The following is a 461,373-nucleotide window of genomic DNA, read 5'->3' as shown; positions in this document are numbered from 1 at the left end:
CCGGTATCCGCTACCGGGCGGGAGCAGGCGGTTGCAGCACCCAGGGCTTTAGCGAGGTCTTCTACCAGGCCCCAGTTCTCAGGACCTTTTAATCCACGGCCGCCGCTTACAATGATCTCTGCTTCTGTCAGCGGTACCTCGCCGCTTACGGTTTCTACCTTGCTTACTTTTACCTTAAAATCTGCATCGCTTACAGGCGCATCAAAAGGCTGCACCGTCGCTGTAGCGCCTGTAGGCTCCAGGGCAAAGGTGTTGGGCATAACCGTGAGCACCTTTTTGGCAGAGGTTATATTCACGTTTGCAAAGGCCTTGCCGGAAAACACTGTTTTCTTTACCACAAAACCATTGGCGGTATCGGGTAATCCGATAGCGCCGGTTACCAGGCCGGCCTGCAGGCGTGCAGCTACCCGGGGAGCTACTGCACGGCCATCAAAATTGTGGGAGAAAATGATCACCTGCGCATCTTCCTGGCTGGCGGCAGCTACGATCACTTTTGCAGCTACACCGCTATCAGATTCGTTGAGCTTAGCATTGGCGGCATGTAATACCTTTTGTGCGCCGTAATTGCCTAACGCGGCCAGCTCTGCGTTATCCGCTTCTCCTAATACTATAGCCGTGGCCGTTGTTCCTAACTTTTGTGCAACTTTGGCCCCATATTGTACGGCCTCAAAAGCAGCTTTTTTTATTTTTCCCTGGGATTGATCCGCGAATATTAAAACAGACATGAGATGTACGATTTTAGATTTGAGATGTACGATTTATGTGGAGCGTGTGGAATTAGCCAGAATTTATGATTTTAGACCGGGTATGAGGTTAAGATCTAAAATTGTAAATCCAAAATCGTAAATCAGATCACTTTGGCTTCTTCGTGCAATAATTTTACCAGTTCTTCAACATTGTCGGCCGGAATAAGCTTTACACCAGCTTTTGCAGGGGGCAGCTCAAAGCTTACAATGCTGGTAAGGGCTTCAACTGCAACAGGCTCTACTACGGTTAAGGGTTTGGTGCGGGCAGCCATAATACCGCGCATATTGGGTATACGCGCTTCCGCCATTCCTTTCTGGCAGGATACTACTGCCGGCAGGTTTACTGTTACAATTTCCTCACCGCCTTCAATTTCACGGTTAATGGTAGCGGTGGTACCATTCAGCTCAAATTTAGCTGCAATGGAAATAAAGGGAAGGTCCAGCAGCTCCGCTACCATGCCGCCTATAGATGAACCGTTATAGTCGATGGTTTCCTTACCGGTAAAGATGAGGTCATATCCCTGTTGTTTGGCATGGGCCGAAATCTGCGATGCAATGTAATAACTGTCCTGGCTATCCGCATTTATACGAAAAGCCTCATCACCGCCAAGGGCCAGGGCTTTACGGATCACGGGCTCAGTATCTGCGCCGCCAACGGTTACCAGGTGCACGGTGGCGCTCTGTGTTTCTTTTAACTCCAGCGCGCGTACCAGCGCATACCACTCATCATAGGGGTTAATGATAAACTGTACACCGGCCTCACTGAATTTCGTGTTGTTGTCTGTGAAAGCTATTTTTGCAGTGGTATCCGGCGTTTTACTGATACATACTAAAATCTTCATAACCTTAAAACTGTTTGGTTTGGAAAAAGCGGTATCAGCAAATATAACGGATATTGGTTAACTAATAAAACCAACAATGGACCGGATCTCTAAACTAAAAACCTTCCTGGAAAGCAGCCCTGATGATAGCTTTCTGAAGCATGCACTGGCCCTGGAATATATAAAGCTGGAGGATGATGCGGCCGCCCGCCGGCTATTTGAAGAGCTGCTGGAAAAAGAGCCGGAATATGTAGGCTCCTATTATCACCTGGGCAAGCTGCTGGAAAGGGCAGGAGAGGCCTCCCTGGCCGGAGCCACCTACGAAAAAGGTATGGCCATGGCCAGATCTGTGAACGACAAACATGCCTACAACGAGCTGCAGGCAGCGTATGAAGACCTGATGTATTAGTCAATTACGGATTGTTTAATTACGCCCTGCAAAACGGACCATAGCCTGCCCGCCAAGCGGGGAGTGCCATTGAAATAATTACGATGTGAGTATTGGGAATCCGGCGGATGAAGATGTTTTGTTGTAATTATGAATTATTAATTATGCAATGCGGAGTATTCATGGCCTTCCTGCAAAAACGGAGAATTAAATACGGCGGGGTCAAAAAGTAGCCAGTTGTAGTTACTATACGCTTTTATACCCTTTGAGGTAGATAACTTAACTAAATTATGCAAAACAACCTTCTTACAGGTTTTTCAGAATACATTCAGCGGGAACAATTATTTACACCTGCACAACCCATCTTACTGGCTGTTAGCGGCGGTGCGGATTCTGTGGCGATGGCGCATTTGTTCCATATGGCTGGTTTTTCCTTTGCCATAGCGCATTGCAACTTCCAGCTACGGGGTGCGGAATCGGAGCGGGACGAAGCTTTTGTGCAACAACTAGCCACCCGTTATAATGTACCGCTTTATACAACAAAGTTTGATACTGCCGCCTATATGGATCAGCAGCGTGTATCCGTTCAGGTAGCTGCCCGGGAGCTGCGTTATCAATGGCTGGAAGCTACCCGTAAGGCGCAGCAATATGCCTTTATTGCCACTGCCCACCATATGCAGGATAACGTGGAAACAGCGCTTATGAACTTTTCCAAGGGTACGGGCCTGGCCGGCCTGCACGGCATTTTGCCCAGGCAGGGCATGGTTATACGGCCATTGCTGTTTGCGCAAAAAGAAGCGTTACAGGATTTTATAAATACGCAGGGGCTTACGTTTGTAGAAGACAGCTCCAATATAACGGATAAATATACACGCAACTTTTTCAGGCATCATGTGCTGCCGCCTATCCGGGAAGCTTATCCCGGTGCAGTAGCTAATATGGCGGCTACCATTGAGCGCATCCGGGAAGCCGAACAGCTGTTCCAGGAAGCGGTAGACCGCCACAGGAAAAAATTGCTGGAACGCAAGGGAGATACCTGGATGATACCAGTGCTAAAGCTGCAAAAAACCAAACCGCTGGTTACGCTCGCGTACGAGATCTTTAAAGGATTCGGTTGTCCGCCCACCCAGGTGAATGCCGTGCTGGAACTGCTGGAAAGCGGATCCGGCAGGTATGTGGATACGGCTACCCATCGTATTCTCCGCAACCGCGAATGGCTGCTGATCACCCCCCTTGAACAGCCGGAACCCGCTATACTGGTGATTGAGCCTGAACACTCCCACGTACACACCGGCAGCGGGCATTTAAAGCTGCGCGTGCAGGAGAGAGCAGCCCTGGGCAGCATTCCAACAGCAGCAGCTATTGCCTGTCTGGATAAACAGCAGATCCGTTACCCGCTGCTGCTGCGCCGCTGGAAACAAGGCGATTATTTTTATCCCTTAGGTATGGCTAAAAAGAAAAAGCTGAGCCGCTTTTTTATTGATCAGAAACTTTCTTTACCACAAAAGGAAAAGGTATGGGTGCTGGAATCTGCAAAGCGGATCGTATGGGTAGTGGGTATGCGGATCGATGACCGGTTTAAGTTAACGGAACATACAAAGGAAGTGTTGTACCTGGAATGGGAGGAGGGGAGTAATTAAATCTTATCTCCACAAAGAGGATATCTGCTCCATAAAATACCCTGCCAGCTGCGGTTTAAGAGCCAACGGAAATACTACGCCAAAAACAGCGCCCCAGAAGTGCGCGTCATGGTTAATACCATCTCCGCCACGGCGCGACATATACACGGAATAACCCAGGAAAAGCACCCCGTATAAAATAGCCGGCATAGGTATCACAAACACAATGATCTTAGCCCAGGGCTGAAAAAGAATAAAGGCAAATACCACGGCCGATACTGCGCCGGAAGCGCCTATAGAGCGGTAGCTATAGTTATTGCGGTGGCGTATGTAGGAAGGAATATCAGAGATAATCAGCGCCAGTACATAGAACAGCAGGAAATACAATTTGCCTCCGAAGATCTGCTGAAACATGATCTCAATGTACTTGCCAAAAAACCACATGGTGAGCATGTTAAAGCCCAGGTGCATGTAATCTGCGTGTACCAGTCCGGCCGTAATAAAACGGTAATATTGGTTATGTTCTTTTACCATGTAAGGCCACATACTCAGCTTATCCATTTCCCCTGGCCTGCTAAAGGCGGTAATAGAGATAATACAGGTAACGATGATGATCACTAAGCTTAACGTCAGCATAAAAAGTTCTGTCCGGTTAAAAAATGTAAATGTAGTTATTGGTGATGATATTTCTCGTTATGTAATACAGAATAAGCGCGATAGAGCTGTTCTGTTACAATTAACCGTACCAGCTGATGGGGAAAGGTAAGCTGGGAGAGGGATAGCTTGCCCTGTGCCCGTTGGAGGATACTGGCATCCAGTCCGAATGCGCCGCCGATCAGCAAGACCAGCTGGCGGGTGGCCGCATTGGTACGCTGCTGCAGGAAATCGGCCAGCTGCAGGGTGGTCATCATTTTACCATGCTCATCCAGGGCCAGGAGATAGTCCTGGGGTTGTAGCAGGTCCAGGATAATTTTAGCCTCCTGCTTTTTTAGTTCAGGGATCGACAAACTAGCCGCCTGTTTAACCGTAGGAATGAGACGCAGCTCAAAATCCACGTAATGTTGCAGGCGTTTTTGGTAAATGGCAATGCCTTCTTTAATGTAAGGATCATTTTCTTTGCCGATGCTCCAGAGCTGTATCTTCATTTTTTTCTGTTGTATGATTTCCGGCCATGTGCCCAATGGCAGCGAATTTTATAATATTGTAAAAGTACAGGTTAATAGAAATTTGTAGAAATTTCCGAACAACTATTTGTTAGTTTCAGAAAAACGCATACTTTTGCAATCCCAATCGAACAAATGGCCTCCGGGCCGGAAGTAAGAAGAAGGAAATGGCTCCGTAGCTCAACTGAATAGAGCATCTGACTACGGATCAGAAGGTTTCAGGTTTGAATCCTGACGGAGTCACAGAAAGAGAAAGGTTCAACGAAAGTTGAGCCTTTTTTATTTGTGGTAAGCGCAACTGAATAGCGCATCCCGATCACCGATCGGGAAGGTTTCAGGTTTGAATCCTGACGGAGTCACAGAAAAGGAAAGGTTCAGCAAACGCTGGACCTTTTTTATTTGTGATAAGCGCAACTGAATAGCGCATCCCGATCACCGATCGGGAAGGTTTCAGGTCTGAATCCTGACGGAGTCACAGAAAAAGAAAGGTTCAACGAAAGTTGAGCCTTTTTTATTTGTGGTAAGTTTCAACTGAATGGCGCATCCCGATCTCCGATCGGGAAGGTTTCAGGTTTGAATCCTGACGGAGTCACGGAAAAAGATTGCCCCCAAAAGCGTTTGACCTTTAGAGGCACGTATATTGGGCTATTTCAAAACAGCTTTTAACTTCCCAAGCGCCTCCAGGATCTCTGCTTCATCCAGCGAAGCAAAGCCCAATCTCAGGCCATTGGCGGAAAAAGACTCGTTCCTGTAAAAGGTACCATCATCAATACTAAGCCCCTTCTTTAAGGCAGCAGCGGATAGCTTCACCAGGTCTGTTTTCTTATCAAAGCTGGCCCACACTGCAAGGCCTCCTTCCGGCAAGGTGAACTCAATTTTGTTCTTAAACTCCGATTTCAAAACCTGGCAAAAAAGATCTCTCCGGCTCTTATATATTTTAAGTGATTTTCTAAAGTACCGTTCCATTTCGCCATTATTGAACATAACAGCAAAGGCTTCTTCCAGCACCGTATCACCCTGCTTATCGATCAGTTCCCGCAGGGCTGCCGCAGCATTAATAAACGGGGCCGGACCTATCATAAAGCCGATCCGCAGTGCCGGTGCAACCGTCTTTGTAACAGATCCAATATAAACAACATTCTGGTGATGATCGATGCTTGCCAGCGGTAAATAAGGCTTGTTCTCATAGTGAAAGTCAAAATCGTAATCGTCTTCTATGATCGCGAACCGGTGTTCCCTGGCCAGTTTCAAAAGCTTTAATCTTCGCTCCATACTCATCGTCACCGTAGTGGGGCAATGATGATGCGGTATAACGTAAACTGCTTTTAGCTTTCGTTTGCGGAGTACCTTTTCAAGATAATCAATGTCCATCCCGTGATCATATACAGGAATACGGACAAGATTAGCGCCATGGTGCTTAAAGGTATTATCAGCCAGCAGGTAATTGGATACGCCAACCGCAATGTTTTCTAAAGGCGCCAGCAGCAGCTGGGCAGCCAGGTATATACCCATCTGGCTTCCTTTTGTGATCAGTATGTTTTCTGCCGATACGGAAATACCCCTGGTATTGTAAAGGTATCCCGCAATGGCCTGGCGCAGATGTGCTGATCCTTTGGCGCTTCCGTACTTCAAAAAATTCTTGCCATATGATTTCCTAGAAATGCTCCGGTATTCCCGCATTAATTCATCAATAGGTGTGAGCCTTACATCTGGAAAACCGTCATCTATGGTAAGTATGGATGACTGAAGGTTTCTGCTGGGTACCGCATCTTTAAATTTATTTGTCCAGGTAAAGGGCTCTTTCTTTTGCAGTTGCTCCCCTGCATTCGTTAATCTTCTCTTCGTAACAATGGGTAATTTAGAGAGCACAAAGATCCCTTTTCGTGCAACGGAATCAGCCCAACCCTGGCTGATCAATTCTTCGTATGCCAGCTTAACCGTATTCCTGTGAACACCTATGAGATCCGCCAGCACGCGGGAGCTTGGCAGCATATCCGAAGGCTGCAGCGTACCACCGGAAATAAGTGTGATAAAGCTGTTGCAAACCTGGATATGCAACGATACAGAAGAATTTCTGTCTACCTGGATTAAAGATTTGTATGGCAGCATCTGGGCTGTAGTTTTTATTAGATCTGGGCTACAAATATAGCCCAGATCAGGAATACTTTTGCAGAAACAAATTGCAAGTGAAAAAGGTATTAGTAATTAATGCAAGTGCAAGAACGCTCCACTCTCACAGCAGAAAGCTTACGGAGGTATTTACCGAAATCTGGATCAGACTCCACCACGATTCAGAGATCAGGCATAGAGAGCTTGGCAATGTCAATGTTCCGCATGTCAGTGAAGCCTGGATCCTGGCAAACCTTAAGCCCAAAACAAACAGAACGGCTGAAGACCATGAGATCCTGGCCACCAGTGATACATATATCGCGGAATTGAAAAATGCAGATCTTATTGTTTTAGGTACGCCGATGTATAACTGGTCAATCCCCAGCATATTGAAAGCCTATATCGACCAGACAATGCGGCTAAATGAAACTTTCAAAATAGATCCGGGTAACAGGCAGCAACCATACACCGGCCTGCTGGAAAACAAAACCATGCTTTTGCTGGTAGCCAGGGGCAGTCAGGGTTATGAAACCGGCGAGCCAAATTCACATTTAAACTTTCAGACCACTTATCTGCGCACAGTGCTGAATATGATGGGCATTCATAATATTCATGTAATAGCTGTCAGCGGCACTTCGCTTGATAAAGGAGCGCTTGAAAAAACTATTGAACAAGCCCACCGGCAAGTGAAAGCGGTGATAGAAATGTTGAAGTAAAATGAAAAACAACAAACTTAAAGGTGGCCTGCTGATAACGCTGGGCGCAGGTTGCTACGGAATGCTAGGCACCTATGTAAAAATGGCGTACCTGGCTGGCTTTAATACTGCAGAAGTAACCATTTCACAATTCAGCCTGGGGGTAACAGGTCTTTTTATACTAACATTATTCCAAAAGGGAAGCTCAAACAACAGCGCGCCCATTCCAGCTATCAGGTCCAAAGTGAGATTAACAATAGCAGGAACATCACTGGGCCTTACCAGTGTATTTTACTACTTGTCCGTGAAATATATTCCGGTGAGTGTAGCCATTGTACTCTTAGCACAATCTGTGTGGATGGGTGTATTACTGGAATCTATTGTCCGTAGAAAGGTGCCGGCAGCAGGCAGATTGCTGTCAGTTGTGGTAATTATGGCCGGAACATTACTGGCCACCGCAGTACTGAAACAATCTGTAAGCTTAAGCTGGAAAGGTTTTGCATATGGCATCACAGGTGCATTATGTTACACGGCAACCATGTATTCAACCAATCACCTGGATACGCACTTTCCTCCATTAAAAAGAAGCCTATACATGATTGCCGGAGGGCTGATCATTATACTGTGTGTTTTTCATGCATTTATCAACACGGAGTTTTCATGGAAGATCTTCCTGAGCTGGGGATTGCTGGTATCGCTGTTTGGTACGATACTTCCGCCCTTATTGTTCACTCGTGGTATGCCACTGGCGGGTATGGGGCTGGGAGCCATCCTTGCATCCATTGAAATTCCCATTTCAATAATCATGGCAAAGATACTCTTGCATGAGCGGGTGATCGCCAGCCAGTAGATGGGGGTTAGCTTAATCCTGGGAGCCGTTGTGCTGATGAACATACCCAGGCGTAATATTTCAAATTCAAATTCAAAATAAAACATATGGCAACACGAATTAAAATTGACCAGGTTGAACCGGCAGGTTACAAGGCAATCCTGGGGCTTGAAAAATTTATAGAGAGCTCTCCGCTCTCCAAAACCCATAAAGACCTGATCAAGATCAGAGCGTCGCAAATAAATGGTTGTGCGTTCTGTATCGATATGCATACAAAAGAGGCGCGTAAAACAGGGGAAACAGAACAACGGATCTATGCCCTTAATGCATGGCGGGATGCGCCTTTCTATTCTGAAGAGGAGAGAGCTATACTGGCCATCACGGAAGAAGTGACATTGATCAGTGAAAACCATGTAACAGATGCTACTTATGAACAGGCAGTAAAATTGCTGGGTGAAACATACCTGGCACAGGTTATCCTGTCAATCATCACTATTAATGCATGGAACAGAATAGGGATCACAACTAAGCTGATACCAGCTTAAGGTTGCTTCATTGTGTGGGGCCGGCCTAAAAGTGCTTTTTTACTTTTGGGGCCGGCCCATTTATTTTTAAAGATATTTTTACCGTTGTTCCAATACTTTCTGTTTACGGTGTAGTGTTATTCGTTACTGTCCTGTTAAATAATCGTTGTGTCAGTTCCGGGAAACGAACCACTGCTGCTATCCAAACAAAAACCTCAATCGCAATTGGAAACACAATATTCTGCTGATGTTGCAAATGAGTGGCGATAGCACCGCCTAAATAGGACGATAATAATAATGTACCCAAAACTCCGGTTCTTGGGTATAAGAACAGTAAAACCGATAAGATCTCAATTATACCCAACAGGGAATAGGTTCCTGCAGAAAGGCCGAACGATGTCCCCATCTGCAGGGCATGCGTGCTTTCTATGATTTTATCAAATGCTGATGCTGCAAGCATAAGGCCAATCAACCCGCTTATGATCCAGCCGCCGATATTTTTTGTTTTAGATGTCATAATTTAATTTTTAAACAGCCAGTCCACCATCAATAAAAAATTCTGCACCGGTGATAAATGAAGAGGTGCTGTTGTCGGCCAGGTAAGCAACCATCTTTGCTACATCTTCGGCTGTGCCGATCTTTGCCAGTGGCATTTGCGCCAGTATACTTTCGGTCATTCCTTTTAAAGTAGCTTCATCCAGGCCAAATTTGCCGATCATTTCGGTTTGCGTAGGACCAGGATTTACCGTGTTCACCCTTATCTTTCTAGGAGCCAGTTCTTTGGCTGCTATCCTGGCCAGGTGCCCAACGGCCGACTTACCAGCTGCATATACTGAGCTGCCAGGCATGGTCATGGCCGTACTGTTGGAAGTCAGGAAAATAACCGAAGCACCGTCACTCAGCAACGGAATGAATTGCTGCAGGGTAAAAAAACTGCCCTTGAAGTTGACGTCTGTCATAGTATCAAACTGTTCTTCAGTAGTATATTCAATGGGGGCAAAAAAGGCTACACCTGCATTAATAAACAGCACATCTACTTTGTTCTGTAAAGCCCTGACTTCGCCGGCCAGTTTTTTTATATCCTGCAGATTTGCCTGGTCAGCCAATTTCCCGGTTACCTGCAGTTCCTGGGCGGCTTTCTGCAATGCATCTTCCCGTTTTCCTGTTATAACTACAGTGGCTCCCTGCGATTTGAATTCTTTCGCGGTTGCATAGCCAATACCACTATTTCCGCCTGTAATTACAACTACCTTGTCTTTAAATTTTTCCATGTGAGCATATTTTAAGTGCCGTACAAAATTGGTTGATTATACGGTATATTTGTAACCAGTTACAAAGTGGTAAGTAGTTACAAACAGGATAGTACATGAAAGACAATTTAGACGTGGAGTGCGAAAACGTACATTCCTTCATTCAGGATACGTTGTACGTAGTTAATGGGAAATGGAAGCTGGTTATCCTTTCAATATTGGTAAATAAGGGGACCAGGCGCTTTGGGGAGCTGTCCAGGGAATCAGGAATTTCTCCACGGATCTTGTCCAGGGAATTGCATGAGCTTGAAATGAATCAGCTGATAAGCCGAAGGGTTTGCAATACAAAGCCCGTTACGGTTGAATACTCTTCAACGGAGTATGCTGAAACGCTTAAAGAAGTGATCGGCGCCATGATCCGCTGGGGCCAGAACCACCGAAAAAAAATTAAGGGACAGTAACCGGGTCTTCACGGCAATATGATACATAGTGCGGACATATATACAGATGGCAGCTGTAACACACAAAACAGCCTCGGGGCATGGGTTGCCATCATATTATCGGGCGAAGAAAAGACCGTTCTATCCGGCAAAGTGCAGGATACCACACATAACAGAATGGAACTTTACGCGGTTATAGCGGGGATCAGTCATGCGGCAAGAGCTTTCAGATCACTGCGTATTTACTCAGACAGCCAGTATGTAACGGGATTGATGGAACGAAGGGAGAAATTGACAGCTGCGGGTTTTATTACCAGCAAAGGAACGGAAATGAGGAATGCAGATCTTGTAAAGGAATTCTACGCGTTGAGTGAGCACATCGAACTAACATTCATTAAAGTGAAAGCCCATCAAAAGAAAGGGGTCGACGTTAATTTCAATATTGAAGCAGATAAATTGGTGAGAAAGATCATGCGTGAAGGGATCTGATCATCTATTACAGATCACACAACCGGCGTAATGCTTGTAAATGCTATGTTTGTCGCATTTATCGTACCGGTTTATTATGCCGTCAAAATCAAATATTGGAATTTCATTTTCCGTTTCTATATGCTCAATCCTGAAGTCCTGTATCATCTGTCTAAAGTTTGTTAAGGTTTCAAAGATCATTTCGCCCGGAGTATAGTTTAACAGATCCCAGTTTGTTTTTTCTGTTGCCCGATCAATAACCTTAAGAATAAATCTTTGCTGCTCATAAAAAATCTCTTTGCGCCAGACAATTTCACCAATGTCAAACCCCTCAAATCCCATCCCCAATATCATCCAGTCACGTTGGCTAAACCAGATCATTATGTCTTGCTGATATTTTTCTAATGCAATATCCGAACCCGCTAAACAAATTGTTTCAATAAAAACGGAGGTCAACCCATTACTCATAAGAATCGTGCTATCGTTTATTTTTTCGTTTGTGATTATATTCCCCATGTTCTTAAATTACTGCCAGCATTATACTTTCGCTATATATGCAAAAACGGCTAACCGGATCCTAAATTAGCCTTTTTATTGTATGTTATTGTTCCTATCTAAGCAACCGATCTGATACTGCAGATGATTGGGCCGGGAAGGGGTTTAGCTGTGCAATTTCATATACCAATCGCGTCATTGCGAGGAGCAAAGTAAAGCCTGGGCATGTGGGGTGGACTGTAGCCTCCCCCCTCTCCGCAATGACGCGTTCATCTGCACATCATTCTATCAGACCTATTTGCTGATCGTTTTAATTTAATGCTACAAAGCTCAGAAATAAAGGAAACCCTGATGCAAATGCGTCAAAAACTGCTGCCGGGCTAATTGAACGATTTTTCCTATATTTACTTAAGTCTGTAATTGCCAACAAAACATAGGGTATTTAAAATGATTCCACGCTAAAAAGGATAGCAGCAAGGCCATGATCAGCACCCCATCAAGGATTAAAAGTCCGGTATAGAACTAAATGTCCACGTATCTCTTTCCCTGTACCTTTCCAGTAATAGTATTATAGCATATAACGCTACGGCTTAAACGTTGTGACCTCAAAGCATCGGGAATCATTGTATCTATCAACAGGCGGTAAAACATAGCGACAGGGCAATGGGTTTTGCTCCTTTATTCACAAGAGAAAGGCTACACAAAAATGTTTGTAAAGCAAAAGTGTATTGGATGGCTGATAGGAGTACTGTTTTGTAATGTACTTAGAGCCCAGTTGCCTGTACCGGTTCACGCACCTTGTGGCGCACCTGCTACTATTGCAGGAGTAGTGAATACTTATTATCCGGGCCTGAATGATCTGAACATCGGTGGCCGTACTGTTAACTTAGGTCCCGCTACCGGCAATGCGGCGCCCCTGGTGGCAGGCGATCGCGTGTTAATTATACAAATGCAGGATGCCACCATCAATTCCAGCAACACACCCGCCTATGGCGGAAACGGAACAGGAGGTAATGGGTTTATAGATCCCGGCTATAGCGGACTGTTTGAATTTGGCCAGGTTAGAAGTTTTGCCGGCGGCGTACTAACCCTGCGGGATCCATTGCAGCACAGCTACCGGGCCGTAAGCGGCATCCCCAACCGCAAATCCGCTTACCAGGTAGTGCGGGTACCGGCATACCAGAACGTTACTTTAGGCGGAACTGTTACGGCGGCGGCCTGGGATGGAGCCTCCGGCGGCATTGTAGCATTTCATGCCTGGCAAACACTGAACATGAACGGCTATGAAATTACCGCTACAGGACTGGGGTTCAGACCTGGTAAGATCAACTCCGCCGGTGGCTTATACAATATCCAGGATTTCGTAAGTAATACCTATGGCAGCTACGGAGAAAAAGGTGAAGGTATTGCCGGCACGCCGAATGGCACCTGGGGCGCAACCGCAGGAGGGTATGAAAACGGCAGTTTTGGGAGAGGGGCGCCCGCCAATGCAGGAGGCGGCGGCAATGCGCACAACTCCGGGGGCGGGGGCGGCGCTAATTTTGGTGATGGCGGAAAAGGAGGTTACCAGTACTCGGGTCCCCAGGATGTAGGCGGACGAGGAGGCAAAGGAATAAAAACAGGCTTACCCGCCCATATTATCATGGGTGGCGGCGGTGGCGGCGGACATCAGAATAATAATGCCGCCGAGGGCGGTGAACATGGTGGTGGGATTATTATGATCACTGCCAGCGCTATCCTTGGTACAGGCATTATCAGTGCCGATGGCCTGAGCGCAGGGCCCTCAACAGATGATGGCGCAGGCGGCGGCGGTGCCGGTGGCAGCATTGTATTGGCCTACCCCGGTACTTTGGCCAGTACCGTCACCTTAACAGCCAAAGGAGGAGCAGGCGGCAACGAGACCTTCCTGGCACGCCATGGCGCCGGCGGTGGTGGCGGAGGAGGGGTGGTCATTACCAATACGCCTGCTACAGCAGATGTTTCCGGTGGATTAAGAGGGCTCTCAAACGGAACAGAATGGGGAACAGTAGACGGAGAACCGGGAACCACGATGGATCTGGATCTTTCAACCCTGCAGCCTACCAGCACCCTGATACCACTGCTACAGGTAAAGGATACCATCTTTTGCGCACCGGCCACTATAGACATCACGGGCAACAATGTTATTACTGACAGGGATCAGGGGCCGGAATTTTTATTAAGCTACTGGACAGACATCCTTACTACCATTCCGGTACCCATGCCACAGGCCATCAGCCAAACAGGCACCTACTATATAAAGATCACAAATACCAATACCAAATGTGAAGTGGTGGCGCCGGTGCAGATCACGGTGCATTCACAGCCCTCGTTAACATTGATTGCCACACCGCCGTCCTGCATGGGTAGCAGCAATGGAAGCATTATACCCACTCCCGGCAATGGCACAGGGCCCTATCAATACAGCAGTGATGGAGGGCTTACCTGGAACAGCGCTCTTCTGAATAATCTGCCTGCCGGCGCTTACAGTATTCTAACAAGAGATAGCTATGGCTGTATTTCCCAACCCGTATCCGTTACCCTTACTGATCCGCCCTTGCTGGTACTTAGCGAAGTAACAAGCGCCCATACAGATATAAGCTGCTATGGCAACCGGAACGGGCAGCTGCAGCTCAATGCTGCAGGGGGTAGTAATGGCTACGTATATACTATTACATCGCCGGCAACAGGCGCGCTCACTAATAACTCCGGTTTGTTCACCAGCCTGCCGGCTGGTATTTACAGCTCCACCGTAAGGGATAGCCATGGTTGCATTTCCCAGCCCATATCTGTTACCCTTACTGAACCGCCCTTGCTGGCGCTCAGCGAAGTAACGATTGCCCATGCAGACGTAAGCTGCTATGGCAACAGGAGCGGGCAGCTGCAGCTCACTGCTTCAGGAGGGGCTAACGGTTACGTATATACTATTACTTCACCGGCAACCGGTGATATCACTAATAACTCCGGCTTGTTCACCGGCCTGCCTGCAGGGGTGTATGCAGTTAATGTAACAGATGCCGCGCAATGCAGCCAAAGTACGGAGGCTATTATCCTGGAGCCACCGCAGCTGAATGCAGCGCTTTTATCTAAAACAGATATTGAATGTGGCACACCGCTCAAAGGGCATATCACGCTCACGGCAAGCGGCGGTACGCCGCCATACCTGTTCAGGATAGGGGATAAAAGCTGGCAGCCTGATAGTATATTCAACGGCCTCGAGGCAGGCCGCTATACGCTAACAGTAAAAGACGGGAACAATTGCCTCTCCGCACTGCTGGCAACGGAGATCTTCGTAGACGAGGGCTGCGACATCATTTTTCCCACTGCATTCACGCCGAACGGCGATGGACGGAACGACCTGTTCCGGCCGAAAAATTACGGACATATCAGCAATTACCGGCTAAGCATTTACAACAGGTGGGGAATAACCATTTTTCAGAGTAATGATCCCGCTGTAGGATGGAATGGTCATTTTAAAGGCGTATTAGCAGACACCGGCACCTTTGTGTGGGTAGCTACTTTTGTGAACAAGGGAGGCGAAACAAAAACATTAAAGGGAACGGTTACACTGGTGAAATGATCTTGCTGGTTAATCAGATATACTATGTTAGTTCTAACGGTTACGAATATATGCAGATGAACACCACTATATATAATATATAATACCGTATTTTTTCAAAACAAAAAAAATAAATTATCCGGAATGCATTTTACTTTGTGTTTGTATTTAACCCGTTTACAAACTCTACGTTATTCTTAAAATTATTGTATGGCCTTATCTTTATGTAACCATTAAACCACATCCAGTTAATTTCAGATTAAATGCGAGCAATACCACGAAAGACCCTGGCAGAAGTGTGTACTATACACCCGCCGCAATGAGCTATTGCATTGAAAAGCTGATGTAACTTTTTACTCGTTTACCCAAAAGACACCCATGTTCTGATGAGCAGGTAGCATTGCCCGTCATGTACATGCCATGCCTTTATCACATGCATTTTTACACCCTCAAAAACTTTATCCATGTCCATCAATGTTCAGTTCACAAAAGGCAGTGGCATCCGCCTTTACACGCCTGAAAAGGAAGAGTATCTTGATGCCGTATCCGGCACATTTAACCTGGCGCTGGGCTACAGTTATCCCGAACTGGTAGATGCGCTGAAAAACCAGGTGGAAGAGCTGATCCACGTATCTTCCTCCTTCACCGGCCAGCTGGCGCAGGAGGTATTAGACAGCATCCTGGAGCATGCGCCGGAACATATTACAGACGGCTGGATGCGGGATATCATCGGTTCCACGGCCAATGAAGGCGCCGTGAAAATTGCCAACAAATACAACGGCAAAAATGAAGTGATCAGCCTCTCGCTGTCCCATCACGGGCAAACCCTGTTTGCCACCAGCATTTCCGGAAATGCATTCCGCCGCAAGTCATTTTCCAATACCCTGGTTACGCAGAATGGTATTGTGCCTGCGCCTTACTGCTACCGTTGTCCGTATTCCGCAAAGGGCGCGCCGGCCTGCGGTTACCTTTGCGCAGAAGCAATCTATGATCATGCGCAGTATGCCAGCAACGGCAATGTATCCTGCCTGATCCTGGAGCCCATCCTGGGTAATGGCGGCAACATTATTCCGCCGGAAGGTTATTTTGAACGCATCCGTAAGATCTGCGATGAGCTGGACATTGTACTGATAGCAGATGAGGTGCAAACCGGTATTGGCAGAACCGGTTACATGTTTGCCAGTGAGCATTATGACATACAGCCCGATATTATTACGCTGGCCAAAGGCCTGGGCGGTATTGGCATACCGGCAGCTGCTATCATTTACCGGTCTGAGTTTGCCGTGCTTGAAAAGTTTGAACATTCCTATACTTCCGGTGGCAACCTGCTTTCGCTCACCGCATCGCAGAAAACAATGGAAGTAGTATCAAGGGAAGGTTTCCTGGAAAACGTACGCGAAAACGGCAAAGTGCTTGGCAGCCTGCTGTTGCAGCTGAAAGAAAAGTATGGCCATGTTATTGGCGATGTGCGCGGTATTGGCTACATGTGGGGCCTGGAGATCGTTGACCGGGAAGGCGCACCGGATGTAAAGCTCACCAACCATATCATTGACACGGCACTTGAAGAACATAACCTTATACTCCGCGGCTCCCGCTACGGCTTTGGGAATGTAGTAAAGGTACGGCCCGCGCTCACCGCTACCCTGGACGATATAGAAGAGATCTGCGCAAGACTTGATAAATTATTCAGCCAGCTCTAAAAACAAACATCATGAAAGCCATCGTATATAACAATCCCTGGGATATTTGTATAGAAGAAAAAGAGGAACCTGCTATTATGCTGCCGGATGAGGTGATCGTAGAAGTGCGCGCCACCGGCATTTGCGGTACAGACCTCAGTATTATTTCCGGTGAATACCTGGCACGCCCCCGGGTTATTATCGGGCATGAATCTGCAGGGGTGATCGTAGATAAGGGCAGTAGTGTTGATAATTGCAACATTGGCGACCGTGTGATCATTGATCCCACCTATTACTGCGGCTACTGTGAGAACTGCCGTAAAGGGCTGCGCAATCACTGCCTGTTAAAGTCAACCACAGAAGCAGGCGTTTCTATTGACGGTACCTTTACCCGTTTCTTTAAAACCACGCAACGTTTTATTTACCCGCTGCAGGATGGTGTTCCTTTTGAACAGGGGGCTTTATCCGAACCGTTAAGCTGTGTGCTCACCGCAGTAAAGAAGCTGGCTGTTACACCGTTTATGCGTACAGCCGTGCTGGGCGGCGGCCCCATAGGGCTGTTGTTTTACCTGGCACTAAAACAATACGGCATCCAGGAAGGAGTGATCTATGAAGCATCCCCGCAAAGAATAAAGCTGATAGAAGAAAACAATGTGCTGTCAAAAGGCTGGACGCTTTCCCCTGCATTTATACCGCAGAAGAACCAGTATGATCTTATTATAGACACTACTGCCAGCCTGCTGGAAAAATCTATCCAGGCCATTGCAGACGGTGGTAAGATCTCGCTGATGGGCCTGCGTAACAACCAGCAAACCATTAACCCGCGGGAAATTGCCGACCGCAGTATTTCTATCATCGGCTCTATTGATTCGCAGGATACTTTCCGGCACGCAGTGGACCTGATCAACAGCGGCCGGCTGGAGCTGCACAAGATCATCACCAATGAGTACGACCTTAGCAATTTCAACGCAGCCGTGAAAGACCTGGGCTGCGATCTGCACACCCGGCAAAGGAGCAACAACATTAGCAGTCTTAAATCTGTAATACGCATTTCTTAAATTCACAGACATGAAATATATTATTTTCGATATAGATGGTACCCTTACCGATACCACCGAAATAGACGATCATTGTTATACCCGCGCCATAGAAGAAACATTCGGCTTCCGTGACTTTGAAACCAATTACGGGTATTATAAGAATACTACAGACTCCGGCATCATTGACCAGCTGTTCCGGGAAAGGAAAGGCCGCACTTATACGGAGGAGGAGCGCGAACAGTTCATTGCACACTTCTGCAGCTTACTGGAACGGGCCTACGAAGAAAAGCCGGAGCGTATCCGCGAGATCCAAAAAGCCGGCAGCGTACTGGCAACCTTGTGCCGGCAGCAGCACATCAGCATAGGGCTGGCTACCGGTGGCTGGCGGGAATCAGCGCTGTTCAAGCTGCGCTGTGCCGGCATTAATATTGATGGATGTACTGCCGCATCCTTTGCCCAGGATGCGCTGGCAAGGCAGGATATTATTGGCCACACCATCCGTAAAATGAATGAGCAACATGGGCAGGAGCTTGCTTTAGCCAACATCACGTATGTGGGCGATGGTAACTGGGATTACCTGGCCACCAAAGACATGGGCATTCAATTCATAGGGATCGCCAATAAAAAGCTGGCTCACCTGGAAGATATTGTGAAGATCACGGATTATGACGACCTGTATCAGCACATCGGGCTGTATGCAGAACGACTGTAAATAAAACTGCTTATGCTTTCTTTAACGGTGAATGTAAAACGTACCTACCGCATAGCGGTGTGCATCTTCTTCTTCATAGCAGGCCTGACTTATTCAAGTTGGGCCTGCCGTATTCATGATATAAAAGCGCATTTTGGCCTCAACAATGCTGGCCTGGGAAGCGTACTGTTTGCGCTGCCTATAGGCCTTATGGTTAGCCTGCCGGTATCCGGGTGGATGGTGACCCGCCTGGGCAGCCGCCGGGTGCTGATTGCAGCAGGGCTGATCTTTCCTTTTATATTGGGTATGATAGGACTGACCACCCACATCTGGCAGCTGGTGATCATCCTGTTCCTGTTCGGGTTCATGAATAATGTATTTGAGATTGCCATGAACACACAGGCAGTGGGAGTGGAGGCGTTATACGGCCGTTCGGTAATGGCCTCTTTTCACGGCTTATGGAGCCTGGCGGGTTTTACCGGCGTAGGCATTGGTACGCTGGCGGTAAACCTGAACTGGCCAGTGGCCCTGCATTTCTGGATCATTGGCGCCACCTGCTGGCTGCTGGTATTGGGCAGCTGGAAATATTTACTACCGGAAGATGCACCGGCGGAAGCGCAGCCGCTTTTTGCCAAACCAGACCGGCAGATCCTGCAGCTGGGGTTAATAGCCTTTGCCAGCCTGGTAACGGAAGGTACTATGTTTGACTGGAGCGGCGTATACTTTCAGAAGGTTGTGCAGGTACCTGAATCCTTAACCACCGTAGGGTATATTGCTTTTATGGGCACCATGGCCGGGGGACGTTTCCTGGCAGACCGTATTGTAACCCGCTTTGGTGTAAAAAGAGTATTGCAATGTGCAGGTACCATCAGCACAACCGGTTTGTTGCTGGCTATTTTTTTTCCGGATATTTATACGGCCACGCTGGGTTTTCTGCTGGTAGGCATTGGCGTTTCATCTATTGTACCCCTGGTGCTGGCGCTGGCGGGCAAATCCAAAACATTACCGCCGGGTGTGGCTATTGCAGCCGTATCTACGGTAGGTTTCCTGGGATTTCTGATAGGCCCTCCGCTGATAGGTTTTATTGCAGAAGCGCTGAACCTGCGCTGGTCATTTGCATTGATCGCATTGTTTGGTACCGGTACTATTTTTCTGGCGTCTAAAATGGATTAATTATGAAACCGGGCATGATACATTTTTTCACACAACCTGTTCCGCCACAGCGGAAGGGGCATGTTAATGCGAGGTTCCATCCGACAAAAAAAATTAAATATTAACGGATGAAATGGTTTAATGAACCGGGTAAATGGTCCGGCAATGAAAAAAAGCTGGCCGTAACGGTGGATCCGGATACCGATTACTGGCGGATTACCCACTATGGGTTTATACGTGATAACGGCCCTTTTTATTTCCAGGAGCAGGAAGGCGACTTTGAAGCCGGTGTAAAAATCAGTGGCGATTACCGGGAGCTGTATCACCAGGCCGGCTTAATGATCCGGATCGATGAAAAGAACTGGATAAAAACAGGCATTGAGTATGTGGATGGCGTACAAAATGTAAGCGCCGTAGTAACCCGGGAAATGTCCGACTGGTCGGTAGTTCCGCGCCATAACAGCCCGGCCGCTGTTTGGCTGAAGCTCTTACGGAAAGGCGATTTTGTGGAAATAAAATATTCCTTTGATGGCAAACAATATGAGATGCTACGCCTGGCTTATTTTCCGCCAGGTGTAACCACGCAAATAGGTGTAGTGGCAGCAGCGCCGGGTAAGGAACACTTTAATGTGGTATTTGAAGACTTCACAGTAAATGAATTAATAATTAACAATGAATAATTAATAATAAAGAAGGCGATACTTCAATTGAAATATCGCCCTCTTTATTGTGCAGTTGCAGAAAATGTATTTCACCCGTGTACCGGCCCTGCGATTATTAATTCTTAATTATTCATTATTAATTCTTATTCTGTTCTCAGGCTTTTAACCGGGTCAGCCATAGCGGCTTTTATCGATTGAAAGCTGATAGTGATCAGCGCAATCAGCAACGATACACAGCCGGCAAGCACAAACACCCAGCCGCTTATGTTAATGTGATAGGCATACCCCTCCAGCCAGCGATCCATTACCCACCAGCCAACAGGCATAGCTATAAAGGAGGCCAACAGCACCAGCTGTAAAAAGTCTTTTGAAAGTAAGGTAGTGATGCTGGCTACACTTGCGCCCAGCACCTTGCGTACACCAATTTCCTTTACCCTTCTTTCTGCCATATAGGCTGCCAGTCCAAAAATGCCCAGGCAGGAAATAATAATGGCCAGCAGCGCAAACAGGCGCGATAATTTACTGGCCAGTTGTTCGCTTTTGAAAAACTCCTGGAACTGATCGTCCACAAACTTGTAATCGAAAGGATAACCGGGTACGGCCTGCTGTACTACTGCGCTTATTTTGGCAATAGCGGCTTCCGGTGCTGCGTCCGGTTTCAGGCGTATCAGCAGCTTTTCAGCATTGTCGGTACGGCTAAAGAATACTACGGGATCGCTTTGCTGGTACATATCGCCATATACAAAATCTTTCAGCACACCCACTATATGAAAAACACCATCACCCAGTTGTAGCGTTTTGCCGATAGCACTGCCCTGGCCCATCAGGCGCGCCAGCGATGCAGTAATGATCACATTGCCGCTGTCGCTTTTTATATTGTCGTAAAAGCTGCGCCCTTCCACTATCTGCATGCCCCAGGTACTGAGCAGGTCGGGTGAAATATCGCGGAAAGAAATAAGCACATCACTTTGCGGATCTTTACCCTGCCAGGTGAAGCCGGAGGTATTGTTACTGGTATATAACATTTCTGAGCTGGCCAGGCCGGCATTTTCTACTGCACCTGTTTGCAGCAGCGCCTGTTTTATGGCGCCAAAGTGTTTATAAAGATCACCCTTTACTTCTGCCTGTATAAGATGGTCTTTGTTATAACCCAGGTCGCGGTGCGTAACATGCTGAATTTGCTGGTAAATAACAATGGTGCTTACAATAAGCACAATGGAAGTAGCAAACTGGAACACCACCAGCCCTTTACGGATATAGGCAGCGCTGCCGGCTTTCATCTTAAAGCCTTTCAATACTTTAATGGGGCTAAAGGAGGAAAGATATAAGGATGGGTAGCTGCCTGCCACCAGGCCGCATAACAGGGCAATGCCCAGCAGGAACCCGGCATGTGCGGGCTGTATAAGTCCCAGCGTTAATTTTTTTTCTACCAGCATGTTAAAACCCGGTAGCAGTACGTACATAAATACAACCGCGATCAGCATAGACACGAGCGCCATGCAGATGGCTTCCCCAATGAACTGTAAGGCCAGCAGCTGTTTACCGGCGCCCATTACTTTACGTACGCCCACTTCGCGGGCACGCTTTTCACTGCGTGCAGTAGCCAGGTTCATGAAATTGATGCAGGCTATCAGCAGAATGATCCAGGCAATAATAGAGAACATGCGTACATATACAATGCGGCCGCCTTTTTGTACACCATCCGGGAACTCGCTGCGCAGGCGCCAGTCGTTCATGGCAAACAGGAAAGGCACAGCGCCCGCATCGGGATCCTTACTGCGTATAAGGCCCGACAGCTGTTTGCTGACCGCCGCTAAATTTGCCCTGGGCGACAGCTCCACATAGGTATTCACCGCATTAGCACCCCAGCGTTCGTAATAGTCGTGCTGGTTAGATGCAATATTGAACGGCACCATACAGGAAAACTGCAGGCTGGAGTTAGGCGCAAAATTCTTAACCACACCGGTGATCACTACGCTTTCCTTATGTTCCATCTGCAATGATTTTCCCATTGCATTAGCCGCGCTGCCGAAAAAACGTTTGGCCATATCTTCCGTAACCACAACGGACGATACGTTCCTGAATGCATTTTTTGCCGTGCCTTCCAGGAATTGCAGGTCCATCATCTCAAAAAAAGCAGCATCCGTATAACAGCCGGTTTCATTGATCGCTTTTTCACCCACGCTGAACACCGATTTCCAGCCACTCACCCGGGCGGTGTTCACCACACCGGGGATCTCTATTTTAATAGCTGCGGCCAGCTTAGCCGGGGACGACCGGAACGCACGGGTTTTGCCATCATAGGTCTGGTTGGTGAGTATCATGTACAGCTGGTCCTTTTTGGGATACTGGCTATCAAAATGCAGCTCATCTTCAATCCATAAAAAGATAAAGGCGGCACAAACAATACCGGTGGCCAGGCCAAAGATGTTCAGGAATGTGTAAGTTTTATTTTTCCATAAGTGGCGGAAGGTAGCGCGGATAAAACTTTTAAACATGTGGATGGATTTGCAGCAGCAGCAACAAATACAGTACCCGCGCCCTAAACCATTGAAAAACAATAGCCTGCCGGTTCAGGCATGTTCATTTCCGTTACAGCAGTGTTCATTACCGGACAAAAAGATGCTGCAACAGAATAAGGACGGCGCCTTATCTTTAGCCCCCGGAACCTATAAGCATGAATGATATGAAAGGAATCTGGAGCCGGCTATTATGCAGCGGTTTATTTTGCATAGCTGCCACCATTGGTAAAGCAAATGCCCTGCAACCCGCAGCGGATACCAGCGGCGCTAAACCCGCAGTTACTGTAACAGATTGTAAGCAATGCATTGTACTGGCGGAACAATTGTATAACCGTGCAGCCATTGCCGATATAAGCACCCAGCAGATCATCTGGGAATGGCGTCCGGAACAATCCAATGTAAAACCGGCGCATGTAAAATGGTTCAGCAATACCAGCGATGTAAAGCCGGTGTATAACGGCAAATACCTGCTGGTAACCGCATCCGGCGGCGGGGTGGCATTGGTACGGATTGCCGATAAGAAAACCGTGTTCTATGCTTATGCCGGCGGCAATACCCATTCTGCCGAGCTGCTGCCGGATGGGAATATTGTAAGCGCTTCCAGCACCGGTAACTACCTCACACTTTTTAAGGTGGATACCACACTGGCGCCGGAGCAGGTGTACCACAGGAACTACACGGTAGCCTTTGGGCATAATGTGGTATGGGACCAGCAGCACCAGCTATTGTGGACGGCCGCTATGAATAAGCTGCTCACTTTTACCTATAACTTCAGCTGCACACAGCCGGCATTAACGCTGGGGGATTCTGTGACGCTTCCCGGCACAGAAGCGCATGACCTGTTTCCCGTATATGGTAAAAATGATCTGTGGCTTACCAATACCACCAATGTATATACCATCAATACAGATACAAAGCAATTAACACAGGCCAATGTGCTGCAGGTGAATATTAAAAGCGTGTCCTCTGCTGATGCAGCATGGCCCGTGATCGTGATCCGGCCTAAAACCAGCTGGTGGACGGACGAGGTGCTGGACGCCAAAGGCAATACCGTTTTCCGCCAAAGCGGGCTTAAAATATACAAAGCACGCTGGTTCATTAATAATGCCTTCAGCTATCCGGAGGCGCATACTATAACGCAATGCCGCTAACGCAGCTATTCGCCGTTCATTAGTGCCTGGTATTTTTCCACGAACAGTCCTACATGGTACCCGTCCATCAAAGCATGATGCACGTGTATAGATACCGGCATGGTCCTTTGCCCGTTCTGCACTGTTATTTTTCCAAAAGATATTTTAGGGCAGCTGTCCGGGAATGTAAAGCTCCGCGCATGGGAAAGGGACGTAAAATTCAGCCAGGGCACTGCAGAAAAATGAATAACATTTTCCCCGGAAACCGCGGGCACCAGCCCTTCCGACTGCTGAATGGTCTGGATAACTTCCCGGGCGTTCCTGTAAAACAGATCTTCATTCTTATTATAATCCATATAAGAAAAGCCGAAGGTTCCATTACCCCGGTTAATGGTAGGGGAAGCGTTCACCGTATCAAACCGGAACACTTCTTTGTCAATGATGCGGTAACAGAAAGGTTCCGTTTCATTAGCAGCCTTTAATGCGCGGTACAAATAATATAAGAAGAAAGACCGGTCTCCGGCCTTTGCATCCTGGTATGCTTTTGTACAGTCCAGCTGCACGGTTACGCCAAAGAAAGGCTCCTCAAATTGTGAAAAAAAGCGGAAGTGATCCTTCCGGTTCCAGCTTTCAATGTCTATTTTTGTTTTCATCTTATAGCAAAAATCGGTAACCTGCACCTGTAAAAACGGGACATTTGTCCCAATGCGATATGATACGTACCAATCCTTCTGTGCTGTCTTTCATTGACGATCTGTATAATGCGCATGAACGCAAAGAGAACATCCAGCTTAAAAACTTTTCCAGCGGCCAGTTCCTTTTACAACAGGGCCAGCAGGTAGCCAGAACCCTGGTCATTAAAGAAGGTATTACCAAATGTTTCCTGAGCGAGGAAAATGATAAGGATTACATCGTAGAGTTTTTGGGGGAAGGGGAGACTTTAGGCGACATTGAAGTGATCCGGGATATAAAATGCCTTTGCAGCATTCAGGCCATTACGCCGGTGAAGGCCTACCTGGTTGCCATCCCCTTTTTTAAGTCTTTGATGAATGAGAACCTGGAGTTTAATAAATTGCTATTGGGTGAATTTGCGGAGCGCATCATCAATACCAGTACCCGCGCATCTTTCCAGCAATTGTATACGGTAGAGAATGGGTTAGCCAAGCTCCTGGAGTTGCAGGCCGAACAAGATATCACCATCTCCAAAGAGGATATGGCTGCCTACCTGGGCGTTACCATCAGAAGCCTGAACCGGGCTTTAAAAAACCTGAAATAAACGCTAGCGGCTAAACAGCAACCTGAGGTAAAACATAGGCTGTGTTAATTTCCTGCGGATGTCTACTTCATGGAACATACTGGTGAGTAAGCTGCGGAACTCTTTATTGCGGGCAGCCATTTTCATCAGCATATTCAGGATCCAGGGGTATTTGATCAGCTTTTGTAATTTGGTGCTCATGATTAATTCAGGCCCCAGCACACGGTACACATGGGCATCATACGCACGCAGCGCAGCAGCGGAATAATCATCTGCAGCAATGGCAATAATGGCCTGCTCCGCTGCCATTCTTCCTGAATAAAGCGCATTGCCAATGCCTTCGCCGGTAAAGGGGTCTATAAGATAAGCCGCATCACCGGTAAGCATATACCGCTCGCCGGAGAGCGCCCGTTTCTTACTTCCCAGCGGAAGCCCGTAACCATCTATAGTACCCATTAACACGGCATCTTTAAACCGTTCCTTCATTTCCGGATCTTTTGTTACAGTATCGTGCAGCAGCTGTTTCAGGTTTACCTTTTTCCTGCGCAGGGAGCTGCTAAGCATGCCTACGCCCACATTAGCCTCCCCATTGGGCAGGGGAAAGATCCAGAAATAACCGGGCAAAATGTTCTTCAGGAAATGCAGCTCTATCAATTTATCAGGGTGAATACCAGATATGTTCTTATAGTAAGCCCGTATACCGGCTACATAATGTTCCGGCTCCATATGAATATTGGCCACTTCTTTCGTAAAGGAGGAGTAAGCGCCGTTAGCTGCTATTACCAGCTTGGCTTTTATCTGTACATCGCCGCTGGCATTGCCCAGCAAATAACCGTCTGCCTCCAGGGTGTGTTTGGTAATATTCACCCCTTCTATCAGCTGTACCTGCGGGCAGCGTTTTAGCTCGTCTACCAGGAAGTTGTCAAAGTCCATTCGTTTGCATACAAAACCACGGGGCTCCCCGGGCGCTTTCTGGTAACCGGCTTTGTAAGGGATGTTAATGCCCATACGGTTGGCAGCAACAAAGTTTACGCCCCAGCTATCCAGCTTAAATGAGGCTGCCAGCAGGCGGGCAGCAATACCGGGGTCAATGCGGCCCAGTAAGGTAAGCACCTTCCCGCTGAGCCCATCACCGCAAACCTTATCGCGTGGAAAAACAGCTTTATCAATAATTACGCAGGGCACGCCACTGTAAGCAAGCTGCAGGGCAGCCGTAGCACCGGCCGGGCCGGCGCCTATGATGCATATATCCGTTTTTATAATCGGCATTTAATAGAATGGGAATTGTAACCGCTTCTAAAGTAACAATTTATCTTCAGAGCGGCGCAACTCCCTGGCAAAGAGTGGTTACATTTTTGCTTGTTATGCCTGCAAAGAGCAGCCATGACCCATATAGCCCAGGGCAAATACTGGTCCGGCACCAGCGGCCTGGTACTGCCGGTACCCAATAAAAAAGCCTTTCCACCCGCGTTCCGGGATAAAAGCCGGCTTACTTATTACAGCTCCCTGTTTAATAGTATAGAAGTAAACAGCTCCTTTTATAAAGTGCCGCAGGCGGCCACGGTAGGCAAATGGGCAGCCAGCGTGCCGGAGAACTTTGTTTTTACTTTTAAGCTGTGGAGAGACATCACCCATGCCAAAGGATTTGTGTACGACCCGCAACAGGTACTGCGCTTTATGGAAGTTATCCGCCCTGCCGGCACTAAAAAGGGATGCCTGCTCATACAGTTCCCACCCTCTTTAACCATTGACAAATATGGCCAGGTGGAGGAATTGCTTGAGCTGTTGCAGGACATAGATCCCGCGCATGGATGGAAGGTGGCATTGGAATTCCGGCATCCATCCTGGTACATAGGGGAGGTGTATGAGCTGGCAGACGAGCATGCAAGCAGTATTGTGCTGCACGATATTCCAAAGTCAAGGAACGTACGGCTGAATAAACATGCACCCTTTGTATATCTCCGTTTTCACGGGCTGGCAGGGGATTATAAAGGAGGCTACACCAACAGCCATTTGCAGGAACAGGCCAAACAGATCCAAACCTGGATGCAGGAAGGGAAAGAGGTATATGTTTATTTCAATAACACCATTGGAGACGCCATTCCCAATTTGATGACCCTGAATGGTTTCGTGGCGGAGCTTTGATACCCCATTCCGCGGAATAATTACCCTTTCTCCCAAATTCGCACAGAATTGCCCCTCAGATTTGTAGCGGATTTAAACAACAGACATGAGTAAGGGTATATTTCGCAACAGGTTTTCTATCATCTGGTTGGTCACGGTTTTGTTCTTAGCGGTTTCTGTACTTACCCGCATAGCGCTTTTAATCAGCACGCCGGCCCCCCGCATTACGGCCGGGCAGTTTACAGGGCTCTTTTTTATTGGATTGCTGTATGATCTGTCAGTAGCCGCTTTTGTTATTATCCCTTTTGTATTGCAGCTGTGGCTTCAGAATGATGTGGTTTACCGGAAAAGTATGGCGCCTTTCGTTTGCCTTTTCTTTACCGGGTTGCTTGTGCTATTACTATTTACCAATCTTATTCCCAAAGATTATAGCCCGGAAGTATACAGGGCACTGGTATGGTACATTGCCATCCGCTTTGCCATTTACCTGATCCTGGTCTTTATACCTTACCGTTTCCGGCTTTACTGGCGAACATCGGTGTTATTTGCCGGGCTTACGCTGGTGGTTTTTCTGATGCTGCTGAATGCAGTAAGCGAGTGGTTCTTCTGGCAGGAGTTTTACAGCCGCTATAATTTCATTGCAGTCGACTACCTGGTATATACCACTGAGGTGCTGGGCAATATTTCAGAATCTTACCCGGTTACCGCTATTATAACTACGCTGGTGATCTTATCCCTGTTGATTGTAGTGCTTTTCAGACGGCCGCTACGTAACAGCGTGCAGCTGCCTTTGCCTTTTGCAAAACGGTCTTTGCTGGCCATAGGCCTGTTACTCGCGCCGCTGCTGCTGTATTATGCGCTGCAGGAGCAATGGCGGCATTTTAGCCGTAATGAATATGCCAATTCCTTAGCCGGTAACGGCCTTTATGAATTTGCCACTGCTTTTAATCAGAATGAGCTGGACTTTTATAAGTTCTATCAAACGCTGCCGGATGTTACTGCTTTTAAAGTATTACGGCAGCAGCTGCAGGTACCTAACAGCCATTTTGTAAGTAATGATCCCTATAGTATTGAAAGAGACATTACCTATGCAGAACCGGAAAGGAAGCTGAATGTAGTGCTGATCAGCGTAGAAAGCCTGAGCGCTGATTTCATGCGGGCTTTTGGCGGTACCAAGAATATAACGCCTTACCTGGATTCGCTGGCGCAGCAAAGCCTGCTCTTTACGCAGCTGTATTCCTCCGGAACCCGCACCGTACGCGGGCTGGAAGCCTTATCGCTTTCCATACCGCCCACACCCGGCCAGAGCATTGTAAAACGGCCGCATAATGCCCACCTGTTCTCCCTGGGCAGCGTGTTACGGTCCAAAGGGTATACCACCCAATACCTGTACGGCGGTTACAGCTACTTCGATAACATGAAAACATTTTTCGGTGGTAATGGTTATACCGTGATCGACCGCTCGGCCATACCCAAAGGCCAGGCACATTACCAGAATATATGGGGCGTGGCGGATGAAGACCTGTTCACCCTTGCGCTGCATGTGCTGGATAATAACAGCGCTGCCGGTAAGCCTTTTTTTGCACATATTATGACGGTGAGCAACCACCGCCCATTCACCTATCCGGCCGGAAGGATTGATATCTCCCCATCCCTGCAAATAAGGGAAGGTGCTGTTAAGTATACGGATTATGCCATCAACAAATTTCTGCAGGAAGCCCGCCATAAAAAATGGTTTGACAGTACCCTTTTTGTAATTGTAGCAGACCATTGTGCCGGCAGTGCCGGTAGCGTTGAGCTGCCGGTAACCGGTTATCACATTCCCATGCTCATTTACGCGCCCAAATGGTTACCACCGCAGCAGGTTAATATGCTCACAGCGCAGATAGACGTAGCGCCCACCATCCTGGGGTTATTGAAGCTCCGGTACCGCTCTAAATTTTTTGGGCTGGATGTGCTGAACATGCCTGCTGAAAAACAGCGCGCCTTCATCAGCACCTACCAGGGGCTGGGTTATTTACGCAATGGCCAGCTGGTAATACAATCGCCTGTGAGAAAGGTGAGCGAATATGTACCTGACCTGGTAACAGGTAATGCCACGGCCGTGCCATTGAATGATACACTTACCACGGAAGCCATTGCTTATTACCAAAGCATTAGCTGGCTGCTGAAACATAAAAAACAATCGGAGTAACGGTTAGGGGAACATTAATGAAAAAACATGCCGCTGGCCTGCAAAGGAATATTTTAAAGTAATGCCCGTTTGCGTGCAGATCTCCCGGATAATGGAAAGCCCGATGCCGCGGTTTTGATTATGCTGCTCTTCCTTATAAAAGCGCCTGAAAAGCCGGGTATCGTCCAGCGGCTTTTCACCACCGGTGTTTTCCACGGTCAGGCAGCCGGGTGTAAGGGTAATACAAAGCGCCCCGCCGGGAATATTATGCCGGGTAGCATTATTTAAAAGATGATTGAGCAGCAGATCCATCAGCTCAGGGTTCGTGCTAAGGGTCACCGGCTGCAGCCGGGTGGTAACTTCCAGGTTATTGTGATGCCATAATGCCTGCAGCTGTTGTACTTTCTCTTCTATTTTCTCTTTTACATTAACCGGTGCAACAGTACAGAACTGCTGATGTTCAATTTTCGCCAGCTGCAGCAGCGATCTGTGTTCCTGCTGCACCCGGGTAATAGTAGCATTAAGGCGGTCTTTTAAAAGAATAAATTCATCCACATCCGTTTCGGGGAAGGAGGGAGGCTGCTTTTTGCTAAGGCTCCATGAAGGCAGGGCGCCCACCATTTCATAAAATGGCTGCCATAATTTACGCAGCACCATCCGGTTAATTAAAACAGACAACCCTATGATCAGCAGCATAGCGCAAAAAGTAATGCCTGTAATAACGCGTAACAGGGTCTGAACACCCTCCACCGGTTTAAAAATAGTAATCCGGTAGTACTTACCCGCAAACGCCTGGGTGTACACCAGCTGGCGATACCCGTGTACCTTTGCTTCCTCCGGATCATAACGGCCCACAAATGCCGACAGGCTTTCCTCAGCTGCTGAGGGCACCTGTGCATAAAACACCTGCACATCGTCCAGGTCCTCAAAAGCCGGCAGGGTAGCATGTTTGGCAGCATATGCTTCAATTTTCTGCCTTTTTTCCATAAGGTCCTTATCCAGCTCATGGATCAGTATATGATTCAGCAGCAGGTAATACACCACACCGGAAAACAACAGCACTGCTGCCATTACGGTAAGGTTAAGCCGGTTATATTCGGCAAAAAGTTTCATGTACCGGCAGTTTAAGGATTAACTTTAAACAGGTATAAGAATACCCGCAGCCATGAATAGCATAGCACACGCCAAACCTATACCCGGAATCTGAATACTTTCTGTAGCAGCATCATAGTTGCTGTAGCGCCATTTTGTTAAACTACTTTAATTTTATTTCCGTTAGCGGCCTGTTACTTTGCATAAGTAAACGTTCATAACAAACGATCATGGTAACAGCAACTAAAATTAATGAGGCAGCCGTTCAGTCAGCGACCAATACAGGCAAGGATGATGGTCCGGTTTTTATGGTGAATTTTCTTCGTTTTAAGGAGCGTGCGGAATACGATGATCCTGCACAGGGCGCGCCCTGCCCGGGCCGGGAGGCTTACTTCGAGCGTTACGTTCCCGCCTTTAGGAACATTGCCGCCAGTGAAGGTATAAATGTATTCTTTGTAAGTAATGTACAATCCATACTGGTGGCGCCGGAAGGTGAATTATGGGATGTTGTGGGCATTGTGGAATATCCCAGCTTTGCCGCTTTCCGCCGCATAACGGAATGCGCAGCATATTATGCCGATGCTTTGCCTCACCGCAATGCGGCGCTGGAAAACTGGCGGCTGATCAAAACAAGTAAAATGGTCTCCTAATGCTGAAGTTTCACTATATTTCAGACAAGCTATTTTACTTTATATATTAAAGATGGATGATCTTATACTGGCTAATTTTGCAATGCACATTACATTAGATCCGGCAGAAACGGAATATGTAAGATCGCTGTTGCAGCAAAAGCAGGTAAAGAAGAACTCCGTGCTGTTAAAAAGCGGTGAAGTATGCAGGTGCGTTTACTTTGTTGTAAAAGGCTGCCTGCGTTTGTATCATACAGATGAAGGAGGCAAAGCGCACATTATTTCCTTTAGCCCCGAAAACTGGTGGGCGGTGGATATCGCCAGCTTTTATTCCCAAACACCGGCTTATTATTCAATAGCTGCATTGGAGGATACCATTGTTTACTGGTTCCGGCTGGATACATTGGAAATGCTGTATGAGAAGATCCCCAAATTTGAGCGCTTCTTCCGCATTCTTACACAGAACGGGTTTATTATTTATCAGCGGCGTATGACAGCCGCTCAGTCACTGCGGGCAGAGGAACGGTATGCGCAGTTCCAGCGGCGTTATCCCGGCCTGGAACAAAGAATTGCACAAAAACATATTGCCTCTTATTTAGGTATTACGCCCGTGTTCTTAAGTATGCTTCGTAAAAAGCTGCTGCCCGCTACCGGTTTACCGGCAGATGGGCTCATCCGGGATATTTAAAACCAGGTAAGCTGTAAGCTCCGTTCAGGCTTCACGCGGTTTTTTCTTTTCAAAACTATACATCAGGTAACCTAATGCCGGCAAAATAAAAATGCTGCCGATCAGCAGGGCCCAGGCCAGTGATACAATAGCTTTTTCCTGCCCCTGGTGCTCAATAAGGGAAAGATGCCCGCCGCCTTTCAGCAGCACAATGTTGGGGAAATGGCGGTAAGTAACTGCAAACAGGATCATGCAGATCTCAAACCCACCTAACAGCCGCACAATGATGGCTTTCCCGTGTGTAAGCCCGTACCACAGGAAAGGTAAAGACAAGCTGGCCGCTGCAATAGCAAAAATGCCGGGCGCCTTGCCAAAGATCCATTCTGCCAGCGGAACATTTTCTTTAAAGGATGCCAGGAACACCAGGATCCCGCATAACACGGCAGATACGATCATCCACTTGGCTTTACGGGCAAAGAACTGCCGGTCTTCAACGCTGTCCGTTTCCCCGATAATATAACCTGCTGCCAGGAAACCGCATATACATACAGTGAATAACCCTACGGTTACAGAGAACCAGTTAAGCCAGCTGAAAATGTAGGCCGATAAAAAGTCCTGCGCCATCACATCCACATTCCGGGAAACCGTGCTGGCAGCAATAATGCCCAGGAAGAAAGGTGTGATCACGCTGGAATAAATAAAAATGCGGTTGTATACCTTTTGCATATCATCCTTCACCGCATCGTAATTGCGGAACACAAAAGCAGTACCACGGGCAATAATACCCAGCAGCATAGCGGTTAACGGAATGTGCAGGTATACGGATAAGGTAGCGTATATCTTTGGAAATCCTACGAACAGGATCACGATGGTAATGATCAGCCACATGTGGTTGGCTTCCCATACCGGTCCAATGGCCTGGTACATGGTTCTGCGCGTGCGGCCACGGTTATTGCGCGAGGTAAAAAATTCAATGATACCGGCGCCAAAATCCGCCCCGCCTAACAGGAGATATAACAGGATGGCTGCCCACAGATAAACAATAACTACGTAAAGCATGGTCAGATGGCATTGATTGGTTCAACAGAATGATCGTATAACTTACCCACCATGCTTATTTGCCGGTAAAGCAAAAACGCCACAATGCAGGATAACGAGATATATACGGCCGTAAAAATGTAAAAGGAATAAAGGATACCCGGCATAGGCGTAACGGCATTTACCGTACGCATCACACCATAAATGATCCAGGGCTGCCGGCCTACCTCTGTTACCGTCCACCCGGCTTCTACGGCAATAAATCCCATGGGGGTGGCAATGACAAAGAGCTTCAGCAGCCAGCGTTTTTCCAGCCAGCTTTTCTTTTTCCAGATAGTTATGTAATACAATACGGAGATCAGCATCATAATAGTGCCCAGGCCCACCATCACCTGGAAGGCATAGTGGGTAACGGCTACCGGCGGATGGTTTTCTTCCGGGATCCGATCCAGCCCGGTAACTTCAGCATGGAAATTGCCATGCGCCAGGAAACTCAGCGCACCGGGTATTTCAATAGCGTAGTTTACTTTTTTCTCTTTTTCATCCGGGATACCACCCAGGATAAGCGCTGCTTTTTCTTCCGTTTTAAAATGCGCTTCCATGGCTGCCAGCTTAGCCGGCTGGCGTTTAGCCACATCCTTTGCGGAAATGTCACCACTCAGGGGCTGTAACAGCGCCGCTACTGTGGCAAATACCGCTGATATACGGAAAGCTCTTTTATGAAAGGTAACATGGCTTTTGCGCAGGATCATCAGCGCATGGATACCGGCAACCGCAAAACCCGTGGAGGCAAAGGCGGCAATAGACATATGCAGGGCCTGGGAAAACCAGGCCTCATTGAACATGGCCTTAATAGGGTCAATGTTCAGGTATTGCCCGTTCACATAGTCGAACCCCGCAGGGCTGTTCATCCAGGCATTGGCGGCCACCACCAGTATGCCGGATACCAGCCCGCTAACGCCTACCACCACACCGGTGAACCAATGGAACCAGCGGTTAAAGCGGTTCCAGCCATATAAAAAGAACCCTAAGGCGATTGCTTCTATAAAAAAGGCGGTGCCTTCCAGCGAAAAAGGCATCCCGAAAATAGGACCTGCATGTTCCATGAACTTTGGCCACAGCAGGCCCAGCTCAAAAGATAATACCGTACCGGATACTGCGCCGGTGGCAAAGAAAATAGCTACTCCCTTGCTCCAGGCTTTGGTAATATCCCGGTACACCTCGTTGCCGGTTTTAAGCCATATATAATGCGCCACCGCCATAAAAAAAGGCATTACCATGCCTATACAGGCAAAAATAATATGGAAACCCAGCGACAAGGCCATTTGCGATCGGGCAGCAAAAAAATTATCCATACAGGAAAGGATTGAACCGGCACAAAAGTATCAATAATGCGGCCAGGAAGATATGATAAGTGTCAGTTTTGCCGGCAATTTGTTAAACTACCTGAACTTAATTGTCCTTGTGAACCTCTTCCTTTGCATCATGCAAACGGTCATGACCCCGGCAACAGCCACCACCCCGGTATACATAGTGAGCTTACTGCGTTATAAGGAGTATGCGGATTACGGCAACGCTGCCGGCAGCGGGCCCTGCTCCGGACGGGAGATCTATTTCCAGCGTTATGTCCGTGCATTTAAAGAGATCACCGCTGCTGAGCAGGTAACCCTCTTTTTCCTTGGCCGGGTACTAGCCGGTTGGATGGTCCCGGAAGGAGAGCAGTGGGATGAGGTTGTTGTGACGCAGTACCCCGATCTTTCCAGCTTCCGCCGTATTACACAAAGTGCGGAATACCTGACCATGGCAAAACCTCACCTGGATGCTGCGCTGGACAATTACCGCATCATAGTTACCGGCGGGGTAAAGTAGCTATTTAAACCGGCCCTGCTGTTACTTAAGAAAATCAACGATCTGGTTTTGCTCCGTTAATCCCTGTTTAAAAATTATAAAAAGTACAGGATAGATGTTACTTTAATGGTTTGTAATAAGATAGGGACCATGAATAGTAAAAAGTTAACGATCTTCCTGTTTGTAGCAATAGCCAATATGCTCCTGCTCACTAACGGTTACGCACAAGTGAGCCATTTGAGCTGTGAGCACCTTAACCAGCCGCTGGGAATAGACAATCCTGATCCAAGATTATCCTGGGTGCTGGAAGATAGCAGCCGCGGGGCTTTGCAAACCGCTTACCAGCTTATTATTGGTACAGATTCCGCTGCTGTAGCTGCCGGTAAAGGCGATAGCTGGACCACGCAAAAAGTAATGTCGGCCGCCAGCCTGGTAACTTATAATGGAAAAGCCCTGCAACCTTTCACTAAATATTACTGGCGCGTGCAGCTGTGGGGGCAGGGCGGTAAAAAGATCAGCCCATCTGCTATCAGCAGCTTTGAAACCGGCATGATGGATGTGCGCAGCTGGCAGGGCGCCTGGATCAGCGACAACAAAGGCATTGCTGAAAAACCGGCGCCGTATTTCCGGCATACGTTTACTGTTAAAAAACAAATCCGTTCGGCAAGGGTCTATATTGCGGCAGCCGGCTTATATGAGCTGTACATCAATGGCAGCAAAACCGGCAATCACCGGCTGGATCCTATGTATACACGTTTTGACCGCCGTACGCTCTATGTTACCTATGATGTAACAGCGCAGCTGCAGAACGGGAATAACGCCATTGGCGTACTGCTGGGCAATGGCTGGTACAATCACCAGTCCACAGCCGTATGGTACTTTCACCTGGCGCCCTGGCGTGCACGGCCGGCCTTTTGCCTGGACCTGAAAATTACCTATGCTGATGGTACTACTGAAACCATTACCTCCGGCAAACAATGGAAAACAGCTTTAAGCCCGGTGATCTTTAACAGCATTTACACCGCAGAACATTATGATGCACGTTTGGAACAACCGGGATGGAACACGGTTAATTTCGACGATAAAAAATGGGAGGAGGTAACACTCCGTTCTGCACCGTCCAAAAACATTGTTGCGCAAAGCATGCAGCCTATCCGCAACGTGGAAACCATCCCTGCTAAAAGCATGAACAAGCTGTCTGACACAGTATATGTATTTGACCTGGGAAGAAATATTGCCGGCGTAAGCCAGCTTAGGGTAAAAGGCGAAAGCGGCACAGTGATCAGGCTCAAACATGCGGAGAAGCTGAATAAAGCCGGCCGTGCAGACCAGTCAAACATTGACATTCACTACCGGCCAACAGATGATAAGGATCCTTACCAGACCGACATCTTTATTTTAAAAGGGGAGGGGGAAGAAACCTTTATGCCCCGCTTTAACTACAAAGGCTTTCAGTATGTGGAGGTAACAGCCAGTAAACCGGTTACGCTCAGCAAGGAAAACCTTACGGGTTATTTCATGCATAGTGATGTGGCGCCTGTTGGGCATATCAGCTCATCCAGCAATACCATTAACAAAATATGGGAAGCCACCAACGTTTCCTATCTGTCTAACCTGTTCGGCTATCCTACAGATTGCCCGCAGCGTGAAAAGAACGGGTGGACCGGCGATGCGCATATTGCCAGTGAAACCGGCCTGTATAATTTTGATGGTATCACCATTTATGAAAAATGGATGGGCGATCACCGCGATGAGCAGCAACCCAATGGTGTGCTGCCTTCTATTATTCCCACCGGCGGCTGGGGATATGAGTGGGGAAATGGCCCTGACTGGACCAGCACCGTGGCTATCATCCCCTGGAATCTGTACATTTTTTATAACGACAGCAAAGCGCTGAAAGATAATTATGAGAGCATAAAAAGGTATGTGGATCATATCAATGAGCTGTACCCCACCGGGCTTACCACCTGGGGCCTGGGCGACTGGGTGCCGGTAAAATCCAAATCACCGGTTGAATTTACCTCCACCGCTTATTATTATGCAGATGTGAATATACTGGCCAAAGCAGCCGCTTTATTTCACAATAAAACAGATGAAGCCACCTACACAGCGCTGGCATTGAAAATTAAAAATGCCTTTAACGCCAAATATTTAAACACCGCCACCGGTATGTATGATAAAGGCTACCAAACGGAGCTAAGCGTGCCCCTGTACTGGGACCTGGCGCCTACAGAGCTGAAAGGTAAAATAGCCGCTAACCTGGCAGAAAGGGTAAAGCAGGACAACTACCACCTGGATGCCGGCATCTTAGGCGCAAAGGCCATACTGGGCGCTTTAAGCGATAACGGTTTTGCAGATGTAGCTTACCGCATTGCCTCCCAGGAAACTTATCCCTCCTGGGGATGGTGGATCGTGAATGGCGCTACCAGCCTGTATGAGAACTGGGATATAGAAGCCAAATCAGACCTTTCCCTGAACCACATTATGTTTGGTGAAATAGGAGCCTGGTTGTATAAAGGCATTGGCGGTATAAAAGCCGATCCGCTGCAGCCCGGTTTTAAGAACGTGATCCTGGAACCCCACTTTGTTCCGGGCCTGGATCATTTTGAAGCATCGCACTACGGGCCTTTTGGCAACATTGTTTCCAGCTGGAAAAAGGAGGGAGGCAACATTGTCTATAACGTAACTGTACCCGCTAATTCCACGGCTACTGTTCGCTTAACAGGAAAGGTTTATTTGGATGGGAAGCTGGTACCTGCAACATATAAGATAGCATCAGGAAGCTACCGTTTTGAAATTAAATAATTGCAGGTGTGCCATACCTTAAAGGTGTGGCACACTTATCACTACTTTACCACGCGCCGTTTTTTTCTCCAATGCCTCATATGCCTGCTGAACAGATGAAAAGCTGTATTCCACCCCATCCACATAAGGTTTTAGCGCACCGGCTTCAATAATGGCAGTGGCCTGCTGCAAAATATCACCATGATGTTTTTTATGTAAACCAGTCAGTAAGGGGCGCAGGGTAAAAACGCCTGAATAGGTAGCCCCGCGGAAAGAAAGCGGCGCCAGGTTATGCGTACCCCATCCTAATATGCTCAGCACATGACCGGTATAAACTTTAGCCGCCTGGAAAGAGGCATCAAGGATAGCCCCGCCTACCGTATCATAAACAATGTCAAACCCTTCACCGGCGGTATATTCCTGTACATAATCTGCAACCGCATATTTCGTATAGTCAATGGGGATACCTCCCATATTTTCCAGCAACACAGCATCGTCCGGGGCAATGGTACCCCATACTTTTGCGCCAAAGTACCTGGCCAGCTGCACCACTACATTACCTACGCCACCGGCAGCGCCCTGTACCAGCACGGTGTTGCCGGCCTTTACTTTGGCGCGGTCTATCAATCCTTCCCAGGCGGTAATGATGGTTAAGGGTAAAGCTGCTGCTTCCCGGAAGCTAAGGTTCCTGGGTTTATGCGCCAGCAGCTCCGCATCTGCTGCAATATAAGCGGCTAAGGTGCCGGGGTTCCCGCCTACGCCGCCCACAGCGCCGTATACTTCATCACCGGGTTTAAATTTGGTAATGCCTTCACCAACCTCCGCTACTATACCAGCCATATCCAGCCCCAGGATGGCAGGGGTGCTTACTTTTGCGTGGGCTGCTTCCCCGGCCTTTATTTTAAGGTCCAGCGGGTTTACGCCGCTTGCCTTTACCTGTACCAGCACCTGGCCTTTTTGTGGCCTGGGTTTAGGTACTTCCCTTAACTGCAGGTTTTGCTGAAAGCCTTCCAGCACTAAGGCCTGCATGGTTTGATCGTTCATATCATTTCATTTTGACCCTACAAAGTTGGCGCTGTTTAAGGTAAAAAACGGAGTACTTTTACACCTAAACAGGGTAACATCTTGTCATGGCCAAAGATACCTTACATAATACTTATGAGCTGGTGCTGAAAGAGCCTGCGGATGTATGTCCCCGCGGTACGCACCAGGTAAGCTTTTTTGAGCTGGTGTACATTGTTTCCGGAACCGGTAAGCAGCATATTAATAATAACATAGTACCTTATACAGCGGGTAACCTGTTCCTGCTGGCGCCGGACGATAGCCATGCGTTTATTTTTGAAACAACCACCCAGTTGTTCTTTATCCGCTTCACCCATATTTACCTGCGCACCGGCGCTGCTTCCAAAGAGCAGCTGGAAAAAATGGAGATAATTTTAAACAATGCCAGCAAGGAGCCGGGATGTGTGATCAAAAAACAGGAGGATAAAGCAACAATGAAAGGTATTATGCAGGCTTTGATCTATGAGCATCAGCATAACGCTTTATACAGTAATGAGCTGATTGCACAGTACATACAAACCATACTGGTAATAGTGGTCAGGAACCTGTTACTATCTTTCCCGGAAGATGTAAATGCGCAAAGCGACCGGAAAGTGCTGGAGATACTGCAATACGTACAGGCTAATATCTATTTCCCGGAAAAACTGAAAGGGGCTGCCATCAGCAAAAAGTTTGGTATCGCTGAAACCTACCTGGGACGCTATTTCCAGAAAGAAACAAACGAAACCTTGCAGGAATATATTACCCGCTATAAGCTAAAGCTTATTGAAAACCGCCTCTCTCAAAGCGATATGCGCATCACGGAAATAGCAGATGAATTTGGCTTTACAGACAAAAGCCATTTAAACCGCTTCTTTAAGAAATTAAAAGGCGCCACCCCCTCCGTATACCGGAATAATTCCTCTACAGCACATTAATAATCTCCACACTCTACCCTTAATTATTAATCCTTCATTATTAATTATTAATTGCCGGCCCCACCTTGCTCTGATGAATATGCCCGTGAATAATAGCCGCAATCTGGTCCAGGGAGGCCAGCTGCATAGGTGGTAAGGTCTCACAGGATTCAGGTAGCAGGGATTTCAGGTACTGCGATACTTTTACCCCTTCCGGTGCAATGCTGGTACTGGGCATGGCCAGGCTTTCCGGTGCAATTTCTGGGTTCTGGCGTAATACTTCGGCCAGTAAGCAGTATAGATTGCGGATGGCTTCATCATCCTTCTCCACCGGGAAAGAGGCTACATAGGCCTTACTCATTCTGCTCCGGATGGTGCTTATGCCAATACCGATGTCAAAAAGCCGGGCAAAAACACACAGCTCATATTCACCGATGCGGACAATGTTAAATTGCAGGTTCTCGATATCATGCTTATATATCATAGGTATGGGTTGTACTCTAATATACAACATATTACTAATATTTACATACTTTAATAAAAAATAATTTGCCCGGGGAAAATAACGGCCGTATCTGCTGGCCCATAATTTGGAGAGGAAAAGAAATGGGAAACACCAAAACATCTTTCTTCTACAGGAACAGCCTGAGTATTTTATTATTGTCTATGATGCTATTGTTCTGGTCATGCCAGTTTATTACCGGCTGGATTCAGCACAATAAAGACCTGGAAGAACAGCAGCAGCCGGCACTATCCGCCGCACAATACATTACCAGCGGGCATTTTATATCTGCCACCTTCGAGAACTGGGAAAGCGAATTTTTACAGATGGCCATTTACGTAGTGCTGACTGTCGGCTTCCGGCAAAAGGGCTCTTCGGAATCTAAAAAGCTGAAAGATGAACCGGGAGCAGGCGAAGAAGAGGTGGACCGGGAGCCGCAGCCACGGCCGGATGCGCCCTGGCCTGTGCGTAAAGGCGGAATATGGCTGGCAATTTATCAGCACTCCCTATCCATTGCGTTTGCGTTATTATTCCTTTTATCTTTCTGGATGCATTTTTTAGGAAGCTTCAAGGATTATAATGAAGAGCAGCTGATAAAAGGCCAGCCCACCATGGCAGCAGGAGAATACCTGGGTGATGCTCATTTTTGGTTTGAGTCGTTCCAGAACTGGCAAAGCGAATTTCTGGCGGTTGCCGCCATAGTGCTGCTTTCCATCTGGCTCCGGCAAAAAGGTTCACCGGAGTCCAAACCGGTGGATGCACCCCATTCCGAAACGGGGAAATAATGCACAGCCCCTTAACGTATAAATATCCACAATACTTCAGCCGGTATATTTTAACAGGGCCTTGCCCTCATTCAGTATCCCATACCTATGATAATGATCCAATGAAAGCAATCCACTAATTCTATTTTCAGTTGTATATTTAGCGCAATTAACCCAATGTACGTTATGATCAAATGTAAAACCCTGTTAGTTATTCTATTCCCGATGATCGCACTTAGCAGCCATGCCCAGGTAAAGCTGGCCACAGGAGCCAAAGACCGGGCTTCCTGGGTAAAAGCCTTACAGCGCATTGCATACCCCGTTATTCACAACCTTGCCAATAATACACTGCAAAAAAATATGCCGCTGGAAATGGGACCGGGGTATACCAACCAGGTAAAGCAGGTCACTTACCTGGAAGCGCTGGGCAGAACACTGGCCGGTATAGCGCCCTGGCTTGCGCTGCCGGACGATAATACAGCCGAAGGTGCACTCCGGAAAAAAATGCGTACAGAAGCTTTGCAGGCCTTAGCCAATGCCGCAGATACTACCGGGCCGGATTTTATAAATTTTGATATACCTGCCGGCCAGCCCATTGTAGATGCAGCTTTCCTGGCACATGCCTTTATACGCGCACCCAAAGCTTTATGGGAGCCGCTGAGTCAGAAAACAAAGCAACATTACATTAACAGCTTTAAAACCCTGCGTAACCGGGCCGCCGCTTATAGCAACTGGCTTTTGTTTGCCGGCATTACAGAAGGCTTCCTGTTAAGCATCGGCGAATCCTATGATCCTGCGCGCATACAATTTGCCGTAAATAAAATGAGTGAATGGTATGTGGGGGATGGCTGGTACTCTGACGGCGAAAAATTCAGCATGGACTATTACAATTCATTTGTTATTCATCCCATGCTGGTAGATCTTTTAAAGATCTTATCCGATAACAAAAAGGCAAAGAAAGAAGAGTATGACCAGGCCCTGAAACGGATGGCGCGCCATGCAGAATACCTGGAACGCATTATTGCGCCGGATGGCAGCTTTCCTGTTTATGGAAGATCGATGACCTACCGCAGCGGCGCTTTCCAGGCGCTGGCACAAACAGTGCTGCTGGAACAGCTGCCGGAGCATCTAACGCCAGGGCAGGTACGCAGCGCGCTTACACAAGTGATCCGCAAGCTGTACGACGGTAACCAGAACTTTGACCGCAATAACTGGCTGGTGCTGGGCTTTAACGGCCACCAGCCGGAACTGGCCGATACCTATACATCAACCGGCAGCCTGTATATGGCCACCCTGGCCTTTTTACCATTAGGATTGCCTGCTGAAAATGCCTTCTGGACAGCAGCGCCTGCGCAATGGACGTCCGCAAAAATATGGGCCGGTAAACCCGCTAAAAAAGATTATAGAGTAGCTTATTAAAAATATTCAGCGCCGCTCAAACCGCCCGGTTTTTTCTTTGATCCTGATGCGGTATACAACAGGCCTTATGACTGGTGCAGGGCTTTCCTGCTGCAGCTCACCACTCATTTCCGGTACGCCGGCAGTTTCGCTTACGTTCTGGTGTATGAGGCGGCTCACTAAAAATTTCATAGCATAATATCTTTCCCGGGGGCCGGTTATTTCCTCATAGCTGCCCCACAGCACAACACTGCGCCAGTTGGCATGATCATCAATTTCATCTACCTGGAAACATACCTCCGGGTGCTGCCGCATCATGCTTATTTTTAACCCTTCCCTGGAATGGGCCAGCAGGTAATTTCCGTTAAAAGCAAAGCTGATGGGTACTATGTACATCTTTTCAGCATTGCTGCAGCCAATGCGGCCGGTGATATTACGTGACAGTACTTCGTCAATCTCCTGTGTGGTTAAGGTTCCTAACATCTCTTATCAGTTTTAAACGAATTGAAGTTAAAACGCGCTGCAGCCGGCAGCAATGACGGTCATCAGTCATTTAGCTGATCATGATAAGGAGTGATCACAATCAGCAGCCGCCTTGAGCACCGTCATTTTACAGTGCCTGCGCTACCGGTAATTTAGCAGCATGAAATCCCACCTGTGCCACACACAGGCATTCCCTGACCAAAAAGAATTTTTTATGCAAAAGGTATTATACGTAACCGATGCTGTACGGTTCAACAAACAAAGTTTTGATTTTGCCTGCACCCTGTGCAACATCAATGGCGCTATGCTTACAGGCCTTTTCCTTGAAAACCTTGAGCTGGAAAGCGGCGCCTGGGATGTTATTGAGGCAACAGCCTTTAGTGTAAACGCACAGGAAGTTGCTGTAAAGGAAAAAAGGAAAAACTACTGTGAAGAAAATATCCGCTACTTCAATGAGGCCTGCGCCCTCAGGGGTATTAGCCATCATGCGCACCGCAACAGGGGCGTACCTGTTGCAGAAGTAGTGAGGGAAAGCCGGTATGCTGATCTGATCATCGCAGATGCAGCTACCACGTTCGCCGAAACACGGGATGCGGTACCATCCGCTTTTGTGAAGGACATACTAAAACAGGCAGAATGCCCGGTGGTAATAGCGCCTGATGGTTTTGAGAGTATTGAGAAAGTGATCTTTACCTGCGATAACAGCCGCGCTGCTATGTATGCCATTAAACAATTCACCTATCTTTTCCCGCAGCTGCATCACCGTAAAGCGGTGCTGCTGAACGTTTCAGAACCCGGTAAAACGTTGGGGGAAGACAAATACAAGCTCAAAGAATGGCTGAAAGCACACTACGATAATATTGAGGTGGTGCTGCTGGAAGACAGTAATGTGAAAGCCTGTTTGCTTGAATATCTGTTAAAACAAAAGAATGCATTTATCGTAATGGGCGCTTATGGCCGCAGTACGCTTTCCAACCTGTTATCACCCAGCCATGCGGCCCCGGTGGTAAAGCTGATAACGCAACCGGTGTTTATTGCGCACCCCTAAGCTTACATAGGATAGGAGGATTACCCTCATTGCTATACACACATCGCTTTTCGCGGCAGGTGCGGCTTCGCATCTGCCGCTGCGTTTTTCCGGGGTACTTCCATGGTTTACTTTCCCAGCGCAGCGCTTACCTGCCGGTAAGCCTTCAGGTATTTATTGAACCGGGCAACATCTTTTTCCTTTACTTCCGGCATACGCCGAAGGTCCATATTATCGGTGAGGTCGTTCAGCTTTACCAGGCAGGCCAGCCGGTTGGGCAGAATGCGGGCTGTGAAATGATCATAATCTTCATCTTCCGACAGCTTGGTAACGCAGCGCAGCGCTTCCAGTATCTCCGGGCTAAAACCTTCTGCAGCCAGCTGTTCAAAGGTCCAGCTGGTATCTTCCACAACATCATGCAGCACGCCGCAGATCTTTTCTTCTTCTGTTCTGCCCAGGTTCATGACCCGCATCACATGGCCAATGTAGGGCGCGCCATATTTATCTGTTTGGCCCTTATGCGCATCAATGGCTATCTCAATTGCTTTTTGGAGTGTCATGCTATAAATATAAGCAACAAAAAGCCTCTCACAAAGCGGGCTATCAGATAATATTTACCTTTAATAAACATGATCTTTCGCGTGCTGAAAGTGATGAGCCGCATTGTACCAGAATTCCTTTTAAAGCAGTTAAGCAAGCCGCTAGAGAAAATGCCGGCGCAGGCTAATCATTTAAACGCACCCGCATAATCCCTTGCAAACATCCCAAAATCCCGTGCAGGCCTGTCCGTTACTTCCTCAATACTGTTAGCCACAACAGCCGCTTCACCACGCGCATAATGCGCATAATCCTCGATCAAACCATCTGCCTGCCAGGCAGGAAAGCCTACGCTATCCAGCGCATGCCGCATCTCTGCCGGTGTTACATCAATAAACTGGATAGTACGCCCCAGTACATTGGAAAGCTGTGCAGCCATTTCCGCATGCGTAATGGCTGCGGGGCCAGTAAGGTCGTATATTTTGTTGTGATGCTTATTGCTGGTAAGCGCTGCAGCAGCAACAGCGGCAATATCCCGAATATCCACCATGCTGATCTTAGCATTGCCAATAGCAGCAAAAAAGGCACTTTTATGTACAATCGTATCACGGAAGCCTAATAACCCCTGCATAAATAAATTAGGCCGCAGGAAAGTGTACGCCATACCCGACCGCTGAATAGCTTCTTCCACCACCGCATGGTAGCGCAGGAAACGTACCGGCGAATCTTTGGCAGCAGCAAACTGCGATAGCTTTACTATATGCCGTACACCGGCTTCCTGTGCTGCCTTTACAAAATTAAGCTGCTGAGTTTCCGCCTGTTCAGAGGAACTGGTAAGCAGGAATGCTTTTTCAATTCCCTGTAAAGCCTGCTGCAGGCTGGCAGGGTCGTTCAGATCGCCGGTTACAAGTGTTGCGCCACTTAATGCAGCCAATGCCTCCGTACCTTTCAATGACCGTACCATGGCCCGGAAAGGCACGCCCTGTGCGGATAATTGCTTTGCTAATTCAGATCCAATATTGCCGGTAGCGCCGGTGATCAAAATGTTTGCTGACATAACGGTGTGTTTTATTATGCCTCAAAATTACCCACTGTTCCCCGCACAGAATTGTAAGAAAACGAAAACGCACCATGCCATTACAGCATAGTGCGCTTGTATCATAACACCTAAAACTAGCTATGCTTTACCTGGAAAGCCGGTTTCATTTTATCGCCCATGGCCTTCTGCAGCTTCTGCACTTTGGGTACAGATACCGCTTGTATATACGGGCTTTCAGGATGCAGCCGGTAATAACCCTGGTGATAGTTCTCCGCAGGATAAAATACCTTGAAAGGCACCACCTGCGTTACAATGGGATTGGCGTAATGGTGGGATGCATTTACTTTTGCCACCACTTCCATTAATATTTTTTGCTCCTCCGGGCTGCGGTAAAAAGCTACTGAACGGTAATCCATCCCTACATCGGGGCCCTGCCGGTTCAGCGTGGTGGGGTCATGTGCATAAAAGAATGCCTCTGCCAGCGTTGCGTAGTCAATTACCGTGGGATCGTAATACACCTGTACCGATTCAGCATGACCGGTTTTATCCGAGCCGACCTCCTCATAAGTAGGCCATTTGGTACTGCCACCGGAATAACCGGATACCACCTTATTCACGCCCTTTAATTCAGACAACCCTTCTGATAAGCTCCAGAAACAGCCGCCGGCAAACGTTGCCACCATTTCGCCTTTACGGGGCGATGGCAGGTGCGCAAAGTTATCATCCGCCCCCGACTGGCCATAGGCACAGCCGCATAAAAACAGCAGCACAGTTATATATTCAATCAATTTCTTCATAAACCATTATTTTTTTTCTGCTTTCACAAATTTCAACGCGTAAGAGTTCATGCAGTAACGCTTGCCGGTAGGCGGGGGGCCGTCGTCAAACACATGTCCTAAATGCAGTCCGGTGCTGCGTTCCACTACTTCCTCACGTTCCATACCAAAGGAATTATCTTTAATAACCATAATGGCATCCGGGTCAATAGGTTTATAAAAGCTGGGCCAGCCGGTGCCGGATTCAAACTTGGTATCGGAGCTGAATAAAGGTTTGCCGGTAGCAGCGCTCACGTACACACCTTTCTGATGATTGTTCCAGTAAGGATTATTGAACGGCCTTTCAGTACCCCTGTTCACCATGATCTCAAAGGCTTCGGGGGTCAGGATCTTTTTCCAGTATTCGGCCGGATGGGCCTCCGGGAAAGTTTTTACATCCGGCGTTTGCTGTCCGCAGGCAGCGGTTACCAGCAACACCAGGAAGGAGCATACTAATTTGAACATTTTAAATTTCATATGTTACTGTTTTTAAAATAAAGTTGGCAGGGCATCATAACCCTGAGTAATAATCATATCCCTGTTCCGCCCAATAGTCGGGCGGTCTTTCATTACTAAAGCTGATAGTGCCAATGCGTTTCAGGTTCTTAATACCGTACTTCACGGGTATAATGAGCCGCAACGGCGCGCCATGTTCCGGCCGCAGGGGCTGCTCATTCATTTCATACGCCAGCAGGGTTTGCGGGTGCAGCGCGCTGGCCATATCCAGCCCTACGTAATATTCTTCGTTGGGGGTGGCCATGCCTACATACTGCATACGGGCCTGGTCCTGCAAACCATAATGCGCTATAAAATCTGAGAATTTTACGCCCGCCCAATGCTGGATCTGGTCCCAGCCTTCCACACATTTAAAGTCGAATACCAGGTCTGATTTGGGCAGAGCCCTTATTTCATCCAGGCTAAGCTGCAGGGTTTCCTTCTGGCTTTTTATTACTGCCAGCTGCCAGGTTTGCGGGTTAAATCCTTTATCGTCAATACCAATATCCCCATTCACCCGCACCTGTTTGGCGGCCATGCGTTTAGGATAGGTTTTAACAGGATGGTTATTGCTGAAAATGCGGCGAAAGAACAGTTCTGTTTTGTTCAGCGCACGGCGTAAGGGTTTGCTGGCGCCGGCCGTAATACCGGGCGTTTCTTCCGGTGCATGGTACAGCCATTTCCAGCCGCCGAAAAGCGCCCCGCCTACAACAAAAAAGGTGGTAAAGGAAATAAAGTTCCGCCGGTTGATCTTTTGCTGAACCGTTAGCTCCGGCTTATTCTTTTTATGGTTTGCCTGTTGCACGGTCTTCCGTTTTAAGATGATCGAATGATCTTTCCTCCACTTCAAAACCCGACACTACTGAACGGAAATTGTTCCACCCCGCCAACATCACCTGCACCACATGTATCACAAAAAATAACACGTACCCAATGGTTAATGCAAAGTGCAGAATGCGCGCAAAATGGTACCCACCGCATAACCAGCACAGCCAGTACAGCTGCACCGGTTTATAAATAGCCAGCCCGGTAGCTACAGAGCCTATGCCCATAATAATAATGGCCGTATAGGCAATGCGCTGGGCCGCATTGTACTTGTTTTGTGGCGGAATGGTTTTGCGGATGTGCAGATCGTGCAGCAGCACCAGCCAGGCCTCTTTAAAGGAGTGCCGGTTGGGCAGCAGCTCCCGCCAGGCGCCGGAGAAAATGGTGTACAGCACATACAGGAAACCATTCAGCATAAAGAACCACATGAACAAAAAATGAAAAGCCATGCCCTCCGCCAGCCGGTGCGGCACATGCAGCAGCTGGTAAAACCACTCCGGGAAAAACCGGATCAGCGTGCGGCCGCCCAATGTAATGGTATATACATCGTTAGCCCAGTAAATTAATAGTCCGCTCCAGATCATCAGCGCCAGCACCGGGAAGTTGATCCAGTGGGTCCAGCGCATCAGCAAAGCGTGTTTTTCTTTCATGACTTTCATATGCAGGTAGTTACGTTATTTTAACGCAGATAGTTCATGTTTTGTTCCAGCCGGCCTTAACATAGTTCTAACAGTTTCATCCTTACCAGGTCAGCTTTATACTATTAGACGGACAACTATTACTATCCTGACAAAATTTTCCTGAAATATTAACAGGTAATTCCGGCGCAGGATTACCGGGGCTGAAAAAAATATTTTTAAAAAGTTGTAAGGTTTGGTAAGTGTCAGCGTCTATACAGTAAATGTTCACTAAAAAAACAAACACCATGAAACATCCAATCCTGAATGCAAACATTAGTAAAGGCCTGCTGGCCGCTGTAATAGCCGCTTGTTTTACTATACAGGCACATGCACAGCAACTGCAAAAAGACACCGCTAAAATGTCTCATAGCAAAATGGGTAAAATGCAGGACAGCAAAATGAGCCCTAAGAAAATGGATAAAATGTCTGATGACAAAAAGATGAGCAAAATGTCTGATGATAAAAAGATGGATAAAATGTCCGGTGGAAAAATGACTAAAAAGCCCGCGGGTAAAATGTAAGCCGTCAACCCAAAACTAACAGACCATGAAAAACTTAACCATGCTGTGTTTTATCCTGCTTTGCTGCGTACAGGTTTTCGCGCAAAGCGGGCTTAAAAGCGGAACTAAAGCACCGGAATTTTCCGGCACCGACAATAGCGGCAAAACAGTGGCGCTGGATCAGCTGCTACAAAAAAACAAAGCAGTTGTATTATTCTTTTACCGCGGGCAATGGTGCCCCTATTGCAACAAGCATATCCAGGAGCTGCAGGATTCCCTGCACCTGCTTACTGCCAAAGGCGCCTATGTAGTCGGCGTAACCCCCGAAACAGCGGATAACATTGATAAAACCATTGAGAAAACACACGCATCTTTTTCCATTATCCAGGATAAAGGTTACCAGATCATGAAAGCATATGATGTAAATTATGTGCTGGACCAAAATACCGTTACCCAATACAAGAACTGGCATGTGGACCTGGAAGAGATCAACGGTAATAAGGACCATGTGCTGCCCGTACCCGCCACGTATATCATAGACAATACCGGTAAGATCACTTTTGTGCAGTTTGATAAAGATTACCGGAAACGGGCTTCTGTTGCAGACCTGCTGCATGCGCTGCCCTAGATCCTGAAACATTTACGGCAATAACAGCTGCCTGTTTTGCATACCCGCAAAGCAGGGCAGGAAAAGTATGCCTTACACTTTAATCATCATAACAATCACCTAAAAAACTACCTGCATATGAACACCTTTAAAAAACTACACTACTGGCCGGCCATTGCGCTGCTGCCCTTTGCTTTTATAGCCTGCAATAAAGACGATGATCATAATCCGCCTGCTGATAAAAAAACAACCATCACGGTGGAAAATGTTTTGAAATCACAGCCGCTGGTGGAATCCGGCACCTTCAAGGGCACCGGTACACCGCCGGTAATACTCCCCGGCCAGTCTGTATCCATCCAGTTCTCAGCCGCAAAAGGGGAGGCGCTCACCTTTGCCACCATGTACGGCTGGTCTAACGATCTGTTTTTTGCACCTGCTAACCCGGGCATTGCAGTATATGACATGAAGGGTATGCCCATTGAAGGCGACGTATCTTCCCAGATAAAGCTTTGGGATAACGGTACCCGCATTAATCAAAAACCCGGCGCCACGGTAAATCATCCCGGCACAGCCGATACAAAGAATATTACAGAAGTAAAGGGCGTGGATGCACAGGGCAATACCTACCTGGATGCTTCCAAGCTGGTAAAGGCCACCTTGAAATATAATGGTAATTCCATGTTCACCTTAACGCTGCAAAATACCTCCGGCGGCACCGCTAATGAAACGCCCCTGAGCCCGGGTGTTTGGGCAGTATCCTACATTGTGGGCGGTAACCTGCTGAATGGAGCCCCCCTGTATACCAGCGGCCAGCCTACGGCTAATGGCTTAACCAATATTGCGGAAATGGGCGATAATGCAGCATTGTATAATTATATAAAAGGCATTACCGGCATTTTTACGCCGCTTTCACCCATACTGGTAGTGGTGTACAACGGCATCGACAATCCCATTTACAAAACCGGCGAAAATGACCGTGGGCAAGGGTTACGGCCGTTAGCCCAGCAAGGTAATGCCGACACGCTGGCTGCTGCGCTAAAAGGCATGAAAGGAGTAAAGGCAGTATATGTATTGCCCGCACCCAGCACCAAAGTACTGTTGCCCGTAATTAACGGACAGGCAGGCGGCAAAGTTTCACAGGAGCTCACCGTGGGCAGTGGCGATCGTATAGCAATAGCCACTATGTATGGTTTCTCTAACGACTGGTTCTTTGCATCTGCAGGTAATGGGGTAGATGCTATGCAGAAAGGCGATATCTCCACCAGCATACAATTATATGATGATGGTACTGCTGTGGATCAATTCCCCGGCGCCGGTATTACCCAGTTTAACCTGGCCGGAACACCGCTGCAGGAAAGCAAGCCCATTGCAGCCGTACCTAATCCCAATGCGTTTACCACGCTGCCTGCCATACAGGATATTATTCACGTAACACTTCAGTAGGTAGTATAATATAGACACAGTTAACCAACCAGCCGGTGCCTGCCTGTAATGGGCCGGTACCGGTTTTTTTGTGGATGCTGCCAACCATTGCATAGCTATCTTGTTATTACTGGAGGCGTAAAATGTCGGATCCCCCCCTTTTTATGTCGTGTTCACAACCTATATCAATAACTGCTTGCATCTATATTTGTACCTGTAAACATTAAACCTACAGCAAAATGAAAAAGATCAACATCATCTTCTGGATCTCCACTGGCTTGCTCGCCTTACTAATGGGAGTAGGCTCTATTTCCAACGTGCTGAAACAACCTGAAGCCGTTGCCCTGTTCCAGCATTTAGGGTACCCCGTTTATTTATTACCCTTTTTAGGTGTAGCAAAGATATTAGGCGTTATTACCATTCTTGTACCGGGTTTTCCGCGGTTAAAGGAATGGGCTTATGCCGGTTTAACCTTTGACCTGGCAGGCGCAATGTACTCCGGCATTTGTGTGGATGGCGCCGGACCGGCTGTGCTGGTATTCCTGGTAGGCTTTGGCCTCATTGCCCTTTCCTACATTTACCATCACAAAAAACAAAAAGCAGCCCTGCTGAAAGTGATGGCATAGTAACCACAAAAAAGTTTACCCAATGTATACTCCTGTATTCAATATGGTAGAAGTGTTTAAGACCAATGTACAGCAGGCAGCGCATGCAGAAAAGCTGGTAAGCGTACTGCACCAGCATTTCCCTGGCAACAAAGTAAATTTTGACCTGGAAGATTGTGACCGCATACTGCGCGTGGAAGGACAATCATTTGCCGCAGAAAAGATACAAACACTGGTAACTGCATATGGCTTTACCTGCCATGTGCTGGAATAGCTCCGGCTTTCCAGGCACGGTATAATGCCGGCATACAATGCCCGCAGGGGCGGTAACCGGCAGCTATTGCCTCCTGTTCTGTAGCAAAAAAGGTCCGGTTGGCCGCTTTCATTTGTTTGCCGGAAACACAGGAAAGCAGTCCGTAAATACGCAGCTTTTTATTTCCGCCAAACCTGATATTCCCGCTGCGTATCAGCGACCGGACCTTTTTATCACTTAGCTGCACATGCGCCATCATATCCCATCAGGTTTGCGCATCATGAAATATAATTCCCAGCGTATAGCGCTGTCCGTTATGCAGGGGGCTTACGCCATGTTTCATATTTACCCGGTAATATCCCTTACTGCCTTTTACCGGTCTGAAGTTGGTGGTGAACAGCAGCATATCGCCCCGCCGGGGCTGCAGCACATTAGCTTTGGACTGCGCCCTGGGTATTTGCTCCGTAAGCACAAACTCGCCGCCCGTATAATCTTCACCGGCTTCATTCAGAAATAATACGGCCTGCATAGGAAAATATACATCTCCATACAGGTCCTGGTGCAGGGTATTAAAACCGCCTTCGCCATATTTAAGGATAAGAATGGTGGGCTGCATTTGCCCGTGCTCCTTACAAAGCGCCTGTAAGGCGGTATGGGCAGCGGGAAAGGTTTGTGGAATGTTCAGTACCTCCATCCATTTATTGGCAATGGGCACCAGGTACGGATATACGGTTTGGCGGATGGTGGTGATCAGATCGGGCAGGGGATAGCGGAAATATTTATATTCTCCTTTACCAAAGCGGTAGCGCTCCATGGTAATGGTTTTGCGGTAGGTGTTATCCGCTTCGTAAGCTTCAATTAAAGTGTCACATTCTTTTTTGTTCAGCACACCCGGTACCAGGGCGTAACCCTGCTCATGCAAATGGGTGGCAGTCCGGGTCCAGTCTTTTGTCTGCAGGCGTTCAATGATCGGTTGCATATGGTAATACTTTCCTGTAAAAGTACCCCAGCCTGTTATTTACGGAAACCCGGATCTTGCGGTTATTACCTTGCTACAGAAACTGCTATATAACGGCCATTAATGTTCATACCTTCCAGCTCCTGCATAGCCCTGCTGGCTTCCGCTTCCTGCAACATTTCTACAAACCCGTACCCGCAGGAGTGGCCTGTAACATTGTTGAAGACCACCTTACAGGAAATAACCCTGCCATAGGCGGAGAAGATCTTTTGCAGCACAGCAGCAGTGGTATGTGACATTAAATTGGAAACACGCAGATTCATAAAAGTGGAAGTTTATAAATGATTTGAATTATGGGGTGTTTTTAACAGCTAAAGATTAGATGTAAATGAAGAATTTTATAACCAGGCGATGAAGATACTGAAAATTATATTAACTACCTCATAACATAGGTCAAATATACCATATATCTGCATTTTTCAGGGATATATACACCGTATCGCCGGGTTTAGCGGAGGTATGCATGGTTTTAAGGGTAATATTATCTTTAGGTAAAGCCACTTCCAGTTCATAATAACCGCCATAGAACGTAACGGTATTTACTTTCCCCTTAATGGTTTTATCATTATTCCCGGTATGGAGCACAAGATCCTCCGGGCGTACCAAAAGCAGTTTTCCTTTGGGCGGCGGACCGGCCACCAAGGTCTTTGCAGTGGCGCTTTCCAGCAGGTTATATTTACCCAGCAAACCTGCCGCATAGGTATTTAGCGGCTGGTAATACACCTGTTGCGGGGCGCCCTGCTGCACAATTACGCCATCTTTCATGAGCATCACCTCATCTGCCCAGGAAAGTATATCCTGCGGATCATGGGAAATGAGCATACAGGTAATGTTCATCTCTTCCCCAATGTCCCGGATCACGGTTTTCAGCAGGTTCTTATGGATCATGTCCAGGTTGGAGTAGGGCTCATCCAGCAGCAGCAGCTGCGGGGCTGTGCCCAGTAAGCGCGCCAGGGCAATCCGCTGCTTTTCCCCGCCGGAGAGCTGGTCTGTACGTCGCTGCAGCAAATGTGTAATACGGCAAATATCATAGATCTCTTTGGCCGCTTCCGGCTCCAGCAGGTTCACCCGTTCCAGCACTTCCGCCACACTGTAGTTATTCCGCAGCTCAAAATGCTGGGAAAGGTAGGCTATGCGCGGGTGCCCGGGCAGCAATACCTCATGCGGACCCTTCACCCGCTGGCCTTCAAACAGCACCGTGCCTTCATCTACCGGCACCAGGCCTGCTATCATTTTCAGCAGGGTGCTTTTACCGGAGCCGGTTTCCCCGGCAATAGCTATTTTATGAAAAGGTTGTAATGTGAAGCTGACATCGTTTACTACCAGCGCACCCTGTTGTTGTTTACGGAGATTTAATACCGTTAAAAAGCTCATAATTACCTTCTTTCATCATACACGCCCACTTCCGCAATACGGGGAGCTTTGTTAAACTGGTCTATTGTAATGCGCACCTTACCGCCCCATACACGGTCAAAACGGTGGATCTTTACCCGGCTTTTGTTGTCGCCGGTGAACAGTGGTTTCCAAACGCCATTCTGGAAATATTCTGCATGGTATTTAGTAATGGAGGGTTCAGCTTCCGTAATGGTAATGGCATTAAAGGGCTTATCGCGGTCCAGCACCACTTCCCACCAGGGCTGTTTTACCGTAGTGTTGGAGGTCCAGGATGTGGTGAAATCATCGTCATTGGCAAAGTCCATAATGTTCATATCATCGCTCCAGCTGGAATTGGCAGGCTGGTGTTTGGCTATGTTGGAAGATATAATGGGCGCTTCGCCCTCCGGCAGCTTTGCCACCGGGCCTTCATTTTTCCATTGTTTGCCAATGGCCTGCAAAGCTTGCAGCGCATTATCGTCTATCAGCCCATCCCGGTTAGGCGCTACGTTTAAAATAAAGTTGCACCAGGCATTGTTAAAAGGCACAATGTCATCATTCACCAGCATCTTCGGATCTTTTACCGGGTCTTTCGGGAAAGTGGTTTTCCAGAACCATGCTTTATTAACAGGCAGGCACGAAAGGGCCGGCAGGCGGTTGTTTTCCTTGGATATATGCTGGCCTGCGCCCTGCTCATAAGATTTAATGTCGGTATACATCAGCGCTTCTGCCGGGTATTTGGCGGAGTTCAGGTCCATCACCAGGCAATTGGGCTGCAGGGTTTTAATAAGGGTGTAGATCTCTTCAAAGGGCACTGCATCGTAAGAGATCCTTGACCAGGGCGCATCCCAGCCGTCTATGATCAAAGCGGTGATTTCCCCGTAGTTGCTGAGCAGCTCTGTAAGCTGCGCCTTGATCATCTCTACCTGCTGGCGGGTAATAAAACCCGGGCGTATCTTATGATGCGTATCCAGGATGGAATAATACAGGAATGTTTTTAACCCCTTTGCACGGAAAGCATTCACATATTCCCGTACCACATCCTTTTTAAAAGGGCTGTGCATTACATTATAATCGGTGGTTTTGGTATCCCAGATGCAAAATCCGCTATGATGCTTGGTGGTTAAGCAGCCATAGCTCATATTGGCCGACTTTGCAGCGGCTGCCCATTGGTTACAGTCCAGCTTTTTAGGATCAAACAGGGCAGGGGAGGCCTCGGGATCTGCCCAGTCCTGGTCCATGAACGTAGGAATGTTAAAGTGAATGAACATGCCAAAACGCAGGTCCACAAATTGTTGCTGTAAATCGTGTAAGGGTACCCGTGAGGCAGTGGTTGACTGTGCCTTTGCCAGTACGGATATACAACAGCAAACAAAAATCCCGAAAAGCCTGTTCATTAATAGCGGTTTGAAGTGATGGGGCTAAAATTATATATTTGCCAACAATTTGCAAATAAAACGTCCGCTTATATATGAAAGCCGTTAAACCATCCTATGTTGTATTGCTTGTTTTGCTGAGTTGTTTTTCCTTTTGCTCACCGCTTATTTCCCGTTACAATGAATATGCTTACCAGCAAACCACCGCGCTGAAAGTAGATGTGCTGAAGGCCATGGACCTGGGAGTGGACAGCTTTTCCCTGCATAAGGATGCGCTTTCCGAATTGCAGACCAAAATTGACAAGGCCTATGAATACGAGGTGCACCGGCCCAATAATAAGATCACCCTGGAAATGTGGAATACCATGAAAGATCCCGGTAAGCACCTGTTAGGCGGTTATTTCAAATACTGGCAGGATCATGCTGTGCTCAGTAAACCCTTTATTGAAGAAGCGAAAGTACAAGTAGGTGCAGCGTTTGACAAGATTGCTGAACTGGAAAGCGGAAAAATTAAGAATTAATAATTAACAATTAATAATCATGGCCACCGCTTTTTCAATAGAAAAAATTCCTTCATGTGCAGCCTTGTTCATTCTTAATTAAAACAGCCTCCGCGTACAACCTATTAATTATTCATTCTTAATTATTAATTACAAAGCGATGAACTTTGACGAAATATTCGATAAACTTATAAAAGATATTACTACACTCGCCAAATCTACCGTTAAGAACTATTCTGAAGCGGCGGTGAAGGATGGAAAGCAGTTCATACAGGAATCTGAAGAAAAGCTTAAACGCTGGACCCTGCTGCTGGCCAGCAAACAGCTGACCACCGAAGATTTTGAATGGCTGGTAATGAGCCAGAAAGACCTGGCCCAAATGGAGGCGCTTAAACAAAGCGGCCTGGCCCTGGCCCGTATAGATGCATTCCGCATGAGCATGCTCAACCTCATTATTGATACGGTTTTCAGCATTATTAAAATATAGCAGGAAGGGGCAGGAATTTTGGGCGTTTACAACGAGTTAACTTTTTATTTAATTTATTACTGTTAACTTCCTGCTAGTAAAGCCATATGCTATGGAATTTATGATCACCCATTACCAGATATCCCCACTGGTGCATGGCATCCGGAAATGCCGGTTTATTTACGCTCTTGACGATGGTACCATTACGGTGGTATGTGTGAATGGAAGAAGGAAAATGCAGGATTTTCTTGCCAATACCGGTGCTATTGAGCTGGAAGAATCAGTGAGCATCTATGAAAAAGCCAATGAAATAAGGCGTATGCTGGGCAAAAAGCCCGAACCAGTTCCGCAGGAAGCGGAAGATTAACAGCCTCCCTGGCTGTCAGGTCATTGTGAATAGGCTTCAAAAGCCTCCAGGTATTTATCAATATAGGCTTGTTTCGTTTTAACCTTATACTGCATCACAAACCTCGGATGTTCCAGGGGAACTATTTTCTCAAAGAATTGCTCCTTTTCATTCAGCGCCTGCAGGAAAGCGGCATTTTTTCCCGTGCCCATACAATAACACACTTTGGTGCTGATGCCAAAGCCAAGCTGCCTGCGCAGGCTGTCCACAATAAGATCGTGCACCGCATTGGTTAAAGCTTTGCTGTCGTAATAGTTATAGTTCACCACCTTATCCTTCCCATTGCCGGCAGTAAACCCCAACGGACATACGGAGCTGATATAAAAGTCCTGGTAAAACGCCTTAACACCACCATAGGCATGTATCACATCATACACAAAAACAGAGGATGGCTCATGCGTTTTAAACCCTTTAACCGGGATACCACATTCCTCCGCCAAACGTTTGGTATCGCTGAAAGGTACGCCGGTAGCGCCGGAGCCCAGCCGGCCCGGGTTAATGCCTAGGATCAGGCGGCGTGTGCGTGTATCATCATAGAACTTTTTATAGAACTGCTGCATTACATCCGCAATAGCAGCCTCCCGGAAGGGGTTCATGATCTGTATGCCGGGCGGTAAGGCCCCTTTAAATTCCAGTGAGCGGTTAAACCGGATCACATGATCCGCAAAAGTTTGCATCCTATAAAACTAATTAATAATTGAGAATGAACAATTAATAATCATGGATGAAGTATTTCAGGTACCATACATGCTACAAAAGTGCTTGTTTATTGAGCGCTACGGCATTTTTATCAACCATAAGCAAACCCTTATGAATATTGAGCTACCCGCTACCTGATCCTTAATTGAACGGCCGGCCTGCAATGGCTCATGACCATTAAGTACCAGCTATACGATTATTAATTCTTAATTATTCATTATTAATTATAGGGCAGCCCTGCTGCAAAACTTCATGTTCATTGAACTCCTGCTATACGATTATTAATTATTAATCATTAATGATTAATTTAATGGTTCAACCAAATCTCCCACCATGCGAACAGAAAAACAACTCCTTAACAGGAGGAATTTCCTCAGGAACACTGCCACCATCGCCACCGGCCTTACCGGCCTCAGTATGCTACCCCTGGGCGGCTGGGCCGCCGGTATTCCTGTATCCAATGTGGAAAACGATATAAACATTATTGGCCCCAAAGCCGGTTATTCCCCACAAATAGGTACCCTGGTATCCATGATGGACTGGATGCGTTTTGTAGTATTGTTATCCGTAAATAAAATGCAAACCACCGACCTGGATTATTTACACGATGCAAAGTCCAACACCATTGGGGCCATGTTATTACACCTGGCCGCCACCGAACGTTTTTACCAGATCCATACCTTTGAAGGTAAAAAATGGGGCGATTGGAGCGAGGACGATAAAAAACGCTGGGCAATTGCCTCTGAGCTGGGCGAACCTGCCCGGGAAGCCATTAAAGGCCATGACCTGAACTATTACCTGGATACCCTGAAAGAAGTACGGCAGCATACCCTGGATGAATTTAAAAAACGCGATGATAAATGGCTGATGACCGTAGATAAAGACTGGCCCTGGGGCCCCACCAATAACTATTGTAAATGGTTTCATGTGTGCGAGCATGAATCTAATCATAACGGGCAAATTAAGTGGATTGCCGGCCGCCTGCCCGGCGCCAAGCCCCATGAAGGATGATGGAATGTAAAATGATAAAGTAAATGCCGCGGTACTTTTACGTTTAAGATTTAAATTTTGCATTTCTTCGTAATGCATTAATACTTTTACATTTAAGATTTGAAGTTTTACATTTTACATTTCTAAATTTTATCCCTGATGGAAGTTGAATTAACGGCAGGCCCGGGCTCCAGAGTACAACATGCCCGTTACGGCCCCGGGGTAATTATCGGCGTAAAATATGCCCAGTACGTGGTAACCTTCATAAACAGCGGTATAGAAGAAATAGACAAAACCGATCCGCTGTTTGAAGTGCTCTATGCCGAAAACCAGACCACAGAGCTGGAAACCACCTCCGATGTGGAAAAGTCGCTGTTAAAGATCCTGCGCCTCTGGGGCGGCTTTTCTGAAATAGTGCCCATTGGCGACCGCTGGTCTAAAGGCACCCTGATCCTGCAACCTGCAGATACTACCCTAAAGCCCAAGGAAATACCATTGGAAGCGTTCTTTCACAAGATCGTAATGGTGCGCGACCGCCTGCGGGTGCTGGAACAGCAGATCAACAGCCACAAGCTGCTCAGCGATGACGATAAGGTGAACATGCAGCAATATATTACCCGCATTTATGGCTCCCTCACCACCTTTAATGTATTGTTCCGGGATAAGGAACACTGGTTTACAGGTGAAAAGGGAGAATAAGTAAAAAGTTAAAAAGCAAAAATTAGAAAAGTCCACGGTCCGCAACATAGTGCGTGGGAAAGATCAAAAGTTAAAAATTAAAAGTGGCAATAGTGGGTATTTACCATTATTGCCATATTTTTACATGTCGTAAAATTTTTTAATTTTTACTTTTTAACTTTTAATTTTTCTAAGTGCGACCATATACCTCACTGAACCGCCGCAAAGGGCTGTTACTTGCCTTTGTGTGCTTACTGCCCGTGGCCCTGTGGGCACAAACCGCACATCCGCCCAGGGATTCCACCGGTTACCAGAACAGGGAACGCCCCGGTTTTGCAGACAGCATTCTCCAGAAAATAGAAAAGGTGCAGCAAACCCTTACCCGTATCAACAATGTTACGGAAGATGGTTTTAACACCGCCGAAATTGAGCAGGACCTGCCGGACATCCAATCCAACATCCAGATCATAAAGGAAAATCTCTCGGTATACAGCAGTGTGCTCAACATCAAAAACCTGCTCACCTTCCAGGTGCTTATGGGCGATATGCAGCAGCGCCTGGATGGCTGGCGTACTTCCTTGTTTAAGTACAACCGCCAGTTAGTGACCATGCAAATGGAAATGCGTGGTTTTGCCAAAGATGAGGTAATGCAGCAGCTGCGTAAAGACAGCCTGCTGCAAAAGCTTTACCTGGATGAAATAGCCGATATTAAAAAGAACTGGAAGCTGGCGCGGCGCTCCGCCAAAGCCAACCAAACGCGTATTACACAGCTGCAGGCCAATGTATCAAAAAGTTATTTTGTGCTGATAGAGCTGCAGGATGAGGTGCGCGACCGCATCCGCCAGTCCGGGATGCAATCATTCGGCAAAGAGTATAACTACCTGTGGGAGGTAGCGGATAGTAACAAAGCCGATGTGCAGGTAATGGCCCTGGCGCGTAAATCATACGCCGGGCAGCGCAAAATGCTGGGGTATTATTTCCGGGCGCATAGGGATAACTGGCTCTGGTTAATATTGATAGCCCTGGTATATTTCAGCTGGGTGTTTAACGCCTTCCGTAAAATACGCCGTGCCGGGCAGCAGCAGGTAATAGCAGAAGCGGCATTTAAATATATTAAGCCCATACCTGTGCTGGCCGCGCTGGTAGTAGCGCTAAGCATGGCGCCGTTCTTTGATCTGCGGCCGCCTTCCGCCTATGTGGAGATGATGCAGTTCTTCCTGCTGCTTACGCTCACCATCCTTTTCCTGCGCCGCTGGCCTAAACGCCTGTTCTACTGCTGGGTGGCCATTGTGATCTTTTACCTGCTGTATTCTTTTACCAATGCCATTATCACGCCCAGGCTGTCTACCCGTATAGCTTTGCTGGTGCTGAATGTAGCCTCCGTATTGTTCGGGTGGCTGTTCCTGCCCCGCATCCGGGAGGAGCTGCCTATGAAAAAGTTCATCCGCATTGTGTCTTTCATTTACATAGGACTAAACCTGCTGGCTGCTTTCTGTAACCTGTTTGGCCGCATCAGCATGGCCAAAGTGTTTGGAACCGCTTCCATCTACAGCCTTATACAGATCATTGGCCTTGCAGTGTTTATACAAATGATCACTGAAGCGTTTTATGTGCAAATGCTAAGCAGCCGCGTAACAGCCGATACCAAAAGTCTGCTGAACTATGAGCGTATCCAGGGTAAGCTTAGCAAGCTGCTGTCTGTTGGGGTGGTTATTTGCTGGCTCATTATCTTTACCACCAACCTTAATTTATATGATTTTCTGCTGCAGGGTATTTTGCACCTGCTGAATGAGCCCCGCAGAATAGGCAGCACCCGCTTTACCTTCGGCAGTATGGTTATGCTGGTGTTTATCCTGTACGTAGCCAACGTATTGCAGAAATACATCGGTTATTTCTTTGGGGAAACGGAAGATGGTTTCAGCGGGGAAATTACCCGCAAAGGCTCCCGCCTGGTAATGATCCGTTTATGCGTAATAGTATGTGGCTTTTTACTGGCCATTGCCGCCACCGGGCTGCCCATAGATAAGATCACCATTGTGCTGGGCGCCCTGGGTGTGGGTATTGGTCTGGGCTTGCAGGATATTGTGAACAACCTCATTTCCGGTATCATTCTCATTTTTGAACGGCCGCTGCAGCTGGGTGATTACGTGGAAATATCCGACAAAAAAGGACGGGTAAAAGATATTGGCATCCGTGCCAGCCGCCTGCTTACCACCGATGGGGCAGAAGTGGTGGTACCTAACGGTCAGCTGCTGTCCGGCCAGCTCACCAACTGGACGCTCACCAATGATCACATCCGTATTGAGCTGCCGGTTACCATCAGCCCCACGGAAAAGCTGCCTGCCGCGCAGGAAGCCATTCAGCAAACCATCCAGGCACATGGGCAGGTAATGCACAAAATGCCTGTTGATATCCTGTTCACACACGTCAATGATAAGGAATGCGGGCTGCGCGTATTATGCTGGATCAGCAATATTGCCAATGAACATAAAGTCAAAAGTGAGCTGCTGCTGCAGGTATACCAGGCGCTGAAGGGTGCAGGTATAGCGGTGGGGTAGTAGGGAGCTGAAAGCGCAAAGCATAAAGCAGAAAGCTTAATGCGTACTGCAGGGCTAAAAATATAAAACAAAAAGCTGAAAGCAAGGGGAACTCATCCGCTCCAATGCTTTCAGCTTTCTGCTTTATCCTTTCTGCTTTACGCTTTATGCTAAAAACAAAAGCTGAAAACATGGGAACTCATCCGCTCCAATGCTTTCAGCTTTCAGCTTTCTGCTTTATCCTTTCTGCTTTATCCTTTATGCTTTACGCTTTGTGCTAAAAACAAAAGCTGAAAACATGGGAACTCATCCGCTCCAATGCTTTCAGCTTCTGCTTTGCGCTTTATGCTTTCTGCTTACGCTATACCCTTTTTAATTTTTTCCTTTTACTTTTTACTTTTTACGCCTGCGCCAGCACCGGCCTTTCGCCCAATGCTTTCATTAAACGGAAATGCGATCTTACAGCCTCCATCATAGTAGGAATGCTGTTATAAGGCAGGCCATATTCATCACATTTAGCCTTTACTATTTTACTGATAGCAGGGTAGTGTACATGGCTGATGCGGGGAAATAAATGGTGTTCTATCTGGTAGTTCAGTCCGCCGGCAAACCAGGAAACTACCTTGCTGCCAGGCGCAAAATTAGCCGTAGTTTTTATCTGGTGAATAGCCCACTCGTTCTCAATCACTTTATCTTCATTCGCTACGGTCTCAAATTCAGTTTCCTCTACCACATGCGCCAGCTGGAATACAATAGACAGGGTAAAGCCCATTACTGCATGCATCACTAAAAAGCCTACCAGCCAGGCCTGCGTGCCCACCAGTAAAATGGGGATCAGTATATAAAATATCAGGTACAATACTTTGCTGGTCCAGAAAATAATGTGGTCATTCAGCTTCATGGGCTGCAGCGGCGTTTTATATACTTTACGGCTCAGGTATTTTATAAAATCTGTGAGGAACACCCACAGGATAGAGGAAAGACTGTAGATAAGCGGCAGGTAAATATGCTGCACGCGGTGCATAGGTACCCAGCGCTGAGTGCTGCACTGGCGGATCACCGGGCTTTTGGCAATATCATCATCCACGCCGTCCACATTCGTGTACGTATGGTGTATAACGTTATGTTTCTGTTTCCAGATAAAGGCATTACTGCCCAGTGCATTTAAGGTAAGGCCCAGTACTTCATTTACCCAGGGTTTGCGGGAATAGCTGCCGTGGCAGGCATCGTGCATCACGTTAAAACCAATACAGGCCAGCACAAAACCTAATACACCACTTATTAAAATACCCGCTAAGGCCGGCATCGTCACAAACAGCAGCATCAGGTACAATCCAATAGCGCCGGGGATCAATACAGCCGTTTTAATATACAGGCGCCTGTTACCTGTTTTTTTAATGTTATTTTCCTTGAAATACACTTCAATGGCTGCTTTCAATGATTGAAAAAAGAAAGCATTCTTGTTATTAAAAGTGACTTTTGCCATGTTGAATTATGGATATATTTTATTTAGTTCGGACAATCAAAGAATGTGTGGCAGTTGAAGATTCACTGAGAAGGGAATATTAAGTGTAAACGCAATTCAGCCAAAGTTTAGTGCCTATATCTGCAACTAAGATAGTCATTTCTATGTTAAAAAAAACACAACTATGTTATGTGCGTGTTATTTAAGGGAAGAGATTGTAATACAGAAGAATATATTTGGTTTATTCAATGCTTAAGACTATCTTGCACCTTTATAAGTTTTTAAATTTTACAAATGAACACAAAATTCCAAGGAACTGTAAAGTTCTTTAACGAGACAAAAGGCTTCGGCTTCATTAAACATGATGAGTCCAACAAAGAAACTTTTGTACACGTAAATGGTCTCGTACACGAGATCCAAGCCGACGACCGCGTTGAATTTGAGCTGCAGGAAGGCAGAAAAGGTATGAATGCTGTTAATGTTAAACGCATAGACTAAGACTAATCTCTTTTTTTATACCTGTAAAAAAGGTCCTGGTGAACACCGGGACCTTTTTTTTTGCTTTAAAACTGCAGCCGGTACAGGAAATCCGGGAAAAAACCGATCTGGTACGCCGTACCCACCGCATTTTTAGCCGTATTATACCGCTGCGTCAGCACATTCTCATTGTTCGTAAGGTTTTGCAGATCCAGGTAAAAGGTGTGGGATAATTTACGTTTGGCGCTGTTCAGCCGTAACCCCAGCCGTGTATCCAGTCGGAAATAATTGCTCAGGCGTTCGCTGTTGTAACGGGTTTCATCCAGCTTTTCCTCATCTGCAGCCAGTGATGCGGCCAGGTCAACCGGCGTATAATAACGCCCGCCTGAAAATGCGGCTTTCACATCCAGCGTAAAAGCATTACGGCCATTGCGGCCTGTTTTCCATTCCCTTCCGGCCAGCACATTAAACACCGCGCGGTTATTGAATGCAGTATTGCGCTCAATACCATCGCTGCCTTTATAACGCGCATCAAAAATGGAGGCCGTTGTTAACAGGTAAGTGCCTTTGCCAAAGAATTTTTCCAGCGTCAGCTCTAGCCCCCGGTTACTGCCGGTACCCTCATTTACCAGGTTGGTTTTTTCAGGAAATGCAAAATCAATACCTATGTTCAGCATAGAGAACCCGCTGGGCGTACGTTCTATTGGTACATTATACAGGCGCTGGTAGTAAGCCTCTGCTTTCAAACGCCAGCTGGGTGCAAAACGCCAGTCGTATCCCAGTACGTAATGCTGCGCCTTTGTAAAGTCCAGTTCCCGGTTTGATTGATTGTAACCACTTTCACCGGGCATCCGCTCCTGGTATAAATAAACCGGCAAAGGCTGCAGCTGGCTATGCATACCGTAGCTGAAGCTAATGGTTTGCCGCGGCGCCACATCATAGCTCAGGGATGCCCGCGGTTCTATATTATAGGTATCATTTAATCCATAATAAATGCCATGCAGGCCGGCCGTAAGGGCCAGCTTGTCCGTAAAGCGGTAACGGGCCTGCACAAACGGCTGCAGCAGCAGGGAAGATCCGTTGTAGTTACGCAGGTCGGCCCAATCCGGTTTGTTATAACGGTCACGGGTATACATATCTGCACCCAGCACCTCTGCCAGCACACCACCCCGTATGGATAAACGCACATTCACCTTCGAGTTCACGTAGGAAGAAAGCCGCCAGGAGTTGTTAGTGGTGCCCTGGTCAAACACAAAGGTCCTGGTATCCAGGGAATCATACCACTTATATGTTTTTACCGAATACCTGGAATAAGCGTAGGAGAGCACGGTACGTATATACGTGCGCGTGCCCAGGTCTATGGTATGTTTCAGCCCCAGCACGCCAAAGCGGGAGCGGGGATACCGGTCCTCGTCGGTGTTGGAAAAAAAGTCGGTGGAATCTATTTCCTTACCAATAAAATCAATGCTGCTCATGCCGCCCAGCCCAAACAGGCTTAAGGTGCCCAGCTTGCCCGGCGCCAATTTGATGTTAAATACCAGGTCCTGGTAATTAGGCGTAGCAGTGGTGAGTGAGTTAAATCCCAGCGATTGGGCAATGCTGGTAAAGGAATAGCGGTAACCTACCAGGAAAGAGGCTCCGTTCTTCTTTTTATTTAAAGGCCCTTCCAGCATGGCTTCCAGGCCGCTTAAAAAATTCAGCTGCAGCGTTTTTTCAAAGCGGTCCTTATTACCTTCCCGCAGGGCAATATCAAATACAGCGCCGGTTACGTTACCATATTCCGCGGAGAAAGCACCGGTATAAAAGTCGGAGTTCTTAAGCGCGTTGGTGTTTAATGCGCTAACCGGCCCGCTGGCATTGCCGGCCACTGCAAAGTGGTTAGGGTTGGGAATGGGAATACCTTCCATGCGCCATAACACGGCGGTAGGAGCATTACCCCGCACTACAATATCATTGCGGGAATCATCGGTAGTGGCTACGCCGGCAAAGTTGGTCACCAGCCGTGCAGGATCATTACGGCCGCCGGAATAACGCATTACCTCTTCCATGCTGAAAGAGCGGGAGCTTACGCTGGCAAATTCATTGCTGGCCGCGCCTTTGTTCACCTTTTGCGCAGTAACCGTTACATCTTTCAGGGCGCTGATGCTTTCTTCCATATTTACATCCAGCACCACCTCCTTACCGGCCGTTACCAGCACTTCCGGTATCAGGGACGGTTTGTAGCCCATGTACTGAAAGGCTACCTGCTGCCGCCCTATGGGCACATTGTGCAGCACATAACGGCCGTTGGCATCGGTGAATGTACCGATCTGCGTACCGGGAACAGCCACCGTGGCATGTACCAGCGGCCTTTCAGATGTTTTGTCCTTTACAGTACCTTTAATAGTTTGCAGGTTGCTTTGTGCAGCGGCTTGCAGTGTAATGCCGGTGAGCAGCAGAAACAGAAGGGATTTGTGCATAATAGGTTAATTGATATGCACCAAAATTGCAAACCGGGGCCAGCGTTTAAAAATAAAGTATATCTATCAGCTGAATGTTGCGATGCACTGACCGGTTTTGTAGATAAGCGCCAACGCTTCTTCCTCATGCTGTAATAAAGCCTGCAGCTCCTGCAAAGACAGGTCGTAGCTGGGCGCTGCAATAAAATGCAGGGGCGCCAGGTTGTTATACACCTCAGTAAAAATAATGCCTGCCCGCTGTAAATGATATTCAGACGTGATCACCGTTACACGGGCCGGTTGCAGCGCGCTCACAACAGGTTTTGACAGCAGCGCATCCTCCACTGTATTCCGGCTATCCACACCGCTAAGTATTTGCGAAGCCGGTACTCCTTTGCCAATAAGGTATTGCTGCCCGTACCAGGCATGCGGTTTATTGGAAGTATTAAAATGCGGGCCATAACCACCGGTAAGCAATATGGTATGCTGCTGCGGATGGAACAACGCATAACAGGCATCCAGCCGGCTCAGGGCCACCGCACTCAGTAAGCCTTCCGGCGAATTAGGGGCGCCCAATACTATTAGTAGTTCGGTATTCATATGTACATCAATCAGGTAATAATTAATACTGAATAATTAAGAATTAATAATCGTATTGCAGGTAGTTTAATGATCAGGAGGTTTTGCGGTATAGCCGGCACTTGAAATATTTCGTCCATGATTATTAATTATTCATTCTTAATTATTAATTAAAAAAGGGCCAACAACGAATGCCGGCCCTGTCTATTTAAACCTACAACTGACTTTGTTATGTTCATTTCACTTTCCATTGCACAATTACCTTATGATTATTAATTAAAATTGCATTATTGCCGCTTACTGTAAAACTAAAATCGACACACACCCACAATCCTGCGACGTTTGCGCTTCCTGTGCAGACCAGCTGAAAAACATCGTATTCATTGAGCTACCTGCGTCCGATATTATTAATTCTTAATTATTCATTCTTAATTATTTCAGGTTCTGCGGACCAATAATATTAAACAGCTCCTCCCGGTGCGAATCACTGACCGGTATAATATGCCGCCCGATATAGATCCGGTTCTTGCGGATAGCAAAGATCTTATCTACCGCTACAATGTATGACTTGTGCACCCGCACAAAACGCCCGGCCGGTAAGCGGTCCATCAGTACCTTAATAGGCAGCCGGGTTACCAGCGGTTTTTCTTCATTGCAGCAATAGATCTTTATATAATCTTTCCAGCCTTCAATATGGCTGATCTCACTCACCACCACTTTTACCAGGTTATATTCCACGTTCACAAAAAAGTAATCTGTGTTAGGCTCCTGCTGCGGGGCTGCAGCTGGGGTAGCATTTTTCAGCGCATGGTACTCGGCTGCTTTGTTCACCGCTTTCAGGAAACGGTCAAAAGGCACCGGTTTTATCAGGTAGTCCAGCACATCCAGCTCAAAACCTTCCAGCGCATATTTCTTATACGCAGTAATAAAGATCACCATGGGCCGGTGGGCGAGGCTTTGTACAAACTGTGTACCGGTAAGCCCCGGCATTTGTATGTCCAGGAAAATAAGGTCCACCGGTTCTTTGAGCATTATGCTCATCGCTTCGTAGGCATTGCTGCAACGGCCCGCCAGCTGCAGGAAAGGCACCCGCCGGATGTTATCTTCCAGCAAATCCAGCGACAGCAGCTCATCATCCACTGCAAGACATTTAATCATGTAGTTTGAAGTTGAATTTTCAGAGAAGCGTTAAACCAATGTCCGTTCTGCACGGCAGTGATCTCATGCCGGTCAGGGTACAGCAATTTCAGGCGCCGTACCAGGTTGGCCAGTCCTATACCGGCTACTCTGTCTTTTACCTCGTTCGTCCGGCAATTAAATTTATTCTTCACATCCAGGGAAAGCTTGTCCTCATTTACGTGCAGGGCTATATTAATTTCCGGTTCTTCTATCAGGCCAATACCATGTTTAAATGCATTTTCAATTAAGGGTATCAGCAGCATAGGCTCTATATAACGCTCGGTAGCCGGTGGCTGCATGCTCAGTAATATCTGTACCTGGTTGCCGAAACGCAGTGTTTGCAGGTCAATATAGCTTTGCAGGTAATTCATCTCCTTACTCAGGCTTACTTTTTCCATGTCTGACTCATAGAGCATATAATGCATCAGGTTAGAAAGCTCTATCAGCGCTGGTTCCAGCTTGTCGGACTTTTTTCGGGCCAGGGCCACCATGCTGTTCAGCGTATTAAACATAAAATGCGGGCTTACCTGCGAGCGCAGGAAAGAAAGCTCTGTACGCAGCTGCTCTTTCTGCAGGCGCTGGTCCTTGATCATTTTTTCTACGTAGCTATAACCGGTAGCCGTACCCAGGATCATTACGCTCACAAAGAACTTTAAGACCAGTGTGGCCGCCATTTCCTGCGGCTTGCGGTGTTCAAACATTATTGATGTTACAAAATACACAACCAATATCAGCACACACACCGCCACTACCCGCCAGACATAATCCCAGGCGCGCCCGCGCAGTAAATAACGCGGAAACAGCACGTAGGCATTCAGGTAAAAAGCGCCGATATGCATCAGGGTAAAAATTACCCGGGTAGTTTCATAGGGATCCTTGCCGGGATCTGTTTTGGAAGGCAGCACCACCAGCGGAATGCCCAGCGCCAGTATTAATACCAGCAGGTGCCAGAGAATGTAGCTTAACTTTTTGGAAGGCATGGCGTTTAATGAATACTGAAAAATTAATAATGAATAATTAAGAATTAATAATCATATCGCAGGTAGTCAACGATCAGGATAAGTACCATTGTAGGACGTCCAATTGCCTGAAATATTTCATCATAATTATTAATTATTCATTCTTAATTATTATTAATAAACCAAAAGTACTTCAAAAGCTGAGAAATCAACCAGGAGGGGGGCTTTTTGCGACCATCAGACCAATTCCGTAGACGATTGCCTGCAATTTGCATGCAGGCAATTGCCGTATTATCGTAGCAGCAATCTATCCAGGTCAGGAGCATCCTATAAAACATCATCAACCTATTAAAACCCCGTGTATGAAAAAGCACCTTTACCTTTTGTTATCCATTTTACTCGTAACTACAACAGTCTTACATGCACAGAATGCGCAGCAGCTGTATTTTAACCAGCTTAGCACCGACTTTGATTACCAGGCGGCCAGCTTTGTAGTGGATACGCCGCCCAGCCCCACTGCAGCGCCCCGCGCATTCCTGTTATGGAGTAAGAACTTCGTTAAAGACCCCGCCATCCGTGGTTTAACGCTGGATGAATTTGACGCCGCCGGCAACTTCCTCTCAGAACATTTTAACCCGCAGCCGCAGGTGCCTACGGAATCCATTCTACCCAAAAAGATCATCAGGGCCAGGCTGGCAAAAGGTTATTACCTGCTGGCATATGTGATCAAGTCTATTAAAACCATTAACGGCATCCAGGTATACAGCACACCGCTGGTTATTCGCCTGGATCCCAATTTAAATCCCGTGTGGGTAGCTAAGCTTCATTACTCCACCGTTACTACAGCCAATGCGCAGGCAATCATTGAATACAATGATATTATTGAAAGCGTTAACAGTGATGTGGTGCTGGCCGGCCGCTATGCCGATGCGCCGGGCAAGCAAACCTCCGTATTGCTGACCCGTTTAAGCCAAACCGGCGCTATGATATGGACGTTCCACTATCCGCTGTCAGTATGTAATGCAGAAGCATTGTCCCTCACCGAGCTTACAGACCGTAACCTTGCCATTACCGGTTACCAGGAATCCTGCAGCGGTGGCCCCAGTGGTCCGCGCACCTTGTTGTATGCTACCTTTAACGCTGTCGGCACGCCGGCGGTGGCGGAAAGGCTGCTGGGCGGCCAGGCTTTATCCGGCAGTAAGATCGTAAAACATACCACTATTGCAGGTGCAGATGAATTATTCATCACAGGTTATATTGATCTTATAAGCCCTACCGGCGCTATTAACAAACAGGTGCTGCTGGTGGATATTAAGGAAAGCGGCGGCCTCATTACCATTAACCATATTGGCGATGCAGGACAGGAAGCTGCCAGCGACCTGGTGGTGGAAGGGGTGCCTGGTGGTAACAGCTTCAATTTATATTTCACCGGCTACACGGATAGTTATGCAACCACGCTAAAAACAGATGCATTTTTTCTTTGGGTGAAATATGTTAACCACATACCGAACCTGGTATCTTTCAATACATTCCCCACCAGCATCAGCAACTATGTAGCTATGAAAGGGGTGGAGCTGAAATGGGCAGGCAAGGAACGTTTTGCCATCCTGGCTAATACACAAATGACCTTTGGCACCCAGCTGCAAACGAATACACACGTGTTCATCCGCGAGCTGAATGACTTTACCGGCAATTGTGTAAAAAGCTACCAGCCGCCTGTAACAGCCTACCAGCTTATAGTGCAGCCGGTAACACCAGCTACCGTCCGCCTTCCGTTTGCACCTTACCGTGATGAATACACGCCTTTCAATAAAGTGCAGCCACGGCCGGAATGCGGCGCTTTCAAAGTAGATCCCTATAATGCCAATAACCTGCGTACTGCCGGCCAGCCGCTTAGCAGTGTACCGGCCGTAAAAGGTCCCGCTACTATACGGGTATATCCCAACCCGGTAAATGACCAGTTATATATTGACTATGGCGCACCTAAGAATAAAGGCCGCATTACCGCAGGTATCTATAGTACAGATATGCGTTTGATCCGCACATTTGTATTACCCGGCGGCAACCGGAACAGCATTTCTTTACAAGGCTTAAGCAGTGGATTATACTTCCTGCAGCTACAGCACCAGGGCGCAACACAGGTTTTTGAGATCAGGAAAGAGTAAGCATTGTTTTACCTGGTGGATTGAAAAAAATAAGGCATGCTGCTTAAAAACAGTATGCCTTATTTTATGGAAGAATGGGAAACAAAAGGCTCCAGCTTGATCCTCACATACTGCTGCAGCAAAATAGGATACATATTGTACAGGATGTTGGTAAGCAGTAAAATTCCCGCCCAGGTATATTGTTCCTGCACCAGCGCATAGATCATGATGCAGATAAAAAAGCAAAGCAGCACGTAATGGAAACGTTCAAACATATACGTTTTCCGGTAATGCAGCTGAATGGCCTGCCGCGTATTGCCCACCACTTTATAATGCGGATATTTTCTGCGGATGAGGTTATTGATAACGGTACCATTCTGCGTAACCTGGTTAATATAATGTACGCCCAGCTTATGATACACTGCTGTGGTAGAGCCCAGCTGCAATTTATTTAAAACACTCCGGGGAAGGAACAGGGTAATGATGCTGATGGCGCCTGCCACATACAGCCACAGTGGCACTACTGAACTGTAACAGTAAATATAAATGGGCAGCAGGTTCAATACAGACCAGAAGAGGTTGGCAACCCCGTTGTAAAAGACAACCCTTTGCTTTATCCCGGCAGGCTCCATATAACAGCTGTTAGCTACTATCCAAATATACACAATCGCCTTTGCAAATAACAGCTACTCCACAGTGCCGAAAATATGTTTATTAACCTGTCCAAGCTCATCCTGGTTAATGGTATGGCCCATATTATCATATACTTTAAGGATAACCTTAGCATGTTTGTCCTGCAGTATGTTTGCAGTAGCATACACACGCTCAACAGGCACGTGCATATCCGGGTTACTGCTGCCTATGAAGATGGGGGTGCCATTAAAGTCGCCCTTATAATTTTCAGGATAGATCCTATCACCGATCAATCCGCCGGTAAAGGCAGCTGCACCGCCATACCTGGTGGCATTACGTGTAATAAATTCCAGCATCAGGCAGGCGCCCTGTGAAAAACCCAGGAAATAGGTTTGTTCCGCTGTAATGCCCTGCTGTTGGAGGTCTTCCGTTACTGATTTTAACACATTCAGCGCTCCTGTTAACCAGGGTTCATTACGCTCCGGCGCTGCCAGGAATGAGTTTGGGTACCAGCTGTTACCGCTGGCCTGCGGGGCCAGCAGCGCAAAATCCTGCACCGCAAGGTGGGGCGCCAGGCTGAGAATGTCCTCAGCGCTGCCACCCCTTCCATGTATCATCACCAAAGCCTTTTGAGCTTCGTTCACAGCTAATCCTGCGGTTATAATATTTTTTGTGTGCATCTTATTTGTATTGGTCTAAGTGTAAGCTCACCTGCGGTAATTCCTTCGCTATCTGTTCCCGGCTGGGTTCAAACTGGGCAGGCAGCTTCAGGCCTTCGCCCAAATGTTCCATCGGTTCATCTACCGCAAAACCAGGACCTGCCGTAGCTACTTCAAACAGCACGCCGCCCGGCTCCCGGAAGTAAATGGAAGTAAAGTAATTGCGGTCCAGCACCGGCGTGGTATTGATCATGCGTTGCACTATCTTCTGGCGTACCGCCAGCTGGGAAGCACTGTCCGGCGTACTAAAGGCAATATGGTGCACGGTACCGTTACCTGCCAGGCCTTTCAGGCTTTCCGGTGAGCAAAGGATGTCAATATAATTACCCGGTTTATCTGTAGCAGCAAAGCGGAAACGGTTGCCTTTTTCTGCGATAAGCTTATGATCCAGCTGTTCGGTAAGCAAACCTGCGGTACGTTCATAACCGTCTTCCCATATTTCTACATTGTAAAAACCTTTGATGGCATATTCAATAGGTATGGGGCCATAGGTGAATCCCTTACGTTCATCACGGTCATTAAATACCAGCTCCAGGCCTAAACCATCCGGGTCTTCAAAGTAGATCACTACTTCACCGTCAAAACGCTCCTGCGGCTCTTTGTAGCTTACGCCAAAACGTTTCAGCCTTTCCAGCCAAAAGGTAAGCGCAGCAGCAGGTACGGAAAACGTAGTGGTATTCAGCATGCCTTTACCATGGCGGCCATGTACCAGCCCGGTGCCATAAGGGAAAAAGGTCATAATGCTGCCGGGGTGGCCGGCTTCATCGCCATAATAAAAGTGGTATACATCCGGCGCATCAAAGTTCACAGTCTTCTTTACTAAACGAACGCCCAGGATACCGGCATAGAAATCTATATTTTTTTGAGCATCACCTGCTATTGCGGTAACATGGTGAATGCCTGTAACTAACTGGCTCATATATTTAATTTAAGGGTGGATGTTGTTTGTTTGGTTTATTTAGCTAATGCAGCTCGTATCTCATTATCCAGCAGGCCGCTGCCGCCGCCATAGTGGCGTATTACCGGCACTCCGGGCTGTAGTTGTAACAGTTTGGCGCTTAATGCAGCGCCTTCCTGTTCAGATATGCCTGCGCAAAGCAGCACCAGGTCAAAAGCTGTTTTTTGAAAAGCTGCCAGGGCTTCCTCATCCGTAGTAACGGTGACGCCTGTACGGTTTTCGGGTGTGTTCAGCAACCGGTTTATTACAGCCATGATCTCCGGGTTGCGGCCTATTGCCAGTATGTTTAAAGCTTGCATAAGGTTAGTTAATTTGCATGGGCACTTCCATGATCAGTAATTCAGCATCGGCGCTGTTGGCGGTAATGGCAATGTTATCCGTACCGGTAATTCCCAGTCCGTCGCGTTCCGCTAAAGCTTGCCCGTCTACGGTAAAGCTGCCTTTGATCACAAAAACATACACGCCGTTACCCTGTTTTTTCAGGTTGTATGTGGTTGCAAAACCAGCATCGAACCGGCCCAGGTGAAACCAGGCGTCCTGGTACAGCCAGGTACCTGCATCGTCCGGGTTAGGGGAGATGATCTGCTGCAGGGTATTATGCCGGTCTGCCGGGTTCAGGGTGATCTGGTCGTACCGGGGCGTTACATTCAGCTTGTTGGGAAACAGCCAGATCTGCAGGAATTTAACCGGTTTGGTGGGGTGGCCGTTATACTCGCTATGGAATACGCCGCTGCCCGTGCTCATGATCTGGATATCGCCCTGGTGAATGGCCTGGGTATGGCCCATGTTATCTTTATGTTCCAGCTGGCCTTCCAGCGGAATACTGATAATTTCCATATTATCATGCGGGTGGCTGCCAAAGCCCTTGCCGCCAGCTACCACATCATCATTTAACACCCGTAAAGCGCCAAAATGAACCCGGTCCGGGTTATAATAACCGGCAAAGCTAAAGGTCTGGTGGCTGCTTAACCAGCCGTGGTCCGCATGTCCGCGGGTAGCTGCCGTATGTAAGGTATGTGTTGCCATAATTGTAATTTGATAACACAAATTTCCGAAAGGCAGGGGTTATGACCATTAACCTAGATTAAGAAAGAGCAGAAAGCAGAAAGCGGAAAGCACAAAGCTGTTTAACGGGGATCTTTAAGCGGCAAAAGCCAAAGAAGCAAAACCCGGTTTCCAATCGCTTCAATCAGCTTTCTGCTTTATCCTTTCTGCTTTCCGCTCCTAAATAAACGTTCTCGTTCCGCTCAAACTTTCCCTGAACTGCTTGGGCGTACAACCTTTCTTCTTTTTAAACAGCCGGTTAAAGTTGGAGATATTGTTAAACCCGCATTTGTAGGATATTTCAGCCACCGCATATGTGGTATTCACCAGCAGGCGGCAGGCATGTCCCAGCCGGATCTCATTCAGGCTGTCAATAAACGTATTGCCGGTACACCTCTTAATGAAACGGCTGAACGAAACCTCCGTCATACTTACCAGCCTGGCTACATCTGTAAGGCTAATGGCTTTGTCGTAATTAATATTCATGTACTCAAAAGCCTTCTCAATGCGCCGGCTGTTATGGTTAAACAACCCTTTATGAAAAGTGGTGTCCGACAACGTGCGCATGTTGCGGGAAATAGACAGGTCGTGCAGGATAGACATCAGCTCCAGCACCGAATCAAATCCCGCTTTCTGATTCAGCGTCAGCAGGCGGGGAGTGAGCTGCTTAATGGTGTCCGGGGAAAACAGGATGCCGTTAGCCGCCTTTTCAAACATCACCCGCATAAAGCTTAGCTGGTTCTTACGCAGCAGCTTATCATCAAACAGGTCGCGGTGGAACTGGATGGTGATTTCCGTAATTTCCTTGCTGCGGCATTCATGCGTAAACCAGCCGTGGTTCAGATTAGGGCCCACCAGCACCAGCTCCTCTGCTTCAATAGTATCTATATGGTCGCCCACTATGCGCTGCGCACCCTTTGCATTTAAGATCAGGTTCAGCTCAAATTCTTCATGATAATGTAAGGGAAAGTCAAATTTATGCTTGCTGCGGGCAAAGATCATGAAACAATCGCTCTGGGTAAGCGGGGTAATTTCCCGCAGAATGTTGCTGGTAATGGCTGCGTGATTCATAACAGTGGAGCTTATATAGTCAAATATAATGGATAAAATAATACCACCCTGTATTCCCGCAAGACAAATTTATCAAGCGCCCTGTTTACAGGCATTTTTCAGGTATTCACTTTTCCCATCCTTCCAACAAAGATACAATCTGATAATAAGAAGATAAAAAAGTATAAATAAGCAGTGTGTAATAAGATTAGTTTTGGATCAAATTCTTTCGTTATGAAACTCTTACAAAAAGTTTCCACCTGCAGCATTGTACTGTTGCTGTACGGATTATCCCTTGCTGCGCAAAGCAGAACCGTTACCGGCGCTATTACGGACGACAAAAACAACCCGCTTCCAGGGGCCACTGTTCGGGTGAAGAACACCCAGGTGGCCACGGTGGCCGATAGCAAGGGAAAATACACATTACAATTACCTGAAGGAGCGGGAACACTGCTGGTAACTTTTACAGGCATGGAACCGCAGGAGATCCCTGTTCAGCAGCGTAGCACCATTAACGTTAGCCTGTTATATTCCAACACTAATTTAACGGATGTAGTAGTGGTAGGTTACGGCCAGGTAAAAAAGCGGGACCTTACCGGTACCGTAGCATCTATCAAAGGCACAGAGATCACCAAATCTGCCGTTAGCTCCCTGGAACAGGGCCTCCAGGGCCGCATTGCAGGGGTAGCCGTTTCCCAGAATGATGCAGCTCCCGGCGGCGGCATCAGCGTACAGGTGCGTGGCACCAGCACCTTATTAGGCAGCGCAGAGCCCCTGTATGTAATTGATGGTGTGCCTGTAGCCAATGCGCGCGCCTCCATTAACCAGATGGGCGCACAGGAGCCGAACCACAACATCCTTACCAATACCAATGTACTGTCGTCCATTTCACCGGCCGACATTGAATCCATTGAAGTATTAAAGGATGCCTCGGCCACCGCCATTTACGGCTCCCGCGGCGCCAACGGCGTAGTGCTCATCACCACTAAAAAAGGAAAAGCAGGCAAAGGCCGCATTACTTTTAATACCTCTCAGGGCATTGCCACCGTTACCAAAAAACTGGAAATGCTGAATGCCTATCAGTATGCGCAGTATGTGAATGAAGCCTATAAGAACGCCGGCTTCTCTGATAACGACCTGCCTTACAGCGGCACTAACGGCAAGCTGTCTCCGGACCAGATCAGGCAGAACTTTGGAGAAGGTATTGACTGGCAGGATGAAATATACCGGAGCGCCCATATCCAGAACTATGAGCTGGGCGTATCCGGCGGTAATGACAAGAACACCTATGCCGTAATGGGCAACTACCTGGTGCAACAGGGCGTGATCAAAGGCTCTCAGTATAAACGTGGGGGCGTTCGCGTTAACCTCGATAAACAGGTGCTGGACCGCGTTAAAACATCCACCAACCTGTCGCTTACCCGCTCTACCAACGCACTGGTGCGCACGTCCGCTGCCACCGCCGGTTTGGAAGGTGGTATTGTAAGAGGCGCGTTGAACTATCAGCCCATTCCGTACTACACCGTTGACAGTAATAACCAGGTACACGTAATAGATTATAAAAATGACCGCACCGTTTCGCAGGACATCTTTAACCGTTTTGGCGCCAACCCGCTGCGGTATACGGATGAGGTGCTGGCCAAACAAACCGTTACCTCCGGTTTTGGCGGTTTTAATGCATACGTGGATCTTGTCAAAGGACTGATGTTCCAGACCCGCCTGGGCGCCAACTATTTTGAGCAGCTAAATGAAACCTACTACCCGCGCACCGTATCGGAAGGCCGCGCCACCAATGGCAAGGCCATTGTAAGTAACAGCAGCTATACCAGCATACTCACAGAAAATTTACTGACCTATAAGCATGAAATCGGCAAACACCGTTTCGACTTCCTGGGCGGTTTTTCCTATGAGCGCAGCATGAGCCGTTACCGCACCTCGGAATCCCGCAACTTCCCGGACGATAAACTGGCCTATTACCGTTTGCAGGACGGCCTTTCCACCGCGCCTACCAATTCCGGTACGCAGCAATGGCAGCTGGCTTCTTTCATTGGCCGCGCCAACTATAACTATGCAGATAAATACCTGTTTACCTACACCTTCCGTGCAGACGGCTCCTCCCGGTTGGCAGAAGGTAAAAAATGGGATTACTTCCACTCTGTAGCGCTGGCCTGGCGTATGAGCGAAGAAGCTTTTATTAAAGACATGAACGTGTTCTCTGACCTGAAGCTGCGCCTGAGCTATGGCGAATCCGGCAACCAGGCCATTTCCCCATATGCCTCTAAAGGCGTGCTTTCCGGTGTAATTGCCAACATGGCCAACCAGGTTATATCCGGTGTGGATGAAACTACGCTGCCCAATAAAGACCTGGGCTGGGAGCATAGCGGACAATATAACATTGGGCTGGATGCCGCCTTTGCAGACCGTTTTAACTTTACGGTGAACGTATACCAGCGTAACACCCGCGACCTGCTGCAGCAGATCACCTTACCGCCCACCAGCGGCTATACCAACCTGGCCATTAACTCGGGCAGCGTACGTAATAAAGGGATTGAGCTGGAACTGGGCAGCGCCATTTTTAACGGCGATTTTAAATGGAATGTAGCCGCCAACTTTTCCATAAACCGCAATAAGATCACAGACCTGGGCAATGTGCAGGAACAGTTTGCAGACAGGCTGGGCGCAGGTTACGGGCTGGATGTAAAACCCTTTATACAAAAAGTGGGGCTGCCCATTGGCGCCGTATATGGCTATGAAACAGACGGTATTTTCCAGAACCAGAAAGAGGTGGATGATTTTAAAAGCGTACAATCTGATGCCAAAATAGGACAAACCCGTTTTAAAGACCGCAACAGCGACGGCGCCATTAATGACCTGGACCGCACCGTGATAGGCGATATTAACCCGGACTATACCTGGGGCTTTACCAATAACCTGAGCTTCAAAAATTTTGACCTGAGCATACTGCTTACCGGTGTGCAGGGCAACGATGTATTGAACAGCAACCTGCTGAACTTTTATACGCTCAACGGCTCGGGCAACATACCCAAATATGTGTATGACCAGGTTTGGAGAGGGGAGGGCACCGGCAATACCGTGATACAGGCTAACCAGGCCAATACCACGGCCAGCCGCTTCTCCCGCCTGTTCCTGGAAGATGGTTCCTATGTAAGGATCAAGAATGTGCAGCTGGGCTACAACTTCCCGCGCATCAAAGGTATTTCAAGCCTGCGCGTATATCTGAATGCCGTGAACCTGGCCACCTTTACCAAATACAAAGGCTATGACCCGGAAGTAAGCGCCTTTGAAAATGCCAATATGCGCGGGGTAGACCTGGGCAGCTACCCGCAATCCAGAACCATTAGTGTAGGCGTAAACGTAGGCCTGTAAATTATTCCACAGAGAAAAACATGCACACATGAACAAGTTACTCACCATAGCTTTTGCCACGCTGGCCATAGGGGCCACCGTATCCTGCAAAAAAGCGCTGGAAGAAAAAGTATATGATTTTAAAGACCCGGAAACCTTTTACCAGACAGACCAGGAGCTGCTGCTGGGTGTGAACGGTGTATATAAGAACCTGATGACCTGGAACCTCTGGATCTCGCCCGCCTGGCAATCCGTGCTGGGTGAAGATGATGACCTGCTGCTGGATAACTGGCTGGCAGGCGGTTACAGCGGCAACCAGGCCGGCCAGTGGTACATACAACGCCCCTGGACAGGTTATTACTACGTGGTGCAACGCGCCAACCTGGTGCTGAAATATGCCAAACAGGTTACCGGCGATGCTGCGCTGATAAGCCGCATACGTGGTGAAGCCCTGTTCCTGCGCGGCTTCTGCTATTTTGAGCTGGTAAAACGGTACGGCGCAGTGCCCCTGCGTTTAGAGGCCTACACGCCCGAACAATCTATGGACCTGGCCCGCAGTCCGGTAGCAGATGTGTACAAACAGGTAGAGACAGATCTGAAAGAAGCAGCCAGCCTTTTGCCGCTTACGTATAGTGGTGAAGGTTACAGCGATAACGACCGCGGACGCCCTACCAAAGCAGCTGCGCTGGGGCTCCTGGCAAAAGCCTATATGCACATGGCCGGCGATGAGCTGAAACAAACCCAGTACTTTGCACAAGCCGCAGCCATGGCTAAGGCGGTAAAAGATCTGGCAGATGCCAATGGCTACCCTGCACTGGAAACCGCGTACATGAAGCTCTTTGATGAAGCTACCCAATCCCGCAGCAACGAAATACTCTTTGCCATTCCAGCCACACACTCACCGAACCAGGGTGCAGAGCTGCCCGGTTATTTTTCGCCTCCCGGTTTTTACAGCGGTGGCGGCAGCGGCGGTTGGGTAAGCCTGCGCACGGATTTTTACAAACAGTTTGAAGCCGGTGATAAACGCGTAGCCTTTGGCAGCGCCCTTTGGACCACCTGGAAAGACCAGGGTAATGCTACTTACTACCACATCTCTCAGCTACCGGCAGGCGCAGTGCTGCAAAGCAACGGCACCTGGGACGGCGAGTATGATGGCGGTGGTGGTTACGGGCAAAATACCTACACGCTCAACGGTGCCACCATCTATGGCTCTCCGCGTTATTACAGCCTCAAGTACACGGATCCTAATGCACAGGCTAAAGATGAAAATGGCAACGATCCGATCATTTTACGTTATGCCGATGTGCTGCTGATCTTAGCCGAAGCTGAGAACGAAGTAAGCGGCCCTACCGCCCTCGCCTATACGGCTATTAATGCAGTACGTGCCCGCGCCGGACTGGCCCCGGTATCCGGCCTTTCCAAAGAAACCTTCCGGCAAAAAGTGCGCAATGAAAGAAGGTTTGAGCTCTACGGCGAATTTCAGCGCCGCTGGGACCTTACCCGCTGGGGCACCTGGCTGCAAACCATGAATGCCGCCGGCCGGCCGCGCCTGGAATACCAGAAGCTGTACCCCATTGCACAGGAAGAAATAGCAGGGAACAAGCTGATACCGGTGAACAACCCGGGATATTAGTTAATTATGAATTGGCAGACTACGGCCGGCCCAAAGCGGGCCATAGCCTGCCCCGCCAGGCGGGGAATGCCATTGAAAAGACATCATGATATAAACAATTACGAATGCAGTAGAATAACGTTATCGTTTTTTCAGTTGATGGGCGTTTAAAAAAATCTGTCAGGACTAAACGGCTACTATCTTTCGTTCGTAATTCGTAATTTCCAATTCATAACTTTTCCGCGTTCACTGTAGTGTTTTGTAATAAATATTGTTCATATTCATTCACAGGATTTATGGATAATTATTCATAGGATAATAATTCGCAGTTAAACATCCGCTGCATTCCAATTCGTAATTATTCATACCATAATGTCTTTTCAATGGCATTCATGGCCCGCTTTGGGCGGGCCGTAATTGATAATTCGTAATTCACCATGAAGCATATCTTCCTCGCACTCCTCCTTACTCCGTTCATCCTCCACGCGCAGTCCGACCCTCAGGCTACGCCTGCAGCCAAACAGCTGCACCAGCGCCTGTATAAGCTTATGCAGCGTGGCATTATGTTCGGGCACCAGGATGATCTGGCCTATGGTGTTGGCTGGAAATATGAGCATGGCCGTTCAGATGTAAGATCTGTTTGCGGAGATGGGCCGGCCGTTTACGGCTGGGACCTGGGCCATCTTGAGCTGGGCCGCAGCCATAACCTGGACAGTGTACCTTTTGATAGCCTGCGGTCTTATATCCGCACAGTATATGAAAGCGGTGGCATTAATACATTGAGCTGGCATGGTAATAATCCTGCTACCGGCGGTTCTGCCTGGGATACCTCCCTGGCCGTTACTGCTATACTGCCAGGCGGCAGCAGCAGCGCTACCTACACCGCCTGGCTGGATAAGCTGGCAGATTTTATGCTGTCGCTGAAAGCCGGCGATGGTACGCTGATACCCGTGATCTTCCGCCCTTTCCATGAGCATACCGGCAGCTGGTTCTGGTGGGGGCAGCACCAGTGCACTTCTATGGAATTCAGAACCTTATGGCAATACACCGTTAATTACCTGCAAATTCAAAAGCATGTGCATAACCTGCTGTTTGCCTATTCCGCAGCGGATTTCAATAATGAAAAGGATTACCTGGAACGCTGGCCCGGCGATGATTTTGTGGATATAATTGGCTTTGATCTGTATCAAAGCGGCAGCGCAGCAAATTACCAGCATTTGTTACGGGAGCGCTTACACGTTTTGCAGGAGATAGCAGCCGCACACGGCATGATCCCGGCCCTCACGGAAACCGGCCTGGAAAGGATCCCGGAAGCAAGCTGGTGGACACAAACCTTGCTACCGGTGCTGCAGAACTATAAATTATCCTATGTGCTGGTATGGCGCAACGGCCGCCCGGATCATTACTATGCGCCTTATCCCGGCCAGGCCAGCGCCGAAGACTTTAAAAAATTTCACGCAAACGAACATACGCTTTTCCTGGAAGAAGCTAAAAGCATAAAGGATAAAGCAGAAAGCCCAACGCTAAAAGCTGAAAGCATAAAGCAAAAAGTTAAGAGCTAAGGGATCCGGCAAATGGCCCTCAATCCGCACCAATCTCTTTTTGCTTTATGCTTTCCGCTCATAAAAAAAGAAAATGAAACTCGCCACTATTGACCTGATCATCATCCTCGTATACCTGCTGGCCACTATAGCCATTGGCGTTATATTGAAAAAACGCGCCAAAGCCAGCAAGGATGCCTACATGCTGGGCGGTAAATCGCTGCCCTGGTACCTGCTGGGCCTCTCCAACGCCTCCGATATGTTCGACATTTCAGGCACCATGTGGATGGTAACCCTGGCCTTTGTATACGGTTTAAAAAGCATCTGGATCCCCTGGTTATGGCCCTCCTTTAACCAGGTATTTATGATGGTGTACCTCTCCGCATGGCTGCGCCGCTCCAATGTTACCACCGGCGCAGAGTGGATCAGCACCCGTTTTGGAAAGGGCAGGGGCACCTCGCTGTCCCATACGATTGTAGTGATCTTTGCGCTCATTAGCTGCCTGGGATTCCTGGCTTATGGCTTTATTGGCCTGGGCAAATTTGTGGAGATCTTTGTGCCCTGGCAGGTAGTGCAGCCTTATGTACCCTTTACGGTCAGCGCGCAATATGTACCGCATTTCTATGGAATTGTATTCACCCTGTTTGCAGTGTTCTATGCCGTAATGGGTGGCATGACCAGCGTAGTATGGGCCGATGTGCTGAAGTACCTGATCATGAGCGTGGCAGCGGTAACCATTGCCATTATTGCTTACCGCAACCTGGCCGGCAAACAGCTGCCCGTACCCGACGGCTGGCACACACCCTTCTTTAACTGGCGCCTGCAGCTGGACTGGAGCCAACAGATAAGAGAAGTGAATGAAAAAATTAAAAGCGATGGCTTCTCCCTCTTTGGTATCTTCTTTATGATGATGGTGTTCAAAGGCATCCTGGCCAGCCTGGCCGGTCCTGCGCCTAATTACGATATGCAGAAGATCCTTTCTACCCGCTCACCCAAAGAAGCCTCTATGATGAGCGGCATTGTTTCTGTAGTGCTGATACCCGTGCGTTACGCCATGATCGTTGGTTTTGCGGTGCTGGCCCTGTTGTATTACAACCAGCTGAACTTAAGCACACCGCAGGGAATTGACTTTGAAAAGATCCTGCCTTCCGCTATTTCCAACTTTGTACCGGTAGGCCTCACCGGCTTGCTGCTGGCGGGTTTGCTGGCAGCCTTTATGGGCACCTTTGCCGGTACGCTCAATGCAGCGCAGGCCTACATTGTAAATGATATTTACCTGAAATACCTGCAGCCCAACGCAGCTAACCGCAGCATCACCGCTATGAACTACCTGTCCGGTATACTGGTAACGCTGGTAAGTATTGTGCTGGGATTGTTTGCCCGGGATGTGAACAGCATTCTGCAATGGATCGTATCTGCACTCTATGGCGGTTATGTAGCAGCCAATGTATTAAAGTGGCATTGGTGGCGCTTTAACGGCAGCGGCTTTTTCTGGGGCATGCTGGCCGGTATTGTACCCGCGCTCATTTTCCCGCAGCTGTTCCCCCATACCCTGGGGCTGTATTATTTCCCGCTTATCTTCCTTATTTCCGTAGCAGGCTGTGTCCTGGGTACTTATGCAGCCCCTGCAACGGATATGGATACCCTGAAACATTTTTACCGCACCGTAAAACCCTGGGGCTTCTGGGGGCCGGTACAGGCGCAGGTCATGGCGGATGATCCGGGGTTCAGGCCCAACAAACGTTTTGGTACGGATATGTTCAATGTACTGCTGGGTATTACCGCCCAGATCTGCCTCACACTATTACCCATTTACGCAGTACTCTCAATGCGGCTTCCATTAGCCGTAACCGTTATTATACTTGTTATTGTATGTATTACGCTTAGAAAAACCTGGTGGAAGCACCTGGATGAGCAAAACATTTAACCGTGAAGCACTCCCTTCACTTAATTATTACGTTATGAACTTTTTTTCTGAAAGACTCTCGCAACTGAAAACACAGCACGAGGCCCTGCTGGCCCGTCCAAATGAACCGATTACACCCGGCAACGGCATCTTCCAGCGTTACCGCTATCCCGCGCTCACCGGCGCCCACGCGCCCCTGTACTGGCGGTACGACCTGAACCCATCCACCAATCCATTCCTGATGGAACGTTTTGGCATCAACGGCACCTTTAACGCCGGTGCTATCAAATGGAAGGATAAATACCTGATGATGGCCCGCGTGGAAGGAGTGGACCGCAAATCATTTTTTGCCATAGCGGAAAGCGATAATGGCGTGGATAACTTCCGCTTCTGGGAATACCCCACGGTGATCCCTGAAACAGACGATCCCGATATTAATATCTACGACATACGGCTTACCTCCCATGAAGATGGTTACATTTACGGCCTGTTCTGCACAGAGCGGCGCGATCCCGCAGCGCCTGCCTACGACCAGTCTGCAGCATTGGCAAAATGCGGTATAGCCCGCACCAAAGACCTGCAAACCTGGGAGCGCCTGCCGGACCTTGAAACACCCTCACCCCAGCAGCGCAATGTGGTGCTGCACCCGGAATTTGTGCAGGGCCAGTACGCATTCTACACCCGCCCGCAGGATGGTTTTATAAACGCCGGTACCGGTGGTGGTATTGGATTTGGATTGTGTAAGGATATTACCCACGCCGTAATAACAGCAGAAAGCATCCTGGATGGAAAAGCCTACCATACCGTATATGAAGTAAAGAACGGCCTGGGTCCCGCACCCATTAAAACCAAACAGGGCTGGCTGCACCTGGCGCATGGGGTGCGCAATACTGCGGCAGGACTGCGTTACGTGCTATACATGTTCCTTACAGACCTGCATGATCTGACGCGCATCACCCACAAGCCCGGCGGTTATTTCCTGGCGCCGGAAGGGGAGGAACGTATAGGCGACGTATCTAACGTAGTATTCTCCAACGGGTGGATCGCTGATGATGACGGAAAAGTATTTATGTATTACGGATCATCAGATACGCGTATGCACGTTGCCGTTACTACCATTGACCAGCTGCTGGATTATGTGATGCATACGCCCGCTGACGGCGGCCGTTCGGCAAAAACCGTAAATACCATTCACCAGATCATTAACACCAATAAACAATACCTGGCACATGCAAACGCCGCTTACCCGTTACCGTGAGGAAGTAAAACAGGAGCTGTACAATATTCTGCATTACTGGCAAAAGCATACTGTAGATGAGCAGCAGGGCGGCTTTTACGGCGCCCTTAATAATGCGAACGAAGTACAGCCCAATGCACCCAAAGGCGCAGTGCTGAACAGCCGCATCCTGTGGACCTTCTCAGCCGTATACGGTTTTGATCATAACAAGGAATGGCTGTCACTGGCCAAACGCGCCTATGATTACCTGCAGCAGCATTTCCGCGATACAAAACATGGCGGCACCTACTGGTCCGTAGCTGCTGACGGCAAACCGCTGGACACCCGCAAACAGGTGTACGGACAGGCCTTCAGCATTTACGCCCTCAGTGAATACTACCGCTACACAAAAGAGCAGGCCGCATTAGACTGGGCCATTGACATTTACCGCCTGCTGGAACGTTACAGCTTTGACCCGCAGCGTAAAGGCTATATAGATGCCTTTTCGCAGGAATGGCAGCGCATTGCCGATACAAGGCTCAGTAATAAGGATGCCAATGCAGACAAAACCATGAACACCCATCTGCATGTGCTGGAAGCCTATACGAATTTATACCGCGTATGGCCGGATGCCGGCCTGCGTACGCAGCTGTACTACCTTATAAAGGTGTTCATTGATCATATCGTGAATGCACAAACGCATCATCAGATCCTGTTCTTTGATGCGAACTGGCAGCACCCATCCACGGTTTTTTCATATGGGCACGATATAGAAGCCGCCTGGCTGCTGCCGGAAGCAGCAGCGCTTTTAAACGACAGCGAGCTTACCCAGCAGGTAAAAGCTGTAAGCATGGCCCTGGCCAATGCAGCCGCAGAAGGGCTGGATACCAATGGCGGTTTAAAGAATGAATATGAACCGGCCACACAGCACACGGATGCAGATAAACACTGGTGGGTGCAGGCAGAGGCCATGGTTGGCTTTTTACAGGCCTACGAGCAAAGCGGGCAGCAAAGCTACCTGCAGCATTCCCTGAACAGCTGGGAGTTTATAAAAAAATATATACTGGATAAAAAGGAAGGGGAGTGGTATTGGGGTGTAACGGCTAACCTGCAGGTAATGCCGCACCAGGATAAAGCCGGGTTCTGGAAATGCCCGTACCATAACAGCCGCGCATGTATGGAGGTAATGCACAGAATTGATGAGCTGAAGGAGTAGTAATGTGGCCTGTTAATTGTTGCAGAAGATAAAACACGTTTATGAGCCTGCTCACTGCAAAAACAGAACTGCTGGAAATCGCTTACCTGGATGAAGGACCTTCCGAGGGTCCTGTTGTATTTTTATTACATGGCTGGCCAGACGATGTACGCGGCTGGCAAAAGGTAGCCCCCATATTACACCAGGCAGGCCTGCGTACCATTACACCTTACCTGCGCGGTTTTGGCCCTACCCATTTCCTGGCTGCCAGCAGCATCCGCGATGGACGGGGTTTTGCGCTGGCACAGGACGTAATTGACCTGGCAGATATATTACAGATCAATGAGTTTTACGTAGCCGGCCACGACTGGGGTGGACGTGCCGCTTATTTACTGGCTGCATTGTTTCCCCAACGGGTAAAAAGTCTGGCCGTAATGGCATTAACCTTTCAGCCGCACGGAGAATTTACTGTACCACCCTTCCCGCAGGCGCGCCAGTTCTGGTATCAATGGTTTATGTGTGTAGATGCCGGCGCCGCCGCAGTGAAGAAGGATCCCATTGGCTTTGCAAAGATCCAGTGGGATACCTGGAGCCCGGCCGGCTGGTATGAGGAGGAGGAGTTCCAGCAAACGGCGGAGAGCTTTAAAAACCCCGACTGGACCGCCATTACACTGAACGGTTACCGCAGCCGCTTTACTAACAAGGAAGCTACAGATCCCCGGTATGATTACCTGCAGCATAAAATGTTATCCATTGAAAAGCTGGATCAGCCCGCGCTGGTAATTATCGGCGCCGCAGATAACTGCGATGATCCTTCAAGTTTTGACAATGTAGAAGAATATTTCTCCAATAGCTTTCACCGTGCAATGTTGGAAGGGGTAGGGCACTTTCAGCCCCGCGAGGCGCCGGAAGAAGTGGCGGCAGCATTAATAGAGCGGTTTAAGTAGAACAAGGTTGCTTTGCAGATATGCTGTTATAATGGAGATCGAGCCAACGGATCTCATATACATCAGATAATGATCCGGTACCTTGTAAGCATTTACCTGTCGTGGTAAAGGATCTTGTATTGTTATACCTGTGCATCCAGATCATATAATACATCCAATATTCCTTAGCATATATCATTTACTTCGCCTTTTCCAGGTTCCTTTTTACCAGGAATTTCACCAGCCGTGTGATCAGGGCTAAGGGCATTGGTTTATCCAGCGGGAACTGCACAGATCCTTTTCCCTGTTTATACTTTGACAGCTCATTATCAAAAGCCGCATTATCCTGCGGTACCGGGTAAAACCCGATATGCTTTTTGAACGCCGCAAAATGCACCAGGTTACCATGCAGGGTAAATGTGGGCATCGCATACTTTATAGTTTCTTTTGCATCGGGCGCTGCCTTTTGCACGGTTGCACGGATCTCTTCAAGCACCTTTTGAACCTCAGCCGGGAACGCAGCAATATATGCATCAATGCTTTCCGCCGGCACATTGCTTTCCGCCGGCACATTTTTCATAATGTTTGCCATTATCAGTGATTTACTACAAAACTAATCTCCTGCACTAACATAAACAGCACCCGATCACGACATAAAAAGGGAAAATCACGACAAACTCCTCCTAAAACAAAATGGACCAATCCCATAAAAGATTGATCCATTCCTAATATTATTATACAGCTCTAATTAAGTCTTAACATCTCCCGCACATTATCCATCTCTTACCACCCAATTCGTAATTCGTAATTGAATAATTCGTAATTAAAACCAGCTCGCCCGCTCTTCCTCCGGTGGTTTCACCACTTTTTCCACTTCCGGGGTATCCGCTTCCGCATCTGCAGGTTTCAGCGGGTCCGGCTCATGCCTGGCGGAAATATTCTTGCGGATGGCCCCTTCAATTACGGCGCCCTCCTTTACTTCCAGCACCACGGCATTCACGTCGCCTTTTACATAAGCTTCGTTGCTCACCACTGCTTTGTTGCTGATATAAATATCACCGTAGATCTTACCATAGGTAACCAGGTCAGTGGCATACACATTACCTCTTACGCTACCTTCCGGGCCAATGATCAGCATACCTTCCGTTTTCACATCGCCTTTTACATTGCCATCAATACGGCCGGGGATAGTGGCTTCAATAGAGCCCTGTACCACCACCTGCCGGGGCAATAGAAACCGGCCTTTTGAAAAGGCGCTCCATAAACGATCTGTAATTGTAGACATTAGTTAATTGCACTTGCAGTTGCGCTGCCTGATAAATTTACTTTTTCCTCGTCAAAAATAGAAATGATTGATGAAGCATTTCCCAGGTCAACCCCTACACTTCGCTGCGGTTTATCGTCAGAGATGCGGAGTGAATTATACAGGTAGCCAATGCTCATCAGGCTTTCCGGGGAAGGCGCAACTTCCACAGGTATAAAATCCCGGAATTCCTCTACAAAAGCATCCGTTAATTCACGGTAATGTGCACCGCCGCCCATCAGGTAAATTTTACCGCACTGCTCAAAATCCAGGTCAGTGAAATAATTACGCATCAGGGGGGATACTACTTCCCGGTAATATTGGGTCAGCACTTCTTTACGTGCCTCTTTCAGGTCAATTCTTTTACGGTTGGTGAAGATGGAACCTTTCATGAACGCATCGTCCAGCTGGTGCTCATTCTTCATATCCAGGTAGTACTTTTTATTCAGCTCGCGGGCAAGGTTGTTAATGGCATATTTTATACCATGGGAGCTGAAGCAGGTACGGTTTATCAGGCCATCGCCCGTAGCCATACCGCCTTCAATGGTGCCAAAACCAAAGCTCACGGCAATGAAGTTGTCCAGGTTGGGATCGCCAATGGTTTTCTTTAAACCAATAATGCCACCCACAATTTCCGGGATGATCTCATACTTCTCCACATCCAGCATGGCCTTTTTTACGGCGCCTTTGGTGTTAAAGGTCTGTGTATCGTATTCTATCAGGAAATGGCGCTTGCTTAAGAACTGCTCTGCCGCCTGTTTGTAAATGTTGTAGGTAGAGAAGGGAAAGCCCATTGTGATGGACATAGGCTGCTGCACCTTATCAGCAATGTTCACCATAGCTGCTTTGAACAAAATATCATAATCAACTTCCAGCGGCGCCGCGTTGGTGATACGGCCCGGGTTAATGCCGCCACGTTTAGCAAGATTACCTACCATGTACCAGGTATCATCCTTTTTTACCTTAATACCATTCAGTAGATCGCGTGACGAATTTTCAGTGTTGCCAAATGCAGTTTCAAAAACACTCGGGAAGCTAATTGTTGACGCTTTCATATTAGATAGTCAGTTATTAAATCAATAGGAATAGTGTGAGCTTGTACTCTAAGCTGCTACAAGATATAAAATATATTGATTCCTAATAACTTCTAATATAAAAAATATTTAAATTTTAACTGGCCGTTAAACAGTGCAAAAATGGCCGGCTTTTTTAACCCTGGTTATAGTCCCTGATAGCTTGTTTAAGCAGGTCCTTTCATCCGCTACATTCTCATTCACAAATCAATCAAACCCTTTTCGGTAGCGGATCTTAATAAAACGCCCCATATAAGCATCGGACAAAACCTTCCCATCCGCTGCATTAATAATTCGCAGTTAATTACACATCCGCTGCATTCCCATTCGTAATTCGTAATTAAATAATTCGTAATTCAAACCTCCGTATACCCTTCCCCTAATTCTCCCAGCCTGAACCTGTTCACCGCATTATGCGCATGCCTCGTCGGCTCCGGCAGGCGGTGACGCCCTGTACACTGGCTGATGATGGCCAGGCTGCTGCGTACATCCAGCTTATAACCGGGGGAAATGAACACGGGCTGCACACCGGTTTTGGTACGTAATACCACGCCTAATACTTCTTCCTTATCCAGCAACGGCGTATAGGCGCCCTTTTCCGTGGGAGGCTCCACGTATTTGCCGAACAGCTTTTTCTTGGCGCATCCCAAAGTTGCCTGTCCGCTTACTGCGCCAAAATGCGCGGCAATGCCCATACGCCGCGGGTGAGCGATCCCATGCCCGTCTACCACCAGTACATCCGGCTTCAGGGGCAGCTGCTGCCAGGCTTCCAGCAAAGCAGGTACTTCCCGGAAGGCCAGGTAGCCGGGTACATAAGGGAATAACACTTCTTTCTTAACCAGGCTGTAACCTACCGGTTGTAAGGCCGGGAAGCTAAGCAACACAATACCCGCATACACGGTAGTGCTGAATTTATTAAAGGAGATGTCGGCGCCGCCTACGATGTTAACGGGAAAATCGCGTTCCTGTATCAGTAATTGTTCCCGCAACGTTTGCTGCAGGGCGGTGGCTTCCGGTATGGTGAGGGTATCATAATTCAATGGGTCGTGCATATCAGCATATTAAGATGCCTTTTTAGTGCTGGCCCGTTTACGGCTGGTGCTGCTCTTACGGCGGGTAGCCGCTGCTTTTTTACCGGTTGTTTTCCTGGCCTTTGCCCGTCCGGATGCTGCTTTTTTGGTAGTAGCCCGTTTACGGGTAGCTGTTTTAGCGGTGCTTCTCCGGGTACCTTTCTTGGCTGCTGCCTTTTTGGTGGTAGCGCGTTTACGTGTAGCCGTTCCTTTTTTAGCTGCCGCCTTTTTAGTAGTTGCCTTTTTACGGGTTGATTTTTTTTCGCTGGAAGAACCCTTCGGGGCATCCGGCACTTTCTCACCTTTTTCCCTGGCCTCAGATAAGCCGATAGCAATGGCTTGTTTGCGGCTGGTTACTTTTTTACCACTACGACCGCTGCGCAGCGTTCCTTTCTTTTCCCGGTGAAGGGCATCACCAACGGTGTCCTGTGATTTTTTTGAATAACGTGCCATATATCAATGTTTTAGTAACCAGTCCAAAAAAAAGACCAAAACAATGCTGCCCGTTATCCCTTTAAGCTGCCTGCCCTGAAAAACCGGGGCGCTATTCGGGTGTTATTGGTATGCTTCCCTCCTAAAAAGGCTCCGTAACCCGTGTGCAACCCGTGCGCAACTAGGGTCCCCTACATAAAACCCTACATCATGGCAGGGGCCTGCAGGTTTGTGTAAACCTTACCTCATATCGCGTAAGCAATTCCCTGGAAATAAAGGGTTAGAAAAGTTTCAGCTGGGGATCGTCCTTATCTTTTTTAGCAGGCGGTTTGGCTTTGCCCATTACGGTACGGCCGCCGTACATCCAGGAGGTATTTCTTTCCCGTTCAATTACCTGCTGAAAATTTTCATTGGGTATGAAATCCTTTTCCAGCTTTTCAGACAGTACGGATAGCTTGCGGATGGCTTCCTGCTTATCTGTTTGTCCCAGTTTTGACTTGTCTACAGCGCTGCGCAGCACCTGGATGGTTTCATCATATACTTTAGTGGGTACCGGGAAGGGATGCCCGTCCTTACCCCCATGGGCAAACGAAAACCTTGCAGGATCCGTAAAACGGGAGGGGGTGCCATATATTACCTCGCTTACCAGCGTAAGGGATTGAATGGTGCGGGGACCCACACCTTCCAGCAGCAGCAGGGATTCAAAATCATGCAGCTCCCGTTCATGCGCTACAGCCAGCACGCTGCCCAGGCGTTTAAGGTCTACATCCATGGCACGTACATCGTGGTGGGAGGGCATTACCAGCTTGCGTATTTCAGGCAGCATACGGTCAGGGCCTTCCTGCACCATTTGCAGCAGGCCTGATTTGGCCGGTGTTGCGCCTTTATCTGTAAGGTTAAGGATCTGCCCCTGGTTTTGCCCGTAAATAAAGGTATGCGGCGTTTCTGTGAAAGAGGGCAGGGTAGCGGAGTGCCAGTGGTAACGCCGGGCCATGCCGCTGGCGTCGTTCATCCCTTGCTGTATCACGGCCCATTCCCCGGTATCGGATACTACAAAGGAGTGCAGGTATATCTGGAACCCATCCTGTACAGCGGTATTATCTACCTTGGCCGATAGCTTGCTGCTGCGCACCAGCAGGTCGCCGGGCAGGCCCGTACGTTCTGCGATCACCTGCAGCTCCGCCGGTGTTTCCCGGGAGTGGCGGCCTTTACCCCCGCAAATGTAAATACCCAGCTCGCCGGACATAGGGTTCACGGATTTCTTTAAAGCGCCCATGACGCTGGTAGTAATGCCGGAGGAATGCCAGTCCATGCCCATTACACAACCCAGCGCCTGAAACCAGCAGGGATCGCTCAGGCGGCGCAACACTTCCCCTTTACCGTATTGCAGCACAATAGCTTCTACAATAGCGCCCCCCAACAGGGCCATTCTGCGGGCCAGCCAGGGCGGCACTTGCCCATAATGTAGCGGAAGATCAGCATAAGACACAAATCGAAATTACGAATTATCAATTACGAATTGCGAATTGGGTACTTCGGATTTACAATCCCTTTATTCCAGGCTGCTGAACCAACAATAACCCCGAAACCTTTAACTGCACTATATTCAATCCATTCGCCAACAACCCAGAATTGTATCATAATACTCTTCCCTTGCTCTACCAAATTCGTAATTCGTAATTCGTAATTGAATAATTCGTAATTAACTCTTCCTCCACTGGCACAATTATTTCCCTATTCTCCCGGAATGACGATAATGCTAACTCAAAAAAATCTCCTGTAATGAATATCAGAATTGAAAAACCGTCGATCTATAAACTGTGTATAACACTTTGCCTGGCCATGATGATTAGCCTGTTTCTCTTTGCCTGTGGCAGTTCTAAGGAAAGCAGCAGCGGTACGGAAACAGATACTTCCAGTGTAATACAGGATACTTCAGGGGCTATGCGCGACACTTCGACCATGAATCGCGACACAGCTTCCACCATGCCACCGGATACAACGCAACATTAAATTGTGGCGTTTTGATCCCACTTTGTAGCTAATATTTCACGACACGCGGAAAACCATTTTTATGAAAAAGTTGAATTTGCCCTGCCTTTTGGTAGCGGGCGCCTTTGCCGGCATGTTCCTTATGGCTTCCTGTGGTAACGGTCAGAATACCAATACGGATAGTACCGGTACCATATCTTCCGACAGTAATATGATGATGTCTGATACCAGTTCTGTAAGGGACACCGCTCCCGCAGCCGAACAGCCGCCAGGGGCTATTAACCCGGGCGAAGATTCCTCCCGGTATGGTACCGGAACAGAGGATTCTTCCAAGAACCGCCGCAAAAATCAGTAACGTCTCTTGTAATTGTGAGATTATATATGAGGTTACAACACCTGCAAAGGGTTGTAACCTTTTTTTTATCCCGGATTTAAAATATATTGCCCCACTGATCCGTCCCATAGTTACGGTAGCTCAATTACCCGTATCAGCCACTATTGAATAAAAGACCAGATGCAATTATTAGATCTTAGAAAGAACCTTGTTAAAGGTGTTAGTTTAACCTCCTTAAAGAAGACATTACGCCTCTATAAATACGTAAAGCCTTACTGGCCGCAGTTTAGCCTGGGCATGTTATTCCTGTTCATTTCCAGCCTGGCCGGACTGGCTTTTCCCAAGCTGCTGGGCGACCTGGTAGATTCCAGCACCCATGGCCACCTGATGCGCGATATGAACCGCCTGGGGTTTATGCTGGTAGGCGTACTGGCCGGGCAGGCCCTGTTCTCCTATTTTCGCATCATTCTGTTTGTGAACGTAACGGAAAAAACCCTGGCCACCCTGCGGCAAACCATTTATAACCATCTTATTAAGCTGCCTATGAAGTTTTTTGTGAACCGGCGGGTAGGGGAGCTGGGCAGCCGCATTTCCTCCGATATTTCCATGCTGCAGGAAACCTTTACCACTACCATTGCGGAGTTCATACGGCAGATCATAGTCATTGTTGGCGGTATTGCCCTGCTGCTGCATACATCGGCCAAGCTAACCCTGTTCATGCTGGCTATATTTCCCTTTATTATGCTGGTAGCCTATGTGTTCGGGCGTTTTATACGACGTTTTTCCAAACAGGTGCAGAACCAGGTAGCAGAAGCCAACACCATTGTAGAAGAAACCCTGCAGGGCATCCTGAACGTAAAAGCATTTGCCAACGAGTTCTTTGAAATGAACCGTTACAAACAAAAAACACTGGAAGCCGCTGCCACCGGCATAAAAAGCGGCAGGTACCGCGGCGCTTTCTCCTCCTTCCTGATCATGGGCATTTTTGGCGCCATGGTAGCGGTGATCTGGAGAGGTGCAATACTGATCTCCACCGGCGAAATGGGATCAACCGGCGAGCTGTTCTCCTTTATTATCTACTCCGGCTTTATAGGCGGTTCCGTAACCGGGCTGGCAGAGGTTTATACCAGCATACAACGCAGCATGGGCGCCACAGAGAACCTGCTGGAAATACTGGATGAACCGGCAGAACCCATTACCGACAGCAGCCTGATAGCGCCCGAGCACCACCTAAGCGGGCAGATCACCTTTGAGAACGTATCTTTCCACTACCCCTCACGCGCTGATATACCGGTGCTGCAGAATGTATCATTCACCGTGGCTGCAGATCAGCAGGTGGCATTGGTAGGCCCCAGCGGAGCCGGTAAAAGCACCATTGTATCCTTATTACTTCGTTTATACGATCCGGTGAGTGGGCTTATAACCTATGATGGGCGCAATAGCCAGGACCTGCCACTCTCCGCCCTGCGCGGGCAAATGGCAGTGGTACCGCAGGATGTGTTCCTGTTTGGCGGCACCATCCGTGAAAATATTGCCTATGGTAAACCCGGCGCTGATGATGAAGCCATTATTGAAGCTGCCCGTAAAGCCAATGCATGGGAGTTCATCCAGCGTTTTCCCGCCGGGCTGGACACTATAGTAGGAGAGCGCGGCATACAGCTGTCCGGCGGACAGCGCCAGCGTATTGCCATTGCACGCGCCGTGCTCAAAGATCCCCGGATCTTAATACTGGATGAAGCTACATCTGCCCTGGATTCTGAATCGGAAAGACTGGTACAGGACGCCCTTGAAAAGCTGATGGAAGGCCGGACCTCTATTGTAATTGCACACCGCCTTTCCACCGTTCGCAAAGCAGATAAGATCATTGTGCTGGACAAGGGCCACATTGTAGAAGAAGGTACGCACAAAGAGCTGATAGATGTAGATGGCGGCTTGTATAAGAATTTGAGTGAGATGCAGTTTTCGCATTAACCGCTACAAATAAGGCTTCATTTCCTCCTCAATATTCTTACGCAGGTCCATCAGGCGCTGTGCATAATCATGCATGTGCAGCTCTTCATCTGTTTTAGGCTCCCATTTAGGTACAGCTACTGTTTTACCATGATCATCCACCGCTGCAAACACCATAATGCAGTGCGTAGTTTTAATACGCTCGCTTTTCCGCGGGTTAGAGGCAAATACGTTTATGGCAATATGCATGCTGCTGTTGCCGGTATAGATCACGGTAGCGTTGATCTCCACCAGGTTGCCAATGCTGATGGGCTGGTAAAAACGGATGCCGCCCACATAAACCGTTACACAATACTGCCCGCTCCACTGGGCCGCACAGGTATAGCCAGCCTGGTCAATCCATTTCATAACAGCGCCGCCATGCACTTTGCCGCCAAAGTTCACATCAGAAGGCTCAGCCAGGAACCGGAGGGTGATGGAGTTAGAGATATTGCTATTAGACATAGAGGATTTCAGATTTACGATTTTAGATTGATGAGAACACTCACAAAGACAGGGTCAAAGCTATAGTCAAAAATCGTAATTTAAAAATATTAGTCGCGGGCTTTGCCGCGGGTCCATGGTCAACGGACCATAGTCCATTGCATAGAGCATGCTACTGGTTGTTCATAAACCAGCAGTAGCCTAAACCCCAGGGAATCCAGTGACAATACAAATAGTGAAGTCTTACAATCATGTGGTAGGCCGTGGACCGTCATTCACGGTCTGTGGACAACCGCGCACCAGGCCATGGACTATGGACCATCGGCCATGGACTTTTAAGAATGATCCCCATCCGGCGGCTGCTCGCCACCATTCTCTCCGCCTTTCTCGCTTTTCTTCTTAAACAGGTTCATGTCCATCTTACCAAAGCGCCAGGCTACGTTAATGCGGAACTCGCGGGAAGCGCGTTTGCGGTATCTTTCCTGCTCAGAAAAAGCAGTAGTGGTATAATTGAGGTCTCTGTCCGTATTAAAAATATCATTCACAGCCATCGTCACAGAAAGGGCTTTATTCTTCAGAAACTCCCTTTTCAGCGCCAGATCCACCTGGTATTCGGCAGCAGCTTCTCCCTGTGGTAAGATCCGTTTGGATTCATAGTTACCCGTTACCTGCAGCAACAGGGCCAGGGGCAGCTTGGTATTGCTGTTCACTTTACCAAACCAGGTAAAACCGCTGTTATTCAGGTTAGTGCCAACATTGTCTGCATCAATTTTAGTTTGTGCCAGGTTCAGGTTGGTGGTAATATCCCAGCCGGGCAGCACCTGGTTACGTACGGTGAACTCTGCGCCGAAAGAGTTGCGGGTAGCGGCATTCACAGGGTAGGAGAGCACCACCTTTTGCATTTGCCCGTTCAGGTTCAGCGTGGTATCTGTATAAAAATCAGTAATAGCATTATTGGTATTCCGGTAGTACGTAGATACCATCACGTTATGTTTCTCTGAAAAAGTTTTCAGGTACGACAGCTCAAAGGAATTCGTGAACTCCGGCCGTAGCGCCGGGTTACCACGGCTGGCGCTTTGTGCGCTATACTCCAGGTTGGGCAGCAGGTCACGGAACCAGGGGCGGCGTATACGGCGGCTGTAGTTGATCTGCAGCTCATGATCGCCTTTGAATTTCTGCGACAGGAAAACGCTCGGGAACAGGCTTACCGGGTAATTGATCTTATAGGCGCTGGCCTTCACACTTTCCATATCGCCTTTATAATAAGACTGCTCTGCACGTAAACCAGCCTGGTAGCCAAAATTCTTAATAGTGCCGCTGTAGTTCACATACCCTGCATTGATCTGCTCCGTATAATGGTACTGGTTAGATAAAGCGCTGTCCACCACATACTGGCCGGTGCTGAAATCTTTACCCTGGGTAATGATGTCATTATTGAAAGTACGGGCCGTGGTGCGCAAACCGGCTTCCAGCTTGGAAGTAGCCGTAACAGGATCTACATAATCAATCTGCCCGGTAAGATAGGTAGTATTACCACCGCCGCGGCCAAAGCGCATTTCCGGCTCATTGGGCGAGTAAATGGGCGCATCGCTCATATCATAATACTGCAGCGAGTAGTCAGTTCCATCAGTACCATTGGCGCGGTTATAGTTAAAATCTGCTGTCAGCTCATGGCCTTCTTTTGCAAAGTTATGTTTGTATCCCAGCTGGGTGGTATAGTTGGTAAACCCGTGGTTATTATTATCGATGCCTGTACCATAGCGTATCCGCTGCTGTTTCAGATCCAGGTCATACAACGTTTGGTCATTATTATTCTCAAACTTACCATTTACTATCGACTGGGAAATGGTCAGCGTATTACGGTTATCCAGGAACAGGTCTACCCCCATACGGCCAAACTGGAAGCGGCGGAACTGGTCCCCATCCTGGTATTGGTCCAGGTAAGTAGTGGTATCGGATGCAATATTTTTGCGGAAAAGATGGGTACGGGTCCAGGCTTTACGGCTACGTACATTATAGGTCGCGAAGAAGTTGAATTTCTCCTGCCGCAGGTTCAGGTCCACACCGCCGTTAGCGCCGCCCAGGGTAGAGATGCCGGCATTCACCTGCCCGTTAATACCGGCTTTGCGGTTCTTTTTCAGTACAATATTCAGTATACCGCTCATGCCTTCTGCATCGTATTTGGCTGAGGGGTTGGTAACCACCTCTATGCGCTCAATAGCATCGGCCGGTATCTGGTCAATGGTAAGGGTAGTTGGACGGCCATCCACAAAAATGGTGGGGCTGCCGCTACGTACAGATACGTTGCCATCAATATCCACGCTTACAGAGGGTACCTGCTTCAGCACATCGGCAGCAGTGCCACCCACCGTAGAAAGACTTTTATCTACATTAAATACTTTCTTGTCAATAGCCATAGTATAGGTAGGTTTGGTGCCCACCACTTCCACACCGGCCAGTGATTTTACATTGGCGCTCAATTTTATATTGCCTGCATCCACCTGGCTGCCGGCCTTCAGGTTGATAACTTTATAAACGGTTGTATACCCAATGAAATTTACCTTCAGCAGGTATCTGCCTGCAGCCACATTCTCGAAGTTAAAATCGCCATTGCCTTTGGAAAGCATACCGGTTACAACGGTAGAATCGGAGGGCCGTAAAAGCGCTACAGAAGCATATTCCACGGGTTTATTACCCTGTACATCCACCAGCTTTCCTATAATAGTGCCCTGCGTTGCGCCTGCATGCTGCGCCTGTGTAGTAATATTAGATCCAAGTAGTATGATTACCAATCCCCAAAAGGCAAAAGTCCGCATATAAAAAATTTTCTTCCTCAAGATTTGCTTTAATCTCCGCCCATAAAAGTAATAGGAATCCAGGGCGTTAAACCCGTTTTATGATGAATGGTAAGGGTAAGAATTTTCCACATCCAATGCCTTATATCCTGCATCATTTCTCAAACTTCGTACCTTTGCCACACGCCTAACTAGTACCCATATGCACCGCGATTACCAACCTGACTGGGATATATATACCTGCGCTATTGAAGATAGCCCGGCCATTATTGGGCTGGATCTTGACCTGCGCCGTTTTGCCCCGCTGAAAGATAAACCGCATGCTATATTTATATCAGTATACCTGAACCATCCCCGTTCCGATGGTTTTCCGCAAGGGGATGAATTTGCTACCCTGGGCGAAATAGAGGACAGCCTGGTAGAGCAGCTGGAAGAAAAGCTGAATGCCTATTTTGTGGGCCGTACCATTTCCAATGGCGTGCGCGACTTTTACTTTTATACCGGTAATACCCTGCTGCACGATAAGGCCATTTCCGATGTGATGATTAATTTCCCCAATTACCGCTACGATTTTGGGGTACAGGAAGACCGGACCTGGGAGCTGTATTTTGATTTTTTACTGCCGGATGTGCAGGAATTTCAACGCATCCAGAACCGTAAAGTGATGCGTATGCTCCAGAAACATGGGGATATCGGGGAGATGGAAAGACCCATTGACCACTGGATCTATTTTAGCCGGGAGGAGGAACGTGACCGGTACTGGCAGCATGTAAAAAAAGACGGCTTCCGTATAGAGAAGAACAGCCGCAGCAGCGAAAAAGACTACCCTTTTGTACTGCATATTTCCCGTGAAGATAAAACCACCGACCAGCGCATAGACCAGGTAGTCATGTACCTGTGGGAGCTGGCCCGCGAAATGAATGCCCGCTACGACGGCTGGGAAACCGTGATCGTAAAATAATGGCTGCTTAAACCGCCTTACCCGCTAACCGATTTGGCACGCTTGGAATGATAATTGTATCCGTACCATTATTAACTTAAAACTATTAGCTTATGTTACGCTGGGCACTTATCTTCTTTATTGTTGCCATTATCGCAGCAATTTTCGGATTTGGCGGAATAGCAGCCGGTGCTGCATCCATAGCCAAAATACTCTTCTTCATTTTTGTGGTATTATTCCTTGTATCCCTGTTATCAGGATTACTGAGGAGGTAAATAAGGGGACCGAAAAAATTAAACGGAACGGAAAAAAGGAAAACAAATCACAAAGGATAACAATCCTTTCATGATTTTCCTTTTTTCCGTTTCTTCTTTTTTTAATACATTACACATAAGAACTGTTACACGCGTTTAAGCTGTCTGAAAAGATTGGGAAGATTTATTAAAATATATTGGTTAATCTGCTGTTGCTATTTGCTGCAGCCACACATAGTGCAGGGGGGAATGAAGCCGGCTTTTGGAGTTCCGCAGGAAGCCGATACCACGCCCCAGCCCCGCCGGAATACGATATTCAAACGCATTGCCCAATACCGGGACTCCATCCGTAATAAAAATTACCGCGATTCGCTGGTACGCCGCATTACCCGGCAAAATGTGCCGGAACCCGCGGGCTCCGACAGTACCCTTATAAAAAGTGAAAAATATTTTACTCCTTACAGTGGAAAGGTGGTACGCGATATTTATTACCGGCAGGTAAATGTATTTGGCCCCCGCAACATTAATGATACCGCTTTCCGCAGCGGTATGAAGCTGCTGAAATTTGCCAACCGCCTGCACATTAATACTGCCGAATGGGTGATCCGGCAATCCCTCTTTTTCCGGGAAAATGATACCATTGATCCGTATACCATGGCAGATAATGAACGTTACCTGCGTAACCGCCCGTTTATACAGGATGCGCGGGTGTACATCATAAATACCGGCGCCTCGCCGGATTCTGTGGACCTGCTGGTGGTAACAAAAGACCTTTTTGAATATGGCGCCGACCTGCGGGAAATAACCCAAACGGCTTTCCGGGGCGGCGTTTCCAATAACAACCTGCTGGGTGCCGGGCAGGGGGTGGATATTACTACCATGTGGCGCAACGACCGCTCCCCGCCCTGGGGCGCAGCCCTCACATATACCAAGTATAACGTGGCAGGCTCGTTTGTGGATGCTTCTGTAGGCTATACTACCCTCAATGACTATACGCCGGCAGCTATTGATACGGGGGTGTTTGAAGGTGCATATTTTATTAACCTGAACCGTCCCCTGTACCGTACCAGCGCCAGCCTTATAGGAGGGTTATACCTGTCGCGCAGTTATTCCATTAATTACCGTAACCTGCCGGATTCCCTGTATCGCGACTACCGTTACAGCGTAATAGATGCCTGGGTGGGGTACAACTTTATTAACCCGGGAAAGAACGGCCAGGATCCTGGTAAAAAGCCGAATGTAGCCTTGCTTGCACGGCATTACAACCTCTTTTTCCACCGGAATCCCGGACAGGAGATCTTTAAGTATGACCCGGTGTATAACGATCGCCGTTATTACCTGGGGCAGCTGGCCGTATTCCGGCAGGATTTCTTTAAGGCGCACTATTTCTTTGGATTTGGCAGAACGGAAGATATTCCGCTGGGGTATAACGCATCCATATCATCCGGGTGGGAAAGCTGGCGAAGCCGCAAGCGATTTTACACTGCGCTGGAGCTGCACAAGTTCTGGGTTACCAAACATGAGGGGCTGTTCAATACCACATTTGCAGTAGGTTCCTTCTGGCAAAGAGGGTCCTCTGAAGATGCTATTATACATGCCAACATGGAGTACTACAGCAACCTGTTCAACTTCAAATGGGGCAAGCTGCGCCAGTTTGTAACGGTAGATTTCCTGGCCAACCCCAATAACTTTTTCTATAAACCGCTGAGTGTAAACCTGGATGTGGGTATCTGGGGGTATCGTAATTCCAGGATCAATGGCTACCAGCGCCTGAACGTGCGCTCTGAAACCGTGTACTACAGCCCGCTGAAATTGCTGGGCTTCAAGTTTAATTTCTCTACCTATCTGCAGCTGGCGCAGATCACGGAGAAAAATAATGCCATTTTTAAGAACCCGCTGCATAGCGCTGTGGGTGCGGGGGTACGCATCCGTAATGAGAACCTGGCCCTGAACACCTTCCGCCTGGCCGCCTATTATATGCCGGATGCGCCGGCGCCGGTAAAGTCTTTCTATTATGAGATCACTACTATTGTAGATTTCAGGTTTGATATCTCTGTGCTGCGGGCACCGGGCTTTTTATCGTTCCGGTAGCTGAAAGCGCAAAGCATAAAGCATAAAGCTCAATGCAGCGGTTCATTAGTGCGGATGGTTTCTCTACTATCCCGCCGATCCCTTTATGCTTTATGCTTTATGCTTTCGGCTTTATGCTTTCTGCTTTACGCTTTCTGCACTTTTATGATCACCATTTTGGAAACGGGCGTATTACTCTTCTCCGCTACACTGCTCAAAGGCACCAGCACATTGGTTTCCGGGAAATAAGTGGCGGTGTTCCTTTCCGGGATATTATACGCTACTACAATAAAGCGGTGCGCTATCCGGCGCTGCCCGTCATCCTCATTAATAAGGTCCACAACATCACCGGCTTTTAAACCGGCGCGCTGAATATCTTTCTCATTCATGAGGATCACACGGCGTTCATTGTATACACCACGGTAGCGGTCATCCAGGCCGTAAATAGTGGTGTTAAACTGGTCATGGCTGCGGATGGTCATCATCACGTATTCATCTGGCGCCAGCGACAGGGGACTGATGTTAGCCACGCTAAAATGCGCCTTCCCGCTGCCCAGGATATTAAAACGGCCTTCCCGGGCCGTATTGGGTAAATAGAATCCGCCGGGATGGCGTACCCGTTCATTGTAGTTATCAAAGCCGGGGATCACCTTTTCAATGTCGTTCCGGATATGATCGTAGTGCTGTTCATACACATCCCAGCTCACTTTAGAACGATCTTCCAGCAAGGCTTTGGCCAAACGGCAAATGATCACCGGTTCGCTCAGCAGCTCGTCAGACACCGGTTCCAGATTCCCCTTGGACATTTGTATTACGCCCATGGAGTTTTCACAGGTCACAAATTGCCGTTCCCCGCTGATCATATCTATATCTGTACGGCCCAGGCAGGGCAGTATCAGCGCTTCCTGGCCGTGCACTAAATGGCTGCGGTTCAGTTTTGTAGATACATGTACCGTAAGCCTGCAGTTACGCAGGGCCTGTGCCGTCAGGTTGGTATCCGGTGTGGCAGAAAGGAAGTTGCCGCCCATGGCCATAAATACTTTAGCGCGCCCTTCCAGCATGGCACGTATGGAGTGTACGGTATCAAACCCGTGATGCTGGGGCGGTATAAACCCATACACATCCTGCAGGCGCTGCAGCAGGGCAGGAGAGGGTTGTTCAAAAATGCCCATGGTACGGTCGCCCTGCACATTGCTGTGCCCGCGTACGGGGCAGGTGCCTGCGCCGGGTTTGCCAATACTGCCTTTCATCAGCAGCAGGTTCACCACCTCCTTAATAGTATCTACCGCATTTTTATGCTGGGTAAGGCCCATGGCCCAGCAGGCCACTATGTTCTTTTTCCGCGCCAGCACTTTTGCGGCCGCCTGGATCTGCGCTACCGGTACGCCACAATCCCCTGCCAGCTCAGCTACAGTATATTGTTGTAAGTTTTGTACATAATGCTCATAGCCATGGGTATGTTTGGCAATAAAGTGATGGTCCAGCACCGTATCTGGCTGCTCAGCTTCCGCTTCCAGCAGCAGCAGGGCCAGGGCCTTTATTAAAGCCATATCCCCGTTAATGCGTACCTGCAGGAAAAGATCGGCCAGGTGTGTTTTAATGCTCAGAAAACCTTTTACCGTTTGCGGGTTCAGGAAGTTCATTAAACCAGCTTCCGGCAAGGGGTTTACGGCTATAATGGTAGCCCCGTTGGCTTTGGCCTTTTGCAGGGCGCTTAGCATACGCGGGTGGTTGGTGCCTGGGTTTTGCCCCAGTATAATGATCACCTCCGCCTTATAAATATCTTCCAGTGTAACAGAACCTTTGCCAATACCCAGCGATTCGCCCAGGGCCACCCCGCTGGATTCGTGGCACATATTGGAACAGTCGGGCATGTTGTTGGTGCCGTATTCCCGCACCATCAGCTGGTACAGAAAAGCCGCTTCATTGCTGGTACGCCCGGAGGTGTAAAAGATGGCTTCGTCCGGCGATGCCAACGCGTTGAGATGATTGGCTATTTTCTGAAAGGCTGTTTCCCAGGAAATGGGTTTGTAATGCGTTCCGCCGGAAGGCAGGTACATAGGCTGTGCAATGCGGCCTTTTTTCCCGATCTCATAGTCTGAAAGGTCGGCCAGGTCGGCTACCGCATTGGCGGCAAAAAAATCAGGCGTTAACTTTTTGAGCGTAGCTTCTTCTGCAACGGCCTTGGCGCCGTTCTCACAATACTCGGCAACAGAGGAGCGGTCATCGTCCGGGTCGGGCCAGGCGCAGCTTGGACAGTCAAAACCATCCTTTTGGTTCAGCTTCAGCAGGGCCTTCATACCCCGCAGCGCGCCCGCTTCTTTTAAGATGTGCTGTGCACTGATCATTACTGCCGGTATACCGGCAGCCACGGTTTTAATCTTGCCTAATTTTAACCCGGTAAAATGCGCCGGGGCTTCTGCAGCGGGTATTTTTTCAGAGCTCATGTAGTTGTGTTTTAAAGCATAAAGCGCAAAGCATAAAGCTGAATGCAGCGGTTCATTGGAGCGAATGACTTTTATTTGCTACCTGCTTTCCTATTTATTTAAGTTGCCGCTGTTCGTTTGTTAAAATTAATCTGCAGCCGCTCAATCCATCCGCATCAATTCCTTTTTAATTTTTACTTTTTAACTTTTGCTTTATCCTTCCCGCACCAGTCCTTTTAATTTTTGCTTTTTGACTTTTACTTTTTACTTTATCCGCGTCAATCCCTTTATGCTTTCTGCTTTACGCTTTCGGCTTATAAAACAATTCTTTCCGCCCTCGTATAAATATTGCAGCGTTGCTGCCTTAAAAAACCAATTAACGTAATATTCCATTCTTCCGCCATTTTAACAGCCATGCTGGATGGGGCGCCCACAGCCGCAATAATAGGAATGGCAGCCATAGCGGCTTTCTGGATCAATTCAAAACCTGCACGCCCGCTTAACAGCATCAGGCAGCGGGATAATTGAATATCACCGGCCAGCAAAGCAGCGCCTATCAGCTTATCCACGGCATTATGCCGGCCAATATCTTCCTTTATCAATAGTAATTCACCCCTTGCATTGAACAAGGCAGCGGCATGTATGCCCCCCGTATCTTCAAACAACTTTTGCTGTGTACGTATGCTGTCCGGCAGCTCCAATAAGCGTGCAGCCGGAAACGTTAGTGCTGTTCCGTTATTATCGTTTTGTACGTTGGTGAATATGGAATCAATATCTGATTTGCCGCATACCCCGCAGCCGGAGTTAGAAAAGAAGTTGCGCTGCATGGGCTGCAGCACCGGTTGTACATGCGGTTGCAGTGTAACAGTAATAATGGATCCATGGGGTTGCAGGTTAGCAATGTCAGCGGCCGACTGAATAATGCCTTCTGTAAATAAAAAACCGGTGGCCAGATCCTGGTCCTGCCCTGGTGTACGCATGGTAACTGTAATATTCTGCTGCTGCCGTTCATGCTCCATACCATGTACCAGCCTTATTTCCAGCGGTTCTTCGGCGGCCAGTACATCTTCCTCATCCGTAATGGTTGTGTTATGGATCTTTTTGATCCGGGTGTATGATACGGCGTGTTGCTGCATGTGTTAAAGGTACGGAAAAGCTGAAAGGTGAAAGCATAAAGCGTAAAGCTGAAAGGCGAAAGGTGAAAGCATAAAGCTGAATGCCGAATGCTGAACGCCGAATGCAGCGGATTATGAGTGCAGATGGTTTTGCCTTTTGCTTTTTACTTCATATCTGCTAATCCTTTTTAATTTTTGCTTTTTACCTTTTTACTTTTCCCTCATCCCCGCCAATCCCTTTATGCTTTCAGCTTTACGCTTTAACAATCATCTTACCCATATTTTGACCGGAAAACAGTCCCAGCCATGCTTCCGGCAGGCGGTCAAAACCTTCCACCACGGTTTCTGCAAACTTCAGCTTATTTTCTTTTAGCCATTGGGTTAGGTGCAGCGCCGCCTCCGCATGGTATTCCTTCATATAGCGCACCAGGAATCCCTGTATCAGGATACTGCGTTTTACCACTTGTGGCAGTATGCGCGGACCGGGTGGGGTAGCGGTATCATTATAGCTGGAGATCTGTCCGCATACCGGTACCCGGGCCTGGAAGTTAAGCAGGGGAAACACCGCATCCGTAGTCGTGCCGCCTACATTGTCAAAGTAAATATCTATGCCTTTAGGGCAGGCCTTAGCCAGTGCCGCGCCCATATCAGGGGTGGTTTTATAATTAATGGCTTCATCAAAACCGAACTCCGTTTTCAGCTGCCGGATCTTTTCCTCCGATCCTGCAATGCCTATTACCCGGCAGCCCATTATTTTAGCGATCTGGCCAACCACCAATCCTACGGCTCCTGCTGCACCGGATACAACCACTGTTTCCCCAGCTTTGGGCCGGCCAATGATCACCAGTCCGCAATAGGCGGTTACCCCTGCTGATCCCAGCACCCCCAGGTAATAACTGGGAGGTATGCTTTGTGTGTCAATGGGTTTGATGGCTTCTGCAGACACAATGGCTTCCATAGCCCAGGGCAGCAGGCCGCCCGTTATAAGATCGCCGGGATTGTAGCCCATTACCTGGCTTTCCAGCACTTCGGCCACCACAGCGCCTTCTATGGGAGCATTGAGCTGGAATGGCGGAATATAGGAAGGTGCATCATTCATACGGCCACGCATATACGGATCTACTGAAAAGTACAATCCCCTGATATGTACCTGGCCGGCCTGCAGGGGCGGTAATTCAACATTTTCTGTTCTAAAAACCGAAGCATCCGGCATACCGGATGGCCGCGCCGCTAGTACGATCTGTTTAACTGACATAAGTGTGGTTTTAGCTGAAAGCATAAAGCGAAAAGCATAAAGCATAAAGCTGAATGCAGCGGATCATTAGTGCGGATAGTTTTGCTTTATTCGCGCTAATCGTTACTTTTTTCCTTTTACTTTTTCCCTTATCCCCGCTAATCCTTTTTAATTTTTGCTTTTTACTTTTTGCCTTATATGCTTTCCGCTTTATGCTCACAATCTATGCCACAGCCGTCTTATAAGAACGGATCGCCCACCAGAAAACCAGCGCCATTACCGGCAGCAGCACCGCAAAAGCCTGGAACACCACCGGGGTGTTCACCTGCCCGCCTATCAGCGCCCGGGAAGCTTCTACCGCATAATATACCGGGTTAAAGTGCGCTGCTACCTGCAGCCAGTGCGGGGCCATTTCCATTGGTAACAGAAAACCGGCCAGCAACATAATGGGTAAGGAAATACCCTGTATAATTGGCGCTATGGCATCCTCACTTTTCAGGCGTAATGCCAGCGCATAGGAGAAAGCGGCAAATAAAGCGCTAATAATAGCCAGTAATATCATCACAATTATAAACCCACCCCAGTACACCTTTAACCCGAAAGGTATAGCCATTAAAGTGATCAGCAGCGTTTGCACCAGCACCCCGCTTACATCCCGCAGCACACTGCCCAGCAGCAGCGCCAGCCGGCTGGTAGGCGTTACCCGGAAACGTTCAATAATACCCTGTCTAATCTCATCCACCAAACCAAAGCCCACATACAGGCCGCCATATACGGCTATTACTACTACCACGCCGGGCAGGAATACGTTCAGCACACTACCGCTGGTAAAACCCGGCATGCCTGTGAAATGCTGTAACATAGGCGCAAACAATAACAGGTACATTAAAGGCGTACCTACTGCCATGAACAGGAATCCCGGGTTATGCAGGGACTCTTTTACCTTGCGTACATAATATAGCTGGAGATTGGAGAAGAATGACATGGTGTGTGTTTTTTAGTCCATGGTCCATAGTCAATGGTCCATGGCATATGCTTGTAATTATTTGTATTTCGTAACGGGCGATACCCGCAGCCCTGCTTCTTGTAAAATTCCATGGACCATCGACTATGGACTGTCAACCATCGACTATGGACCATGGACCTTCTACGCTTCCTGCAGGGAGCGGCCAGTTTGCCGCAGGAATACATCGTCTAGGGTAGGCTGGGAGAGAGAGATGGTTTTCAAACCTATCTGCGCATGATCCAGTAAACGGAGTATTTCCGGCAGTGTTGCCTCGCCTTCGTGTACATATAACCGTAAGTGCCCCTGCTCATAACTGGCTTCGCGTACATAAGGCTGGGTACTGAACAGCTCCAGCGCTTTTTCATTATGCGCACCGTCGGCCGAAAGGCCCAGCAGCACTACATCGCCGGCTATTTGTTTTTTCAGCTCCCGGGGCGATCCTTCTGCTTCTATTTTTCCCTGGTCCATAATTGCAATACGGTCCGCCAGCGCATCAGCTTCATCTAAATAGTGGGTGGTTAGGAAAATGGTAACGCCGCTATCGCGCAGGCGCCTTACTTCTTCCCACAGACGGGCCCTGTTCTGCGGGTCTAAGCCGGTGGTGGGTTCATCCAGGAACAGCAGCTGCGGGCGGTGCATCATGCCCAGGGCTACATCCAGGCGGCGGCGTTGTCCGCCGGAGTAAGTAGCGGCCTTACGGTCGACAATAGCTTCCAGGTCAAAGGCCAGGATCAGCGCTTTGGCTTGCGCGGCAGCATTATGCCGGTTCATACCAAATAAACGGCCCTGCAGCACCAGGTTTTCCCAGGCGCTCATGCCACGGTCGCTGCCACCGGCCTGGCTTACATACCCGATGCGCTCGCGCAGCCGCTGCGGATGTTTCAGCAGGTCGCAGCCTGCCAGGGTAGCTTCCCCGGCATCGGGGGTAAGCAGGGTGGTAAGCATGCGCAGGGTAGTGGTTTTACCGGCGCCATTAGGCCCCAGGAAACCAAAGACCTCGCCTCTGCGCACGGCCAGGTCCACGCCGCGTACCGCTTCTACTGTTTTGCCCTGCGTCTTAAAGCTCTTTTTCAATCCATTGGTTAGCACAATATGTTCCATATAACGGAGGTTTTATCTGCCTCAAAACTAGGCAGCAGGCAGGCGGGGGGAAATACACTTTCGGTTACCGGCGGTAGAAACACCGGTGAAAGGGGGAATTGGGAAGGTTAACAGGGAGCAGGGTAGTGCCGGGGTTTTATCTACCGGAACTTCATGAAAACAATACGGCGCGATTTTGGAAGTAACCGCTTTATAAATTTAATTTAAATTCACTCCGTCGCCAAAGGGAAAATAGTACCTTACAGGCAGCAGATCTGTTACTTAAAAAACATCATATGCGTTGGCAAAACAAACGTTTAAGCGATAATGTGGAAGACCGCCGTGGCAGTGGCGGTGGCGGTATGCGTACCGTAGGTATAGGGGGCGGTATTGGCGGCATTATTATTATAGTGCTGGCGCTCTTATTTAACAAAGACCCGCAGCAGGTGCTGCAACAGGTACAACAACAGGGCGGTGGCGCCAGCCAGCCTGCAGAACAGGTAACCAGGGGCAGCGACGAAACCTCTCGTTTTGCATCTACCGTGCTTGCCTATACGGAGGATGTATGGACCGAACAATTCAGCCAGATGAACAAATCCTACACTCCGCCTAAAATGGTGCTCTTCAGTGATGCTACAGAAAGCGGCTGCGGTTTTGCCCAATCTGCCATGGGGCCTTTTTACTGCCCGGCAGATGATAAGGTATACCTGGACCTTTCCTTCTTCAACGAAATGCAGGAGCGTTTTAACGTGGTAGGCGATTTTGCCATGGCCTATGTAATTGCACACGAAGTAGGCCACCACGTACAGAACCTGCTGGGCATCAGCGCCAAAGTGCAGTCCATGCGCCAGCGTATGAGCGAAAAGGAATACAATAAATTATCTGTGAAGCTGGAGCTGCAGGCCGATTTCCTGGCCGGTGTATGGGCCAACCACGCACAGAAGATGGATACCATACTGGAGGCCGGGGATATTGAAGAAGCGCTTAACGCCGCCAGCGCAGTAGGGGATGATAAGCTGCAGCAGGCCACCCAGGGCAGGGTAGTACCCGATGCCTTTACCCACGGCACATCTGCCCAAAGAATGTACTGGTTTAAAAAAGGTTTTGAAACCGGGGATATTAAACAGGGGGATACGTTTAGCGAGAATTAATTAATGTACTGATTTATACACAACAAAGAGGCTGCATCTCAAGGCAAGAATGCAGCCTCTTTTTTTATAAACATTTCAGCATCTTATTATGAGATCAGCTTCTTCTTCCGCGCTAAATGTCCCTGCTGGTTAGCATCTTCCTCAGATAAAGGGATCGTAAAACAAAAGCTGGTAACCCCTGGCTCGCTGTGGAACCAGATGGCGCCTTTATTCAGCTCCACAAAATCTTTGGAAAGCGGCAGCCCCAGCCCACAGCCTTTTTCATGACGAGTACCGGGCATGGAATAATAAATATTGGAGAATACTTTATGCTGATCTTTATCCGGTATGCCAACACCGTTATCCTGCACACATATTTCCAGGTAGGTACCTTTAATATGCGCCAGCACCTCAATATTTCCGCCGCCGGGCGTGAATTTAATGGCATTGCTGATCAGGTTACGCAGCACCAGCTTCATCATATCCGGATCAGCAAATACCGTTACCGGCTGTTGTAAATGATGGGTAAGGGTTACCTCTTTCTGCCGCGCCAGAGATTGCAGCAATTCAATTTCCCGCCTTACCATCCCGGTAAATTCAAATTCATCGGGTTTGATGCGGATGCCCTTCATCTGCGAGCTGGCCCAGTTCAGCAGGTTATCCATCATGTAGGCAGTATTTTTCATATCGCGCCATAAATCATCCGCAAAGGTGCGGAACTCCTCTGTTGACATTTTCCGGTCACGCAGCAGGAACAGCATGCCTTCCAGGATGGCCAGGGGAGAGCGCAGGTCATGCGAGATCACAGAGAAGATCTTGTCCTTCACCTGGTTTAAGCTGCCCAGCTTCACATTCTGCTCCATGATAATACGGTTCTGCTGCGAAACTTCTTCGTTCTTACTATTCAGCTGCCGGTACAGCTCCTGCTGCCGTTTGTATAAGCGGTACAGCATCACCGTGATCACAAGCAGGATTAGTAATAAGAACGCGCAGACCGCTACCAGTATACGCTGCTGGTGAATGGTGGAAAGGTGTATTTGCTGCGCGGCTTTCAGCAAATGGTTTTCCCGCTGCCGTTTTTCAGATTCATATTTTTCGCGGGTATTGGCAATGGACAACGCCTTTTCTACTGCAAAATATTTTTCCTTCAGGGATGTGTAGGTATTGTAATGCCGCAGGGCCGTAATATAATCGCCCCGTGAAGAATCCAGCTGCGCCAGGTACTGGTAATAGATCATTTCATTCTTCGCATTCTTCTGGCTAACATTCACACGGGCAGCTTCTTCCAGCTGGCCGGCAGCAATGGCATAATGCTGCAGCAGGGTATTTACCTTAGCCAGGTTGAGCCATGTTTTACCAATGCCCGCCTGGTTTTCAGCGGCCTTATAATAACCCATGGATTTTTCCAGGTATTGCTGGGAGGTTTCGTACTCGCCTTTCTGCATGTAGATGAGCCCCATATTTTCATAGGTAAAACCCAGTCCCTGCGTATTGCCCATGCTAAGCTTCAGGCGTTCTGACTCACGCAGAAAGTAGAGCGCAGAATCCAGCTTTTGCAGCTGCATATAGCAGGAGCCAATGTTATTCAGCGTTTTGGCAATCTCCGTCTGTTCATTGAGCTGCTTCTTTATTTTTAAAGAGTGCTTCAGATAGGGTAGGGCCTGTACAGGATTGTTCTGCTCTATTAATATATTACCAATGTCGTTATTGAGAATGCCCGTCATATGCAGCTGGCCGTTCTTTTCAGCCAGTCGCAGTGCAGAGAGGGTCATGTCCATTTGCTTATCCAGGTTACCCCTGGTATTTTCTACCAGCGCAAGGTTGCGGGTAGCCAGTATGGTGCCTTCCACATATTGCAGGCTATCGCTCAGGCGCAAGGCTTCTGTAGCATAGAGCGTTGTCTTTCCCGGGTCGCTGGTAAAATATACCCGGCCCAGTTTGTTCAATAGCTGTACCCTTACCGTATCCCTTTGCGCATGCGTATACAATGCTTGCTGCAGGCTGTCGGCAGGGTTAGTTGGTGGCATCGTAAAACCCAGGTTTACCCGAAAAGAAAAAATACAGGTAAGTACCAGGTATAGGAAAAACTGTACTCTCATGTATGTCCCGGTAGTTAATCAACAAAAGGCCCCAAAGCAATGGTTATTAATGGCTTATAACCATTCATCGAATAAAAATACGGCTAAAAGCCCAGGAATCAAAAATAAATGGACCACCGGCGGCCTTTATTGTATAGCTGGTATAATTAATAATTAAGAATGAATAATTAATAATAAAGGATGATGAAGTACGGGTAATTGAATTATTAAGTTATTGATTGTTAATATGGTATTTGCAATGCGAAGCACTAAATTATTGATTGGTAAGATTATTAACACGAAATACATGCAATACGCAGTGCCCGATTATTCATTATTCATTGTTCATTATTAATTAAATATCTTGCGCCCAAATTTTTCCGCCACATGACAGTTAAACGGAATTCCGCCCTGGGGTTCATTTTTGTAACCGTGCTGATTGATGTTATCGGTTTTGGTATCATCATTCCCGTAATGCCCAAGCTTATTGAGCACCTTACCGGTAAAGGCCTGAGCGAAGCTTCCCAATACGGCGGCTGGCTATTATTTGCATTTGCCATTACACAGTTCTTTTGCTCTCCCATTGTAGGCGGGCTAAGCGACCGTTATGGCAGGCGCCCCGTATTATTACTGGCGCTGCTGGGGTTTGGGTTTGACTACCTGTTCCTGGCTTTTGCACCCACTATTGGCTGGCTGTTCTTAGGACGTGTAATTGCCGGCGCTACCGGCGCCAGTTTTACCACGGCCACGGCATACATTGCAGATGTAAGCCCTCCCGAAAAAAGAGCGCAGAACTTTGGCCTGGTAGGCGCTGCATTTGGTATGGGCTTTATTATAGGACCGGTAATTGGCGGGCTTTTCAGCCACTGGGGTCCCCGCGCGCCTTTCCTGGCAGCAGCCGCGCTAACGTTCATGAATGTACTCTATGGCTATTTCATACTGCCGGAATCGTTATTGCCGGAAAACCGCCGCGCCTTCAGCTGGCAGCGCGCTAACCCGGTAGGCTCCCTCTGGCACCTGTTCCGCTACCCGGTGATAACCGGTTTAATAGCCTCCATGATCCTGATCTATATAGCTGCACATGCCGTACAAAGTACCTGGAGCTATTATACCATGTTCAAATTTGGCTGGAACGAAACCTGGGTAGGTTACTCCCTGGGCTTTGTAGGCCTGCTGGTAGGTGTTGTGCAGGGAGTGCTGATCCGGTGGACGATTCCCAAACTGGGACAGAAATGGTCTATTTACCTGGGCCTGTTGCTTTATACTTTCGGCATGCTGCTATTTGGCTTTGCCAATAAAGGCTGGATGATGTTTGCCTTCCTGGTGCCGTACTGCCTGGGGGGTATTTGCGGCCCGGCTTTGCAGGGCGTGATTTCCAGCGAAGTGCCGCCCACAGAACAGGGCGAGCTGCAAGGCGCGCTTACCAGCTTAATGAGCCTTACCGCTGTAATAGGCCCGCCTATTATGACCAACCTGTTTGCCTGGTTCTCCAAACCAACCGCAAAGGTTTATTTCCCGGGCATGCCTTTCGTAGCCGGCGCCATCCTTACATTAACCGCCTTATTTTTATGCCGCCCATCCCTGGAAGCGCACGACCGCCGTACAATTAAAAATGAATAATTAATAAGTACTTCGTATTGTTAGTACTGCGTTAATATTCAATAATTTAGTTCTTTGTGTTGCAAACACCACATTAACAATCAATAATTTAGTACTTCAATTGCTTGTACTGCATCATCCATCATTATTAATTATTCATTATTAATTATTCATTCTTAATTATTAATTACAATGAAACCAATTATCACAATAGAATACTGCCCAAAGTGCGGATGGCTGATGCGTTCCGCCTGGATGGCACAGGAATTGCTGACAACGTTCGCCGACGAATTGGGTGGCGTTACATTACGCCCGAGCGAAGTGGCAGGCAGCTTTATTATTTATATAGCAGATGAAAAGCTGCTGGATAGAAAGGAGCTGGGACATTTCCCGGAGATCAAGGAATTAAAGCAGATGGTACGTGACAAAGTGGCTCCCGGTAAAAGCCTGGGCCATTCAGACAGGAAGTAGTAAACAATCAGCATGCAAAAAAGACTAACCGTTATCGTTATACTGCTGCTATCCGTTATGGGAGCAGCAGCGCAGGACACGCCCTATGTGCTTAAGGACACCATCATCCGCCGCCACAGCTTTTTCCCGCTGCCGGTAGCGGGTTACTCCCAGGAAAAGGGACTGGAAATAGGTGCAGCCATGTTGTATTCCTTTTATACAGATAACAAACATCCGGATCCGCTTACACGTAACTCCACCATTAACCTCATACCTTCCATTACTACCAAAAAGCAGTGGAAGATAGACCTGAAAACAGATATCTGGACGCATGCCAATCTATGGCATTTTAAAAGTAACCTGCGTTACCACGATTATCCCATCTACTTTTATGGCATTGGCGATACCACTCATAAGGCAGATCAATCCCTGCTGAACAACAAACGTTATAAGTTGCAGCTGGAAGGGGAGCGGCGCATTGGCGGCCACTTTTATGCCGGTGCTTCGCTGTTATACCAGCATGATACCTATGATTCAAAAGACAGTAAGGGCATTTACCCCGGGCTGGCGCTGGTGGATAAATCCGGCGGCTACTACACCTTCATTGGCCTCACCGGTATTTACGATAACCGCGATAACCAGAACTACACCACTCACGGCTCCTGGGCACGGCTAAACGTAGCTTATGCGCCCGATATTTTCAGCACCCGCGCTTTGTGGAAGATAGAAGCCCAGGGTAAACATTTCATACCCATCTCCCGTAAAAGCACCCTTGCTTTAAATATTAATTATAGTACGGTGCAGGGCAGCCAGATACCATTCTACCTCTTATCTGAAATGGGTAATGACCTGCTGATGCGCGGCTACTATGCCGGCCGTTACCGGGATCAGAATTACCTGGCTTTCCAGGCGGAGTACCGTTATTTCTGGGATCCAAAGATCCCCATCAACATCTGGTTTGTACATATGCAGCCCAAGTTTGCGCTGGTGGCCTTTGGCGGTACCGGCTCCGTATTTAACAATCATAATTTTGATTTTGGCAGCTTTAAACCTAACTATGGTATTGGCGGCCGTTGGTTCTACGATGAAAGCGCCCGCTTAACCATCCGTATGGATTACGGCTGGGGCGAAAAACGGCCTGGCGAACCCCGGCAGTCCGGCTTGTATTTGTCACTGGCAGAAGCGTTTTAAGGCGGAACGCTGAAGGCCTAACGCCGAATGCCCTTGTACTGCACTGATTGCGAAACATCGGCAATCAATATTCCGCATTTATAATCCGCTTTGATCAGCGTTAAGCACGATAGAAAAAATAATCAAATCAGTTGCTCCGGGAAAATTATTTTAGCATATTCGTATTGCTAATACGTTGGGACCATGAGTGATCTATTTTTTTCCGGAAACTGGGAAGGGGAGTACACGTACGAAGAAAATTATTTTCAGGACCGGCGGGACATCTGCGTAGCTTTCAGCATAGCTATGGAAGTGAAGGATGGCCTGGTAAAAGGTCATTGCATTGATGATGAAAAGGGTGGGGGCGCCGCCAATCCAGCCATTATAGAAGGCTTTATGGAAGGAAATTTCATCAGCTTCCTGAAACGATATGATCATTTCTGGTACACGGAAGAAAATAACGAGGTTACCCATGTACCTTCCGTGCCCTCACATGAAGTACATTACAGCGGCTTTTTTGAAGCGGACCTGTTTGTGGGCAAATGGGAAATTACGCGGCAATATATAGATGGCGATGGTTTTTCCCATGAACTGGCTTTCTTTGGCACCTGGACAATGAAAAAGGCATAACTACTCATTGAAGATCCGACCAGTCAAAAGCTGCATTTTGCGCCGGCGACACAGACGCTTTAAGCAACACCTGCAAAGCCTTCACCCGGTCCGGGTATTGAGCTGCCAGGTTATGCTTTTCGCCAATATCCTTACTAATATTGTATAGCTCCAACACTTCCGGCTGATCCTTTTTCTTGAACCGCACCAGCTTCCAGTTATCCTTTAATACGGCTTGTTTTAATTGTCCTTCATTGAACTGCCAGAACAGGTGATCATGCTGTTGCTCCTGTGGTTTTCCCTGGATGGCCGCAGCAAAAGATAAACCGTCTATATTGCCGGGTGCAGCGGTGTTCGTTAACCCGCAAAGCGTAGGCAGCACATCCCAGAAAGCCCATACCTGGCTGCTGGTGCGGCCGGCCGGCACTTTACCCGGCGCCCTTACGATCATGGGCACACGAATACCGCCTTCATACACATCCCGCTTAATACCCCGCAACGGACCGTTGCTGTTGAAATACTCCGGGTCTGCACCGCCTTCCTTATGCGGGCCATTATCGCTGGTAAAGAAAACATAGGTATCATCTTCCAGGTTTAATTCTTTCAATAGCTGCATCAGACGTCCAACATCGGAATCCAGCTTGGTTACCATGGCAGCAAAGGCTGCATGCGGCTGCGGCTGGCTATGATAGGTTCCCTTACCCGTTTGAACAAATGGCGTTTCCGGCGCAAATTTGCTGCTGCCATCCGCATTCAGGAAAGGCTGCAGATATTGTTTGGGCAGCAGCAGCTCTGCATGCGGAATAGTTACCGGCAGAAATAAAAAGAAAGGACCGTCTTTATGCGCACGTACAAAATCCAGCGCATGCGCCATGATCAGGTCATGGCTGTACTGGGAGTCGGTGGCCACCTGTTTCAGCTGTTTATTCTTCAGCTCAAATAAATGATCCGTGAAGTAATGATGCGCATGTGTTTGGTTCAGGTAACCAAAAAATTCATCGAAACCTTTGAACTGTGGCGCCCCGCTATCGTTCTCTTCACCCAATCCCCATTTACCAAACATACCGGTGGCATATCCGTTAGCCTGCAGGCGCTGCGCCAGCGTAGTATCTTCCGGGCGCAGGTGCTGGTTGGCATTACCGCGTATATAGGCATGCCCCATGTGGTAGCCGGTCATTAATGCACAGCGGGAGGGGGCGCACACCGGGCTGCCGGCGTAAAATTGTGTAAACCGGGTGCCCTGTGCAGCCAGACCATCAATATTAGGTGTGGGAAAACGGCTGGTTGGATTATAACACGACAGGTTACCATAACCCAGGTCATCTGCAATAATAAAAATGATATTCGTACGCTTGTGTCCGTTAGACGGCTGCTGTGCAGCTGCAGTTTGAGCGAAAAAGATCATGGCCAGCAAAACCAGGCGCAGCGCCCGTTTGGGTTGGGTATCCGTTTGCATAGTGGTTGTAAAGATTGCTATGTTTAATATAGTCTACTACTCAGGTAGACAATATACACATTAAATTTTTGATTTTGCAACGTATAATCGTTAACTTCCAATACGGCCATGTTATGAGTTAACCAAAACAATATCTTATGAAGCGCATTATTTTGCTTTTCACGGTTATGTCTACGATAACCTGTTTGAACCCGTTATTAGCCCAGGATGTAAAAAAGGATTACAACGTTGTGCCTTCTTCCGAATTTTACCTGAAAGTTAGCGGCGGTTATTTTTTTAGTGTATTTCCCGGTCAGTTCCCGGATGTAGGTCCTTATGCACCGCATGATGTGCGCAGCACCTATAACCCGGCCACAGGCGCCAGTACGGTAGTATCGGACAAAGTGCTTACCGGCTCTTATGGCGCCGGCGCCAGGGGAGGTATTACTTTCGGCTGGTTTTTCAGCAAGTATGTTTCAGTAGAAGCAGCTTTTAATTACTACCACAGCAAAAAGAATCTTATGACTCGGCAGCTCACTACTGTACAGGGCAGCGGCCAGGTAGCAGGTAGTATTGAGTCGCATGGTTATGCCAATGCGCTGGACTTTGCACCCAGTGTTGTGATCAGCCCGGGTTATGAAAAAATAAACCCGTATGTGCGGTTTGGGCTGGTAGTGCCTTACTGGGGCCGCCTGCATATTGAAACAGACGCGCAAACCAGCACGCCGGTAAGTACAGGTGTTGTGGCGCAAACAACCATTCACCGCGAGGAAGAAGTGCATCCCAACATTACCCTGGGATTCCAGGGCGCGCTGGGTGTATCCATGCCCGTATGTTCCCGGCTGGATGTTTTTGTAGAAGCGGAATACCGCAATGTGCCTGCAAAAAGTAAAAAGAAAGAGGTTACTGTGTACGACGAAAAAACAAATGTGGTGAACCTGGCCACCAACCAGGTTATCAGCACACAGCAACGCAGTTTAAATGATCTTACAACCGCTGAAAGGAATACAGAATATGTAACCACCATCGATCAGAATTCCAATACGCCCACCGGGAAAAGCGGGGCTAAAACAACCTATAAGGATGATAACAAGCCCGCAAATGATTTTAAATCTTATATCAATATCGGCGGGCTTGGTGCCAATGCAGGAGTGAGGTGGCGGTTTTAATTAAACCCTTAGTGCGCCACGGAATCCCCGGGCAGCATAATAAGAGGACGCACCGTTATGATACATGAAAACATGGTCATAGCGGCGATCACAAAAGATGGCGCCACCATGTTTCCTGATCTCAGCAGGTGTTTTCACCCAGCTCGATGTTTTAGTATCGAAGTTTCCAAGCTGCTGCAGCTGCCGGTATTGTTCTTCTGTTAAGAGCTCAATACCGATGGCTGCAGCCATATCAATGGCGTTATCTTCCGGCTTAAATTCTTTCCTTGCTTCCAGCGCTTCACAGTCGTAACAAAGGCTTCTGCGGCCTTTAGGACTTTCTGCTGAACAATCATAAAAAATGTATTCGCCCGTTTTTTTATCATAATCAACAACATCCGGTTCACCGCCGGTATTTTCCATTTCATTGAGCGACCAAAGCTTTTCAGGATTGGCTTCCAGCTTTGCCTGTATTTTAGCCCAATCCAGCCCTTTATGGCGGTTCATGTGCTTCTCAAAACGGGTCTTTAATAATTTGAGCAGTTTTTCATGCTGCTCTGATGACAGCTTCTTTTTCATACGTTTATATTATCACTGTTGAATAGCGGGAATGATCTTTCTATCTGCAGGCCTGAAATACCAGGATACCACCGTCAGGACCAGGAGCAGCAATGAGGGGAATATTTCATTCATGGAACTACCTGATCCGATATGTGAAAATATCGCTCCTGACATGATGAAGAAAAAGCCTGCATACGCCCATTCCTTTAGCAAAGGAAATTTAGGAATAAGTATCGCTATAACTCCCAGAATTTTCCAGGCGCCCAGTATGGTTAGAAAATAGACCGGGTAGCCTAAGCGTACAATACCATCAACTCCGGGCGGTGCCACGGCGCCTTCCGCTTTCATCCTGAGTAATTGTACCATTCCGGTTGATAGCATTCCTAAAGAAAGCCAGATGGTAGCGATCCAATAGATAATTTTATTTCTTCTGGTCATGGGATATTATTTTAGTTTGCTTAGGACTTTTTCCAACTGGTTATGCGCCATATTTATTCCATAAGTGAAGGGGAGCTTTAGTACCTCGTCTCTGATTGCAGCGGATCTGTATATTATATGCATAGTGAGCTTGCTGGTGTCGTCAGTGAGCTTTTCAAACTCCAGGAACTCAAGCTGAACGCCAAAAGGCACATTATCCATTTCAAAGGTCCGGATGATCCGCTGATTCGGGCTAAACTCATGGATCACTCCACTGAGCTGAAATACCATATTTGCCTTCTCATTACTTGTTTCAAAGCGCCAGCTGCCATGATTTTTGTTTTCAAGCTTCAGCACTTTTGTTCCCATCCATTGCTCAACAATTTCGGGGTCTTCATACGCTTTAAAAAGCAATTCCAATGGCAGCTCAAATTCCCTTGTGATCACCAGATCCTGCTTGCCTTCTTCGGCATTGATCTTTGTCTTTTGTTCCATACTCTATTTTTTCGGTTTGTAGGCTTTCATGATGTTTTCCAGCTTATTAAAGCGGTCATCCCACATTTTGCGGAATGGTTCAATAAAGTCGGCTACTTCTTTCATTTTCTTAGCATTGATGTAATAGTAAATTTCCCGGCCGTTTTGTTTTTGCTCCAGTAATTCGCACTCAGTAAGTATTTGCAAATGTTTTGAAACGGTTGGGCGTGCGGTATCGAAGTTGGAGGCAATAGCGCCGGCTGTCATGGCTTGTGAGGCTACCAGCAGGAGGATAGTCCTTCTTGTAGGATCAGCGATGGCCTGGAATACGTCTCGTCTGAGGTTCATTATGTAGCTATTTGACTACAAATATATGTGTAGTTATTTAACTACGCAAATTTTTGTTTGGGGGGAGGGGCAAAAGAAGCTTTAATGGTACGTCTAAAAATAGCTAGGTGGGCTTCTTAAAAAAATATTTTATTATAGCCAAATGATCCTTCTTTTGTTATGTTTTACATAGTTCTTCTCTTGTTATTTTTTATTTGACCATTATCAATTTTTAAATTCGGGTCTGCTTTAGTTTGTTTGCGAGTAGCTATGCGAACAGCGGCGCTGCCGTTGTGTTTTATTTCTTTGTCTTTTATATGCCGGGCAAGCTCTTCAGGGCTCAATACTTTATCGTATTCGCTCTTTACTTTGCCCAGCTTACAATCTTCGGTGACCAGCTTTAAAAAATTACTGAAATCTTTATTTTCAGTTACCAGCCGGTTTACCGTGTCCCAATCTATGGTCGGTTTGATGCGGGCGGGAAAAAGGATCTCGCTTTCATAAATATTCTCTGCGTTTAATTTGATGAGACCAATACCAAAGGCATTATTCAGCCGACCGATCTCATCTTTTAAAGCAGGGTCATCGTCGAGGTCTAAGGTAACAATGTAGCCTTCATTGGCCCAGCTTGAATTGGAAACCGCCTGAAAATAGGCATGCCTCAGGTTCAGGAAATTGACATGTGCCTTCAGCTCAAAAGAAAATAGCTTAATGGAGCTGATGGACAAGTGGTTTTGGATATCAAGCGTTTCGGACTTATAATCTGTAAAAGGGAAATAAACACCTACCATATCGGGATGTAACCACTCATTTTGCCCTTTGGCGTTTTTTTTCAACGAGTTTTCGTGAAATATGGTTTTAATATTGGCCTTAAAATGTGGATCGGCATAAGCATAGGCTACCAGCAAGACATGTAGGTCACGCTCATGAAATTTTCTGAGCGCTGCTTTTTCCCTTTTGATGATTTCCGCATCTTTTTGTTTCAGCAGTTTTTCCAGATTGATCTGTGGCACCAACCTTCTAAGGAAAAACTGTGCTGGACGTTCGCTGGTTTGTATAACAGTAGAATGATCGCCAGCACGCTGAATATCGGTATAACAATAAGCGCCGATGGTGGCCCAAGGTGTTTGGCCGGTGGTGACAAAATCGCCTGTAGTGCCCAATTCATGTGCCTTTTCCCAAATTTCTTTAGGAGAAAGCGGTACACCTGCCTTTTCGATCGTATTCTCTATAATATCCCAGAAAGTGGTTTTAGCCATATGCTTGCAAAACAGAATAAATTACTAGTAATAAAACTAAATAATTCTAAAATAGGGAAAATGCGTATCTCCACAATGAAAAAAAATAAGCCAAAAGCGGATAAAAGCATGCAGCGAAAATTAAATGATGGTAGCAACGGCACTCCGCAAAGTGGGCTGAAAAACTGTAACCTATGTTACATCAGTGCAGGAACTATTTTACCCTATAATTTACATTATGTTAAATAACAAAAACCACTTAACCCATTCATTTCCACTCCCTTCCTTACATCTCCGATTCACCACACAGCTTATTAGCATCTTCCATCCTCTCAGAAAAATAACTTTCCAGCAATGTTTCACTGCTGGAAAGTTATACATACCCGTTTACTGAATAATGATCTTCCGGCTCAACCATTCTACACCATCAAACGCCTGTATAATATACATGCCTGGCTTTATCCTGCTCACATTAATATTGGTGGTATAAATACCTTCTCCATAGTTAAATTGTTGGATCACTACGCCTGCTATGTTCAATATCTTTACCGCTTTGATGGATTTTAAATACGCCTTATTGAATGAAACATTCAGATTAGTCGTAGCCGGAACCGGATATACTTTAAAAGCAATAGTATCCGTAACAACCGCTGCTTTAAGTGACGGTATACTGTCATTTGCCATACGTACCGCCCCACCGGGGTGGCATATTTTATCGCTAAGCGCAGTAACATGCTGGTGATAAGTAGGCGATAAATTGCCTGAACATCCAACAGCCCTCACATAAAAATCTATGCTCTGATCACAGGCAACATGGAAATACGGCGCAGTGGACGTACTGGTCCAGGTGGAATTATTGTAAGAATACTGATAAGTAACCCCGGGAGGAATGTTGATGGCATAATAAGTGCCGGAATTTGCGCAATACCCTTTGGTGCCCGGACAGTCACCTCTCCAGGTGTATTGTGGAACGGGAGGATTTACCGCGTTAATAGTGATCGTTTTGGAAAAATGCATGGGGGTACCACATGTAACGGCAACATCCGCATATAAGGTTACGGTACCGCTGCTAAGTGTGTTCACGGTAACACTATTGCCATTAGGAACTAAGCTGGCAATGGATGTATTGCTGATGCTCCAGGTGGTTCCGGCAGCAGTAGCGGGCAGATTGTAGATATTGTAAGTAGCAGCGCCACAGTTGCTACCAGCGCCGGTAATACCGCCGCCAGCCGCTGTTAACACGGCCTGAAAGGCATTGATCCTTCCATATCCCATTTCATTATTCCAGTTTCCGTTAAGCTGGTCCAATACTCCGGTATAAGAATATCCGCCCACTTTATCTACCGTTGTCTCCAGTATCCGGCGGGCCTGCAGACCGGTCAGATTGGGGTTTACCGAAAATATAAGGGCTGCAGTAGCAGCCACATGCGGGGTTGCGGAGGAAGTTCCGTTAAAAATACTATCGTAGTCACTGGGATCATCACCATTAGCGCCTTGCAGATCTGTGGTATAAATTTTCACCCCAGGTGCTACTACATCTAACCCACTACCGTAGTTACTGCCCCACCAGTTTTCCCCATCGCAGGAAGAGGGTGATTTTCGCTGATCACAAGGGCTGGTAGCGCCTACAGCAATTACATCAGGATCAGCGGCCGGAAAGCTGATGGCTGCACTGTTATCATTTCCTGTAGCTACGCATATAATGGCCCCCCGGCCTCCACGGCCTTGTGTAACAGCATTGCTAATGGCCTGCTGAATAGCTGCCTGACCTATTGTTGTGCTCCAGGAACAGCTGAGCACATCTGCTCCCTGCTGCCAGGCCCAGTCTATTCCTCCAGCCAGCCAGGCAGCTGTTGCTACAATATCATTATCAGGAGGACCGGGTATTCCCTGAAAGATCCGCACAGGTAGTATTCGGCAATTATAGGCAATTCCCACTGTTCCTATACCATTATTAGCTACTGCCCCAATAATTCCTGTGCAGTTGGTGCCATGTGAAATATTATCACCGTTGGGCCCACCGGCACTCCCTCCGCCTGTTGCATCAAATCCCGGTAATAAGTTCGCCTGCAGGTCCGGATGGGTTAGGTCAACGCCTATATCCAACACGGCTACGCGAATATTACTGCATCCCGTTGTAATGTCCCAGGCGGCAGTTGCTTTTATATCATCGCCTGCTATTCCCCAGCGTTGCCTTGTGTTGTTCAGCGACCATTGCTGATTAAAAAAAGGATCATTGGTCGCTCCTTTCACAAACAATAAATAATCAGGTTCCGCATATTGGAACAATCCGGTCTGTAACAACCTGTAGGAAATTTCAAGCCCATAATTCACAGAGTCTTTAGGAAGCTGAATGAAATAAACATTTTTATCAAACGCATATGGCCTGGCGATGCTGGCATTCATTTTACTTAACAGCTCACTGAGCTGCCCTACGCGGATGCCACTTTTCAGTTTAACCATGATCCGGTCTGTCAGCGACCCGATCTCCTTTCCATCTTCGGTTAACAGCACCGGGGTAATATAATCAAACTGCTTGCTTTGCCTTCCTGCAGACTGCAGCAGCCGGGCATCCATAGCGGCCCTGTGACTGATGTGCAGCAGCGTAAGCCCTGTATTGCCCAGGCTTTTCGACGAATCAATCGTAATACTGCTATTGAGCATTACCGGTGCATTTTTAGGAAGCGCGGTCAAAGTATGAGCAATAAATTTTTGATCAGATGCATGGAAATTAACCTGCTTTCCCTGCTCCATTTTAAAATACCGCTGTGCAGTTGTATTGCTTGCAATGAGGCAGGCCAGGGTTAAAAGGATACCCGTAAAAGTGTTTTGCATAAATGGGATTTTTGAGGGTGAATAGGATTACATAAAGTCTGGTCAACAGGCTGGTGGGGCAATGATCCGGTTATAGGAGATTTACAATACTAATTAATACTTTTTTTCCGGAATTCCTAATAGCTTTCCAAAGTTTGGAAGCTAAAACTTTCATAGATATTCTATTTACTGAATTGCTCGTGGAAACCGCTGAAATGGGGAGATTGGTTTGCAATTGTGCCGGCTGTGCCGACACAATTTGAAAAACACGGGCAGCCCTCAGCTGCTGTACAGATTTGGCTTACAAATAATGGACTCAGGCCGGCTCGCTCCTTAATGGAAAACTAACCGTAAACGTGCTGCCTACACCAATCTCGCTTTTTACGGTAATGATACCGTCCATGGCTTCCGTTAAGTTCTTTATAATAGAAAGCCCCAGACCAATACCCCCCAGCTGGGTTTTAAACCCATTGGCCAGCTGCCGGTATTCCTGGAAGATCAGTGGCAGCTCGGCGGTGGAAATGCCGATGCCCTGGTCCGTGATCTCTATACTAAACCTGTCAGTATCCGCAAAACAGGTAACAGATACCACCGTGCCGGGCGGACTATATTTTAAGGCATTCATAAGTAGATTATAGACAATCTGGGTCAGGTACACCTTATCCACATAAATAAAAGACGGGAAATCTTTGGTTACCTGCTTTACTACCGAGATTGTTTTGTCCATAAAAAGGGCCGACATGGATAACAGCACATTATCCAGCCATTTCCTGAAATCAAAATAGGTTTCCATAATTTGAAACTTTTGCTGGTTTTCCTGCCTTACTACCTCTCTCACCCGTTCAAAGATCTCATTCAGGTTATTCGCTGCTGAAAATATCATTTGTAAAAGCTCCTGTACAAATGCCGGATCTCCATTCTCTATCTCCCGTTTCAAAAAGGTGGCTGCGGTTACCACGCCGTTGATAGGCACACCAATTTCATGCAGGGTAGTATGAAAAATGGATTTCAGCACCTCAAACGAGGGTTGTTCGGTTACTTCTTTCTCGGACAAACGCATGGGGATAATTTTTATATTCGGTTGATGGGCGCGCGGAATAAGGGCAATTTCATGCGTTAGGAAAGAAAAGACAATAAGGACTTTGTACTATTTTTATACGTACAAATTAGTAGTATTCGCTGCCAGTAAGGGTTTCGCGGGGCGCCTGGCAGGATTAAATTTTGCTCGTAATGGATAGCAATTATGCCTGCAGCTTATTTATCAGCTGTACCTTATTGGATACACTGGCTTTTTCAAAGATGTTTTGTACGTGTTTTTTAACCGTTCGCTCAGCAATAAACAGGCTATCTCCGATCTCTTTATAGGACTGTCCGCCGCAAATTAACCGGGCTATATCCACCTCCCGGGTGGTAAGGTTATACTGGCTGCAGTTGAACTCGAAACCGCCGGAGGCCTGTTTAAGATCCAGGTTTTCTACTTTCTGCAGGGCTCTGATGGTATTGTTTAGCAGGCTTTTTTTCTGCCTAAGGGCATTATCCAGCACGGAATTGATCTTCTGGATCAGCTCCTCCATACGGAAGGGTTTGGGGATATAATCCAGGGCGCCCAGCTTCAACCCTTCCAGCTTGTCTTTATTGGTGAACCTGGCCGACAGGAAAATAAACGGGATATGGTTATAGTCCGGGCTTTCGGAAATAATGCGGGCAAATTTGAACCCGTCTACCTTGTCCATCATCACATCGGAAATGATCAGGTCAGGCGGAACCGGGTAGCTCTTTACTTTTCCCAGGGCTTCATTACCGTTAAACGCTACGCATACATTATATTTCTCCATCAGCTTTTTTAGCAGGTAGCTGATCATGGCCTGGTTATCCTCTACCAGCAGAATGGTTTGCTTGCGGGGGTCATAGCTGGTATCGCTGATGTTAAAGTCCGACACCTCCAGCCCGGAGGATGTGCTGATCTTAAAGTCCTCTGCTACCGCCTCATTTTTGCTAAGCACATGCCGGTTCAGCAGCACGGTAATACGGGTGCCTTTCTCTTTTTGGGGATTGCTGTCAATGATGATCTTCCCTTGCAGGCTGTCCACGATCTTTTTAAGCATAGGCATACCCAGGCCCATACCCTGGGCGCTTTTCTTTTGCATATTGATCTGGTAGTAGGGCTCAAAGATCTTTTTCTGCAGCCCCGGCTCAATACCGATACCGTTATCCCGCACCGTAAAACGCAGCTGGTTGCCGGATGCTTCCAGGGAAACGCTGATCTCTCCACCTTCTTCGGTATATTTAATGGCATTCTCCACCAGGTTCACTACAATACGGCTTACCGCCTCGGGATCGGCCTTCATGAGCAGATCCTGCGCTACATTTTCCTTCAGGGTCAGCTTCTTTTTACGGCAGTAGCTCCGGAACAGGATCAAATTATCTGTTACCACCTGGCTAAAGCTGATCACCTGGGCATAGTTATAAATGGGCAGTCCCTTATCATACCGCTCCAGGTCAAACAGGTTGCTGATATCATTATTTAGCTTGGCCAGGTTCCGCTTTACAATCAGCAGGTCCTCATTATAACCCTGTTTCTGGATATACTCTTCCAGGTAGTTATTCATGAGGGTGATGGGCGTTTTGGTTTCATGCACCAGGTTCACAAAGGCATTGGTCCTTTGCTCATTGGATCTCTTAAGCGCGGCCGTTTGTTTGTCCACTTCTTTCTCCAGATTCAGGGCGTATTGCTGCAGCTGTATGTACTCTTCTTTGGATTTTTGCACGGTTTGCCGCAGCAGTGTTACATTCAGCAACATGAACACAATGTTATTGAACACGCCCACCACCCAGTTAGGTTGTTCCAGGAAAACGCCTATCACCGGGGAGCTGCACCAGAAAAACAGGGAGGCATAGATCCAGAGCCTTTCCCGGAAAACGGGCCAGTTCTTTTCCCTGCGATGGGTTTTTATAAGTACCCTGGCCAGGTCAAACAGGGCGTAGCAGGCATATGCGGCCGTAATAATATAGGTATATAATAAGGTATTGGGAAGATCGTGGGTAACAGGAAAATAGCCAACAAAAAAAACGAAAAAGGGCACTACCAGGAACAGGAACCCATATTTGCGGTGAAATTCCAATCCCTGCAGCCGGGTTGTTCTTACACAATAATACGGCATGTAAGCGGTCACCAGGTACCCGAAACCCTGGTTAATAATGATCTGCAGGGTAATGGGTACAGGTATATGCGGGTCCGGCAGAATAATGAGATTCTCTGCCAGGTTATATAATATTAACAGCCCTACCAGTATCAGGTGCCATAGCCGTTCTTTTTCATGACGCCTGGCCAGGAAGGTCTGTAACTGGTTACAAAAAATAATGATCTCCAGCAGGATAATACAAAAGATCACGAGGTTAAGCCGGATGCCAAAAAATAACATATACTACCATTTAGGGGGCGCAGTCGGTATATGAATTTACGTTATTTTTTGCAGCGGCTCTCTTACCACCGCACCATCTTAAAGCCCTGCAGCACACGCAATATGAGGTACTAAATTATTCATTACTAATTGTTCATTGATTCTGCCACTTAAAAGTGGCCACCTGGCTTGTATACAGGGCTACTACCCTATCATTATAAACAGTAAACGATTTTAATTTTTCATCATTATACCGGGGAATGTAAAAGCTGCCGTAATAGCTTCCATCCTGAACCCGGTACATATCCACTACAGCATTATGATTAAAGATCCACCCTCTTTCATTGTCCGCTTTCAAATTGGAGAGAACGAACAGGTACCCGTTTGCCACCACCGCGTCCTGGGTTACACTGGTTCTGGCTTTGGCGGGCATCAGCCGCTTTTCATTTTCCCACTTTACCCATTGCACTGATATGGGGTTATGCGCCAGGGTATCAATGGTGTGGCCGGTATATAATAAACGCAGGCTTGTATCCATACAATAAAAGGCATTCCGGTACAATTCAATATAAAAAAGTCTTTTTGTTGCGGTATCATATCTTAATAATCCATCCCGGTCAAATCCCCCGTTTTGCTGTGTTGCAAACAGATCGCTCTCCGCTTCAATATGTTTGGTATGAATGTTTATCCGCTGCAGCCGTTGCCGTTGCAGGCTGCTGTCCAACACACGCAATACGATATTGTCCGGCGGCATATATACTCCGCGTGAAAATGTATTGGCAGGCTGGTACAGCGTATCGAATGATTGCTGTTCCCAGTTCCCGCTGTATACAGCGGGAATATTATTAGCGAAAAGAAATGCCCGCGGAGCGTCTGCAACCGTCTCATGGGCTCCCGGTATCTCATGGTGCGCAGGTAATCCAAATGCAAAGGTATCCTGCCGGGTAAGCGTGGTATCAAGCCGGATGAGCCATCCGGGATGAGGTGTCGTAAAATAAATGTCCCCGGATTTTGTACCACAGATACTTTCCAATGCAACTTTCAGCGGCGCCTGCTTTAGTGGCATAAGCGGGTTCACAGTCAGTTTCCGCTTAAAGCCATTCGGCTTTTCATTGGGCAGGCGGGCAGTACTTTTCAATATAAAAAGCACCAGCACAACACCGGCCAGTATGGCTATAATATTTTTAATCATTGCAGTAGTATGAATATGAAAGGCTCGCCCGTCAAAAAAGGCGGGCGAGCGCCCTGTATAGTTTGTTTACCGGGAGCTACTGTTATAGCGTTCCCTTACAAAGTACATTGGGTGTACCGCTAATGATCTTAAGGCAACAGAAGTAGTTTGTTCCTGCACTGCAATCCACCCCTGTGGTTGGGTGGCTTACCGGCGTGCCAAGAATGAAAAGAGGACAGTCTGTAAATTGACCTGTACACCCTGCGGCAGAATTATAGAATATGAGCCCTTCAAAGTTCATAGAACAGTAATCATTGGGGTTGGACGGGTCACACTGAAATGCTCTGGCGGCTTTCTTTTTACTTTTTGGCAGGTCTGCTTTTGTAGCTGCTGTTAGCATGATTCCCAACAGGGCAGCTATCGGCAGCAGGCCGATCTTTAACCGTTTCATGAGGGTAAAGTTTAATGGTTAAGAAATATGGATTAAGAAATATGGGTCAGATCCCTGTATTCCGTGCAGGCCGGGGCACCTGCTTTTGGGCTGATGAGGCATTAATCCTGTCTTGTAATAAAATGGCTATCAGGGCAAGTACGGTAAAGGCTATATTAAATATCAGGTGGTCGTTCCAGGACATGGCAGCCAGCACTCCCCCACAGCTGCAGGGCAGATCATTGGCATCATGTAACATCAGCCATATATATCCGGTGAACAATGCCATGAGGGCAAAAGATAAATAGACGCCCAATAACCGCGTACGTTTGAGGATGATCAGCAATGCTATCATAAGCTCGCCCACCGGGAGCGTCCGTGCTATGAAGGGAGCCAGGTCCTGTAAAAAAGGCGATCGTCCTAATTCAAACCTGAATTTTTCATAATCCAGCAGCTTATTCAACCCGGTATAAACAAACAGTATGATCAATAATGAGCAAATGATTTCCTGTGTAACAGAACGCAGCTTCATAACGCTTGTGCTTTTACATAGGAAAGATAGTAAGAAGAATATTCCAGGTATAAAAAAACGACTATCCCAAATAGACTGTTTATTATCCCAAAATCCCAAAAAAAACTGCAAGCGGGTGAAGCTGAATACATTAATACCCGGAGGCAACATCAACACATTTATTGCGGTATTGCAGCGGTGTGCAATGTTGTGTTTGAACAAACATTCTGATAAAGGTATTTAAGCTCTTATACCCTACTTCATAACCAATGGCCTTCACCAATAATTCATTTTCTTCCAGCAGGAGTTTCGCTTTTTCCATTCTTACCCGCAGCAGGTACTGGTGAGGTGTGCATCCATAAATTTGTTTAAAGACCTGGCGGAGCTTCTTCAGCGTCATTATTTTTCCATCTGCAAATTCTTCAAGATGGATGCCTTTTTTAAAGTCTGTTTCAATTTTTTTGCGCACTTTGTCGCACAGGGTTATGTGAGAGGGTCTCATAGATGGCATACCGGTCAGTTATTACAGGTTCAAACTGGGTTAAGCGTAATGTTATTCTGAGGTTCATTTAAGGTGTTGCTACCTTAAACAATAAGCTTGGCTAAGATAGAAAATTTCCTGCTTACTTTACCCGTCCGTACTTCTTTAAGATCTCCATTACTTTATCCACCGGCAATGCCTCCATGGTATGCCCATCTTTCCCGGTCATGGTTTTTGCTGCAAACAGCGAATTAATGATGGCTTCTTCCGTGGCTTCAATAGCTGCCATAAACAATGGCGACATATAATCATTCTGCAGCGCAGGTACCAGCCGCACCGGGGTGCTGCTCTCATACGGTATCCGCACGGAATCTGCAGTGGAAAAGGCTATCACGTAATCCCCGCTGCCATTACTGGCAATGCCGCCGGTCTTAGCCAGCCCCATAAACGCACGTTTGGCAAGGCGCTGCAGGTTGCGGCTGTCCAGCGGCGCATTGGTGGCTACTACCATCATACAGGAACCATCTACGCGGTTCTTTAATTCATCGTTGAACTCAAATATTCCCAGCTCCTTGCCTACCGGCGCTCCGTCAATCTGCAGCACGCCGCCAAAATTGGTTTGTACCAGCACTCCTACCGTATAGCCGCCCAGGTTAGGCGGCAGCTTACGGGATGCTGTGCCAATGCCGCCCTTGAAACCAAAACAAAGTGTGCCGGTACCAGCGCCCACATTCCCCTCTGCCACCGGGCCGGATTGCGCATTTTGCAGCGCCTGGCGTACATCTGTTTTCTGCACCGGGTGGTTGCGGATATCGTTTAACCAGCTGTCGTTGGTTTCGCCTACCACGGCGTTTACGGATTGCACCTTTTCATTTCCTTTCTGCTGCAGCGTGTATTCAATCACAGCTTCCATGGCAGTAGCTACGTTCAGCGTGTTGGTGAGCACCACTGGTGTTTCCAGGTTACCCAGCTCCATTACCTGCGTGGTGCCGGCCAGCTTGCCAAAGCCATTGCCTACAAAGATGCCGGCCGGTACTTTTTGCTGGAAAATATTTCCCTCATGCGGAATGATGGCCGTAACGCCGGTGCGGATGTTATCTCCTTTTATTAAGGTGCTTTGCCCTACTTTTACGCCCGGTACATCAGTAATTGCGTTCCATTGGCCGGTAGGCAGCACCCCAATGTGAATGCCCCAGTCGCGGGCACGTTTGGTGGTTTGGGCAGTGATGGTTTGTGCTGCAGCTAATAAGAACAGGCTGATGATTGCAGTACGCATGAGTTAAATGTTTTGGGTGAGCAGCACTAAAATAAAGAATCTTAACGCATACACGCTGCTTAAAGGTCGAAAAAGCATTCACCCTGCTCTCCCCATTATTCATTTTCAATGGCCTGCCCGGTTTCTGAGGTCCTAATTCGCTGCATTCCAATTCCTAATTCGTAATTCCCAATTTCCGCCCAAATCCGGTTAATATCCGGCAAAATCCTCCCCTTGCTAAATTGTACATTAGAATATGAAATTCCACCTCCCTCTCGCGCTCCTTTTGCTCACAGGCAGTATACACGCTCAAACCATTACTACCAGCGGCCAGCCCGCACAGCTCAATATTCGCTCCGCAGGCGCGCATAGCATTCGTATTACCTTAAAACCAATCAGCTATAAAGATGCAGCGCCCTATACACCGGCACTGGCTATACGAAAAGAGGCAGCGCCGGAGATCAGCATCAAAGAGCTGCATGGCCCCCTGAAAAAGCGCGTGGGTAATATGCTGGTAAGCATCCGGCCCAAACCGCTTACCGTTACTGTTACCAATAATAAAGGCGAAAAAGTACAGGAGCTAAGCTTCCAGGAAAATGGCAATATTACCTTTCCCATAGATGATCATCCCATATTAGGTATGGGCGAAGGCGGTCCCAAACCTGCTGCCGGGACTAACTGGCGGCAGCTGCCGGTAGAGTTTGACCGCCGCGGACGCCTGCACCAGATGCTGCCCCGCTGGCAGGGCGATGCTTATGGCTCTCGCAACCCTGTACCCCTGCTGGTAGGCACTGGCGGCTGGGCATTATTTGTGGCCAGCCCCTGGGTGCAGGTGGATCTGCAGAACAAGGCGCAGGGCAGCTTTATTCCCACGCCACCTGCCGGCCAGGGTGGCCCGCAAACGCAAACCAACCAGCACCTGAACCAGGGCAAAGGCCTGCCACCGGCCAGCAGTTTTGTGCCAGGCCTGCTGGATGTATTTGTGTTTGATGCGCACGATCCCCTGCAATTTATGCAGGATGTATCCATCCTCACCGGCCCTGCAGCTATGCCGCCTAAGTGGGCATTGGGTTACATGCAGTCCCACCGCACACTGGAAGACGATGCACAAATGACCGGCATTGTAGATACCTTCCGCGCAAAACAGATCCCCCTGGATGCCGTTATTTACCTGGGCACCGGTTTTGCGCCCCGCGGCTGGAACACACCGCAGCCATCCTTTGATTTTAACCCGGAGGTATTTAAACGTACCCCCGCTGCCGTTATAAACGATCTGCATAACAACCACGTAAAAGTAGTGGTGCATATAGTGCCCTGGGACCGGGATAAGCTACCCTCTTTACATGGCAGTATTCCACTCCTGTCCTATGAAAATCCCGATGCCGGGCATATTAATACCTACTGGCAGCAGCACCTAGGATTAATGAACGCAGGTATTGATGCGTTCTGGCCGGATGAAGGCGACTGGTTTAACCTCTTTGAACGTATAAAACGGCACCAGCTTTATTACCAGGGGCCGCTCTCTACCCGGCCCAACGTACGCCCATGGAGCCTGCACCGCAACGGATTTTTAGGTATTGCGCAATGGGGCGGCTGGGTATGGTCCGGTGATACGGAATCATCCTGGAAAACACTGGAAACACAAATTGCAGTAGGCATCAATTACTCATTAAGCCTCTCGCCTTTCTGGGGTTCGGATATCGGCGGTTTTTATCCTAATGAAGAGCTAACCGGTGAATTATACGCACGCTGGTTCCAGTTCGGCGCGTTCTGCGCTTCCTTCCGCTCACACGGAAAAACCTGGTGGACGCGGCTCCCCTGGGGCTGGGGCCTGCACGAAATGGGACCTATTGAAGCAAAGAACAATCCGCTGCCATCGGAGCTGAACAACCCGGCCATTGAGCCGGTGGTGAAAAAATATGATGAGCTGCGTTACCAGCTGTTATCCTACAACTATACCCTGGCCTGGCAGGCGCGTACTACCGGCCTGCCGCTGATGCGCGCCCTGTGGCTGCATTACCCGCAGGATGAACAGGCCACAGCTTTGGGTAACCAATACCTCTGGGGCCGCGATCTGCTGGTGGCGCCGGTATTTCAAAAGGGCGCCACCACACGGGAAGTATACTTGCCCGCAGGTACCTGGTACGATTGGTGGACCAACACCCCGGCTACCGGCCATCAAACCATTACCCGCAAGGTGGATCTTTCCATTATGCCCATTTATGTACGTGCAGGCGCCATTATCCCCCTGGATCCTGTTCGCCAGTACACCGGGCAGCCAACAGATACGCCGCTAACGATCCGCATTTACCGCGGCGCTAACGGCGATTATACCCTGTATGAAGATGATGGCATTAGCCAGGCCTACCTGAAGGGCGCTGCTACCCTCACCCATTTCAGCTGGAACAATGAGGCGAAAAAGCTTAGCATAAACACCCTCCGCAGCTCCACTAATCAACCTGCCAAACGTATGTTCAACATAGTGTTACTGCCGGAGGGTGACTCATTGCAGGTAAAGTATACAGGCGTGCCCGTTAGCTTCACCTTCTAGCCGGGGTTATGGATGCGGCGCCTCTTCATACGTACAATGGGTACGGTAGGCAGGGTAATGCCCTGCGCGGGCATGGCCAAAGCGGAAGAAGAGTATGTTGCTGGATATAAATAATATAATGGCCAGTATAACGGCAATTTTTGTAAACACCCTTAACCGCGGATGTTTTGAAAAAGATCCAAACACATGCCCTATAATAAATACCATGCAGGCCACAAACAACACCCGCAGTAAAATGATCAATCCAAAAAACATGGCTGTAAGTTTTAAGTAATTAAATAATGTTGCTGTAACAAAGCTAACACGCTGCCAGCCATGCGTTTGCGTATAAGAGATCAAAGCGTAAAATGTGTCTACCAAAAAGGGAATTACTTACATTTGAGGGCTATGAAGAAACTGGGATATGATTTCTATAACCGGGAGGATGTGCTTACCATTGCACAGGAGCTGCTGGGTAAAGTACTGGTTACTAAGTTCAATGGCGCTGTTACCAGCGGCCGCATTGTGGAAACAGAAGCCTACCAGGGCGTTACAGACCGGGCTTCCCACGCTTACGGCGGGCGCCGCACTAACAGAACGGAGATCATGTTCGGCAAAGCAGGCACTGCATACGTGTACCTGTGTTATGGCATTCACCACCTGTTTAATGTAGTTACCAATAAAGAAAATACACCGCACGCTATATTGATCAGGGCCATTGCGCCGCTGAATGGCATACCGCATATGCTGGCGCGTACCGGCCGTACCAAAGCGGATTATACACTGGGTAAAGGCCCCGGCAATGTATCAAAAGCATTAGGCATTAATACCCAGCATACCGGCACCAGCCTCACGGGCAAAGAGTTATACATAGCGGATGATGATTTTATTGTATCACCATCCGCTATAGGTATCACTAAAAGAATTGGAGTAGATTATGCCGGTGAAGATGCTTTGCTGCCTTACCGTTTTATACTAAAAGACAGCCCTTATGTAAGCGGCCGTAAGATCAGGAGTTAAGTACGCCTTTCAGCTTTTCATTTTTATTACGCAGGTCAATCCCCCCTTCCAGCAAGGATTTCAGGTTCACCAGGTAAAACAGCCAGCCGCCCTGGCAGCCAATATGAAAATCCACTTTACCCTTTTCATCTGTAGGAATATGATCCTGCACTAATTCTATCAGTGTTTCGCCTTCTACATCCTTTAAGCTCACAGTAACGGTGCCGGCTATACCAAAAGTGAATTGAAAGTGGTCCTTCCCGTTGGCGGCCAGCACTTTACCAGTTTCAGTAGTATCATCGCTATAGCCAAACCAGCGCCAGGTATAGGTATCGCCTGTGGTAATGGCCTGCTGTTTATCTTTGGGTATGCCGCCTTCACCAACAAAATCGGCCTGCCGTAGAAACCAGCTTTCCAGCCCTGCCGGTGTGGTCCAGGCGTTGTAAATGTCTTGCGGATTAGCTTTGATGGGTAGCTTTAACGAGAATTTACTCCAGTCATGTGGTTGCATACGTTCTCAGTTTATAGGTTAATGAATTGATGCAGCTATAGTACTTGTCCCTGCTGAAGATCAGCGGTTATGGTTCCTGTTACAGTACGTGAAATTTACACCTAAAATTTAATTTGATGTTGAAAAATACAGGCTTGATTAAAATAAGCGGGTTTTATGGCGCAAAAAGAATGTAAAATGTAAAATCTTAAATGCGAAATGTAAAAGTGGAATACGGCGAAGTCTGGCCTAAACCTTACCCGCTGCATTCCACTTTTAATTTTTACTTTTTAACTTTTAATTTACAGCCCGTACTGCACCGTGGCGTAATACATACCGCCAATAGAGGGCCCTCCTAAAAAGGAATAGTAATAATGGTTCAGTAAGTTGCTGGCGCCCAGCTTGATCTTTGAATTTATTTTATCGAATGTATAGCTTACCTGCGCGTCTAATGTGTTGTACGACGGTGTTTGCCCGTTCACCAGGAACGATTGCCATAAGAAGCTGCTCTGCCATTTCCAGCTAACGCCAGCGCCTATATGTTTTATAATCTCCTCTTTGGATATCATAGCGTTAACTGTCCATTCCGGTGTATTAAAACCATCTTCCAGCCCGTCTTCATTGGCCGACTTGCGCAGCTTTGCATACGAAGTATTTGCATGCAGCCGGTATCCGCCCGTGTTATAGGTTACACCTAAGCTGGCACCATAATTATATACTTTAGTTTGTGAATTGGTCCACATACGGTATTGATTCTGTTGTGATTTGTTATACAACGCAAACGGTATAGAATCTGCATATTGTGTTTTAGGCACATTCATATTGGCCTGTGCAATAAAGGAACGGTAGTTGTTAAAGTACAGGTCAGCATCTACAAACAGGCGCCCTTTGAGGAACAGGCCTTTATAGCCGCCTTCAACAGACCGTACATGTTCCGGTTTAATATAGGTATAAGGGTTTTTCTTTAACAACCCCTGGTTCTTTTCAATAGCTGCCTGCTGCGATAAACCGTTGGTATTAATATCATTCAGCACGGCTGCCTGAAATGCGGTGATAGATGATTGCAGCCATGCATTTTCAAAGATCCCCTGCGACATAGCCGGGAGCCCTCCTACCCTTTTTACGCCGCCGCTGTTCACATTGGAATAGGCTTCAAATATGCTGGGGTAGCGGTATCCGCTCTGGAACGATACCCGGAAGTTTTGCGTGCGCAGGGGCGAAAACACAGCTGTAAAACGCGGACTCCAGGCCAGGTCAAAGTAATCGTTCTTATCCGCACGCAAAATAGCACCCAGCTTTAACCGCTCCTTTAACAGTGATTTGGTAACTGACAGGAAACCACCGGTTTTGCTGTAATGAATATTCGTATAATCTTTACCGTGAACCGGGTTAATAAAGTAATTACCATCCGGAACAATAATATAAGTACGGTGATCGGCGCCGGCCAGCAGTTCCAGCCCGGCCTTTTCCCGCAGCTCCGGGATCCATTCATTCAAATGCACCTGCCCTTCTGCCTGTATAAAGCTGGCCTTTACTTTTAAAGCAGCGCCGGTATCCCAGTTATTCACCTGCTGTAATTTTTCCAGCACACTGTTAAACGCAGGCGTGCCGGGCATATAGCGCCCTGCATCTGCTGCGGTCCTGGCCTGCTGGTGCGCCTGCGCTACCATCATCCCATCCTGCGATGCTTTGTTAAAAGCCGTGGTATAATCTGCATACCAGGCATTATCCGGTTTATAGTTACGGTCAATGTTTTCTGCCATGGAGCGCAGGTTGTAAGAGTTACCGGTGTTCTCATTATTCAGGTAAGCCCTTAGCTGCAGGCCCCTGGATTCATATTGTATGCCATGCTGCTGTATAAAATAATCCTGCAGGCGAAAACGGTTAGCGCGCTGGTACACATTGTTCAGCAGCGCCATATGAAAAGTATAGCTCAAAGTAGCATCCGGTCTTATCTTATAATAGATGCCTGCATCTCCTTTTATGTTCTGCAGGCCATAATCCACCACCTCTTTTTCATCGTACCCCGTGCGGGCTACCACGTAGTTCTTTCCCAGCAGGGAAATAGTTTTGCGGTCAGATGATTCATTGCCGTAGCTGCTCACCGGGTCCTTTGCCGGGTTATTGGCGCCGGTTAATCCCGTACTGGCGTTCGCGTTACCATTCAACTCCATATGGTCATTGGCTATCCAATCATACCCGCGGGTGTAGGTACCATTCAGCTTAAAGGCCCACCTGGGTGAAATAACATGCGCCCAGCGCAGGCTGGTTTCTGAGAAAAGTTTGGCCTTGCTGTCAGGATCGCTGATATGGGTAACCGCTGTTTTTTGCTGTACGCTTACCCCGGCAGATGTGAACGGATCTTTGGTAGTAATATTGGCAAGGCCATTCACCGTATTCATGCCATAGAGCGCAGAAGCCACGCCCGGCACTATTTCCACGTTATCAACATCCAGGTCGGATGGGCCTAAGGCATTGGCTATGGGACCGCCGATATGCGGGGACTGTACATCCATCCCATCTACCAGCTGCGCAAAACGTACATTGGTGGTGTTGGCAAAACCACGGGCATTCAATACTTTAAATCCCATGCTGGGAGTGATCAGCTGCACGCCCTGCACATTTTCCAGCGCATCAAAAAAAGAAGGCGCCGGTGTAGCTTTAAAATAAACGGCGCCCACTTTTTGCACGCTTACCGGCGATGAAAGAATGCTTTCCCGCAGGCGGGATGCTGATACCGTTACTTCCGATAAAATACGCACTGTAGTATCCTTACGGGTTGTATCTGAGCTCATATTTGAAAGCTGGCGGGCCTGCGCGCTGAGGGATAACATGCATAAAAAAAAGCTGGTAAAGGTCCTGTACATAGTAATAATTTAGCGCTATGTTTTTCAATATATAACGATGGTTAAAAAAAGTCCTGTAATAACAGAGCGTTACTACAGGATTATTTTAAATGACTGCTCTCCTGTTCCAGGAACTGGCGGAACCTTTCCCTTAGCTGGCGGTGGTAGGCTATCATCTGCCGGGCTTCTTCCGAAATAGAAGAGCCTCCCCCCTTTTCACCGCCCGTACTGGTTACCACAAACGGGCGAACACCCATGCTGTTCAGGTTATTAATAAGATCCCAGGCTTTTTTGTAAGACATGCCCATGGCTTTAGCCGCCTGCTTAATGGAACCTGTTTCGGCAATACGTTCCAGCAGCTCCACCGGGCCGGGGCCGAAAAAGCGTTTGCCCCCGGACTCCAGCCAAAGGCTGCCATTCACATCAAAAGTGCCCTCTTTTAAAAGGTTGCGGATCGGTTCTTCCATGTGCTTACGTAAACGGGTACACGATTAATTATATAAAAGGCAGCTACCGTTTTATACAGCGTCTGTTTGTTGTAACAAATATAAAACACCGGAAGCATATTAAATGGTAACTGCCTTTTCCTTTTTAAAGATCAGCTATTTATCAGGCAGGAAAGCGCCTTTATCGATCCACATTTTAAACTGCCGCGCAAACTCTGCATGGCTCAGTGGTGGCAGGGTACGGCCATCGCCGGGGTTCCAGCCGCCTAATACCAGTGAATCGGATGTTACATGCGCTATCAGCTGTGCTTTGGTCTTGTGCCCGTTCTGTTCCGGGTCCAGCAGCTGGGCTGCCAGCTCGCGCGGTGATTTACCCTGGAACACCATTTTCATATCTGCCGGCGGTAAATGCCATTTAGGATTACCCGGCGGCATATGCAGGCCCGGCGTGTTCTTAGGCTGGTGGCAGTTGGAGCATTTGAGTGCGTACAGGCCTTTACCATCATGCCCGCGCTGCACGTTCATAGTATGCACATGGCTGTCATCGCCCTGCAGGGGCGCCTCCCCTGAGGGATGGCAGTTCATACAACGCGGGTGCATTAGTACGCTGTAAGCAGCCAGGAAGGCTTTTTTAGAGCCGGTGCTGTCCTTGGCTGTTCCATCCGTATCAGTGTGGCGCGTGGTACGGGCAGTATTAAAGGATAAAGCCATTACCGATACCGCGGTTACTGTTAATAATGAATATATGAGCTGTTTTGTTGTTGCCATAATTTTACTACGCTTTGAGGTTGATGTTGCAGAAAGGCAGGTCCCGCATGCGTTTGCCGGTAGCGGCAAAAACTGCGTTGGCAATGGCCGGCGCTACCGGCGGTACGCCGGGCTCCCCTGCCCCACCCATTTTTTCAGTACTGTTCACGATGTGCACTTCAATTTCCAGCGGCGTTTCATGCATGCGCGCAATGCGGTAATCATGAAAATTACTTTGCTGCACCTTGCCTTTATCCAGCGTAATTGCGCCGTACATAGCAGTAGAAATGCCAAAGTTGATGCCGCTTTCCATTTGAGCAACCACGCCATCCGGGTTCACGGCCAGGCCGCAGTCAATGGCGCATACAAAACGATGCACCTTAATAACGCCCTGTTCATCAACAGAAACTTCTGCCACATCTGCCACGTAGCTCTTAAAAGATTCATGCACAGCTACACCCCTGAAACGGCCGGGAGGTAAAGGTTTGCCCCAGCCGGCTTTTTCAGCGGCCAGGTTCAGCGCCGCCAGGTGGCGGGGATGGTCTTTCAGCAATGCCCGCCGGTACTCCACCGGGTCTTTACCTGCTGCATGCGCCAGCTCATCTATCATACCTTCCATGGCAGTAGCCGTATGCGTATGGCCTACGGAACGGTACCACAGCACCGGCAGCTCCAGCTTGGGTGAATGCAGCCCTATATAATGGTCCGGGATGGAGCTCAGGTAAGGTGAATCACTTACCCCTTCCACAGAAGCTTCGTCAATATTATTTTTCATACCGGCGGCAAAAGGGGTGCCTGCCATAATAGACTGCCCTGCCAGCACATGCTCCCAGGCGATGGGATTACCCTGCGCATCAATACCTGCGCGGATCTTATGCACAAATGAAGGGCGGTAATAACCACCGTGAATATCATCTTCACGCGTCCATACCATTTTAATAAATTCACCGCTGGCTTTGGCTATATGCACTGCTTCCGATACAAAGTCTGATTGAAAGTTGGCCCTGCGGCCAAAACCACCGCCCAGGAAAACGGTGTGTACATTTACCTGCTCCGGCTTAAAGCCCAGTATTTTGGCAGCAACGGTCTGGTCGTTGCCCGGCATTTGGGTGCCGGTCCATATTTCACATTTATTGTCGGCTATTTTTACCGTAACATTCTGCGGCTCCATGGGCGTGTGCGCCAGGTACGGAAAGGTGTACTCTGCTTCCAGCACTTTGGCCGCTTTGCTTAAGGCACTGGTTACATCGCCTTTTTCTGCAGCTTTATCGCCACGGGTGGTTACCAGCTTTTTAAACTCCGCCAGCTGCGCTACACTGTCAATGTTCACATTGGGGCCATTCTCCCACTCTACTTTTAAAGCGGCGCGGCCTTTTTTGGCGGCCCAGAAGTTGTCTGCTATTACAGCTACACCCGTGGGTATCTGCACTACTTTTCGTACGCCCGGCACCGTACGGGCCTTAGTGGCATCAAACGACTTTACCTTACTGCCATATACCGGCGGGTGCGCCACTACAGCGGTAAGTAAGCCGGGGAAGCGCATATCCATCCCGAATTGGGCGGTACCATTCACTTTTGCGGGCGAATCCAGGCGTTTTACGCCTTTGCCAATATACTTCCATTCACCGGGGCTGCGCAGGCTTACCGGTTCTGTAAGGGGCGGCAGTGAAGCGGCTATACCGGCCAGCTCTCCGTAGGTGGCGCGTTTGTTACCGGCTATTACCTCGCCATTCTCTGTACGGCAATCTGCCGGGCTTACGCCAAATTTCTGCGCCGCTGCCTGTACCAGTAAGGTACGGGCTGTGGCGCCGGCCTGCCGGTAACGGTCAAACTCAGACCAGGTGGTGCTGGAGCCACCGGTGATCTGCAGGCCGTACACCGTATGCACATATGGTTGCCCGGGCGGGCTATGTAATACTTTTACTTTTTGCCAGTCGGCATCCAGCTCTTCTGCAATGAGCATGGATAAGGTGGTCCAGATACCCTGGCCCATTTCCACATGCGCCAGTACGATCTGTATACTACCGTCAGCGCCTATACTAAGATAAGCGTTGGGGGCAAATACGGCCGCTGCTGCGTCTTCCGCGGCAGGCATGCCCATGGCGGCTAAGCGTTTGGCGCCGGGTACCACAAAAGATATAATTAAGCTGCCGCTAAGCATGGCGCCGGTTTTCAGAAAACCCCGGCGGCTGGTGTTCAGTACATCCTGTGTCATTTGTTACCTCCCTCCTTTTGTAATTCGGCTGCGCGGTGAATGGCTTTGCGGATGCGCGGATAAGTGCCGCAACGGCAAATATTACCGCTCATGGCATTATCAATATCTGTATCAGTGGGTTGCGGATTTTCCCGCAGCAGCACTGCTGCAGACATGATCTGTCCTGACTGGCAGTAACCGCATTGCGGTACATCTTCCTCGATCCATGCGCGTTGCAGGGGGTGATCACTGTTGGGCGAAAGGCCCTCAATGGTTACTACTTCCTGACCGGCAGCTCTTGACAACAGCGTTACACAGGAGCGTACCGCTTCCCCGTTGAGGTGCACGGTACAGGCGCCACACTGCGCCATGCCGCAGCCAAATTTGGTTCCGGTAAGCCCTACTATGTCGCGTAAAGCCCATAGCAATGGCATATCCGGACTGGCATCAATAGAGTGCTCCTGATGGTTAATGGTTAATTTAATCATAGTACAGACTTTGCTTTCCTTAAAAAGATTTGACCTGAAATGTGTGCTTTCCTTATCATGAACACACATAGGCTAAAGATAGTTCAGTAATCAGATCAGCAATTATAAAATTCAAACCAAAAATTACAAATTTCAAATATTGCATTCCCGCTGTAACCTTTGACAGGCAATTATTTGCCCCCTATCGTTATATCTTAAAAGAAACATCGCTTATAATATTCACCTGATTGATCCGGTTTTTCATTACCTTTAATACCATCACCCCATTAACTCCATACATTTACAACCACCTGCTACCGGATATTTCCCTGCTGTAAGATTCGTTACCCCTCATTTTCCATTTTATTAAACCCCTTTTTATGCAAAAGAGTCATTATTCCTTATGCCTTACCATGCTGGTAACCCTGTCATTATTATTTACAGCCTGCAGAAAGAATCCTTTACCCCCTCCCGGTTATGCCAATAGCCAGATCCGGCAGATACAAATGGACAACGAAGATTCCGCCCTGTTCCAGTACAATGCGCTGGGCAACCCACTAAGCGTTACCAAGGGTATGGTGAGCACTGGCAATCCCAATTATTTTTTCCGTTATGATGCGCAGCACCGTTTATCAGATTATTATGGCGCATATAGTGGTGGCCTGGTCTTTGAGTTCTGGCATCGCTATGTTTATGACAGCAATAATCACATTGTAACGGATACTATGTACCTGTTTGGGCTGGTAGGCGATAATGGCCCCCTGCCCGATCCGCGGGCGCCCGCACCGTATGATCAGCTGTATGTGGGCAACATTTCCACTTACCAGTATGACGCGCAGCACAGGATCATCCGCGCCACGGATACTTATGGATCCAACCCGTTTGGCCCGATACATTCAAGCCGTTACATTTATGGACCCAATGGCAACCTTGCTGTTGTCCGCACCTATGATCCCTACACGTCAGACAGTACAGATCTTAACCTGGGTGGCTATGACAATAAGATCAACCTGCACCGCACCCACCCCATCTGGCAGTTCCTGGACCGGAACTTTAGCCTTAATAATCAGGAAAATGTAGTAACGGCCTATAACGCCAAAGGGCTGCCGCTCACTATTCAGGCATCCGGTGGGGAAATAAGCAGTGGCTTTATTTCAATCCATTATTCCAACACCTTGCAGATCACTTATCAACCCTGCAGGTGATGAATGTAAAATCTTGAATGCTTAACCGGCGAAGGAGGTTCATAGAGACCATTGAGAAGACTTCATGAACGAGATAAACGTAAAAGTGGAATGCAGCGAAGGTTGGCCAAGACCCATCCGCTGCATTCCACTTTTAATTTTTACTTTTTAATTTTTTACTTTACTCCACCCGCTTAGCGGTAATATCCCGCCCATTCTGATGCAGCACCAGCTGATCCACCACACCCTGCTCATTTTTCATGAATGAAATACGCGCATCTACCACCTTCATAAAAAACTCCGCCGGGGCCGATGGAAATATTTCAAAACGGGCCTGTCCTGTAAGCTGCTCATAAATATGATCTCCCTCCGTGGAAATGGCCATAACAACGTTAGGCGCCAGCTCGTATTTACCGGTGTACAAACGGTAAGCGGCGGTATCCGGCGTGATGGCTGCAAGCGTTTTAGCCGCCGGCTGTGACAGTGAATGCGTTGGTTTTGCCGGCGGAGTATAAGGTTTGTTATACAAAATGGCCAGTATGTTCTTTGCAATATCCCTTAGCGGGGCGCCGCCGGTATTGTTCAGCAATACTACCAGGTCTTTGCTATCCGGAATGCGTACTATCAGGGTGTTAAAACCATTAATGCCGCCGTCGTGAGAAATGCTGCTCAGGGTATCTTTTGTATTTCCAATACTAAAAGGCTGGCGCATCCAGCCGCAGGCATACCCTTTCAGGAAAGGCGTAAAGTAGGTTGTTTTACCTGCAGCGCTTAACAGCTGGTTGGTATACAAGGCCTGGTCCCACAGGTACAGATCTTCCACCGTGGAGTACATAGCGCCTGCAGCATAAGGCAGGTCCATATCTAAATAAGAAGCGTTTATTAAGCTGTCGCCATTACGCTCATAACCAGCCGCGCGTTTCTTAATAATAGGCGCTGCCTTATCATAACCGGTATTAAGCATATGCAACGGCGTAAAAATGCGCTCCTGTAATACACTGGCATAGGATTGCCCTGTAACTTCCTCAATAATAGCTCCCAGCACAAAATAGCCGGAGTTGGAATATTTATAATCAGTGCCTGGCGTAAACTCCAGCGGCAGCTCTGAAAAGAAGGGTATAAATTCTTTAGGGGTAGATGGGTTTCGTGCAAAGCGGCTAAAAAAATCAGGCCGGGCCGTGTAATTGGGAATACCGGAAGTATGCGTAAGCAGGTTGTAGATAGTAACCCTTTCACCATTGGCTTTGGGATAATAAGGCAGGTAATCGGAGATATGACCATCCAGCTTTAGCTTACCTTGCTCTGCCAGCTGTAGTATAAGCATGGCCGTGAACTGTTTGGTAATAGAGCCCAGGCGGAAACGTGTATCCGGCGTGTTGCGGATCTCCCACTCAAAATTGGCGTAGCCAACACCGTTCTTAAAGATCACCTTACCATCTTTGGCTACCAGGGCAGTTCCGTTAAACAGCTTGTATCTATTATACTCGTCCAGCAGCTGCCGGATCTTTTCGGCAGGACTTTTTACGGCAGGACTTTGGGCACAGGATGCAAATGTAAAACACAGTAAAAAGAAGAAGGTGGTTATACTTTTGGGTAAACGCATAGGGAAACAGTTTAGTATCATAAATATACAGGTACAAGCGGCCCTGTCCAAAAATGGCTGCCTGATAATTTGTAATTTACGCGCATGACAATGCCCAACATTAAAAAACTGCTGGTGTATATGGCCAAATGTGTGGCCGGCGTGCTGCTGGTATTTTTGTTAGCTCATCTTATCAACTACAAGGATTATATCTGGTGCCTGATCTCTGTAATGCTGGTGCTGTCGCCGGATGGTACAGATGCCGTGGCCCTGGCCATGAGCCGTATTAAGGCCAACCTGGTAGGCGCCGCTGCAGGGCTGATCATGCTCATCGTACATCCATCAACGATAGTAATGGTAAGCGGGGCCATTGCCATTACGGCAGCTGCCTGCGCTTTCCTGGAGCTGGAAGCCTCTGCCCGCTCCGCCCTGGCAGCCGCCATTATTGTAACGCTGCACGAAGCAGGTTTACATGTATGGGATACGGCCCTGGAAAGGATCATAGCTGTGCTGGCCGGCTGTGTGCTGGGTTTAGTGATCACCTTCGTATTCCACTCCCGTTTTACCCGCCATTCCGCAGAAGGCCCCCCGCCCCAGCAGGAAGCCTGAACTGCAGTGTAATTTCTGATTAATTAAGTATCTTGTTTGCCTTTCAATACTAACGTATCACTTTTTACAGGTTATGACAATCAACAAGCTTACCTTCTGCCTGGCAGTCCTGCTGGCAACCAACCAATCATTTACCCGGGCTCAAACCGCTCCTGCCAGCAATTACGATCAGCACAAAGCATTTGACCCGCTTTTTTACACACAGAACGGCAATGAGTTCCGCAGCGCGGGCGGCGCACCCGGGCCTAAATACTGGCAAAACCGGTCGGACTATGCTATTAATGTAACGCTGGATACAGCGCAGCACCGCCTTAGCGGGTCGGTACAGATCACCTACACCAACAACAGCCCGGATACATTATCATTTGTATGGCTGCAGCTGGACCAGAACGTGTACCGGGAAGATTCCCGCGGGGAAGCAGCCTCCCAGTACAGCGGCGGGCGTTTTGTGAACCGCAGCTTTACCCAGGGCGATGAGATCAGCAGCGTAAGCATCGTGCAAAATGGCAAAACACAGGCCGCCAGCTACCGGGTGAATGATACCCGTATGAAAATACAGCTGCCCGCTGCCCTGAAAGGCAATGGCGGCACCGTACAGTTCCGCATCAACTATGCTTTTACCATACCGCAATACGGCACGGACCGTATGGGCCGTTTGCAAACACGTAACGGATGGATATACGAAATTGCCCAATGGTACCCGCGTATGTGTGTGTATGACGATGTGCTGGGCTGGAACACCCTCCCTTACTTAGGGGCCGGTGAGTTTTACCTGGACTATGGCAATATTGAATATAGTGTAACTGCCCCTGCTGATATGGTAGTAGCCGGCTCCGGGGAGCTGATGAATGCCGCCCAGGTATTAACACCTGAGCAAAGCAGCCGCCTGGCCAAAGCACGTACCAGCGATCAAACCGTGACTATTAAGGACAGCACCGCCGTTATATCCCCCACGGATAAACGTAAAGGCAACCTTACCTGGCGCTTTTCCTGCAAAAATACCCGTGATGTAGCCTGGGCCGCTTCCCGCGCCTTTATATGGGATGCTGCCCGCATTAACCTGCCGGGTGGTAAAAAAGCGCTGGCACAGTCGGTATACCCGGCAGAAGTAGCATCTACCAAGGCCTGGGGCCGCTCCACAGAATATGTGAAAGGCTGTATTGAGCTGTATTCCAATAAATGGTTCTCCTTCAGCTATCCCGTAGCTACCAATGTAGCCGGTATTGTAGGTGGCATGGAATACCCTGGCATTGTGTTCTGTTCCGCGAAGGCCACCGGCGCCGGCTTATGGGGCGTAACAGATCATGAGTTCGGGCATAACTGGTTTCCCATGATCGTGGGTTCCAACGAGCGTAAATACGCCTGGATGGATGAAGGTTTTAATACCTTCATTAATGGTATAAATACCAAAGCTTTTAATAACGGGGAATATTACCGCCCGGCAGATATCAGCAAAACCGGCCCCGGTATGTTTGGCGCCAATGCAGAAGCGCTTACAACCATCCCGGATGTGATCCAGAACAGCCAGTTAGGTAATGTAGCCTATTTTAAACCAGGGCTGGGACTAAAATTACTGCGCGAGCAGGTATTGGGACCAGAACGTTTTGATGAAGCTTTCCGCACCTATGTGCACCGCTGGGCATTTAAACACCCCACCCCCTGGGACTTTTTCCGCACCATGGATAACGTATCGGGCGAAGACCTGAGCTGGTTCTGGCGCGGCTGGTTCCTGAACACCTGGAAGCTGGATCAATCCGTAAAAGAAGTGAAGTACAAGGAGAATGATCCCGCAAAAGGCGCGCTGGTAACTATAGAAAACCTGGAGCAGCTGGTAATGCCCGTGGAAGTAGCCATACAAACAGCTGATGGAAAGGCCGATACAGTAAAGCTGCCGGTAGAGATCTGGCAGCGCGGCGGCACCTGGACTTTTCTGTACCCTTCCACCACTACTTTAAGCCAGGTAACCATAGATCCGCAGGGTGCCCTGCCGGATGTGAACCGGGCTAACAACAGTTGGAAAGTAAAAAATTAAAAAGCAAAAAGTAAAATGGGAAGCAGCGCGTGTAAGTAAGTGTGCTACACCATCTTGCTTTTCAGGAGATTTAAATACAAAAAGCAAAAAGTAAAATAGCGGTAAAACACCTAATTAAGTGTATTCCATTATTTTACTTTTTGCTTTTTACTTTTAATTTTTGACAAAAGTCAAAGTACCACCACAGTAGCAGACCATAAAAAGTAAAGTCGCAGGCAGGGAACCTTTGTTTCACTTTGCTTTTCTTACTGAAATTTAAAATGCAAACGTAAAAAGGTAAAGCACTTACTAACCGCGCTCCATCATTTTACTTTTGTTACAGGCTTAAATGCAAAAAGTAAAATAACGTGTAAAGCATCCAACACACTGTACTCCATTATTTTACTTTTTACTTTTTTACTTTTTACTTTATTGGAATTTAAATACTCCAAGGATAAATATCAGCAGCAAGATCAGGAACTGCCCGATGTGAAAAATACCGATCCGCTTTTTCAATGCAGTATATTGCAGCATATCTGTAACCGTGGGCTGGTTAAACAGCAGGGATTGCAATTTTTTTACGCCAGGCGCACCTACCAGTGTGATATTCAGGACCATCAGCACAATAAGGCCCATCTTAAACTCAAACCAGAATTGTTTGGTTACGCCAAACTGGTAAGCCCTTAACAGCATAAAACCACTCGCAAACAATAACAAACCGCCTATACGCAGGAACCAATCGTATGCGGAAGATACTTTAAATACCACGGTAGCCTTTTGATTTTCACCCGGCAGGTATCCCCAAAGCTGCCGTAACGTAATAAAATGCCCCAGCGTACCGCCGGATATGAGAGCTATACCAATAATGTGCAGGACCAGGCCTGAAGAAAACAGATTCATATATATATGGTTTTAGAATGAGCAAACAGCTATTGCACCATCTTACAGATAGTTTTATCTTATAGACAGTTCTCCCGGAAAATTTGTGACGGCAACAGGGAACAGTTACCGATAGCCGGCTAGCCATTGTGTATGGCTGGTTAGGCCTAAAGTGCAGGTAAAACAGATAAATTACTACATAACCGCAGTATTATGCACAAATATAATACAACCTCGTTGTAAATACAACAATTCTGGAATAATTTTCGCTAAATTGCTCTTGATCCGTAGTAACATGAATAGAACTGTTGAATTAGTAACGACCTGGGGGGCTTATGAAGAAAAACATCCCGGCTGCAGCATAGAAGACTTTTGCCGCTATTACCTGCTGCAGCAAAAGCAGCAGGCGCCGGTAAATACCAGCAAGCTTACAGGCGGGCAGCAGCCCCCTACCCCGGAAGCCATGCTGATGAAGGTAATGGGCCGCATTATGCGCCTGCATGAGCTGTACTCCCGTATTTCCCTGGGCGATGCAGGCCTTGGCCAGTTTGAGGAGTTTGCCCTGATGCATGGAGTAAAGCAGCGTAAAGATCCCCGCAAGTCAGAGGTGATCTATGCTACTATTTACGAGCTTTCCACAGGTTCAGATCTGCTGAACCGGCTGCGGGAAAAGGGATACATTATGGAGGTCCCCGACGCTGCCGACCGCCGCTCCAAACGTGTGAAGATCACCGCTAAAGGCGAAAAAATATTGCAGCATGCCTATAAACGTATGGGGCAGCTGGTAAAGATGCTGCTGCGTGATATGGATGAAGAGGAAGTATTATTATGCACCCAGCTGCTGCAGAATGTAGAAATAAAGTTCTCTGAACGCTGGCCGGAAGACAAAGGCCGTTCTTTTGACGAGATCTATACCAGTGTGATGAGTGAAGAATGAATAATTAATAATAATGGATGCCGGTTATTCACTTGAAATACAAGCGCTGCGATTATTAATTATTCATTCTTCATTATTAATTCATTTGAAGTATTCACTAAAATAGGTTGCCGGCTTCAAATTCAGCCACTCCTGCCGGTTAGCGGCAAACTCCTCATACGTGAGCGCCTCAATCTGAGCCGGGGTAAAAGACAGCGGGTTTTCCGGCGTGCCCCTGGTTACAATGCCCAGGCCATGGTCCGCATCCAGCACAAATACATTAATGTCTTTGCGCAGGCTTCTTAAATGAATAACGCTTTTCCACACATCCCCGTTCCAGAAGCCCTGGCATTTATTGGCATCCCACTCCGCCCAGGTATAACCGGCTTCTTTGGTTTGCGGGTTACAGTCATGCATAATGATCACCCCATTGCCGGCAAGCCGGTCCAGGCAATTCTCCACATCCCGTAAGGCATAGGCGTATTCATGCATGCCATCTACCAAACAAATATCCAGCAATGTGTTTTGCAGGGTTTTATCTGCTTTTTCTGCAAAAAAGCGGTCGCTTTCCATGCGAAAGTAGCTGGCATTAAAATTTGCAGGGTACTGGATGGCTTTGAAGAACTGTTTAAGGGCGCCAAATTTCAGAAAGGGGTCCACAGCTATTTTGCGGCCAGCCTTGATCGGGAAGAAGTTTTTGCCGGATTCAACGCCTATTTCCAGGTAGGTTTTAAAACCATATTTGTCAATAAGCGCCTGTGTAATAATGCTTCTGTTTGTTGTCATAAGTGGATTGTCAGGGCAGCAAAATAAGTTATTTCCCATTAATAAAAAGACCCCGGCAAGAATGCCAGGGTCGTTGTACTCGTCTATAATGCTTAATATTCAAGACCTAAAAAAAATAAACTGCTTGCCATCTTATCTCTTTACAGCAGGCGATCCTATACACCGGCTGCCTTATATCATTCAGGTAGATCGCGCTTCCTGCAAATAACAATATGGTTGAGAAATGCATCATATCTTTTGGGTAGCATCCGGTTCATCAGCTTACACAAGAGATTGAGCACTAAAAAGGTGCAGAACGAAACTACTTTCTTTATTGGCCTGGCAAAGTTCAGCTTAGAGAGCACATAGCTGTCCAGGTAAGACATGAACATTTGCATCTGGGCCTGTATTGAAGTCCCCAGCTTTTCATAATACAGGATCTCAAACCCTTTTCGTTCCAGTAACATCTTCAGGCCATAAGAGGTGTAGCGGCTGCAATCATTGGGCACTTCGTGCTCAGCTATAATGAACGGACAGGTAGCCAGCATTACCGCCCCGGGCTTCATTACCCGGTGTAATTCATCCAGTATTTCTTCCGGGTTAAATACATGCTCAAACACCTCTGTGCTCAGAACGCTATCAAAGTGATCCGATGCGACCGGAATAGTTTTACCATCATAAAACACATCAATTTGTTCATTCGCATGACTATGCCCCTGCCCTTCATAATCCACCCCAATATATTCATCCACCCTGATCAGACTTTTATAGGGTTTGCTGCCACAACCGAAATCCAGCATACGGCCATGTAAAACCCCAAAATGCTTCCTTAGATTAGAGATCAATAACGTTCTTGCGATATAAACCGACTGGCCCATTGAAGGGTAAAAGTCTTTACTAACTGCTTTTAAGGATAGGGATAATTCAGGTCCTGAATATAAGCCCGCTGGTAACGCCAATGTTGGCGGGGCTGTAGTTTTTGTCATTGTTCCGGTATAGGGAACTCTCTGGTTACGCCCGCTGGCCGGCTGCCCCACTTGGCAGGATTCCGCGGCACAGTCAGGGCTGACTATCGCATCCATATTGTACTCTTCCATAATGCTTAATATTCAAGACCTGAAAATAAACTACTTACCATCTTATGTCTTTAACAGCAGGTGATCGGCTGCCTTCATTTAACGATGCCTGCGATAAAGGGTATCCGGCCCATGAGGAAAGGTGTCATGCGGCGGAAACGTATCGTGTGGCGGATTAGGGAAGGTGTCATGAGGTGGGTAAGGGAATGTGTCGTGTGGCTGATGCGGAAACGTATCATGCGGGAACGTGTCGTGTGGAAAGCTGTCATGTGGGAACGTGTCATGAGGCAGGGAATCGTTTGGCAATGAATCACGTTTGGCAAAAGCTGATTCTTTTGCATTCAGCTTTTCAATCACCGAGTTCTCTTTCCGGCAGGCTGTTGCTGCTACAATAAAAGTGCCTACTACCAGGAGCGAAAAATGAAGTTTGTGCATAAGCTAAAATATGGTTTGATTACACATATATAGACCGCTGCTTCATGTCCTGAGGTTGGGTACCTGCACCAAAATATTTTATTTTCTTAGTGGCACGCGTATGTAAAATTCCAGCTGTTTATCCTGCAGGGGTTGTACCGGCTTTGCAAAGCCGCTGTTGCCGGCAGAGCGCAGCAGAATGGCCCGGTAGCTTACCCCTACCTGTATACGGGGACGGATAAAATAGCCTGCATCCAGGCTCCAGCTGAGTGTATGCATGCCCGGTAGCTGCTGCTTGCTGAAGGCAGGTGTGCTGCCTGTAGGTACGCTTTGCAGGCTGTCCGTGTGAGAGCTTGTTTCCGGTGTGCCTTTGGTGCCGGAGGGTAAAGCATACTGATAGGTAAGCCCGGTGCTGAAGATCCATTTGTTTATAACATAGGCAACATTTACCCCTGCCCCACCCACAAAAGTGCTTTTAACAGTATAAGGCGTAGTGATGCTGTCGGTTCTGTATTCACCTGAGGCTGCGCCTGAGCTATCCGTTTCCTGTTTTCTGTTAACAGCGATGTGGCTGAATGCTTTACCAAAGCCGGTGAGGTACGAAGCGCTTAATGTTGGCTGCAGGTATAAGCCCCGGGCTATTGGAAATGAATACAATGCGCTCAGCTTAAAGCCCAATCCGTTCCCGGGTTTGGTTGTGCCGCTGTCTCCTGCTGCTACGCCAACACTCAATGGATATACGAAACCTGCCTGTAATGCCAGGCCGCCTATTATAGCCTCGGAATTATTTACCGGGTCTCTAAAACCTCCTCCCATAAAGCCTACCTGCTCCCGGCTGTTTAATGGCAGGGCGGGCAGGTGTATAGAAAATGCATTCACCGTGCGTAAGGGTTTTAATACCATAGCGTTAGGTGTGCCTGTTGCATTTTTTATCGTAACAGGTGTTTTGCCCTGTTGGCTGGTATTGTTAGGCGTTGTTTGGCTAGGGATAATAGCTGATTGTGCTTTGTTAACATTATCAGGGTAGCTGGTTTGAGGTGTTTTTACCAGGCTGCCGGGTTTTGTTTTGCCGGCTGTTGTCTCTTCGCCGGAAACACCACTGGATGGTTGGGGTGCCTTTCTAACACCACCTGGTTTTGTTTTACCGGCTGTTTCCTCGCCAGAAACACCGCCGGATGGTTGTGTTGCCTTTCTCTGACCACCTGGTTTTGCTTTACCGGCTGTTTCCCCGCCAGGAACACCGCCGGATGGTTGCGTTGCCTTTCTCTGACCACCTGGTTTTGCTTTACCGGCTGTTTCCTCGCCAGAAACACCACCAGATGGTTGCGTTGCCTTTATAACACCACCGGGTTTGGTTTTGCCGGCTGTTTCCCCGCCAGAAACACCGCCGGATGGTTGTGTTCTTTTTATAACACTACCTGGTTTTGTTTTACCTGCACTGCCCTCGCCAGAAATGCTACCAGGTTTTACTTTGCCAGCTTTTATATACGGATGCTTTGAAGTATTGACAGTGCTTTTACCCGGCGTATTGATTGCCAGGTCAGTGGTTTTATCCGTCGCTGGCAGGCTGCCCGGCTTATTATTTATCTTTTCATTATTTCCGTTAATTACCTGATTTACAGGCTGTGATGTTTTATTGGCATTAGTCTTTTCTGAAGAAGATCGTCCCCCTGCAGGTAATGCACTTTTAGCAGTAGACTTATTTATTAAATTATTTGAAGATAACCCTGTATCTGATTCTCTTACAACAGGTTGAGGAATATTCGTTGTTGAAGATAATTCCTCCTGAGCAGCTTTTTCATCGCCGGTAGCTCCTGCTTCACCTGCACCGGAAGCCGGGGCAGCGTTCCTACCCTTTTCACCAGTTCTTTTTTCCGTACCAGCTGTTACACCACTCCACAGTTCATTACCCTGCGGTATTACCTGGGTGATTAACCTGCCTGCACCCGCTGCCAAACCATAAGGTCTTTTTCTATTACCATCACCATTTATGCCTTCTGCTGTATCATCACCATCTATACCCTCTGCTGCATTACCATTTATACCTTCTGCGGTATTACCACCTTCTCCTTGTCCGTTCAGGGCAGCTCCCCTGTTACCCTCATCCATCGTATCACTTTCTGTTGATCCGTATACGGCAGTTCCCTCATTATTTCCGGCTGCCGAATCATTTTTCTTTTCCGTACTTAATGTATCACCATTGCGCTCATTCACTTTTACCGTACTCACATTTTCATGTACAACTCCTTGTAATTCTTTATTTTCTGTTGTTTGATGACGATTTACCTGTAAATATACTACCAGTGCAACCAGCCCCACCGCTGCCGCTGCAGCTGCTAGCCACAGCATACCCTGACCCGTGGCAAACCAGGGTTTCGGCAGCGGTGACGGCTGCTGCGCAGGCACAGGCACAGCGGCATTATCCAGCAGGCTGGCCATTTTGGACCAGGCCTGCTGCTTAGCTTCCATGCCGGTATCATCCGGCACAGGTTGTTGTGCAGCCGCTTTCAGCCAGTCTTCAATATGTTTCTGCTGATCATCCATTCATATTGCGCTTTAATGACGATGGTGGCGCTGCTATATACCGTTGCAGCAAACGCTTCCCTTCTGCCACATGCCATTTGGTTGTGCCGGTGCTGATGCCCAGCAGTTCAGCGATTTCTTTGTGCGAATAGCCCTCTATGATAAATAAGTTGATCACGATCCTTGTTGTAGGCGGCAGCTGCTGCAATACCAGCAGCAGGTCCTTATATTCCAGTGTATTGCTCTCTGTGGTAATGGCCAGATCCCCCGGCAGCTCTCCCGGCATTTGCTCTTTTGTTTGCCCGGCCCCGTTCCTGAAATAATCTGCAACTGCGTGCACCATAATACGGCGCAGCCATCCTTCAAAACTACCGGTTTGCTGGTACTGGGCTATTTTAGTAAATGCCCGCAGGAAACCGTTGTTCAAAATATCAGTTGCCTTGTCCCGGTCACTGGTGTACCGCCTTATCACTGCCAGCATCCGGTCAAAGAACAGGTAGTATAGCTTCTCCTGGCACAAACGGTCATTACTACGGCAACCGGCCAATAGCTGGTCCAGTTGGCCGTGTGTTTGATTAGAATGGTCCGTATGGTCGGATAAGTTAGACGGCAGTTTCTTTCAGATTAAGCATACAGTAGACAGGCAATATCACCGGCCCTGATAGCATAGACAGGGAATAAATGCCTGGAGGTTGGGTACATTCAAAAAAAAATTATGAATTGAATGCAAAATGCTGAATGCTAAACGCTTAACGCTGCTTATGTTTTGCTAAAGGCATTGCATTATGGTATGGGCTTCAGCTTTAAGCATTCAGCATTCTTACGGCTTCACATACACCTCTATAATAGCATTAGTAGGGCGGCGCGGCGCCAGAAATTCATCTACCTGTTTATAGTGCTGTTTCAGCTCAGGTCTTAAGGCAAAAGGAAAAAAGTTGTTCAGTCCGGGTGCATATTCATATAAGATAATATCATAGTGGTGCTGTTGTACTTTTTCCTTAAAGGCTGCCAGCTGCCGGTTAAACATGCCCACACCCAGGTGGTACCACAGCGGGTAATCCTCCCCGGTTTCCAGCTTAAAGGGCATAGCATAAGCCAATGGCGTTAACTCCGTCATATTCAGTACTTTAATACTGTCTTTCTTTTCCTTTACCACAGGCATCGCCAGCAAGCGCTCCATACCATGTACGGTAGATGGCGGCATGTATATTTTCTTGAACCCCGGCAGGTCAGTGAAGATCCATTCTGAAGTAGGCACATCCCTGGTGGTATCTGTATTCAGCATAAAGTTCCGGCGGGATACCACATTCTCTGCATTCGGGTCCGGTGCGCCCTGCACCATTTCTGTAGGGGCCGGGAAAATACGCTGAAAAATACGGTCAATGTATTTCCAGAACACGCCGGACCACCACAGCAGCACTAGCAGCGCACTGCTTAAAAACGCATTACGGCGGCCCAGGTCAATATGCTGCATGCCGGCAAAATGTGTGCACAGGAATGCAAAGGCAAAGCTGTGGAAGAAGATGTTGTTATCCGGCGGTGTGTAGCTGGTTACCTGGAACAGGGCTGCCTCTGCCAGTATGCCCAGGGTAAGCAGGGTAAACAGCATGGCCGTTTTGTTCTCCCAGAAAGCTTTAAAGTTACGCAGGGCCGGTACCAGGCATAACACCATGAGCACCAGGTAAAACTTGATCCACTGGGAACCGCCCAGGATCTCTTCTGCAAAATCCGTTACTGCCAGGCGGGAATTATGCGGGGGCTGCCCATGGTTATACCAGTATCCAAAACCATGCGGCAGCAGCGGGCCTATAATAATGGCCGCTACCAGGAAATAAAAGCCCAGGAAAACAGGGATCTCCCACCAGCGCTTTTCATGGATACTATTATATAATAACAGGGCCAGGCATAACAGCAGGGCCAGTCCGCCCCCATCCTGCTTGGTAAAAATAGACAGGAAGGTGAACAGGGCTGCCAGCAGCAGGTACAGGAAACGCAGCTTTTGCACCGGGCGGTTGATGTACTGGAACAGGAAGGCTAAGCCCACCAGCTCATACACAATTACCGTATGGTTATACCAGGGCCAGAAGTTGAAAAAGGAATAAGACAGCACAAACACCATTACGGACAAAGCCCGTATGGCCGGCTCTATATTCAGGCTTTTTAAAATGGAGCGGAAAGCAAATCCCGCCATAATATTAATGAACACCTGCGCTTTTACGAGTGAGATCAGCTGCGGGCCAAATATGCGGAAGAACAGGGACGGTATCAGCCAGAAGCCATAGCCCAGCGGCGTACCAAAATCCTTATAGGGCATTTGCCCGATGGACATACGGTAAGCGCCCTCCCACGACAAAAAGATATTAACCCGGTAAGGAAAAGTAGTGAACAGGGGCACCAGCGCCAGGCCAATGATCAGCACACATTCAATAACAGTAAAAACAGTACGTTTCTGGTAAAGGGATGTCCCGGACAACATAATGGGGGTTTTTATGTTTTTGAAGGCGTAAAAGTAGTTTTATTAGCGGAAAGCGCAAAGCTTAAAGCAGAAAGCCGGATGCAGCACCCCGGCACCCTGGGTTCAGTAATCATTATGACAAGGACAAGGCAATGACGATGGCCACCAGGGTTAACCCTTCAATATTTAACCTTTTCAACAAAGTAAATACAACCTTTCAACAAAATGCCCAATCCTTCCTGCATCTACTTTTGCATAAAAAAAATGGAGCTCACAAATAATAACAAAATGGTTTTGGTGACCGGTGGTTCGGGGTTTATTGCCAGCTATTGTATTATCGCTTTGCTGAATAAGGGTTATAAAGTTAAGGCCAGCCTGCGGTCGCTTAACCGTATTGCTGAGGTAAAGCAAATGTTAACGAACGGCGGCATAACAGATTTTGCTAACCTTTCTTTTGTGGAAGCCGATCTGTCACGGGAAAACGGCTGGGCTGAAGCTGCACAGGGCTGTACCTATGTTATCCATTGCGCCTCGCCTACCCCCAGGCCGGATGCCAGGCATGAGGATGAATTTATTTTACCCGCGGTTAATGGAACCTTGTTTGTGCTGCGGGCCGCAAAAGCCGCTGGTGTACAGCGGGTTGTGCTGACATCTGCATTTGGCGCCGTTTGCTATGGAACTGATAAAAAAACACCTTATACCGAAGAGGATTGGTCTGACCTTAGCCAAAACCTGCCTGCATACCAGAAATCTAAAACCCTGTCGGAAAAAGCCGCATGGAATTACGTAACCGGTGAAGGCAAGGGACTGGAGCTTGCCGTAATAAACCCTGTGGGCGTACTAGGGCCGGTGCTGGGAGCCGATTATTCTCATTCCATACAGATAATACACCGGATGCTGGCGGGCCAGCTAAAAGGCTTGCCCAGGCTGCGTGCCGGCTATGTTGATGTACGGGATGTAGCGGATCTGCATGTAAAAGCAATGGTTGATCCCGCAGCCAGGGGTGAGCGTTTCCTTGCCGTAGCCGGTGAAGCCATCTCCATGCTGGATATCGCTGATATATTACACAGGGAGTTCGGCGAAAAGGCAGCAAAAGTTCCCCGCAAGGAAATTCCCAGCTGGCTTATCCGGCTTATTGCGCTTTTTAACCCGGAGGTAAGGCTCATTGTGCCTCACCTGGACCTGGTTAAAGGGGCAAGCCATGAGAAAGCCACCCATTTGCTGAACTGGCATCCGCGAAGTAATAAGGAAGCAGTGACCGCAACCGCTGAAAGTTTAATGAGACTGGGTTTGCTGCAGTGATTTTGGCGCTAACCGCTGCGCCTTTGAACAAACATTATCATCATCTTAGAAAGAGATCAGTATGAGAAATTACAGAACATTAGGCAGATCAGGCCTGCGGGTAAGCCCGTTATGCCTGGGCGGCATGACCTTTGGAACCGATTGGGGCTGGGGCGCCGATGAAAAAGCATCGGAACAGATCATTCACAGCTTTATTGATGCCGGCGGCAATTTTATAGACACGGCCAGTGTATATACCAACGGGCATTCTGAAAAGATCATTGGCGATGTTATTGGCAGCCGATCAGGTTTGCGCACCCGGATGGTGATCGGCACCAAATTTTCAGGCAATATTTACCCTGGTGATCCTAACGGCGGCGGCACAGGCGCTAAAGCCATTATGGAAAGCTGCCATCAGTCGTTAAGACGGCTGCAAACGGATTACATCGACCTTTTTTCCATTCATCAATGGGATTGGAATACCCCGCTGGAAGAAACCATGCGCACATTAAATATGCTGGTAACCAGCGGCAAAGTCCGTTATATTGGCGTAAGCTACGCCCCGGCCTGGAAAATAGCACAGGCGCAAACCATGGCTGTTTTAAAAGACTGGACGCCCTTTGTTGGTTTGCAGATAGAATATTCGCTATTGCAGCGTACCATTGAAGATGAGCTGGTACCCATGGCAGCCGGACTCGGTTTAGGTATTACACCCTGGTCGCCATTGAAGGGCGGCCTGTTATCAGGCAAGTATAACCCCTCAGCCCAGGATCAAAGTGCAGGAACCCGACTGGGCGACACGGGCCGGGTGGCCGCACTATCGGACAAAGAGCTGGCAATTTTAGATGAGCTCCGCAAAATTGCAGCAGCACACCATACCACGCCCGCAGCCATTGCGCTGGCCTGGGTTACCGGAAGGCCCGGCGTAACCTCAACCATTATCGGCATCCGTAAACAGGAGCAATTGAAAGCCAACATGGCAGCGCTGGATGTGAAACTTACGGCAGCAGCGCTTAAAGCGCTGGACGATCTTTCCTTACCACCGGCAACTTTTGTAAGCAGCTATGGTGAAGGTGCAAAGATGTTCCAGCATGGCGGTATTCATGTGAATGGCCATCAGCCCGCTGTGCTGCCGCTTACCCGGAACATGGCGCCCGGCAAATATTAACTGATTAGTTAACTTTATATTATGGAATATACGGGCGCAGATGTAAAGGGCCGGATCTTTGTATCCTGTAAAAAGGAAAAACATTACAGCCGGGAGCTGATACTGGATCAGCATGCGCTGGTTTATGTTTTTGCAGGAACGCTGGAGTTATCCTATGCCGACCAGGTGCACCGTTTTACCCGGGGAACAACGCTTCTCATCCCGCGCAACCAATTGGGCCGCATGGCCAAACTGCCCGCAGAGGATGTCCCCTTCCGTTCGCTTTCCATCCTGTTCCCGGAAGCATTGCTAAGAAAGTTTTATGCCGCACAGGCGGAAAACCCGGCCGAAGGCAAATGGCACGGCCATCTGGCATTAGAAAAACACCCTTTGCTCGAAAGCCTGTTTAGCTCACTGCTGCCTTATTTTGAAATGCGGGACGAATTACCGCCTGAGCTGGCCGGAATTAAGATCGCTGAATGCCTTACGGTGCTGGATGCCTGCAATCCACAGGTTAAAAGGCTGCTTAGCGCTTTTCACGAACCAGGTAAGATTAACCTGGCCGATTTTATGGAACAGCATTTCCTGTACAACCTCCCGCTCCAGAAGCTTGCCTACCTTACAGGGCGCAGTCTTAGCACTTTTAAAAAGGATTTTAAAAAAGTGTACCAAACCACTCCCCGCCGCTGGCTTACCCGTAAACGCCTGGAGCACGCGCATTACCAGATTGCAGTTAAGAAACGGAAACCCACTGAAATATTTATTGATGCCGGCTTTGAGAACCTGTCACATTTTTCCTTTGTCTTTAAAAAGCATTTTGGATATAATCCCACGCAAGTGCAGTAGTAGAAATTAGCTGTGCTTCAAGGTACTATGGGGTTGTGTGGCATTGGGGCATTCATCTTAAGCATTTAGCGTTTAGCATTCAGCGTTAGGCGTTAAGCATTAAACGTTTAGCCTTCAGCATTATGCATTCACCCTTCAGCATTTAGCATTCACGTAATTGTACAAGCAAAAAACCCCAATCCTTTGTATATTGCCCCCCGTATTAACATCTGTTCATCCCCGTGCAATATCTGAAACTACTCAGGCCTCATCATTGGGTCAAAAATCTGTTCCTGTTTATTCCCCTCTTTTTTGCGGGAGAACTATTTTATCTATCTACCATCGGGCATCTTTTAGCCGCCTTTTTTGCGTTCAGCCTTACGGCCAGCAGCATTTATATCATAAATGATTATAAGGATATTGAAGCCGACCGCGCGCACCCGGTTAAATCCAAACGCCCCCTGGCCTCCGGCGCAGTATCCCCCACAGCCGGCCTGGTGCTGTTTGTAGTGTGTATGATCATTGGGCTGGGACTGGCCTGGTATGTTAAACCAAAATTCCTGTTCGTAGTAGGTATCTACTTTATTTTAAACCTGTTATACTCCCTTGGGTTAAAGAATATCTCCATCCTGGACATTATCATTCTTTCCATAGGTTTTGTGCTGCGCATTAAAGCGGGTGGCATTGCCTCCGGCACCGCCGTATCTTCCTGGCTTATAGTAATGGTGTTCCTGCTGGCGCTGTTTATGGCAGTGGCCAAACGCCGGGATGATGTGATCATTAAACAGGTATCCGGCCAGGAAATGCGAAAAGCCGCCAAAGGGTATAACATGGATTTCATGAACGTAACACTGGCCTTATTGTCTGCCGTGATCATTGTGTGTTACCTCATGTACACGCTTGACCCGGTAACTATGCTGCGCTTTGGCACCCACCGCCTTTTTTACACCACCCTTTTTGTTATTGCAGGATTATTACGATATTTGCAAATAACCTACGTAGAGAACAATACCGGTTCTCCCACTAAGATCCTGTACAAAGACCGCTTCATACAGTTAACCATAGCCCTGTGGATCCTAAGTTTTTATGTGATCATTTATTTACCGGCAAACAAAAGTTTTTTTAACTAATGCAAAAACGGTTAGCAAATTGGGGCAATTATCCCGTAGTAGCAAGCGAAGAAAGCTCTTTCTCCAGGGAAGATCAGTTACAGGATCTGCTTCACACACAAACACCCCTCATTGCGCGGGGCAACGGACGCTGTTATGGAGATGCATCCCTGGGCACACACAGCATCTCTACCCTTAAGTACGATAAAGTTCTGAGCTTTGATATTGAAAAGGGCCTGTTTGAATGCCAGGCCGGCGTTACGCTGGACCAGATCCTGGATATTATAGTGCCCAAAGGCTGGTTCCTGCCGGTTACCCCCGGCACCAAGTTCATTACCGTTGGCGGCGCAGTAGCCTCCGATGTGCATGGCAAGAACCACCACGTAGATGGCGCCTTTTCCAACCAGGTGGTATCTATGGACGTGATCACCTCCCAGGGGCTTATCACCTGCTCCCCTGACCAGGAGCCCGACCTGTACTGGGCTACCTGCGGCGGCATGGGCCTTACCGGCATTATTACCCGGGTGCAGTTCCGCCTGAAGAAAGTTGAAACCTCCTATATAAAACAGAAGCAGATCAAAGCCCGCAACCTGGACGAAGTGATCCGCCTGTTCGAGGAAAATAAGCACTATACCTATTCCGTAGCCTGGATTGACTGCCTGCAGAAAGGCGATTCCTTTGGCCGGAGTATCTTAATACTGGGCGAACATGCTACCAAAGCAGAACTATCGCCCCAACAAGCGCAGGCTCCCCTGCAGCTTCCCTCTAAAAAGAAGCTCACCATCCCTTTCAACCTGCCGTCATTTGTGCTGAACACCTTTACCGTAAAGGCGTTCAACTGGCTGTATTATGCCAAGAACACCAAACGGGAGATCAATAATGTGGTGTCTTACGAACCCTTCTTTTACCCGCTGGATGCTTTCCTGCACTGGAACCGGGGCTATGGCAAAGCTGGTTTTGTGCAATACCAGTTTGTGCTGCCTATGGATCAGAAACAGGGCCTGGTAGAGATCCTGCAACGCATCAGCAGCAAAGGCCTGGGCTCTTTCCTGGCCGTGCTGAAGGTATTTGGCAAGCAGGATAACCTCATCTCCTTCCCTATGGAGGGCTATACCCTGGCGCTGGATTTTCCCGTGCGTAAAGGTTTATTTGAATTCCTGGACGAGCTGGATGCCCTGGTGCTGCAATACGGCGGCCGCCTGTACCTCTCCAAGGATGCCCGCATGAAACAGGAAGTGTTCTGGCAAAGTTATCCTCATGTACAGCGTTTTGCCGGGATCGTAAAGCAATACAACAGCGATAACCGCTTCCGTTCTTTACAATCAGACCGCCTCTTGCTAACGGCGGCGCCGTCAGCAGCAGAATTAATAATGAATAATGAAGAATTAATAATCAGGGAGGCAGTGGTTAAATAATTAGCTGTTACTTCATTATAGTTCTTTCATCATCCATCATTCAAAACAGCATACCGTTCACACTTATAAGTATAAAACCGATTAAAAGCACCGCTGTATTCGTGTAGCTCGTCATACTACGAGGTAATTGTGCTCTCGATTATTAATTCTTAATTCTTCATTCTTAATTATAAAGATGACTGTTTTAATTCTGGGTGCAGGATCCGATATGGCTGTAGCCATGGCCCGTCAGTTTGCCGCCGAAAAGTACGATGTGCAGCTGGCCGCCCGCAATACTTCTTTTTTACAGGCGCAGGAAAATGACCTGCGCATACGCTATGGCATCAATGCCAGCTCCCATGCTTTTGATGCCGTTGATTTTGCCAGCCACCCCGGCTTTTACGAAAGCCTGCCGGTAAAGCCCGATATTACTATCTGCGTGTTCGGCTACCTGGGCGATCAGGAGCTGGGGCAAACCAACTGGCAGGAAGCCAGCCGTATTATTCATACCAACTATACCGGCGCCGTTTCTATCTTAAATGTGGTAGCTGCTGATTATGCCGCCCGCCGCCAGGGTACTATCATAGGTATTAGCTCAGTGGCCGGCGAGCGTGGCCGCCAGAGCAATTATTTATATGGTAGCGCCAAAGCCGGTTTTACCGCTTACCTGAGCGGCCTGCGCAACCGCCTTTTCCATAATGGTGTGCATGTAATGACCGTACAACCGGGATTTGTGTATACCCGCATGACGGAAGGATTAACGCTGCCGCCCCTCTTAACCGCCCAGCCAACAGATGTAGCCAGCGCTATTGTAAAGGCTGCTAAGGCAAAGAAAAATGTGCTGTACGTAAAATGGTTTTGGCGGTATATTATGTTGATTATTAAGTCAATACCTGAGTTTATCTTCAAAAAATTAAAATTATAAAATAGCTGCCTGCAAGTAATTAACTGATAATGGTTAATGTTTAATTTTGATTGATTATCAGCTGTTAATGACCTGCCAATCTTACAATTAAATATGAAGCAAACGATCGCTTTCTTTGATTTTGATGGTACTATCACTACTAAGGATACCATGTTTGAGGTGATCCGCTACCAGAAAGGCAGCGGGGCTTTATACCTGGGATTCCTGTTGTTATCCCCTCTGCTGGTGCTGTTTAAATTAAAGCTGGTATCCAGCCATACCATGAAAGAGATCTTTTTACGCTACTTTTTTAAAGGCGCAGCAGTAGGCGCCTTCCGGGAAAAATGTGTGGCCTTTTGCCGGGAACGCCTGCCGGCGCTCATACGGCCCGGCGCACTGGCGGCTATTAAAGAGCACCAGGAAAAAGGACACCAGGTAGTAATAGTAACCGCCTCCGCACAGGATTGGGTAGGCCCCTGGTGCGAGAAAATGGGCATCACCTGCATTGCCACCCAGCTGGAAGTAAAAAATGAGCAGCTAACCGGTAATATATTGGGACTTAATTGTAATGGGGATGAGAAGGTATGCCGTATTAAGAACGAATATGACCTGGAGCTGTTTGAAAATATTTTTGCCTATGGCGATAGCAGCGGCGATAAGGCTATGCTGGCAATCGCAGGAACCCGCCGGTTTAAGCCGTTCAGGAGTTAATAAAATGACCCAACACCCAGCCAAAACCTGTGCTTAATACCACTATGGCAAATGCCACTAAATAACTTTTGGCTTTTGCAGAATTATCCTGCTTATAATGCCTTTTCATTTTGTAATAAATAACCGGGTAAAGCGTCATGGCTGGCGAAAACCAGTAGATCTGCCCTATCCAGTAGGCCCAGTTAACCGGTAACGACGAGTTAAATACCAATGCGATCTCAATTAACACTATTACATATAGCACAATAAAGGTCATCACAAATGCAACCGCATTAATACTGAATAAATGACCTATGTTGATCCTGGATTGATAAATGTCTTTCAGCATTATTTAGTCTATACACACAAATATATAAATAACGACATATATTAGGTTGATAACTTGTTCCGCTGCCTCAGCCACCGGCCAGCTGCTTGTAACAATCTGATCCTCAGTGTGATTATTCTTATCCGCTCGCCCTTCGTCATAATAATCAGCAATTATTTATGCTGAATCCCTAACTTAAAGCAAACCTACCTGCAGCATGACAACTACTGCTATCCCTGCTTCTCCACGCAATGTATCTATTGATCTCCTGCGGGGCTTGGTAATGTTCATTATGGCGCTGGATCATGTCCGCGACCTGTTACATGCAGATGTCCTGTTCTTTAACCCGCTGGATGAAACCAAAACCACTGTGCTGCTTTATGCCACCCGCTGGATCACACATTTTTGCGCGCCTACATTTGTGATGCTGGCCGGTGCATCCGCTTACCTCATGGGTACCCGGCGTACCAAACCGGCGCTGTCCCGGTTCCTGCTTACCCGCGGCTTGTGGCTGGTATTTGTGGATATGGTGATCATGAGTTTTGGCTGGTCTTTTTCACCTAACACGATGCTATTTGGCGTACTGTCTGCCATAGGTGTGAGTATGATGATACTTGCGCTGCTCATTTACCTACCGGAACGCCTGCTGCCGGCGCTGGGCCTGATCATTGTTTTGGGTCATAATGCGCTGGATGGGATCCGGTTTGCGCCGGGCTCTGTGGCGCAGGTGCTTTGGAGCTTTGTAAATGTTCCCAACATGCTTCCTACCAACGGTTTTATTATTTTCATTGGTTACCCTGTGCTGGCCTGGCTGGGGGTATTACTTTGCGGGTATGGGCTGGGCATGTTATTCCGCCCGGGTTACGACCCTCAGAAACGCAAACGCCTGCTGCGCGCTATAGGGCTGGCTGCTGTTTTACTGTTCTTAATATTGCGCTATAGCAATGTTTACGGCAACCCTGCTCCCTGGAAACCGGGCGCTAATGCCCTGCAAACGCTCATGATCTTCTTTAATGTACAGAAGTATCCGCCATCCTTATTGTTTACGCTGATTACTTTGGGACCGGTGTTGCTCTTACTGTCGTTTATTGCGGATAAGCCCCTCCGGCCCACCAACCCGCTTGTGTATTTCGGGCGGGTACCCTTCTTTTATTATGTGCTGCACTTTCACATTATTCATATCATCGGTATAATCATTGGCGTGGCTATGGGCCACCCGCTACGCTTTATGCTTACCTATAATTTTATCACGGACACTGCTAAGCTGAAAGGCCATTACGGGGTATCCCTGGCAGCGGTATATGTGATCTGGCTGCTGCTGGTAGCAGCTATGTACCCGCTGTGCAAATGGTATGCGGGGTATAAGCAACGGCACCAGGACTGGCGATGGCTGAGCTACCTGTGAGGATATTCAAATGGAGAGATCCAAAGATCTAAGTATTCATTATAAAACAAAATGTCCGGATGATATGATCACCCGGACATTTATATTATTAGCCTTTCGGCATCTATACGTATTCAACTATCTGCACATTGTTAAGCAGCTGCCTTAAACGTAGCCCTTTTCACTCTGGCACTCTTCAGCTTAATAATGCCTACCCAGTTCATAACTTTCATTACGGGGTAAGTAGGATCCAGCTCAAACCATTTCTTGGCAAAGTTAGGACTGTCCTTAAACTTGTGGTGGTTGTTCTGGAACAGCTCACCTAACAGGATAATACCCCAGGGAGATGAGTTCCTGGAATGGTCGCCGTTATTAAAGTTGCTGTAACCATACTTGTGACCGCACCAGTTCACTACGGCGCCCTGTACAGGCCCCATCAGGAAGTGGATAGGCAGCAGCAGGTACCACCAGAAGCTGGGGGCAAAAGCCACGTAAAAACCAATATAGCTTAAAGCAAATGCCAGGCGGGTCAGTATATGGTCGCCAACACGGTCCATAGCATCCCATTCCGGTAACGGCTCGTCAGTGAACTTAGCATCCGGCACATTCTTACGATTTAAAATATCGTTATAGATCTGGCGGGTACGCACCATCATGCTCCAAACATCTTTGAAGAAGTGGGGAGAATGCGGGTCATGTTCAGTATCGCTATATTCATGATGCATACGGTGCATTACACCATACGCTCTTGGAACCAGGTAGGAAGAGCCCTGGAAAAACCAGGTGGCAAAGTAGAATACACGCTCCCAGCCTTTGCTGGTGGTGTACATCTGGTGAGATGCATACCGGTGTAAGAAAAATGTGTGAAAGAACAATGAGAAGAACCAATGCACACAGAAGAAGATCAGAATTGCTATCATTAACCTTTAACTTTAAAAAATGAGTATTAGAGGTCAAAGGTACTTTAAAATATTGGAAGCCAGTGCAATGAAATGTTAAATAGTCAACGGTCCAGGGACCTCTGTCCACTGCCTGCTTTCAACTGTTGGGCCCACTGCCGGCCGCCAACAGCCAACAGCCAATAGCTAATAGCTAACGGCTCATCTTCACCCATCTTAGCTCCAGCATATTCAATCCTCCTTCCCTCAATCCCTTCACATTGGGCTGTATAAAATGCACGGCTTCATCATAAAAAACAGGCACCAGCGGCGCGTCCTGTACTATTAGCTGGTCCATTTGCCGGTACAGCTCATAGCGCAGGGAGTCATTGGTTTCCTGCAAGGCCTGTTCATAAAGCTTGTCAAAGTCCGGGTTATTATACCGTGTGTAGTTAGGCGGAGCGGGATTTTTACCGTAAAAGAACGCCAGGAAGCTTTCGGCATCCGGGTAATCGGCTATCCAGCTGCCCCGGAAGAACAGGGCGGCCGATTTAGCCGTTTGCTCCAGCAGCAGGCTTTTTTGCACTACCTCCACCTGTACAGGAATACCCAGCTCCTGTAGCTGGTTGGCTATATAATTAGAGAGATCTGCATAAACAGGGATAGTGAGCAGGCGTATCCTGGGCAGCCCCTTCCCTTCCGGGAAACCGGCTTCCTGCAGCAGCTGGCGTGCACGGGCAGGATCGTACGTATAGCCTTTTACTTTAGCTGCATCAAAAGAAGGCAGGCCACGGGGCACAAAACCCGCATTGGCAGGCACGCCTATGCTGTTGCGCAGGTAGGTCATCATTTTCGTACGGTCAAACCCGTAGTTAATGGCCAGCCGTACTTTTTTAAGCCGTGTGGGCGATTGTTTGAGCGCCGCCTGGCTGCTGTCCAGCATAAAACCCAGGTACTCCACATTCAGGTACGGTGTTTTAGACAGTACCATCTTACCGTTCCATTCCTTTTTAAGCTGGCCTGTTTTGGTAAGCACCTCATCTTTAAAAGAAGCATCCAGGTCGTTCATAAAATCCAGCTGCCCCTGGCGGAACAGCAGGAACTCAGTAGCCTTATTATCCAGGAAGGTCATTTTCACGGCATCCAGGTAAGGCAGGGGTTTTCCCTGCGCATCTTTTTCAAAATAATGCGGGTGGCGGTGCAGGATCAGGGCCTGCCCCTCGTCCCAGTCGAAGTACCGGAAAGGCCCGGTACCACAGGGATGGCGCCGGAAATCGGCCCCGTATTTTTCCACTACCTCTTTAGGTACAATAGAGCAGTACTGCATGCTCAGGATCCCCAGTATAGGATGAAAAGGTTGTAACAGCTTTAGCTGGAACACAGTATCATTCAGCGCTTTGAAACCCTCTTTTGGATCTACCTTGCCGTTAAAGATCCAGGCCCCTGGCGATGCGGTGGCAGGGTCCATAATACGGCGAAAGCTGTACACCACATCCTGCGCCGTCATACGCCGGCCCTTGCCGTTCACAAAAGCATCATTATCATGGAAGTATACATCCGGCCGCAGGTAAAAGGTAAAGGTGGTATGGTCGGCGCTCTCCTCCCAGCGGGTAGCCAGCAGGGGCCGGATGACCATTTGGGTATCCGGCTCCACCAGGGTGCTGTATACCTGGTGAACGGCCCACATAATTGCCTGACTTTTGGCAAAAGCAGGGTCCAGGGATGATAGTCCATCGGTGTGATTAAACCGGAATACCTGGGTATTGGAACGGTGATCCGGCTGGCAGCCCATTACAAAAGTAAAAGCAGAGATAACACAATTTATTAATACAATAACGGAGGTACTTTTACGTTTGTTAGCCGTCATTTACATGTAAGGTTTTACATTTTACACTGTAAATTAATATCTTTCGGGTTCAAAATACGATTCTGAATATGATGCGTGGCATACCTATGTTTCTATTGGCTTTGATAATGGCGCTGCATGCCGGAGCCCAGCAACAAAAATCGCATTTTAAAGAGACGATCCAGACTAAATTCTCTCATGCGGACACCCTCCGGGGTTCTATTACCCCCCAGCGTGCCTGGTGGGACGTGATAGGTTACGACCTGTATGTAACCGTTACCCCCCAGGATAGCTCCTTTAAAGGCTATAATACCATTACCTATAAAGTGCTGCAGCAGGATAGCGTTATGCAGATAGATCTGCAGTATCCTATGATCATGGACAGCGTGGTGGTGGATATTGATAGTTTAAAGATCACCAAACAAACCAAGCTGGCCTTTGACCGCGACAGCAATGCCTACTTCATAAAATTTCCCAACGCACAAAAGAAAGGCACCCAGCGTAAAGTAACCGTGTTTTACCATGGGCAGCCCCGCAAGGCCATTAATGCCCCCTGGGATGGCGGCGTGGTATGGGCCCGCGACTCCCTGGGACGCCCCTGGATAGCTACTGCCTGCCAGGGCCTGGGCGCCAGCGTTTGGTGGCCTAATAAAGACCACCAGAGCGATGAGCCGGAATACATGAACATAAACGTAACCGTACCCAAGGAGCTGACGGACGTATCCAACGGCCGCCTGAAACTGCGTATACCCAATGCCGATAGTACGGTTACCTATGTATGGGCGGTGAACAGTCCTATTAATAACTACGATGTAGCCCTGAACATTGGCTACTACAAAGAGTTTAAGGATGTATATAACGGCGAAGGCGGTAAGCTGGACCTGGATTACTGGGTGCTGGATTACAATCTGGAAAAAGCCAAAAAACATTTTGAGGTAGTACCCAAAATGATGCAGTGCTTTGAGTACTGGTTCGGGAAATATCCTTTTTATAAAGACAGCTATAAGCTGGTAGATGCACCCCACCTGGGCATGGAGCACCAGAGCGCTGTGGCCTATGGCAATGGTTACCAGATGGGCTACAAGGGCCGCGACCTTTCCGGCACCGGCCAGGGGCTGAAATGGGATTTTATTATTGTGCACGAAAGCGGCCACGAATGGTTTGGTAACAACATTACCACCAACGACATAGCGGATATGTGGGTGCATGAAAGCTTTACCAACTATTCCGAAACCCTGTTCACCGAATGTGAGTTTGGCAGGGAAGCCGGTACAGAATACCTGATGGGCTGCCGTAAAAACATTAAGAACGACCGCCCTATTATTGGCATCTATAACGTGAACAACGAAGGTTCCGGCGATATGTACTACAAAGGCGGTACGCTGATCCATATGATCCGCCTGATCATTGATAATGATGAAGAATTCCGCCAGCTGCTGCGCGGTATGAATACGGATTTTGCGCACAAAACCGTGAACGGCAGCGACATAGAACGTTATATTTGCGCAAAAACCGGCAAAGACCTGCGTAAGACCTTTGACCAGTACCTGCGCGATACTACCCTGCCGGAGCTGCAGTACCGCATTGTAGGCCAGGTGCTGTATCACCGCTGGAAATCCTCCATTCCTAACTTTGACATGCCGGTAAAGGTAACGGTGGGCGAAAATAACTTTCAGTTCATTCACCCCGGTACCCGCTGGGCTACAGATAACCTGAGCTATATAGATCAGAAACTGTTTAAGGTAGATAAGCAGTTCTATATTAAAGTGCGGGAAATGAAATCGGTGAAAGAGATGAAGGAACCGAATTAGATATGCAGATGTGCAAATAATAAAAATGTCCGGATGCTGTCCGGACATTTTTATTTAACAGTATAATATGCTGCATTCATCATCTGTACATTTAATCTGTTTTCTTTACCAGCTTAAATGCATGGCTCCAGTTCCCTGTGCGGTAGCCGTAAGCGCTCCATAAAATACCCAGGGGTTCTATATAGCGGCTCATCACGATCTTTCCCATATCCGCCACATCTTCCCAGCCCATCTGGTGCAGCATATCGGTAACCACTTTTTTAGCTTCGTCGTTATTGCCGCAAATAAACATAGTAGGGTTTTCACTGCTATCCTTATGCTGGAACATGATCTCATGCCCTACACAGCTCAGGGCTTTTACAACACTGGTATCCGGCGGTAACCAGGCCTGGATCTGCTCCCCGGAAGATTTTAGCCCGCTCACAAAGGATAAGCGGCCTTCCGCATCCGGCCCTTTCCCATCCAGCGGGTTAGTAACATCCACCACTATCTTGCCTTTAAAGTTCCAGATCCCGGCTTGTTCAATAGCGCTTTTAGCGCCAATCCAGCTTACACACAGAATAATGATCTCCCCGGAAGCGGCTGCTTCCCGGAATGGTGCAATGCTGGCAAGAGGGCCCTGCCGCTTTAACCATTGCTGTAATGATTCTTTAGCGGGATTACGAGTTCCAATAATGACATGGTGGCCCAATCCTACAAACCCGGCGCCTAAAGTGAGCCCTACGGCCCCACTGCCCAGGATACCGATCTTCATGATGTAGTATTTGCAGGAAGATAAGAAAAAAATAGCTAACCTGTATTCCTGTAAGGTTTAACAGAAAAGCCGGGCACGGGTTGCGCACGGGTTGCACCCGAATTGCGCACGAATTACGTACGAATTACAGAGGGTCTCGTCCTGATATAGGTTTACACCCTTGTTAAATAATCCTGTTTGAAGTTTACAATATCCCATTACAGGGCAGGTACCGGCCATCCGTTAGGGTAATCCGTATCCTCTCCGCTGCATTCCATTCGTAATTATTCATACCATAATGTCTTTTCACTGGCATTCCCCCGTTTGCCGGGGCAGGCTATGCACCGCTTTGGGCGGGCCGTAATTGAAAATTCGTAATTAGCACATGCATACTCCCTGTGATTCCCATGCGTACTCCGTGTGATTCTCATGTGAATCCCATGTGCAGCTCCTATTAAAAGCGCATACATTTTAGGGTAAAAGCGCATGATGTTCAGGGTAAAAGCGCATTACTGTAAATATCCCAGGAACTTTTGCATGCCCTGCCGCTTGGCCGGCGTTAGCGGGTAGCTGATATGTTTGGTGTAATAAGCCGTAAGATCAAACAGCGGGTATGGGTTTTCCGCTACTACGGCCGGTATATTATGAATGCCTATGCTGTTGGCATTATTAAACTCCTGTATAAACTCCACCGGCAGGGGTTTGTTGCTTACCCAGGCCGCAAATACAAAAGGCAGGCTGGTAAAACGCATCCAGGCTTCGGCCAGGTCGTAAATGTAGGGGGAGTTATGGCGTTGTGCCAGCGCCCGGTCGCCTATTACCAAACCGGCATCATGGTCTTTGATCAGGTGCTGGTAATCACCGCTGGTTTCGACCAGCTCCACATCCAGCCGCCAGAAATCACGTACCAGCAGCTTCAGTAAGGCTACGGAAGTACGGCTCTGGTAATCCAGGTAAATGCGTTTAATATGCTGCAGCGGTACTTCGCTGAACAGGCACACAGAGGCTACCGGCCCCTCCGCTCCTATGCAAAAATCTGAAATAATATGCTGCTCCTGCATTTTGGGGATCACCGCCACCGGCACCAGCGCTACATCCACGCTGCCTTCAATTAACTGCCTGGCAATCACCGCCGGATAATCCATCGATAACTCCATCATCTTCATTACTGCATGTCCCCTGAAACCGTACAACAAAGGCTTGGTATTCAAATAACTTACTGCCGCTACTTTTACTTTCCGTTCCAATTTCTGTATTTTTGTGGCCCGCAAAATTAAGCTAAATTATTATGCAACTACAACCTTTAACCGCCATTTCACCATTGGACGGTCGTTACCGTAAACAACTGGAAGAGCTGGCCCCCTATTTTTCCGAATACGCGTTGATCCGTTACCGTGTACTGGTAGAAATAGAATATTTTATTGCCCTGGCGGAACAAAAGGTATTTGTGTTGCCAAAAGCAAAAGTGCCTGCCCTGCGGAAAATATACCAGGAATTTACCCTGGAGCATGCCCAGCTGATCAAGGATACAGAGAAGATCACCAACCACGACGTAAAAGCCGTGGAGTACTTTGTGAAGAACGAGCTCAAACGCCTAGGACTGGAAGATAAGCTGGAATGGGTACACTTTGGCCTTACCTCGCAGGACATTAACAATACCGCTACCCCCCTGCTTTGGAAAGAAGCCGTAGAGCAGCTGTACATGCCTGCCATAGCCAACCTGGTACTGGAGCTGAAGAAATTTGGCAAAAGCTGGATGAAGATCCCCATGCTGGCCCGTACCCATGGACAACCCGCATCGCCCACCATCCTGGGTAAAGAGATCCTGGTGTTTGTGGAAAGGTTGGAAGGACAGATAAAACTGCTGGGCGAAATACCCTTTGCAGCTAAATTCGGTGGCGCTACGGGTAACTTTAATGCCCACCATGTGGCTTTCCCTAAAATAAACTGGGAAAAGTTTGCCGATAAATTTGTGAACAATACCCTGGGCCTGCAACGTATGCGCTACACCACCCAGATAGAGCACTACGATAACCTGGCGGCCCATTTTGATACGCTGAAACGTATTAACAATGTGCTGATAGATCTTTGCCGCGACATCTGGACCTACATATCCATGGATTACTTTAAACAAAAAGTAAAGAAGAATGAGGTAGGTTCCAGCGCTATGCCGCATAAGGTAAATCCTATTGATTTTGAGAATGCAGAAGGTAACCTGGGCGTAGGTAATGCGCTGTATGAGCACCTAAGCGCCAAGCTGCCCATCTCCCGCCTGCAGCGCGATCTTACGGATTCTACTGTGCTGCGCAACATAGGCGTACCCTTTGGCCATAGCATACTGGCACTGCGCTCAATCCAAAAGGGTATGGAAAAGCTGATCCTGAATGAGGCCAAGCTGAAAGAGGACCTGGAAAACAACTGGGCTGTAGTAGCAGAAGCCATTCAAACTGTACTGCGCCGGGAAAACTATCCCCAGCCTTACGAAGCATTAAAAGAGCTTACCCGCGGCGGGGATCAGATCAATCAAAAGACCATCCATAAGTTTATTGATGGTTTAAAGATCAATGCTACGCTGAAGAAAGAGCTGAAAGCGATTACGCCGGAGAATTATACCGGAGTGTGGAGTTGATTTTAATTACGAATTACTCAATTACGAATTACGAATGAGTGCACTACAACAAGTTCGTAATTCGTAATACTTACAAATACAAAAGCGGAAGGTTTGAAACGGCGTTATTCGCCCATAATCTTAAACCTTCCGCTTTTTATTTAATTATCTATTCAAATCCCAATCTCCGCTGCATTCAATTCGTAATTATTCATACCATAATGTCTTTTCAATGGCATTCCCCGCTTGGCGGGGCAGGCAATGGCCCGCTTTTGGCGGGCCGTAATTGACAATTCGTAATTATTTTTCTCCCCGCGCCTTATATTGTTTGTAAAGCAGCATATCCAAGCCTGGGCCTTCAACCGCTGGATTCCATTCGTAATTTGTAATTGAATAATTCGTAATCCTATTTGGCCGTGTCCAGATAAAAATACGCCGTTGCAGATACATCATCAGAACGGTAAAAGTTTGTCCAGGAATCAGGCTGCGCGGCAGTTTTCAGGCGTACTACCTTATCTTTTTTATACAAAGGCTGCTGATGGCCGCCAAGATCACTGGTAATGGGGATCATACGCGCGCCGGCATCCTGCAGCGCCATAACGGTTGCTGTTGGTCCGCCGCCGATTTGCTGCAGCGTAACACGGCAGCTATTTGTAAAGAATATGGGATCCGGGATGTGATAGCGGTAAAAGCACCATTGCCGCAGGGAATCGCTGGATACCAGGCAGCCGCTGTACTGGTTGGCAAAAAAGCCTTGTCCCCACCCGGTGCCAATATAATCTTCTGTACCGGTGCCCACCAGCGTGGGTAATGCCTGGTCGCCATCCAGGAACATTTTCACCTCTCCTTCTCCCCACCATAGCTTACCATATGCGGGGTTGGCGTTTATGCCCACATTCACTCCCAGGAAACGGCCTTTGCCCTTTACAGCAGGCAGCAGCTCAAAATCGGTACCTGGCTGGGTAGCAGTATCGCGGTGCCAGTAAGCATGAAAGTACAGGTTACTGTCATCCCATGCTTTTACCAGGCTATAATCCACATCGAAAAAGAAATGGCTCAGCGGCTTGCCTGATCCATTGGTTACTACAATGCGGGCTGCCTTTTTGAATGGCATAGGTATAAAACAGTTAAAGGAGCGGCCTTCCGGGCTGGCAAACAGCGCATTCTCAAATACTGCTGTTCTGCCCAGGCCTACGCCAAAGAAATCGCCCAGCGGTACAGATACTGCGGGTGTACGCTCATTATCCCAGAACATTTCCAGCTTCAATGAGCGCAGCATTTCCGGAGAACGGTCTGAAAGTGTGATCCAGATGCGGTGAATGATGCCCGGTTCCTGTATATTCAGCAAAGTAACGGTGGCGCCGGCAGCAATGGATTCAAAGGGATGCCCTTTAGCGCCGTTATTGGCTTTGCCACCTGCGCCCTTTACGCCGTTCAGGTTTTCAGGACTGCTCCAGCGGGGTGTAAGGTTGCTATCAAATTGGTAATATGGGTGGTTCTGGGCCTGGCTGTATTGCAGCAGGCAGGCTAGTATGGCGGAGAACAGGAAGAGGCGCAGCATTTAATTACGAATTATTTAATTACGAATTGGTATTACAAGATGGTAGTACTTAAAATACTATGAAATCCTCTAAAACGCATCCTCAAAATGCACCACCTCCATCTCCTCTCCTTCTCCAAACGTAATGGCAATAATATCAAAACGTATAGCCACCGGCGTAAGCCCGCTTTTTTCCATAAACACTTCTGCAGCGCCTTGTAAATACTGCCGCTTCTTAAAATCCACCTTTTCTTCCGGCCAGCCGAACACACTATTAATACGCGTTTTCACCTCCACAAATACCAGGTGCCCATCTTTCAGCGCAATCACATCAATCTCTTTCCGCCCCCATTTCCAGTTAATGTGTAAAACAGTATACTGTTGCTGTTGTAAGTAATTTTGTGCGATCTGCTCTCCTTTTTTACCCAGCTCATTATGGGAAGCCATTTTTTCAACTATTTTTGGGATTGGTTTTTATGGTTCATCAATAAATAAATCTACTTAAATGGCTGCAGTTGATAAAAAGTTATTCCGGCTGGATGGGAAAGTACAACACTATGCATGGGGCGGTTATACCTATATCCCGGAACTATTAGGCATTCCAAAACAGCAGGAGCCCAGCGCGGAGTACTGGATGGGCGCGCATCCCAGCGCACCGGCCACCATTCACCTGAACGGGGAAACCACTACGCTGGATCAGCTGATCAAACAATCACCCGCAGCCATTGTGGGCCAGCAGGTATGGGACCGCTTTGGCGAGCTGCCTTACCTGTTTAAGATCCTGGATGTAAAAGATATGCTGTCTATACAGGTACACCCCACCAAAGCAGAAGCAGAGAAAGGTTTTGCCCGTGAAAATGAAGCGGGCATCCCCTTAAAAGCAGCCAACCGTAATTATAAAGATGCCAACCATAAACCGGAGATCATGGTGGCCTTAAGTGAGTTCTGGCTGCTGCATGGCTTTTTGCCGGAAGCAAAGCTGCAATCCATCCTGGAAACGGTGCCGGAGTTTGCCTCCCTGAAAGGCGTATTTGAAAAAGACGGTTATTATGGCCTGTATAAAACCGTAATGGAAATGCCGCAGGAGCAAGTGAATACCATGCTGCGCCCGCTGGCAGACCGTATACTGCCCGCCTACCTGGCCGGCCAGCTGGCTAAAAGCGATCCTGCTTTCTGGGCCGGCAGGGCTATTGCCAATGACCCGCAGGGCCTGGAACGCCTGGACCGTGGTATTTTTTCCATTTACTTCTTCAACATTGTACAAACCCAGCCCGGCGATGCCGTGTTCCAGGATGCAGGCATTCCGCATGCTTACCTGGAAGGACAGAACGCAGAGCTGATGGCCAATTCCGATAATGTACTGCGTGGCGGCCTTACGCCCAAGCATATTGATGTACAGGAGCTGCTGAAGCATACCCGCTTTGAAGCCGTGCATCCGCACATCATGACCGGCGAGCCAGCGGCCGACCCTGCAGAAAAGATCTACCATTCCCCTGCGCCGGATTTTGTGGTAAGCAGCATTACCCTGCACCCTGGCATTACGTATACGCATACCAGCAAAGCAGCAGAGATCATGCTGGTGCTAAACGGCAATACCACTATTACCGGCTCCGATACGCTGGAGCTGCAAAAAGGCCAGGCCGTATTTGTATGCAGTGGGGAAACCTATAAAATGACCGGTAACGCTTTGGTATTCAAGGCAACCGTGCCTGTTTCATAATTGGGAATTTTAACGTAGATTCGCATACCGGAAAACGCATCAAATACCACAAATGAAACAAAAGACATCCTTACCAGAAGTACTGCTCATTGTTGGCCTTATCTTAATGGTCGGTTTAAGCCGTTTGATCACCAATGAAATGCAGCTGTGGAACTTTAACGCCATTGGCGCCAGCGCTCTGTTTGGCGGTGTGGTTATCAAAAATAAAAAGCTGGCTTACATTTTACCGCTGGCTACCCTGTTCCTTACAGACATTTGTTTTGAGCTGTTCACCAGCATTCAAGGCTTTTATGGTGCACAAATGTTTGTAGTGTATGGCGCCTTTTTATTCATTACCTGGATAGGCGCCAACCTCCGCAAAGTAAATGCGCTTACTGTATTGCTGGCCTCTATTGGCAGCGGGGTATTGTTCTTCCTGATCTCCAATACCGGTATGTGGGCGCTGGGCGATATGTATCCGCACACTTTCAGCGGGCTGCTCACCTGCTATGCTGCAGCTATCCCATTCTTCCGGAACGATCTGTTTGGCAGCTTTTTCCTGAATACCATTATGGGCAATGTATTTTATAGCGCTGTACTGTTTGGCGCTTATGCCCTGGTAAAACGGCTGGCTTTCAAACCCCAGCAGCAATTAGCTTAAGCAATCAAATAATTGAAATAAAAGAAAAAGAGAAGGTCAAATGCCTTCTCTTTTTTATTGCTATCATTTTGATACACGTAAGTAATATAAAACGAAAAGAGAAGATCAAAGACCTTCTCTTTCCTATCTAAAAATAAATTTGTGCTTAGTTAAAGTTGATTTTACCAGGTATCACCGCCTTTTGTAATTGATTTCATAATTTATGCTTTATTAGTTACGAAATTTCCACTTCTCTACTAAAGTAGTAAATTCTATCCAAATCTCCTCATTCTTTTTATTCGCCCTCCTTTCCTTTATAAAGTTAATATAATCATCGTAAAATGCATAAACTATATTCCTAAAGTATTTTTTCATAAACGCTTCATCCATAATATCTTCATTAACGGCAACGGACATAGATTCAAAGTAATTGAAGATGCAGATCAGAGATTTCCTGAATTCTATATTCTTCGGTTTATCGAACGCTATAACAAATGCCTTCACATCTGTTTTCAATAAAATGTAGTCCTTTTCCTGTGTAAATGCTATACAGCACTTTGAATAATCGATCATTGGAGAGGTGCTACTCCCATTGTAAAAACCAATAATCCCCATGCTGTATTTTCGTATAGGCGCCCACACTAACAGGATGCTTGAACAACGGGCAATCCAGCACCAGGGTATGAAACTCGCCGTTCTCCCCGCATACATCCACCCCTTTGGCTTCCAGCTCCTTCACCAGGTCCTCATCCAGTATCCTGCCTAAAAAATCCGGACCTAAATGAGTGTTGCAGGAAACGATCATGGTTTTAATACCGCTTTGCAGCATTTCCATTACCAGCTGATGGCGGGGCTGCTGCCACAGGGGCAATACGGCTTCAATACCTGCAGCGGCGCATACTTTTTCCTCCCAGTCGCGATGGGGTTGCAGGTCAATATCACCAAATACGGCAGCCTTCACTTCGTAGATCTCTACCAGCTGTTGCAGCGTTGCAATAAACCGCTCCTCATAACTTTCCCAGCTGGCAGGCACTGTAACCACCACCATTTCCAGCATGGATGCTTGCTCCATTAATACGGCATGTGGCAGGCCGTGAGAGCGGGAGATCTGCCCGTTCTCATTCATCATGTTCAGTAATACTACCGGCTGGTAACCCGCTGCCTTTGCCTGCATCATGGCATAACAGCTATCCTTGCCCCCGCTCCAGGAAACAACGCTACGCATGTTTATCAATTATGAGATATGAAGTAAGATGATTGATCCTTGTTAAATGAAAATAGGAAAAAACGAAATCATCTATCCATAAAAAAAGAGGTAAGCAGGTGCTTACCTCTTTCAATATCGGATCTTAAATTTCGTTTAGTCGTCAAGCTTCAGCACCGCCAGGAAAGCTTCCTGTGGTATTTCCACGTTGCCTATCTGGCGCATGCGTTTCTTACCTTCTTTCTGTTTTTCCAGCAGCTTACGTTTACGGGAAATATCACCACCATAACACTTGGCGGTTACATCCTTACGCATGGCGCTGATGTTCTCACGGGCCACCACCTTGGCGCCAATAGCGGCCTGTATGGCTATCAGGAACTGCTGGCGGGGCAGCAATTCTTTCAGCTTCTCGCACAGCTTGCGGCCAAAGTCCTGGGCGCGGCCCCGGTGTATCAATGCGCTCAGCGCATCCACCTTTTCTGCATTCAGCAGAATGTCCATCTTCACAATATCGCTATCACGGTAGCCTATTGGCGAGTAGTCAAATGAAGCATATCCACGGGTCTGGCTCTTCAGCTTATCATAAAAATCAAACACGATCTCCGTTAACGGCATTTCAAAGATCAGCTCTACACGGGTAGTGGTCAGGTAGCTCTGGTTAATGAGAATACCACGCTTGCCCAGGCACAGCGTCATAATATTGCCTATATATTCCGGTTTGGTAATGATCTGTGCACGGATGAACGGCTCCTCAATACGTTCCAGCCTGCTGGGGTCCGGCATTTCAGAGGGGTTGTTCACGATCAGCCTTTCGTTGCGGGTGGTATGCGCAATAAAGCTCACGTTGGGCACCGTAGTGATCACGGTTTGGTTAAACTCCCGCTCCAGGCGCTCCTGGATAATTTCCATGTGCAGCATGCCCAGGAATCCGCAGCGGAAGCCAAAGCCCAGCGCCTGTGAGGTTTCCAGCTCATAGGTCAGGGAGGCATCATTCAGCTGCAGCTTATCCATACAGTCGCGCAGCTCCTCAAAGGCATCGGTTTCTACCGGGAAAATACCGGCAAATACCATGGGTTTTACCTCTTCAAAACCGCGGATGGCGGTAACACCGGGGTTGGATACCAGTGTGATGGTATCGCCTACCTTCACTTCTTTGGCGTTCTTAATGCCGGTAATAATATAGCCTACATCGCCGGTCCGCACTTCATTCCTGGGTTCCAGTCCCAGGCGCAGTATGCCTACTTCATCGGCAAAGTATTCTTCACCTGTATTTACGAACTTGATCTTATCGCCTTTTTTAACCACTCCATTGTATACACGGAAGTAAGCGATGATGCCGCGGAAAGAGTTGAACACACTATCAAAGATCAACGCCTGCAGGGGCTCTTCCGGGTCGCCTTTGGGAGCAGGAATGCGCTTTACAATGGCTTCCAGTATTTCCTCTATGCCCATGCCGGTTTTGCCGGATGCCAGCAGGATATCTTCCTCCTTACAGCCTATCAGCTCCAGGATCTGATCCTTCACTTCCGGGATCATGGCGCCGTCCATATCTATCTTGTTGATCACAGGAATGATCTCCAGGTCGTTTTCCAGCGCCAGGTACAGGTTAGAGATAGTTTGCGCCTGAATGCCCTGGGTAGCATCTACCAGCAGCAGAGCGCCTTCGCAGGCAGCCAGTGCGCGGGATACTTCGTAGGAAAAGTCTACGTGACCGGGGGTATCAATCAAGTTAAAAACATATTGTTCACTACCCAGGGTATAGTTCATCTGGATAGCATGGCTTTTAATGGTAATCCCTTTTTCCCGTTCCAGGTCCATGTCATCCAGCACCTGTGCCTGCATGTCCCTTTCAGAAATGGTTTTGGTACGCTCCAGTAAACGGTCCGCTAATGTGCTCTTGCCGTGGTCAATATGCGCAATAATGCAAAAATTCCGTATGTTCTTCATATGTTCTTTGCTGATACAGAAGTAGGATATAAGCAGTAAGAAGGTAATTTGATGCCGTTTCTTACTTCCTATATCCTACCTCATTATTCTAACTTCAAGCCACAAAGGTATTTAAATTTTGCCTATATTTTGTGCTAAATCAGCATTATGGATTTACAACAACAATTTGAAGCGGCCGTAGCCAATAGCAAGACTTTATCCGAAAAACCCAGCAATGAGATCCTGCTGCAGCTGTACTCCCTGTACAAGCAGGCCACTGAAGGCGATGTGAATATTCCCCCGCCGGAAAACTTCTTTGATATTGCCGGCAAAGCCAAGCATGAAGCCTGGACCGGCCAGAAGGGTAAGGCCAAAGAGCAGGCCATGGAGGAGTATGTGGCACTGGTTACTAAACTAAAAGGATAACAGATGACCCGGCGATCCCTGTATATACTGCTGGCTGGCCTGGCAATGGCATGCCATGCACCCCGGAAAGCAGCCCCCCTTTTCCACTATCGATTATGTAACAGTAGGTAAAATGATGGATACCATCAGGCCGCCCTATACAATTGACGTATCCCATGGTGCTAAACGGGTGGTTATGAATGCGCAGGTAGAGCTGTTTGACTACATCAACGGTGGCGATTGCCGTTTCTGCGCCATTGGCCGGGCTTCTAAAATGGTGAGGGACAGCGTCCTGCTGGATAAGATAGACAATGCCCTTAACCATTTTGACCGGGTGATGGTCACCTTTGGGCACGGGCATGCTATTGCCCTGTCGCCTGCGCTGCAGCAGGTAGTGAACCGGCATTGAACGCTAAACGCCGAACACTGAATGCTAAACGCTTATCGGCGCTGTACATGTATGCAGCATTAAGCGTTACGCATTAAGCATTCAGCATTAACACCTTTCTGCTTTCCCCTTTCTGCTTTCTGCTATTTAAACTACCTTTGGCACAGTATGGTACCCGCATTTACAATCAGTGAAAGAACACAACATTACCTGGCGCTGGAAGAACAGTATGGCGCCCACAATTATCATCCCCTGCCGGTAGTGCTGGAACGGGGGGAAGGGGTATTTGTATGGGATGTGGATAACAAACGTTATTACGATTTCCTTTCCGGCTACTCTGCCGTAAACCAGGGGCACTGCCATCCTAAGATCATTGCTACCCTTATAGAACAGGCGCAAAAGCTTACGCTTACTTCCCGCGCCTTTCACAGCGATCTGTTAGGAGAATACGCCGCCTTTATCACCCATTTCTTCGGATACGATAAAGTGCTGCCGATGAACACGGGTGTAGAAGCCGTGGAAACCGCCCTGAAGCTCTGCCGCCGCTGGGGATACATGGTAAAGGGCATCCCGGAGAACAAAGCAAAGATCATTACCTGCAGCAATAACTTTCATGGCCGTACGCTGAATGTGATCTCTTTCAGCACAGATCCCTCTGCCCGCCAGGGCTTTGGGCCCTATATGCCCGGTTATGAAGTGATCTCCTATAACAATCTGCCCGCGCTGGAAAAAGCCCTGCAGGACCCGCACGTAGCCGGTTTCCTGGTAGAGCCTATCCAGGGTGAAGCCGGGGTAATGGTGCCGGATGAAGGTTACCTTGCCAAGGCCCGCCAATACTGTGCAGATGCGAATGTGTTATTTATAGCAGATGAGATCCAGACCGGCCTGGCCCGCACCGGCGCCATGCTGTGCTGCGACCTGGAACAGGTGCGCCCCGATATACTGGTGCTGGGCAAAGCCCTTTCAGGCGGTACTTTACCGGTATCTGCTGTGCTGGCGGATGATGAGATCATGCTTACCATTAAACCCGGTGAGCACGGCTCTACCTACGGTGGTAACCCGCTGGCCTGTAAAGTGGCCATAGCCGCGCTTACTGTGCTGAAGGAAGAAAAGATGGCGGAGAATGCCGCTGCTATGGGTCAGCTGCTGCGCGATGAGCTGGCCGCCCTGCAATCCCCTTACATATCGCTGATACGCGGTAAAGGATTGCTGAATGCCATTGTGATCAAACATGCCGATCCGGAAGCTGCCTGGGACCTGTGCCTGGCGCTGAAAGAGCAGGGCCTGCTGGCAAAACCCACCCATGGCGATAAGATCCGTTTTGCACCACCACTCGTTATTAATGCAGCCCAGATCCGGGAATGTGTGGGGATGATTGGCAAGAGCCTGGAACGGTTTTAATTACGAATTATCAATTACGAATTACGAATTACGAATGGCTTGGAGCGAGTGGAGAACTTTTGTTGTTTGTAATTGATAATGAGGGCAAACATCCACATTCGTAGGTGATGAGCAAATAAATACAAATTGATGGAGGCAAATGCAGACCTGCACTATTGTCACACAAAGAACGTCTTTAAAAATACTATGCCAAATAATGAGTCAATACGAATTGATCTTCGCTGCATTCAATTCGCATTTACTCATATCATAATTACTTTCAATGGCATTCCCCGCTGGGCGGGGCAGGCTATGCACCGCTTGGGCGGGGTCGTAATTGACAATTCGTAATTCATTCCTCGTTCTATGCTTCAAAAGACTGCTATCAGAAGTACCGGCTGGAAAACTGACTTCCTCATCGGGTTCCCGGACGGGTTATTCCTGCTGTTCTTTACTACCCTGCTGATACAGGTATTCCCGGTGGATGTGCAGCAGTTCTATAACATCAACCTCTGGATCTCATTAGGCGGCACGATGCTGGTAATGGCTACTGCATGGCAGGCTAACCGGGGCGAAACACATGACGAATCCTCTCTTTCACCGGAAGAACGAAAAAAGCTGGAGCAGCTGGATCTTGCAGAAGATACGATTGTACATATCGGTAAAGAAATGGAGCAGGATGCAACCCGCTGGGAACAGATCCTGCAGCAGGAAAAAGTGCAGCAGATCCACTGGCATCCTTTACGGGCCCTGCGCAGTACCCTGGTTGCAGGCGTATTTTTTCTTACCGGCGCATTCATTGCTTTCTGGCCCTACCTGGCCAATGAGAACTTTGGCGCAGCTACCCGTGTTAGCACAGGCCTGGTATTTACCGGCACGGTTGTATTTGCCTTTATAAAAGCAAAGATCACCAGCCAGCGTACACTACCGGTCATATTACGTTACCTGCTGTTAACAGCAGGCATCTGGTTAGCGGTATTTATTGTGAAGCTTGTGATGGAACGTTAGGCTTCCTCTGCACTACTACGCAGAAGAACGCCACCAAAGCCCCTGCCAGTGACAGGTACAGCCCTATTTCCTTATGCGGGCATATCCCCATTTCACAGCGGGCAAACAGGATCATATTACGGAAGGTCCAGGCAATAAGAAAAGCGGTAATAAACACATTCAAACGCCGCGCCCATGTTTTCTTAAAAAGAAATAACACACCGGCTATTGCAGCCACTACAACATTCAGTTTTCCCGGCTCCCCAAAAGAGGAACCGGCCGTATGCACCCCGGTAAATACCAGGTGTTTGCTTTCCACCGTGAGCCAGGGCAGGAAAGCGCTGACAATAATTGTAACAGCAGCCGCTAAACCGATAAGGTTATTCTTAGACATAAGGACGCAAAGGTAATTATTTAATGTGCAGATGTGCAAATATGCAGGTGTGCAGATGGCGGCGCAGGATGGTATTGATCATTTGCACATTTACTCATCTATTTACATCGGTATAATATATGTAACAGCATAAACCAGCGTATTACCTCGTCAACACATTAAACCATATATGATGCATTTCAAAGCGGTTATCATCGGATCAGGACAAGGCGGCACCCCATTAGCGAAGAAACTGGCTAAAGCCGGGTGGACCACCGCCCTGGTAGAAAAAAGGTTCATTGGCGGCACCTGCATCAATGATGGATGTACCCCCACCAAAGCCATGGTTGCCAGCGCAAAGGTAGCCTATACGGCCGCTAACAGCCAGCAATGGGGCGTTACCGTGAACGGCTATTCCGTGAACATGGAAAGCATTGTAAACCGCAAGAATGATGTTGTGCAGCTGTTCCGCGGCGGCTCTGAAAAAGGGCTGGAACAGGTGGAGCATCTTACCATCTTTCATGGTGAAGCTGTATTTACCGGCCCCAAAGCACTGACCATAAAGCTTAACAGCGGTACTGCAGAAGATATTACTGCCGACTATATTTTCCTGGACATTGGCACCACACCGCAAATACCACCCGTACCAGGGCTGGAAGCTGTGTCCTGGCTTACCAGCACTACTATACTGGACCTAACTACCCTGCCGGCTCATTTACTGATAATAGGCGGCAGCTATATAGCCCTGGAATTCGGGCAAATGTTCCGGCGTTTTGGCAGCGAGGTAAGCATTATTGAAAAAAGCCCGCACCTGGTGAGCCGGGAAGATGAAGATATATCCGAAGCCGTGCAAAAAATGCTGGAGGCAGAAGGCATCCGCATTTTCACCAACGCGCAGGTACAACGGGTAGATGAGCATAGCCGCGGCATTAGCTGCGCCATCAAGGTAGGTGAGCAAACCCACACCCTTGAAGGCTCGCACCTGCTGCTGGCTGCCGGCCGCGTACCGCAAACCAAAGCCATACAGCTGGATAAAGCCGGCGTGCAAACAGATGACCGTGGTTTTATAAAAGTGAACGACCAGCTGGAAACCAATGTGCCGGGCATTTACGCCCTGGGCGATGTAACAGGAGGCCCGGCATTTACACACATCTCCTATAACGATCACTGGGTGCTATATAAGAACCTGGTAAAAGGCGCTGCCACATCTGTCAAAGACCGGCAGGTACCTTACACTATGTTCACGGATCCGCAGCTGGGCCATATTGGTCTCAGTGTAAAAGAAGCCAGGAAAAAAGGGCTGGACTTTACCGTATGCAAAATGGAAATGAAACGGGTGGCCCGCGCCATAGAAACCGGCGACACCCGGGGCTTCATGAAAGCGCTGGTAGAAAAAGGCAGCTATAAGATCTTAGGCGCTACCGTATTCGGATCAGAAGGCGGCGAGCTGATGACCTTATTGCAAATGGCCATGCTGGGTGGCATTACAGCCCTGCAAATGAAGGAGATGATCTTTGCACATCCGCTGTATGCAGAATCATTAAACAACCTTTTCATGCAGCTTGATAATTAAAGCATTGTGGATAACGTACAATGTGGGTAAGTTTTTCCTCATCACAGAAAAGTATTTACGATTTTAGATATACGATTTGCGATCGCCTGCCATATGCCCTAAAACCGTAAATCTAAAATCGTAAATCTAAAATTTTAACCGGGTTTATGATAAAGCTGGAGCACGTACATAAAACTTTCGCAAACAAACCTGCGGTTACCGATGTTTCCTTTGAAGTGTTGCCCGGAACCCTGTTGGTATTATTAGGTACCAGCGGCAGTGGAAAAACCACTACCCTGCGCATGATAAACCGGCTCATAGAGCCCAGTAGCGGGCAAATTACTGTAAATGGAAAGCTGATACAGGACCAGTCGGCCGAGGACCTGCGCCGCGGTATAGGATACGTGTTGCAGAACAATGGTTTGTTCCCGCACTATACGGTGGCGGAAAATATTGCCGTAGTGCCCAGGCTGTTGCAGTGGGATGAAGCCCGCATCCGGGAACGTACAGTTACTTTAATGAAAAAGCTGCACCTGCCGCCGGAAGAGTATTCAGAGGTATATCCCGCGCAGCTAAGCGGCGGGCAGCAGCAGCGCGTAGGGCTGGCGCGCGCACTGGCAGCAGATCCGCCGGTGCTGCTGATGGACGAGCCTTTTGGCGCCCTGGACCCGGTTACCCGCGCCAGTGTACGTAAAGAGTTTATGGCGCTGGACGAGCTGGAAAATAAAACCATTATTATGGTTACGCACGATGTGCAGGAAGCCTTTGAAATGGGTACCCGCATCGGGTTAATGGATGAAGGCCGCTTACAGCAAACGGGCGCACCGGAAGAGCTGCTGTTTGCACCTGCCAATAATTTTGTTGCCAACTTTTTCCGTGACCAGCGCCTGTCGCTGGAATTAAAAACTTTAACACTGAACGACATAAAACCATATTTACCACCGGCTGCCGGATCAGATAATTACCAGCCGCATGTGCTACCGGGAACAACCTCCTGCTGGGATGCGCTGGAACAGACCATGCATACGGAAGGCGTGCTGTCTGTGGATTTCAGAACAGAAGTATTTACAATGGACAGCCGCTCCCTGATGACTGCATTGCAGGTATACAAGCAAACCGCCGCTAATGGAAGCACAACAAAGTCTTTTTGATTTTATACAACAGCAATCCGGCAAGCTGCTGGAACAAACCCTGCAGCATATAGGCCTTACGTTTATATCGCTGCTGATAGCGGTGCTTATTGGCGTGCCCCTGGGCATTCTTATTACCCGTAAAAAAGTGCTGGCAGGGCCCATTCTGGGGCTGGCCGGTATTTTACAGACCATTCCCAGCATTGCCTTGCTGGGGTTTATGATACCCTTGTTAGGCATTGGCGCGCAACCGGCTATAGTAGCGCTTTTCCTGTATGCATTGCTGCCTATTATCCGCAATACCTATACTGGTATTAAAGAAGTAGACCCCACGGTTACAGATGCAGCTATTGGTATGGGTATGAGCCGCAGGCAGCTGTTATATAAAATTCAGCTGCCCCTGGCCATGCCGGTAATGCTGGCAGGCATCCGCACCGCCACTGTTATTAACGTAGGCGTGGCTACCCTGGCGGCATACATTGCGGCCGGTGGTTTGGGTGAGTTTATTTTTGGAGGCATTGCCCTGAATAATACCAACATGATACTGGCAGGCGCCATTCCGGCAGCCTTGCTGGCAATTTTGTTCGATGGTTTACTGTCGCTTTTGCAGCGCATGCAATTGCGCAAAGCCCGCAAAGCGGTATATGCGCTGCCGGTGGCCATTATCCTGCTATCTTCCTTTTACCTGCTGCCATCTGCTTACGGCACTAAGCTGGTGGCAGGTTTTACGCCGGAGTTCATGGGCCGTAAAGATGGTAACCTGGGCCTAAAAAAAGTATACGGCCTTAACATACGCACGGTGGTTATCAGCGACATGATCATGTACAAAGCTGCCTATGAAAAAAAGCTGGATGTGATCAGCGGCAGCAGTACAGATGGCCGTGTGAAAGCCTTTGACCTGGTAGTGCTGGCAGATGATAAGCACATTTTTCCACCCTATTATGCTGCGCCCATTGTACGCAATGCCACGCTGGAAAAATACCCGGAACTGACACCCGCGCTCAATAAATTGTCTGGTACAATTAATGATAGCATTATGACGGAGCTGAACTACCGGGTTGATTATCTCAAGCAGGACCCGGCCCGTGTGGCAAAGGATTTCCTGGTAGCGAAAAAGCTCTGGTTACCCGCCCGCAACGGTACAAAAGGTACTATCCGTATTGGTTCTAAAATATTTGGGGATGGTTATATACTGGCCAACATGTACAAAATGCTGATAGACGGGTATACCGATCTGCAGGCCGTTACCAAAACCGGCCTGGGGGGCACTAAGATCTGTTTTGATGCACTGCTGAACAACCAGATAGATATGTACCCCGAATACAGCGGCACCGGGCTGCTGGTAATACTGGCCGCGGGGCAGCAAACGGTTGATTCACTGATAGCGGACAGGCAAAAGGTATACGATTATGTGAGCAATGCCTTTATGCAACGTTACCAGGTGCGCTGGTTACCACCCATTGGATTTAATAACACCTATGCGCTTATGATGCGCCGGCAACAGGCCGCCGCACTGCATATAAAAAGTATATCTGAGCTAAAGGAATATTTAACGGTGAAAGGTAAAGAATAAGGAAGCTGAACAAACTTCCCGCTTTGCATTTCACTTTTCGTTTTACGCAAACCTGTAATTCATGCACCTGAAAGATAAGTACGGCGTCGTACGCCAGCGATCCGAAACTATTTGTGCACCCCTTAAAACGGAGGACTATGTTGTACAGCCGGTAGTGGATGTAAGCCCGCCCAAATGGCACCTGGGCCATACTACCTGGTTCTTTGAAACCTTTTTACTGAAACCTAACGTACCCGATTACACGGAGTTTGATGCAGACTACAATTTTGTGTTCAACAGCTATTATGAATCTGTTGGCGCACGCGTAATACGCACCAACCGCGGTAACCTGAGCCGTCCTGCCGTAGAGGATATTATGCGGTACCGTGAGTACGTGGATAAAGCCATGCTGCACCTGCTGGAACATGAGCTGCCGGCCAACCTGCAAGCACTGGTGGTGTTAGGGCTAAACCATGAAGAGCAGCACCAGGAGCTGCTTTTAACAGACATTAAATATATACTGGGACATAATCCCTTATTCCCCGCATACGATAAACAGCGCAAACCTGCCGCTGCACCTGTGCATGACGGACCTGAGTGGCTGGAAATGCCGGAAGGTATGTACAGCATTGGCTATGAGGGCGAAGGTTTTTGTTTTGATAACGAGCAGCAACGTCATAAAGTGTTCCTGCAACAGTACAGGATCAGCACTGACCTGGTGACCAACGCAGAATACCTGGATTTTATGGCTGCCGGTGGGTATACTGATTTCCGTTACTGGCACGCCGAAGGCTGGGACTGGGTAAAACAGCAGCAGGTAAATGCCCCGCTGTACTGGCATGAGGTAGATGGCAGGTGGATGTACTACACCTGGCAGGGCTTACAGCCGGTGGATGGCGATGCGCCGGTATGCCATATCAGCTATTACGAAGCCACCGCCTATGCCGCATGGAAAGGTAAGCGCCTGCCCACGGAATTTGAGTGGGAGGCCGCAGCGCCGCAGCTGCAATGGGGTACCCGCTGGGAATGGACGGAGAGCGCCTACCTGCCCTACCCTGGCTTTACAAAAGCCCCCGGCGCCATTGGGGAGTATAATGGCAAATTTATGGTAAGCCAGATGGTGCTGCGCGGCGGTTCAGAGGTAACCCCGCCGGACCACAGCCGTATTACCTATCGCAACTTTTTTCATCCTAATCTGCGCTGGCAATTCACCGGGATCCGGCTGGCGCAATAATATATCATGACAAATATTCGATTATGCATACCACTGTAATTCACACATTGCCGGCGCCGGGCGTAGCTTTGGAGCCGTTGGAAGTCTTTTACCAGGACGTGGTGCGCGGGCTTACCGCTACCCCCAAATACCTGGATTCCAAGTATTTCTACGATGCGGCCGGCGATAAGCTGTTCCAGCAGATCATGCAATGCAGGGAGTATTACCCCACGGATTGTGAAATGGAAATTATGACGGAGCAGGCTGCACAGATTGCGCAGGCTATTGCCGCTCAAACCACCAGCTTTGACCTGGTGGAGCTGGGCCCCGGCGATGCCACCAAATCCATACACCTGCTGGAGCAATTGCTGCATACCGGATTGGATTTTACCTACTACCCTATTGATATTTCCACCAACGTAATTAGCACCTTGGAAAAGGCGCTGCCGGAAAAATTACCGGCCCTGCAAATGCAGGGGCTGAACGGGGAGTATTTTGAGATGGTACAGCGGGTGGCTGAAATGAGCAACCGCCCCAAGGTGCTGCTGTTCATGGGCGCCAATATTGGCAACTTCACGCCTATCATGGCCCGCAAGTTCTGCCGGCAGCTGCGTAGCTGCATGCAGCCCGGCGACCTGCTGATGGTGGGTTTTGACCTGAAAAAGCATCCAAAGATCATCCTGAATGCCTATAACGACGAAGCAGGTATTACCAGCGCCTTTAACCTGAACCTGCTAACCCGCATTAACCGGGAGCTGCAGGCGGATTTTAATACGGATATGTTTGAGCACTACCCGGTATATGATCCCATGACCGGCGCATGTAAAAGCTACCTGGTAAGCCTGGAAGAACAGGACGTGCATCTTTGTAATGATGTAACCATCCACTTCCAGCAGCACGAACCCATTCACATGGAGATATCCCAGAAATACAGCCTGGAAGAAACCACGCAAATGGCCCTGCAAACCGGCTTTCAGCCGCTTACCTGTTTTACGGATACCAAAGGGTGGTTTGCAGATTGTATGTGGAAAGTGTAGTCATCAATCCCAGGCGCCCAGCAGCCTTCTCAGCACGATAATTTCACCGGTATGGTAGCTGGTATGATCTGCAATCAGCATGGCCTCCCGCAGCAGATTTTGCCCGCTGCCATGCTCAAAAGGCGTGTATAAGTCTACGCCTGGTTCATCTAATAATTTGAGGAATTCTTTACGCTCCCGGTTCACCTGCGCAATGCTCTCTTTCCAGGCATTGGCATCTTTGGGGGCGTGTTCTTTAGGCCAGTAGCCTTCCGGCCAGGGGGGCGACTGGTGTTTGGGATTGCGGGAAAATTCCAGGATATCCCATTGCGTAATGCGGATATGCTCTACCAGCTGCCATACGCTGTAAGGCATATTCTCCGGTACCTCGCCCCTTAATTTGGCGGGCAGCTCCTTTACCGCATCCTCAAACGTAGCATGCGCATGGCCTCCGTTTATCAGCTCTTTCAGCGCTTTTATGACAACAGCATTTGTGTCTTTCATACACAATTAATAATGAAGAATGAATAATGAATAATTATGGTCAGGCTCATTCTGCAACAACAAACATGCCTTGCTTAACTACATTCAAATATAAAGCGGCCGGTGTTCATTGTAACACCGGCCGCTTTGATTATTAATTATTAATTATTCATTATTAATTTAACGGGGGCCCGGCGGGCAGTACTGCCGCAGGTATTGGGTATACAGGTTAGAGAGATGCCTGCGCGTGCCCTCGCCTTCACTAATGCTGTGCGTGCGGTTAGGGTAAGCCATAAACTGGAATACCTTGTTGTTTTTGATCAGCTCATTCAGCAGCATTTCTGCATTCTGGTAATGCACGTTATCATCGCCGCTGCCATGTATATATAGCAGGTGCCCCTGCAGGTTCTTAGCATAGGTAATGGGCGATCCTTTTACAAAATCTTCCCGGTTCTCCTGCGGCAGGCCCATATAACGCTCCTGGTAAATATTGTCATACGTAAGCTGGTTGCCTACGGCTGCAACGGCAATACCGGTTTTGTAGATCTGCGGATACTGGAACAGGAGGTTCAGCGTCATAGAACCGCCGCCACTCCAGCCCCATACGGCTACGCGGGAAGTATCCATGTAAGGGCGTTTCAGCAGCTCTGTAGCAGCCATGGCCTGGTCGCGGGAGTTAATGAGGCCTACCTTGCGGTAAATACATTTACGCCACTCGCTGCCTTTGGGCAAGGGAGTGCCGCGATTATCCATAGATACGTAGATGTAACCATCATCTGCCATATCCCCGTTGTACAGCGGGTTACGGCCGGCTCCAAATTCATCTTTTGCAGTTGCGCCGGCAGGTTCGCCATACACATAGAACAGCACCGGGTATTTTTTAGTGGAATCAAAGCTGTTGGGCTTACGCATCCAGCCATCCATGGTTACACCATCTACCGTCGTAACAGAGAAGAACTCCACCTGTTTATTAGCAGCAGGCAGCTTGGTTTTGATCTCTGCAGAAAGGTTGGCGCCATTGCTTTTATGATCCGGCAGGTGCACAATTTCAGAGTACGGGTAAAAATAATTGTTTGAGAACTGGTGTACGGCATATTGCCTGTCCGGCGATATTTCGTAGGAGTGGGTGCCGGGCTGGTTTTCCGGTGTAACGCGCTGTGGCTGGCCTTTTCCGTCAAGCGATACTTTGTACAGGTATTGCTGGGTTGCCACTTTAGGCGATGCCAGTATGTAGATCAGCTTATGCGCTTCATCTACTTTAGGAATGCCGATCACATCATAGTTACCCGGCGTAAGCAGGGTTTCTTTGCCGCTCTTTACCTCAATGCTGTACAGGTGGCGCCAGCCGTCTTTTTCACTTACCCATACAAAGGCGCTGCCGTTCTTTATCCAATCCCAGCCTGTAATATCATCATCGTCCCAGCGTGATTTTACATCTATCCAGGCTTTATCACTTTCTTCAAACAGCGTTTGTGCCGTACCGGTAGCCGCGTTGCACAAGATCAGCTTACTCTGGTTCTGCTTGCGGTTCAGCTGCTGAAGAATGATCTCATTCTTACCCGGCACCCATTCCATGCGGGGAATGTAGTGCTGCTGCGCATCGCCGGGCACCTGCAGCCAGGTAGTTTTTGCAGTATTAATATCCACTACGCCTACACGGCAGGCAGAAGGGCTTTCTCCTGCTTTGGGATACTCTACCGGTACTGTAAAGGAGTAAATAGAATCTGTATTATCTATCATCAGGAAGTCGCGGATCTTGGTGGCGTCTATCTGCCAGTAGGCAATGGAACGGCCATCAGGGCTCCAGCGGAAACCATCGCGGCAGCCAAATTCCTCTTCATAGGCCCAGTCGAACGTACCGTTTATAAAACGGCGGGTACCATCATTAGTGAGGGCTTTTACCTCACCTGTGGCAAGTTCTTCCACATAAAGGTTATGTTCGCTTACATAGGCTACTTTGGAAGCATCGGGGGAAAATTTGGCAAACATCAGGGACGATGCAGGCCTGCCCTTTCCTAACTGTTTGAGCTGTTTGGTGTTAACATCCAGCACCCAGTAATCGCCCCGGGTCTGGTAACGCCATACGCGTTTGGAGTTGGTATAGATCAGTACTTTTTGCTCATCGGCTGAAAAAATAAAATCCTTTACTTCCAGGGGTTGGGCAGCTCCCTGCGGGGTAAGCTGGGCCGCCGGTATGGTTACCTGGCTTTGCCCGTCTTTTAAGCCGGTGGCTATAATGGCTGCATTTTCAACACTATATACCGCCTGCCCGTTCCGGCTCCATTTGGTACTTTTTCCCGGTTGGGCCTGTAAGGCCAGCTGCAGCAGGCAGCCGCATAGTAATAAACAATAACGTATTGGTTGCATCTGGTTTGATTATATAAAAACGGCAAGATAATTGTTTTTAAGGCTTATCGAAAATCTAAAGGATACCGTACACACCGACTGAACAATATGACGATCCCATTGTAATAGATTAGCCACCATATCGTTATGTGGATAATTTTTTTTGTGGAAAACGTGTTTATATTTTTTTATATAAATTGTTTTCATACATTTAGGAAATTATATATCTAGTAGGCGGACAAGTAACTATCCTTTGAAAAACAATAATTTATGGTTCAGATAAGCTATTCCTATAAAAACCGGGAATTCCTGCAACTTGAAGACGCACTGTTAAACCAATTAGCCCAGACGGGCAAGACCTTACTTTACGCTTTATTGGAACCCATGCAGGATGCTCTGCTGCGGGAGAATGGCAAGATCCGTATTAACCTGGATCAGCATCCTAAAATAGAGCTGGTAGGTTTTAGCATGACTGTGAAGGAACAAATAGAAATGACCCTGCGGGGCGAGGCGTAATAAATGTGTTGATGTGCAAATACGCAGATGTGCAGATGAGTGGCGGTTGGCGCCAGATACAGGACTGCGATTAGCATATTAACTGCATTAAGCCTTTTGCACATTTATGCATACGTGTGCATACCCCAAAAATTCCCGTTCTGTTTCCTTTTAATAATTCTACACATATTCGTACATCTGAAACTGCGTATTTCCACAGTGCGGCTTTCGGAATCTACTGCATTTACAAACTTTGTAAACCTTTTATTTTCCCCTGTTGTTTATACTATGAACGGCCGTGCATAACATAGCGCAAACCGCTACAGTAGCGGTATTGATGTCCTGTTTAACCCATAATACCAATAAAATAATTTGAGATGGCAAGTTTCAATAAACCATCCGTTACACGGTAACGGGTATACGGAGTATTGTACCAAGAGCACGCAGTTTCTTTTCTATAACGTGAATGAACGTGCCGGTTGTTTTGCCGGCACCAAAGAGCAAATAGACGGAACAGTACCGTATCAGCCGTCCCGGTCGCGGGATGGCTGTTCTATGTTGGGGCAGCAGCTTATTTCTTAAGCCAGTAGTATGTTTGGGAGATCTGTACCAGTGGGGTTTCATTATACTGAAAATCCAGGCTGTTATATTGCAAAGCGCTGTCACTGATGCCAGTGGCCTCGCACAGCAGGGAATCCAGGTGAAAGAATACAGGGGTAACCTCTTCAAATAATAAGCTGTCTAAACGCTTGGTAGCAGCAGTATAACGCAGAGCTACCCTGTCCTGCGTAAAATTAATATAGTCGGCACCGTTATATTGCAGCGTATCTATACGACTATAAACCGTATCGCCTTGACTTACCGTGTATTGTTTATGGATGGCTGCTGTATAGAACCATTTACCGTAAAAGGATTTCTGAGGCGTGGTGTTATCTTCTTTTTTACATGCACACAGCCCCAGTATCATAATCAACAAAACTTTCCGCATGATGAACCTGTCAGATTTAAGGACGCAAAATTAATGAATTACTATTTATTTGCATAAAACGATCTGACAGGTAAATAGTTACATTAATCCGGTTTCTTTCCCATTTTGATCTTTACCTTTCCGCCCTTATTCTCGTCCGTGGCGTGCAGGTGAATGACAATGCCCTTTTTCCGGCGCGCCTTTTTTTCTTCTTTGGACAGGTCTTCCTCTTTCTTCGGATTACGCAGCGGTACATCCAGATAAATATCCGTGCCCGTGGGTATGCCATATACGCCGGTTATATCCATGTACAGGGCGGTGGAGTTGATCTGCATAGGCGGTATAATGATCTTGTTGCCCTGCAGCTGCAGGGTATTGGAAAGGTTTTCAAACCGAATGTCGGACAGGTTGCGGTTAAAGAACACGGCAGAGGCTATGCCTTCCAGCGGCTCAAAGTTCACCAGGGCGCCCTGCCGCAGGTCAAACCCCACGGTGCCGTATATGGAGCGGGGTGTTATTTTACCATTATCGTACAGGTTACCGGTAATATTCACCTTTGCGGAAAGGTTGCCCTTCAGGTTACGGGAGGTAAGGGATTCCATCCCGAAATTATCGAACGCATACCACAACTGATCAATGTGGACATTATTAATGGCGCCATTCAGCTTAAAACGATTGTTATTGCCCTGCTGGTGAATACTGCCGTTCAGCTGCAGGCTGCCGCCGGCATGCGAAAGGGATATTTGCCGCAGCAGTATATCCGACTGCGTAAGGCTTAGATCCGCCACCACCTTTTGCGCATTAAAACGCTGGTAGTTCAGCTGCCCCAGCTGCAGGCGCATGTTCATATTACACAGCTCCAGCATCACATTCAGCTGTTTTGCTATGCGGCTGGCCTTTCTTTGCATGGCCGCAGTACTTTGGGCCTTGGTTTTGGCAGCAGTGGCCCGTTTGCGGGGCGAAAGGAAGAATTTAAACTCGTTCAGGTCCACTTTTGGGCTGGTAATATTCCAGTCCATCAATATTTTTTCCGGCGCTTCAAAGTACAGGCGTAACAGGTTGCGTATGCTGCCTTCCATAGCCAGCTCACTTTTGGCGGTTTGCATGTGTACATTCATCACATACACATCCTGCCCGTTAAAGGCAATGGTGGCGCTGCAGTTACCTATTTGCAGGTTACGCGGCAGGTATTCCATAGCGCCGTTCTGCACTTTCACGGCGCCTTCCATCTGCGGCGATACGGTATCCTTATCGCCAATACCCCCTTTATAAAAAACGTCAGCGCTGGCAGTGCCCTGCGTGAATTGGAAGGTTTCGCCGGTAATATCATTCAGCTCCTGTAAGTTAAAATTGGATTTAAAACGCCCCGAAAGCACCGGTTGTGTAAGGTTCACAATGTCAACGGTATCTGAGCTGAAAGGCAGCCCCCACCATTTGGCCTTGAACTGGTAAAAAGAGATGGCCGAATTTTCGTCCGTATATCCCATACCGGGATGCCGCTCATTGTTAAAATTCCCGCTAAAACTGCAATCCGTCCACTCCCCTGCCCTGGTTACCAGCGTATTGTTGGCCGTGTTCCATTTTACCAGCACCCGGGGCGTACCGGGACGGTTCAGGTAACCGGAAAGGTGCGCCTCTACATTCATGGGCTTTTGAATGTCATAATTAGCCAGCTTGGTTGATATGTTGTCTGACAGCATAGCTGCAGCGCTGCGGAACAGCACATTTTCCGTAGTAATATTTACAATGAATTGCTGTGTTTTAAAATTAAAGGTGGCGCCAATATTAAAGGGATGATTGTCTATCTCAATGCGCTGCGCCGGTATGGATAGCACCCGGTTGGGCCTGTTAAAGTTCAGCTCCAGCGTAGTTTCCAGCGTTTTATTCTTCAAAAAGCTGCCGCGGTCCAGGTTAAAGGCAAAACTATTTACCAGCATACTGGTACGCAGGTGTAGGCGCCAGTTACCATCTTCCGCATCTGCGCTGCCTTTCAGGGAGCGGATCTGTATGCTGAATAGCTTATTCTTCTGTTTATTATCAATCACAAACTGCATGTTGCGCAGCTCCATGCTGGCTATGTCCGCCTCCCGCTCTGTACCGCTCTTACTCTCTCCGGCGGCTTTATCCCGACGTTTGAACACACTGGCGTTCGTATAACCCTCCGGGTTGGTAAAGGAATAAAAAGCGCCGTCTTCCAGGGTTATTTCCCTTACATCCAAATGGTTCCTTAACAGAGTAAAAGTATTTACCTTAACGAATATACGCTGCACGGATAACAGGGGGTGCTTATGCTGCGCAAACAGGCTATCCCGCAGCTCTACATCCTTCAGGGCCAGGGATACATGGGGGAAGCTGCGCAACAAAGAGGGCGATATATCCCCAATGGTAAGCTTTCCGTTCAGCCGCTGGTTGGCCTTTTCAATGATCTGTTCCAAAAGCGCTTTCCGGTGCTGCTGTATGTAAAAGGCCAGGGCCAGCCATAGCAGTATCACCAGTCCAAGAAGAACTGCACCGGCTTTGAGGCATATACGTAACCATTTAGGCATTGGGGTGGTTTACATTAAGTTAAGAAAATTTCCAGGCTTTTTACCTGGAATGATATGCCTGTATAAAACCAATAATGATGCCTTTTGGGAAGAGGGTTATTTCAGCACATCGAACAAATGCAAAAAGCTATCAAGATAACGGCGGCTGTACAGGATGGATTGCCCGCCGGATAGTACGATCTCATTCTCCTGCAAATTCAGCTTCATAACGCTGCGTATATTCACCATAAAATTGCGGTGCACGCGTATGAACTGCTGCTCCGGCAGGCGCTCCAGCAACAGCTTCAGGGGTTGCTGCACCAGGTATTTTTCCTTGCCGGCCACTATTTTACAGTACTTGCCTTCCACTTCTATATACAAAATATCATCCAGCATGATCTTGGCCAGCGTATTCCCGTTCTTCACAAAAAAGAAATCGTGTATTAATACCGTATGCTTTTCTGCGGTGGCGGTGAACTGGCCGCTATCTGCCCCGGCAGATCTTTCAATGGCCAGCTCCATGGCATACTGCAGCTCCAGCTCATTAAAGGGTTTTAACAGGTAGCTGAACGGGGTGGTAAGGCGTGCGGCTTCAAAGGTGGTGCGGTCTGCTGCGCTGGTAAGGAAAATGAAAGGCTTTTGCATATCCCCGCTTTCATTGATCTGCGTGGCGAAGGTAATGCCGTCCCTTTTGCCATGCAGGTATACGTCAATGATCACCAGGTCCGGTGGCTGGGTGTAGAACAGCTTCAGGGCCTCCGGCAGGGTGCCTGCGATACCGGTAATTTCATAGTCCTGTTCCAGCAGCATATCCTGCAGCAAGGCGGCCTGCTGCGGGTCATCTTCCACGATCATGATCTTTACGGGTTGCATAATTTATACTTTTGCCGGTAAAATAATGGTAACGGTGGTGCCTTTTTCCTGCTCGCTGGTAATACTCAGGCGGCCGTTGTTCTTTTCCGTCATGGTTTTGCACAGCCACAAACCTAAGCCGGTGCTTTCATAACCATGCGTATCCTGCTGCACTCTTTTTTTGTTGGGATCAAACAGCGCTTCCAGTGTTTCACTGCTCATACCCAGGCCTGTATCAATGATCTTGATGTGGCATTCATTCTGCTGCAGGCAGGCGGAAATAGTAATGTAACCACCCACGGGTGTGAACTTGATGGCATTATCCATGATATTGCGCACAATGATCTTAAAAGAATGCAGATCTGCCATAAAGATAATCTCTTCGGGGATCACTTGTTTGATCACAATGTTCTTATCGGCTGCCAGGGGTGTTATATCATGGCAAACCAGGCCTACTACCGTGCGCAGGTGCAGCTCCTCGGGGCGGAAGAACAGCTGGTCTGTCTGGCTAAGGGCCCAGTGCAGCAGGTTATCCATCAGGATGTAGGTGCTGCCGGCAATTTTTTCATTACTGGCTGCCAGCGCAGCGGCTTCGGTGATTTCCTGCTTCCAGATGGCTTTTTTCAGCTTGGCCAGGTTGTTCTTAAGACGGTATACGGGCGAGCGCAGGTCATGCGCTACAATGGAGAATAAACGGTCTTTGGTTTGGTTCAGTATATTCAGCGCTTCTTTTTGCTGGGTGATGATACGCTTACTGCGTTTTTGCTGCCGGTAAGCAAACCAGATGGCGGTTCCCAGCAGCAACAGCAGCAGGGCGGCCAGTAACAGGCTGTTACGCTGCCAGCCCAGTATGTAAATGGTATGTTCCCGTTGCTGCAATGCCAGCTTCCTTTCCTGGCGGGCCAGCTCCCATACATGATCGCGGTTCCAGATGCTGTCCTGCAGCACTTCATAGTGCTTACGGTAGTCTAACGCCAACGCATATCTTTTCCTGTTCTCTTCCACAGCGGCCATATTCCTGTAGGCATTGCGCGGCACTTCCGGGTTATTGGAATGTTTGGCGTATTCAAGCCCTTTTTCAAAAAGGGGTATTGCCTTATCATCCTGGTACTGCGTATAGTACAGGTTAGCCAGGTCCATATAGGAAATAGCCAGGCCGGTGGTATCCTGCACCTGCTCTTCCAGGCGCAGGCTGCGGTTAAAATATTCTTCTGCGGCGGGGTATTGTTTCAGGTAAAAATAGGCCAGCGCCTTGTTATGATACAGGGTTTTCAGGGCATACACATCTGAGCGGGGGGCAAAAACCTGCTCCCAGGTGCTCAGCACCTTCAGCGCGTCCTCATTCTGCCCCTGCTCCAGGTAAATTTCTCCCAGGTGGGCGTAACTATTGGCCAGCAGCACGGTATCCAGTCCTTTCAGGTGAATAACCTGCTGGTAGGTGCGCAATGCTTCGGCATACAATTGCTTACTGTACTGGATCTTGGCTTTCAGGAAAAGTGCGGGCGAATATAGCGGGTGTTTTACATCATTATCAATACCGTTCATGGTATTAATAATGTACGTATAGGCGGCATCAGGGTCGTTATCGGCCCAGGCCACATGGCTGTTATGATAATTGATCTGGTAAGAGGATCCGTACTGGCCGGACATGATCATCCGTGCAGTATCTGCAGGGTGTTCACGGCATATATAGCAGTGCTGCTGCAGCTCATGATACCACGGGCCATGGGCCGGTGGTTGCGGTGGCTGAGCTGCAGCAGCAGTTAAAAAAAAAGCGCGGTAATTACCAATATCGTTCTCATCCTGGTTTTCATCTAATGGTTATCGGATCGGGCCGGCTTTTTAAGCCTGCATTAATCTTCTGTGGTGGATCTTTTTACGGTAGTTACTGTACCCCTGGGTGTTTCAGGCGTTTCAGGCCCTCCGGGCGCTTCGCCTTCATAATCATACAATACCAGCACAGCCTCTGCTTCCGGACTGGTGGCGCCCAGCTGGTATTTCACCTCTACATTCCAGAGGGAATAGCTATGGTGCGCGCCAATATCCCAGGGTTCAATGGTCAGGTACACATAACGTGCATCCAGCTCATTGGCATCTGTATTTATAGGTGCAATGAAGCTCATATCTTCATCCAGTATGGGTTTGTCCAGATGGTCCGGCAAATACGCGGCGATAGACAGCTTATAGATCTTTTCCAGTTCATTCACCGTTACTGCTGCAACCAGCGGCTCCAGGGAAAAAGGTTTTGCAAGGCCACGAACGACGCGTGCGGTGTGTGTGTGCAGGATTGTTACGTCTGAGGAAACTGTTGTTGACATAGGTAAGAGGCTTAAGGTTAAAGAAAGGAGGTTTAAGGGCAGCAAAGATAATCTTTATATCCATTTTTTATTGTCCATAATAGTAATACTTTTTACACTCATACCTCCGGCCGTACCATTTATGCCTTCCAATACACCACTGCTGCCATTGTATTCCCGGGCCGTTATTGCCTGCTGTACTTTTGGTATTGTAAGGCACGCACAACAACACACCACTAATCAGATCCGGCAAAACGTTCAGGACTATGACAAACATCTGGCTCAATCTTATTAACAATTCGAGTGACCGTAACAATGATGGCATTGTGATCTTCCAGAAAAATGAGGCCAGTACTACCGAAACACCGGTAGCCTGGCAGGTGATCCATAATTTGGGGTCCGGATGGAGCCATCCCTTTACCTACCCTGTGGCAATGGCGGTTGCGGCCAGTGATGGCCGGGGCAACTACAGCCTGCAGCTGCCAGCTGCTACCGGGCAACAATACCAGCTGGTTACAACGGATAGTGGCAATGTGCTTGAACACAGCGGCCCTGCTGCCAACGAGGAAGAGATCATTATATACAATGCCCTGGCAACCGGTATCATTGATGTACATGTGTACCGGGATGGAAAATTGCTTGCCCTGAAAAAGAATGTGGAGCCGGGACAACCGGCGGTATTCCAATTTAAGCCGACCCTTTGGATAGGCGTTGCACACGCAGTAACCGAAGGAGCATTGATCGACAGCGCTTTTACTTCACAGGTGCATACACAGCTCTCTCTATCTGGCATTAGCAGTGCGGACATTATTATGACCGGTGGGGGATTGGGCCCCGACACGACGCCGGTTAAGTTTTCTCTGCAAAATGTCAGATATGCGTGACCGTAACCCCACCCCGGGAACCTATCCCTCTGTCCCGGGGTTCTTTTTTTGATCATTTAGTTTTTAATATATATGGTTTATCCTACACAACTACCATCCATGCCGTTTGGCATACCGCCAGGCGCTGTGATGGCCTTTTCCGGGAAGATAGCGGATCCTGATGCAGATGGCCCGGCCGATTTTGAAACGCTGATAGAAACGTATGGCTGGATGGTATGCGACGGCCGCCAATTGTATGCCGAAGACTACCCGCTGCTATACCAGGTGATAGGCCCGCAATACAACAAAGGCCTGGAGCCGGAAGGCGTATTCCGCTTACCGGATTACCGTGGTTATATACTCTGCATGACCGATATGAACAGTGGCAACGATCCGGAAGCCAAGGCCCGCCAACGGGCCAATGGCCGCCCGGGCAGCGATGTGGGCACCATTCAGCAACCGGTAGGGTTAGCGGCTTTGCGTAATGGTATTACTACCCATCCGGGTAATGTGTATGTGTATTACATTATTAAATTCATTTAGTTGTTCCTTTTTGCTTCCCCAAAAAGGAACCAAAAAGGGGCCCGCAACCGGTTACCGCCCGGTTGCGGAGCAGGTACCCTGATGATGCTTTTGTGCTGCTGTGGTGCCGGGCTTTTGAACCCTGATAAGAGCGCGATGAGCTGTACATCCACTGCTCTTGAATAGTGCCTTTGCGTTGGTGATCATCGGAATTTTCAATGGCCTTTAATCGTTTCAATCTATTCGTAATTAGTAATTGATAATTCGTAATTGAACCGGATATGTCCTTTGTAGCCTACAACGGTGTAAAACAAACTACTGTGAACAGCTGCGGCGCTTTTTCACTGGCAGCTGCCTTCAGCCACTTTGGACTGGCACAAATGCCGTATCTGCTGGATACCGGTAACCTTTCCCAGGGCTATACCCTTCCGGGGCCGGAGGCCTTTGCACAACGCATTTACCAGATCACCGGCAACCTCTCGCTGGATATTATGCAGCGCACAGCTACTTACCGGTATGGCAACCCGGTGAGTGATTTCAATTCATTCTCTTCCTTAACCTACGTGGCTAATTTATTTGGGATGGAGATGCAACGGTTACGGGTACACTATAATGAAAATGCGGAGAGTGCGCTAAACCTGCTGCAGGTAAGCAATTACAGCAGGTATGGTAAAACTACCAACTTATTACAAACAGAAATTGACCTGATCACCGGCCCGGCTTATGCCAACGTCACAGGCCCGGCCGGTTATACACAGCTTCCCTTGTTAAATGCCGTGCACCTGCTGGTGGTAGACCAGTTTATGCACTCTGTTGTGATCAACGCTCATGAATGTTATGACCCCGCTACCGGGTATGTGGGGCCTTACAGCACCAATGCTATTACGTCCCTGACCCCGCTTACGCAAATAACTTACCGGCACCAGGGCATGACCTGCCACATGGCTTTCAGCGGGCTTTGGTTACAAATGAATTGAGCACTGCAACTGATCTACACAACGCGCTGTTGATGCACGGCGTAATAGGCGGCTCCCCAAAGGGCCGCCTTATCATTGCTGATAACATGGATGGGAACAGAGGCCAGCAGCTCTATGAGCCGGTCGCCCTGCAGGTAGTGATGGTAAAAGGTATTATCCTGCAGCAAGGGGATAATACGGGGCGGAATACCGCCGCCCAGGAACAAACCGCCGGTGGCTTTCATTTTAAATACCAGGTTGGCGGCTTCCCGCGCCAGGTAACGTACAAACAGCTCCATCGTTTTTATGCACACGGAAACTTTCTGCTCTATGGCCTGACCGCTGATCACTGCTGCGGGATCTTTTTTCAGCAGGTCTTCTTCCAGCCAGTCCGGTACATGCATATGGCGTATATCGCGCAGGAATTTAAAGGTATCATAAATACCGGGGCCGGATACCAGGCGTTCCCAGCTTACGATCTGGTACTTTTCCTGCAAATATTGCAGCAGCTCCATATCCAGCTCGTTACGCGGCGCAAAATCACAGTGCCCGCCCTCTGTGGCAAAGGGAGTATATAGCTCGCCGTCCCAGAACAGTCCGGCCTCTCCCAGCCCGGTACCAGGGGCTATAATGGCCATGTTACCACCGTTATCGCCTGCGCCGCTGTGCAGCGTTAGCAGGCTCTCGTTCTGCAGGGTGGCCAGCCCGTAGGCGGTAGCTTCCAGGTCATTGATCAGGGAGGTTTCCGCTATACCGGTAGCATGCTGAATGTCGGTTACATTAAGTTCGCGGGAAAGATTAGTGAGTTCCACTTTCCCCTTGATCACCGGCCCGGCAACGCCAATGCATATACGTTGCGGCTCCTGGCCGGCCTGTTTGCCAATAAATCCTTTTACAACCTCGGGGAAAGAAGTATACTCACGGGAGGCATATACCTGCTCATCCACTACCTGCAGCCTGCCTTCGGAAGCTTCAAAAAGCGCCAGCCTGGTTTTGGTGCCGCCCAGGTCGCCAGCCAGCACGTGCAATGGCGCTTTGCCCAACTGGCGGGTCATACGTGCAAAACGCGGCAGGAACTGTTGAACATTGGTGGTTTGCATGTTATAAAAATACGGGAAAGAGCTGAAAGGATAAAGCAGAAAGCTAAAAGGTATTGACGCGGATGGGAATACATTGGCCGGGAAAAGCAGAAAGCGGAAAGCAGAAAGCTAAAAGGTATTGATGAGGATAGGAATACATTGGCAGGGAAAAAGCGGAAAGCCCAAAGCAGAAAGCTAAAAGGTATTGACGGGGACAGGCATACATTGGCTGCCCAAACCGCGGCATTCAGCTTTTTGCTTTCTGCTTTGAGCTTTTTGCTTTATGCTTTATGCTTTATGCTTTTCGCTTTCTGGAACAGCTTTTGATACTAAATGAACAATTTAACTAGCACGGGCGTAAAGCATTTATAATTAGCTGCATGGAAAGACATACGTATCAGACCGGGATAATCGGAAATTGTGCCTACATAGCACATATTCACCGGAATACCAATGTAGAATGGCTTTGCTGGCCGCGGATGGACAGCACCTTTATATTCGGCGGCATGCTGGATAAAGATAAAGGCGGCCAGTTCTCCATACTGCCTGAAGGGGAATACACCTCCCGCCAGTATTACATGGAAAATACCAATGTACTGTGCACGGAGATCACCTGCAACAATGGCAAATACCTGATCACCGACGTAGCGCCCCGGTTTTTCCAGTACGAACGTTATTTTAAGCCCTTAACACTGGTACGTAAAATAGAGCCGCTGGAAGGCAACCCGCGTATACGCGTAGTCTGCAAACCGGTAACCGATTATGGTGCACAGCCCCTGCACCCGCAGCCGGGCAGCAACCACGTAGAATTTTTAGGCGCCGGCGAACGTTTGCGCCTTACCACCAATATCCCCGTTAATTATTTGCTGGATGAGCAGCCTTTTGTGCTGAATGATACCCGCTACCTGCTGCTAAGCTATGGCAGTCCGCTGGAAGCGCCGCTGGTAAGCACTGCGGAATCATTCTTACGGGAAACGGTTAGCTACTGGCGCACCTGGATCAAACATTCCAACATCGCCAATTTTTACCAGCCTTATGTGATCCGCTCTGCCCTTACCCTCAAGATCCACCAGTATGAGGATACCGGCGCTATCATTGCCGCCAGCACCACCAGCCTGCCGGAGTTTCCCAACAGCGGCCGTAACTGGGATTACCGCTACTGCTGGCTGCGGGATACCTATTACGTAATTACCGCCTTAAACCATATTGGCCACTTTGAGGAAATGGAGCGTTATTTTAGCTATGTAACGGATATTTCCCTTTCCGGCGATTACCGCTATCAGCCGCTGTATGGCATTACCGGACAAAAGCTGCTCACAGAACAGATACTGCCGGAGCTTTCCGGTTATATGGGCAACCAGCCTGTGCGCATAGGCAATCAGGCCTATGAGCATATACAGAATGATATTTACGGGCAGGTGCTTATTTCCATGCTGCCGTTGTATACCGATCACCGTTTTATTTTCTCTGAAAGAAAAGATTCTGCCTGGTGGATAGAATACCTGCTGGGAAAAATAGAGCGTACCATTGATGAAAAAGATGCCGGCATATGGGAGTTCAGGAACATGGCCAACACCCACTGCTACTCTAACCTGTTCCAGTGGACGGGCTGCTGCGCAGCGGAAAAAATGGCCCGCACCATTGGCCATCAGCAGCTGGTAGAAAAGGCTATTGCCCTGAAACAGCGTGCTGCCGCGCATATCGAGAACTGTTATGACCCTGTACGGAAAGTATATGCACATGCTGTAGGCAGCAAACACCTGGATGCCAGTACCCTGCAGCTGATCATGATGAACTACCTGGATCCCTTCTCCCAAAAAGCAAAAGACCACCTGGAAGGACTGGAAAGAGAATTAAAAACACCGCAGGGATTATTTTACCGTTACCTGCATGCAGATGATTTTGGCAAGCCCAAAACCACTTTCCTGGTATGTGCATTCTGGTACGTAGAGGCGCTGGCCTGCGTAGGCCGGCTGGATGATGCTATCCGCGAGTTTGAGAACCTGCTGCAATACTCCAATCACCTGCTGCTGTTCAGCGAAGATGTGGATGAAGAAAACGGCAGCCAGTGGGGCAACTTCCCGCAGGCGTATAGCCATGTGGGTTTGATGAATGCCGCGTACCGCATTGCGATGAAGCTGGATGTTCCGATATTTTTGTAAAAGTCCATGGTCCATAGCCGATGGTCCATGGCATACTTCCATCTGACAATTACTGCAAAAAATAAAAATGGCCTATGCATGTAAAATCTGTTTTACGTGCATAGGCCATCGTCTATGTACCATCGACCACGGACAGCGAAGCTACACCAGCGTAGCCAAAAACTGCCTTACCTCATGAAAGTTGCGCAGGTAGTACCGCGCAGCAGATACCTGGCTGCCTACTTTAATGGAAATGGTATCTTCCGGCAGGGCTTTGAAAATATCCTCGTCGGTATGATCATCGCCAATAGCCATTACAAAATCATAGTGGCGATCCTGCAGCCAGTTAATGGCAGCACGGCCTTTATTGATCTCAACATTCTTTACCTCAATTACTTTATCGCCGGGCAATACCTGCAGTCCTTTATCATTGGTATAATAACGTAAAGTATTGGTCAGCTCATTGGCGCGCAGCTCCCCCAAACCTTCTTCCACCTTACGGTAATGCCACACCAGCGAATAGCTTTTTTCTTCAATAAAAGCACCGGGCGTACGGTCTGTATAAGTGTCCAGGGTTGAGTAGATATCCTGTTTCCACTGGTCTGTTAACCCCGGGATCTTTTTCCAGCGTGCGCCCTGCTTTTTGGTCCAGGCGCCATGTTCAGCGATGAGATCCATATTCATATTGCCCAGCCACTCTGATAAGGTTTCGTGTTTGCGGCCGCTGATCATGATCACCTCATTACGCGGATCGGCAGTTAATTGCTGTAATAGCTTATACAGCTCCTGGTCCGGTGAAGCCAGGTCTATGTTCACATTAAACCCTACCAGGGTCCCGTCATAATCTAAAAATATAGCGCGTTTTTCGGCTTTCTGGTATTGCTGCTGTACCTGATGCTGCATATCGGGGCTCAGGCGGCGTGCCAGCATGGATTGCTGGATCTGTTTTACTTCCTGTAAGCGTGTCATAAAAAGTTTTACCCAGTGTGCAATATTAAATTTGGCTACTACCTGCCGCATTTGTTTCATACGGCGGTATTGTTCCGGTTTGGGCATTACCAGCGCTTCTTCTATAGCCCGGGTAATAGCGCCTATGTTATTGGGATTTACGATCAGCGAATCAATTAATTCGCGGGATGCGCCGGCCATTTCACTTAAGATCAAAACGCCATCATTATTAGTACGGCTGGCCACGTATTCCTTACTTACCAGGTTCATGCCATCCCGCATGGGCGTTACCAGGCCAACGTCGGCAAAGTGGTATAAAGCAGATAATGTTTCAATGGGAAAAGAGCGGTAAAAATAATGCACCGGATGCCAGTTAATAGTGCGGAAACGTGCATTAATGCCGCCTACCAGCTTATCTATTTCATCGCGCAGGTATATATATTGCGGCACATTATCCCGCGAGGGCACTACGATCATATACAGCACTATTTTTTCTGTATACTCGGGGTGCAGCTGCAGGAACAGCTCATAGGCCTGCAGGCGTTGCAGAATGCCTTTGCTGTAATCCAGCCTGTCAATAGACAGGATCATTTTTATATCATTGAAATTATCTTTTAGCTGTTTCAGCTGGTCCTTCACATCCGGATTATTCACCATAGATCCGTACCGTTCATAATCAATGCCCATGGGAAAAGGTTCTGCAATTACTGCACGGTCATTCACCATTAATACGTTGGACGATGCGTTGATTGGCAGCAAACGGGTTACGGCGTTAATGAAATGACGGCTGTCATCAAAAGTATGAAAGCCTAGCAGATCTGCGCCCAGCATGCCATCCAGCAATTCTGCACGCCAGGGCAGCAGGCGGAAGAGCTCAAAGGACGGGAATGGAATGTGCAGGAAAAAACCGATGGAAATATCCGGCAGCGCAGCGCGTATCATGCCGGGTAATAATAACAGCTGATAATCATGGATCCAGATAATGTCGCCCGGTTCTGCGGTTTCCAGTATCACATCCCGGAACTTTTCATTTACACGATAATAACAATCCCAGTAAGACTGCTCATAACGCGCATAGGTGGACATGTAGTGGAACACCGGCCATAAGGTTTCATTGGAAAATCCTTCGTAATAATTATTGATCTCATCCTGTGTTAAATATACCGGCTTCAGATTCATGGTAGCCAGCTCGCGCTGAATACGATCCTGGTCTTTCTGTTCTGTTACTTCCAGTCCGGGCCAGCCGATCCATACATTATGTCCGTCCCTGTAAATGGACCCCAAACCGGTAGCCAACCCTCCCTCGCTGGGAGCCAATACATACTCTCCATCTTTTTCTGTTGTTCTTACGGGCAATCTGTTTGATACAATAATGGTCTTACTCATAGTACGTTAAATGTCGTTTGTCTAACAAAATCTGTTCCTTGCTAAAAAATATTTATACCTGCAGGAATCACCTGCCGGTAATTATGCGTTTGCATTAAATTTTTTTGTTCAAACCTCCCAACCGGCTGCTATGATTGGCGTTTCCCTGGACTCAGGCGGATAACGGATTATAATGATATGTACGTAAGCAGCACGCAGCGGCCCGCAAAATAGTAATAATTTAAAATATAGTCGTATCCGTTAGTTATGATCATTCATCATATTCCTTTCATTAATAATGGGTTTGCGTAGAGAACGCTGCATTTTCAGCTGAGCATGAGGACAATGTCCCCAGTTTTTGCCGGGGCTGCTTACTTGTATGTTAGCGAGTGGATTTATGCTGGTACCTTTTTTGTGGGAAATATTAGATCAAAATTAATATAAGATGGAAAAACGGAAACTGGGCAGGTCTGAGCTCACAGTGGCGCCACTGGCATTTGGCGGTAATGTATTTGGGTGGACTGTTGATGAACCTAATTCTTTTAAATTGCTGGACGCCTTTACCGGCGCAGGTTTTAACCTGATAGATACGGCAGATGTATATTCCAAATGGGTAAGCGGTAACAAAGGCGGTGAATCGGAAACCATTATTGGTAACTGGTTAAAACAAAGTGGTAAACGGGAGCAGGTGATCATAGCTACTAAAGTAGGCGGTGAAATGGGGCCGCAGCAGAAAGGCACCTCCAAAGCATATATTACCAAAGCAGTGGAAGATTCCCTGCGCCGTTTGCAAACAGATTATATAGACCTGTACCAAACACATTTTGATGAAGAAACCACACCGGTAGAAGAAACGCTGGCTACCTATGCAGAGCTGATAAAAGCCGGCAAAGTGCGTGTGATAGGCACTTCCAATATGAGCCCGGAAAGGCTCACCTTATCCCTGCATAACAGCGAAGATTATGGTTACCCGCGTTATGAAACCTTACAGCCGGAGTATAACCTGTACGACCGTCAGAAATTTGAAACTTCGTATATGCCTATTTGCGAGGAACATGGTTTAAGCGTACTACCTTACTACGCGCTGGCCAGCGGTTTCCTGAGTGGTAAATACCGTTCCAAGGCAGATATTTCCAAAAGCCCGCGCGGGCAAAAAGCATTGAGCTATCTGAATGATCGCGGAATGAAGATCCTGGCTGCTTTGGATGAAGTAGCCGCACGTTATAAAACCAATCCTGCCAGCGTGGCTATTGCCTGGCTGGCGCAACGCCCGGGCATTGCAGCGCCTATTGCCAGCGCCACCAGCGTAGCGCAGCTGGAGGAGCTGCTACAGGCTTCTAAACTGGGATTAGACCAGGCAGCGATGAGCCAGCTCAATGAGGCAAGCGCCTTCTAATTAATAATGAATAATTAAGAATTAATAATCGTGGTGCAGCTATATCGCAGTACGGATAGCTGCAAAATGAAGAGGAATGATGCTCTACAACGCCATTCCTTTTTATTTACTTATAACTTCAGAGAAAAACCGTTTACCTGAAGTAACATTCTCCTATATTATTAATTAAAAAAGGGGTAACATTTGTTCCGGTATAACCGTTCCAATAGGGATATTTCATCTTAGCCCATCATCATCATTTGGTACTATGAAACATTTCTATTCTCTTTTTTTCATTGCCCTTTTATTTATGGCTTGTTCCAAGGACAAGTTTGACCCTTCGGACCCGAAGAACGGACAGGAAGTGGAAGTATTCCTGGATCATTATACAACAGGTGGCGATTCCAGGATATTTCTGAATACAGACAAAAAGGAATTGGTTTATACCTATGTTAATAATTTTCCGGAGCGGGAAATGGGATATATGTACGTCATTAAAGCAATAGTGGTTAAGCCCAAAGAGCCGCTGCAGGATGGCCCTTCTTACTGGCTCGAGTATAAAAAAACCATCCACCGGGACAAATACCAGGGCCTGGATACCTTTGCGCTACCATTATTTGGTGCTGCGGGCCCTTTTTCATATTTCTGCCTGAGAAAGGAAGCGGACAAATATTACTACAACAGCTACCCACTTACCCCCTTTAATGACCAGGTGAAAGCTGACTTTGAGACAGCGCTTGAACAAGGTCCGCCCCTGCTGAACACCGCATCTCCAGGCAGATCAACCATGACCCTTCGTGTACAACATGACCCCAATAACTACAGCAAAGGGTACCGCGTATATAAAGTCACCTTTTAATTAAGAATGAATAATGAATAATTAAGAATTAATAATAGCGGAGAATGTTGGTGCAAGAAAATGCAGCTTCTCTGAAGATAATAAAAAAGAGGAATGGTGCCATAGAACATCATTCCTCTTTTTTGCAATTATCCGTACTGCGATATAACTCCCCAACGATTATTAATTATTCATTCTTAATTATTATTAAACAATTAGTCCATCGTAATAATTGTTTTGCCGGTGGCGTGTCCGGCGCGGCTTTGCGCAATGGCTGCGGGCACTTCCTGCAGGGTGATGGTATGCCCCACAGGTACCTGTAGCTTACCGTCATCAATTAATTGGGTAAGCTGATCCAGCGAGGTAAGGTTGCCTTTTACTTCAAAATTACCGCCACGTAAGTTCCGCTCTTTCAGCAAAGCATCATCTGCCACAAAAGCAGTGGTAAGAGCCACGCCGCCGTTCTTTACCAGCGCTGTGTTTGCAGCAAAGGCATCTTTTTTACTCATCAGGTCTATCAGGCCATCAATACCATCCGGGTAAGTTTGTTTTACCTGTTCGGCAATGGAGCCCGTTTTATAATTAACTGTGGTAACAGCGCCCAGCTGCTGTATACGTTGTGCGGCATCATCATCACTTACAGTGGCAATTACCTGTATACCCTGCAGGGCAGCCAGCTGCGTGGCAAAAGAGCCCACACCGCCAGTAGCGCCTACTATTAATAATGTTTGTCCTTTTTTTAATCCGGCATGCTCCAGCGCCTGCAATGCGGTCATACCGGCATTAGGCACAGCAGCAGCTGTGGTAAGGTTTATAGACTTCGGCGCTGCGCTGATAGCATTGTTCTCCGGCACAATTGCGTACTCCGCGTATGCTCCTTCACCAATAGGGCTGTGAATGAATTGCCCGTACACCTTATCCCCTTCCTTAAAACGGGTAACGCCCTCTCCTACGGCAACTACAGTACCTGCGCCTTCTACGCCCATGATCAGCGGGAACTGGTGCGGCATGTGTCCATCCATTATACCATCCACCATTTTCCAGTCAAAGGGGTTCATACCGGCAGCGGCTACACGTATTAATATCATGCCCGCGCGTACTGCAGGCTGGGGTAATTCCATAACCTGTAGTGTATCGCGGAATTTTGAAACAGCAACTGCTTTCATACAATTAAAATTTTTGAGTGACTAAAGATAGTTACTTTTATACTATGCAGATAGCGCCGCCTGCTATATTAACATCACTGGTAAAACATTTCCTGGTATTGGAAAATGATAGTCCTGCCCAGCAGCACCACCGTCTTTCGCCGGACGGGCATGCGGGCATGGTGTTCTATTACAAAGCGCGGTTCTCTGCTTTTTCCAATACCGGGCCGGTACATCCGCGCAGTTTTGTATACGGACAGATCAGCCAGTTCCACGACCTGGCTTCGGGTGGCGCCATTGGTATGCTGGTAGTGGTGTTGCAGCCTTATGCCCTGCAAACATTAACAGGTATACTGGCGCATACTTTTACCGATCAGCTCATTAGCCTGCCGGATATTTTTGGCGCTGCCGGCAGCCAGCTGGAAGAAAAAATAGTGCTGGCTGAAAATGATCAGCAGCGTTTACAGCTCATTCAACATTTTCTTATTCATAAATTACAGCAGCACCCCGCGGCCGGCCGGCTGTTAACCGCTGCTATGGCACATATACAACAACAGCATGGCCTGATGCAGGTGGGGCAGCTCATCCAAACCCTGCACATTTCTGAAAGGCAATTGGAACGGCAGTTCCGCGCGCATGTAGGGTTAACTCCCAAACAATTCCTGCGCACCATGCGCTTTCAGTATTTATTGAAATGCATACAGCAAACACCGGAGGCCTCTCTTACCCAACTGGCTTATGAAACCGGTTATTATGACCAGGCGCATTTTATACATGAATTTAAGCAGCTGGCAGGCATTACCCCTACCCAGTATCTTACCCAAACCCGTTTGCTGGCCATTAATTTTATGCAGCTGCCGGCTTAATGTCGGGTTTTTACAATTTCACTTCCAGGGGCCGTACTACCTTGCCAGGGTAAATAACTGCACATGTTACCTTTAAAAATTGCTACTGCACAATTTGAGCACCGCAGCGGGGATAAATCCTATAACCTGCAGATCATTCGCCAGCTGGCCTTACAGGCCGCACAGGCAGGCGCGCAGGTGATTGCTTTCCATGAATGTTCCGTTACCGGCTACACCTTTGCCCGACATTTATCAAAAGAGCAAATGCTGGAGCTGGCGGAGCACATTCCGGATGGCCCCAGCATACAAGCCTTAACAACTATTGCCGCGGAAACCGGCATTACTATACTGGCCGGTTTGTTTGAAAAAGATGTTAGCGGCGGCTTGTACAAAGCCTATGTATGTGTGGATAAGAACGGGCTGGTAGCCAAGTACCGGAAGCTGCACCCCTTCATTAATCCGCATCTTACACCGGGCGATCAATACGTAGTGTTTGATCTCTTTGGCTGGAAGTGCGGTATCCTGATCTGTTACGATAATAACATTATTGAAAATGTACGTGCCACTACCCTGCTGGGTGCGGATATTATTTTTATGCCGCATGTTACCATGTGCACCCCCTCTACCCGGCCAGGGGCGGGCTTTGTGGATCCGCAGCTCTGGTATAACCGCGTGGCTGATCCTACCTCATTGCGGCTGGAATTTGATGGTATGAAAGGGCGCAGCTGGTTAATGAAATGGCTGCCTGCACGCGCTTATGATAACGGCATTTACGTAGTGTTCTCTAACCCTATCGGGATGGATGATGATCAGCTGAAGAATGGCTGTTCTATGATCTTAGATCCGTTTGGAGATGTAATTGCAGAATGCCGTGCGCTGGATAATGATATAAGTATTGCTACCTGCACAGTGGAGAAATTACAGCAATCCGGCGGATACCGCTACCGGCAGGCCCGCAGGCCGGAGCTGTATGCAGCCATCATAGGGCAGGCGCATATTGCCGAACAGAAAGTGGTATGGATGTAATTCAGGGCCGTAATAGCTTATAAACACCTACTATTAAAAAAAGAGAGCCCAGCATAAGAATGGCTAATGGCAGGTATAATGCAATGCCTTCGGGTTTAATGATAAAATCTTTTGGATCGCGTGGGCTATAAACCACCTTTATTGTTTGTCCTTTTTTTAAGGAAACAGGAAATGTGCTGCTGTAGTAGGGTTCCGTGATCCATACGTTATTGAGGGTCAGGAAGCGTATAACCGGATGTTGTGTTATAGCCTGATCTGTGCTGCCGTTAACAATATCAAAAACAACTCCCTGCACCTGGATCCCTTTATTCATAACCTTTCTGGCCTTTTTGGTAAGCACCAGGAAAAGGATCACCAAAACGGCTCCAATTATTAGAAATACATTCCTCTTCAGTTCAGGCATCTTTTACTATTTAATGGTTGAGCTTTCGCCTTTATGTACGGCCATGCGCTGCGCTCTATAAATACCACTATGCCCGCTGAAATAATACGCGGTAAAACAGGCCACGGCAAAGTATAATACATGGGAGGTGCCAAACAGCTCCACCCCCATTAAGGTACAGGCAATGGGCGTGTTGGTGGCGCCGGCAAATACAGCAATGAAGCCCATACCGGCAAACAGGTCTACCGGCGCGCCTAACAATATAGCCAGGGTGTTACCTAATGTAGCGCCTATAAAGAACAGGGGCGTCACCTCTCCCCCTTTAAAACCCATGCCTAAGGTAATTGCGGTGAACAGCAGTTTCCATAACCAGCTCCAGGTAGTGGCGCCGCCTGCATGAAATGCATTTAAAATACTTACGCCGGATGGATACTGGCTGCTAACGCCCAGCCCCAGGTAATCGCGGGTACCCAGCACCCAGCTGAATGCAATGATGATCACACCGCCTGCAGCCGGTATAAGCCAGGCCGGTTGTATGTAACGCTGCGCATATTGTTTGATCAGGTGCATGCTGTTGGCAAACAGGTAGCTGGCCATGCCAAAAGCCACACCGGCCAGCACCACTTTAGCTAACAGCCAGAGGTCCATGTGCAGGAAGGGCAAAAAAGGTGTGCTGTTATGCGGTACAAAATCAATATGGTAATGCGTATGATGAATACCCCAGGCGGAACAGACAATATCTGCAAATATGGCGGCTATCAGGCAGGGCACCAGCGCATCATACCGGATGGTGCCTATGGCCAGCACTTCCAGCGCAAACACCGCACCGGTAAGCGGGGTACCGAATACCGCTCCAAAACCGGCGGCAATACCTGCCATGAGTAAAATACGTATATCCTTTTCAGTGAGGCGCATGCGGCGGCCCAGCAGGTGCGCCATGCTGCCGCCTATTTGTACGGCAGTACCTTCCCGCCCGGCAGAGCCGCCAAACAGGTGTGTGATAACGGTAGTGAGCAGCACCAGGGGCGCCATACGGGCAGGTATACCGCCGCCCGGCTGGTGTATTTCCTCCATAATGAGGTTGTTACCTGCTTCCGAATTTTTACCCAGCTTTTTATACAGGAAGTAAATGCCAATACCAGCCAAGGGCAGCAGGTATAATAACCACGGTTGCTGCCAGCGCAGCCGGGTAGCCTCCTCCAGCAACCATAGGAATAACGCCACCAGCGAGCCTACGACTAAGGCTAGGGGAATTGCCAGTAAAGTCCAGCGGATCAAGTGTTTAGCGATAGAGAATTGCTCGAAAGAAGTTTTGATTTTCTGATACATAATCCTACAAATAGTTTCACAAGTAAGCGACGGGTTGGTTTAAAGCATTTTCCTATCCGGTAAATTGTTGTGCGGCTACTGCTCTTACGCAGTACTTCACGCATCGCTTCCCAGCAAACCTCATCTTTGTTTTATTTGTAGGCGCCATCAGTCCTGAGCGGACGGTTCTTGTGCAGGAAGACACCATTTCCTGGCGTGAAAATAATATTTAATTGTGATTATTCAAAAACGCTTAACGCGAAATACTTTATACCCTTCATCATCACCTACGCTGCAATTTAGCGTTAAGCATTCACCACTACCATCCCATAAACACCATGCCTATGCCGCAAATGGTAACGGTAGCGCCGCCAATGGCGTGGATATAACGTTCCAGCTTATCTGTTTTCAGGAAAGAATAACCGTAATACCCCAGCATTACCATCACCACCATGGTTATAAGGGTAAATACCGTAAAGGTTACGATCAGCAGCACAATGCCCAGTGTTGACTTTTGTGCAGCGGGATAAGTAAGTAATGGGATCAGCGGCTCGCAGGGCCCCAGCGCAAAAATGATGAATATGATCCAGGGGGTTACTTTGGTACGCTGCTGCGGATACACCGGCCCTTCCCCGTGCTTATGCTCATACACATACACAGAGCCGTCCTCGTACATATCAAAATGTTTATGCGGCTTATTCAGGTAAGCGCGGCGCAGGCCCCATACCAGGTAGGCCAGGCCAAAGAACAGCAGCGCCCAGCCGGCAATGCCGCCCCGCACGCCTTCCAGCCAGCTGATCTTAGAGATCTCCCATCCCAGGAACACGCCCAGCAGGCCTAATAACACGGAGCTGCCCACATGCCCTATGCCGCATATAATAGTCCAGAACACTGTTTTAGCCGGCGACCATTTCCGCGATTGCGATAGCGCAATGAACGGCACATAATGATCCGGGCCGGTAACAGTATGTATACAGCTGATGGTAATGGCAGTGAGTATTAATGCGCTGAGCTCTGTAGTCATATTTAATCATAGTTTATATTGCGCTTCCACAATTTCTTCCTTCCATAACAGGTCTTCTATTTTCCGCAGGCAGTTGAACAGCTGTTCTGCGCCATGCCCCAGCACACGCAGCACCAGGGCGGGGCCGGCGGTTTGTGACACGCCGTAGGCGATGTCTTTTTCCGGCGACAGTATTTCCAGCAAACGGTCGGCTACCGGCGCAGCACCGGTGCGGGTATCTGCATAGATCAGCGTAGCCTGATGGGTATACCCTTCCATTTGCCCGGGCGCCATTACGTTTATACGTTCAGGTTGTATCAGCAGGTTATCTTTTAACACCAGCTTGCCCCGGTAAAACAGCTCCGTTACATTGTGAAACTGTTTAAACTGAAAGGCTTCCCCGTTCAGCTTACGGCCGCAGGTCAGGATCTCGCCCCAAACCAGGCGGCAATTTTCTGCCAGCTCAATGCGGTTATATCCTTCAAAGCTGGCATCCTTATGCGGCACTATGGGGTGCGGCACATAGCTGAATGTAGCGCCTTCCTGCACCTGCACATTCATATGCTGTTTAGCGCCCTGCTGCATGCTGTACAAACGCTGGTAGGCCTGCGTTTGCAGCTGCAGGCGTGTGTGCTTGCTAACGGTAACCGATATACGGTAATCGTCTCCATCCAGCATGCCCGGCGATGCGGTCATCAGCATCAGGCACAGGGCCTTATCGGCCCGGTACGCGCCAATATCCGCCAGCTTAAAGGGACGGGTATAGTATCCTTCCTGCAGGAATGTAATGCCGGTGCGGTAACCGGTTACTATGCGCAGCTCACTGATCATCTTTGCAGGGCCGGTTCAGCCACTTCTTCCAGCAGCGCATATTTTTTAATCCAGCTGATCACTGCATCCAGGCCGGTGCCTTTCATGAGGTCAGTGAATACAAAAGGCTGGCCTTTGCGCATCAGGCGGGCATCGCGCTCCATTACTTCCAGGCTGGCGCCCACGTAAGGGGCCAGGTCTATTTTATTGATCACCAGCAGGTCGGAGCGGGTAATACCCGGGCCGCCTTTGCGGGGGATCTTATCCCCTTCTGCTACGTCAATCACAAAAATGGTAACATCTGCCAGGTCGGGGCTGAAAGTGGCGGAGAGGTTATCGCCCCCGCTTTCAATAAAGATCAGCTGTATGCCAGGAAAACGTGCGGCCATTTCATCCACTGCTTCCAGGTTCATGCTGGCATCTTCGCGGATGGCAGTATGCGGGCAGCCACCGGTTTCCACGCCTATAATACGCTCCGCAGGCAGTAAGCTGTTCTTAGTTAAAAACTCTGCATCCTCTTTGGTATAAATATCATTGGTAATTACACCCAGGTCATATTGGTGCAGCATATTGCGCGACAGCCTTTCAATGAGGGCGGTCTTACCCGATCCTACCGGGCCTGCAATGCCTATTTTCACGTATGTTCTGCTCATATTTCTACGACATATATAATCTTGAATATAATCTTTCATGCTGCATACAGCGGATGTCAAAACCCGGGTTACAGCAGCCCAGCCATTTACGGTCGGGCGTTAGCGTAGCGGTGGCCAGCTCCTGCATCAGCGGCTGCAGGCGGTGCAAAATATCCTGCCCGTCCAGCTGCCCCAGAGGTACCAGTTTTACGCTGTTGGTAACCAAACCCGCTACGGCATTATAATAAAACGCCTGCAAGGTATCCGGCTTAGGGATCTGTAACAGGCAGGCATATACGCCAAATACCAGGCAGTAATGCCCGGTGGCAGTGCCCTGCTGCATAGCCTGTTCATACTGCTGCATAAACGGAAAGGCCTGCTGCCGGCTAAAGATCTTTATTAAACGAACACCCAGCTTCTGGCTGGCCTGCCGTATTTCACGGGGCAGCTTTAAGGCAGTGCATTCTTCATCCAGCTGTAATAATGCGTTAAAGTCCTGCTGCATGGCTGCGTCATAAGCCAGGCTGGCAAAGGCAGCATCGTTATACCGCAGGTTATATTGCAGCATGCTGCGGATATACTCCTCAGCAGTAGCTGCATTACACACCAAACCCTCCTGCACATAGGTTTCCAGCCCATTGGAATGAGTGTAGCCGCCTATTGGCAGCGTTGGATCGGAAAGGTGGAGGAGTGAGAGAAGGTTCAATTACGAATTATTTAATTACGAATTACGAATTTAATGCAGCGAAGCATGAGTTAATTACGAATTATCAATTACAATAAATAATGTCTATCAACAAAACACAACCCATTCGTAATTCGTAATTAAATAATTCGTAATTCTCACTTCGTGAGGTTCATAATCTTCTGAAACAACGTCTCCCCGCTCCCACCATGGCTATGCGGTGTTACGTTGGAGCGCAGCATGTTGGTTAGCTTGCGGGTAGCCTTTAGCGGCTTGTAACCGGCGCTTTCCAGCCAGCGGTACAGCGGCTCCTCCATGGGTATCAGCACTTCATTATCCTGGATAAAAACGGGCAAGTGTTTGTTGCCGATCTCGTAACAAATGGTACCCATTTCCAGCATGGAGGCCGGTGTTACTACTATTACCTTACAAGGCAGTATATCCACTACTACAGCGGTGGTATCGTCCATCCAAACCACATCACCCTGCTGCAGGCGCTGGCCCTGTTTTAACAGGCGCAGAGCTATCTCACGGCCGCTTACGGTTTGCCGGCGCTGTATACGGCGGGTGGTTTCGTACCACTGCAGCTGTAGCAGGTCCGTTTGGCGGGAGCCGATTGATAAGGTGCCTATATTGCCGATTACGTCTTCGATGATCATATACACGGTATGTGCGCCACACCTCAAAGCTGTGGCACACGTTTACATTTAAAACAGGAAATATCGTTGCGCCAAAGCCAGCTCCTTCAAAGGTTCGCAGGTGATCTTCACCCCATCAACCTTTACTTCATATGTTTCCGGGTTTACGGTTATATCCGGCGTTTGATCATTATGGATCAGGTCTTTTTTTGAAATGCTGCGGCAGCCGCTTACTGCCAGTAAAGGTTTTTGCAAACCATATTCCTGCGCAATGTTCTTCTGCAAAGAAATTTTAGATACAAATGTTACGCTGGTATGCAGCAGCGCCTTGCCGTGTGCGCCAAACATATGCCGGTAAATAACCGGTTGCGGCGTGGGAATAGATGCATTGGGATCACCCATTCTGCTGGCAGCTATCATACCGCCTTTGATGATCATTTCCGGCTTGGCGCCGAACAGCGCAGGCCTCCACAACACCAGGTCGGCCAGCTTGCCGGGTTCTATGGAGCCTACATGCTCCGCAATACCATGTGCAATGGCCGGGTTAATGGTGTATTTGGCTACGTAACGTTTTACGCGGAAGTTATCGTTTTCTGTTCCACCATCTTCCGGTAAAGCGCCACGTTGCTTTTTCATTTTATCAGCGGTTTGCCAGGTGCGGATAACTACTTCGCCTACACGCCCCATGGCCTGGGAGTCAGAGCTCATGATGCTGAACACACCCATATCATGCAGAATGTCTTCTGCAGCAATGGTTTCCGGCCGTATGCGGGAATCGGCAAAAGCCACATCTTCCGGTACCCGTTTATCCAGGTGATGGCAAACCATCAGCATATCCAGGTGCTCATCAATCGTATTTACCGTGTAAGGCCGGGTAGGATTGGTTGATGCCGGTAACACATTCGGGAAAGAGGCTGCCCGGATAATATCCGGCGCATGCCCGCCCCCGGCTCCTTCTGTATGGAAGGTGTGGATCACGCGGCCGTTAATAGCATTCATGGTATCTTCCAGGAAGCCGGCTTCATTCAGCGTATCGGTATGTATGGCTATCTGCACATCCAGCTTATCCGCTACTTTCAGGGAAGCATCTATTACCGCGGGTGTAGCGCCCCAGTCTTCATGGATCTTTAGTCCCAAAGCGCCTGCTTCCACCTGTTCTTCCAAAGGAGCGGTGGTAGCGCAGTTGCCCTTGCCAAAAAATCCCAGGTTCATGGGATAAGCTTCTGCGGCCTGCAGCATGCGTTGTATATTCCATTTACCCGGTGTAACCGTAGTGGCGCTGGTACCGTCAGCAGGGCCGGTGCCGCCGCCGATCATAGTAGTAATACCGCTGAACAGCGCATGATCTACTAGCTGCGGGCAAATAAAATGTATATGCGTATCAATACCGCCTGCGGTGGCAATCAGGTTGCTGCCGTTATGCACTTCGGTGGAGGCGCCAATGATCATGTTGGGCGTTACCCCATCCATGGTATCGGGGTTACCTGCCTGGCCAATCCCCACAATGCGGCCGTCCTTAATGCCAATATCTGCTTTTACAATGCCCCAGTGGTCAATGATGATCACGTTGGTGATCACAAAATCCAGCACCCCTTCTGCACGCAGGGCAGTGGCGGATTGCGCCATACCGTCGCGGATGCTTTTGCCGCCGCCGAACTTCCCCTCATCGCCATGCTGCAGGTAATCTTTTTCTATTTCTATGATCAGGTCTGTATCTGCCAAACGCACGCGGTCGCCGGTGGTAGGCCCGTACATGCTAACGTATTTGTGCTTGTCTATATTCAGGCTCACGGCAATTGGTTTTTAAAGTGTTGTTGTTGCGCTTTTTCCAGGGCTTGTTGTTTCACGGCAGCATCGGTGGTAATACCCTGTGCCAGGTTATTGATGCCGATTACCCGTTTGGCTCCGCCCAGCTCTACCAGCTCTACCTCTTTTACTTCGCCGGGCTCAAAACGTACGGCATTGCCGGAGGGTACATTTAACCGCATGCCAAAAGCAGCCTGCCGGTCAAAGGCCATTTGCCGGTTCACCTCAAAAAAATGACAGTGGGAGCCTATCTGTACCGGGCGGTCGCCGGTGTTCACCACTCTTAATATTATGGTGCGGCGTCCCTTGTTGGCAATAATGTTCTCTTTTTTCAGGAAATATTCTCCGGGGATCATGGTTGGTTTTGTTTAGATGGTTAAAAGGCCGGTATACTAGCGGATGGGATGGTGCACCGTTACCAGCTTGGTGCCATCCGGGAAAGTAGCTTCGATCTGGATCTCATGGATCATTTCGGGAATGCCCTCCATTACATCCGCACGGGTAAGGATGGTGGCCCCAAACTGCATGAGGTCCGCCACGCTGCGGCCATCACGGGCAGCTTCCTGCAGGCGGCTGCTGATGAGGGCAATGGCTTCCGGATAATTGAGCTTTAATCCCCTGGCCTTACGCTTTTCTGCCAGCTCGCCGGCTACGTGCAGCAGCAGCTTCTCCGTTTCTCTTGCTGTTAAATGCATAAACAGATCTTAGTTTAGAAACAGAAAAGTACAATATTTTTTTTTGAGTTGGTAACCCAGGTTTACCAATACTGGGTAAAGAAATAACCCTTACATGCTATTTAGCATTAGCCGCGAACGTTTATATTGCGAAACAGAAACCTACAACATAAATAAAGAAACCTACAACGTAAACAAGAGGACAATACAGAATGTCTACAAAATAACATTCCATATTTGTTCAGCATATACACTATGAAGTTACATTGCCTGGCAGTAGCGGCATGTTTATGTGTAAGCGCCCTCCGGGGACAGGCGCAATCACTAACCGCAAGGCCCGATACTGCACAACCTACAACTGTTCATTATCATTTTTCGCAGCTTAAGCTCAACCCGGATGTTTCCTATCATGCGCCCCGGCTCAGAATGTCGGTTGCCGCTGGTATGGTGGCTTATGGATTTGCTGCATTGACCGCGCATCCGCTGAAAGAGCTTAACCGCAGCACCAAGGCTGAGATCCAGGAGCATGCGGATTATACCACTACCATAGATAATCACCTGCAATGGGCACCTGCATTGGCAGTATATACGCTGAATGCTGTTGGCATTAAGGGCGCGCATAATTTCCGGGACCGCTCTATCATCTACGGTATTTCCTGCGCTATTATGGCCGGCAGCACCCGTTTTTTGAAAAAGGCTACTCGTGAGCAAAGGCCGGATGGCAGCAACTACCTGTCGTTTCCCAGCGGGCATACCGCTACTGCTTTTGCCGCCGCAGAATTTATGCGCATGGAGTATAAGGATGTGAGCCCATGGTATGGCTTTGCCGGTTATGCTGCTGCGGCCACTACCGGTGCGCTGCGCATGTATAATAACCGGCACTGGTTCAGCGATGTAGTGGCCGGCGCAGGCATTGGCATCCTGAGCACACAGGCGGCCTATGTGCTGTACCCGCATGTGAACCGCCTCCTGCACCCGCATGCTACGCGCAACCGCATGCTGATGCTGCCCTACTATGATCCTACCTGGCGTAGTACCGGCCTTTCACTGGTAGTTGCAAGGAACTAACTGTTAGTGGGAAAAGTTATCTTTACGCAGTGAATTGAAAACAATGCGTAAAAAGGCAAGGCCCATTCCTGTAAATCCTATGGCTGACGAATTCGGGGCAGGTATAACCATTGGAAAAGTATCGGTGAAGGATCTGCACACTTTTGAGGAAGCAGAACTACGCACTTTCGGAGTAGCAAAACAATCACACCGGGACGACTATCATTTATTCTTCTTCCAGGAAGAGGGAACCATTTCCATTGAGATCGATTTTCAAAAGCACCAAATAAAACCATCGTCTGTTATCTATATTCACCCCAGCCAGGTACACCGGATAATAGCTTTTGAAAATGTAACCGTCAGCTTCTGGACCATTAATAATGAAAACCTGCATCCTGAATATCTTAAGCTGCTGGAAGACATTGCACCTGCAAAACCTTTATCATTAAAGAAAGAAACGTTTTTCCTTATCTCCGAAACCGTATCCTTATGCCTGAAGTTCTCGGAAAGAAAACAGGAAAAACTATATCATTCTTTACTGAAAGACAGCTGCAATACACTGGTAGCATTGGTGGCCTCACAATATTTAGGACAAGCCAGATCAACGAATAAATTTTCCCGGCATGAGATTATCGCCAAAGCCTTCAGATCAGCATTGGAAGATGATTTTATGATTGTTAAACGCCCGGCAGCGTATGCTAAAAAGCTGAACATCTCTACTCCTTACCTGAACGAATGTGTCAGGAACATAACAGGCCATCCAGTTTCACATCATATACAACAGCGCATTATTTTAGAAGCAAAACGCCTGCTCTATTATTCCGGCAGATCTGTAAAAGAGATTGCATATGAATTGGGATATGATGATCACGCTTATTTTTCACGGCTGTTCACCAAAGTTGCAGGAATGACCCCATTGACCTTCCGGAATAAAAACGCTGATTAGTCCAATACTTACTTTGTATTGTTATTGCTCCCCTCCGCTATACGATGTTGCTTTGCACGAACAAGAAACACGTATAAAAAATGGGATCATTAACAGTAATAAATGTGCTCGTTTCGGGTGCAAGCATCGCAGGGCTCAGTACTGCCTACTGGCTTACAAAACACGGTTTCAGGGTTACCGTTGTTGAACGTGCACCACATATACGCCCCGGAGGGCAGGCGCTAGATGTACGGGGTCCTGCTTTAGAAGTGGCTGCACGGATGGGCATATTAGAAGCTATCCGTAACAACAGTACAAAGCTGAAAGGGATGTCCGTAGTGGATGCTTCATCAGGAAAGGAGATGTTTAGCAACACCGGGCGTACTATGACCGGTGGTAAACTGGATAGCCCTGATGTTGAAATATTGCGTGACGATCTATGCCATGTTCTTTTTCAGGCGGTTGGCGATCAGGTAACATATATTTTTAATGATACAATCGTATCACTCGATCAGGATGGAACAGGTGTTGATGTAACGTTTGTTAATGCAGCCCCTCAACGTTTTGACCTTGTTATTGGTGCAGACGGATTACGTTCAAATGTGCGAAGAATTGTCTTTGGCGCTGATGAGCAGTTCATGCGTTACCTTGGCCACTATGTTGCAACATTCACAATGCCGAATTTCCTGGACCTGGACCATTGGGAAGTATTTTTTCAACACGAAGGTGTTCCTGTTGCAGCCTGCATAGTGAAGGAAAAAGATAGCGAAGCAAGGACGTATCTGGGATTCAGCACCGATCAGCCATTGGACTACGACTACAGGGATGTTACTGCGCAGAAGCAGCTGCTCGCCGGACGGGTTCCTGATGTTGGAACGGAGATCCGGAAAATAAAGGAATATATGCTGGACTCGCCTGACTTTTACTTTGATTCTATGAATCAAATTATTATGGATAGCTGGTCTAAAGAGCGGGTTGTGCTGGTTGGAGATGCAGGCTACAGCGTATCTCCTGCAACCGGGCAGGGAACCACGATCGCAATGGTGGGCGCTTATTTCCTGGCGGGAGAATTAGCCGCTCATAGGCATGATCTGCGGACAGGGCTAAATAGTTATGAAAATGAATTACGGGAATACGTCAGCAACAATCAAAAACTTGCGTATGATTCAGGCGCTGAAGAACAACCAACATTTGGCAGTTTTACAGACCAGGATAGTGTACCGGACTTCGGACTGGCAGTGATACCCATTACGCTCAAAAACTATCGCTCCCCTGAGCTCCCTCCCTATTAATTATTAATTCTTCATTATTAATTTTTCATTAAGCCTGCGCCACCGCTGGCATTTCTACTCCCTACCCAATAAGTTTGCGGTCCTATAGTCTTACACCTAAAAAGTAACTGTTATGGATCGTCGTTCCCTTATAAAAGGCCTTGGACTGGGCGCTGTATTAGGCGGCCTGCCCGGCGCCGGTTTATTACGTGCTGCTGCTGCCGCCCCTTCCAAGGCTGCCCGCAAACGCGTATTACGTTTTGCCCACCTTACAGATGTGCACCTGGAACCTGAAATGAATGCCCCTAAAGGCTTAGCGGCCTGCTTACACCACATACAATCACAAAAGGAACAGCCTTCTTTTATTATGAATACAGGCGACTGTATCATGGATGCGCTGAAACAGCCTAAGGACCGCGTGGAAACACAATGGAACCTGTGGCACGGATTAATGAAAAGCGATAACAGCCTGCCCATTGAATACTGCATTGGCAACCACGATTGCTGGGGCGCGGGGCAAACCAGCGATGCGCTGTATGGTAAAAAATATGCGCTGGAAATGATGCACCTGCCAAAGCCGTACCGCAGCTTTGATAAAGCCGGCTGGCATTTCATTGTGCTGGACAGCATTCAAACCCTGCCGGATGGTACCTGGTATACCTGCTTCCTGGATGAAGAACAGTATGCCTGGCTTCAGCAGGACCTGGAAGCCAATACCACTAAGCCCATCATCATCTTCTCGCACGTACCTATTGTATCTGCTGCTGCCGTAGTAACAGATAATAAATTCAAGCCCGGGCAGGGTTATGTGCTGGGGCAAGGCACTATGCATGCCGATGCACCGCGCCTGATAGAGCTGTTTGATAAACATCCGAACGTGAAAGTATGCATGAGCGGGCACATACACCTGTATGAGCAAATACAGTATAACAATGTAACCTACATCAGCAACGGCGCCTGCAGCGGCAACTGGTGGAAAGGCGTGCGTTCCCACACAGAGAATGGTTATGCCATGGTGAATTTATATGACGACGGTACTTTTGATAATGAATACATCCCGTACGGATGGAAAGTATAAGTTAAAAGTAAAAAAGTAAAAATTAAAAGGAATGCCGCGAAGTCTGATCTCGGACCTTATTCGCGGCATTCTATTAATTATTAATTATTCATTCTTAATTAAAACCCTATAGCCATTACCGTTATTACTGTACCCTTACAGATGATACTTTATCATTTGCATTACCACTAAGTGTGGTAAAGTCAGGCGTATCCGCCGTTAACGTCCAGGAAGGGCCGGAGAAATTATCATCCCCATACATAATAACTGTGCGGCCGGCAGGCACACGTACAGAAGAGGCCCAGTCATTAGGCACGCCCAGGGCGGCTAACTGTGCTAATGTGTAATTACCTGCAGGCAGCGCCTGGCCCGCAGCGCCGCCATAATTACTATCCTGGTAAAAAGTTACGCCACTGCCGCCACTATTTCCCACAACAAAAGGCGTAGGCACAGTGGTAGTGTACGGTATTAACCCTTTCAGCATTTTACCGCCATCATTTACCAGGCGCAAATAAAAATCAGAAGATACATGCACCCCATCAGCATCCAGCGTAAGGAAATACTTGCCGGCCGGGATCATAGAGGCATCTTCCGCTACTTTAAAAATGGAGGTAGCTTCATTCAGCTCGTCAAACATGGCAATGTACACACTTTGCACGCCTGCATTGCGGAAGGTGGCAAACTGTGCCCAAAGGAAGTTGCCATGATTACGTGGAAACTGGTTTTTAGGTGATGCGCTGCCATTGGTGTTGTAAAACGCAGTACCGGGATAAGCGCAGGGCTGGTAATCCATATTATTTGCGTTACAGAAATCACGGTCGCCGGTTACCCATGCATTGTAGTTACCATCCACCGCACGGCCTACGGCCCAGCCGGAGATCATATTAAAGGCCTTGTATGCATCCGTAAATCCAGCTTTGGAATCGCCGGTGCCGGTACGCCACTGGCCGGGTACGGAACCAATCACATAACAGCCCTGCGCTTTAAAGAAATTAATAAGGTCCAGCGCTTCTGCTACGCTGGATGGGTGGCTGGCATATCCCAACCCATATACAGATACTACCGGCTTGCCATTCTGGTGCGCATACGCAGGCGATGACAGCAGGTTGAGCGTACCGGCAATGGTGTTGGTCCAGTCGGTTTTTACGGCTGCAAGGTTGCCCCAGCCGGACACATCGTACATAATGTAAAACTTACGGCCGTAGGTTTCCGAAGCATTCCTTACACGGGTAGCCATACCATCGCGCTGGGCTTTAATGGTGCTGCCGGGCGTAATTTCATTGGCAAAACGTTGCAGCGCGGCACAGTCGATCCCGTTCTCCTGCATCCAGCGGAAATGCACATTCACGGTTGACTGATCGTAGGAAGAGAACATTCTTGCAGGCTGCCCGTTGCCCAGGTTACCGGTATAACCGGGCTGCGCTACCCCGCCCTGTGAAAAAGGTGTGCCTGAATAAGTACTGGTGTATTCCCGGGTATCGGGCCACATTTCAAGATTGGTATGGCCCCAGCTGTTCACCGGCGAACCATCGCCGGCAGCAGAGAACCAGCCCTGGTAGCCCACAGTGACCTTGCCTACCACATCCCCTACCGGCGATGCTGCCTGTGCGCTTTGTTTTGCTGTTTTAATATTGTCTGCAGGCGTTTTTTCCAGCGCATTTTTAACGCAGCCGGATACCAGGATCATAAATAACAGCAGACCTGAATGTTGTAAGGTTTTCATTTTTTCTAAAGATTAAGGTTAAGTAATTGATGCGTGGAATTTTTAGTTGGGTTACGAATAAAGCATGGCTATAGGATAGTGCTAATGTAGAGAAATTTCAGGTACCTGCGGCTGAAAACAGCACGCGCAGCAAGATTTTTTTTTCAACAAAACCCTTGCTGCGCGTGCATTTGCTCAATTAGTGATAAATTAGTTGCCCATTAATCTTTTATTAATCATTTATTAATCACCTGCCCCTCTTTTATCTCATCATTGGCATTTACTATTACCTTATCATCGTTATGAAAATCGCCGAAGATTTCTATTTTATCATCGCTGGTATTGCCGGTGATCACATCTACCTTCAGTGCTTTGCCATCCCGCACCAGGATCACATATTTTCTTTCTGTGGAGGTGACTACGGCAGAGCGAGGGACAGCAAAGGCATCCGGGCTACTGCCCGCATCCAGGATCACATCTGCATACATACCGGGGTTCAGCTCACCGTTCTTATTAGGAATATCCATTTCTACCCTTTCCATACGGTAAGCAATGTTAATGTTGGCCGACTTTCTGGCAATCTCTGCCGACATTTTTTTACCCGGGAAAGCGCTCAGGTAAAAATCCATACGGGTTTTGTCCTTCAGTGAGTAGGCAATATGCTCCGGTACATCCACCTGCAAGCGTAATTTGTCTACCTGCTTCAGCTCCAGCATGGGCTTTTGCTCCCTGCCGGCAGCGCTTACTAACGCGCCCGGGTGCACGTTTCTTTCCGTGATCACGCCATCAAAAGGCGCCGTTACCTGCAAATAGCTCAGAATAGCTTTCTCCATGTCCCAGCTGGCCTTTTCGGCGTTGCACAGGGAGCTGTCGGCCTGCATTTTTGCTTTGGCAGATGCCAGGTCCATAGGTGAAATAGCGCCTTTGGTTTGAGAGGCTTCCAGCAGGCGGCTGTAATTTTCTTTGCTGATAGTATAATCCGCCTGGGCGCGTGCATATTTTTCACGGGCCTGCACGCTGGTTTGTTCCAGCTCAGGATCCTGCAACGTCATTAACAGCTGGCCCTTATGTACTTTGGCGCCAATGTCCACCAGCACGGCCTGTACATAACCATTTACCTTGGGAAAAATGCTTACTTCCTGGTAGGCGGTAAGCTGCGCGGGCAGCTTAATGGATTCTGATACGCCTTCTTTTTTAACCGGCGCTATTTCATAATGTGCGGCTGCGTTTTTGACCGCCTTCTTTTTTTCAGTAGCCGCGCCGGAACTACAGGCATACAAGCCGCCTGCCAATGTGATGAGGATGATATATTGTTTCATGATGTTATACGGATTTAATGATTGGAATCTTCAGGTAAAAGGGATACGGAATTAAAGGATGTTTTTTGCTGCACCCAGCCATACACCAGCGGCACAATGAACAACGCCGCAAAAGTAGATGCCGCCAAACCGCCTATCACGGCCCTTCCCAGCGGGGCCGACTGATCACCGGATTCACCCAGACCGCTGGCCATAGGTATCATACCTGCTATCATGGCAAGGCTGGTCATCAGAATGGGGCGCAGGCGAATGCTGGCGCTCACAATGGCCGCTTTGAACGGATCTTTATATTCCAGCCGCAAGGCCTCTGCATTGGTTACGATCAGGATGGCATTGGCTACTGATACGCCGGTAGACATAATGATGCCCATATATGATTGCAGGTTCAGCGTGGCGCCGGTGGCCAGTAATAACAGCAGCGATCCTAATAATACAGCCGGCACCGTAGCCAGTACGGTAACGGATAAACCGAACGACTGGTAATTGGCTGCCAGTAGCAGCAAGATCACTACAATAGCCGCCAGCAGCCCGTTTTGCAGGGAGCTGAGTGTTTCCGTTAGTAAGGACGACATGCCCTGCACTTCTGCTATCAGGCCGGTCGGTTTTTCACCCAGGTCATTAAGGGCTTTTTGCACTGCGGCTGTAGCAGTACCCAGGTCTTTTTTATATACATTGGCGCTTACGGTTACAAAGCGGCGGGGACCGGAGCGGTCGTACTCACCAGGAATAGTATCTACCGTAAGCGACGCCACATCTGACAGCACGGGCCGCATAGCGCCCGGCACCAGCGGAACAGCGCTCATTTGCGCTAAGGAGTTCATCATATATTCCGGTACCTGCACCTGCGTTTGGTAGGTGTACGAGCTATGTTCATCCAGCCACAAGTTCTTATTGGTGTAACGGCTGGAGGAAGTGGCATCTGTAATGCTTTTGGATACATTATCAATGGTAAGCCCCATCTGTGCCAGCTTTTGCCGGTCAATACGGATGTTAATGTTCTTAAAATGCTGCGGCTGCGCTATCTGCACATCGCGCAGGTAGCTTACCTCGTCCAGCTTTTGCACCAGGCGCGTGGCGTAGCTGATAATATCAGTATAATTTTTCCCGGCTACCCTTACCTCTATGGGTGTAGAGGCGCCCTGCGCCATGATCTTTTCCGTTAATTCAATAGGCTCAAAAGAAAGCTTTACCTCCGGGTAATTGTGCAGAATGTTCTGCCGTAATTCATCCTTCAGCTCATCCATCTTTACTTTGTAATCTTCATCCAGGTTCACCTGTATTACGGCTTCATGCGTGCCACTGGTAAAAATGTACAGGTTACTGGTGCCGAAATTACTGGGCACCAGGCCTACGTAGGCAGAGCTGATGGCCACGTTGTTATGCACCGTGGAATCGATAACATCCAGGATACCTTTTACCGTGCGCTCCGTTACTTCCAGGCGCGTACCATCGGGCTCGCGTACACGCAGCTGCAGCTGCCCTACGTTGGATTTTGGCAGCAGGTCCTTCCCTATTATCACAAAACAAAATCCCGCTGCACCCAATGCCAGTACCAGGTAAATGATTACGATCAGCTTACGGTAGGGCATCCATTTCTCCAAACGGTTGCCTAGCCTGGTTTTAATACGGTTAAAGAAACCTTCGTTCTGGGGATGTTCGCGGTGTTCTTCTACTTCATCAATCTCCTGATCATTCAATGCCAGCCCGGCGTGTGCATGCTGGAACATATCTGCTTTCAACAGCCAGTTAGCTATCACCGGCACCAGTGTTTGCGCAGCAATGAACGATACGATCATGGCAAACGCAATGGATAATGACAGCGGCAGGAACATGGCCCGCGGCACCCCGCTCATAATAAAAGCCGGCGCAAACACGGCCAGTATACACAACAATATCAGCAGCAATGGGAACGATATTTCCGAACAGGCATCTAGGATGGCCTGCCGCTTATTCTTACCCATTTCCAGGTGCTGGTGTATATTTTCAATGGTTACCGTGGCCTGGTCTACCAGTATACCAATAGCTAATGCCAGCCCGCTCAGCGTCATGATGTTAATGGTTTGCCCACAGAGGTTCAGGAAGAACACCGCGCTTAAAATAGCTACCGGTATGGTAACGATCACGACTAAACTGCTTCGCCAGTCGCGCAGGAACAGCAGCACCATTAACCCCGTGAGCAGCGCGCCCAGCAAACCTTCCGTCATCAGGCTTTTGGCGGAGTTCATTACAAATACCGACTGGTCAAATTCATAGCTGATGTTCACATCATCCGGCAACAGGCTTTTCATTTCCGTCATCTTGGCTTTCAGCGCCTGCACCACTTCCCAGGTAGAGGCATCAGCCGTTTTTACCACGGGTATGTACACAGAGCGTTTGCCGTTCACCAGCGCATAATCCACCGTAATATCCGCTGCATCTGATACGCGGGCAATATTCCGCACAAACACAGAGGTAACGCCGCTGGTGGTAATGGGAATGTCCTCAAAATGCTGCACCTTTTCTTCCAGGGAATTAATGGAGGTTACATACATAGTGTTGCCCACCCGCAGGTTACCGGAAGGGGTAATGGTATTGTTCTTTGCAATAGCGCCCACTACCTCATCCGGCGAAAGGTTATAGGTGCGCAGCTTTTGCGGGTCTACGTTTATCACTACCGTCCGCGCATTGGAGCCAAAAGGCGGTGAGGCGGAGAGGCCGGGCACGGTGGCAAACAGCGGGCGTATGCGGGTTAGCACCAGGTCAAACATTTCTTTCAGCGACCGGGTTTTGCTGCTGAATACCAGCTCCCCTACGGGTAATGAAGAAGCATCAAAACGCACTACCTGCGGCGGCAATGCACCGGGCGGAAAGAACGCCATGGTGCGGTTCACCTGCAGCGCTACCTGCGCAGAGGCTTCCGCCATATCTGTTTTTTCATAAAAAGTAAGCTTAATGAGGGAAAGGCCCTGCGTGTTCTTACTTTCAATATTCTTAATACCATTCACATACAGGAACTGATCCTGCATGCGGGTGGCAAAAAAACCTTCCATTTGTTTGGGCGACATACCGCCGTACTGCTCTATCACATAAATGGTGGGTAAATTGAGCTTGGGAAAAATATCGATGGGAATGCTGCGGATGGCCACCACAGAAAACAGCAGCAAGCCTATAAACAGCACCAGCACCGTAATGGGTCTTTTTAAAGCAGCCCTTACCATAATCTTAATTTTTAATTGATTGAATGAACAGATCCAGGTTGCCGGTGGCTGCTGCTTTGTCAAGATTGGCCTGCAGCCAGTCGTTCAGCACTTCCACATAATCTGTTTGCGCGCGGTACAATACAAAAGAGGCATTGGTAAGATCTACCAGGTTAATAATGCCGGCGCGGTACTGCGCTACTTTTTGTTCATACGCATCTGTGGCTGCCTGCAGCTGCACGGGCAGGTTTTGCAGGTTGGCCTCTGCGGTTTGAATGGCGGTTTGCGCCTGGTGCAGGGCCGTATTTAAGGCTTGCTTTTGCTGTTCCAGCCCGTAATTGCTGGCCTGTATGTTATAGTTATTCACAGCCAGCTTATCTTTCCGGTGCACCAGGTCAACAATGTTGTAGGTAAATGCAAGGCCTACTCCATAGTTGAAACGCTGGTAACCCAGGCCGGTACCCATTGACTTGTAATTGTCGGCATTGGCATAATCAATACTGCTGCCCCGGCCCCATAAGCCGCCTGCCAGTAAGATCTTTGGCAGGTAGCTTTTTTTGATCAGGTTATTGGTAGCCTCATACAGCTCCCGTTGTTTGCGGAAATAAGCTACCAGCGGGTTTTGCGTATCCGGCGTATTGCTCCAGGCTGCGGGGCTTAACGCCACGTCGTACCGTTTCGATGAAGTATCTATCCGGATGCTGTCGGGTATGCCGGTGAGAAAGGCCATTTGCTGCTGCAATTGCATGATGTCTCCCCTCTTGCGGTCATAGCTGATCTGCGCGCGCGACAGCTCTGCCAGGGCCAGGGAAGAATCTACCCCCGCCCGTATGCCTGCTTTGGCAATAGCCTGTATTACGTTGTACACCGCTTTGTAGCGGTTAATGTTCTGCTCATCCACCCCCAGCTGGTACAGGTTACGCAGCATGGTAAAATACAGCTTGCCTACCTGCAGCTTCAGGAGGTATATATCTTTGGAAAGGTCTGTTTCCGTTAGCTGTTCATTCACTTCGGCATTGGTTACCCGCGCTTTGCGCAGGCCAAAGTTGATGAGCTCATACTCCCCGTATAGCATACCAATATTGCCGGTAGCCGGCTGTGAAATATTATCAGCGCGGATAGCGCCGGAGGTGGAGATCATTGCTCCCATGGGTAAATAAGTGCCAGTAGCGCTGTTGGCGGTGGCCATGGTTACCTCGTCCTGGATCTTAAGTGAAGGCAAAGCGGTATGCCGGGCATCTGTAACATTAGCCCTTGCGCCGTTTACCAGCGCCTGCTTTTGTAAAATGGCAGGCAGGTGATGCGTGGCAGCATCCGTTAATTGTCCCAGCGTATAGCCTTGCGGCTGTTGGGCACATACAGCGGCGGGTATTGCCAGCATAATTATGCACACGGCAATGCCTACTGCTTTTCTGCAATAGCAAATCATTAAAAAGTCTGTTTTAGTGAAAAAAGAAGAGTGGAGGAATGTAAAATGTAGATGATAAATGTAAAATCTTAACCCGGCGAAGGAGGTTCATAGAGACTGTTTAAAGACTTTATGAACGGGATAAACCGGCGAAGGAGGTTCATAGAGACCATTTAAAAGACTTTATGAACGACATACTTGTAAAAGGCGGAGGCGGTTAACCGCAGCATTCAACTTTTACATTCAGCATTTGAAATTTTACATCTTACATTCTTGGAAATCACACCATGGGCGGCCCCCGCCAGTCGCTGAGGTCAATGGCGACCGTAATAAACGTTTGTGCGTAACGGTGGTAACAGGTATGAATGTATACAAACTGTGGGCGCACCTGGTAGCTGTAGGCAACCGGTGCATGATCATGCCCGTCATTTAACCCAACCGGGCGGCGTTTAAAATACTCCGGCTTTGATGATAAATGGTGATGGGTGCTGGCAGCTGCGCGGACAGGAAATTGCGCAGGCGTGTGGGTAATATAAGCAGCAGCATCTGAAACGGCCTGCTGGTGCGGGTACACGTCCATCCCCTGTTGTGACAGGAAAAAGAAGCAGGCAAGGAATAACTGTACTAAACGTTTCAATACTTGCTGTTTTATCAACTGCTAAGATATTGCAGGAACGTACAAGTAGGGAATAAGTCCGCCCTTTTTAAGGTAATTTTAAGAAGCGGAAAGCTATTTACCGCCGCTTTTACGCTTTGCATCGGCCTTGTCCTTGGCGTCGTATTCATTTTCATCATAGCCTTCCAGCTCGTTATTCTTATCGTCGTTAAATTCTTTTTTGGGCGCCTTCTTATTTACGGGGGTGGCGGCAGCAGCGCGCTTTTCCTGTTTAATGGCCCGTTTGGCCCCGGTTGTTTTTTTCATGGTCATAACAATGCATTTTGCTCTACACAACCGGCTGCAAAAATGCTGCCGTTATGAGAGCCAGCGGGCCACCAGGTAGGCGGCAGCTGCTGCCACGGCGCCAATGCACATTACCTTTAAAGCCCCTGCCAGCAAGGGCTGCCCGGTAGCTTTGCTTTTGAAATAACCGAACACGAACAGGCAGATGAGGGTAACCACGGCCGATATTTTAAACCCGTCCGTGGGAACTGTTGTGAAAAAATAGGGCGACAGGGGAATTAACCCGCCCACAATGTAGGACAGGCCAATGGTAATGGCGCTGGTGCGCGCCCGGGCCGGGTTGGGCTCCTGCAGGCCCAGCTCATACTGCATCATAAAAGACACCCATTTATCCTTATCCATGGCCAGCTCGTCCGCTATACGGTGCTGCGTATCCTCACTTATACCATAACCGGCAAATATGGCGCGGATCTCTTTCTTTTCCTGCTCAGCCATGTGCTCCACCTCATAATATTCCCGTTTCAGCTCCGCGTAATAGTGGTCCCACTCCGTTTTGCCGGCCAGGTAACCGCCCAGGCCCATGGCAATAGCCCCGGCAATTATTTCCGCTATTCCCGCGGTTACTACAATGCTGTTGCTGCTTACTGCGCTGCTGATGCCCGCTGCCAGTGCAAAAGGCACGGTTAGCCCATCGGCCATGCCAATAACCACATCAGTAATAAAATCAGAGCTTTGCAGATGCTGTTCCTGGTGCATAGAAAAATTTGAGAAAGACAAAATCTACCTGAAAATTATATTAAAATCTGTATATTAGATACGTTATTGCGGCCTTTGTAGAATGTGAAAAACCAGTGCACTGACTATATCCACGTAATTCCCATAAATAGCAAGCAAATGTTCCACCAAGAGCCTATCATATCTATCCTCATACTTTACCTGGTGAGCAAGGCCATTGTGCTGTCGGTAATGCTGATCTACTATTTATTTTCGCCGGAACAGGGAACGATGTCTGCCCATAAGCGCCCGCGGCAAAAACAGGTTACCCGGCTGCATTTAACCTTAAAAAGCACCCGCCATCAGCAGCCTGTTTCCGGCCGGCACCGGAAAACAGCTTTACAGCAAACCATTGAAGAAACTTTCTCCAGCAATTAAAAACTGATCCACGCTATGCAGGCCTTCCGGTCATCGCCCGTACGGGTTACCAGGATGGTGGCATAACTATTCTCCTGCACATTACGGTCTGCTGCACCCAGCATGCAATAGTACGCTTTATCTGTTTGCGGATTGCCAAAAAGGAACAAACGTTCTGCCTGGCCTTTCTGGTAGCGGTAGCAGATAGTATTGGCTTCCGTAAGGTAGCGCAGCGGCTTCCTAGCCTCAAAGGTGCCGCCGCGGTCCAGCGCCTGCAGGTAATCATTGAACAGCGTATAATCGCCGTGGTTGGTACGAATATGATCAAAAGAAAGGTACGGTGTGGTATTCAGCGCGGCTACACGGTTGCGGAACATCCAGGTACCGCGGTGCTGACGTTGCAGGTATAAGGGTTCAAAAGCGCCGTTGGCTACCTGCATTTTAGGGATCACATAGCCACTGTCGGCCTGCCCGCCTGCGCTGATGCTGCAAATGCCAATATCTCCCAGGTTGGTGTGCTGCATATTGTACACGTTCTTACCCTGGGTAAATTGCAGCATTTGTTCCAGCTGCACAATGGCGCTGCCATCCGGCTGTACGGTCAGCATTTGCGGTAAGCCGTTGTAGCTGGCTAATTTATCCAGGGGCAATGCATTTTGCTGCAGCAGCTGCCCGTTATTATCCAGGTAATTGAGGTAGCACCCACGCTCGTCCGGTTTGGCCTTCGCATCTGCCGCCGCTACCAGCAATAATTGCAGGCGTTGGGTAGCCGCCACCCATTGCAGGCTGGCATAGGCATTTCCAAAATTGGCGGTGTAAGCCAGGGGCTGGTGCTGAAACTCCGTTTGCCCGGCTTTTAATACGGATACTATTACCTGCGACTGGGCCTGCAGGCCATTGCGTTTGGTATTAAAACCTACCGTGCACAGGTATACGCTTTCCTTACCCTGCACCGCCATGTCCAGGTAGCTGTAGTAGGGCAGCGCGCTGCTATCCGGCAGGCTGTACCAGGCCTGGTTCACCAGCTGGTGCTCCGGGCTAAAATGCATTACCTGTATGCGCTCCTTTGCATTTTCTTTACGCTGCAGCTCACCGCCGGCAAAGAAAGCCACGGCATAATACCCGCTGGCAGGGTCTTTGGCCACGTAAAAGTCGTGGGAGGCCAGGTTGTTCAGGGCAAATGCTTCGCGGTGCAGCACCGTAGGCAGCTCCCCTATCTTATCTTCCTGCTGCAAATGGCCGCTGGTACCGTCTATAACTATACGAAACAGGGTGGGCTTATATTTAATGAGCTGTTGCAAAAAGATCACTACCTGCCCGTTAATGGCATACACCCCGTCAATTTCGGTATCGTTCATATCTCGCGTATCCCACTGCCGGCCCGTGATCACGTCTGATACGGTGAGCTCGCGGGCGGCATTATATAAAGAGCTTTGAATACCCTTGCTTTTATCAAAATGCAGGTAACAGGTATTACCATTCGGCAGCAGTACTACCTTATCCCAGCCATCAGCTTCCGGTTCCGGGAAAGCGGCGCTCAGGGTAACTTTGGGAACCTGCGCTTTGAGCGCGCTACCATAAAAACAAAACCCACACAGGATAAACAGGCGAACAGTTCGCAGCATCATTCTCATTACTTTAATGAATTACCAGCATCAAATATATTAAAAATTAATAATTTATAGAAGTATCCTGGCAACTGCTTTCCCAAAAAATACTGATCAAACTTGTTCAAATAATTTGTTAACTTAGAAAGAGAGAATTAACAAGGGTTTTTCGAAAGCACGATAAAACGTGAATGAACATACGTAATATTTAATCTGTGATATAATCTGTGAGAGGGGGTCCTCAGTAAATACATCTATACCAGGATCATTTTTGCACCTATAACAAGTTCACTGAAAGGCGCTATCAACCAATATTCCGGGCTTATTACAAAAGATGTTTACCAGAGCTTAACTCCTACCCTGTGATGCGATTTTTTTTATCGTAGACCGCTACACCAAGTATTAGAACCAAAATCAAAGATCGTTTATGATTTTAACGGACAGCTATTGTCATTTCCACCCGGTGAAATGGTTCCGGATCCTGTTCCTGGTATTCTGTTTACTGCCCCTGTTACCTACCGCCCATGCGTATGCAGGCCCTGTGGCAGCTTTCCAGGACACCCTCCCAGCCACAAAAGCCAGTGGTACGGTTACCGATGCAAAAGAGCACGTAGCGCTGCCCGGTGCTACGGTCGAAAACCTGGTTACCCGCAGAGGCACCCAGACCAATGCAAACGGTGAATTTATGCTGGATGCCCGCCGGGGCGACTCCCTGCGCATTTCCTTTGTAGGCAAGGCTTCCCAGGTACGGGTATTTACCGGGCAACGCCTGTATATAAGCCTGGTATCCCTGGAAGGTAATTTGTCGGAAGTGATCATTACCGGTTACCAGAATGTAGACAAAAGAAAATTTGCCGGTTCCGCTGTTTCCCTGAAGGCAGAAGATGTGAAGATAGACGGTATGGTGGATGTAAGCCGCATGCTGGAAGGCCGCGCCGCCGGCGTATCAGTACAGAACGTATCCGGCACCTTTGGCGCAGCGCCCAAAGTTCGCATACGCGGCGCTACCTCCATTAACGGGGATAACAAACCCCTGTGGGTAGTAGATGGGGTGGTGCTGGAAGATATTGTGAACATCTCCAACGAACAGCTCTCCAGCGGCGACCCTACCACCCTCTTAGGCTCCGCAGTAGCAGGTTTGAACGCCAACGACATCGAAAGCTTTGATATCTTAAAAGACGCTTCCGCAGCCGCCCTGTACGGCGCACGCGCCATGAACGGGGTAATTGTGATCACCACTAAAAAAGGGCGTGCAGGCAAGCCCGTAGTTACCTATACGGGCAACTACAGCACCCAGCTGAAACCCAGCTACAGCAATTACAACATCATGAACTCCGGCCAGCAAATGTCTGTACTGGCAGAGCTGGACCGCAAAGGCATCCTGTACCCCAGCATACTGGATAAAGCAGATAATGGCGTGTATGGTAAAATGTATGAGCTGATGAATGCTGATCCTAACGGGAATTTCCCTTTGCAGAACACTCCGGAAGCTAAGGCTGAATTCTTAAAACGTTATGCCCGCGCCAATACAGACTGGTTTGGACTGCTGTTCAAACAAAACTTTATGCAGGAGCATTCGCTGAGCATTTCTTTTGGTACAGACAGGTCACAGTCATACTTTTCCACCAGCTACTACGGCGATAATGGCTGGACCGTGGCCGACCACGTGCACCGCTACACGCTTAACTTCCGCAACAACTATAAGTTCAACGACCGCTTATCCGTAGGCTTTTCCACCCTGGCCTCTGTACGCCAGCAGAAAGCCCCCGGCGCCCTGGCCCGTAACAGCAACCCGGTAGAAGGCCAGTACGACCGTGATTTTGACATTAACCCCTTCAGCTACGCGCTGAACACCAGCCGTACCTTAACGGCCTATGATGAAAAGGGAAAGCCGGAATACTTCCGCCGCAACTTTGCACCCTTTAACATCCTCAACGAGCTGCAGAATAATTACCTGGATATAAACGTGATCGATCTGCGCCTCCAGGGCGATCTCTCCTACCAGATAACACCCGGCTTACGTTATGAGTTCGTAGGTGCGTTACGGTATGTAAAGTCAACCCGCGAGCACCAGATCACGGAGAATGCAAACATGGCGCAGGCCTACCGCGCAGCCGGCAACTCCACCATCCGGCAGAATAATAAATTCCTCTACCGCGACCCGGACAACCCTGAAGCAGAACCGGTAGTGGTGCTGCCTTACGGTGGTTTTTACAACCGTACGGAAGATCAGCTGGTGAGCTACGATTTCCGTAACGGTTTAAACTACAACCATACGTTTAACGACCAGCATGCGCTGAACCTGCTGGGTGGTATGCAGGTAAAATCTGCCGACCGGCAAAACTTTTCCAACACCGGTTATGGCTACCAGTATAATAATGGCGGCACCCCGCTGTATGACTACCGTATCCTGAAACAAACCATAGAGACCAATTTCCCTTATTACGGCATGAGCAAGGATTACGACCGCTTTGTAGCCTTCTACGGTACCGGCACCTACTCCTACCGCTCTAAATATAATTTGACCGCCACCGCGCGTTACGATGGTTCCAACCGCCTGGGAAAATCCACCCGCGCGCGCTGGCTGCCCACCTGGAGCGTAGGCGGCGCCTGGAACATAGACCGGGAGCCCTTTATGGAAAATGTAAAATGGGTGGATTACCTGACCCTGCGCGGCAGCTATGGCTTAACCGCCAGCATGGGGCCTGCCACCAACTCCAGCATTGTGCTGCGTAACATCAATACCAGCCGGCCTTATTTAACAGAAGTAGAATCCGTGATACAGCTGGCCAACCTGGAAAATGCAGACCTCACCTGGGAAAAGCTATACACCGCCAACGCAGGCATAGATGCCAGCCTGTTTAACAGCCGCATGAACTTTAGCGTGGATGTATACCAGCGTAAAAGTTTTGACCTCATCAGCATCATTAAAACCTCCGGCATTGGCGGTGAGCCTTTGAAGGCAGCCAATTATGCCGACATGGATTCCTATGGCACCGATGTGCTGATAGGCGGAAAACTGATCAGTAAAAAAGACTGGGGCTGGAGCGCCAACCTCACTTTTGGATATAATTATAACAAGATTACGGATGCCAGGAACCTGCCCGACATTTTTTCACTGGTAGTAGCCGAAGGCGGTAACAAGCAGGGCTACCCGGTGCGCAGCTTGTTCTCCATCCGCTACAAAGGACTGGATCATGAAACGGGCGTGCCGCAGTTCACCGATGAAACAGGCAAAACCGCGCAGGCCGTGTACCTGCAGGACCAGAACACAAATTACCTGGTATATGAAGGCCCCGTAGATCCCATGTACACGGGCGGCTTTTCCAACACCTTCCACTACAAAGCCTTTTCCCTCAATATATTCCTTACCTACCAGGCCGGCAATAAGATCCGCCTGTACCCTGCTTTTAAAACCAGCTATTCTGACCTCGACGCCATGCCCAAAGAATTCCAGGACCGCTGGGTAATGCCGGGCGATGAGCTTAAGACCAATGTGCCTTCCATACTGGGCCTCTTTGAACAATCTACCCTAAGTGGAGCGCATCCCTACAACAATTACAACTACTCTACAGAGCGGGTGGCCAAAGGCGATTTTTTGCGGTTAAAAACCGTATCCCTCACCTATGTGCTGCCACCGCAGTTGTTACGGAAAATGCACTTTAACAACATTTCTGTAACCGGCGCTGCTATTAATCCCTGGCTCATTTACTCCGACAGTAAGCTCAAGGGCCAGGACCCTGAATTTTTTAATTCCGGCGGCGTAGCGCAGCCTATTCAAAAGCAATTCACGCTTTCACTTAAAGTTAGTATCTGATGCAGAAGAAATTATTCATATATACGTTGCTGTTAGTGCTGTGCATGGGCACAAGCTGTAAAAAGTACCTGGAAAAACCGCCGGATAACCGCGCGGAGCTGAACTCACCGGAGCAGGTAGCCCAGCTGCTGGGCACTGCTTACCCGCAGGCTAACTATATGTCGTTCTTTGAATCCATGTCCGATAATGTGGATGATAAAGGCGCCGGGGTCCTGGAAAATACCAATGTGGATCCTTATTTTTTCCGGGATGTGCGGGATGATCAGCAGGACTCGCCGGAGTATTACTGGGATGCCTGTTATGCCGCCATAGCCGCCGCTAACCAGGCGCTGGAAGTATGTGAAAAGGCAACCAATAAGTCGGCCTACAGCGCTGAAAAAGGCGAGGCCTTACTGGCACGCGCCTACGCACATTTTATGCTGGTGAATGTTTTTTCAAAAGTGTATGATGCAAATACTTCCGCATCAGACCCCGGCATTCCGTATGTAACAGTGCCGGAAAATATAGTGATGAAACAGTATGAGCGCAAAACCGTAAGCTATGTGTACGACATGATAGAGAAGGACATTATTGCCGGTATTCCCTTGCTGAACGATACCCGCTATGCCGTGCCCCGCTATCACTTCACTACCGCTGCCGCACACGCATTTGCCGCACGTTTTTATTTATTTAAGAAAGATTATACCAAGGTGCTGGAACATGCCAACCAGGTGCTTTCCGGCAATGTAACAGCGCTGCTGCGGCCCTGGAACACCATCTATACCAGCATTACCTACCTTGAGCTGTATGCCCGCTACGCACGCGCCACAGAGCCGGCCAACCTGCTGCTGGTGGAAACACCCTCCTGGTGGGCGCGCAATTATTTCAGGGTGCGGTACGGCCTTACCTCCGGCAAGCGGGATGAGATCCTGCGCAGGAATGTAACCGGCGGCAACTGGGCATTTAACTTCCAGGTGTTTACCTCCGGCACAGATAATTACCTGCTGCCCAAGATCAATGAACATTTTGTGCGCAGCTCCATTAACGCAGATATAGGCGTGGGCTATGTGGTAGTGCCTATACTAACCACAGAAGAAGTGCTGTTTAACCGCATTGAAGCCAATGCATACCTGAACAATACCACCGCAGCGCTGGCAGACCTGAATACTTATGCCAGCACACGTATTGCCGGTTACGATGCCAGCCAGCATATTATTAATGCCACCAAGATCCGGAACTACTATGGCACCACTAACCTGCAAAGTGGGATCCTCAGCACGCTGTTCGGTTTTAAACGGGCGGAGTATGTGCAGGAAGGCATGCGCTGGCTGGACCTGATCCGCTACAAAGCCCCCGTAACGCATTATACAACCGATGGAGATATACTGGTACTGGGTGAGGACGATCCGCGCCGGGTATTTCAATTGCCGCAATCCGCACAGCTGGCCGGCTTAAAACTGAATCCGCGATAATATATGATGATCTTAAAAGACAATATACAGATGAAACATATACTGCTTGCAGGCGCTTTTTTACTGTGCCTGCTAACCGCCTGTAAAAAAGACGATGACCTGGGCGACATAGATAATATACCCGGCCTGGGCGGCGATACCTGGACGCCCGGCCCCATTGATAACTGGATCAAAGACAGCCTTACCGTACCCTATAACATTGCCGTTAAATACAAATGGGATCAGGGCGAGCTGGAACTTAACCGCACGCTGGTGCCGCCTAAGGAAGAAAAGATCATACCGGTGCTCAGCTCCATAAAAAAAGTATGGATCAATAATTATGTAGCGGAAGCAGGCGAAATATTTATGAAACGCTTATGCCCCAAATTCTTTGTGCTGGTGGGCAGCGCCAGCTATAACCCGGATGGCACTATTACCCTGGGTACGGCAGAAGGCGGCCGCCGTATTGTGCTGTATGTGCTGAACGATTTCCGTATCAAGAGCATGAGCGACTATACCCCCTCCGACTCCAACAACGTGAAAATGATGTTCCATACCATCGAGCATGAGTTTGGGCACATCCTGCACCAGAATGTGCTGTATACGCCTGACTTTAAGCGTATATCCGTTGGGCGTTATACCTCTAACTGGAACAATGTATCTGACGAAACAGCCCACCAGGACGGGTTTATAAGCGCCTATGCCATGAGCGCGCCGGATGAGGATTTTGTGGAAATGATCTCCATTATGCTTACAGAAGGTAAGGCGGGTTTTGATAACCTGGTGAACAGCATTACCGGTACCAGCCCCAATGGCACTACTGCAGAAGTTGCGAAAGACAAGCTGCGGCAGAAAGAAACCATCGTAGTGAACTATTTCAGCGATACCTGGCACATTAATTTTTACAACCTGCAGGCAAGGACCAGAGCGTCCATTGTAGCACTGATTAAATAATGTACAAATGAGATCACGATTGGCATACTGCCTTTTATTAATATTATCGTCTTTCGCTGCTTGCCGCAAAGATGACAAATCTGTTTTTGACCTTTCGCCGGATGAGCGTATTAACCAGGCCCTGAGCCAGTACCAGGCCGCGCTTACCGCTGCGCCTAATGGCTGGGAAGCACGCATTACCACAGGTACCGGCAGCATTTTCAACTTCCATTTTAAATTCAATGATGCTAACCGCGTAGTAACCTATGCGGATATTGATACCACCAGCTCCGGCACGCCCCGGGAAAGCAGCTACCGGCTAAAAGCCCTGCAGCAGCCCGCCCTGATCTTTGATACATACACCTACCTGCACATGCTGGCCGATCCGGATGGAACCGTGAATGGTGGAGATGATGGCACAGGCCTGCAATCTGATTTCGAATTTGCTATTGACACCGTAACGGCCGACAGCATAAAGCTCACCGGCCGCTATAACAAAACCAAAGTAACCCTGTACAAAGCCACGCCCGCGCAGGAAGCAGCCTGGCAGAACGGCGGCTGGCGGAAGGCGCTGAACTTCCAGTACCTGGGCCGTATACTGCAATACTTCAAACGCCTTAGCTGGGGTACCAATGCCTACGATATTACTTTTAATAACCAGCAGCATACCATCACATTTGCCTGGGTTGATAATAGTGGCAATCCGCACCGGGTTACCGTTCGTTTTTACTACACCAGCCAGGGGCTTGTGATGGTTACACCTTTTACAGATGGCGCAGTTACGATCACCAGCTTAAACAGTGGCAGCTGGAATGCAGGCAGCAATACCTTGCAGGTACAGGTTAACGGCGTTACGCAGGGCAGCATTGCAGGCGCTGTCAGGCCCGCGCGTGTGGACCTGCAGGCGCCCAGGCGCTGGTGGCAGTTTGCCGCCCAGCAGGATAGCTACTGGGCCTCCAATAACGGCTTTCATGTAAATGGTGTGGACGATGCCTTTCACATACGCAGCATTGACAATTTTGCTTTCCTGATCTTATGGCCGGCCTATGGCCGCCAAAGCGGTATTATCTATGACCTGCTGGGTTATATAATCGTTAAGCCGGATGCGCTTTCCCTTGATTTTGGATCAGCCTACATACCGCCCACCTTCACAACAGATGGCCGCATTATTTTCCGGGAGTTTGGTACCCTGGGCGATGTGCCGGCGGCTGCTACTGCAGCATTTGAGAACACCAATACGCAAATGATAGAAGCCCGCGGCTACTACCTGGTGCAAACCGGCGCCACCACTTATGATATGGTAAGCGCAAAAGACGCGCTGGCCTGGATCTCCTGGGAATATTAAATCGTTTATAAGCTTAGTAATTCATCATTCTTTCACTCAAACTATTGTATTATGAAAAGAGTTACCACTCACATTGCCAGCCTGATGTTACTGGCCGTTAGCCTGTTATATGTAGCCTGTACTAAAGAAGGCCCCGCCGGCCCGCAGGGTGAACAGGGCCCTCCCGGTGCAAACGGCGCAAATGGTGGTGCAGGCCCGGCCGGCCCGCAGGGTGAAAAGGGCGATACCGGCACCGCCAATGTTATTTATTCCGATTGGCTGGATGTAGTATTTGAAGCAGATACATTCAGGAATGCGGGCGTGCTGGATACCGCAGGCTTTTTCAGCGGTATAGATGCTCCCAAGCTGGATCAGACCATACTAACCACCGGTGAAATGAAAGTGTACGTGAACCTGGGTACGGCCGCTGATCCTAACGTAGTGCCCCTGCCCTATTATGACGTATACTTTAACGCGAACATCAACGTTAACTTTGTAACCGGTGGCATTGGCCTGTACTCCAACTTTGACCCCGGCACGGGCATAGATTCGGATAGCGGTGAAAAGATCCGGCAATACCGCTATATCCTGATACCCGGTGGCGCCAATGCCCGGAAGGCCAAGAATATAAACTGGAATAACTATAAGGAGGTGAAGGCATACCTGAAGCTGAAAGACTAGCGAAACGCTGAATGCTTAACGCCGAACGCTGAACGCTAAAATGCATCATATAATGGATGACCGGTATTAACGGATCCAAAATATGTGGCAGGAAGCGTTCAGCGTTCTGCATTCAGCATTAAGCATTTATTCCTAAATTGCATGCATGAACTGCCTCATCGTAGACGACAACAAGCTGGCCCGCACCGCCATGAAACAGCTCACGAGCCATGTAGAGCACCTGCAGGTAGTGGCGGAATGCAATAGCGCCATGGAAGCCTATAACATCCTGCAAAAGGAAAAGGTAGATCTGCTGCTGCTGGATATTGAAATGCCCGGCATGAGCGGTATTGAGCTTACCCGTAACCTGGGCCGCAAACGCCCGGTTATTATTTTCACCACTGTTAAAAAAGAGTATGCAGTAGAAGCATTTGAGCTGAACGTAGCTGATTACCTGATAAAACCGGTAAACCCCGCGCGTTTTATACAGGCCATTGAAAAAGCCCGGGAAATACTGGACAGCAACAGCCGTGAGCTGCAGGTAGCAGATAATGAATTTATCTTCATTCGCGATAACGGGGTGCTGAAGCGCATTAAAATGGATGACATCCTTTTCCTGGAAGCTATGGGCGATTATGTAAAGCTGCACACCACGCAAAAATTCCATGCCATTCACACTACGCTGAAAGCGGTAGAAGAAAAATTACCAGCCGCCCGTTTTATGCGGGTGCACCGCTCCTATATTGTGGCATTGGATAAGATTGAAGCCATTGAAGACGGTACTATTAATATCTCCGGCAACGCTATTCCTATTGCAGATGCCTACAGAAGCCCGCTGAACAGCCGGTTGAACCTTTTATAATTCGCCACCGACACTTTTTCCTTTTCCACCGATAGCTGCTGCCTGTTGAACAATTTGTGCCCAAACCACTTTTTGCACCGCCGTATCTTTGGGTCGTTAAACAATTGATCAACAAAAAAACTAAACAATGAAAAAGTTAGGAATATTAATGGCAGCCGCTATGTTATTTGTAGGTGCATCCGCTTTTGCCGGTACGCCCGTTGCAGTTAAACATGTTGCACAGAAAGAAGCCACCGCTCCTGCTAAGAAAGCACATAAAGCACACAAAAAACATCATCATACTGCAAAATCAAAAGCCAAAACGACTGCTGCCCCCAAAGCCAAATAAGGCCCGTTGAGGTAAGCACAGGTTTAACGTCGCACTACAACGTTAAATGGAATTGTTCTGGTCCGGCTGTATCACGCGGGACCAGATTTTTCCCTTTAGAGCATTGCTTACCACCAGTACCACTAAAATCGTAATTTAGAAGGGCCTTAAACGATAGATAAGCTACTCATGCAGTCAAAACGGATCAAATACTATTTACTGGGCCTGTTCATCACAGGTATGATCCTCTTCATCATACTGCAGTTCAACTCTTCCAAGAACATCCGCAAACTTATATCCGGCAATGAACAGCTGCTGCAGGAGCTCAGGGTAAAAAATGAGCTGCAGAAGCTGCAAACCAACATGGCCAAAACCGACAGCAAGGTTAGAGGCACCGTTATTTCCCAGGACACCCTCCATGTAACCGGCATTGAAGCGGAAATAGCCATCATTAAATCCGACCTGAACACCATCAATAAAATGATGCTGGATGACAGCACGGAAAAGCTGCTCACCCAGCTGAATTACCTGGTGGATGAAAAGAACAACTTTAATGTGCAGGTGCTGGATACCTTTTACGGGCCGGGTAAAAGGGCAGCGGAAAAGGTGATCAACAGTGAAAAGGGCAAACGCCTGGGAGAAGCCATCAACACCATTATCCACCTGCTGGACAGCACCCGGCAAACCGTGGTGAACCGCACCGTGCATATCATAGACACCAGCGGGCAAAAAGCGCAAAGCTGGGGCACCATACTGGTATGCTGCGCCTGTATAGCCAGCCTGCTGGGCTTTTTATATATCATCAGCCGTATCCATCAGCAGGAGCAATTGATAGATGCCCTGGATCAGTCACAGCAAAAGGAACGCAAGCTCTCTGCCATTAAAGAGCAGTTCCTGGCCAATATGAGCCATGAGATCCGTACACCCATGAATGCGGTGCTGGGCTTTACACGGCTGCTGCAGGGCCAGTCCCTGAACGATAAATCAAAAGAATACGTATCCGCCATTCAAAGCGCCGGAGAGAACCTGCTGGACATTATCAACGACATACTGGACATTTCCAAAATAGAAGCCGGCATGATGCGGCTGGAGCCTGTTTCCTTCAGCCTGCGGGGCAGCCTGCACTCCCTGCAAACCATGTTCCTGCCAAAAGCCGCGGAAAAACATTTAAGCCTGGTAATGCTGATAGAAGATAACGTCCCGGACATCCTGTACGGCGATGTATTACGGCTTACACAGGTGCTGGTGAACCTTACCAACAACGCCATCAAGTTCACCAATGAAGGCGCCGTTACCATCCGGGTAAGCCTGCTGCAGCAGCACGACAATAATGTTCGTATACTCTTTACCGTAAAAGATACCGGTATTGGAATTGCCACAGATAAGCTTCCCTACATTTTTGACCGCTTTAATCAGGCAGAAGCCAATACCACCCGCAAATACGGCGGTACCGGCCTGGGCCTGGCCATTGTAAAACAGCTGGTGGAGCTGCAGCACGGCAAGGCAAGCGTGGAAAGCCAGCCGGGCAAAGGCAGCACCTTTACCATAGAGCTGCCCTACACTTTAGGCGAAGTAATGCCGGAATCCGGCGCAGATCTCTACAACGGTAACGGGCAAACGCCCTACACAGACGCACACCTGCTGATAGCGGAAGACAACCGCATGAACCAGGACCTGCTGCGGCATCTGCTCCATAACTGGCACCTGCATTTTCATGTAGTGAACAATGGTATAGAAGTACTACAGGCCCTGGAAAAACAACATTTTGACCTGGTGCTGATGGATATACAAATGCCCGAAATGGATGGCTATACCGCCGCCCGCAAAATACGGCAGGAGCTGCGCTCCAACATTCCCATTGTAGCCATGACGGCCCATGCCATGGCCGGTGAACGGGAAAAATGCCTGAGCTACGGCATGAATGAATATGTAGCCAAACCCATACGTGAAGAAGAGCTCTACCGTATTATACAGGTATTTACCGGCAAAACCGGCCCGCCGGAATGGCTGGTGAATCATACATCCGTGCCTAACCATAAAGAGCTGCCAACCCATTTAATAAGCCTGCAATACCTGCAGGATCTTTCGAAAGGCGATAAGGCATTTGAACGCACCATGCTGCAACAGTTCATTGCACAGCTGCCGGAAGACCTGTCCCTGCTGAAAGCCGCCATTACTGCGGCAGACATACCGGCTATACGCAGTATTGCACACAACATTAAGACCACCGTTGCCTTTATTGGCCTGGAACACCCCTTGTATGCTTTCCTGGATCCCATGGAGCAGCTAAGCGAGGAACATTACGATCCCACCCAAACCACCGCACAGTTTGAATCACTGAAACAGGTATGCCTGCAGGCAGTGGAAGAAGCGCTGGAAATACTTTTGTAATTACGAATTATTCAATTACGAATTACGAATTGAGTAGTGCAATCGTACCAGTTTAGCATGCTGTAATACGCTCACCACGCCCATCATACTCCGTCCATCAAAAACACCTATAACCAAATGAAAACCAACTTACTCGTAGTCCCAATTCGTAATTCGTAATTGAATAATTCGTAATTGACACTCCACACCTGTGCTTTTTCCTTGTTCAACGACACTTATTCCCTTTTCACCGAAACCGGGCCAAAACCCGTAGATACTTGCCCTAATTTTAGCGTAGCAATTCTAAAAAACGCATTATTACTTAATCAATTTTTAAAACGACAAACATCATGAAAATCACGAAAAGCCTGATCGCAGCCGCAGTATTATTTCTGAGCGTTAGCGCAGTATCTTTTGCACAGGATGCAAAAACCAAACATCCTAAAGAAGCTAAAATGGCTAGCGACACCACCAAGAAAGCTGCTCATCATCACGTAAAGAAAGTGAAAGAAGAAGCTAAGAAAGGTTAATATCCAAGGATAGGATCTCACTAAAAGGCCCTCCGCTATACCGCGGAGGGCTTTTTTAATACCCACACTTTTTGGCCAGTTCAAAATAAATAACTTACTTTATTCATTGTATACCCCAAAGGCTTTAACGCAGGATACCCCGTAATAAACATTCCTTTTTATAAACCCCTTAATTACTTAACAATGATCAACACTATTATTGACACCTATCATGGTAACTCCATTAACATGCAGGAAGTAAAGGATGGCGGTATTATTGCCATTATACATAAAGCCACCCAGGGCCGGCTTTTCAGGGATAAAACCTATCATACCCGGCGGCAGCAGGCCAGGGACCTGGGCCTGCTATGGGGCGCCTATCATTTTTCAACCGGAGAACCGGTAGATGACCAGGTAGAAAATTTTCTGAGCTATGCAAAACCGGAAGATGATGAGCTGATCTCCCTGGATTGGGAACCCAGTGACGGGCCTGACATGACCCTGGATGCAGCAAGAGCATTTGTACAGATAATAAAAAATGAAACCGGCAGGTGGCCGTTTATTTACGGAGGTCGTTTATTACGCGAATCCCTGTTGCATAAAACAGACCCCATATTAGCCAACTGCCCCTTATGGTATGCCCGCTACCGTACCTCTCCGCTAGGCATTCCCACCCAGGTATGGCCCACGTATACCTTATGGCAATACACGGACGGCAACGATGGGCCAGAGCCGCATCACACGCCCGGCGTGGGCGGGGCTGACCGGAACATTTTTAATGGCACGGAACAGCAGTTAAGAGATCAATGGCCTTTTACAAAGCGTGAAAATGATGCTGTAACAGGGCCTGGTTTCCATGCCATCCTGCATTCCTGAAAATAAAAAAAGCCGGCCTGAAATCTCTTTCAGGCCGGCCTATAATTATTAATTCTTAATTCTTAATTACTTCAGTCCGTCCAGCTTCTTCTTCACTTCTTCTACCTTAGCAGTCTGGTTCTTGATAGCGTAGATCTTTTGCAGCGCATACAGGCAGCTTTCGTAGGTCTGCTTGTCGCCGGCTTCCAGGTTACCTTTAGCGGCAAAGCTGGCGTCTGCTTTCTCAAAGTAAGGCAGCGCAGTGTTCATCAGCTCTTCTACTTTAGCCTGCAGCTCTTTTGCTTTGGGAGAGCTTTGCTCTTTGCTGCTTAAGCCATTCAGCTCTTTATTAAAACCTACTGCGCGGTTAAAGAACAGGGCGCCTAACTGGAAGTTAGCGGTAGGATCGGCGGCATTCAGCTCCAGGGCTTTTTTGTAACCGGCTTCCGCTTTGCTCATCAGCTCATCGTAATTAGCCGGCTTAGGCTGGTCCTCACCTTTTTCATCCCGGGGGTTGGCCATGTTATCCACGCGGATAGCATAATCCAACTGGGTCTGGAAATCGTTGGGATTTTCCTGCACCTTCTTTTCCAGCATGGTCATTAGCTCCGCAGTTTTACCTGTTTTGGAGTAATAGATCATTTCCATGTCGTTAAAGCGCTTGTCTTTCGGGTAAGCTTTCTTACCTTCTTCAATGGTTTTTAACCAGTTGGCGTTATCGCCCTTCTCTTCGTAAGCCTGTGCCAGTATTACATACAGGGCGGGTTCGCCTTTAAACTGCAGGTCTACTGCTTTCTGCAGGTAGGTCAGCGCCGTATCCTTTAAGGTAGCGTCTTTCTGGCTTGCCTGTTGTGCAGCATAACCCAGGTAAAAGGTCATAGAAGTATCCGTGGGAATGGAACCGCTGAGGTTCTTACCATTGTAATACCTTGCAATTTCAAATGCTTTATGGAAATGCTGGTAGGCTGAATCCCATTTCTGGTCGTTCAGGTTAGCATAACCTGCGTTACCAACGGTAGCATACAGGTTAAACATACGCTGGTTAATTTCCAGCAGCGCCTCGGGCATCTTTGCATTTTTGTCCAGGGCTTTCTGGTAAGCATCAAATGCTTCCAGCGCTTCCGGCACACTCTTATCTTTAGTGGCCATGGCTTCCATTACTTTGCCCTTTACATACCATGTTTTGGCATCATCTTTAGTTTTTTCGTTTTGCAGGGCTTCGTCAATGTCCGCTTTAGCCTTTGCCAGGTCCTGGTTCTTCAGTGCGTCTTCCGCGCTGTTAACCTTACCTTTTTGCGCAACGGCAGCAAGTCCGGCACTGCAAAAAAGAAAAGATACCAATAGTTTTTTCATGAGCTCAATTTTTAGTTGCTGATAACAATATAAGTATGGTTTGTTTTTAGATTACATTTCCATTTTCAGGATCGTAAATATCTGTGATTAATTTCAAATAATGACAACGATTATGAACCTAATGGCAAAATTGTCCACTAAGTCCACAATCGTATTATCAATTATTTCAAATTAAAACTATTCGGTAGGTTGTGTGTCCGCAGTATCCGTTGTTTCCGTGCTGCCGGTGCTTTCCCCGCCCTCTGTAATCTCACCGTTTTCCTCTGCTATATCTGCAATCACTTCCTGCTCATCCAGCCTTGCAACTGCGGCTATTTCATCGCTATCGTCCAAACGTATCAGGCGTACTCCCTGGGTAGCCCTGCCGGCTTCGCGGATGTCCGCTACTGCCATGCGGATGGTAATGCCGGATTTACAGGTGATCATCAGGTCATCCTTTTCCGTAACGTCCAGCACTGCGATCAGGTTACCGGTTTTTTCCGTGATATTAATGGTTTTAACCCCCTTGCCCCCGCGATTCGTGATACGGTATTCTTCAATGCTGGTACGTTTACCAAAGCCTTTTTCAGATACCACCAGGATCGTACGGGATTCATCCTCCTTATTAACACAAATCATACCAACCACTTCATCATTCTCATTATCCACTTCAATACCGCGTACGCCAATGGCCCCACGGCCGGTGTCACGCACGGTATTTTCCGGGAAGCGGATGGCGCGTCCGCTCTGGATGGCCATCATCATTTCGCTGTTGCCATTGGTGAGCTTAGCTTCCAGCAGCTGATCGCCTTCATTGATGGTAATGGCATTTACGCCGTTCTGGCGCGGGCGGGAGAACTCTTCCAGCAGGGTCTTTTTAATGATACCGTTCTTGGTGCACAGTACTATATAATGACTATTAATAAAGTCTTTATCGCCCAGGTCCTTGATATCTATAATAGCGCGGATCTTATCGTCCGTAGGCAGGGTGATCAGGTTCTGGATAGCGCGGCCCTTGCTTTGTTTTTCGCCTTCCGGTATTTCGTACACCTTTAACCAGAAGCAGCGGCCCTTTTCTGTAAAGAACAGCATCGTATGGTGGGTAGAGGCTACGAACAGGTGCTCTATATAATCCTCATCGCGGGTTTTGCCGCCTATGGCGCCACGGCCGCCGCGTTTCTGCTGGCGGTAATCGTATGCTGAGGTACGCTTGATATAACCCAGGTGTGAAATGGTGATCACCACATCTTCCTCGGCAATAATATCTTCTATGCGCATTTCGCTGGCCAGGTACTGGATCTCTGTTTTACGCTCATCGCCGAACCTCTTCTTCACATCCAGCAATTCATCCTTAATGATGCGGAAACGCAGGGCTTCATCACCCAGCACTTCTTTCAGGTAAGAGATCAGCTTCATTACTTCATCATATTCTTCCTTGATCTTATCGCGCTCCATGCCGGTTAAGCGTTGTAAACGCAGTTCCAGGATGGCTTTGGATTGTAATTCAGAGAGGCCGAACTGCGACATTAACCCTTCCTTGGCCACATCCGGTGTACGGGAGGCGCGGATCAGGGCTATCACCTCATCCAGATGGTCCAGCGCTATCAGGTAACCGGCCAGGATGTGGGCTTTTTCTTCTGCTTTACGCAGATCGTAACGCGTTCTGCGCAGCACCACTTCATGACGGAACTCTACAAACTCTACCAGCAGGTCTTTCAGGTTCAGTATCCGCGGACGGCCTTTTACCAGCGCCACGTTATTGATACCATAAGAGGTTTGCAGCTCAGAGTATTTATACAGCTGGTTCACTACCACGTTGGCAATGGCTTCGCGCTTCAGGTCTATTACCAGGCGCATACCTTCCCGGTCGCTTTCATCGCGTACTTCGGAAATGCCTTCAATGATCTTGTCATCTGCCAGCTGGGCTATTTTCTGGTGTAATACGGCTTTATTGATCTGGTAGGGCAGCTCATAGATCACCAGCCTTTCGCGGCCGGCTTTCGTGGTTTCCACGTTGATCTTACCACGCACTACCACCCTGCCGCGGCCTGTTTCAAAACCCTGCTTCACACCTTCGTATCCGTAAATGATACCACCGGTGGGGAAATCAGGCGCTTTAACATGTTTAATGAGTTCTTCGATAGTGATCTCACGGTTATCAATATACGCTACCAAACCATCTACCACTTCACTGAGGTTGTGCGGCATAATGTTAGTGGCCATACCTACGGCAATACCGGAGGCGCCGTTCACCAGCAGGTTAGGAATACGTGTAGGCAATACCGTAGGCTCTTCCAGGGTATCGTCAAAGTTGAGGGTAAAGTCTACGGTTTCCTTTTCAATATCTTCCAGCATGGCCTCGGCGATCTTTTGCATACGCACCTCCGTATAACGCATGGCTGCCGGATCATCCCCGTCTACCGATCCAAAGTTACCCTGACCGTCAACCAGCGGGTAGCGCATGGTCCAGGGCTGTACCAGGCGGGCAATGGTGTCGTAAATGGCCTTATCACCGTGCGGGTGAAATTTACCCATTACTTCACCCACCACACGGGCTGATTTCTTGTAAGGTTTGTTGGAGTTATTGCCCAGCTCATTCATGCCGAATAAAACGCGGCGGTGCACCGGCTTCATACCATCTCTTACATCCGGTAAGGCGCGGCCTACGATCACAGACATAGAGTAATCTATGTAAGCTGTTTTCATTTGCTCCTCGATGTTGATCTGGATAATCCTGCTTTCCTGATTTTCCTGGTTTTCGGTATTTTCTGCCATATCAGAATGTTGATTTTAACTGTTTGACCTTACATGGCAAAATGGCGCTATGTAAAATCATAAGTTGTACATCGTTAATTATTGGTTTACAGTTTTTTCTGCTTCAGAAAGCAGCGGTGCAAATATACGCTTTTTAAGCCGGTATTCAGCCGCTGTGGGAAAGGTTGTGCATAAATGTTCGATGGTCTATAGTCCATGGTCCATTGCCTATATCAAAACAACAAATTTGCACGGAAAATGCAGGTTCTGAATGTGTATTTTTTCAGGTTGTTTTATTATAAAAATCCATTACATAACCGCCATTCTGCCATAATCCGAACTACGTTTTTTCGCCGGGTATGCCATGGACTATGGACCATCGACCATGGACTCTCCTACGCATCTCCAATGCAGTAAGCTGATAATATATTTAAATATTCCTATATAGAATAAAAAAAATATTGGCAAACTATTTGTTTTTAACAATATGATAATCAGATATTAAACAGCGCGGGAAAAATAATTTAGACACCTTTGAAATCGGATCTTCTAAAAATTCCGAACATATGTAAGATCACTGCTGTTATTTCCCCTGATTCTGTAACCATGATAAAGCTTAAAGAAGAACTATGAGAAACATTCTGTTGTTTGGCGCCGGAAAGTCTGCCACCTGCCTGATCGATTATTTGGTAAACAATGCACCCAGGCAGAAATGGCACGTAACGGTAGTAGACCATGACTTAATGTTGATAAAAGCCAAAACCGGGAAATCCTATTATGTTACGCCTGCAGCTATTGATGTAAAGGACCAGGATGCACGCCAACCGCTGATTGCAGAAGCCGACCTGGTAATTTCCCTGCTGCCTCCTGCCCTGCACATACTGGTAGCCCGCGACTGTCTTCAATTCAAAAAACACCTGCTCACCGCATCCTATATTGATCCGGAAGTACGCAAGCTGGAAAAAGAGATTGAGCAGGCCGGCCTGCTGTTCATGTACGAGATGGGCTTAGACCCCGGCATTGATCATATGTCGGCCATGAAAGTGATCCATTCCATTGAAAAGAAAGGCGGGCTTATTTACTCCTTCCGCTCTTACTGCGGCGGGCTCATTTCCCCGGAAAGCAACGACAATGCCTGGCAGTACAAAATATCCTGGAACGCCCGTAACATAGTGCTGGCGGGCCAGTCAGGCGCTACCTACCGCGATAAAGGCAAGGTGAAGGAGCTAAGCCACGAACAACTTTTTGATCAGTCCAAAACCATACAGATCCCCGGCCTGGGCAAGCTGGCGTATTATCCTAACCGCGATTCGCTGGCCTACATGTCGTCCTACCACCTGGAGAATATTCCTACCTTTATGCGGGCCACGCTGCGCTATCCTGATTTTTGCGAAGGCTGGAGCGCAGTGATAAAGCTGGGCCTTACAGACGATACCCGCAAGCTGCAAACAGACCACCTTACCTATTTCAAATGGGCCACCCAGCATGTGAAAATAGATAAGCAGCTGAGCAACGAGGAGAACATGGCGCAGTACCTGAATGTAAGCAGTAAATCCAAGATCATACGGCAGCTGAAATACCTGGGATTATTGAATGGCGATGTAATAAATTTGGGAGAACAAACGAATGCTGCTATCTTGCAGCACATTATGGAAGCGCGCCTCATCATGCAGCCCAGTGATAAGGATATGATAGTGATGATGCATGAGATAGAATTTGAACGGCGCAACATGGCCACACGGATGCACAGCTATATGATTGTGCAGGGCGAAGATAGCTTACGGACGGCCATGGCAAAAACGGTGGGGCTCCCCCTGGGTATTATGGCTAAGCTAATGCTGCAGGAAAAGATCACCGTTACGGGCCTCCAGATCCCCACGATGCCCGAAGTTTACAATCCTGTACTAAAAGAACTCGAAGAATTCGATATCCGTTTTGAAGAGAGTTTTGAATAGATAGAAAGTCTTTTTTTCCTATGATGAACTCTCCGTTTGATAATGAAGTCCTGCCGGAAGGCGGGACTTTTTATTTATAGAAAATTCTGTATTTTCATATACATATCCTAATCCCTCATGAAAACCGGTTTAACCGAACCACCATCCGCTGCAAAAGCTGCAGCCCACGGATCTTCTGCCGGGGCGCTTGAACAGCCGCCAAATGTAAAAGAGTTACGGTCTTACCAGCTAATGGCTAATAACAGCCCGCGCGTACAGGCGCAGGCACAATTGCAGGCTGCTGCCAACAGGCATAGTGCTGCCTCGCAAAAAGGACCCGGTATTGTACAGCGCACCGCTGTTTATATTTCTTTTGACCCCTCAAAGCCGGAGGAGCTGGTGCCTGGTACTAAAGAGGAAAATAATGATCTGTTCTTTAAAGCCCTGCGGGACACGAAAAAATATACACCGGAGAAGGTGCGGCAAATTGTCACCCGGCTGAGCCAGCCGGGCGCCAGTGAATGGGATAAGGAGACGGTCATCTTTTTGAAAAGTGTAAAAGAGGAGGAGGAAGAAGAAGACGACCGCAAAGAAAATGTTACAACACCGGAACCGCTTTCAGAAGAAGAAGAAGAAGAAGAAGATGCTCCCACAATAACTAACGCTACTGTCACCGCTATAACCAGTGAAAGTGAAAGTGGAAGCGATACAACGGATCGCCCGAACAGGAAAAGGAACCGAAGCAGCAGCAAACGCAAGAAGGACCAGGCAAAAGAGCGCCATAAAAAGAAAGCAAAGGTTAAAAAAAAGAAAACAAAAGATAGCTCAGAAGAGGGAGAAGAAGACACGTCAACCGGCGAAACAAAAGAGGAGAAAAAAGGGAAAGCAATCGCCGCGCCGGAGGTTGAATGGGATACTAAAGTGTCTGGGGGTAAATTATCCTACGACAAGAGGGGTAAAAAATGGTGGGTAAAAGCAGGCGGCGGCTATGCATACGGCATTATGAATGTGGCTGCCATCGCCAACAAATTAGTGAATGGACAAAGAGCAACTTATATTAAACCGCTTCAAAACTATGGCCCCGCAGCAAGGGCATTGAAAGACCAGTTTGACGAATGGGGTGTATTAGTAATTACCATTGGCGGTGCTGCCGTAAGCAGAACATTGCTGGCAGAACAAACAGAAGGCATCATTGCTTTACAGGAAACTGCCAGAGAAGCAGAGGAAAAACATAACGCCGACAAGGCCAGTGGCTTAAAAACCTACAGACCAGAGCTGCTGGAGGAGAAATATGCCGTAAAGTGGAAGCAGCGGCCTGCACTTAGCATCAAAGGCACTACCCATGAACGTACCATGGTAAAGACCATGGATATTAGCTATCTGCCAACCGGCGCCACTGATCCTTTAGACCTGGAAGGAGAAAGCCTGCATAACGCATTGTATGAGCCGGAAAGCCTGCACGGGAATGGTATTAACGCCCGTTTTAGCCTGGTATACCTGGAAGGTGGTGAATTAAAGCTGGCCACCGGTGAAAACCATTTCTTTGGTAGCGGAAAAACCACTTCATCTGTTACTGAAAAGCATGATAAAGCCGATAAAATTGCCACCATGCTGGTAAGCAGTGGTCAAATAGGCAGCGTAGATGAATATGATGATGGCCACCATGCACATAGCGAGCAATTCATGATCGTGTACCTGAGCAAGCACCTGGATATATTTGATACGCAGCTGGCCTCCCTGGCAAAGAAAAATGTTAGCATAGTGGCATTGGTGCTGGATATGTATTCTAACCCCAACACCGTATGCGAACATTGCCATCCTTCCCTGGCTACTTTTTTCACAACCACCAACTGGAAGGCGAAGATCACTGAAAGGCTGCAGGCCCAGGCCGGACGAAGGGTAACGATCAGCACGCCGGATGTAGTTATACGGGTATCGTCCAGCAAATCATTTTCCGCTTCTGCCACAGCAGCTATTCCTAAAGCCAAGGCAAGCCATACGGTAACTCAGGGCGAACATGACATCAACTTTATTGAAAGAACGCCTTTTAATAAATCACATTACTAACCGCTCCACCCAATCTAAAATCGTAAATCTAAAATCCCGGATCTAAAATCTTCATCAGCTCCGCTACCCCTTCTGTAGCCGGCTTTTCAATACAATGCAGCTCCTGTATATTGCTTACTGTAGGTATACTTTTATCGATCACATATTTGGGTACATTAGGCCCAACATAATCCAGCAGCCCTGCTGCCGGGTATACGTTCAGGGAGGTGCCTACCACTACAAAAATATCTGCCTGCAGCACTTCTTTCAGGGCCACTTCTATCATGGGCACGGCTTCGCCAAACCATACAATGTGCGGGCGTAGCTGTCCGCCGTCAGCAGCCAGGTCGCCCAGCTTTATATCTTCCGTAATAGGGTAAATGCGTTCCTCATCCAGCACGCTGCGCATCTGGAAGATCTGCCCATGCAGGTGCAGCACATGCCGGGAGCCGGCCCGCTCATGCAGGTCGTCAATATTCTGGGTTATAATGCGTACATCATATTTATCCTGCAGCTGCGACAGGCCCAGGTGGGCCGCATTGGGCTGCGCAGTTCTTATATCTTTACGGCGCAGGTTGTAAAACTCCAGCACCAGGGCCGGGTTCTTTTGCCAGCCCTGCGGGGAGGCCACTTCATAAATATCATATTCTTCCCACAGGCCATTGCTGTCCCGGAAGGTCTTGATCCCGCTTTCCGCGCTTATACCGGCGCCGGAAAGCACTACCAGCCGTGGTTTCATATCTTCTTATTTAATAAATACAAGTTATCTAATTTACCGGTTTTTTGATGGCTCTTTTATGCTAATATGTATAACGTATAGGTTACAGATATATATTTGCACAAAATTAACATAGCATCTTGCGTACTTCCCATTATTTTCTTTACGGTGCCCTGCTGTTGCTGGCCCCCTGCTGCCTTATGGCACAGGATAAAGACAGCACTAAAGTTGCGAAAGACAGCTTACCGGCATTTGGCAACACTCCTAAGCTGGATACTGCTACCAACCTTTCCCAGGATAGTGTTATCCGCTACCGCGTGAACGGCACTTACCTGAAAAGTATTATCCAGGACCTGGGCTATACGGCCAGCCGGCCTTTTCACTGGCAGGGCCGCGACTTTGCAAAGTTTGGTGTGGTAATGGGTACTGCGGGTTTGCTGATGGCAGGTGATTATGAGATCAAACAATTCATTCAGCGCAACAAAACCAGCGGGCTTACTAAAGTTACAGACCAGATAGAACCCTTTGGTAACGCCTACTCGCCCTACCTCATTGGGGTGCTGTACCTTACCGGCGTGGTATCCAAGAACCGGAACCTGGAGCATGCCTCCCTCATGGCGGCTAAATCCCTGCTGATCTCAACAGCCTTATATACTACGGCCAAGATCTTTATCCGCAGGCAGCGGCCTACCACCACCGACCATCCTTTCAGCTACAGCGCTCCCTTTAATGGCGATAAACGTTTCACCTCCTTCCCTTCCGGGCATATGCTTACAGTAACCTCTGTGGCTACTGCATTTGCTGAGATCTATGGAAAAGATTATCCCTGGGTGCCCTGGGCTGCCTATGGCCTGGCTACCTTAACCGGCGCTACACGCATGTATCAGAACCGCCACTGGAGCAGCGATGTATGGATAGGCGCTTCACTGGGCTGGTTTGTAACCAGGACTGTTATCAGGAGCCAGCGCCGTCACTCTGTAAAAAAGGGTACTTATAGTCTACAGGTGGTACCATAGTTTCCTTAATGGTGCGGGCGCTTAACCAGCGGTACAGGTTTAGCATAGAGCCTGCCTTATCATTGGTGCCGGAAGCCCTGGCGCCGCCAAATGGCTGCTGCCCTACTACTGCGCCGGTAGGTTTATCGTTAATGTAAAAGTTGCCTGCGCTGTTCACCAGTTTTTTGGTGGCCAGGTCTATTGCATAACGGTCCTGCGCAATAATGGAACCGGTGAGCGCATAATCAGAAGTAGTATCAACTAAGGTTAACGTTTCTTCAAATTTATCAGCATCGTAAGTGTAGATCGTTAACACGGGGCCAAAGATCTCCTCGCACATAGTGCTGTATTTGGGATCAGTGGTTACGATCACAGTAGGCTCAATAAAATAACCTTCTGCTTTGTTGTAGTTGCCGCCGGCAATGATCTTTGCCTTGGGATCTTTCTTTGCATTATCTATATAAGCTGCGATCTTATCAAAGGAACGTTCGTCGATCACTGCGTTGATGAAGTTGCCGAAATCCTCTACGGTGCCCATTTTCATGGTGCCCAGCATAGTGGCCAGCTTTTGCTGCACTTCTTCTGAAATGTTGGAAGGCAGGTATGCGCGGGAAGCAGCGGAACATTTTTGTCCCTGGTATTCAAAAGCGCCACGGGCCAGTGCAGTTACCACCACATCTACCAGGGCCGACTTATGAGCCAGCACAAAATCCTTACCACCGGTTTCCCCTACTATGCGCGGGTAAGCGCGGTACTTGTGAATGTTGGTGCCGATGGTCTTCCACATTTGCTGGAACACACCGGTAGATCCGGTGAAGTGAATACCTGCAAAATCACGGTGGTTAAAACATACTTCTCCTAACACAGGGCCATCCACATACACCAGGTTAATAACACCGGCAGGTAAGCCGGCTTCTATTAAGATCTGCATAAACACGCTGGATGCAAATACCTGCGTATCTGCAGGCTTCCAAACCACCACATTGCCGCACATAGCAGCTACAGACGGCAGGTTACCCGCAATGGCGGTAAAGTTGAACGGTGTTACGGCCAGCACAAAACCTTCCAGCGGGCGGTACTCTGTTCTGTTATGCACGCCTGCGGAGCTTACCGGTTGCTGTTTATATATTTCGCTTAAGTAGTGTACGTTAAAACGCAGGAAGTCTATGAGCTCACAGGCGCTGTCTATTTCTGCCTGGTAAGCATTTTTGCTTTGTCCCAGCATGGTAGCGCCATTCATATGATAGCGGTACTTAGTGGCAATCAGCTCTGCTGCGCGCAGGAAAATGGATGCGCGTTGTTCCCAGGGAGTTTCAGCCCATTGGGTACGTGCGGCCAAAGCTGCGTCTATAGCGGATTGTACGTGGCTGGCATCGCCCCTGTGAAACTGGCCCAGCTTATGTTTTATTTCATGCGGCGGGCGTACGGCTACCGTTTTACCGGTACGTACTTCCTGGCCGTTAATATACATGGGAATATCTGCAGGTGCGGCTTTGAATGCAGCCAGCTGCTTTTTTAATGCGGCCCTTTCGGGAGAACCGGGTGCATAATTATATACCGGTTCATTATGGGGTGCTGCAAATTGAAAATAGGCGTTATGCATCCTAGTAAGGTTTAGTTTGTTGTTGTTGTTTCTTGGTCCATGGTCAATGGTCCATAGTCCATTGCATAGAACGTAATACCTTTAATTCAATAACAGGTTATAGCTGGGTACTATCCACTATAGCCTTAACTTTTAGTATAATTGCTACGCAGCAGGCAATGGACCATGGACCATTGACCATGGACTAATTCACGCTTCCTCCTTCGCCATCATCAGGTACGCTTTAATAAATCCGCCCAGCTCTCCATCCATAACCGGCTGCACGTTACCAACCTCAAAATCGGTGCGGTGGTCCTTGATCATTTTATAAGGATGGAATACATAGGAGCGGATCTGCGATCCCCATTCTATTTTACGTTTGTTGGCGTTGGCGGCGTTCTTCATCTCTTCGCGCTTGCGTATCTCCTCTTCGTACAGGCGTGACTTTAACATGGTGAGGGCCTTTTCACGGTTCTCCCCTTGTGTACGCGCCTGCTGGCATTCTATAATAATACCGGAGGGTATGTGCTTTAAACGTACGGCTGTTTCTACCTTGTTCACGTTCTGACCACCCTTACCTCCTGAACGGTAAAATTCCCATTCCAGGTCAGCAGGGTTTACGGCTATCTCTATCGTATCATCCACCAACGGATATACGAAAACAGATGCAAAGGAAGTATGCCTGCGGGCATTGGCATCAAAAGGCGAAATGCGCACCAGCCGGTGCACGCCGCTTTCTGCTTTCAGCTGTCCGTAAGCAAAGTCCCCGTCAAACTCCAGGGTGGCAGATTTAATGCCGGCGCCATCGCCGTACTGCACATCAATTTCAGATACTTTCCAGCCCTGCTTTTCGCCGTACATACGGTACATACGCAACAGCATTTCCGCCCAATCCTGGCTTTCGGTTCCACCGGCGCCGGAGTTGATGGTTAATACTGCCGGCATCTCATCTTCCGGCTGGTTCAGGGTGGATTTAAATTCCAGCTCATCCAGGTCAGCAAGGGCCTTCTGATAGGCATCCTGTACTTCTTCTTCTTTGGCCTCCCCTTCTTTCTGGAAATCATTCAATACACTGCTGTCCTCTATGGCGGTTTGCACCTTGTCATAAAGATCTACCCAGAATTTATTGACCTTAATTTCTTTGAGAATGGAAGTTGCCCGGGCATTGTCGTCCCAAAAGCCGGGCGCCAGGGTAAGCTGTTTGTCGTTTTCTATTTTGGCTATGCGGTCCTGGACGTTAAAGAAAACCTCCCAGGACGTGGAGACGGTCCCTCATAGCTTTAAGTTGCTCTGCTGTCATAAGGTCGCAAATGTAAGCAAAAAGTGTGAATGTGGGAAGGGTGTTGTATATTAGCTTTAGCATAATATTTGTATATTTTTTAACACTGTTTCCTTCTGATGTTCGAAAACCTAACTATGCTATGGCAGCCGATGAAACCCTGCATTATAAGAACCAATCGATCTTTCATGCTATTGGGTTTATACTGGTCATAGGCGTTAATTTCCTGGCAGTGAAAATGCCTATTAACGGCATGCGAACGGGCGAGATTGCAGAAAAATACGCACACCTGCTGCTGCCGGCAACTATAACGCAGGATATCTGGGGCGCTATTTACCTGGCGCTGTTTGCATTTATTGTGTACCAGCTGTGGCTGGCTTTCTGGGGGGATCATCCACAGGAACTAACCAGGTTGATGACGCATATGCGGTACTGGTGGCTGATCAGCTGCGTGGCCAATGCCGGCTGGTTCTTTGCCTGGCATTATGAGCTGGTGCCCCTTGCCCTGTTACTGAAGCTGGTGCTGCTGGTATCCCTCATTGCCATCCACTACAATTTTTCTATTGGCCATACGCATGTTTCAAAACGTGAAAAGCTGCTGTTGCAATTCCCCTTTAGCCTGTACCTGGGCTGGATCAGCTTTTCCACCCTGTCAGATATTGAAACGCTGATGGTGTACTGGGGCTGGAACGGACAGCTCATTGGCATGGTTACCTGGACAGTATTAATGGTAGGCCTGCTGGCAGGTTTTGGCGCCTACATGGTTTTACAACACCATAATATACTATATGGTGTAATAACCATTTGGTCGTTAACCGGTATCATTATTAAAAGAAAAACTGCAGAGGGGCTGCCCGTACCGGCCCTGACCACCGCCTGCTATATTGCCATTGTGCTGATAGCCGGCACTATTGGCTGGTACTTCTATAAACGGAAAAAGGATTTACAACCGCAGTGATTTTAGATTTACGGTTTTAGATTTTTTTAAAAAGTCCATGGCATTTTTCGGAGGGCTGCTTGTAAAGCAGGGATGGCCACTCCAAACACCCGCTTAGATCAAATCGTAAATCTAAAATCGTAAATCTAAAATAACTATTACTTTTAGGCTCAAATCACTTCACTATGTTTCCATCGACGAATCCGACTACGACGAAAGCCTGGCAACAGTTGCAGCAGCACGCCGCCAGCATGAAGCAGGTACATATGCGCCAGCTCTTTGCTGAAGACGCACAGCGTTTTGAAAAATTCTCCCTGCGGTTTGAAGATATACTGTTTGATTATTCCAAGAACCTGATAACGGAGGAAACGCGTACCAAACTGCTGGAGCTGGCAAGGGAATGCCAGGTAGAGGCAGCTATTAAAGCAATGTTTGGCGCAGAAAAGATCAATGCTACCGAAGGCCGTGCAGTGCTGCATACCGCGCTGCGCAACACCTCCAATAAACCCGTGATGCTGGATGGGCAGAATGTAATGGATGATGTGAACAAGGTGCTGCAGAAAATGGAGCACTACTGCCAGCAGATCCATTCCGGAGCACAAAAGGGTTACACGGGTAAGCCTATACGTTATATTGTGAACATTGGCATTGGCGGCTCGGACCTGGGCCCGGTAATGGTTACAGAAGCCCTGAAACCATATTGGGTGAAAGGCATACAGCCTTACTTTGTGTCGAATGTAGACGGTACCCATATTGCCGAAACACTGAAGAAAGTAACCCCCGAAGAAACCCTGTTCCTGGTAGCTTCCAAAACCTTTACCACACAGGAAACCATGACCAATGCCAATACGGCCCGCGAATGGTTCCTGCAGCACGCAAAGGATGAAAAACACATTGCCCTGCACTTTGCAGCGCTTTCCACCAACGAAAAAGCAGTAAAGGCTTTTGGTATAGACCCGGTGAATATGTTCGAGTTCTGGGACTGGGTGGGCGGCCGTTATTCCTTATGGTCCGCCATTGGTTTAAGCATAGCCTTAACCATCGGCTTTGGTAACTTCAAAGCCCTGCTGGAAGGCGCCCATGCCGTGGATGAACATTTTACCACTACCCCGTTTGAAAAGAACATACCGGCTATAATGGCGCTGGTAGGCTTATGGTACGGCAACTTCTTTGATGCGGATTCCGAAGCAATATTACCGTACGACCAGTACATGCACCGCTTTGCAGCTTATTTCCAGCAGGGGAATATGGAAAGCAACGGTAAGTATGTGGATCGTAACGGGCAGCCTGTTCCTTACCAGACCGGCCCTATTGTTTGGGGCGAGCCGGGTACCAACGGCCAGCACGCATTTTACCAGCTCATTCACCAGGGCACTAAGCTGATCCCCTGCGACTTTATTGCGCCGGCCATCAGCCACAACCCGCTGAGCGATCATCATGTAAAGCTGTTATCTAACTTCTTCGCACAAACGGAGGCGCTGATGAATGGTAAAACAGCAGAGGAAGTAAAAGCCGAGCTGGAAAAATCCGGTATGTCGGGCGATGCATTGGCCAAGCTGCTGCCGTATAAAGTATTTACCGGTAACCGGCCATCCAACTCGTTTCTGGTGAAAGAAATTACGCCGCGTTCCCTGGGCTCACTCATAGCCCTATACGAACATAAGATCTTTGTACAGGGCGTTATCTGGAACATTTACACCTTTGACCAATGGGGTGTAGAGCTGGGTAAGCAATTAGCTAATAAAATATTACCGGAGCTGCAAAGCAATGATACCGTTACCGGCCACGATTCCAGCACTAATGGGCTGATCAATGCGTGGAAGAAGATGAAGGCTTAGTCCATGGCTGATGGTCCATGGTCCATTGCATTGAGCGATGAAGTAATGGAACGTGGAAAAGATGAAAGCGCTGCCCACGGGCCACCGTCCCGGATGAGTTACGGCATGCCTTCCAACATTCGTAATTCGTAATTAATTATAACCTCAGGTTTAACGTTACTGTAGTAACAGAAAGCCTGGGGTTTTTCTTTTACGGCATGCAATCAGATTATAATAAAATTCTCTTTCAGAAAATGTATGATATGATCATAACATTCCCCGCTGTGCTGGGCAGGCTATGCACCGCTTTGTACGGGGTCGTAATTGACCATTCGTAATTCGTAATTGAATAATTCGTAATTGAATCTGGTTCCTAATTGCAAAAAAAAACCTCCGGAAAAGTCCGGAGGTCATATTCTTGAATAAGAGTAAAAATCTTACCATTTGTCTACATCATCGCTGTGAGAGGCGGCAGCAGCGGCGGGCGCAATGGCCGGCTCAGCTACTTCAACAGGTGAAGGTGCGGGCGCAGCGGCAGCAGCAGTGGCTTCTGCAACTACATCGTTACCGTCGTCTTCACCATCTTCTCTCACGTAGTCGTGGTTGTAAGCATCAAAGTCGAAATCAGGCATCAATTCGGTTTTTACATAATTGATGGTTTCGGTTAATGCATTCAGGAATTTGTTGAAGTCCTCTTTGTACAGGAATACTTTGTGCCTGTCGTAACCGTTGTCATTGAAACGTTTTTTGCTTTCTGTAATTGTCAGAAAGTAGTCGTTTCCCCGAGTGGTCTTTACATCAAAGAAGTAAGTTCTTCTTTTACCCGCTTTCAATCGTTTAGAAAAGATGCTATCGTTGTTTCTTTCCTGTTGATTGTTGTTTTCGTACGCCACAGTTGATAGATTTAAGTGTTAACGAATCAATCCAATTTATCAATATTCAATAAGCAACAAATATACTATTGTTTTACAAATATCAAAATAATTTTAAATGATTTTGATAAGTGATCAAAAAGAGTTCCCGATAAAGGGCCAGCGGTATATGTAAAAAAATGATTTCTATTCAGTTACAGCTTCCTCCTCCCCGGATTGTTGCCGGGCGTACAGCTCAGCGTAGTAGCCGTTTAATGTCATTAATTGTTCATGCGTTCCCGTTTCTACGATCCGGCCTTCGTCCAGAACGATTATTTTATCAAACTCAAACAGCGCAAAGATGCGGTGTGTTATAATAATAGCGGTTTTGTCTTTCAGATAGGCGTACAGGTTACCGATGATCTCTTTTTCCGTGCGGGCATCCACCGCCGACAGGCAATCGTCAAAAACCAGGATGTTGGGATCCATGATCAGCGCCCGTGCAATAGAAATGCGCTGCTTCTGGCCACCGCTCAGGGTTACGCCCCGCTCCCCTATCATGGTATCAAAACCCTCATTGAAATTCAGGATATCCTTTTCCACAGAGGCCTGGCGGGCGGCCTGTTTTACGGCTTCCAGGTCAGCGGCAGGCGCGCCGAACCGGATATTGTTCGTAATGCTATCCGAAAACAGGAACACATCCTGCGGTACATAGCTGATCTGGCCGCGCAGGCTGTCCAGCCGCAGGTCACGGATATCGTGGCCGTCTAACAGCACCCTGCCCTGCTGCGGATCGTACATGCGTAACAGTAGCTGCGCCAGGGTTGACTTACCGGAACCCGTACGGCCTATAATGGCTACTTTTTGTCCGGGTTCAATCGTAAGCTCAAAATCTTTAATAGCCTGGATACCTGTATGAGGGTAGGTAAAGGAAACCTTATCAAAACGGATACTGCCTTTCAGCGGTATGGCCTGTGCGTTCTCTTTATTCTTAATAGTGGGCTCCAGCTGCAGGAACTCATTAATACGCTGCTGCGATGCAGCGGCACGCTGGATCATGGAGGCTACCCATCCTATGGAAAAGAACGGGAAAATGAGCATGTTCACATAGATCACAAACTCCGCCAGGTTACCTACGGTAATATTACCATGGATCACCTGTATGCCCCCTATAAAGATGGTGAGTATAACGCTTAGCCCTATCATGAGCGACATGGCAGGCTGGTACAGGGCATCTGTTTTGGCAAGGCTTACAGAACTCTGCTTGTAATCTTCACTGGCCTGTGCAAAGTGCTGCGCGGTAGCATCTTCCTGCACATATGATTTTATTACACGGATGCCGGAATAAGATTCCTGTGCAATGGAGGTCAGGTTGGAGAGCTGTGCCTGTATACGTTCACTTTTACGGTGAATGATGCGGTTCACATAATAAATGGTGAGTGCCAGCACCGGCAGGGGCGATAAAGTATATAAGGTAAGGGTGAAGTTCACCTTTACCATCAGGTACACGATCATTACCAGCATCAGGATGGTGCGGGCGGCATACATTATGGCCGGCCCTACGTACATGCGCACCCGTGATACATCTTCCGTAATACGGCTCATCATATCGCCGGTGCGGTGCATTTTAAAGAAGTTGAGGTCCAGCCGCTGGTATTGCTGGTAAATATCGTTCTTGAGGTCGTATTCAATATGGCGGCTCATTACAATCAGCGTTTGCCGCTGCAGGAACATGAAAAAGCCGCTCAGTAAAGCAGAGAGTAAAATGGTAACGCCGTAAAAGGCCAGCACGCGGGTAAAGTCGGAACGGAATACGCCCTGGATACCGGTATCGCTGATCATGCGGTAGTTATCCAGGTTTTGCGCCAGCAGGTCAAAGATCTGCCGTACCATTACGGGTTGAAAAATGCTGAATACAATGGAAATGGAAGTGAACAGCAGCCCCAGAATGAACAACCATTTATATTTAACAAAGTATATATTCAGCGCTGCAAGATGCTTCATCTCTTTTTGTCTAATAGCTAACCGTTATAATTAATAAGTAAGGATTAATAATTAATAGATTAACGTTTGTTGCTTGTTAGGATTACAGGTTTCCGGTTACAGGTTTCACAGGTACAAATGTAATGAAAAAGCGAAAAGCATAAAGCAGAAAGCAAAAAGCTTTTGCCTTTTGCTTTCCACCTTTGCTTTCCGCTTTATGCTTTGTGCTTTATGCTTTGTGCTTTGTGCTTTCTGCTTTAAGCTTTATGCTTTATGCTGTCTTAAGCGACTCGATAATTTTCTTTTCTATCTCCTCAGGGGTTACATCTTCTTTTACGAATTTTTGCCCCGTGATATTTTCAAACAGCTCTATGTAACGGTCGCTTACGCTTTTTACAAAAGCTTCGTCCATTTCCGGTACCTGCTGGCCATCCTTGCCCTGGAAACCTTTTTCCATCAGCCATTCCCGTACAAACTCTTTACTAAGCTGTTTCTGCGCTTTACCGGCTTTCTGGTTTTCCTCGTAGCCTTCTGCGTAGAAGTAACGGGAAGAGTCCGGGGTGTGCACTTCGTCAATTACATAAATGGTATCGCCGATCTTACCAAACTCGTACTTGGTGTCTACCAGGATGAGGCCGCGTTTGGCTGCCAGCTCCTTGCCACGCTCAAACAGCGCCAGGGTATATTTTTCCAGCTGGGTATACTCTTTTTCACTTACCAGGCCCTGTGCTATGATCTCCTCACGGCTAATGTCCTCATCATGCCCTTCGTGCGCTTTGGTAGTGGGCGTAATAATAGGTGTGGGAAAGAAATCATTTTCTTTCAGGCCTTCGGGCAGCTTTACACCGCATAATTCGCGTTTACCGCTTTTATACGTTCTCCAGGCATGGCCGGTAAGGTTACCACGTACTACCATTTCCACGGGGAAGGTCTCACATTTCAATCCGATCGTCACATTTGGCAAAGGCACAGACTTAACCCAGTTAGGCACAATGTCTTTGGTGGCTTCCAGCATAATGGCGGCTACCTGGTTCAAAACCTGTCCTTTGTAAGGAATGGGTTTAGGCAGTACTACGTCAAAAGCAGAAATACGGTCGCTTACCAGCATTACCATCAGCTGATCATTAATAGTATATACGTCGCGTACCTTGCCTTTATAAAAGGCTGTTTGTCCCGGAAATTTGAAATCAGATGTAAGCATCAGTAAGAAAAATTATAAATTAACTGAAATGAATGGTTTACGTAAACTAACGATGCGCAAAAATACAGCCTGAACGCAATAAATCGCATGTTTGATGCAAGAAATTGCGTGTTTAGTGTATAAACTGTTTATCCGGCCCGGGAAAATGTAGCCTGGAATACCATTACCCATAAAAAAATCCCCACATGCCAATTAAAAATCCCCGGCCCTGCCCCCTCTTTTTATCCGGTTAGCCGGAAAAAAAATTTACACATCACAGATCATATATAATATATGATGATTTAAAATTAGTTATCATCTGAAAACGATGTGAATATGTGATGTTAATTATTAATAGAATAAAAAATCTTATATTAATTATTAGTATTTATTAAAAATTCGTAATTTGAGACGTGATTTAACTATGACCCAGAACCTAAGCAGGTACTCGCTTTTGCTACATATCGGGCTGATAATCACCGGTTGTGCACAAGGCCAATCGAGCCAAAATGGCCATATGGATTTTGAGAAATATGACCCGGTTTCTACCCTGAAGGTGCCGGAACATATCCTCACCAGAGCTAAATATCCATTCATTGATGTACACAATCATCAGTGGAATATGGGTAGTCAGGACCTGGGGGCGCTCGTGAAAGAGATGGACGCCCTTCATATGCAGGTAATGGTGAACTTAAGCGGCGGCAATGGCAGCCAGCTTAAACAACAGGCAGACAATATCAGGGAACATGCGCCAAAGCGGTTCATAGTGTTTGCCAACATTGACTTTGACGGCATCGGGCAGCCGGGCTGGACCACCAAAGCGGTACAGCAGCTGGAGCAGGATGTTAAGAACGGAGCCAATGGACTGAAGATCTTTAAAACGCTGGGGCTGAGTGTTAATGACAACACCGGCAAACGGGTACCGATAGATGATCCGCGGCTGGACGCCATCTGGGACAAATGCGGTGAGCTGAAGATACCCGTACTGATCCATGCGGCAGACCCTGCACCTTTCTGGGAGCCGATGGATGAAAAAAATGAGCGCTGGCTGGAGCTGGCCTCCCACCCCGGCAGGCAAAGAGGTCCTAAAAACCCCGCGCCCTGGGCACAGATCATTGAGGAACAGCACAGGATGTTTAAAAAGCATCCGAAAACCACCTTTATTAACGCCCATTTTGGCTGGTATGCAAATGACCTGGCAAAACTGGCGGAGCTGATGGAGGAGATACCTAATATGTATGTGGAGTTTGGAGCAGTGATAGCGGAGCTGGGGCGGCAGCCCATTATGGCCCGTACGTTCTTTGAAAAATACCAGGACCGCATCCTTTTCGGGAAAGATTCCTGGGTGCCATCAGAATACGCTACTTACTTCCGTGTGCTGGAAACAGCGGATGAGTACTTTCCGTACCATAAAAAATATCATGCGTTCTGGCGGATGTATGGAATGCAGCTGCCGGACGGGATCTTGAAAAAGATCTATTATAAAAATGCATTGAAGATCATTCCGGGGATTGATAAAAGCGGATTTCCGGATTAAGAAAACAGTATTTGTGGGGGACACAAATGCCGGTGAATCAAATAGTAATCAATTAAAAATCCAAAGCTATGGAAAAGCTTGCCGAACACACCGACTTACTAAGAAAACATGAAAGAAGCATTAACAATTCTAATTCAATAAAACAACGACCTATGAAGAAGCAATTCTTAGGAGCAGCCGTACTTTTAGTTATGGCGCTAGGCTGTTCTCTGCAATCTAAGGCGTCTAATGACACCGTTTATTACAAGAATGGTGCTATCCGTTTTATTATCAACAAAGGGGACAATGGTACAAACACCTTTGTGCAGTTGAACGGAGAAGGCGGCGAGAACCTGATGAAACCAGGCCGCTGGTCTTACAATTATTTTGACAGCCGTCAGATCCAACACGGGTACACCATCCAGGACAACACCGTGGCTGACGCATACTGGATCCGCCAGCGTAATGGCAAGGCTGATACTGTATTCACTACCATCACTTACTCACAGGAGCAGCAACAACAGCTGGCTGATGCTACTGCCTCCCTGTACGCTAACCTGAAGTATCCTTTCAAAGCTAAGGAGAACGGTGTTAACGGTACCGTGTATGTATCTTTTGTAGTGAACAGTGACGGCAAGATCAGCGAGCTGGAGCCTATGACCAAACTGGGTTATGGCCTGGAAGAAGCTGCCGTAGATGCTGCCAAACAGCTGAAGTTTACGCCGGTTGCGTATAACGGACGTATTGTAAGCATGTACTTTGAGCTGCCGGTTAAGTTCCTGTTACAACAACAGTAATCAGTAACTTTCCAGGGGCCTGTTACCGAAAGGCGTTCCGGGTTCCCGCGGCTATTTCTATTATTGTTTTGAATGTGATGTTGTTGCCTGCTTGTCCAGGGTATATGATGTCTGTTTTCGTGAGCACGGGCGCTCTGTATTTGATCAGTTTATGACAGTTACTTTTTAAAAGTTTCGTTTCGTTTTAAATTAAGAGATCAAAGGACACACAGTTTTCATTTTACTGCTGATCATACAGAAAGCCGGCATTGTTGCATCATACGGGGACAAACACTATCTACCAGCATTGTACCGGATCCGGTACCAGGATATTTATGGCCTGTAAAAACCAAAAGGGTGTACCATACAGTTCGTCATTCATACCTGCGCAACAGCAACACATTCTTTCAATAATGATTTTTGCGCCTTTCAAACAGATCGATAGTTAAGTCCATGGTCCACAGTCGATGGTCCATTGCCTGCCGCGAGAGGAATGTTGAGCGTGGAGAGGCTGATGGGATCCATATGTTACTACCGGCATACCGGCCGGGGGTCGATTGATCTGCTATCGTTTTTCATTTTAACGTAGGTGTGGAGTGTGGAATCCGGGTTGTTACAATGGTAACAAACGGGCCGCTTTGCCGGTTGCATGCAGCCGGATCAGGTTTTGGATGTATTCATTTTCGGGGTACTGCGTAAGGAAATCCTTTAGCTGGTCACTACCGGTAACGGCTACATCCCGGGGAAGGTATCCCATGCCGTAAAAGCGCCCTTTTTCCATTAGTATACAGCTCTGTTCATCAACCCCTCTCCCATGACCCATTATTACAAATGACGGCTGTTGCTGTTGCAACCAGTCTATGGCTTCCTGCACCCTGTTATTATACAAGGCTGCGGGTTCTTTTTTTTCACAGGCGCCATGGCAGGTATGCTCCTGCAGCGGTAAGCAGGCGCCATTCCCCTTTTGCAGAAAACACAGCCTGGGACACAGATCAAACTTCCGGATGAGGTTCCGCAGCAGCTGATGCCCCTCTACCAGCAATTTAAATACATGGAGGGGGTTGGAATACTTACGCCGCTTTTCAATGGCCAGGCGTAAATACCCGTCCTGGTCCTCAAAGGTGTAAAAGCCGTAATTGAACTCCACATGCTTTTGGGCATAATTATATACAGGCCATAGCCGCTTTATCTCCACAGATTCCAGGATCTCCGCCATTAGCTCCGTACCGGTTATTTCATAACTGATGCTGTAAATGTTCCGCAGGAACTCCTGGCGCCGGTGCCCGGCATTATTGCCCGTAAAATGGCTGTTCACCCGCTTGCGCAGGTTGCGGGCCTTGCCTACATACACCACCTTCCCCTTTTGATCATGAAAATAATATACGCCGGGGTTGGCGGGCAGCTGCTTTACCTGCTCCGGCGGCAGGTTGGGCGGCAGGAACTGCTCCTTGGAGCCCACCTTAAGGGCGCCGGCAATAGCCTGCTCCGTATCACGCTGCAGCAGCAGCTCAAATAAACGTACGGTGGCAGCCGCATCGCCGGCAGCGCGGTGGCGCTGCAATACAGGGATCTGCAGGGAGCGGCACAGGTTACCCAGGCTATACGATGGCAGGCCCGGGATGATCTTACGCCCCAGGCGTACCGTGCAAAGCTTTTTACACTTCAGCTCATAACCATGGGCAGCCAGCTGATGCTGTAAAAAGGAATAATCGAAATTAACGTTGTGGGCTACGAAGATCTTATCATGCAGCAGGCCGTAAATGTCTTCCGCCAGGTTTTCAAAACCGGGCGCTTCCGCCACCATTTCATCGGTAATACCGGTGAGCGACTGTACATAATATGGAATGGGCATGCGCGGATTTACCAGGGTATGATACTCCTGCACTACCTGCAGGCCATCATACACAAAAATGGCTACTTCCGTAATGGCATTGGCGCTGGCATGGCCGCCGGTGGTTTCTATGTCAACAATGGCATACATTTTTGTGAAATTACGAATTAGTCAATTACGAATTACGAATTGGTAGTTCAGGGTGGAAGAGTTTCGGAATATGGATAATATAGGATATTACAGGAACATTACGAAGCATTGAACATGTACCAAAGTGCTGTACATAATTCGTAATTATTCATAATCATAATATCTTTTCAATGGCATTCATGAATGCTTCGCATTTCGTAATTGATTAATTCGTAATTTTCTCCACCTTTCAACTTATCACTTAAAACTACTTCATATGGCAGTCTCCAAATGGGTCCTTGACCCGGCACACAGCTCGATAGGATTTAAAATTAAACACCTGATGATCTCCAGTGTTTCCGGCCACTTTACTAAGTTCAGCCTGGAAGCGGAAACGGAAGAAGAGGATTTTACTACGGCCAAAGCCGTTTTTACTGCAGACACCGCATCCGTATCCACCGGCAATGATGACCGGGACCGGCATCTGCGCTCGCCGGAGTTCTTTGACGATCATGCTTTCCCTAAGATCACCTTTGTACCGAAGAAATTTGAATCTGTGGATAATGATGGGTCCTATAATGTAACCGGCGACCTTACTATCCGCGATGTAACAAAATCAATAACTGTAGGTGTGGAATTTGGCGGCGTGGTAAAAGATCCCTGGGGAAATACTAAAGCCGGTTTTACGGTAAGCGGTAAAATTAACCGGAAGGATTTTGGACTGAACTGGAGCGCCGTAACTGAAGCCGGTGGCCTGGTTGTAGGCGATGATGTACGCATTCATTGCGAGATAGAGCTGGTGAAACAGTAGCAGCCCTACGGGCCGCAGTCGATGGTCCATGGTCCATTGCCTGGTGCGCGAGGGATATTGAACGTGGAGAGGCAGGTGAAGTTCACGGACAATAATCCACAACCTGGGGTCGAAGAATACTGAAATGGGAAAGGCAGGAGCCAGCCATGATACTGGCAAAACCTGATTGTGCAAATATGCAAAAGGCCATGGTCTATCGACCGTGGCCTTTTGTTCAAAGAATATTGGAAAAATGGACAGACCCGCGCCCAGCACTATATCGCAAACCATCATACTCGCTGGACTGTCAACTCAGATCCGTGGGCTGTGGTCCGCCACGCAGTATGCAATGGACTATGGACCATCGTCCATGGACTGCGGCCGTAGGCCGTTACTTCTTCTTCAGCGACTCCTGTACTGCCTTAGCAGAATCCAGGTGAGCGCGTAAAGTGGGCAGCGTCTTGGCGGCAAATCCTTTCAGGTCAGCATCTTTCAGATCTTTGGAGGCCTTGTCAAACATGTCAATATCGTCATTATGGTCATCTACCATCATATCTATATAGGCTTTGTCAAAATCTTTACCGGTCTTTTTGCTCATGTCCTGGATATGCTTGCTATGATCTTCACCTACGCTATCCGGCAGGGTAACATTTTTTGAAGCGGCCAGGCTTTTCAGCTCTTCATTGGCTTTGGAGTGATCCTGCACCATCATTTGCCCAAAAGCTTTTACGCGGGGTGAGCTGGCATTCTGCTGGGCTATTTCACCTAGTTTTACTTCCATCATACCACCACTGGCAGCTTTTACTGCAAAATCTGATGATTCTTTGTCTACCGGTGCTGTTGCTTCATTTACATCCTTAGCGCTGTCTACGCTATCGTCGTGGCTGGCATTGGTGTTGCCCCCGCCGCAGGACTGCAATGCAAAAGGCAGCAGGACAGCGAGTAATAAAGTGTTCCATTTGTTCAGTACTTGTTTCATAACTAGTTGTTTTGGTGATTGATATGCTTCTGCCACCTTTGGATACAAAAAGAGTACCTAATCATGAAAATGGGGAAATGCCTATAGAAAGCGTAGGTACAAATGGCATTAAATTGTATTTTGTATGGAATAAATTCCACTTTATGAAACATCCTTTATGGCTATTTTGCATCATTATGAGCAGTTTTTCCAGCGTTGCGCAACAACAGACAGTCATTCACTTATGGCCGGGTGCGGTACCAGGGGAAACAGCTGCCAAGAAAGCGGCCGTGCCTACGCCGGATACCAGCAGGCATGTAATAAGATTAACGGATGTTACAGACCCTATCCTTACCGTATACACGCCCAAAGCCGGTGTACCTGACCTGCATACGGGTATTGTTGTTTGTCCTGGTGGCGGTTACAGCATACTGGCCATTAACCTGGAAGGTGATGAAATTGCACAATGGCTAAGCGGGTTGGGATATACCGCTTTTGTATTGCAGTACCGTGTGCCGCAAAAAGAAAAAGGCGCGCTGCAGGATGTGCAAAGGGCCCTGCGTATTGTGCGCAGCCGGGCAAAAGAATGGCAGCTGAATAAGCAAATAGGCGTATTAGGCTTTTCTGCCGGTGGCAGCTTAAGCGCACGCGCAGCTACTTTATACGAACAACATAATTATACACCGGTGGATGATGCGGACGCCCTCTCCTGCCGGCCCGATTTTGCATTGCTTATATACCCGGCCTATCTCGATAAAGGCCCGCAGCGTACCCTGACGCCGGAGCTGACTGTGAATGCCCAAACCCCGCCCATGTTCCTGTTTGCTACGGCAGATGATACCTATGGCAACAGCGCGCTGGTAATGGCAGGTGCCTTACGCGACGCTAAGGTGCCCGTAGAATTACACTTTTATGCCCACGGTGGGCATGGATACGGCTTACGGCCCGGCAACCCTGCTGCAGATGTGTGGCCCGCATTGGCAGAGAAATGGCTGCGGAGAATAACGGCAGGGCAGCCGTAATTACGAAGCGATTTAAACCCTATTCATCATATTAAGCAAACCACTTTACTGCATGGAGATCTTACCATTAGGAAGAACAACATTCGGCAACCCGGCGAATGCCGGCAATGTACTGTCGAAAGAGGATGCGAATGCCCTGCTGCGCGAATGGGTAAAGAACGAAAAACTACAGCTGCACATGCGGCAGGTAGGCCACCTGATGCGCTGCTGGGCCGCTGAAAATGAAAAGCTGGATGAAGCGGGGCAATGGCGCTGGGAGCTGGCCGGCTTACTGCATGATGCCGACTGGGACCTTTGGCCGGAGCTGCATTGCCGCAAGATCATTGAGGAGCTGGAACGCCTGCAGGTAGATCCTGAAATAATAAGAGCCATCGCCTCACACGGCCCCCGCTATTTTGGCGTGGAGCCCGAAAGCAATATGGATAAAATGTTATACGCTTTTGATGAGCTTTCCGGGCTGGTACATGCCTACTCCCTTATGCGGCCCGATGGTTATGCCGGGATGGATGTTAAAGGCGTAAAGAAACGGCTGAAAGAAAAATCCTTTGCTGCAAACGTATCCCGGGAAGATATCCAGGATGCGTGTATGCGTGCAGGTATTGCGCAGGATGAGCTGATAGGCTTTGTGGTTGCCAATCAGCTACAGCATTAAAAAGTATAAAACTGAACACGGCGTGTGCGAAACCGGACAATTAATAAAATCAAAGGAATTGAAACTTATTGATTATTAACGGGTAAAAAACAGGCACTTTTCTGGCTGCAGTGCTGCTGTACCCTGAAACTAAGCGCATGTTCAAAAACTATCTCCTTCTCGCTCTCCGCCAGCTGCGCAGGAACCGCGGCTACTCCTTTGTCAATATTTTCGGGCTCGCCACCGGCATGGCAATCGCCCTCGTCATAGGCATCTGGGCAGTCGACGAGCTTTCCATCGATCAGCACATTCCAAACGGCGACCGCGTTGTGGAGATCATGCAAAATCAGTGGCCAAAGGGCCAGACCAGCGAGAAAACACCGCCCTCGTATGTAGGTACTACCGTGTCCGCGGCCCTCAAGCCCTGGCTGCAAAACGGAAACTATCAGGATGTTTTCACCCATACGGCGATGGCCCTCTGGGCCGGCCAGCATTTGCTGGTTAACGGCGACAAAAGCATCGCCCGTACAGGCACCTCGGCGGAGTATACCTTCCCGCTCATTTTCGGCTACCATTTCCTGAGCGGCGCCGCCGGGTCCATGCGCGATCCCAACACCGCCCTTATTTCAAGGTCAACGGCTATTGCGCTCTATGGCACAGAGAACGCAGTCGGTAAAACCTTTAAATATGAAAATCGCCGTCCGTTCATCGTTGGGGGCGTCTATGCTGATCAGCCCACGAACAGCAGCTTAAAGGACTATGACTTCTTTATCTCAATAGCCAATGAGGAAACCAGCTGGGTCAGAAATACCAACAGTTTTGAAGCCCATAATTGCCGCATGTACGCGCTTCTCGCCGGTAATGTCACTGCCGCACAGGCGACAGCCCGCATCAAGAATATCTGCAGCCCGTTTGTGAAGTATGCGTACGAAAACTACAAGGTGCTTCCGTTCAAAAGCCTGTATCTGCATTTCGATGATGCCAGCTCCATCGGCGAGGGCCGTATCGTCTACGTCAGAATGCTTGGGCTCATCGGGATCTTTATCCTCTTGCTGGCCTGCATCAATTTTATGAACCTGGCCACGGCCCGCAGCGAAAAACGCGCGAAGGAAGTAGGCATCCGTAAAACGGCCGGCTCGCTGCGTGGTCATCTCATCGCCCAATTCCTCGCTGAATCGGTCCTTCTCGCCGTCCTCTCTTTTGTCCTCGCCGTTGCCCTGGCGGCCCTGACCCTGCCCTGGTTCAATCAACTGGCTGGCAAAACCATGACTTTCCCCTGGACGAACCCACTATTTTGGGGTCTTTCATTGATCTGTACCCTGCTCACCGGTCTGCTGGCCGGCAGCTACCCGGCTTTCTATCTCTCCGCCTTCCGGCCGGTGAAAGTCCTGAAAGGGACATTCAAAGCAGGTAAAGGCGCCGGCAATCCGCGCAGGATCCTCGTTGTGGCCCAATTCTCCATCTCGCTCGTACTGATCATCGGTACCATTGTCGTATTCCGTCAGATCCAGTTTGCCAAAGATCAACCGCTGGGCTATGATCAGGCAGGACTGATCACTGTTCCCGATAATACGCATGACCTGGACACTCATTATGAAGCCCTTCGCAACGGCTTGCTCAACACGGGCATGGTCGCCAATATGGCCAATTCCTCCGCGAACCTCAACGGATTTTATCAGAATAATTTCCCCGAATGGGAAGGAATGAGTGAGGAAGCAAAAACCTTCTCGTTCCGCGGCATTTTCGTTAATGCCGATTTTGGTTCCACTATCGGCTGGAAGATCCTCAAAGGACGTGACTTTTCCCGCGCGCACTTGAGTGACAGCACGGCTGCCATCGTTAATGAAACGGGTGCCCGCATCCTCGGATTTAAAGATCCCATCGGCAAGACCATCAAATATGAGGGGAAGCCCTATACCATCATCGGAGTTGCGAAGAACATGATCAGCAATAGTCCCTATTACCCGGTGCAGCCCGCAATCTTCATGGGCGAAGGTGGCCATGACGTCTTTACGATCCGCATTAAACCTGGTACGCCGCTACGCACTGCCCTCGCCGCGATAGAACCCGTCTTCAAACAATTCAACCCGGCCACCCCCTTTATCTATTCTTTTGTTGACGAAGAGTTTCAAAAGAAGTTTAATACGGAATCGCGGATTGGTAATCTCGCAACGGTGTTTTCCGCTCTGGCTATCCTTATTTCCTGTCTGGGCCTCTTCGGTCTCGCCTCCTTCGTCGCTGAACAACGTACAAAGGAGATCGGCGTCCGCAAAGTACTTGGCGCCCGCGTTACGGGTCTCTGGGCGCTGCTTTCCGCCGACTTCATAAAACTGGTGGTGTTCTCCATGCTGATCGCGATGCCCCTTTCTTACTACTGCATGGATCAATGGCTTCAGCACTATGCCCTTCATACCTCCTTATCCGCATGGATCTTTGTGATCACCGGCGTGGGTTTGCTGCTCCTCACACTGGCAACGGTCAGTTACCAGGCGTTGCGGGCAGCATTGATGAATCCCATCAAAAGCCTCCGCACCGAATGATTTTGACGAAGTATTTCCTATTTGTTTGTTCAGGTAGTGCTATTACAAATTATAATACCGGAGGCCGGTTCTTCATTTGAAGTACCAGCCCTCCGATTATTAATTATTCATTCTTAATTATTAATTATAACAGGTCCTCTTTAATAGTTCTAACGGCATTCCCTCTCTCCAGCACATTATGTTCCTGCCACTGGTGCTGCTGCTGCGCTACCAGCTGTTCCGTTTGCCAGGCCAGCACTTTGGCTTTCAGGCGCTGCAGGCATAGCTTTTTATTCATGATCTGCGAACGGCCGTCCATAGCCAGTACCTGTATACCGGAGGGCTGATGGATCCCTCTTACAGCGGTTTCCACTTTATTCACATGCTGCCCGCCAGGGCCGGAAGCGCGGCAGGTTTCAAAGCGCACATCCCTATCATTCCACTGCATTTGCTGCTGCACATCAAAAATGGAAATACCGGCAAACCAGTTCCTGCGCTTGTGCATTTTGCGGTAAGGGCTTGTTGCTATCCAGCGAATGGTGCCCTGCCATTGCCGGGCAAAACTTTCAAGGTTATTTCCTTCTGCCGTTAAGGTGGCGGAGAGTAAGGTGCCTTTGATATCAGCCGGTTTGTTATCTATTACTGTTATATTAATACCCGCCCTGCGGGCTTCTTTTAATACCAGCTCCTGCACTTTGGCCACTACCCTGCAACATTCGGCAGGGCCGCGGCCGGAGCTGATCTGTATAATGATCTTGTCCATTGTTATTGTTGTTGATCGTTGTATACTTCACTGAGTATATCTGCTAAAGATTTTTGTTTAAAAGGATTGGGCGGCAAGGGCGCACGACTGAGGTAATGGTACATTTTGCCATCTATTTCTTTCCCCAGCTTATGCCGCAGGTGATGGGTAATGATCCTGTTCTCCAGCCGTTGAATTTCCCCATCCAGCGTGCCATTTACCATTTTTATATGGGTAATGATGCGCGGCTTTACTTTAAGGATAAAACGCCAGCGTTCACTGAACACATAGTAGATGCTTATCTCCTTTGTGTGCTTATGCGTTCTTTCTTCCCGGTGAAACAAAAGCTTTTCCTGTTCCGTTAATTTACAATCACGGCTAAAGAAGCAGCGTTCACTAAACTCGCGCAGGTATTGCGGTTTATCTACCCAAACCTTTTTCCGCTTCCACTTTCTTTTCTTTATTCTGAATTTTTTATCGTTTGAATATTCAACGGTATTGATCTTGTTGAGCAGCTCCTGGTAAAAGGCGGCCTGTCTGCTGGTAGCCACGTCAGGGCGCAGTATAAAGGTCCGTAACCATCCCTTCTGGTAAGGGCGTGCCAGTGGCTGCAAAGGCAATTTGTGTTTAAGCTCATCCAACCGTTTCTCCTCTTTGCGGAGGCGCCGCAGGTATTTATGAAAATCCTTTATGCGCGCCCTTTTCTTTTGCCGGGCCGTTCTGATCCTGCAATAGCCGTCCTCAAGCGGCCATTCATTCGCTTGCATAACATGCGGTTATGTCATCTGTAATAATTGTTGCTATGAAGATTCGTCCTTACGCAAAGGATATATTCCTTGTAGGGTTAAGGCTGCTCAGACCATAGTCCATGGTCCATAGCCTGCTGCGCATAGTAAGCTTGCGCGTATACTCATTACTTTATTACCATTAAATAATACAAAAGGAATGCGCACCGGCCTGAAAGGCAGCGTTAGAAGGAAATTATATGTGGGTACGTTCGATCATGGGTATTGTGTATTTAGAGGTTACACAATATTTTTTATTCGGGGGCAAATATATAATTAATAATTAAGAATGCAAACTCTCGCTGGGCGCTTTACCGAACTTCTTCTTAAAAGAATGTGAGAAATGGGAAAGGCTTTCAAAGCCTAAGTCAAGGTAGATGGCAGATGGTTTTTTATGTTTATGTTCTATCAGGTGCCGGGCTTCCGCCAGCCTTCTGTCCTGCAGCCACTGCCGCGGGGCCATGCCGAATACTTTCTGGAAATCACGCTTGAACCCCGCAAGGCTTCTGCCTGTGAGCTGCGCAAATTTTTCAATAGGAACATTGAAATGAAAATTGCTGAGCATGAATTTTTCCAGGTCTATCTTATGGGGTTCGGAAAAGTCGAACAGGAACTCCTTCAGTTCCGGCATGGCATGCAGCAATAGCTGTATGGCTTCTTTTACTTTTAACAATCCCAGCGCATGGGTTATCTTTTCCTCCGGATGGCGGATGTAAGGCATCACGGACTGGAAAAAGCCACGCAAAAAATCGTTTTCAGGAATAAGAATGTTGCTTGGGCCTGTATATTTTTGCCCTATTTCAATCTGCTCTTCTAGGGCAAACTTCCTGAGCATATCTTCGTCCAGGCAAATAACAATGGTTTGGTACTCCTCACCTTCCAGCGGCATTTTGGTAAGCTCTCCCAGCTGATTTTTCCGGATCAGCAACATCTGGCCCCGTCCCATCGAAATGCGCTCGCTGGCAGTCTCCATCGTAAACTGTCCGGAAACCTGTAATACCAGCGCGCTGAATTCAAAAAACCCTACCTTCTCCTTTCTCATAGCTGAGAGATAAGAGTAAAATAAAACCCCGGGGATTATTTCAGTTGGATTTATCATTCAGTAAAGATATTAAATTGACGGGGCTTATTTGCAGATGCTCCTAGCGCTGCAAATAGGTACCGCCCAGTATGGCGCCCGGCGAAAAATGGGTGTTAAGGGTATTCATCTCTTCAGGCGTGAAGCTGATCTCCATAGCCTGTATGTTCTCCGGCAGCCGTGATCTCCTGCTCATGCTTACCAATGGCATAATATGATCGCCCTGTGCATTCACCCAGGCAATGGCCAGCTGTGTAGGCGTGGATCCTTTTTCCTTTGCCATGGTTTTCAATACTTCCACTTTCTCCAGGTTCTTTACCAGGTTCTCTCCCTGGAAACGTGAAAAGTGATTGTGGTAGTCATTGGCTGCAAGCGGTGCTTTCATTTCGCCGGTAAGTAAGCCCTCGGCAGTATTGGCAAAGGCCACCACTCCTATACCCAGCTCTTTAGCGGTGGGAAGCAGGTCTTTTTCTATCTGGCGGTCGGCCAGTGAATAGCCTATTTCCAATGCTGTTACAGGGTGTACGCTATTTGCCTTCCGCAGCTGATCTGCAGTGATCTCGGATACGCCAAGGTAACGCACCTTTCCTTCTTTGATCAGATCAGCAACAGTTCCTATCACATCTTCCAGGGGAACGCTGTTATCTAATCTGCACGGCTGGTAAAGATCAATGGTATCTATACCCAGGCGCACCAAAGAATAGTTGATGAAGTTCTTGATGGCTATAGGCCGCAGGTCCAGTCCAATGAATTGACCGCCATATATGATACCGCCAAATTTTACGCTGATGAAAGCATCGTCCCTTCTGCCTTTGATGGCTTTACCTACCAGCAGCTCATTATGCCCGTGGCCGTAAAAGTCGCCGGTATTCAGGAAATTGATGCCGCTGTCCAACGCCTGCTGAATAGTGGCGATGCTCTCATTTTCGTCACTCCCCTTGTTTCCCCAAACGGGCGACATGCGCATACAGCCTAATCCCAGTTTAGATACAAGTGGTCCATTCTTGCCCAGGCTGATCTTTGTTATTGTTGTCATTGTTGTCATTGCCGTTATTTTTATTGATTAACAGCACAAAGATCAGCTTTTGAGTTCTCTGACCGGTTTCCTTTGCGGCTCAATTTACTTGTCTGTATGGCTCACCCTCCGGGTATACCAGAAATAGCGGTGCTTCATACAGATAGTGACTGTGTACAGTTAATTATTAACTTTCCAGACTGCCATTACCAATACGAAGCACCTCTATTTTACGAACGCCTGCCTTACGATTATTAATTATTCATTCTTCATTATTAATTCTTCAATTGCGCGCCAGTCGTAGTAATGAAACGTACGGTCGGTGCTCATGGCTACAAAAAGTCCTTTGGGAAAACGTGCGCCCAGCGCTACGTTCGTAACATCGGAACCATCGCTGTTCATGGCAGATACCAGGATCTTTTTCAGTAAAGTATGCCGCTGCGGATTGCCGGCATCGCCTTCACGGCGGTAAATATTAAAGCTGTTGGCGTCCTGGTCTGACACCAGGATATAACCTGTGGCCGGTCCGGTTTTATAAATGCTGATACCCTCATTATCTGCCCGGAACTCGTGCTGACCAAAGAGGGATAGCTCTGCATCTCCTTTTGCCGGATCTGCGTAGTACTGGCGGATGCCGGATTGCTCATCAGAATAATAAACGTAGCCCAGCTCATTATCCACCGCAACACTTTCTATTTCCTTTTTAGCGCTGTATTGGCCAAATTTTCGTACCAGCGTGGCTGTTACCTGTCCTTTGCCATTATCCTGCAGTCGGTACTGCCACAGGTATTGGGTTGCAGGGCCGGTTTTACGGCTTACAATGGCAAAGATGGCGCTGTCTGAAGGGCGTGTATACAGACTGATGCCCATGGGGGCCCGCTCCTGCTCTCCTTCAAATACCGGGATGCCGTTGCCATCCACGGCTTGCATATCCGGCAGGCGGTAAATACGCAGGCTGTTGGTTTCCCGCTCTGTAGTAACGGCAATGTCTGTGGGCTGCCCGTTCAGGCGCAGGCCGTAGGCTATGTCTACGTTATTAGGCCGCTTAAGGCCGCTTACTTTTTGTACAACTTTTCCCTGCAGGTCAAATACATATAGGCCGCCATCACTGTTCTTGTCCGTGCCAATGATAAGGCTATGTGCGGTATCGGCTTTGTTGATCCAGATGGCGGGATCATCGGAATCATATAACACCGGTTCAGTAACTACTACCGGCTGCAGGGCTTTGCCCCTGCTAAGGGTGGTATCCTGTATAATGATAGGTCCCTGCTGCCCCTGGCAGGATTGCAGGGCAAGTGGAAGAATGAAGAGGAAGTATTTCACTATTGTTTGTTTTGAGCTAAGCTGAAAGCGGAAAGCATAAAGCATAAAGCTTTTAATGCGAGCTAAAAGCGGAAAGCATAAAGCCCTTAATGCGAATGCTATGAGCGAATGAAGTACATTTTGCTTTCTGCTTTCTGCTTTATCCTTTATGCTTTCTGCTTTCTGCTTTGCGCTTTATGCTATTTAACACCAAACGCCCCTATATAATCAGCCGCTTCGGGAGATGTATAGGTAACGCCATTTACAGTAAGGCCGGCGGAATAGTTACGTGTAATACCGGTCTTGCCTTTAGTTAAAGCGGGTGAGCCTGCCTGCAGGTGAAAGTCCCAGCTGGCATCAAAAGTGGCGTTATTTACGTCGGTGTTTAAAGGATAGCTTACAAACTTAGGATCATTAGCGCCGGCAGTAGTAGCAGTAATATCGTTAGCGCCTGCAATGATCTCATTAGAAGGCTGGAACTGATCCACAGCAGTTTGCGTATAGCCGTAGTAGAAAGTGTTGGCTATTACAGAGCGGCCGTTGGCGCTGTCTTCCGGGTTACCTTTATCGCGTTTAATGCCATAACGGTCATTAGCCAGCAGGTTATTGTACAGGTTTACGCGTACACCTTTCTCTACCCAAATGGAGCCGCCTTTGGTAGTAGGCCTTCTCCAGCCTGCATTTACAATAGTATTGTTATAACCGATCACAAAAGCCTGGGGCGTACGGTCGCCACTGTTAGACAGCTTCAGACCATTGGTATTAGGGCTGTACACCAGGTTAAAAGCCACATCAGCCACGCAGCCGGATTTTATATTAATAGCATCGCCATTGGCAATACCGGTGGTGTGTATAGTGTTCTTAGCAATCAGCACTTTACCGCCTTCCAGGTACATACCATCTTCATAAAAATTACGGATGGTGCTGTTCATTACTACCAGCTTACCATTCACATTGCTGTAATACAGGGCGGGCACACGCTCGCCTGCTGCAGCTTTATACAGGCCTGCTTTTACAGATGCTGATTCTTCTGTAGTTACGGCGCCGCCATATTCCAGGATGGTGTAGTTCAAAACCAGTTCCGTGCTGGTAGGGCCGGCAATAATACCACCCCAGAAACCACCGAACTGGTTAGCGCTGGTTTTCAGGTTATCGGGCACAGTGAACTTTACCGGGTTTTGTGCGGTACCGTTGCTGTACAGGTTACCTTTTACAATGAACTCAGGCTTTACAATAGTATCGCTGAATAATACGGTTACCCCTTCCTCAATAGTGAGGGATTTACCCTCTGCGATCTGCAGGGAGCCGGTTATCTTGTACACATTGCCTTTGGTCCAGGTACCGGATACGTCGCCGGAAATCGCGGTGGTATCAACTTTACCGGGATTAGGATCAGGATTATTGTTACTGTCTTTGCTGCAACTTGTGAATACCGCTGCTGTTACCAGCAAGGCCATAACCGGATGTTGGAAAAGCTGTTTCATTTTTTTGATGAGTTTTAATAATGTGTTGATGTACTAATGTGCTGGTTTATTTAATACGCTTTGCGCTTTCTGCTTTATGCTTTATGCTTTCCGCTTTCTCCTTTCCGCTCCTAAAACTTATACCTCGCCCCCAACAAATAAGCGCGCTGGTAATAATCACGGCGCACCAGTACTTTGCCGCTGTCTGTCTGGTAGGGAATGGCATCTGTATTATTGCGCGGTTTGTGGATGTATACTTCCATGGGTGTATTCAGCAGGTTGTTTGCTTTGGCAAAAACGCTGAAATGCCCGAAGGTTTTTTCCATGGAGAGGTCCATTTGTATAAAACCTTTCTGCCACTGGTCATCATCTATAAACTCTGCAACCGTTACAATACGGTCGCCCGTGTAAGTGCCCGCCAGCTGCGCATCCCAGCCATAGCGGGCATTCCTGTATAATAAGGTAAGGTTGCCGATGTGTGCAGATTGTCCGTACAGCGGCCTGGTTTGCTCCGGCGTAATAATGGCAAAATCGCCATTGGCATCCCGTACGCGTTGTGCCTTGGTAGTGGTGATGCTGGAATGGGTATAGGTATAATTGGCTTTGATGCCAAACTGTTTTACGTATTTAATGAAATCCAGCTCCAGGCCGTAGTTGGTAGCATTACCAAAGTTGCCCGGCATGTAATAGCTATCCTGCGGGCGGCGTGGATCGCGCTGCAGCGTGAACTCAATAGGATCTTTAATATGTTTGAAGAACACGCCGGCCATCAGCTGTTCTGTGGCCTGCGGGAACAGCTCATAGCGCACATCAATGTTATCGGCAATGGCATGTTTAAGATCCGGATTGCCTTTTTCAGAATACTCTTCGCGTACAATAGGCGCCGGCACCAGCTCTGCAAAGCCCGGGCGGTTCACGGAGCGGAAGTAGGACGCGCGGATGTTGGTCTTATCATTGGCCATGTACCGGAAGTGTAAGCTGGGCAATACATCTGTATAGGTTTGATTGGCGCTGGGGCGGTCCTCACCAATAGGTACCTTCATTTCATAACCCTGGTCAGTAGCCTCTACACGGGCGCCGCCGGTTACTTCCAGGCGGGGCGCTGCTATTTTAAACTGCAGGTAACCGGCCTTGATCTTTTCCGTGGCAGAGTAATTAAGCGCAGAGCCTACGCTACCACGCGGGTTATCTATTACCCATTGAATTTCCGTATAGTCGTTAAAGTCTTTACCATATTCTGCCTGCAAGTTGGCGGGGTGGAACTGGTAGTTATTATAGAAGTTGGTACGCTGCTTATCGCGGTACAGGCCCCCCAGCCTCCACTCTACCGGCACACCGGCTACAGGCTGGTTATATACCAGGTGCAGGTACCCCGCCAGGTCGCGGTCTGTATTATACTCCCAGCTGCGGGAGGCGTTGCCTACCGTGGTACGGGTTTGCTCAAAGTGTTGTTCTATACCGCTCAGGGGAATGGTGGTATTATCCGGCTGGCGGTTGCTGGCTTTGGAATATACGGCCGCCCATTGCAGCTGCAGCTTGTCCAGCAGCTGGTGATCGCCCTGCAGGGTACTGTTATAGATCTGCTGGCGGGTAATGCGGGAGCGGGTATTAAAGCTAAGGGTAGCGTTACCATTCTCCGGATCGTAACCGCCAATGGTAAGCTGTGTGCCCACGGCATCACGCACCTGTGTGTTAGCCAAGTGCATAAAGGCATTGTACCATTCCAGGTGGTGGCGGCTGTTAAACCGGAAATCCAGCTTTCCGTGCAGCCCATAGCGTAGCTGCTCCTCTGAATACTGGCGTTGCTGCATGCTGGTAATGGTAACCCCGCTGAACGTATCTACCTTTTCTGTATTAAAGAATAAGCTGTTGCTGCCACGGTAAGTATGCTGCAGGCTGCCGGCCAGTATAATACCCAGGCGGTTATTAAGGTAGCGGTTACCTACAGAAAGGCCGCCTACCAGGTTAGGCATAGGCCGCTGCTGTTTATAGTCAGCGGTGGCATTGGGAAAATCAGCCGCAGTAGCATTATACTGATTACCGTTTATCTCATAGGGCGATTTTGCATTTATCCCGCCTTTATTAAAGCTCATGAAATCGCGGTTAAAGAATAATTCATTATAACCGGTAGCCAGGTTGGCATCTACGGCCAGGTGATCCGGCGCATCTTTCATTACCATGTTCACTGCGCCACCCACGGCATCTCCTTCCATAGAAGGCGTAAGCGCTTTGTATACCTCCAGGCGGTCGAGCAGCTCCGCGGGGAAAATATCCAGCGGCACGTAACGGTATTTATCATCAGGACTGGGAATTTTTACGCCATTCACCAGCGTATAATTGTAACGTTTATCCATGCCGCGCATAATGGCGTACTGCCCATCGCCATTGCTGTTACGCTCCACGGAAATGCCGGACACGCGCTGTATCACGTTTGCCACCGTAAGATCCGGCGACAGCTTAATGGCCTGCCCGGAAACCACGTTCATCACCTGGCTGGCATCACGCTCAATTAAACGGGCGGTGCCTTCTGCTGCTTTATTGGTTTTGCCGGCCACTATTACTTCATGCAGCTCTTTTTTATTACCGGGTTCCAGGGTAATGTCTGTTACAGGCATTCCTGTTTCAGTTACCGTGATCTCCTGCACCCTGGTTTTATAACCGGCCAGGCTAATACTCAGGTGGTAAGTGCCGGGCGCTATGTTCTTTATATTAAAGGAGCCATCCAGGCCGGTAATATCGTACAGGCCTTTTTCTTCCAGCATCACGGTAGCGCCGATAAGCGGCTCCCGGGTAGTATGGTCCGTAACCCGGCCTTTGATGTTACCTGCCAGTACCGGCAGCGTGCACACGATAAAACAAAACAGGAAGTAAATTTTGCGCAGCATATATTTATTTGACGGGGCAAATGTGCAAAGGCCGCTTTATGCCGCCAAGTTTTGGGGGTTAACAAAAAGGAAACACCGTTACAAAGGGCGTGAACAAGGGGGCAACAACGTGAACAAACCAGCGATAATTATTTGATCCTCAATAGCCATTAGCGTAACAGAATAGCCAATTAACTTAATGTTACCGTAATATTACCGGAATGTTAAGCCCTTGCCGGTCACAAAACAAAACAGCAGGAAGTACTCAATCCCCCCTGACCCAAATGACCCCAATATTGTCTCTGTTGCCCCCCAAAAGAGTGCTATCCGGACAATACATTTGTAAAATAAAACAGGTTGTTATGAGTGATTATGAAAAGTTTTTAGATCTGCACCATCAGGCAAAGCCACTGGTTATTGCAAATGCCTGGAATGTAAAAAGCGCTCAGTTAATAGAAAAAAATGGATTTGATGCCATTGCTACATCCAGCGGCGCCATTGCAGATTCATTAGGGTATGCGGATGGTGAAAAAATACCGTTCGCTGAATTATTGTATATGCTGGAACGCATAAGATCCTGTACCGGCATCCCACTGTCGGTTGATATGGAGAGAGGGTACGCCGATAATTTAAACGACTTAAACGTTAATATTCAAAAACTGATCGACATTGGCGTGGCAGGAATAAACCTGGAAGACCCGCAGGGTGAGGACATTTATTTGAAAAAGTTAAGCAGCATTAAAAACTACCTGGCAAGAACCAACCAGCAGCTTTTTATAAATGCAAGAACCGATGTTTTTTTATTAAAGCTTCCTTCGCCCCTTGAAACCACTTTAAGAAGGGCAAAGCTCTACCAGGAGGCAGGCGCCGATGGCTTGTTTGTTACCGGTGTGCAGGATCCTGATATTATTAAGGAAATTACTGCCGCCACATCCCTTCCGGTAAATGTAGTGGGTACGCCCAAGTTGTCATCAATCCAAACCCTGGCTGAATGCGGTATTAAGAGAATAAGCATGGCGGTTTTTCTATACCGGGCAACATACAATCAATTAGAAAACATTGTTAAGAACATTACTGCAACCCATTCATTCACACCACTACATCAACCGTCTTAGATCCGCTGCATTCACATTATTAACTATTCATTCTTCATTATTAATCTTTTAGAGTGACTGTATAAACGCAGTCAAACTCTCCCCCTGTTCCATATTCAGCTTTTTGCGGAGGCGGTAGCGCATTACGCGAAGGCTGTCCTGCGAAACCGAGAGCAGGGTGGCAATGTCGCCGGAGGGTAGGTTCATTTTCAGGAGGGCTACCAGTCGAAGGTCGTTGGGAGTAAGGCTGTCGCAATAGTTTTTGAGATTGTTAAAGAAGGCTTGATGCACCTGCTCAAACATGCTGCGGAACTCATCCCAGTAGCGGTCGTGGTGAAAGCTGTGGTTGATCTGCTGGTGCAGCTGCTTTAATTGTTTCTTTTGGTCGCGGCGGTCGTCCTTCACTAATTCATCCAGGCGGTTGCGCAGCTCTTCCAGCAGCTGGTTCTTTTGAATAATGTGGAGGGTATGGGTGGTAAGCTCCATTTTGCGGTTCTCCAGCTCTACCTGCATACGGCCCTGGGACAGCTCGTACTGCTGGCGTTCCTGCTGGGCGATGATCTCCGCATGCTTTATCCGCAGCCGCTGGCGGCTGATGATCACGGTGCCTAACACTACCAGCAGTATAATTACTATTACTACCGCTATCACAATAATGCTGTTCATTTTACGGGCAAGCTGCAGGCGTTCTATCTCGCGGTTCTTTTTTTCCATGCCGTACATGGTTTGCAGCAGGGCTACCTGTTTGCTGCTTTCGCGGGAATAGATGTCCAGTAAATGCTGGCGGCTCAGCTCCAGGTAATAATAGGCGCTATCGTTCATGCCCAGCAGGTTGTAGGATTTACCAAGGTCTTTATACGCCCCGCTTAGCTGGTATTGCTCATTGGTTTGCAGGGCTAAGGCTAATGCCTGGCGGGTAAGCCGCAGCCCCTCGCGGTAACGGCCGGTTTTGCGCAGCACATCGCCCAGGTTATTAAGCACTTCTATGCGGGCAATATCATCGGCGGTTTGCTCGTCTAATGTCAGCGCCTGCTGAAAGTAATAATGGGCGGAATCATAGCGGGCCAGGTCTTCATAAATGCTGCCAATGTTCTCATATATTTTGGCGATGCCCTGTTTATCATCCAGCTGCCGGTATTGGGCTAATGCCTGCCGCTGGAAGTAAAAGGCGCTGTCGTACCGCTGCTGCTTTTCATACAAGTGGCCTATTTTCCCCAGGGTCACAGCCATGCCGGCCGGGTTGTGTAAATGGCTGTAAATGGATAAGGCCTCCTGGTATTGCTGGTGTGCAAGGCCCCGCTGGCGGTTGTAGTAGTAAAGGATCCCCAGGTCGTTCAGGTTATTGGCCAGCTGCTCCTGTTTACCTTCGCTTCTGAATATTTCCCCGGCCTGCAGGTGATAGTCCAGCGCCTGGGGGTAATGCCCCAGGTGAAAACAGGCGCGGCCCATTTGCTGCAGGTAGTTGGCGGCGGCAGATGCGTCTTTTTTCTCAATGGCTTTATTGTAGGCAACCTGCAGCGCCAGGAAGGCAGAGTCCTGGGGTGGCTGCGGATAATCGTCGCTTTGCTCAAAACGGCGGAGTTTCAGTGTAAGCTCCTGGGCGGAGGCGGAGATTGTCAGGGATAAAAGTAATATAATGATGAGCGCACGGTTCATGGTGCAAAGGAAAGGCTTGAATATTATCTTATTGTTAAGGGATGGGATTGATTTCCCTAACTTCATTCAAAATTAGCATATGGAATATGACATAATTTTGAGGAACATCAGCAAACACATTTCGCTGGATAAACAGGAGGCTGCGTATTTCATTTCACTCTTAAAAGAAAAGAAAGTTCCCAGGAAAGGTATGATCCTGAGAGAAGAACAGCTCTGTAAAGAGATCAGTTTTGTTGTATCGGGTGCGCTAAGGGCCTTTTACCTGGATAAAACGGGCCGGCAATCCACCATTATGTTTGCTATTCCTGACTGGTGGGTTACTGATATGTTTTGTTTTATAAATCAGCAACCGGCCATGTTAAATATTGAAGCGCTGGAAGACAGCCTGCTGCTACAATTACAAAAAGAAGACCTGGACCAATTGTATATCAAGGTTCCAAAGTTTGAACGGTTCTTTAGAATCATCATGCAAAATGCATATATAAGGGAGCAGCTTAGAGTTATTCAAACCCTTTCCCTGTCAGCCGAAGAACGGTATCGCATTTTCCTGGACAAATATCCGCAGGTAGCAAAACTGGTTACACAAAAACAAATTGCTTCCTACTTAGGCATTACACCGGAGTTCTTAAGTATGATAAGAGCCAACAAGGCAGGGAAAACTATTTCTTAAACTACTTTATTTTTTTTCTTACGCAGCTGCAGTTGCTTTGTAAAAAATAGCAGAAAATATGCTGATACTTATTGCAGGCCCTTACAGGAGCGGAACAAATGATGACCCACAGGCAATGCAACAAAACCTGGATAACCTGGAAGCGGTGGCCTTACCACTTTTCAGGAAAGGGCATGTGCCCATTATTGGAGAATGGATTGCGCTGCCATTAATTCATCTTGCAGGTTCCACCCAACCGGGAGATACAGCATGGGAAGAGGTACAATACCCTGTTGCACACCGGATCCTTGAAAAATGTGACGCTGTTCTTCGTATAGCCGGCGCTTCTAAAGGCGCTGATGAAGATGTAAGGATTGCCAAAGAAAGAGGCCTGAAAATCTATTACCGCATAGAAGATGTACCCGATGCGGAATAACCAGGCATTATTCCGATCTCAATGACTGTACCGGGTTCATAAGCGCTGCTTTCACCGACTGGAACGATACTGTTAAAAGCGTAATAACCGTCACAATCAAACCAGCCAGTATAAACACCCACCATTCCACATTAATATGGTAAGCAAAGTTATTCAGCCAGCGCTGCATCAGGTACCAGGCCAGCGGCGAGGCTATAACAATAGCGATCAGCGCCAGGCGGATAAATTCCTTTGAAAGCAGCACTATTACATTGGCCACACTGGCGCCCAGCACTTTTCTGACGCGTATTTCCTTTGTGCGCTGTTCCGCCATAAAAGCAGAGAGGCCAAACAGGCCCAGACAAGCCACAATAATGGCCAGCACGGCAAAGCTGCTGAAGATCCGGCCGGTGCGCTCCACATCCGCATACATGCGGGCAAAACGTTGATCCAGGAACGAATACCGGATAGGCTGGTGAGGCGCAAACGCATCCCATACCGATGTAACGGATGAAATAAAGCGGCGCATATCAGCCGTATGCACTTTAACTGAAATAATGGAAGGGCCGTTCCCTATGGCCAGGCAAAGCGGCCTGATATTTTCCCGCAGCGATTCAAAATGAAAATCTTCCACCACTCCAATAACTGTCCAGGTTTTGTCAGTATTGGTAATACGCTTGCCCACGGGATCTTTCAATCCCAGCTGCTTTGCCATCGTTTGATTGATGACCACGGCCTGCGAATCCGTAGGCATGCTAATGGAAAAGTCCCTCCCCGCCAGTATATGCATGCTCATCGTTTTAACATAATCATGGTCCACTATCCATAACTGGCCGGAAACCGGCAGATTCTCCGCTAGCTTTCCTTCTTCTGAAAACAGGTTATCATTTCTTTTAGTGCCCGAAACAGGCAGGTAATCGCTGACAGTAACATTCTTTACACCCGGTAATTGTAACAGCGCTTTTTTAAACGCGGGCGCCCTGTCCCCTACTACATTGGCGCCCTGGATCATCATCACCTGTTCCTTATCAAAACCTACTTTCTTATCAAGAATATATCTCACCTGGCGGTAAATTACAAAGGTGCCTACGATGAGGGCGATGGATACGGTAAACTGGAAAACAACCAGCACGCTACGCATATTGGAACGCCGGCTGGTACGGCCAATATTTCCCTTGAGCGCATGAATAGGTTGAAAGGAAGAAAGATGCAAAGAGGGATACAAGCCGGCCAGTAAGCCCACAATCACCGCTGAAACAATCAGCAATGGCGCCAGCCACCAGGCAGTCCAGGGGAATTGCAACGACTGTCCCGATAGTGTATTAAAATAAGGTAAGAGTAACCAGGCCAATCCAATTCCCAGGGCAAATGAAAGAAAGCTGAATAAAGTAGATTCACTGAGGAATTGCCGGATCAAACCCGCACGGTCAGAGCCAATGGTTTTCCTGAGCCCCACTTCTTTGGCCCTGCTGGCCGACCTGGCAGTGGAAAGATTAATAAAGTTGATGCAGGCTATAATAAGGATAAAGCAGGCAACAGCGCCAAACAGCCATACCAGGCGTATATCGCCGTGGTGCAGGCCATCATTGATGCCTTCAGATCTCAGGTGAATATCTTTCAATGACTGTATCGCTAAGGTTACTTTCTCAAATATTTCAACTATCCGCGTACTGCCCCGGGCATTTGTAAGCAGGTACTTGCTTTTTATACCGGCAAATTTTGCCTGAAATTTCGCAGCATCTGTTCCGGGGCGCAGCAAAATATATGTTTGATAGTTATTAGCCAGCCAGTTTGTTTGCTCGCCCTGCCAAAGCTCCACTCCTTTCAGCGTAGGTATGAAATCGCACTGCAGGTGGGAGTTTGATGGAAAGTCAGCTATCACCCCGCCTATTTCATAAGATTTCGCGTTGTTATCATTTAATATGAGCGACTTACCAACCGGATTCTCATTAGGGAAGTATTTATCTGCCTTACGTTTTGTAATTACAATGGTATTGGGCTTGTCAAGGGCATGTGCAGCATCGCCATAAATAAAGGGGATCTGTAGTATATCCAATAGCTCCTGGTCGGCAAAGAGCAGGCCCTCTTCAAAGTTATTTTCAACTTTGTCCGAACGCCTTACCTGGGCGCTGCCCGCGCCAAAAAGCTCAAGATCTAAAAAGCGGCCTGCCTTTTCTACTTCAGGATAGTCCCTTTTTAAAGCGCCTGCAAGCGGAGCGGGTAAATAAGCATTCTTGCTATTAGGCATATGCCAGTCGATCACAGCCCGGTAAATACGATCTGCCTGAGGATATTGAAGATCATAGCTAAGCTCATGCCTGATATACAATGCAATCAGCAAACAGGCGGCAATACCCAAAGCAAATCCGCCTATTTTTATGGAAGAATACATTCTTTGTTTGGATAGGTTCCTCCAGGCAATTTTGAAGTAGCTCCTTAGCATGCTTTGTGGTTTCCCCCTCCAACACAAGAATATTGCCACCCTTAAACATCCGCTGGCAGCGGGCTTTGGCGCTTTTACACCCGTCCGGTTCTGAACGATGGCTGTCCGGAAGTGAACATTTAAACCACCGCCTCCTTATTATATTTGTTCTTGTATTCCAGGGGCGACATACCCGTAATTTTCCGGAAAACTTCGCGGAATGCTTTGAGGTCAGAATAGCCCACTTCATACATCACTTCATTGATTGTTTTGCGGGTATTTTCAAATGCTTTTTTTGCCCATTCGATCTTTACCCGCTGGGCATATTCAATAGGCGTATTGCCGGTAGCTTTAACAAACCTGCGGTCAAAGTTCCGCCGGCCTACCGCTAACCTGGACGACAGCTCTTCCACTGAGATCTTTTCATCCAGGTTGCTTTCAATGTACGACTGCGCCTGTTTCACTATTTCATCGCCATGCAGTTTCTGCCCTGTAAATATGATGAATGCCGACTGGCTTTGCCGGTCTATTTCAACCTGCATTATTTTAGAACAGTAAATGGCTGTCTGCCGGTCGTAATATTTTTCCACCAGGTAAATGGCCAGGTTCAGGAAAGAATAGCCGCCGCCATTGGTGTAAATGCCGTTTTCATCTGTGATCAGGTTCTCTTCCTTTAAGATCACATTGGGAAATAAGGACCTGAAATTATTGGCCGTACGCCAATGCGTGGAGCATGTTTTCCCATCCAGCAAACCGGCTGATGCCAGCATATAGGCGCCGGTACACATGCTGGCTATCTCAGCCCCGTTCTTGTATTGCTTCGCCACCCAGTCGGCCAGTAATTGGTTTCCCTTTGAAGCTTTTTTAAAATCGTGCACCAGGGATGGAACAAGAATAAGATCGGTTTTCGTGATCGTTGAAACAGGCGACACGTAATTTACCGACAGCATGCCATTGTGAAATTGGCCCTGCGCTGAAACCCCTGCCAGCTCTATCTTAAACAGATCGTCTTTCCCATTTTCTTTCCAGTATTCGTTGGCGGATGCAAACATTTCATATGCACCCACTATACAGGCCACACTGCTTAAAGTGCACTGGCCGTCGGGGACTATTATTGTAAGATGTTTCATCGTTTTTATTTTAAAGGTACCCAATTGTACTGTCCTGATCAACCCATCATAATGTCCAATCGGCTACCCCTGAAAGTGATTTATGGAAATTAGTTTTGTATTACATTCTTCAACGGCAAAACACATTTTATGAAAAGGTCAATTTTGATTTTAGCACTGGGCGGTTTTGGCATCATTACTACAGAGTTCAGCGTAATTGGCATTTTACCTGTACTGGCAAAAGCATTTCAAATTCCCATAGATACTGCAGGCTGGCTGTTAAGCGGGTTTGCGCTTACCATTGCGGTCACAGGCCCTTTCACAGTGTTGCTCACATCCAGGATAAACCGCAAGTGGCTGATGACGGGTGCGCTGGCTGTTTTTGTGTGCTCTAATATTGTTTCAGCCCTCTCTCCCAATTTTACAGTGCTGATGATTGCGCGTATTGTACCGGCCTTGCTGCATCCTGTGTTTTGGTCGGTTGCCATTGCAACAGCTTCAAGGCAGGTAGCGCCAAAGGATGTGCCTAAAGCAGTAGCAGTGGTAATGGGCGCCATTAGTGTAGGTACGGTATTGGGTGTACCGCTTACTACCTACATTGCCGACCTGGTAAACTGGCAGGCTGCTTTTATTACTGCAGGCATCATTAATCTGGTGGCGCTTGCTATGCTGGTAACCTATATACCATCCATGCCCGTAACAGAAAAGAACACGCAGCGCAGCCAGGTCGGGTCACTGGCTAACCCGCAGCTATGGGTAAATCTTTTAGCCACCATTATCATGATTGCCGGTATGTTCTCTACCTATGGCTACCTGGCAGCATTCCTGTCAAAAGTTTCCCTGATGAATGGCAAAGAGATCAGTCTCATGCTGCTTTTATTCGGAGGCGCCAGCGTTGCAGGGAACTGGCTGGCCGGTATTTTACTAAGTAAAAATGTAATGCTTACCACACGCCTGTTTATAGTGGCTCTTATTTGTGTGCACATGCTGGCTTATTTTTTCGGTGGCATGTTTGTTCCGGTTACGGCTATTGTTACGCTCTGGGGATTGATACATACCGGCGGCTTCCTCATATGCCAGACACGTATTTCAGCCGAAGCGCCGGAAGCGCCCGAGCTGGCCACCAGCCTGATGGTGTCTTTTGGGAATGCGGGCTTTGCCCTGGGCTCTTTCCTGGGTGGAATGGTGATAACGCATTTTGGAATACAAAATGTTGTTTGGATGAGCATCCTGTGCCTGCTGGCAGCCCTGGCGTTTAGTTTTGTATTTATAAAAAAACGTGCTGCCGGAACAGCCACATTTGCAAAAGAAAAAGGAGCAGCAATAGCAGCGTAGTTAACTCAATAAAACAATTTGTTATGAAAAGTATTTGTCACAGGCTCTTAATTAAAGCCTCAGCTGAAACAGTTTATAATGCATTAACCCTGGAAGAAGGCCTCTCCGCGTGGTGGACACCTGAAACAAAAGCGGAACCGGAGACCGGCAGTATTGCGCGGTTTGCCTTTGGCCCGGATTATTTCAAGGAAATGAAGATCACCAATCTTGAACCATTCAATAAGGTGGAATGGCTTTGCGTTAAAGGCTATGAGGAATGGATCGGCACTACACTCACGTTTGAATTACAACCGAATGAGAGGGGTACTGTATTGTTCCTGCATCATGATGGCTGGAAAGCGTATACGAACGAGTTTGCCGGCTGCAGCTATGACTGGGCGCTGTTTTTGAGAAGCCTGCGATTGTTGTGTGAAACGGGTAAGGGTGTGCCTTATCCGGATCAGGGGTGATGAGGTAGTGTATGAATCATGGTACTGCCATGCGGAGGCAGCAATTAGTTTTCTTTGATTTTTTTATCTTAGCATTATCTCAAATGCAAAGCAATGATACCAGAAGCAAACTTAAGAATATCCTTAACTGAATTATCATTGAGAGGGGAACGGGTAATTGCACAGCAATCAGAAATATCCTATGCGGAAGCTTTAGCACAAGTACAACGGTTAAAAGAGATTTCGAAAGTAAAGCAATCGCAAAAAAAGAGCAGGCCGAAACTTTGATCCTGCAATCAGTTTTTGAACAAATCTATCAAACAATATCGAGGAAGGTACAGGGATCGAACCTGTGCCGGTGTTACCCGCCGTCAGTTTTCGGGACTGCGCCATTACCATCTCTGGCAACCTTCCATTAAAGAGAGCACGAACGGAATCGAACCGTTGTTAAAATACATTTGCAGTGTATCCCCTTTACCAACATTAGGTACATGCTCATTAGCGGAGGGCAATGGAATTGAACCATCACCGCTGTTACACGGAACATCTTAGCAGGATGCCGCAACAAACCAATATTTGCCTACCCTCCGGTAGTGGGAGATATAGGATTCGAACCTATTGTGTTTCTGATGTACCGGATTTACAGTCCGGTGCTACGCCGCCATCGTAGCCGATCTCCCGATGTATAAAACAAAAAACCCGACTGGTGATACCAATCGGGTTTGTAATGTATTATCGTTCAACATCACATAATAGTCCGACCAGTACCTTTCGGATACCGATAACATGAACTACTATATGACATCATTAATTTCATGAGTGCAAAGATAGTGCTTTTGTATTCTCAAAAAATAATTTTGCTATAATTTTTTCTGTAACGGAAATAAATACCAACTATCACCGGCCACTAAATAGTAGGTATCGTTCCCCCATCAATTACAAATTCCGTCCCGCTTAGATAACCGGCTCTTGGGGAAACAAGAAATCCAACCAGTTCCGCAACTTCTTCTGGGTTAGCGGGTCTTCCCATAGGAATGCCGCCTAAAGCGTCCATTACGCTTTGGATGGCTTGTTCTATCGTAATGTTTGAGCTTTCGGAGATCCGTTCCATCATTCTGGCGGCAGCAGTTGTCTTGATCCAGCCGGGTGAGACCGTCAGCACCCGGACTCCTTTCGGAGAAACTTCATTAGAAAGGCTCTTGCTATAATTCAAAAGACCGGCTTTTGCGGCTGCATACGGTAACGTTGAATCATATAAAGGCAATCTGGCTTGTATTGAAGCGATATGTATAATTACTCCCTCTTTTCTGTCAATCATCTGAGGTAAAAAACCTCTGTCCAGCCGAACCGGTGCCAAAAGATTGGTTTGAATCGTTTGTTCCCAATCCTGATCGGTCAATACAGCAAATCCCCCTCCCGGCGTTTCCGAACCTCCAAGACTGTTGATCAGAATATCCAGCCTGTTAAATTTGGATAAAACTTCATCCAGCACTTTTTGGGTGCCTTCCGGCTTACTTAGGTCAGCCGGAATGAAATACATCTTTTCATTTGGTTTATCCGGCGGATTCCGGGCTGTTACAATAACCGTTGCACCGGCCTTTTCTAAACGTTCGGCAATGGCCGCTCCCGCACCTTTTGTGCCACCGGTTACCAGGGCAATCCTGCCCGACAATTCATTGTTGAAATTAAAATCGTTCTGCATGTGAAACTTGTTGAATGCAAATTTCAGTTGTATAGATCACCCGTACAAGTACGGAAATACGATTCATATAGGGATAAATTATTCCCCTATTGTACATTTTGGCACTTAGGTTTAATTTTGCGCTATGTACGTGAAAAAAACATTACCGGCCTTAAACTGCGGGCTTGACCTGGTTGGAGAGGTACTTTATGGCAAATGGAAAATACGTTTGTTATGGTTTATTAATGCCGGACATCAAAGACCCAGCGAATTACAGCGTAAAATACCGGATGCTTCGCGCAGGGTGTTAAACATGCAGTTGAAGGAATTGGAAGACCATGAGCTGATCACCAAAAAGATCTATCCGGTTACTCCACCAAAAGTAGAATACAGCCTTACGGAATTTGGCAGGTCTTTAATACCTGTCATCGGCACACTGGGTAAATGGGGAGACGATTATGAAGCCAGGCTTAGAGAGGTAATTTCCAAAAGCCTGAACAATAGTGCTTCCACGATTAATCAATAGAATATCAACCCGGAGCTTTCTTAGTTTATGCCGGTCTATTTCTTTACAGCAATAATGATCCCGGTAGCCCAATTTTGTTTTGTCAATACCAGATCGGTCCTGCTCTCTATATATTTTACAAAATTGATTGCTTTTTCCTGATGCCCCTCCGGCCAGTTGGGTTGAGGTAACATATCGTCTACAATATAAAGCCCGCCTGCATTTAACATCTCCAATACTTCATCCAAAAGAAGATATTTCCCATGCCAGGTATCAGCAAAAATATAATCGAACTTTTGTCCTTTATTATTCTTGACCCAGTCTTCACCATCAGCATGAACCAGGTTTAAGCGCTTGTCATCACCCAAATATTCTTTAGCGATTGCCAGCAGCGCTTCATCATTGTCAAATGAAACTAATGTGGAGTTACTATCCATGCCGCTAAGGATCCAGGAAGTTGAAAGCCCGGTGCCGGTTCCAAGCTCCAGGAATTTACCGGATGGTTTTGAAGCAGCCAAGGTCCGTAATAATGAGCAGGTTAAAATGTCGGAAGCCATAGTAAAGCCGCTTTCCTTTGTTGCCTGGTCTATAGCAAAGTAAGATTGAGGGATGGGTTGATTGATCTCGTGGGTCATTTTTATTTGTTATTTTTTAAAACTCTGTTGTACGCATTAAGCACTATAATCGCCGTTAAGTTCCCAATACGCATCATTAATTATAAGCCCCTCAATCGGGTCCATTCTTAATATTCCTTTTTCGTAACCGTTTAATACGAAATCCAGCATAGAAGATAGCGAATAAAATCTTGGCTCACAATAAATTTGAATACCCGGGCTTGAATGATAAATTTCACCGGTGGAAACTCTCAACAAATGCATATCATCTTCACCTCCACTTAAAATAGGAACATATTCATGGCGGTTTCCAACTTCAATGTAGTCACAGCTAATAAAATCGTTTCTAAGGGCGAGCATTTCGTTTAAATTAGGAAAGCTCCCTAAAGGCGAAAGTTGAGTAAGGTGATCAAACTCTCCATATATTGATATTAAACCGTTGTGCCAATTATACAGCGATAATAGATCGGGGTGAATTGGAATATTATTCTCAGTAAAGAATGCAATGATTTCGCTGCCCGGTATCCCCTCATTGAAACGCAGAAGAACTGGCGCATTAGCCTCTTTAAAAAGAGATTCCAATTTTTCCAGTTTTGATCTTATATCACTCATATTGTCGCTATTTAAAAATGGTGCCTTCAGGAAATGCAGGCATAAAGGTCATACAGCAACCACCAATCCTTAATTATTAATTCTTCTTTATTAATTAATCACCATCCCCCCTGCGCACCGCCACCACCGCCGGTACCACCGCCAAAATTAAAGCCAGGCGCAGGTGTCGTCGGTACGGTAAAGGTTTCGGAAACAACCAGTGATTCGCCCTGGATCTTTTCCAGCAGATGAGTATTATCTATTTCCTGGCTGGTAAAATTGTGCTTAGGTGTTTTAAGATAACGGATCAGTATATACGCAATACCTATCATTACAAGACCGCCCAGGGTCATTTCCAGCTCTATAGGCGCCATATGGTGGTACTGTTTGATGGTTATTACAATACCGGCAATTAACACCAGTCCTGTACGCAAAAGGATCACATTCTTCTTCCGGATGCCTGCTGCAATATAAGCCAGCGGAATAAGTATAGTAAAGATCCAGAACAGCCAGGCAGCAGGGATGCTTTGGCCGGGTTCCAGGTTAAGATCAAAGAATTCGTTGCTGGCTTCGCGCACTACTAAATAGTTTACAGATAAGTAGCCGGTAAGTAAAGTGGTGATCTCAATAATGCTGCCGCAAAGCTGGTAATGCCGCCACTTTGTTTTCCAATCCCATTTCCTGGCCCAGGCATAAATACCATAAGAGGCTATCATCAGTAACAGCGGCGCGGCAATACGGCCGGCAGTACCCATATTAATACAGGCATAGAACAGGCATCCTAATAAAGCTATAACAGCTGCAATGCTCATAAGTGTATCGGCAAAACGCAGGGCAGCATAAGCCGTTACCACAAAAACAAGCAGGCAATATGTGAAAGGCGTGTTATATGGCAGCGCCATTATACAACCGCTCAGAAATAACGATATGCTGCCCCATAACAGGGCATCATCTACCCCGGAACGGTGGTGTTTGGTTTCCCGGATCATGAACTCCAGCGCACCGTAGGTTAATAACCCGAAAAAAATGATCAGCCCCTGCCAGGATTCTTTAACAAGCTGTATGAACATCAACCCCAATAATCCCAGCGAAAATAAAACAATGATCACCGTTAGCAGGAACAGCCCGATGCGGATGTAAATATTGGGCGTATAGAACGGTACCGGATACGCCTGGAAAATGCGCTCCTTTTCCTCTTTACTGATGCATTGCTGTTTATAGGCTTCTTCCGCTTCTTCGTGCAGGACCTTATTATCCAGCCATTCCTGTTTATATGCCAGCATTTTGTTTGATCTTTTTGTTGAGGTTAATAAGGAAAAGGATCAGCCCTACGCCGGAGCCAATGAAATAGAACAGTATCAGGTAAACAGCGCCCAGGTCAATATCCTGCGCCAGCATCAGTAACCGGATCACTAAATAGCTGAGCGCGATATAGCTGTATAAGGTAAGGATCAGCATAAAATAAAAGGAATGATCCTTTAAAGCCTGCTTGTAGAAATAAAGAGCAGTACCCATTACCGCCATTATGAACAGGTAAAACAGGTGCTCAAAGTGGAACATACCCGCCAGCAGGGAAATAAACAGTACGTGTGCGCCAATGTTCACATAGGTGAAGCGGAAATGTGCTTTAATGTTCCGGTACCGCGACAACTCCCCTGCAGCGATCAATAATACCCCCAGCACTATGCCGGTGTAAATAAGGGTTTCGCTGTTGAAATCATTTTCCCGCAGAATGCGCAAAGGAGTTACCACAATGCCCATCCACGCAGCCAGGTTGGTGATGGCCAGGCTCAACACGCCCAGGTGATCGAAATAATAAGCGCAGAAGAACAATACTACCAGCGGAATAAAACCAGCCAGCCGCAGGTGATCCCCGAAAATGGCATACTGGAATTGTATATAGGCAATGAAGGATACAAAGGTAAGACAGCCCAGTAACAGCAGGTAGTCCGGTAAGGCATCCGGCGCAGGCACCTTGCTAAAGGAAAAGGGCTGCTTTCTTTTGTTACAGTAGTAAAAACAGCCGGCGCTTACAGCAGCAATGAACAGCAGAATAACCTGGTGGCCAATGGTATCAATGTTCTTATAAACCAGTATTCCCAGGCCAGTGCTAAGTAATAACACGCCCAGGTACAGGACGGTTTTCAGCTCCCAGTGCAGGGAAAACAGCTTATTGGCGGACACGGCTTTTACTTTTTCTACACTGCTCTCACTGATCAACCCCTCTGCGTGTAGCCGCTCAAATGTATGTGGGTGCATAGTTTACAGGGACTAGTATCCTGCAATATAGAAAAAAATATATCGTACATCTGCAACTAAAAGGTGATTTAAATAAGTTTTTGATTATATATTTTTGAATTCTAACTATATCGAAGCCCTCATTTTTTATTACTATCCTATGTCAATGCCCAGGGTAAACTGGTCGTGGAGCATTTATGAATCGTTGCCCGGGTACAGCCGGAATCAGGGGGTGTTATGGTTACTGTTGCTTTTGATACCTGCCTTGCCACAGGTGTCCAGGGCACATACCGTAATGCCTCCGGCGGCTAAAACCGCACGCATAAATGCTTTTGCAGACAGTACCAACATACCGCCAACACTCACACTTTCGCACACGGACATCTCCTGTAACGGCCGTAATGATGGCAGTATAACTGCTACAGCATCAAAAGGTAAAGGTTCCTATCAGTATAGCCGCGACAATGGACGCAGCTGGCAGAACGATCCTATTTTTACGCTGCTGCCGGCAGGTACCTACACCATTATCGTGCAGGACAGCGCCCAGCTGCGGGATACAGCAACCATTCAGCTAAAAGAGCCGGCAGCCCTGGCTATCAGCGAGCAGCATGCCACCGCCTCGTGCTACGGCAATGCGCAGATCTCTGTACAGCCATCCGGCGGCACACCGCCTTATACCTATAGCCTGGACAGTGCCCGTACCTGGCAGGCCGCCAACTACTTTAATAAGCTGTTACCGGGCGATTACAGCATATTGGTAAAGGACCAGCACGAGTGTATGACCAGCGCCTGGATGCACATCACCTCTCCCGACCCTGTAAATATTGAGCTTAGCGCGGAGCATGCCACCTGCTATGAAAGCAGTACCGGGCGTATTTCCGTAAAAGCAAGCGGTGGCGAGCTGCCTTATGAATACAGTAAGGATGGCCGTACCTGGCAGGATGATCCTGTTTTTGAGAAGCTGGCGCGCGGCGTCTACAAGATCTACGTAAGGGATCACAACGGGTGTATATTGGATAAAACAATAGAGGTAACCGCGCCCCGGCCTTTAACCATGCACACACAAAACCAGGATGCTGTTTGTTATGGTAATTCCAACGGCAACATCAGCGTGCAGGCCCAGGGCGGTACCCAGCCTTACAGGTACACGAATAACAACGGGCTTACCTGGCAAACCACGCCTGATTTCCAGGGCATCTCTGCCGGCGACTATACCGTAATGGTATTGGACAGCAATGCCTGTATGACCTATGAGCAGGTAACCCTGAAAGAACCTGCTTTCTTATATATCACCAGCGCAAAAGGCATTTTTAACGGTACAACAGATTGCAGCATTACCATGGTAGCCGGCGGCGGATCGCCCGGCTATAGCTACAGCATTGGCATGAACCAGTCATGGCAAAGCGCCAGTACCTTTGACAATGTTGTTTCCGGCTCTTACCCATTGTATGTAAAGGATCAGCATGGGTGTAGAACAGGGCTTATACTAACCGTGGCCACCTCCCCGGTGGTGCAGCTGGTAATGAACAGCTGGGGCCCCTCCTGTTACCAGGGCGCCAATGGCAACATTACCGTAAATGCAGAAGGCGGTCAGCCACCTTACCGTTATAGCAAAGATGATGGCGCCAGCTGGCAAAGTCAAAACCGCTTTACAGGACCAGCCGGCGTATACAACATACTGGTGGAAGACAGCAACGGTAACCAGGTACGCAGCCAGATAACTTTAGGTGAACCTACCCTGCTAACTGCCCGTGTGGAAGGTGCGGACGTAACCTGCCGCAATGCAGCGAACGGCAGCATTCACACTTTTGCCGGCGGCGGCTCTCCTCCCTATAAATATAGCATTAACAACGGCGCCACCTGGCAAAGCAATCCTAACTTTATAGGCTTGCCGGGCGGACGTTACACCATTATGGTAAAAGACAAGGGTAATTGCGATGCCAGCGCTGTTGTGGATATCTATGAACCACCCGCATTGCATACCACCGGAAAAAGCACTGCAGTTACCTGCCATGGCGGTACAAACGGCAGTATAACGTTAACGGCTGATGGCGGTACAGCGCCCTATCAATACACCAAAGATCGCGGGCTTACCTGGCAGGATACTTCTTACTTTGCAAAATTGAGCCGTGGAACTTATAAGATCTATGTGCGCGATCATAATGGTTGCCTGGACAGCATCTCCATAAAAGTGCAGGAGCCGGCAGCGCTTACCATGAAACCCGCAATACACCAGATCGACTGTTATGGCGCAGCAAACGGGAAAGTAACCTTTACCACCAGCGGTGGTACTACACCCTACACCTACCGCATGGATAACGGTAACTGGCAAACGGAGCCGGTATTTGATTCCCTATCGCCCGGCAACTATGCAGTAACTGTAAAAGATGCGAATGGCTGTACTTTCGCTACCACCGTAAGCATTACACAGCCTTATCCCCTGCTGCTGAAATTTGTATCTGCCACCAATGGCTGCTCCTACATAGGCGGACAGCTGGCGGTAAAGGCCAGCGGCGGCACCTTACCCTATACCTATCGCTTAGCCGGCACCGCCATGAGCCGTACAGATGGAGATTTCAGCGGCCTGGCTGCCAGCAGCTATGAAGCGATAGTAACCGATAAAAATGGCTGTGAAACAAAGCTGGACCCGGTAGCTATTGACGTATCGCCGGAGCTAACATTGGTGATGGATGAAAAACAGGATATGCAGTGTGACGGCATCCACAAAGGCAGTGTACGTTTTCATGCAGCAGGTGGTACACTCCCCTACCGGTATAGCCTGAATGAAAACACCATTGCTACCGGCGATATCCGACCTTTAGATAAGGGCGTCTATAACGCCGTAGTGCAGGATAAATATGGCTGCGTAGCCGTGCTGCCGTTTAAGATCCTTTTGCTGGATGAGGACTGCGAACTAACAATGCCTACGGGCTTCTCCCCTAACGGCGATGGACAGAACGACCTTTTCAGGCCGGCACTCTACGGGAATATAAGCGGCTATAAGCTTGAGATCTTTAATGTATGGGGAAACCTGATATTTTCACATACGGATCCCCGGGTTGGATGGGATGGTTATTTTAAAGACCACCCGCAGGCGGCAGGTACGTATGTATGGATAGCGCGGTATACGAACAGCAAGGGGCAGGCAGTGGTAAGGAGAGGTGCGGTGACGTTGGTGAGATGATGGAGTTATAACTGGTGAGATGTCCTGGTGCACTTCGATAGACATTCGGGGTAAAAGCGCATGCAACTCCCATTAAAAGCGCATACTATTAGGGGTAAAAGCGCATGATCCCTGTTACCGTGCCTGCAGGTTAAAAACAAACTGCGCCTGGCTGTTCGGCGCGTTGATGAAGCGCTGAACGCCGTGTGGACTTTGGTGAAAGAATTGATCTTTATCAAGCCGATGACGCCAGCCAAGGTTTGTTTTTAATCCTGCAGGCGGCCGCTTGTGCGCGGTGGATGTTGATATTGATGTAGTACACATAAATACTTATCCTTCCCAGAAAACCTCTTACTGGTAAGCTTTAGCACCCATCCGGGCCCACTTTTGGGCCTGGTAGTGCAACTACCAAAAGTGATAAAATGTGATAAAAAGTGATAAAAAGTGATAAAAACGCTCATTTCATTTGGGACGTTTTATGCAGCCCCTTAACTTCGTTCCGATACTTTTATTCTTCATTTTAAAAAGCAATAACAATGCCTAAACAAAAAGGCCCTGTTTATTTTACAGGCACCCGTGGCGATGCCTGTTTTTATAAGATGGACGGGCAGTATTATGTACGTAAAAAAAGCTCCCTGAGCGGAAAGCGCGTTAAGCAAGCGCCTTCTTTTGAATTAACACGTGTATATGCAGACCTGCTGGCACAGGCTTCAAGGCTGGCGGCTGTAGTGTACCGGCCATTACCTAAGGAGCAAAAGAACCTGGCTCTATACCGCGCCATGACCGGCGAAGCCTTGCGGATGCTGAAGCAGGGCGTAAACGCGGAAGTTATTAGCGCACAGCTGCAGGCATATTGCGCACCAAAGGTTGTAAAGGTTAAACCGGCGGAACGCAAGCGGGTGGCGGTTACAGCGCAGGCAACACATAAAACAAAAGCCCGCACACTGCGCCTCACGGATGAATATGCCCAGAATGGTACGCCACTGGATGTAGCAACTGAGAAACAGCTAACCGGAACTGCGAAAGTAAAGGCCCATGGCGGCATGCACGTGGCAGGTATGGGCAATATTCATCTTGCATTTCCAAAGCAGGTACGGGTGTACATTACACCGGAAGGTAAAATGGAAGTGAGGTTAACAAGCAGGACCAGGATGAGGAAAGAGCATGAGCCCTTTTTGAACAGCAGGTATAAACCCACCACTTTCAGTGCAAGTGATATTCACTGGAAAGCGCTGTATGACATCAAATAAAGAAATGGCGGGAACATGCCCTGCCATTTCTTTAATCCAATATTATATTGATCCCCTTATTCTAGTCATGATATGATATGTTTGATAACATTATAATAAATCATGTCTCAATATTCACAGCGGATAATCACATTTCCAAGGATATGTAAACCTTTTGGGGTCAACACGAAGATCTAGCAGTAGGTCAATAAGTTCCTCTTCTGTATTTACGTAATATCTTTTCTGATTCAGCATATCTTCATCAGCAAAATACTCATCAGTTTTTTCCTTTTTAAGTTCAAAGTCCAGAATCGAATATATGTGTTCTGGAATGGTCTCATCTATAGGCTTCGAGTTAGGCTTGTAGATAGCAATCCATCTCCTATTTTGATCTGAAGTTGCACTTACCTCTACAGCGATGTGCCCCCCACTTTTAAGTCTGGTATTAATTGGATAATTAAATATACTTTCCATTGTAATTTATCATTCAAAGAAAATTCTGTATACAATTCCGCGTTCATCATGAACCTGTAGGTGTTTCATTGCTGCATGGGGATTATTAGCTCCATGATTGATTAAGTCCCCTGCCTCATCTACAGCATCATCCCAATGATAGGTGCCTTTTTTCCCAAAAAATCTCTTAGCTTCTGTGGCAGTCATACCAGTAGTATTTTTAAACCCTTTTCCATGATAGAGACCCAAATATAATTCTTCGGCTTCTGCACGAGTCTTGACTACTACATCTCTTGTTCCACTCGCCAATAATTTAGCTGCTCTGGCAACACTTCTACTTGACCAATCTATACTTCTTATTATCCTTCGAAAACTGTTGCCCACTTTAAGTAGCCCGGTGCCCCCTTCGAGACCTGCCGCATTGACCAATTCGTTCGGTATTCCCATCGTCGGTAGACGGCGTGCTTCAAGAATTCCATTAGTGCTGACAGCCCGTCCCCCATAATTTCTGTCTCCATTGAAAAAATGTCCTAACCAGCTTTGTTTTGCCAACACCTTATATCCAATGTGGGGGCCAAAGTAATAGTCAGTGTGAGCTTGAGATGGTGTAACGACCACCCCTGTCAAAGCAACAATATCCTCCTGTGTGTTAAAATCGGGCCACACAGCAGGTAAATCGTTAACATGAACAGTATCATCCCCGAAGGGGTCGCTCATGTTAATCGGATCGTTTAAAACATGGTTATATGGAGTGACATCTTCAAAACTTTCTGCCCTTGGATCTATTTGTAACCATCTTCCGATTTGTGGGTCCAGTGCTCTATATTGCGCGCTATAGTCCTGTATGTCAAAATCGCTAACCTTCTCAATGCCATTAAACAGATATTTATTTTGCAATTTGCCCGGTGCTGTTCTTGTAATTCCATACATGGAAAGTCCAAACGGGTAATAGTGAGTCTCTTCCAATAAAGGCCCTGTGATATTCTGTACAACGATATTGTCAAAATAAATGTCCTGTGGAGTTTCATTGCTGGTATAGACGTAGAGAAAGCCGCTTTTTTCAATTGGCATCTTGTCTACAGCCAGAGTCTGCAACTCATCGGGAGTACTTTTTACTTGCCGGACACCGCTATTCTCGTCCACTAAGTTAAACTGATCATCGAATAATGCAAAACTTAGATAAGCTTTTGGTCTGCCCAACAGATTTTCTTCCGTATCTTTTCCCTTTAGCCGTTGAAAATCATTGCTGGTCAGTTTACCCAGCGGGCTTCCAGCAGGTAATTGGTCAACATCGGTATGGGACATATCTCCCGAACCGGTGGAGCCTGTAAAAGCCTGTACCAAAGCGGCAAGCATATCTTCCGGTGACGCGGAATGATTGTCTTTGGGGCCGATGGATTTATAAAATGCCCTGGTGCCGATCTGTATAGTATCCCCGACCATCACTCTTAATACTATTGCAGGACCAATTTTCTTGCCGCCTTCCCTGGCATTTAATTTCGCGACGAACTGATTATCGGTTGTTGAAGTATCGACCACCACCTGGTCATCAGGGTATCCAACCGGTTTCGCAGCACGGGATTCATCTACATTGCTAAACAGTGCCGATTCTGTGGCTGCTCGTTCGGATTCCATTGTAGCAGAATACATAGTGAAATCTGACTGCTCAGTCAGCACCATTCTCACATTTCCGAGATTATCCTTGATGAAGTAATCATATTTATAATCAACGGGCTGACCGGCTTTATATACTGCGCGTACACGGCCCTCCTCGTGGCTTAAAAACTGAAGGGTATCATTCTGGTAGACAAACCCGTTAATATAGTCGGTGGTGGTAACCTTTGCAGGTGAGAAGCTCCTATCCGTCACAATCTTCCGCAACTTAGTACCTACGGCGTCGTATACATATCGTATATTTCCTTTACCAGTTATCTCAATACTATCAGGGAGATTCAGGTAATTGTACCTGATAAGCGGAATATTCTTATTGGCGTCACTGATAGTATTACCACTACTATCGTAACTGTAATCCGGTGTTTCGTTATTTGCGATTTCTTTAAAATCACCCAGCTGCGTAGTGGTGCTATTTTTTCTATCGTATACGTAGGACAACTTATTACTATTGGGCCTGTAGCCGTATTTTAGGCTATCTATCGTTTGAATGGATGTACCATTCACGCCCCGTCGTCTCATGTACTGAATATTTCCGTTAGCATCATAGCTCAGATCACTGACGGAAAAATCCATCTTATCTTTTGTCCAGGTAGAAGCTCCTTTATTAACCTGGTTAAATTCTGCGCCCAATAACCGGTTGGTATTATCATAAGTATAACCATAAGCGCGGGAAATACTGTCACTTTTACTTTTCCATTTAACGCCTGCAATATTGCTATTAAACTGATTGGTGGAAAATCCATAATCATAACAGTACTCCTGACCAAACCAGTTGGTGGCGGTACCCGCTGCATTTACATAGGTTTTATTAATACCTTTTAACCAGCCACGGATATTGTAATCATAGTTCAATGTTTCCAGCTGACCAGATCCTATTACTCCTAACCGTTTACTTTTTAACTGCCCGATAGAATCATAAGCGGTTAAAGAAATAGTACGTTTCAGGGCATCCAGATCATTCAGACGCTTTGAAATGGAATCCACCCGTCCCGCAGCATCATAGTGCGTCATGGTCCGCACGGTCGTTCGCGGGGTAAGTCCGCTTTGTGCATTCCGATGCCGCAGATAAGTGCTCAACATCTTGCCGGAAAAATCATACAGCGTAGTTAATGTATCTCTGCTGCCGCTTATATTATCAGCGATAGTTTGTATTAACCGGCCTTTATTGTTGTAGAAGTTTGTGGTTGTTAACCATTGATTATTGCCATCTAATACCTTTACTCTTTCACCGGTTACAAGCCCTTTAGTCTGCGTGGTTACTGCCGTATTGGTTTCATAATATGGATTGGTGCCTGCTTGGGGTAAACTGAAATCTGCCGTACCTGTGGTTACCGCACCGGTAAAATTATAATTATCATAATAAGTATAGATAAGTGGGGTAATAGCAGCTGTATTAATACCAGGCAATGGATTAGTAGCAACTACTATAAAGGTATCCTGCTTTGCAGTAGGATCAATTTCTACCAGCATTTCACCGGTGCCCGAATCAAACCCATTTTCAAAAGTAATACTGTTACCAGCCACATACCGCATTCTCCCATCATGATTGGCAGTTATCAGATCAGTAATTACAGGAATGCTATGTGTAATCGTCTGTACGTTGCCTGAAGCAGCATTCATACTTGTCTGCAAAGCATCGCGCGATATCATTGCTGCATAAAGTCCGATCATAGACTGACGGTTCAGTGAATCATAGAAGTTCGCCACCCATTGCCCACGCTGCCTTTGTGCACCATCCCGGCTAAATGCAAGGCGATCTCGCACATCATAAACCATTTCGGTAGAATCCGCACCAGGAATTTTCTTTATTATCATCCGATTAAATCCGTCATACCTATAGAAAAAGCAAAGCTCTCCGGCTGTCGCGACATCAATAGTCCAGTTGGTATTAATATTCACTACAGCCTTCGGGGGGATGATGCACCGCAGGTTTCCTATGTCATCATAAACGTAATACGTACATAGCCATCCGACGTGAGCTGCCGTAGTGCCTGTAAGCAGTTCTACTTTTTTCAACACAACCTGGCCGAGCTTGTTCGTATATTCTATTGTTCTTAGGCCCCTTTCATCTTTTGTTACATTTTTCAACAGCTGACCGGCGCCATATACACGGCCATTTACACTCGTGGGAAGGTTTCCCGTATTTGGTAAATCCCATATTCGTACACTATCGGCGCTGGAGTTTACCTGGTATTGTAGCTCTACTGGTTTGTCACCCCGTGTATTTCCCTTTGCCCAGCTGTTACCGGGTGCGTAAGTTTTTAATACCCGGTTAAGGGGGGATGCTTCATACTCGGTTTGCCAATAATAAATGGTTTCTCCTGCTGCGCCAGGCGCCAATGTTGCGTCTTGGTAAAACGCTTTTTGTCCGTTAAAGGGATCTGTTTTAAACTTTCCGTCGCCGGTGTTTCCGGTTTTGGGTACATAGGGCAGATACTTATACTGTTCACGTCCGTAAACATCGTATACTACCGGCTCCACCAGGTCTTTTGCCCCGGGAGTAAACGCCTTAGTGACTGCTTGTAAAGGCCGTCCTAATCCATCAAAGTACTGGGTACTTTGCTTTACTGCATTTACATCTGTTGAAGAGGTTACGGCTGCCGGATCAGATGTTGGCATACTGGGCTCCCAAGTCCGGATATAATTAATGGTTGTATTAGTATAAGCGCCTGGCGTTGCAACAGCCGTGGCTGTTGCGCGGGTACTGGTGTCAGGCTTGTTCTGGGCGGATAGCGAGAAGCTTATTCCCAGCAATGCAAGTCCTGCTCCTGCTTTAAGTATATATGATATAATTGATCGCATGTGTGCTGTTTTCAAGGGTTATCAATTACTGGGTAATAGGCTTCTGAAATTGGTAATCATATTGTTTAATGATCTTTCCATCCTGGTTTTTCACCAGCTTCAGGCGGCCAAAACCATCGTATTCATAATAAGTGGTTCTGCCATTAGCATCTGTCTCACTTGTTATTCCTAATAATGGCGAATAGGTATAGGTCATCACCATTGCACTTGTAGCAGCCAAACCAGTACGGATCTTATTTAACTCATCCCTGAGCTGCTGATCCGAAGAAGGATTGTCTAAAATATTCATATTACTAATAAAAGCACTGGCAGTACTGTAATCTGTGCCTATTATTTTAGCTACCGGGTATACTCCCTTGTATCCCCATAAGTAAACCTCTTTAACATCATCGGTCTTTTGCTGCTCTTGTGGGTTTCCATAGGCACTAACACTTGTTATCAGCATACGGTCAACATACCGGTTATCCGGCAGCAGAGCAGTTTTGGCGGTAGTAGTAAATGGAAGTACCCCTAAACTTTCGTTAGAAAATTTAAAGCCGCTTAGAGGAACAGGCCTATCTGTATTTAATAGTTTTAGCCTGTCAACAATTCCCTTACCACCTGTCTTATAAACAGTAATAGTTCCTTTCAAAATGCTTGCATTTCCACCGGCATCTAATTGGTAGGCAATATTTTCTATAGGCTTTGCAATGATATTAGCTGCCACCATATCGTCTATAAACGTTGTACCGGCTGCATAATCCTGCGGATAATTTGTATACGAGATCATCTTACGGCCATCACTTTTTGTAAGTTCAACCCGTGTAGGCAGCATGTGTGAAGGATTGTCATAGTAATAGGTAGTAAGATTACTGAGTGGATTGGCTCCATTTTGATCATAGGTGATCTGTTCGCTGGACAGCTGTTTTACCCAGCTGGTAATGTATTCATAAGTTGCGTAAGAAAACTCCCGGTCATCTCCCGCTGTAGGATTGTGCCACCATTGCGACTCTTCGAGTGGTGCACCAAAGTTGCCATAGGCCATTTGTCGAATCCTCAGGTTACGTTGACGATAGTAATAATTGGCAGCATTGTAGTCGTTAAAATCATATTTGTTATCCAGAGAATCTATTTTAATGTAAGTTGTCCCAGTTTTTTTATACGTTGACTTTGATAATAGCAACCCGCGTTTATACTCAAATGAATTAACAGGAAAAGAGGGGTCCTCTGCAGAAGATCCCGTCCAATAAGAAGAGTTAATATGTAACAAATTGATCGAATCTGAAATGAATGAAAAGTTGTAGCTGGTATATCCCAGGTCGTTGTTACCTGCATCCAGGTCCTTTTCTTTCACATGTGTATAACCTACGGCCGCCCCTTGCGTAAAACCCAATATGGTTTGGCTGGTACTGGAAATTTCTCTCAACTTTACTTCGGAATAACATACATTGAGCACACCGGTATATTTTTGATACACCCTTGCATAAGCAGGGTATAACAACAAATTACCAGGGTCGTATTCATATTTTTTTCTACCAGCCAGGGTATTATCATTGTTATAGCTTAGTATTTCCTTTACTCTAAGCCCACCTCCAACAGGTAACGCTCCGGTTGTTACATCATATTTATGATATGTGACAGTGGCAGTAACGCGGGGTATGATCCAGTCATCGTCCGCGGGATCCGGATCCGGGTACCGATCGTTCAAACAGTCTTCCAATGTTCCTGTATACAGCGGGCAGGAGTCATTAACAAAGATCCGATATGTTCCGAAGGATAAGGTTATTGGATTAACGTTGACATCAAAATCATAATATCCCCTTGAATTTGGTGTTACGGTACCCGTTGGAAAGTCATTCCAGGCATCCCAATAATATACATTCTGATATTGGCCAGATGATAATTTCCTGTCAATTTTCACGTACTGAACGGTTGCATCCCTTTTATTAGGAGGATGTGCATAGTCATTAAAATGCATCGATACCTGGGCATTGTTCTGATCAAATGGCACATCAAACTCCATCATTTTGCCTACAGGCTGAGTAAGATTCATGGATGCTGATGCGTGGGTTTCGATAATCGGCCCGGTACCATTCGCAGGGCTGGAAGGATCATACCTGTTGGCTTCATACTTAAATTCTGTATAACCGCCGGTTGGATAGGTGATCCTGCTAAGGGTTCCTGTTTGCACTGCTATTGTGTCTGGTTCCCTGTCACTGGACAAAGTACCGGCTGCGCTGCCCGGCATGCTTGCATCCGGTGGCAGCAAATTAGCGTTACTGGTTGCGGCATTATAGTAGCCCCAATGGTCCTGCGCAAACGAATTTAGTGAGCTTGCACCTTTAAGCGGTTCAGTGGGTGGCAAGTCTGTTCTGTTAATATATGTAAACCCATATTTTAACGGATCTGAAGAAGTACTGCCACTTGTCTTTAAGGAATCCAGGTAATAACGCCCGTTCAGGTAAGTGTACTGAAATTGTGTAGACCTGACGCGCGTACCCTGTAAATTAGAAACAACAATACTATCAAGCATTTTGCCCGTTGTACTGGCCATGTCCTGTCTAACGGTTGCTGCTTTGAACTCAATCTGGCCACCACGCCATTTAATCTTCTTTAATAGAGACTTGCCGATAACGCTACAATAACTTCTTTTCGCATTGCCCTGGGTTTCACCGTTAAACAATGTTTGATTGGTATTGTAAACCCCGTCGTATGTTCCGCAACCCTGATCAATAGTTGTATTTGGAGGAGCTCCTGCATGATAAAGAACGGTGGTAATAGCCCGGCAAGTTTGTGTGTATGGAAGTGCGTAGAACTCATTCTTATCATCGTATTCAAAATTAATCGTATCTGTTTTATTGGCCAGTATAACCTGGGTAAGATATAGAGCTGTCGTTCCCTGTGAGGCTATCTGACCAGTAGATTGTCTAACATTAGTCATCTCAATACCCTGCGTACTGATACCAAATTTGTATATATTTCCATTGGCATCGGCAATTTCCCATTGACCAGAGTTGGCAGTTCGGGTAGGCGGATTTGGCAGAAGATCGGAAAATGGGGTAAGTAAAAATTTCAGGTTGCTGGCCGGAATTGTTCTTACAACAAAGTTGCTATCGACCATTATCTTGCCGGACAAACCTGCAAAATTATAGTAGTACACATCCGATTCTGCATCTACCACACCATTTTTAATATTAATGAAAAGGTCGTAATCACTACTATTCAGGTTATAAAAATCTTTTATACCGGAACCAAATTTGAATGCTTTCGCTATTCCCCCATTGGGATTCTCATCATACCCCCCAACAACAGTTCTCCCAATCATCCCACCGGCACTTAATGACCAGTTGGTACCCACCCATGCGGATTTGTCATCTATTTTTACGCCGCCAGCATGATAGTTTAATGTTATTGGCAAGGTGAACCCATTGATATTTATCTCATATACCGGGATACTAATATTCGGAACACCCGTATATTGTGATACCGGCCACACCCCATATTTTCCCAGCGAGGCCGCTTCAGGCGAAGGAAGGGTAAGGACGGGCAACAATTTGTTATCTGTTCCCTGGCCATGCAACTCTGCACAGCTAAGTACTACCCAAAATAAAAAGGGAATTACGGCTTTACTAAACCATTTGACGGGGCTTAGGTTTCCAAAGACCAGCACCGTATATCTTTTGATAAGAATCTTCATATCAGGGTTATTATTTCTTTAAAGCTTGTTCCAAGTCTTTTATACGTTTATCCTGCGCGATGAGGTAAAGTGTCAATTCCTCCACTTTCCGCATCAGGATCTTATTCATTTCCCCCAGGTCCTGTCCCTCCTTTTCCACTATCGCGGCCGAAGGCACATCCGGTAAATGTTTATGTTCGAGGATATACTTTTCTATATCCATCAAAGCTGGCAATTGATAATCTTTCTCAAACACATAATCGGGCCAACCGCTGTACGCCTCTACCTTTACCCTGGTAAAAATAGCGTTACCATTTACGGCCAACTTATAACCTTTCGTATCCTGTGTGCCGATTCCTACAGACCCATTAGCCTTTACCATTAGCAAATTCTGACCATAACTATTAACAGCAAGAACATTGTTATTTGCGAGAACAGCCCCTGTTTTATTCCGGCCATCCAATACAACTGCTGCAAGATTCACATCCACGCTCGTTGGAGTGGTATCAGGGGCTTCACCCGTTATATAAATCCCAAATGGTCGTCCCGGAGACAAAGAACGTCCCACTATATTCGGTATAAAATATCCTACACTATTAGTGAGATTACCAATATTCAAATAGGCATCTGTTGGCGCCACATTTGACTGCGTGAATTTGCCGAGAAGTCCTCCCTGCAATCCATCAACATGTAATTTTGCTGCAGGATTGTTAATAGACCCAATGGCTACTTTTGCGTCTGAAGTAATGGTTACCACATCTGTCCAGGTGCTGGTATTATGGCGGGCCGCAATACGCAGATCTGTTTTAATGCCTGGATCATAGTTGTATATTTTATGGCCAAATCCGCTGCCATATGTGGATGTCAACCAAATAATACTTTTATTAATCCCTTCGTCGGTCTTTAGGGTATCAAAAATAAGTTGCTGGCCATTGCTGTAGTGATATGATAAGAGCAATAGTATAAATAAGTACAAACGTGTGATCCTTTCCATGAAGCTAAATTGCATTACAAGGAATTTTTTAAATTATATTTTAATCTTAGAATGACTTTTCATAGCAAATTATTTTTTGACACTATGACGCTGTGATTGGGCCTCCAGTTGCCGTAAACGTTCTTCCAGCGCTTTGTTACGTTTATTAATTTCGATAAGATAAAGAGTTACTTCCTCCAATTTCTTTGTCAATGTTTTATTTATTTCTCCCAAATCCAATCCCTCTTTCTCGACGATAGCCGCAGGGGGTATCTCAGGTAAATGTTTATTCTCCTTCACATAACCTTCCAGGGAATCCAATGGCATAAGTATGTATGGGGTCTCAAACACATAATCCGGCCAGCCGCTGTAAGCCTCTACCTTTACTTTAGTGAAAATGGCGCTGCCATTTACAGCCAGCTTGTAACCTTTCGTATCCTGAGTACCAATGCCTACAGAACCGTTACCTTTAACCAGTAAATAATTTTTCCCATAATTGTTGACGGCAAATACATTGTTATTGATTAATGTATCACCAGTCTTGTTCCTTCCATCAATTACAACCGCGCCATAACCAGTGTAGCTTCCTGAAGGAACTACATCTTCCGATTCACCAATGATAAAAAGGCCATATGGAAATCCCGGTGCTTTTGAACGCCCGGAAATTGCGGGAAAAAACAATCCGTTGCTGCCGGTTCCATTTGAAACGTTTAAATAAGCCTCTGAACCTGGAATGTCATTTTGCGAGAACTTTGCTAACGTAGTTCCTTGTAGCCCCTCTACATGCAACCTGGCAAGCGGGGTATCAGTACCTATACCAAGATTGCCAGCAAAATAGCTGCTCGTTGTTCCATTGAAATAAGCAGCATTATTGTATGACATTCCGTACTTATTAACATAAGAATCTACCGCTGTTTTGTATGAGTGCGAAGGCCCGCCTGATTCTACATATGGAAGGCTGTTTTGTACACCATCATATACAACCGGGTTAACAGCGTAATTTGATTTATACGAATAAGTCGTAGACCCGCGAAGCCAGATAATGAATCGGCGTGTAGCATTAGTTGTACTGGCATCCCTCCAGCCGGCGATAAAATCTACATTCGCCGCAGGTGCCTGCCTTATATCAACGTCGATAAAGTTTGAGCCATTACCCCAATTAGAAGAATGGAACCGGAATTTAGAAATCAGAGAACCACGAGCTGATCCATCCCGGTGATATTCTGATCGGCCAATTTCTAACTCTGTAGCATCGTTGTTGTACCAGCCTGCACTATCATTGAAAGTAACCGGATACCATTTGGTAAGATCGCCACCGACAGAAAAGGTACCGGAGATCTGGGCCTGGCCAGTAAGAGCAAAGGTCACAAAAAAAATACTAAACAATAAAAACTTAGCTTGTCTCATATAGGGAATTGATTATTTACAAAAGGAAAAACAAAAATAGATTCACATTACGCACTCTATCTGCATACTCAAAAATTATATCCCAACCTTAATTTTATAGGATCGGTTCTTGGCACATGTTGGTTATATAAAAAGTCATACAGCAAAATGACGTTGCCTTTCAGCTTGCTGTTGATCTTATACTTCTTACTAATGCCGATCAACGCACTCCCCTGCCAGTTGTCTACACTCTTTAACTGCTGTGTGTTCTGGAAATTGCTGGTGTAATTCTCTTCAAAGCCGCCATTCACATAAATGGTGCCTTTCAGCTTCCAGTCCAGGAAAGACCGCAGCCCCATGCCCTGGCTGGAAAAACGGATGTTATCAAACCCGGTGCCCATGCCTAATTTGTAAGCAGCGCCTACACCAGCAGTGCCGTTCTTATGGAATTTATAAGCTACCTGCCCGGCAATATCACTGGTGGTGGGATAGAATTGTGTAGAGCGGGCGAACTGCATGTTACCGCCAAACTCCAACCGCTGCACAAAGCTTTTGGTCTTCATTTCATTGGGCTTGAAGTCGGGCATGTCTGCCGCGTTATCTACATCCGGGAATTTCTTCTTCAGCTCATTGAACTGTTCCCTGGCCTGCGACATCTGCTGACTTACGGCTGCCCGTGCATCCGGCCCGCTGCCCCCTAAACGTTGTTGTATGAGCTGCTCCACCTGGTTGCGGGTTTGCAGGCCTTCCAGGTTTTGCGCAGTATTACTGCCGCCGGAGAGGTTGAACAAACTTGCCAGCTGAGAATGTTTTTGCAGGAAGTCGTTATAAGCCGGTACTTTCTTCAGAACTTCCATGGCTTTGGCCTCCGCCTTCTTTTTATCCTTGAGCACTTCTTTATACTCTTTCAGCTGTTGCCCGTAGTAATAAGCTTCCTTATTATATTCTTGCAGGTCTTTAGTGAAGCCGGTATACTGTGCAAGCTGCGCCTTCAATTGCTGCCGGCGTTCCCGGATATAGGCTTTGATCTGCTCTGCTTGTTGGAACTTCGCCTGCAGGTCCTGCACACTTTTCAGGGAGCCACTTACCTTGTCCTGTAAGGCTTTAGACTGGCCGCCAAGATTTTTGGCGTTTTTGAGAAAGGATAAAGAATTTTGCAGCGTATCCAGGTAACCGGAGTAATTAGCCCCTAATGAAGATGGATTATACTTGCCTGCTTTTTGCTGCAGCTTTGATTTTAAATTGCCGAGTGAATCAATAGAGTGACTGAAAATATTTTTCGCTGCAATGGAATCGATCTTTGCCAGTCTGGATTGCATTTTCTTTTCCTGCTTTTGCAGGCGTTGCAGAGCTTTGGCGGTGCTTTTGTCAACCAGCTGCTGCATTTTTTGAGACTTGCCAGTAACCTGTGAGAAATATTTAGCAGGTACCTGCGATACAGCAATAGCAGTGCTATCTGTGGTTTGTGCGCGCGTTGCGTAACCACTTATCAGGCACAGGAATATAACGGCAAAACAGATCAACCAATGGCTAACCGATGATGCGCTTTCATGGTAAGGCATGTACTCAATTTAATTTAGGGATCTGACTAGCGGGCATAGCACAGGCACTCACAACATCCACAAAATAGGGTGACTATGATCGCTTATGAAAACATGCAGTAGAAAGTATGGGTTTATGCACTTATGGGTAACAACATTACTTTCCAGGTATAGTTTCGGATGTAAAAGAAAATATTTTTTTTCAGCTTACCAACGTTAGCATTACATAATAAATAAACAAATATAATTCGTTTGCTATATAAATAAGATTCCCAGTCGCCTCTTTTTAATTATGCTGTTCTGCTTAAAAAAACAATGCGGGTTCAAAACAATGTGATCCTCAATTAACGCTCTTACTCAAAAACGCCATACTGATAATTCTTATCAAACAAAAGACTGAAACGTGTTCCTTCTCCCTCCTTTGACTTTACATCTATCTCTACATGATCTGACTCAAGGATCTCATACGTGGTCGACAACCCAATGCCTAATCCACCTTGCTTATTCGTAAAATAGGGTTTGAATATATTCTTCATGTTCTCCTTACTGATCCCGCATCCATTGTCTTCTATCTGGATGAAATATTTACCGTACACCGATTTAGTGGTCAGCTTCAGTATTCCTTTTCCCGAAGTCATTGCTTCAATGGCATTAATAATAATATTAGTCAATGCGATCTTCATTCTCAACCTGTTCATTTTTATCTTGCAATCCTGGATAGCATAATGCTTTATAACCTCAATATGTTTAAGTGTGATGCGATCCCCGGCCGTTTCAAGTACTTCATCCAGCAGCTGATGAACGGAATATTGCGCTGCCGGCATGTTCTCTTCCTGCTGGTAGTTAAGCAGCTCGGTGATCAGATCGTTGATCCGGATTGAGCTGCGCATAATAATATCCAGGTATACTTTCAGGTCATCGTTCTTTGTTACGGATTCAATCATACCAACGGATAAATTGATATTGGTCAAAGGGTTCCTAAGCTCATGCGCCATGGCTGTTAAAAACTGAACGGGATAATCCATCACTTTTTTAGGCGCCGGCGGCGTAGGGTGACTTTTACGATTTGTTGAGATCAGGTGGTTAGCTAAATTAATATATGAATCGTAACCAGCCAGGGATCTGGCTTTGGTGCGAACAGTGAGTGTTTTCATTATTCAGGGATTTAGTCGAAGTAAAGATGCATATATTTAACCCTATATCTGTTATAGGAAGCCATAAATTAGTTATATAATTCACAGGTTACTCCCCTTACTCATATCCGCTTTTGATAATAGTTAGGATCATCTTAAACCGCCCGTTTGGTTGTATGAAATTGGGCGCATGGGCAGGTATAATAATTCCCTGGCCTGATTCCAGGTTATGTGAAACCCGGTCAATTACGATCTCCGCCTTGCCTTCAATGATCTGGGCAAAAGTGTCAAAGGGAGAGGTCTTCTCCGTTAACCCTTCTCCGCTGTCAAAAGACATGATGCTAATATTACCGGTTGATTTCCTGATAATGGTTTTAATCACTACTGCATTGGCCATATACTCAATAATCTCAACAATAATGTGTGATTTTGATTTTTCGAGTTCTGCAAATTCCTGCTTGCCGCCGTTATGCTCATTATCCATAATGCAAAGTTTTATTTAACTGTAAGTGTCAGCCCCAAAGGTCCGGCTCCTTTTGCCGGCAAGCATTACATAACTTCATAAATATGTTTCATTATTCACACATCGTCTAGCATGGAGCGTCTTTTCTCCTTAAGCTGTTTAAAATGGGAAGGGGTCAGGCCGGTTGTTTTCTTAAACTGGGTGGAAAGATGCGCCACGCTGCTGTAATGCAACAGTGCGGCAATTTGGGTGAGATTAAGCTCATTGTACACCAGCAATTCTTTTACGCGCTCAATTTTATGGGTAATAATGAACTTTTCGATGGTAATGCCCTGTACTTCTGAAAAAAGGTTGGAAAGATAAGTGTAGTCGTGGTTTAATTTTGAGCTTAAAAATTCAGAAAAATTTATGGTCAGGGGTTCCTCTGAATAATGCACCAATTCAACGATCACATTCTTTATCTTCTGGATCAACACGCTTTTTTTATCATCCATTAGCTCAAGCCCCCACTTCAACAGGCCAGCCTTGAGCTGGTCATGTTGTTGGACTGAAATATTCTCCACAACTTCTACTTCGCCTAGTTCTACCACCGTATAATGCAATCCCAATTTGGTCAGCTCGTCTTTCAAGACCATTTTACAGCGGATACAGACCATATTTTTAATATAGAGTTTCAAGTGTTTTAATTAATAAGATGTTTTTACTATAAATGACAGTGCCGGGGAGAGAGGATGGCAAACCGGATATGCCGGTAGGATCTGTTCAAATATAGGCATAAATTCCCTCACCCGGCTATTTCAATGCAATTGACTATGCACAAAGAGCTTCCATATAAAGTAAGTTGGCCATAACCCGGTAATTGTTCATACCTTTGAGGTACATTTAATATATTACCCACCGCCACCCGCCAGGAATATCCGCATAACCTCAACTTTTTACGATGTGATCCGCTTGCATTTCAGAAAGGCATTGGAGGATTGTTGTAATAACTAAAAATCATAAAATGGATAATTATATTGACAGTTTGAATGATTTAAATTATTCAAAAGACGAGCGGCAGAAAAAACTGCGCCAGATGGTCGAAGATGCCATCAAGGAAGAAAAATTAATTGTTGACCGGCTGCAACATCCGGCAAAGGAAATCTTATCTCCGGGGGAAAAGCTTTCCGATAAAGTTGCTTTATTCGGCGGCAGCTGGAAATTTATTATTATATCCGCCATCATTTTAGCCCTTTGGATCTTCTTCAATAATGCTGTTATGAAGAGAATGGCCTTTGATCCTTACCCATTTATATTGTTGAATTTAGTGCTTTCCTGTATGGCCGCTTTACAGGCTCCCATTATTATGATGAGCCAGAACAGAAAGGAAAACATAGACCGGAAGCGGGCTGAAAATGATTATCTCATTAACCTGAAATCAGAAATTGAGATACGCAACCTGCATCAGAAAATAGACTTATTGATGGAGGAACAACTTCAAAGCTTAATGGAAGTACAATCAGTAGAAATAAAGCTCTTGCAGGAATTGCATGAAAAGTTTGACAGGCAAAATCATGTATTATGAATAATACGTTTTCAAAAAAACAATTAATGCAGGCCATCATTCGTGTTACTACAGAAATGGGAATGAACTACCCGGAGCTGTATACATTTTTGGATGAAACGCCTTTATTCCTTTCCAACAAAATGGATCATGAGGTCTCGTCTGCTGATCTTACAGAATATTTTGATACACTTAAAGGTCAGATGCGGAATTATGTCAGAACTCATTCAAAAAATATATCCGGGAATTATGGAATCGCAAGGCCGGCATGATGGGAATGTTCCATTATGGCTTCGAACTCACATCTGCCTTACCAGTCTTCAGATCCACCGGCACCGAAACATGTTCCAGCACAATCAGCCATTTACCCCTGATCTTACGATAACCATCCGTAACCCTCACAGTCCGGTCAATCGTATGTCCCTGCATATCAGTACCCGTAACCCGCTGAATGCTGTGACTGAATCCGAGGTTGCCATCCACGGTGATGCTGAGATCAGTAATAGCGATCTTCGGCGTACCCTTGAAGTGCGTGAAGAAACCCTCCCAGGCCTTGCGATATTCATCAGCACCAAGATGCTGCCTTGGCGGCACAACATCAAAAACTACGAGACTATTGTCCGGTATGTAGTTCTCCATCATTGCATCAATGTCTCCGGCGTTGAAGGCTGATACAAACCTGTCCTCAAGCGCCCGGATCGCGGCTTCATCATTAGTTGTCATATCTTCCTGTTTTTTAGTTTGTGCAGTAGCCAGGAATTAAACGCCTACTTCTCCCTCACCCTATACAAATACAGATCCCCATACTTCTCTATCGCTCCTACCCTTTTATCGATCAGCTCCAGCTTAAAACAATCCACAAACTGCGGATCCAGCTTAGCCAGCGCTGCCGGCGAATAAATAGTCATGAAATACACATACCGTAAATTATTATCTGCTATATACTTCATCATACCATTATAATGAGCGCTTTCACCATTAACAATCGGCTTAAACACATCTGCCTTCCACTTCAAAAAAGTTACTTCCTGGCCCAGGTCCACGCAATAAAAAGGCTTATCTACAAAAGCAGACAATACATTCAAACACCAATAGTCCGTAACGATTTTATCACTGGGCGGTACTTCCGAAAATAACCCATGTGCTCTATAAGCATTTGAAAAAGGGTAACGGATATCTTTTGTAACAGCGATCGCACCACCTGCCAGCTGCAAAACCAGCAGTATACCTGCCAATCTACGCGTCGCAAGAGTGGTAGGCGTTTCACTGGCATACAACCAATAAGCCACAATAAACCCTATATAAATAAACCCTACATAACGCGCGCTGGTCAAAGGAAAAATAGCAGCGGTAGCAAAGGTGAGCAATAAATTCACTCCAAACAGAAGCAGGCTTTTCTTGTTACCACGCAGTATAAAATACACCAGCACCAGTAAGCCTAATGATAAAATTGGGTTAACGATCTTTAACACCGGGTATTGCCGCTGTGCGCCTATCAGGAATTGTGTATTCCAGAAATGGCCGTCCCACCAGACAGGTATGGGCATCAGTGCCCGCAAAGGCGCCAGTACAATAGTGGCCGCCTGCTGTTTTAGCTGCCACTTATTGCTAAAGAATTGCGGGTTTAACACACTGTCTGATGGCGGAAAAACAAAGCTGAGCGCCGGAATGGCCAGCAATATCCCCAGCACCCCATGCAAAACCAGTAAACCGGCTTTCTCCTTTTGTTCTGCGCGGTATATTAAGAAGTACAGGTGCAGGCTGCCGGCCAGGAATATGCCCAGCAAATGAGTATTGGTTAATAAGAACAGCAGCAGGTAATACAATAGCAGCTTACCCCGGAACTGCCGGTGTATGATCATGCAAATGCAAAAAGCCAGTAGCAAGCCAATGGCATAGTTCCGGCTTAAGAGCGTGAACTCGAACAGTAAGTAATAGCCAAACGGCATCCATATGCGGCTTGCAACAGGTATATCAGAATGGAGCAGCAATATAAAAACGGCCACGATAGCAATACACAGGTGCACAGCCTGTATGCCGCCCAGGTTATGTGTGAACTTTGAGATGGTAAAAAGGATCAGGTACCATAACGGAGGATGCCCTTCATAACGAATATTGCTGAGCAGCTCCCACACAGTTTTACTGGCTTTGGCAATGTTCCAGCTATGGTATTCATCGCCCCACAGCTCGTGGCGGTACATGGCAAAGCAGAACAACATTACGTAGATAATAAATACTGCCCAAAGCAATGGTTTGGCGGATGTGGATCTCATTTGGGTGGTTTGCTTGTATAAATCTACCCCCAAAAGAAGATATTATTTCCGGCATTAACAAACAAACATCGACGAACAAAAAGAGGAGCTCTCAAAAAGTAAATGAAGGAATTGCCTGAACAACGGATGGCAAGAGAAGACGTCTCAAAAAAAACGAAGACTTTAGGATCGTTTAAACAGCAACCGGTCTCCACCAGTACCTAAAAGGGCGTCTCGAAACCATGTTTCTTTTCAAACATAGGTAAGAGACGCCCTTCCCCGTAACAAAATAACTTCCCTTAATGCCCTACAGCTGCCATCTCCTCACAAGCAGTTGCACATTTTCTACACATGTCGGCACACCTTCTACAATGTTCCATGCCCTGCTGAGCATGTTTTTCGCATTCATCCGCGCAGGCATTACAAATGTCAGTACATACGCGGCATAGCTGATCGCTGAACCGGCCTTCCAGGCTCATTACAGTGGCAGCGGCATTACAGATCACGGCACACTCAAGATCAAGCTGGATACAGGTCTTCAGCATTTCTACATCCTTTTCATTCAAACAGGCCACAGCGCATTGGTGGCAGGCGGTAGCACAATCCTGGCAGGCTTCCAGGCATTGTTGATACTGTTGATTGGTCATAAGAAATGTATTACAGGTTAAACAATCGTATTTGCTATTATGCCGCAATATAGCGGCCAATTATAGTGCGGAGTCCCCTTGTCGTCTTAAAAGGATTATTAATTAAATTTTCCTACTTTTAGCGCAAGGCGTCTCACTGGTATGCACATACAGTATAATGATAAGGAACTATTCCAGCTGATCTCGGAAGGCAACGAATCCGCTTTCCGGCTGCTCTTTCGCAGGTATGTTCCGGAGCTGCGCCCTCTCATCCTCCACCTCACCAAAGCCCCCGCCATTACAGACGATATTATACAGGAAACCTTTCTGCGCTTATGGATCAGCCGTGATAAGCTGGTTGAAATAGAAAACCCGCACTCCTGGCTGCTGCGCATTGTCTTTCATCAGTCATTCTCCTACCTCCGTAAACAGGCCGTGCATCATAAAGTAATGGATGCCATTAGCACCCATGCCGCGGCAGAAGAGCACATCAGCACTACAGAGGAAAGTATCATCTACCATTCCATGTTGAAACAGGTAAGCATTGCCGCCGCACAGCTACCTCCGCAGGCTAAACGTATTTACCTGCTAAGCCGGGATAAGGGCCTGAAAATACCGGAGATCGCCCGGGAGCTGTCTATTTCCCCCAATACCGTAAAAAATTCCCTGGTAAGGTCCTTACAGTTTATCCGCAAACAGCTGGAGCTGTCCGGCTACCTTTTTCCCACCCTGCTCATATGGCTGCTAACCGCCTGAAAAAAAAATTTTCTTGTCCATAGGTCCTAATCTTTTACTTACGCGTCTGTTAATACAGGGGACTATCCGCATGCCGGATTCTACGTTTATGAGATTGCCACGTTTAACATTGAAACAATCCAAAAACATAACAAATTGTCTATACAAGACCGTTTAGCATACCTGTTGCAACAGGCTGTGCGCCAGACTGCTACCGCTGCAGAGCTACAGGAATTATCGGACCTGGTACAGGCCGACCAGAGCGGCGATACTGCCCGCCTGGTGGAAATGCTGCTGCGCAAAGATCTTCCACCCGGAACAGCAGAATATGATGAGGCCTACTGGGACCAGGTAGCCAATAATATACTGGCAGCCGACCGCCCGGAGGAAACGACTGCAGGCAACGTAATACCGCTGCCACAACGCCGGCGCGGGTGGATGGCAGCAGCTGTTATAACCGGTGCCGTACTGCTCTCCGGAGGGGCGTACTGGTTATTACAAAAGCCCGCTCCTGCCCCGCTGGCTACTGTTACGCCGGCGCCTGCCCACGATGTTGCTCCCGGTGGCAACAAAGCAGTGCTGATCCTGGCAGATGGCACCCAGGTACCGCTGGATAGCACCGCCAATGGCGTGCTAGCGCAGCAAGGCAATACAAAGGTTTCCAAACCCGGTGCCGGACAGCTTACCTACACACAGCAAACAGCAGGCAGCACAGCGCTTACACAATACAATACCCTGCGCACGCCACGCGGCGGCCAGTTCCAGGTAACCTTACCGGATGGCACCAAAGTATGGCTGAATGCCGCCAGCACCTTAAAATATCCCACTGCATTTACCGGCGCCAATCGGCTGGTAGAGCTGAACGGCGAAGCCTATTTTGAAGTAGCAGCCAATGCCGGTAAACCTTTCCGGGTAAATGTGCTTACCCATACCGGCGGCAGTCCGGATAGTATGCAGGTAGCTGTGCTGGGTACCCATTTCAACATTATGGCGTATGAAGATGAGCAGCAGGTAAGAACCACCCTGCTGGAAGGCGCCGTACGCGTAAACAGCCATGGCAGCAGCAAACAGTTGCGTCCCGGCCAGGGCGCCAGCCTGGATAAACAACAACGCACACTCACCTTACAGGACAATACAAATACAGAAGAAGCAGTAGCCTGGAAGAACGGCTTTATACAATTGGAAGGCAACGACATTACCTCCGCCATGCGGCTCATAGCCCGCTGGTACGATGTGGAGGTGGTTTACAAAGCGCCCGTGGCTGCGCACTTCCGGGGCATCATACCCAGGAATGTGCCCGTATCACAGGTATTAAAAATGATGGAGCTAACCGGCGAAGTACACTTTGAAATAAAGGGAAAACAGCTGATCGTATCGCCATAATCTATGCCACTTAAAAAAATGCTACGTTAAAAAACTGAACACATGAGTCCTTAATGTTTATTCCTACACCCATTTAGTTTTAGTAAAGGCAAAAAAAACCGGGAGCGTTCGCGGCGCCCCCGGTCAATTCAGGCCTGTAATTACAATCGCTTACGGCAATTTTCATTATCAACCCAAACCATACAAATGTATGCAATTGACGCTTTTTTCCCAAAGCGGGCTAAGAAGGCTCGCGTGGGGCAAAACATTTCCACGATTATTAGTAAAAACATTCCTGATCATGAAATTAACGGTGCTTTTGATGACCATTACCCTGCTGCAGGTACATGCGGCCGGGTATGCACAAACAGTTACCCTTTCGCAACGGAATATTTCCCTGGACCAGGCGTTTAAAGAGATCCGGAAGCAAACCGGCTATGCCTTCCTATATACGGATGAACAGCTGCAGCACCTGCCGAAAGTGAGCCTGGAGCTGAAGAATGCCTCCCTGCAAACGGCACTGGATGCCTGCTTTCAGGGGCAGCCGCTTACCTACAGCATCTCGGATAAAGTGATCATTATTAAACGCAAAGCGCTGCAGGCGCCCGCTGAAATTGTACCGCCGGATCAGGAAATAAAAGGCCGCATCACCAATGAAAAAGGCGAGCCGCTGCCCGGTGTAACCGTACAGCTGAAAGGCACCACCCGCGGTGTGGTAACCAATGAAAACGGTGAATATTCCATCACCGTACCTGCCGGCAACGCCATACTGATTGTTTCATCCATAGGCTATAATAAAGAAGAGATACCGGTATCCGGTAAAAATGAAGTATCTGTTACGCTGCAACCTTCCGCCTCCAACATGAATGAGCTGGTGGTGGTAGGTTATGGCGAACAGAAAAGAGGCGCGCTTACCAATTCCATTACATCTGTTTCAGCTGCTGCGTTCAAAGATCAGCCGGTGAACCGCCTTGACCAGGTGTTACAGGGCAGGGCCGCTGGTGTGCAGGTAACCAATGCAGCCGGCTCTCCGGGTGGTAGCGTAAGGATCCGCATACGCGGCTCCAACTCCATTAATGGGGATAATGGCCCGCTGTATGTAGTGGATGGTTTTGTAGGCGCGGAATTTTTTTCCATTAACCCGGACGATATTGAATCCATTCAGGTGCTGAAAGATGCCTCTGCCACTGCCCTTTTCGGTAGCCGCGGATCCAATGGCGTAATCATAATTACCACTAAAAAAGGCAGCAAGGGCGGTTTAAAGGTGAACTTTACCAGCCGTTACTCATCCGCCACCGTTATCAAAAAACTGGACCTGCTGAATGCCGGCGACTTTGCGGAAACGGCCAATGCACATGCCGCAGCCGTAGGTACCACTAAACCGTTTACAGATGCGCAGGTAGCAGACTACCGTGCAAAAGGCGGCACCAACTGGCAGAATGAGGTCTTCCGCACAGCGCCCAGCCAGGAATATTTACTGAGCCTTTCCGGCGGTAATGATAAATCCAGTTACTTTATTTCCGGCAACTACCTGGATCAGGATGGCGTGATCAATAATTCATTCTACAAACGTTACACTGTAAGGTCTAACATCAACGCCAACCTGGCCAAAGGCATCTCTACTTTCCTGAACATTACCGGCTCTTACAGCTCTGCGCAGAATGTAGATATACCGGCAGACGGCCCTAGCAGTCCATTAGCGCAGGCTATTACCTGGTCGCCTACTGTACCCGTACGGCAGGCTAATGGCAGCTATACCGTCAGTGATCCCGTAGGTTCTCTTTTCTACAACCCGGTAGCATTAACTACCGACCGGCTGGCAGTAACAGAAAGAATGCTGGCTAACATGATAGGCGGCTTCCGTTTTGAGCTGTTGCCCGGCCTGAGCTATAACCTGCAGTATGGCGTCAACTATCTTGATTATGATAATAAGAGCTTTGCAGGCAAGGTTACCAATGGCGGCACTGCTACCAGCAGCTACCGCTCTAATAAAGAGATAAGGCTGCAGAATACCAACACCCTTAACTATCGCCGCTTATTTAATAATGTGCATAGCCTGGATGTTACAGCAGTGGCGGAATACCAGCAATCTACGTACAACTATGTATCTGCCGGTGCATCCAACCTTACATATGAAAACTTTCAGTGGAATAACCTGGCATTAGGTACGCCCGGCAGTCCCGGCTCGGGTTATTCAAAATGGGGGCTGTTCTCGCTGATAGGCCGTGTTAACTATGGCTATAAAGATAAATACCTCGTATCCGGCGCCTTCCGGCGCGATGGTTCTTCCAAGTTCCAGGGCAATAGTAAGTACGGTTATTTTCCTTCTGTGTCAGCAGGATGGGTGATCAGCAACGAACCGTTTATGCAGGATGTGCCTGTGCTTAGCACCCTGAAGCTGCGCGGCAGCTGGGGTTTAACAGGCAACCAGGGTATTAATCCATATAGTACTTTTTCATCCTACTCCAACAGGATAGCCTCCTTTACCAACAGCACTTTCCTGAACGGTATTGTGCTGGGCAACATTGGTAACCCTGATCTTAAATGGGAAACCACTGAGCAAAAAAATGCAGGGCTGGATGTGGGCCTTTTTAACAACCGTGTAAATCTTACAGCAGATTATTTTGTAAAAGAAACGCGCGACCTGCTGCTGAATGAAACCCTGCCCCTCTATCTGGGCGGTAATACCATTACCCGCAATGTTGGTACAGTGCAGAACAAAGGCTGGGAGCTTTCAGTGGATGCCGCTGTAATAGACAAAGGCGCTGTTAACTGGAATACCTCGCTGAATGTATCGCTCATTAAGAACAAGGTGATATACATAGGTGCAGGTAAAAAAATGATCTTTGATCCAAACACCCGTAAAATAGGCGGTGGCATGTCACCGCAATCAGAGTTTGTGGTAATGCCGGGGCAGCCGCTGGGCGCCATCTGGGGCCTTACTTACCTGGGCACCTGGAAACCGGGCGATGCAAAGGCAGCAGAATATGGCGCCAAGGCCGGAGATTCCCGCTACCAGGATCTGAATAGTGACGGCCTGATAGATGCCAATGACTACGGCGTAATAGGCACGGGCATTCCCCGCACTTCCATTGGCTGGAACAATACAGTTACCTACAAGTCCTTTACCCTGAACCTGATGTTCCAGGGCCTGTTTGGATTTGATAAGCTGAATTATAATAAAGCCGCTGCCATGTACTACGGCGGCGATGCAAGGGAAGCTACGCTAACGGAGATCAAAGACCGTTACATCCCCGGCGTTAATGAAACATCGGATATCCCTGCCTTCAGCACCACTAACCGGAACTTTACGCAAAGCACCCGTTTCCTGGAAAAAGCAGATTTTCTGCGGCTGAAGAACGTGAGCCTGTCTTACGATATACCTAAGTCAAGGATAAAAAATGTACTGGGCGTTAAAGTATTTGTAAGCGCCACTAACCTGCTCACCTTTACCGGTTACAGCGGCATAGATCCGGAAGCTAATTCCGATGCGGGCGATCTGCGGCAGGGTATTGACTTTGGCTCTTACCCGAATGCAAAAACCATTACCGGGGGCGTTACCCTTAGTTTTTAATATAACGTACATGATTAAACGACTCCACATGAAAAAGATATACATAGCGGCCTTGCTGCTGCTAACAGCAGGCTGCAGCAAAGAGTTAACGGAAAATCCCAGGGGCCTGGTAGGCGGCGCTGCCGCCTTAAGCAGCCAGGCAGGCCTTGAATCGGCGCTCACCGGTGCATACGGCAGCTTAATGGTACCCTGGACCAGCGGTTTTACCAGCGTGTCGCAAATAGCTATGACCATGGGCGGCGATGACCTCACCACCCACCCCGGCTCCAATAAAGAAGAGTTCCGGGAGTTTGACCGTTTTAATGTAACCTCCCTGAACAGCCGCATGACACCCATCTGGCTGGGCTGTTACAAAACCATACAATCCACCACCAACATCATTAACAACTATACGCAGGTGCTGGATGGTAACCAAACCACTGTACAAACCATTGTGGGGGAAGCTAGCTTCCTGCGCGCGCTGAGCTATTACTGGCTTACGCGCCTCTGGGGCGAGGTGCCCATTATTCCTTCCGAACAATACTCTCCTGAATTGCTTACCCTTGGCAAAAGCAAGCCTGCTGAAATATACAAGCTGATAGAAGAAGATCTGGCAAGAGCCGAAGAATGGGTGCCCAACAAAAAACGCGATCCGGGAAGGCCCAACAAAGGCTCTGTAAAAGCGCTGCTGGCAGATGTGTACCTCACAGAAGCCGGCTGGCCGCTGAAAGATCAGTCTAAATACGCCATGGCAGCCGCTAAGGCCAAAGAGGTGATAGACCATAAAGCAGATTACAGCTTTGATCTGTACCAGGATGGGTTCTTAAAGATCTTTGCCGGTGGCACTGTTGAAGATGTGTTCACGCTTTTTACCCGCGGGCAATGGTCTACCTACAACTCATTTTACGGCCTGTCCACCATGCCGGAGAATGAAGGCGGCTGGAGCGATTTTTTCCCTGAGCTGAAATTCTTTAACAACTTCCCGGCAGGCACCCGGAAAGATGCTACTTTCTCCACCGAGTTTGTAGTAAGTGGCGATACTATTCCCTGGCAGCAAACCACCACCAAACACCCCTATTATAAAAAGTTCACCATACAACAGGCAGGCGACAAAGCCGTGTATATGTCTAACAACCCGGTGATCATGATCCGGTATGCGCATGTGCTGCTGATCTATGCAGAAGCACAGGCAAGATCAGCAGGCACGCCTAACGCAGACGCATATACTGCGGTGAATGCCGTGCGCCTGCGTGCAGGCTTACCGGCCCTGGCCGCAAATATGACGGGCGCTGATTTTGCTGCGGCAGTGGTAAATGAACGCGCCTGGGAATTTGCCGGTGAATGGAACCGCTGGTTTGACCTGGTGCGGCTGGACCAGGTAGCTGCTGCCAATGCCGGTAAAGACCCTGCCGACCTGCAGCCCGCAGGCCCCATTACCCAGGCCAGCTACTGGATGCCCATACCTGGTGTGGATGCATTGGTGAACCCGAATTTATAACACAACCCAGGATGATTGTCCTATGAAACAATAGCCAGAAACCACGTATTAACAGGAAACCCGGGGCCGGCGCAATAACAGTATTGCATCGGCCCCATTCACCCACGTAAAAATGAAACCCGTTATGAAAAACATTTCAACACTCTTTGTGTTGCTGCTTGGCATGCTGCTAAGTGGCAACAGGCTCCATGCGCAATTCCTGCTGCTGGATGATATGGAAGGCAATGGCCCCTGCGCCGGCAGGTGGACCTATTATGCCGGCAATACCACTACCGGCAAGGTGGAATTTGGGGTACCCAATCCCAGCATCTCCAGCGTAAATCCCAGCCCGCTGGTGGCCAAATTCACCAAAGACACTACCTGCTTTGAATACATGACCGCAGGTTGCAGCCTTACTGATTCTTTTGACCTGGCAGCCAACAACATCTTTAAAATGCTGGTGTACAGCAGCACGCAGGACGAGATCATGTTTAAGCTGCAACCTGGCGACAACTATTCAAAAGCAGTATACTTTACCTATAAGGTAAGCCACATTAATCAATGGGAAGAAGCTAGTTTCAACTTCCAGAGCGTAAAGAACAGAACAGACTTTAACCGCATTGAAGTACATTTTATTGATGGCAAAAAAGCCAATGGTATCCTGTACTTTGACCTGGTGCAGGGCCCCAACTCTACCGGCATTACCCTGAAGGACACCAGCATCTTAATGGGCCAGGAAAACGGCGCCACGCTCACCGCCACAGTACGCGGCAGTAAATTTGACAGCGTATTAACCACCGCCGGCTGGACCAGCACTAACCTGCCCCCGGGCGTAAGCATAAGTAACGTGCAGCGCATAAACGATACTACCGCGCGTATTATGCTCAGCGGTAACTCACCGGCCAACTATTCCCGCACCACGCTGAAGCTGAACATAGCCGGGGGCGAGCTGGCAAATGCCAACACCACTACCTACCAGGCAAAAGGCAACGTAGTATTTGAAGGCAATCCCAACTGGACAGTGATCTTCACCGATGATTTTAATACAGATGGTAAGCCCGATGCCACCAAATGGAAAGTGGACCCGCAGCCCAAAGGATGGATCAACGGAGAGCAGCAGGTATACACCGATAGCACGCATGATAATGCGCTTGTAAAAGATGGTAAGCTCATTATTAAAGGCAAAAAAGATTTTCCTACCGGCAACAGCACAGAGCCCTGGTCATCGGCCCGCCTGATCACGCAGGGCAAGCTGGATTTCAAATACGGCAAGGTGGAAGTGCGCGCCAAACTGCCCCGGGCACGCGGCTCCTGGCCTGCCATCTGGCTAATGCCTACCAGCAGCGCCTATGGCGGCTGGCCCAAAAGCGGAGAGCTGGATATCATGGAGCATGTGGGTAATAACTTTGGCACCGTACTCTCTACCGTGCACACACAAAACCACAACTGGACCAACGGCGGCCAGGTATCCGCCAATAAAAAACTGATGGATGCTGATACCGTGTACCATACCTATAGTATGGAATGGGGCGCAGATTCCATCACCTTCAGCTACGACAGCCTGCATGTGCTTACTTACCCTAACCCGCATACAGACTGGAAAGACTGGCCCTTTGATCAGCAGTTTTACCTGATCCTGAATGTAGCCATTGGTGGCGGCATGGGCGGCACGATTGTGGAAGCAGACTGGCCGGATAGCATGGTAGTGGATTATGTGCGCATTTCCCAGAAAGGATTAGGCACACCCGTGCTGGATACCGTAATAGTAACACCAGCCACTCTTTCTTTTTTGCCGGGAAAAACGCAGCAGTACACCGCCAAAATACTGGACCAGAACGCGCGGCCAATAGCTGCCACACCGGTATGGAGCATAACCGGCGCAGGTAACAGCATTACCGCCAACGGGCTGGCCACGCTGAATGATACGGCCGTAATTACCGCTACAGTAACCGTAAACGGCGTTACCAAAACAGGCGTAGTACGCGCCAATAAACGCGCGGCCAACTACAAACCCATCCCCGTAAAAATACAGGCGGAGAGCTTTGATAATGGCAATGCCTGTTGTACGGAAACAACAGCCGATACTGGCGGCGGGCTGGATGTGAGCTACATAGGCAGCGGCACCTGGTTTGAATATGATATTGATATACCGGACAGCAGCGAGTACAGGATCCAGTTCCGCGTAGCGGTAAACACAGCCTCCAGCCTGAAAATACAGCTGGATACAACTACCCTGCAAACCGTAACCCTGCCGGCCAGCGGTGGCTGGCAAAAATGGAGCACCGTAACCTCATTGCCTATACGTTTATTACCAGGCCAGAAAACCATCCGCATTACTGCTAATAAAGACGGCTGGAACTTTAACTGGCTGCGTTTTATACGCATCGATTCAATTCCATTAACACGCATAGCCGTTAACCCGGCCACCGTAACCCTTAACACCGGCACAACAAAACAGTTCACCGCCACCGGTTACGGGCAGGATAGCAGCGTGTTTATGATACAACCAATATGGTCTGTTTCCGGTACAGGCAATACCATTAGCGCCAACGGCCTGTTAAACGCCCCTGCTGCCGGCGATTATACCATTACAGCCATAGAAGGCGCCGTAAGCGGTACTGCCACAGCACACGTGATCACAGCGCCGGTGCTCACCCGCATTGCCCTTACGCCGGATACGGTTACCGTACCCTTAGGCGCATCCCAGCAATTTACAGCTACAGGGTATGATCAGCGTGACAGTGTTTTCGCCTTCACCCCTGTCTGGGCGGTCACCGGTGCGGATAATACCATTAGCGCAGGCGGTAATTTTACAGCCGGTAACACGCCGGGCAACTATGTAGTAACAGTATCCGGCGGGGCGGTAAGCGCCACTGCTGTAGTAACTGTTGGTTATACCTGCTCCGTTAATAATAAATATGAAGCGGAAAGCGCCTCTAACCGTGCTACCACCCCCTACCTGGAAACCTGCACAGACGTAGGCGGCGGGCAGGATTTTACCAACCTGCATGTAAACGACTGGTTTGCCTACAATACGCTGAACGTTCCTGCAACAGGCAAATACACCATCAGCTTCCGGGTATCCGCCACAGCGCCCGCTAAGTTATGGGTAGGGCACAGCGGTTATAACTTTGGCAGTGTTGATATCCCATCCACCGGAGGTACCTGGCAAACAATTACAGATACCATTACCCTGCCGGCGCTTTCCTACACAGGCATACATGTGCAGTCGGGCACTTTTAAATTCAACTGGTTCAGCATCAGCAACTGCGCTACGCCGGCAGCCGATTCCTCCGCCGCCCGTATGGCTTACAGCAGTGTAAAAACCGGTATTGAAACAGGCGATGTAAAAAGCGTGCGGCTGTACCCCAATCCTGCCACCGACCAGCTGACACTGGAATTGCAGGAACCGGTGTACCGCTTATGTACCCTGCTTGATATGCAGGGCAATGTGGTAAAACAATGGACTCTCCCTAAAGGCCAAACCAGGGTAACCCAGCACATTGGCTCCCTGATTCCGGGTACGTACCTCTTAAAATTAGAAAATGAGCACAAACAGCTCACTTTGAAAGTGGTGAAATATTAATAGAAAGTAAAAAAGCAAAAGGTAAAAATTAAAATAGGAATGCAGCGGTTAGGTTCAAACCTTACGTCGCTGCATTCTTTTTTATTTTTACTTTTTTACTTTTACTTTATCACTGCGGTGGCACTGCAATCGGTGTCCATGGCTATTATTTTTTATTTTCAGTTAAAATTGTTTACTTTGGTTTAACGGATTTATTTAGATCAGCAGCAACAAACATTACAGGTTATTATAGATTAGTTATTATTCATTACCTCAAACTCGTATACTCAAATAACCGTTCCTAATTAGCTTTAAGCAGTGCACATGAACCTACGTAAAACCCTCTACACTGTTATCGACATGGGTACCGGCCCGGTCAGGGACCGCCATGAAAAATTACTCATCAACAAAGTTAATGGGGTTGCCTGTTCGTTGATCGTGCTCAGTTTGATCTTCGGCCTCCTCTTCTATATACTTTCAGGGCACCTGCTTATATTAATAGCTACTACGGTAGAAAGCCTGCTTTTTGTACTGATCATTGCCCTTAACTATTATAAAAAACATGCGCTGGCCGCACTGGGCCTGCAGCTGGTGCTGAATGCAGCTATCCTGTATTTCGGCCTGTTACTGGGTAAAGCAATAGACGGTCTTTGGCTGGCGCTGTTCTTAATTGTTACCTCTTTCCTGTTCCTGAAAACCGCAGCAGCAAGGCGCATCAGCCTCACAGGCGGTATCATTTCCCTGGTATTAATAGAGCTGAATAAATTTTACCCGGTAGTAACGCCTTTCCCCTTCACGCCTGCGGTGCTGCTGGTAGTACATTACTCCGCCATTGCCGTAATACTGTTCATTACTGTGCTTACTTTAATGCATTACCTGCAGTACAACAAGCTGCTGGTAACCGCTGTAAAAGGGCAAACCCGTGAGCTGGAAAACGCCAACCGTTCCCTGAAAGTATTTATGCGCGAGCTTACGCATGAGATACGTACCCCGCTGAACGCTATTTACAGCATTGCGCAGCTGAAGCTGATGGATGCGCCGGATAGCCCTACCAATGAGCACCTGCACTATGCCTGCCACAACGTGTTAAGCATTATTAACAACGTGCAGGACCGCAGTAAAATAGAAGCAGGCAAACCGGATGAGATAAAACGTGAAGCCTTTGATGTACGCAGCTGGATCCAGGAAGTATGCAACATTTACCGCTACCTGGCCCGCACCAAAGCAGTGCAGATAGAGGTAGAGACAGGGGAACAGCTGCCCCACCTGATGTATGAGGACAAAGCCACGCTTACCAAGATCGCTAACAACATTATAGGTAATGCCATTAAATTCAGCCCGAAAAATACGACCGTTACCGTTAGTATGCATCAGTTAAACGGGCAGTGGCACCTTGCAGTAGCCGACCAGGGCGCAGGCATAAGCCGGGAAAAGGTGGCCACCCTGTTTGATGAATTTACCCGGGAGCGCATCAGCTTTGCAGAAGGCACAGGACTGGGTTTAAACATAGCGCAAAAGCTGGCATTTCAGCTGCAGGGCCATATACAGGTGTTCAGCGAGCAGGGTAAGGGTACTATGTTCATTATATGCCTGCCGGTGCATGAATGTAAAAAGATCATTGTGGCAGATGGCCACCCGGAACATGTTGACAACCACATTTTCCATGGACGTAAAGTGCTGCTGGTGGAGGATGACCATATGAGCCAGCAATACCTGCATAAATACCTGCACAGTAAAGGTTTTGAAGTAATACTGGCAGAGGATGGCATGGAAGGGCTGTACCGCGCCACCTGCGACCATTTCGATATTATTATCTCAGATATAGGGCTGCCCCGCATGGAAGGCAGGGAGCTGCTGGCACGCCTGAAAGCCAATAAGTACCTGGCCCATGTGCCGGTGATCATTACCTCGGCAGACACGGCTATTAAAGAAGACCTGCTGCAGGCAGGAGCCGCAGGCTGCCTGATAAAACCGGTGGATTTTAAGCAGCTCCATAAAGTATTGAAAGACACTATAATTCAGGCTATACTGGCCCCGGAGCACCGGGCCTAGCCACTACCCGCGGCACTTTTTGCAATTTCAGTTAAAATGCTTTACCTTGTTGCTGATTAGGCTTCAGCTCAGCACGTACTCAATAACCATAATCTTTAACCATCTCGTATGAATGCCCCTGGCAGGTTACGCTGACTTCAATTAACGCTACTCCCTTATGGCGATATTAAGGAACATTATAAGAACCGGTACCCAAAATGTGGATGAAATAGCCAAACATGCTATTATAGCGGTAAACCGCTTTAGCCTGGTATCTCTCATTTTAACATCCTGCTTTGGAATTGTTTTTTATTTACTGACCGGAGAGCTGCAGATCCTCGCAGCCGGACTAACGGAAGCAGCTTTGCTGGCAGGCGTATTATGGCTGAACAGCCGGCATAAACACCTGTGGGCCAGCTATGCCTACATATGCATTATTAACGGTTCCCTGGTATATTTCAGCGGCATCCTGGCAGCTATTATAGAAGTGCACCTGGCTTTTTTGCTGATGTTCGGCGCCTCACTGCTGTTCTTTCAGAAAGACAAGCACCGCATGATCAGCATTGGCATTACAGCGCTTACCTTGCTGTTATGTGAATACAATTACTCCTACCCTTTTATAAACCCCATCTTAAAAACAGATTACGAGCAGATGCTGCTGCGCTGGCTGGCCCGGCCCGGCATTATTTTGCTGGATTCCCTGGTGCTGTGGTATTACAAAAAAACCAACGAAGCGCTTTACAGCAGCTTAATGAAACGCTCCGAAGAGCTGGAAGCCGCCAATACTTCCAAGAACTTTTTTATACGCGTTACCAACCATGAGCTGAAAGGGCCTTTAAACGCCATTCACGAGATCAGCCAAACCCTGCTGCTGAATGATGAAGTAGATGAAAGCCCCTCCCTGAAGCCGTTGGCAGAGGACCTGTACACAGCCAGCACCACCGCCATGCAGGAGGTAACCAATGTGCTGGATATGTCACAGATAGAAGCAGGAAAAATTAACCAGGTAGATAACAGCTCCATTAACATACGGCAGTTCCTGATGAACCTGTGCAAGGTGCACCAGTATACCGCCAACCGCAAAAAGGTAAGCATAGTAACAGAGTTTCATGATCAGCTGCCGCTTACCATTATCAGTGATAAGGCCAAGCTTACCAAGGTAATGAGCAACCTGCTGGTGAATGCCGTAAAATTTACCGCCCCTAAAAGCCGCGTAACCCTAAAGGCTTATGTAAAGGATGGCCTGCTGTATATGGCAGTAAAAGACCGGGGCAAAGGTATTGAGCGGGAACGCCTGCACACCATCTTTGACCCGTTTGAAACAGAACAGAACAACCTGATGGAAGGCAGCGGCCTGGGATTGTTTATTACCCGCCACTTTATAGAGCTGCTGGGCGGAGAGATCACCGTTAACAGCGACCCGAAGGAAGGCACTGTTTTTACCCTTCATATGCCGCTCATCGCCGGGCAGGAAGAACCAAAGGTTACGCAGCCCGCCATTGCACCCGCCGATTACAGCGGTAAAAAAGTGCTGATCTGCGAAGATGACGAAATAAGCCAGGTATACCTGGCCAAGTTCCTGGAAAGGGCCGGCTGCGCAACCCTGCTGGCCGATAACGGCGCCAATGCCATTAACCTTGCAGAGCAGGAAATGCCGGACCTGATGATCCTGGATTCCCATATGCCGGTAATGAGCGGCAGGGAAACGATCACGCATATACGCAACCACCCGCACCTGGCACATTTACCCATTATAGTAATTTCCGGTGATGCCTATAGCGGGGAAAGTGAAGAGCTGCTTACCGCCGGCGCCAGTGAATACCTGCTAAAACCTGTGAACTTTAGAACACTGAGCGACGTGATGCGCAAGTACCTCACTTCCCCGGTAAATAACAAACGGCTGCCACCGGCTCAGGCCATCCGGTAGCGGGCCGTATCCATCCAGCTCCAGTCAATATTCCCGCGCATCATAGTAGCCAGCGCATTTACAAAACGCAGCAGCTCTTTATTAACAGCTTCCTCAAAAACCGGCAGCTGTGCAGCCAGCCTTATAAACTCCTTCACTTTATCATCATGGATCTGGGTAGCTTTAAACACAGCATCTTCCAGCGACAGGTGTTCATGATTTTTCAATAACATCACCAGGTTCATCTCATCGCCCTGCTGCAATTCCTTGCGGTAAGAAAACAGGTCGTTAGCATAACAAATGGTATCAGAGCACAGGGTAATAAGGGTTTGCACCGTATTATGCCAGCGCACTTCTTCCGGCAGGTGAATATTCTCCATGATCTCTACCAGGTCCGCAAAAAAGTTGGCGCCGCCAAACTCCTGCCGGAACTGCATGTATTCAGCTACTGCAGGCATGCGGTGCTGCTTCACCAGCTCTATACGCCAGAGGTTGGCTACAAAGGCCCGTTTCATACTTTCTGCAAAACGGTTTTGCCAGGCAGGTGTGCTAAGGCGGCAGATTCTTTCCCAGAAATCGCTGATGGCCGCCAGTGAAGGGCCGTGTTTTTCCAGGGTTTTGGTTTCATGTAACACCAGGATGCGGCGTACCTGCTCCAGGAACATTTCAAAGTTCTCTTTTTTACGCACGGCTTCCGTGTCCGCAGTGGCTTCGTCGTACTGATCGTCCAGTACAAATAACAGGGTGTTCAGATCTGCAGCTATACATAATGCTTCCAGGTTAGCATTTGGAAACATGCGCGCCACCATCCAGGTGAAACGCTGCTGCCGGTAATGGTCCATTACTTCATTGGTGGTGATAAGGTGAAATGCTCTTACCCAGTAAGTGGTATGCGCATCTGCCTGTTCAACCAACGGATTTAAACGGGTAGGAAAAGGACAATACAATGCCGGATTGCTCGTAGAGCTTTTAATGAGTGCCATAGGAAATAAATTTTGTTTGAGGATAATATAGCTAAATTTGAGCAATGTGGGGGTAACCTATGCAATGCAGGCCCATTACGGCTTTCCGGCTGAAATTATTTTGCGGTAAAGGAGAGTGGAAAAAGATAAATTGGACAATTATTAATACGGTAGAAAGTAAAAAATTAAAAAGTAAAAATTAAAATAATAGATGCAAAAGGGTAATATAAAATGCTAAATGTAAAAGGGGAATGCTAAATGTAAAAATGTGAGATCATAAATGCAAAAGGTAATCCAGGATGTAAAATGTAAGGTCCATAAGTGTAAAAGGGCAACGCTAAATATAAAATGGCAGTAAAATATAAGATCATAAGTGTAAAAAATGATACAGAGTATAAAAGCGAAATGCAGCGATACCCGAACAAACATTCCATCGCTGCATTAATTTTTACTTTTTACTTTTTAACTTTTACTTTTTAACCCTATCCAGCAGCTCCCGCGCAGTAACCTCCCCGCTATCGGCTGCCATACTTAACCAGAACATGGCATAGGTTTCATTTTTTTCTACGGCCAGGCCATTGAGGTAATAACAGCCTACTTCTTTTTGGGCAACGGTTTTCCCGGCTTCAGCGGCCTGTAAAAAGTAGCGGAAAGCTTTCAGGTGATCTGCTTTACTAACGGCATTACGCTCATAAAATTCCGCCAGGCAATACATAGATTCCACATGCCCTACTGCGGCCGACCGCTCATATAACCCTAAGGCTATACGAATATTATGATCATTGGCTATGCCCAGCTGCGGTTGTAATTGTCCTTTACTATCATAGGCAAAAGTACCTTTGAGCAGCTCAAAGGCCAGGCGGTTCTGGCATTCAGAACCTGCCACGGTAGCGCCCTGGTGCAGGTAACGCGCGGCTGACTTCAGGTTGCGGGCTTTATGATCTCCATAAAAAACAGCTTTAAAGGCAGGAAAGCAGCAGCCTTCCTCATCCTGCAGGTCCTGGTCGGCGGTTTTGCAATACCATTCTGCCGCGGCATAGGGATCGCGGTCCTCCTCATAGCCTTTATCAAAGTAACGCGCCAGGCAGGCCATAGCCTTCAGGTACCCCAGGGAGGCGCTTTTCATGAGATATTCCAGCGCCATTTTACGGTCTTCCTTATTGGGTTTAAAGAAGTTGCCGGGTACTACATGCACCCCTCTCCACAACAGGCGGCCCTCATAAATGCGCTTGCCTACCAGGTAATAACAATGTGTGCTGCCATAGTGCATACCCAGGTTCACGTAATGGGTGGCAGCGCTGTAGTCGTGCGTACGGGAACGCTTTTCCAGCTCCAGCTCTGCCAGGCGGGCGCAGGCCCAGCCACTGCCCTGCTGCACAATTTTTTCCAGTATATGAATGGCTTTTACACGGTTAATGATGCCGGTATTACCTTCCTCTCCTCTCCAGTATAGCTGCGCCAGGCGCTCGCCGGCGGGAATATAACCTTCCTGCAGGGCCACCTGGTAATAGTTCAGCGCTTTTAAAAGATGGATGGACTGAGCGTTTAGTCCTTTCCGGTAGATATCACCCAGGCGCATCATTGCAGCCGGATGCCCATAGCGGGCAGCACGCCGGTAATATACCACTGCCTGGTGGCTATCGGGATCGACCTGGCTTAAACAGCCGGCATAATCGTATAATAATACTACATTCTCCGGGTGATAAGACAGCGCTTCCTTGAAGTAAAGGAGGGCTTTACCCCACTCCTTACGGCAGGCGTAAAACCGCGCCAGCGCCGGTGCGCCCCGGTGGGGTGCTAGGCGGTACATGGTCTCCATATGCGGGAGTGCCTCTGCGGGGGCATTTTTACCCAGCCAGCAGTAAAATGCATAGTGGCCACGGTATACGGCGCGTACCTCATTACGGGCATTGGCAGGCAGGCCGCTGTATAAAAGATAGGCATAAGCCTGCATGCTGTCTGACCATACCTCCGGCGGACGGTGGAACACCGGCTCGTCATCCTTTGCAATTACCTGGTGTATTTCCGGGGGTGTTTTGCGAAGGGCATCCAGCATGGCTATACGTAAAGTGATGGAAGCGGGCTCCAGCTGCAGCGCTTTTTTATACCAGTAAGGCAGCTGATGCAGGTCGCCGGTTTCATCCAGCGTAAATTCTTTGGCAGTGCCATAACGCGGGTCTACCGCATTCATATAGCCCAGGTATAACCAGGCATGGAACGGCCTGCGGGAAAGCGTTACGGCCGTTTCCAGCAATGCGCCTGCATGGTCCATGCCATCTTTCAGGCTTCTTAAACTGTAAACAGATGCGGATGCTACGGGCTGTGTGCCCCTTTTCGTATAGGCGTCGGACAGGATACAATCTGCGAGGATAATATGCGCTGCATAGGATTGCGGGTAGCGGGCCTGCCATTGTGCGGCCAGCTGCCAGGCACTTTTTAGTTTAATGGGATAATACCGCAGATATTTTTCCAGGTCGCCCGGAGTGTTCTCCTGCTGTTGTTCGTAACGCTCCTGTACTCCCCGGTATAAATATTCCAGTGTATCAATATCCTCCTCACGCACCAGTTCCAGTAAAAAAAGATAGTTTTTCAATCCGTTGTTCTGCATCATTGTTTCACCACATAATAGTATTGGTTAAATGGGTTACTGTTGTTCTGCAGGAACTGCTTTCAAGCGGATACAGGCCCCAGTGCAAGTTCTGCAATTTACGACGGTAAAATGTTAATAAGATGTAAATGATGAATTGTTTACTAATACGGACAAGAGATTTGTGTGGACGAAGTCTACAGTCGATGGTCCATAGTCGATGGTCCATTGCATGCTGCGCGGGATAAGCGGTGCGGGGAATTACGGACGATATTAGTAGTTTACTGGTTATATGTTTATGGGCAATTCGATGGACTATCGGCTATAAGTATCATCATCACACCGGACTATTCATCACACGTACTATGCAATGGACTATGGACCATCGACCATGGACTATAACGGACTATTCATCACACGTACTATGCAATGGACCATGGCCCATCGACCATGGACTGTTTTACGCAGCCATCAGGAAACGGAAGAGAAACCATTCCCTTCTTTATGCAGCCACTCCAGCAAACGTGTGGCAATCGCATTTACCAGGTCGTTGTCTACAATACTGGATAATACAGGTTTAAGCGTACCATTCTCCTGCCGGTAGTAATCTATGGCATGATCTTCATCTATCAGCGCCCGGTAAAATGTTGCCCCCTGTTCATGATGCAGGTTAATGTTAACTATGTGATTTTTCCCCTGCAGGTCAAAGTCAAGGATGAATTCCATTCTACAAAATACGAAAATTGCCGTATTTAGGCGTCACTGTTTTACCGGTACGCTTTTAATGGCATATTGGGCTAACAGTTGCCACCACCGCGCATTCCCATTATTTGTACGGAATAGCTATTACATTCAGGGAAACAGGGGCTGCATTAATGGATAGGCGGTTACCAGCAGTGATGGACTGCGTAACAGGCGCCACTTTTCCCGGATCATCCAGCGTATTAATAGCTAAGGTATTGGCGGTAAGCACCTGTTGCTGAGCAGCGCCTTTAGCGGCCTGAACCCCCTGCAGGTTTATTTGCAGGGATTGCGGGTGTGCGGACACATTTACAATTTTCAGGATCACCTGTTTTGCGGCTGCATCTATAGTGGCGCTGGCGTACAGGCTGTCTTTACCGGCCAGTACGGCTCCATTCTGCAGGATGGGCACCACCTGGGTGCCTTTATTTGCCGAAAATAGCTTTTGTACATAATAGTTAGGAGTGCCAACTGCCCTCAGGTTATCGAACCAGATAAGGTCCGGGCGCCATTGCCAGGCTTCCACATGGGCAAACAGCGGGGCGTAGGATGCCATCTGCACCACATCGGCATTACGTTCCAGCCCGGTCATGAAAGCAGCTTCCGCCAGGGCGCTGCCCCAGGTGTTACGGCTTTCCGGCTCCGTACCTTCTTTGGTATGGGCGGCATATTCACCCGCAAAGATCTTAGGACCCTTCTTACGGTCGTAATTATCATAACGGCTTGCGTTTGACAGGAACCACTGCGGAGGCATGTAATAATGTTCATCAATAAAATCGGCCCGGCTGCTTTTCAGCTCTTTCCACAAATAATCAAACATAGGACCTTTGGAGAACGGGCCTGCGCTGGATACCAGCTTAATATCCGGGTATTTTGATTTAATGGCCTGCTCAAAGATCTTATACCGTTCTATGTACTGCGGGTCCCACTGTTCATTGCCCACCCCCATCATGGTTAAATGGAATGGCGCAGGATGGCCCATGGCAGCACGCAGCGCGCCCCATTTGGTGCTGGCATCGCCATTGGCAAACTCTATGAGGTCCAGCGCATCCTGTACATAAGGGTCCAGCTCATTCATGGCTACCACCTCACCGGTATTGAACTGGCAGGCCATGCCGCAGTTAAGGATGGGCAGTGGCGCGGCGCCAATATCTTCTGCCAGCTGAAAATATTCAAAGAAGCCCAGGCCAAAGCTCTGGAAATAATCCGGTGTAGAGCGGTATGAAAATTCTGTATTCCAGCGGTTTACGATCAGGGTACGCTCCTCCGGCTTACCTACTGTTTTCTTCCATTGATAACGGTTGGCCAGGTCCCGCCCTTCCACAATACAACCACCGGGAAAGCGGATGAACCCGGGTTTAAGATCGGCCAGCATTTGCGCCAGGTCGGCGCGCAGGCCATTGGGCCGGTTCTTCCAGGTATTGGCCGGGAACAGGGATACCATATCAAGGTCTATGCTCCCCTGCCCTTTGAATAACAGCTGCAGCTTACCTTTTGCGGCTGTGCCGGTGGCGGTAAGGGATACTTTATAGGGCTGCCAGCCATCGTGGAAACCGCTTAGGGCAGCTTCCCCAATGGGCTGATCCTTTTCATCCAGCAGCACTACCCTGGCCTGCAGGCCGGTACCGGCGGGCGCATTGGCCCACATGGAAAAATTATACTGCTGCCCCTTTGTAATGCCCATGCCGCGGAAACCTTCGTTGGATAAGCCGTAGCTGCCATTGGGCGCATCTACGGTAAGGGCGGCGTAACGCGGGTTGGCCGTGTTATCTGCTGTGCGGTTCACTATGAGGATATGACCAGTGTCTTTATTTTGTTTTACTTCCTTCCAGCCCATGAGCGGCGCAAAGAACTCAAAGGAGCGGTTCTTCACCAGCTCCGCATACAAACCACCATCTGCTGCAAAATTGATGTCTTCAAAGAAAATACCCCACATATTGGGAGGCACATTGGTAATGGGTTTATTGGCCTGCACGGTGAGCTGGGTTTGTGCAAAGGCTGTAAGACCGGTGATAACAGCGGCAGTGAGTACGATCAGTTTTTTATAACGCATAGTTGTCGGTTGAGTGGTTCAACTGCCATCCGTATTACAGGGCCGGATGGGATATACAATATACAACTATTTTTTATTGTACAAATGACACTTAACCTGCTATCAGAAAAAATATGCCACACCCCGAAAGATGTGGCATATTTTAGTAAGGCTTACAATTTCAGCACTCTTATTACCTGGTATTCCTTTTCCACCTGCACAGCTATGACGTAAATACCCTGCGGCAGCTGTGACGCATCAAAAGGTATTTCATAATTATCCAACCCGCCGGCGGTTTTAACCGTTACCACATCCCCGTTATTAAAGCTGATAAGCTTAAGCTGTATATCGGCCGCTTTGGATAATTTCACGCGTACCTTAAAAGGTCCATCGTTCGGATTAGGATAAGCGGTTATTTCTTTTATTAACCGTTCGCGGTAACCCAGCAAGCTATCCACCTCGCCTTGTTGTGACTTAGGCAGTATGGTAATGGTTTTGCTGATCATATCCGCGCATTCGCCCAGGCTTACCAGCATCTGAATGGTATATACCCCGGTATTATTGAACAACAGCTGGCGGATGGTGCCCTCTGCTGCACTGCCTGCGTCCACTGCGCCCAGGGGTAAGGTCCACTCATGGGTGGCCGGTTTAGGTTTGGATACGTCCACCACCATCACGGTATCGCCCACAGTGCCATAGGACGACAGCAGGAAATCAGCCTGCAATGCACTGGCGGAGGTAGTAATGTTAAAGGAATCTTTTGCCACACAGCCGGATGGGGTGGTGACCGTTACGGTATAATGCCCATCCTTGTTGAGCTGCACCGCCTGCCGGTTATCACTGAAACCGGCATCAGAAACCCAGGAATAGCTGGCGCCGGGATTACCGGCATCTACGGTAATGGTTTGTCCTACGCAAAGCACGGTATCCTCAAATCCTACATTCAGCTCCATGGCCGTTGGTTGTACCAGCAGGGCGCTGTCCTGCTGCTGGCATCCATTAGCGTCCGTTACGGTTACCTTGTACATGCCGCCGCCCAGGTTGCTGAGGGTGTTGCCTGTATTGCTGCTATTGTTCCAGCTATAAGTATAAGGCGTCTGGCCACCGCTTACGGTAAAGGCTACACTACCATCTGTTCCATAGTTACAGGTAGGTTGTTGCACCTGTTTGGAAAGCTGCAGCAGTGCCGGTTGTTGTAAGGTAATAGTTTCACGGGAGCTGCAGGCATTGGCATCATTCACAGACAACAGGTAGCTGCCGGCCGTTAAATTTGTAAATACCCCACTCCCCTGCGCCGGTAAGTTGTTCAGCGCAAACGTGTAGGCGCCGGCTCCGCCGCTGGCTGCAATAGTGATTTGGCCGGTAGCTGTGCCAAAGCAGGCAATGTCTGTTGTTTGCAGCACCTGCATTTGTAGGGCCGATGGTTCCGTAATAGTACCTGTTACCTGCTGTGTACAGCCATTATTATCCTTCACCTGTATAGTGTAGCTGCCTTTTTGCAGGTTGGCGAATACGGGATTGTTCTGATAATTGACGCCATCCAGGGAATAAAGGTAAGGTGTAGTACCACCGCCGGCATTGATGGTTATTTGTCCATCCCCCTTGCCGGAACAGGATATATTCCTGCTGGATGCTATGGCTGCGGTCAGCACCGCGGGCTGTGCAACCGTAGCTGGCAGCTGGCTGATGCAGCTGTTGGCATCCTTCACCTGTATGGTATAATTACCGGCACTTAAAGCGGTAAAGCTGGCGGCTGTATTAAAGGCGCCTCCATTCAATGAGAATGCATAGCTGCCGGCGCCACCGGTACCCTTTACAGTTAGCGCGCCATTGTTCCCATTAAAGCAGCTCACGGGTATATTACTGGTCAGCTGTAATGCCAGGGGCGCAGGTTCCTTCACTTCTCCTGTTAGTACTACCTGGCAGGTATAAGGTATATCCCGCACATGTACCTGGTACACACCTGCGCGCAGGTTCAGGAATTCGCTGGAGGATTGGTAAGTAATACCATCGAGCGAGTATTCGTATACGTTATTACCGCCGCTTACATTCGTTACTTTTATGCTGCCATTGCTTTGTGCATTACACAACACCGGCTGCAGCTGCAGTGTACCACGCATGCTCACAGGACCATAGGGCGAAATACTACGGGTAATGGTACAGGCATTGGCATCTTTAATATATACGGTATAATCTCCATTATACAAATTGCTGAACACGGGATCTGTGGTATAGCTGGCATTATCCAGGCTGTAAGTATAGGGTGATAGTCCGCCCTGTACATTAGTTACTGTAATACTCCCTTTATCGGCGCAGGTAGCCGGCGCCGCTGCATTCAGCGAAGCGCTGAGCGGTGCATACAGGTCTACCAGCTGCACCGGGAAGGCGGCTGTACACTGGTTATTATCTTTTATAGTGATGGTGTAATTACCTGCAGGCAATTGACTGTAAGTACCATTTGTCTGGAAGGTTGCACCATCCAGGCTATACAGGTAAGCGCCCACACCACCTGTTGCCTGCAGCTGCATACTGCCGGTGGAAGCGCCCGCACAAAGAATGTTGATTTTGCTTCCCATTCGTAATGACAGCTCTTCCGGCTCGCTAACAGTAGCGGGTATACTAAAAGTACAGGCATTGGCATCCTGCACGGAAATGGTATACGTACCTGCTGACAGTGTGCTAAAGACAGGCGATGCCTGGTAAGCACCGCTGTTAATGGCATACTGGTAGGGGCCTGTGCCGCCGCCGGCTTGCACGGTTATTGCACCATCGCTGCCGCCAAAGCACTTAGCCGGCTGTTTGTTTATTACCTGCAAAGTGAGCGCTGCTGGCTCTCCTACAGGTACATTATTGCTTTTCACACAGCTATTGGCATCCATTACACTTACCAGCGGGGTACCGGCGCTAACATTGTTCAACACGTTCCCGGGCTGGAAGGGATTGCCATCTACACTATATTGATAAGGGCCTGTACCACCGGCAGCAGTTACGGTAATAGTACCGGTAGCGCCTCCCTGGCATAAAGCATTGCTGACAGCCGTAGTAAAAGAAAGTACCGGCGGCTGCTTAATGTCAACAGGTGTGCTGGCAGTACAGTTATGACTGTCTTTTGTGTAATAGGTATAAGTACCTGCAGGCAGGTTTTTAAAGGTAGCGCTGCTATTGTAAGTAATGCCATCTGCAGCGTATACATAAGGTCCGGTGCCGCCTGCAGCTTGCAGGGTGAACTGGCCATTGGCATTGCCATAACAGGTAACGGGGGTAACATTAGCGGTCAGCTGCAATACAGCTGGTTGTCCAATGCTGCCGCTTACCACAGCGGTACAGTTATGATCATCCTTAGCAGTAATGATATAGCTGCCTGCTGCCAAACCTTTAAAAATGCCCGTACTGTTGGGCACTGTTGGCGCTGTATTAATATAATACAGCACATTGCCGCTACCACCTGCGGATGATACAGTGATGCTGCCATCTGTGGCATTAAAACAGGTAGCGTCTGTTTGTGCATCCCGGGCAATTGTAAGCAGCGGCGGCTCATTGATGGTGATCCCCGGTTTGCTGGCCGGGCAGCCATTGTTATCCTCCACATTTATCGTATAGGTGCCGGCCACTAGTCTGCTCAGCACCGGGTCTGTTTGCCAGGCGCCGCCGCTTACCTGGTAGCGGAAGGGCGCCGTACCGTTACTAACCCCAACGGTTATACTACCACTGGCTTCCCCGTTACAGTTGGCTGCAGCCGGGGTGGCGGTAATGCTTACTGCCTGCGCCGGCTCTGCAATGCTCACCTGTGGGGTAGCAGCGCTGCAGCTGTTGGCATCCATCACAGTAACGGTATACTGGCCTGCAGCTACATTAAAGGTGGGTTGGGCCTGGTAAGCACCGGTATTCAGGGCATATTGAAAGGCACCGGTACCGCCGGTAGCGCTAACAGTGATCTGGCCATTGGCCACACCTTTACATACAGCATTTTTGCTGCTGCTGATAGTGACGCTCAATGCCGGCGGCATTGTAATCGTAAAATCGGCGCTGCTGGTAGTGCCTTTGCTGTCTTTTGCCCATACCGTATATCTACCGTCGGCCAGGCCGCTAAAAGTATTAATGGGTAAAAAAGTAATGCCATCGCTGGAAAAAGTGAACGGTGGCTTGCCGCCGCTGGCGCTTACCTCTACGCGGCCATCGGACCGGCCATAACAGGATATTTGCGTTACAGCGGTTGATACGCTTACGGGCAAAGGATCCTGCAGGGTTACAGGCAGCGCGGCGCTGATACAGCCATTCACATCTTTAGCCAGGCAGCTATAGCTACCTTGTGCAAGCCCGCTGAATACATTGTTGCTTTGCCAGTTCACATTATCCAGGCTGTAGGTATAAGGCGCTCCTGCCCCACCGCCCGGATTAAGGGTAATGCTGCCATCTGCAGCGCCGGGAGCGGAAGGGTCCTGGGGCGTTGCCTGTACAGTTACTGCAGCCGGTAATAGTATGGAGGACTGCATAGTACAGTTATTGGCATCCCTTACTGCCAGCTGGTAAGTAGTACCTGGCAGCAGGTTGGTGAACAGGGTATTTGTACTGAAAGTATTGCCGTTATCAATAGAATACTGGTAACCACCTGCTCCCCCGCTTGCGCCCATATTCAATGCCGGGGTGCCACCGGAACAGGCGGGCGTAGCGCTTACCTGTATGGCTGCAGGCGGTGGATTGATCCTGAGCGGAATGATCTGCGAACAACCGCCGGCAGTAGTGATCGCTACTTCATAATCTCCCGCGTCCAGGTTATCGAATGTAATGGAACCGCTGGTGCTGGGTATGTTGGGACCCGGAAAACCACCTACCGGCTTAATGCTGAAATTCAGCGTTTCCTGCCCGGTATAGGCTGATCCATCCGGGTAACGGAAATCGGATAGCACGATCTTACCTTTTGCCCCATAACACTGGGGCGACTGGGCATCCCGCATATTGGGCGCGGGTGCGGGCATTTTAAAAGTAATGGCATCTGATACCTCGCTGGTAATAGGCCCCATTCTTACCCGGTAATAATGGGGCGTATTATATTTTACAGTATTGTAGTCATTCTCATCGATCGTAATCTGGCCTTTATATTTGGTTAGGGTCTTCCAGGATGAGAGGTCTTCGCTTACCTCCCAGGTAAAATTATCATTATAATCTACCGCGCCGGCCGGTTTCAGAAAAGCGTAGCTGTTCTCGGTAAATATACAGGGCGCCTTTAAAACAGCTGTTTGCCCACCGCAAAGGGTATTTACGCCGGAAAGATTGGCAGGCTTATTCGATTCAATCGTGTAAATCTGGGGATTGAGGATAACACCGCCATGATAATCCTGGTAGGGATCATGGAAGTAGCCGTCACCCGCATTTATGGGGTACATCATACAACCGTTGGATGGGTAGTTATACACATTATCATAAGTTGGGTTAATGATGTAGCTGCCATTTGTGAGACCCAGCGCCCATTTAAAATGTATTTTTTTGGGCACACCACTCAGAAGCACTACGCCGGCATAGGTTATCTGCGTACTGCTGGTGTAGGAGGTAGTATAGGGCGTTAGCGTAACGTTCTGAAAGGTGCCGTTGGTATATTCCACCTGGAAAGTGTAGCCCCATACTTTAAAATCAGTGGTAGGGTACCAATAGGTTTCCGTTACCTGGCGCCATATCTGCTCCTCTTCATCCCATACCTGGTCCTGCCAGTAGCGGTAATAACCTGCGTTTGCGGTATAGGACAGCACATACTGCTGTGCATGCGCCGGCATGCACCGTACCAGGAACGGTAACAGCAGCAATAAAAAGAAGGCCGTTTTCTTTATCTGGTTCATCATAGTTCGTATAAGGGATAACCTGTTATATTAATACTGCACCTGCACTTCTTCACTCATTGCACTATTCTGCTGTTTGTCAAAACTTTTTAATTTATACCGGTAAGTGGTGTTGATGAAAAGCGATTCATCGGTGAATGCATTTTCATTACCGGCCAGGGTGCTGTACAAACGGTAAGGTTTGCCCGTTTCAGCGCGGTAAAGCCAGTATTTTGTTATGTTCCCTCCACGTTGCCAGCGCAATACAATACGTTTATGCTCCCGGTCAACAGCTGCCTTTAAAGCCGGCCTGTTGGATTGTCCCATGCTGATGCGTGCTGCGCTCACCGGTTTGGACAGCGAACGCAGGTGGCTATCGTCCACTGCAGCTACTGCGTAACGGTAGGTAACACCCGGCAGGGCGCTGGTATCCGTATAAGCGCCGGTAGTATCTGCTGATGCAAAAACATGCATTAACTGCCATGCGGTATCTTTTGAACGCAGCAGCTCATGCTGCACCACATCTTCGCTGGTGCTGCGCTGCCATTGCAGGAAGATGCCGTTTTCCCCGGCCTGCAGGTCTGTAAAAGAAGGCGGTACCGGCGGTATAATATCCGGGCGTTTCAATTGCAGGGGCAGTGAGAACTCAGAAGGGTTATAATGCCCGTCCAGCGCCACTACTTTATAATACACATATTTTGTAAGAGTGTTGATAGTGATCGTATCTGTAAAGCTGTTGCGCAACAGCGGCTCTTTTGTTACCTGCACAAATTCTGCGTCCGGCACGTTTGCCCGGAATACGCGGTATGCATACAGGTCCCTTTCCTTATTGGCCGGCCAGGAAAGCTGCACCACGCCTTTGTCTGAGATCTTGCCTGTAAGCCCTGCAGGCGCCGCCGGCGGCGTGCTATCCTCCAACTGTACAAAACGCGGCAGCGACCAGGATACCTGCCCGTCATTCGTTATAACTTTTACGCGGTAATAATTGGAAGCTAACGGAGACTCATCTACGAAAAATGAATCAATGGGCTTCAGCTCCTTTTGATTGATCTTTTTATAGGGTTTGTTGGCAGCAACGGCCCTTTCCAGCTCAAAAGCCCTGACACGGGCCTTGCCCGGGGGCATGTACCATTGCAGGCTTACCTGGCTGTTATTCAGCACCACTGCATCTGTAATGCTTGGGCGCGCGGCCAGCATGGCTGTTACATATACCTGCGCAGTATCTGAGGGCGGGCTGATCTCCCCGAACGGCGAGATGCCTTTGATACGGTACACGTAGCGGTGGTCCAGCTCCTGTACGGTATCTATCCGGAAGAACCTTTGCTGGGCGCCGGTGGCTTTGGCCTCATTATCCGCATTTACAACAGGCTCCTGCTCCAGGCTGTGAAAGGTTTTGCCTTCATCATCCGAACGCTCTACCTGGTAAGCGGTAAACACATGCTCCAGCAGATTCTTGTTCCAGCTCAGCAACACCGCTTTTTGTGCATTCACGGCCTGCAGGTCACGGGGCGCCGGCAGGGGCTGATGATCTGCATAGCCGGTAAATACAAAACCGGTATCAGATGCAGGGCCGGCCGCACCGGCGGCAATATATACCTGGTACAGATATTTCTCCCTGGGATCGGCAGTTTTATCCACAAACGCCAGTGCAGCCGCACGCGCTACCGTAAAGGACTGGTCGGCGGAGAACAGCGCAAAGCTATATCGCGTCTGCAATTCCTGCGACTTGTGATATATTTCGATGATACCTGCCGCCGACTTTTTATCCGGCATGTCTACCTGGAAGTTATCTCCATATATAGCCTGCGCCGCCACAGCGCCATATTTCTCATTTTCCTTTACCACCTGCTCCCAGGCCTTTAACGGCAAGGGATGCAGGGGCTGGCTGGTAAGCAATGCCTCTTCCGGCACGGGCAATAAGGCGCCGTTGCGAAGCAGGGTATATCTTTTAATCATATACCCGTTTACGTTAGCCCTGCTCCATAACGCTTCATTTACCGGGGCCCAGCGCAGTAAAACGGAGTCCCTGAACGGGCGGGCAATCACAGCTACCTGTGCAGGCTTTGTCACTGCATTGCTTTTTTGTGCCACAGCCCTGCCTGTGAAAAACAGGCTGCCTGTCAGCAGTAAAGCGTATATCCCGCTCCGTATGATCCTCTTGTCGCTCATTAGTTTGCTAAAGTATTTTGAATGGTTAATTCCTTTGACGAGGTAACCGTAGTGGTTCCCGGCAGCACATATTTTACCCTGAACCGGTAGGCGCCCGCTCCTGCAGGCGTAAACGGTGTGGCAATCATATGTGCCTGCTTGTCCGACAGGGATGGCAGCCAGCGGTGGATCCAGGCATTGGCGATACTGCTTTGTACCTCCAGGTAATCCCGCTCTATATAATGCGGCAGGTTGTATACGAACCCTGAAAGGCCATTATACTGCGCCGGCACGCCCGGCTGGAATTGCAGCCCGTTAGGCGTTTGACGCATGTAAATGCCTTTCACCGGTGGCAGGCCCCTGTCAGACAGGTCCCTCCAGGTGATATTGATATAGGGCGAAGTTCCGTAGCCTTCATACACATACGGATAAATGTATTGCTGGTACCAGGTATTATTATCCAGCAGCGCTTCAAACTGCAATACCTGGCTGTTACCGGCAGCATCTATTTCCTGCTGGTCAAACAGCTCCTGATTATTGATCACATACCCCAGCTCATATACCGTATTACGGATTGGCCAGGTGTACATGGAATAGAGTGAAGAACGGTCTATTTTTTCACTGAAAGTGCTGTAACGGCTGCTGTGGAACTGGTAGTTGTAGATCACTTTTTCCTCCAGGTTATTGATAGCGCCATCTGCTTTCTTCGTTTGCAGGGTTACATCACCGCCATCACCGCCTGCCACCTGGGTTTGCTGGCTCTGCACATTCCGGTCTATGGAGCTGCCGGCTGTTACCGGCACATTTACCAGCGACAGGCTGTAGGCTTTATCCACCTGCATGCCATCCGGGATAGCAAAGCTTATTTTGCCGCTGTTGTATTGCAGGTCAAATTCCAGCGGTGCGCTATCGTCAATGGCTACACGGCCTACCTGCTTAAAGTCTGTACCGGCATTGAACAGGTATCCTTGTCCCTTTTTAAGGATGATGTATCCCTGGCGGGTCTCATCCTTGTAATAGTTCAGCTGCTGCTGCACGGGGTAGGCATATGCCACATTGGAAGGTACGATCACATCCGGTGCTTCGCCGGTGGCAAATTCATTATCCACCACTTCAGCATAAGGCTGGTTATCGACCAGGAAGGGTTTCCAGCTTCCATTCTCACTTTCTTCAAAAGTAACCTTTGCGGTTAAACGTAATTTCTTTTGCGGCGGCAGCACCTCCGGTGTATTTATCACCACGGTTGTATTATCGGAATTCCATTCCTGCGCGCCCTCTATATTTGCGCCCCCGTCCCTTACATTAAAGTATTCCAGCCTGGCGCGGAAACTATGTACTTTATTGTCGTTGTCCGTGATATTAAAGGTTTGTCCTATCGGCATATTAAATACCAGCTGGGGCGCATTAAACACATTTACATCTCCTTCACCTGCGCCGGGGGTAGCATCTGCAATTACCTTCACCCCTGCTTCTGCAAAAAGGTTATCGCCTACAATACGGCATTCCTTACCTAAGGTTACTTCAAAACGGCAGTTACCTTTCACAAGCCCGCCCAATATGCTGAAATGGCCGCCTACTATGCCGCGCATCCAGGTAGGATTGGGCAGCTTGGCCTGCAATACGGCTGCGGCGCCCAGGTTAATAATATCAAAACGCCCTTTCTTAAAGAGCAGGTTCACCTTAATGCCTATCTTACCCTGGAAATAGGCATATACCTGGCCATTGGCATACCAGCCGTTAATACCTATGGGGCTGCTGCTTCCTTCACAACGCACGCCCTGTCCATAGTTCTTCAGCATTACGTCAAAGCCAAGGCCAGCGGCCAGCCGCGCATAGAATACCAGGAAGGTCATATCGCCGGTATCAAAGTCCATCCCGGCGCCAAAAGCAAAACCATTGCCTTTACCCAGCGCATTCAGGTCGCGCATGTAATCCAGGTCCATACCGCCCAGGATCTCGCTTACACCTGGCGGCGGAGGCGGACTTCCGGGCAGGTCCTTTCCTATCATAAAATAGGAATGCGATCTTGCCAGGCCTAACACGTCTACGCCTATCGGGTTGGATGGCGTACCCAGATGCATGTACCAGCCATCCGGCCCTACATACATTACCCCCTCGCCGGCCAGCCCGTTAGGACCGGATCCCTTTAGTACGCCTCCGGCTACATTAATATATGTTTTGAAGCTGGAGAATAAAGTGCTGTTCTCGAAATCTGCATCCACCAACAGGTCTACAGAGATCTGGCCGCTGGCATCCGCGCCATTGTTCAATGCTTCGGATGCGCTGCCATCTGTATGTTCCAGCATTTTCCCGTACTTTGTTTTGATCTTATCCAGCACACCGGGAATAGGTTGTGTAATTACGTTACACTGACCACGGAAGGTAATGCGGCTTAAGCCCCCACTTTTGTTGAAGGCCATTTCAAAACCTACTATACCGTTCAGCACCTTTTCATTGCTCAATGCAAAATTCATGGAAGCCTTTAAACCCAGGCCTGCATTGGGATCCGGCTTATAGCTAACGCCGGTAGGCGTTGTACCAATCTCGTAACCCACTGCTCCGGCCTGCATTTCTTTTGCAGATACCTGCTTTACACCGTAGTATAAACCGCCGCCAAAGCCGGTAGCCACCACCGGCGGGAAAAGCGGGATGGCGCCGGGAAACTCTACCAGCGCATCTGCATACCAGTACCGGTTATTATTTACGCTGCCAAATAATGCGGTAACCGCCACCTTTAAACCGCCGGCACTTTTACCAACTTTTAAGCGGGCAGCGATGTCGCCACGGAACCCATCTCCATAAATACTATGATCATTAAAGAACAGCAGGCTGCCTTTCAGTGCAAACGGTCCCTGGTCTATATCAATAGCAATGCTGCTTAATTTAATGCGGTGATAACGGAAACGAAAACGGCCATTATCATCCTTCACCGTACCCAAAACCGCCAATGAGGCTTCTGCTGCAAAAGCGGTGCTGCCGCCCATCAGGTTCAGATGTACTGTAAAGCCTATGCCACGGTCATCCCCATCCTTTACAAACTGGATCTGATCTACACTTAAACCATAACCGCCCAGCTTGGGCAGGTTGGTATTACCGCTCAGTGAAAAGGTGCCGCTGTGGATAAAGGGCGCCTGCGTGGAAACTACCAGCTGCTCAAAGCGTATATCGGGTATGGCCAGGTTATTGCCCTTGCCTGGGGCTGCGCTGGCTGAATCATCACCTTTTACGCCGCCACCAATAGACAGCAGGCCGGTAAGATTAGCCGCTACCTGGAATGCTTTATTCTTTACCGATACTTCCAGGAAAGATGATTTTTCCAGCGTTACGTGACCGGCTGAGAAGATATCGAAACTAACCTCCTTCTCCGGCTTAATGGTAAAAATATATTCTACGCCCGGGTGAAAAATAGCGGAGTAGGCAAACTTTGTTGTATCACCTGTAATGGGTACATTAATGCCGCCAGCCAGGCTGCCGTATTTGAACTGGTTGGCCACAAAGCCCAGGCTTACCTGGTCCAGTGAAAAGGCCCAGCCGCCCATATCGCCGCTTTCCAGCGGTATCAGATTACTGGCCAGCAGCTCGCCGCTGAAACCTTTTTCATCTATCAGCGCATTACGTACGCTGAATGATTTACGCCGTCCTTTCAGCGAACGGTCCTTTACTTCTTCCGGCAGGGTAACGGTGAAGCTGCGCAGGTAAAATCCTCTCCACAGGGCCAGGTCTTCTGCACTGTATAGCTTACTGTATTCCGCGGGGAATACCATGTTTGCGCTATTATGATAATCGCTCAGATCAATAATGGCATCCTCTACTGAAAAGGTAACGTTCTTTACGCCTCTTATCTGGAAAGGCTCAATGCTTACGTTGGCAATAATATCATTCAGGTCACTGGCCACTACCTCAAAATGTCCTTTCACGCGCTCCAGCTCATTCTGCGTACCATCTGCGTTTTCCTTTGACAGCTTGGGGCTCAATACTACATCTGCTCCCAGCCCCAGGCGCTTGAAGCCGTTACAGTCAAACTCCGCGAAGGTGGTTCCGCTTTTAAGCACAATAGCGGTGCTATCGCCAAAGGGGTAAAAGGGCTGGTCATTCACCAGCTCCAGCCGGGCAGTGCCTACCAGCCCGCCTTTGCGGGTAATGGGAATACCGCGTGCAGCAAACATCAGCTCCCGGTCGGTACCGGGCATCTGCACTACCAGGAAAGCGGTGATCTCTGCATGGTCCGGTAAAAAACGTATACTGTCTATGATCACAGGGGGCTGTCCGTTATCCGTACCGCCAATACCTACGGGCAGCTTAAAGCCGGAGGTATCCTTTAGCTGGTCATACAGATCCTGTCCCTGCAGGTTACGGTTGGCCCTGCGCTCCTGTACGAGCTTGTATACAGCGCGGATATGCTGCTCCAAAGGAGTTTCCGTTACCTGTGCGCTGGCGCCCAGGAAAGGTATGCATAGGAGTAATAAGAGCAACAGGCGGTATAGGGATTTATGCATAGGATTATTCGTAGGCGTATTTATTTGGCTTAAGGTTGTTGCTTATTTTTCTTTATGAAATCGTCCCATTCCATACAGTACTTTAATAATTCAGCTGTTGGTATTTTCAGGTATTTGCTGATCGTTTGTTCTACCAGGGCTTCATTATGCAATGCGGATCCTTCCCAGCTGTTTTCGTCTTTTGCGGGGATTTTATTAATGTCAGCTGCATCAATGAAATAAACATAATCCTTGCGGGGCAACACATGCCCCCAGAAATATCCCCAGTCATCCGGCAGCTCATCATGTGCGCTGCCTTCAAGTAAAGCCTTCAAATGCGGTACAATATCGCTTGTAAAGGCCCCCGGCGTTTCATAGGTGCGGAAGAAATGATAGAGCAGATCATCGGCTTCCTGCTTCCATCCGGCCGGATGTGGATGTTCTTTAAAAAAAATGTCATACCTCGTTTCCATATATCTGCAAATTATTAAGGGACAATAAAGGCGGTGGTGATATTTCCATTCGGATCCAGGAACATTTGAATCTTTACGCCATCTGTAGTGGTCCCTAGCCATTCATTATACTTGGTATTGGTTTTATTATTGAATGCCTCAGTAATTTTTTCCATGATCTTTTGCTGATCCCAGGTATCAGGCCAGAAAGTGGTCAGGTCCTTTTTGGTTTTGAAACCTGTTCCGCCTGCTTCCAGCTCCTTCACCTTGAACCTTATCTTGGCCTTATTGATCACTTCACCGGTTGGCAACGTAACTACCGGCTCCATGGTTGTACCTGGCACTATCTCTACCAACCCGGATTTTAGCATTCCCTCTGTATGGCATCCTGTTACATCTACTGTTACAATATACTGTTTGGGATCCCATGCCTGTCCGCCCTGCCCGGGTATATATTCATATTCCTTTACAAGGTTCCCTGCACGATCCGTTACTCTCACTTTTATTTTACCATACATGATATGCTCAACCGTTTCCTGGGTTATTTCCCTGGCAATCCTGCTTGCATCCTGTGCTGCTTCTTCTACTATTGCCACTGTATTCGATGCCTCATCCCCCTCTTTGCCTATCACTGCAAATTTATTCCCATTTCCGTCTACAAATTCACCACCGGTGGCATCGGTAACCATCTTCTTTATTTTGTAGCCGGCATTCCTGAATTCCTCTGCGCTCATTAAAACGCCTACCCGCACTCTAACGCCGTATTCGGTGGTCATTTCCGCCCAGCTGATCACTTTACTCCAGTCAATTTCACTAATAGCCCTAAAGCTGCCATCCACCAGCCTTATAACATATTTGCCATTCTGCAGTACCGCTGTAATAAAACCTTTACCACAGGCATAGGCCAGCTCGCCGGTTGGCAGCACTACTGATTTCACCACTACACCCAGCCCCTTGAACAGCAGGTTAATGGGGTCCAGTATATTCAGCAGCTCGCTGATCCTTGCCAGGGAGCCCAGCTTGGTAACGGCTGCTACCAGCGTTATTACCTGGAAAATAGCGCCGCCTACCTTGGCTGCTATCACGCAGGCATTGCCTTCAGTGAAATGTTTGCTGATCCCATCCCAGGCGCACAGCGCAAATCCTATGTCCCGCTGCCCCGGGATTAGGACCTGGATATGCTTTTGTGCGCATTGATAATACATCTTCGTTATCCCCTCCACAAAATCACTCCGGGTATTATTCTCATTCACGATCATTTTTATGCCCCAGCTAAAGAAAGTAGGCAGGCCGCTCACCGTTGTTACCAATCCGTTCCAGAAACCGCAAACTGCAGCAAATTCAACCTGCAGCGGCGTAAACTTAGCGCCTGTTTTCATGAACTCACCTAGTATTGCAGGGTTGAGCGCAATAGTGCTGGAGATCTGGAAGGTGCGGTAAAAGAGCGGGTTATAATCCGCTTCGCCGGTTTGCAGGTTAATATGCTCGGGGTTGTAAAACCTTTCCGGAATTTCCAGCGCATTGATCATGGTGGCCAAACCATCCAGTATGGCGGTGAAAGGATCAAAATCCATCCCTGTTTCCGGCAGGATCTTGATCAGGAATTTCATAAAGGAGCTGGTGTACTCCTTATTGGGCACATCTTTTCCATAAGCAGTTTTCATCTCCATTTTCTTCTGCTGATCGAAATGCACCCATAGAATAATATCCTTGCTATCCGGGTTGGCCGCGTATTCCTGCACGGCGTCTATAACAGCCGGCGCACACTGGTAATCGGTGATATAAAGCTTTGTCTTATACTTCTTACTTTCAGTAGAAATGAAACCCAGCTTAGTATACATTTTGGCCTTTTCTTCCGGCGTTAAAATGCTGGAATAGTCAAAGACCAAACTGGAAGGATCATTGGGTGCAGGGCAATCTCCGCACTTGGGCCCACCCAGCCTGCTCTGCATCTTATCAAAATAGCTGTTGGCGTTTGGCGTAAATTCATAATCCAGCTTAATACTGGTTTTAACTCCCTTGTTCCGCAGGTACGCGTTATACAATTCCAGCGGAAAGGTCAGTAAATAGGAATGGGTTTCTGACAAAGGAGGCAGCTTTCCTTTTAAGGAATTGTTGATGCCGTTCAGCTCTCCTTCTCCAAGACCGGTGGCAAATGCTTTGCTGGTAGCATATACGCGGTGTATGCTTTTTCCGAGGTAACATATTTCCCGGCCGTATACCACGCCTATACGTGCAGCATAGGAGCTCATTTCAGATCTCAGCAGAATATCTTCTCCCAGCTTGTCTACCTCACTCCATACCTTTGCTTTGATATCCTCATTGGTATAGGGCTTTAAAGCCATTACGTTTTTCAGGTTGGCGTCGGCAGGGATCTCTTTTTTCAGGTCAATGACCCAGCTGTTAAATACCAGCACATAAACGGCAAAGTCTTTTTTTGCATTTATGAGCTGCAGCCCCTCATTAATGGATTTCTCCTCACTTGCGCTCAGTATGGGCGTATAGATCAGCTTACCTGCCTGTTGTACATTTTTCTGCTCTATAAATTTACCGTTGCCATCCAGCACCAGCACATACCTGTTCTTGAAAGATTCCCCAACCTGCGTATGCTGGCGATTTTCGTGGATCAGCTGATTCAAGGCCGCCACTCCCTCCTGTATTACCTTTTCCCGGCTATCATCCAACGGCACAGCTGTTCCTGCATAGGACAAGGTGAAATGACAGCACCATGCAATAATGGAGAGTATGATTCTGTTTCTAATTGCTATCATAATTTTTCAATTACAGATCTGATCCAATTCATAATGGACACTTTTGCCTGTCGCACCGTATCTGTTTCTTCTTTCTTATCTGTTTGTTGTTGTTGTACAAATTCCTTGAATGATTGCTGGTTCACCTTCAGCTGGTTCACTACCTGCTCATTATCTTTATCATCTGTGCTGGCGGCCAGGATCTGCACCAGTATGCCCTCCTGTAAGCTGTCTGTTGCTGCGCCGTAATCTTTCAATTCCTGTGGCAGATCTAAGCTGTCTGTTTCACCCCATTCCTGGATATCCCCGGCGCTTTCTGCCTTCCCGGCGCCTTTTGTAAGACCAATGGCAGCGTTGTTGTCCGCGATCAGTTTACCGGCCGCATTCTTTTTCTCCTCATAGTCTTTTTTCAGCTGCTGCATGCGGCTATCATTATAATCGGTTTTAAGGGAGGTCACCGCTTTTTTGAAGATGCCCAGCAGCTCTTTCAGTATTTCACCCAATTCCTGCAGATCCTGCTTCATCTTATCCGTCAGGTTCTTAATATCCTTTGCTATCTTTTGCCCCAGCGTAGCCTTTTCTTCCGGCGACATATTATTATCCTGCAGCAGCTGCTGCGCTTCCTGCAGCTTGCTTTCCAGCTGGCCCAGGTCATCCCTGGTAGCGGCAGATAATTCACTCCAGTCCTTCATCTTCTCTATCTGCTGTATTAAACCGGCAGCATCCAGCTGCTGCAGGCTGGCCAGGTCAGCGGATTGCAGGGCATTGTCTATCTTGTCCAGCATTTCCGTTAATGTTTGCTTCAGGGCTGCGGATACCTTGCCCGGATCATCCTGCTGTATCTGGATAATACCTTCATACATCTGACGGCTGGTGTTCACATGAATATTGCTGAATGTAACGGTGAGGGATAAGTATTCCAGGAATGGCACCAGCACCTCGCCGGTACCGGTAAAATTGCCTGTTGCCCCGCTCACCTTGCTGATGATCACTTTAAAATCTCCGGCAGTAATGGTGTCGCCCACCTGCAGCTGGGCAATGTTCTCCCGGTTGGTAATAGCGCCTGCACCGGAAGAGCTGCCGCATACAAAATCTCCTTTCTGCATTTCCGCATCCGGCATGGTGAAGGCCTGTACTGGCGTATAATCGCCATAGCCCCAGATACACTGTCCTTTTACCTGGTATTCATATTTTTTGCCGGCCTTTAATCCGCCAATGGTCAGCTGTGGTACAAAGGCATCCTCTTCATACCATTGGGAAGGGTTATCACCTGCTTCCCGGTAACGGACGGAAAAAGCCTGTTGTGTGGGCGTTCCGGTCCAGGTAAGCTTCAGGCTGTTACGACCGGATACCGCTGCCATCACGGCCTGGGGCACGCTACATTTTTCACCGTAGGTGAATGCTACGGCCTCACTATAACCATTATTGATGAACATATCCCGGCCTTCTGTTTCTATGGCCTGCACCTGCACGGCGTAATTCTCGCCGGGCGTAAGCGCCAGCTCCCCGGGACCATATACGAACATGGTTTGCGGGGTAATGGTTTCCAGCAGCGGACGGGTTGTGCGCAGGGCATCATTGGGATCGCGGTTGGCTGGTATAAGCTGTACTAACCTTAACTTATATACGACGTTAAATGCTGCGTTGAAAGATGCCGTATGCCTTGGCATCCACTGGAATACCACGTTCTGCGGGTTCAGCGCATCTACTTTGGTATTGGCCATGGGCAGGTTAATGATAGGCGGATAGCTGAGGAAAGTAGATACAATGGCATTGGCCGCATTGGAGATCACGTTATTACGTGTGTAATCCAGCACTTCCACTGTAAACTTGTAAATGCCTTCCGGCAGCTTGGCGCCGTTCTTAGAGAACTGATTATTATCCAGGCCCTGGATGAGCAGATTCTGCGGGTTCAGGTAAGGCGCCAGATCTGTACCGCTCAGTGTCAGCATTTCTCCGCCGTTCAGTAATATGGGCGGGGTATAAAAAGCGGTTTTGCTTTGCAGCGAGGAGCCAAAGCCTTCTATTTTCAGGCGTAACCGGCATTTATAATTGGTTTCCGCCAGGTCTTTCATGAGCAGGGTTACCTGCATGCGTTGCGGGTCAGGGGCTGCATAATCTGAAAGGTACAGGCTGTAAGGCGGGTTTAGCTGAATACTTGCCATTACCGGGTAATTGACCTGCGCCCGCAGCACAATGCTAAGGCACAGGCAGCACCCGATCAGAAAGGCCGTATGTTTTATGCGTGTATACAACAACGTTACCGGTTTGCTTTAAAAGTTATAGTTATATCCCAGGGTAGTAGTCAGCTCTGACAGGGTAGCCGCTCTTTGCGAGCTACGGTTCAGCCCCACCAGGCTCAGGTTAAAGCTGTGCGCTTTTTTGATAGTGTATGCGCCGGATACCCTGGCTGTTAAGATCTTTGCGGTAGACTGCCCATTGGTATAGCTGCCGTTCCAGGACAAGGTGCCGGCCGTACGCAGCTTCTTTTGCATTAAGGATTTGTTCAACCCCAGGCTTGGGCCCAGGGTTATGGTGTTCAGGTCCGCAGAATTATTGGTATTGGCATTAATACCCAGGGTAACCGACATGTCCTTTGGCACCAGCTGCAGGCTGTAAGCAGTGTTAAGATTATAAAAAGTAACCCCGCTGGGCTGCGTTATACCACCCTGCTTATCGGCCGATCGCATATACGATACATTGCACAGGAGCATCTGCATCTTTTCCTTGCTTTGAGAAAGCCGGTAATTAACCCCCAGTGTAGCGTTGGTGGATATCTGTGTATAGTTCAGGGTATCCAGGTTATCATAAGGCGTTAGCTGGTTAATGTAATCAAAGTTGGACCGGATATTCACAAAGGACTGGAAGTTGGAATAGGAAAAGTTCAGGTTCATTTTTTTACTGGCCGCATAGCTCATGTTCAGGGCGCCTACCCAGCGGCGCATGGTGCTTAGCTTGTCATTGTTCAGGTTATTACGCTGCACCCCTGCATTAATGCCGGTAGTAAGCCGGTCTTTTAACAGGCGCAGCTGCAGGTTCCCGGTTATGTTCTCAAAATCGTTGTTGAAGTAGTAAGCGCCCAGGGTTTGGTACTCCGGCGCTACCCATTCATAACCAATGCCCAGCGTATAACGTTTACCCCCATACGCAATACTGGTTTTATAGGCGTGGTACAGGGCGGTGGAGCTGTTCCTGTTCATCAGGCCAAGCGTGGGCAGGGCGCCATGTGATAGGGTATCTGTTTCCGCACGGGTATCGCGGGTCAGCAGGCTCCAGGCTATTTCTGCGTTGAACAGTAAGCGGTTGAGCAGCTGCTTGGTCACATTTACGCCAACAGCCAGGTTATCCTGCGGCGTAAGCGTATAACCCAGGGGCAAGGGTGCAATGGAACCTTCATCGTCCTTTGCATGGAACAGCACCAGGTCTATATTATCCTTTTGCCGCGAATAGGAGGCTTTGAAGCCATACCCCATGCGCTGATATGCAGGTTCTATTTCCCGGTGCAGGGTGTCAGCCTCCACTGCTTTCTGCAAACGCCCGTACATGGCGCTGAACCTGAAATTGCCGGGAGGCGCCAGGTCTACCCCTACGCCATTAAACAAATGACCGGCCAGGGTATAGCTGGAAAAATTCATGCTGGTATATCCCAGGTGACCGGTGATCCATTTATAGGTGGGTGTAAGTCCGTATTGATTAAATGGTTGCTGAAAGGCTACCCTGCTTTGGTTGGAATAGTTGAAGCTGAAAGGTACAGACCAGCCATAGAGGTCTATATTCAGGTTACCGCTGAGAAAAAAGTTATAGGGATCACGGCGGCCTTCGGCCAGGCCCGATGAAAAATAAGCTACCTGCTCCAGGCTAACGCCCCCGGTCACTTTCAGCGGCTGCTCCTTACCAATAGCGTCTAAACGTTGCGAATATGCAGATAGCGCTACACAAACACAGGGTAAAAAACATCCAATGATCTTTAAGCTGGATAGTAAAGTTCTATTCAAAAAATAAGGTTTAGAATGTACAATGGAAGTAACCCACTACATAATATCCTAGTCTGTTAACAAAATATGTCTCTTAATATCTCGTAATGTTTCGTACTTCGGGAAATTCGGCGCAATATATGAATATTTTAATAATATTATTATTTATCATAATAAATTCCCACGAATATAACACGCATAAAAAAAGCCCTGCCTCCCCGCTAAGCGGGAAGAACAGGGCTCTGTTATCAACCTTACCTTTTTTTCTTATCCTTTAATAATTCTCGTTCTGTATCAGCACACCTTTACTGCGGTCTATTTCCTGCTGCGGTATAGGGAAATAATAGTGTTTGGGACGTACAAAGGTACGTGCCGCCTCTATTACAGAGCCGTCATAGGCCAGCTTGGGTTTGTTGTAGTAAGTGGTGATGTCAATAAGCTTGGCTTTGTCCCAGCGCATAAGGTCCTGGTGGCGTTCGTTCTCGCCACACAGCTCTACGCGGCGCTCGTGCATCAGCTGCGGCATACCGGCGCCTGCTACGGGCGGCAGTGCGGCGGATGCACGTTTGCGTACGGCGTTGATCTCTGCATCACCTGCGCCTGCGCCGGCAGTGCGGATCTTGGCTTCCGCTACCAGCAGGTAAATATCTGCAGAGCGCATGAGCGGCGTTTTTAAAGAGTAGTTCAAACCGCCGGAAGGCTTCCATGCGCAGAACTTGCGGTAGTGGCGGCCGGTGCTTGACAGGTCGGCGGTATAGGTGGCTACTTCCGTACCAATGTCTATTTTATCGCCGGGGCCCATGAAGCAGATCGCTTTGCGCGGGTCATTGGCTTCAAATTCATCTACCAGTCCTTTTACAGGGTAAAAGAAGCTCCAGCCCCCCCATGCGCGCGGCGCGTGGTAAGTAATGAAGTCTGAGTAACCCCAGCCATCCACTGTTTGCACGGCCAGCAGCATTTCTGAGTTGTTGCCGGTAGCTACCGAAAAGTTATCGGCATAGTTGGTTGCCAGCGCATAGTTAGCGTTGGTGGTAACCTTGGTGCCGTATTCAATGGCTTTATCCAGCTTGTTCCAATCCATATACAGCTTGGTGAGCAGGCCCCAAGCAGTGCCTTTGCTTACGCGGCCTTTGTCGGCGCTGGCCAGGGTTTCCGGCAGCAGGTCGGCGGCCTGTAACAGGTCTGACTCTATCTGGGCGCGCAGTGTATCGCTGCTTACTTTCGGTTTGTTGTAGTTGCCGTTCAGCACATCATCTTCTGTAATGATGGGCACCTCGCCATACACTACCAGCAAACGCCAGTAAGCAAATGCGCGGAAGAAATGCGCTTCGCCCAGGCAGCGGCTCTTGATAGCAGGATCAATGTCCGTGATTTTGGGAATGTAGATGAGCGCATTATTGGTGCGGTTAATGGTTTCATATTTCCAGCGCCAACCCACTCTTACGGAATAGGTGGAGGGATCATACTTAAAGTCTTCTATGGCCTGGTCATAATCGTGATCTCCGCCGCGGATCTGATCATCCGAACAGTTGTCGAACACAAACTCGTTAAAGCCGGTATAATCTTCTTCCAGCAAAATATTGTAAATGCCGGTAATGCCGTCCAGCGCATCGCTCTGGTTGCGCCAGTAGTTACCGGTGGTATAGCTTCCTTTAGGTTTTACGTCCAGCACATTGCAGGAGGCCGCCAGCAGGAACAGGGCGCAGGTACCTATATATATTATCCGTTGCATAATCTTATCTTTTAAGTTCACCATGTATGGTTAGAAATTAAGCGTTGCGCCAAAAGTAAAGCTCCTGGCCTGTGGGTAAGCTGCTACATCCACACCGCGCTGGCGGTTACCATCCCTGGTACCGTTGTTTCCATCGCCGCTATAACCCAGCATAGGTGTTAACCCGGTATAGCTGGTAATGATGAACAGGTTTTGTGCAGCTACGTATACACGAAAATCAGAGATGCCGCTGTTGCCCCATATTTTTGCGGGAATGGTGTAACCCAGCGCCACATTACGCAGCGTAAAGTAGTTACCACTTTCTACAAACCGGTCAGATACACGCAGGTTGTTATTGGCTACATCGGTTGACAATGTCATACGCGGCACTGTGTTGCTGGTGCCTTCTCCATGCCAGCGGTTCAGCGCATCTGCATACATGTTGTACGGGTAAGCGGGGTCCATGCCCTGCATACGGTCGGCATTATACAGCTTTACACCTGCCACGCCGGTGAAGGACAGGCTAAGGTCAAAGCCTTTGTAGTTGGCGCCGGCCTGAATACCGTACGTTAATTTAGGATTGGGGCTGCCCAGGAAAGTGCGGTCATTTTCATCTACAATACCATCGCCATTCACATCCAGGAAGATCATATCACCGGGCTTAATGTCGCCACGGCGTGGATCTTTTGCAATATTAGGATCACTGTCTATCTGCGCCTGGTTCTGGTACACACCGCCTGTTTTCCAGCCATAGAAGGATGCCAGGGGCTGATCTTCATAGGTGCGGGAAATTTCCGCGCCCTGACGGCCGTACAACGTAGAGCTGATGTACGAATCCTTATCGTACAGCTGCGTTACCTTATTCTTAATGAAAGAAGCGTTTGCGGCTACGTTGTAGCTGAAGTCCTTGTTACCACCCTGGTAGCTGAGCTCTATTTCTATACCATGGTTATTCAGCTGGCCGATGTTACGGTCAGGAATACCGGCAGTACCATGTTCATCCAGTACCGGTGCAGATACCAGCATGTCGCGGGTGTTCTTGTTAAAGTAAGTGATGGTAGCGTTCAGCTTATTTTCCAGCACGCCTATTTCTGCGCTTACGTTGGTCATCTCTGCTTTTTCCCAGGTAATGTCCGGGTTAGCAAGGCGGGAGTTCCATACACCGGTGTAAGGATTTTCGCCGAATGAATAACGGCGGTCGCGCGTAATGGGCGCCAGATATTGGAAGTCGGCCACGTTCTGGTTACCTAACTGGCCCCAGCCACCGGTTATTTTCAGGTTAGAAATAAAGGGTACGCTATTCTTAAAGAACGTTTCGTCTGAAACGCGCCAGCCCAGTGAAAAGGCGGGGAAATAACCCCAGCGTTTGCCTTCGGGGAAACGGGAAGAACCGTCTGCACGGAAGGTGGCTGTTAACAGGTATTTATCTTTAAAGCTGTAAAAGCCTCTTACAAAGCCGGAGGCCAGTGCGCTTTGCGGATTAAAGTTACCATTAATGGCGTGGTAGTCGTTGCCATTATCCAGCACGCGCTGGTCGGGCGCTTCATCATTCAGGCCCCAGCTTTCTGCACGGAAGAAATAACCATTGGAGGTTTGTACGGAGTAACCACCGGTTAAGGTTACACGATGTTTTTGTGCAAACAGGTGGTTAAAGGTCAGGAATACCTCACCCAGCTCTGACTTATTGCTTTCGCTGCGGTCCCACAGCTCGGCATGGTCGCGGGTACGGGTCTGGTCCAGCACTTTGGGTACAAAGCTGTACTGGTTATAGATGCTGCCATCAAAACCGTAGTTACCGCGTAAGGTTAAGCCCTGCAGAATCTCGATCTCTGCATACACATTACCCAGCAGGCGGTAATTCTTATTCCAGGTGTCGGTGGTTTGTGCGGTGAACACGGGATTGTTAATATCCCCCAGCTCATTGCTGGCCTGTGAGGAGCCGTAGCTGCCATCAGGGTTCATTACCGGTATGGCCGGGTTAAAACGCAGGGCGCTGAACAGCAGACCCGTTTGGGATGAGTAGGTATCAAAACCCTGGTTCTGTTTGTAGCTCAGCTGCAGGTTCTCCCCTATTTTCAGGCGTTTGCCCAGCTTATGCTCAGAGTTAATGCGCATGGAATACCTTTTGAAATAGGTATTTTCCACCAGGCCTTTTTCATCATAATAACCGGCGCTGAACATATAGTTGGAGCTGTTGTTACCACCGCGGATGCTTACATCTGCATTGGTTACATTACCGGAACCCAGGATGGCATCCTGCCAGTTAGTGCGCTGGGTGGCATAGTAAGGATCATTCCACACAGGATCTATTGTACCGCCGGAATTAGCATAACGCTCTTTTTTCAGCATTACCAGCTCGGGCGCAGTAAGCAAAGGAATGGTACGGATGGCGTTGGATACACCGCGGTACACATTTGCAGATGCCCGCAGCTTTTCGCCGTAGTTACCTTTTTTAGTGGTGATAATGATAACCCCGTTGGCGGCACGTGTACCGTAGATAGCGGAGGAAGATGCATCTTTTAATATTTCCATGGAGGCGATATCATTGGGATTTACATCATTGATGCCGCCTGCAGGCACCCCGTCTATTACCACCAGTGGTTCTGCATTATTAATAGTACCTGTACCGCGGATACGGATGCTGGGCGTGGTACCGGGCGATCCGTCGGAACGCACAATATCCACCCCGCTGGCTCGTCCCTGCAGCGCCTGGGCTGCATCGCTCACGGGCAGGTTCTTAATGTCGGCGCCTTTGATTGAGGAGATGGTACCCGTAGCATCGCGGCGGGTTTGTGTACCATAACCTACTACCAGCACTTCATTCAGCCCTTTGCTGGCTACTTCCAGGGCAATGTTCACATTGGATTGCTCACCGATGGTGAAGGTTTGCTGGCGATAGCCAACATAGGAAAAACTGAGCGCGCGTACACCGGCAGGCACCTGTACGGAAAAACGGCCTGCGGCATCTGTGACCGCGCCCCCTGCTGCGCCCTGCAGGGTAATGGTTACGCCGGGCAGGCCTGTACTATCTGCAGTACTGGTCACCTTTCCGGTAATGACGCGCTGCGCTAGTGCCGTGTTCACACACAGGCATAGCAACAAAAGGAAGCAACATGACTTCCATGAGTAAAACTTTTGCATAGCAGGAAAAATAAGTAAGTGATAAACGATTCAGCTACCTGGTCGTAATAAATGAATAATGCTGTGATCCTCTCTACAATTCAAAAAAAGCCGCCCATAATATATCGGCTGAAAATGGCTACACGATTGTTAGTATGGACTGGCCAATCATTGTTCCCCTGTAAGTGTGCTCATAACATAGTTGGTTAGTTAAAGATACAGCGCGGACAAAACTAATGTAATAGTATTTTAGCCACATGACATACTGCATTAACGCTTTGTTAATTCCCCGAGCTGAAAGCATAAAGCATAAAGCTGAAAGCATAAAGCGGATCACATTATGCTATATTGCCTGTTCCTATAAAGGCTTATCTGCTTTTATAGGAACATGGGCTTTATGCTTTCTGCTTTGCGCTTTACGCTTTGACTATAAATGTAATAACTTTAATGTTTTTACATCATCTTTTTTGTTTTCATTAAAAATTTTGAGGAGATATACCCCATTTCCTGCATTTGCATCCAGGTTTAAGACTACCCGGTTCTGATGCACGATGCGCTGCTGCAGGATGGTTTTTCCCTGCTGATCAACCAGGGTCAGGATATAGGTGCCTGATGCGGATAAACCGGTAAGTGTAAACTGTTGGCTGAATGGATTTGGCCAGGCGCTGATGGGGCCTCCTTCCCGGGTGGCGCCGTATTTTTCTGCGGCCATCATCATAGGCGCAAACGGACTTGTAATGGTAAAGCTGCGCTGAATGCTAATGCTATCAAGCTTATGCTTAAAGCCCACCTTTAATGTATGCGTGCCTACGCTGTAAGTAGCCGGGTCTATTATAAATGTGTTATCGGGCGCAATGGGCAGCACGCGGTTATTGTCTGACACCACCAATACATCCGTATGCCAGCGGGGTGCAGGGTAATTGGCTATGAGAATGGTATCAGCGCCGCCGCTGGTGCTATAGGTGCTTTCCAACGTTCTTAAAATGGGCGGTGTATTTAAGATGGGATAAATGCGCAGGATGGCAGGGGTATCGTTCTTTGTGTATTCCGTACCATTAAAGCCCATCCATTGCAAGGTATCTATGCCTACAATATTCGGGTTGGGCGTATAGTACATGCTATCCAGCTCAGCCAGTGTTACCTCAGCGCTGCGTTCATAGACCAGCTGCTTACCGCCAATGGTAAGCTTACCGTATACGGGCAGGCGGTTCACACGAATGCCCGCCAGCTTGCCGGTATAGTTCAGCTTAAAGTTGCTGCCCCAGAAGCGAATAGGCGTACCGGCCAGGGTAGTGCGCTCAAAGGGTTTAATGGTATCGAGTGCGGGAGCTATTTTAATATAGAGAAAGGTATCTTTTGTCCACTCCAGTCCATCATATGCCCGCCAGCGGATGGTATCCGTACCGGGGAAACTGCCGGCACTGTATTTAAGGGTATCCAGATCACTGCGCAGAATAATGTTATTATTGGTTTGTATAGGCTGCCCATATTTGTTTACAAGCACGCCATGTTTGGGATAACCGGTAATTTCTATTTGCTGGATCTGCCCTAACCCGGTTGCAGGCCCGCTGTAATGCTGCACAAAATCACTGGCGGGAATAGGCGCCCGGTTGCGTGTGTAAGCCTGTTTGGTAAAAGGTACAATATGATGGTCGTAAACAGTATCTAAGTTAGCTGCATACAGGCCGGAATGATCTGTTATCAGCCAGGTGCTATCCTGTTCTTCATAATAAATACCGTTACCCGTTGCTGACAGTAAACGCCTTTTACTTCCATCGTGATTAATGTAATAAAAATAGCGTACGGTGGTGTTAAGGGAAGGATGGCCGTAAGTAAAACCGCCTACATCTCCCTGCGGAGTTAATACTTCTACAGATGCAAGCGCCCAGAGCGGCGTTTGAGTATAGGTATCCTGCAGATAGTGTATGGTACCTTGCGGGTCACGGCTATAGATCCTTGTACGGAAATTATAATAGAAGGATAGGTCCATTATCTGCCCTGCTATATAACCATTATTAAAGAGGGGCGTCAAAAGATCCTGGAAACCACCAAGCTGGAAATCGCCCCAATTGTTCTCATACAGTTTTGTAGTGGTGCCATTTTCATATAGGAAAAAGCTGGTGCCGTATTGGAGCGGCGCTTCCCGCCACCATTCTTCATAGGTTACCTTCACCCCGTCTGTATGTACACTAAAGAAGTAGGGAAGGCGCCATAGATTAGTAGTATCCACATGAGCTATTTCCGTGCAAATGCTGTCTGTACAAAGATATACAGCCTGCTCATTGGTGTATGCAATGTTCCCGTTAGGGCCTATATCGCCCTGGCCCACAATGGTGTCTGCCACTACTATCTGCTGTTGTGTTGCCAGGTTTTTCCGCATTACTATCGTGTTCCCGCTGGTAACCGTATCGGCTACTGACCACATTACATAATCGCCGGCTACATGTACATTACCCATATTTTCTGCCAGCACATTCAGTGTGCCGGGCGCCCATTCATATAAAGACCAGGAGGCATCGTTATTCAGGGACTGGCCTATGAAAACCACGCCGAACCTGGTTACCCAGGCACTATCGTTTTGCCCGGCAAGTCTTTTAGTGAACGGTATAACGGTTGAAGCGCCATTACTTACATTACTCAGGTAATAGGTATAAGCAGCGCCATTCTGCTTATAGCTAAATGTCTTTTTGTACCTGTAATCTATAATGGTGCTGCTGTCCGGCGTTGTAAAGATCTTTTTCAGCACCGGGCTTTGATTCTGGGCAAAAGAGGTTACACTCCAAAGGAGCAGGCATAACAAGGGGTAAAGTTTTTTCATAAAAATAGTATTAAGAAGTAATTGAGGATTGTAAAATGCAACAACTTATGGTTTTAACAACATCCTTACTATGCATCACAGACCCTGCGAAGAAAAGCACTTTAATTAAAGTGCGGCCGGCAAATTGCAATACTTACCGAACGTAATAACATGGGTGGCCACAAACATTGCTTCACATTCAGATCCGGGGGCCAATAAATAAGTAAATGGAAAGTTCGGTTCTTCAACAGGTGTATGGCAATACGGTTTCAGCTCTTGTATATACAAGATACTGCAAAAAATGATGGCCCTGTATTATTTTTTTAATGAGGAATAAGCGCTATTTTTTTAGGGCAATAGTATTTACCAGGGTGCCAATAGGGTCAATAGTGATTTCTACCACATCATTCTCCTGCAGGGTAAAGCTGCTGTCGGGCACCAGGCAGGTACCGGTCATCAGGTAACAGCCATCGGGAAAATCACATTCGCGGTACAGGAAACCGGCCAGCTCCTGGTGGCCGCGTTTCATCTGGCTGATGGGTACTGCATCGCTGTACTGCGGCTGCCCGTTGCGCAGGATCTGCATCCTGATCTCTGTATCGGGCGGAATGGGTTGATCAGGTACCAGCAGGCAGGGGCCAATGGCCGCGCTTTTTTCATATGTTTTTGCCTGCGGCAGGTACAGGGGGTTCTCTCCTTCTATACTGCGGGAGCTCATGTCGTTGCCAATAGTATAACCCTGTATAGCACCTTCGCGGTTCATGAAAAGGGTTAGCTCCGGTTCAGGTACGTCCCAGGTAGAATCTTTCCGGATATTTACTTTCTGGCCATGCCCTACCGCACGGCGGGCAGTGGATTTGAAGAACAGCTCCGGCCTTTCTGCTTCATACACCATATCATAAAAAGTGGCGCCGCCGGCTATCTCTGATTCTTCCATGCGGGCTACCTTACTGCGAAAATAGGTTACGCCAGCTGCCCATATTTCCTGTGAGCCGATGGGTGGCAGCAGGTATTGTTCAATGGCTGCTTCCGCATCACTGGCCGGCTGTGCAGCTGCTATGGCTTTGGAAAGACTGTTGAACAGGTCTGAAGCGTTCACCAGCGTATCCCAGCTGCTCTCCATGCGGTAGTAACGTTCATGGTAGTACGCAAAAATGCCCTGGGTAGTATTGTATAAGCGGATAAACTCCATTGATTTTAGATTTTAGATTAATGGAAACGATGTTAGATCGTTGGTTAGTTTACGATTTTTGATTTTAGATTTACAATTTGATGCAAGCAACGTTGTGCCGTGATCGTTTGAAAGCTGATGAATAATCTCCGATAAAGCGATCCCAGGACCATTGATGGTTTGAAACCGGATGCATGCAGCCCCACAATTATTTTGGAAATACGGTGCTGATGTCCTGGATGGACATATGCCAAAGCCGCTGCGCCAGGGAATCCATAGTGGCATAGGAACCTTCCAGGTGCACCGTGGTCTGGCTGTAGGTCAGTGAATGGCCGGGGGCCAGCGGGCGGGCATCAGAAGAAGATTCCAGCTCATAAAAGGGCCCTATTTGGGAACCATCTTCCAGTGGGCCATCGTTATAACAATTCACTACATCTCCTTTGTAAGGCTCCTTTTGCTGCTCCCATTTTGAATTAACATATTTCCCGTTTTTGTTAATGCTGAATAAAACGAGGGTGATGGCGCCACTTTCCGTATCCACACTACCGGCCATGGGTATAGCTATTTCCGGTGCCAGGCCTACCTTACCACGCTTAAGGCCATTGGCCTTCATGAGCAGCAGGCTGTCTTTTACCTGCAAATAACCAGGCGGTATCTTGCCGAAATAATCATCATGAATGGCAGCTCTTGCATTGGCCCCTGCTTTAAATGGTACTACGATCACGGTTTTGTCTGAAGGGGTGAACATGCCTAACAACCAGATGGATAAAAGGCCGGTACTTTCCTCCCAGGTGTTTTTACCTTTATTAGTAAGGGTATTTTCCGTGCGGTAGGCTACGCTGGCAATGCTTTGCGGCAGCGTAAAACCCAGCTGCTGTGTAAGGGTGGCGCGGTTCAGTAAGGTTATCTTACGCGAGATGCCTACCTGAAAATCAGCACCTGCATAGTTCTGTAAAGTGCCTTCCTTGTAATAATGTACAGCGGTGCTGCTCTGATCCTTCAGGTCAAAAACGGCGGTATCAATGAGGCCGGGTGTTTGCCAGTTCTCAAAAGCAAAGGGTTTGCCTTTGGGAAAGAACAGCGCATACTGCCCGCCCTCCGGGCCTAGCCAGAAACGTTCCTCGCCGCCGTAGGCATTAATATGCGGGTTGTATTTGCCCGATTCAATTAGTTTATGGTTAAGCCATCCATAGCTTTTGCCATGATAACCGCCGGCGCTGCTGGTCATAACACGAGCCTGGTAATCGCCGGCTACCAATACCATGCTGCTATCGTCCGGGCTTTTGAGTGTTACCAGGTTGCCCAGGTGGTTGTGCAGAAAATTCTCATCCTGCTGAAAGGTAGCTGCATCCGTGGTTTTAGCAGCTTGCTGGTCGGCCTGTTTTGCCTGATCCGCTTGTTTAGGAGCCGGGTTGCAGGCCGCGAGAAGAAGGAGGGAAAGTGCGTGGAAAGGATACTTCATGGAATTATCAATTATGGATTATCAATTACAATCCCGCCAAAGCGGGACATGAATGCCGCTGAAAATATTATGAATATGAATAATTATGAATTGTGTACTACGGCAGCATCAATTTATTACCTTATAAATAAATTATGCACGCAGAACAGATGCACAAATAACTACAGTTACAGCATAATGTAAGCACAGCTTCCTGATCATTTACATTAAACATGGTTGATTAAATTACGAATTATTCATTATGAAGTGCAGTTCATTTTTGAATGTTACTAAAATAGGTGTTGGCCTGCTGCAGGGTTAACAGGCCATTCACCGTATCCTCTTTTCTAACTTTTCCATATGCTCCCGGCGGGCTTTGATAATGCCCCTGCGTCCGTTTGTTCTTACTTCCTGTGTACCGTTGCGCGTTCATGATGGCAACCTCCTGGCGGAAGGAGCTGGCAAGGCCCGGACTGTTCTGCTGGTGGCGGAACAACCCAGGGAATAAAAGGTGGTATCCGGTTCATAGCTCCATACATGCCGCGGGTGACAGTGTGCAGGCAGATCAACAAACGTGGAATATTAGCATACTGCAAATTGATTGTTTTTTTGGTGACCGTATTATCCTTTACAAGCCAAAAATTATACTATATTGGCAATTATTACCTATTCAGGCGATTGTATTGTATATTTTTGGATTAAAAACAAGTTCCGCGTATGAAACCGATCCTCCGGAAAGTAGCTGTGCATGGCGGGCATTCATTTAGTGTGCGGGAAGATGTGCTGCCTTACCTGTATAACCACTGGCATTATCACCCGGAAGTAGAGCTAACGCTCATCCGTAAGGGACGGGGCACCCGCCTGGTGGGCGACCATATGGAACGTTTTACCGATGGCGACCTGGTGCTGCTGGGCCCCAACCTGCCCCATATGTGGCGTAATGATGCGGACTATTTTCAACCGGATAGCGGGCTGCATATTGAAGCAGTGGCCATTCACTTTCATGAAAACTTCTGGGGCGATACCTTTTTACAGCTACCGGAAATGGAACCGGTACGTATGCTGCTGAAACAGGCCGGCAGGGGGCTGCAAATACATGGGAAAGCCAAAGCTGCATTGGCTTTGCAGATGGAGGAAATATTACAGGCCAGCGGTCCGCAAAAGATCACCTTACTCATTCACCTGCTTACAGCGATTGCCGCCACGCCGGAAAAAAGTTTCCTCAGCAGCCTGGGTTTTGTACAGGAGTACAACCTGCAACGCACCGATAAGATCAACGAGATCTATCATTATACCTTTAACAACTTCACCCAGGCCCTTAGCATTGAAACAGTGGCGAAGGCAGTACACATCAGCCCTCACTCCTTTTGCAGGTATTTTAAAACACGTACCTCCAAAACTTATTTTCAATTCCTGGCGGAGCTGCGGATCGGATATGCCTGTAAGCTGCTGCTGGAAAATGATATGAGCATTGCACAGGTGGCGTATTCATCAGGGTTTAATAACCTGGCGAATTTTAACCGGCAGTTTAAAGCTATTACAGGGAAAACACCGATGGGGTATTTTAAGGGGTATGCAGGGAAGGTAGTTATCGGGTCTTCCTGATCTTGTCCGGATGCTGGCGGCAATCAAATATGGCAGCTACTTTAATAGTATCGCCATGGATATGGTAAATGATCTTATAATGCCCTTTTACCAGGAAGCGGTATTCCTGATCGCGATGATTCAGCAGTTCTTCAACAGGTCCGATCTTAGGATGAGTTTGGAGAATGATGGTTTTATCTACCAGTGACTTAACTATTTTGCGGGCTACACTAACACTGGCTTCACGCTTATAATAATCGAAGATGTTCCGGAGTTGATTTCGTGCAGTATCTGTCCAGAATATAATTATTCCCAATTATCAATCTCTTTCTTTAGATCATCGGCGTTGGTTAAACGCCCGTTTCGATCATCTTTTTCTGCCTGATCTATAACAGTATTTAATTCCTCTAAAGACATAGGATATGACAAATCAGCTTCAGCTAATTTCAATTGTTCCTGACGCAACATATCCTCAAAACGGCGGATAACCGCTTCGTTCTGGATCCGTAAAAAATCCTGAACAAAATTGATCTTCCTGGAGTGAAGGTTGTTGCGCATAAATCCTTAATTTACAATAAAGATACAAAATTGCCGGCATCCCGGCAACTGCACCACTCATCCATTTAACTTTCCCATCTCCCCGCTTCTTTGTAACTTTTATAATAACCTATCTTACACGGCATGCTCATCAAAACTGCTGTATATATGGTTGTTCTGCAAACCCTGCTTTTATCTGTACATGCACAGCAGGTGCGGCTGGCCACCCTGGACCAACTGGAACAACGCTTTGCCGCAGGCCGCGATACCACTTACATCGTAAACTTCTGGGCTACCTGGTGCGGCCCATGCGTACAGGAGCTTCCACATTTTGAACGGTTCGGGAAAACATTACAGCATACACCGGTAAAGGTGTTGCTGGTTAGCCTGGATGCACAATCCAAACTACAAAACGAAGTGATGCCGTTTGTGCAAAAAGCACAGCTGAAAAATGAAGTATTACTGCTTAATGAAACCGATCAGCAACAATACATAGACCGTATCAGCCCTCAATGGTCAGGTAGTATACCTGCCACGCTTTTTATTAACAAAAGGAAACAGCTACGCCGCCTGGAAGAAAAAGAATTTACATACGACCAGCTACTGGCCGTGTACAACTCTTTAAAATAATACCGTTATGCGCAACTTACTCTTACTGGTTCTACTGCTGCCGGGCCTTTGCTCCCGGGCACAGGAAAAAGGTTACGCTGTAGGCGCTGTGGTAACCGATTTTAAACTGAAGAACGTTGATAACAACACCGTATCGCTGGCCAGCTACCCGAATGCCAGGGGCTACATTGTGATCTTTGGCTGTAACAGCTGTCCTGTATCCCGCGGTTATGAGAACCGTATGGTTGCATTGCAGGAAAAGTTCTCCGGTAAAGGGTTCCCGGTGATCATGATCAACCCTAATGACCCGGAAGTAGCAAGTAGTGAGAGCTTTGCCGATATGCAGCAGCATGCCCGCAAAAGCAGCCTGAATTTTCCCTACCTGGAAGATCCCGGGCAGGTAGTGACCCGCCGCTTTGGCGCGCTGCGTACGCCGCATGTGTTTGTATTGCAGAAAACGCCTAAAGGTATTGTAGTGGCTTATATTGGCGCTATTGACAATGATCCGGATAATGGGAATGCGCAGAAGATCAATTATGTGCAGAATGCGGTGAATAGCTTACTGGCTGGTCAGCAGCCGGAGGTAACATTTACGAAAGCTGTAGGATGCGGGGTAAAATCGAAGGGGTAAGAAAACAGTTACTATGCAGACTTAGAGCCTTTGGTTATAAATTGAGTTTTGCTCAATACATCATTGGCCTGCTTTAACTTTTCGGGAAATAAAGTTTGGTGGGCAGGCACATAAGTACGGGTAATGGTACCCGTGGTGGCCTCTTTTTTAGCTGTATTTTTCTTTGTTAAAGACATAAAGCTAAGTTAAGCAATTCTTTTGATTAAAAATGCGGTGTAATCGAGGTTTTTTAGCGGGTCAAACACCAGCTGCCGGTATCCGTTCTCCCCTCCTCCTTTAATAATAACAGTAATATCAAAGTGAGATTTAAATAAGGAGTGATACGTTTTTATAATGCGGCCATAGAGCCTTGTGCGTTGCGCTGTGCTGCCTGCAAAATATACTGTCGCGCGGGGATAACGGGCGGTAAAGTCATCCAGGATCTTTACTACGGTAGACAGGACCTTTACAATATCTCCGTTATTTGATTTTGCGATATCATCAATTGTACCATCCGGCAAAAGATCGCCAAAGGCCAAATTAAAAATGTTCTTAAAAGTAGTAGGCGTAAACTCGACAATCTTTTCAATACTACGCGGGCCTTCACTTCTAAACGTATAACGGGCCGCCTGATTGCGGTTAAATTCATAAGATGTTTGGTGCATGGTTAATAACAAACAGTTCTCAATAAAGAGGTTACACAAGTTGTAATATACTTAATTCCAACATCTTAAACACTTCCCAGATTTACTAAATAAAAAAATCCATGATCCATTGCCTTGAAGAAAGCAATGGATCATGGACTATAATTATTAAACTATCTTAGAAATTCCAGCCGGCCTTCAGACCGAAGAAGCCCATGGTGCCGTCTTTAAACCAGGCTTCGTATTTGCCTTCCAGGTCAAAGCCCAGTACGCGTATTCCTATACCCGGTGCAAAGATAGCAGCAGTACCATCACCACCGGTGAGGTTAGCAGCGCCACCTTCTACCTTAACATACAGCAGCGGAATAGGTAACTTGTACTTGAGACCAACACGTACCGGTACAGCAGATAATGCATCGTACTTTACGTTGTTGCCCATACCATCGCTAACAGATTTGCCGCCAAAGCGCATATAACTAACGGAGCCGGTTACACCCAGACCGCCGATCAGTTTAATATCCGCTCCCAGGCCTATACCATAGCCGGTATTGTGGGTGTCTTTCAGGTCGCCTACCGGGAAGCCGGCTTCCACAAAAGGACCAATACTGAATCTTTTCAATTGCGCTTTAGAAATGCTGCTGGTTACACACAGGATCAGCAACATACCAGTGATCGTAGAAAGGATCTTTTTCATCTGAGTGGTTTTGTTCGGAAAGGTTATTATAAATTTTACGTAAATGTAAGTAATTATTTCATAAATAAATGAAAGAACCCCAACGGCTCAACCATTCACTGTTATTAAGTGTTAACACATTAAACCATATAGCGGGTAACCCGTCTTTATAGCGTAACCGGTTCCCCTGCGGTGAGCCGCCTGTTAAGTACTGTTAACGACTGTTAATTACTACTAACAAAACACAGACCAATTGAAAAAGTGCAGGTTATTTGCAGGCATCCGGCTATACCCTTTCATTCCGCTATTGCAAAAGGCTTAATGTATTACGAACAGGATATACCATGAACAGGATCATTATTTTCATGGCGGTCTTATGGATCGCCGGTGCAGGACCTTTACTGGCGCAGGATTCCACCACAGCCGGTTTGCGGGATAAATGGAGCCTGCAACAATGCCTGGATTATGCGCGTGCACATAATATTCAGCTAAACAGCCTTCGCCTGAGCCAGGCCTCCAGTGAGCAGGACCTGCTGCAATCCCGCGCAGCGCGGCTCCCCAGCCTGGGAGGTACGGTTACCCAATCTTTCACTAATTCCAAGAATACAAACCCGGTAGTAGGCGGCTTTCAAACACAATCCAGTCTTGCCAGCAACTATGCGTTAAGCTCCACCTGGATCTTATACCAGGGCGGGTACCTGCGTAATGACATCCGTGAAAAGAATCTACTGCTGCAGGCGGCCAATTTGAATGTGCAGCAGGCGGAGAACGATATTACCCTTCAGATCACACAGGCCTACCTGAACATTTTACTGGCGGGCGAGAACATTGTGTATGTAAAAGACCTGGTACAAACCTCGCAGGCACAGCTGCAACAGGGACAGCAGCTCTTTAACGCCGGCAGCATTGCCCGAAAAGACCTGGTACAGCTGGAAGCCCAGCAGGCCACAGATGCTTACTCCCTGGTTGTTGCGCAAAACACTTACCGGCAGAATTTACTGACCCTTAAACAGGTATTGCAGCTGCCTACAGCCTATACCTTTTCCATCGTACAGCCGGATACGTTACGGGCAGAAAAGCCTGTACCATCACTGGAAGAGGCGCAACGTATTGCCCTGCAAACCAGGCCCGAAGTAAAGAACGGAGAGCTGGGCGTAACCATTGCAGAAGTAGGACTGGAAAAAGCCAAAGCAGGTTATAAGCCTACGCTTAGCCTGGGCGGTACCTTATCCAGCGGGTTTTCCGATAACCAGTCAAACAGCTACTGGCAGCAGCTGGATAATAACTTTTACCAGCGCGCCGGATTAACATTAGGTATTCCCATTTTCAGCAACCGGGTGAACAAGGCCAACGAAGCGCGTGCAAAGATCCAGATAGACCAGGCCAAGTTAACGTTGCAGGATACCAAAACCGTGTTAACGCAGCAGGTAGAGCAATCTTACCTGAACCTGCAAAATGCGCAGGAGCAATACAAAGCTGCGGAAAAACAGCTGGTGGCCAGTGAAGAGGGTTACCGCATTAGTGTAGAGCAAATGAAATTAGGCGCGGTGAATGTAACTGACCTTGCCGTGCAAAAGAACCTATATATACAGGCGCTGCAAGCATTTATACAGGCTAAGTATGGTGCCATCCTGAATACCAGGATCTACGAGTTTTATATAGGAGAACCGGTTACTAATGATTAGAGACAAAACGACAAACCAACAGCAAATGAAATCAAAGATTCCATTTGACAATTGAAAACGACAAATAAGCACAAATGAAATCGAAGATTCCATTTGGCAAATAAAATAGACAAACAACAGCAAATGAAACGATATAAATGGTTAATAACAGGCATCATCGTTATAATAGCAGTAGCCATCTGGTTCCTGTTCTTCAGGCATAAGGAAGACCCGGTGGTGATTGATACAGAAAAACCGGTGTATGGTTTTATTGCCAATGCCATTACGGCTACCGGCACTATACAGCCGGTGGATACCGTGTCTGTAGGTACACAGGTATCCGGCACCATCCGCGTTATTTATGCGGATTTTAATACGCAGGTGAAAAAGAACCAGCTGATAGCGGAGCTGGATAAATCATTGCTGCAGGCGCAGGTGAACCAGTATGCAGCCAACCTGGCTGCGGCACAGGATCAGCTGGTGTTCCAGCAAAGTAATTACAACCGTCAATCGCAGCTATACAATGTAGGCGCTATCAGCAAGGCTGATTATGAAACAGCCCTGTACCAGTTTAACAGCGCCAAGGCAAATGTGGCGGCAATTAAAGCACAATTGCAATCAGCCAACCAGAACCTGTCATACGCCAACATTTACTCGCCGATAGACGGCGTGGTATTAAACCGGAATGTGAACATAGGGCAAACCGTGGCGGCCAGCTTTAACACCCCTACCCTTTTTATTTTAGCGAAAGACCTTACCAAAATGCAGGTACAGGCCAGCGTGGATGAAGCGGATATTGGCAACGTGGAAAAAGGACAGTGTGTAACCTTTACCGTGGATGCGTTCCCGGACGATGTATTTAACGGCACCGTGCAGGAAGTGCGCCTGCAGCCCAGCACCTCTGCTAACGTGGTCACTTACACCACCATTATAGACGCGCCCAATAATGACATGCGCCTGAAACCTGGTATGACGGCCAATATCACCATCTACACCAAAGAAGCCAAGAATGCTCTGCTGGTAAGCGCCAAAGCGCTGAAGTTCAAACCGGATTCCGCCCTGCTGAAGGATTATGTGATCATAGGGCGAAGGGATACCTCTCATGGCAAAACGGAACCCGGCTTTTACCGCAGCAAACGTCCGGATACTTTGAAAATACAAACGGATACCACTAAACGCTTAACCTCTCCGGATGAAGCTGCACGTCCTGCTGCAGTGTGGATCAAACGGGGTGATACCCTTATGCGCCGCCGTATTATGACGGGCCTGAATGATGAAACTAATGTGCAGGTAATGAGCGGGCTGGATACGTCGGATATTGTGGTGAATGATGCAAGACGGGTTACTAAAAAGGAAAAGAGCGCCGCAACGAAAAGTCCGTTTATGCCGTCAAGGCCGGGCAGAGGTGGCAGCAGCCGCAGTGGTGGAGGAACAGGACCGAGGTAGATGTGCAGATGTTTGAATCTGCAAACCCGCAGATGGCTGGAATTTGATGATGTGTTAATGTGCTGGCTGGGATTATTGAAAGTTGATTAGATGTGTTAATGTGCTGATTTATATAATGAGCGTTGAGGTTAAATGATAAATAACTAAATAAAAGAGGATGCGGGATGCTGATGATGAATGGAGGAGAATAGAATGAGTTAATAAAATTTTGAAGCTGAGCTATGCTGAGTGAATGATAATGAAACTATAATGAAATGGGCAAGATACTAGAGCTACATGACCTGAAGCGGGAGTTTAGAATGGGTACGGAGATTGTTCGTGCGTTGAAAGGCGTATCGTTTGAGGTAACTGCCGGGGAATTTGTAACGATTATGGGCAGCAGCGGCAGCGGCAAAACTACGCTGCTGAATGTATTGGGCTGCCTGGATAAACCTACCTCCGGGGTATACCAGCTGGATGGCGTGGATATCAGTAAGCTATCGCGGGATGAGCTGGCGCGGCTGCGTAACCGCAAGATCGGTTTTGTGTTCCAGGCCTATAACCTGCTGGCGCGTACCAGCGCGCTGGAAAATGTGGAGCTGCCCTTATTCTACAACTCCGGGCTTACTGCCCACGACCGGCGGGAACGGGCCGTGAAAGCGCTGGAAGCCGTAAAGCTGGCAGAGCGCCTGGATCATATGCCCAACCAGCTATCCGGCGGGCAGCAGCAGCGCGTGGCCATTGCCCGTGCATTGGTGAACGAGCCGGTAATGATACTTGCAGATGAAGCTACCGGCAACCTGGATACCCGCACTTCATATGAGATCATGGCGCTGCTGCAGGAGCTGAACCAGGCCGGCAAAACCATTGTATTCGTAACACATGAACCGGATATTGCCGCCTTTAGCAGCCGCACCGTAATGCTGCGTGATGGTAAAGTGATCCGCGACAGCAAGAATGAGAACGTACGGTCTGCACGGCAGGCACTGAGCGAGCTGCCTGTAGCGGATGATTATTAGCGCGCGCAAAGCGCGCGCTGTCAATGGTCCATGGTCGATGGTCCATGGCCTACTGCGTGGGAATATTTATTTCGAGAAAGGACTTGCTGCCATTTTCGCAGTAGTGGCAATAGTGAAAAATGCAATGGACTATGGACCATCGACCATGGACTAAAAAAACAACAAAACATGAACTTCTTCAACCTCATACGGATCGCCTTACGGGCACTGCAACGTAACAAACTGCGGGCCTTCCTCACCATGCTGGGTATTATTATTGGCGTGGGGGCAGTGATAGCCATGGTGGCCATCGGGCAAGGCTCCAAACAAAGCATACAGGATCAGCTGTCCAGCATGGGCTCCAACATGATCACCATACGCCCCAATAGCAACACCAGTGTGGGCGGCGGTGCAAGGCTGGATGCTACCAGCCTGCAAACCCTGAAGCTGGACGATATAAAGGCCATTGAACAACAGGCAAAATATATTACAGCCGTATCGCCACAGGTATCCGGCAAAGGGCAGGCTATTAACGGGGCGCTGAACTGGCCTACCAGTATACAGGGCGTGAGCCCCAGTTACCTGGATATACGCGACTGGCCGCTGAAAGACGGCGTGGCTTTCGGTGATAATGATGTAAAAGCAGCCAGCAAAGTATGCCTCATTGGGCAAACAGTGGTGGAGAACCTTTTCAGCGGCGGAGAAAATCCCGTGGGTAAAACCATCCGTTTTAACAAGATCCCCTTTAAGATCATTGGTGTGCTGAGTGAAAAAGGAGAAAATGCTTTCGGGCAGGACCAGGACGATATTATCCTGGCGCCCTACACTACGGTGCAAAAGCGTATACTGGCCATCCCGTATATACAGAACATCTTTGCATCGGCTATTGACGAAAGCAGCTCTACGCTGGCTACAGAAGAAGTATCGCAGATCCTGCGTACCGCGCATAAGCTCAAAACCGGCGATGATGATGATTTTACCGTACGTACGCAGGCAGAGCTGATCAACACCTTCAGCTCCACCAGCCAGCTGCTCACGGTGCTGTTAGCCGCTATAGCCGGCATTTCCCTGGTGGTAGGTGGTATTGGTATCATGAACATCATGTATGTTTCTGTAACGGAGCGTACCAAAGAAATAGGGTTACGTATGTCTATTGGCGCAAGAGGAATCGACATACTGTTGCAGTTCCTGATAGAAGCCATACTTATCAGCATTACCGGTGGGCTGATCGGTATTGCGCTGGGGATAACGGCCTCCAAGCTGATTACGGTATTCCTTTCCTGGCCCACACTGGTATCGGAAAGCTCTATTGTGCTGTCGTTTATTGTTTGTACTGTAACAGGCGTGTTCTTTGGTTATTACCCGGCCGTAAAGGCCAGCAGGCTGGATCCTATAGAAGCGCTGCGGTATGAGTGATTACTAATTGCTTAATGCGGATGGTAGGGACCCAGTGCCCAGTACTTGCGGCCTACTAATTTTTTGATCTTGTTAACAGCCTTCCAGCCGTTTTCAGAATTGGTCATTATAACTATGCCGTACCCTCCTTCCAGACTGGCCAGCATGCTGGATATATACCCGTAATTATGCCCATCGTGCCCAAAGAAATTCACCGGCCCTCTTTTTGCGATGGTGAACCCTAAAGCATATTGGCTGCCACTGGTGTTGGTAACAGGTGTTAGCATCAGGCGGGTATGCTCCTGGTCCAGGATATGACCCTGCTCTCCTTTTAAGGATAGCTGCACTTCAGCCAGGAACCGCGCCAGGTCTGCCGGTGTACTCCAAAGCCCGCCGAAGCTGAAGGGATAAATAACCATGTATTTATCTTCAATTACTGCATTCTTTTTAAGATGGCCGCTGGCAAATTCCTTTCCCGGCAAATGATAGTCAAAAGTGCTGTGTTCCATTTGAAGCGGCGCCAGCACCGTTTGTTCCATGATAGCAGGATATGTTTTCTTTTCCGTATCCATTAGCAGCAGCTCCAGGATGGAGTAACCGCCTGCTGAATACACATACTTCCCCGGATACCAGGTTACCCGTACCGGCTCATTAATAGCTGGCGCCTGTCCGTTCAATGCCTGTACGATAGTGGGTAAGGAATCTTTCCTGGTATAATGCCGGAATACAGCGCCGGAAATACCGCCGGTATGGCTTAGCAGCTCCTTCACATTCACCTTTGACTGCTTTGTGTACGCATTATCCGGCAGCTGCCAGGAAGTAAGCTGTTTATTGACATCTTCACTTAATGAGATCTTTCCTTCCTGCACCTTTTTCATTACCGCTACTGCCGTTACCGGCTTGCTCATGGAAGCGGCCTGGAAAAGCGTGGTAGCGGTTACGCTATCCTGCGTACCGGCTTCTTTTAACCCAAAGCCTTTTGCCCATACTACTTTGTAATTCTCAATAATAGCAATGCTTACACCTACTGCTTTTGTTTTCCTGATGATCTTATTGATCTCCGGGGTTAATGACTCATATTTTTGCGCATCAGTTTGTGCATAGAGCGAGGCCGTTGTGAAGAATAATGTAAGGGTTACAATAAATTTCATCTGTGCATGATTATGTAAATACAAATGGATGGAACGAAAGCAAACATAAGCAATCGTATCCATCCATTCGTATTAGTTAGCTGAAAGCCTCTGCCAGCATGGTTATAATTTGCTGTGCAATAGTGCCGTCCTTATCCAATAACGGGTTAAAAATGGTTACGCTGATACCTGCGGCTTTTCCGGTGGATAATACTCCCTGTATAAGCTGCCCGGCCTCATTAAACGACAATCCACCCCGGATGCGGTAATCTACAGCAGGATTGATCTCATCTGAAAGCACATCGGTATCAAAATGGATCCAGCAACCATCTGTATGCATGTTGTTAAGCTCCTGCAAAACGCTTGTTACCACCCTATCCATGCCCTGCTGCCGGATGTGTGCAAGATCAAAGCACCGTATGCCGGTTTGCTGTATATCCTGTGATCCATAGTGCTGTGTTTCTTCCCAGTCGCGCTGGCCAATGTGCAATACATGTTCATCTTTCACATAAGGGCGCAGCTGGTGTATGTTCGTCAGCATTTCAGGTCCGCGGCCGGTTATAAGCGCAAGATCCATATCTGCGGTTTCCCCGGTAAGGGATTTTTCCGGCTCATAAAAATCCGCATGCGCATCCATGAAAACAAGGCTGTAAGTACCCCTTGCTTTCAGGGCAGGCATAATGCCTAACAAAATGCTGCAATCACCACCCAGCGTAAGTGCAAAGCAGTGCTGGCTAATAACCTGCTGAATGGTTTTGCCCAATAGAGCTGAAAAATCCAGTAAGGCTGGTGTGTTAATACAATTGGTTACAGGATGCCGCTGCGTACTGTAGGATGCATTCAACACAGGCACTTGTATAACAGCCTGCTGTACCTGCAGCTTTTCAGCTAAACCACCGTTAAGCAGGGTTTGCGCCAGCAGCTCTGTTCCGGTAGGTTTCAGACCCAGGATAGAGGGTGCAGATATAAGCCGGATGTTATAGTGGTGTGCCTGCATTTGCATATTACTTTATTAGCCCCGTGATCTCATCCAGCTTTGCGCTGAACGTAGTTACAGCTCCTGCTACTACTGCTATCTGCTCCTGCGCCTCTTTCCAGTTACGCTGCTCGATGGCTTCGCGGATACCGGGCAGGGTTTTTACGCCGTAACCGGTATAAAAGCCAGGTGCATAAATGCTGTGCTTAAACCAGGGCCGTTTGGGTAATCCCTGGCTTACCAGCAAGCTCTGTTCAGCCTGATACAGCGCTTCGTTTAAGCGTTGGCGTGCTGCAGCGGTTACTGTAGTTGCAGCCATGGAATCGGCCAGTGTGCTGCTGGAATGGTCCAGCTTTACAAGGGCATTCTGCAGGGCAGAAAAATCCAGGTAAGGCACTTCTGCTTTTGCTTTGGGCGCAGTAAAAGACTTTTTAGGATCAGCAGCCAGCTGATAGCTATGCTCTTTTATCAAACGGTTCTCCAATACGGTGCTTTCCCGCAGCTGGTCGGCCTGATCGGTGAGCTCCTTTACATAACCGCTGATAGTTTTATACAGATCGGTGAAATCAAAAGGCAGCACATTGGCATCGGCTAAACGTAATGCTGCACGCCCGGCAACCTGCGCCAGCGCTACACCATAGCTGAAATCCGGATCTTTAAAGCGGGAGTACTGGTCATAGGAGTCATAAATGGAATGATACTCTCCCCCATCCCCTTCACCGCCAAAACCCAGGTTTAAAGAAGGCACGCCCAGGTGCTGGAAAAAGGGCGAGTAATCGGAGCCGGAGCCCAGCGCAAACAGGGTAATGTTTTTCTTTTCCAATGCTGCTTTGCGGCCCGCTGGCGCTGCATTCACCACAGCCGCTGCTTTGGCCCTTTCATATACGCTTACCTTGGTCTGCGGATCGGTTACGTCTTTGGCTATGCCGTCCATTAATTTGGTAAGGGCGTGTGAGCCACCCATGCCCAGGAAACCGCGTTCATTACCATCTGTATTAATATAGGCTACGGCTTTTTGCTGCAGCTCTTTGTCATGATCTTCTACCCATTCTGTAGACCCGATGAGGCCTGGTTCTTCGCCATCCCATGCGCAGTATACCAGGGTGCGTTTAGGCTGGTAACCGCTTTTAACCAGCGCGCCAATGGCCTTAGCTTCTTCCAGCATTGCGGCCAGCCCGCTAATGGGATCGCCGGCGCCATTTACCCAGGCGTCGTGGTGGTTACCACGTATCACCCATTCATCGGGGTACTGGCTGCCTTTTATGGTGGCTACTACATCGTATGCAGGCACCAGATCCCAGTTATAGGCTACTTCCAAATGTACCGTTGCTTTACCCGGCCCGGTATGGTAGGTAATGGGCAATGCGCCCCGCCATTCGGCTGGTACTACCGGTCCTTCCAGGGCTGCCAGCAAAGGCTGCGCATCATGATAGCTGATGGGCTGCACCGGTATCTTCAGGATGGTAGCGGCCTGTGAACGCTCCAGGCGCTGGGCATTTTCCGTAGCGCCTACACCGGGCGTTAACGGATCGCCGGGATAAATAACCATATCCATTACAGAGCCGCGCTGCACCCCATATTCACTTTTAAAGGCGCCTTTGGGATATACATCGCCTTCATAATACCCATCTTCTTTAGGATCGGAATAAATGATACAGCCAATAGCGCCATGCTCTGAGGCTACCTTGGGTTTAATACCGCGCCAGGACCGGCCATAACGCGCTATTACTATCTTGCCTTTCACGTCTATGCCTAAACGTTCCAGCGTTTCATAATCCTCAGGTAAACCATAGTTCACATATACCAGCGGCGCCGTTACATTCCCATCTGCGCCCCAGGCATTATAGGTAGGCAGCTGTCCTTCCTGGCCGGAGGTAGCATCTTCTTTCAGGGCGGGCTCTTTTAGTGTAGCCGTGAACTTTACAGGAGCGGTGAGCTCCAGCACCCGTGTTTTAGGTGTGGGAAACAGCACCTTATAGGTGTTAATGCGGGCATCCCACCCATAACTCTTAAACTTCCCTGCGATGGCTTCCGCTACTTTTTTACCTTCTGCAGAGCCCAGGTGGTGGGGCTTTGCAGACAATTCCTTAATGGTGGCGCCTACATGGGCGCTGCTAAGCTGCTGATCAAAACGGGTTTCCAGCTGTGTGTTGGTTTCCTTTGCAGCTGCTTTTTGCTGAGCCATAACGGGCGTGCAAATGCCCCATGCCAAAGCGGCTGCGCTAAGCGTAATAGTTAACTTCATGATGATTATTTTATAGGCAGATGATGCGATCCGGATCTTGGTTGGTGGTTCCCTATAGTATGGATAATAATACGGCGAATCCTGTTATTAAACAAGCAGAAAAAAATTATACACTGCCCGGGGCCTTTCCCTGCTGGTCTTTTTTGTGCTGCGCTGCTCTTTTGCGCTCCTCTTCTTTTTCATTTTCCTGCACATTGTGGCGATGGCTTTCTACCTCCGTTACCTGGTACATAACGGCATAGCTGCTGGGCCGTATCTCTGCGCCAAACTGCAAGGCGTAGAATTTGGTGAACTCCGCACCGGTGTACAGGATAATGGCCGAATAATAGATCCATAATAACAGCACCACCAGGGATCCGGCGGCGCCATAAGCGCTGCCTAAATTGGTGCGGCCTATGTAAAAGGTAATGAAGAACTTTCCCAGCATAAATAGCAGCGTGGTAAAAAAGGCTCCAACGGCCACATCTTTCCAGCGGATCAATGCATCCGGCAATACCTTGTAAACGATGCCAAACAGGAACCATATGATCAGGAAAGTAAGGGCCAGGTTAGTAATGTAGAACAGCATGATGGCGGTATGTGGAAAATGTTCCCGCAGCTGATCCATAAAACCTTCTACCAGGGCGTTGATCACCAACGACACAAGCAATAAAAAGCCCAGCCCTACCACCAGGGAGAACGACAGCAGGCGGCTTAACAGCAGCTGCACCAATCCCTTGCGGTATTTTACCTTTAAGCGCCACATGCTGTTAATAGCATCCTGGATCTCCGTAAAAATGGTGGTAGCGCCTATGAGCAGGGCAATAAGGCCTACTGCGGCGGTAAAAACATTGGCGCTGTCCAGCGTTGCATTCTTCATTACCTCCTGGATCTGCAGGGCGGCCTTACTGCCTATCAGGCTGCTGACCTGTGTGTAGATCCTGCCTTCCACGGCCTCGCGCCCCCAGAACAGGTCGGCCAGGAAAATGATCACAATCATCATGGGGCCTAATGAAAAAACCGTGTAAAAGGCCAGCGATGCACTGAGCCTGAGCACCTGGTCTTTTCCAAAACTTTGACCGGTGTGCCGGAGCACTTTCCAGAAATCCTTTATTGAAAATTTCCTCATAAACAAAGTTGAGCACTTTATGAGGTCAATTAAAGTGCCAGCCTGTAGTATTAATAGCTGGTGGGGTGATGCGCTGTATCTGCGGGGGCACGAACGACAGTATCTTTTGGGGCGGCAGTGCTATCCATGGCAGTATGGGTGCTGTCTGTTTTACCCGTCAGCAGGCTGTCTGCACGGCCGGGTGTTATGCGGGTATTGGGTGCAGAGCGGTTATCAGCGCCGATCCAGCCCATCTTCTCCATATCCTTGCGCTCTTTTTTATTGAACAGCTGCTGCGGATGTTTTTCCCGGCGCAGTCCTTCATCAAAGCGGGATTCTGCTCCCATCGCAGGCGCCTGGTATGCCTGGTTGCTCTTTGACTGAAATACGCCCCTGGAACAGCTGTACAGCAGTATTACAGCACATAGCACGGTAAATATTTTCAGGGGGAAACGCATAAGCAGGTTGTTTAATACATTAATATGACTCTACCATTTTAACGTGCCGGGCGGGGGATTATTGCTGTGCACAAAAGTTAAATGCAGCCAGCCGGTACCGGCATGGCTGCATTTAGCGGAAAGCGGAAAGCGGAAAGCAAAAAGCTATTGAGGTGTTTTTTGCTTTTAGTTTATTTTACTGCAAATTTTTGCTGCAGCACCATTTCATTGGCGTTCTTACCAATGGCTACGGTATATTGCCCTTTGTATAATTTCCATTTACGGGTGGGCAGGTCCCACTTCTGCAGCTCACTTACTGGAATGCTTAATTCCACGGTTTGCTGCCCGCCCTTGTTTACAGTCACGCGTTTAAAGCCTTTCAGCTCTTTCAGCGGCATACGCTCCATTTGCGGGTACTGTATGTAAGCCTGCAGCACATCATCTGCATCATAGTTACCGGTATTCTGCACGTTCACGGTAAAACGGATGGTATCTTTTAATGCATATACGTTCTTAGGCGCCTGTGCCCATGCATAGCTGAAAGTAGTATAGCTTAATCCAAATCCGAAAGGATACTGCACTTCCCCGTTGAAATAGCGATAAGTACGGCCTTTGAGGCTGTAGTCCTTATAATCCGGCAGGTCGTTCAGAGAGCGGTAGAACGTTACCGGTAAGTGACCGGAGGGTGATACGTTGCCAAACACAAGATCCGCCAGCGCAGCACCGCCCTGCTCACCGGGGTACCAGGCCAGGATAATAGCATCGGCATAAGGCTCAATGGCTGCAATATCAACCGCGCTGCCGGCTGTTACTACGGCAATAATGGGTTTCTTGTGCGCAGCGCGCAGCTTTTTCATAAAAGCCAGCTGGGATGCGGGTAGGCTAAGTGTAGCTTTATCACCGCCGGAAGCAGAAAGGAATGCATCACCCTCCTCGCCTTCCAGCACGGGTGTTAAGCCTATTACGGCAATGCTTACATCACTGTTCTCTGCCGCCCATATGCCGCCAAAATGAACGGTATCCTTATAATCACAACCCAGATCATATTGTACTGCGGTAGCTGGACCAGCTGCAGCTGCAATACCTTCTGCAAAGGTTACCAGGTTGCCGTTAATGCCGTGGTAGTTGGCTACCAGCGCATCTGCTGCGGCTGCATTGGAACCCAGCACCATAATAGAGCTGTATTTTTCTTTCTGCAGGGGCAGCACACCATTGTTCTTCAGCAATACCATTCCTTGTTCTGCGGTTTTACGCGCCAGTGCTACGTGGTAGGCATTGTGCACACTGTCTGCACCATAACGGTTATACGGAGCCAGGCCATTTTCATCAAACATACCCAGCTTCATTTGTGTGCGCAGGTTCTGGCTTAAAGCGCTGTCCACATCTGCCACAGTAAGCAATTTCTTTTCCACAGCTTCCTTTACATCTTTCTGCAAAATGGTGCCACACTCCATGCCAACTTTAGCTTTTACGGCTGCTGCAGCTGTTTCCAGGCGGGTGGGAATGGCCTTATGGCGTGTGTAAATATCATCCAGCGCGCCGCAGTCTGTTACGGTTTGCCCATTGAAGCCCCATTCATCGCGCAGAATGGTTTGCAGCAGCGTTTTACCGGTACAGCAAGGCTCCCCGTTCACGCGGTTATAAGCGCACATAATAGAGGCCACATGTGCATCTACCAGGTGTTTAAAGGCATATAAATAAGTTTCGCGCAGGTCTTTTTCATCTATCTGCACATTAAATGTATGGCGGTCTGCTTCCGGTCCGCTGTGCACGGCAAAGTGTTTGGCGCAGGCAGCGGTTTTCAGGTGCATGGGATCTGTACCCTGCAGACCGGTGATAAATGAAGTGCCTATGCTGGCGGTGAGGAAGGGATCTTCACCATAGGTTTCCTGGCCGCGGCCCCAGCGCGGATCGCGGAACAGGTTAATGTTAGGCGTCCAGAAATCGAGGCCCATGTACCACAGGCGGCGGTTCATGGCTACCGACAGGTTGTATTTGGCGCGGGCTTCAGTAGAAATGGTGTTGGCAACTTCCTGCACGAGGGCCTGGTTAAAGGTGGCCGACATACCAATGGCCTGCGGGTATACCGTGGCCTCTCCTGCCCTGGCAATGCCGTGCAGCGCCTCGTTCCACCAGTTGTAAGAGGGAATTTGCAGGCGGTCAATGGCAGGACTGTTAAACCCTAACAGGGAGATCTTCTCATCCAGGGTAAGGGTTTGTAACAGGTCTTTTACGCGTGCATCCACCGGCGCCTGGGCATTCCGGAATACAGGCTGCTGTGCATACAGGCTGCCTGCCATTAATGCAAGTACAGTTGCCAGCTGGTAAATTTTTTTCAACATCAGATTAAGATTAGCTAAGGTTCAATGTTCACAAATGGGGCTTAAAGAAACGGCATTTTCCGGTAAAAAAATATTGTTGTGCAGTAATTAACCCAGGCTGATAGCATTTTAATAGAGAAAAATAATTTTTAAAAGAACGAACATTCGTTTATCTTTGTTCCCGATATGCGCTTAAGAGATGAAAATAAAGAGACGCTGATCCGGGAGCAGGCCATTGCACTGATTGTGCAGGAGGGCTTTGACGGGTTGAGCATGCAAAAGCTGGCAAAGGCCGCCAATTTATCGGCATCCACCATTTACATTTATTTCAAAAGCCGGGAGGACCTTCTGAACCAGGTATATATTGCGGTGGATGAGATCTTTGCAAAAGAGGTGCTGAAGAACTTTGACCCTGCCATGTCTTTTGAAGAGGGTTTGTGGCAGCAGTGGAAGAACCGGTATAAGTATGTACAAAAGTACCCGCTGCACTACCATTTCTCTGAACAGTTCCGCAACTCGCCGCTGATCAAACACCAGGATATTAAGGAAAGCCCTTTCCGGGTGGCCATGCAGCAGTTCACTAAAAATGCCATTCAACGTAAAGAGATCGTGGATCTGCCGCCGGAAATATTATGGGCCCTGGCCTACGGCCCGTTTTACATACTTATTAAATTTCACCTGGACCAGAGCAGCATGAGCGGTAAACCATTTTCCCTGAGCGAGCAGAAAATGAAACAGGCGTTTGGGCTGGTCATCAAGGCGTTGAAAGCATAAAGGGGAAAGCAGAAGCCTTTTGTTTAGGGCCTTATGTTAGCAAATATGCTGAACGCCGAACGCCGAACGCTTAACGCTAAAGCCTTTTTGTTTAGGGCCTTATGTTGGCGTACCGGAACAATGCACAGCGCATTAAGCGTTCAGCATTTAGCGTTTAGCTTTTTATACAATCATTCTAAAATACTACTGATGAAACTCAATCATGCCAACCTGCCGGTGGCAGATGTACCTGCGGTAAAGGCGTTCTTTACCACCCACTTTGATTTTACGGCATTACCCATGCAGGGCGGCGGCGATAAATTTGCCGTGCTGGAAGGTGAAGACGGCTTTATCCTGAACCTGATGCAAGCTAAGGAGGCTCATATTACCGGTACCGAAAGCGGTTATCCTAAAAACTTTCACATCGGCTTTTTCGTAGATACACCGGAGCTTGTGCGCGAAAAACATGCAGCCATTACTGCAGCCGGTTTTACCGCTAATGAAGTGGAGGAATTAAAACGGGGCGGGTTTAGCTCCATTACCTTTTATTGTTATGCGCCGGGCGGCATTTTGGTGGAAGTGAGCAGCTCAAATTAACCTTCATGCGCTTTTAATAGGGATGTTATGCGCTTTTACCCCCAATATCATACGCTTTTAATACCAGTTGCGCAGCAATTGCCTACGCATTATCACTGGAATATTATGGGAATACTACCTGGGTTCTGCAGACAATACCTGCCTGCAGAACCGGTAGCTCGTAATACATCGGGAACTGCCTAGTTAAGCCCCAGGATGGGGGAAACAACTTCGGGTTGCCCCAATGGCCTTATTACGTGGATCCTCACGTTTGCCACAAATGTTTTTATGTTGGTAATGTAGGTGCCGCCGGAGTTTGGATGCAATGTTACTTTTACCCTTAAGGCTGCGCCATGCGTTAAATAATCTCCTGCTGACCAGCCGCCTTCTCCTGTTATGGCCAGGTCTTTAGCCAGACCAGTGGAAATAAAGCTAAAACCAATGTTGGAATCTGTAAGGTCGCCGGTGGAGGAAATCACCCTGCTGGCGCCTTTGTCTTCATATTGCGCCCGGGAGGAAAGCTCGATGTTTGGCAGATTGTTAGCATAGTTGCCTCCTGCTGTGTAAATACTATCCCACAGTATGAAAAGCGGCTCTTCCGTATACTCATTGATCACTGCACCATCAGCACCATCCTTAATAACATTGGGATTGGGTGTAAAAAGATCATTCTCCGGTGCAGTGGCATGGTAGCCAAAAGTGACCATCGATGTATTGGTGCCTGCCGGCCAATTATAGTCCGGCCAGCCCTGTTCATATACTGTAATATCGATAACAGGCCTTGCCCTTAAATTAAAAACACCCAAAGGCTCATTGCTTAGCGGAACATAGTTCTGCGCGGTTGATAAGATCTGCGTACCCGGCACATACAGGGAAGTAGGGCTTGAAGGGAACGAGCCTGCCGTTGTTAAGGTTCCTGTCATGTTAATACTTGCATCAATGTTCATATTAACCCCCTGGGAGCCGCTGTTACCGCCGAATATGGCGCTGAAAATGCCTGCGATAGCACCGGGAAAATTGCCGCTTGCTGCTGACAGCGCGCTTTCCAGACCTTTAGCTATATTCTTAAATGCGGTGACACCTATTCCCATGGTATTTGTTCCGGTGGTAGTATTGCCGTTGTTCTGCAGCACGGCGCTCCCTATCCAGGCCAGCGCTCCCTGTCCTACCACCTTTCCTGTTGTTTGCAGTGCGGAATTCATCGCAGTTCCCGGCGCCCCTACCGCACTCTTAATGGTACCTGTTAATGAGCCGCCCAGTGCAATGGACGACACACTATTGAAATTAGTGAACCAGCTGATCTGGATGTTATCGGAAGTAAGGCTGGTGATCTGCGGATCGTAAGCCATCTCATACTGCAGCATATACCATCTGTTGGCGGCCAGCGGCTGGGAGCCATCTGTTGGCGCCGGCTCAACCTGTGTAAAGGAGGTGCGCTTTTTTGAGGGATCCACGACCTCATTTCCCAGGTAGTTTAATAAAGTGGTGCCTGCGTTGGAGATCACCGACACCCCATCCACCACGTAAGTAGAGGGATACACAAACTGTGTGGTAGTGTAAAAATAAATGCGCATTAAACCCCTGTACCTGTTGTACAGTATAAAGTAAGGGTTTACAAGTGGTGCAGGCGCCAGGGCATTAAATGTGTTGTACAGCAGCACCCATCCGTCGGAAGCTTTATGATCGCTCACTACATCTATACCGTAGGTAGAGGTAAGGCTTCCCTGCCCTGACCAGGGTGGCGGTATCTGCGATTGTCCGGGAGGGGTTGGCATCCAGTTAACCGTTTCCCAGTTAAAGGTAACGGGTGTAACGCCCATGGGTCTTACAACGCCCATTACTTCTTTTTCTTTAATGGGTAAGAGGGTGTCATTTTTTTTACAGCCTGCCATAATAAGCAGTAAGAGCGGTAACGTACTTTTTAATGCTCGTGTCATATAATAGTGGGTTTGGGTTGTTATAGGGTTTTGTGTAAATACGGAGCAAGGATCGGGTTTAGGGCAATTAATTTAGGCGTTATCCGGGGATAATACATGCGGTTAACACAATGATAATGTAAAGAGGGCGCCTTTGATAAAGCGCCCTCTGTTTGTTGCTTTCTTATAATACACCTTTAATGATAACCAGGGTTCTGTTTTAATGTTGCGGTGCCATTCTTCAGGCTTAGATCTATCTGGCGCTGCGGAATGGGGAAATACTCGTTTACATTCTTAGTGAAATGTGCGCCTCTTACATCTGTAGTAATAGTGCCTTCAAAGGCAAAGTAGGCGTTAATAGCCACATCTGCCTGGCCCCAGCGCACCAGGTCAAAAAAGCGGTGGCCTTCCATGGCCAGCTCCAGCTTACGCTCAAAGTAAACAGCCTTTAAGGCATAAGCCTGCCCTTTGGAGGCGAAGGTACCTGCGGGGTAAGGCTTTACGCTGTAATTAGCTGCGGGCGTGGTGGAGAAGCCGCCCATTGGTTTGTTGTTATCCTTATACTTATACACCCAACCGGCTGGTATGGCGGCGCGGTTGCGTACCATATTCACATACTCTTCTGCCTTGGCAAAATTGGAGAGCTGCGCTTCACATTCGGCAGCCATCAGCAATACATCTGCATAACGGATCAGGTTATAGTTAATGGCATTACCAGGGGCCCAGCTGCGGGGATCATAATAATCGTCCTGCGTAGCCTGCCAGTACACATTCTTTTTAGCGGAGTATACACCGGCATCCACGGGATCGCGGGCCCAGGCTGCACCGGGGTGCACGCCCCAGTCAAGGTAAGGTATGCCCTGGCGGCCTACTGTCCAGTCAAGGCGGGGATCTACGGTTTCAGTATTGGCATTATGCTGGTTATAGGCATCCAGGTAAGGCAAACCGCCTGCATCTGTAATGTAGGAGTTCACCAGGTCTTGCGAAGGCTGGTAAAAACCGCAGCAGCTGAAAGGCCCGTTGTAAGGGTAGTTCAGCATCTCGCCCTGGTTGGCATTGGCTGTGGTGCCGGAGCCGTCATTCGCATCATACTGGATAGCAAAAACAGATTCGGAATTGTTTTCCGTAGCTGCGTCAAAGTTATCTTCGAACTTATTTACCAGCGCATAACGTTCTCCCTTGGAGGTGATGCCCTGTGCAATGATCTGGTCGAACAAGGTTTTTGCATCTGTAAATTTATGCTGGTACAGCAGGGTTTTGGCCAGGTAAGCGGCGGCTGCCCATTTATTAGGGCGGCCTGCTTCTTCCTGCGTTTCGTGCAGGTTATCCATGGCAAATTTGAAATCCGTTTGAATGTCGGGCCATATGTCCTGGTCATTGGGCATCTTAAAATCACTTTGTTTTTCATCTATCCAGGGCACCATGTTAAACATCTTCTTCAGATCAGAATAATAATGCGCGCGTAAAAAGCGGGCTTCCGCCTCTACCTCTGTTTTCTCATCTTCCGACATATCTTTTACAGCCGGCAGTATGCGTAACACGGTATTACAGCGGGTTACGCCTTCATAATCCACGCGCCATTTATCATTGAAAAAACTGTTGCTGGCATCTCCCTTAAAAGAAGCAATGGCCATGGTGGCCGGGGAATCAAAGGGGTCGCTGCCTTTATGCGCATCACCACCGCACACGCTGCCGTAGATCCAGTTATCCGGCGATACGGCATAACCGCTGCCGCCGGAAAGGTTCACCATATCTCCATCTTTATAATCCTGCCCGTCCAGCGCACCATAGGCGCCAATGAGCAAAGTGTTCACACCCTTTTTAGTGGTAAGGGCATTTTCATCTAAGGCCGACAGCGGCGCACGGTCCAGGAAGCTTTTGCTGCAGGACTGTGACAGCAAGGCGGCTGCCAGCAATGATATACTACCTATTAAACGTATGTTTTGCATCACTTACTTTTTAATGGTTTAGAAAGAGAGATTCACACCTACCAGGAACTCACGCTGACTGGGATAGGCCCCTTCGTCAATACCAAAGTCCGTTACACCAGAGCCGCCAATTTCAGGATCAATGCCTTTGTATTTGGTGATGGTGAACAGGTTGGCGGCCTGAATGTACACCCGCAACCTATCCACATGCACGCGGTTCAGCATACCGGCCGGCAGCGTATATCCCAGCTGTATGTTCTTGGCGCGCAGGTAAGCGCCGTTATCCACGAAATAAGAGTTGGGTACGTTGTTCGTGCTGAAAGAGCCGGCGTTTTCCTGGATGGGCGCTTTGGCATTCTTATGATCCGGGCGCCAGGAATCGTACAGGGCGGTTTTACTTTTTGCACCGTCAAAGGAGGAGTAAAAGTCTGTCCACCATTTTACGTTGTTCCAGATCTGGTTACCCTGCACGCCGTACAGGAAAATGCTGAAATCAAATCCCTTGTATTTGAGGCCCAGGTTAATGCCGTAGGATACATCCGGGTTAGGATCGCCCAGGAAGGTGCGGTCATCTGCGGTGATCTGTCCATCATGGTTGATATCTGCATAACGGAAGCGGCCCAAACTGGCGTCTGTCTGGTAGGTGGCGTTGGGATCACCGGTGGCTTTCTGCGCTTCTGCATCGGCGGCGGCAATCTCGCTATCATCATTCCAGAAACCTGTTACCTTATATCCAAAGAAAGAGGAAACCGGGTGGCCGGCTGCGTTGCGGATGATGGTGCTGCCATCAAAACGGCGGCCATCCTCATCAAAATAGTTGATGCCTTCTGCTATTTTCTTGATCTTATTTTTATAGGTGGTAAAGGTTATGGTTGCATCCAGCTGCAGCTCTTTGGCAATGTTGGTATGCGTGCCAATGGTAATATCTATCCCGTGGTTTGACATATTGGCTACGTTGGCATATGGCTGCTGCGCTACGCCGTTAGTACCGGGCAGCTCAGGATTATAGAGCAGGTCTTTGATGTTCTTCTGATAATAGTCGGCAGATATTTCCAGCTTACCGCCGAACAAGCTGGCGTCTATACCTATGTTGGTATTGATATCGCTTTCCCATTTGGCATAGGGGTTACCGATCTGGTACGGCTGAAAGCCTTGCAGGATACTATTGTTAGAGCCGGTAAGATCGTAATAGGATGAATTTTTATTGCCATTAAATAACGTATATGCGTTATAGGGAGACAAGTTAAACTGGTTGCCCATTACGCCCCAGCCGCCACGGATCTTCAGATCGGTGAGCCAGGTAAGGCCTTTCATAAACTGCTCCTGGGAAATACGCCAGCCGGCGCTTACAGCCGGGAACCAGCCATAGCGGTTGTAAAGCAGCTTGGACGATCCATCGCGGCGCAGCGTAGCGCCTAACAGGTATTTATCGCGGTAGCTGTAATCCAGGCGGCCGATGAGCGATACCAGCGCATTGGAGAAACGGGTATTGGCCGCTGTTTGCCCGCCACCGCCGGTGGAGTTATCCACGTAGTTGGGATCAAACGTAAAGAAATCCTGCGTGGTGCCGTTCAGCGTTCTGCCGCGTTCATCATAGGCTTCTGTACCTACCAGCAGTTTTAGGTCGTGCGCACCGGCAAAGGTATGCTGGAAGGCCAGGGTGTTGGTCCAGGTCCAGTTATGACCGTTGCCTGAATTTTCACTGTAAGAGTTCAGGGAAGCATTCTCCCTGTTCTCATACTGGGGATAGGTGAAGGTATGATCCCAGCTTGAATACACCTCACCGCCAAAGCTGGTGCGTACGGTAAAGTATTTGAACAGGTCTACCTCCGCATACACATTGCCGAACACGCGATTGCTTTGCCCTTTATTGGTACGGGTGCGGTACTGCTGCGCTACAGGATTAGCCGCATCGCCCAAACCCAGTCCATAGGAACCTGCAAAGTTGCCCATAATATCATATACAGGTATAATGGGCTGCTGGCGGTAGCTCATGGATACTGCATTTTCACTGGTCAGTGATTCTATGCTGGGGTTATCTGTAACGGAGACGGATATATTTTCCCCTACCCTTATATGATCTGTAATATTGAACTGGCTGTTGGAGCGCAGGGTGTAACGTTTCAGGTAGGTGTTCATTAAGGTACCTTCCTGGTTAAAATAGTTGAGCGAGAACAGGTAGTTACCACGGTCGCCACCACCGCTTACAGACAGGTTATGGCTGGTAATGGGCGCGGGTTTAAATACTTCGTGATACCAATCCGTACCTGCTTTATTGGCTTTGGTGATGCGGTAAAAATTATTGAAATCATCCTGGTCTGTATAATTGGGATTTACATAATACAGGGAAGGATCGGTACGGGGGTCGCCTTCTTTGAGCCCTACGGGCAGCAGGTAATCCGGCAGCACCGGTGTGGGGCCGCTGCCATACAGCGTATCCGACGGATTGGCAATGCCGGAGTTCTTATACGCCATCCAGCGCAGGTTAGCCATTTCCTGTGGGTTCAGCGCATGCCACACGTTACCGCCTTTAGGATACTGGCGGCCATAATATGCATCGTACTGCACTTTTACCTTACCGCTGCCTCTTTTAGTGGTGATGATGATAACGCCATTGGATGCACGGGATCCGTAAATGGATGCAGCGCCGGCATCTTTTAACACCTGCATGGTGGCTACATCATTGGGGTTCAGGTCACTGATGTTCTGCGTGGGTACGCCATCTACCACATATAAGGGCGTGTTATTACCAAACGTGTTTACCCCGCGGATCCGTACCATGGGCGCGGCACCGGGCTGCCCGGAACCGATGACCGTTACGCCGGAGGCCTGCCCCTGCAGCTGGTTCTCTACCTGCGCGGTGGGCTGCTTGTTCATGTCTGCCACCTTAACGATGGTAACGGCGCCGGTAAGGTCTTTTTTACGCTGGGAGGTATAACCGGTTACCACTACCTCATTGAGTGAGCTGGTATTTTCCTGCAGGGTTACATCCAGGGCCGACTGGCTGCCTACGGGTATTTCCCGGCTTTCATAGCCTACGTAGGATACTTCCAGCACTTCGCTGCCGCTGCCGTCAATATTCAGGGTGTAGTTACCTTCTGCATCGGTAAGCGCGCCGTTTCGTGTACCCTTTACCTTTATAGTTACCCCTGGTAAGGGTGCGCCTTTCTTATCCGTTACCCTGCCATGGATAGGGCGCTGCTGTTGCTGCAGCACAGGCACAGCGGGTGTTTCCAGCTGCTCTGCTGCTTTCTTTTCTGTGACCAGGTAAAAGCGGTCGCGCACTTTTTCAAATGACAGGTTAAAGGGGCTAAGCGCTTTTTGCAGGATCTCTTCCGGCGAGTGATACAGGGTAAGGTCCAGTTTTACCTTGCGGCTTTTTACCAGGTCGCTTTTATAGGCGATGGAAATGCCGAAGCGGTTTTCTGTTTGCCGGAATACATTTTTGAGGGTAAGCTCTTCCAGCTGGTAAGCTGCTTCCCTTGGAGTGCCCGCCGGACCTGCAGCAACGGCTGTCAGATCCTGCGCGTAAAGTGCAGGGCATAGCCATGCGAGCGCCAATATGTGCATTGGCAGCACACGTAAACATTTTTGCATGTGTACTTTTTTTTGTGTGTTAGTGACCCCGGTTACTTCCCTTCCGTATATAGATATACTCTTCCTTTTGGTTGAATTTTACGTTGAAAACTTTTGCGAATTGTGTCATCATGGTATCGGCATTATAGATCACTGGCATAGAGCCGGATACCTGGTAGCGCAGCAGCTGTGAATCGGCCATGATCAGGCGTTTGCCGAATACCTGCTGCATAAAGGCTGCGGCATCTGATAAGGTATAGTTCTCCATTTCCACGCGGCTGCTGGTCCAGGCCAGGAGGCGGCTTACCGGTGCATTGCTTTTTGCATAGCTGCCATCCAGCTTATTATAGCTTAGCATTTCACCGGGCTGCAGGTACAGCTGCGTTTCAGGAGCATGAGTGGCTGGTACATTCAGCTTTACCTGCCCCTGCTGCAGTACTACCATAATCTTATTACCAAAGCTATTGACGTTGAACTGCGTGCCTAATACTTCTACTGATAGTTTGTCGTATGTATGTACTATGAAACGCTGGTTGTTATGCCTTACATGGAAGTAAGCTTCTCCATCCAGCCATACTTCCCGCTGATCTGCTTTTCCCGTGTACAGCAGACGGGAGCCTGCGTTTAATATTACCAAAGAGCTATCCGGCAGCCAGGCGCGTTTTACTTCTCCTAAATGCGTATATACACTATACGTTACCGGCTTAAAAGACCGTTGCTGTATCAGCCATAATGACGTGGCGGCTATTAATATAATGGCGGCTGCATATTTCCAGCTGGCCCACCAGTGTTTTCTTGTAACGGGCAGCTCTTCTTCGTTTGTTTGATGTTCCCAGATATTGTCCCATAGCTGGCCTTTTTCCTGTTCTGTAAGCGTATATTCCTTAAACCGGATGCTGCGTACCAGGGTAATGGCAGCTTCAATGGTAGCGCGCTTTTCCGGGTGCCCGCGCAGCCAGGTTTCCCAATAGTAAGTGTTTTTCACATCGGGATGCAGCACCCATTGCTGAAAATCCTCATCCAGTATAAAGTCCCTGGTAGTATATAAGTGGTAGGCTTTTTCCGTCAAAGGGTGTTGTTTTTATTAAAGAGACGTGTGTTGGAGAAATCTCATCGGTTTTGGGAAAGTTTTTTGAAAAGTTTTTTTTGGGGGGACTGGTTGATCTTAATTTAGGTTACCGGAGATGCCTGGGTACGTATGTTTGCAGGCCTGGGTTTGGTTTTACATGCCTGCAGGTCCAAACACGGACTGCGCCCGCCTGTTTGGAGGGCTATGGGGCGTTGGGTTGTCATTTAGGGTTTAGTTAGGTGATGGGGCATTATCAAGCCGGTGACGCCGGGCAAGGTCCTTTGTTTGGAACCTGCAAGCAATGCGGGAGTGCGCCTGGAAAGTTGGGATATTGCAAAGTAATGAGTGCACGAGATGGATTAAATGGAACCAGGCATTTCATTATACATGATACAAATTATTCATAAACAACAACTTACCAACCAACACAGTTGATTCATAACTCTTTAGGTACCCCGGGTTATTCCTGCAGAAAAGTTTAACTTGTAGAGATATTTAGAATAAGTATATTGAAAATAAGACTTGACAGAAAAGCTATTTAAAAAGCCATACTCATGGAACTTATAATTGATTTTGACAACATCCAGGATACTTCTAAAAAGGAATGGTTGATCCGCACGCTGAAACTCATGAATATAGGTTATCATACATCTGAAAAACCGCAAACCGTCGCAGAATATAATCAAGATCTGGAAGCTGGTAATGATGAAATTGAAAAAGGAGGTTTTATTACCGCAACCGATCTAAAAAAGGAAGCAGATAAATGGTAACCGTCTGGAGTAAACAGGCTATAGCGGAACTGAAAAAAGCTTATGAATATATATTGCAGGATTCACCCCAGAATGCTGCTAAAGTGCGGGATGAAATCATCGAGATAACCATAGATCTGCCCAAACATCCCCAAAAATATCCCCCTGATAAATATAAAGCACCCAATGATGGTACCTGGCGCGTTTTGAAAAGTACCATTACAGGATAACATACCGGATCATGCCACATGAAATCCGTATTGTACGCTTGCGGCATACCGGCAGAACCCCGTTATCTTTTTGACCTATCCCCTACTCCGTCCTCAAATTCTTCAACGGATTGGCCACCGCAGCCTTTACTGACTGATACGCAATAGTACTCCCGGCAATAATAAAAGATACTGCCAGCGCGGCCAGGAAAATAGCGGCGTTAATGCCGATGTGGTAAGCAAAATTCTCCAGCCAGGCATGCATCATGTAATAGGCTACCGGTGCAGCTACCAGGAAGGCAATAGCTATCAGCAACATAAATTCTTTCGCAAAGAGGCCAACAATATTAAATATGGAGGCGCCCAATACTTTACGGATACCCACTTCGCGGGTACGTTGTACGGCGGAAAAAGCAACCAGTCCATATAGTCCTAAACAGCCTATTAAAATAGCCAGGATAGAGAACAGCCGGAAAGCGGTGTACACTTTCTGCTCCTGCTTATAGAACTGTGCAATATGATCATCTATAAATTCATAGTCGAACAGGTCGTCCGGGAAAAGACCAGTCCATACTTTTTCAATACGGGCAATGGTTTCCCGCATGTGCTGCGGCTGCAATTTTACGCTGGCGCTGAAGAAACGGTCGGCACGGTATAACAGGATGCAGGGCCTTCTCTTTTTATGCTTGGATTCACTCTGGAAGTCCTGCATAACGCCGGTAATGGTAACCGGTTCGCCGGATGCAATGAAACCCTTACCAATGGCATCCTGCGGGTTTTGAATACCCAGCTTGTGCATGAGCGTTTCATTGATCACCAGCTGGTGGGTGGTATCATTTTCATGCTGCTTAACGATCTTGTTACCGGCCAGCATGCGCAGGCCAAACATGTCGGTGTAATGTTCATCAATGAACTTGATCTCCGTTACATCATCTTTGGTTAATCCTATCGCTGGCGCACGGAAAGGCGCAAAGCTGCTGTTGTACGAGGGCGCACCGGAAGAAAAGCTGAGATCTTTTATACCGGGATCATTGGCCAGCTGCTGCGCTATTATCTGCTGTTTGGATTCATCTGGCAGATCAAAGGTGATCACGGCTTCCTTGTTAAAACCCAGGTCCTGGTTTTTGAAGAAATCCATTTGCCGGGCCACTATTAAAGTGCCTACGATCAGGATCTGCGAGGCGGCAAACTGCACAAACACTAAGCTCTTACGCAAGGTTAATCCCCGGAAGTTGTTACCGGTACTGCTTTTCAAAGACAGCACCGGTTTAAAGGCCGATTGTATAAAGGCTGGGTATAACCCTGCCAGCAGAACGATCAGCAGCCCTAATACCAGCACTAAACACAGTATAACGGGCTGGAAGATCTGCGTATGATCCAGCTTAATATCCAGCCAGTTAACGGCCTGCGGCATAAACAGGTAAGCAATGATAATGCCCAGCAGCAGGGAAATAACCACCAGGAAAGCCGTTTCTCCCAGGAACTGGCGAATGAGCTGCGGCCTGTTAGCGCCCAGCACTTTGCGCACTCCTACTTCCTTAGCGCGGCGTGTAGCCTGCGCCGTGGCCAGGTTAATAAAGTTGATGCAGGCGGTAATAATAATAAACAATGCCACAATAGCTAATGCCCAGTAAGTGCTGCGGGAAGTGGTAGGACTAACGCTATTATTCAGATAACGCTGATCAAAGTGAATATCGCGCAGGGGCTGTAAAGGCAGGGTAGCTTCTTTGGCAATATCCGCACCCCAGTTCTTTGTAATAAAACCGGGCAGCCTGCTTTCCAGCTTTGCCACCGGGTAATGTTCCGGTAATACAATATAGGTGTTGCCTCCCATAATGGCATAGAACTCGCGCATAGCACTACCCTTTTCAAGGTCTTTGCGGATGCTTTCAAAAGATACCAGGAACCCGAAAGGCAAATGCGTATTTCCCGGCACGTCTTTAATTAAACCGGTAACCTTCAGGTCCAGGCGGTTATCCAGGTTCAGGAGCTGCCCCATGGGATCCTTACCTCCAAAATATTTCCTGGCTATGCTTTCCGTAAGCACTATGGTATTGGGTTCTGATAAAGCGGTGCGGGGATTGCCCTGCAGCCACTGGTAATCAAAAATGCCGGTGAACTGCCCGTCTGCAAACAGGAAACCATCTGCAGGGAAACGCTGTTGTCCTATTTTTACCATGCCATTGTTGCGGTACCACACCTGCGATACATTTTCCAGCTCAGGAAAATCATTGCGTAATGCGGGCGCTATAGCCATAGATACGCTGGGGTTATAATCCAGCGCATGCATAGTAACGCGGTAAGTGCGGCTGGCTTTGTGATGGAAGCTATCGTACCCCAGCTCATTCCGTACGATCAAAAAGATCATCAGGCAGGAGGCCACACTAATGGTAAGGCCAAATACATTCAACAATACATAACTGAGATTACGCTGCATGATCCTGATAGTGGAGAGTAGATAACTTCTGAACATGGGAAGGCAAATTGATCAATGCTGGTTTTCCAATACAATGCCATTTCATAACTACGCTGATAATCAATCATTCTACGCTACCGGTATGTCCGGTTTTGACACAGGCCATGTGCGAATATGAACAGTGGTTTAAGCACCTCTGTTCACCAGTAAAAGCAGCACCGGCAGGGCCAGTATTTCCTTTAACAGCCCTATGGCTTTGGAGATAAGGTTGTATACGGAATCTACCTTCATACCCATCATATCGGCTACCTCCTGGTAAGAGAGGTTCTGGAAAAAGCGCAGGTAAATAGCTTCCCGCTGGCGGCGGGTTAAAGTGGCCAGGGCGGAGTGCAGCTGCTGCAATTGTTCCTTGCGGATCTCGTCCTGGATAATGTGGTGTTCCCGGGGCGGAATACATTCAAAATCAAAGGGAATGGTATCGTCTGTTTTACGCCAGCGCCGGTCTTTCTGCAGGCTGCGTAACAGGTGGCGGCGGAATGCGGTAAGCAGGTAATAACGTATATGTACCACCGTTTCCGCCAGCTGCCGGCGGCTGTGCCACAGATCCTGGAACAGCTCCTGCAGGCAGTCCTTTACTTTTTCCGCATCTCCGCAGAAATGCAGGCCATAACTGTACAGGTCATCTACATAGGTGTGATAGATCAGGGCGAAAGCATCGCGGTTACCCTCCCGGAACTGTTGCCACCATTCCGGCTGCGCGGGCGCCTGGTTCAAGGCCGCCACCGGTGGTACTATGGCTTCCTTCATAAGTTTTGATTGAGCTGAAAGCAGAAAGCGTAAAGCATAAAGCTGTTTACGTTTTGCTGTATGCTTTGGGAAGATACGAAAATTCGTAAAAAGGGGAAAGCTTAAAGCAACAAATGGCAAGCAGCTTCCAGCTTTCTGCTTTGCGCTTTATGCTTAAATGGCACGCACCTTGTAGCACTTTTTATATGGAAAAGCATATCATAACTATCGTACTAAACGATAAGCCTTATCAGTTATTTATTTCCATTGATCACCAGGAGGAAGAAGTTACCTACCGTGTGGAGCCGGGTGCAGATGAAGGACAATTAGATAACATCATCCCGGAACGGCTGGAATTCAGGTCCAATGGACATATTAAATTTGATGACCGCTTAAAGACTGTGGAAAGCGAGCAGATCGCACGCCTCATCTGGCAGGAGATACTGGATAAATTGAATCCATAATCTGCCTACATGTGTATGTTTGTTTGCTGCCAGCACTTTTTCCAAATGCTGTCAGCATTTCTTTTTTTAACCCCCTCCTCCCCTTTTTGTTGCCACCTTTACAACGCATTGCGTAATATTACCCTCAAAAATATAAAGACATGCAAATAGGATTTATTGGACTCGGCAATTTAGGAACTCCCATCGCGGAAAATTTACTTGGAACGCACCAGCTGTATGTGTATAACCGCACCGCTACCAAAGCACAGCCGCTGGTAGATAAAGGCGCTATACTGTGCGAATCTGTAAAAGAGCTGGCCACTATGTGCGATGTGGTATTCAGCATTGTGTCGGATGATGCAGCGCTCAAAAATATTACGGAAGGGCCGGATGGTATTGCAGCCCACCTGAAGCGCGGTGGCGTACACATTTCCATGAGCACTATTTTACCGGCTACGGCCACTGCGCTGGAGGCGTTACACCATCAGCACCACAACTACTACATTTCCTCACCTATACTGGGCCGGCCGGAAGCAGCCAGGGCCCGCAAGCTGAACATGCTGGTATCCGGCAACGCTGAAGAGGTTGACCGTATTAAACCCTTATTATCTGATGCCGGCGGCACAGCTATATGGGAATTTGGGGAAGAGGTGACCGGCGCACCGGCGGCTAAGCTGTGCAGCAACTACCTGATACTTTCCGGCGTAGCAGCCATGGCAGAAGGTATTCATCTGGCCAAACAAAGCGGCATTGATGCTGCGATGTGGATGAACATGCTTACACAAACTATTTTCGGCGCGCCGGTTTATATTAACTATAGCGCAGCATTGTTAAAGGAGAATTATTTACCCGCAGGTTTTGGTTTAAAGCTGGCCCTGAAAGATGCCAACCTGGTATTACAGCAGTCGGTAGCTACAGGTAGCAATATGCCGGTAGGCAAAACAGTGCAGGGGCTACTAGAGCAGGCGGTGGCTGCAGGATTTGGAGAGCATGATGTAACTGCGGTAGCGGAAGTGGTGAAAAAATAGTTGGCAGTTGCTAGTTAGCAGTTGGCAGTCTGGGAAAGTGGATGAACTAATATTAGCTAACCAACTTATCAGTATTTATTGAACAATTATCACCAGACTGCCAACTGCCCACTGCAGACTGCCAACTATTTTCATCCCAATCCCGGGCCATAGGGCTGGGGAGTATCTGAACCCTGTTTTCTTATGCCATTCCAGATAGATTCCAGGATATGCCGTCCTTCCAGGGTAATAACCCGGGGAGAACATTGCACACCTTCCCCGGTTTCAAAGATCACCAGGTTATCCGGAATATGGCCTTCAAAACGTTTGGACAGGTCGCCGTCCTGTAAGTAATATGCAGGTTTACCGTTGTATGTTTCCTGCTCCACATGCAGGTCTTCTTCTTTACCGTTGAAGCTGATTATAATGGTTTGGGCAGCCATGAGACTTTTTTACATAACGGCCACAAGTTTGGGGCCGGTTTTTAGTTAGCTGCTAGCAGTTGGCGGTGTGCAGTTGGCAGTTGGCAGTCTGATGGATATAGTTCGATAAATTAGCTGATCTTATTATAATACTACTGTTACGTTAAATACTTCTCCCGGACTGCCAACTGCACACTGCCAACTGCCAACTAATACTCCACTTCCACTTTCACCCCTTCGCTTTTGTTCTCAAACTTCAGCAAGCAGGTATGGGTAGCGGCATCCCACTCTGCAGGCAGGGTCTGGGCCGCAGCACCAACCGGCGCTATAGTGGCCTGTTTGGGCGCGGCTGGTAATAAAATGCGCATTACATTCTGTGTATTTGATGGGCTGCGGGCAATAAAAGAATAGGTCCGGCCGGTCATATTTTCCTCATACACCCTGGCGGCGCCGCATAATACCTGCGGACGTCTGGTATCCTTTACGCGGCTTACATGGTACAGGTAAGCCTGCTCGCCGGGGCGCACCACTTTCTCCGCCAGCACCGGCAATGCGGGATCGAAAAGATCGATCACCGGGCCTTTGATGTGCAGCGGTTCCGCGCTTACGCTTTCATCCATTACAGCAGCTATGTCATAGGGCCCTCTTTCCAGGTAAAAATAATTTTTGGTAGCCAGCGGCCCGGCTTTGGCACCCTGCTCATAGGCCTGCTTTACCAGCTGTATGAAATGGCCATCCTGCCCGGGTTCCAGCACCAGCTCTTTAGGATCCTGGCGAATGATGAACACTTTGCCTTTGCCGGAGGTATAACTTTCCGTACCGGCTGCGGGTTGTATGCCCAGCTGTTTGAACAGATCTTCCGAAGGCGCAGCATAATGCAGGCCATTGGTGTTCCACCATTCCTTTACCTGCTGAAAAGGATCTTTATCACGGCCATAATATACCAGCACACCGCCTTTTTTAACCCAGGCCGCCAGGTATTTGTGCACGGAATCCGACATGGGTTTCATGTTCGCATAGCTCATTACCAATACCTTAATATCTTTTAACGTACCAGGATAGGCCAGGTTTTCCATGTGCACCATCTCTACCGGAATGCCCTTTTTCAAAAGCGGCAAAGCCATACCGTAAAAGTTAGACAGCTGCGGATCCTCATACCCTGCATGTGTAGGAAAACGCTGGAACATCAGGGAGTTACCCAACAGCACACCTATGCCCCTGCTGCCGCTTACATGGTTAGTGGAGGCCGGCAGGTTGTTCAAAGAATTTACCATTACCTGCATTTGGGTGGCATAGGCAGGCGCAATAGGCTGCGGCTCGCTCTCCCCTTCTACCTTAAACTTACCAAGGTAAATACGGTTGGGCCAGGGCATTACTTCAAAATGATCTACCGTAGGGTACATGATCTCTGCCGTAAAAGTGGCCTGGTAGTTCTGTTTGTAATAATCCCAGGTGCGGCGGGCATCTTCAATAGGATCGGTCAGGAAATACATTTGCCGGCCGGTAGGCGCGGTCATAGATAACATAGTGCCATATTCCAGGAAAGCATTCTCAAACACCCGCTCTTTTTTTACGCCATTATAATACACCGGCTCCCGGGAGGTGCCGGTCCATACCTGGGCTATATAACCATCCATGCCGGGTAAGGCCGCCAGGCTGGCTTCCGGGCTTACGATCTGCCAGGAGGCGTAGTTGATGAGGGAATGCGTGGGCACAAAACATTTCACTGTTTTGCCCTGGCTGGCCCCATAGGATTTAGCATAGGCAAAGATCTCTTTCAACGCGTTAAAATACAGGTGATATTTGAGCTTGGATGATAAGTAGGTGGCTTCCGGCGATTCATGCTGCGCCATCCACGGAAAACCATAATACTGCTGCCATTCTTTTTTAAAGGCATTGCCATAACCACCGCGGGCCCAGAACTCAGGCTCCTCCAGGTAAATAGTGGTAATACCGGCATCCACCACCTTTTTAATGATGGACTTCATATAGTTCAGATAATTAACCGATGGCACTACATAAGGTACGTTATGCCCGTGCCAGATGGTATCTCCGTTGCACTGCACCTGCCCATCTTCCCAATGGGTTTTACCATCAAACTGCCCCATGAAATAATCCTGGTAATTGCCCCAGGCCACACCGGTCATAAACTGCACGTTATAACCCTGCTGGCGCCAGCCTGCTACCCTTTCGTTGAAATCGCCGCTCATGCCGTACACCATTACAATGTCGGAGCGTACGTCATATGCTGCGCGCCAGGGTTCGGAGATCTGGAAGGATGTTTTTTCTTTGAGCTGCTGGGCCTGTGCACCCAGCGTGATACAGCTGATAGCCAGCAATAAGCATTTCCGGAAGATAAGCACGGTACTCGTTTTAAAGATGACGGGTTATGAGCCGCCAATATACAAAATACTCTCGCTTGTCTACAAAAACCACCGTCTCATCTACTACTTGAGCGGCGGGTACATCCTACGGATAAATTTGTTAACTTATTCTGTTGAAATGAGGAGCACCAATACTATATATGGTATTATAACCCTGCATGTGCTGATCTGGGGGGCGTTAATGGCGCTGCCGCATTTGCTCACAGCAGGTACCCAGCCCCCACCGGGTGCTTTGCCGGGTAGTTTCTGGTTCATAAGCACGCTGCTGCACATCTGCGCTTTTTACCTCAACGCCTATTTCCTGTATCCCCGCCTGATGAATAAACGGTACTGGTGGCTGTACATCCTTAGCCTGGTGGCGCTGGTAATGGGGGTTAATTATGCTAAAACCGGGATCCTGGTAGTGTTTTACTCCCAGATCCCCATAACGGCATCCATCCGCGCAATGCTGTTCTTTTCCATTATGCTGTTCATGGTGGCCAGCATTATATACCGGCTGGTGGTGGATAAGGTACGGTATGAAAAGGCGCAGAAAGAAAGGCAGGCCGAACAGCTGGCCATGGAGCTGAAGTTCCTGCGCTCGCAGATCAGTCCTCATTTTTTGTTTAATGTGCTCACCAACCTGGTGTCGCTGGCCAGGAAAAAGTCGGACCTGATGGAGCCTTCCCTCATTATGCTCTCGGAGCTGATGCGGTACATGCTCTATGATTCCGAAGGCAAAAAAGTGATGCTGGATAAGGAGATCGCTTACCTGAAAAGTTATATTGAGCTGCAGAAGCTGCGCTTTGGCAGCGATACGCAGATAGAAACCATTATTGAGCTGGAAGAAGGCGCCGGCCCTTACAGCATTGAGCCCATGCTGCTGATCCCTTTTGTGGAAAATGCCTTTAAACATGGTATTGGCTGGATAAATGATCCCTGGATCTATATTCGCCTGGTGGTGGCGGAGAACCGCCTTACATTTACAGTGCGGAATAAATACAGCGGCGACAATGTGAAGGATAGTAAGGATGCTAATTCCGGCATAGGACTGGCCAATGTAAGCTCGCGCCTGAAGCTCCTGTACCCGGAACAGCATATCTTAGCAGTACAAAAGGAGCATGATGTATTTTCCACTACCTTAACCCTGCAGTTAAAATGATGCAATGCCTGGCCATAGATGATGAAAAACTGGTGCTGGAGCTGCTGGAAGACAACATCCGGCAGGTACCTTTCCTGCAGCTGGTAAAAGCCTGCCGCAATGCGCTGGAAGCTACCACCATCCTGCAAAGCACGCCCATCGACCTTCTATTCCTGGATATACAGATGCCGGGACTCAGCGGCCTGCAGCTGCTGCAAAGCTTACCCCATCCGCCCATGACCATCCTGATCACTGCCTATGAACAATATGCGCTGGAAAGCTATAACCTGGATGTGGTGGATTACCTGTTGAAGCCCGTATCCTTTGAGCGTTTTATTAAAGCCTGCAACAAAGCGCATGAGCGTTTTTTACGGCAGCCCTACACGCCTGCTGCTACGGAACCTGCGCCTGATCACTTTTTTGTGAACGTGGAGTATACACTGGTAAAGGTATTGATAGCAGATATCCTGTACGTGGAAGGGCTGAAAGATTACATCAAGATCCATGTAGCCTCCTCCAAAAAGCCGGTGATCACGCGTATGAGCATGAAAGCCATTGAAGAAAAATTACCCCCGGCGCAGTTTATACGCACCCATAAATCCTTCATTATTGCAGCCCCTAAGATCACGGCCATTAAACGCGACCTGGTTTGTATAGGAGAGCTGGAGCTGCCACTGAGCGAGTTTTATAAAGGTAACCTGGATAAGGTGATTAACCGGTGATGCGTAAACTAGTTTGTATATTTATGGCGAGTATGAAACCGTATGCCATAGATTGATCGTGTGTCCCGTTTATTCACTAGCCTTTTGTTGCCGGAACAACCCTATTAACCCGGCTGCCGTGTAATCTCCGGCAGCCTGAGATAAAGCATCATTTATCATCAAATCATATCTGACCATGCAAAAAGTCTACAGCTTTTTTTTTCTCCTCTTATGCGGGATGCCGTCGTATGCCCAGATTGTTAACAATCCTTACCTGTCCGTATACTATACAGCAGCGCCGGGAAATACTATAATAGATCAAAAGGGCAACCAGCTCCTGGTTGTAAAGGACACCACCTATAGTATTATAGATATGCAGCAGCATACCAGTACGCCTATCCCCCTGGGGCAGCTGCTGGGCATAGCCCCCTACTTTGTCCGCGCTGCCTGGCTAACGGCTTATGGCGCTTTGTTTTCGGTTCGGACGGATAATAATAATGATCAATTTAATCTCCTGTATGAGTGGCGGCAGGGCGTGTTACATTTGCTGGAACCCCGCGCCGGCGCGGTAAAGGCAGCCGGCAATTATGTAGCCTGGGTGCGGAAGTCCGAAACGCCTTCCATTAAGCCAACGGATTCGCTGTTCCTTAAAAACCTTGCCACGCAACAGGTAGCGCTGGTGGCAGACAGCGTGGGAGTGGAAATAGCGCTGTCCAAAGAGGGCATGCTGATCTATCATAATTTTTACCCGGAGATAGCGTATAAATACCAGAATGGGGTAAATACCCGCATCACTGACGGAGCAGGAAGGGATATTATTATCAGGATGGCGGAAGCTGATAATGGAAAGGTGTTGTTTGTAACGCGTTACGACGATAGCTGGAGCACCTGGCTGTTGTTATATGACGGTACAAAGATCGACTCCGTGGCCTATTGCGGCGACCACGATTACTCAGTAAATCATGATGAGCTAAAGGTCAACGGCGGGTATATAGCTTATGTAGTAAGACAGGATGGAGAGGCTTCTGCCAAAACATGGACAACCGTAGAGGATTCCGCCGGTAATTCCCGCCAGGGTTTTTATGAGGAGGGCGGCAGGTATGAAACCTCCGTTTGGACCCAGGTACTGGGATTATCGCCCAACGGGGATGCAATGATCCATAAGGACCGGGTTCCTACCGGCTTGTACTATTCTCCCCGCACCGGTAACAAGAAGCTGATCACGACCACCTATGACCGCGTTTTTTTCGAGAACAACACCTGGTTTATGAGCCAGGCCGGCGTTTTGTACAAGATAAGCACTGATACTACGCTGGTGCTGAATGTGCAGCCCTTTGATAAAAGCGGGCTTGCAAATACCGTTATCCAGTTTACGGCAAATGATTTTATACAGCATTTCTCAGGTCCGGTAAGCGGCCCCGGGCAGCTGGATAAAATAAAGGTCACCTCTGTGCCCAGGTATGGAAGATTAACGGTGAAAGGGAAAACAGTTTTCTGGGAAAGGAGCAGTGAAATAACCAGGGCGGAGCTGGATAGCATGAAATACACGCCCAACTACGGGATTGTAGGCGTGGATACCCTGCAGTGGCAGGGCTCTAACGGGTTTACCTATACCACCTATGATACTGCTGTGGCCCTGCACATATACCCGGTACTGAATACCCCGCCCATACTCCGTACGCTGGAAACCAGGTACAGCGCCGCCGGCAGCCCGGACACCATACAGATTGCCAACTATCCGCCCACCCGCTGGCATACAAACGTAACGGTGTTGCTGGACAGCTCCACAGTGCTGCCGGTAACTGCAACGGGCTTCTTTATCATTGATCCGGCCACGCTTGCACCCGGCCTGCATCAGCTGCAGGTAACCTTCTCTCATCCACTGGATACCATCAGCACTTCCCGCAGCTTTACCATTACAGCATTGCAGCCGCTGATGGTGGTATCCGGGCAGAAGCAGGGACTGATCCGGGAAGAGGTGCTCAGCGTATATCCCAACCCGTTTGACCGGCAGTTCACCCTGGCCGGCCTGCCGCCGGAAGGCGCGTTTATCCTGTCGTTATCCGATCAACAAGGGCGGCCGGTGCTGGTACAGCGGGTAACTGATCAGCGCAGGATAGTGTTAACGGTGAATACGCCTTTAGGCAAAGGATTGTATCTGTTAAATATTTATAGTGAAGATACCAGGCAACTGATCGGCACTCTCAGGCTGCTGCACCTGTAAGGGTTAGCGCAACTGGCAAAGCCGCATAGACCGGGTGGTTTATGCGGCTTTGCTGTTTGTTAACCGGTATATGCCTGCTGAGCTTTAAGCGAAAGCAACTTTGAGCTTTCCACGAAACCTACACTCCGTTTTATTGCTGATATTTGTGTTGTAATTCAAGCAAGGCACTATGGAGCATGCGCAATTAGCAAAGAACCTGCAAGGCATTGTATATTCAGAATATCCGGCGGTACAACGGCAAGGGGAACAGTTCATGCCGGAACATTGCCTGAGTTACCTGATCTCAGGATCAGTAACAGTGCTGAACGGCAACAATACCTGCACATTTAAACCGGGGGATTATATGTACAGTCCAAAGAATCACCTGGCAAAATTCATTAAACATCCACCGGCAAATGGCAACTACCAATCTATTGCCATTATAATGGATCAGGATACGCTGCTGGATTTTTATAAAGAGCATGCTGCGCATACCGCCCCCGGCAAAATAGAAAAAGCGGTGTTACAGCTGCCGCCCAATGTATTATTGGAAAATTACTTTCAGTCCCTGCTGCCATATTTTAAAATGGACATGCCGGAACCGCTGATATTGCTGAAAAAGCGGGAAGCCATCCTGCTGCTGTTACAGGCGCAGCCGGCGCTGGCCAGCCTGCTGTTTGATTTTACCGCGCCGGGCAAAATAGACCTGGAAGCATTTATGAACCAGCATTTCCGGTATAATGTGGACATGAAAAAATTTGCCTACCTCACGGGCAGAAGCCTGGCCACCTTTAAACGCGATTTTGAAAAAGTATTTCATACAACACCTAACCGCTGGCTGCAGCAAAAGCGGCTGCAGGAAGCCTATCAGCTGATCAAGGAGCGGGGTGAAAAACCTTCGGATGTGTATCTGGATGTAGGATTTGAAACGCTTTCGCACTTCTCTTATTCCTTTAAACAATTCTTTGGCGTAAACCCGTCCATGGTATAAACGCCGCTTAATCAATTAATACAACCGGTAAGCCTTTTACCGGATCACTACACTATTCTTTAATCTTTTTAAAATTGAATCAAATGAAAACTATTTTCATTACTGGTACTTCCAGTGGTTTGGGTAAAGCGGCCGTTCAATTATTTGCCGCCCGCGGGTGGAAAGTGATCGCTACTATGCGCAGCCCTGAAAAAGAAACGGAACTTACGCAGCTGGATAATGTACACCTACTAAAGCTGGATGTTGCCAATGCAGCGCAAATAGACACCTGCGTACAACAGGCGCTGGCATTAGGCCCTGTAGATGTGGTGGTGAACAATGCCGGCTATGGCCTGGTAGGCCCGCTGGAAAGCTATACGGATGAGCAGATCACTACCCAGCTGGATACTAACCTGCTGGGCGTAATAAGGATCATTAAAGCTTTTACCCCGCATTTCAGGGAAAAGAAAAGCGGTTTGTTCATCAACATTACATCTATAGGCGGATTAATAACAGTACCCTTTTCTGCCATATACCATGCCAGCAAATGGGCGCTGGAAGGGCTGAGCGAGAGCCTTTCCTTTGAATTCAGCCAGCTGGGTATCGGCATTAAAACCGTTTCGCCGGGTGCCATTAAAACTGATTTCGGTAGCCGCTCCATGCAAACCGGCCAGCCGCATGCAGCCTATGGCAATATGATGGAGCAGGTATTTTCCGTTTTTGGTAAGCTGTGGGATCCGGAAAAATATTCCTCTGCTGAAACGATTGCCGAAGTGGTGTATGAAGCTGCTACAGATGGAAAGGATCAGCTGCGCTACCAGGCCGGCGAAGATGCAAAAGCATTTTATGCCCAACGCCTGTGGCAGGGTGCGGAACTGTTCCGGAAAGGCATACAGGAAACAGTATTTAGTGAAAGTGAGGTACCCATCGTTTAACCAGGTATGCACATTTCCCCTTTTTGTCGCAGCAAGTAACCGGCAAATAGATTGCGCTGAACCTGCGTAGTGAGGCCGCCTAGTTTTGTGTTCATAAAAACACATACTATGGCGGCTTACATTAAACCTATTATTTTGTTACTGTGTAGCGGAGCCTTGTGTATTACCGCTACCGCCCAGGTAAAAATAGCTGGTTATATTACCAACAAACAGCAGGCTGCCATAGAAGGCGCCAGCATAACTATCAAGGGCAGCACAGCCGGCGCAGTTACAGACAGCGCCGGTTATTTCCAGCTTAGCACTGCGCTCAAAGGCAAACAGGTACTGGCGGTTTCGTATATAGGGTATAAGCCCTATGAGCGCGGGATTATGATCCCCGATACCGGTATAACCGTTCACGTTATACTGGCCAATGACAATAAAACGCTGGGCGAGGTAGTGATCAGCGCCGGTGCTTTTGAAGCCAGCGATAAAGCCAAAGGCGCTTCCCTTACGCCCATGGATGCCATGACAGTGGCGGGTAATAACGGCGATATTTCCAACTCCCTGCGCTCCCTGCCCGGCGCACAACAGATCGGTGAGCGGGAAGGTTTGTTTGTACGTGGCGGCACAGGCGAAGAAACCAAACAATTTGTAGACGGCACCCTGCTGAAGAACCCCAACTTTGCCAGCGTGCCGGGTATTATACAACCCGCGCGTATTAATCCATTCTTATTTAAAGGCGTATTGTTCAGCACCGGCGGTTACTCTGCCCAATACGGGCAGGCCATGAGCAGCGCCCTGATACTGGAAAGCGTGGACCTGCCGGAAACATCTTCTGCCAGCCTGCACATTTTTCCATCTAACAGCGGCGTGGGCTTTCAAAAGCTGGCCAGGAACAAACAAAGCAGCTTTGGCATTAGTGCGGATTATGGCAACCTGCAACCCTATAACAGCGTGATCAAACAACGGCCGGATTATTTTACCGGACCGGAATATGGCCGCAGCGAAGCCAACTACCGGGTAAAGACCAGCAAAACCGGGATCCTGAAAATATATGCCAACAGCACCTTCAGCAACATTGGCATGCGCAATGCGGATGTTGACAGCAGCAGTCTGCAAGGTGCATTTGAGCTGCACAGCCGCAACTTTTACGGCAATATCAGCTACCGCGAAATGCTGGGCCCCAACTGGCAATTGAACGCCGGCGGCGTGTATAGCTATAATATGGATAGAATGTCGTACCAGCTGCAGAACAATGCTCATGAAACCATTCATGTTTCCAATACACCTTTTTCATGGAAGTACCGCAACTGGCAAACCCAAACCAATTTTGCACAGGGCCGTGCGGTGCTAACGCGCTTGTTTGCCCATAACCAGGCCTTGCATGTGGGCGCAGAACATTTTTATACGCAGGATCGTTACCGCAGCAATGACAGCATTTACCCTTTAACAGACCAGCTAAGCGCTGCATTTGCGGAAGGCGATATTTATATTACAGATAACATGATGGCAAGAGCAGGTGTGCGTGTGGAACACTCTACCCTGCTGCAACGCACTACCGTAGCGCCCCGTGCCAGCCTGGCCTACCGCTTCCCGGATGGCGGGCAGTTGAATGTTGCTTACGGCATTTTTTACCAGAAACCGGAGAACGAATTTTTATACCGGCAGCGCAACCTTCAATTTTCACAAGCCACGCATTACATTATCAACTACACTAAAAAGGCCAACAACCGGCTGTTACGTGTAGAAGCGTATTATAAAAAATATCAGAACCTTGTTAAAACAGCTCCCATTCTTACCAACAACGGCAGCGGTGATGCCAAAGGCATAGAGCTGTTCTGGCGCGATAAACGCTCTATTCCCAACCTGGATTACTGGGTAAGCTATACTTACCTGGATACCAAACGGGATTACCTGAACTTCCCCTATGCCCTGCAGCCCAATTTTGCCACACCGCACACTGCCTCCGTGGCTGTAAAACGTTACTTCCCGGACATTAACCTGAATGTGAACCTGGTGTACAATTTTGCGACCGGGCGGCCGTATTATGATATCCGTTCCCCGCAGGACAAGGCCCCGCAGATCTATGACCAGGGCACTACCCGCGCCTATCATAACTTGAACCTCAGCGGCGCCTATATGTTCTCCCTGTTCCCGAAATGGAAGCATAAAGATTTCTCCGGTATTGGCTTTGGCATGAATAACATACTGGGTACTAAGCAGGTGTTCGGCTACCAGTACAGCTATAACGGTGTGAACAAAGTGCCCATGCTGCCCACTGCCAGCCGCAGCTACTACATCGGCATCTTTATGAGCTTTGGCATTGACCGGACGGAGGATTTCATTAATGACAATCTCTAAGTACAATTAATAATTAAGAATGAATAATTAACAATCGTAGGGCAAGTATGTGAAGTAACAAAGGTTCTTCATAATGCAGTAGTCCGTCATTCATTCTTAATTATTAATTCTCTGGCGGCAAATGATAAAAAGGCTTAATGCGGAGTAGCCGCTTCCATGATTATTAATTATTCATTCTTAATTATTAATTATAAAAACAAGTATCATGAAAAAAGTAATGCTCTTATGCGTAAGTTTTGCAATAGTGCTAATCTCAATCCAGCTGCGGGCGCAGGATAAGCTCTCCGCTGCGATTGCGCAGCTGGATAAAGCCAGCACCGTGGCTGATTACGAAGCCCTGGCTGTACGTTTTAAACAAGCAGCGAATGCACAAAAAAACAACTGGCTGCCGTTTTATTACACAGCGCTGTGTAATGCTAAAATTGGATTCCTGCTGCAAAAAGATGGCGACCGTATAGAACCATTCAGCATCGAAGGCGAACAATATGCCAAACAGGCGGAAGCATTGCTGAAAGACAAAGGTACCAATAAAGACAAGGCAGAACTGTACACCGTGTATAGCATGGTATACCGCAGTAAAGTGTTCATCAACCCTATGACCTACGGGCGTGAATTTGGCATGCTTTCCCAGCAATACCTGGACAAAGCCGCGCAGCTGGATCCTGAGAACCCGCGTGTATTGTATCTGCAGGCCTGGGTAAAATACTATACGCCTAAAATGTGGGGCGGCGATAAGGATAAAGCTAAGATCCTCGCCCAATCTGCATTAAAAAGCCTTTCAGCCCAACCGGCAACCGGCGAACAACCGCACTGGGGCAAGCCGGAAAGTGAGGAGCTGCTGGCGAAATATAAATAGCGTCCATGGTCGATGGTCCATGGTCCATGGCCTGGTGCGAATAGAGATGTTGTTACGTTAAAGGCAGATAGCTAGTTGATGGTCGATGGCCCATAGCCCATGGCGTTGTACGAATAGATCTGTAGTTACGTTAAAGGCAGGTGGCTTCACTTGCTTTTAACGTAATATTTTTTTACGCTCGATGCTGTGGACCCTGGACTGCGCTCCCTATCACGCAGTACCCGCCCTATGTTCTATGCAATGGACTATGGACCATGGACCATCGACTAAAGAATTTCACTACTTTTAGTGCGCACAAACGCCAAATATGCTTAACATCAGCTATGAAGCTTTTTACGAAACAGCCCGCCTGCTTAGCTTTTCCAAAGCAGCAGAAGTGCTGTTTATGACGCAGCCCTCTGTGAGCAAGCATATCCGGCTGCTGGAAAACCAGTTCAACCTCAGCTTCTTTGAAAGAAAAGGCAGCACTATACAACTAACTGCAGCTGGAAAGATCCTTTTTGATCATATAAAACAAGCGAAGGAGCTGCAGCGGAACATGCAGTTCAATTTAAGCAGCCTCTCCGGACGGCAGCAGGCCAAAGGCTCGCTGGTAGTGGGTGCCAGCACTACGGTGGCCTTGTACGTGATACCAGGTATCCTGTCCAGCTTTCACCAGCAATATCCCAACATACAACTGCGGTTGCTTAACAGTAACTCGGAAAATATACTTCGCGCGCTGCTGGAACAGGAAATAGACCTGGGTATTACTGAAAGCAGGAATAAACATACCACGGTGCAGTATAAATTTTTCATGAAAGACGAGGTGATACCGGTATGTCATCACAAAAGCCCGCTGGCTAAAAAGAAACGGGTAACGGTAGAGGAGCTGAAGAATATTCCTGTGGCACTGCGGGAAAGAGGCAGTGGCACGCTGGCAGCCGTAGCAGAAGCGCTGGCGCCCTTCGGGTTATCCATCCAGGATATTAATAACCGTATTATTTTAGGCGGTACAGAAGCCCTCAAAAACTTCCTGCTCAGCGATACCTGCCTGGGCTTTTTACCGCAGCGTTCTGTAGAACATCTTATAGATAACGGACAACTGGTACGCATTGATATTCCGGGTTTAAGGATCCACCGCTCCTTCTTTTTCATGCAGCGGCAGGGCACCAATAACGATCAGATCAACAACATATTTATACGTCTCGCTAAAAAACAGTATAACCCCAGGTAATAGTATATGCCTATTTAGTATAACCTCCGAATGGAGGAGGTGAGTACATTTGTTGTGAGAACAAATGATGACAACAGTAATAACCGGCTGTTGTCATTATACATCTGACTTCATTTTTATTTACACTTCATTTTATGAGGACAATTGAAACATTGTCGTTGCTGTCGTCCCTGCAATGCAGCAGCTGCGGCCAATATCACGACCCACACCGTTTACATCAGACATCCGTATGTTGTAATGCTCCTTTAGTAGCGGAGTATAGTACCGATGATGTATTTCCGCTTTCAAAGGAAGTATTGCCCGCCCAATCAGATAATATGTGGCGTTACCTGGAAATGCTGCCTGTTTTTGATGTGAACAATATTGTAACCCTGGGCGAAGGCATGACGCCCCTGTTAACACTGCACAATATTCCCCGGCAGCTGGGATTCGATAAACTTTTCTGGAAAGATGAATCACTGAATCCTACCGGCTCTTTTAAAGCCCGCGGTTTAAGCGCTGCTATTTCCAAGGCCAAAGAATTTGGCGTGGAAAGCTGCATTGTTCCCACAGCAGGCAATGCCGGCGGCGCCATGGCAGCTTATTGCGCTGCTGCAGGCATGCAGGCAGTGGTGGTAATGCCGCGGCATACCCCTAAGATCTTTAAGGAAGAGTGCTGGATGTACGGCGCTGAAGTAGTGCTGGTAGATGGCCTCATTAACGACTGCGCAGCAGAAGCAGCCCGCATCCGGGAAGAACGCGGCTGTTTTGATGTCTCCACCTTTAAGGAGCCGTACCGTTTGGAAGGCAAGAAAACCATGGGTTACGAAATTGCAGAACAGCTGCACTGGAACCTGCCGGATGTGATCCTGTACCCCACCGGCGGCGGTACCGGGTTAATTGGTTTATGGAAAGCATTCCGGGAAATGCTGGCCCTGGGCTGGATACCGGATAAAATGCCCCGCCTGATAGCGGTGCAGGCGGCCAACTGCCAGCCCATAGTGGCCTCCTGGCAAGGTTTGCAGCCTAATGCTAAAAAGTATAACGGACAGCCCTCTATTGCTAATGGCCTGGCCGTGCCCCGCCCCTTTGCGGAGCCGCTGATCATGGATGCGTTAAACCAGTCGCATGGTCATGCGCTGGCCATCAGTGAAGAGGAGCTAAAAAAATACATGCAGTTATTATCGCGGCGGGAGGGACTACTGGCCGCACCTGAAGGTGCGGCCTTAATTGCAGCCCTGCCCAAGCTGCTGGACGAAGGCCTGATACTGCACGATGAAAACATTTTACTGCTGAACACCGGCTCCGGCTATAAATACCTGGAGAACCTGGATATTAACGCTTAACGCTAAAGCCCTGTTATGCTAAAGGCTAAAGGCTAAAAGCTAGAAGCTAACAGCTAATCTTTGAACGACACATACATATACCTGAAGCTGATCACCATTTCACGGTACTGTTTCATAATATCCTGGCCCAGGTTGCCATAGTAATACCTGTCCTCTTCCATTACCGGTGCGGTAATAACAGGTATTTGCGGCAACCTGGGTCTCTTATCGGCAATGCCCAATACTATTTCAGGCAGCCTATATGCGTTCACGGTATTAACACCTCCTGCCCCGCCCTGCGGCAGCCGGAAAGGCTTCCCTCTGCGCATTACCTCTTTCCGGTATTTCTTAAAAAAGGGTGCATTCAGCGCAGTAGCGGTTGCGCCGGTATCAAATATAAAAGGCAGGCTATCTTTTTTGTAAGCTACATTGATCACCGGGCGCAGGTTACTTAAACCAAAGTTGGCGTAATTGCCGGGTAAAGGTTGCTGCGGCACTTCCAGCACGCCCTCCTTACTGTTAATGCGGATCTCGCCCATTTGCTCAATCACCGGGAAACCAATGATCCCTTTAATGCCATACTTTGCCTCCGGCCAGGTAAGCGCGCTGTCCGGGAATACCATGAATACGGCGTTCTTTACCAGGATGCCGCCAATCTTCAGCTCCTTCACTACGGCAATACGCGCCTTCACAATGCCGCCGGTAGCAGCTTCCACCTCAAAATATTTATTCATCGGGGTAAGATGGTTGCGTACGGCGCTGCTTTCCGTAATGGTAGAAATACCGGCGCCGGTATCAAATACAAATTCATTGCTGGTATCGCCAATGCTCACCGGTATATTCACCAGCCCTACTGCATCCCGCTTAAAAGGAATATGTGTGTCCTGCACCACGGTTAGCTCCTGGGGCGCTATCTCCTGTAAGCCCTCCCATATTACCGCTGCATTGCGGATGGCTGCCTGATCTTTTTCCGGCAGCGTGGTTTTAAAGCTGTCCAGCAAATACATGGAGCTGGTGTATGCTGCTTTATACTGGTAGGCCTTTACCAGGTTATCTATTTTTACCTGTAATAATTCCGACACCTGTTTGGCGGTAAGATCAGCGCGGTACTTTTGCAACAGCAGGTCTATGCTGGTGTTGGATGTTTTCCCCTTGTTAAAGAAGTTGTCCAGGTAGGCCTGGTAATATAGGCGTTCCCGTTCGGAAAGCTGCGCTCCTTTGGCTGCTATTACGTTGCGTAAAACAAAGAGCTGCCGGCGCACCAGCAGGCTATCGGGATGATCATTGTCCTGGCCAAGCGCCAGTGCGCTGCTGCAGCAAAAAGCCAGCAGCCACATACATTTTTTCATGGATCGTTTTTTATACAGTACAGAGAGCGCAAAGTTACACGGTATCAAACAAGCGAAGGATATATGAAAGCTCGTACAAGATAAACAGGATGACTAAAGTTCCGTTAAAAATGCGGTTATTGATCTGGATGGCCAGCAGGCATAAAATAATATGCACGGCATTACGGATGGGGTATTCTATGGACAGGCTGTTGAAATAGTCCTGCCCTTTAATGAGGGTATCGCCAATATCCAGCAGATAACTGAAGGCCAGGATGGCAAAGAACCATTTTTTACGGGAAAAGAAATAATCCTCATACCCCTTATAGTCTTTAATATCATCGGGGAACAGCAGGGCGCATAAAGAGTAAAAGGTCATGATGAAGAAGATAATGAAAAAGTAGCTGGTAAAGCTCCAGTGCTGTACATGCGTTAACCGGTACTCCCACCACCAGAAGTGCACCAGCAACATAAAAATATAGAATACCCAGGCCAGGTGCAACCAATACGGCTTATCGCGGTGCGGATGCTGTATAAATTTAGCCACGCCTTTCAGCAAATGCGTAATACTTAAACCCAGGATAATGGTGATCAGGGTTTTGATGTGGTTGAAGGTGTCCATATTGTAAGTTAACGAAAAGCTGAAAGCCGAAAGCGTAAAGCATAAAGCCTGAAGCCTTTATGTTCTATCCTCCCTTTACGCTTTACCCTTTATGCTTTCTGCTTTATGCTTTATGCTTTACGCTTTGTGCTTTCTGCTTCCCTAGCGTTTCGCCGGTCCATACAACGGTGTACCACTACGCAGGCCTGTATGCCGGCCGTTTTCCAGCTCCAGCTGGCCGTTTACCAATACATACTGCATGCCGGTGGAGTATTGATGCGGAACATCAAAGGTAGCTTTGTCATCGATCGTTTGATCGTCAAAGATCACGATGTCGGCGGCCATGCCTTCGCGGAGCAGGCCCCTGTCCTTTAGCTGGAACTTTTGTGCGGCCAGGGAGGTCATGCGGCGGATGGCTTCTTCCAGCGGGATCAGCTTAGCCTCCCGCACATATTTACCCAGTATGCGCGCATTGGTGCCATAAGCGCGGGGGTGCGGCATGCCTTTGCCTGGTGTGGGTACGCCGGCATCGGCGCCTACCATGCAAAAGGGATATTGCATGATGTAACGCACATCCTCTTCATTCATGCCATGGTACACCATTTGAGCGCCGCCTTTTTCCACCATGTCCATAATGGTTTCCGCTTCATGTTTGGCATTGCCTTTACGGCCCATCAGCTTGTTGATGTCTGTAATGCTTTTGCCGTTAAAGCTGGTATCTGCCGGGTAGTTGGCTACCACGCAGTAGCTGTAGTTCTTGTATTTGTAGCTGTGCAGCTGTTCCAGCATTTCCTTTTTGATCTGTGCGCGGGTAGCGGCATTGTGCAGGCGTACGTTAATGGAATCCTGCCCGCCGGCCAGCGCCCAATCCGGCAAACGCACCCCCAGGTTGGTGCTGCTGGCCGTGTAAGGGTATTGATCAATGGTTACGTCCCAGCCTTCCTTGCGGGCCTGCTGCACTAATCCTAATATTTCGCCGGAGCGGCCCCAGTTAGCTTTACCGCTTACTTTAAAGTGCGAGATCTCTACCGGCATATTGGCCGACCTGCCAATGTTAATGGCTTCATTCACTGCATCCACCACTTTGTTTTCCTCGTTCCGTATATGTGACGCATACACGCCGTTATATTGCGCGGCTGACTTAGCCAGCTCCACTACTTCATCTGTTTTGGAAAAAGCGCCGGGAATGTAAATGAGACCTGTTGAAAAACCTACGGCGCCATCCTGCATGGCTTTGGCCACCAGGGAATCCATCTGTTGCTGCTCTGCGGGGGTGGGTGCGCGGTTATCCCGGTGCATGACCTGCGCCCGTACCGTATTATGCCCTACCAGGGAGGCTATGTTAATGCCTGCGTGCAGGCTATCTACCCGGCCGAAGAATTTTTGCAGATCATCGGCTGAGCTGCCGCAGTTACCCGTAACAATGGTGGTTACGCCATCATAAATATAGTTATCTGCCGTAGGGCGTTCAAAAATGCCGGATTCCACATGCCCGTGTACATCTATAAAACCCGGGGCTACGATCATTTTTTGCGCATCAATGGTTTTAGGGGCGCTGTAGCCGGCTAGCTTGCCCACGGCAATGATCTTACCTTCTTTTACCGCCACATCTCCATAAAACCAGGAGTTGCCGGTACCATCCACGATCCGGCCATTGCGGATCAATACATCGCAGGACTGTTGCGCAAACGCAGGGATGCTGCACAGCAAAGCCATGCCGGTTAACCATTTCATCATACAATTATTTTTTGCTGTTGGCCTTAAATACCCGTATAAAGTTGCCGCCTAATATTTTGCGGATGTCTTTCTTTGTATATCCTCTTTCCAGTAATGCTTTGGTCACTAACGGGTAGTCCTCTACGCCGTTCAGCTGTTGCGGCGGGGCTTCTATGCCGTCAAAATCGGATCCCAGCCCTACATGCTCCACCCCGGCCAGCTTAGCGATGTAGTCAATATGATCAATGAGCAAATTAAAGGGCGCACGCAGCTGTTCTGCTTCTGCGGGATATTTGCGGTATAGCTCCTCCTGGATCTCATACTCTGCTTTGCCGTTTTGCTTCAGGGCATCCGCATCCTGCTGGTGCCGGGCAATGAACTCCTTTTGCCGCCGGAAATAGGTGCTGTCCAGGAAACCGGAGTAAAAGTTCACCTGTATCACGCCGCCATTGGCACCCACTGCTTTGATCTGCTCATCCTTCAGATTACGGAACACCGGGCAAAGCGCATACGCGCAGCTGTGCGATACCAGCACTGGTTTGGTAGTGGTATGAATGGCATCCCAAAAGGTTTGCTCACCTACATGTGAAAGGTCTACCATCATGCCCAGCTGGTTCATGCGCTGCACTACCTGTTTGCCAAAATCGTTCAGTCCCTTATGCGGGTTGCGCACACTATCTCCTGATTCGTCTTTGGCGGAGCTGGCCCATTCCGTAGAGTTGTTCCAGGTAAGGGTCAGGTAACGCGCACCGCGTTTGTACAGGCTATCCAGGTTGGCAATATCGCCGGCTATCATATGCCCGCCTTCCACGCCTATCATGGCAGCCAGCTTATGCTGCTTTACAGCCCAGTCCAGCTGCTTCGGGGTAAATACCATCGCCATTTTATCGGCGTTACGCGCAGTAATGGCGTACAGGGAATCGATCTCTATATTGGCAAATTTGAAAGCAGTATCCTTTCCAAAACGTTCATCGCAGAAAATGGAAAACACCTGCACATCTACCCCGCCCTCTTTAAAACGGGCCAGGTCTGAATGTGTTTTGCCGCGCAGGTCCTGTGAAATATCCAGGCCGCGCATGGTGGCGGAGGAAAGTACATCGTTATGCGTATCCACCAGCACAGCCTTTTCATGCAGCTTTTTATATGCCTGGGCATTGAGGGCGCTTTCAGAAAATAATAATACAACGCAGCACAAGGCCAGGCGCCGGAGCAAGAGGTTCTTCATGAAGCGGTAGATTTTGGATTGTGTTCTCAATAAAACAAAAAAACCGCATAAAACCTAAAGGTTATGCGGTTTTTACAGCAGCGGCAGGGCTTACAACACCACCCGTTTCCCTTCCTTGGCCGACTTACGCGCTGCTTCCAGTATCCTTACCACAATAATATTATTCTCTAACGACGACAGATCATTACCCGGTTTAAAACCATCTTTCAGCACGGCCTGCAGGTAAGTGAGGTTATCCTGGTACTGCGCGGTTTTTACTTCCACGGTGTAGGTGCTATCCTTTTGGCGGCCTACCAGGTTATGCATGTTCAGCGCATGCAGGTAACCGGTTTTGCCAAACACTTCCAGGTCTTTAATGCTGAAAGGCCAGTTCCAGGAGGCTTCTATTATACCGGTGGCATCGGGGTATTCCAGCATAATGGTGGCATCATCATCTACTTTGGGATATACATCGGGTTTTATCTGGTGCGTAACGGCCATTACTGCTACCGGCGCTTTACCGTGCATCAGCCATGTCATTAAGTTAGCGCCATAACAGCCAAAGTCCATCAAAGCGCCTGCGCCATTCTTTACAGGATCGGTGAGCCATTTCAGAAAGTCGGGGCTGCAGCCTATTTCTTTAGGTCCCTCGTGGCCGTCGTGTACTATCATTTTGCGGATGGGCCCAATGGCGTGCTGATTGTTCACCATATCCTGCACCTGCTGGTTGGTATTGTACCAGGTGGTTTCATAATTGGTGAGCACAGGCACATGGTATTGTGCGGAAAGTGCGGCTATACGCTGCGCCTGCTGTACGGATACGGCCAGCGGTTTTTCCACCATCACCGGTATGCCTTTGGGAGCGCAGGCTTCCACTACAGCCAGGTGATCGGCAATAGGGTTATAGGCCAGCACTACATCCGGTTTTATTTTAGCCAGCATGGAAGGCACATCTTTATAAAAAATATTATCCGGTAGCTGGTAGCGTTTTTTCATGCGCTGGATCAGCTGTTCATCGTTTTCCGCAATACCCAGGATCTTAACTTCGCCTTTACGGTAGCGGCCCAGGATCAGGTGCACATGGTCGTGGTTAAGGCCGGCCAGCGCCACCTGCAGAGATACCTGCTGCGCTATGGCGGAAAAATGGCAAACGAGTAACAGCATCAATAATAAACGGCAGCGTTGCATGAGTATGGAATTTTAGTGAACGTTGAACGTACAAAGTATAAAAAAAGCCGCGCGCTGTGCCGGGACCGGCATAAAATGCAAGGTGATGGCTTACTATTAAATAAATGAGTGGGCACGTTTAGCGCATCTTTACCCGCAGCACATATTTGCTGGCGGTAATGTACAATACCGTATCATCCTCTGCCAGGGCGCAGTTGGAGGTGGCTACCGGCACTTTTATCTTTCCTAATAATTTGCCGCTGCTGTTGAATATCCATACACCACCGGGGCCGGTAGCAAAAATATTGCCCTTGCGGTCTATCTTAAAACCATCGGGAGAGCCACCTTCTTTTTTGCCCTCAGCAGTTACATCCCGCAAAATGCGAGGGTTTACCAGCGAATCATTTTCAGCCAGGTCAAACATATACCAGATGGCTTTGTTGGGATCAGAGTTGGCTACAATGAGCGTTTTTTCATCCGGCGTTAACGCCAGCCCGTTAGGGCGTGTAAGCGAGTCCGTGAGTAAGGTTACCTTACCATCTGCCGCCACTTTGAACACGCCGTGAAAAGGCAGCTCACGGGCAGGATCTTCGTTCTGCTTTTCCATGCCATAGGGCGGATCGGTAAAAAACAGGTCGCCGTTGCTGCGTATAATGGCATCGTTGGGACTATTAAACTTTTTGCCGCCATAGTTATCTGCCAGGGAAATGAATTTAGGTGCAGGCTTATCCAGCGGGGCATCCATACGCGCCATACGGCGGTCGCCATGCTGGCACAGCACCAGGCGGCCCTGCAGGTCCAGGATCAGGGCATTGGAGCCCACTTCTCCCCCGCGTGGCGTAGTGCCGGTATAGCCGGAGGGTGTAAGGTAGGTTTCCAGCCCTTTGTCTGCCGTCCATTTACATACTTTGTTCTTCGGGATATCGGAAAACAGCAGCATGTTATGCGCAGGGATCCACAGCGGTCCTTCGGACCAATCAAAACCTTCCGCAATAATTTCTATGGGAGCATCTTTATGCAGTATGGAATCCAGGCTGCTGTCTGCCTGTTCAATGGTGCCGATCGTTCTCATATTACGGGAATTGCAGGCACAAAGTAGTATAATAACGTGGAAAATATATAAGTTCCGGTTCATACCAGGTAAGGTTAAACGATTTGTTATTTACGCCGCAAAGGATCCAGCAGGAACATGAGGCCGTTGGTCTTGATCACATACAACGTTTCCAAAAGCATGCCCAGCTTACCTTTGGGGAAACCGCCCTTACGCGGGAACCATTCCAGGTAAGATACCGGCAGGTCGCAAAGCACGGTGTCTTTGTACTTCCCGAAGGGCATCTTCATGGTCACTAACTGTTGTAATATTTCCGGGTTGGGCTGTGCAAGTTCCATGAATCAAATATATGGATTTACGATCTTAGATTTTAGATTTACGATTTAAGGAGGCGAAAGTGCGGAAAATAAAATGCCTTACGTTGAGGTAAGGCTTTTCTTATAGGTAGATGTTCCCACAAATCTAAAATCGCAAATCTAAAATCCTATTCATGCGAGATTACGCTGCCCTGTGCATCCAGCTCCATATAAGGATTCCAGGCTATTTCCCAGAGGTTGTTTTCCGGGTCGGCAATATACCCGCGGTAACCACCCCAGAAGGCTTTCTCCGGCGCTTTAACGATCGTTACTCCTTTGGCAGACAGGCTGGCAAACAAGGCATCTACTTCTGCTATGGAGCCTACGTTATACCCTAATGTGAGTCCTTTAAAGCTGCCGCTGTCATTGGGCACACCCGCATCTTCTGCCAACGCATCCTCAGAGAACAGGCTTAGTATAAAACCATTCAGGCGGAACATTGCAATACCCTCGCTATCGTGCTCTGTTTTCCATCCGAACTGCGTGATGTAAAAATCTTTAACACGTTGCAGGTCTTTCACACCCAGGGTTATAAAAGTTAGTCGTTGTTGGAGTGACATAATACACGATTTTGCATACAAAAGTAAGAATATGACCAGGCAGGTTTTTGGAAAAATACGGGAAGATCAGTAGCCGGAGGGATGCAGGCCGGTATACTTCCGGATCTCGTTGCTCAGGTGCGCATGATCATAATAACCGTGCTCAAAGGCAATGTCCTGCAGGCTGGCGCCGGCCCGGTGCTCCTTAATATGCTGTAATGCAAAGCGGTACCTTACCAGGTTGGCAAAGGCTTTGGGGCTGATGCCCGTTTGTTGTTTGAACTGCCGTTCCAGCTGCCGGTTATGTATGAAATGTTTTTTAGCCAGCCGGTCTATGGTAAGCTGTCCTTTATAATGATAGAGATCTGCAATAACGGGTAAAAGGCTGTGCGGAACGGTCTTGATCTTATCCAGCAACAGCTTGTCCAGCACATCAGGATCAAACGTTGTACCGGTGATCAAACCACTGTTAAAAGGGATGATGCGGTCTGTGATCGTTTCCAGGGAAAGATCGTAGAACGCGGTAAAACAGCCCGGCTTAAAACGGATACCTAATAAACTGGTAGCTGGCTGCCGCATAGACGCAGAAAAACGCGTCATAGTACCTACCAGGTAAGTGCCTCCGGTGGCCATTGTGAGCTGCGGGTTAACAGCTACCGCTGTACCCAGATTAAAAATGATATCCACACAGCCGTCCGGTAAGATCCTTTCCGGCGCAGGCAGGTCATGGGCAGCTGTTTGCACGGTCCAGTAAGCGTCTATATAGCTGCGCAGCTGCGGATGAGGAGTATGTTCGCGGTAGCTCATTTCTGCAAAGCTACTATTTAGTTGGCAGTCGGCAGTGGGCAGTGGGCAGTTGGCAGTCAATGAGTACTTCACATATTCAGTTAACTTACAGCTATTTAATATATGGGTTACCGTTGTATTTAATTTTACAATGAGTAGTCAATAAACGCTTCGCACAAACTGCCAACTGCCCACTGCCAACTGTAAACTATTTTTAACATTTCCACAGCAATTTTATGCTTTTCATATGAGGGCCTGCATGCAACAATTAGTTTATCTTCCATTAAAGTTTGTATGCGGACAATATAAACTGGCGACCCGGCCGGTATCTGTTTATAATGTTTAAAACCCAATTCCCTTACCCAAATTAAAAAGTTAACGTACCATGAAAAAACACCTTGTATGGCTGCTGGCATGCAGCACAACCCTATTGTCCTGTTACAAACCCCAAATGGAGCCCGGGTTAAAAGACAATGCCCTCAATAACAGCAAAACAGGCGCTACTGCGCTGTTGGCCGGTATTAATTATTATGTGTCCATCACTGGTGACGATGCTGCTGATGGCAGCCTGGGCTCGCCTTTCCGCACCATTAATAAAGCCCTTACCGTGGTAACGCCCGGTGATACGGTATTTGTGCGCGGCGGCACTTATATTGAGAAAGTGCATTTCCCCGTATCCGGTGCAAAAGGCCGCTTTGTTACGTTAAAAGAGTATCCCGGTGAAACCGCTATCATCAGCGGCGCAGGGCTTACCGTAACGGGCAATGAAGGCCTGGTAACCATTGACAGCGCGCAGTATATTGCGATAGATGGTTTTGATATCTGTAATTTTAAAAGCAGCAGCGGTAACCCCAGGGGCATCGTGGTAACGAACGGCAAAGACTATACCCGGTTGTATAACAACCAGGTGTACGGCATTAACTATGAAGGCGCTCCCCAAACCGGCAACAGCTACGGCATTTTATTCAGCGGCAGCACAGCCGATCCGGTGAGTGATATTCAGGTAACCAACAACACCATCCGCGACTGCCAAACCGGTACCGGCGCCAACCTGGGCGCAGTGGGCAGCGTTTCATCCTTTACCTTCAGCAACAATACCATTTATAACGGGGAAAATATTGGTATCAGCGTAACCGGCAGCTATGAAAATGGCGCTTACAGAAGTCCCAGCTCAGGTACTATTCAGCATAATACTGTTTATAATGTTACACAGGCCGGCATCAGCCTGCTGGGAGGCCTGAACATAGCCGCAGATGCCAACTACATACATAACAACGGTACCGGTATCCAGGCAGGCGGCGTCATTAATTATTCCGCCGGCACACTTAATATTTTAACCAATAACATGATCTGGTTCTGCCAGGGCAGCGGCATCGCCATAGGCACCACAGATGCAGCCAGTACAGCAGGCGCCACTAACAGCTATGTGCTGAACAATACCCTGTATTATAACAACCAGCAACCGCCTGCCACAGGTATGAACGGGGAGGTTGACATACAAACGAATGGTATGTACACCAATCTCTTTAACAATATCATATACGCCGGTCCCGCAGATATATTTGTGAGTGCAAACAGCACCTCCTCCTATCCCTATGCCGACCATAATATGTATTACACAGATGGTACCCGGCAGTGGCGTTATAATGGCGCCATCATAAATGATCTCATTACCTGGAGAACGCATGTAAGCCCGGAAACACATTCTACCAACACTATTGATCCGGGCTTTATAAATACCGCGCCAGCCAGTCTGAACCTGCATTTGTCGGTTCATTCACTGGCAAAAAATATGGGTACTGAGTTTACCCGTATCCCGGCAACGGATATTGACGGAGAATCCCGGAGAGTAGGCGCCATTGACGCAGGCGCAGATGAACTGCAATAACACAAAAATCCGGGAGCAACTCCCGGATTTTTTATTAGCTTCACCCTTATGTTTACGAAAGATACCTATACCGCCAGAAGGCGCCAACTGAAGGCCACTGTTAACCAGGGCCTTATTTTATTATTGGGCAATGAGGAGCTGGGAATGAATTACCGGGATAATGTGTATCATTTCCGGCAGGACAGCTCTTTCCTGTATTTTATAGGCATTGACAGGCCCTCGCTGGTAGCGGTAATAGATGTGGACAATGACAAAGAGCTATTGTTTGGTAATGAGCTTACTATGGACGATCTGGTATGGACAGGCCCTAAAGAAACCATCCGCGACCAGGCAGCCAAAACCGGTATCTCCGAAGTGCAGCCTTTAGCGGCCCTGGATGGCCTGCTGAAAGCCGCACAAGCCAAGGGACAGCCCATACATTTCCTGCCCCCTTACCGTGCAGATAATGCGCAAAAGCTCAGCGACTGGTTAAGCATTCCCTATGCTGCGCTGAAAAGCAAGGCGTCTGTAACACTCATAAAAGCAGTAATAGCACAACGCGCCATTAAAGCGCCGGAAGAGATAGCAGAAATAGAAAAAGCCATTGGCATTACAGTAGACATGCAGCTGGAAGCCATCCGCAGCGCGCAGGCTGGTTTAACGGAAGCGCAGCTGGCCGGCCGGGTACACGGCGTGGCAGTAAGCTCCGGCGGTAACCTATCCTTCCCTATTATTTTAACAGTGAACGGGCAGATCTTACATAACCACTACCAGGATACGGTATTAAAGGACGGGCAAATGGTGCTGTGCGATTGCGGAGCAGAAACGCCCCTGCATTATGCCGGCGACCTTACCCGCACCTTTCCCGTGAATGGCAGCTTTACGCCTGTACAAAGATCTGTGTATGATATTGTAGCCGCCGCACAACAGGCAGCCATAGACGCCCTGCGCCCCGGTATGCTGTTTAAGGACGTGCATTTGCTGGCCTGCGAAAAACTGGCAGAAGGCCTGCGCGACCTGGGCCTTATGAAAGGCGATATAAAGGAGGCCGTAGCGCATGGAGCGCATACCCTGTTCTTCCAATGCGGGTTAGGACATATGATGGGGCTTGATGTACATGACATGGAAGACCTGGGTGAGAACTATGTAGGCTATACGGATACGCTGGTAAAAAGCACGGAATTCGGCCTGAAATCATTACGCCTGGGACGCGCCCTGGAAAAGGGCTTTGTGCTGACCATTGAACCGGGATTATATTTTATTCCCGAACTGATGGATGCCTGGCAGGCAGCTAAAAAACACACGGACTTTATTAATTATGATAAAGTACAGGCCTTCCGCAACTTTGGCGGCATACGTATAGAGGAAGACTTTTTAATTACGGAAGATGGCAGCCGCCTGCTGGGTAAACCTTTATATAAAACGGCATCGGCCATTGAGGCACTGAAGTAATGAATAAAATATTTAATATTTACTAAAAACTGCTAACTTAGGCGGGAAAAACCTGCAACCGTCAATTTTTTGCCGTTATAATGCCACATCCGAATGTAAGCCTGTTCCAGACTATCCGCTGCCTATGCACTTTACAATGGCGGCTGAAAAAACAGGAACGTTACTTCCACGAACACCTGCCACCTTTACTGACGCAATTGAGCGCTGGTCAGCCAAATGCTTTTACTGAAAAAACCGTTCAGCGCATCCATAAATACTGGCAGCTGGGACTGCACATTATTTGCAACAGCCTGTACCAGCTAAGCGGGCGGCAGCTTACTGAAAGTGAACAGCAGCGCATCTTATTATCCAGCATTTTCGGCCCTTTGTATGATGACCTGTTTGATGACCAGCTCATGAGCTATGAACAGCTGGAGGCTTTTACCTGGCAACCGGAAAAGCATGTACCCCAAAGCTTTGAGGAGCATGTGGTGAAAGCCGTGTACCTGGAATTGCTAACCCTGGCGTCTGACAGGGAAAAGGTAATGGAGCGCCTGCACGAGGTATTTGTATGGCAGCAGGCATCGCTTAAACAGCTATCGCCGGACGTAGGTGAAGCAGCGCTTTACGAGATCACCTATAAAAAAAGCTACTACTCTATTTTATTTTCCTACTCCATATTAGACCACTACCCTGCCACTGCCATACGGCATATGCTGTACCCCATGGCCGGGCTGCTGCAATTAACCAACGATGCTTTTGATGTGTACAAGGATGTGTGCAACGGTATTTATACCCTTCCCAACCTGTACCGCAACTTTGATAAGCTGCAACAGCACTTTATGACCGATGTGGCACTGTTCAATCATTACCTGGAGCAGCTGCCCTTTGAGCGGTTTGCCAAAGTATTTTACAGCACTACCATGCACGCCCTGCACGGTATGGGCTGTATGGCGCTGGAACAATTGAAAGCCAACACCCATGGGGTAACCAGCATGGCGGAACTGGCTGCCCTGAGCCGCAAGGCCCTGGTGTGTGATATGGATTCTTTGGGTCAGAAAATAAAATGGGTAAAAGAGGTAAGACGGCTGGTTAACTACCGGCAACCGGTACACGCAGCTGTTGCAGCAGTTGCTGCGTTGTAAGTACCGTGGCAAATTCGTCCTGCAGGGTAGACAGGGTTACCTGGTGCACCAGCTCTGCATCAAAACGTTCACCATTCACACCGGTTTTATTGAACGCTGCGGTAGCATCGGAGATCACGTATGTATGATAGCCTAAATTACCGGCCATACGGGTGGTGGTAGATACGCAGTGTTCCGTTGATAACCCGATTACAACTACTGTGTTAATCCCCTGCGCATCCAGCTGCGCCTGCAGATCCGTATTAATAAAAGCGCTGTTCACACTTCTTACCAGCACAGGCTCTCCGGGCAAAGGCTTTAGTTCTTCCTTAAATGCATACCCGGCTTTTTCCGGGAACAACGGCGACTTCGGGCTTACGGAGCTATACTGGATATGGAAGAACGGCAGCTCATTGGCGCGCCAGTATGCCAGCAACTTCTGGGCGTTCTGTTCTGCCTGGGGGTTATTACGTTCACCGCCATAATATTCCTTTTCTTCAAAACCTTGCTGAAAATCTACCAGCAATAAGGCCGGGCGGCCCTGTAATACATTTTCCATGATGGGTAGTTTATGCAGGCAAAGGTAGGCCAGGATACCGTTACAGGGAAGGACAAGAAAGCGAAGTTTTAGGACAATCGTTAGTCTGCGCTTAAATTACGTACAGGCGCCGGCATTACTGCCCTGCACACCTGTAAGGTGATAGTGCCCAATGCAACACTGATAATTCGTAATTTAGCGCTATTATGATCAAGTTCACAGCCACTATACTCAGCTTCAATGAAAACGGCGATAAGACCGGCTGGAGCTACGTGGAGATCCCGGCCGATATTGCGCAGGAGCTAAAACCAGGCAATAAGAAAACTTTTCGTGTAAAGGGCAAGCTGGATAATTTTCCCATAAAGGCCGTGGCCGTAATGCCCATGGGCGGGGGCAGCTTTATATTGCCTATTAATGCGGATATGCGCAAAGGCACCGGTAAACGTAAAGGCGCTATGCTGCAGCTTCAGCTTACGGAAGATAAGAACCCAACCCCGGTTACCTGCCCTGAGCTGATGGAATGTTTGGCGGATGACCCGGATGCGCTGGCTTTTTTTAACAGCCTTACTATGTCGCACCGCAACTATTTTATGAAGTGGATAGAGAGTGCCAAAACAACGCCCACCAAAGAAAAACGTATAGCCCAAACAGTAGTAGCGCTTTCCAGGAAGCAGGGTTACAATGAAATGATCCGCGCGCAGCAGCGGGATAAATTGTTATAACAGGATCATTCCTGCTTATATAACACGTTGTAAACAACCATGTTTAGCAATTAAAGATTATACGCTTAATTTTTTAATCCAGCAGACCTCATCGTACATACGTTGCCGTGATCTGTATATTAGTCGCAAACACATTTGCTAAATTTCCTTACCGGAGCGCCTTTCATCAGGCAAAGATCAAACCCTTTACCAGCAGCCATTTCAAGCCTGCTCAACATCTTTCATTAACTAAAATGGACAATTGCAAAATGGATTTTGCTAAAAAATTCCTGTTAAAAATGTTGCATAAGTACAAACGATTGCATACTTTCGTGGCGTACTGAACTGGTAGCATAAACCGAGAGAATCAAGCAAAGCCGAATGCACAAACCATAGAAAAACCTTTACCATTCGTACACAAATCCATAACCATTTATTATTTAGCTAAAACTAGTATCCATAAAGAACATATTAGTGTAGTATAACCATATTTTAAACCGGCGTAAACGTTTTGTATGAAGAACCATTTGCAACGTGTTGCCATACACGTATGTTATGACCGTATGTGTACATGACATTCCCGTATTAATATTCTGTACTTAGCAAACTGTTTAATGCATTTTGCATATATCCTATGAAAACCTACCCCGTCCGGCTGCGGAGGGCACTATCCCTATGCCTGTTATTGCCGTTACACTGCGCTGTACTGCCACTGCAGCCCGGTAGCGTACCTTGCTGCGCAGTGTAACTTTTTTACCCACGACCCTGTCTTTTCTTCTTTTTAAACATCAACTAGATGCAACAGATCAACACACTTTGCTGGCAGCTAAGCCTTGCGCTGGGTATTACCGCGCACAATATAAGTGTCGCGTTTACGTTAAAAGAAGCGAGCTATACTACGTTGGGCATATTGGATATGTCCGGCAAGTTAGTGGCTCCGCAGCTTAGCGGGCGCCTGCAGCCTGGCCAGTATAACAAGACTGACCACGGGTAATATACCGGCAGGTACTTATATGCTGAAAGTGATCCATAACGGTAAAGTGGCTACGAAAAAGTTATCTAAACAATAAGGTCCTGACATTCCTTGTAAAGAGCCGGCTACGCGAGTGGCCGGCTTTTGCATTTCTTTTTGGTGGTTGTGGGTTGTATCTATTATACGTGGGCTGCCTGTGTTTACGGATTGTACCTGCCTTTATTACTCGTACGGCCTGTGTTTGCTGCTTTCTTGCTGATTGTATACAAATCAGGGCTAGCTTTTGTTTGTTGCTTTCTTGCAGGTCCGGCTACGAACTGCGCCCGCCTGTTTGGATTGACTATGGGACTTTGGATTGTCACTTAGAGGTTGGGGGATATATAAAGCTTCATCAAGCCGGTGGCGCCGGGCAAGGTTCTCCGCCGGCCTGCTGCGAAAGCGCGAATGGGAAGTGCACACGTGAGGGAGTATGCAAAGTGAGGATAGGGATGGGAAAATCCGCAACACAACCAGGACATTAGGGTGTTAATATTTGCATATTGGTACATCAGCGTATCAACAGTATCTGTACACTGATACTCCCTACCAACCATGATGATGGGAATGCCCCATTATGGTTAGAATTTCCGGTACTTCAATAAAGCCCCACCCCATTTGAATAACAGAGATAAATACGATATACGGGGCCTTCGGGATCATACTTCCTTGTGCTCATTTTGCAACACCCCAAACGGAGAACCTTGCCCGCTATGAGATTGGTAAAACACTGGTGATAAATAGCTTGGGATATTATAATCTTCCGGTAGTTCAATGAAACCCATGCTCTCTTGAACTACCCATACTTCACTATGTTCAATCCGCAGCAAGTCCAACGGAGAACCTTGCCCGCTATAGAATTGGTAAAACACTGGTAATAAAAATAGCTTTGGGTCTTACAACCTTCCAGCAATTCAATGAAGCCCATGCTCACTCGAACTACCCATACTTCACTATGTTCAATCTGCAGCAAGTCCAACGGAGAACCTTGCCCGCTAAAGGATTGGTAAACCACTGGTAATAAAAATAGCTTTGGGTCTTACAACCTTCCAGCAATTCAATGAAGCCCATACTTACTTGAACTACCATACTGCACTGCGTTCATTCCGCAGCAAATCCAAACGGGAAACCCTGCCCGCTATGGGATTGGTAAAACACTGGTAATAAAAATGGCTTTGGGTCTTACACCTTTCGGCAATTCAATGAAGCCCATACTTACTTGAACTACCATACTACACTGCGTTCAATCCGCAGCAGGTCCAACGGAGAACCTTGCCCGGCGCCATCGGCTTGATGAAGCCCAATAAAACAACCAATCCCCTAAATGCCCCTCAACGCTCAATAGTCATTCAAAACAGCCGGGCGCAGTTCGGAGTTGGACCTGCAAGAGATGAACCATCTGCCTAAAAAAGATGCAAGCAAACCTCATCCACAAAAAAGCCGGCCCACTAAAATGGAACCGGCTTTCTCTATGATAATGTGTGAAAGTATTAATACCCCGGGTTCTGCTCTGCTGCGCGTTCATCGGCAGTAAGCGGCACGCCGTTCTTAAAAAGGCGGTCAATGTGCTGTTGCGGAATAGGCCGTAGCTTGTGAAATGGTTTCATGTTGCCGGCAGCAGGATTAAAGAGCTTTATTCTTTCAACAGATGTTTCTGTACGTGCCAGGTCCATCCAGCGCTGGAACTCACCTAGCAGCTCCCGCGTTCTTTCATTCAGCATAAAATGAATAAAACGCGCAGCTTTGGAGGTGGCAGATGGCGGGTACTGTTCATGCGGATCATTCGCATCAAAAGCAGCTTCCGTTACCTGCACCAGGCTCTCAGTGCTGCTTACATCCCCCTGCACGCCACCTTCCGTAAACCAGTAGTGCATGGGTTTTGCTTCGCCCTGTTTGTAAGCGGCCCTGCGGCGCAACGCATTAATGTATTCCAGTGCACGGCCGTAATTACCACTACGGCCATACGCTTCTGCAGCAATCAGGTAAGTTTCTCCCAGGCGTGCATACACGCCGTCACGGCCGGCGGTTTCGGTGGAGATATCCAGACGCGTAGGATCCATATGTTTGATCAGCGACAAAAAATCCTGTTTATTGAACTTGTTACGCGTTATCCATAGGTAAGACTTCCGGGCGATCTCCGCATCAGGCACATTCTGGTGCAGGGTAAGCAATATGGCAGTATCGCCCAGCTTGAATTTAGGCTGCCCTACCAGCGCAGGCGAAGGTGCATTGTCAACCGTCCATTTAGGAATATTAGCGGAGTTGTTGGAAAGGTAGGTAGTGCGGAAGCTTTTATAAAAGCGTGAATCATTCTTCCGGTCAAAAATATCCAGGGTGTAATTAGTAGGCATCAGTCGGCGGAACGGTCGTCCGTAGGTGATATCCCGCTGCATACCGGGCTTTTGATCATACACCATCTGGTAGTACAGGTGTGTGCGGTTGCCGGAACCGTTCAGCATAAAGGCATTGTTGTTGAACTGCGCGGCCAGTATCACTTCGCGGTTTTCCTGGTTGTTAATGTTCCAGAGGTCGGCGTAGTTATCTAACAGCTGGTAAGGGCCGTCTGTGATCACCAGGTTAGCCCAGTAAGCGGCGCTGTCCATATCTGAAGGCCTTTGCCCTCGTTGTTCCGTAACAGCGCTGCCGCGGGTTAAGTATACTTTGGCTAAGTAATGCCTGGCCGCGCCTTTGGTAATACGCCCGTATTGCGATTGAGTGGCAGGCAGTGTTGCAGCGGCAAACTGCAGGTCGCTGATAATGGTTTGGTAAATATCTGCAACGGGCGACCGTTCAAACTCAAGACGTACCGTAATATCGCCGGTAAGTGTAAGCGGTACGCTGCCGAACTGCTGCACCAGCATAAAGTAATAAAAGCCCCGCAGGAAACGCAGCTCTGCAATGCGCAGGTTCTTATTGGTATCGTTCGTGTAGAACTGTGTGCCTTCTATCTTTGGAATACGTTCTATGCCCATGTTACAGGCGTTAATGGCGCGGTAGTAGGCTGTCCACATATCATGAATGTATGCGGCGGAGGTGGGATTCAGCTGCGCGGTGTAATCATCAAAATATTTATTCTGCCCGTCGGATGCTTCGGTGTATTCATCTACACCGTAGTTGAACAGGGTAAAGCTCTGCTCCCCGTTAAACAGGTAACGGAGCTCGCTGTAAGCGCCATCCACCAGGTCTTCTATCCCGGTTTCTGTATCGTAATAATCATAAGAGATCTGCGTTACCATTTCCTCATCCAGGAACTTTTTGCAGGAAGGCAGCAGCAGAATGGCTATCAGTATATATAATCGCTTTTGCATCATTTTCAGTTTATGGGTGAGGGTTAGAAACCTACGCGCAGGCCTATCACTATGCTTTTATCACTCAGGTTATTATTATCTGTCAGCTGATCATTTATGTTGGTCTGGTAGTTGGCGGTAAATTCCGGGTCCAGGCCTTTGAAGTCCGTGATCAGCCAGGGATTAAAGGCAGTAACATATACCCGCAGGTTCTGGATGTGCAGGCGCGAGATCATGCTCTTTGGCAGGTTATACGCCAGCGATACATTACGCAGCTTCACAAAAGAGGCCTTCTGGTACAGGTAAGATTCCGGGTAGTCTATCCGTTCCTGGTCCTGCCGCGGGCGGGGGTACACGTTGGATGGGTTGGCCGGCGTCCAGTAATCCAGCTTCCTTTCCGTATAACGCCCTGCCAGCGAAGGACGGTAATACCCGCTGGCTATCATCTGCCCTATGCGCGCGTAAAAGAAAAAGGAGAACTCCACGCCTTTGTACGCAAAGGTGTTCACGATACTGCCTGACCAATCGGGTACGTTATTGCCAATAACCATGCGGTCACGGGCATCGATCACCTTATCATTGTTCAGGTCCAGGATCTTGCCCTGGCCGGGTTTGCGGCCGTATGCCGCAGCGGCATCCGCTTCACTGGTTTGCCATACGCCAATGGGTTTCCAGTCGTAGAATACCGTTACCGGCTGCCCTATAAACCAGCGGTTGGCAATATCATCGTTCTTGGCGCCGTACAGCTCTGTGATCTCTTCCTTATTCTTGGCAAATACCAGGTCGGTGGTCCAGCGGAAACCACTGTTGGTTTCCATATTCACTGTTCCCAGGCTTACTTCCACACCGCGGTTGCGGGTAGATCCGATGTTCTCCTGTATAAACCCAAAGCCGGATACCGTGGGCACCTGCCGGTCCATGATCAGGTCGCGGGTATTGGCCTGGTACACATCTACGGTACCGGTTATACGTCCTTTTGCAAGGGAGAAATCAATACCGCCGTTCACCTGGTAAGTGGCTTCCCATTTCAGCTCAGGATTAGGTATCAGGTTGGGTAAGTAACCCCATGCAGGATTATCGCCCCATACATAACGGGTTTTGGCCAGGCGGCCCTGCACCGTGTAAGGGCTAATGGCGGAGTTGCCTGTTTTACCATATCCCACGCGCAGCTTCAGCTCATCTAAAAAGGAGACGCCTTTCAGGAAGCTCTCTTCCTGCATTTTCCAGGCCAGCGCAAAGGAGGGAAAGAAATCCCACTTGTTACCCGGCGCCAGCACGGAAGATCCGTCAAAACGACCAGATACTGTAAGGAGGTAACGGTCTAACAGCGTATAGTTCACACGGCCCATGTACGACATTAACCTGCGTTGCGAATAATCGCTGCTGAATGCATCCGGTCCGCTGTTGTTGGTAGATCCCAGGTTGTAGAACAGCTGTTTATCGTACGGCAGGTTAGACACCGTAAGCCCGGATGCCTCATACCTTTCATGCTGTATACTCTGCAGCAGCGTGAGGCCCAGGCTGTGCTGCTTATTAATTTGCTTATCGTAGAACAGCAGGTTTTCCAGCACATAGGAGAACCGCTGCTGTTGGTCATAAATGGCCTGCGACGTACCGCGGTTACGGTTAGTGCTTAGCGAACCATAGAACTGCCCGCGGCGGTACTGCCTGTAGTCGGGGCCAAAGTTCATGCGGAAACGCAGGTCCTTTGTGAGCTGTATTTCGCCGTAATAGCTGCCCATCACGTGCGTGGTGCGGCGTTCATCAATTACATTATCGATATTGAACAGCGGGTTAAAGATCAGCGCATCGCCACCCGGCTGGTATATTTTATTACCGGCGCTGTCGTAGGGTACGGCCAGGGGCAGCTGTCCAATGGCGTTAAAGTACAGCGGCGCGCCGAATTGCTGGGTAGATACGCTGGCCATGGTGGAGCCGCCTACACGTATAATGCGGCTCACATTGTAATCTATCCCTAAGCGTACATTGTACCGCTCAAAGGATTGTGTTTTCTGAATGCCGCTTTCATTGTAATATCCCAGCGACATTACCACCCGCACCTTTTCCGATCCGCCGGAAACGCTTACCTGGTGGTCCTGCTTAAGGCCGGTGCGTAGCGCCATCTTAGCCCAGTCCGTGGTTCTTACTTTGCCGGCATTATAAACGGGTACGGAATCAAAGGAGCCCATACCGTACAATGCGAACTGCTGTTGTTCTGCAGCCGTGGCTGCGCGGTATTTGGGGATCAGGTTGGCCTTGTCTGCCCACTCATACCCCTGTGCTACCGATTCCCACATGTTGATATCTCCCTTAAATAAATTAAAGTCCTGTTTGGGGTTGGGAAAGGGCGTAGTATAATCCAGCGGGTCGCTGTTATTGCGGTAAGCCTCCCGTCTCAGCTCTGCAAACTCGCCCCCATCCATCATATCCAGGGTAGTGAGTGGTTTTGAGAAGCCAACATACCCATCGTAGGTTACAGAGGCTGCACCAATCTTGCCTTTTTTCATGGTCACCAGTATTACGCCGTTGGCGCCGCGGGAACCATAGATGGCGGTGGCAGATGCATCTTTCAGGATCTCTACAGATGCAATGTCGGATGGGTTAAAGTCATTGATGCTGGAGCTGTCTGGCAGTGGAATACCATCCAGCACCACCAGCGGATAGTTGGTAGCTTTCAGCGAGCGGTTACCACGAATACGGATCTGCGGGTTATCGCCCGGGCGAAAGCTGCTGGCCGCCACATCTACCCCGGCAGCCCTGCCCTGCAAGGCCTGGGAAATACTCTGCACGGGCACCTGCTTTATTTGCTGGGCGCTTACAGAAGATAGGGATCCCGTTACATCGCTCTTTTTGCGGGTACCGTATCCAACTACCACTACTTCTTCAATAGCGGTTTGATCCAGCGCCAGTACCACATTAATAGTGGTGCGGTCGTTGATCTCCTCCTCCTTACGTACATATCCTACAAAAGAAAAAACCAGGGTGCCCTGGCCATTGCTAACTGTGAGCCTGTAGTGGCCGTCCTTATCTGTAACCGTACCGGTGCTGGTACCTTTCAGCGCTACCGTTACACCGGGCAGCGGGTTATTGTTCTCCGCCGCTGTTACACGGCCGGTAATAGTAATGGCAGGCGCTTCGCGTGCAAAAGAAATTAAATGACTACAACAGACAAATAACGTAAAAAGCAGGGCTTTCGCAAACAGGAAGGCAATCCCGTTGCGTTTCGTGGAAGTACGCATATTGTTTCAGATTTTGGGTGCGAGGAAAAGGTTGATACTTTCTGCTACATGTTCATAACGTGGATACTAAAATAGCGGAAAGGCGGGGTGGAAAGAATGGAAAATTGTACAGATGTATGGATAAATTGGTGGGGTTACAACCGCTCATAATCCTCCCGCGTATCCACATCCACCTCTCCCAGGGGAAACGGCACTGCCGCTACCTCCTGCTCAAACTGTACCAGCAGCTTTTTAGCGCCTTCCTGGCCTTTGAGGGCCAGCAATTCGGGAAAGAATAGCTTATCAAACAGCACGGGCACGCCCATGGTGTTTTTGTAGTAGCTGGCTACAATGCCTTTGCCGGTGTCCAGCTTTTGCTGCATGAGCTGCTGCAGATGTTCAACGCTCACATGGGGCTGATCGCATACCATTAAGATCGCGCCGGTGGCCAGGGGCGCTTTTTCCTGCAGGGCCGATATGCCGGTACGGATGGAGGAGCTCATGCCCTCTTCCCAATCCCTGTTCTCTATCATGGTTACCAGCTCCTTGGGAACTTCCGGAGAAATGATCATGGCATGCGCCCCCAGCACCACTATTACAGGAGTGCAGCCTGAGCTCAGGGCCGTTTGTATGGCATGCTGCAACAGGGTTTTGCCCTGGTAAATAAGCTGTTGTTTGGGAGCTCCCATACGGGTGGAGGCGCCCGCGGCTAAGATGATGATGCCTGTCATAAGGAATGGATTAATGCAGTACAGCAGGTTCCCCGTTGTGCGGGACACGCGGGGCGTGAATGGGAGTATCTTTATCGCGCAGCGGAGCACCACTGCGGTTAGACAGCACAGCTTTGATCTCCGCCATTACCGACAGCGCAATTTCTTCTGCACCCTCCGCACCGATATCCAGCCCGGTGGGGCCATACACTTTCTGTAGCTGTTCCGGGGTAATGGTGATGCCGGCTGCACGCAGTTCGTCCAGCATCCGGTCCAGCTTCTTTTTAGGACCCAGGGAACCGATGTAGGGCAGCTCCAAAGGCAGCAGCTGCCGCAGCATGGCCAGGTCGTAATTATAGTTGTGCGTCATGAGCACCACGGCGGTACGGTCATCAATCACTACTTGCGATAAAGCTTGTTCCGACCTGGAAACCAGCACTTTACCGGCCTGCGGAAAACGCAGCGGGGTGGCATAACTCGGGCGGCCATCTACCACCGTGGTTTCCCAGCCCAGTACGGCCGCCAGCGCAGTTAACGGAATGGCGTCATTACCGGCTCCGAAAATGATGAGGGCCGGCGCGGGATGCACCACTTCTATAAAGGCAGTGAAAGTATGCGTGTAAGTGTATTGTTTGGTAACATGCAGCTGGGTACGCAGCGCTTCCTGTGCATCCTGCAGCAATGTATTATCCGGCCATTCCACATTACTGAAAAAACTGTTTTTCTGTACGCTGTGCTGCGAAAGCAGCAGAACAGTGCCGGGTTGTATGCCTTTTTTATCTTCCAGGGAGAATAAAGTAGCCAGCACGGAGGTTTGCCGCTGCTGCAGGCAGGCTTTTAATAATTGAATGGGATGATTGGGCGCTGTGGGCACAACAGGCTCTATCAAAATATGGATGATGCCATTGCAGCCCAGCTGCACGCCCAGTTTGGCATCGTCTTCGTCGGTAGTGTCGTAGGTTACCAGCATGGCCTGCTGGCGGAACATCACCTGCTGGGCTTTGCGCAGGGCATCGCCTTCCAGGCAGCCTCCGCTGATAGCGCCGGTCAGCTGACCGTCTTCTGTAATTAACATTCGTGCGCCAGGCCGGCGGTAGGCGGAGCCTTCTACCAGCACCACGGTGGCTAATGCGGTTTGTTGTCCTTGCAGTTGAGCTTTCTCAAACGCGGCTACAATGTCTTTGAGCTCTTTCATCGTTCCTAAAGTTAAAAGTAAAAAAGTAAAAAGTAAAAAGCAGGGCCGTTATCTTAAAGTAAAAAAGCAAAAGGTAAAGAGTAAACTATCGCTTTACCCTTTACCTTTTATATATTTAATAATCATCCTGGCTCCTGCTTCTCACTTCGTTCCTTACACTTCGCTCTGCTGCTTCTGCACAGAAAATACCGCTTCGCTATTCATAAATGGCTGTGATCTTAACCGGTGGCCCGTAGCTGCAAAAATAGCATTGCCTATTGCAGCGGCTACAGGCGGTAAGGCCGGCTCGCCTAAACCTGTGGGCTTTTCATTATTTTCAATAAAAGCTATTTCCACTGGTGGCGCTTCCCGCATGCGTATCAGGCGGTAACGGTCGTAGTTGGTTTGATCCGGCTTGCCTTTGGTAAGGGTCAGCTCACCAAACATGGCATGTCCCAAACCATCTATCATAGCGCCTTCCACCTGGTTTTCGGCCCCGCTCCTGTTAATAATGGTGCCGCAATCCACTGCGCAATAGATCTTGTTGATCTTCCATTGCCCGTTCACGTTACTCACTTCCGCTACCTGCGCTACATAGGTCTGGAACGAAAAGTGCGCGCTTATACCCTGGAACACGCCGGGTTTAGGCTGGCCCCAGTTAGCCATTTGCGCTACTTTTTTGATCACGCCGGCATAACGGTCAGGATCATAATCCATTTTGCCTACCGGCTGCGCTTTTGCCTGCTCCAGCAGCTCCAGGCGGAATGCTACCGGGTCTTTACCTACGCCGTGCGCAATTTCATCCAGGAAAGATTCTTCTGCAAAAGCAATATAGTTATGAATGGGTGCGCGCCAGGGTCCTGTAGTTACGGGCGATTTATACTCATGCGTATCCACCTGCAGATTAGGTACTGCACCGGCAGGGAAATTATCTTCACGTGCTGTATTACCGGTTACGCCTACAGAATGGTGATGCCAGGCAATAAGTTTGCCGTTACTATCTGTGGCCGCCTTGTATTTGTACAGGGCCATGGGCCGGTAAAACCCGCCCCCCATGTCATCTTCCCGTTTCCAGATCACATTTACCGGGGCTTTGGCCAGCTGGGATACCGCCACGGCCTCCTCTACAAAGTCGGTCATGAGCCTGCGGCCAAAACCGCCACCCATGCGGGTCATGCCTACCTTTATCTTCTCTTTGGGGATCTTGAATTTTTCAGCAATGGTATTACGTGCTTTATCCGGCAGCTGAATAGGCCCGTACAGCTCAACACTATCTGCTTTTACATCCGCAAAAAAGTTCATGGGCTCCATGGGATTGTGCGGAATGAACGGGCATTCAAAGGTTGCCTCAAATGTTTTGGTACCGGCAGCCAGCCCTTTTTTGATGTTGCCATCCTTACGTTTTGATTCTTTTGGCAGCTGTTCCAGCGTCTTATTAAAGTTCGCCTTGTAATCAGCGGTGCTTTCCAGCGTGCCATCATCTTTCCAAACCGGTTTTATGGATCTGGCAGCCTGCATTACTTCCCAGGTGCTGCGGCCCAGCACTGCTATCTTGTTATCAAAGCTCACTACATCCTTTATACCCTGGTATTTGCGGGCAGCATCCTGGTTAAAAGATTCCAGCGTTTGCCCAAATGCAGGCGGACGAATAATAGTGGCATACAACATGCCTTCCCGTTTGGTATCAATACCGTATTTCTGTTTGCCGGTAATAATAGCTTTGGTATCGTAGTTGCCGATACGTGTGCCAATGATCTTAAAGCTCTTCGGGTCTTTCAGCTTCACATCCTTGGGTACCGGCATGGTAGCTGCTTTTTCTACCAGGTCGCCGTAAGAGATCTTTTTACCGCTGTCTTTATGATGCACCATACCTGCTTCCGTGGTGCAGGTGTTGGGATCTACCTTCCATTTATCGGCAGCCGCATTCACCAGCATTTGCCGGCCAGTGGCGCCTGCCTGCCGGAAGGGGTCCCAGCTGCTGCGTACGGAGCCGCTGCCGCCTGCCACCTGGCGTGTATACTTATCCGTATCCAGGGCAGCTTGCTCAATGATCACGTTCTTCCAGTCTACATCCAGCTCTTCTGCCACTATCATAGGCAGGGAAGTTTTCACCCCCTGTCCTATTTCCGGGTTGGGCGCCATAATGGTCACCAAACCATCCGTACCTATTTTAATGAATGCATTCAGGGTTTGCATTGCTGCGGGAGCATTGCTACCGGAAGGGCTACACGAAGCTAAATACTCCATGCCCAATATCAAGCCTCCGCCGGCTGTAATGCCGATCTTGAGGAAATGTCTTCTGTTGATGGTGGATGTACTCATGATTTACCTCCTTGTGCAGCCAGGTGAATGGCTTTTTTAATTCTGTTATAGGTACCGCAGCGGCAAATATTGCCCGACATCAGATTATCTATCTCCTGGTCTGTCGGATGCGGTTTGTCTTTTAGGAAAGCTGCTGCGCTCATGATCTGCCCGGCCTGGCAGTAGCCGCATTGCGGCACATCCACTTCTTCCCAGGCTTTTTGTAAAGGATGATCTCCTTTTTCAGACAGTCCTTCAATGGTCACTATCTTTTGCTGACCGATGGAAGATACCGGTACGGAGCAGGAACGCACGGCATCGCCATTCAGGTGCACGGTACAGGCGCCGCATTGCGCAATGCCGCATCCGAACTTGGTACCTGTTAGTCCTGCAAAATCGCGGATCACCCACAACAAAGGCATTTGCGGGTCTACATCTACTTTGTAGTCCGTGTTGTTGATGGTTAAGTTGAAGACAGCCATAACAAGGGTTTAGAGATTACACCAATGATAATGTTAGAAATATAGTATAATATTTTGCTTTTGGGAAGTAAAAATACATTGGTGGTAAAGTGATGGGAGCTATTTAATTGGATAGTGATGAAAAGTTAAAAATTAAAAGTCAAAAATTAAAAATGGAATGCCGCGATACCTTGTGTGGATAAAGGTTTGGGCATTCCACTTTTGAAGTTGCACTTTGGTTGTGCGTTGTATTTTAAAATACCATTCGCTAGGCATTTAAACCACCATCTATGGTAGTTACCGCACCGGTAAAAGAGCGGGCTTCTGTGCCGGATAAAAATGCCACATATGCTGCAATATCATCTGCGGAGCCATATTTAGGAATGGCCATTAAGGCGCGCTGATGATCGGAATGCGGCCCATTCTCCGGGTTCATATCGGTATCCGTTGAACCGGGCTGTATGAGGTTAACGGTGATCTCGCGTGCACCCAGGTCGCGGGCTAGTCCTTTGGTAAGGCCAATGAGCGCGGCTTTTGTCATGGAGTAGAGCGTCATACCAGGCGCCCACACCCGTTCTGCCAGGTTGCTGCCGATGGTAATAATGCGGCCGCCGTTAGGCATATGCGTCAGCGCTGCCTGCACCGCTACAAATACTGCGCGCACATTTACAGATACTACGCGGTCAAATTCCGCCAGGGTATGTTTGTCTATTTCTCCGGCCATCCAGATGCCGGCATTGTTCACCAGGATATCTATACTGCCAAAAGTTTTGGCGGTCTGGTTCACTGCAGCGGTGAGGGCTTCGGCGTTTTCATTGTCGGCCGCAATGGCTATTGCCTGTCCGCCGGCAGCTTCAATTTCTTTAACTACTGCCTGTGCTTTATCTGCCGAGCTTACATAGGTGATGGCTACTTTTGCCCCTTCATGTGCCAGGCGTTTGGCGATAGCGGCGCCCATACCACGGCTCCCTCCTGTTACCAGGGCTGTTTTGTTCTCTAAACGTTTCATTTGTTATAATTTTTGTTTGATGCTTTTTATTTATTTACCGGAAAAGATCATTGTGATCGATGTGGTTATACTTTTGAATGCATTATTGTTACCGGATCCTGGCCAGGTGGAGGTGTATAAAAAACTATCTATAGTCTCCACTCCATTAGCCATACCGCTCCTTACCAGAACGATCATTCCAATATTAGTCAAAAAAAAGGCGGTCATTGCCTGATCACTTGAATTAAAAACTCCGCCATTTGTGTAACGAGCTTTTCATTTTTTGAGATGATATAGGTTTGCCATAATCCGCTGAAGTTAGCAATGATATAACTGGCCAGCATCTTCACATCGCGGTCTTTGCTGATCTCCCCTGCAGATTGTGCTTTCATGAGCAATACCTCCAATATATCATTCAGACGATCGCCGTCGTTCTTCAGGATGCTGTTCACCTCTTTATCTGTTTCTGCCAGCTCAAAGGATGATTTCACCACCATGCAGGCTTTGCCTTCCTGCAGTGTTCTTTCCAGCGCTTTGCGGATAATGGCTTCCACTGCATCTATAGACGATAGCGCACCAGCAGCAGCTGCTTTGTACTCCTCCCGTTTATCTGTAGCATAATTGCCCAGGCATTGCAGGAATAAGGCGTGTTTATCGCCATAAGTATCGTAGATGCTGGCGCGGTTCAGCTGCATTGCTTCTACCAGGTCCTGCATGGAAGTGGCGTGATAGCCCCTTTCCCAGAACAGGTCACGGGCTTTTTCCAATCTTTCTTCCGGATCAAATGCTTTGTTTCGTGCCATGATGAGGCAAAGGTACAATAATGGAACGATTGTTCCAAATATGATTTTTGAAGACCTTGTTATTTGAAGTAGGGACATGGATGATTATAGAGCGGTTCCTGAGGACCAATAAACATTCCGAGAGGTTTGATAAACATCCCTGGGGCTGGCAAATGTTTCCGGGGCTCTGACAAAAGTTCTCCGGGATTTGATAACATTTCCAGGGTCTGGCGACCTTTCCCGGAGGTCCAACAAACGGGCTGCACCCGCCTGTTCTGTAAGTCGATGACGCATTTAATATCGTATCAGGCGTTGTTATACTATACGGCTTTATCAAGCGTATCACGCCGGGCAAAGGCCCGTTTATTGGAACTTCCGGGGTCGGGGAGATCGAAGCGATAGAAGAACATTATGTTGGTTGCTGCAGATGCCTTGTGTTACTATTATGGGCCCGAGAGATCAAGCGATGGAGAACATTATGTTGCTTGTTACAGATTCCTTGTGTTTACTATTATAGACCCGGGGAGATCAAGCGATAGAGAACACTATGTTGCTTGTTACAGATCCCTTGTGTTTACTATTATAGACCCGGGGAGATCAGAGCGATAGATAAACATTATGTTGGTTGCTGCAGATTCCTTGTGTTTACTACAATGGACCTAGGGAGATCAGAGCAATAGAGAACATTATGTTGCTTGTTACAGATTCCTTGTGTTTACTATTATGGACCGGGGAGATCAAAGCGATAGAAGAACATTATGTTAGTTGCTATAGATTCCTTGTGTTTACTATTATGGGCCCAGGGAGATCAAAGCGATAGATAAACATTATGTTAGTTGCTGCAGATTTCTGTGTTTACTATTATAGCCCCGGGGAGATCAAGCGATAGAGAACATTATGTTGCTTGTTACAGATTCCTTGTGTTTACTATTATAGACCCCGGAGATCAGAGGGATGGAAGAACATTATGTTGGCTGCAGGTTCATTGTGTTTTCCATTATGGGTCGGGAAAATCTGAGTGATGAAACTTTTATGTTGGTTGCTGCTGGTTCCTCACATTATCTCATGATGCTTGTTTTCTCTTAGCCCCCCTGTTAAAACTTTGATAACACGCTCTCTCGCCGGGCCTCCCACCCATCCGGGCAGCGGACCTTAGCCGGCGTGACACGCTTGATAATGCCCCATCCCTATTACAGCTGATACGACCCAGTAAGTCCAATAGACTTACTGAACAGGCGGGTACAGTTCGATGCCGGATGGGTGGGAGAACAAACCCTAAGCAATCGAACCTAAAAATCCCAGGTGACTCATCTAACACCCAACAGGTGGGCCAATTCATTGCCAGATATGTGGGAGAACAAGCTCTAAGCAATCGAACCTAAAATCCCAGGCGACTCATCTAACACCCAACAGGTGGGCCAATTCATTGCCAGATATACGGAACTGAGAATCCCCTACCCTATATGCTTCCCAACATACTCCCTTAATACGCCATTCAACCGCGCAGTAACAACCCTCGGTTGCCCATTGCCAACAGGCTTGCCATCCAGCTGCAACACAGGCAAAATATATTTAGTAGTACTGGAAATAAAAGCCTCCTTTGCAGCACGAAACTCTTCTAAAGTAACATCCCGCTCCTCTACTTTGTACAGCTCCCGCGCTACTTTTAAAGTATGCATCCGCGTAATGCCTTTTAAAATATTGCGGGATGGTGTTACTACAGTATCATCCGCCGTAACCATGAAAATATTCGCACGCGGGCATTCCGTGATCAGCCCATGCCGGTAATACAGCAGGTCATCTGCCTGCTGCTCCTTTACAAACGGCTGCAGCCAGATTGCCATGAGGTAATCGATGGTCTTTATTTCCGGCAGCTGCCGCTGATGATTGTAGCTTACCAAGCGCAATCCTTTTTCAAAGGCATCTGCTGCAAGCGGGGTCAAAGGCTGCTGCGTGATCACCAGGTTTGGCGTAGTAATGCTATACCCATCCTGCGGATAACCGCCGGTGCAGGAAATACGGATGCCGGCATCAGGGATCTGGTTGCGTTGTATTAATTCATGGATGATCGCTTTCAATTGCTCCGGGCTTTGCTGCAACGGCAAGCGCATTTGTGCAGCGGAATTATAGAAGCGGGCCAGGTGGTCATCCAGGAAAACCGGTATGTTATTGATCGTTTTAAAGAAATCAAAAATGCCGTAGCCACGTTGTGTTGCCAGGTCGGTGACCAGCAATGCAGCCTCGCCGGCCGGAACAAATGTATCATTGATAAAAACAGCCGCTTGATTCATGCCGCGTAGATATTTGCCGAAAGATAAGGCAGCGCGCGGGTATTTCTATATTTTGATCACTACTTTTCCCATCAGGCGGCCCGTAGCAAAATATTCATAGGCCTGTGCAGCTTCCTCAAAGGGGAATACACGGTCTATTACCGGGTGCAGCAGGTGTACTGCGATAGCGCGGATCATGTCTTCCAGGCCAGTGCGGTGGCCAACAAATAAACGGCGCATGGTAACCAGGTTGCCGGCCAGTATGATGGGATCTATTTCTATCATCTTTTTTTGTATGCCCAGCACACTCACCAGCGCTACATTGGCATTAAGCGCAGCTACCTGTAAGGATTGCTCAATGGTATCGGCGCCGCCGGTTTCTATGATATGATCTATGCCTTGTCCGTTCGTGAGCGCCCGTACTGCAGGCGGCCAGTTGGGTATGGTATGCCGGTTGATCACATCATCCGCACCCAGCTCGATGAGCCGCGCCGCCTTCTCGGGGCAGGATGTAATGGCAATCACTTTTGCGCCCAGCATTTTGGCAAACTGCAAAGCAAACAATGCTACGCCGCCGGTACCAATGGTAAGTACGGTTTGCCCCGGTGTAACGGGGCCGCCGCCGGTAAGTGCGCTCCAGGCGGTTAGTCCTGCGCAGGGTAAGGTGGCAGCTTCTTCCCAGCTCAGGTGCGGTGGTACATGCACCAGGCTTTCTTCTTCCAGCAATGCATATTCTGTGAGCATGCCGGGCAGTGTGCAGCCCAATTGATAGCGGCCAAGTTCACGGCTGAAGGGGCCATCTACCCAACGGGCAAAGTAGCTGCCGGCTACATGATCGCCTATGGTAAACCTTTGTACTGCTTCTCCTACAGCAACCACCTCTCCTGCCCCATCGCTCACAGGTATTACACCGGGTACTGACGGCAGTGGGTACACGCCGTTCAGGATATAGGTATCCCGCCGGTTCAAGGATACGGCATGCATACGCACCAGCACCTCTGTAGGGCCGGGTTCCTGGATGGGATGTTGTTGCAGGATAAGTTTTTTTACAGCGCCGGTATCTTCCAGATGATAAGCTCTCATGATCATTATTTTGATGGCAAAGCTAGGCCGGGCTGTTGCCTGCGGGTTTATCCAAAGGCGCCAATCATTGATCATTTTGCGCCACGGCATCACACCCGGTTGTATTTACACTTATCTTGGCAAAAATTTCAGAATGTATGGATATGCAAAAAGCATTAGTGAAAAACCTGCTGGCCTATGCAGTACGGCGGGAAATACCTGCAGAGCAGCTATGTTCCCTGGCAGGACTTTCAATATCAGCCTTGCAAAGTAAAAACCCGTTGGTTATTACCCCAAAACAGCTGAACGACCTGTGGCTAAATGCCTGCCACCTGAGCAATGATCCTTTATTTGGACTGCACCTGGGCGAGTCTATGCAGGCATCAGCCCTGGGCATGGTAGGGCTCATCATTCAGCATAGCAGCACGGTAGGCGAAGCGCTCACACAGGCAGCGTCCTTTACGCACCTCATCACCGACCTGTTTGGCATGCAGGTTACACAACATAAAACGGGTTTCACAATACAGTTCATTCCCTATAAAGATGGTACACAGGAACATAGTTTTGCGTTTCAGCAAATGATGGACCTCTTCATGGCCTATACCCTGCATGAAATGGACGGACTGGTATTGCAGCTCATTCAGCCCAAACAGGTGAAGCTGCCCTTTAATAGTGATCATGAAGCGGAATACCAGCGGGTACTGCGCTGTACGGCTCTACGGAAATCAAAGGAATATGTAATTGAGTTTGATAAACAGCATTGGAATACGCCGGTGCTCACCGCTAATTACGAGCTGCAAAGCATGCTGCTGCAAAAGGTAGGCGCGGTGGATGATACATTTGGCAACATTCCCAACCTGCGTACGCGGTTAAGCAGTTATTTACTGGCCAATGCTTACCTGGGTATTCCTTCTTTGGAAGATCTTGCTGCGAACTTTAACACCAGCGCCCGTACGCTGCAACGCAAGCTGCAGGAGGAAGGCATCACTTACCAGCAGCTGGCAGAATCAGTACGCAAATCGCTGGCACTGCATTACCTGGAGTCCGGTACTTACCCTATTAAAGAGATCTCGTATATACTGGGGTATAATGAGCTGAGTGCATTTACACGGGCGTTCAAAAGATGGACAGGGAGCAGCCCGGTGAATTATTTGAAAAACTAGCACATTAAAACAATTCCAGCTGCCCGTTCGCCGGCGGCAATATCTCACCAAAGTTTGATAACCCTATTCCTAACAACCGCACTTTATTATCCTCATAAAAAGCAGCAGCCATCAGCTGCCGGGCAGTAGCCTGTATGGTAGCTACATCATTAACCGGGTAGCTCAAAGATAAATTCCGTGTGATCTGCCGGAAATCGCTGTACTTTACTTTCAGTGTAATAGTGCGGCCCTTTAGATTGTATTTCACCAAGCGGTTATGTACGGTGAGCGATAGCTTATCCAGCTCTGTATTCATTTCTTCCAGGGTGGTCAGGTCATAAGGGAAGGTATCTTCCGCGCTCAGGGATTTGGTTTCGCGGTGCGGTTCCACCGGCCTTTCATCAATGCCCCGCACAATGCGGTAATAGAAACGGCCGGGCTTACCAAAGTGCTGGGTAAGATCAGCTTCCGTAAGTTTTTTCAGATCGGCGCCGGTGTGCAGGCCCATACGCTTCATCTTATCTGCCGTTACTTTGCCCACCCCGAAGAACTTTTCCACCGGGAGTTTTTCCATGAAATCTTCTATTGCAGAAGGACCTATGAAGGTAAGCCCGTCCGGCTTTTGCATATCAGAAGCTATCTTGGCTACAAACTTATTCACCGATACGCCGGCAGATGCAGTGAGCCGGAGCTCATCCTTTATAGCCTGTTTGATGAGCTTAGCCACTTCTATGGCAGAACCTATCTGTAGCTTATCCTGGGTTACATCCAGGAAAGCTTCATCCAGGGAAAGGGGTTCTATCAGGTCGGTGTAGCGGTGAAAGATCTCGCGGATCCTGCGGGATACCTCTTTGTATACATCAAACCTTGGACGTACGAAAATAGCATCCGGGCAAAGCTGCAGCGCCCTTTTGGATGGCATGGCAGAGCGGACACCGAATTTGCGAGCCTCATAGCTGGCTGTAGCCACTACCCCACCCCGGCCTTCAGGCGAGCCGCCCACTACAATGGGTTTGCCACGGTACTCCGGGAAATCGCGCTGCTCTATGGACGCGTAAAAAGCGTCCATATCTATGTGGATGATCTTGCGGAGTGGTTTGGAAGGTTCGTTTTGCATGCAGCAAGTGGCAAAAAGCAAAGATAGGGTGGGCTTCCGACGTTAACAAGATATTAACCATTCCAGAAAACGAATATCATAATTTACGGGGTCATTACACCTACTGACGTCACGAACTATATACAGAGAGCATAAGGACAGCATTTAACTAATCACAATGAGAGTCATTTGATCTAAGGATATGTATCCCCGTAAATTCCCCTCACTTTTTTCCATTTGCCTTTTTACCACATTAATGGCAGGCCACTTCTATGCCTATACGCAGGGGAAAGATGCGAGAGTAACTATTTCCTGTGAAAACCTGACATTAAACGAGTTCTTTAATGCAGTATGGGAACAAACCCAGCTGCAGGCCTTCTTCAACGACCAGCAGATAAATAGTTCGGAAAGGATCAGTGTAACATTTAAAAATGAACCGCTGGATAACGTGCTCGCCTATCTGCTAAGAAAAAGAGAGCTTACCTGGGACTACAGGGGGCAGGTTTTTGTGATCCTCCCCAGAAAAGAAGGCGATCCGTTGTTAGGTGAGATGCCTAAAAATGTTACCCGCACAGTAACAGGAACAGTAAGGGATAATAATGGTATTCCTGTTAAGAATATTTTTGTTGGGGTGAGGGCCTCCTTTAAAGGAACCAGGACGGATGAAAACGGCCAGTTCAGGTTAAAAGATGTTAAACCGGATGCCCGTCTTGCAACGCGCTCCATGCTTTATATTAATAAAGAGGTGATTGCAAAGGAAGATACCATCAATATACAGGTAGACCCCTACGTTGCAAACCTGGACCAGATAACCGTAGTAGGGTATTCCCAACAAACGCTTACCGGGAATATTAGCAGGGTAAAAGAGGACGACATTACTGCACAACCGGTTTCAAACCCGCTTTTTGCACTACAAGGCCGCGTACCCGGATTAAATATTTCAGCTATCAGCGGATTGCCGGGCAGCAGTTTAAACATACGTTTGCGTGGAAGGAACAGCATTGACTGCAATACAGATCCGCTGATAATATATGATGGGATGCCTTTCATTTCGGGACAATCCAATTCAGATGTAGCCAACACACTTAGAAACGACGCCGGATTAGGAGCAAATGTTGCCGCCAGCACATTAAATCTTATAAATGTGCATGACATTGCCAGTATGGCTGTGCTCAAAGATGCAGATGCTACCGCCATCTACGGCACCCGCGGGGCCAATGGGGTAATAGTCATTACCAGTAAAATGCCCGGGGAAGACAGGAAAGGAATGACGGTAAGTGCCTACTCAGGCATTGCTGAAGCAGGTCATTTGATCAAATACCTGAATACCCAACAATATTTATCAATGCGTCATGAAGGATTGCGCAACGACAGGCGATCTGTTGACGATGGGGATTATGACCTCAAAGCCTGGGATACCACGCGTTATACTAACTGGCAAAAAACACTGATAGGCGGAACCGGTCATGTTACCAATGCAAATATGGAAGTTGTGGGTGCAGGTAAAACCAGCAGCTACCGCTTAAGCGGCCTGTATAGGCGTGAAAGCACTGTTTATCCCACTAAAGATTTTTTTTACCTCAAAGGATCATTACGGGTTCAATACAACTTCAGCTCACTTAATAAAAAATTTAATGCTGCTGTTTCAGCAAATTATGTGGCTGACCGGAATAAGCTGCCCCCCCAGGACCTTGTCCAATTTTCCTCTTTACCACCCAATACACCGGAGCCTTACGTTAATGATGCTATCAACTTTGCAGCAGGAACCTTTTCTGACAACCCTTACGGCTATATGCTCCGGCCCTATAAAGCCGGTTCACATAATGCACGTGCTTATGGCACCTTTAGTTACCAGGTAACACCAGATCTATCTATAATATCCACGCTGGGCTATGGTTCCTTCAATGTACATGAAACACAGGTCAATCCATCAAGGTCATTTGGTGGCCTGGCCCCTGGCTTTAGCTATTTCGCGGATACTAAATTTTCAAACCTGATTACGGAGCTGCAAGGTTCATGGAAAAAAAAGATTGGAAAAGAACAATTTAATGTGCTGATCGGGAGCGCTTTT

The 461,373-nt window shown here is 48.2% G+C and carries 382 protein-coding genes, 4 tRNA genes and 1 riboswitch (2 of these 387 running past the window's edge); of the genes, 167 read left to right on the top strand and 219 right to left on the bottom strand.

The window, feature by feature from the left end:
- Window positions 1-725 carry the 5' portion of an electron transfer flavoprotein subunit alpha/FixB family protein gene (locus BMZ54_RS12955; RefSeq protein WP_089911658.1) on the bottom strand. It extends 241 nt beyond the left edge of the window, so 725 of the gene's 966 nt are visible here — the first part of the coding sequence; its start codon is at window positions 723-725; the stop codon falls past the left edge of the window.
- Between the two features lie 122 nt (window positions 726-847).
- Window positions 848-1,588 (bottom strand): electron transfer flavoprotein subunit beta/FixA family protein, encoded by a 741-nt coding sequence (locus BMZ54_RS12950; protein ID WP_089911654.1) that lies wholly within the window; start codon window positions 1,586-1,588, stop codon window positions 848-850.
- Between the two features lie 76 nt (window positions 1,589-1,664).
- Here BMZ54_RS12950 and BMZ54_RS12945 point away from each other — a divergent pair, with 76 nt between their 5' ends.
- Window positions 1,665-1,976: a hypothetical protein gene (locus tag BMZ54_RS12945; protein ID WP_089911651.1), complete on the top strand. Its 312-nt coding sequence runs from the start codon at window positions 1,665-1,667 to the stop codon at window positions 1,974-1,976.
- Between the two features lie 269 nt (window positions 1,977-2,245).
- A complete protein-coding gene (gene tilS / locus BMZ54_RS12940) occupies window positions 2,246-3,595 on the top strand; it encodes a tRNA lysidine(34) synthetase TilS (RefSeq protein ID WP_089911648.1) in 1,350 nt (449 codons plus the stop codon).
- 3 nt (window positions 3,596-3,598) lie between these two features.
- Here tilS and BMZ54_RS12935 read toward each other — a convergent pair whose 3' ends face one another.
- Together BMZ54_RS12935 and rlmH are read right to left on the bottom strand one after the other, a co-directional pair.
- Window positions 3,599-4,210: a rhomboid family intramembrane serine protease gene (locus BMZ54_RS12935; protein WP_089911645.1), complete on the bottom strand. Its 612-nt coding sequence runs from the start codon at window positions 4,208-4,210 to the stop codon at window positions 3,599-3,601.
- Window positions 4,211-4,245: 35 nt separating this feature from the next.
- Window positions 4,246-4,719, bottom strand: coding sequence for a 23S rRNA (pseudouridine(1915)-N(3))-methyltransferase RlmH (rlmH, locus tag BMZ54_RS12930; RefSeq protein ID WP_089911994.1), 474 nt, complete (start codon window positions 4,717-4,719; stop codon window positions 4,246-4,248).
- Window positions 4,720-4,906: 187 nt separating this feature from the next.
- Between rlmH and BMZ54_RS12925 the strand changes: the two genes are divergently transcribed.
- A tRNA-Arg gene (locus tag BMZ54_RS12925) sits at window positions 4,907-4,980 on the top strand.
- A gap of 402 nt (window positions 4,981-5,382) precedes the next feature.
- Here the strand turns inward: BMZ54_RS12925 and pdxR are convergent.
- Complete coding sequence (pdxR, locus tag BMZ54_RS12920; protein ID WP_089911643.1) at window positions 5,383-6,846, bottom strand: MocR-like pyridoxine biosynthesis transcription factor PdxR; 1,464 nt, start codon at window positions 6,844-6,846, stop codon at window positions 5,383-5,385.
- Window positions 6,847-6,923: 77 nt separating this feature from the next.
- On the opposite strand from pdxR, the gene BMZ54_RS12915 reads away from it, so the two are divergent.
- From BMZ54_RS12915 to BMZ54_RS12905, 3 genes are all read left to right on the top strand, one after another.
- Window positions 6,924-7,562, top strand: a complete 639-nt coding sequence (locus BMZ54_RS12915; RefSeq protein ID WP_202909222.1) for an FMN-dependent NADH-azoreductase — start codon at window positions 6,924-6,926, stop codon at window positions 7,560-7,562.
- A gap of 1 nt (window position 7,563) precedes the next feature.
- Window positions 7,564-8,391, top strand: a complete 828-nt coding sequence (locus BMZ54_RS12910; protein ID WP_202909221.1) for an EamA family transporter — start codon at window positions 7,564-7,566, stop codon at window positions 8,389-8,391.
- A gap of 86 nt (window positions 8,392-8,477) precedes the next feature.
- Window positions 8,478-8,915 carry a carboxymuconolactone decarboxylase family protein gene (locus BMZ54_RS12905; protein ID WP_089911637.1) on the top strand — a complete coding sequence of 146 codons (438 nt, stop codon included), beginning with the start codon at window positions 8,478-8,480 and terminating at the stop codon, window positions 8,913-8,915.
- Window positions 8,916-9,018: 103 nt separating this feature from the next.
- On the opposite strand, the gene BMZ54_RS12900 is transcribed toward BMZ54_RS12905, so the two are convergent.
- Both BMZ54_RS12900 and BMZ54_RS12895 read right to left on the bottom strand, forming a co-directional pair.
- The gene (locus BMZ54_RS12900) at window positions 9,019-9,411 is read right to left on the bottom strand and encodes a DoxX family protein (RefSeq protein ID WP_089911634.1); all 393 of its coding nucleotides are present in this window, start codon (window positions 9,409-9,411) and stop codon (window positions 9,019-9,021) included.
- Between the two features lie 10 nt (window positions 9,412-9,421).
- On the bottom strand, window positions 9,422-10,165 hold the full coding sequence (locus tag BMZ54_RS12895; RefSeq protein ID WP_089911631.1) for an SDR family oxidoreductase: 744 nt from the start codon (window positions 10,163-10,165) through the stop codon (window positions 9,422-9,424).
- Window positions 10,166-10,260: 95 nt separating this feature from the next.
- Here BMZ54_RS12895 and BMZ54_RS12890 point away from each other — a divergent pair, with 95 nt between their 5' ends.
- Together BMZ54_RS12890 and BMZ54_RS12885 are read left to right on the top strand one after the other, a co-directional pair.
- Window positions 10,261-10,605, top strand: coding sequence for a winged helix-turn-helix transcriptional regulator (locus tag BMZ54_RS12890; protein ID WP_089911628.1), 345 nt, complete (start codon window positions 10,261-10,263; stop codon window positions 10,603-10,605).
- Between the two features lie 18 nt (window positions 10,606-10,623).
- On the top strand, window positions 10,624-11,073 hold the full coding sequence (locus tag BMZ54_RS12885; protein WP_089911625.1) for a ribonuclease H family protein: 450 nt from the start codon (window positions 10,624-10,626) through the stop codon (window positions 11,071-11,073).
- On the opposite strand, the gene BMZ54_RS12880 is transcribed toward BMZ54_RS12885, so the two are convergent.
- Entirely contained in the window at window positions 11,074-11,568 is a 495-nt protein-coding gene (locus BMZ54_RS12880) for a hypothetical protein (RefSeq protein ID WP_089911622.1), read from the bottom strand.
- Between the two features lie 754 nt (window positions 11,569-12,322).
- On the opposite strand from BMZ54_RS12880, the gene BMZ54_RS12875 reads away from it, so the two are divergent.
- From BMZ54_RS12875 to BMZ54_RS12850, 6 genes are all read left to right on the top strand, one after another.
- On the top strand, window positions 12,323-15,145 hold the full coding sequence (locus BMZ54_RS12875) for a T9SS type B sorting domain-containing protein (protein WP_143080991.1): 2,823 nt from the start codon (window positions 12,323-12,325) through the stop codon (window positions 15,143-15,145).
- Between the two features lie 443 nt (window positions 15,146-15,588).
- On the top strand, window positions 15,589-16,824 hold the full coding sequence (locus BMZ54_RS12870; protein WP_089911616.1) for an aspartate aminotransferase family protein: 1,236 nt from the start codon (window positions 15,589-15,591) through the stop codon (window positions 16,822-16,824).
- Window positions 16,825-16,835: 11 nt separating this feature from the next.
- Window positions 16,836-17,861, top strand: a complete 1,026-nt coding sequence (locus tag BMZ54_RS12865; protein ID WP_089911613.1) for a zinc-dependent alcohol dehydrogenase — start codon at window positions 16,836-16,838, stop codon at window positions 17,859-17,861.
- A gap of 10 nt (window positions 17,862-17,871) precedes the next feature.
- On the top strand, window positions 17,872-18,555 hold the full coding sequence (locus tag BMZ54_RS12860; protein WP_089911610.1) for an HAD family hydrolase: 684 nt from the start codon (window positions 17,872-17,874) through the stop codon (window positions 18,553-18,555).
- 12 nt (window positions 18,556-18,567) lie between these two features.
- Complete coding sequence (locus BMZ54_RS12855; protein WP_202909220.1) at window positions 18,568-19,707, top strand: MFS transporter; 1,140 nt, start codon at window positions 18,568-18,570, stop codon at window positions 19,705-19,707.
- A gap of 107 nt (window positions 19,708-19,814) precedes the next feature.
- Window positions 19,815-20,366 carry a DUF1349 domain-containing protein gene (locus BMZ54_RS12850; protein ID WP_089911604.1) on the top strand — a complete coding sequence of 184 codons (552 nt, stop codon included), beginning with the start codon at window positions 19,815-19,817 and terminating at the stop codon, window positions 20,364-20,366.
- Between the two features lie 125 nt (window positions 20,367-20,491).
- On the opposite strand, the gene BMZ54_RS12845 is transcribed toward BMZ54_RS12850, so the two are convergent.
- Window positions 20,492-22,846 (bottom strand): ABC transporter permease, encoded by a 2,355-nt coding sequence (locus BMZ54_RS12845; protein ID WP_089911602.1) that lies wholly within the window; start codon window positions 22,844-22,846, stop codon window positions 20,492-20,494.
- Window positions 22,847-23,034: 188 nt separating this feature from the next.
- Here BMZ54_RS12845 and BMZ54_RS12835 point away from each other — a divergent pair, with 188 nt between their 5' ends.
- A complete protein-coding gene (locus BMZ54_RS12835) occupies window positions 23,035-24,021 on the top strand; it encodes a DUF6528 family protein (protein WP_143080990.1) in 987 nt (328 codons plus the stop codon).
- Between the two features lie 5 nt (window positions 24,022-24,026).
- On the opposite strand, the gene BMZ54_RS12830 is transcribed toward BMZ54_RS12835, so the two are convergent.
- A complete protein-coding gene (locus BMZ54_RS12830) occupies window positions 24,027-24,653 on the bottom strand; it encodes a chloramphenicol acetyltransferase (protein WP_089911591.1) in 627 nt (208 codons plus the stop codon).
- A 44-nt stretch (window positions 24,654-24,697) separates the two neighbouring features.
- Between BMZ54_RS12830 and BMZ54_RS12825 the strand changes: the two genes are divergently transcribed.
- Window positions 24,698-25,276, top strand: a complete 579-nt coding sequence (locus BMZ54_RS12825; RefSeq protein WP_202909219.1) for a Crp/Fnr family transcriptional regulator — start codon at window positions 24,698-24,700, stop codon at window positions 25,274-25,276.
- Window positions 25,277-25,279: 3 nt separating this feature from the next.
- Here BMZ54_RS12825 and BMZ54_RS12820 read toward each other — a convergent pair whose 3' ends face one another.
- A complete protein-coding gene (locus BMZ54_RS12820) occupies window positions 25,280-26,524 on the bottom strand; it encodes an NAD(P)/FAD-dependent oxidoreductase (RefSeq protein ID WP_238386570.1) in 1,245 nt (414 codons plus the stop codon).
- Between the two features lie 114 nt (window positions 26,525-26,638).
- Between BMZ54_RS12820 and BMZ54_RS12815 the strand changes: the two genes are divergently transcribed.
- The gene (locus tag BMZ54_RS12815) at window positions 26,639-27,400 is read left to right on the top strand and encodes a DUF72 domain-containing protein (protein ID WP_089911585.1); all 762 of its coding nucleotides are present in this window, start codon (window positions 26,639-26,641) and stop codon (window positions 27,398-27,400) included.
- 85 nt (window positions 27,401-27,485) lie between these two features.
- The gene (locus BMZ54_RS12810) at window positions 27,486-29,573 is read left to right on the top strand and encodes an LTA synthase family protein (protein ID WP_089911582.1); all 2,088 of its coding nucleotides are present in this window, start codon (window positions 27,486-27,488) and stop codon (window positions 29,571-29,573) included.
- A 3-nt stretch (window positions 29,574-29,576) separates the two neighbouring features.
- On the opposite strand, the gene BMZ54_RS12805 is transcribed toward BMZ54_RS12810, so the two are convergent.
- Entirely contained in the window at window positions 29,577-30,665 is a 1,089-nt protein-coding gene (locus tag BMZ54_RS12805) for a sensor histidine kinase (RefSeq protein WP_089911578.1), read from the bottom strand.
- 209 nt (window positions 30,666-30,874) lie between these two features.
- Between BMZ54_RS12805 and BMZ54_RS12800 the strand changes: the two genes are divergently transcribed.
- Both BMZ54_RS12800 and BMZ54_RS12795 read left to right on the top strand, forming a co-directional pair.
- Window positions 30,875-31,294: a hypothetical protein gene (locus tag BMZ54_RS12800; protein ID WP_089911574.1), complete on the top strand. Its 420-nt coding sequence runs from the start codon at window positions 30,875-30,877 to the stop codon at window positions 31,292-31,294.
- A 52-nt stretch (window positions 31,295-31,346) separates the two neighbouring features.
- Complete coding sequence (locus BMZ54_RS12795; RefSeq protein ID WP_089911571.1) at window positions 31,347-31,961, top strand: Crp/Fnr family transcriptional regulator; 615 nt, start codon at window positions 31,347-31,349, stop codon at window positions 31,959-31,961.
- Window positions 31,962-31,985: 24 nt separating this feature from the next.
- On the opposite strand, the gene BMZ54_RS12790 is transcribed toward BMZ54_RS12795, so the two are convergent.
- Both BMZ54_RS12790 and BMZ54_RS12785 read right to left on the bottom strand, forming a co-directional pair.
- Window positions 31,986-32,999, bottom strand: coding sequence for a cytochrome d ubiquinol oxidase subunit II (locus BMZ54_RS12790; protein WP_089911567.1), 1,014 nt, complete (start codon window positions 32,997-32,999; stop codon window positions 31,986-31,988).
- A 2-nt stretch (window positions 33,000-33,001) separates the two neighbouring features.
- Entirely contained in the window at window positions 33,002-34,333 is a 1,332-nt protein-coding gene (locus BMZ54_RS12785; protein WP_089911564.1) for a cytochrome ubiquinol oxidase subunit I, read from the bottom strand.
- Between the two features lie 130 nt (window positions 34,334-34,463).
- Between BMZ54_RS12785 and BMZ54_RS12780 the strand changes: the two genes are divergently transcribed.
- Window positions 34,464-34,847 carry a DUF1330 domain-containing protein gene (locus BMZ54_RS12780; RefSeq protein WP_162277527.1) on the top strand — a complete coding sequence of 128 codons (384 nt, stop codon included), beginning with the start codon at window positions 34,464-34,466 and terminating at the stop codon, window positions 34,845-34,847.
- A 129-nt stretch (window positions 34,848-34,976) separates the two neighbouring features.
- Window positions 34,977-37,631, top strand: a complete 2,655-nt coding sequence (locus tag BMZ54_RS12775) for an alpha-L-rhamnosidase (RefSeq protein ID WP_089911558.1) — start codon at window positions 34,977-34,979, stop codon at window positions 37,629-37,631.
- Window positions 37,632-37,649: 18 nt separating this feature from the next.
- Here the strand turns inward: BMZ54_RS12775 and BMZ54_RS12770 are convergent, their stop codons facing one another.
- The gene (locus BMZ54_RS12770) at window positions 37,650-38,654 is read right to left on the bottom strand and encodes a zinc-dependent alcohol dehydrogenase family protein (protein ID WP_238386569.1); all 1,005 of its coding nucleotides are present in this window, start codon (window positions 38,652-38,654) and stop codon (window positions 37,650-37,652) included.
- Between the two features lie 86 nt (window positions 38,655-38,740).
- On the opposite strand from BMZ54_RS12770, the gene BMZ54_RS12765 reads away from it, so the two are divergent.
- The gene (locus BMZ54_RS12765; RefSeq protein ID WP_089911556.1) at window positions 38,741-39,589 is read left to right on the top strand and encodes an AraC family transcriptional regulator; all 849 of its coding nucleotides are present in this window, start codon (window positions 38,741-38,743) and stop codon (window positions 39,587-39,589) included.
- Between the two features lie 40 nt (window positions 39,590-39,629).
- On the opposite strand, the gene BMZ54_RS12760 is transcribed toward BMZ54_RS12765, so the two are convergent.
- Window positions 39,630-40,052 (bottom strand): hypothetical protein, encoded by a 423-nt coding sequence (locus BMZ54_RS12760; RefSeq protein ID WP_143080988.1) that lies wholly within the window; start codon window positions 40,050-40,052, stop codon window positions 39,630-39,632.
- Between the two features lie 122 nt (window positions 40,053-40,174).
- On the opposite strand from BMZ54_RS12760, the gene BMZ54_RS12755 reads away from it, so the two are divergent.
- On the top strand, window positions 40,175-40,855 hold the full coding sequence (locus tag BMZ54_RS12755; protein ID WP_089911551.1) for a DUF6766 family protein: 681 nt from the start codon (window positions 40,175-40,177) through the stop codon (window positions 40,853-40,855).
- 165 nt (window positions 40,856-41,020) lie between these two features.
- Window positions 41,021-42,253, top strand: coding sequence for a DUF2264 domain-containing protein (locus BMZ54_RS12750; protein ID WP_238386568.1), 1,233 nt, complete (start codon window positions 41,021-41,023; stop codon window positions 42,251-42,253).
- Window positions 42,254-42,259: 6 nt separating this feature from the next.
- On the opposite strand, the gene BMZ54_RS12745 is transcribed toward BMZ54_RS12750, so the two are convergent.
- Window positions 42,260-42,715, bottom strand: a complete 456-nt coding sequence (locus BMZ54_RS12745; RefSeq protein WP_089911544.1) for a pyridoxamine 5'-phosphate oxidase family protein — start codon at window positions 42,713-42,715, stop codon at window positions 42,260-42,262.
- A gap of 214 nt (window positions 42,716-42,929) precedes the next feature.
- Between BMZ54_RS12745 and BMZ54_RS12740 the strand changes: the two genes are divergently transcribed.
- The gene (locus BMZ54_RS12740) at window positions 42,930-43,763 is read left to right on the top strand and encodes a universal stress protein (RefSeq protein ID WP_143080987.1); all 834 of its coding nucleotides are present in this window, start codon (window positions 42,930-42,932) and stop codon (window positions 43,761-43,763) included.
- Window positions 43,764-43,870: 107 nt separating this feature from the next.
- On the opposite strand, the gene BMZ54_RS12735 is transcribed toward BMZ54_RS12740, so the two are convergent.
- The 6 genes from BMZ54_RS12735 to BMZ54_RS12710 form a co-directional block, all read right to left on the bottom strand.
- Window positions 43,871-44,302 (bottom strand): HD domain-containing protein, encoded by a 432-nt coding sequence (locus BMZ54_RS12735; protein ID WP_089911539.1) that lies wholly within the window; start codon window positions 44,300-44,302, stop codon window positions 43,871-43,873.
- Window positions 44,303-44,469: 167 nt separating this feature from the next.
- On the bottom strand, window positions 44,470-45,336 hold the full coding sequence (locus BMZ54_RS12730) for an SDR family oxidoreductase (protein ID WP_089911537.1): 867 nt from the start codon (window positions 45,334-45,336) through the stop codon (window positions 44,470-44,472).
- Between the two features lie 116 nt (window positions 45,337-45,452).
- Window positions 45,453-46,115, bottom strand: a complete 663-nt coding sequence (msrA, locus tag BMZ54_RS12725) for a peptide-methionine (S)-S-oxide reductase MsrA (RefSeq protein ID WP_089911534.1) — start codon at window positions 46,113-46,115, stop codon at window positions 45,453-45,455.
- Window positions 46,116-46,121: 6 nt separating this feature from the next.
- Entirely contained in the window at window positions 46,122-46,610 is a 489-nt protein-coding gene (msrB, locus tag BMZ54_RS12720) for a peptide-methionine (R)-S-oxide reductase MsrB (protein ID WP_089911531.1), read from the bottom strand.
- A 34-nt stretch (window positions 46,611-46,644) separates the two neighbouring features.
- Window positions 46,645-47,433, bottom strand: coding sequence for a molybdopterin-dependent oxidoreductase (locus BMZ54_RS12715; protein ID WP_089911528.1), 789 nt, complete (start codon window positions 47,431-47,433; stop codon window positions 46,645-46,647).
- Complete coding sequence (locus tag BMZ54_RS12710) at window positions 47,414-48,112, bottom strand: cytochrome b/b6 domain-containing protein (protein ID WP_089911526.1); 699 nt, start codon at window positions 48,110-48,112, stop codon at window positions 47,414-47,416. Before BMZ54_RS12710 ends, BMZ54_RS12715 begins: the two co-directional genes overlap by 20 nt.
- Before the next feature lie 266 nt (window positions 48,113-48,378).
- On the opposite strand from BMZ54_RS12710, the gene BMZ54_RS12705 reads away from it, so the two are divergent.
- The 5 genes from BMZ54_RS12705 to BMZ54_RS12685 all read left to right on the top strand — a co-directional run bounded on the left by BMZ54_RS12705 (window position 48,379) and on the right by BMZ54_RS12685 (window position 51,541).
- Complete coding sequence (locus BMZ54_RS12705) at window positions 48,379-48,654, top strand: hypothetical protein (protein WP_143080986.1); 276 nt, start codon at window positions 48,379-48,381, stop codon at window positions 48,652-48,654.
- A gap of 25 nt (window positions 48,655-48,679) precedes the next feature.
- The gene (locus BMZ54_RS12700; protein ID WP_089911520.1) at window positions 48,680-49,261 is read left to right on the top strand and encodes a peroxiredoxin family protein; all 582 of its coding nucleotides are present in this window, start codon (window positions 48,680-48,682) and stop codon (window positions 49,259-49,261) included.
- A 117-nt stretch (window positions 49,262-49,378) separates the two neighbouring features.
- Window positions 49,379-50,683 carry a spondin domain-containing protein gene (locus BMZ54_RS12695; protein WP_089911985.1) on the top strand — a complete coding sequence of 435 codons (1,305 nt, stop codon included), beginning with the start codon at window positions 49,379-49,381 and terminating at the stop codon, window positions 50,681-50,683.
- 218 nt (window positions 50,684-50,901) lie between these two features.
- Window positions 50,902-51,288: a DoxX family protein gene (locus BMZ54_RS12690; protein WP_089911517.1), complete on the top strand. Its 387-nt coding sequence runs from the start codon at window positions 50,902-50,904 to the stop codon at window positions 51,286-51,288.
- 22 nt (window positions 51,289-51,310) lie between these two features.
- Window positions 51,311-51,541 (top strand): hypothetical protein, encoded by a 231-nt coding sequence (locus BMZ54_RS12685; protein WP_238386567.1) that lies wholly within the window; start codon window positions 51,311-51,313, stop codon window positions 51,539-51,541.
- Here BMZ54_RS12685 and BMZ54_RS12680 read toward each other — a convergent pair.
- From BMZ54_RS12680 to BMZ54_RS12660, 5 genes are all read right to left on the bottom strand, one after another.
- Window positions 51,519-51,779, bottom strand: coding sequence for an Ada metal-binding domain-containing protein (locus BMZ54_RS12680; protein WP_089911512.1), 261 nt, complete (start codon window positions 51,777-51,779; stop codon window positions 51,519-51,521). The two genes, BMZ54_RS12685 and BMZ54_RS12680, sit on opposite strands and share 23 nt — an antisense overlap.
- A 6-nt stretch (window positions 51,780-51,785) precedes the next feature.
- The gene (locus BMZ54_RS12675) at window positions 51,786-52,499 is read right to left on the bottom strand and encodes a 2OG-Fe(II) oxygenase (RefSeq protein WP_089911509.1); all 714 of its coding nucleotides are present in this window, start codon (window positions 52,497-52,499) and stop codon (window positions 51,786-51,788) included.
- A 65-nt stretch (window positions 52,500-52,564) separates the two neighbouring features.
- The gene (locus BMZ54_RS12670) at window positions 52,565-52,801 is read right to left on the bottom strand and encodes an RNA recognition motif domain-containing protein (protein ID WP_089911506.1); all 237 of its coding nucleotides are present in this window, start codon (window positions 52,799-52,801) and stop codon (window positions 52,565-52,567) included.
- A 130-nt stretch (window positions 52,802-52,931) separates the two neighbouring features.
- Complete coding sequence (locus tag BMZ54_RS12665) at window positions 52,932-53,912, bottom strand: ABC transporter ATP-binding protein (RefSeq protein ID WP_089911503.1); 981 nt, start codon at window positions 53,910-53,912, stop codon at window positions 52,932-52,934.
- Between the two features lie 2 nt (window positions 53,913-53,914).
- The gene (locus BMZ54_RS12660; protein WP_089911500.1) at window positions 53,915-55,309 is read right to left on the bottom strand and encodes an alpha-L-fucosidase; all 1,395 of its coding nucleotides are present in this window, start codon (window positions 55,307-55,309) and stop codon (window positions 53,915-53,917) included.
- A 74-nt stretch (window positions 55,310-55,383) separates the two neighbouring features.
- On the opposite strand from BMZ54_RS12660, the gene BMZ54_RS12655 reads away from it, so the two are divergent.
- The 3 genes from BMZ54_RS12655 (at window position 55,384) to BMZ54_RS12645 (ending at window position 56,621) form a co-directional block, all read left to right on the top strand.
- Entirely contained in the window at window positions 55,384-55,809 is a 426-nt protein-coding gene (locus BMZ54_RS12655) for a hypothetical protein (RefSeq protein ID WP_089911497.1), read from the top strand.
- A gap of 139 nt (window positions 55,810-55,948) precedes the next feature.
- Window positions 55,949-56,275 (top strand): hypothetical protein, encoded by a 327-nt coding sequence (locus BMZ54_RS12650; RefSeq protein ID WP_089911494.1) that lies wholly within the window; start codon window positions 55,949-55,951, stop codon window positions 56,273-56,275.
- Window positions 56,276-56,366: 91 nt separating this feature from the next.
- Complete coding sequence (locus tag BMZ54_RS12645; RefSeq protein WP_089911491.1) at window positions 56,367-56,621, top strand: hypothetical protein; 255 nt, start codon at window positions 56,367-56,369, stop codon at window positions 56,619-56,621.
- Window positions 56,622-56,641: 20 nt separating this feature from the next.
- Here BMZ54_RS12645 and BMZ54_RS12640 read toward each other — a convergent pair whose 3' ends face one another.
- The gene (locus BMZ54_RS12640) at window positions 56,642-57,337 is read right to left on the bottom strand and encodes a uracil-DNA glycosylase family protein (protein ID WP_089911487.1); all 696 of its coding nucleotides are present in this window, start codon (window positions 57,335-57,337) and stop codon (window positions 56,642-56,644) included.
- 355 nt (window positions 57,338-57,692) lie between these two features.
- On the opposite strand from BMZ54_RS12640, the gene BMZ54_RS12635 reads away from it, so the two are divergent.
- The 3 genes from BMZ54_RS12635 to BMZ54_RS12625 all read left to right on the top strand — a co-directional run bounded on the left by BMZ54_RS12635 (window position 57,693) and on the right by BMZ54_RS12625 (window position 61,585).
- Entirely contained in the window at window positions 57,693-58,370 is a 678-nt protein-coding gene (locus tag BMZ54_RS12635; RefSeq protein WP_089911484.1) for a DinB family protein, read from the top strand.
- A gap of 138 nt (window positions 58,371-58,508) precedes the next feature.
- On the top strand, window positions 58,509-59,048 hold the full coding sequence (locus BMZ54_RS12630; protein ID WP_089911481.1) for a hypothetical protein: 540 nt from the start codon (window positions 58,509-58,511) through the stop codon (window positions 59,046-59,048).
- 173 nt (window positions 59,049-59,221) lie between these two features.
- Window positions 59,222-61,585 (top strand): mechanosensitive ion channel family protein, encoded by a 2,364-nt coding sequence (locus tag BMZ54_RS12625; RefSeq protein WP_089911479.1) that lies wholly within the window; start codon window positions 59,222-59,224, stop codon window positions 61,583-61,585.
- Between the two features lie 379 nt (window positions 61,586-61,964).
- On the opposite strand, the gene BMZ54_RS12620 is transcribed toward BMZ54_RS12625, so the two are convergent.
- Window positions 61,965-63,050 carry a fatty acid desaturase family protein gene (locus BMZ54_RS12620; protein ID WP_089911476.1) on the bottom strand — a complete coding sequence of 362 codons (1,086 nt, stop codon included), beginning with the start codon at window positions 63,048-63,050 and terminating at the stop codon, window positions 61,965-61,967.
- Window positions 63,051-63,323: 273 nt separating this feature from the next.
- On the opposite strand from BMZ54_RS12620, the gene BMZ54_RS12615 reads away from it, so the two are divergent.
- Window positions 63,324-63,527 carry a cold-shock protein gene (locus tag BMZ54_RS12615; protein ID WP_089911475.1) on the top strand — a complete coding sequence of 68 codons (204 nt, stop codon included), beginning with the start codon at window positions 63,324-63,326 and terminating at the stop codon, window positions 63,525-63,527.
- A gap of 65 nt (window positions 63,528-63,592) precedes the next feature.
- Here the strand turns inward: BMZ54_RS12615 and BMZ54_RS12610 are convergent, their stop codons facing one another.
- The 4 genes from BMZ54_RS12610 to BMZ54_RS12595 all read right to left on the bottom strand — a co-directional run bounded on the left by BMZ54_RS12610 (window position 63,593) and on the right by BMZ54_RS12595 (window position 68,682).
- Window positions 63,593-65,965 (bottom strand): TonB-dependent receptor, encoded by a 2,373-nt coding sequence (locus tag BMZ54_RS12610; RefSeq protein ID WP_089911471.1) that lies wholly within the window; start codon window positions 65,963-65,965, stop codon window positions 63,593-63,595.
- Between the two features lie 66 nt (window positions 65,966-66,031).
- Window positions 66,032-66,544 (bottom strand): YdcF family protein, encoded by a 513-nt coding sequence (locus BMZ54_RS12605; protein ID WP_089911469.1) that lies wholly within the window; start codon window positions 66,542-66,544, stop codon window positions 66,032-66,034.
- Between the two features lie 411 nt (window positions 66,545-66,955).
- Entirely contained in the window at window positions 66,956-67,681 is a 726-nt protein-coding gene (locus tag BMZ54_RS12600; RefSeq protein ID WP_089911466.1) for a LytR/AlgR family response regulator transcription factor, read from the bottom strand.
- On the bottom strand, window positions 67,678-68,682 hold the full coding sequence (locus BMZ54_RS12595; protein WP_089911463.1) for a sensor histidine kinase: 1,005 nt from the start codon (window positions 68,680-68,682) through the stop codon (window positions 67,678-67,680). Before BMZ54_RS12595 ends, BMZ54_RS12600 begins: the two co-directional genes overlap by 4 nt.
- A 341-nt stretch (window positions 68,683-69,023) precedes the next feature.
- Here BMZ54_RS12595 and BMZ54_RS12590 point away from each other — a divergent pair, with 341 nt between their 5' ends.
- Entirely contained in the window at window positions 69,024-70,826 is a 1,803-nt protein-coding gene (locus BMZ54_RS12590) for a T9SS type A sorting domain-containing protein (RefSeq protein ID WP_089911460.1), read from the top strand.
- Between the two features lie 59 nt (window positions 70,827-70,885).
- On the opposite strand, the gene BMZ54_RS12585 is transcribed toward BMZ54_RS12590, so the two are convergent.
- The 6 genes from BMZ54_RS12585 to BMZ54_RS12560 form a co-directional block, all read right to left on the bottom strand.
- Window positions 70,886-71,437 carry a glycosyl-4,4'-diaponeurosporenoate acyltransferase CrtO family protein gene (locus tag BMZ54_RS12585; RefSeq protein ID WP_089911456.1) on the bottom strand — a complete coding sequence of 184 codons (552 nt, stop codon included), beginning with the start codon at window positions 71,435-71,437 and terminating at the stop codon, window positions 70,886-70,888.
- A 54-nt stretch (window positions 71,438-71,491) separates the two neighbouring features.
- On the bottom strand, window positions 71,492-72,118 hold the full coding sequence (locus BMZ54_RS12580; RefSeq protein WP_089911455.1) for an alpha/beta hydrolase: 627 nt from the start codon (window positions 72,116-72,118) through the stop codon (window positions 71,492-71,494).
- 1 nt (window position 72,119) lies between these two features.
- Complete coding sequence (locus BMZ54_RS12575; protein WP_089911452.1) at window positions 72,120-73,076, bottom strand: VOC family protein; 957 nt, start codon at window positions 73,074-73,076, stop codon at window positions 72,120-72,122.
- 35 nt (window positions 73,077-73,111) lie between these two features.
- Window positions 73,112-73,414 carry a response regulator gene (locus BMZ54_RS12570; RefSeq protein ID WP_089911449.1) on the bottom strand — a complete coding sequence of 101 codons (303 nt, stop codon included), beginning with the start codon at window positions 73,412-73,414 and terminating at the stop codon, window positions 73,112-73,114.
- 4 nt (window positions 73,415-73,418) lie between these two features.
- On the bottom strand, window positions 73,419-74,141 hold the full coding sequence (locus BMZ54_RS12565) for a pirin family protein (RefSeq protein ID WP_089911446.1): 723 nt from the start codon (window positions 74,139-74,141) through the stop codon (window positions 73,419-73,421).
- Between the two features lie 198 nt (window positions 74,142-74,339).
- Window positions 74,340-75,230 carry an AraC family transcriptional regulator gene (locus tag BMZ54_RS12560; protein WP_089911444.1) on the bottom strand — a complete coding sequence of 297 codons (891 nt, stop codon included), beginning with the start codon at window positions 75,228-75,230 and terminating at the stop codon, window positions 74,340-74,342.
- A 213-nt stretch (window positions 75,231-75,443) separates the two neighbouring features.
- Here BMZ54_RS12560 and BMZ54_RS12555 point away from each other — a divergent pair, with 213 nt between their 5' ends.
- The 7 genes from BMZ54_RS12555 to BMZ54_RS12525 all read left to right on the top strand — a co-directional run bounded on the left by BMZ54_RS12555 (window position 75,444) and on the right by BMZ54_RS12525 (window position 86,992).
- A complete protein-coding gene (locus BMZ54_RS12555) occupies window positions 75,444-78,596 on the top strand; it encodes a SusC/RagA family TonB-linked outer membrane protein (protein ID WP_089911442.1) in 3,153 nt (1,050 codons plus the stop codon).
- Window positions 78,597-78,624: 28 nt separating this feature from the next.
- Window positions 78,625-80,208, top strand: coding sequence for a RagB/SusD family nutrient uptake outer membrane protein (locus tag BMZ54_RS12550; protein ID WP_089911439.1), 1,584 nt, complete (start codon window positions 78,625-78,627; stop codon window positions 80,206-80,208).
- A 416-nt stretch (window positions 80,209-80,624) separates the two neighbouring features.
- Window positions 80,625-81,749 carry a glycoside hydrolase family 26 protein gene (locus BMZ54_RS12545; protein WP_089911437.1) on the top strand — a complete coding sequence of 375 codons (1,125 nt, stop codon included), beginning with the start codon at window positions 80,625-80,627 and terminating at the stop codon, window positions 81,747-81,749.
- Window positions 81,750-81,822: 73 nt separating this feature from the next.
- The gene (locus tag BMZ54_RS12540; protein WP_089911434.1) at window positions 81,823-83,655 is read left to right on the top strand and encodes a sodium:solute symporter family protein; all 1,833 of its coding nucleotides are present in this window, start codon (window positions 81,823-81,825) and stop codon (window positions 83,653-83,655) included.
- A gap of 34 nt (window positions 83,656-83,689) precedes the next feature.
- Complete coding sequence (locus tag BMZ54_RS12535; RefSeq protein WP_089911981.1) at window positions 83,690-84,892, top strand: glycoside hydrolase family 130 protein; 1,203 nt, start codon at window positions 83,690-83,692, stop codon at window positions 84,890-84,892.
- Window positions 84,864-86,066: an AGE family epimerase/isomerase gene (locus tag BMZ54_RS12530; RefSeq protein WP_089911431.1), complete on the top strand. Its 1,203-nt coding sequence runs from the start codon at window positions 84,864-84,866 to the stop codon at window positions 86,064-86,066. Before BMZ54_RS12535 ends, BMZ54_RS12530 begins: the two co-directional genes overlap by 29 nt.
- Before the next feature lie 41 nt (window positions 86,067-86,107).
- Window positions 86,108-86,992, top strand: coding sequence for an alpha/beta fold hydrolase (locus BMZ54_RS12525; RefSeq protein ID WP_089911428.1), 885 nt, complete (start codon window positions 86,108-86,110; stop codon window positions 86,990-86,992).
- A gap of 178 nt (window positions 86,993-87,170) precedes the next feature.
- Here BMZ54_RS12525 and BMZ54_RS12520 read toward each other — a convergent pair whose 3' ends face one another.
- From BMZ54_RS12520 to BMZ54_RS12495, 6 genes are all read right to left on the bottom strand, one after another.
- Window positions 87,171-87,563, bottom strand: coding sequence for an iron chaperone (locus BMZ54_RS12520; RefSeq protein WP_238386566.1), 393 nt, complete (start codon window positions 87,561-87,563; stop codon window positions 87,171-87,173).
- 231 nt (window positions 87,564-87,794) lie between these two features.
- On the bottom strand, window positions 87,795-88,256 hold the full coding sequence (locus BMZ54_RS12515) for a bactofilin family protein (RefSeq protein ID WP_089911426.1): 462 nt from the start codon (window positions 88,254-88,256) through the stop codon (window positions 87,795-87,797).
- Window positions 88,256-89,329: a ParM/StbA family protein gene (locus BMZ54_RS12510; RefSeq protein WP_089911424.1), complete on the bottom strand. Its 1,074-nt coding sequence runs from the start codon at window positions 89,327-89,329 to the stop codon at window positions 88,256-88,258. The genes BMZ54_RS12515 and BMZ54_RS12510 overlap by 1 nt, the downstream gene beginning before the upstream one ends.
- 374 nt (window positions 89,330-89,703) lie before the next feature.
- Entirely contained in the window at window positions 89,704-90,399 is a 696-nt protein-coding gene (nfi, locus tag BMZ54_RS12505) for a deoxyribonuclease V (protein WP_202909218.1), read from the bottom strand.
- Between the two features lie 9 nt (window positions 90,400-90,408).
- Complete coding sequence (locus BMZ54_RS12500; RefSeq protein ID WP_089911418.1) at window positions 90,409-90,870, bottom strand: DUF6496 domain-containing protein; 462 nt, start codon at window positions 90,868-90,870, stop codon at window positions 90,409-90,411.
- A 259-nt stretch (window positions 90,871-91,129) separates the two neighbouring features.
- Entirely contained in the window at window positions 91,130-92,338 is a 1,209-nt protein-coding gene (locus BMZ54_RS12495) for a DUF763 domain-containing protein (protein WP_089911416.1), read from the bottom strand.
- A gap of 585 nt (window positions 92,339-92,923) precedes the next feature.
- Between BMZ54_RS12495 and BMZ54_RS12485 the strand changes: the two genes are divergently transcribed.
- The gene (locus BMZ54_RS12485; protein WP_089911410.1) at window positions 92,924-93,196 is read left to right on the top strand and encodes a hypothetical protein; all 273 of its coding nucleotides are present in this window, start codon (window positions 92,924-92,926) and stop codon (window positions 93,194-93,196) included.
- Between the two features lie 159 nt (window positions 93,197-93,355).
- Window positions 93,356-95,146 (top strand): ABC transporter ATP-binding protein, encoded by a 1,791-nt coding sequence (locus tag BMZ54_RS12480; protein WP_089911407.1) that lies wholly within the window; start codon window positions 93,356-93,358, stop codon window positions 95,144-95,146.
- A gap of 3 nt (window positions 95,147-95,149) precedes the next feature.
- On the opposite strand, the gene BMZ54_RS12475 is transcribed toward BMZ54_RS12480, so the two are convergent.
- A complete protein-coding gene (locus BMZ54_RS12475) occupies window positions 95,150-95,629 on the bottom strand; it encodes an acyl-CoA thioesterase (protein WP_089911404.1) in 480 nt (159 codons plus the stop codon).
- 314 nt (window positions 95,630-95,943) lie between these two features.
- On the bottom strand, window positions 95,944-98,424 hold the full coding sequence (locus BMZ54_RS12470) for a TonB-dependent receptor (RefSeq protein WP_089911402.1): 2,481 nt from the start codon (window positions 98,422-98,424) through the stop codon (window positions 95,944-95,946).
- 181 nt (window positions 98,425-98,605) lie between these two features.
- Here BMZ54_RS12470 and BMZ54_RS12465 point away from each other — a divergent pair, with 181 nt between their 5' ends.
- The 3 genes from BMZ54_RS12465 (at window position 98,606) to BMZ54_RS12455 (ending at window position 101,688) form a co-directional block, all read left to right on the top strand.
- The gene (locus BMZ54_RS12465) at window positions 98,606-99,364 is read left to right on the top strand and encodes a DUF695 domain-containing protein (protein ID WP_089911399.1); all 759 of its coding nucleotides are present in this window, start codon (window positions 98,606-98,608) and stop codon (window positions 99,362-99,364) included.
- Window positions 99,365-99,456: 92 nt separating this feature from the next.
- Window positions 99,457-99,618 (top strand): DUF1328 family protein, encoded by a 162-nt coding sequence (locus BMZ54_RS12460; RefSeq protein ID WP_089911396.1) that lies wholly within the window; start codon window positions 99,457-99,459, stop codon window positions 99,616-99,618.
- A gap of 228 nt (window positions 99,619-99,846) precedes the next feature.
- Window positions 99,847-101,688 carry a BamA/TamA family outer membrane protein gene (locus BMZ54_RS12455; RefSeq protein ID WP_202909217.1) on the top strand — a complete coding sequence of 614 codons (1,842 nt, stop codon included), beginning with the start codon at window positions 99,847-99,849 and terminating at the stop codon, window positions 101,686-101,688.
- Window positions 101,689-101,813: 125 nt separating this feature from the next.
- On the opposite strand, the gene BMZ54_RS12450 is transcribed toward BMZ54_RS12455, so the two are convergent.
- The 5 genes from BMZ54_RS12450 to BMZ54_RS12430 all read right to left on the bottom strand — a co-directional run bounded on the left by BMZ54_RS12450 (window position 101,814) and on the right by BMZ54_RS12430 (window position 108,549).
- Complete coding sequence (locus BMZ54_RS12450; protein ID WP_089911389.1) at window positions 101,814-104,114, bottom strand: FdhF/YdeP family oxidoreductase; 2,301 nt, start codon at window positions 104,112-104,114, stop codon at window positions 101,814-101,816.
- Between the two features lie 293 nt (window positions 104,115-104,407).
- Entirely contained in the window at window positions 104,408-105,229 is an 822-nt protein-coding gene (gene fdhD, locus BMZ54_RS12445; protein WP_089911386.1) for a formate dehydrogenase accessory sulfurtransferase FdhD, read from the bottom strand.
- A 232-nt stretch (window positions 105,230-105,461) separates the two neighbouring features.
- Window positions 105,462-106,463, bottom strand: coding sequence for an NADP-dependent oxidoreductase (locus BMZ54_RS12440; protein ID WP_089911975.1), 1,002 nt, complete (start codon window positions 106,461-106,463; stop codon window positions 105,462-105,464).
- A 202-nt stretch (window positions 106,464-106,665) separates the two neighbouring features.
- Window positions 106,666-107,427, bottom strand: coding sequence for an ABC transporter permease (locus BMZ54_RS12435; protein ID WP_089911382.1), 762 nt, complete (start codon window positions 107,425-107,427; stop codon window positions 106,666-106,668).
- Window positions 107,428-107,589: 162 nt separating this feature from the next.
- On the bottom strand, window positions 107,590-108,549 hold the full coding sequence (locus BMZ54_RS12430; RefSeq protein ID WP_202909216.1) for an ATP-binding cassette domain-containing protein: 960 nt from the start codon (window positions 108,547-108,549) through the stop codon (window positions 107,590-107,592).
- A gap of 275 nt (window positions 108,550-108,824) precedes the next feature.
- Here BMZ54_RS12430 and ypfJ point away from each other — a divergent pair, with 275 nt between their 5' ends.
- Window positions 108,825-109,679, top strand: coding sequence for a KPN_02809 family neutral zinc metallopeptidase (gene ypfJ, locus BMZ54_RS12425; RefSeq protein WP_089911379.1), 855 nt, complete (start codon window positions 108,825-108,827; stop codon window positions 109,677-109,679).
- Between the two features lie 86 nt (window positions 109,680-109,765).
- Here ypfJ and BMZ54_RS12420 read toward each other — a convergent pair whose 3' ends face one another.
- Window positions 109,766-111,685, bottom strand: a complete 1,920-nt coding sequence (locus tag BMZ54_RS12420) for a tetratricopeptide repeat-containing sensor histidine kinase (RefSeq protein WP_202909215.1) — start codon at window positions 111,683-111,685, stop codon at window positions 109,766-109,768.
- 438 nt (window positions 111,686-112,123) lie between these two features.
- Here BMZ54_RS12420 and BMZ54_RS12415 point away from each other — a divergent pair, with 438 nt between their 5' ends.
- From BMZ54_RS12415 to BMZ54_RS12400, 4 genes are all read left to right on the top strand, one after another.
- Window positions 112,124-113,356, top strand: a complete 1,233-nt coding sequence (locus BMZ54_RS12415) for a TCR/Tet family MFS transporter (protein WP_089911374.1) — start codon at window positions 112,124-112,126, stop codon at window positions 113,354-113,356.
- A 171-nt stretch (window positions 113,357-113,527) separates the two neighbouring features.
- On the top strand, window positions 113,528-113,806 hold the full coding sequence (locus BMZ54_RS12410) for an Rdx family protein (protein ID WP_089911371.1): 279 nt from the start codon (window positions 113,528-113,530) through the stop codon (window positions 113,804-113,806).
- Window positions 113,807-113,818: 12 nt separating this feature from the next.
- Entirely contained in the window at window positions 113,819-114,976 is a 1,158-nt protein-coding gene (locus BMZ54_RS12405) for a BamA/TamA family outer membrane protein (protein ID WP_089911368.1), read from the top strand.
- A gap of 183 nt (window positions 114,977-115,159) precedes the next feature.
- Window positions 115,160-115,585 carry a hypothetical protein gene (locus BMZ54_RS12400; RefSeq protein WP_089911365.1) on the top strand — a complete coding sequence of 142 codons (426 nt, stop codon included), beginning with the start codon at window positions 115,160-115,162 and terminating at the stop codon, window positions 115,583-115,585.
- A gap of 4 nt (window positions 115,586-115,589) precedes the next feature.
- On the opposite strand, the gene BMZ54_RS12395 is transcribed toward BMZ54_RS12400, so the two are convergent.
- Window positions 115,590-117,020, bottom strand: coding sequence for an arylsulfatase (locus tag BMZ54_RS12395; RefSeq protein ID WP_238386565.1), 1,431 nt, complete (start codon window positions 117,018-117,020; stop codon window positions 115,590-115,592).
- A 137-nt stretch (window positions 117,021-117,157) separates the two neighbouring features.
- Between BMZ54_RS12395 and BMZ54_RS12390 the strand changes: the two genes are divergently transcribed.
- Complete coding sequence (locus tag BMZ54_RS12390) at window positions 117,158-118,168, top strand: hypothetical protein (protein ID WP_089911362.1); 1,011 nt, start codon at window positions 117,158-117,160, stop codon at window positions 118,166-118,168.
- Here the strand turns inward: BMZ54_RS12390 and BMZ54_RS12385 are convergent, their stop codons facing one another.
- The 5 genes from BMZ54_RS12385 to BMZ54_RS12365 form a co-directional block, all read right to left on the bottom strand.
- Window positions 118,169-118,726: a DUF4256 domain-containing protein gene (locus BMZ54_RS12385; RefSeq protein ID WP_089911359.1), complete on the bottom strand. Its 558-nt coding sequence runs from the start codon at window positions 118,724-118,726 to the stop codon at window positions 118,169-118,171. It abuts the gene before it with no gap.
- Window positions 118,727-118,738: 12 nt separating this feature from the next.
- On the bottom strand, window positions 118,739-119,146 hold the full coding sequence (locus tag BMZ54_RS12380; protein ID WP_089911356.1) for a DoxX family protein: 408 nt from the start codon (window positions 119,144-119,146) through the stop codon (window positions 118,739-118,741).
- 6 nt (window positions 119,147-119,152) lie between these two features.
- Window positions 119,153-119,620: an SRPBCC domain-containing protein gene (locus BMZ54_RS12375; RefSeq protein WP_089911353.1), complete on the bottom strand. Its 468-nt coding sequence runs from the start codon at window positions 119,618-119,620 to the stop codon at window positions 119,153-119,155.
- A gap of 3 nt (window positions 119,621-119,623) precedes the next feature.
- Window positions 119,624-119,947 carry an ArsR/SmtB family transcription factor gene (locus BMZ54_RS12370; RefSeq protein ID WP_089911350.1) on the bottom strand — a complete coding sequence of 108 codons (324 nt, stop codon included), beginning with the start codon at window positions 119,945-119,947 and terminating at the stop codon, window positions 119,624-119,626.
- Between the two features lie 164 nt (window positions 119,948-120,111).
- On the bottom strand, window positions 120,112-121,185 hold the full coding sequence (locus BMZ54_RS12365) for an HTH domain-containing protein (protein ID WP_089911348.1): 1,074 nt from the start codon (window positions 121,183-121,185) through the stop codon (window positions 120,112-120,114).
- Between the two features lie 60 nt (window positions 121,186-121,245).
- On the opposite strand from BMZ54_RS12365, the gene BMZ54_RS32930 reads away from it, so the two are divergent.
- Window positions 121,246-121,413 carry a hypothetical protein gene (locus BMZ54_RS32930; RefSeq protein ID WP_156093013.1) on the top strand — a complete coding sequence of 56 codons (168 nt, stop codon included), beginning with the start codon at window positions 121,246-121,248 and terminating at the stop codon, window positions 121,411-121,413.
- Between the two features lie 138 nt (window positions 121,414-121,551).
- On the opposite strand, the gene BMZ54_RS12360 is transcribed toward BMZ54_RS32930, so the two are convergent.
- The 8 genes from BMZ54_RS12360 to BMZ54_RS12325 form a co-directional block, all read right to left on the bottom strand.
- Window positions 121,552-123,999 carry a S8 family serine peptidase gene (locus BMZ54_RS12360; RefSeq protein ID WP_089911345.1) on the bottom strand — a complete coding sequence of 816 codons (2,448 nt, stop codon included), beginning with the start codon at window positions 123,997-123,999 and terminating at the stop codon, window positions 121,552-121,554.
- 295 nt (window positions 124,000-124,294) lie between these two features.
- Window positions 124,295-125,038 (bottom strand): sensor histidine kinase, encoded by a 744-nt coding sequence (locus BMZ54_RS12355; RefSeq protein WP_089911342.1) that lies wholly within the window; start codon window positions 125,036-125,038, stop codon window positions 124,295-124,297.
- 181 nt (window positions 125,039-125,219) lie between these two features.
- A complete protein-coding gene (locus tag BMZ54_RS12350; RefSeq protein ID WP_089911339.1) occupies window positions 125,220-127,400 on the bottom strand; it encodes an ATP-binding response regulator in 2,181 nt (726 codons plus the stop codon).
- Between the two features lie 133 nt (window positions 127,401-127,533).
- Window positions 127,534-128,571 carry a hypothetical protein gene (locus BMZ54_RS12345; protein ID WP_089911336.1) on the bottom strand — a complete coding sequence of 346 codons (1,038 nt, stop codon included), beginning with the start codon at window positions 128,569-128,571 and terminating at the stop codon, window positions 127,534-127,536.
- A gap of 82 nt (window positions 128,572-128,653) precedes the next feature.
- Window positions 128,654-129,001 carry a hypothetical protein gene (locus BMZ54_RS12340; RefSeq protein ID WP_089911334.1) on the bottom strand — a complete coding sequence of 116 codons (348 nt, stop codon included), beginning with the start codon at window positions 128,999-129,001 and terminating at the stop codon, window positions 128,654-128,656.
- Between the two features lie 46 nt (window positions 129,002-129,047).
- Window positions 129,048-129,512: a MauE/DoxX family redox-associated membrane protein gene (locus BMZ54_RS12335; protein ID WP_202909214.1), complete on the bottom strand. Its 465-nt coding sequence runs from the start codon at window positions 129,510-129,512 to the stop codon at window positions 129,048-129,050.
- A 130-nt stretch (window positions 129,513-129,642) separates the two neighbouring features.
- Window positions 129,643-130,002 carry a helix-turn-helix domain-containing protein gene (locus tag BMZ54_RS12330; protein ID WP_089911331.1) on the bottom strand — a complete coding sequence of 120 codons (360 nt, stop codon included), beginning with the start codon at window positions 130,000-130,002 and terminating at the stop codon, window positions 129,643-129,645.
- A 112-nt stretch (window positions 130,003-130,114) separates the two neighbouring features.
- Window positions 130,115-131,248 (bottom strand): DmpA family aminopeptidase, encoded by a 1,134-nt coding sequence (locus tag BMZ54_RS12325; RefSeq protein WP_089911329.1) that lies wholly within the window; start codon window positions 131,246-131,248, stop codon window positions 130,115-130,117.
- 235 nt (window positions 131,249-131,483) lie between these two features.
- On the opposite strand from BMZ54_RS12325, the gene BMZ54_RS12320 reads away from it, so the two are divergent.
- Window positions 131,484-133,778, top strand: a complete 2,295-nt coding sequence (locus tag BMZ54_RS12320) for a glycoside hydrolase family 31 protein (RefSeq protein ID WP_089911326.1) — start codon at window positions 131,484-131,486, stop codon at window positions 133,776-133,778.
- 6 nt (window positions 133,779-133,784) lie between these two features.
- Here BMZ54_RS12320 and BMZ54_RS12315 read toward each other — a convergent pair whose 3' ends face one another.
- Window positions 133,785-134,033: a hypothetical protein gene (locus BMZ54_RS12315; RefSeq protein ID WP_143080985.1), complete on the bottom strand. Its 249-nt coding sequence runs from the start codon at window positions 134,031-134,033 to the stop codon at window positions 133,785-133,787.
- 132 nt (window positions 134,034-134,165) lie between these two features.
- Here BMZ54_RS12315 and BMZ54_RS12310 point away from each other — a divergent pair, with 132 nt between their 5' ends.
- A complete protein-coding gene (locus tag BMZ54_RS12310) occupies window positions 134,166-134,777 on the top strand; it encodes a DNA-3-methyladenine glycosylase (RefSeq protein WP_089911320.1) in 612 nt (203 codons plus the stop codon).
- Here the strand turns inward: BMZ54_RS12310 and BMZ54_RS12305 are convergent.
- From BMZ54_RS12305 to BMZ54_RS12280, 6 genes are all read right to left on the bottom strand, one after another.
- Window positions 134,767-135,267 (bottom strand): SRPBCC family protein, encoded by a 501-nt coding sequence (locus tag BMZ54_RS12305; protein WP_089911317.1) that lies wholly within the window; start codon window positions 135,265-135,267, stop codon window positions 134,767-134,769. The genes BMZ54_RS12310 and BMZ54_RS12305 overlap by 11 nt on opposite strands.
- Window positions 135,268-135,548: 281 nt before the next feature.
- A complete protein-coding gene (locus BMZ54_RS12300) occupies window positions 135,549-138,113 on the bottom strand; it encodes a TonB-dependent receptor (RefSeq protein ID WP_238386564.1) in 2,565 nt (854 codons plus the stop codon).
- Window positions 138,114-138,193: 80 nt separating this feature from the next.
- On the bottom strand, window positions 138,194-138,559 hold the full coding sequence (locus BMZ54_RS12295) for a winged helix-turn-helix domain-containing protein (protein WP_089911314.1): 366 nt from the start codon (window positions 138,557-138,559) through the stop codon (window positions 138,194-138,196).
- A 135-nt stretch (window positions 138,560-138,694) separates the two neighbouring features.
- On the bottom strand, window positions 138,695-139,306 hold the full coding sequence (locus BMZ54_RS12290; RefSeq protein ID WP_089911312.1) for a hypothetical protein: 612 nt from the start codon (window positions 139,304-139,306) through the stop codon (window positions 138,695-138,697).
- A 7-nt stretch (window positions 139,307-139,313) separates the two neighbouring features.
- Window positions 139,314-141,500, bottom strand: a complete 2,187-nt coding sequence (locus tag BMZ54_RS12285) for a xanthine dehydrogenase family protein molybdopterin-binding subunit (protein ID WP_089911309.1) — start codon at window positions 141,498-141,500, stop codon at window positions 139,314-139,316.
- Window positions 141,497-141,967, bottom strand: a complete 471-nt coding sequence (locus tag BMZ54_RS12280) for a (2Fe-2S)-binding protein (protein WP_089911306.1) — start codon at window positions 141,965-141,967, stop codon at window positions 141,497-141,499. The genes BMZ54_RS12285 and BMZ54_RS12280 overlap by 4 nt, the downstream gene beginning before the upstream one ends.
- Window positions 141,968-142,326: 359 nt before the next feature.
- Here BMZ54_RS12280 and BMZ54_RS12275 point away from each other — a divergent pair, with 359 nt between their 5' ends.
- Window positions 142,327-143,151 (top strand): hypothetical protein, encoded by an 825-nt coding sequence (locus tag BMZ54_RS12275; RefSeq protein ID WP_143080984.1) that lies wholly within the window; start codon window positions 142,327-142,329, stop codon window positions 143,149-143,151.
- Between the two features lie 160 nt (window positions 143,152-143,311).
- Here the strand turns inward: BMZ54_RS12275 and BMZ54_RS12270 are convergent, their stop codons facing one another.
- Window positions 143,312-144,733 carry a serine hydrolase gene (locus tag BMZ54_RS12270; protein ID WP_089911302.1) on the bottom strand — a complete coding sequence of 474 codons (1,422 nt, stop codon included), beginning with the start codon at window positions 144,731-144,733 and terminating at the stop codon, window positions 143,312-143,314.
- An 84-nt stretch (window positions 144,734-144,817) separates the two neighbouring features.
- On the opposite strand from BMZ54_RS12270, the gene BMZ54_RS12265 reads away from it, so the two are divergent.
- Both BMZ54_RS12265 and BMZ54_RS12260 read left to right on the top strand, forming a co-directional pair.
- Window positions 144,818-145,321, top strand: a complete 504-nt coding sequence (locus BMZ54_RS12265; RefSeq protein WP_089911301.1) for an FUSC family protein — start codon at window positions 144,818-144,820, stop codon at window positions 145,319-145,321.
- Between the two features lie 73 nt (window positions 145,322-145,394).
- On the top strand, window positions 145,395-147,353 hold the full coding sequence (locus tag BMZ54_RS12260) for a M1 family metallopeptidase (RefSeq protein ID WP_089911298.1): 1,959 nt from the start codon (window positions 145,395-145,397) through the stop codon (window positions 147,351-147,353).
- 408 nt (window positions 147,354-147,761) lie between these two features.
- Here the strand turns inward: BMZ54_RS12260 and BMZ54_RS12255 are convergent, their stop codons facing one another.
- Window positions 147,762-148,232 carry a DUF2269 family protein gene (locus BMZ54_RS12255; RefSeq protein ID WP_089911295.1) on the bottom strand — a complete coding sequence of 157 codons (471 nt, stop codon included), beginning with the start codon at window positions 148,230-148,232 and terminating at the stop codon, window positions 147,762-147,764.
- A gap of 274 nt (window positions 148,233-148,506) precedes the next feature.
- Here BMZ54_RS12255 and BMZ54_RS12250 point away from each other — a divergent pair, with 274 nt between their 5' ends.
- Window positions 148,507-149,148, top strand: coding sequence for a MarR family winged helix-turn-helix transcriptional regulator (locus tag BMZ54_RS12250; protein ID WP_089911293.1), 642 nt, complete (start codon window positions 148,507-148,509; stop codon window positions 149,146-149,148).
- An 81-nt stretch (window positions 149,149-149,229) separates the two neighbouring features.
- On the opposite strand, the gene BMZ54_RS12245 is transcribed toward BMZ54_RS12250, so the two are convergent.
- From BMZ54_RS12245 to BMZ54_RS12220, 6 genes are all read right to left on the bottom strand, one after another.
- Window positions 149,230-149,913 carry a class I SAM-dependent methyltransferase gene (locus tag BMZ54_RS12245; RefSeq protein WP_089911290.1) on the bottom strand — a complete coding sequence of 228 codons (684 nt, stop codon included), beginning with the start codon at window positions 149,911-149,913 and terminating at the stop codon, window positions 149,230-149,232.
- 176 nt (window positions 149,914-150,089) lie between these two features.
- A complete protein-coding gene (locus BMZ54_RS12240; RefSeq protein WP_089911288.1) occupies window positions 150,090-150,989 on the bottom strand; it encodes a class I SAM-dependent methyltransferase in 900 nt (299 codons plus the stop codon).
- A 78-nt stretch (window positions 150,990-151,067) separates the two neighbouring features.
- Complete coding sequence (locus BMZ54_RS33165) at window positions 151,068-151,403, bottom strand: hypothetical protein (RefSeq protein ID WP_202909213.1); 336 nt, start codon at window positions 151,401-151,403, stop codon at window positions 151,068-151,070.
- A 78-nt stretch (window positions 151,404-151,481) separates the two neighbouring features.
- Window positions 151,482-153,926: a hypothetical protein gene (locus tag BMZ54_RS12230; RefSeq protein WP_089911282.1), complete on the bottom strand. Its 2,445-nt coding sequence runs from the start codon at window positions 153,924-153,926 to the stop codon at window positions 151,482-151,484.
- Window positions 153,919-154,452 carry an RNA polymerase sigma factor gene (locus BMZ54_RS12225; RefSeq protein ID WP_162277526.1) on the bottom strand — a complete coding sequence of 178 codons (534 nt, stop codon included), beginning with the start codon at window positions 154,450-154,452 and terminating at the stop codon, window positions 153,919-153,921. Before BMZ54_RS12225 ends, BMZ54_RS12230 begins: the two co-directional genes overlap by 8 nt.
- A gap of 273 nt (window positions 154,453-154,725) precedes the next feature.
- Window positions 154,726-156,381: a hypothetical protein gene (locus BMZ54_RS12220; RefSeq protein ID WP_089911277.1), complete on the bottom strand. Its 1,656-nt coding sequence runs from the start codon at window positions 156,379-156,381 to the stop codon at window positions 154,726-154,728.
- A gap of 267 nt (window positions 156,382-156,648) precedes the next feature.
- Between BMZ54_RS12220 and BMZ54_RS12215 the strand changes: the two genes are divergently transcribed.
- The 7 genes from BMZ54_RS12215 to BMZ54_RS12185 all read left to right on the top strand — a co-directional run bounded on the left by BMZ54_RS12215 (window position 156,649) and on the right by BMZ54_RS12185 (window position 163,731).
- Window positions 156,649-157,662 (top strand): SDR family oxidoreductase, encoded by a 1,014-nt coding sequence (locus tag BMZ54_RS12215; protein WP_238386563.1) that lies wholly within the window; start codon window positions 156,649-156,651, stop codon window positions 157,660-157,662.
- A gap of 61 nt (window positions 157,663-157,723) precedes the next feature.
- Window positions 157,724-158,809 carry an aldo/keto reductase gene (locus BMZ54_RS12210; protein WP_202909212.1) on the top strand — a complete coding sequence of 362 codons (1,086 nt, stop codon included), beginning with the start codon at window positions 157,724-157,726 and terminating at the stop codon, window positions 158,807-158,809.
- A gap of 21 nt (window positions 158,810-158,830) precedes the next feature.
- Window positions 158,831-159,634 carry a helix-turn-helix domain-containing protein gene (locus BMZ54_RS12205; RefSeq protein WP_143080983.1) on the top strand — a complete coding sequence of 268 codons (804 nt, stop codon included), beginning with the start codon at window positions 158,831-158,833 and terminating at the stop codon, window positions 159,632-159,634.
- 221 nt (window positions 159,635-159,855) lie between these two features.
- Window positions 159,856-160,743, top strand: a complete 888-nt coding sequence (locus BMZ54_RS12200) for a decaprenyl-phosphate phosphoribosyltransferase (protein ID WP_089911272.1) — start codon at window positions 159,856-159,858, stop codon at window positions 160,741-160,743.
- The gene (locus tag BMZ54_RS12195) at window positions 160,743-162,137 is read left to right on the top strand and encodes an FAD-binding oxidoreductase (RefSeq protein WP_089911269.1); all 1,395 of its coding nucleotides are present in this window, start codon (window positions 160,743-160,745) and stop codon (window positions 162,135-162,137) included. The genes BMZ54_RS12200 and BMZ54_RS12195 overlap by 1 nt, the downstream gene beginning before the upstream one ends.
- 175 nt (window positions 162,138-162,312) lie before the next feature.
- Window positions 162,313-163,041 (top strand): SDR family oxidoreductase, encoded by a 729-nt coding sequence (locus BMZ54_RS12190; RefSeq protein ID WP_089911266.1) that lies wholly within the window; start codon window positions 162,313-162,315, stop codon window positions 163,039-163,041.
- Between the two features lie 93 nt (window positions 163,042-163,134).
- Entirely contained in the window at window positions 163,135-163,731 is a 597-nt protein-coding gene (locus tag BMZ54_RS12185; RefSeq protein ID WP_089911263.1) for an HAD-IB family hydrolase, read from the top strand.
- Here BMZ54_RS12185 and BMZ54_RS12180 read toward each other — a convergent pair.
- A complete protein-coding gene (locus tag BMZ54_RS12180; RefSeq protein ID WP_089911260.1) occupies window positions 163,721-164,059 on the bottom strand; it encodes a hypothetical protein in 339 nt (112 codons plus the stop codon). The two genes, BMZ54_RS12185 and BMZ54_RS12180, sit on opposite strands and share 11 nt — an antisense overlap.
- 196 nt (window positions 164,060-164,255) lie before the next feature.
- On the opposite strand from BMZ54_RS12180, the gene BMZ54_RS12175 reads away from it, so the two are divergent.
- Window positions 164,256-165,443: an acetyltransferase domain-containing protein gene (locus BMZ54_RS12175; protein ID WP_089911258.1), complete on the top strand. Its 1,188-nt coding sequence runs from the start codon at window positions 164,256-164,258 to the stop codon at window positions 165,441-165,443.
- A 131-nt stretch (window positions 165,444-165,574) separates the two neighbouring features.
- On the opposite strand, the gene BMZ54_RS12170 is transcribed toward BMZ54_RS12175, so the two are convergent.
- Together BMZ54_RS12170 and BMZ54_RS12165 are read right to left on the bottom strand one after the other, a co-directional pair.
- Entirely contained in the window at window positions 165,575-166,342 is a 768-nt protein-coding gene (locus BMZ54_RS12170) for an acyl-CoA desaturase (protein ID WP_089911255.1), read from the bottom strand.
- A gap of 172 nt (window positions 166,343-166,514) precedes the next feature.
- Entirely contained in the window at window positions 166,515-168,167 is a 1,653-nt protein-coding gene (locus BMZ54_RS12165; protein WP_238386562.1) for an ABC transporter substrate-binding protein, read from the bottom strand.
- 68 nt (window positions 168,168-168,235) lie between these two features.
- On the opposite strand from BMZ54_RS12165, the gene BMZ54_RS12160 reads away from it, so the two are divergent.
- A complete protein-coding gene (locus tag BMZ54_RS12160; protein WP_238386561.1) occupies window positions 168,236-169,957 on the top strand; it encodes a M1 family metallopeptidase in 1,722 nt (573 codons plus the stop codon).
- A 91-nt stretch (window positions 169,958-170,048) separates the two neighbouring features.
- Here BMZ54_RS12160 and BMZ54_RS12155 read toward each other — a convergent pair whose 3' ends face one another.
- Together BMZ54_RS12155 and BMZ54_RS12150 are read right to left on the bottom strand one after the other, a co-directional pair.
- Window positions 170,049-170,711: an NADPH-dependent F420 reductase gene (locus tag BMZ54_RS12155; RefSeq protein WP_089911251.1), complete on the bottom strand. Its 663-nt coding sequence runs from the start codon at window positions 170,709-170,711 to the stop codon at window positions 170,049-170,051.
- A 488-nt stretch (window positions 170,712-171,199) separates the two neighbouring features.
- Window positions 171,200-171,937 carry a menaquinone biosynthetic enzyme MqnA/MqnD family protein gene (locus tag BMZ54_RS12150; protein WP_089911954.1) on the bottom strand — a complete coding sequence of 246 codons (738 nt, stop codon included), beginning with the start codon at window positions 171,935-171,937 and terminating at the stop codon, window positions 171,200-171,202.
- Between the two features lie 41 nt (window positions 171,938-171,978).
- Here BMZ54_RS12150 and purB point away from each other — a divergent pair, with 41 nt between their 5' ends.
- Window positions 171,979-173,319, top strand: coding sequence for an adenylosuccinate lyase (gene purB, locus BMZ54_RS12145; RefSeq protein ID WP_089911248.1), 1,341 nt, complete (start codon window positions 171,979-171,981; stop codon window positions 173,317-173,319).
- Between the two features lie 385 nt (window positions 173,320-173,704).
- Here purB and BMZ54_RS12140 read toward each other — a convergent pair whose 3' ends face one another.
- Window positions 173,705-174,859, bottom strand: a complete 1,155-nt coding sequence (locus BMZ54_RS12140) for a glycoside hydrolase family 172 protein (RefSeq protein ID WP_089911244.1) — start codon at window positions 174,857-174,859, stop codon at window positions 173,705-173,707.
- A gap of 69 nt (window positions 174,860-174,928) precedes the next feature.
- Entirely contained in the window at window positions 174,929-175,285 is a 357-nt protein-coding gene (locus BMZ54_RS12135; protein ID WP_089911241.1) for a YraN family protein, read from the bottom strand.
- Window positions 175,286-175,343: 58 nt separating this feature from the next.
- Here BMZ54_RS12135 and manA point away from each other — a divergent pair, with 58 nt between their 5' ends.
- Both manA and BMZ54_RS12125 read left to right on the top strand, forming a co-directional pair.
- Window positions 175,344-176,558 (top strand): mannose-6-phosphate isomerase, class I, encoded by a 1,215-nt coding sequence (manA, locus tag BMZ54_RS12130; RefSeq protein WP_089911238.1) that lies wholly within the window; start codon window positions 175,344-175,346, stop codon window positions 176,556-176,558.
- A gap of 52 nt (window positions 176,559-176,610) precedes the next feature.
- Window positions 176,611-177,198 carry a DUF6580 family putative transport protein gene (locus tag BMZ54_RS12125; RefSeq protein WP_089911235.1) on the top strand — a complete coding sequence of 196 codons (588 nt, stop codon included), beginning with the start codon at window positions 176,611-176,613 and terminating at the stop codon, window positions 177,196-177,198.
- A gap of 210 nt (window positions 177,199-177,408) precedes the next feature.
- Here BMZ54_RS12125 and BMZ54_RS33565 read toward each other — a convergent pair whose 3' ends face one another.
- The 3 genes from BMZ54_RS33565 to lepA form a co-directional block, all read right to left on the bottom strand.
- Entirely contained in the window at window positions 177,409-177,750 is a 342-nt protein-coding gene (locus BMZ54_RS33565) for a DUF4760 domain-containing protein (RefSeq protein ID WP_394332710.1), read from the bottom strand.
- A 10-nt stretch (window positions 177,751-177,760) separates the two neighbouring features.
- Window positions 177,761-178,402: a Dph6-related ATP pyrophosphatase gene (locus tag BMZ54_RS12115; RefSeq protein ID WP_089911227.1), complete on the bottom strand. Its 642-nt coding sequence runs from the start codon at window positions 178,400-178,402 to the stop codon at window positions 177,761-177,763.
- 135 nt (window positions 178,403-178,537) lie between these two features.
- Window positions 178,538-180,328 carry a translation elongation factor 4 gene (gene lepA / locus BMZ54_RS12110; RefSeq protein ID WP_089911224.1) on the bottom strand — a complete coding sequence of 597 codons (1,791 nt, stop codon included), beginning with the start codon at window positions 180,326-180,328 and terminating at the stop codon, window positions 178,538-178,540.
- A 147-nt stretch (window positions 180,329-180,475) separates the two neighbouring features.
- Here lepA and BMZ54_RS12105 point away from each other — a divergent pair, with 147 nt between their 5' ends.
- The 4 genes from BMZ54_RS12105 to BMZ54_RS12090 all read left to right on the top strand — a co-directional run bounded on the left by BMZ54_RS12105 (window position 180,476) and on the right by BMZ54_RS12090 (window position 183,488).
- On the top strand, window positions 180,476-180,733 hold the full coding sequence (locus BMZ54_RS12105; protein WP_089911221.1) for an acyl-CoA-binding protein: 258 nt from the start codon (window positions 180,476-180,478) through the stop codon (window positions 180,731-180,733).
- Between the two features lie 55 nt (window positions 180,734-180,788).
- Window positions 180,789-181,121 (top strand): hypothetical protein, encoded by a 333-nt coding sequence (locus tag BMZ54_RS12100; RefSeq protein ID WP_089911218.1) that lies wholly within the window; start codon window positions 180,789-180,791, stop codon window positions 181,119-181,121.
- Between the two features lie 147 nt (window positions 181,122-181,268).
- A complete protein-coding gene (gene rocD / locus BMZ54_RS12095; RefSeq protein WP_089911215.1) occupies window positions 181,269-182,501 on the top strand; it encodes an ornithine--oxo-acid transaminase in 1,233 nt (410 codons plus the stop codon).
- Between the two features lie 345 nt (window positions 182,502-182,846).
- Window positions 182,847-183,488: a VIT1/CCC1 transporter family protein gene (locus BMZ54_RS12090; protein WP_089911214.1), complete on the top strand. Its 642-nt coding sequence runs from the start codon at window positions 182,847-182,849 to the stop codon at window positions 183,486-183,488.
- On the opposite strand, the gene BMZ54_RS12085 is transcribed toward BMZ54_RS12090, so the two are convergent.
- Window positions 183,460-183,861 (bottom strand): hypothetical protein, encoded by a 402-nt coding sequence (locus tag BMZ54_RS12085; RefSeq protein WP_089911211.1) that lies wholly within the window; start codon window positions 183,859-183,861, stop codon window positions 183,460-183,462. The genes BMZ54_RS12090 and BMZ54_RS12085 overlap by 29 nt on opposite strands.
- Before the next feature lie 169 nt (window positions 183,862-184,030).
- Here BMZ54_RS12085 and BMZ54_RS12080 point away from each other — a divergent pair, with 169 nt between their 5' ends.
- The 5 genes from BMZ54_RS12080 to egtD all read left to right on the top strand — a co-directional run bounded on the left by BMZ54_RS12080 (window position 184,031) and on the right by egtD (window position 190,324).
- Window positions 184,031-185,413 (top strand): mercuric reductase, encoded by a 1,383-nt coding sequence (locus tag BMZ54_RS12080; RefSeq protein ID WP_089911208.1) that lies wholly within the window; start codon window positions 184,031-184,033, stop codon window positions 185,411-185,413.
- 146 nt (window positions 185,414-185,559) lie between these two features.
- Window positions 185,560-186,543, top strand: coding sequence for an ABC transporter ATP-binding protein (locus BMZ54_RS12075; protein WP_089911205.1), 984 nt, complete (start codon window positions 185,560-185,562; stop codon window positions 186,541-186,543).
- The gene (locus tag BMZ54_RS12070) at window positions 186,518-188,095 is read left to right on the top strand and encodes an ABC transporter permease/substrate-binding protein (RefSeq protein WP_089911202.1); all 1,578 of its coding nucleotides are present in this window, start codon (window positions 186,518-186,520) and stop codon (window positions 188,093-188,095) included. Before BMZ54_RS12075 ends, BMZ54_RS12070 begins: the two co-directional genes overlap by 26 nt.
- Window positions 188,096-188,156: 61 nt before the next feature.
- Window positions 188,157-189,308, top strand: a complete 1,152-nt coding sequence (egtB, locus tag BMZ54_RS12065; RefSeq protein ID WP_089911199.1) for an ergothioneine biosynthesis protein EgtB — start codon at window positions 188,157-188,159, stop codon at window positions 189,306-189,308.
- Window positions 189,309-189,331: 23 nt separating this feature from the next.
- The gene (gene egtD / locus BMZ54_RS12060; protein ID WP_089911192.1) at window positions 189,332-190,324 is read left to right on the top strand and encodes an L-histidine N(alpha)-methyltransferase; all 993 of its coding nucleotides are present in this window, start codon (window positions 189,332-189,334) and stop codon (window positions 190,322-190,324) included.
- A 3-nt stretch (window positions 190,325-190,327) separates the two neighbouring features.
- On the opposite strand, the gene BMZ54_RS12055 is transcribed toward egtD, so the two are convergent.
- Together BMZ54_RS12055 and BMZ54_RS12050 are read right to left on the bottom strand one after the other, a co-directional pair.
- Window positions 190,328-190,807, bottom strand: a complete 480-nt coding sequence (locus tag BMZ54_RS12055; protein WP_089911190.1) for a DinB family protein — start codon at window positions 190,805-190,807, stop codon at window positions 190,328-190,330.
- A 159-nt stretch (window positions 190,808-190,966) separates the two neighbouring features.
- A complete protein-coding gene (locus BMZ54_RS12050; RefSeq protein WP_089911187.1) occupies window positions 190,967-193,153 on the bottom strand; it encodes a S9 family peptidase in 2,187 nt (728 codons plus the stop codon).
- A gap of 249 nt (window positions 193,154-193,402) precedes the next feature.
- Here BMZ54_RS12050 and BMZ54_RS12045 point away from each other — a divergent pair, with 249 nt between their 5' ends.
- Entirely contained in the window at window positions 193,403-193,648 is a 246-nt protein-coding gene (locus BMZ54_RS12045) for a hypothetical protein (protein ID WP_089911184.1), read from the top strand.
- A gap of 550 nt (window positions 193,649-194,198) precedes the next feature.
- On the opposite strand, the gene BMZ54_RS12040 is transcribed toward BMZ54_RS12045, so the two are convergent.
- The 5 genes from BMZ54_RS12040 to BMZ54_RS12020 form a co-directional block, all read right to left on the bottom strand.
- The gene (locus tag BMZ54_RS12040; protein WP_089911181.1) at window positions 194,199-194,615 is read right to left on the bottom strand and encodes a hypothetical protein; all 417 of its coding nucleotides are present in this window, start codon (window positions 194,613-194,615) and stop codon (window positions 194,199-194,201) included.
- 83 nt (window positions 194,616-194,698) lie between these two features.
- A complete protein-coding gene (locus tag BMZ54_RS12035; RefSeq protein ID WP_089911177.1) occupies window positions 194,699-197,140 on the bottom strand; it encodes an AsmA family protein in 2,442 nt (813 codons plus the stop codon).
- A gap of 96 nt (window positions 197,141-197,236) precedes the next feature.
- Window positions 197,237-197,992: a LytR/AlgR family response regulator transcription factor gene (locus BMZ54_RS12030; protein ID WP_089911174.1), complete on the bottom strand. Its 756-nt coding sequence runs from the start codon at window positions 197,990-197,992 to the stop codon at window positions 197,237-197,239.
- 3 nt (window positions 197,993-197,995) lie between these two features.
- Window positions 197,996-199,621 carry a tetratricopeptide repeat-containing sensor histidine kinase gene (locus BMZ54_RS12025; protein ID WP_162277525.1) on the bottom strand — a complete coding sequence of 542 codons (1,626 nt, stop codon included), beginning with the start codon at window positions 199,619-199,621 and terminating at the stop codon, window positions 197,996-197,998.
- A 203-nt stretch (window positions 199,622-199,824) separates the two neighbouring features.
- A complete protein-coding gene (locus tag BMZ54_RS12020; protein WP_089911167.1) occupies window positions 199,825-200,289 on the bottom strand; it encodes a hypothetical protein in 465 nt (154 codons plus the stop codon).
- Between the two features lie 245 nt (window positions 200,290-200,534).
- Between BMZ54_RS12020 and BMZ54_RS12015 the strand changes: the two genes are divergently transcribed.
- The 3 genes from BMZ54_RS12015 (at window position 200,535) to BMZ54_RS12005 (ending at window position 202,630) form a co-directional block, all read left to right on the top strand.
- Window positions 200,535-201,152 carry a hypothetical protein gene (locus tag BMZ54_RS12015; RefSeq protein WP_089911164.1) on the top strand — a complete coding sequence of 206 codons (618 nt, stop codon included), beginning with the start codon at window positions 200,535-200,537 and terminating at the stop codon, window positions 201,150-201,152.
- A gap of 99 nt (window positions 201,153-201,251) precedes the next feature.
- Window positions 201,252-201,674 carry a phage tail protein gene (locus BMZ54_RS12010; RefSeq protein ID WP_162277524.1) on the top strand — a complete coding sequence of 141 codons (423 nt, stop codon included), beginning with the start codon at window positions 201,252-201,254 and terminating at the stop codon, window positions 201,672-201,674.
- A 260-nt stretch (window positions 201,675-201,934) separates the two neighbouring features.
- Window positions 201,935-202,630: a T3SS effector IpaJ family cysteine protease gene (locus BMZ54_RS12005; RefSeq protein ID WP_089911157.1), complete on the top strand. Its 696-nt coding sequence runs from the start codon at window positions 201,935-201,937 to the stop codon at window positions 202,628-202,630.
- 14 nt (window positions 202,631-202,644) lie between these two features.
- Here the strand turns inward: BMZ54_RS12005 and glk are convergent, their stop codons facing one another.
- Window positions 202,645-203,709, bottom strand: a complete 1,065-nt coding sequence (glk, locus tag BMZ54_RS12000) for a glucokinase (RefSeq protein WP_238386560.1) — start codon at window positions 203,707-203,709, stop codon at window positions 202,645-202,647.
- A 359-nt stretch (window positions 203,710-204,068) separates the two neighbouring features.
- Between glk and BMZ54_RS11995 the strand changes: the two genes are divergently transcribed.
- Window positions 204,069-205,850, top strand: coding sequence for a glycoside hydrolase family 15 protein (locus BMZ54_RS11995; protein ID WP_089911148.1), 1,782 nt, complete (start codon window positions 204,069-204,071; stop codon window positions 205,848-205,850).
- Between the two features lie 141 nt (window positions 205,851-205,991).
- Here the strand turns inward: BMZ54_RS11995 and BMZ54_RS11990 are convergent, their stop codons facing one another.
- Window positions 205,992-208,163 carry a bifunctional alpha,alpha-trehalose-phosphate synthase (UDP-forming)/trehalose-phosphatase gene (locus tag BMZ54_RS11990; protein ID WP_089911145.1) on the bottom strand — a complete coding sequence of 724 codons (2,172 nt, stop codon included), beginning with the start codon at window positions 208,161-208,163 and terminating at the stop codon, window positions 205,992-205,994.
- A gap of 424 nt (window positions 208,164-208,587) precedes the next feature.
- Between BMZ54_RS11990 and BMZ54_RS11985 the strand changes: the two genes are divergently transcribed.
- Together BMZ54_RS11985 and BMZ54_RS11980 are read left to right on the top strand one after the other, a co-directional pair.
- A complete protein-coding gene (locus tag BMZ54_RS11985; protein ID WP_089911141.1) occupies window positions 208,588-209,538 on the top strand; it encodes an aldo/keto reductase in 951 nt (316 codons plus the stop codon).
- Between the two features lie 289 nt (window positions 209,539-209,827).
- Window positions 209,828-210,376 (top strand): hypothetical protein, encoded by a 549-nt coding sequence (locus BMZ54_RS11980; RefSeq protein WP_143080982.1) that lies wholly within the window; start codon window positions 209,828-209,830, stop codon window positions 210,374-210,376.
- Window positions 210,377-210,570: 194 nt separating this feature from the next.
- Here BMZ54_RS11980 and BMZ54_RS11975 read toward each other — a convergent pair whose 3' ends face one another.
- Entirely contained in the window at window positions 210,571-211,521 is a 951-nt protein-coding gene (locus tag BMZ54_RS11975) for an NADP-dependent oxidoreductase (RefSeq protein ID WP_089911135.1), read from the bottom strand.
- A gap of 17 nt (window positions 211,522-211,538) precedes the next feature.
- Between BMZ54_RS11975 and BMZ54_RS11970 the strand changes: the two genes are divergently transcribed.
- Both BMZ54_RS11970 and BMZ54_RS11965 read left to right on the top strand, forming a co-directional pair.
- The gene (locus BMZ54_RS11970) at window positions 211,539-212,366 is read left to right on the top strand and encodes an AraC family transcriptional regulator (RefSeq protein ID WP_143080981.1); all 828 of its coding nucleotides are present in this window, start codon (window positions 211,539-211,541) and stop codon (window positions 212,364-212,366) included.
- Between the two features lie 63 nt (window positions 212,367-212,429).
- Window positions 212,430-213,371, top strand: a complete 942-nt coding sequence (locus BMZ54_RS11965) for a nitrilase family protein (RefSeq protein ID WP_089911130.1) — start codon at window positions 212,430-212,432, stop codon at window positions 213,369-213,371.
- 1 nt (window position 213,372) lies between these two features.
- Here BMZ54_RS11965 and BMZ54_RS11960 read toward each other — a convergent pair whose 3' ends face one another.
- The 10 genes from BMZ54_RS11960 to ureA form a co-directional block, all read right to left on the bottom strand.
- Window positions 213,373-213,774, bottom strand: coding sequence for a DUF3592 domain-containing protein (locus BMZ54_RS11960; protein ID WP_089911128.1), 402 nt, complete (start codon window positions 213,772-213,774; stop codon window positions 213,373-213,375).
- A 6-nt stretch (window positions 213,775-213,780) separates the two neighbouring features.
- On the bottom strand, window positions 213,781-215,082 hold the full coding sequence (locus BMZ54_RS11955; protein WP_089911126.1) for a voltage-gated chloride channel family protein: 1,302 nt from the start codon (window positions 215,080-215,082) through the stop codon (window positions 213,781-213,783).
- Window positions 215,083-215,213: 131 nt separating this feature from the next.
- Window positions 215,214-215,282: riboswitch (Fluoride riboswitch) on the bottom strand.
- Window positions 215,283-215,380: 98 nt separating this feature from the next.
- A complete protein-coding gene (locus tag BMZ54_RS11950; RefSeq protein WP_089911125.1) occupies window positions 215,381-216,085 on the bottom strand; it encodes an urease accessory protein UreH domain-containing protein in 705 nt (234 codons plus the stop codon).
- 6 nt (window positions 216,086-216,091) lie between these two features.
- Window positions 216,092-216,895 carry an urease accessory protein UreD gene (locus BMZ54_RS11945; RefSeq protein WP_089911124.1) on the bottom strand — a complete coding sequence of 268 codons (804 nt, stop codon included), beginning with the start codon at window positions 216,893-216,895 and terminating at the stop codon, window positions 216,092-216,094.
- Complete coding sequence (ureG, locus tag BMZ54_RS11940; RefSeq protein WP_162277523.1) at window positions 216,892-217,527, bottom strand: urease accessory protein UreG; 636 nt, start codon at window positions 217,525-217,527, stop codon at window positions 216,892-216,894. The genes BMZ54_RS11945 and ureG overlap by 4 nt, the downstream gene beginning before the upstream one ends.
- A gap of 4 nt (window positions 217,528-217,531) precedes the next feature.
- Window positions 217,532-218,212: an urease accessory protein UreF gene (locus BMZ54_RS11935; RefSeq protein WP_089911119.1), complete on the bottom strand. Its 681-nt coding sequence runs from the start codon at window positions 218,210-218,212 to the stop codon at window positions 217,532-217,534.
- A gap of 137 nt (window positions 218,213-218,349) precedes the next feature.
- Window positions 218,350-218,850 (bottom strand): urease accessory protein UreE, encoded by a 501-nt coding sequence (ureE, locus tag BMZ54_RS11930; protein ID WP_089911948.1) that lies wholly within the window; start codon window positions 218,848-218,850, stop codon window positions 218,350-218,352.
- 48 nt (window positions 218,851-218,898) lie between these two features.
- Window positions 218,899-220,620, bottom strand: coding sequence for an urease subunit alpha (gene ureC / locus BMZ54_RS11925; RefSeq protein WP_089911117.1), 1,722 nt, complete (start codon window positions 220,618-220,620; stop codon window positions 218,899-218,901).
- On the bottom strand, window positions 220,617-220,991 hold the full coding sequence (gene ureB / locus BMZ54_RS11920) for an urease subunit beta (RefSeq protein ID WP_089911115.1): 375 nt from the start codon (window positions 220,989-220,991) through the stop codon (window positions 220,617-220,619). The genes ureC and ureB overlap by 4 nt, the downstream gene beginning before the upstream one ends.
- A gap of 36 nt (window positions 220,992-221,027) precedes the next feature.
- Window positions 221,028-221,330, bottom strand: a complete 303-nt coding sequence (gene ureA / locus BMZ54_RS11915; RefSeq protein WP_089911112.1) for an urease subunit gamma — start codon at window positions 221,328-221,330, stop codon at window positions 221,028-221,030.
- A 234-nt stretch (window positions 221,331-221,564) separates the two neighbouring features.
- Between ureA and BMZ54_RS11910 the strand changes: the two genes are divergently transcribed.
- The 4 genes from BMZ54_RS11910 to BMZ54_RS11895 all read left to right on the top strand — a co-directional run bounded on the left by BMZ54_RS11910 (window position 221,565) and on the right by BMZ54_RS11895 (window position 225,630).
- Window positions 221,565-222,377 carry a phosphatase PAP2 family protein gene (locus tag BMZ54_RS11910; protein ID WP_238386559.1) on the top strand — a complete coding sequence of 271 codons (813 nt, stop codon included), beginning with the start codon at window positions 221,565-221,567 and terminating at the stop codon, window positions 222,375-222,377.
- A 79-nt stretch (window positions 222,378-222,456) separates the two neighbouring features.
- Complete coding sequence (locus tag BMZ54_RS11905; protein ID WP_238386558.1) at window positions 222,457-223,302, top strand: AraC family transcriptional regulator; 846 nt, start codon at window positions 222,457-222,459, stop codon at window positions 223,300-223,302.
- A gap of 80 nt (window positions 223,303-223,382) precedes the next feature.
- Window positions 223,383-224,573: an FAD-dependent monooxygenase gene (locus tag BMZ54_RS11900; protein WP_089911102.1), complete on the top strand. Its 1,191-nt coding sequence runs from the start codon at window positions 223,383-223,385 to the stop codon at window positions 224,571-224,573.
- Between the two features lie 112 nt (window positions 224,574-224,685).
- Window positions 224,686-225,630 (top strand): metallophosphoesterase family protein, encoded by a 945-nt coding sequence (locus BMZ54_RS11895; RefSeq protein WP_089911099.1) that lies wholly within the window; start codon window positions 224,686-224,688, stop codon window positions 225,628-225,630.
- Window positions 225,631-225,754: 124 nt separating this feature from the next.
- On the opposite strand, the gene BMZ54_RS11890 is transcribed toward BMZ54_RS11895, so the two are convergent.
- From BMZ54_RS11890 to BMZ54_RS11860, 7 genes are all read right to left on the bottom strand, one after another.
- A complete protein-coding gene (locus BMZ54_RS11890; RefSeq protein WP_089911097.1) occupies window positions 225,755-227,332 on the bottom strand; it encodes a hypothetical protein in 1,578 nt (525 codons plus the stop codon).
- A 215-nt stretch (window positions 227,333-227,547) separates the two neighbouring features.
- A complete protein-coding gene (locus tag BMZ54_RS11885) occupies window positions 227,548-228,630 on the bottom strand; it encodes an efflux RND transporter periplasmic adaptor subunit (protein WP_089911094.1) in 1,083 nt (360 codons plus the stop codon).
- Between the two features lie 14 nt (window positions 228,631-228,644).
- Window positions 228,645-231,827 (bottom strand): efflux RND transporter permease subunit, encoded by a 3,183-nt coding sequence (locus tag BMZ54_RS11880; RefSeq protein ID WP_089911092.1) that lies wholly within the window; start codon window positions 231,825-231,827, stop codon window positions 228,645-228,647.
- A gap of 4 nt (window positions 231,828-231,831) precedes the next feature.
- Window positions 231,832-233,187 (bottom strand): TolC family protein, encoded by a 1,356-nt coding sequence (locus BMZ54_RS11875; protein WP_162277522.1) that lies wholly within the window; start codon window positions 233,185-233,187, stop codon window positions 231,832-231,834.
- Window positions 233,188-233,494: 307 nt separating this feature from the next.
- Entirely contained in the window at window positions 233,495-233,851 is a 357-nt protein-coding gene (locus BMZ54_RS11870; protein ID WP_089911086.1) for a hypothetical protein, read from the bottom strand.
- Window positions 233,852-233,944: 93 nt separating this feature from the next.
- Window positions 233,945-234,136 (bottom strand): hypothetical protein, encoded by a 192-nt coding sequence (locus BMZ54_RS11865; RefSeq protein ID WP_143080980.1) that lies wholly within the window; start codon window positions 234,134-234,136, stop codon window positions 233,945-233,947.
- A gap of 51 nt (window positions 234,137-234,187) precedes the next feature.
- Entirely contained in the window at window positions 234,188-234,871 is a 684-nt protein-coding gene (locus BMZ54_RS11860; RefSeq protein ID WP_089911079.1) for a VIT1/CCC1 transporter family protein, read from the bottom strand.
- A 138-nt stretch (window positions 234,872-235,009) separates the two neighbouring features.
- Between BMZ54_RS11860 and BMZ54_RS11855 the strand changes: the two genes are divergently transcribed.
- Complete coding sequence (locus BMZ54_RS11855) at window positions 235,010-235,267, top strand: hypothetical protein (protein WP_089911076.1); 258 nt, start codon at window positions 235,010-235,012, stop codon at window positions 235,265-235,267.
- Here the strand turns inward: BMZ54_RS11855 and BMZ54_RS11850 are convergent.
- Window positions 235,264-236,874 (bottom strand): hypothetical protein, encoded by a 1,611-nt coding sequence (locus tag BMZ54_RS11850; protein WP_089911073.1) that lies wholly within the window; start codon window positions 236,872-236,874, stop codon window positions 235,264-235,266. The two genes, BMZ54_RS11855 and BMZ54_RS11850, sit on opposite strands and share 4 nt — an antisense overlap.
- A gap of 406 nt (window positions 236,875-237,280) precedes the next feature.
- On the opposite strand from BMZ54_RS11850, the gene BMZ54_RS11845 reads away from it, so the two are divergent.
- The 10 genes from BMZ54_RS11845 (at window position 237,281) to BMZ54_RS11795 (ending at window position 249,941) form a co-directional block, all read left to right on the top strand.
- Entirely contained in the window at window positions 237,281-240,670 is a 3,390-nt protein-coding gene (locus BMZ54_RS11845; protein ID WP_089911070.1) for a SusC/RagA family TonB-linked outer membrane protein, read from the top strand.
- Entirely contained in the window at window positions 240,670-242,121 is a 1,452-nt protein-coding gene (locus BMZ54_RS11840) for a RagB/SusD family nutrient uptake outer membrane protein (RefSeq protein WP_089911066.1), read from the top strand. The genes BMZ54_RS11845 and BMZ54_RS11840 overlap by 1 nt, the downstream gene beginning before the upstream one ends.
- A 30-nt stretch (window positions 242,122-242,151) precedes the next feature.
- On the top strand, window positions 242,152-243,054 hold the full coding sequence (locus tag BMZ54_RS11835) for a zinc-binding metallopeptidase (RefSeq protein WP_089911946.1): 903 nt from the start codon (window positions 242,152-242,154) through the stop codon (window positions 243,052-243,054).
- Window positions 243,055-243,061: 7 nt separating this feature from the next.
- Window positions 243,062-244,378, top strand: coding sequence for a DUF4302 domain-containing protein (locus BMZ54_RS11830; protein WP_089911063.1), 1,317 nt, complete (start codon window positions 243,062-243,064; stop codon window positions 244,376-244,378).
- Window positions 244,379-244,429: 51 nt separating this feature from the next.
- Window positions 244,430-245,038 carry a hypothetical protein gene (locus tag BMZ54_RS32925; RefSeq protein ID WP_156093012.1) on the top strand — a complete coding sequence of 203 codons (609 nt, stop codon included), beginning with the start codon at window positions 244,430-244,432 and terminating at the stop codon, window positions 245,036-245,038.
- A gap of 145 nt (window positions 245,039-245,183) precedes the next feature.
- Window positions 245,184-245,879, top strand: a complete 696-nt coding sequence (locus tag BMZ54_RS11815; protein ID WP_089911057.1) for a LytR/AlgR family response regulator transcription factor — start codon at window positions 245,184-245,186, stop codon at window positions 245,877-245,879.
- A gap of 127 nt (window positions 245,880-246,006) precedes the next feature.
- Window positions 246,007-246,207 (top strand): hypothetical protein, encoded by a 201-nt coding sequence (locus tag BMZ54_RS11810; RefSeq protein WP_143080979.1) that lies wholly within the window; start codon window positions 246,007-246,009, stop codon window positions 246,205-246,207.
- Window positions 246,208-246,375: 168 nt separating this feature from the next.
- A complete protein-coding gene (locus BMZ54_RS11805; RefSeq protein ID WP_089911051.1) occupies window positions 246,376-248,577 on the top strand; it encodes a hybrid sensor histidine kinase/response regulator in 2,202 nt (733 codons plus the stop codon).
- 329 nt (window positions 248,578-248,906) lie between these two features.
- Complete coding sequence (locus BMZ54_RS11800; RefSeq protein ID WP_089911048.1) at window positions 248,907-249,086, top strand: hypothetical protein; 180 nt, start codon at window positions 248,907-248,909, stop codon at window positions 249,084-249,086.
- 183 nt (window positions 249,087-249,269) lie between these two features.
- Window positions 249,270-249,941, top strand: coding sequence for a glycoside hydrolase family 25 protein (locus tag BMZ54_RS11795; protein WP_089911045.1), 672 nt, complete (start codon window positions 249,270-249,272; stop codon window positions 249,939-249,941).
- Between the two features lie 66 nt (window positions 249,942-250,007).
- On the opposite strand, the gene BMZ54_RS11790 is transcribed toward BMZ54_RS11795, so the two are convergent.
- Both BMZ54_RS11790 and gyrA read right to left on the bottom strand, forming a co-directional pair.
- Window positions 250,008-251,273 (bottom strand): tetratricopeptide repeat protein, encoded by a 1,266-nt coding sequence (locus tag BMZ54_RS11790; protein ID WP_089911042.1) that lies wholly within the window; start codon window positions 251,271-251,273, stop codon window positions 250,008-250,010.
- Window positions 251,274-251,450: 177 nt separating this feature from the next.
- A complete protein-coding gene (gene gyrA / locus BMZ54_RS11785; protein WP_089911038.1) occupies window positions 251,451-254,027 on the bottom strand; it encodes a DNA gyrase subunit A in 2,577 nt (858 codons plus the stop codon).
- A 608-nt stretch (window positions 254,028-254,635) separates the two neighbouring features.
- Here gyrA and BMZ54_RS11780 point away from each other — a divergent pair.
- Entirely contained in the window at window positions 254,636-255,961 is a 1,326-nt protein-coding gene (locus BMZ54_RS11780; RefSeq protein ID WP_089911034.1) for a saccharopine dehydrogenase C-terminal domain-containing protein, read from the top strand.
- A 117-nt stretch (window positions 255,962-256,078) separates the two neighbouring features.
- Window positions 256,079-258,007, top strand: coding sequence for a hypothetical protein (locus BMZ54_RS11775; protein ID WP_089911031.1), 1,929 nt, complete (start codon window positions 256,079-256,081; stop codon window positions 258,005-258,007).
- A gap of 28 nt (window positions 258,008-258,035) precedes the next feature.
- Here the strand turns inward: BMZ54_RS11775 and BMZ54_RS11770 are convergent, their stop codons facing one another.
- Window positions 258,036-258,725, bottom strand: a complete 690-nt coding sequence (locus BMZ54_RS11770; RefSeq protein WP_089911030.1) for an SIR2 family NAD-dependent protein deacylase — start codon at window positions 258,723-258,725, stop codon at window positions 258,036-258,038.
- Window positions 258,726-258,844: 119 nt separating this feature from the next.
- Between BMZ54_RS11770 and BMZ54_RS11765 the strand changes: the two genes are divergently transcribed.
- Entirely contained in the window at window positions 258,845-259,720 is an 876-nt protein-coding gene (locus BMZ54_RS11765) for a phosphatase PAP2 family protein (protein ID WP_238386557.1), read from the top strand.
- On the opposite strand, the gene pruA is transcribed toward BMZ54_RS11765, so the two are convergent.
- Both pruA and prfB read right to left on the bottom strand, forming a co-directional pair.
- Window positions 259,659-261,302: an L-glutamate gamma-semialdehyde dehydrogenase gene (gene pruA, locus BMZ54_RS11760; protein WP_089911027.1), complete on the bottom strand. Its 1,644-nt coding sequence runs from the start codon at window positions 261,300-261,302 to the stop codon at window positions 259,659-259,661. The two genes, BMZ54_RS11765 and pruA, sit on opposite strands and share 62 nt — an antisense overlap.
- Before the next feature lie 189 nt (window positions 261,303-261,491).
- A protein-coding gene (gene prfB, locus BMZ54_RS11755; protein ID WP_143080978.1) for a peptide chain release factor 2 occupies window positions 261,492-262,581 on the bottom strand; the annotation gives its coding sequence in 2 pieces (ribosomal slippage) (window positions 261,492-262,520 and window positions 262,522-262,581; 1,089 coding nt in all).
- 121 nt (window positions 262,582-262,702) lie between these two features.
- Here prfB and BMZ54_RS11750 point away from each other — a divergent pair.
- Together BMZ54_RS11750 and pgi are read left to right on the top strand one after the other, a co-directional pair.
- Window positions 262,703-263,518 carry a hypothetical protein gene (locus BMZ54_RS11750; RefSeq protein ID WP_089911020.1) on the top strand — a complete coding sequence of 272 codons (816 nt, stop codon included), beginning with the start codon at window positions 262,703-262,705 and terminating at the stop codon, window positions 263,516-263,518.
- Between the two features lie 164 nt (window positions 263,519-263,682).
- Window positions 263,683-265,335, top strand: coding sequence for a glucose-6-phosphate isomerase (pgi, locus tag BMZ54_RS11745; protein WP_089911017.1), 1,653 nt, complete (start codon window positions 263,683-263,685; stop codon window positions 265,333-265,335).
- A gap of 416 nt (window positions 265,336-265,751) precedes the next feature.
- Here the strand turns inward: pgi and BMZ54_RS11740 are convergent, their stop codons facing one another.
- The 3 genes from BMZ54_RS11740 to BMZ54_RS11730 all read right to left on the bottom strand — a co-directional run bounded on the left by BMZ54_RS11740 (window position 265,752) and on the right by BMZ54_RS11730 (window position 269,349).
- Window positions 265,752-266,207, bottom strand: coding sequence for a DUF3276 family protein (locus BMZ54_RS11740; RefSeq protein ID WP_089911014.1), 456 nt, complete (start codon window positions 266,205-266,207; stop codon window positions 265,752-265,754).
- Between the two features lie 165 nt (window positions 266,208-266,372).
- A complete protein-coding gene (locus tag BMZ54_RS11735; protein WP_089911011.1) occupies window positions 266,373-268,169 on the bottom strand; it encodes an ABC transporter ATP-binding protein in 1,797 nt (598 codons plus the stop codon).
- Between the two features lie 250 nt (window positions 268,170-268,419).
- Entirely contained in the window at window positions 268,420-269,349 is a 930-nt protein-coding gene (locus tag BMZ54_RS11730) for a phosphoribosylaminoimidazolesuccinocarboxamide synthase (protein ID WP_089911008.1), read from the bottom strand.
- A gap of 496 nt (window positions 269,350-269,845) precedes the next feature.
- Here BMZ54_RS11730 and BMZ54_RS11725 point away from each other — a divergent pair, with 496 nt between their 5' ends.
- Both BMZ54_RS11725 and BMZ54_RS11720 read left to right on the top strand, forming a co-directional pair.
- Complete coding sequence (locus BMZ54_RS11725; protein ID WP_238386556.1) at window positions 269,846-270,865, top strand: amidohydrolase family protein; 1,020 nt, start codon at window positions 269,846-269,848, stop codon at window positions 270,863-270,865.
- A 152-nt stretch (window positions 270,866-271,017) separates the two neighbouring features.
- Window positions 271,018-271,641: an energy transducer TonB gene (locus BMZ54_RS11720; protein WP_162277521.1), complete on the top strand. Its 624-nt coding sequence runs from the start codon at window positions 271,018-271,020 to the stop codon at window positions 271,639-271,641.
- A gap of 592 nt (window positions 271,642-272,233) precedes the next feature.
- On the opposite strand, the gene BMZ54_RS11715 is transcribed toward BMZ54_RS11720, so the two are convergent.
- Window positions 272,234-273,601, bottom strand: coding sequence for an exonuclease domain-containing protein (locus BMZ54_RS11715; RefSeq protein ID WP_089910998.1), 1,368 nt, complete (start codon window positions 273,599-273,601; stop codon window positions 272,234-272,236).
- A 256-nt stretch (window positions 273,602-273,857) separates the two neighbouring features.
- Here BMZ54_RS11715 and BMZ54_RS11710 point away from each other — a divergent pair, with 256 nt between their 5' ends.
- Window positions 273,858-274,391: a YceI family protein gene (locus BMZ54_RS11710; RefSeq protein WP_089910995.1), complete on the top strand. Its 534-nt coding sequence runs from the start codon at window positions 273,858-273,860 to the stop codon at window positions 274,389-274,391.
- Between the two features lie 370 nt (window positions 274,392-274,761).
- Here the strand turns inward: BMZ54_RS11710 and BMZ54_RS11705 are convergent, their stop codons facing one another.
- Complete coding sequence (locus BMZ54_RS11705; protein ID WP_089910993.1) at window positions 274,762-275,349, bottom strand: DUF4142 domain-containing protein; 588 nt, start codon at window positions 275,347-275,349, stop codon at window positions 274,762-274,764.
- Between the two features lie 143 nt (window positions 275,350-275,492).
- Here BMZ54_RS11705 and BMZ54_RS11700 point away from each other — a divergent pair, with 143 nt between their 5' ends.
- The 3 genes from BMZ54_RS11700 to BMZ54_RS11690 all read left to right on the top strand — a co-directional run bounded on the left by BMZ54_RS11700 (window position 275,493) and on the right by BMZ54_RS11690 (window position 279,521).
- A complete protein-coding gene (locus BMZ54_RS11700) occupies window positions 275,493-276,350 on the top strand; it encodes an alpha/beta hydrolase (RefSeq protein WP_089911940.1) in 858 nt (285 codons plus the stop codon).
- A gap of 52 nt (window positions 276,351-276,402) precedes the next feature.
- Window positions 276,403-277,002 (top strand): hydrolase, encoded by a 600-nt coding sequence (locus BMZ54_RS11695; RefSeq protein WP_089910990.1) that lies wholly within the window; start codon window positions 276,403-276,405, stop codon window positions 277,000-277,002.
- Between the two features lie 137 nt (window positions 277,003-277,139).
- Window positions 277,140-279,521 (top strand): ABC transporter permease, encoded by a 2,382-nt coding sequence (locus BMZ54_RS11690; RefSeq protein ID WP_089910986.1) that lies wholly within the window; start codon window positions 277,140-277,142, stop codon window positions 279,519-279,521.
- Between the two features lie 124 nt (window positions 279,522-279,645).
- Here the strand turns inward: BMZ54_RS11690 and prfH are convergent, their stop codons facing one another.
- The 7 genes from prfH to BMZ54_RS11655 all read right to left on the bottom strand — a co-directional run bounded on the left by prfH (window position 279,646) and on the right by BMZ54_RS11655 (window position 288,770).
- Window positions 279,646-280,263 carry a peptide chain release factor H gene (prfH, locus tag BMZ54_RS11685; RefSeq protein ID WP_089910983.1) on the bottom strand — a complete coding sequence of 206 codons (618 nt, stop codon included), beginning with the start codon at window positions 280,261-280,263 and terminating at the stop codon, window positions 279,646-279,648.
- Window positions 280,264-280,265: 2 nt separating this feature from the next.
- Window positions 280,266-281,009, bottom strand: coding sequence for a hypothetical protein (locus tag BMZ54_RS11680; protein ID WP_089910979.1), 744 nt, complete (start codon window positions 281,007-281,009; stop codon window positions 280,266-280,268).
- 301 nt (window positions 281,010-281,310) lie between these two features.
- The gene (locus BMZ54_RS11675; protein ID WP_238386555.1) at window positions 281,311-282,069 is read right to left on the bottom strand and encodes a helix-turn-helix domain-containing protein; all 759 of its coding nucleotides are present in this window, start codon (window positions 282,067-282,069) and stop codon (window positions 281,311-281,313) included.
- 100 nt (window positions 282,070-282,169) lie between these two features.
- Entirely contained in the window at window positions 282,170-283,150 is a 981-nt protein-coding gene (locus BMZ54_RS11670) for an aldo/keto reductase (RefSeq protein WP_238386554.1), read from the bottom strand.
- A gap of 228 nt (window positions 283,151-283,378) precedes the next feature.
- Window positions 283,379-284,443 (bottom strand): phytase, encoded by a 1,065-nt coding sequence (locus tag BMZ54_RS11665; protein ID WP_238386553.1) that lies wholly within the window; start codon window positions 284,441-284,443, stop codon window positions 283,379-283,381.
- Between the two features lie 179 nt (window positions 284,444-284,622).
- Window positions 284,623-285,906: a hypothetical protein gene (locus BMZ54_RS11660; RefSeq protein WP_089910967.1), complete on the bottom strand. Its 1,284-nt coding sequence runs from the start codon at window positions 285,904-285,906 to the stop codon at window positions 284,623-284,625.
- 110 nt (window positions 285,907-286,016) lie between these two features.
- The gene (locus BMZ54_RS11655; protein ID WP_089910964.1) at window positions 286,017-288,770 is read right to left on the bottom strand and encodes a TonB-dependent receptor; all 2,754 of its coding nucleotides are present in this window, start codon (window positions 288,768-288,770) and stop codon (window positions 286,017-286,019) included.
- Window positions 288,771-289,111: 341 nt separating this feature from the next.
- Between BMZ54_RS11655 and BMZ54_RS11650 the strand changes: the two genes are divergently transcribed.
- Window positions 289,112-289,864 carry an isocitrate lyase/PEP mutase family protein gene (locus BMZ54_RS11650; protein ID WP_089910961.1) on the top strand — a complete coding sequence of 251 codons (753 nt, stop codon included), beginning with the start codon at window positions 289,112-289,114 and terminating at the stop codon, window positions 289,862-289,864.
- Window positions 289,865-289,912: 48 nt separating this feature from the next.
- On the opposite strand, the gene BMZ54_RS11645 is transcribed toward BMZ54_RS11650, so the two are convergent.
- Window positions 289,913-291,499: a tetratricopeptide repeat protein gene (locus tag BMZ54_RS11645; RefSeq protein WP_089910957.1), complete on the bottom strand. Its 1,587-nt coding sequence runs from the start codon at window positions 291,497-291,499 to the stop codon at window positions 289,913-289,915.
- A 79-nt stretch (window positions 291,500-291,578) separates the two neighbouring features.
- On the opposite strand from BMZ54_RS11645, the gene BMZ54_RS11640 reads away from it, so the two are divergent.
- Both BMZ54_RS11640 and BMZ54_RS11635 read left to right on the top strand, forming a co-directional pair.
- On the top strand, window positions 291,579-292,169 hold the full coding sequence (locus BMZ54_RS11640; RefSeq protein WP_089910954.1) for a Crp/Fnr family transcriptional regulator: 591 nt from the start codon (window positions 291,579-291,581) through the stop codon (window positions 292,167-292,169).
- Between the two features lie 58 nt (window positions 292,170-292,227).
- The gene (locus tag BMZ54_RS11635; RefSeq protein ID WP_089910950.1) at window positions 292,228-292,584 is read left to right on the top strand and encodes a DUF4406 domain-containing protein; all 357 of its coding nucleotides are present in this window, start codon (window positions 292,228-292,230) and stop codon (window positions 292,582-292,584) included.
- A gap of 7 nt (window positions 292,585-292,591) precedes the next feature.
- Here BMZ54_RS11635 and BMZ54_RS11630 read toward each other — a convergent pair whose 3' ends face one another.
- The gene (locus BMZ54_RS11630; RefSeq protein ID WP_202909210.1) at window positions 292,592-294,955 is read right to left on the bottom strand and encodes an ABC transporter permease; all 2,364 of its coding nucleotides are present in this window, start codon (window positions 294,953-294,955) and stop codon (window positions 292,592-292,594) included.
- A 170-nt stretch (window positions 294,956-295,125) separates the two neighbouring features.
- Complete coding sequence (locus BMZ54_RS11625; protein WP_089910943.1) at window positions 295,126-296,115, bottom strand: GlxA family transcriptional regulator; 990 nt, start codon at window positions 296,113-296,115, stop codon at window positions 295,126-295,128.
- 129 nt (window positions 296,116-296,244) lie between these two features.
- On the opposite strand from BMZ54_RS11625, the gene BMZ54_RS11620 reads away from it, so the two are divergent.
- Window positions 296,245-297,429, top strand: coding sequence for an MFS transporter (locus BMZ54_RS11620; protein ID WP_089910941.1), 1,185 nt, complete (start codon window positions 296,245-296,247; stop codon window positions 297,427-297,429).
- A gap of 23 nt (window positions 297,430-297,452) precedes the next feature.
- On the top strand, window positions 297,453-297,878 hold the full coding sequence (locus BMZ54_RS11615; RefSeq protein WP_089910939.1) for an SRPBCC family protein: 426 nt from the start codon (window positions 297,453-297,455) through the stop codon (window positions 297,876-297,878).
- Window positions 297,879-298,186: 308 nt separating this feature from the next.
- On the opposite strand, the gene BMZ54_RS32920 is transcribed toward BMZ54_RS11615, so the two are convergent.
- From BMZ54_RS32920 to BMZ54_RS11605, 4 genes are all read right to left on the bottom strand, one after another.
- Window positions 298,187-298,271 (bottom strand) — tRNA-Ser (locus BMZ54_RS32920).
- A gap of 7 nt (window positions 298,272-298,278) precedes the next feature.
- Window positions 298,279-298,354, bottom strand: a tRNA-Cys gene (locus BMZ54_RS11610).
- A 97-nt stretch (window positions 298,355-298,451) separates the two neighbouring features.
- A tRNA-Tyr gene (locus BMZ54_RS32915) sits at window positions 298,452-298,537 on the bottom strand.
- Window positions 298,538-298,764: 227 nt separating this feature from the next.
- Complete coding sequence (locus BMZ54_RS11605) at window positions 298,765-299,559, bottom strand: SDR family oxidoreductase (RefSeq protein ID WP_089910937.1); 795 nt, start codon at window positions 299,557-299,559, stop codon at window positions 298,765-298,767.
- A gap of 124 nt (window positions 299,560-299,683) precedes the next feature.
- Between BMZ54_RS11605 and BMZ54_RS11600 the strand changes: the two genes are divergently transcribed.
- Window positions 299,684-300,064, top strand: coding sequence for a winged helix-turn-helix transcriptional regulator (locus tag BMZ54_RS11600; RefSeq protein ID WP_089910933.1), 381 nt, complete (start codon window positions 299,684-299,686; stop codon window positions 300,062-300,064).
- A gap of 35 nt (window positions 300,065-300,099) precedes the next feature.
- Here BMZ54_RS11600 and BMZ54_RS11595 read toward each other — a convergent pair whose 3' ends face one another.
- The 4 genes from BMZ54_RS11595 to BMZ54_RS11580 all read right to left on the bottom strand — a co-directional run bounded on the left by BMZ54_RS11595 (window position 300,100) and on the right by BMZ54_RS11580 (window position 303,507).
- Complete coding sequence (locus BMZ54_RS11595) at window positions 300,100-300,678, bottom strand: O-methyltransferase (RefSeq protein WP_089910930.1); 579 nt, start codon at window positions 300,676-300,678, stop codon at window positions 300,100-300,102.
- Between the two features lie 36 nt (window positions 300,679-300,714).
- Entirely contained in the window at window positions 300,715-301,269 is a 555-nt protein-coding gene (locus BMZ54_RS11590; RefSeq protein WP_089910927.1) for a hypothetical protein, read from the bottom strand.
- A 98-nt stretch (window positions 301,270-301,367) separates the two neighbouring features.
- Window positions 301,368-302,531 carry a hypothetical protein gene (locus tag BMZ54_RS11585; protein ID WP_089910924.1) on the bottom strand — a complete coding sequence of 388 codons (1,164 nt, stop codon included), beginning with the start codon at window positions 302,529-302,531 and terminating at the stop codon, window positions 301,368-301,370.
- Window positions 302,518-303,507 carry a DUF2157 domain-containing protein gene (locus tag BMZ54_RS11580; RefSeq protein WP_089910921.1) on the bottom strand — a complete coding sequence of 330 codons (990 nt, stop codon included), beginning with the start codon at window positions 303,505-303,507 and terminating at the stop codon, window positions 302,518-302,520. Before BMZ54_RS11580 ends, BMZ54_RS11585 begins: the two co-directional genes overlap by 14 nt.
- A 232-nt stretch (window positions 303,508-303,739) precedes the next feature.
- Between BMZ54_RS11580 and BMZ54_RS11575 the strand changes: the two genes are divergently transcribed.
- Complete coding sequence (locus tag BMZ54_RS11575) at window positions 303,740-306,670, top strand: T9SS type B sorting domain-containing protein (RefSeq protein WP_162277520.1); 2,931 nt, start codon at window positions 303,740-303,742, stop codon at window positions 306,668-306,670.
- Window positions 306,671-307,185: 515 nt separating this feature from the next.
- Window positions 307,186-307,899, top strand: coding sequence for a hypothetical protein (locus BMZ54_RS11570; protein ID WP_089910916.1), 714 nt, complete (start codon window positions 307,186-307,188; stop codon window positions 307,897-307,899).
- A gap of 114 nt (window positions 307,900-308,013) precedes the next feature.
- Here BMZ54_RS11570 and BMZ54_RS11565 read toward each other — a convergent pair whose 3' ends face one another.
- The 9 genes from BMZ54_RS11565 to BMZ54_RS11525 form a co-directional block, all read right to left on the bottom strand.
- Window positions 308,014-308,352, bottom strand: a complete 339-nt coding sequence (locus BMZ54_RS11565; protein WP_089910912.1) for a hypothetical protein — start codon at window positions 308,350-308,352, stop codon at window positions 308,014-308,016.
- 9 nt (window positions 308,353-308,361) lie between these two features.
- Window positions 308,362-312,807 carry a DUF6443 domain-containing protein gene (locus BMZ54_RS11560; RefSeq protein WP_089910908.1) on the bottom strand — a complete coding sequence of 1,482 codons (4,446 nt, stop codon included), beginning with the start codon at window positions 312,805-312,807 and terminating at the stop codon, window positions 308,362-308,364.
- A gap of 25 nt (window positions 312,808-312,832) precedes the next feature.
- Window positions 312,833-316,483 (bottom strand): RHS repeat protein, encoded by a 3,651-nt coding sequence (locus BMZ54_RS11555; protein ID WP_089910904.1) that lies wholly within the window; start codon window positions 316,481-316,483, stop codon window positions 312,833-312,835.
- A 10-nt stretch (window positions 316,484-316,493) separates the two neighbouring features.
- Window positions 316,494-317,456, bottom strand: coding sequence for a hypothetical protein (locus BMZ54_RS11550; RefSeq protein ID WP_143080976.1), 963 nt, complete (start codon window positions 317,454-317,456; stop codon window positions 316,494-316,496).
- Between the two features lie 69 nt (window positions 317,457-317,525).
- On the bottom strand, window positions 317,526-318,842 hold the full coding sequence (locus BMZ54_RS11545) for a hypothetical protein (protein WP_089910896.1): 1,317 nt from the start codon (window positions 318,840-318,842) through the stop codon (window positions 317,526-317,528).
- Between the two features lie 68 nt (window positions 318,843-318,910).
- Complete coding sequence (locus BMZ54_RS11540) at window positions 318,911-320,383, bottom strand: hypothetical protein (protein ID WP_238386552.1); 1,473 nt, start codon at window positions 320,381-320,383, stop codon at window positions 318,911-318,913.
- A 332-nt stretch (window positions 320,384-320,715) separates the two neighbouring features.
- A complete protein-coding gene (locus BMZ54_RS11535) occupies window positions 320,716-321,516 on the bottom strand; it encodes a two-component system sensor histidine kinase NtrB (RefSeq protein WP_089910893.1) in 801 nt (266 codons plus the stop codon).
- Between the two features lie 97 nt (window positions 321,517-321,613).
- Window positions 321,614-321,979, bottom strand: a complete 366-nt coding sequence (locus BMZ54_RS11530; protein WP_089910890.1) for a cupin domain-containing protein — start codon at window positions 321,977-321,979, stop codon at window positions 321,614-321,616.
- A 95-nt stretch (window positions 321,980-322,074) separates the two neighbouring features.
- On the bottom strand, window positions 322,075-322,635 hold the full coding sequence (locus tag BMZ54_RS11525; protein WP_089910887.1) for a helix-turn-helix domain-containing protein: 561 nt from the start codon (window positions 322,633-322,635) through the stop codon (window positions 322,075-322,077).
- A 326-nt stretch (window positions 322,636-322,961) separates the two neighbouring features.
- Between BMZ54_RS11525 and BMZ54_RS11520 the strand changes: the two genes are divergently transcribed.
- Window positions 322,962-323,522 (top strand): DUF1003 domain-containing protein, encoded by a 561-nt coding sequence (locus BMZ54_RS11520; RefSeq protein ID WP_089910884.1) that lies wholly within the window; start codon window positions 322,962-322,964, stop codon window positions 323,520-323,522.
- Complete coding sequence (locus BMZ54_RS11515; protein WP_089910882.1) at window positions 323,519-323,773, top strand: hypothetical protein; 255 nt, start codon at window positions 323,519-323,521, stop codon at window positions 323,771-323,773. The genes BMZ54_RS11520 and BMZ54_RS11515 overlap by 4 nt, the downstream gene beginning before the upstream one ends.
- Window positions 323,774-323,786: 13 nt before the next feature.
- Here BMZ54_RS11515 and BMZ54_RS11510 read toward each other — a convergent pair whose 3' ends face one another.
- From BMZ54_RS11510 to BMZ54_RS11500, 3 genes are all read right to left on the bottom strand, one after another.
- On the bottom strand, window positions 323,787-324,224 hold the full coding sequence (locus BMZ54_RS11510; protein ID WP_089910879.1) for a YybH family protein: 438 nt from the start codon (window positions 324,222-324,224) through the stop codon (window positions 323,787-323,789).
- A 44-nt stretch (window positions 324,225-324,268) separates the two neighbouring features.
- Window positions 324,269-325,774: a hypothetical protein gene (locus tag BMZ54_RS11505; protein WP_143080975.1), complete on the bottom strand. Its 1,506-nt coding sequence runs from the start codon at window positions 325,772-325,774 to the stop codon at window positions 324,269-324,271.
- 278 nt (window positions 325,775-326,052) lie between these two features.
- On the bottom strand, window positions 326,053-326,400 hold the full coding sequence (locus BMZ54_RS11500; RefSeq protein WP_089910873.1) for a four-helix bundle copper-binding protein: 348 nt from the start codon (window positions 326,398-326,400) through the stop codon (window positions 326,053-326,055).
- A 141-nt stretch (window positions 326,401-326,541) separates the two neighbouring features.
- Between BMZ54_RS11500 and BMZ54_RS11495 the strand changes: the two genes are divergently transcribed.
- From BMZ54_RS11495 to BMZ54_RS11465, 7 genes are all read left to right on the top strand, one after another.
- The gene (locus BMZ54_RS11495) at window positions 326,542-327,135 is read left to right on the top strand and encodes an RNA polymerase sigma-70 factor (protein ID WP_089910870.1); all 594 of its coding nucleotides are present in this window, start codon (window positions 326,542-326,544) and stop codon (window positions 327,133-327,135) included.
- A 135-nt stretch (window positions 327,136-327,270) separates the two neighbouring features.
- Window positions 327,271-328,497 (top strand): FecR family protein, encoded by a 1,227-nt coding sequence (locus BMZ54_RS11490; RefSeq protein ID WP_089910868.1) that lies wholly within the window; start codon window positions 327,271-327,273, stop codon window positions 328,495-328,497.
- A 280-nt stretch (window positions 328,498-328,777) separates the two neighbouring features.
- The gene (locus tag BMZ54_RS11485) at window positions 328,778-332,050 is read left to right on the top strand and encodes a TonB-dependent receptor (protein ID WP_162277519.1); all 3,273 of its coding nucleotides are present in this window, start codon (window positions 328,778-328,780) and stop codon (window positions 332,048-332,050) included.
- Between the two features lie 28 nt (window positions 332,051-332,078).
- Window positions 332,079-333,527 (top strand): RagB/SusD family nutrient uptake outer membrane protein, encoded by a 1,449-nt coding sequence (locus tag BMZ54_RS11480; RefSeq protein ID WP_089910860.1) that lies wholly within the window; start codon window positions 332,079-332,081, stop codon window positions 333,525-333,527.
- A 124-nt stretch (window positions 333,528-333,651) separates the two neighbouring features.
- A complete protein-coding gene (locus BMZ54_RS11475) occupies window positions 333,652-337,092 on the top strand; it encodes a carbohydrate-binding protein (protein WP_162277518.1) in 3,441 nt (1,146 codons plus the stop codon).
- Window positions 337,093-337,395: 303 nt separating this feature from the next.
- Window positions 337,396-339,123 (top strand): ATP-binding protein, encoded by a 1,728-nt coding sequence (locus BMZ54_RS11470; RefSeq protein ID WP_089910855.1) that lies wholly within the window; start codon window positions 337,396-337,398, stop codon window positions 339,121-339,123.
- Window positions 339,124-339,280: 157 nt separating this feature from the next.
- Window positions 339,281-341,029 (top strand): hybrid sensor histidine kinase/response regulator, encoded by a 1,749-nt coding sequence (locus BMZ54_RS11465; protein ID WP_089910852.1) that lies wholly within the window; start codon window positions 339,281-339,283, stop codon window positions 341,027-341,029.
- Here the strand turns inward: BMZ54_RS11465 and BMZ54_RS11460 are convergent.
- From BMZ54_RS11460 to BMZ54_RS11380, 17 genes are all read right to left on the bottom strand, one after another.
- Entirely contained in the window at window positions 341,014-341,991 is a 978-nt protein-coding gene (locus tag BMZ54_RS11460; protein WP_089910849.1) for a terpene synthase family protein, read from the bottom strand. The two genes, BMZ54_RS11465 and BMZ54_RS11460, sit on opposite strands and share 16 nt — an antisense overlap.
- Window positions 341,992-342,439: 448 nt before the next feature.
- On the bottom strand, window positions 342,440-344,581 hold the full coding sequence (locus BMZ54_RS11455) for a tetratricopeptide repeat protein (RefSeq protein ID WP_089910847.1): 2,142 nt from the start codon (window positions 344,579-344,581) through the stop codon (window positions 342,440-342,442).
- A 447-nt stretch (window positions 344,582-345,028) separates the two neighbouring features.
- A complete protein-coding gene (locus tag BMZ54_RS11450) occupies window positions 345,029-345,283 on the bottom strand; it encodes a hypothetical protein (RefSeq protein WP_089910844.1) in 255 nt (84 codons plus the stop codon).
- A gap of 100 nt (window positions 345,284-345,383) precedes the next feature.
- Complete coding sequence (locus BMZ54_RS11445; protein ID WP_089910841.1) at window positions 345,384-347,351, bottom strand: alpha-L-arabinofuranosidase C-terminal domain-containing protein; 1,968 nt, start codon at window positions 347,349-347,351, stop codon at window positions 345,384-345,386.
- Window positions 347,352-347,503: 152 nt separating this feature from the next.
- Window positions 347,504-353,164: a hypothetical protein gene (locus BMZ54_RS11440; RefSeq protein WP_089910838.1), complete on the bottom strand. Its 5,661-nt coding sequence runs from the start codon at window positions 353,162-353,164 to the stop codon at window positions 347,504-347,506.
- Window positions 353,165-353,191: 27 nt separating this feature from the next.
- Window positions 353,192-355,210, bottom strand: coding sequence for a fibronectin type III domain-containing protein (locus BMZ54_RS11435; protein WP_143080974.1), 2,019 nt, complete (start codon window positions 355,208-355,210; stop codon window positions 353,192-353,194).
- Between the two features lie 98 nt (window positions 355,211-355,308).
- Window positions 355,309-359,784, bottom strand: coding sequence for a hypothetical protein (locus BMZ54_RS11430; protein WP_089910831.1), 4,476 nt, complete (start codon window positions 359,782-359,784; stop codon window positions 355,309-355,311).
- A gap of 29 nt (window positions 359,785-359,813) precedes the next feature.
- Entirely contained in the window at window positions 359,814-360,236 is a 423-nt protein-coding gene (locus BMZ54_RS11425) for a hypothetical protein (RefSeq protein WP_089910827.1), read from the bottom strand.
- Window positions 360,237-360,250: 14 nt separating this feature from the next.
- Window positions 360,251-362,986, bottom strand: a complete 2,736-nt coding sequence (locus BMZ54_RS11420) for an EndoU domain-containing protein (RefSeq protein WP_089910824.1) — start codon at window positions 362,984-362,986, stop codon at window positions 360,251-360,253.
- Entirely contained in the window at window positions 362,983-365,220 is a 2,238-nt protein-coding gene (locus BMZ54_RS11415; protein WP_089910822.1) for a fibronectin type III domain-containing protein, read from the bottom strand. The genes BMZ54_RS11420 and BMZ54_RS11415 overlap by 4 nt, the downstream gene beginning before the upstream one ends.
- Window positions 365,221-365,238: 18 nt before the next feature.
- Window positions 365,239-366,960, bottom strand: coding sequence for a TonB-dependent receptor (locus BMZ54_RS11410; protein WP_089910819.1), 1,722 nt, complete (start codon window positions 366,958-366,960; stop codon window positions 365,239-365,241).
- A 253-nt stretch (window positions 366,961-367,213) separates the two neighbouring features.
- Window positions 367,214-368,671, bottom strand: a complete 1,458-nt coding sequence (locus tag BMZ54_RS11405; protein WP_089911934.1) for a RagB/SusD family nutrient uptake outer membrane protein — start codon at window positions 368,669-368,671, stop codon at window positions 367,214-367,216.
- Between the two features lie 30 nt (window positions 368,672-368,701).
- Window positions 368,702-371,734 (bottom strand): SusC/RagA family TonB-linked outer membrane protein, encoded by a 3,033-nt coding sequence (locus BMZ54_RS11400; RefSeq protein WP_162277517.1) that lies wholly within the window; start codon window positions 371,732-371,734, stop codon window positions 368,702-368,704.
- A 463-nt stretch (window positions 371,735-372,197) separates the two neighbouring features.
- A complete protein-coding gene (locus tag BMZ54_RS11395) occupies window positions 372,198-374,588 on the bottom strand; it encodes a T9SS type A sorting domain-containing protein (protein ID WP_089910812.1) in 2,391 nt (796 codons plus the stop codon).
- Window positions 374,589-374,907: 319 nt separating this feature from the next.
- A complete protein-coding gene (locus tag BMZ54_RS11390) occupies window positions 374,908-375,759 on the bottom strand; it encodes a fumarylacetoacetate hydrolase family protein (RefSeq protein WP_089910809.1) in 852 nt (283 codons plus the stop codon).
- 187 nt (window positions 375,760-375,946) lie between these two features.
- Window positions 375,947-377,200 (bottom strand): DUF6786 family protein, encoded by a 1,254-nt coding sequence (locus BMZ54_RS11385; RefSeq protein WP_089910806.1) that lies wholly within the window; start codon window positions 377,198-377,200, stop codon window positions 375,947-375,949.
- A 253-nt stretch (window positions 377,201-377,453) separates the two neighbouring features.
- Window positions 377,454-377,675 (bottom strand): hypothetical protein, encoded by a 222-nt coding sequence (locus BMZ54_RS11380; protein WP_089910804.1) that lies wholly within the window; start codon window positions 377,673-377,675, stop codon window positions 377,454-377,456.
- Between the two features lie 221 nt (window positions 377,676-377,896).
- Here BMZ54_RS11380 and BMZ54_RS11375 point away from each other — a divergent pair, with 221 nt between their 5' ends.
- A complete protein-coding gene (locus BMZ54_RS11375; protein ID WP_089910801.1) occupies window positions 377,897-378,784 on the top strand; it encodes an AraC family transcriptional regulator in 888 nt (295 codons plus the stop codon).
- On the opposite strand, the gene BMZ54_RS11370 is transcribed toward BMZ54_RS11375, so the two are convergent.
- Together BMZ54_RS11370 and BMZ54_RS11365 are read right to left on the bottom strand one after the other, a co-directional pair.
- Window positions 378,768-379,079, bottom strand: a complete 312-nt coding sequence (locus BMZ54_RS11370) for a type II toxin-antitoxin system RelE/ParE family toxin (protein ID WP_089910798.1) — start codon at window positions 379,077-379,079, stop codon at window positions 378,768-378,770. The genes BMZ54_RS11375 and BMZ54_RS11370 overlap by 17 nt on opposite strands.
- Window positions 379,070-379,321: a hypothetical protein gene (locus tag BMZ54_RS11365; RefSeq protein WP_089910795.1), complete on the bottom strand. Its 252-nt coding sequence runs from the start codon at window positions 379,319-379,321 to the stop codon at window positions 379,070-379,072. Before BMZ54_RS11365 ends, BMZ54_RS11370 begins: the two co-directional genes overlap by 10 nt.
- A gap of 147 nt (window positions 379,322-379,468) precedes the next feature.
- On the opposite strand from BMZ54_RS11365, the gene BMZ54_RS11360 reads away from it, so the two are divergent.
- Both BMZ54_RS11360 and BMZ54_RS11355 read left to right on the top strand, forming a co-directional pair.
- Entirely contained in the window at window positions 379,469-379,930 is a 462-nt protein-coding gene (locus tag BMZ54_RS11360) for a TlpA disulfide reductase family protein (RefSeq protein WP_202909209.1), read from the top strand.
- Between the two features lie 7 nt (window positions 379,931-379,937).
- The gene (locus tag BMZ54_RS11355; RefSeq protein ID WP_089910788.1) at window positions 379,938-380,540 is read left to right on the top strand and encodes a redoxin domain-containing protein; all 603 of its coding nucleotides are present in this window, start codon (window positions 379,938-379,940) and stop codon (window positions 380,538-380,540) included.
- Between the two features lie 11 nt (window positions 380,541-380,551).
- Here the strand turns inward: BMZ54_RS11355 and BMZ54_RS32910 are convergent, their stop codons facing one another.
- From BMZ54_RS32910 to BMZ54_RS11345, 3 genes are all read right to left on the bottom strand, one after another.
- Window positions 380,552-380,716: a hypothetical protein gene (locus BMZ54_RS32910; protein WP_156093011.1), complete on the bottom strand. Its 165-nt coding sequence runs from the start codon at window positions 380,714-380,716 to the stop codon at window positions 380,552-380,554.
- A 9-nt stretch (window positions 380,717-380,725) separates the two neighbouring features.
- The gene (locus BMZ54_RS11350; RefSeq protein WP_089910785.1) at window positions 380,726-381,184 is read right to left on the bottom strand and encodes a DUF6934 family protein; all 459 of its coding nucleotides are present in this window, start codon (window positions 381,182-381,184) and stop codon (window positions 380,726-380,728) included.
- A 157-nt stretch (window positions 381,185-381,341) separates the two neighbouring features.
- Entirely contained in the window at window positions 381,342-381,857 is a 516-nt protein-coding gene (locus BMZ54_RS11345; protein WP_238386551.1) for a hypothetical protein, read from the bottom strand.
- 323 nt (window positions 381,858-382,180) lie between these two features.
- Between BMZ54_RS11345 and BMZ54_RS11340 the strand changes: the two genes are divergently transcribed.
- The 4 genes from BMZ54_RS11340 (at window position 382,181) to BMZ54_RS11325 (ending at window position 387,339) form a co-directional block, all read left to right on the top strand.
- Window positions 382,181-383,521 carry a TolC family protein gene (locus tag BMZ54_RS11340; RefSeq protein ID WP_089911931.1) on the top strand — a complete coding sequence of 447 codons (1,341 nt, stop codon included), beginning with the start codon at window positions 382,181-382,183 and terminating at the stop codon, window positions 383,519-383,521.
- Between the two features lie 123 nt (window positions 383,522-383,644).
- On the top strand, window positions 383,645-384,946 hold the full coding sequence (locus BMZ54_RS11335; protein WP_089910779.1) for an efflux RND transporter periplasmic adaptor subunit: 1,302 nt from the start codon (window positions 383,645-383,647) through the stop codon (window positions 384,944-384,946).
- Window positions 384,947-385,200: 254 nt separating this feature from the next.
- Window positions 385,201-385,944, top strand: coding sequence for an ABC transporter ATP-binding protein (locus BMZ54_RS11330; RefSeq protein ID WP_089910776.1), 744 nt, complete (start codon window positions 385,201-385,203; stop codon window positions 385,942-385,944).
- 168 nt (window positions 385,945-386,112) lie between these two features.
- Window positions 386,113-387,339, top strand: a complete 1,227-nt coding sequence (locus BMZ54_RS11325) for an ABC transporter permease (protein ID WP_089910773.1) — start codon at window positions 386,113-386,115, stop codon at window positions 387,337-387,339.
- A gap of 11 nt (window positions 387,340-387,350) precedes the next feature.
- On the opposite strand, the gene BMZ54_RS11320 is transcribed toward BMZ54_RS11325, so the two are convergent.
- The 6 genes from BMZ54_RS11320 to BMZ54_RS11295 all read right to left on the bottom strand — a co-directional run bounded on the left by BMZ54_RS11320 (window position 387,351) and on the right by BMZ54_RS11295 (window position 395,535).
- On the bottom strand, window positions 387,351-388,469 hold the full coding sequence (locus tag BMZ54_RS11320; RefSeq protein ID WP_162277516.1) for a serine hydrolase domain-containing protein: 1,119 nt from the start codon (window positions 388,467-388,469) through the stop codon (window positions 387,351-387,353).
- A gap of 76 nt (window positions 388,470-388,545) precedes the next feature.
- On the bottom strand, window positions 388,546-389,451 hold the full coding sequence (locus tag BMZ54_RS11315; protein WP_089910767.1) for an arginase family protein: 906 nt from the start codon (window positions 389,449-389,451) through the stop codon (window positions 388,546-388,548).
- 1 nt (window position 389,452) lies between these two features.
- On the bottom strand, window positions 389,453-391,669 hold the full coding sequence (locus tag BMZ54_RS11310; RefSeq protein WP_089910764.1) for a transferrin receptor-like dimerization domain-containing protein: 2,217 nt from the start codon (window positions 391,667-391,669) through the stop codon (window positions 389,453-389,455).
- 106 nt (window positions 391,670-391,775) lie between these two features.
- Window positions 391,776-392,777: a YihY/virulence factor BrkB family protein gene (locus BMZ54_RS11305; RefSeq protein WP_089910761.1), complete on the bottom strand. Its 1,002-nt coding sequence runs from the start codon at window positions 392,775-392,777 to the stop codon at window positions 391,776-391,778.
- 50 nt (window positions 392,778-392,827) lie between these two features.
- The gene (locus BMZ54_RS11300) at window positions 392,828-393,214 is read right to left on the bottom strand and encodes a hypothetical protein (RefSeq protein ID WP_089910758.1); all 387 of its coding nucleotides are present in this window, start codon (window positions 393,212-393,214) and stop codon (window positions 392,828-392,830) included.
- A 170-nt stretch (window positions 393,215-393,384) separates the two neighbouring features.
- Window positions 393,385-395,535 carry a glycoside hydrolase family 3 N-terminal domain-containing protein gene (locus BMZ54_RS11295; RefSeq protein ID WP_089910755.1) on the bottom strand — a complete coding sequence of 717 codons (2,151 nt, stop codon included), beginning with the start codon at window positions 395,533-395,535 and terminating at the stop codon, window positions 393,385-393,387.
- A gap of 165 nt (window positions 395,536-395,700) precedes the next feature.
- Here BMZ54_RS11295 and BMZ54_RS11290 point away from each other — a divergent pair, with 165 nt between their 5' ends.
- The gene (locus BMZ54_RS11290) at window positions 395,701-396,288 is read left to right on the top strand and encodes a TetR/AcrR family transcriptional regulator (RefSeq protein ID WP_089910752.1); all 588 of its coding nucleotides are present in this window, start codon (window positions 395,701-395,703) and stop codon (window positions 396,286-396,288) included.
- 189 nt (window positions 396,289-396,477) lie between these two features.
- Entirely contained in the window at window positions 396,478-396,864 is a 387-nt protein-coding gene (locus BMZ54_RS11285) for a VOC family protein (RefSeq protein ID WP_089910749.1), read from the top strand.
- A gap of 179 nt (window positions 396,865-397,043) precedes the next feature.
- Here BMZ54_RS11285 and BMZ54_RS11280 read toward each other — a convergent pair whose 3' ends face one another.
- The 4 genes from BMZ54_RS11280 to BMZ54_RS11265 form a co-directional block, all read right to left on the bottom strand.
- Window positions 397,044-398,780 (bottom strand): hypothetical protein, encoded by a 1,737-nt coding sequence (locus tag BMZ54_RS11280; RefSeq protein ID WP_143080973.1) that lies wholly within the window; start codon window positions 398,778-398,780, stop codon window positions 397,044-397,046.
- A gap of 176 nt (window positions 398,781-398,956) precedes the next feature.
- Complete coding sequence (locus BMZ54_RS11275; protein WP_089910744.1) at window positions 398,957-400,708, bottom strand: RagB/SusD family nutrient uptake outer membrane protein; 1,752 nt, start codon at window positions 400,706-400,708, stop codon at window positions 398,957-398,959.
- A gap of 18 nt (window positions 400,709-400,726) precedes the next feature.
- On the bottom strand, window positions 400,727-404,284 hold the full coding sequence (locus BMZ54_RS11270; RefSeq protein WP_089910741.1) for a SusC/RagA family TonB-linked outer membrane protein: 3,558 nt from the start codon (window positions 404,282-404,284) through the stop codon (window positions 400,727-400,729).
- A 19-nt stretch (window positions 404,285-404,303) separates the two neighbouring features.
- Window positions 404,304-405,332, bottom strand: coding sequence for a FecR family protein (locus BMZ54_RS11265; RefSeq protein WP_089910738.1), 1,029 nt, complete (start codon window positions 405,330-405,332; stop codon window positions 404,304-404,306).
- Window positions 405,333-405,886: 554 nt separating this feature from the next.
- Between BMZ54_RS11265 and BMZ54_RS11260 the strand changes: the two genes are divergently transcribed.
- Both BMZ54_RS11260 and BMZ54_RS11255 read left to right on the top strand, forming a co-directional pair.
- The gene (locus BMZ54_RS11260; protein WP_089910735.1) at window positions 405,887-406,102 is read left to right on the top strand and encodes a hypothetical protein; all 216 of its coding nucleotides are present in this window, start codon (window positions 405,887-405,889) and stop codon (window positions 406,100-406,102) included.
- Window positions 406,096-406,311 carry a type II toxin-antitoxin system RelE/ParE family toxin gene (locus BMZ54_RS11255; protein WP_089910732.1) on the top strand — a complete coding sequence of 72 codons (216 nt, stop codon included), beginning with the start codon at window positions 406,096-406,098 and terminating at the stop codon, window positions 406,309-406,311. Before BMZ54_RS11260 ends, BMZ54_RS11255 begins: the two co-directional genes overlap by 7 nt.
- 82 nt (window positions 406,312-406,393) lie before the next feature.
- Here the strand turns inward: BMZ54_RS11255 and BMZ54_RS11250 are convergent, their stop codons facing one another.
- Both BMZ54_RS11250 and BMZ54_RS11245 read right to left on the bottom strand, forming a co-directional pair.
- Window positions 406,394-408,763 carry an ABC transporter permease gene (locus BMZ54_RS11250; RefSeq protein ID WP_089910729.1) on the bottom strand — a complete coding sequence of 790 codons (2,370 nt, stop codon included), beginning with the start codon at window positions 408,761-408,763 and terminating at the stop codon, window positions 406,394-406,396.
- 129 nt (window positions 408,764-408,892) lie between these two features.
- Window positions 408,893-409,513 carry an RNA polymerase sigma factor gene (locus tag BMZ54_RS11245; RefSeq protein ID WP_089910725.1) on the bottom strand — a complete coding sequence of 207 codons (621 nt, stop codon included), beginning with the start codon at window positions 409,511-409,513 and terminating at the stop codon, window positions 408,893-408,895.
- Between the two features lie 185 nt (window positions 409,514-409,698).
- On the opposite strand from BMZ54_RS11245, the gene BMZ54_RS11240 reads away from it, so the two are divergent.
- Window positions 409,699-409,956 (top strand): hypothetical protein, encoded by a 258-nt coding sequence (locus BMZ54_RS11240; RefSeq protein WP_143080972.1) that lies wholly within the window; start codon window positions 409,699-409,701, stop codon window positions 409,954-409,956.
- 140 nt (window positions 409,957-410,096) lie between these two features.
- The gene (locus tag BMZ54_RS11235) at window positions 410,097-410,963 is read left to right on the top strand and encodes an NAD(P)-dependent oxidoreductase (protein ID WP_089910719.1); all 867 of its coding nucleotides are present in this window, start codon (window positions 410,097-410,099) and stop codon (window positions 410,961-410,963) included.
- Window positions 410,964-411,094: 131 nt separating this feature from the next.
- On the opposite strand, the gene BMZ54_RS11230 is transcribed toward BMZ54_RS11235, so the two are convergent.
- Window positions 411,095-411,385 (bottom strand): hypothetical protein, encoded by a 291-nt coding sequence (locus BMZ54_RS11230; protein ID WP_089910716.1) that lies wholly within the window; start codon window positions 411,383-411,385, stop codon window positions 411,095-411,097.
- Window positions 411,386-411,573: 188 nt separating this feature from the next.
- A complete protein-coding gene (locus BMZ54_RS11225) occupies window positions 411,574-413,727 on the bottom strand; it encodes a Rossmann-fold NAD(P)-binding domain-containing protein (protein WP_238386550.1) in 2,154 nt (717 codons plus the stop codon).
- A 139-nt stretch (window positions 413,728-413,866) separates the two neighbouring features.
- Here BMZ54_RS11225 and BMZ54_RS11220 point away from each other — a divergent pair, with 139 nt between their 5' ends.
- From BMZ54_RS11220 to BMZ54_RS11180, 9 genes are all read left to right on the top strand, one after another.
- Entirely contained in the window at window positions 413,867-414,889 is a 1,023-nt protein-coding gene (locus tag BMZ54_RS11220) for a sensor histidine kinase (protein WP_162277515.1), read from the top strand.
- A complete protein-coding gene (locus tag BMZ54_RS11215) occupies window positions 414,886-415,590 on the top strand; it encodes a LytR/AlgR family response regulator transcription factor (protein ID WP_089910708.1) in 705 nt (234 codons plus the stop codon). The genes BMZ54_RS11220 and BMZ54_RS11215 overlap by 4 nt, the downstream gene beginning before the upstream one ends.
- 175 nt (window positions 415,591-415,765) lie before the next feature.
- Window positions 415,766-417,793, top strand: a complete 2,028-nt coding sequence (locus BMZ54_RS11210; protein WP_089910705.1) for a T9SS type A sorting domain-containing protein — start codon at window positions 415,766-415,768, stop codon at window positions 417,791-417,793.
- A gap of 169 nt (window positions 417,794-417,962) precedes the next feature.
- Window positions 417,963-418,763 carry a helix-turn-helix domain-containing protein gene (locus BMZ54_RS11205; RefSeq protein ID WP_089910702.1) on the top strand — a complete coding sequence of 267 codons (801 nt, stop codon included), beginning with the start codon at window positions 417,963-417,965 and terminating at the stop codon, window positions 418,761-418,763.
- Between the two features lie 83 nt (window positions 418,764-418,846).
- A complete protein-coding gene (locus tag BMZ54_RS11200) occupies window positions 418,847-419,677 on the top strand; it encodes an SDR family oxidoreductase (protein WP_089910699.1) in 831 nt (276 codons plus the stop codon).
- Between the two features lie 108 nt (window positions 419,678-419,785).
- Window positions 419,786-422,020 carry a TonB-dependent receptor gene (locus BMZ54_RS11195; protein ID WP_089910695.1) on the top strand — a complete coding sequence of 745 codons (2,235 nt, stop codon included), beginning with the start codon at window positions 419,786-419,788 and terminating at the stop codon, window positions 422,018-422,020.
- Between the two features lie 205 nt (window positions 422,021-422,225).
- Window positions 422,226-422,876 (top strand): hypothetical protein, encoded by a 651-nt coding sequence (locus tag BMZ54_RS11190; protein WP_089910692.1) that lies wholly within the window; start codon window positions 422,226-422,228, stop codon window positions 422,874-422,876.
- A 307-nt stretch (window positions 422,877-423,183) separates the two neighbouring features.
- Window positions 423,184-424,089, top strand: coding sequence for a LysR family transcriptional regulator (locus BMZ54_RS11185; RefSeq protein ID WP_089910689.1), 906 nt, complete (start codon window positions 423,184-423,186; stop codon window positions 424,087-424,089).
- A gap of 134 nt (window positions 424,090-424,223) precedes the next feature.
- Window positions 424,224-425,414 carry a threonine synthase gene (locus BMZ54_RS11180; RefSeq protein ID WP_089910686.1) on the top strand — a complete coding sequence of 397 codons (1,191 nt, stop codon included), beginning with the start codon at window positions 424,224-424,226 and terminating at the stop codon, window positions 425,412-425,414.
- Window positions 425,415-425,467: 53 nt separating this feature from the next.
- On the opposite strand, the gene BMZ54_RS11175 is transcribed toward BMZ54_RS11180, so the two are convergent.
- From BMZ54_RS11175 to BMZ54_RS11135, 9 genes are all read right to left on the bottom strand, one after another.
- On the bottom strand, window positions 425,468-426,742 hold the full coding sequence (locus BMZ54_RS11175) for a retropepsin-like aspartic protease (protein ID WP_089910683.1): 1,275 nt from the start codon (window positions 426,740-426,742) through the stop codon (window positions 425,468-425,470).
- Window positions 426,743-426,776: 34 nt separating this feature from the next.
- Window positions 426,777-427,343, bottom strand: a complete 567-nt coding sequence (locus BMZ54_RS11170; RefSeq protein ID WP_238386549.1) for a hypothetical protein — start codon at window positions 427,341-427,343, stop codon at window positions 426,777-426,779.
- Between the two features lie 141 nt (window positions 427,344-427,484).
- Window positions 427,485-429,059, bottom strand: a complete 1,575-nt coding sequence (locus BMZ54_RS11165; RefSeq protein ID WP_238386548.1) for an N-acyl-D-amino-acid deacylase family protein — start codon at window positions 429,057-429,059, stop codon at window positions 427,485-427,487.
- Window positions 429,060-429,063: 4 nt separating this feature from the next.
- Window positions 429,064-430,263: a dipeptidase gene (locus tag BMZ54_RS11160; RefSeq protein ID WP_089910680.1), complete on the bottom strand. Its 1,200-nt coding sequence runs from the start codon at window positions 430,261-430,263 to the stop codon at window positions 429,064-429,066.
- 90 nt (window positions 430,264-430,353) lie between these two features.
- Window positions 430,354-431,430, bottom strand: a complete 1,077-nt coding sequence (locus BMZ54_RS11155; RefSeq protein ID WP_089910675.1) for a Gfo/Idh/MocA family protein — start codon at window positions 431,428-431,430, stop codon at window positions 430,354-430,356.
- Window positions 431,431-431,548: 118 nt separating this feature from the next.
- Complete coding sequence (locus BMZ54_RS11150) at window positions 431,549-432,481, bottom strand: SMP-30/gluconolactonase/LRE family protein (RefSeq protein ID WP_202909208.1); 933 nt, start codon at window positions 432,479-432,481, stop codon at window positions 431,549-431,551.
- 86 nt (window positions 432,482-432,567) lie between these two features.
- Window positions 432,568-432,798 carry a DUF3820 family protein gene (locus BMZ54_RS11145; protein WP_089910669.1) on the bottom strand — a complete coding sequence of 77 codons (231 nt, stop codon included), beginning with the start codon at window positions 432,796-432,798 and terminating at the stop codon, window positions 432,568-432,570.
- 146 nt (window positions 432,799-432,944) lie between these two features.
- The gene (locus BMZ54_RS11140; protein WP_089910666.1) at window positions 432,945-433,376 is read right to left on the bottom strand and encodes a VOC family protein; all 432 of its coding nucleotides are present in this window, start codon (window positions 433,374-433,376) and stop codon (window positions 432,945-432,947) included.
- A gap of 66 nt (window positions 433,377-433,442) precedes the next feature.
- Window positions 433,443-434,234 carry a helix-turn-helix transcriptional regulator gene (locus tag BMZ54_RS11135; protein ID WP_143080971.1) on the bottom strand — a complete coding sequence of 264 codons (792 nt, stop codon included), beginning with the start codon at window positions 434,232-434,234 and terminating at the stop codon, window positions 433,443-433,445.
- Between the two features lie 292 nt (window positions 434,235-434,526).
- Between BMZ54_RS11135 and BMZ54_RS11130 the strand changes: the two genes are divergently transcribed.
- The 3 genes from BMZ54_RS11130 (at window position 434,527) to BMZ54_RS11120 (ending at window position 438,584) form a co-directional block, all read left to right on the top strand.
- A complete protein-coding gene (locus BMZ54_RS11130) occupies window positions 434,527-436,029 on the top strand; it encodes a right-handed parallel beta-helix repeat-containing protein (RefSeq protein ID WP_089910660.1) in 1,503 nt (500 codons plus the stop codon).
- Between the two features lie 48 nt (window positions 436,030-436,077).
- Entirely contained in the window at window positions 436,078-437,460 is a 1,383-nt protein-coding gene (locus BMZ54_RS11125; protein WP_089910657.1) for an aminopeptidase P family protein, read from the top strand.
- An 80-nt stretch (window positions 437,461-437,540) separates the two neighbouring features.
- Window positions 437,541-438,584, top strand: a complete 1,044-nt coding sequence (locus tag BMZ54_RS11120) for a class 1 isoprenoid biosynthesis enzyme (protein WP_089910654.1) — start codon at window positions 437,541-437,543, stop codon at window positions 438,582-438,584.
- Here BMZ54_RS11120 and BMZ54_RS11115 read toward each other — a convergent pair.
- Window positions 438,532-439,122 (bottom strand): cysteine hydrolase family protein, encoded by a 591-nt coding sequence (locus BMZ54_RS11115; protein ID WP_089910651.1) that lies wholly within the window; start codon window positions 439,120-439,122, stop codon window positions 438,532-438,534. The two genes, BMZ54_RS11120 and BMZ54_RS11115, sit on opposite strands and share 53 nt — an antisense overlap.
- A gap of 185 nt (window positions 439,123-439,307) precedes the next feature.
- Between BMZ54_RS11115 and BMZ54_RS11110 the strand changes: the two genes are divergently transcribed.
- The 3 genes from BMZ54_RS11110 (at window position 439,308) to BMZ54_RS33560 (ending at window position 440,872) form a co-directional block, all read left to right on the top strand.
- Window positions 439,308-439,823: a YdeI/OmpD-associated family protein gene (locus BMZ54_RS11110; protein ID WP_089910647.1), complete on the top strand. Its 516-nt coding sequence runs from the start codon at window positions 439,308-439,310 to the stop codon at window positions 439,821-439,823.
- A gap of 775 nt (window positions 439,824-440,598) precedes the next feature.
- Window positions 440,599-440,796 carry a hypothetical protein gene (locus tag BMZ54_RS11105; protein ID WP_089910645.1) on the top strand — a complete coding sequence of 66 codons (198 nt, stop codon included), beginning with the start codon at window positions 440,599-440,601 and terminating at the stop codon, window positions 440,794-440,796.
- 19 nt (window positions 440,797-440,815) lie between these two features.
- Window positions 440,816-440,872, top strand: a complete 57-nt coding sequence (locus tag BMZ54_RS33560) for a hypothetical protein (RefSeq protein ID WP_394332709.1) — start codon at window positions 440,816-440,818, stop codon at window positions 440,870-440,872.
- A 1,429-nt stretch (window positions 440,873-442,301) separates the two neighbouring features.
- Here BMZ54_RS33560 and BMZ54_RS11100 read toward each other — a convergent pair.
- The 10 genes from BMZ54_RS11100 to BMZ54_RS11050 form a co-directional block, all read right to left on the bottom strand.
- Window positions 442,302-444,119: a RagB/SusD family nutrient uptake outer membrane protein gene (locus BMZ54_RS11100; RefSeq protein WP_162277514.1), complete on the bottom strand. Its 1,818-nt coding sequence runs from the start codon at window positions 444,117-444,119 to the stop codon at window positions 442,302-442,304.
- A gap of 23 nt (window positions 444,120-444,142) precedes the next feature.
- Window positions 444,143-447,337 (bottom strand): SusC/RagA family TonB-linked outer membrane protein, encoded by a 3,195-nt coding sequence (locus BMZ54_RS11095; RefSeq protein ID WP_089910639.1) that lies wholly within the window; start codon window positions 447,335-447,337, stop codon window positions 444,143-444,145.
- 134 nt (window positions 447,338-447,471) lie between these two features.
- Window positions 447,472-448,047 (bottom strand): nucleotidyltransferase family protein, encoded by a 576-nt coding sequence (locus BMZ54_RS11090; RefSeq protein ID WP_089910636.1) that lies wholly within the window; start codon window positions 448,045-448,047, stop codon window positions 447,472-447,474.
- Window positions 448,048-448,057: 10 nt separating this feature from the next.
- The gene (locus BMZ54_RS11085; protein ID WP_089910633.1) at window positions 448,058-449,221 is read right to left on the bottom strand and encodes an XdhC family protein; all 1,164 of its coding nucleotides are present in this window, start codon (window positions 449,219-449,221) and stop codon (window positions 448,058-448,060) included.
- A gap of 153 nt (window positions 449,222-449,374) precedes the next feature.
- Window positions 449,375-451,522 (bottom strand): xanthine dehydrogenase family protein molybdopterin-binding subunit, encoded by a 2,148-nt coding sequence (locus BMZ54_RS11080; protein ID WP_089910630.1) that lies wholly within the window; start codon window positions 451,520-451,522, stop codon window positions 449,375-449,377.
- Window positions 451,519-451,983, bottom strand: coding sequence for a (2Fe-2S)-binding protein (locus tag BMZ54_RS11075; protein ID WP_089910627.1), 465 nt, complete (start codon window positions 451,981-451,983; stop codon window positions 451,519-451,521). Before BMZ54_RS11075 ends, BMZ54_RS11080 begins: the two co-directional genes overlap by 4 nt.
- A 247-nt stretch (window positions 451,984-452,230) precedes the next feature.
- Window positions 452,231-452,971, bottom strand: coding sequence for an SDR family NAD(P)-dependent oxidoreductase (locus BMZ54_RS11070; RefSeq protein WP_089910624.1), 741 nt, complete (start codon window positions 452,969-452,971; stop codon window positions 452,231-452,233).
- A 203-nt stretch (window positions 452,972-453,174) separates the two neighbouring features.
- Entirely contained in the window at window positions 453,175-453,753 is a 579-nt protein-coding gene (locus BMZ54_RS11060) for a TetR/AcrR family transcriptional regulator (RefSeq protein ID WP_089910618.1), read from the bottom strand.
- Between the two features lie 1,433 nt (window positions 453,754-455,186).
- Window positions 455,187-456,023 (bottom strand): aminotransferase class IV, encoded by an 837-nt coding sequence (locus BMZ54_RS11055; protein ID WP_089910615.1) that lies wholly within the window; start codon window positions 456,021-456,023, stop codon window positions 455,187-455,189.
- 45 nt (window positions 456,024-456,068) lie between these two features.
- Window positions 456,069-457,085: a zinc-dependent alcohol dehydrogenase family protein gene (locus tag BMZ54_RS11050; protein ID WP_089911923.1), complete on the bottom strand. Its 1,017-nt coding sequence runs from the start codon at window positions 457,083-457,085 to the stop codon at window positions 456,069-456,071.
- Window positions 457,086-457,222: 137 nt separating this feature from the next.
- Here BMZ54_RS11050 and BMZ54_RS11045 point away from each other — a divergent pair, with 137 nt between their 5' ends.
- Window positions 457,223-458,227, top strand: coding sequence for an AraC family transcriptional regulator (locus BMZ54_RS11045; protein ID WP_089910613.1), 1,005 nt, complete (start codon window positions 457,223-457,225; stop codon window positions 458,225-458,227).
- A 4-nt stretch (window positions 458,228-458,231) separates the two neighbouring features.
- Here BMZ54_RS11045 and dinB read toward each other — a convergent pair whose 3' ends face one another.
- Window positions 458,232-459,323, bottom strand: coding sequence for a DNA polymerase IV (gene dinB, locus BMZ54_RS11040; protein WP_089911919.1), 1,092 nt, complete (start codon window positions 459,321-459,323; stop codon window positions 458,232-458,234).
- A 235-nt stretch (window positions 459,324-459,558) separates the two neighbouring features.
- Here dinB and BMZ54_RS11035 point away from each other — a divergent pair, with 235 nt between their 5' ends.
- Window positions 459,559-461,373: the 5' portion of a SusC/RagA family TonB-linked outer membrane protein gene (locus BMZ54_RS11035; RefSeq protein WP_202909207.1), read on the top strand. 1,383 nt of this gene lie beyond the right edge of the window; the window shows 1,815 of its 3,198 coding nt (coding positions 1-1,815); it begins with the start codon at window positions 459,559-459,561; its stop codon lies beyond the right edge, outside the window.

The organism is Chitinophaga rupis (assembly GCF_900109685.1).
GTDB lineage: Bacteria > Bacteroidota > Bacteroidia > Chitinophagales > Chitinophagaceae > Chitinophaga > Chitinophaga rupis.
The sequence above is the reverse complement of the archived record's forward strand: the minus strand, read 5'-3'. Positions and strand labels throughout refer to the sequence as shown.

Coding starts and splice junctions, on each gene's coding strand:
- BMZ54_RS12950 (WP_089911654.1), bottom strand. CDS start 1,588: ATGAAGATTTTAGTATGTATCAGTAAAACGCCGGATACCACTGCAAAA.
- BMZ54_RS12945 (WP_089911651.1), top strand. CDS start 1,665: ATGGACCGGATCTCTAAACTAAAAACCTTCCTGGAAAGCAGCCCTGAT.
- tilS (WP_089911648.1), top strand. CDS start 2,246: ATGCAAAACAACCTTCTTACAGGTTTTTCAGAATACATTCAGCGGGAA.
- BMZ54_RS12935 (WP_089911645.1), bottom strand. CDS start 4,210: ATGCTGACGTTAAGCTTAGTGATCATCATCGTTACCTGTATTATCTCT.
- rlmH (WP_089911994.1), bottom strand. CDS start 4,719: ATGAAGATACAGCTCTGGAGCATCGGCAAAGAAAATGATCCTTACATT.
- pdxR (WP_089911643.1), bottom strand. CDS start 6,846: ATGCTGCCATACAAATCTTTAATCCAGGTAGACAGAAATTCTTCTGTA.
- BMZ54_RS12910 (WP_202909221.1), top strand. CDS start 7,564: ATGAAAAACAACAAACTTAAAGGTGGCCTGCTGATAACGCTGGGCGCA.
- BMZ54_RS12905 (WP_089911637.1), top strand. CDS start 8,478: ATGGCAACACGAATTAAAATTGACCAGGTTGAACCGGCAGGTTACAAG.
- BMZ54_RS12900 (WP_089911634.1), bottom strand. CDS start 9,411: ATGACATCTAAAACAAAAAATATCGGCGGCTGGATCATAAGCGGGTTG.
- BMZ54_RS12895 (WP_089911631.1), bottom strand. CDS start 10,165: ATGGAAAAATTTAAAGACAAGGTAGTTGTAATTACAGGCGGAAATAGT.
- BMZ54_RS12890 (WP_089911628.1), top strand. CDS start 10,261: ATGAAAGACAATTTAGACGTGGAGTGCGAAAACGTACATTCCTTCATT.
- BMZ54_RS12885 (WP_089911625.1), top strand. CDS start 10,624: ATGATACATAGTGCGGACATATATACAGATGGCAGCTGTAACACACAA.
- BMZ54_RS12880 (WP_089911622.1), bottom strand. CDS start 11,568: ATGGGGAATATAATCACAAACGAAAAAATAAACGATAGCACGATTCTT.
- BMZ54_RS12870 (WP_089911616.1), top strand. CDS start 15,589: ATGTCCATCAATGTTCAGTTCACAAAAGGCAGTGGCATCCGCCTTTAC.
- BMZ54_RS12865 (WP_089911613.1), top strand. CDS start 16,836: ATGAAAGCCATCGTATATAACAATCCCTGGGATATTTGTATAGAAGAA.
- BMZ54_RS12860 (WP_089911610.1), top strand. CDS start 17,872: ATGAAATATATTATTTTCGATATAGATGGTACCCTTACCGATACCACC.
- BMZ54_RS12855 (WP_202909220.1), top strand. CDS start 18,568: ATGCTTTCTTTAACGGTGAATGTAAAACGTACCTACCGCATAGCGGTG.
- BMZ54_RS12850 (WP_089911604.1), top strand. CDS start 19,815: ATGAAATGGTTTAATGAACCGGGTAAATGGTCCGGCAATGAAAAAAAG.
- BMZ54_RS12845 (WP_089911602.1), bottom strand. CDS start 22,846: ATGTTTAAAAGTTTTATCCGCGCTACCTTCCGCCACTTATGGAAAAAT.
- BMZ54_RS12835 (WP_143080990.1), top strand. CDS start 23,035: ATGAAAGGAATCTGGAGCCGGCTATTATGCAGCGGTTTATTTTGCATA.
- BMZ54_RS12830 (WP_089911591.1), bottom strand. CDS start 24,653: ATGAAAACAAAAATAGACATTGAAAGCTGGAACCGGAAGGATCACTTC.
- BMZ54_RS12820 (WP_238386570.1), bottom strand. CDS start 26,524: ATGCCGATTATAAAAACGGATATATGCATCATAGGCGCCGGCCCGGCC.
- BMZ54_RS12815 (WP_089911585.1), top strand. CDS start 26,639: ATGACCCATATAGCCCAGGGCAAATACTGGTCCGGCACCAGCGGCCTG.
- BMZ54_RS12810 (WP_089911582.1), top strand. CDS start 27,486: ATGAGTAAGGGTATATTTCGCAACAGGTTTTCTATCATCTGGTTGGTC.
- BMZ54_RS12805 (WP_089911578.1), bottom strand. CDS start 30,665: ATGAAACTTTTTGCCGAATATAACCGGCTTAACCTTACCGTAATGGCA.
- BMZ54_RS12800 (WP_089911574.1), top strand. CDS start 30,875: ATGGTAACAGCAACTAAAATTAATGAGGCAGCCGTTCAGTCAGCGACC.
- BMZ54_RS12795 (WP_089911571.1), top strand. CDS start 31,347: ATGGATGATCTTATACTGGCTAATTTTGCAATGCACATTACATTAGAT.
- BMZ54_RS12790 (WP_089911567.1), bottom strand. CDS start 32,999: ATGCTTTACGTAGTTATTGTTTATCTGTGGGCAGCCATCCTGTTATAT.
- BMZ54_RS12785 (WP_089911564.1), bottom strand. CDS start 34,333: ATGGATAATTTTTTTGCTGCCCGATCGCAAATGGCCTTGTCGCTGGGT.
- BMZ54_RS12780 (WP_162277527.1), top strand. CDS start 34,464: ATGCAAACGGTCATGACCCCGGCAACAGCCACCACCCCGGTATACATA.
- BMZ54_RS12775 (WP_089911558.1), top strand. CDS start 34,977: ATGAATAGTAAAAAGTTAACGATCTTCCTGTTTGTAGCAATAGCCAAT.
- BMZ54_RS12770 (WP_238386569.1), bottom strand. CDS start 38,654: ATGAACGATCAAACCATGCAGGCCTTAGTGCTGGAAGGCTTTCAGCAA.
- BMZ54_RS12765 (WP_089911556.1), top strand. CDS start 38,741: ATGGCCAAAGATACCTTACATAATACTTATGAGCTGGTGCTGAAAGAG.
- BMZ54_RS12760 (WP_143080988.1), bottom strand. CDS start 40,052: ATGATATATAAGCATGATATCGAGAACCTGCAATTTAACATTGTCCGC.
- BMZ54_RS12755 (WP_089911551.1), top strand. CDS start 40,175: ATGGGAAACACCAAAACATCTTTCTTCTACAGGAACAGCCTGAGTATT.
- BMZ54_RS12750 (WP_238386568.1), top strand. CDS start 41,021: ATGATCAAATGTAAAACCCTGTTAGTTATTCTATTCCCGATGATCGCA.
- BMZ54_RS12745 (WP_089911544.1), bottom strand. CDS start 42,715: ATGTTAGGAACCTTAACCACACAGGAGATTGACGAAGTACTGTCACGT.
- BMZ54_RS12740 (WP_143080987.1), top strand. CDS start 42,930: ATGCAAAAGGTATTATACGTAACCGATGCTGTACGGTTCAACAAACAA.
- BMZ54_RS12735 (WP_089911539.1), bottom strand. CDS start 44,302: ATGACACTCCAAAAAGCAATTGAGATAGCCATTGATGCGCATAAGGGC.
- BMZ54_RS12730 (WP_089911537.1), bottom strand. CDS start 45,336: ATGTCAGCAAACATTTTGATCACCGGCGCTACCGGCAATATTGGATCT.
- msrA (WP_089911534.1), bottom strand. CDS start 46,115: ATGAAGAAATTGATTGAATATATAACTGTGCTGCTGTTTTTATGCGGC.
- msrB (WP_089911531.1), bottom strand. CDS start 46,610: ATGAAATTTAAAATGTTCAAATTAGTATGCTCCTTCCTGGTGTTGCTG.
- BMZ54_RS12710 (WP_089911526.1), bottom strand. CDS start 48,112: ATGAAAGTCATGAAAGAAAAACACGCTTTGCTGATGCGCTGGACCCAC.
- BMZ54_RS12705 (WP_143080986.1), top strand. CDS start 48,379: ATGAAACATCCAATCCTGAATGCAAACATTAGTAAAGGCCTGCTGGCC.
- BMZ54_RS12700 (WP_089911520.1), top strand. CDS start 48,680: ATGAAAAACTTAACCATGCTGTGTTTTATCCTGCTTTGCTGCGTACAG.
- BMZ54_RS12695 (WP_089911985.1), top strand. CDS start 49,379: ATGAACACCTTTAAAAAACTACACTACTGGCCGGCCATTGCGCTGCTG.
- BMZ54_RS12690 (WP_089911517.1), top strand. CDS start 50,902: ATGAAAAAGATCAACATCATCTTCTGGATCTCCACTGGCTTGCTCGCC.
- BMZ54_RS12685 (WP_238386567.1), top strand. CDS start 51,311: ATGTATACTCCTGTATTCAATATGGTAGAAGTGTTTAAGACCAATGTA.
- BMZ54_RS12680 (WP_089911512.1), bottom strand. CDS start 51,779: ATGATGGCGCATGTGCAGCTAAGTGATAAAAAGGTCCGGTCGCTGATA.
- BMZ54_RS12675 (WP_089911509.1), bottom strand. CDS start 52,499: ATGCAACCGATCATTGAACGCCTGCAGACAAAAGACTGGACCCGGACT.
- BMZ54_RS12670 (WP_089911506.1), bottom strand. CDS start 52,801: ATGAATCTGCGTGTTTCCAATTTAATGTCACATACCACTGCTGCTGTG.
- BMZ54_RS12665 (WP_089911503.1), bottom strand. CDS start 53,912: ATGAGCTTTTTAACGGTATTAAATCTCCGTAAACAACAACAGGGTGCG.
- BMZ54_RS12660 (WP_089911500.1), bottom strand. CDS start 55,309: ATGAACAGGCTTTTCGGGATTTTTGTTTGCTGTTGTATATCCGTACTG.
- BMZ54_RS12655 (WP_089911497.1), top strand. CDS start 55,384: ATGAAAGCCGTTAAACCATCCTATGTTGTATTGCTTGTTTTGCTGAGT.
- BMZ54_RS12650 (WP_089911494.1), top strand. CDS start 55,949: ATGAACTTTGACGAAATATTCGATAAACTTATAAAAGATATTACTACA.
- BMZ54_RS12645 (WP_089911491.1), top strand. CDS start 56,367: ATGGAATTTATGATCACCCATTACCAGATATCCCCACTGGTGCATGGC.
- BMZ54_RS12640 (WP_089911487.1), bottom strand. CDS start 57,337: ATGCAAACTTTTGCGGATCATGTGATCCGGTTTAACCGCTCACTGGAA.
- BMZ54_RS12635 (WP_089911484.1), top strand. CDS start 57,693: ATGCGAACAGAAAAACAACTCCTTAACAGGAGGAATTTCCTCAGGAAC.
- BMZ54_RS12630 (WP_089911481.1), top strand. CDS start 58,509: ATGGAAGTTGAATTAACGGCAGGCCCGGGCTCCAGAGTACAACATGCC.
- BMZ54_RS12620 (WP_089911476.1), bottom strand. CDS start 63,050: ATGGCAAAAGTCACTTTTAATAACAAGAATGCTTTCTTTTTTCAATCA.
- BMZ54_RS12615 (WP_089911475.1), top strand. CDS start 63,324: ATGAACACAAAATTCCAAGGAACTGTAAAGTTCTTTAACGAGACAAAA.
- BMZ54_RS12610 (WP_089911471.1), bottom strand. CDS start 65,965: ATGCACAAATCCCTTCTGTTTCTGCTGCTCACCGGCATTACACTGCAA.
- BMZ54_RS12605 (WP_089911469.1), bottom strand. CDS start 66,544: ATGAATACCGAACTACTAATAGTATTGGGCGCCCCTAATTCGCCGGAA.
- BMZ54_RS12600 (WP_089911466.1), bottom strand. CDS start 67,681: ATGATTAAATGTCTTGCAGTGGATGATGAGCTGCTGTCGCTGGATTTG.
- BMZ54_RS12595 (WP_089911463.1), bottom strand. CDS start 68,682: ATGCCTTCCAAAAAGTTAAGCTACATTCTCTGGCACCTGCTGGTATTA.
- BMZ54_RS12590 (WP_089911460.1), top strand. CDS start 69,024: ATGAAAAAGCACCTTTACCTTTTGTTATCCATTTTACTCGTAACTACA.
- BMZ54_RS12585 (WP_089911456.1), bottom strand. CDS start 71,437: ATGGAGCCTGCCGGGATAAAGCAAAGGGTTGTCTTTTACAACGGGGTT.
- BMZ54_RS12580 (WP_089911455.1), bottom strand. CDS start 72,118: ATGCACACAAAAAATATTATAACCGCAGGATTAGCTGTGAACGAAGCT.
- BMZ54_RS12575 (WP_089911452.1), bottom strand. CDS start 73,076: ATGAGCCAGTTAGTTACAGGCATTCACCATGTTACCGCAATAGCAGGT.
- BMZ54_RS12570 (WP_089911449.1), bottom strand. CDS start 73,414: ATGCAAGCTTTAAACATACTGGCAATAGGCCGCAACCCGGAGATCATG.
- BMZ54_RS12565 (WP_089911446.1), bottom strand. CDS start 74,141: ATGGCAACACATACCTTACATACGGCAGCTACCCGCGGACATGCGGAC.
- BMZ54_RS12560 (WP_089911444.1), bottom strand. CDS start 75,230: ATGAATCACGCAGCCATTACCAGCAACATTCTGCGGGAAATTACCCCG.
- BMZ54_RS12555 (WP_089911442.1), top strand. CDS start 75,444: ATGAAACTCTTACAAAAAGTTTCCACCTGCAGCATTGTACTGTTGCTG.
- BMZ54_RS12550 (WP_089911439.1), top strand. CDS start 78,625: ATGAACAAGTTACTCACCATAGCTTTTGCCACGCTGGCCATAGGGGCC.
- BMZ54_RS12545 (WP_089911437.1), top strand. CDS start 80,625: ATGAAGCATATCTTCCTCGCACTCCTCCTTACTCCGTTCATCCTCCAC.
- BMZ54_RS12540 (WP_089911434.1), top strand. CDS start 81,823: ATGAAACTCGCCACTATTGACCTGATCATCATCCTCGTATACCTGCTG.
- BMZ54_RS12535 (WP_089911981.1), top strand. CDS start 83,690: ATGAACTTTTTTTCTGAAAGACTCTCGCAACTGAAAACACAGCACGAG.
- BMZ54_RS12530 (WP_089911431.1), top strand. CDS start 84,864: ATGCAAACGCCGCTTACCCGTTACCGTGAGGAAGTAAAACAGGAGCTG.
- BMZ54_RS12525 (WP_089911428.1), top strand. CDS start 86,108: ATGAGCCTGCTCACTGCAAAAACAGAACTGCTGGAAATCGCTTACCTG.
- BMZ54_RS12520 (WP_238386566.1), bottom strand. CDS start 87,563: ATGGCAAACATTATGAAAAATGTGCCGGCGGAAAGCAATGTGCCGGCG.
- BMZ54_RS12515 (WP_089911426.1), bottom strand. CDS start 88,256: ATGTCTACAATTACAGATCGTTTATGGAGCGCCTTTTCAAAAGGCCGG.
- BMZ54_RS12510 (WP_089911424.1), bottom strand. CDS start 89,329: ATGAAAGCGTCAACAATTAGCTTCCCGAGTGTTTTTGAAACTGCATTT.
- nfi (WP_202909218.1), bottom strand. CDS start 90,399: ATGCACGACCCATTGAATTATGATACCCTCACCATACCGGAAGCCACC.
- BMZ54_RS12500 (WP_089911418.1), bottom strand. CDS start 90,870: ATGGCACGTTATTCAAAAAAATCACAGGACACCGTTGGTGATGCCCTT.
- BMZ54_RS12485 (WP_089911410.1), top strand. CDS start 92,924: ATGAAAAAGTTGAATTTGCCCTGCCTTTTGGTAGCGGGCGCCTTTGCC.
- BMZ54_RS12480 (WP_089911407.1), top strand. CDS start 93,356: ATGCAATTATTAGATCTTAGAAAGAACCTTGTTAAAGGTGTTAGTTTA.
- BMZ54_RS12475 (WP_089911404.1), bottom strand. CDS start 95,629: ATGTCTAATAGCAATATCTCTAACTCCATCACCCTCCGGTTCCTGGCT.
- BMZ54_RS12470 (WP_089911402.1), bottom strand. CDS start 98,424: ATGCGGACTTTTGCCTTTTGGGGATTGGTAATCATACTACTTGGATCT.
- BMZ54_RS12465 (WP_089911399.1), top strand. CDS start 98,606: ATGCACCGCGATTACCAACCTGACTGGGATATATATACCTGCGCTATT.
- BMZ54_RS12460 (WP_089911396.1), top strand. CDS start 99,457: ATGTTACGCTGGGCACTTATCTTCTTTATTGTTGCCATTATCGCAGCA.
- BMZ54_RS12455 (WP_202909217.1), top strand. CDS start 99,847: ATGAAGCCGGCTTTTGGAGTTCCGCAGGAAGCCGATACCACGCCCCAG.
- BMZ54_RS12450 (WP_089911389.1), bottom strand. CDS start 104,114: ATGAGCTCTGAAAAAATACCCGCTGCAGAAGCCCCGGCGCATTTTACC.
- fdhD (WP_089911386.1), bottom strand. CDS start 105,229: ATGCAGCAACACGCCGTATCATACACCCGGATCAAAAAGATCCATAAC.
- BMZ54_RS12440 (WP_089911975.1), bottom strand. CDS start 106,463: ATGTCAGTTAAACAGATCGTACTAGCGGCGCGGCCATCCGGTATGCCG.
- BMZ54_RS12435 (WP_089911382.1), bottom strand. CDS start 107,427: ATGTCATTCTTCTCCAATCTCCAGCTATATTATGTACGCAAGGTAAAA.
- BMZ54_RS12430 (WP_202909216.1), bottom strand. CDS start 108,549: ATGGAACATATTGTGCTAACCAATGGATTGAAAAAGAGCTTTAAGACG.
- ypfJ (WP_089911379.1), top strand. CDS start 108,825: ATGCGTTGGCAAAACAAACGTTTAAGCGATAATGTGGAAGACCGCCGT.
- BMZ54_RS12420 (WP_202909215.1), bottom strand. CDS start 111,685: ATGCCACCAACTAACCCTGCCGACAGCCTGCAGCAAGCATTGTATACG.
- BMZ54_RS12415 (WP_089911374.1), top strand. CDS start 112,124: ATGACAGTTAAACGGAATTCCGCCCTGGGGTTCATTTTTGTAACCGTG.
- BMZ54_RS12410 (WP_089911371.1), top strand. CDS start 113,528: ATGAAACCAATTATCACAATAGAATACTGCCCAAAGTGCGGATGGCTG.
- BMZ54_RS12405 (WP_089911368.1), top strand. CDS start 113,819: ATGCAAAAAAGACTAACCGTTATCGTTATACTGCTGCTATCCGTTATG.
- BMZ54_RS12400 (WP_089911365.1), top strand. CDS start 115,160: ATGAGTGATCTATTTTTTTCCGGAAACTGGGAAGGGGAGTACACGTAC.
- BMZ54_RS12395 (WP_238386565.1), bottom strand. CDS start 117,020: ATGCAAACGGATACCCAACCCAAACGGGCGCTGCGCCTGGTTTTGCTG.
- BMZ54_RS12390 (WP_089911362.1), top strand. CDS start 117,158: ATGAAGCGCATTATTTTGCTTTTCACGGTTATGTCTACGATAACCTGT.
- BMZ54_RS12385 (WP_089911359.1), bottom strand. CDS start 118,726: ATGAAAAAGAAGCTGTCATCAGAGCAGCATGAAAAACTGCTCAAATTA.
- BMZ54_RS12380 (WP_089911356.1), bottom strand. CDS start 119,146: ATGACCAGAAGAAATAAAATTATCTATTGGATCGCTACCATCTGGCTT.
- BMZ54_RS12375 (WP_089911353.1), bottom strand. CDS start 119,620: ATGGAACAAAAGACAAAGATCAATGCCGAAGAAGGCAAGCAGGATCTG.
- BMZ54_RS12370 (WP_089911350.1), bottom strand. CDS start 119,947: ATGAACCTCAGACGAGACGTATTCCAGGCCATCGCTGATCCTACAAGA.
- BMZ54_RS12365 (WP_089911348.1), bottom strand. CDS start 121,185: ATGGCTAAAACCACTTTCTGGGATATTATAGAGAATACGATCGAAAAG.
- BMZ54_RS32930 (WP_156093013.1), top strand. CDS start 121,246: ATGCGTATCTCCACAATGAAAAAAAATAAGCCAAAAGCGGATAAAAGC.
- BMZ54_RS12360 (WP_089911345.1), bottom strand. CDS start 123,999: ATGCAAAACACTTTTACGGGTATCCTTTTAACCCTGGCCTGCCTCATT.
- BMZ54_RS12355 (WP_089911342.1), bottom strand. CDS start 125,038: ATGCGTTTGTCCGAGAAAGAAGTAACCGAACAACCCTCGTTTGAGGTG.
- BMZ54_RS12350 (WP_089911339.1), bottom strand. CDS start 127,400: ATGTTATTTTTTGGCATCCGGCTTAACCTCGTGATCTTTTGTATTATC.
- BMZ54_RS12345 (WP_089911336.1), bottom strand. CDS start 128,571: ATGATTAAAAATATTATAGCCATACTGGCCGGTGTTGTGCTGGTGCTT.
- BMZ54_RS12340 (WP_089911334.1), bottom strand. CDS start 129,001: ATGAAACGGTTAAAGATCGGCCTGCTGCCGATAGCTGCCCTGTTGGGA.
- BMZ54_RS12335 (WP_202909214.1), bottom strand. CDS start 129,512: ATGAAGCTGCGTTCTGTTACACAGGAAATCATTTGCTCATTATTGATC.
- BMZ54_RS12330 (WP_089911331.1), bottom strand. CDS start 130,002: ATGCCATCTATGAGACCCTCTCACATAACCCTGTGCGACAAAGTGCGC.
- BMZ54_RS12325 (WP_089911329.1), bottom strand. CDS start 131,248: ATGCGTACTGCAATCATCAGCCTGTTCTTATTAGCTGCAGCACAAACC.
- BMZ54_RS12320 (WP_089911326.1), top strand. CDS start 131,484: ATGAAATTCCACCTCCCTCTCGCGCTCCTTTTGCTCACAGGCAGTATA.
- BMZ54_RS12315 (WP_143080985.1), bottom strand. CDS start 134,033: ATGTTTTTTGGATTGATCATTTTACTGCGGGTGTTGTTTGTGGCCTGC.
- BMZ54_RS12310 (WP_089911320.1), top strand. CDS start 134,166: ATGAAGAAACTGGGATATGATTTCTATAACCGGGAGGATGTGCTTACC.
- BMZ54_RS12305 (WP_089911317.1), bottom strand. CDS start 135,267: ATGCAACCACATGACTGGAGTAAATTCTCGTTAAAGCTACCCATCAAA.
- BMZ54_RS12300 (WP_238386564.1), bottom strand. CDS start 138,113: ATGTACAGGACCTTTACCAGCTTTTTTTTATGCATGTTATCCCTCAGC.
- BMZ54_RS12295 (WP_089911314.1), bottom strand. CDS start 138,559: ATGGAAGAACCGATCCGCAACCTTTTAAAAGAGGGCACTTTTGATGTG.
- BMZ54_RS12290 (WP_089911312.1), bottom strand. CDS start 139,306: ATGGCAACAACAAAACAGCTCATATATTCATTATTAACAGTAACCGCG.
- BMZ54_RS12285 (WP_089911309.1), bottom strand. CDS start 141,500: ATGACACAGGATGTACTGAACACCAGCCGCCGGGGTTTTCTGAAAACC.
- BMZ54_RS12280 (WP_089911306.1), bottom strand. CDS start 141,967: ATGATTAAATTAACCATTAACCATCAGGAGCACTCTATTGATGCCAGT.
- BMZ54_RS12275 (WP_143080984.1), top strand. CDS start 142,327: ATGCAAAAGAGTCATTATTCCTTATGCCTTACCATGCTGGTAACCCTG.
- BMZ54_RS12270 (WP_089911302.1), bottom strand. CDS start 144,733: ATGCGTTTACCCAAAAGTATAACCACCTTCTTCTTTTTACTGTGTTTT.
- BMZ54_RS12265 (WP_089911301.1), top strand. CDS start 144,818: ATGACAATGCCCAACATTAAAAAACTGCTGGTGTATATGGCCAAATGT.
- BMZ54_RS12260 (WP_089911298.1), top strand. CDS start 145,395: ATGACAATCAACAAGCTTACCTTCTGCCTGGCAGTCCTGCTGGCAACC.
- BMZ54_RS12255 (WP_089911295.1), bottom strand. CDS start 148,232: ATGAATCTGTTTTCTTCAGGCCTGGTCCTGCACATTATTGGTATAGCT.
- BMZ54_RS12250 (WP_089911293.1), top strand. CDS start 148,507: ATGAATAGAACTGTTGAATTAGTAACGACCTGGGGGGCTTATGAAGAA.
- BMZ54_RS12245 (WP_089911290.1), bottom strand. CDS start 149,913: ATGACAACAAACAGAAGCATTATTACACAGGCGCTTATTGACAAATAT.
- BMZ54_RS12240 (WP_089911288.1), bottom strand. CDS start 150,989: ATGGAAGAGTACAATATGGATGCGATAGTCAGCCCTGACTGTGCCGCG.
- BMZ54_RS33165 (WP_202909213.1), bottom strand. CDS start 151,403: ATGCACAAACTTCATTTTTCGCTCCTGGTAGTAGGCACTTTTATTGTA.
- BMZ54_RS12230 (WP_089911282.1), bottom strand. CDS start 153,926: ATGGATGATCAGCAGAAACATATTGAAGACTGGCTGAAAGCGGCTGCA.
- BMZ54_RS12220 (WP_089911277.1), bottom strand. CDS start 156,381: ATGTTGTCCGGGACATCCCTTTACCAGAAACGTACTGTTTTTACTGTT.
- BMZ54_RS12215 (WP_238386563.1), top strand. CDS start 156,649: ATGGTTTTGGTGACCGGTGGTTCGGGGTTTATTGCCAGCTATTGTATT.
- BMZ54_RS12210 (WP_202909212.1), top strand. CDS start 157,724: ATGAGAAATTACAGAACATTAGGCAGATCAGGCCTGCGGGTAAGCCCG.
- BMZ54_RS12205 (WP_143080983.1), top strand. CDS start 158,831: ATGGAATATACGGGCGCAGATGTAAAGGGCCGGATCTTTGTATCCTGT.
- BMZ54_RS12195 (WP_089911269.1), top strand. CDS start 160,743: ATGCAAAAACGGTTAGCAAATTGGGGCAATTATCCCGTAGTAGCAAGC.
- BMZ54_RS12190 (WP_089911266.1), top strand. CDS start 162,313: ATGACTGTTTTAATTCTGGGTGCAGGATCCGATATGGCTGTAGCCATG.
- BMZ54_RS12185 (WP_089911263.1), top strand. CDS start 163,135: ATGAAGCAAACGATCGCTTTCTTTGATTTTGATGGTACTATCACTACT.
- BMZ54_RS12180 (WP_089911260.1), bottom strand. CDS start 164,059: ATGCTGAAAGACATTTATCAATCCAGGATCAACATAGGTCATTTATTC.
- BMZ54_RS12175 (WP_089911258.1), top strand. CDS start 164,256: ATGACAACTACTGCTATCCCTGCTTCTCCACGCAATGTATCTATTGAT.
- BMZ54_RS12170 (WP_089911255.1), bottom strand. CDS start 166,342: ATGATAGCAATTCTGATCTTCTTCTGTGTGCATTGGTTCTTCTCATTG.
- BMZ54_RS12165 (WP_238386562.1), bottom strand. CDS start 168,167: ATGACGGCTAACAAACGTAAAAGTACCTCCGTTATTGTATTAATAAAT.
- BMZ54_RS12160 (WP_238386561.1), top strand. CDS start 168,236: ATGATGCGTGGCATACCTATGTTTCTATTGGCTTTGATAATGGCGCTG.
- BMZ54_RS12155 (WP_089911251.1), bottom strand. CDS start 170,711: ATGAAGATCGGTATCCTGGGCAGTGGGGCCGTAGGGCTCACTTTAGGC.
- purB (WP_089911248.1), top strand. CDS start 171,979: ATGCAACTACAACCTTTAACCGCCATTTCACCATTGGACGGTCGTTAC.
- BMZ54_RS12140 (WP_089911244.1), bottom strand. CDS start 174,859: ATGCTGCGCCTCTTCCTGTTCTCCGCCATACTAGCCTGCCTGCTGCAA.
- BMZ54_RS12135 (WP_089911241.1), bottom strand. CDS start 175,285: ATGGCTTCCCATAATGAGCTGGGTAAAAAAGGAGAGCAGATCGCACAA.
- manA (WP_089911238.1), top strand. CDS start 175,344: ATGGCTGCAGTTGATAAAAAGTTATTCCGGCTGGATGGGAAAGTACAA.
- BMZ54_RS12125 (WP_089911235.1), top strand. CDS start 176,611: ATGAAACAAAAGACATCCTTACCAGAAGTACTGCTCATTGTTGGCCTT.
- BMZ54_RS33565 (WP_394332710.1), bottom strand. CDS start 177,750: ATGATCGATTATTCAAAGTGCTGTATAGCATTTACACAGGAAAAGGAC.
- BMZ54_RS12115 (WP_089911227.1), bottom strand. CDS start 178,402: ATGCGTAGCGTTGTTTCCTGGAGCGGGGGCAAGGATAGCTGTTATGCC.
- lepA (WP_089911224.1), bottom strand. CDS start 180,328: ATGAAGAACATACGGAATTTTTGCATTATTGCGCATATTGACCACGGC.
- BMZ54_RS12105 (WP_089911221.1), top strand. CDS start 180,476: ATGGATTTACAACAACAATTTGAAGCGGCCGTAGCCAATAGCAAGACT.
- BMZ54_RS12100 (WP_089911218.1), top strand. CDS start 180,789: ATGCACCCCGGAAAGCAGCCCCCCTTTTCCACTATCGATTATGTAACA.
- rocD (WP_089911215.1), top strand. CDS start 181,269: ATGGTACCCGCATTTACAATCAGTGAAAGAACACAACATTACCTGGCG.
- BMZ54_RS12090 (WP_089911214.1), top strand. CDS start 182,847: ATGCTTCAAAAGACTGCTATCAGAAGTACCGGCTGGAAAACTGACTTC.
- BMZ54_RS12085 (WP_089911211.1), bottom strand. CDS start 183,861: ATGTCTAAGAATAACCTTATCGGTTTAGCGGCTGCTGTTACAATTATT.
- BMZ54_RS12080 (WP_089911208.1), top strand. CDS start 184,031: ATGATGCATTTCAAAGCGGTTATCATCGGATCAGGACAAGGCGGCACC.
- BMZ54_RS12075 (WP_089911205.1), top strand. CDS start 185,560: ATGATAAAGCTGGAGCACGTACATAAAACTTTCGCAAACAAACCTGCG.
- BMZ54_RS12070 (WP_089911202.1), top strand. CDS start 186,518: ATGGAAGCACAACAAAGTCTTTTTGATTTTATACAACAGCAATCCGGC.
- egtB (WP_089911199.1), top strand. CDS start 188,157: ATGCACCTGAAAGATAAGTACGGCGTCGTACGCCAGCGATCCGAAACT.
- egtD (WP_089911192.1), top strand. CDS start 189,332: ATGCATACCACTGTAATTCACACATTGCCGGCGCCGGGCGTAGCTTTG.
- BMZ54_RS12055 (WP_089911190.1), bottom strand. CDS start 190,807: ATGAAAGACACAAATGCTGTTGTCATAAAAGCGCTGAAAGAGCTGATA.
- BMZ54_RS12050 (WP_089911187.1), bottom strand. CDS start 193,153: ATGCAACCAATACGTTATTGTTTATTACTATGCGGCTGCCTGCTGCAG.
- BMZ54_RS12045 (WP_089911184.1), top strand. CDS start 193,403: ATGGTTCAGATAAGCTATTCCTATAAAAACCGGGAATTCCTGCAACTT.
- BMZ54_RS12040 (WP_089911181.1), bottom strand. CDS start 194,615: ATGCGGAAAGTTTTGTTGATTATGATACTGGGGCTGTGTGCATGTAAA.
- BMZ54_RS12035 (WP_089911177.1), bottom strand. CDS start 197,140: ATGCCTAAATGGTTACGTATATGCCTCAAAGCCGGTGCAGTTCTTCTT.
- BMZ54_RS12030 (WP_089911174.1), bottom strand. CDS start 197,992: ATGCAACCCGTAAAGATCATGATCGTGGAAGATGACCCGCAGCAGGCC.
- BMZ54_RS12025 (WP_162277525.1), bottom strand. CDS start 199,621: ATGTCCGGCCAGTACGGATCCTCTTACCAGATCAATTATCATAACAGC.
- BMZ54_RS12020 (WP_089911167.1), bottom strand. CDS start 200,289: ATGTCAACAACAGTTTCCTCAGACGTAACAATCCTGCACACACACACC.
- BMZ54_RS12015 (WP_089911164.1), top strand. CDS start 200,535: ATGACAAACATCTGGCTCAATCTTATTAACAATTCGAGTGACCGTAAC.
- BMZ54_RS12010 (WP_162277524.1), top strand. CDS start 201,252: ATGCCGTTTGGCATACCGCCAGGCGCTGTGATGGCCTTTTCCGGGAAG.
- BMZ54_RS12005 (WP_089911157.1), top strand. CDS start 201,935: ATGTCCTTTGTAGCCTACAACGGTGTAAAACAAACTACTGTGAACAGC.
- glk (WP_238386560.1), bottom strand. CDS start 203,709: ATGCAAACCACCAATGTTCAACAGTTCCTGCCGCGTTTTGCACGTATG.
- BMZ54_RS11995 (WP_089911148.1), top strand. CDS start 204,069: ATGGAAAGACATACGTATCAGACCGGGATAATCGGAAATTGTGCCTAC.
- BMZ54_RS11990 (WP_089911145.1), bottom strand. CDS start 208,163: ATGAGTAAGACCATTATTGTATCAAACAGATTGCCCGTAAGAACAACA.
- BMZ54_RS11985 (WP_089911141.1), top strand. CDS start 208,588: ATGGAAAAACGGAAACTGGGCAGGTCTGAGCTCACAGTGGCGCCACTG.
- BMZ54_RS11980 (WP_143080982.1), top strand. CDS start 209,828: ATGGCTTGTTCCAAGGACAAGTTTGACCCTTCGGACCCGAAGAACGGA.
- BMZ54_RS11975 (WP_089911135.1), bottom strand. CDS start 211,521: ATGAAAGCAGTTGCTGTTTCAAAATTCCGCGATACACTACAGGTTATG.
- BMZ54_RS11965 (WP_089911130.1), top strand. CDS start 212,430: ATGTTACCTTTAAAAATTGCTACTGCACAATTTGAGCACCGCAGCGGG.
- BMZ54_RS11960 (WP_089911128.1), bottom strand. CDS start 213,774: ATGCCTGAACTGAAGAGGAATGTATTTCTAATAATTGGAGCCGTTTTG.
- BMZ54_RS11955 (WP_089911126.1), bottom strand. CDS start 215,082: ATGTATCAGAAAATCAAAACTTCTTTCGAGCAATTCTCTATCGCTAAA.
- BMZ54_RS11950 (WP_089911125.1), bottom strand. CDS start 216,085: ATGACTACAGAGCTCAGCGCATTAATACTCACTGCCATTACCATCAGC.
- BMZ54_RS11945 (WP_089911124.1), bottom strand. CDS start 216,895: ATGATCAGTGAGCTGCGCATAGTAACCGGTTACCGCACCGGCATTACA.
- ureG (WP_162277523.1), bottom strand. CDS start 217,527: ATGAGCAGAACATACGTGAAAATAGGCATTGCAGGCCCGGTAGGATCG.
- ureE (WP_089911948.1), bottom strand. CDS start 218,850: ATGATCATCGAAGACGTAATCGGCAATATAGGCACCTTATCAATCGGC.
- ureB (WP_089911115.1), bottom strand. CDS start 220,991: ATGATCCCCGGAGAATATTTCCTGAAAAAAGAGAACATTATTGCCAAC.
- ureA (WP_089911112.1), bottom strand. CDS start 221,330: ATGCATTTAACAGCAAGAGAAACGGAGAAGCTGCTGCTGCACGTAGCC.
- BMZ54_RS11910 (WP_238386559.1), top strand. CDS start 221,565: ATGAAGTTACATTGCCTGGCAGTAGCGGCATGTTTATGTGTAAGCGCC.
- BMZ54_RS11905 (WP_238386558.1), top strand. CDS start 222,457: ATGGCTGACGAATTCGGGGCAGGTATAACCATTGGAAAAGTATCGGTG.
- BMZ54_RS11900 (WP_089911102.1), top strand. CDS start 223,383: ATGGGATCATTAACAGTAATAAATGTGCTCGTTTCGGGTGCAAGCATC.
- BMZ54_RS11895 (WP_089911099.1), top strand. CDS start 224,686: ATGGATCGTCGTTCCCTTATAAAAGGCCTTGGACTGGGCGCTGTATTA.
- BMZ54_RS11890 (WP_089911097.1), bottom strand. CDS start 227,332: ATGAAAACCTTACAACATTCAGGTCTGCTGTTATTTATGATCCTGGTA.
- BMZ54_RS11885 (WP_089911094.1), bottom strand. CDS start 228,630: ATGAAACAATATATCATCCTCATCACATTGGCAGGCGGCTTGTATGCC.
- BMZ54_RS11880 (WP_089911092.1), bottom strand. CDS start 231,827: ATGGTAAGGGCTGCTTTAAAAAGACCCATTACGGTGCTGGTGCTGTTT.
- BMZ54_RS11875 (WP_162277522.1), bottom strand. CDS start 233,187: ATGCTGGCAATACCCGCCGCTGTATGTGCCCAACAGCCGCAAGGCTAT.
- BMZ54_RS11865 (WP_143080980.1), bottom strand. CDS start 234,136: ATGAAAAAAACAACCGGGGCCAAACGGGCCATTAAACAGGAAAAGCGC.
- BMZ54_RS11860 (WP_089911079.1), bottom strand. CDS start 234,871: ATGCACCAGGAACAGCATCTGCAAAGCTCTGATTTTATTACTGATGTG.
- BMZ54_RS11855 (WP_089911076.1), top strand. CDS start 235,010: ATGTTCCACCAAGAGCCTATCATATCTATCCTCATACTTTACCTGGTG.
- BMZ54_RS11850 (WP_089911073.1), bottom strand. CDS start 236,874: ATGATGCTGCGAACTGTTCGCCTGTTTATCCTGTGTGGGTTTTGTTTT.
- BMZ54_RS11845 (WP_089911070.1), top strand. CDS start 237,281: ATGATTTTAACGGACAGCTATTGTCATTTCCACCCGGTGAAATGGTTC.
- BMZ54_RS11840 (WP_089911066.1), top strand. CDS start 240,670: ATGCAGAAGAAATTATTCATATATACGTTGCTGTTAGTGCTGTGCATG.
- BMZ54_RS11835 (WP_089911946.1), top strand. CDS start 242,152: ATGAAACATATACTGCTTGCAGGCGCTTTTTTACTGTGCCTGCTAACC.
- BMZ54_RS11830 (WP_089911063.1), top strand. CDS start 243,062: ATGAGATCACGATTGGCATACTGCCTTTTATTAATATTATCGTCTTTC.
- BMZ54_RS32925 (WP_156093012.1), top strand. CDS start 244,430: ATGAAAAGAGTTACCACTCACATTGCCAGCCTGATGTTACTGGCCGTT.
- BMZ54_RS11815 (WP_089911057.1), top strand. CDS start 245,184: ATGAACTGCCTCATCGTAGACGACAACAAGCTGGCCCGCACCGCCATG.
- BMZ54_RS11810 (WP_143080979.1), top strand. CDS start 246,007: ATGAAAAAGTTAGGAATATTAATGGCAGCCGCTATGTTATTTGTAGGT.
- BMZ54_RS11805 (WP_089911051.1), top strand. CDS start 246,376: ATGCAGTCAAAACGGATCAAATACTATTTACTGGGCCTGTTCATCACA.
- BMZ54_RS11800 (WP_089911048.1), top strand. CDS start 248,907: ATGAAAATCACGAAAAGCCTGATCGCAGCCGCAGTATTATTTCTGAGC.
- BMZ54_RS11795 (WP_089911045.1), top strand. CDS start 249,270: ATGATCAACACTATTATTGACACCTATCATGGTAACTCCATTAACATG.
- BMZ54_RS11790 (WP_089911042.1), bottom strand. CDS start 251,273: ATGAAAAAACTATTGGTATCTTTTCTTTTTTGCAGTGCCGGACTTGCT.
- gyrA (WP_089911038.1), bottom strand. CDS start 254,027: ATGGCAGAAAATACCGAAAACCAGGAAAATCAGGAAAGCAGGATTATC.
- BMZ54_RS11780 (WP_089911034.1), top strand. CDS start 254,636: ATGAGAAACATTCTGTTGTTTGGCGCCGGAAAGTCTGCCACCTGCCTG.
- BMZ54_RS11775 (WP_089911031.1), top strand. CDS start 256,079: ATGAAAACCGGTTTAACCGAACCACCATCCGCTGCAAAAGCTGCAGCC.
- BMZ54_RS11770 (WP_089911030.1), bottom strand. CDS start 258,725: ATGAAACCACGGCTGGTAGTGCTTTCCGGCGCCGGTATAAGCGCGGAA.
- pruA (WP_089911027.1), bottom strand. CDS start 261,302: ATGCATAACGCCTATTTTCAATTTGCAGCACCCCATAATGAACCGGTA.
- BMZ54_RS11750 (WP_089911020.1), top strand. CDS start 262,703: ATGGCAGCCGATGAAACCCTGCATTATAAGAACCAATCGATCTTTCAT.
- pgi (WP_089911017.1), top strand. CDS start 263,683: ATGTTTCCATCGACGAATCCGACTACGACGAAAGCCTGGCAACAGTTG.
- BMZ54_RS11735 (WP_089911011.1), bottom strand. CDS start 268,169: ATGAAGCATCTTGCAGCGCTGAATATATACTTTGTTAAATATAAATGG.
- BMZ54_RS11730 (WP_089911008.1), bottom strand. CDS start 269,349: ATGCTTACATCTGATTTCAAATTTCCGGGACAAACAGCCTTTTATAAA.
- BMZ54_RS11725 (WP_238386556.1), top strand. CDS start 269,846: ATGGATTTTGAGAAATATGACCCGGTTTCTACCCTGAAGGTGCCGGAA.
- BMZ54_RS11720 (WP_162277521.1), top strand. CDS start 271,018: ATGAAGAAGCAATTCTTAGGAGCAGCCGTACTTTTAGTTATGGCGCTA.
- BMZ54_RS11715 (WP_089910998.1), bottom strand. CDS start 273,601: ATGTATGCCATTGTTGACATAGAAACCACCGGCGGCCATGCCAGCGCC.
- BMZ54_RS11710 (WP_089910995.1), top strand. CDS start 273,858: ATGGCAGTCTCCAAATGGGTCCTTGACCCGGCACACAGCTCGATAGGA.
- BMZ54_RS11705 (WP_089910993.1), bottom strand. CDS start 275,349: ATGAAACAAGTACTGAACAAATGGAACACTTTATTACTCGCTGTCCTG.
- BMZ54_RS11700 (WP_089911940.1), top strand. CDS start 275,493: ATGAAACATCCTTTATGGCTATTTTGCATCATTATGAGCAGTTTTTCC.
- BMZ54_RS11695 (WP_089910990.1), top strand. CDS start 276,403: ATGGAGATCTTACCATTAGGAAGAACAACATTCGGCAACCCGGCGAAT.
- BMZ54_RS11690 (WP_089910986.1), top strand. CDS start 277,140: ATGTTCAAAAACTATCTCCTTCTCGCTCTCCGCCAGCTGCGCAGGAAC.
- prfH (WP_089910983.1), bottom strand. CDS start 280,263: ATGGACAAGATCATTATACAGATCAGCTCCGGCCGCGGCCCTGCCGAA.
- BMZ54_RS11680 (WP_089910979.1), bottom strand. CDS start 281,009: ATGCAAGCGAATGAATGGCCGCTTGAGGACGGCTATTGCAGGATCAGA.
- BMZ54_RS11675 (WP_238386555.1), bottom strand. CDS start 282,069: ATGAGAAAGGAGAAGGTAGGGTTTTTTGAATTCAGCGCGCTGGTATTA.
- BMZ54_RS11670 (WP_238386554.1), bottom strand. CDS start 283,150: ATGACAACAATGACAACAATAACAAAGATCAGCCTGGGCAAGAATGGA.
- BMZ54_RS11660 (WP_089910967.1), bottom strand. CDS start 285,906: ATGAAACAGCTTTTCCAACATCCGGTTATGGCCTTGCTGGTAACAGCA.
- BMZ54_RS11655 (WP_089910964.1), bottom strand. CDS start 288,770: ATGCTGCGCAAAATTTACTTCCTGTTTTGTTTTATCGTGTGCACGCTG.
- BMZ54_RS11650 (WP_089910961.1), top strand. CDS start 289,112: ATGAGTGATTATGAAAAGTTTTTAGATCTGCACCATCAGGCAAAGCCA.
- BMZ54_RS11645 (WP_089910957.1), bottom strand. CDS start 291,499: ATGAACCGTGCGCTCATCATTATATTACTTTTATCCCTGACAATCTCC.
- BMZ54_RS11640 (WP_089910954.1), top strand. CDS start 291,579: ATGGAATATGACATAATTTTGAGGAACATCAGCAAACACATTTCGCTG.
- BMZ54_RS11635 (WP_089910950.1), top strand. CDS start 292,228: ATGCTGATACTTATTGCAGGCCCTTACAGGAGCGGAACAAATGATGAC.
- BMZ54_RS11630 (WP_202909210.1), bottom strand. CDS start 294,955: ATGTATTCTTCCATAAAAATAGGCGGATTTGCTTTGGGTATTGCCGCC.
- BMZ54_RS11625 (WP_089910943.1), bottom strand. CDS start 296,115: ATGAAACATCTTACAATAATAGTCCCCGACGGCCAGTGCACTTTAAGC.
- BMZ54_RS11620 (WP_089910941.1), top strand. CDS start 296,245: ATGAAAAGGTCAATTTTGATTTTAGCACTGGGCGGTTTTGGCATCATT.
- BMZ54_RS11615 (WP_089910939.1), top strand. CDS start 297,453: ATGAAAAGTATTTGTCACAGGCTCTTAATTAAAGCCTCAGCTGAAACA.
- BMZ54_RS11605 (WP_089910937.1), bottom strand. CDS start 299,559: ATGCAGAACGATTTTAATTTCAACAATGAATTGTCGGGCAGGATTGCC.
- BMZ54_RS11600 (WP_089910933.1), top strand. CDS start 299,684: ATGTACGTGAAAAAAACATTACCGGCCTTAAACTGCGGGCTTGACCTG.
- BMZ54_RS11595 (WP_089910930.1), bottom strand. CDS start 300,678: ATGACCCACGAGATCAATCAACCCATCCCTCAATCTTACTTTGCTATA.
- BMZ54_RS11590 (WP_089910927.1), bottom strand. CDS start 301,269: ATGAGTGATATAAGATCAAAACTGGAAAAATTGGAATCTCTTTTTAAA.
- BMZ54_RS11585 (WP_089910924.1), bottom strand. CDS start 302,531: ATGCTGGCATATAAACAGGAATGGCTGGATAATAAGGTCCTGCACGAA.
- BMZ54_RS11580 (WP_089910921.1), bottom strand. CDS start 303,507: ATGCACCCACATACATTTGAGCGGCTACACGCAGAGGGGTTGATCAGT.
- BMZ54_RS11570 (WP_089910916.1), top strand. CDS start 307,186: ATGCCTAAACAAAAAGGCCCTGTTTATTTTACAGGCACCCGTGGCGAT.
- BMZ54_RS11565 (WP_089910912.1), bottom strand. CDS start 308,352: ATGGAAAGTATATTTAATTATCCAATTAATACCAGACTTAAAAGTGGG.
- BMZ54_RS11560 (WP_089910908.1), bottom strand. CDS start 312,807: ATGCGATCAATTATATCATATATACTTAAAGCAGGAGCAGGACTTGCA.
- BMZ54_RS11555 (WP_089910904.1), bottom strand. CDS start 316,483: ATGAAGATTCTTATCAAAAGATATACGGTGCTGGTCTTTGGAAACCTA.
- BMZ54_RS11550 (WP_143080976.1), bottom strand. CDS start 317,456: ATGGAAAGGATCACACGTTTGTACTTATTTATACTATTGCTCTTATCA.
- BMZ54_RS11545 (WP_089910896.1), bottom strand. CDS start 318,842: ATGAGACAAGCTAAGTTTTTATTGTTTAGTATTTTTTTTGTGACCTTT.
- BMZ54_RS11540 (WP_238386552.1), bottom strand. CDS start 320,383: ATGCCTTACCATGAAAGCGCATCATCGGTTAGCCATTGGTTGATCTGT.
- BMZ54_RS11535 (WP_089910893.1), bottom strand. CDS start 321,516: ATGAAAACACTCACTGTTCGCACCAAAGCCAGATCCCTGGCTGGTTAC.
- BMZ54_RS11530 (WP_089910890.1), bottom strand. CDS start 321,979: ATGGATAATGAGCATAACGGCGGCAAGCAGGAATTTGCAGAACTCGAA.
- BMZ54_RS11520 (WP_089910884.1), top strand. CDS start 322,962: ATGGATAATTATATTGACAGTTTGAATGATTTAAATTATTCAAAAGAC.
- BMZ54_RS11515 (WP_089910882.1), top strand. CDS start 323,519: ATGAATAATACGTTTTCAAAAAAACAATTAATGCAGGCCATCATTCGT.
- BMZ54_RS11510 (WP_089910879.1), bottom strand. CDS start 324,224: ATGACAACTAATGATGAAGCCGCGATCCGGGCGCTTGAGGACAGGTTT.
- BMZ54_RS11505 (WP_143080975.1), bottom strand. CDS start 325,774: ATGAGATCCACATCCGCCAAACCATTGCTTTGGGCAGTATTTATTATC.
- BMZ54_RS11500 (WP_089910873.1), bottom strand. CDS start 326,400: ATGACCAATCAACAGTATCAACAATGCCTGGAAGCCTGCCAGGATTGT.
- BMZ54_RS11495 (WP_089910870.1), top strand. CDS start 326,542: ATGCACATACAGTATAATGATAAGGAACTATTCCAGCTGATCTCGGAA.
- BMZ54_RS11485 (WP_162277519.1), top strand. CDS start 328,778: ATGAAATTAACGGTGCTTTTGATGACCATTACCCTGCTGCAGGTACAT.
- BMZ54_RS11480 (WP_089910860.1), top strand. CDS start 332,079: ATGAAAAAGATATACATAGCGGCCTTGCTGCTGCTAACAGCAGGCTGC.
- BMZ54_RS11475 (WP_162277518.1), top strand. CDS start 333,652: ATGAAAAACATTTCAACACTCTTTGTGTTGCTGCTTGGCATGCTGCTA.
- BMZ54_RS11470 (WP_089910855.1), top strand. CDS start 337,396: ATGAACCTACGTAAAACCCTCTACACTGTTATCGACATGGGTACCGGC.
- BMZ54_RS11465 (WP_089910852.1), top strand. CDS start 339,281: ATGGCGATATTAAGGAACATTATAAGAACCGGTACCCAAAATGTGGAT.
- BMZ54_RS11460 (WP_089910849.1), bottom strand. CDS start 341,991: ATGGCACTCATTAAAAGCTCTACGAGCAATCCGGCATTGTATTGTCCT.
- BMZ54_RS11455 (WP_089910847.1), bottom strand. CDS start 344,581: ATGATGCAGAACAACGGATTGAAAAACTATCTTTTTTTACTGGAACTG.
- BMZ54_RS11450 (WP_089910844.1), bottom strand. CDS start 345,283: ATGGAATTCATCCTTGACTTTGACCTGCAGGGGAAAAATCACATAGTT.
- BMZ54_RS11445 (WP_089910841.1), bottom strand. CDS start 347,351: ATGCGTTATAAAAAACTGATCGTACTCACTGCCGCTGTTATCACCGGT.
- BMZ54_RS11440 (WP_089910838.1), bottom strand. CDS start 353,164: ATGATGAACCAGATAAAGAAAACGGCCTTCTTTTTATTGCTGCTGTTA.
- BMZ54_RS11430 (WP_089910831.1), bottom strand. CDS start 359,784: ATGCATAAATCCCTATACCGCCTGTTGCTCTTATTACTCCTATGCATA.
- BMZ54_RS11425 (WP_089910827.1), bottom strand. CDS start 360,236: ATGGAAACGAGGTATGACATTTTTTTTAAAGAACATCCACATCCGGCC.
- BMZ54_RS11420 (WP_089910824.1), bottom strand. CDS start 362,986: ATGATAGCAATTAGAAACAGAATCATACTCTCCATTATTGCATGGTGC.
- BMZ54_RS11405 (WP_089911934.1), bottom strand. CDS start 368,671: ATGCAACGGATAATATATATAGGTACCTGCGCCCTGTTCCTGCTGGCG.
- BMZ54_RS11395 (WP_089910812.1), bottom strand. CDS start 374,588: ATGAAAAAACTTTACCCCTTGTTATGCCTGCTCCTTTGGAGTGTAACC.
- BMZ54_RS11390 (WP_089910809.1), bottom strand. CDS start 375,759: ATGGAGTTTATCCGCTTATACAATACTACCCAGGGCATTTTTGCGTAC.
- BMZ54_RS11385 (WP_089910806.1), bottom strand. CDS start 377,200: ATGAAGTATCCTTTCCACGCACTTTCCCTCCTTCTTCTCGCGGCCTGC.
- BMZ54_RS11375 (WP_089910801.1), top strand. CDS start 377,897: ATGAAACCGATCCTCCGGAAAGTAGCTGTGCATGGCGGGCATTCATTT.
- BMZ54_RS11365 (WP_089910795.1), bottom strand. CDS start 379,321: ATGCGCAACAACCTTCACTCCAGGAAGATCAATTTTGTTCAGGATTTT.
- BMZ54_RS11360 (WP_202909209.1), top strand. CDS start 379,469: ATGGTTGTTCTGCAAACCCTGCTTTTATCTGTACATGCACAGCAGGTG.
- BMZ54_RS11355 (WP_089910788.1), top strand. CDS start 379,938: ATGCGCAACTTACTCTTACTGGTTCTACTGCTGCCGGGCCTTTGCTCC.
- BMZ54_RS32910 (WP_156093011.1), bottom strand. CDS start 380,716: ATGTCTTTAACAAAGAAAAATACAGCTAAAAAAGAGGCCACCACGGGT.
- BMZ54_RS11350 (WP_089910785.1), bottom strand. CDS start 381,184: ATGCACCAAACATCTTATGAATTTAACCGCAATCAGGCGGCCCGTTAT.
- BMZ54_RS11345 (WP_238386551.1), bottom strand. CDS start 381,857: ATGAAAAAGATCCTTTCTACGATCACTGGTATGTTGCTGATCCTGTGT.
- BMZ54_RS11340 (WP_089911931.1), top strand. CDS start 382,181: ATGAACAGGATCATTATTTTCATGGCGGTCTTATGGATCGCCGGTGCA.
- BMZ54_RS11335 (WP_089910779.1), top strand. CDS start 383,645: ATGAAACGATATAAATGGTTAATAACAGGCATCATCGTTATAATAGCA.
- BMZ54_RS11330 (WP_089910776.1), top strand. CDS start 385,201: ATGGGCAAGATACTAGAGCTACATGACCTGAAGCGGGAGTTTAGAATG.
- BMZ54_RS11325 (WP_089910773.1), top strand. CDS start 386,113: ATGAACTTCTTCAACCTCATACGGATCGCCTTACGGGCACTGCAACGT.
- BMZ54_RS11320 (WP_162277516.1), bottom strand. CDS start 388,469: ATGAAATTTATTGTAACCCTTACATTATTCTTCACAACGGCCTCGCTC.
- BMZ54_RS11315 (WP_089910767.1), bottom strand. CDS start 389,451: ATGCAAATGCAGGCACACCACTATAACATCCGGCTTATATCTGCACCC.
- BMZ54_RS11310 (WP_089910764.1), bottom strand. CDS start 391,669: ATGAAGTTAACTATTACGCTTAGCGCAGCCGCTTTGGCATGGGGCATT.
- BMZ54_RS11305 (WP_089910761.1), bottom strand. CDS start 392,777: ATGAGGAAATTTTCAATAAAGGATTTCTGGAAAGTGCTCCGGCACACC.
- BMZ54_RS11300 (WP_089910758.1), bottom strand. CDS start 393,214: ATGCGTTTCCCCCTGAAAATATTTACCGTGCTATGTGCTGTAATACTG.
- BMZ54_RS11295 (WP_089910755.1), bottom strand. CDS start 395,535: ATGTTGAAAAAAATTTACCAGCTGGCAACTGTACTTGCATTAATGGCA.
- BMZ54_RS11290 (WP_089910752.1), top strand. CDS start 395,701: ATGCGCTTAAGAGATGAAAATAAAGAGACGCTGATCCGGGAGCAGGCC.
- BMZ54_RS11285 (WP_089910749.1), top strand. CDS start 396,478: ATGAAACTCAATCATGCCAACCTGCCGGTGGCAGATGTACCTGCGGTA.
- BMZ54_RS11280 (WP_143080973.1), bottom strand. CDS start 398,780: ATGACACGAGCATTAAAAAGTACGTTACCGCTCTTACTGCTTATTATG.
- BMZ54_RS11275 (WP_089910744.1), bottom strand. CDS start 400,708: ATGCAAAACATACGTTTAATAGGTAGTATATCATTGCTGGCAGCCGCC.
- BMZ54_RS11270 (WP_089910741.1), bottom strand. CDS start 404,284: ATGCAAAAATGTTTACGTGTGCTGCCAATGCACATATTGGCGCTCGCA.
- BMZ54_RS11260 (WP_089910735.1), top strand. CDS start 405,887: ATGGAACTTATAATTGATTTTGACAACATCCAGGATACTTCTAAAAAG.
- BMZ54_RS11255 (WP_089910732.1), top strand. CDS start 406,096: ATGGTAACCGTCTGGAGTAAACAGGCTATAGCGGAACTGAAAAAAGCT.
- BMZ54_RS11250 (WP_089910729.1), bottom strand. CDS start 408,763: ATGTTCAGAAGTTATCTACTCTCCACTATCAGGATCATGCAGCGTAAT.
- BMZ54_RS11245 (WP_089910725.1), bottom strand. CDS start 409,513: ATGAAGGAAGCCATAGTACCACCGGTGGCGGCCTTGAACCAGGCGCCC.
- BMZ54_RS11240 (WP_143080972.1), top strand. CDS start 409,699: ATGGAAAAGCATATCATAACTATCGTACTAAACGATAAGCCTTATCAG.
- BMZ54_RS11235 (WP_089910719.1), top strand. CDS start 410,097: ATGCAAATAGGATTTATTGGACTCGGCAATTTAGGAACTCCCATCGCG.
- BMZ54_RS11230 (WP_089910716.1), bottom strand. CDS start 411,385: ATGGCTGCCCAAACCATTATAATCAGCTTCAACGGTAAAGAAGAAGAC.
- BMZ54_RS11220 (WP_162277515.1), top strand. CDS start 413,867: ATGAGGAGCACCAATACTATATATGGTATTATAACCCTGCATGTGCTG.
- BMZ54_RS11215 (WP_089910708.1), top strand. CDS start 414,886: ATGATGCAATGCCTGGCCATAGATGATGAAAAACTGGTGCTGGAGCTG.
- BMZ54_RS11210 (WP_089910705.1), top strand. CDS start 415,766: ATGCAAAAAGTCTACAGCTTTTTTTTTCTCCTCTTATGCGGGATGCCG.
- BMZ54_RS11205 (WP_089910702.1), top strand. CDS start 417,963: ATGGAGCATGCGCAATTAGCAAAGAACCTGCAAGGCATTGTATATTCA.
- BMZ54_RS11200 (WP_089910699.1), top strand. CDS start 418,847: ATGAAAACTATTTTCATTACTGGTACTTCCAGTGGTTTGGGTAAAGCG.
- BMZ54_RS11195 (WP_089910695.1), top strand. CDS start 419,786: ATGGCGGCTTACATTAAACCTATTATTTTGTTACTGTGTAGCGGAGCC.
- BMZ54_RS11190 (WP_089910692.1), top strand. CDS start 422,226: ATGAAAAAAGTAATGCTCTTATGCGTAAGTTTTGCAATAGTGCTAATC.
- BMZ54_RS11185 (WP_089910689.1), top strand. CDS start 423,184: ATGCTTAACATCAGCTATGAAGCTTTTTACGAAACAGCCCGCCTGCTT.
- BMZ54_RS11180 (WP_089910686.1), top strand. CDS start 424,224: ATGAGGACAATTGAAACATTGTCGTTGCTGTCGTCCCTGCAATGCAGC.
- BMZ54_RS11175 (WP_089910683.1), bottom strand. CDS start 426,742: ATGAAAAAATGTATGTGGCTGCTGGCTTTTTGCTGCAGCAGCGCACTG.
- BMZ54_RS11170 (WP_238386549.1), bottom strand. CDS start 427,343: ATGGACACCTTCAACCACATCAAAACCCTGATCACCATTATCCTGGGT.
- BMZ54_RS11165 (WP_238386548.1), bottom strand. CDS start 429,059: ATGATGAAATGGTTAACCGGCATGGCTTTGCTGTGCAGCATCCCTGCG.
- BMZ54_RS11160 (WP_089910680.1), bottom strand. CDS start 430,263: ATGAAGAACCTCTTGCTCCGGCGCCTGGCCTTGTGCTGCGTTGTATTA.
- BMZ54_RS11155 (WP_089910675.1), bottom strand. CDS start 431,430: ATGCAACGCTGCCGTTTATTATTGATGCTGTTACTCGTTTGCCATTTT.
- BMZ54_RS11150 (WP_202909208.1), bottom strand. CDS start 432,481: ATGAGAACGATCGGCACCATTGAACAGGCAGACAGCAGCCTGGATTCC.
- BMZ54_RS11145 (WP_089910669.1), bottom strand. CDS start 432,798: ATGGAACTTGCACAGCCCAACCCGGAAATATTACAACAGTTAGTGACC.
- BMZ54_RS11140 (WP_089910666.1), bottom strand. CDS start 433,376: ATGTCACTCCAACAACGACTAACTTTTATAACCCTGGGTGTGAAAGAC.
- BMZ54_RS11130 (WP_089910660.1), top strand. CDS start 434,527: ATGAAAAAACACCTTGTATGGCTGCTGGCATGCAGCACAACCCTATTG.
- BMZ54_RS11125 (WP_089910657.1), top strand. CDS start 436,078: ATGTTTACGAAAGATACCTATACCGCCAGAAGGCGCCAACTGAAGGCC.
- BMZ54_RS11120 (WP_089910654.1), top strand. CDS start 437,541: ATGCCACATCCGAATGTAAGCCTGTTCCAGACTATCCGCTGCCTATGC.
- BMZ54_RS11115 (WP_089910651.1), bottom strand. CDS start 439,122: ATGGAAAATGTATTACAGGGCCGCCCGGCCTTATTGCTGGTAGATTTT.
- BMZ54_RS11110 (WP_089910647.1), top strand. CDS start 439,308: ATGATCAAGTTCACAGCCACTATACTCAGCTTCAATGAAAACGGCGAT.
- BMZ54_RS11105 (WP_089910645.1), top strand. CDS start 440,599: ATGCAACAGATCAACACACTTTGCTGGCAGCTAAGCCTTGCGCTGGGT.
- BMZ54_RS11100 (WP_162277514.1), bottom strand. CDS start 444,119: ATGCAAAAGCGATTATATATACTGATAGCCATTCTGCTGCTGCCTTCC.
- BMZ54_RS11095 (WP_089910639.1), bottom strand. CDS start 447,337: ATGCGTACTTCCACGAAACGCAACGGGATTGCCTTCCTGTTTGCGAAA.
- BMZ54_RS11090 (WP_089910636.1), bottom strand. CDS start 448,047: ATGACAGGCATCATCATCTTAGCCGCGGGCGCCTCCACCCGTATGGGA.
- BMZ54_RS11085 (WP_089910633.1), bottom strand. CDS start 449,221: ATGAAAGAGCTCAAAGACATTGTAGCCGCGTTTGAGAAAGCTCAACTG.
- BMZ54_RS11080 (WP_089910630.1), bottom strand. CDS start 451,522: ATGAGTACATCCACCATCAACAGAAGACATTTCCTCAAGATCGGCATT.
- BMZ54_RS11075 (WP_089910627.1), bottom strand. CDS start 451,983: ATGGCTGTCTTCAACTTAACCATCAACAACACGGACTACAAAGTAGAT.
- BMZ54_RS11070 (WP_089910624.1), bottom strand. CDS start 452,971: ATGAAACGTTTAGAGAACAAAACAGCCCTGGTAACAGGAGGGAGCCGT.
- BMZ54_RS11060 (WP_089910618.1), bottom strand. CDS start 453,753: ATGGCACGAAACAAAGCATTTGATCCGGAAGAAAGATTGGAAAAAGCC.
- BMZ54_RS11055 (WP_089910615.1), bottom strand. CDS start 456,023: ATGAATCAAGCGGCTGTTTTTATCAATGATACATTTGTTCCGGCCGGC.
- BMZ54_RS11050 (WP_089911923.1), bottom strand. CDS start 457,085: ATGAGAGCTTATCATCTGGAAGATACCGGCGCTGTAAAAAAACTTATC.
- BMZ54_RS11045 (WP_089910613.1), top strand. CDS start 457,223: ATGGATATGCAAAAAGCATTAGTGAAAAACCTGCTGGCCTATGCAGTA.
- dinB (WP_089911919.1), bottom strand. CDS start 459,323: ATGCAAAACGAACCTTCCAAACCACTCCGCAAGATCATCCACATAGAT.